Consider the following 410,529-nt stretch of genomic DNA (forward strand, 5'->3'; position numbering starts at 1 on the left):
GCGACCCAGGTGTTTCAGGTTATGGAACAGACTACTCAAGAGAGTGGACATGACAGATACCCAATGTCGTTACTCAATCACCATCGTTGGCGTTGAACCCTAACTGGATGCCAAGGGCCTTGGCCAGCTCACCTTCATGCAGACGATGTACGGTATTGAGGCTGTCATAAAAGGCGTTCAGTTTGGCGACGCCCGCCTCGTTACTGAGCCAGGACTTCAGCGGCTGTTGTTGCAGCTCTGCCAGCTGTTTGCTGCTCTCGGCATAAGCGGTATCGATTTTATCAGCCAAGGGTGTTTGCTCCTTGGGCAACAAGACACGTAGCCCTTTACCGTCTACGCCATTCCACAGCGCCTGAGCGCCAGCAAGGCTCGCGGCAATACTGAGAAGCGACGATTCGCTACGCCAGGCTTCAGCCTGGTACGGCTGTGGAATACCTTTGCTTTGTCTACCCAGCGGAACGCCCAGCTTTTTCTTCAGGCTGTCTAGCGCTGTGACCTGTACCCGCAAAAGGTCGGCAATAGCTTCCTGAGCATCGGCATAGCGTTGATTCGGGAATTTGGAAAGCTGCGCCAGCATGCCATCGGTTTCCTTCCACCGGGTAAGGATACGCTGTGCCAGCTCCTGCTGGTGCTCGGCAATGGCTGTCAGAAGCGGACAGTAGCGTGCCCTCTGTTCTGTATTAGCCAGTTCGATATTGCTGTCGAACAGAATGTATTCGTACGCCGTCAGACCCTGGACGACAACGCTGGCTTTGTCCAGGGAGGCCTTATCAACCTGAGGATTACTCTTGAGCAGCTGTTCCACCTGGCGGGCGACCAGGTTTTTCTTGTCGGGATAAAACTGCACTTGCCAAGCCGTATTATTTTCGGCCAGCGGGCCGATCAACAGCGGTTGCAGTTCGGCCCAAGCCTTTTGTGCGTTGAAAAAGGCTTCACGAGCCTTGCCAAGCTCTTCCTTGCCGGAGCAGAAGGCTACGGCGCTGGTCGCTAATGCCCGATCGGTTTCCACCCAGCGAGCGTACGCCGGTAGCAGGACCTGCTCGGCCAGGGCGGCGCTGGTCTGGGCCTGTTGATTCTGTGGCGAGCAGGCACCGAGTGCCAGGGCAAGCCCGGTTAGCAAAAGCCGAGGGCGGAACATGCAACGCTCCTTATAGCGAATTCAGGAATTCAAGCAGGGCTGTACGCTCTTCGGCGTTGAGCCCCAATACGTTTTGCTTGGCCGCCTCGGCTTCTCCGCCATGCCAGAGAATGGCTTCAAGCAGGTTACGAGCACGACCATCATGTAAAAATTGTGTATGACCACTGACCTTTTGTGTCAGGCCTATTCCCCACAAGGGTGGAGTACGCCACTCACGGCCATTGGCCAGAAATTCGGAGCGATTGTCGGCGAGTCCTTCGCCCATGTCATGCAATAAAAGATCGCTGTAGGGGCGAATGGTCTGATTGGCCAGTTCAGGGACCGCAGCGTTGGCAGCCGTCTGAAAGGTGGGTATGTGACAGGCAGGACATCCCGATGCGTAAAACAGAGTCTTGCCTTGCAGCACGGAAGGCTTGTCGACTCCACGTCTGACGGGAACTGCAAGGTTGCGCGTATAAAAGAGCACCATGCGGCGAATATTGTCGCTGACTTCCGGATCACCGCCATTAGGTGCCTGCTTGCAGGCTGTCTGAGCCTCTGTGCAATCGTCATTGGGGATCAGGCTGGTCGTCAGACCCATGTCGCCGGAAAACGCCGTAGCGTTCTGTTGGTCCAGTGTGGGCTGGCCTGCCTTCCAGCCGAAGCGGCCCAGCATGGTCTTCTGTTCAGCAAAGCTCCAGACCCAGTTGGCACGCCCGGAGATACCATCCCTGTTGTCATCATTGGGGTCAGCATTCTTGAGGATGTCACTTTCCGATATGGCTTCCAGAAGACCCAAACCAATCATGGGTGGCGCTACACGTGCGGAGAACTGGGCTTGTGGATGAAACGGACCGTACCCGAGACTTTCTATGCGCAGCGTAGGCTTTCGCAGGGTGATGACGGCGCCATCCTTGAATGTGACCGGTACGTCCGCGTAATCGAACCTGACCTTGCCCTCTGGCGGAACGCCAGGAATGGCATTGTCCTGTAGCTGTCCGCCATAGGTGGGTTCGGGTACAACGCCCAGTCTTTTCAGGGTCTCCTGATCCTGCGGTCCGCCGGGTATGGATAGTCTGACTAGCATGGTGAAGGCATTGGTTGCATGTGGCCCCGGCGGATGACCGCGACCGTCGCTCAGGTGGCAGCTCTGACAGGCGTTGATATTGAACAACGGACCCAGACCATCTCGCGCTGTTGTGGAGGAGGGCGCGATGACCCACGGGTTGCGGAAAAAACTGTTACCTACGCTGAAATCCAGACGCTGGACGGGCGTCAGGTTGTTGGAGGGAAACGAAAAGGCATTGGCGCTCTGGTCATTGACGCTGGTTGTACCCGCTGACAAGGCCTCGCCCGGTTCTGCGTGGGTAAAGTGCGGTGAGTCATCACAGGCACTGAGGAACGAGACGAGAAGCGCCAGGGGGGCCAAACGAAGGGGAGCTAGTGTCATCAGAGCCAAACGGTACCGTTAAATAATCGACCTGAACGTATCGAAGCCACGGCAGGTAGGGCCTGCCGTGGCTTCGTAAAAACGCCGTGCCTTTGGGGCGGATCAGAATTCGTGATCGGCGTTATCGGGCTTCAGGTCTTGGATGCCCAGCTTGGCCGCGGCCTGTTCGATGGCTCCGGTCTGCTTGACTAGGGCCTGAATGGCGTCACGGATCTTTTGCTGGTCGGCGGTGTTATCCGGAGCGATCATCTGGTCGTAACGAACCCCGTCCTTCTCGGCACGATCAACAATGGCCTGCGTCTTGGCCTGGGTATTGTCGAGATCAGCCTTGAGCGTGGCATCGGCTTGCGGGTCAGCCTTGGCAACCAGTTCGGAAAGGCTTGGGCCTTTCACCTCTGTACCGTCGATGCGCTTGTACTGGCCCAGATAAACATTGCGAATGCCCAGTGCATCGTAATAAAGGGTGTGATGGGTATCGTCGCTGAAGCAGTCATGCTCGTCTTCAGTCGAGTTGGCTTCCAGAGATACCTTCATACGCTCGCCAGCCAGTTCTCCCAGCGACAGACTACCCATGCCGAACAGCATCTTGCGGATTCCAGAATCTGCACTTTCCTGTTCTAGCGTCGCGCGGTAGTTATCAGGTACGCCCGGTTTCCACTGACCAGCCATGTACTCAAGGTCATTAACCAGAAGATCAGTTACCGCTTTCAGGTACGCGCGACGGCGATCGCAGTGACCACCCGTGCAGCCATCCCCTGCAAGATAATCCGTTGCGGGGCGGTTGCCTGCGCCGGGGCCTGTCCCGTTAAGATCCTGACCCCACAGCAGAAATTCGATTGCATGGTAACCCGTCGCCACGTTGGCTTCCGAGCCGGCCAGCTCATTCATACTGGCCAGCTTTTCACCAGTAATGTCCTTGACGTCAACCTTGTCTTCACCAATCTGAATCTCTTCGTTGGCAATGATGTTGGCAGTAGCAGCCGGGTTACCGGTCGCATGTTGATAATCGGATGCAACATAGTCGATCAGGCCTTCATCCAGAGGCCATGCGTTGAGCTGACCTTCCCAGTCATCCACAACAGGGTTGCCAAAGCGGAAGGCTTCGGACTGGGAATAGGGCGTGCGCGCTGCCATCCAGGCCTCTCGAGCCGCCTTTAGTGTGGCGTCGGAAGGGGAGGCCAGGAAGGCATCGACGGCTTTCTGCAGATTCTGACCCGCTGTAAAGGCGTCGCTGAACACAGCCTCGGCAATGTCAGCGTAATTCTTGATCACGGCCTTGGCCGCGGCTTCATCCGGTTTCGCCGCCTGTGACGTTGTCGCTGAGGTGGCTGCAGGGGCTGCTGCTTGATTGGCGGATGCCTGTTCTTTCTTGTCGTCACCACAGCCTGCCAGGGAAATGGCGATAGCGAGGAGGCTTACGCTCGCCCAATGCATACGGGTCATTCCGGAATCCTTTTCTAAAATAGGGTGCTCATTACATGAGTCAGGAGAAAAGCCGGATAATAATGCGAAAGATTTTCATTTTTGAAAACCCTTTTCGCCAGGGGTCAGTGCTTTACTGGCATAACCCGTGAAATGGGCAGGCCTTGAGTACGCGCCTCGATAAACGCGGGGATCTGATCGGCGGGAATTGGCCTGCTGTAGAAGTAACCCTGACCCTCGTCACAGCCTTGCTCCACAATGTAGGCCTCCTGCAGGTCGGTTTCCACACCTTCGGCGATAAGCTCTTTGTTGAGGCTTTTGCCCAGTTGGATGATGGCGCGTACCAGGGGAGCGTCGTCTTTTTCGTCGCTCAGATCCTGCACGAAACTCTTGTCGATCTTGATTTTGTCCAGAGGCAGTCGCTTCAGATAAGCCAGAGAGCTATAACCGGTGCCGAAATCATCTAGTGCTATCAGCGCGCCGACTTCCCTGAGGCGACGCAGCGTTTGCACGGCAGTGTCCACATCTTCCATCAGTGCCGTTTCAGTAACCTCAAGCTCCAGCCGCTTGGGCGGAATCCCGTGGCGTAACAGGAGCGATTGTATAAACGCAGGCAGATTTTCCTGTTGTAACTGTACAGCTGACAGATTGATGGCCATGCGCAGGGAGGTATAACCGCTTGCGTACCAGGTATGCAGTTGACTGCAGGCCTGCTCAAGCACCCATTCTCCGAGAGCTACGATGCTGCCAGTGCGCTCGGCCAGGGGAATGAATACATCGGGTGGAATGAATCCGTGGACAGGATGATTCCAGCGCAATAGGGCTTCCACTCCACTGATCCGTTGGCTCGCATAGTCAATCTGAGGTTGGTAGACCAGATAAAGCTCCTGGCGTCTCAGGGCTTCACGAAGGTCCTTTGCCAAACTGCGTCTGAAGCGGATGTCCTGATCCACACTGGCCACGTAGAACTTGTAGCCGCTATGACCCTGGGTTTTTATCAGGGCCATCGTCTGCTCGGCACGCTGCATCAACTGGTCGGCGGTCTGGCCATCCTCCGGGTATAGCGTGATGCCGATCGAAGCGCTCAGGTGGGCTTGATACTGTTCGACACTGAATGGCGAATCGAGCGCATCCATAACAGCATGGGCCAACTCAGCGGCTTCGTCGGGTTGCTTGATCAGCTTGATGAGCGCAAAGCGATCCCCCCCAAGCCGTCCAAAACCGTCTACTCCCGGGCAGCCCGCCCGCAGTCGGGTTACCAGTTTGAGCAGAAGCCTGTCACCCACCTGATAGCCGTATTGCTCGTTAATGCTTTTGAAATCATCAAGGCCCAGGCACAGCACGGCTACGCTCAGGTTTTGTCGATCCGCCTCGGAAAGGATCCATTCAAGCTGACCATGAAGGGCTTGTCGATTGGAAAGGCCCGTCAGCAGGTCATGCTGACTGATCCGTTGAAGGTTGCTGATGGCCTCTTCACGAAGCGCAGTGTTTCGCTCGATCGAGGCAAGTAGCTGGTTGGCAGTCGTTATCCAGCGGCCTAGCTCGTTCTGCTCATGTCCTTTGAGGAGAGGAAGAGGCTTATGGCCTGGCAGGCCGGGTTCGATCGATGCCAGGTGGTTGAGCAGTCGGGAAAGGGGGCGCGTCAGAACCCAGTGATAGACCAGATAAAGCGCCAGCACCAGAATCAGGACACGGACCAGTAGTGAGACGAGGATAACGGCCGCGTTCCTCAAAAACTTCTGACCGTAAGGGGCTGTGTCTACAGTGATACGCAAGTCGCCATAGTACTCCTCAACCGGTGGCTCCCCTGTAAGGCGGATACTGAGGTGCTGCTCTCTGCCAAAGAGCCTATCGGTAAGCAGGCGTGTCGAGCCGCTGAGCAGTGGGCGAGCGTGCTCTGACAAGGGCAGTTCACCGGGAGCGCCAATGTAAGCCTCACGAATAGAGGGATGCTTGAACAAGCCACGGGTAACGTGCTCGGCCATGGTGTCATCCAGGCGATACATGGCCTGGGTGGCAGGATCCCTGACCATGGACAGCGTCTGGCGTGCGTCCGTCTGGATTTGATGACTTACCTGTCTGGCCTCATAGGCGATCTGTACGATGCTCAACAGCAGTCCGACGAGCAAGGCCGTTGGTAGTGCTATAAGCAGCAGTTTCAACGACAGGCTATGCCGAATGCTCAGTTTCACTCCGTGCTCCTTTCCATGGATGGCTTTGCCATCCTATGTCTACTACAGGATGAAATGTGTAATAACCGAGTCTAGCTGTCTCTTTGCAAAATTAGGCATGACTTAAAAACAAAACCCGGCGAAAAGCCGGGTTTTGTCGAGAGATACCAGGATCAGGCGGCGAAGTTTTTCGCTACGAAGTCCCAGTTCACCGTGTTCCAGAAGGACTCGAGGTACTTTGGACGCAGGTTGCGATAATCGATGTAGTAGGCATGTTCCCATACGTCGATGGTCAGCAAGGGCTTATCACCCGAAGTGATGGGGTTGCCAGCACCGATGGTGCTGGCCAGCGCCAGGGAACCATCCGCCTTCTTGACCAGCCAGGCCCAGCCGGAACCAAATGTGCCGATGGCCGTCTTGGTCAGCTCTTCCTTGAATTTGTCAAAGGAACCAAATGCCGTTGCGATGGCATCTGCCAGGGCGCCCGTAGGCTGGCCGCCACCGTTAGGCGTCATGCAGTTCCAGTAGAACGTGTGGTTCCATACCTGGGCAGCGTTGTTGAAGATCGCGCCAGAGGACGTCTTGATGATGTCTTCCAGGCTTTTGCCTTCGTACTCAGTGCCGGGCACCAGGTTGTTCAGTGCGGTGACATAGGTCTGGTGGTGCTTGCCGTGATGGAACTCCAGCGTCTCGGCGGAAATATGCGGCTCGAGGGCGTTCTTCTCATAGGGCAGCGGCGGCAATTCGAAAGCCATGGTTATCTCTCCATAATGTTTCGTCAGGGCATTGCACGGCAATGGTCGACCGATCAGGCGCCGGCCTAACCTGCGGTAAGGCATTAGGCTCAATACCGCGGCGGGGGATCATAGCACTCGCTTCGTTAGCTCGCCATGTAACAAACCCGACAGAAGGTCTTATGGCTTGTAAAGGATGAGCTGTATGGCCGTGATCAGCATGACGGTTCCAATCGCCATATCGATCATGCGCCATACGCGCGGTCGGGTCAGGTAGGGTGCCAGCTGCGCCGAGCCGATTGCTAATGTGAAGAACCAGAGAGCAGACGCGCAGCCCGCACCGATCGTAAAGGCGAGTGGTGCCGGCTGCTGGTTACCTAACGCTCCGAGAACCAGAACGGTATCCAGATAGACATGGGGATTGAGTAGCGTAACGGCCAGCGCAATGCCCAGCGTCTTGCTCAGTGAACGGGGTGCCGCCGCTGCGCTATGCAATGACTGTGACGTGAGTGCTCGTCTGTAGGCACAGATGCTGTAATAGAGCAAAAAGATAATACCAGTCCATTTGAAGACGTCCATTAGCCAGGCATTCCCGGCCAATAAAGTAGCCAGGCCAAACACGCCAATGGTTACCAGACTGATATCGAAGAACAGACAAAGCGCGGCCACAGGCAGGTGATGTTCCCTACGCAATCCTTGTGCAAGGATAAATGTGTTCTGCGCACCGATGGCTATGATCAGACCGCCCATGGTCATGAGTCCTGTCAGATAGCTCTGCCACATCTTATTGGCCCGCCAGCGTGAGTAGGGCAGCCATGGCGCGAGCTTGGTCCGCCTCTGCGACGAAGAGGTGATCATGGTAAAAACCGGCGACTACATTGCAGCTGATGCCCTGTTGTGCCAAAGCGCTCGAAAACGCGGCGGTCAGACCAACAGCCTCCAGTGCGGAGTGAACGTTCAGGGTGATCCAGGCAGCTACGTAGGTATAGGAGAGCGCCAGGCGGTCAGCATCTTGCCTGGTCAGGACAACGGTCAGGCCTTCCTGCTCCCTGAAGGTTGCCAGGGGGATTACGTCCTGAGGCAACGTCTGTTCATGCAACGAACAAAACACGTATTGGCCTGGATTGAGCACAGGCTGCATTTGGCTCAGCAGAAGCGAAAGATCATGAATGGCGTGAGACATCGGTGTTCTCCAGAAAGGGATGGCCAGTCTGGAGAGAAAGCCTGTATAAGAAAAACAAATAGTGCTGATCAGTCATTAGGAAAACTGATGTTTGATTATAAACTTTTGGCTGCCCTCGCCGCTGTCGTAGAGCAGGGCGGTTTTGAGCGCGCGGCACATGTATTGGGATTGTCCCAATCCGCCGTCTCACAGCGAATCAAGCTGCTGGAAGCCCGCATTGGGCAGCCTGTCATTGTGCGTACATCGCCACCCACCTCTACTGATGTAGGGCAAAGGCTTCTAAACCATGTTCAGCAGGTGCGATTGCTTGAACGCGACCTCCATAGTCAGGTGCCGGGGCTTGATGAAGCCAGGACGGTGGAGCGTTTGCGGGTCGCCATCAATGCCGACAGTTTGGCTACCTGGTGGGCGGCCAGTGTCGGCCCCTTCTGTACCAGGCAAGGAATCTTGCTGGATCTGGTTGTCGAGGATCAGGAGGTGGGACTCAAGCGTATGCAGGCCGGGGAGGTAGCCGCCTGCGTCTGTGCCAGTGCGCGTCCGGTCGCCGGTGCCCGGGCGGTACTGCTGGGCGCCATGCGTTACCGGGCAGTCGCCAGTCCCGCCTTTCATGCACATTACCTGTCCGAGGGCGTAACGGCTGAGCGCCTCGCTCAGGTGCCTGCAGTCGTCTATGGGCCGGATGATCAGCTTCAGCATCATTTCCTGGCACGGCTGGGCTTTACTGGTCATTTCGATCATCATCTATGTCCTTCTTCGGAGGGCTTCGTGAAAATGGTCGCCAACGGGCTTGGCTGGGGGTTGCTCCCTGAGCTGCAAACCCAGGCGGAGCGCGAGCGAGGCGAATTAATTGATCTGGTGCCGGGGCAGGTGATCGATGTGCCGCTGTACTGGCATTCCTGGCGTAACGGTGGTGATTTGCTGACGGCCTTGACTCGACATCTGGAGAGCCAGGCAGCCTGTTGGCTGGTAGCGACTTGACGGGGAGATCTGATGCGAATTCTGGTGACGGGCGCGAGTGACTACATTGGTGCACGCCTCGCCCTGGATCTATTGGCGGACAAGCATTTGGTGCGTATTCACGGTCAGCCGGGAGCTATGCTCGATGCCTTGGTAAAGCAGGGCGCTGAATATATCCCGGGGACCCTGACCGACACGGAGCAGGCGCGGCGCCTGTGTGATGATATCGATGCCGTTGCACATTGTACCGATGGCGTAGGCGATCTTTCGGCGCAGGCCATGGACGCCAGTTTTTCCTTTATCGAGGCCTGCCTGCATATGCGGGTCTCGCGCCTGGTCTATCTATCTTCCAGCCATGTTTACGAAGCGGGAGGGGAGGCGCTCAAGGAGGATGCCGTACCTGCCAAGCCGCGGACAGTCGAGGCGCAGCGGCGCTTGCAGATCGAGCGCCTGGTTTTTACAGCAGCAGAGTTCGGGTTGGACGTCATTGTGTTGCGCCCTGCGCAGATTATTGGGCTGCCTGATAATGCCTGGGCGCCAAAGCTTGTTCAGCTCAACCGTCAAAAACGTCTGCGTCAATTGGGTAACGGTCTCAATCGCTGGGACTTCACCAGCATGAACAGCCTTTGCACAGCCTTGGGTGTTGCACTTATGACCAAGCACCCAGACGCGCTGAACAAGGCTTTCAACTTGAGCGAGGGGCAATCTCAGCCGGTATGGGACGTGGTGAATTATCTGATGCGCCGTCTGAAACTACCGGCTCTGGGGCAGGCCACGGCCCGCATTCAGCCAAAGGTTCTGCTGCAAGATATGCTTGCTGCAATCAAATCCGCCAGAAAAGAACGTGAACTCGATCCTCTACACCTGATGGATCGCAATTTTACACTGGATATCAATCGGGCCCGCGATATCCTGGGTTTTCAACCCCAGACTACGGTCTGGAAAGCTTTGGATGAATATATTGAAAACCGCTCCGCAAGGCGATAACGCCAGACTGCCAGCGCTGTGATGGCATTTGTATACTAGCTTTTTGAGAGCAAGCCCCGTGCCTGTCGGCTCATGCTTTTTTCACCAATGAAGGTCCGCCATGCGAAACGATTCATTTGATGAACTCGACAATGTACCCAGCCTGACGCCTGACAAGGACCTTAGCGAAGACTTTGGGCGTGTCAGCCACGGTCGGCATCATCGCCATGCGCCTGTGGAACAGGGGCGGGAAGTCGAGGCCCATGTCGCGGCTAATCCCCAAGAGTCATTACGGGCTTCGCGTGGAGCCAAACCGGCCCGCGTTCCGAACACAGGTGCTCTATGGGCATTGATTGCGGCCATGATCATTGCGTTGGCGGGGCTGGGTTGGTGGAGCCATCAGCAAATTCAGCTCATGCAGGAGCAGGTCGTCGCGACCCAGGAGAACTTTGCACGAATCAGTGAAGAAGCTGCGGGTCGGCTTCAGGATATCTCGGGCAAGCTGGTTGCCAGCGAGTCAAGCGGGACGTCCAGTCGAGAGTCCTTATTGTTGCGGCTGAAAAATATCGAGACCAAGGTAGCAGACGTAGCCCGCCAGCAACAGGCAGCGGTGGATGCGCAAAGTGCCCTGGACAAGCGAATCGACCAGCTGGCTGCTGACTTCAAGACGCAGCAGGGCAACGCTTCAGATCTGAATGGCCGCGTAGCGGCGTTGGCTGATGAGCAGGCTGGCCTGAAAGCGGCGCAAGGGGATTTGAAACGCTTCAGTGATCAGATCGATTCGCTCACGGCGCAAAACAAGAGTTTGCAGGCAGATATCGCCGCGCTCAAGAAACGGGGCGACCCTTCTGGTGCTATCGAAAACCTGCAGCAGGATCTTCTTGTACTGCGCAGTGAGCTGGACTCACGTAGCAACAACAGTGGACCGGACTCCGCTTCGTTCGATGCGTTCAGGGCCCAGACCGTGCGCAATATCAGTACGATTCAGACTCAGCTGCAGAACCTTCAGCAGCAGATTAACACCCGCCGCTGACATTCTTTAGACATAAAAAGCCCCGCCAGAGCGGGGCTTTTTTATTACAGCCGGGGGTAGTCGATATAACCTACAGGGCCAGGCACGTAAAAGGTTTCCGGGTGAGGCTCGTTCAACATGGCCTGACGGGCAAAGCGCTCCGGCAGGTCAGGGTTGGCGATAAACGGAACACCAAACGCCACAGCGTCGGCGGTTCCACTTTCCAGCCAGGCATTGGCGCTGTCATGGGTGAAGCGTTCATTGGCGATAAAAACGCCGCCAAAAGCGTCCTTAAGTTGTGGACTAAGGCTGTCATCAGCTTCAGCCTCACGGGCGCAGATAAATGCAATGCCGCGCTTGCCCAGCTCACGGGCCAGATAGCCGAAGGTCTCGGCCGGATTTTCGTCGCCCATGTCATGCAGGTCACACCGAGGCGAAAGGTGAACGCCTACACGATCGGCGCCCCAGACATCGATACAGGCATCGGTCACTTCAAGCATCAGGCGAGCCCGGTTTTCAATGGAGCCACCATATTGATCGGTACGCTGGTTGGTGCTGGTTTGCAGGAACTGGTCCAGCAGATAACCATTGGCCCCGTGAACTTCTACGCCATCAAAACCCGCTTTTCTGGCGTTCTCGGCACCCTTGCGGTAAGCCTCGACGATACTGGCAATCTCTTCGGTTTCCAAGGCACGCGGGATGACGTATTCCTGCTTGGGACGGACCAGGCTCACATGACCTTTGGCGGCGATGGCGCTTGGAGCCACCGGCTTTTCGCCCTGGAGGTAAAGCGGTGCGGAAATACGACCTACGTGCCAGAGTTGCAGCATGATGCGACCGCCTGACTTGTGCACGGCTGAAGTGATCTTTTTCCAGCCCTCCACTTGTTCGTCGGACCAGATGCCCGGGGTATTTGGATAACCCACGCCCATTGGGTCGACGGAGGTGGCCTCGCTTAAAATCAGACCAGCCGACGCACGCTGCGCGTAGTACTCGGCCATAAGGTCGGTAGGGACGCGATTATCATCTGCGCGACAACGAGTCAGCGGTGCCATGACGAAGCGGTTCGGCAATTCCAGTGCGCCGATTTTGATCGGATCAAACAGGTTGGGCATGGTAACGACTCCGTAGGTGAATCATTGGCTGACAGCCAAGCCGCTTTTCCGGGCATGGCTAAAGGTCAGTAGGGTCAGAATCAAGGCAATCAGGGCCAGTCCCCCGGCAGCCAGCGGAACGCTGGTCAGGCCCAGTCCATGAGCGATAACGCTTCCTCCTACCCAGGCGCCCAGCGCGTTGCCGACGTTGAAAGCGCCAATGTTCAAGGTGGAAACGAGGTTGGGTGCATCCTTGCCAAAGGTGACCACGTTGATTTGAAGTGCGGGAACCGCTGCAAAGGCGCAGGCTGCCCATAGGAACAGGGTGATCTCGGTAGCGACCATGCTATGACTGGTCCAGGCCAAAAGGGATGACACGACGGCCATCCCGATGAAGATACCTATGAGCGTTGTGGACAGACGCCAGTCTGCAAGGCGTCCACCCAAGATGTTGCCGAAGGTAAGGCCTACACCGATCAATAGCAGCGTGCTGGTTACACCGTACTCTGACAGACCTGTTACATCAGTAAGCAGCGGTGTGATGTAGGTGAAGAGGGCAAACATCGAGGCAGAGAACATCACTGTCATCGAGAGGGATAGCCAGAAACCGGCCCCCTTCAGCGCCGCCATTTCACGGCGCAGGTCGGTTTTTTCCTGTGGCGCCTTGCTGGGCAGAACGAACCAGAGACCTGCCAGCGCAAGGACACCAATGAGGGAGACGGCCGCAAAGGTTGAACGCCAACCGGTTGCCTGTCCTAGTGCTGTACCCAGCGGTACGCCAAGAACGTTCGCCAGCGTAAGGCCTGTGAACATGAGAGCGACGGCAGAGGCCCGGCGGTTCGCTGGCACCAGACTGGCCGCTACCACCGAGCCGATACCAAAGAAGGCGCCGTGGCAGAGCGCCGTGATGACGCGAGCCAGCATCAGGACGTTGTAGTCTCCGGCTAAGGCGCAGAGCACATTGCCAATGATAAAGATGCCCATCAGCACGAGCAGGGCCATCTTGCGTGGCCAATTAGCCGTCACCATCGCCATGAAGGGCGCACCGATTGCAACACCCAATGCATACCCGCTGACGAGCCAGCCGGCAGACGGGATGCTGACATGAAGGTCATTGGCTACATTGGGCAAAAGCCCCATGATTACAAACTCGGTGGTGCCGATGGCAAAGGCGCTAAGCGCCAGCACTAATAATGAAGCGGGCATCGCATCTCTCTATGGTAAGGCGGAAAAATCAGAGCTCTCGGCCCAGCTGCTCAACGAAGGCATTGATCACTGCTTCGTTACGCTTGTAGAAGACCCATTGGCCAACACGCCGGGTTGTAACGAGGCCGGCACGCTGAAGCGTGGCCAGATGAGCCGAGACTGTGGATTGGGAAAGTCCCGTTTTCTGATCGATAAGGCCTGCGCACACGCCAATCTCCAACGGGTGGTCCTGTTGGATGAAGTGTTTTTCCGGTTCGCGCAGCCAGGCCAGAATCTCTCGTCGGACGGGGTTGGCTATCGCCTTGATCAGATCATCGATATCCATAATGTTCGCATATCGGTTTATCGGGATAAGACGAACCTTATATCGAAATGAAGCGATATACAATGTTGTTTAGCTACCTAATGTCTGATGCAGATACGCTGATTGTTCAAGAAGGTGTGTCGGCATCTGGTCGTACACTACCGTTTAGCGGTTTCGTCCAGAGAGGGGCACGTTTATCGACTAGTCTTGTGCGGTCGTTCAGCCGTTTCGCTGAAGCGAATTGATTATTCGTCCTGATACCGGTAAACCGCTCTTTCGCCATGGGTTCATTAGGACTTTCATGCGAAAGCATGACTGCTCATGGCTAGTCTTTCTGTGAAAAGATCTGTTTTCACAGGTCCGTTAGAAGTTGGAGAAGTTCATGGCGTCTATGAAGCGTCCTTTGATTCTGGCACTGGCCGGTGCGCTACTTGCAGGGTGTGCATCCAGTAATCCTTACGAAAACCAGGGCGGTAGTGGTGGATCCCGTACCGCGACCTATGGCGGCCTGGGCGCATTGGCAGGTGCTGTCGCCGGCGCAGCCATCGATCATAACCATCGTGGCAAGGGCGCTTTGATTGGCGCGGCGGCGGTAGGCGCGGCGGCAGCGGGCTATGGTTACTATGCTGATCGTCAGGAAGCCGAGCTGCGTCGCCAGATGCAGAACACCGGCGTAGAAGTACAGCGCCAGGGTGATGACATCAAGCTGATCATGCCGGGCAACATCACGTTTGCAACGGATTCGGCCGATATCGCTGGCAATTTCTACAAGCCGTTGAACGATCTGGCGACATCCTTTAAGCAGTTCGATCAGAACAGTGTCGAAATTGTGGGCTATACCGATAGTACAGGTAGCCGTGCTCATAACATGGATCTGTCCAATCGACGTGCCCAGAGTGTAGCGAACTACCTCGTCGCTCAGGGTGTCGATGCTTCACGCGTCAGTACGCGCGGTGCCGGACCGGATCAACCGATCGCGACCAATGCGACCGCTGATGGCCGTGCCCAGAACCGTCGTGTCGAGGTCAATCTAAGGCCGTTGCCTGGTGCAGTGACCCAGTAAATGCACCCTCCGTGATGCTACCGTTTAGCGGAATCTGGTAGCGTCACTGTTTGGTCAAGAAAATGGCGCTGTATTTTTGTTGTTCTGGATAATAACCTTATCGCCAAACCTCGGTTCTATTACTGGCATGCAGTAGAGCCTTGCCGAGTGCTCGAAGGGAGGAGTTGTATTCAGTGCAGTACGAACTGAAAGGAGGCGACACGGAAAGTCCAGTTCCTAGTATCAATCAGGGGCCTGTACTGCTCGTTGTCGATGACCGGGTAGAAAACCTCATGGCCATGCAGGCACTGCTTGAAATAGAGGACTGGCGTGTCTTGACCGCCAACTCGGGTGAGCGTGCCTTGAGATACTTGCTCGATGAGCCTATAGATCTCGTACTGCTGGACGTGCAAATGCCCATCATGGACGGCTTCGAGGTCGCTCGGATGATACGCGGCAATCTGCGCACCCGCTTTACACCAATCATCTTCGTTTCTGCCGAGGCTCACTCTTACGAGGCTGTTCTACGAGGCTATGCTACCGGTGCGGTGGATTACCTGCTCAAGCCGGTCGATCCCAACATTCTACGGCACAAGGTGCGCTCCCTTCTCGAACATGAGCGCAATCGTCGCGAACTCCTGCAGCTGAGTCAGCAGCTGGAGCTTGCCAAGGCATTTAGTGACTCCCTGCTTGATAATGCGGCGGAAGGCATTCTGGTCGTTAATGAGCATGGCCTGATCACATTTGCCAATGCGGCGATTGCCCGCATGCTCAAGCGTCATATCAGCGATCTCGTGAATTCCGAGTTCATGGCTCACTTGAGCAATCCTGATCTAGGGGATAGCTGGGCCGACTCGACGTTCATGGAGCACTATGAAAGACGTGAAACCTATCGCCTGCATGATGCCAGTCTGTGCACATCCCGAGGCGGCATATTGCCGGTGACTCTTTCCTGTGCGCCTCTGCCGCGGATGCAGCGCGCCATGGTGATGATTGCACTCGACATGTCCATGATGCGCGAGCTGCAGGATCAACTGGAATCGCAGGCGGTTACCGATGCCTTGACCGGTTTGCTCAACCGGCGGGGCTTCAACCAGACCCTGGAGGCAGCACTGGCTCGTACGGGGCGTAACGGCAAGCGCATGGCCGTTCTCTACATTGATCTGGATGGCTTCAAGAAGGTGAACGACTCGCTTGGTCATGAGGCTGGCGACCGTGTGTTGTGCATGATTGCCGAACAGCTCAAAACCTGTATGCGTCCTTACGATGTACTGGCGCGTATGGGCGGTGACGAATTCACCGCGTTGCTTGATACCTTGGATCATCCCGAGGATGCCGCCCGGGTCGCCGAAAAGCTGCTTGAGCTGATGACCAAAACGCACACTGTTGACGGTGTAGAGGTCAGCTTGGGCGCAAGCATCGGGATCGCGAGCTATCCCGAGTGTGGTCATAGTGTCGACGGATTGCTGCGCTCGGCCGATATCGCCATGTATGAAGCCAAGCGAGGTGGCCGCCAGCAATACCGCTTCTTCTCACCGGAGATGAATGGCCGTGCACGCTCCCGCCTTATGCTGGAGGAGAGCGTCCGCAATGCCATCGATAACAAGGATTTCGTGCTGGCTTATCAGCCTCAGGTATACCTGAAAAACGGCAAGCTGCGCGGCTTTGAGGCCTTGTTGCGGTGGGAGCACAACGTGGCGGGCAAGGTTTCACCGAACGTCTTTATCCCGCTGCTGGAAGAGACTCGGCTGATCAATCGCATCGGTGATTGGATCTTTCGCGAGGGCGCCATGAAGCTGCAAAGCCTGTCCGAAGTCTACGGCAGCGGGCTTTTGCTGAGCATCAATTTGAGTCCTGTCCAGTTCGGCATGCCGCAGTTGGCTGAAAGCCTTCGGCAGATCATCGACAGTTATGGTTTGCGCCCCGATCAGCTAGAGATCGAGGTGACCGAGACGGCTCTGATGCATGACATTGATTACACCCGCGCTCAACTGGCACAACTGCGGGCGCTTGGTGTTCGAACAGCCGTGGACGATTTTGGTACGGGGTATTCTTCACTGGCCTACCTGCGTCACTTCGAACTCGATACCTTGAAGATCGACCAGTTGTTCATTGCCAATATGCTCGACTCGCCACGCGATGCTGCGATCGTCAGCACTATTCTTGAGCTGGGACGTAACCTGGGGCTTGAGGTCGTGGCAGAGGGTGTCGAAACACTGGAGCAGCGGGAGTGGTTGCTTGAGCACGGTTGCGAGATCATGCAGGGCTTTCTGGTTTCCAAGCCGCTCAATTCCGATGTGACCCAGCATTTTCCTGATCGCGTGGACTGGAGCAGTCGTCGTCCCGACTACTCGCTATAGAAGTGTCCTTGCTCACACTCCTCATGTGGGCAGGGAACTCGCCGTTGTGATGGGTGCCGTATAAGCCATACCGTGATTGGATCAGGTCCGGTCGGCTCTATCGCTGCTCAGTCTTTTGGATAGAAGGCGCTCGCAAGAGGCTCATGTCAATACTGTGCGGCAAGGTCCTGGTGAGCCGGACAAACTCTCAGGAGAGCTCATGCGCGCATTTATCCTAGCCCTCACAGTGGTCATCAGTCCTTTTGTCTTCGCTGATTGGCAGGTTGAGTCAAGCTACTCTCGTGTCAGCTTTGTAACCGTGAAGCGCGGCAACATGGCTGACGTTCAATTTTTTTCCACCGTAACGGGCATGATCGATCAGCATGGTAGTGCTCGATTGGCGCTTCCATACGAGTCACTGGACAACACCCTGGCGCTACAAACCGAGCGGATGAGAGAAACTCTGTTCAAGGCAGATCAGTATCCGGAAGCGGTCATTACCAGTCAGATCGATCTGCCTACCTGGGAGCAAATGCCGGTAGGAAGCATTCGCCAGGAAAAGCTGGACTTCGAGCTTGAAATCAACGGCCAGAAGCAGCGCTTGAAAGCGGATGTTTCGGTTACCCGAATCGGGGAAACATTGGTTCAGGTCAGTACTTTGCAGCCGGTGTTGATCAAGGCGATTGACTTCAGCCTGTTGGAAGGGCTGGACAAGCTCAAGGAAATAGCCAGTGTCCCCTCGATTACACCTGAGGTGCCCGTTTCTGTGCTGTTAACCCTTCGCCACGTGCCTACCCCTACCTGAGTGGCGGGCTTTTCAGGAGCGTCATCATGCCAGGTGCGGTGTATCCATGGCGCGAACAAAATGAATATGAGCTGCTGGTTGATGGCGGGTGTTTTTTTCCAGCCATGCTGGAAGCCATATCCAAAGCCCGGTATAGCATCGACATCGAACTCTATCTGGTAGAAAAGGGCTCGTGTGCAACTGCCCTGATGGAGGCCTTGATTGAGGCGGCGCATCGGGGAATACAGGTGCGTTGTCTTTTCGATGGTTTTGGTACGCTCAAGATGGACGATATGCACCGGGCCCAGTTGAGCGAAGCGGGCGGTCAGGTGCGTATCTATAATCCGGTAGGTCTCTGGCGTGGCTGGCGCAACCTGTACCGTGACCATCGCAAGCTCCTGATTGTGGACGAGTCGCAGGCCTTCGTAGGTGGAAGCGGGGCAACCAATGATTTCTGGGCGCCGGGGGAGGAGCTTTGCCAGTGGCATGAAGTGATGGTGCGTATGCGCGGACCGTTGGTGTCCGACTGGATGAGCCTGTTCCAGCGCCAGTGGCAAGCCTGCCATCAGCGGTATGCTTGGAAGCCCGAGGCCAGCCGTGGTCGTATCCTGGTTCCCAGACCGCCGCAGTCAACTACGGGTCTTGGGCGTGTGGCCTATGCCGATGCTCGCCAGCATCGGGATATTGTACTGTCCCTGGTTCGAGCCCTGATTGTTGCCAAGAAGCGTATCTGGTTTGCTACGCCATATTTTCTACCGTCCTGGCGGGTCAGGCGAGCCTTGCGCAAGGCCGCTCAGCGAGGCGTCGACGTGAGGCTGATTCTGACGGGCCGGCATACGGATAATCCTCCCGTCCGTTTTGCCGGGCAGCGCTATTATCCGGGCTTGCTCCGGGCAGGTGTGAAGATCTATGAATATCAGCCGCGGTTTTCCCACCTCAAGATGGTTCAGGTCGATGACTGGGTCAGCGTAGGCTCATGCAATTTCGATTACTGGAATCTTCGGTTCAACCTTGACGCTAACCTGGAAGCCATTGACCCGACGCTGAGCCAGGCCGTCAGCGAGTGCTTTCTGATGGACTTCCAGCAAAGCCGCGAAATCACGCTACAGGATTGGCGCAACCGTCCTTGGTGGAAACGCTTGCGTGAACGTCTGTGGGGCACGTTGGACCGTCTGGTGCTGACCCTTCTGAGCAAGCGTAAGTCTTGAGTAAAGCAAGCCTTGCATTTTTTTAAGGCGATACACTACGCGCCTTGCAGTAAGGAGTGAGCGTAATGCTCAAAATAGAAAAACAACGATTCATTGGGCTTGAGTGGCTTCGCTTCCTGATGGGTCTTTATGTGGTCATCTATCACACCATTCATTTTTATCCCGAACGCAAAACCGTTCCGTTGCTGGACGAGCTGACCAGTATGGGTTTTTTTGCGACCAGCACCTTCTTTGTACTTTCCGGGTTCCTGCTGGCGCACGTCTATCTCACTGATAACCAGATGCGAGAGCCTGCCAGGAGTTTCTGGGTTAAGCGATTTTCCAATCTGTATCCGATCCATATTTTCGCGCTGCTGTTTTCCATAGTCGTTGTAACCTGGATCGGCTTCATGGCCATACCGCCTGATGGAGCCAAGGCCAGCGTTCGGTTCGTGGTTTACGACACCAACGAGGTGCTGGCCCGAACCAATCCGGAACTGTTCCAGCACTACATGACCAATCTGGAGCTTGCGTTCAATGGGCTGCTGCAGATGACGATGCTGCAGGCCTGGAATCCCTACTACCTCACCTTCAATGCGCCGCTCTGGTCCATCTCGGCGTTATTCTTTTTCTATCTGGTCTTTCCCTATGCGGCGCCGCGCCTGATGCGTGCGCGCAACAAATGGGGTGTGCTTGCCATCATAGGCCTGTGCTACCTGATTCCTCCTGTTCTGGTGATCTGGAGCCAGGATTACGGCATGCCGTATACCGGTTTGCTGCAACGAGTCCCGTTACTGCGCCTGCCGGAGTTTCTGGCTGGCATCGTGGCGTATGGCCTCTTCCGTCAGCAAAGTGAGCGAGGCGCGCAGCCAAGCCGGGTCATCCGCCTGGTGATGACCGGCTATCTGCTATTGAGTTTTGCAGTGGCCACCGCGCTGTTTACCCATGGTCCTAAATTCTGGTACTTCTTGCTTCATAACGGTTTGTTACTGCCGTCTCAATTGATACTGGTCTATCTCAGCGCATTGGCGCAGGAACCCAAGAGCGAATGGCTCAAACATTGGTCGCCTCGGCTGGGTGCCGCGTCACTGTCCATGTTCGCACTGCATGTGCCATTGTCAGGACTGTTCATGACGCTCGAGAAATGGATTATGGGTGACTTCCCGCTGTGCTTTAGCAACTGGAGCGCGTGTATCGAGGCTGCCGGTCACGTAGAGAACGCCATCGAGGTTTACGGACTCTTCCTGCTGTTTGTGATTTTCATCTGTGTGATTTTCCAGGAACAGGCCGTGGCACCTACCCGGCGATGGTTGATCAGGCATTTGTTGCCCAAGGTAGAAAAGACCAGGCAACTGCCTACATAGCGCACAGGAAACTTTCAGGCGCCGGGTCTGCCAGGGAACTGCGGGTGGACCCTCTGCTCGAAGAACAGTCGAACCCACCTTTGGAAGGAGACTGCTATGGCGGCAAAGAAAATTCTCATGCTGGTAGGTGACTTCATCGAAGACTATGAAGTGATGGTGCCTTTCCAGGCGCTACAGATTGCCGGACACCAAGTGGATGCTGTCTGTCCAGGCAAGGCACCCGGCGATACTGTGCAAACCGCCATTCATGACTTCACAGGTGAGCAGACCTACAGTGAAAAGCCGGGCCATCGCTTTACGCTCAATGGGGACTTTGCCAAGGTACGTGTAGACGACTATGACGCTCTGGTCATTCCTGGAGGGCGGGCACCCGAGTATTTGCGCGTCAACGAACAGGTGCTTGAGCTGGTAAGAGGATTTTTCAAGGCTGACAAGCCCGTTGCTGCACTGTGTCATGGTCCCCTGATCCTGGCAGCGGCCGGCGTGCTCAGGGATGGCGTTGAGTGCAATGCCTATCCGGCGTGTGCGCCTGATGTCAAAGGGGGCGGTGGGACCTATATTGAATTACCCATGGACGGTGCTCATGTCAGCGGCAAGCTGGTAACCGGTCCGGTGTGGACCGCTCATGTGGAGTGGTTGCGCAAGTTTCTGGAGGTGCTCGGTACACGTATCGAGCCTTGAGTCAGTGGTGCAGATGCAATAAAGCCCGGCTGTACCGGGCTTTATTGTCCATCCTAAAGGCTTAGGAAACTTCAACCGCCAGGCTTTCAGCGATTTTCTTCTGCCAGATTCGCGGGCCGGTGTTATGCACGGACTCACCATTGCTATCGACCGCAACGGTGACCGGCATGTCCTTGACCTCGAACTCATAGATCGCTTCCATGCCCAGCTCCGGGAAGGCCAGGGTCTTGGAGGCCTTGATCGCCTGGGCCACCAGATACGCTGCACCGCCTACGGCCATGAGGTAAACCGCCTTGTTGTCCTTGATCGCTTCAATGGCGATCGGGCCGCGCTCGGATTTGCCGATCATGCCGAGTAGACCCGTTTGCTCAAGAATCTGACGGGTGAACTTGTCCATGCGGGTAGCCGTGGTGGGGCCTGCCGGACCTACCACTTCGTCGCCAACCGGGTCGACCGGGCCAACGTAGTAAATGAAGCGGCCCTTGAGGTCTACGGGGAGCGTCTCGCCTTTGTTCAACATATCGACCATGCGCTTATGCGCAGCATCGCGGCCGGTCAGCATCTTGCCGTTGAGCAACAGGGTCTCGCCTGGTTTCCAGGTCAATACTTCTTCAGGGGTTACCGTATCCAGGTTGACGCGACGTGCAGAAGGGCCGGCTTCCCAGACAATTTCCGGATAGGCATCCAGCGGCGGAGCTTCCAGGGCAGCGGGGCCAGAGCCATCCAGAATGAAATGGGCATGGCGTGTCGCTGCACAGTTCGGAATCATGCACACCGGCAGCGAGGCCGCATGAGTCGGATAGTCCTTGATCTTGACGTCCAGGACTGTGGTCAAGCCGCCCAGGCCCTGAGCGCCAATACCCAGCTGGTTGACCTTTTCGAACAACTCCAGGCGCAGCTCTTCGATACGGTTCTGCGGGCCGCGGGCTTTCAGCTCATGGATATCGATTTCCTCCATGAGCGATTCCTTGGCCAGAACCGCTGCCTTTTCGGCCGTACCACCGATGCCGATACCCAGCATGCCGGGCGGGCACCAGCCTGCACCCATGGTCGGAACGGTTTTCAACACCCAGTCGACGATAGAGTCGGACGGGTTGAGCATGGCCATCTTGGACTTGTTTTCGGAGCCGCCGCCCTTGGCTGCAACATCAACCTCAACCTTGTCACCAGGAACGATGCTGTAGTGGATGACAGCCGGGGTGTTGTCCTTGGTGTTTTTGCGCGCACCGGCCGGGTCGGCCAGGATGGATGCACGCAGAACGTTTTCCGGCAGGTTATAGGCGCGGCGAACGCCTTCGTTGATCATGTCGTCCAAGCTCATTGTGGCGCCGTCCCAGCGCACGTCCATGCCAACCTTGGCGAATACGGTCACGATACCCGTGTCCTGGCAGATCGGACGGTGGCCGGTCGCACACATGCGCGAGTTGATCAGGATCTGGGCCATGGAGTCGCGTGCGGCAGGGGATTCCTCACGCAGGTAGGCCTTGTGCATGGCCTGGATGAAATCCACGGGATGGTAATAGGAGATGAACTGCAGGGCATCAGCAACGCTCTGGATCAGGTCATCCTGCTTGATCACGGTCATGTACGCGCTCCTTATTAGGCTATCAGTACTGCGCGGTTCTCGTGTCTCGTCCGTGGCGTCGTTTTGGAAGCAGGCGAAAGTCGTCTGATCACGAAAAGCAGCGTCCGGGCGCGCAGGTCCGGCTTCCAACACTGAGAAAAGAAGTCCAGACACCACGTCTAGGGTGTAGCCGACACGACAAAGGCGGGGCAGTATAGCGCTATGAGACGCTTGAGCGAAGCCGACCAGCTGATAAGGAAATACGTCACAGAAACAGAGTAAACTGCTGGCTAATTGCTATGCCATGGATCAGGTGTCGTCACCATGCGGGATCTTACTGTCACGCGCAGCATCAATGCGTCTGCCATCGGTCATCAGGTATTGCCTCTAGCCGTGGTTGTGCTGGCGTTGCTTCCGCTGCTGTTATCTACGGCTGCGGGGTTCTATTCATTTTCGATCAGCTCTTTTTTTGCCGACACGCTGGGCTTTCTGGCGGGAGTCGCCGTGATGACGGGGGTGATTGTCTGGGCCGGTGGCAAGCATCTGAAGGCCTTGCCGCTTGAGCCCTATATCATCGTCTCGATTCTGTTTCTGACGTATTCCCTGACTCATATCGTGCATTTGCGCGGTACCTTTCTGGTGTCTTATGTACTCGTATTGATGCTGGGTATATTTCAGATACGACTGGCGGCGTTCATACGCTGTGCGCTGCTGGCCTACGGTGCCTATGTAGGGCTGTGCCTATGGATAAACCTTGAACCGCAGGACAGTCGGACCGTCAGAATGATGATTGTCCAGAGCATCATATTAGCCATTGTTCTGGTTTCCATGGTGCTGTTTGCTCGCTACCACCACCGTATCCGCTACCAGCTCAACGCTCGGCGGGACGATCTGGAGCGGCATCAGGACAACCTGCGCCATGTGATGCGTCAGTTGGAAGCTCAGGTGATTACGGACGAGCTGACGGGGCTGCGTAATCGCCGTTATTTTCTGCAAATAGCCAGTGAGGCGCTTCATCGGTTGGGGCATGGCCGAATGCACGGGCTGGCATTGATCGACATGGATTTTTTCAAGCAGATCAATGATCAGTTTGGGCACGGAATAGGCGATCTGGTGCTTAAAACGTTTGCCGAGGTAGGCGAGGCCTGCTTGCGAGAGCAGGACGTCCTGGCGCGTTATGGCGGAGAAGAGTTCGTCCTCCTGCTGCCCTTTAGCGATCCGCAGCAGCTGGTAGTCTGCTGTGAGCGTTTACGTGAAGCCTTTTCAAGGACGGTGTTCGAGCACGCTGATCTGGGCACCCTGACCGTTTCGATCGGCATGAGCCTCATCATGACCGGACGTACCCTTGAAGAGTCGTTACTGCTGGCTGATCAGGCGTTGTATCGTGCCAAGCGTAATGGGCGTAATCGCTGTGAGGTTTCATGGGAGAGCTGACGTGCCTAAGCTTGAGGTAGGAGCATCGGTCTGGACAGTCGAGTCGGATCGCACTCTGCTCGACAGCCTGCTCGACGTAGGCCTGGCGGTGCCTTTCAGCTGTCGGGCGGGCAGTTGCCATGCATGTCTGGTTCGGTGCCTTGAGGGGCATGTTGCAGACGCGCAGCCGGAAGCGCTGCCTGCTGAAAAACGGGCCGAAGGATGGCGGCTGGCCTGCCAGTGCCGCATTGTAGGTGATGTTCGAGTATCGATCTTCAACCCTGAGGAAGATGGGATTCCTGCGACGCTGACGGCTGTCGATTGGCTAGGTGCAGATGTGGTTCGCTTACGTATGCAGCCGGAGCGTTCCGTACGTTATCGACCGGGGCAGTCCGTAGTGCTCTGGCTCAACGGTATTGCTCGTTCCTATTCCATAGCCAGTTTGCCTGGCGAGGCACCTTGGCTTGAGTTTCACATTGATTGCAGCCGTCCGGGCCAGTTCAGCACTGCCGCACGCGTAATAAAGCCGGGTGATCGATTGTGCCTGGGTGTATTGAATCTCAGTGCGCTGCACTATCCGGCGGAACAACCCGACTCTCCGTTGCTGCTGCTGGGCTCCGGCTCAGGATTGGCGCCGCTTTGGGGCATTCTTCGTGAAGCGCTGGATCAGGAGCATGCTGGGCCGGTCACGGTAGTACACCGGGCGCGTGAGGCGTCTGGGCATTACTTGAGGCCAGCATTGGATAGGTTGGCCGCCGAGCAGTCCGCGCTGAATGTCGAGTACCTGGATGAAAAGGGGTGGGAGCCGTGGCTCAAGACTTTGCGGCTATCCAGTCGGCGTACGGTCGCGTTGGCTTGTGGCAGTCCCGCATTTGTTGAGGTTGTGTCCCGTCGATTATTCATGGCAGGGCTTCCACGGGGACAACTGCTGACAGAGACCTTTGTGTCCAAGGCTCTCTAGCATTAAAAAAGCCGCCCGAAGGCGGCTTTTTTGTGAGCAATAATCAGACGAGCAGATCACCGACACGGTACATCTTCATGGTGTTGGTGCCGTCACGCTTGGTGTAGCTGTCGCCCTTGGTCAGAATGACCCAGTCGCCACGCTCCACGATGCCGCGCTTGAGCAGTTCGTCTACGGCATTCTGGCTGACTTTGTCGGCCGGCATTGACTTGGGATCGAACGGAATGGTGTAGACGTTGCGGAATAGTACAGTGCGCGCCTGTGTTATGCGGGATGAAGCAAACGAGAAAATCGGAACGGAGGATCGTAGGCGAGACATGATCAACGGGGTATAACCACTGTCGGTCAGGCTGATGATGGCCTTCACGCCCGGGAAGTGGTTAGCCACATAGATGGACGCCAGCGCGATACTTTCGTCCCAACGGGTAAAGGTTTGCCCCAGGCGATGGCTGGACAGCTTGCTGGTAGGCTGCTTTTCTGCACCGATACAGATGCGGGCCATCGCCTTGACGGCCTCAACCGGGTACGCACCGGCAGCCGTCTCGGCGGACAGCATCACGGCGTCGGTGTTGTCGAGTACGGCGTTGGCAACGTCAGACACTTCGGCGCGTGTCGGCATCGGGTTGGTAATCATCGACTCCATCATTTGCGTAGCCGTGATAACCGCTTTGTTGAAGCGACGGGCATGGGAAATGATGCGTTTCTGGATGCCTACAAGTTCGGCATCGCCGATCTCGACGCCCAGGTCACCACGGGCCACCATGACTGCGTCACTGGCCTGAATCAGACCGTCCAGTGCTTCGTCATTGGCTACAGCTTCGGCGCGCTCGATCTTGGCCACCAGCCAGGCCTTGCCACCGGCTTCTTCCAGCAGGCGACGGGCTTCGTGCATATCTGCCGCATCACGAGGGAAGGACACCGCCAGGTAATCCACTTCCATGGAGCTGGCAAGCTTGATGTCTTCGCGATCCTTGTCGGTCAGGGCCGGTGCGGTCAGACCGCCGCCGCGACGGTTGATGCCCTTGTGGTCCGACAGCGGGCCGCCGATTAAAACGACGGTATGCAGTTCATTAGCCGTTACGCCTTCGACGCGCAGTACCACGCGGCCATCATCGAGCAGCAGCTCATCGCCGACATGGCAATCGGTCACAAGGCCCGGATAGTCGATACCAACGACCTCCTGGGTGCCAGCATCACGTGGATGGGCCGTGGACAGACGGAAGGTGTCGCCTTCCTTGAGCTGAATGCGCTTGTCAGTGAATTTGGCGATACGGATCTTGGGACCCTGAAGATCGCCCAGCAAGGCCACATGACGGCCATGCTTGGCAGCCAGTTCGCGTACCAGCTGACCCCGTGCACGGTGTTCATCCGGGGTTCCGTGAGAAAAGTTCAGGCGGGCGACATCAATACCGGCAATGATGAGCTGCTCGAGCACCTCAGGCGAATTGCTGGCTGGGCCAAGGGTGGCAACGATTTTGGTACGGCGATAAATCATTCAGGTTTTCCTTTCAGATGGTTTCAACCGTGATCGGCAATGAAACGGGCCGAATCTGACGTTTGGCTTCAAAGGCTACTGTGCATTGTAGCCTTGCTGAGCGTCCAGGCACATGAAAGGTTTCATCTCCGTGCGGCAATCCTGAAAAAGTAATGCTTGAATTAACCGGTGAGCTGCGCTTCAGGCCTGGACGAGCCTGCCGATAACCCGGCAACGGAGGATCAATCATGCGTCATATCTTATTTTCGCTCGTCGTCGTGTCGCTGGCCGGCTGTACGGGTGCGTCCATGAATCGTCACATGGACAAGGCTTACGATGCCTATACTGAAGGTGACTGCGATCAGGTCATGCTGGAGCTGTCCCAGGCCGAACGCAAGAGCCGGGCTCGCCCGTGGGTTCAGCCGGAGATTTCCATGCTGCGTGGTCAATGCCTTGAGCGGCAGCGTTTGTATGTCGATGCGGTGGAAACCTATCGCTTCATCGAGAGGCGTTACCCCAGCAGCGAGTATGCGTACCGGGCCCGGGCCAGAATCGATACGCTCACCCAACTGGGGCTCGATGGTTCCAGACCGGTAATCGTTCAGCCACAGCCGCTCAAGCCGGTGCTGGCCAAGTAAAGATGCCCTTTCGCATGCTTCTGGTTATGCTTGTGGTCTGATGGGTGCCGACTGGAGCGGCATCAGACTGCAGTGACTTCCGGGATGGGTCCATGAAACAGAATCGTCATATCGAGCGCCATCAGTTACCGTACTTTCTGAAGGTGTTCAATCGTTTCACTGACAGGCCCATGGGCTATCTGGGTAATATTTCCCTGGACGGGATGTTGCTCATTAGCCAGCTACCGCTGCTGGTTGGGGCCAGATTCGAATTGCGTTTGAAGGTGCCGGGTCAGGACGGGCAGTTGCACTTCATTGACTTCGATGCCAACTGTCAGTGGAGCCGGGAAGACGTAACGCCAGGGTATTACGATTCAGGCTTCTCGATCTCGGCGCCACCGCATGAGTTCACCGAGCTGGTGGAATCGCTGCGTAACTATTTCAGCTTTCATCCCATGCAGCAGTCCGTTTAGGCAGACGAACGCTGCAAGGCTTAGTCAGAGGGTTCCGGCACGTTTCCAGGTGAGATACTGATTGACCAGTTCAGGGCCTAGGGCGGCCGGACGTGTATCGATGAGCGCAACACCTTGGGCCGACAGGCGCTCGTGCAGCGACTCCCTGGCCTGGCGGTAATCCATGGCCCCACAATATTCCAGCGCATCCTCGTAGGTTTCTATCACCTGCTGCATCTTCGTATCCAGGATATCTTCACGCAGGCTGGCAATCAGCATGCGGTGCTGGCGACCGATATGGCCAAGGGCAAGCCTTAGATCATCGTCATCTTCATCACGCAGGTTGGTGACCAGAACGATCAGTGCACGGCGACGCTGGCGGCTGAGAAGCTGCTGGGCGGCTGAACTGTAATCGGCAGGGGTCAGTGTAGGCTTGATGTCATAGACGGCATTGAGCAGTCGGCCCAGCTGCCCATGACCTTTGGCAGGCGCCACGTGCCGTGGTTGCTCATGAGCAAAGGTGCTGATACCTACGGCATCGCCCTGGCGAAGGGCAACGTGGGCCAGCAGCAGGCACGCATCCAGAGCCTGGTCGAAATGCGACAGCTCACCGTCCTGGCTACGCATACGCCTGCCGCAGTCCAGGAGCAGCAGGATCTGCTGGTCCCGTTCTTCCTGATATTCGCGGGCGATGGGCATTTTCTTGCGTGCCGTGGCTTTCCAGTCCATCTGCCGCAACGTATCGCCCTGGCGAAACTCTCGCAGCTGATGAAACTCGAGCCCCAGGCCTCGTCGAGGTTTCTGTCTGACGCCCAGTTGACCTAGCCATTGCTCGCCCGCCAGAGGCGATGAGCTATAAAGGCGGGCAAAGTCCGGGTAGACCCGTGCGTCTCCAGGGTGCTCCAGTCGGTAACGGCGCTGCCAGAATCCCAGTGGGCTGGGCAGGATACAATCACAGGCCGGAAAGCGGATATGTCCTCGCTCCAGAGGCCTGATCCGGTAGTGCGCCTCGGTCTGCTGGCCGGGCTTTAGAGTCATCTCCAGCGGTAGATGCTCGTGAGCCATGGAGGCGGGGATATGGTCGAACAGTGTGACGGAGCATTCGCGGGAATAGGAATGATGCAGCGTAAGCTGAACGTCGCTCCAGCGTCCCAATGATAACTGCCCGGGCAGCGTACGCTTCAGGATGGGAGGGGCGCGTCGATAGGTACTGACAGCATCGCCTCCGGCCATCAGCAAAAGCGCCAGCAAAGCGCCCCACCAGACGGTATGTAGCGTGTCAGCCACGGAGAGGCCCAGCGCCTCGAGCGTACCTAGGATCAGTGCTGTCCCAAGCAGTCCGGTCAGGATCAGCAGAAAACGTCTGGAGGGCTTCATAAAGGCGCGAATTAGAGGCGAGGGGCTGGGGATTGATCAATGATCTGCCGCAGCACCTGATCAACCGTAGTGCCGTCGATTTCAAGTTCTGCCGACAGTCTAATCCGGTGGCGCAAAACGGGCAGGGCACACTGCTTCACGTCATCGGGCAGAACGAACTCGCCACCCCGCAGCAGGGCTCGCGCACGCGCGCCGCGGAGCAGGGCGATAGAGGCACGTGGCCCGGCGCCCAGCATGATGCCGGGCCAGTTACGGGTTGAGCGCGCCAGCCGCACGGCATAATCCAGCACCTGGTCGTCCACCGGCAGGTCCGCTGCAATCTTTTGCATGGCCATGATTTCCTTGGCTTGCAGTATTGGGCGCAGAGGCGTGACATCCAACATGTCGCTGCGTGTGGAGCGAGTGACCTGTCTGACCAGGGCACGTTCGTCTTCTTCGCCGGGATAGTCGATATAGAGCTTGAACATGAAACGGTCCAGTTCCGCCTCTGGCAGCGGATAAGTGCCTTCCTGCTCTATCGGGTTTTGGGTGGCTAATACCATGAAGGGTTGAGGAACCGGCAGCGCTCGGCCTTCCAATGTAATTTGCCGCTCCTGCATGACTTCAAGCAGTGCCGCCTGGGTTTTTGCTGGCGCACGGTTGATCTCGTCGGCCAGCAAAAGGTTGGTAAAGGCAGGTCCCTTGCGCAGCTTGAACTGCTCCGTTGCCAGGTCATAGATGGCATGACCTGTGATGTCGCTGGGCATGAGGTCCGGCGTGAACTGAATACGTGCAAAACTGCCTTCGAAACAGCGAGCCAGCGCGCGAACCAGCAGGGTTTTGCCCAGTCCGGGTGCACCTTCGATCAAGACATGCCCCCCAGCCAGCAGGGCGGTCAGGACATCATCAATTACTGTGCTCTGGCCTATCAATGCCTTGTTGAGGGCTTGCCGCAGCGATTGAGCGAGGCTGCTGGCGCGTTGACGCTGTGCCGTATGATCAGGGGGCGTAGGAGTCGCAGTAGGCTCGGTCATGGCGTATTTCCTTGAGTAGGCCGCGAGGGGAGTGCACCGCGAGTCATAGTGCCTTCCTGATGCGTTGCAGATGTGCAACGCGGCGCGTGAAGTCGATTGGAGACAGTTTCTCTGATGTCAGCGGACGCATGCTCTGGCTGATCTCATGCGCAGACAAACGAGCCAGGCGGCCTAGAAGCTGCCATTGCTCGGCAACAGGGAGGCGTTCGAAGCCGGGATGACGGCGTCGGGCGTGCTGCTGAATATCTTTCTGCAACAACGTGATCAGGCTGGCCAGCCCAGTATGTCGGCGAATGAATTCGGCGCTGGCTCGCAGGTGCTCACTCAGCTGACGGCGCCCGGTGGCGGGACTTGGTAGCAGGGGTCCCAGGCGCTGCGCTGACTGCCAAAGCCAGAGCGCTAGAAGCAGGGCTGCGGCGGCCAGCGTTTCAGGAAAGTAGCGTGCCATGAGCGTAACAAGGCTTTCCTTGTCGGCGCGGTATAGCAGCGTGACGTCACTGTCCTGGGTGATATACCAGAGCAGCCAGGCATTGTCATATTCGCCTATATGGGCGTTTTGCCAGATCCAGGGGTCCGTCATGACGGTAATCAAACCGTTGCCCCATGGCAGCTGCATCATGTGCGTAGCGGCTTCGCTGTTGGCCCAGGACTGGGCCAGATTCCTGGAGTCGTACAGATGAAACTCGTCATCGAAACCGATATAGGCTGGCTCCTGTTCGTTTTCCAGATAAAGCTTGGTCAACGGCGCCCACTTTTCGGCAGGAGCGGGTTCAGCGTCCTGCTGACCCGTCTCCTCATCCTCCAGGTCGCGCGTCAGCAACTGCTGCACACCGATGGCGTCAAGCAGGAAGTCGCCGCTTTTTTTGCTCTGCTCATCCCACAGCTGCTCGGCTACGAAAACGACATGTCCACCTCGGCTGGCCCAGTCCAGGACCTGCTGACTCTGGGCGGGTGACATACGGTCTCGTTCTGCAAGCAGCAGCAACGTATGGCCTATCGAAGGCAGCCCATTCAGCACCGTAAAAGAGTCACTGTGTTGAATGGTAATGGACCGCTCCTTCAGAAAGCGCTCTGCAGCCAGATAGGGATTGTTCCGGGCTTCTGGACTGGGCCCTGCATCTTTCAGCGTCTCTGTCAGGGTGATGTACTTCCAGGCCCACAACCCGGTCAGCAGCAGGACGGCCACCATCAGAATAATCCACAGCGAATGCCGACGCGTCATACAGACACCTGCGGACCAAACAGATGACGCCATTGGTGACAGAGCGCTTGAAGCGTTTCCTGGGAAGGCATGCGATGGCCATAGGCAAGCGCTTGCCATTGGGTCGTCACATCATGCAGATAACCGACCACATCGGCGTTGGGTATTGATCTGCCAAGCTCAAGAATTTCGCCTTCGGTATGCGCCTCCTTCAAGGGCAGATGAAAGTCATGCAAAAGACGGCTCAGCAGGCTTCGATAAAGCAAGCCCAGTGCGCTGCGAGGGTCGTGTTGCCAGAGGCGCTCGGCTTCGCCAGGGATATCGGAAGGTAAACTGGTCGGGGCGACTTCCAGACCAAACAGCTGACGAGGCGTGTCGACAGGTCTGGCAGGTTTGGTGGCGATTCGCCGGTTAAAGAGGGTTAGCCAGACGCGGTAACGCCAGAGCAGCACGCCAAGGCCTGCAATCAGTAACGTCCATAACAGGATTTCAATGAAGCGGGCCGCATGAGCAATAAGTGTTTCGAGGTCCTGCCAGTGCAGGCCATTGGATGACGTCACCGAGGCCTTGTTCTTGTCTTGCTGGCCGACGTGCCATTCCAACTGGGTGCGCTCATTCCTGAAGGGCGGGCTCGCCAGTATGACGCCGATGTGCTGCCGGGCAACCTGACTGTTCAAGGGCTGGTTCAGCAGGCGAGGCGCATCCGGGCCGGCTGCTTCCTGAGGTGGCAGTGGGCAGATCGCTGCAGCTGACGGCTCATCTGCCAGGACGGGCGGTGGTGAGAGCAAAACGCTCATGGCTCCGATCACAAGCAGCATGGGTATCGCACCTGTCAGGCGCTGGCGCAGGCGTCGAAAGGCCAGCTCAATGTCCCAGGCTTCCAGCGCTGTACGCCGGTTCAGATAAAGACTGAAGCCGCACGCCACATACACGGGCTCCCATACAAGCAGAACCAGTGCATATAGCAAATTTGTAAGGTGCTCCACCCAGAGCAGGCCATGAGCCTCGACATCGATCAGTTTGAGCCAATCGAGTTGCTCGACGATCTGCGAGGGAATGAAGAGATAAATCAGGCCCAGAAGACCGAAATAAAGGGCCATTTCAATGTGCGCACCGGTAAGGGTCAACCAGAAGGCGGCCTGTGTATCTTGTTGCGTCAGGACCCGAACACGAGCCTGACGTGATGTGCCAGACAGGCCTTCAAGCTGCTGTACGGGTAATAGAAAGCTGCGCTTGGGCGTAAAACGTCTCCATAGAAGGCTGGGCAGCAGCTGTACGCTCAGCAACCGTGGATAAGCCATCAGCGCTTGTCTGGCCGTAATCGTTTCGCCAAAGAGCGCACGGGACAAAATATGCAGGGGTAGCCGCTCGAACAGTGGCTTCAACCACCAGAAAACCAGCATGACGATGGAAGGATAATTCCAGAGGACGGTGCTCAACAGGGCCAGAACAGGAAGGGTGAGCAGTGCCCAGCTGGTCATCAAGACACGCAGATGTTCACGGGCGAGTCTCACGCCAAGATCCAGAGCTTCCCAAGGGCTACGGGGGCGGATAACCGCCTGGCTTTCACTCAGGCGCATGTCGATTTCTTCCTGCCAGCCCGAAATAACCTCCAACGGCCAGCCACAACAGCGCACCTGCGCTGTACTTGAGGGTAGGGCTGAGTGCAGCGCTTGAGGACCAATAGGCCTCGACAAAGGCGGCCAACGTTAACAGTACAAAGACACCGGCAATCATGCCCACGCAGGGTTTGGCGGCATGTCGCAGGGCATCACTGCGGCGCAGCCGGCCCGGCGCCACCAGCGCCCAGCCCAGCTTCAGGCCTGCCGAGCCGGCCAGCGTAATCGCTGTCAGCTCAAATGCGCCGTGCCCTACCACGAAGGGCCAGAAGGTAGCCCCAGAGCCCAGTTGTGTCAGGTAGCCTGCCACCGCACCAATGTTAAGCCCGTTGAACAACAGAAAGAACAGTGTCCCCAGGCCATACAGCAATCCGCCTGCAAATGTCTGAAAGGCAATTCCTATATTGTTGCGAATGTAATAGCCGAACATTTGCCAGTCCTGACTGCTGGCCCGCTCAGGCAGGGCGCCTATGCGCTGGGCATCCGGCCTGTACATGCTTTCCATATTGGCAACCTGGGCAGGGTCTAGCAGGCTATAGACCAGATCGGGGGTGTAGTAGACCAGCAAACCCATTACCAGAAGGCTGCCATAGAAGAGGGCGCTTGCTACAGCGACCAGGCGCCATTCTGCCCGGACCAGTCGAGGAAAATCTGCCAGCAGGAAGCCGAGCAATCGCTGCCGAATATTGCCCGGATGGCGATAGATGAGCTGGTGGCCACGCAGCGTCAGTTGATGCAGGTGCTCAATCAGCTGGGGGCTGTAGCCACGTGCCTGAGCAAGTGCCAAGTGCTGGCACAGACGACGGTAGCTAGCAACAAATGCCTTGCTGTGTTCGAGCGTTGAAGTCGGGGTGCGTTTTTCCAGCGCAGACAACTGCTCACTGAAGCGAGCCCACTCAGCCTGGTAGCGCTGTTCGAAAGGCGCCTGCCTCATACGTGAGCCCCTAGCAGGGCTTGTGCAATTCGGTTCAGGCGCTCAGTGGCTTCGCTGCGGTTTACCCCCAGAGGCTCTGCCAGTAGTGCAGCCAGCTCGTCTCGACGGGATAGAGATAGCCCGTTCTGACGCTCGGCAAACGAGAGAATGGCCTGCTGCTCTATTAACCCCAGCGCAAACGGGGGGGACAATGGAATGACGTCCTGTAAGGTAAAGCGTTCGTGTGGTTGCTCTTGGTGAACGACCAGGGTGCCTGCCACCAGATCTCCCAAGCGTTTGAAGCTGGGATGTAACAGGCTGCTCAGGATACCCATGGCATAGCCGAAGGGGAGAAGATCCACGACGCGCAAAAGATTGCGTAGCAGCGAGCCGGACCAGCCCACCGGGGTGCCATCATCATTCAAAACGCGCAGTTTCATGAGCTGCTTGCCTGGTGAGCGGCCCTGGTTGAGCACTTCAAACAGCACCATGTACCACCAGCTGATCAGAAATGTCAGCAGCGCGATCAAGCCAACCCCGACATGGCCTAGAAAGCCGAGCACAAGGTAGGCAAGCGCCATGATAGCGCCTCGAATAGCCAAGTCGATGGCATACGCCAGGGCGCGAGGTATGACGCTGGCAGGACGCAACATCAGGTCGATGGCTTCCGGGGTTTCGACGCGTAACAGCGTATCGAGTGGAAGTGGCATGGGTACAGATGAGCCTTCTCTAGTGTAGGTCGGCACAAGAGGTTGCTCGGCGTTCACACGGTGTCATTGGATGAGAACCCCTACGCAGACTGGAACGACAAAAATAACCAGTCGGCAGGCAAGCGCTTCAGCACATTATCACTCCTTTGATAAGGTCATCACCCCCGCCTGGTGCGTCTGTGCACGTTAACGCAGCTTGGCTATCCTGACGCACGGCTTGGAATCCATGGGTATCATGAATTCAATGACATACATACGGTCGCAGCCTGCGACATGATAAGCCTAGCGACCCATCAGGCGTATAGGCAACTGAAAAATCCAGAGTGCTCGACTCGAGGCGCTGATAGCTAGGAGAGCTTTGTCGTGAGCCGCACCATATTCTGGTATGACTTCGAAACCACAGGAACCAATCCACGCTGCGATCGCCCACTACAGGTGGCCGGCTTACGAACGGATGAGGACCTTAACATTGTTGGCGAGCCGCTCAACCTGTATTGCCGCTTGGGCGACGATATCCTGCCGCATCCGGCTGCCTGCCTGATTACCGGCATTACGCCTGAGCGCCTCGAACGCGAGGGGCTTCCCGAGGCCACCTTCATGGCCCACCTGCATGCTCATATAAGCCAGCCGGGTACATGTACGGCTGGTTACAACACGCTGCGCTTTGATGATGAAGTGACACGGCATAGCCTGTATCGAAATTTCTACGATCCGTATGCGCGGGAATGGCAGGGCGGGAATACCCGCTGGGATCTGATCGATTTGCTACGTGCGGCTTATGCCTTGCGGCCGGAGGGCATCGAGTGGCCTCAGGATGAGGGGCGGGTGACCTTGAAGCTTGAGCGTCTTTCCCAGGCCAACGACCTGGAGCATGGTCAGGCACATGATGCTCTGTCGGATGTACACGCTACGATACAACTCGCTCGGCTGGTACGTGATCGGCAGCCACGGCTGTATCATTTCTTGTATCAGCTCAGACACAAACGTTCAGTGTTGGAGCACATTACGTTACTTAAACCGCTAGTCCACGTTTCGGGACGGTTTTCAGCCGAGCGTAATTTTCTTTCCATTGTATTGCCGCTTTGCTGGCATCCTCATAACCGTAATGCGTTAGTTGTCTGTGATCTTCACTTTGACCCAAGCCCTATATTAGAGCTGGACGTTCAAACGCTACATCAAAAACTCTATACCCGGCGTGAGGACTTGTTAACCAATGACGAACTGCCAGTGCCGCTTAAACTTATCCAGATAAACCGATGCCCGGTGTTGGCACCTTTGGCTGTACTAAGAGAGCAGGATCAGGAAAGACTGCAAATAAATATGCAGATGTACAAGCAACGTGCAGCTCTTTTACAAAGTAAGGCAAAAATATGGCGAGACAAATTGTCGCAGCTTTATCAAATAAAAGCTGAGAACGCAGTCTTTGATCCTGAACAGCAGCTGTACAATGGCTTTATATGTGAGAGCGATAGGCGCTTATGTGATGAGATTCGAAGCTGTGACCCTATTAAGTTGGTAGATAAAAGGTGGTTATTCACGGACGAACGTTTGCCTGAACTTTACTTCCGTTATCGGGCCCGAAACTTTTCCCATACTTTGACGGCTGAGGAGCAAGGGCGTTGGCATTCATTCTGCCGTGATCGTTTGATCAATAGTGAATTGGGCGCACCCAATACACTGTCCTCTTTTGAGGAAGCCTTGCATGCACTGGTGCAGACTGCCAGCGAATCACAGCAAGCCCTGCTCAATACATGGCGGGTACATGCGCAGCAGTTGAGAACTCGGTTCGGAGTTTAAAACCTTTTAAACACCTATAAAAAACGCCAGCATTGCTGGCGTTTTTTATCTAACTGACGGATATCAGTCGAGCAGGGTGGCCCAGCTCTCGACATCATCGGCGCCCCACTTGGCTTTCCACTCTTTCAGAGTCTTGTGGTTGCCGCCTTTGGTTTCGATAACTTCACCCGTATGCGGGTTCTTGTATTGCTTTACTTTGCGTGCACGTTTGGTGCCGCTGCCTTGAGTGCTCTTGGCATTACTGCGAGTGCCACGAGTGTTTTTGGCATCAGTGTCAAGAATAGCGATGATGTCACGCAGGGACTTGGAGTATTCACCCATCAATGCGCGCAGCTTTTCTTCGAATTCCAGTTCTTTTTTCAGTTTATCGTCTTGGGAAAGATTACGCAGGCGCTCCTGCAGCTCTTTAATAGCTTCTTCAGTGGCACGGTATTCATTGATAAGGGACATACATTTACCTGCAATGCAAGGGCTGGTCTTTTTTTAATGATAGTGTTGGCGTAACAACAAGTAAACCTACTATTAACTTTTTGCAAGCATAAAACAAGTTAATAAGCTTGATAAGCTTCAACTAACATTAAAACTCAGGCGCGATATTCATCGCCGCAAGTCGATGAAAGCTGAAGTTTTCCGTGCGCAAGGCTAGAATGGCGGCCTCCGTTTTTTCGAGGTTGTTCTATGCGCACTTTTCGTCTGGTGATTGCCTGCCCGGACGGCGTAGGTATAGTGGCCAAGGTAAGTAACTTCCTGGCGACTTACAATGGTTGGATTAGTGAAGCCAGCCACCACTCCGATACCGAGAGTGGCTGGTTCTTTATGCGTCACGAAATACGCGCCGATTCTTTACCCTTCGATTTAAAGGGTTTTTATCAGGCGTTTGCGCCAATAGCCAAAGAGTTCTCTATGCAGTGGCGCATTACCGACTCTGCGGTTAAAAAGCGTGTGGTACTTATGGCCAGCCGCGAATCCCATTGTTTGGCAGACTTGCTTCATCGCTGGCACAGTGGCGAACTTGATTGTGAAATTCCCTGTGTTATTTCCAATCATGATGCATTGCGCAGCATGGTCGAATGGCATGGTATTCCTTATTTCCATGTGCCGGTCGACCCGACTGACAAGCAGCCCGCCTTTGCCGAGGTCTCCCGACTGATCGATGAGCATCAGGCCGATACTGTGGTGCTGGCGCGTTACATGCAGATCCTGCCGCCGGATCTGTGCCAGCGCTATGCGCATCAGGTCATCAATATCCATCACAGCTTTCTGCCGTCCTTCGTGGGGGCCAAGCCTTACCACCAGGCTGCCAAGCGGGGCGTGAAGTTGATCGGGGCGACCTGTCACTTTGTGACTGAAGAGCTGGATGCCGGCCCGATCATTGAACAGGATGTGGTGCGTATCACCCATCGTGACAATGTCGAGGACATGGTGCGTCTGGGCAAGGATGTTGAAAAGATGGTGCTGTCGCGTGGTCTGCGCTATCACCTGGAAGACCGTGTGCTGGTACATGGCAACAAGACGGTCGTCTTCAACTGATAGGTCCTGAGGTCTTATGAGCGATCCTTTCGAGCGTGCAGTGGCTTTTCCTCCTCCCGTCCTGGGGGAGGGATGTACGCAGCGCTACGACCCGGATGCGCTCAATGAAGACAGCGGCACCGATTTTCCGGGTGCCGCTGAGCTCTGGCAGAATCTCTTGGCTGGCTCTACGCCTGGCGAAAGCGAATCAAACGATTAAGCAAGGGACGTCCCGCCAGGTGAATAAACACCGGGGCGCCTGCTATGAGATAGAAGTAATACGTCACGGCTCGCCAGATCAGGATAGCTGCCGCTGCTGTCGACTTGCCCACCATGGGTGTAAGCAGCGCACCTGATGCTAACTCCGCACCTCCAGCGCCGCCGGGCAGCAGGCTTGCCTGTCCAGCGGTCAGGGCCAGCATCTGTATCAGAAAGGTCCACGCCCAGGGAATGACGGCTCCCAGACCGACCAGCGTGATATACAAGATGCTGTTGCGTAGCAACCAATGCAGGGCTGTCAGGCCAAACACCGCCGCCAGAGTGGAGTGAGGCATTCGCAAGCTTTCCTTCAAGGCATTGCGAAAGCGCAGTACCTTGCGTCCCCAGCGCAGGCGTCGTGACTGTTTTACGCCCAGGCGCTTCATGATTCGTCCATTGCTGCGCAAAACGGCGCGATGAAAGCGTGCCAATCCGAACAGCAGGACGATAATTCCTGTCATCAGGGCAGCCGTGCCTCCCAGCAGCAAACCTACGTGGGGATTCAGCGCATGGAAGAGGGCATAAATCAGGATGCCGATCAGCGCACAGACGAAAAACAGCAGATCGCTGATATGGTCCACTGCAAAGACTGCGGTGGCTTGTGCCGGTCGTACGCCGCGGCGTGCAAGAAGCGCCATCATGGTAAACGGACCGCCTGCACCACCAGGCGTGGCGCAAATGGCAAATTCGGTTGCCATCACAATGCCCAGGGAGCGAAGGTGAGTGGTGCGATGCAGGCGTCTGAGTAGCAGGCGCAGGCGAACCGCATTGACGTTCCAGCACAGCACTATCATGCCCAGCATGAGCAGCAGCAGATCAAGTGGAAAGTCCCGTAGCTTGCCTAGTAGCCCGGTGCCGCCTAATAGGAGGGGAATGAGTGCTGCTGCCAGCAATGCACTGAGCAGCAGCCATACACCACGGCTCATGCCGCGAGACGCTCGTTGAAATAATGCCGGTTGAGCCAATCGATTTTATTGATGGGGGTGCGCCCTTCTGCCATCAGGCGTTTAAGTAGTCCCAGCCAGTAGTCCCTGGAAAACTCATGTCGCATATCGACAGGGTGTAGCCCCAGGCGAAGCAGGGGCGCTGATCGATGACGGCGAGCGGCTTGCTCGCTCATAAGCCAGGACATGCCTCTTCGCCATGGGCTTCTGGCACTCCATACCAACCCAGGCGCTTCTATCTGGCGATGGTCAGGTAGCAGATAAAAATGCTGAGGATCGCTGGTATACCGCAAGTCGGTCTGGCTCAGGGCACGACGTGTTCCTTCGCTCATCAACCAGGCTGGCGCCACAAACCCATGCAGAGACCAGCCAAAGCGCTCAAACAGCGCAATGCCTTTCTCAAGACGCTCGCGGGCCTGTGCTTCATCAAGGGTGTAGAACTCACCCTCGTAGGTGTAAACCCTGCGCATGAACCAGTCACGCGGATTCGTGGGCGCTGGGGCATCATCACAGTGGAAGTAGCCATGAAGCGCCAGTTCATCGCCGCGAGCCAGACGCTGGTCCATGAGCTTGATGAAGGCTGGATGCTGATCGAGCGGGTTACGATGATGGAAATCGGGAACGACCAACAGCGTCATGGGCACATTGCCCAGTGCGTCTACCGCCTCCACAAAGGGCTGATAATCTTTCCAGGTTTCTGGTGCCACATCATGTAGCACCAGCATGACATTGCGTTCAACCATGTGCAGCTACCGGCATTTCAGACGTACCCAGCACGGCATGATAGTGGGAGAGCAGGCCCGCGACTACTGTATCCCAGGCATGATGCGCCTCTACATGTTGGCGGGCCTGACGGCCCACGAGACGGGCATCGTCCTCGAAGAGCTCGCGTACGGTGGCCGCCATGGAAACCGGATCATGGGGTTGGCAAAGGCGTCCGGTATTGAAGGGAACGATTTCCGCCAGGGCGCCTGCCTTGACGGCAACAACCGGAATACCACAGGCCATGGCCTCGAGCGCCACCAAGCCAAACGTCTCCTGATGCCCTGCGTGCAGCAGCACGTCGCAACTGGCGACCAGGCGTGCAACTTCGGATGCCGGGCGAAAGCCATTCATGACCGTAACGTTGTCCGGTACATGGCTGGGCATATTCGAGCCCACTAATAGCAGGTGATAGGGCTTGCCCAACTGACGAGCAGTTTCCAGCAGAATGGGCAGATTCTTTTCCCGTGAACCGCGACCGGCAAACACCATCAGACGAGTAGACTCATCCAATCCGAGCTCGCGCTTGAGATGTGGGTCTCGCAAGGATGGATGGAACGTTTCAAGATCCACCCCTAACGGCTGCACATATACATTGCTCACGCCCATGCGCTCAAGCTTTTCGACCATGACCTTGCTCGGTGCCAGGACACGATCAAAGCTGCGGTACAGGCGTGCGATGTAGGTGCTCATGTTGCTGCCGAACCAGGTGCCGAGCCGGTTGCTGGCCAGAAGCGGAAGGTCGGAGTGATAGAAACCGATAACGGGCACGTCCAGCCGGCGACCTGCGTCCAGTGCTGCCCAGGCTGTCATATAGGGATCGCCCACTTCAATCAGATCAGGCTGCAGCTCGTGCAGTACGTTGCGCCACGGGCCGCGTCGGACTGGAAAGCGGTAGCCCTTTCCAAAGGGTAGGGGGGGCGATGGAATCTCGTAGATTCCGCCGTTTTGTCGATAGCTTTCTCCTGGAACAAGCACACTGTGCTGAACCCCAGGATAGCGACGTAGACGGCGGTGTTTGGCATCAATATATGTGCGCACACCGCCGCTGGCAGGTGCATAAAACATGGTCATATCAGCAATATGCACGATGGAGCTTCCTCCGTTCGGCTTCTTATAAGAACCGTCTGAAACCACCGACATGAGCATTGTGGGTAAAAAGGATAATGCAGGCTCATGCGTTCAGATGTTCTCTCCCTGTGCCCATGAATGGACCATTACAGTAAAAAGACGTTCGCTAAGACCTTGTTCTAGAGCGAAAGCTTTCGCTTCGTTAGCTAAAGAACAAACACGACAGGGTCCCCCTGCGGCGCTACCGCAGGGAGACCTGAGCCAGGAGATAGAACGCGACGTCTTTCGAAGCGCCAAATATCAGTACGCGCTGGCGTGATCCAGCGTGCTGATATCCTCGGCACTCAACTGAAGGCGGGTGGCCTCTGCCAACTCCTTGAGCTGGTCAAGCGAGGTGGCGCTGGCAATGGGGGCCGTGACGCTGGGACGTGCCATAAGCCAGGCAAGGGCCACACGAGCTGGGGTCGCATCATACTCCTCGGCCACTTCGTCCAGAGCTGACAGAATCGTAACGCCTCGCTCGGTCATGTATTTCTTCACGGAATCGCTGCGGGCACCCTTGATATCATCCTTGGTGCGGTACTTGCCGGTCAGAAAGCCGCTGGCCAATGAGTAGTAGCTGATCACACCCAGCCCCAATTCCTGTACCACAGGCTCAAGATTCTTTTCATAGTCCTCGCGCTCGTAGAGGTTGTAGTGAGGCTGAAGACTGATATAGCCCGGAATCCCAAGACGCTGGGCAATCTGATGCGCTTCGCGTAGGCGTTCGGCACTGTAGTTGGATGCGCCGATAGCGCGGACCTTACCTTGCTCGACCAGTTTGGCCAAGGCCTGCAGGGTTTCTTCCAGAGGCGTATCAGAATCGTCGATATGGGCTTGATATAGGTCGATATGATCGGTTTGCAGGCGCTTGAGGGAGTCCTCTACGGCCCGCTGAATATACTCGGCGCGTAAACCTTTCTTACCGTCCCCCATATCCATACCGACCTTGGTAGCCAGAACGATCTGGTCGCGTTTACCGCTCTTCTTCAACCAGTTGCCAATGATGGTTTCCGACTCACCGCCCTGATTGCCGGGTACCCAGCGCTCGTAGACGTCAGCCGTATCGATGAAGTTGAGCCCGTGGTCGACCAGCCCATCAAGTAGACTGAACGACTTGGCTTCATCAAGCGTCCAGCCGAATACGTTCCCACCCAAGGCAAGTGGAGAAACGTGCAGGCCGGATTGACCGAGTTGACGTGTGCTCATGGTGTTCTCCTTTTAACGACTATAGGACCGTCCGCTGCCAAGCGGCGAACAGACCTCAAAGGAGGTGTGACTAGAGTGAGCAGGGATCGTTCTGGACGCGGACGTAAGGAAGGAGGAGCGAAGGGTGGGGCCCCGGTCATTGACCGGGGCCAAAGGCGTTACTGTGTCTGAGAGACGGCGCGGTTCAGGGCACTGAAGAGTGCGCGGAAGCTGGCGGTTGTCAGGTTTTCGTCAATGCCGATGCCATGCAACGGACGGCCACCGTCCAGGCGGACCTCAATATAAGCTGCCGCCTTGGCATTGGCGCCCGCACCAATGGCGTGCTCATGATAATCCATGACTTCGATCTGGACCGGCAACGCTGACACCAGCGCTTCCAGTGAGCCGTTGCCAGTGCCTTGCCAATGCTGGGTTTCACCCTTGGCCATGACTTCAACGTTGACGGCACTGATACCGTTCTCTTCCTGCAGGCGGTGGCGCTTGAGCTGATAGGGCGAAACGGCCTTTAGGTACTCGTTATCAAGCAGGTCGTAAATCTGCTGTGCCGTCATTTCCAGTCCCAGGCGATCGGTTTCCTTCTGAACGACCTGGCTGAATTCGATCTGCATCCGACGCGGCAGGGTAATGCCATATTCCTGCTCGAGCAGATAGGTGATTCCTCCTTTGCCGGACTGGCTGTTGACCCGGATGACCGCCTCGTAGCTGCGACCAATGTCGGCGGGGTCGATCGGCAGGTAGGGCACTTCCCATAGGGTGTCCGGCTTCTGCTGGGCGAAACCTTTGCGGATGGCATCCTGGTGTGAGCCCGAAAACGCGGTGTGCACTAGATCACCCACGTAGGGATGGCGGGGATGAACCGGTAACTGATTGCATTCCTCGACCACCTTGCGTACGGCATCGATGTCGGAGAAATTCAGTTTGGGATCGACTCCCTGGGTATAAAGGTTCAGAGCCAGTGTCACAAGGTCCACGTTGCCGGTGCGCTCGCCATTGCCGAACAGGCAGCCCTCGACACGATCGGCGCCTGCCATCAGGCCCAGCTCGCTGGCTGCAACGCCAGTACCGCGGTCGTTATGAGTATGGAGGCTGACAAGCACGCTGTCGCGATGATTGACATGACGGCAGAACCACTCGATCTGATCCGCATAGACATTTGGCGTGGCCGCCTCGATGGTGGCGGGCAGGTTGAGGATCAGGCGGTTCTGTGGGGTCGGCTGGAAAACGTCGATCACGGCATTGCATACTTCGACGGCAAAATCCGTTTCCGTGGAGCTGAATACCTCAGGTGAGTACTCGAAACGCCATTGCGTCTGCGGATTGGCATCAGCTAGGCGCTTGATGACACGACCAGCATTGACGGCAATCGCCTTGACGCCTTCCTTGTCCTGGTTGAAGACGATGCGACGGAAGCTGGGCGCGCAGGCATTGTAGTAGTGCACGATTGCCTGCTTGGCACCTTTCAACGACTCGAAGGTGCGCTCGATCAAGTCCTCCCGCGCCTGGGTCAATACCTGAATGGTAACGTCATCCGGAATGTGGCCGTTTTCGATCAGCTCACGGACAAAATCAAAATCGGTCTGCGAGGCTGATGGGAAGCCTACCTCGATTTCCTTTACGCCTACCTGCACCAGTGTCTTGAAGAAGCGCATTTTCTTCTCGCTGTCCATAGGCTCGATCAGAGACTGGTTTCCATCACGCAGGTCCGAACTCAGCCAGATAGGCGCTTCGGTAATGGTCCTGGACGGCCAGGTGCGGTTGGGCAGGTCGATAGTGGGAAATGCACGGTATTTCTTGGACGGATCTTTGAGCATGGCCATGAGAATAATCCTTTAGTTCTTGTTTCTTTCCGCGACCGTAAGAGCGGCGCCATAGTTGAATTGCCGGTCTTTCATTGCCGGTCATGGCGCTAGAAAGCACTGCGGCAAGTGAATTCGATGTGTGTCGAGTTCAGGGTCGCAGTCGCGGACTGACCAGACGCAGGCAGACGTGTTGCCGTAGCAGGATGAGGGTATGTGAAGTAGTCATACCCTCAACACTAGTGAGGAATGCCTTGAATGGCAAGCATGTTTAAAAAATTGGTATAAATCATCGTCAGACGCTTTTTAAAGCAATAAAAATTTAAAAAATAGAGGTTTGTTGGATTATTTTTTGATGCGCGTAAAGGGTGTCCGAGCGATGGTTCGGATGTCTGGTCGCTTGGGAATATCAAACATGCGACCATAAGGACTCACTGAGACTGGAAGCTGATACGTGATACCGCAGAGGCGCCCGCGACGTTTTGCCTGGCTTGGCTTGTTTGCCATGGCCATGGCCTTTGTCGCACCGGTGGTGTCCCAGGCTCTGGCAGCCCATCACGTCCACAGACATGAGCATCATCACGATGGCATGACCCATTCTCTGGACAAGCAGCCCTCCGTATCGGATACCTTGCAGATTACACAGACACCACACTGGGTGTATGTCTGGGAGAAATGCGGCTATTGCGATCTGCTGTTCAATAATCCGCCGCTTTCATCTGAATTCGTCATACGTCCGCCGCGCACACTGTATGACAGCCCGGCATACCTGGGCCTGGCTGCACGGGGCTTTGCGCGGCTGCCCGTTTTTATAGGGGCCATGACCCGGGCGCCGCCCGCAGGTGTTTGAGCAACTCGATGTTTTAGGTGCCTCGACGGCACGGTAATTCTGTTTTGTTCACGCTGGCGTCTGACGCCTGTAAGGTATTTTCATGCGTATTTTGTTGAGTCTTGTTGCTGCACTGCTTCTCACGCCTTATGCCATGGCACATGAATATGAAACGGGCCAGCTGCATATTGATCATCCCTGGTCACGCGCTACGCCTCCCGGGGCGCCCACCGGAGCGGTTTACTTTGTCGTGCACAATCACGGTAAGCAGGCGGATCGACTGTTAAGCGCTGATTCGCCTGTCGCGGCAAGTGCCGAATTGCACACCACTATCAACAAGGATGGGATGATGGGCATGCGCCATATGGAGCAGGGGGCCGAGATCGCATCCGGTGCCGAGTTGCGCCTGGAGCCTCAGGGTAATCACCTGATGCTGGTCGGGCTCAAGCAGCCTCTGGTTGCAGGGCAGCGTTTTCCGCTGACGCTGCATTTCGAGAAGGCAGGCAATATTGAAGTACAAGTGGCTGTTCAGGATGACGCGCCTGACGCCCATGAGCATCATCATCAGCACTGATTCTTTTCCTTCGAGTCTGCCTGGATAGCCCTGACAGGGAATTCAGGCGGGTTAAAGGAAATAGAAATAGGTCGAGTAGCCGTCAGCTCAATTGGCATGTCGGCAAAGGGATTAGTGTGAAGGCAATGATAAAAGAGGCATGACAATGCCTCTTTTGTCATTAAGTGAGGCGAGCGCCTTCGTAGTCTTGGTAGACAACAGGTGCCGGTCAGGCTTCCTGTTCGTGAACGTCCTGCTCGGACTGAGCTTTTTGTTCAGCGATCTTCTGCACTTCCGCTTCGTAGACCTTGTCCATGACGCTGGGACGTTTCCGCCAGGGTTTACGGTCAGGAGTCGATTGAGCCGCGTATGTGGTGATTTCACCACCATAGATGTTTTGAAAGCGCTGGGCCTGGCGTTCCAGTTCTGCGCGAAGTTCTTCTTTCGTCACTTTATTTAAATCTTCACTATTTGTTGTAGTCAAGGCGGTTGATACAAGCTCAGGGCGAGCGTGTATTGCTACTGACCGCACGAGTCGATGGCCAAGTTGAAAAGATACTGAACGGCCATCAGGCTAAGCCCTATTTATATAAGGCCTAAACGGTCTTGTCACCTATTCTTAATGTATTGCGTTATTTGTCAGCCCTAATGAATGGGGCCTTTCGAAACACTTTCCAAGTATGGAAACGCTCCGAAACAGGGCCTTCCCGTCTGATCATGCCTGAAAGTGGTGCACATCATCAGAGGAGGCAAGCGGTTAGAGCGCGAGCTAGAGCCCTTGTTCCCTGGTAGAAGGAGAGTTGGCATCATTTTTTCTTGTCTATTTCACAAAGCATGGCGATGTGCCTGTAAGCCTTGACTCTTTATGCGCCCCGATGCGCCCGGGTAACGAAGCCTGAACAGGTGTTTCACGACACCTGTTCAGGCTTTTTTTTGGAGCGAAAAAATGCACCGTAAGGTGGTATCGATTGGCGCTTTATTCTCTACCGACGGCACTTACCGGCGTATGGGCCGGAATGCCCTAGCGGGTGCAGAGCATGCCATTGCCGAGCTTAATGGAAGCGGTCACCTGGACTTTGAGCTTCGCCTGCATCATTTCAACCCCGAAGGTAGACCAGAGCGCTACAGTGAAGGGCTGGCTGAGTTGCATGCACAGGGAGTTCGGCACATTTTCGGGCCTATCACTTCGGCCAGCCGTAAGGACATCATCCCTGATCTTGAGCAGCGCAACAGTCTGCTCTGGTTTCCATGCCCTTATGAAGGGTTCGAAAGCAGCGAAAACGTCTTATACCTCGGGGGCTGTCCTAACCAGACGTTGATTCCCCTGCTGCGTTTTGCCATCGAGGCATTTGGTGACCGAGCCATGCTGATTGGCTCCAACTACGTATGGGGCTGGGAAAGCAACCGTATTGCCCGCGAGATCATGGAGGCAGCGGGTGGCGTCACTTGCGGTGAGAAGTATTTCCACTTGGGCATCACTGCGTTCGGCGAGGTGATCGAAAGTTTACTCACCAGTCGGCCAACGTTCGTACTGAACAACTTGGTTGGCGAATCTTCTTATGCCTTTTTGCAGCAGCTGGACCAGGTGTGCGTCGAGCGTGATATGCGCCTGCCGGTGCTCAGCTGCAACTTTACCGAAGGGGAGCTGGCCGAGCTCGGATGCATGCAGGCCTTGCGGCTGTTTTCCTGCGGTCCTTACTTCGAAGCGGTTGACCCGGTGTTCAGCTTGCGCCAACGCCGTCGGCATGGGCCGCACCCTTATTCACACTATTACGCCTGTACCTACGCCGGAGTGTATCTGCTGGCGGAGGCCTGCCAGAGAGGCGGCAACGATACACCAGTCGAGGTATGCAAAGCCCTGTATGCCGCACCGGTGAAAACAGCGTTGGGCGACCTACAGGTATCGCCCCGCAATAACCACACCAGCCTACCGTGCTACATCGCCGAGCTTGAAGACGAGCGCTTCGTGATCCGGCATGTCGAGCCCGCATTGTGTGAGGCGGACCCGTACCTGACGGCGACTGACCTCAGCGTATTTCGTACCCGGCGGCATGCCGTACCGTCCCGCCATTTGAGGATCGTCAAATGACTCTGCTTAAGCGTCCCGATTTCGAGAATACCCGTTTGCTGCTGGTGGATTGTGATGAACGCGCCCAGGCGAGTCTGCAAAAAAGCCTGCAGCGTCTGGGTGTTGCGGCATCGGTCGTGGCGCAGGATGCCGAAACCGGCCTGAATGATGTATTGGCGCTGGTCGTGGAACTGGATCAGTTCGCCAGCCCCGTGCTGTTGGCCGAGGCGAATAGGCGCGCTCTGCCGATCATCGCACTGACCCAGCACGAGACGCTGTCACAAATTCAGCGTGCGCTGGAGTTAGGCGCAACTGCCATGTTGAACAAGCCCATCACGCAGGGCTCGGTTTACACCACGCTGATGATGGCCATCGGGCTGCGCGACCGGCTGCGTGATGAGCAGCAGAAAGTCGTAGGTCTGCAAGACAAGGTGGACAGCCGCCCCCTCGTGGCTCAGGCGCTGGCCTGGCTGATGGTCGAGCTGGAGATCACCGAAACCCAAGCCTACGAGCGTATCCGTCACCTTTCGATGCAAACCAACCGGAGCCTGGAAGAGATCTGCCTGGATCTGACTCAGGCGCATCGGCAGGATGCAAGGGAGGCTCGCTCATGACGGGCGTAGCCACTTTGTACCGACGGCCCTCCGTCGTGATCGCATTGCTGTTCATTGTGGCAATCGTGCTGCTGGCTGTACTGGCACCCTGGGTGGCGCCCTATGATCCTTCTGAGCAGTTCATCGAGGGGCTGACCCTGGAAGGTGCGCCATTACCGCCGGACGCGACGTATCACCTGGGAACGGATCTGCTGGGCCGTGATCTGCTGTCGCGTCTGCTCTATGGCGCACGAACCTCGTTATTCATCGGCGTGCTGGCCAATGGAATCGCCGTATTGATCGGCACGCTGGTTGGCCTTGCGGCGGGCTTCATACGCGGTTGGCTCGGAACGACCCTGATGCGGTTTACCGACCTCATGATGGCCTTTCCAGCGTTACTGCTGGCCATCGCCTTGGCGGCCATCTTTCAGCCCAGCGTGTGGATTGTGGCGCTGGTCATCGCCATGGTGAACTGGGTGCAGATCGCCCGGGTGATCTATTCGGAAACCGTGGCGCTGTCGGCGCGGGATTTCGTTGAGGTCGAGCGTACCCTGGGTGCAAGCTCCATGCGCATTCTGTTTTCCCACCTATTGCCACATTTGGTACCTACGATTCTGGTCTGGGCCACGCTGGGCATCTCCACTACCGTATTGCTGGAAGCTACGTTGTCGTTTCTGGGGGTGGGGGTTCAACCGCCAACACCCAGCTGGGGCAACATCATTTTTGAAAGCCAGACCTACTTTACGTCAGCGCCCTGGCTAGTGCTGTTTCCCGGGGCGGCCATCGTACTGCTGTCGCTGTCGTTCAATCTGGTCGGTGACGCGTTGCGCGATGCCCTTGATCCGACGCTGAAGGGGAGAGGCTGATGTTGACCTTCATAACCCGCCGAGTGGCGTACGCATTGCTGATCCTGCTAGGGGTTACGCTGATTACCTATCTGCTCCTGTTCATGCTGCCGGCCGATCCGGCGCGACAGATCGCCGGGCGCAGCGCGACACCCGAGGTGGTCGAGAACATTCGCCATCAGTTGGGGCTGGATCTACCGTTCTACCAGCAATACTTCAACTACCTGAAAGGGCTGTTACACGGCGACCTGGGGCGCTCCTTTATCCAGCGCTCGGAGGTCTCTGAGCTGATTGGCTCACGTCTTGTGCCTTCGCTGCAGCTCATGGGGATGGGCATCCTGTTCGAGCTGATCATCGGGATCGGCCTGGGCATTATCGCCGCGCTCAAGCGGGATTCGTTTGCCGACCGCCTGCTCATGGCCTTTTCCTTCATAGGCGTGTCGTCCCCCCAGTTCATCGCCGCCATGCTTTTTCTGTACTTCTTTGCTGTAAAGCTTGGCTGGTTTCCCATGGGCGGGTATGGCGAGTTTCGCCATATTCTGTTGCCTGCTCTGACACTGGGGCTCCTGGGGAGCGGCTGGTACTCGCGAATGGTGCGCTCTTCCATGATCGAGGCCTTGCATCAGGACTTTATCCGGACGGCGCGGGCCAAGGGGCTGAGTCGTCTGCGTGTGGTGTTTCGCCATGTGCTGCCTAACGCCATCGTTCCAATCATTCCGATGATCGGAATCGATATCGGCATTTTTATGGGTGGGCTGGTGGTCGTGGAGTCAGTGTTCGGCTGGCCTGGCATCGGTCAGCTCGCCTGGCAGGCCATTCAGCAAGTGGACATTCCCGTCATTGTTGGCGTTACGACCGTCTCGGCCGTGGCGATTGTCGTGGGCAATCTGCTGGCTGATCTGGTGATTCCGCTGGTTGATCCGCGTATCGATGTGAAAAAGCACTAACGACATCTAAAAAGAGGCAGGAGCATGAGAAGGAACGCTTTATCCCTGGCCATTGCGGCTACGCTGTTCGCTGGCAACCTGCTGGCGGCCGAACCCAAGACGGGCGGCGAGGCGGTCATCACCTATCAGAACGATGTGGCGACGCTGGATCCAGCCATTGGCTACGACTGGCAAAACTGGTCCATGATCAAAAGCCTGTTTGACAGGCTCGTCGACTACAAGCCCGGCACGACGGAGCTGATCCCGTCACTGGCTGAGCAGTACACCGTCTCCGATGACGGCACCGAGTACACCTTTACGTTGAAGAAAGGCGTCAAATTCCATAATGGTCGCGAGTTGAAGGCCAGCGATGTGAAGTATTCCCTGGAGCGGGCCGTCAACCCGAAAACCCAGAGTCCGGGCGCCGGATTTTTCTCGTCCATCCAGGGTTATGAAGACATGACCTCTGGCAAGAGCCAGACGCTGAGCGGGGTCACGACGCCTGATGAATACACCGTCAAGATAAAGCTGAATCAGCCTAACGCTACCTTCCTGCACATCATGGCGATCAACTTCGCCTCGGTCGTTCCGAAAGAAGCGGTCGAACAGTGGGGCGCTGACTTCGGCAAGCATCCGGTAGGCTCCGGTGCCTTCGAGCTGGCCGAGTGGAAGCTGGGCCAGCAGCTGGTCTTCAAGAAGAACCCGAACTACTTCCATGCTGGCGTACCGTATCTGGATAGCATCAAATTCGAGATCGGCCAGGACCCGACGGTCTCCCTGATGCGCCTGCAAAAGGGGGAAGTGGACATCGCCGGGGATGGTGTGCCTCCCGCGCAATTCCTGCAATTCAAGAATAACCCGCAGCAGAAGGAGCTGATGGTCATCGGTGACCAGTTACAAACGGGATACCTCACACTGAAGACCACGCTGCCTCCGTTCGACAAGCTTGAGGTTCGAAAGGCCGTAAACATGGCGATCAGCAAGGACCGGATCGTTCGCATTATCAATGGTCGCGCCAAGCCGGCCAACCAGCCACTGCCGCCTGCCATGCCCGGCTATGACGCTGCGTTCAAGGGCTATGCTTACGATGTGGAGGGCGCCAAGAAGCTCCTGGCCGATGCAGGCTTTCCCAACGGTTTCGATACCGAGCTGTATGTGATGAATACCGACCCGCAGCCACGTATCGCCCAGTCCATCCAACAGGACCTGGCCAAGGTGGGTATTCGTGCACAGATCAAGTCCCTGGCGCAGGCCAACGTAATTGCGGCAGGAAGCGAGAAAGACAAGGCACCTATGGTGTGGTCGGGCGGTATGGCCTGGATCGCCGACTTCCCCGATCCATCGAACTTCTACGGCCCGATCCTGGGGTGCGAGGGGGCGGTAGCGGGTGGCTGGAACTGGGCCTTGTACTGCAACAAGGCGCTGGATGCCGAAGCGAAAAGGGCTGATTCGATGGCCAAACCCGAGCAGCAGGCCGAGCGGATCGCCTTATGGAAAAAGATCTTTACCGATGTCATGGCCGATGCGCCGTGGGTGCCGATCTTCAACGAGCAGCGCTTTACCGTGCGATCTGCTCGCATGGGAGGTGACGATGCGCTGTATGTCGACCCTGTCCACGTCCCCGTTAACTACGACTACATCTGGGTGAAGTGAATGTGCCAGAACTGCTTGGTTAAAACGATCCATAGCATCAACAGCCATTTCGGCTGGGACAACAGCTTCGAACCAACGGCCCGGGTTGCGCCCGGAACCGAGCTGGAGTTTCAGTGCCATGACTCCTCCAACGGCTACTTCAACGCGCAGTCGGTCGCCGCTGATGTGTCCACGATGCCGTTCGACAAGATCAATCCGGTTACCGGGCCGATTTTTGTCGAAGGTGCCCAGCCGGGTGATGTACTCAAGGTGACGATCGACAGCTTCAAGCCTTGCGGCTTTGGCTGGACCGCGAACATTCCAGGCTTTGGCCTGTTGGCAGACCAGTTCAAGGAGCCAGCGTTGGCCTTGTGGCACTACGACAAGGAGAGCCTGGCACCTGCCGCGTTCGGTGCGTTTGGCAAAGTTCCGCTCAAGCCGTTCGCAGGCACCCTTGGCGTCGCTCCGGCTGCACCAGGACCGCATTCGATCGTACCGCCCCGTCGCGTGGGCGGCAACCTGGACATCCGCGACCTGGCCGCCGGCACTACCCTGTACCTGCCCGTGGAAGTGGAAGGGGCGTTGTTTTCAATAGGGGATACCCATGCCGCCCAAGGTGACGGTGAGGTCTGCGGGACGGCCATCGAGAGCGCCATGGACGTGGTGGTGAAGCTGGACCTTATCAAGTCCACTCCCTTGGCCGCACCGCGCTTCAGTACGCCGGGGCCGGTGACCCGTCACCTGGATGCCATGGGCTACGAGGCCTTTACCGGTGTTGCGCCTGACCTGATGGATGCGGCTCGCCAGGCGGTGAGTAGCACAATCGACTGGCTCTGCCGTGAGCACGGCATGCCTGCCGAGCAGGCCTACATGCTGTGCTCGGTCTGTGGTGATCTGCGAATCAGTGAAGTGGTGGACATGCCGAACTGGGTGGTCTCGTTCTACTTCCCCAAAGTGGTCTTCAACTAAGGTAATGCCATGACTGCCGAGACATCCCGGCCTTTGCTGTCGGTCCAGCACCTGTCCATCGAGTTTGGCAGCAGGCGCGTCGTGAATGACCTCAGCTTTGCCCTGCACAGTGGCAAGACCCTGTGTATCGCCGGAGAGTCCGGCAGTGGTAAATCCCTCACCTCGCTGGCCATCATGGGGTTACTGCCCAAGATGGCGCGATTGCCCAGCGGCGTTATCCTTTTCGAGGGACAGAATCTGCTGGATCTGCCCGAGCGGCAGATGCAGGCGCTCCGGGGTAAGGACATCGGCATGATCTTTCAGGAGCCCATGACGTCGCTCAACCCATTGATGACCGTCGGCCAGCAACTGGAGGAGACGGTACGTCGACATGAGGCGGTGAGTCGTGGTCAGGCGCGGCAGCGTGCCCGTGAAATGCTCGACGCGGTGCGTGTACCCCAGGTAGAAAAGCGCCTTACGCAATATCCCCACGAGTTGTCCGGCGGGATGCGGCAACGGGTAATGATCGCCATGGCGATGCTGTGCCGTCCGCGGGTGCTGATTGCTGATGAGCCTACCACAGCCCTGGACGTCACCATTCAGGCCCAGATCCTTGAACTCATGCGCGAGTTACAGGGCGAGTTTGGCACCACGCTGTTGATGATCACCCATGACATGGGCGTGGTGGCGGAAATGGCCGATGAGGTCGTGGTGATGAATCAGGGCGTGATGGAGGAGCGGGCACCGGTACGCGAGCTTTTTAGGACGCCCAAGGCAGCGTATACGCAAAAGCTTCTGGCGGCCGTGCCGGTACTGGGCACAGCTGCCAAACCTGAATCGCGAGCAACGCAGCCAGTAGTGCTGGAGGTTCAAGACCTCACCGTGCGCTTTCCGCTGCGGGGCGGCTGGTTCGAGGAAGCTCGCAACGTTCACGCGGTGGAAAACGTAAGCTTCAATCTGCACCAGGGCGAAACCTTGGGAATCGTAGGGGAGAGCGGCTGCGGCAAGTCCACGACCGGCAGAGCGCTCATGAACATGCTGAGTTACGAGGGCAGCGTGAAGCTCATGGGGCGGGAGTTGAATGGGCTTGTCGGCAATGCGCTCAAGCCGGTGCGGCAAGATATCCAGATGATCTTTCAGGATCCGTACGCCTCCCTCAATCCGCGCAAGACAATCCTGGATCTCGTAGGCGAGCCTTTGCTTATTCATGGACAAGGCGATCTTGAGGCCCGTAAGAGGCGTGTCGCCCAATTGCTGGATCAGGTTGGCTTACCGGCTGAGGCAATGGAGCGCTACCCGCATATGTTTTCGGGCGGACAGCGGCAGCGTATCTGTATTGCCCGTGCGCTGGCGCTCAACCCCAAGGTCATCATTGCGGATGAGTCCGTATCGGCGCTCGATGTGTCCGTACAAGCACAGGTGCTCGATCTGCTGGAGCGCTTGCAGAGGGAATATCAGCTGAGCTACGTCTTTATTTCCCACGACATGGCAGTGGTCGAGCGTATCTGTCATCGTGTGGCGGTCATGTTTTGCGGTCAGATCGTTGAAATCGGTCAGCGTGATCAGGTGCTTGGAAATCCACAACATGCTTATACGCGGCGGCTATTGGCTGCTGTGCCCATGCCGGATGTGGATCACCGCAAGGACTTTAAAAGCCTGCTCAAGGAAGTCGAAACGCCTGACCCTATCAAGCCACACGGTTATCAGGCTCCCTTGCAGCATTATCGCGCGGTAGATCTGGATCATTGGGTTGCGGTTTAAGACTTTGATTGACCTGAGGTTGCTGCTCTGGTATCTGTACGCATATACAGTTATCTGGATCATCAGGTATGTCGATTACCGTACTAGGGCGAAGCGAGCGGCTTCGCCATTTATTGCCCGAGGCGGACTCTCTGCGGATCAGCGGCTTTCAGTCTGCGGCGGGTCAATGGGAAGAAAACGCCATCTCGCTGGATAGGCTGGTGGGGTTGGGCGAATCACCAATCTGGGTGGTGATGGTGGATGATGAAAGCCTGCTGGAGTTCGGGATCTATCCGGGAGATCGGCTAATTATCGATCGGGCAGTAGAATGCCGACCGGGGCATCTGGTGATCATGGATGTGAACGGCCAGTATGAAGTACGCCGACTCACGCACGATAACCAAGGCGGTCGCCTGCTGCTGGGTGGGCATCGGCAGACGCGCCCAATCAATTACGGTCGCGATGAGCCTCTGGATGCGTGTGGCGTCGTAACCTTCGTGCTTAGCTATGTGGCACAACCGGCAACGTAATCAGCATCGGCGATGCCGTTAATCCACTGCTTTAACGCGCCAGCCACTTTTCCAGTTCTGCCACATCGTTTCCGGCGCCGGCTGCCCGGTTTTCGGCCAGGCGCCAATAGAGTTGTGCCATGGCAAGGTACAGTGCCTCGCTGGGACGGTCTTTTTGCGCAAAGGCAGCGATCTCTTCCATTTCTGCTACCCAACGGTAGGCTTTGGGGTACATGTCGGGCAGTTTCTCGTTAGCCCACTCGTAGAGCATCGGCTGGCTGCATTTGAGTTCATCGCGCAATGCCTGGCCGGAACCACTGCGCTCGGCAGCCTGCACCATGGCAGCGATAAGGCCGGTCAACCCCTTGGTGATACCGGCATAACTCATCTTGAGTCCTGACGCGGCACCGATGGGTGCTTCCAATACCTTCACCGGAAGGCCATAGTCGTTGAGCTGGGCAAATCGAGCGGCATGTTCGCCTGAAGCATAGAAGGAGGGACACGTTCGTTCAGGCGAAGGAGGCGTGCCAAAGATGGCCGCATCGACGAAGGCGCATCCTGCATCGGTAAGGGTCTGACCAACCTGCTCGACGGTGGCTGGAGCAATGGCGTTACAGTCCACATAAACGGTCTTTTTCATGCGGCCCAATATGGGGGCCAGCTCTTGCGCCAACGGTAAGGCTTCGGACGGCGGCACAATGGAGAGCAGAATATCAGCTTCACCCAGCTGTTCCTGTTCGACCTCACGTAACCCTGCCGCTGCGGCGCGCTCGCGGGTAGCTACGCTGCGGCCAGCCAGGGTGGTGCAGACATCCAGGCCGTGATCGCGCAAATAGCGGCCCACAGCAGCGCCCATGGAGCCTGGGGCGATCAGGGCAACGGTCAGCGTCATGGTTCATCCTCGTAGGTTGTTGTTTTCATTCCTAGCTGATCGGCCAGATCCTGCAAGTCACTGGCAACCAGATCCCAGCCGTCGGCTGGCTGTTCGATCGGACCTTTTGGTCCTTTTTCCAGAGGGCGCTGAATAAAGGCCGTCCGCAGACCCAGCTCACTGGCTGCCTGGAGGTCATTGTTATGAGCCGCACACAGCATGACTCGTTCAGGTTCAAGGCCCAGCAGGGTGCAGGCGCCGAGATAACATTCGGCATCAGGCTTGTAGTGATTGAACAGATCCGCGCCGAATACCATGTCCCAGGGAAGGCCGCCGTGGCGTGCCATATTGACCAGCATGGCAACGTTGCCATTGGACAAGGCGCTGATGCTATAGCCCTGCTTGAGTCGAGTCAGACCGGGGACGGCATCCGGCCAGGGATTGAGGCGATGCCAGAGGCGATGAATCCAGTCCACTTCAGCCTTGGTCAGGCCAACCAGTCCGTATTGGGGCAGCAGTTCCTCAAGCGCCACACGGTGCAGATCGTCAAGCGGCGTCCAGGGTAGCGTTCGCTTGCGAATCTCATCCATCAGCGGGCCGTAGGCCTCAGCTCGCCAGGCATCGACAAGGGCAGGCCAGTCGGCTTTAAGGCCGTTTTTCTCCCCAAAGGACTCAAGTGAGGCGATTAAACTGCCCCGCCAGTCGACTACGGTGCCGAACACATCGAACAAAAGTGCGTGTACTGTCGTCTTCATTGCGAACTCATCGCCTGCGTAAGAAGTACCTACTGTCTTGACGGAAAGAGGTGCGGCGCAGTTCCCCAATCTCTGACTTAGGAAGACCATGAACCTTTGTGACTACACCCATTGGGTATTTGATATGGACGGTACCTTGACGGTTGCCGTACATGATTTCGCAGCCATTCGGCGTGCCCTGGAGATACCACCTGAGGCCGATATCCTCCATTATCTGGCCGCCTTGCCCGAGGCGGACAGCAAGGCCAAGCATGCCTGGCTGCTCGAGCATGAGCGGGAGCTGGCAATGGGTTCCAAGCCTGCCCCGGGGGCGGTTGAGCTGATCAGGGCGTTATGCGCGCGCAACTGCCGGATCGGTATCCTGACCCGTAATGCTCAGGAGTTGGCCTACGTGACGCTGGAAGCTATTGGTATTGCCGAGTGTTTCAATCGGGCGGAAGTGCTTGGGCGAGACGAGGCGCCACCCAAGCCGCATCCAGGTGGACTGCAGCATTTTATCGAGCGCTGGCAGGTGCAGCCGAGCGACGTGGTCATGGTCGGCGATCATCGAATTGATCTGGAATGTGGCCGCGCAGCTGGCACGCGTACGGTATTGGTCAACGCACCGGAGAATACCTGGCCAGAGCTGGCTGATGATTACGCTATAGACTGTTTCGCACTGGCGCAGCGCATCGCGCCAGCTTGAAGGGGAAGGGCACCGATTTAATCGATCTGGTGCCCCCTTTGCAAGGTTATAAACGAGACGCTGTAAACGTATCGCAGCGCTCTACCGCGCCATTGTCGAATCCGGTCCTGAACCAGCGGGCCCGTTGTTCGGAGGTGCCGTGGGTAAACGAGTCGGGAACGGCGCGCCCTTGAGCCTGCTCCTGGAGACGGTCGTCACCAATGGCATGGGCTGCGTTGATGGCTTCTTCAAGATCACCGGGTTCCAGCCAGTGCAGGCGCTTCTGGGCATGATTTGCCCAAACACCGGCATAACAGTCGGCCTGCAGTTCCAGGCGAACGGATAACCCCTGCGCACCTTGGGCAGGCATGCCACGGCGCTCGGCAGCCTGCATTTTTTCCGTAGTGCCGACCAGGTCCTGCACGTGGTGACCGATTTCATGGGCAATGACATAGGCGCGGGCGAAATCCCCGGCTGCCGAGAAGCGGCGCTCCATCTCGTCGAAGAAGGAAAGGTCCAGATAAACCTGCTGGTCAGCCGGACAATAGAACGGGCCGGTTGCGGCACTGGCGGAGCCGCAGGCCGATTGCACATGACCGTTGAAAAGAATCAGCTTGGGCTGTTGATAGTGTTCTCCATGGGCTGCAAAGATTTCGCCCCATGTGTCTTCGGTGTCGCCCAGGATGGCGCGGACAAAATCCACCTGTTTGGAGTTGGCGTCCGGCGCCTGGGTTTGCTGGGCTACCTGCGCCCCGCCGCCTGAACCTGTCACCATGCTCAGTACCTGGAGCGGGTCCTGGCCTGTCACCAGGCTGAACACCACGACCAGTAGAACCCCGCCAACTCCGAGGCCACCACCGATTTGCAGCCCACGGCCACCGCCACCGGTGGCCTGTTCAACGTTGTCGCTACGCCGCCCTTTACCCCAATCCATCTCATCGCCTCGCTTGAACGCTTTGTGGGTGAGACCACGGGCGTTTGGCAGAGTGCGCCAAAATGTTACGAAACGTGGTGACTCGAGCCCTCAGCCGTTTGGCGAGCTCGCAGTTCGACCACACACTCGGAGCGAGACAGCAGGTGAACATGTCCACCTACCCGTACGGCACCTTGTTCATCTACAGAAACATCCATCTGGCTGGGGCGCCCGGTAAAACCGCCTTGATGAATAACGAAGGGCTTTCCAGTGCCTTGGCAGCCGTGGCGGACCAAATAGGCCGCTGCTGCACCCGCTGCGCTACCTGTCGCAATGTCTTCTACCAGGCCGGCATTATCCCAGCTGCGACCTTCGCCACGTTCTACATCCAGCACATATACGAATGCCGCGCCAATACCGTGCAAACGCGCCTCCAGATCCTGCGCTACAATCCGCGCACGGCCCAGTTGGCTACCTTTGACCGGCAGGATCAGATAGGGAAGCCCGGTACTGACAACCATGGGCGGGTAATCAGCATCAAGGTCTCGTAGTCGTAGTGAAAAGGCGTGGGCAAACCACTGGCTCTGCGCCTGATCCAACTGGCATCCCCATTGGGCAAGGCCCTGATCCATCTCGGCGTAATAGCCTGTTGCGGCGCGGTGGGTCATCAGGGTGACTATTTTTTCCGAAAGCTCGATCCGCCAAGTCTCCTGCTCGGCCTGCCCGTGCTGATGGTGGAGCAGGGCGGCGGCCCCAATCAGCGGATGGCCGGCAAAAGGCAGCTCTTCCTCCATCGTGAAAATACGTGCACCAAAGGTATTTGCCTGCGCCCGTGGCTCAAGAAAGATGGACTCATACTGGCGCAGCTCCTGGGTCAGTTTCTGCTGCGTACTGACAGGCAGGCCCGAGGCATCCGGGAAGATGGCTAGCCCATTACCCGCAAGCGGACGATTCGCAAAAACATCCACATGCCAGTAAACCAATGGCGACATAGGGGCTCCTAACAAGGGTTGGTGAGTCCACAAGGCTACGTGTACGCAACGGCTCATGCCAAGCCGGTAATCGGCGCGACTCATCTTTGTTTCATGCGGATGCCCGGCATCCCCATCGTGGAGAATATTCATGTTGAAAGGTACAGCGCTCGTTGTTGGTGTGACAGGGATTTCCGGCTACAACCTGGCCAATGTGTTGATATCCAGTGGCTGGACGGTGTATGGCCTGGCTCGTAAGCCCTCAAGCCAGGAAGGTGTCATTCCCGTGACCGGTGATCTGCTGGATGAGCAGTCGCTGACCGCCGCGTTGAAGGATCTCCCCATTACCCATGCCTTCTTCTGTACATGGACCCGTCGCGACACCGAAAAAGAGAATGTCGAGGCCAACGGTGCCATGATGCGCAACCTCTGCAAGGCGTTGGAAAACGCGCCTCTTCAGCATATGGCGCTGGTAACAGGAACCAAGCACTACCTGGGCCCATTCGAAAGCTATGGTCAGAATGCCGCCGAGACGCCATTCCGCGAAGAGCACCCGCGTCTGCCGGGCGAGAACTTTTATTACACGCTGGAAGACATCCTTTTTGAACATGCTGAGCGCCGTGGCTTCAGCTGGAGCGTGCACCGCTCTCACAGCATGATCGGCATGGCGCGTGGCAGTAATGCCATGAACATGGGCGTGACCCTGGCTATCTATGCAAGCATCTGCAAGGAGACCGGACGTCCCTTCGTATTCCCAGGCTCGAAGGTGCAATGGAATGGCCTGACGGATATCACCGATGCCGGCCTTTTGGCGCGCCAGATGGAGTGGGCAGCGTTGTCGCCCAGCGGGCAGAACCAGGCGCTTAATACCGTTAATGGCGATGTATTCCGCTGGCGCTGGATGTGGACGCAGATCGCGGACTTTTTCGGGCTGGAGGCCGCGCTCTGCCCGGACGAGCGTCAACCGCTGGAAGAGCAGATGAAAGACATCGGACCGGTATGGGAGGAGATGGCGCGTCGCTACGAACTCGTTGAGTCTGACATAGGCAAGCTGGCCTCCTGGTGGCACAGCGATGCAGACCTGGGACGTGAAATTGAGTGCCTGAACGACATGACCAAGAGCCGAGATCTGGGCTTCCTGGGATACCACGACAGCCGGGCATCCTTCATCGATCTGTTCAACCGCCTGCGGGCCGAGCGGATCATTCCCTGACCGCTGGTCACTGCACCTGCACCTCCCGAGTCTCTTGATGCCAAACCCTAGGCACACATATACAAGAGCCAGGAGGTGCCCGATGAACAAGAAACTCGCTATAGCGGCGTTGGCAGGTCTGCTTTCCACGTCTGTCTTTGCTCAAACCGGCCCGACCGATCCGACATCCCCGACCGAGCCGGTAACACCCGGCCCTAGCGTGAACAGCAATGATGTGACGCCAGGTGCCGACTCAGGCAGTTCACCCAACAATGGCAAAGGCGCGAGGACCACAACACCGGATGGCATGAATAACAGCACCGGTTCGAAGACAGGGCCTGACACCATGGATCATGGCACGCACCGTAGCCAGGGTAGCCATACCGGCACTGGGGCGGGTATGGGAATGGACAGCAACACTAACGGCACAGGTGCAGGCTCAACACCGGGCATGGGGCCGGCTGCCAATACGGGCAAAAATCCCTGATGATAGCGTTGCGCCGATAAAGCCCGCCTGATGCGGGCTTTATCATGAGAGGGCTCAGGTGGTCAGGCGTATCGCCTCAAAGTGCTCGCTTGGGGACATGATCTGATCGCGTGCTGCGATCAAGGGCAGGTCGCGGCTACCCGGTGTAGTGCGGGCCACCAGGGCATAGAGTGTACTAACGGCATTGGCTACGGCTTCAGGCGTACTGACCCCACCCAGCAGATGCCCCAGCAGTACGGACGAAAACACATCGCCCATGCCATTAGGCAGCGGCTGCAGCTCAACGTAGGGGGTCTGTACTATCCATGCACTTCGAGCGGTCACCGCCAGTGTGCTGAGCTTGTCGAGTGGAAGATCCGGCGTTCGCAGACTCGTTATAACAATGGTGTCCGGGCCGGGGCATTCAGGCGTACCGAGTAGTTCGCGGGCGGCCTGGATAGCGTTTTCCGTCGACGCCAGTGGTGATCCATACAATAGCTCGAACTCGTAGTGGTTGGGTGTAATCAGGCTGGCCTGCTCAATGGCCCGTCGACGCAAAAACTCAGGAATCCCCGGTCGTACGAAGACGCCGCGGCCTACGTCGCCCATTACCGGGTCGCAAAGGTAGTGCACGCCCGGCTTGTTCTTTCGGATCTCCTGTACCACGGATAGGATAACCTCACCAATGGCGGCGTCGCCCAGATAGCCCGAGAGGACCGCATCACAACGCGCGAGAATGCCGCGTGCTCTCAGCCCGTCAAGCACATCATGGATATGCTCAGGGGGAAAGACCTGCCCCTTGAACTCGCCATACCCCGTATGGTTGGAAAACTGCACGGTGTTGACGACGACCGGTTGAATGCCGAGCAATTGTAGCGGCAGGGTTGCCGCCGCATTGCCCACATGGCCATAGGCAACATGGGACTGGATGGAAAGTACCAGGGGAGGAGAGCCGAGCGTCTCGGAAGCCATAGGGTTGCAGATCCTTATCCAATAAAGGAGGCGTTGTACTGTTTATGAAAGAGACATGGGCCGTTAGTGCCGTGACACCACTTCATCCTTGCCATCCGTTTTGAGCCCCAGCACTTCATAGGCGTCCTTCCGATTACCCATCTCCATACCGGGAGAACCCAGGGGCATGCCGGGTACGGCTACGCCAAGCAAGTCAGGGCGCTGGCGAAGAGTCAGAATGTCGTGGGCTGGTACGTGTCCTTCAACAAACTTTCCGTCGATCACACCAGTATGGCAGGACGAAAATCGTGGTGGTACACCCAGCCGGGCCTTGAGTTCGCTCATGTTGGGTTCCATGTGATCGTGAACGGCAAAGCCGTTTGCCTCCAGATGCTTGATCCACTGGCTACAGCAGCCACAGTTGGGATCGCGGTATACGTCAATCGTCAAGGGTTCGGCTGCGTGAACTGTGCTGCCGAGCAAAGCGGCGAGTAGAACTAGGCGGCGCATGTAAAGGTCTCTTTCGGGTTGGCATACAGGCAGCATAAACTCACGGCCGCTCGAAGAGCAGGAGGCATTGGGTCTTTCGCTGTGCAAAGTGCTTCCACTTGTTAAGGACTGTTCGGAAGGCTCGTTGCTCTCTGGCTTTTTGAATGGATCTGTCTGGTTTGGCCCATGCGGCTACACCCCAAGGGAGAACAGGGGATGTTTTACACGCGTTTTGCTCGTGCGGTTCTGATCGTTCAGACACTGGTCTGGGCGGGTCTGGCGCTGGCCTATTGGTTCAGGCCCTATGAAATGACCAATGCCAGCGGAGTGCTGCTCATGGACTCCGCCTCGGTTACCGAAACCCAGGTCTTCTATGGCGGCCTGCAATTCGGTCTGGCATTGTTCACCGGCTTTGCAGTGTTCCGCCCTCAACTGGTACGGGCTGCCTTGCTGTTAATCGTCTTTTTGCAGTTGTCGACTGCCAGCGTTCGGCTTATTGGCGCCCTGTTGGCAGATGCGGGCGAGGCCAACTTCGACTGGTACAGCCAGCTTTACAAGATTGTCATCGCCATCCTGGCGATTGTAGCGCTGCGCCTTTTGGATCGCTGGAATCGCATGCTGGACGAGCGCTACGGAGATTATGAAGACGATTGAAACTCAGCTGGCGGAAGGCTGCGTTGCGGCCTGAGGGGCTGGTTGCAGCATCAGCCCTCCGGCCACGATCAGTCCGGCACCCGCCATCCAGAGTGCCGGGCCAAGCCCACCACTGAAATGGCTGCTGACAGCCGCCAGCAGAGGGCCCAATAGTTGGCCGCCTGCGAACGCAGCGGTTAGCAGACCGGCATTGCGGTGAGGCATTTCTGGAGCCAGCTCACGGCTATGCTGCATCACCAGTTGCATGGAGGCCAGGAACGGTCCCCCACACAGCAGCACACCCAGAAACAGCGCGCTCATGCCGGGCAGCAGGCATAGCAAGACGCCGGCGGCTTGCAGCCACAGAGTCGCGATTAGCCAACGTCTTGTGGCACCGGGCCGCTGGCGACGAAAGCTAGCCAGCACCACACCCAGTGCGGCCGCCAAACCAAAGGCAGGCCAGAACAGATCAGCTACCCATTCGCCGTGGAAGCGCGCCGTAGCCATCTGGGAAAGAAATGTAGCCGGAACGATATAGCCCATGCCAACCAGAGCATAGGCGGCTGTCAGGCGGACCATGCGTGGCGAGATCGGCTTGGTTGATGTAACTGCATGAGCAGTAGTCGCCCGCGGCAGGGCTGGCAGTACAGCGATGGTCATCACCAGCGCCACCGCTGCATAGATCAGCCACAGGGTTGCCGAACCCTGGCCGTTCAGATTGGTGACCAGGGCCAGCAGGCCGCTCAGTACGATCCCTACGCCAGGACCAGCAAAAACCAGTGCGCCCAGTTTCGGCATGTTTGCCTGTGCCGCTACGCCCTGGCTGAGCCCGGTAACCATCACCAGCACCCAGGCACTGGCCAGGCCCGCGCCAAAGCGAAGCAGGGCGTGGGGCCAGAACCCTTCGGCCCACACCGAGAGAAGGGTCAGCCCTACACATAACCACAGGCCGGCAACGAGCCGAAAGCGGGTCTGGCGAGCAAAGAAGGCGTCCAGCGCACCTACCAGATAACCCAGATAATTGGCAGCAGCCAGTAGGCCTGCGGCTGTCAGGTCTATCTGGCCTTCCGCAATCAAGTGTGGAAGCTGAGGCGTCAATGCGAAGCGGCCAATGCCCATCGCAACGGACAGAGCGACCAGGCAGGCAAGCAGGCGGTGCAGGGCGGTCATGAGTGGTCCCTATGTAGGTTCTTGATTGATGTATATAGGGTAGGGCTTGTTAAGGTTCTCTAAAACTGAATAAATAAGAATGGGTTGTTCACTTAAAGAGAATGGTTATGGAGCTGGCTGAACTGCGCATTTTTCAGGCGGTGGCTGAAACAGGATCCATTGCCCGTGCAGCGGAGCTGTTGAATCGGGTGCCTTCCAATCTGTCGACGCGCCTGCGTCAGCTTGAAGACAAGCTGGGCGTGGTTTTGTTTGAGCGCGAGCGTCAGCGGCTGCATTTGTCTCCGGCAGGTACGGTGCTGTTGGGGTACAGCCAGCGATTATTCGCCTTGGCGGACGAGGCCCGAGCGGCCGTGCAGGGTGGTACACCGGCGGGCGCCTTTGTGTTGGGGTCGATGTACAGTACTGCCGCTATTCATCTTCCGGCCATGATTGCGGCCTACCATCAGCAGTATCCCAGTGTAGAGCTGCAACTGCAGACGGGTCCTAGTGGCGAGCTCATCGATGGATTGCTGCAAGGACGGCTGGATGCTGCGTTGGTTGATGGGCCTGCCCGGCATGACGGCCTGGAAGGCGTTCCGCTGTTCGAGGAGCCTATGGTGCTCGTGACCGGAGCTGATCATCCTCCGGTACATTCAGCAGCCGATGTGGCAGGGCGTCCTGTATTTACGTTCCGAACCGGTTGCTCTTACCGGTTGAGGCTGGAGGCCTGGTTTGCGGCGACAGGCGGTGCCATGGGGCCTATCATGAAAATCGAGTCCTATCACAGCATGCTGGCCTGCGTGATTGCCGGTGGCGTTGCCATGATGCCAAAGGCCATGCTGGATAGCTTGCCCGGGCGCGACCGCGTTGCGTGCCATCCGCTCGAGGCCCGTTTCGCCACGGCCACCACATGGCTCATGTGGCGCAAGGGGCGCCAGGGTGCAAATCTCAAAGCGTGGATTGCCTTGCAGAGTGACGTGTCAAATGTGGCGGTTAAGTCTTTTGGTGCTTGAAATTCGTATGACGAATGCGAAACTGCACAGGCCGTGAACAAGAATAAAGGCGCGCTTTCTCATGCGCTTTGAAAAAAGGATTGAGAAAATCATATGATCAAAATCGCCATCGTCGGATTTGGCAAGATTGCCCAGGATCAACACCTGCCTGCCTTGCAAAAAAATCCTGACTATCAGCTCGTTGCTGTCGCCAGCCGTAATGCTTCTCTTGATGGCGTAGCTCACTACAAGACCCTTGAAGAGCTGCTCGACGCCGTGCCGGATTTGGACGCCGTCTCCCTCTGCGCACCGCCAGCCGTACGCTATGCACAGGCTCAGCTGGCCCTTGCCCATGGCAAGCATGTATTTCTTGAAAAGCCGCCTGGGGCAACACTCAGTGAGGTCGAGGCACTGTCAGAGCAGGCTAAGGCCGCGGGCAAGACCCTGTTTGCCAGCTGGCACTCCCGTTATGCTCAAGGAGTGGCTCCGGCCAAAGCTTGGCTGGCCGACAAAACCATCAAGGCCGTGCAGGTCAACTGGAAAGAAGATGTACGCGTCTGGCACCCGGGGCAAACCTGGATCTGGGAGCCGGGTGGTATGGGCATTTTTGACCCGGCCATCAATGCCTTGTCCATCGTGACCGAAATTCTGCCCAAGCCGTTCTTTCTCAAGCAGGCAGCGTTGCAGGTTCCGGAGAATTGCCAGACGCCGATTCGTGCGCAGCTGGAATTCAGTTATGAGCGCGGTGCAGCCATTCAGGCCGACCTGGACTTCCTGCAAACGGGACCGCAGACATGGGACATTCATGTCGAGACCGATCAAGGCAAACTGACCCTGTCCAAGGGCGGCAGCCAACTCTACATCGATGATCAGCTTGAAAAAGAAGGTCCGGATGAAGAGTATCCCGGCCTGTATGCCCGCTTTGCCGAGCTGGTCAAAAACGGTCAGTCCGATGTGGACGTCGCGCCGTTGCGGCATGTGGCGGATGCGTTCATGTACGGCCGACGTGAGACCATCGAGCCGTTCCACGAAGATAAGCAGTGATAGTGATCGGGCGGAATAGCCGCCCGGTCAAACCTTAGCGGCGCTCAAGCAGGACGCCGCTTTCCATGTGGTGCGTCCAGGGAAATTGATCGAACAGGGCGCAACGCACGATACGGTGAGTATCCTGTAGCTGGGCGATATTCTGAGCCAGCGTTTCCGGATTGCAGGAGATATAGAGGATACGGTCGAAGCGACGTGTTAGCTCACAGGTGTCCGGGTCCATCCCTGCACGAGGCGGGTCTACAAACACGCTTCCAAAGGCGTAGCTTTTAAGATCAATACCCGCCAAGCGACGGAACGGACGCACCTCATTGAGGGCCTGGGTCAGCTCTTCGGCAGACAGGCGCACCAGGGTCACGTTGTCGATGCCATTATCTGCAAGATTTGCCAGTGCAGCATTCACCGATGACTTGCTGATCTCGGTGGCCAGTACCTTGCGAACGCGGGTAGACAGCGGCAGGGTGAAGTTACCGTTCCCACAGTAAAGCTCAAGCAGATCATCGTCCCGCTCGCCAAGTACATCGTAGGCCCAGCCCAGCATCTTCTGATTCACCGTCCCATTGGGTTGAGTGAAGGCACCCTCCGGCTGGCGATAGTGATATTCGCGGCCTGCAATAGTCAGCGTTTCGTTGACGTAATCCCGCCCGACCACGATCCGTTTGCCACGGGAACGCCCGACGATATTGACGTTCAGCTCGGCGGCCAGGCATTCCGCAGCAGTTTCCCAGGCATCGTCTAATGGACGATGATAGGCCAGAGTGATCAGCGCTTCCCCGGATAAGGTGGTTAGGAACTCCACCTGAAAAAGCTTGAATGACAGCGTCTCGCTCACCTGCCAGGCAGCCTTGAGGCGGGGCATAAGCTCATTGATGAGCGGGCTTGCGATGGGAAAGCGTTCGATCAGGATAGGGGTATGTTTGTCGCCCTGTTCGAACATGGCGTAGTGCCGTTCGCCTTCTTCACGCCATAGACGAAACTCGGCGCGCAGTCGGTAATTCGCAAGAGGCGAGTCGAATACTTCAGGTTCAGGTGCATCGAATGGAGCCAGCAGTTCGATGAGGCGATTCTTTTTCGCCATTAACTGCGTTGCGTAATCCGCAGGCTCGAAGGAGGGAACATTCATGGTCAGCTCAGTGAACGTAGTGGGCTTTTCAGCTAGGGTGGAGGCAAAGGCTGCTATTCAGCCAATGCCATTAGTCTGAGAATTTTCTCGGGCCGAAACCATAGGGAAAAATCCTAGGGCAACGGCTTGTCGCTACGCATCGTCCAGACTGATCAGGCAGTACCACTGCCTCACAGCGTAAAAAAGGGTGGGCCAGGCCCACCCTCGGTGCTCAACATCAGGCGTTGAACCAGCCTAATTTGATGACGAAGAGAATGGATAGGATGACCAAGGCAATGTTCAGGTCACGTGTGCGACCCGACAATAGCTTGATAACTGTCCAGGAAATGAAGCCGAACGCGATGCCGTTGGCAATGGAATACGTCAACGGCATGGCCAGCGCCGTGATCAGAACGGGCGCAGCAGTGGTCAGATCATCCCATTCAATCTCCGCCAACCCCGAGGCCATCAGCACGGCGATGAAGAACAGCGCTGGTGCAGTCGCAAAGGCCGGAACGCTGCCTGCCAGCGGTGCAAAGAACAGGGCGAGCAGGAACAGACCGGCGACCACGACCGCCGTCAGACCTGTACGACCGCCAGCGCTGACGCCTGCAGCCGATTCGATGTAGCTGGTTGTCGTAGAGGTGCCCAGCAACGAGCCAAACATGGCCGCGCTGCTGTCCGCGATCAGAGCGCGACCCATCTTGGGCAAGTGACCGTCCGGGCCCATCAGACCGGCGCGCTTGGCCACCCCGATCAACGTGCCAGAGTTGTCAAACAGGTCCACGAACAGAAAGGCGAAGATCACACTCACCAAGCCGATATCCAGCGCGCCCTTGATATCCAGCTGTAGGAAGGTTGGCGCCAGCGAGGGCGGCATGGACAGCACGCCGCCAAACGGCGTCGCACCAATACCGATAGCCACGAGGGTGACGGCCAAAATACCGATCAGGACGGCACCTGTGACCCCACGGGCTTCCAGCGCCACGATCAGGAAGAAGCCCAGGATCGCCAGGATCGGACCAGGTTTCGTCAGATCACCCAGGCCTACCAGGGTGGCAGGGTTATCTACAACGATACCCGCACCTTGAAGGGCGATCAGTGCCAGGAACAGGCCGATACCGGCTGCAATTCCTGAGCGTAGCGCCAGTGGGATGCTGTTGATGATCCATTCACGGATGCGAAAGACCGACAGGATGAAAAACATCAGTGCAGACAGGAATACCGCCCCCAGTGCTGCCTGCCAGGTATGCCCCATGTGAAGCACAACGGTATAGGTAAAGAAGGCGTTGAGGCCCATCCCTGGCGCCAGGGCGATAGGGTAGTTGGCAATCATGCCCATGATGGCTGAGCCAATAGCGGCTGCCAGGCAGGTCGCAACGAATACCGCGCCTTTATCCATGCCGGTCTCGCCGAGGATGCTCGGGTTGACGAACAGGATATAGGCCATGGCTAGAAAGGTCGTAACCCCTGCCAGCAGTTCCGTACGCACATTCGTGCCATGGGCCTTGAGTTGGAAGAGTTTTTCCAGCATGGGAAAAGGCTCCGAATAAGTTGAAGTCAGCGAAGGGCGCGCATGATAGCAGGTCCCCAAGCCGATGTTTCCGTTCGTAATCTTCTGAAAGCGATAAGCAGACGAGGCCGCATTGGCAGAGGGCTGACATCTCGCTCCTATTTATCCGTGGCGCGGTTGATGTCCCGTAACGGCATCCCCTGCATTGCGGGCCAGTCCAAGGCTGTCTATTACGCTTAACAAGCCTATTACGCCAATGACGATGAAGGCCGTGTGGAAATCGGTAAGCTGCGCTGTGGCATGATCGTTCCACTCCATGGAGGCCCTGAGCGCCAATGCGCCAATGGCCACGCCAATACCGGTCGAGAGTTGAAATACCGTACTGAATAGGGTGGAGGCGTCGCTCATCCTGGGCTTGGGGACGTCGGCAAAGGCAAGTGTATTGTTGGCGGTAAATTGCAGTGAGCGCGCCATGCCGCTTACGAATAGCAGGAGCAGAATAGCGGGCAGGGGCCAGCGCTCGGACAGCAGAGCGCAGAGCAGAAGTGTCACGGCGCAAACCAGACCGTTGACGATCAGGGTTCGCCGCAGACCGAACAGACGCATGACCGGTGTGGTAAACACCTTCATGAATAGGTTTCCGGCAAACAGCGCTAGTAGAATCAGGCCAGCATGAAACGCATTGAAGCCAAAGCATAGCTGGAACATCAATGGCAGCAGAAAGGGTGCGGTGTTGATGCTGATACGAAACAGAGTGCCGCCATACAGCGACACGCGGTAGGTCTTAATGCCGAGGTTCGAAAGGTCGATCAGCGGATGTTCCTGCTGGCGCATATGCCAGACGGCCAGCCCACCCAGCATGAGGCCTGCCAGTATCCATACCAGATTACTGCCCAGCGTATCGTGACCTTGACCGATTTGCTCCATGCCGAACATAAGCGTAAGGCAGGCGCCGCTTACTAATAGAAAGCCAAACCAATCAAGTGGTGCCCGGCGCGTTTCGGTGCCGGTCGGAATCATTCGCAGGGCCAGAACAAGGGCGATCAGCCCCAGGGGCAGGTTAAGGTAGAAAATCCAGCGCCAAGACGTATAGGTGGTAATCAGTCCACCTAGCGGAGGGCCTAGTACAGGTGCGATCAAGCCAGGCCAGGTAATAAAGGCAATGGCTCTGACCAGATCCTTCTTTTCAGTGATGCGCAACACTACCAGACGGCCTACGGGCACCATCATGGCACCGCCAATGCCTTGCAACACCCGGGCGGCAATGAATTGCTCAAGTGTCTGAGCAATGCCGCATAGCAGCGAGGCCAGTGTGAAGAAGCCAATAGCGCTCGCAAAGACACGGCGGGCACCAAAGCGGTCCGCAATCCATCCGCTGATAGGAATGAATACAGCAAGCGCCAGAATGTAGGCACTGATCCCAACGTTAAGATCGACAGCCGAACGCCGAAAGGACTCTCCCATTTGTGGAAGTGCCGTTGCGATCACGGTAGCGTCCAGGTTTTCCATGAAAAAGGTGGCAGCTACCAGCAGGGCTACAGAAGTCGACTGGCGTTTGGAATAAGACATGAGAAAGACATCAGGAAATGGATCAACAGCATCCTACAGATATCGTTAAGGGTGGGGTATAGCCAATAAGGTTGGAAAAGAAGAGAAAATGATTAATTTCAGCGAAGCGGCTGATAAATGCTAATGAAATTCCGAGAAAATATAGCTATCTGTTTGATTTCAAATGCCTCTTTTTCGGTTTGTCTGCTCGTTCAGTCAATTGAGGTTGCCAGGAGGGCTGGAGGCCGCGCCATTGCTGAGGTTTTGCCCTTCAAAAACAGGTGCATTTGGTCGGGTTTTGATTTGTCAAGGAGGAGTTTTGAGTTACTGTATGCGTGTACAGTATCAAGGGTGTTCGTAATGCAGAATGATCTTTTCCACTCTGATGAAATCCTGCTTGAACTGAACCTGCGCCAGGAAAATGAACTGCTGCGTAAAGAGCTTGAGCAGCAGAAGCACACTATCGAAGGACTGAACGAGTCATACGCTGAGGCGCTGGCACGTATCGAGCAACTTCAGGCGCGTCTGGGGCTATGGTCGCCCAGCTTGCGTGGTCGTAAAACATCCAGAACGCTGCATCAAGCCGGCGTTTAAGTGACCTTGTAACCTACAGGGTCACCATAAATAACCAACCTACCTGTTGAGCTGGGGCGTCACGGCAGAGCCTGCGACGCCTTTTCTCTTAAAGCAAAGTAATACCAGCCCATAATATTAAGGCACAATGATATTCACAAACTTTGCTTATGACAGGCGAGCAGGAAGGAGTATGTAGTTGCAGTGGGCCGACTTATCTTGCGAGTAGTACAAACAAGGCTCGACTTTTGCCGGACGCTCTGGAATGGCGAGTTTAGCTGCATTATGAATGGCAGCGATTGATTCTATTCCTGCCGATCTCCTCAACGAAGGTAACAAACTGAACCGTTTGTTGTTTTTAGAACCTATGCTTTGCACTAAGGTATGCGTGTCTGACAGCAGGAGGTTCCATGATTCGCGCTTTGCTTGCCGTTGCGGACGGTAATGAGGATATCGAAACCGTTACGCTGATCGATGTACTGCGTCGTGCTGGCATCGAGGTACTGGTAACCAGTATCGAGGCGCGTCGCCAGATTACGCTGGCCAGAGGTACCCGCTTGATGAGCGATGTGACCTTACTGGAAGTGCAGGCCATGAGCTTTGATCTTATTGTCTTGCCTGGCGGCATGCCAGGCGCTCAACGGTTGGCCGATTGCACGGCGCTGCGCCATTTCATGCGACGGCATGTAGAACAGGGCAGACTCTACGGAGCGATTTGCGCTGCGCCTGCTGTCATTCTCGAACCCTGGGGGTTGGTCGAGGGTAAGCGTATAACCTGCTACCCAAGCTTTATCGAGCAACTCGAGCAAGGGCAATATGTCAACGAGCCCGTCGTAGTGGATGGCCGTTGTGTCACTAGCCAAGGCCCCGGTACAGCCCAGCTGTTTGCTCTTGAGCTGGTCAATCAGCTTGTGGGTAAGGAACAGCGCGACACCGTTGCAGAGGCGTTGCTGACACCCTTTTGATAGCACGTTCCGTGCGCCGTCGTGGGTCAACGGCGCACCTAGGCAGTGCCATCGGAAGCCGCACCTTGCCGGCCAATTGATGGCGTAAGTGTCTGATCATTGGCCGGCTCCGAAAGCGCTTTCATCACCGAAATCCCTTGGCCTGCGTCAATGGCCAGCCCAAACCGTATGGTGTCGATTACGCGCTGAACCCTTGCCGGGTCTGCCAGTTGTTCCGCTGTGATGATTCGGCGGATTTTCGAGCCTTTCTGGTCGGTCAGTACCAGCGTGACGCTGCCTTCCAGATTTTCGATCAGAAAATTGATACTGAAATCCGCCTCGAACGCTTGTGCAATGGATTGCAAGGGACTCATTGCCATAGTGCTTTTCCTCACTGCCTTCACGTACCGCTCAAACACCATGAAGGCTGTGCAAAAACCGAGCCTTCAGGCGAAGCCTTTTATATCTGTAGTGAATAACGGTTTCTGGTCGAGCATCGCACTGAGTCCTCCATCACATCTTGCCATGGGTTTGTGCTGAACCCTTGACGGAAGCTTTCAGTCGTATTCCTGAAATAGACATCCAATCGATGCCTTTCATGAAAAAAGAGTGACTTCAGATCACTCCCCTTTACGACCGTGAGGCCTTTATGAATGCGACTCCTGCTCGCCAGCTTCGGCCCGACGCCGGTGCTGATACCCATACGATTTCCCTGATCATCAACGGTAAACAGCATGAGCTGGCCGTTGAGCCCTGGACGACATTGCTTGATCTGCTACGCGAACACCTGGACATGACTGGTACGAAGAAAGGATGCGACCATGGACAGTGTGGTGCCTGTACCGTGTTGGTCAACGGAACCCGCATCAACTCCTGCCTGAGTCTGGCCGTCATGCAGGACGGCGCTGAAATCACAACTATCGAAGGCCTGGCCAACGGCGATGAGTTACATCCCATGCAGGCAGCCTTCGTTGAGCAAGATGCCTTCCAGTGCGGTTATTGCACACCGGGGCAGATCTGTTCTGCCATTGGCATGATCAAGGAAGGCAAGGCGCAGACGCGTGATGAGATTCGTGAGCAAATGAGCGGAAACCTGTGCCGTTGCGGTGCTTACAACAACATTCTGGCGGCTATCGAGCAGGCCATGCCTGCCTGCAAGGGAGGGCCACGGGAATGAATCGCTTCAGTTATTCAAAACCCCAGCAAGTCACCGATGCCATCCAGCAGTTAAGTGACACGGGGCGGTTCATCGCCGGTGGGACCAACCTGCTCGACCTGATGAAGGAAAACGTGGCACGCCCCGACCAGCTGGTCGATATCAATGCGTTGCCCTTGCGCGAGATCGAAACGACGCAGGCCGGGGGCTTGCATATCGGGGCATTGGTCAAGAACTCGACGGTTGCCTACCATCCTGATGTCGAGCGGGTGTATCCCTTGCTTTCTCAAGCCATTCTGGCGGGTGCCTCGGCCCAGCTGCGCAACATGGCGTCCACCGGAGGCAATCTGCTCCAGCGCACGCGTTGTTATTACTTCTACGATATCGGCACTCCCTGCAATAAGCGCGAGCCGGGCTCAGGCTGCGGGGCGCTCAATGGCCAGAACCGCATCCATGCCGTTCTGGGGCACAGCGATCAGTGTATCGCCGTCCATCCATCCGACATGGCCGTTGCTTTGGCTGCGTTGGAGGCCTTGGTTCATGTGTCAGGGCCTGAGGGTGACCGCGTGATTCCGATGAGCGAGTTTCACCGTTTGCCTGGTGATACACCGCATCTGGACACCAATCTGGGGCAGCATGAACTCATTACTGCTGTTGAGCTGCCTCCCAGAGGATTTGCCGAGAACTACGCCTACGTCAAGATCCGTGACCGAGCGTCCTATGCTTTTGCGCTTGTCTCGGTTGCCGCGGCGCTGGAGCTCAACGGCGACAACATAGGCACAGCCCGTATTGCCTTGGGAGGTGTGGCCCATAAACCCTGGCGTAAACCTGAGGCTGAAGCATTGCTGGCAGGCAAGCCGGCTACCGAAGAGAACTTCCGGGCAGCTGCAGAATCGCTCATGCAGGGTGCCCAGGGGTTCGAGCACAACAGCTTCAAGATTGAATTGGCCAAGCGCGCCATTGTGCGTGCCTTGAGCGAGGCTGCTTCAGGAGTAAATGCCAAATGACAGCTTATCTAGGAAAGGCCGTTTCTCGGGTCGATGGGCCACTCAAGGTAACTGGCAAAGCCCTTTATGCCGGTGAGTTCGGTACAGCCGACCTCTGCACCGGCTATGTCGTCAACAGCTCGGTAGCCAAGGGCCGCATCCTGAGCATCGATACCCAGGCAGCGCTCAATGTTCCGGGTGTTCTGGATGTCATTACCCATGAAAACCGTCCCGAGGTGGCATCGTATAACGAAAGCTACACCGATATGGACGCCGCAGATGGCAAGCACTTTCGTCCTCTCTATAACGACCGAGTCCTGTTCAACATGCAGCCGGTTGCGCTGGTGGTGGCAGAAAGCTTCGAAACTGCTCGCTATGCGGCTTCGCTGATTCGAGTGGATTACGAAACCGAGCCGCATCAGGCTGACATCTACGCTCAGCGTGGCAATGCCCATAAGGCGCCTACGCCCATGCCGCCAGATCGAGGCGATGCCGATAGCGCCTGGGCGAGTGCACCAGTCAAGATCGAGGCGGAATACCATTCGGCCGCCGAGTTTCACAATCCGATGGAGATGCATGCCTCTACGGTCATTTACAACACGGATGGCAAGTTGACCGTCCACGACAAGACGCAGGGCGTGCAGAACAGCGCTCAGTTCATTTCCAACATCTTCGGCCTGCCTGATGGAGATGTACGTGTCGTAACACCCTTTGTAGGTGGCGCCTTTGGTTCTGGTCTGCGCCCACAGTATCAACTGGTACTGGCGACCATGGCGGCGCTTAAGCTCAAGCGTTCCGTTCGAGTAGTGCTGTCCCGCGAGCAAATGTTCTCGTTCGGTCATCGTCCGGAAACCATCCAGCATTTCCGGCTGGCGTGTGACCAGGAAGGCAAGCTGGTTTCGACTATCCACGAAGTGGTAGGCGAGACTTCAAGCTTTGAGGACTTCACCGAGATGGTCGTGGTCTGGTCCGCTTCGCTCTATGGATGCCCCAACGTGCGGCTGGATTACAAGCTGGCTCCCCTTGACCTCTATACACCGCTGGACATGCGTGCCCCAGGCGCTGTGCTAGGTGTCTATGGCCTTGAATCCGCGATGGACGAGCTGGCCTACGCGGCCAACATTGATCCATTGGAGTTTCGTATCCGCAACTTCACGGATGTCGATCCTGCCTCCAACAAGCCTTACTCAAGCAAGGAGTTGCTCGAATGCTACCGCCAGGGTGCCGAACGGTTTGGCTGGTCCAAGCGTAGTCACGAACCACGCTCAATGCGCGATGGCAAGCAGCTGGTAGGGTGGGGAATGGCAACCGGTGTCTGGGAGGCCATGCAGAATCCCGCCAGTGCCAAGGCAGTGATCAACATCGACGGTAGCTTGGTCGTCTCCAGCGCTACAGCTGATATCGGTACGGGTACCTATACCGTCATGACCCAGATCGCAGCGGAAATCTTCGGCCTGCCTCTGGAAAAGGTCACATTCAGATTGGGCGACTCGACTTTGCCCAAGGCGCCCCTGGAAGGGGGATCGTTTACCGTTTCTTCTGTTGGCTCCGCCGTTAAGCAGGCATGCGAAACCCTTCAACAGCAACTGCTTGATCAAGCCAAGGAAGAGGATCAATCGCCCTTCAGCAACCTTGAGTTGACCGACGTCGTTTTCGAAAATGGTGAAATTTGCATCAAGGCCGCACCTGCCAAGCGAATCAAGATCACCGATCTCTTGAAAAAGGGGGGGACGCCAAGCATGGAGGCTTCCGCCAGTGCCTCGCCTAAGAAGGAGCGGGACGATTACACAACGGCTACCCACTCTGCAGTGTTTGTGGAGGTCAAGGTCGACGAAGACTTCGGTACGATTCAGGTCAGCCGGATGGTCAGTGCCATTGCAGCGGGGCGCGTCTTGAGTCTCAAGCCAGGACGAAACCAGATCCTGGGCGGAATGGTCTGGGGGATTGGCATGGCCATGCAGGAAGAGGGGATGCTTGATAAGGATCTGGCCCGCTGGATGAACCACAACATTGCCGAATACCATTTTCCGGTAAACGCCGATGTGCATGATCTGGATGTCATCTTTGTCGAAGAGCACGACGAGATTGTCAATCCGCTCGGCGCAAAAGGGATAGGCGAGATCGGTATTGTAGGGGTTGCGGCGGCCATCGCCAACGCGGTTTATCACGCAACAGGCAAGCGTATTCGCGATCTGCCAATTACCCTGGATAAGGTTTTCGAATAAAACGACTGATCAAAAAAGCCCGCCTCTAACAGGCGGGCTTTTTTATGGATACTGCTTTAAATCAACGCTGACTTTCTTCTTCGATCTGCGCTTTATACGCGACCGCATCGGCCTCGGAATGATAAATACCGACTAAATGGCCTTCCTGGTGAACGTCCCAGACAGATAAACCCAGTGAACGGGCTTCTTGAGACATATGGTTTTCGTCGCGTTCAGTCACTGTAACGGTCATTGTCTTTCTCCTTGGTTAAAAGGGCACGCAAGGCAGCTAACAACTCGATCATTGATCAATCAGGAAAAGAGACCAAGCTGATTGTTTGCAATAATCTGTTACATTTATAGCGACAATATGTCGCAGGTTCAACAGGCGGCACGTCCTTTTGCAAAAACACAGGCAATAAAAAACGCGTCTTACCTCTCGATAAGACGCGTTTTTAGAGGTACCAGGCGATTTAGCCTTGCTGACCTTTTACCGGCTTGCCATCAACGGAGCCGTCTTCCAGCATGATCTGGTATTCCTTGCCATCGGTTTCCATCTGATACAGGCGGACCAGCAGGTAATCCCAGTTCTTCGCAAACCACAGTTCAGTCTTACGGTTGCTCTTGGTGGGGTCTCGAACGCGCTCGACCTTGATGGCATCAACCAGACCCACCTTGGTGCGCACGCGCTCCTCGCCAATTACGCGAAAATCGTAAGTATCGATCTCATCACCGTCGACCACCTGGTAGCTCATGCTTTTCTTGCCGTCTGCCACATCATGCTGCAGGAGCAGCTGGTAAGTGGACTTGTCCACCAGACCACGGTCCAGCGGCAGGTTGACCGAGTCGCCTTTTTCAGTGCCGGTGACTTTCTTCGCGGTCCAGTCAAAGGTCAGCTTGCTTTCACGGCTTTTACCCAGGCCATGGCGTGAATAGCTATAGCTCGTGGGCAGGAACGTGTCGCCTTCATAGCGGAACGTACTGGCTTCGGTCAGGCCCGCCACCAGCATGGAGGCACTGAATTCAAGTTTCCAATTGCCATCCTGCTGTTTTGTCAGGTGCCGCTCAGCTGAGCCACTCATGGGCATCTGCTTCCAGTCGGCGGTATAGCTGGCATCAAAGGGTTTAAGGTCGAACGCATGGGCGGGCAGGGCCAGCGCAAATGCGATCAGGCACAACAATCGTCGCATGGGATATTTCTCCTAGGATCGAATGACATGTCCAGTAGCCGGCAACGACTGGGCATCCAGTTCAGCGCCTCGCTCAGTCAGCCGTAAGCGCCCTTGGGCGAACCAGCTGACAGCCAGAGGATAAATTACGTGTTCCTGTCCGTGAACGCGCTTGGCCAGGGTTTCCGCTGTGTCGCCAGGATGAATGGGAACGACGGCCTGTACAACAACCGGGCCGCCATCAAGCTCTTCCGTAACAAAGTGAACACTGCAGCCATGCTCCACATCGCCTGCATCCAGCGCACGTTGATGCGTACGCAGACCGGTATAGCGTGGCAACAGGGAAGGGTGAATATTGAGCAGCCGGCCTCGGTAATGGGTCACGAAGCGCTCCGTCAGGATACGCATGAAGCCGGCCAGGACCAAGAGGTCCGGTTCAAAGCGATCAACCAGCTCGACGAGGGCAGCGTCGAACGCCTCCCGATCAGCGAACTGTGTATGGTCAAGAACCTGCGCCTCGATGCCCGCTTGGCGAGCACGCTCCAATCCGTAGGCATCCGCACGGTTGGAAACCACCGCGCGGATCTGGATGGGCGCCTCCGGGCTGGTCGAGGCATCGATCAGTGCCTGCAAGTTGCTACCGGCACCTGAGATCAATACCACGACATTACAACGTGCAGGCATCAATGCGTCTTCAGGTTGTTCAGTACAACGCGAGGAGCGCTTTCATCGCAGGCGGCGATCTGACCGATTACCCAAGGCTGTTCACCCGCATCGCACAACGTGCTCAGCGCTTTATCAACGTGCTCCTGCGCGACGCAGATGACCATGCCAACACCGCAATTCAGCACGCGATGCATTTCTGTCTCGTCAACATTGCCCTGCTGTTGCAGCCAGTCGAATACAGCCGGACGTGTCCAGCTCTCCACGTCGATGACTGCCTGCGCGTTTTCAGGCAGAACGCGCGGAATGTTTTCGAGCAGGCCGCCACCAGTAATGTGGGCCATCGCTTTCACGGCGCCGGTGTCCTTGATCAGCTTGAGCAGGGGTTTGACGTAGATACGCGTCGGCGCCATCAGAAGGTCGGTCAAAGGTTTGCCGTCGAGCTGGATGCTTTCGATATCCGCGCCTGCAACCTCGATGATTTTGCGGATCAGGGAGTAACCATTGGAGTGCGGGCCGGAGGAGGGCAGCGCGATCAGCGCATCGCCGGTCGATACCTTGGAGCCGTCGATGATCTCGGCCTTTTCCACCACGCCTACGCAGAAACCAGCCAGATCGTAGTCTTCGCCCTCGTACATGCCGGGCATTTCGGCGGTCTCACCCCCTACCAGCGAGCATCCGGCCTGCTCACAGCCTTCGCCGATACCGGTCACTACCTGAGCCGCGACATCAACGTTCAGTTTGCCGGTGGCATAGTAGTCCAGGAAGAAGAGTGGCTCGGCGCCACAGACAACCAGGTCATTTACACACATGGCAACAAGGTCGATACCAATGCTGTCATGCTTTTTCAGATTCATTGCCAGACGAAGCTTGGTGCCGACACCGTCCGTACCTGAAACCAGAACCGGCTGCTTGTAACCGGCCGGGATTTCACAGAGGGCGCCAAAACCACCGAGGCCGCCCATGACTTCCGGGCGGGCAGTACGCTTGGCGACGCCTTTGATACGTTCAACCAGGGCTTCGCCTGCGTCGATATCCACTCCGGCGTCCTTGTAGCTCAACGAGGGTTGCTTGCTCATGAATCCAGGCCTTTTAAAAATGCTGCGAAACAGGCTATGCCGCGGGCACAGCTTTTGAGAGGTGGCGATTTTACCAGAAGCAATCGGGAAACGGCGCTTCCTGACGAGGCACTGTTGGTCATCGAATGGCCTTGTCAGGCTTATTCAGCTTTTATTCAGTCATAAAGGAGCCTTTTGGCATAAAGCGCGGTCTGATTTCACCGTGATGCTGCACATAACCTGCCCTCAGGCTTGCCGACGGGCAGGGCGCCTTTTAAGGTATGCCTCTTCGTTCCTGCTTGCCGAGACTCTACATGCGTCGTTTTGCCTTTCTGCTTACGCTCTGCCTACCCTTGCTGAGCCAGTCTGCTTCAGCAGCCTTGGTGGAAGGCCTTTATCAGGTCCGCGAGCCCGTTGCCTCCCAGCAACCCTCAGAGCGCGACGCTGCGCTGGGGCGTGCCCTACAGGATCTGGTGGTTCGTTTGACTGGCGATGCGAATGCCGCTCAGAGCCCTGCCTTATCCGAGTCGGTAAAAAGCCCTCAGCAACTGATTACCCAGTACAGCTACGATGCCGGTCCGCCAGCTGTGCTGGTCGTCAATTTCGATCCGGCATCCGTCAACCGCACCCTGACGCAGGCGGGGCTGCCTATCTGGGGAGCCAATCGCCCCTCCGTGATGACGTGGTGGTTGAATGATTCTGATGGTGGTAGTGCCCTGGTGGGTGACAGCCAGCCTGCGGCAGCCCCTTTGCAAAGGGCCGCTCAGGACAGTGGCCTGCCGCTCGTCCTGCCTTTGGCAGACCTCAGTGAACAGCTGGTCGGTACTGCCGAAAATATTGATTCCGGTAAGCCAGACGCCCTGCGTGAGGCTTCCAAGCGTTATAGCGGTGATGTATTGCTGGCGGTTCATGCCAGGCAATCGGGTGGTTCCTGGCAGGCTCAATGGCGGATGTGGCAGGGGACCAACTCGGCACAGGGCAATGCGCAGGGAGCCGATCTGGATGCCCTGGCCAATACCATCATGCATGAGCTGAGTACACGTCTGGCCAAGCAGTTCATTACCAAGCCAGGTTCTACACAAGCACTGACACTGGTAGTGGATGGGGCCAATTTCGAGCGCTACTCTCAGCTGCAAAAGCTGCTGGAACCCATGGGTGCTCGGTTGCTCAAGGCAGAGAATGGACAGCTTCGCTATCAGCTGACCGCTAACCCGGATCAACTTCATGCACAGTTAGGCCTGGCCGATCTGGAGCAATCTTCTGCACCGGTCGATGCCAACGCGTCCGTTGCGGCGCCGGACACCCAAGCTGCACCAGGCGCTTCACAGCCGCCCGCACCTGCGCCAGCACAACAGGTACTCTATTATCGCTGGCATTGATCGGGTCCGCTAAAGAGAGACCTTACCGCAGGCCGATCATCAGACACTCCCAAGCCGCCTGGCCTTCGCCTAGCGGCTTTCTTTATGCACAAATTATTTAGCGAGAAACGAACATGACGACACGCCGCTGGTATGTCATTAGCGGACTGGCCGTTTTGCTGTGGCTGCTGCACTCGGTGCAGCCTATTCTGTCTCCCTTTCTGATCAGCATGTTACTGGCCTACCTGGGTGATCCATTGGTAGATCGGCTGGAGCGGCTGGGGCTCTCCCGCACATTGGCCGTGCTTACGGTATATCTGGCCTTCCTGCTGGTTCTGCTGGGCATGCTGCTTGTCATCGTGCCCATGCTGGTCAGGCAGTTCATCCGTCTCTACGAGTTGATGCCTACCATACTCGACTGGCTCCAGTTCACCGCATTGCCATGGATTCAGATCAAATTCGGTCTTGCAGACAGCTTCTGGCGCTTCGATCGTATCAAGGCGGTGCTAACCAGCCATCTGGATCGTACCGGTGATATCGTCGGTATCGTTCTTGCCCAGGCAACGTCTTCCAGTCTTGCTTTACTGGCCTGGATCGGAAACACGTTGTTGATCCCAGTCGTAAGCTTTTATCTGTTACGCGACTGGGATGTCATGGTTGGCAAGCTCAGGGGCCTGCTCCCGCGTCGACACGAAGGTTTGGTGGCTCGGCTGCTGGGTGACTGTCATGAGGTACTGGGCGCCTTCCTGCGCGGGCAGTTGATGGTCATGCTTGGCCTTGGAATCATCTATGCCGGTGGGCTGATGCTAGTAGGGCTTGAGCTGGGCCTGTTGATTGGTCTGCTGGCGGGACTGGCCAGCATTGTCCCGTATATGGGATTTGCGGTTGGCATCACGGCAGCCATGGCTGCTGGATTCTTCCAGTTTGGCCTTGATTGGTATCCGCTGCTGGGCATTCTCGCGGTATTTGTCTTCGGACAAATGATCGAAGGCATGGTGCTGACACCGCTTCTGGTGGGTGATCGTATTGGCCTACATCCCGTTGCGGTCATCTTTGCCGTTCTGGCGGGTGGTCAACTGTTTGGTTTCAGCGGTATTCTTCTCGCATTACCCGTAGCCGCCGTCTTGATGGTTCTGCTGCGTCATATCCATGATTTGTATAAACTTTCCGACCTTTACTCCAAACCCGGTCGACCTGAATCCAGCGAGCCGCCAGACACGGCATGAAACCGATACAGTTACCCTTGGGTGTGCGTTTACGCGATGACGCTACCTTTGCCAATTATTATCCCGGCGCAAATGCGGCGGCGCTGGGTTATGTCGAGCGCCTATGCGAGCTGGACGCAGGTTGGGCTGAAAGCCTTATCTACCTCTGGGGAACGGAAGGCGCCGGGCGTAGCCATTTGATGCAGGCTGCCTGCCTGCGGTTTTATCAGATGGGTGAGCAAGCCGTTTATCTGCCAATGGCCGAGCTTTCCGGGTATGGAACCGCGCTGTTTGAAAATCTCGAACAGTGCGAGCTGGTTTGCCTGGACGATCTGGATGCCCTGGCAGGCAAGCGAGAATGGGAAGAGGCGATGTTTCATCTCTTCAATCGTGTGCGGGATGCCGGAAAGCGGCTCTTGCTGTCTGGCTCCAAGCCTCCACGGTCATTGCCTATCAAGCTTCCGGATCTCAAATCACGGCTTACCATGGCATTGGTCTTCCAGCTTCAGCCGCTGTCTGATGAAGACAAGCTGCGCGCGCTGCAGCTGCGCGCCTCTCGACGGGGTCTGCATCTGAACGAAGAAGTGGGACGCTATATCCTGACGCGTGGCTCACGGAGCATGAACTCCTTGTTTGATGTGCTTGAGCGTCTGGATCACGCCTCCTTGCAGGCGCGGCGCAAGCTCACCATTCCGTTCGTCAAGGAAATCATGGATTGGTGAGCCGCTACCTGTTTACGGCGCTGTAGCTAAGCACTTCAGCGGCGCGACTCCAGTTGCAGGGCTGTGGTTGCAAGGCGCTTGCCTAGCGCACGGCACAGCGTGATCTCATGTTCATCCAAGGCCCGCTTGCCATCGGTTCCGGCAAAGTGGCTGGCACCATAAGGTGTGCCGCCACCTTTGGTTTCAAGCAGGGCGCTTTCGCTGTACGGCAATCCGATTACCAGCATGCCGTGATGGAGCAGAGGCAGCAGCATGGAGAGCAGCGTGCTTTCCTGACCACCGTGCAGACTTGCAGTGGAAGTAAAGACCGCGGCCGGCTTTCCTACCAATTCGCCTGTCAGCCATAAGCTGTTTGTGCCATCCAAAAAGTACTTCAGCGCCGCCGCCATGTTGCCGTACCGCGTAGGGCTGCCTAAGGCCAGGCCGCTACAATGCCGCAGATCATCAAGGCTGGCATATAGCGCGCCTTCCTCTGGGATTTCTGGTGCGGTTGCTTCACATACTGTCGACACACCTGGAACGGTCCTGATACGTGCCTCCAGGCCACCCATTTCTACACCTCGGGCAATCTGCTGAGCCATCTGGGCTGTAGCACCATGTCGGCTGTAATAAAGCACCAGGATATAGGAAGCACTCATGGCAGTATCTCCAGAACCTTTTCTGGCGGACGGCCAATGACCGCCTTGTCGCCTACGATGAAAATGGGGCGTTCAATCAGTTTCGGATGACTCGCCATGGCTTCAATCAGTCTGTCTTCAGAAAGAGTTTCATCCGCCAGGCCTAGCGCTTTGTATTCCTCTTCGCCGGTACGCAGAAGCTGACGAGCCGGGATGCCCAGTTTACGCAGAATATCCTTGAGATCTGTGGTGGTAGGGGGCATTTCAAGGTAGCGAACCACATGCAGGTCCAGCTTTTTTTCCTGCAGCAATTCGAGTGCGCTGCGGGACTTGGAGCAACGAGGATTGTGGAAGAGTATCGATTCGCTCATTGAAAAGGTCGCATCGTTGTGGAGGTGACAGCTATTCTAACGGGCCTCCGGTGGTCTGAACGAGCGTTGTGCCGGGTAATTGGATTCAAGACGATTCACGCATGGTTGAGGAAATAGAATGCGTCAGCGCCTGAGCGACACATTTGAATGGGGCCGTTTCCTGGTCAAACGCTTTCTTGGCGACCGAGCGCCCAACAACGCGGCGGCCTTGACCTACACTACCCTGTTTGCCGTCGTTCCCATCATGACGGTGACCTTTGCCATGCTCTCTGCCATTCCCGCCTTTCAGGGAACAGAAGAGCAGATTCAGATATTCATCTTCCATAACTTCGTCCCTTCGACCGGCGAGACCCTGGAGGAGCACCTGCGTGGATTTATCGAGCAGGCCCGCCACTTGACATGGCTAGGCGTCGCGCTGCTGGCAGTAACGTCCCTCACCATGCTGGTGACCATTGAAAAAACCTTCAATGACATCTGGCGGGTTTCCCAACCTCGTCGAGGCATGTCCAGTTTTCTCCTGTATTGGGCAATCCTTAGTCTGGGGCCTCTTTTGCTAGGCGCAGGCTTTGCGATCAGCACCTATATCGCGTCGCTGTCCATGATGTCAGGTCGGTATGCGGTCATGGGAACGGCCGTGCTGCTCAAGTTCATGCCGCTCCTCTTCAGCATGGCTGCCTTCACCTTGCTCTATGCCGCGGTACCAAACACGCGTGTTCCGCTCAAGCATGCATTGGTTGGGGGTATCTTTACGTCAGTGCTATTCGAAGCGGCCAAGTCACTGTTTGGCTTGTATGTCATGTTTTTTCCGGGTTACAAGCTGATCTACGGCGCTTTTGCGACCATTCCGCTTTTTCTGGTCTGGGTTTACGTATCCTGGCTGATCGTTCTTTTTGGCGCTGAGTTGGTGTGCAACCTTTCTTCCTCCAAGCAGTGGCGCCGACAGCCAATCCCTACGTTTCTTGTCTTACTGGGCGTGCTTCGTGTCTTTCTGGATCGGCAACAGACAGGCGCCTCGCTCGATCTTGTCGAGCTCCAGAAAAGCGGCTGGAAATTGCCTGAGGATCAATGGCAACCCATTCTGAATTTTCTCAAGAAAGAGAAACTGGTGTGCCACACCAGTAGTGGAAGATGGGTGCTCTGCCGGGATCTCAACACATTCACCCTGACGCAATTGATGGAAAAGAGCCCATGGCATCTACCAGAGATCGATCGTCTTCCTGAGGTCGAGCGCTGTACAGGTGACTGGTATCCTCCTCTGATTGAAGCGCTTAAACAACTTCATGAGCAACGTGAGCAACTTCTGGGCGGCAGTCTCGCCAAGTGGCTGAAACCTGAAGCCAAACCAGTATCTTCCATGGAGTCAACATGATTACTAAAGCGTTACGTGGCGGCCTGCTTGCCGTCAGTTTCTTGTTGGCAGCCTGTACGCCGGATTACGGAAATGACCAGTATGGCCATAAAATCGACAACGCTCAGCTGGACGGGCGGTGGTTGGTCATTAATTATTGGGCAGAGTGGTGCGGACCCTGTCACAAGGAAATCCCCCAGCTCAATGCCTTGGCCAAAGCCAATGCTGAGATAAGGGTGCTAGGCGTTAACTACGATCACCAGCAGGACGATGCATTGCGTAAGAGTGCAGAAACGATGGGTATTCAATACGCCGTCTTCCAAAAGGATCCTGCCAAGCATTTCGATCTACCGGTCAGCAATGTCCTGCCAGCCACCTATCTTGTTGACCCTCAAGGCCGTTTCAGGGAAAAGCTTGTAGGGGAGCAAACGGCTGCGGTCATACAGGCACGTATCGCTGAGCTGGAGAAGCAGTCACCATGAGCAGTCAGGCAAGGCATATCCACGTCGACGGACGGGTACAGGGCGTCCGTTATCGAGAAAGTGCCCGGGAAGAGGCAGAGCGCCTAGGTATCACAGGGTGGGTAAGAAACCTGGACGATGGGCGTGTCGAGATAAAATGTGAAGGCGAGCCAGAAGCGGTGGAGCAGTTTCTGGCATGGCTTCGTCATGGCCCCGCACAGGCGAATGTCAATCAAGTCCTGGTTCAGGATCATACGCTATTGGGGCTTGGTAACTTTACAGTATGGCGCTAATAGCCATATAGATGCTTACTGGCTGATGGTTTTGGGTGTTCCGGTTGCTTTGGCTAATGCAGTGACAAACTCATTTTGCAGCTCCGGATCATTGTGGGTCAGCTCGATCAGGTTCTGTTCCAGTTCGCTGGATTCTTCCTCCAGGCCTAGTTCAGACAAGCGCTTTACACGATGAACCCAGCGAGTCACATCGTCCTCTTCAAGGTCATCGTAAATAAGCTCATGGGCCTCCAGAAGTTTGCTACGCAGGCTGCGGCTTACCGTTAACGTGCGCTCGGCTTTGGTCTGGTCTTCAGGGTCGATAACCGTGATGTTCAGCTTGCCAACGCCGCTGATATCATGACCTGCAAAAGGGTCTTCCAGCAGGTTCAGACGCAAAAAGCCGTTTTGGTCGGTCAGCAGCTCATGTCGAGCCTTGCCCGCCTTGACTTCAACGGGGCGCTCAGCCCAGGGAAGGCTGGTGTATTCGACGCGTTTATCGAGCTGCTTTTCATCAATGCTGGCCAGGTTCTGCTCGGAGCGCCCATTGGACGCCACGTTCATGAACGGGTTAAGGCCGTCCAGCCCATAGACGACCAGTCCATGTGTTGCGCTTTCAGGAAGGCTGCCGAGAAGGGGCACATTAAGAATATTGGCGCCTATGCCCGCCACGAGTGTTACAGCCCCTAGCGGAACCTCATAAAGCTCCCGCCAGGGCTGGTAAGGCGTATAACGATCGTAATGACGTGTTACTTCAAAGTCAGTCACCTCATAACGATGTTGATCAAGCACCTTGATTCGTCGCTGTGGCAGTTCGAGCACTTCTTTTTCACCGGCATTGATCTGCAGGCTGTGTTCGATCAGCTTGCGATCGACACGCTCCTCATGCTCGCTGCGCTGCGGTAAATGATTGGCGCAACCAGAAAGCACCGTCACGCTGGCAAGCGTGACGGAAAGGAGAAAAGAAGGGCTTCTTTCAGGCATGGCTTGGCTCAAAGATTAATGCGTGCTTTCAAAAATGGCAGCAATTCATTGATCGGCACATTCTGGTTGTCCTGCTCGCGGCGTCCTTTGTACTCGTAAGTACCTTCAGCAAGGCCGCGATCACCTACTACGATCCGGTGAGGAATGCCGATCAACTCCATATCTGCAAATTTGACGCCGGGACTTGTCTTTTTGTCACGATCATCCAACAGGACTTCATAACCGGCAGCAGTTAGCGCCTGATAAAGTTGATCCGTTGCTTCCCGTACGCGCTCGTTTTCATACTTCAGAGGAACCAGCGCAATGTGGAAGGGGGTAAGCGCGTCGGGCCACAGGATGCCGCGCTCATCATGATTCTGCTCAATGGCTGCCGCGACGACACGAGACACGCCGATGCCATAGCAGCCCATGGTGAGTTTGACGGGCTTTCCTTGCTCGCTCAGGACGGTCAGGTTCATTGCTTCGCTGTACTTGGTGCCAAGCTGGAAAATATGACCGACCTCGATGCCACGTTTGATGACCAAGGTGCCCTTGCCGTCGGGGCTGGGATCGCCTGCCACCACATTGCGCAGATCAGCGACCTCAGGCAGCGGCAGGTCGCGCTCCCAGTTCACTCCAAAATAGTGTTTGTCATCAATATTTGCACCTGCTGCGAAGTCGCTCATCATGGCAACCGAGCGATCGATGACGCAAGGCATCGGAAGGTTCAGCGGGCCTAGGGAACCAGGACCTGCGCCAATGGCTGCACGAACTTCCGTCTCAGTAGCAAACTCGAGAGGGGAGGCGACAAGTTCGAGGTTGGAGGCTTTGATCTCGTTTAGCTCATGATCGCCACGAATGATGAGCGCAACGAGCGTGCCTTCTTCCGCGCCATGTACGATCAATGTCTTGATCGTCTTTTCAATCGGCAGATTGAAGTTCTCTACCAGCGCCGCGATGGTTTTGGTGTCTGGTGTATCAACCAGGCGAAGCTCTTCAGTAGCCGCGCCGCGTGAAGTTTCACGGGGTAGCGCTTCAGCCTTTTCAATGTTGGCTGCGTAATCAGAGCTGTCACTGAAAACGATATCGTCTTCGCCAGAGCTGGCCAGTACATGGAACTCATGGGAGCCGCTGCCCCCAATGGAGCCGTTATCGGCTTGAACAGGGCGGAAGTTCAATCCGAGTCGGGTGAATACGTTGCAGTAGGCCTGATACATCCGATCATAGGTTTCCTGCAGCGACTCTTGGGTCATATGGAAGGAGTAGGCATCCTTCATGACGAATTCACGTCCGCGCATCAGGCCAAAGCGAGGGCGAATCTCATCGCGAAACTTGGTCTGGATTTGGTACATGTTGATTGGAAGCTGCTTATAGCTGTTGAGCTCGTTGCGCGCCAGGTCTGTAATCACTTCCTCATGGGTTGGGCCTACGCAAAAGTCGCGCTCATGACGATCCTTGAGGCGGAGCAGTTCGGGGCCATATTGTTCCCAGCGGCCTGATTCCTGCCACAGCTCGGCGGGCTGAATGGCTGGCATGAGTACTTCCAGAGCGCCGGCCGCATTCATCTCTTCGCGTACAACAGTCTCGACCTTGCGTAATACACGCAGGCCCAGCGGCAGCCAAGTATAGAGGCCGGACGCCAGCTTACGGATCATGCCGGCGCGTAGCAGGAGTTGATGACTGATGACAGTGGCATCAGAAGGCGTTTCTTTCAGGGTAGAGAGAAGATACTGACTAGTACGCATGAGGGCAGGTCTTTTCTGATCAGCGAAAACTGCATTGTACGGTGGGCTTTCCTAGCCGTACAGGCGAGAGGGGCAAGCACTAGAGAGAAGTGGGTGTGACAGGGAAAGTAAAATGCCCGGCATGGCCGGGCATTTTAGATATTGCTGATGAGTTCTGTATTACAGAATGCTCAGCGGATACTCCACCATCAGGCGGAACTGGTTGGTGTCAGGATCAGCATAGTCGCTGTTGGCTCGGTGGAAAGCTTGACGTGCGCGAATCGAGAGGTCCTTGGCAGGACCGCTTTGAACAACGTATTTGGCCTCCAAGTTCCACTCGTGGTGCTTGCCATCTTCCCCGTACTGGCCTGCGTAGGCGGAGCCGTTAGCAGTATTGGTGCCGTCAGCGTCATAACCTTTGACATAACGAGTCATAAAGCTCAGGCCGGGAACGCCATAGGAAGCCATATTTATGTCGTAGCGGGCTTGCCAGGATTTTTCGCCAGGGCCGTTGAAGTCAGAAACATGAATCGAGTTTGCCAGGAAAATCGAGTCACCGCCGCTGTTCTCTTCGCCAACACCTACATAGTCAAATGGAGTGTCACCATGGACTTTTTGATAGGCTAGAGTGAATGTATGAGCACCTAGCGAGTAAGCGGCAGCCAACGACCATGTGGTGTTGTTAATGGAGCCTGCATCTGCGCGACCTTCATCCAATGTGCGGTAGAGGTTGAAATCGAATGTCAGCGCCTGCTGATCACTTAGGGGAATGGCGTAGTTCACGTTGCCATAATACTGGCGCCAGATATCTTCGAATTCAGAACCGTAAAGGCTAACGCTTAGGCCATCAGCCAAGTCATAGCTGCCGCCTAGGTAGTCCACGTTTTTGGCTTCAACGCTGGCATATGCTGCGTATAGAGGCTCACGGTTGCTTTGTCCACGAGGCCCTGTACCCGAAGTGAAATGTCCGGCTTCAAGCTTAAGACCTTCGATTTCACTGCTCAGCAGATTAAAGCCTGTGGCTGTTTGCGGGAAAATACGAGAGCCGCCAATTGCAAATACCGGAGCGGTAGGTGCCATCTGGCCATATTTCAATACGGTGTTGGATACACGCAGCTTAACCGCCCCACCTACGTGCTCCCAATCGTCAGGTGATTTGCCGTCGTCGTGAACCGGAACGTTACCAGCTCCACCGTAACGTTTATCGAGTTTCAGACCGATATTGGCGAAGAGATCGACACCAAAGCCAACTGTGCCCTGCGTAAAGCCGGACTGAAAGTTAGTTAGCAGTGCATGCGACCAGTCACGACCATCGTCCCTACCGTCTTTGTTGTCATGATTGAAGTAGTAGTTGCGGTTGGTCAGCGTCAGGCTGCTGTCTTCAATAAAGCCTTTGGATTCAGACTGCTGACTGGCGAATGCCATCTGGGTCGTCCCTGCCGCTACGGCGAGGGCGATGACGCTCCACTTCATCACTTGCATTATGATTGCTCCTTTGGATTGAAATATCAGTCATCGTTAAACGTGACTGGTTGTTCTTGTTGGTGCCAACTTATAGCACTCTAGTGTCAGGCTTGAAAGTTCCCATCGAATTTTTATGGGCGCTTTCTATAATTTTTTAGAATCAGAAAGATGCCTTATCAATCTCATCCGGATTGATAAGAGTTCCCCTTGATAAGATGCTCGAACGCTAAGCAAGGAGTGTGCACAAAGTGCCATCAGCACGTTATCAGGTAGATAATCAATGACTTGCACTCGGTACATGCACACTTTTGAGGCGCACTCTTTCAGATGAAAGGCGTAGCTGAACTGCTTTGGTGCAAGGGCGTCAATGTCCGTCCCGTTTTTAGTTAGGAAGGTAACTATGTTTGATCTTGATGAGCGCCTTGGGGCGGATACTGTAGAGGTAGGCGACTTACCGTTGTGCAAGTTGCTTTTAATGAAGGATGCCAACTATCCATGGCTGATACTTGTTCCCCGGCGATCTAATATCAGTGAAGTATTTGAGTTGTCGTTAGAGGATCAGATGCAACTGATGAAGGAGTCGTCATACGCTGCACAGCGTTTGAAAGACTACACCCATGCGGCAAAGATAAATGTCGCCACATTGGGAAACATGGTTAAGCAACTTCATATCCATGTAGTGGCTCGTTTTGAAGAAGATTTAGCTTGGCCGGGCCCTGTATGGGGTAAAGGACCTGCAAAAGCCTATAGTGAAAGCGAGCTTGAAAAATGCCTGAACGACCTCAAGTCCCTTTTTGCCGAAAAGTGGGAGGGTGACAAGCATGACGGTTGAAGAGCGAATCAACGAGTTGGAAATGCGACAAGCGTTTCAGGACGATCTGATCCAGACCTTGAACGATATTATTGTCGAGCAGCAGAGAGTGCTGGATCGAATGAAGCTGCAGATCGAAGAGCTTGCGAGAAGGCAGGCTGAAATCGCAGTTTCGCAAGGGGCGGTCGAGGACGATGCTCCGCCACCTCATTATTGATGTTGATAAAGGCGGCTCCCAAAGGAGCCGCCTTTGAGCGGGTCAACGTGCAAACGATACTGTCACGTCTTCTGCCTGAAGCCCCTTGTCACGCTGAATAACAGAAAACTCGACACGCTGGCCCTCTACCAGGACGCGATGACCTTCGCCCCGAATAGCTCGAAAGTGAACGAAAATATCGTCCCCCTGATCGCGTGAAATGAACCCGAATCCCTTCGAGGTGTTGAACCACTTTACAGTGCCTATTTCACGGCCCTCTGCAGGAAGTGCGTCCTGGGTGTTGTGTCGTGTCTTCCTGTGCTTGTTGTAGCTGCCTGTCTTGGACGATTTAAAGGCTGCAAACAGCTTGACTAGCGTTGCAATCATCGCAATCGGCAGGCTGATGCTGACCAGGGGCGGTAGGCCAGGAAAGGCATCAGGAGCCAAGAGTTCCAGGGCTTGAAGGCATGCAGCTGCTATCAGCAGCGTTGAGGTGATGGTTTGCGTAGCTCCCTTATTTTTGCTGCTGACGGAAGGGGTCGTAATCAGCAAGAGAAGACCAAGAAAAGCCATGTGCAAGGCTTCATGATGATGAAAAAAGCTGGGTTTATCTGCTTGTAGAGAGGAAACCACGGCTATCGAAAGTGCAATCGCACCAGACGCAATGTGAACAAGTGTAAGCGTATTCAATGATGTCACCTTGGAGAAATAGCAAGTCGATCGCTGTTGTTGCCTGAAACGCGTGGCTATGAATGATCGACCTATGCGCAGATACGCACAGCGTTATTTAACCGTAAAGGTGAAGGCTACTCAATCAATGGCCCGATGATGCCATCAGAATGAGAGAGAAAAATGAAAAAGCCCGGCGTCTGCCGGGCTTTTATCAGTTAACCAGGAGGCTGCGTAGCATCCAGGCTGTCTTTTCATGCGTTTGCATGCGTTGAGTCAGCAGATCGGCTGTCGGCTCGTCGCTGACCTTATCTACAATCGGGAAAATTCCACGAGCGGTACGAACGACTGCTTCCTGGCCTTGTACGAGCAGGCGAATCATCTCCTGTGCTTCTGGAATGCCTTCTTCTTCCTTGATGCTGGATAACTTGGCATAGGCCGAGTAGGTGCCTGGTGCAGCGAATCCCAACGCGCGGATGCGCTCGGCAATATCATCAACTGCGGTGGCCAGTTCTGTGTACTGGGTTTCGAACATGGTATGCAGGGTGTTGAACATCGGCCCTGTCACGTTCCAGTGAAAGTTATGGGTCTTCAGATACAGCGTGTAGGTATCTGCGAGCAGATGAGAAAGCCCATCTGCAATGGCCGCACGATCTTGCTCAGCAATTCCGATATTGATTTCCATACCGCTCTCCTTTGGCAGTGATGTTTATTTGAAACGGAGCCTAACACAGGCCCTTGGAAATGGAATGCTCGCAAGCTCCGGTCAAGGAGGGCCTGATTGCTTGGGTTCTATAAAAGTCAGTCTAGGCTCTTAAAAGGCAGCCGGCTTGTCATAGGTCGGCTGCGTCAGGCTTGGTAATTGTTATAGAATCGCCCACTGACCAAGAGAAACCAGATGGGAATACAGTCTTTGGCTGGCTTTACGTTGCAGCAGTTCTGCGAGACGTGCCTGTGAATGATGCTTGCTCCCCATCTCTTAATTCCGGACTCAAGAGAAGCGAAACACAACCATGATGCGCAGCCATTATTGCGGCCAATTGAACGAGAGCCTGGACGGCCAGGAAATCACCCTTTGCGGCTGGGTTCACCGCCGTCGCGACCATGGAGGCGTTATCTTCCTAGATATACGCGACCGTGAAGGCCTCGCTCAGGTCGTGTTCGACCCGGATCGGGCAGAGACGTTTGCCAAGGCCGACCGTGTACGCAGTGAATATGTCGTCAAGGTAACGGGTAAGGTCCGTTTGCGTCCTGCGGGTGCGGTCAACCCGAATATGGCCTCAGGGGCTATCGAGGTGCTGGGTTATGACCTTGAAGTGCTGAACCAGGCCGAGACGCCGCCGTTTCCGCTGGACGAATATTCCGATGTGGGCGAAGAAACACGCCTGCGCTACCGTTTCATTGATCTGCGCCGCCCCGAGATGGCTGCCAAGCTCAAGCTGCGTTCGCGCATAACCTCCAGCATTCGCCGTTATCTGGACGAGCAGGGCTTCATGGATGTGGAAACGCCTATCCTGACCCGTGCGACACCCGAGGGCGCTCGTGACTATCTGGTGCCCAGCCGTACCCATCCTGGTAGTTTTTTTGCTCTGCCGCAGTCACCCCAGCTGTTCAAGCAGCTGTTGATGGTGGCGGGCTTTGATCGCTATTACCAAATTGCCAAATGCTTCCGCGACGAAGACCTGCGTGCAGACCGTCAGCCCGAATTTACCCAGATTGACATCGAGACCAGCTTCCTCGATGAGAAAGACATCATGGGTATCACCGAGGGCATGATCCGTTCCTTGTTCAAGGAAGTGCTGGATCTGGAGTTCGGCGAGTTCCCGCACATGACCTTCGAGGAGGCCATGCGCCGTTATGGTTCAGACAAGCCGGACCTGCGCATTCCGCTGGAGCTGGTGGATGTAGCTGATCTGCTCAAGGATGTCGATTTCAAGGTGTTTGCCGGTCCGGCTAACGATCCCAAGTGCCGTGTAACTGCACTGCGCGTACCGGGTGGTGCCAGCATGCCCCGTAAGCAGATCGATGATTACACCAAGTATGTGGGCATCTTTGGCGCTAAGGGCCTGGCCTATATCAAGGTCAACAACCGCGCCCAGGGTGTTGAAGGCTTGCAGTCACCTATCGTCAAGAACATTGCTGAGCCGAACCTCAACGCCATCCTTGATCGCGTGGGTGCGGTAGACGGCGATATCGTCTTCTTTGGCGCAGACAAGGCCAAGATCGTCAGTGATGCGTTGGGCGGTCTGCGTATCAAGCTGGGGCACGATCTGAACCTGCTGACCTGTGAGTGGGCGCCGCTCTGGGTCGTTGACTTCCCGATGTTCGAAGAAAACGATGATGGCAGTTTCTCTGCACTGCATCACCCCTTCACATCGCCCAAGTGCACACCGGAAGAGCTCGAGGCGAATCCGGCGAATGCATTGTCTCGCGCTTATGACATGGTCCTCAACGGCACCGAGCTGGGTGGTGGTTCCATCCGTATCCACCGCAAGGAAATGCAGCAGGCTGTGTTCCGCTTGCTGGGCATTGACGCGGCGGAACAGGAAGAGAAGTTCGGCTTCCTGCTCGACGCACTCAAGTTTGGCGCGCCACCGCATGGTGGTTTGGCCTTCGGCCTGGATCGTCTGGTAATGCTGATGACCGGCGCACAGTCTATTCGTGAAGTTATTGCCTTCCCGAAAACCCAGAGTGCTGCCGATGTCATGACTCAGGCACCTGGCGCAGTGGATGCCAAGGCGTTGCGCGAGCTGCACATTCGTTTGCGTGAGCAGCCAAAAGCTGAGTAATTGATCAACCGGGCAGCCGCAAGGCTGCCCTTTGTCAAAAAGTGATTTGGAGTTCGTTATGGCGGGTCATTCCAAATGGGCCAACATTAAGCACCGCAAAGAGCGACAGGACGCCAAGAAGGGTAAGATCTTTACCAAGATCATCCGTGAGCTGACCGTAGCTGCCCGTCAGGGTGGTGGCGTTCCGGCGGATAACCCGCGTCTTCGCCTGGCAGTAGATAAGGCGCTTACTGCCAATATGACACGTGACACCATCGATCGCGCCATTGCACGAGGGGCAGGTGCCAACGAAGGGGATAACGTTGAAGAGCTGACCTATGAGGGCTATGCCCCGAGTGGTGTCGCCTTGATCGTAGAGGCCATGACGGATAACCGTAACCGTACGGCCGCTGAGGTGCGTCATGCCTTTAGCAAGTGCGGCGGTAACCTGGGCACTGATGGCTCGGTAGCGTACATGTTCGAGCGCAAGGGGCAGATCAGCTTTGCACCGGGCGTCGACGAAGATGCACTCATGGAAGCGGCGCTTGAAGCAGGTGCTGATGATGTAGTCACCAATGATGATGGGTCTGTTGACGTCTTTACCTCATTTAGTGACTTTATTGCCGTAAACGAGGCCTTGACGGAAGCTGGCTTCAAATCCGAAGCTGCCGAGATTTCCATGATTCCGTCTACGACAACGCCGTTGGATCTGGATACGGCCCAGAAAGTGCTCAAGCTTATCGATATGCTGGAGGATCTGGATGATGTCCAGAATGTGTACTCCAATGCGGAAATTCCAGATGATGTCATGGCGCAGCTAGGCTAAAGGGCCTGATACCCCTATAGTGTCAGCGCGCAACAGGGGTGGCTGCTACTGGAAAGGTACAGGCCTCCTTAAAGCAGCCACCTTTCTCCCGCCTGGTCTGGGAAGGATATAGAGATGACCCTGGTACTAGGCATTGACCCTGGTTCGCGAATCACTGGATTCGGCGTAATCCGGGACACGGGTAAAGGGTGCGAATACGTAGCCTCTGGCTGTATTCGTACAGGTAATGGCCCTTTGTATGAGCGTTTGCAAATCGTCTACAGAGGGGTGCGGGAAGTCATTGGGCTTTATGAGCCAGTCACCATGGGCATTGAACAGGTATTCATGGCGCGCAATGCCGATTCTGCTTTAAAGCTGGGACAAGCTCGAGGTGCAGCCATTGTGGCCTGTGCCGAAGCGGGGCTTGAAATAGCTGAATACACAGCTACCCAGGTCAAACAAGCCATCGTGGGCTCAGGTGCTGCCGATAAGCAACAGGTCATGATGATGGTCATGCACTTGTTGAAACTAAAGGAGAAGCCCCAGATAGATGCTTCCGATGCCCTCGGGATTGCTATTTGTCATGCGCATACGCGGCAAAGTCTGACCCCTCATGGGCTTCTAGGGGCTCGCCGGCGCGGTGGTCGCCTGCGTCTTTAATAGGTATTTCTGTGATTGGACGTCTCCGCGGTTCTCTGGCTGAAAAACAGCCGCCGCATGTAATCATCGATGTTAATGGCGTGGGCTACGAGCTGGAAGTCCCCATGACAACATTGTATCGCCTTCCGTCGTTGGGTGAGCCAGTTACCTTGCATACGCATCTGGTCGTGCGTGAGGATGCTCATCTGCTTTACGGCTTTTTTGAAAAGCGCGAGCGAGAACTCTTCCGTGAGTTGATTCGCTTGAATGGAGTAGGGCCAAAGCTGGCGCTGGCGCTGATGTCTGGCTTTGAGGTGGACGAGCTGGTGCGCTGCGTACAGGCCCAGGATGCGTCTGCGCTGGTTAAGATTCCCGGCGTCGGCAAAAAGACGGCTGAACGTCTGCTGGTCGAGCTCAAGGATCGCTTCAAGGCATGGGAAAGCCTTCCGTCTATCGCACCGCTCATGATGGAAACGGCTGCCGGCAAGCCTGTCGTAACAGCTGAAACTGATGCGGTCAGTGCGTTAGTGTCGCTCGGATTCAAGCCGCAGGAAGCCAGTCGTGCAGTATCTGCCATCGCTGAAGAAGGCCTCAGCAGTGAAGACCTTATTCGTCGTGCCCTCAAAGGCATGGTGTAACCATGATTGAACCGGATCGTTTGATTTCTGCCGCGGGTCGAGATCGTGAAGAGCAGCAGGATCGTGCTATCCGTCCACTGAGACTGGCCGAGTATATTGGCCAGCCGGTCGTGCGCGAGCAGATGAGTCTTTTCATCCAGGCGGCAAAGGGGCGGGGTGAGGCACTAGACCATACGCTTATTTTCGGGCCGCCAGGGCTAGGCAAAACCACGCTTGCCAATATTATTGCCGAGGAAATGGGTGTTGCCATTAAAAGCACATCTGGACCGGTAATTGAGCGGCCAGGAGATCTTGCTGCTCTGCTGACCAGTCTCGAGGCTGGAGACGTTCTTTTCGTAGACGAAATCCATCGCCTTTCGCCGGTTGTAGAAGAGGTCCTCTATCCAGCGATGGAGGACTATCAGCTCGATATTATGATTGGCGAAGGCCCTGCCGCGCGATCAATCAAGCTGGATTTGCCACCGTTTACATTGGTGGGAGCCACTACGCGTGCCGGAATGCTGACGAACCCATTAAGGGACCGATTCGGAATTATTCAGCGGCTTGAGTTTTATAGCGTAGAGGACCTTGCCAGCATCGTTATGCGTTCTGCCAAAATCCTGAATCTGACAATTGAGGCCGAAGGCGCTGTGGAAATCGCTCGCCGTGCCCGCGGTACTCCCCGTATTGCGAACCGGTTGTTAAGACGTGTACGCGATTTTGCAGAGGTGAGAGGGCAGGGACGAATCAGTCATACGATTGCAAGCCAGGCTCTGGATCTGCTGGATGTGGATGCACGCGGCTTTGATCACCTGGACCGAAGACTTCTACTGACGCTCATCGACAAGTTCGACGGCGGGCCGGTAGGGGTAGATAGCCTGGCTGCTGCAATCAGTGAGGAGCGTCACACCATTGAAGATGTCTTGGAACCGTATTTGATTCAGCAGGGCTATATCATGCGTACGCCAAGGGGTCGGATGGTAACCCGCCATGCTTATCTTCACTTTGGTTTGAACGTGCCCAAGCGTATGGGGCCAGGAACTGTGCCTGATCTTTTTGAGGAAGATAATAATTAATTGCAACTGCAAGTATTTCTGATTGGCAAATTGAAGGCTTGGTTCTAGAGTATGCGCGCGCAACATGTGACTCAGCCGTATTCGCTGCGGTGTCGAGTGTATTACGAAGACACCGACGCAGGAGGCATCGTCTACTACGTCAACTATCTCAAATTCATGGAACGTGCTCGTACCGAACGGTTGCGGGCGTTAGGCTTTGTTCAATCTCGCCTGGCGGAAGAAAACATCCTATTTGTCGTGCATTCATGTGAGGCACGTTACCATGCACCGGCTCGGTTGGATGACGAGTTGGAGGTCAGTGCCCGGGTTATTGAACTGAACCGGGCCAGCTTGCGTTTTCATCAGCAAGTGACACGGCGAGACGATGGCGTTCTGTTATGCGAAGGATACGTGACGGTTGCGTGTGTACGTTCAGACAACTTCAGGCCCAGGGCCATTCCTGAGGCCATGCGAACAGTATTCGCAAGCGATTCGGACTCAATTTAAGCAGGAGATTTAGCGTGGAACCAACTGTCGACCATTCCTCCATGTGGAGCCTTGTGAGCAATGCCAGCCTGGTAGTTCAGCTGGTCATGCTGACGCTGGTAGCGGCTTCGGTAACATCATGGGTCATGATTATCCAGCGTGCCAATGCCATCCGTGCAGCCAAACGTGCACTGGAGACTTTCGAGGAGCGTTTCTGGTCGGGTATCGACCTGTCCAAGCTTTACCGTCAGGCAGGCAGCAATCCTGACCCCGATTCAGGTGTCGAGCAGATCTTCCGTGCTGGCTTCAAAGAGTTTTCCAGGCTGCGTCAGCAGGCGGGGGTAGACCCTGACGCGGTGATGGAAGGCGTTCAGCGTGCCATGCGGGTCGCCATTTCTCGCGAAGAAGAGAAGCTTGAGCAAAGCCTGCCGTTCCTGGCTACCGTCGGCTCCACCAGTCCGTATGTAGGTCTGTTCGGTACCGTATGGGGCATCATGAACTCATTCCGCGGTCTGGCTACGGTACAGCAGGCTACGCTGGCTACCGTTGCGCCTGGTATCGCAGAAGCACTGATTGCAACCGCGATCGGTTTGTTTGCAGCGATTCCGGCCGTAGTGGCGTACAACCGGTTTGCTGCGCGCTCAGAGACACTGATCGGACGTTATTACACCTTTGCTGATGAGTTCCAGTCCATCCTGCATCGCAAAGTCCACACCAGCGACGAGTAATAGGTATCAACCATGTCCTCCAGGGGTAGACATAAGCGTAAGCCGGTTGCCGAAATGAACGTCGTACCTTACATCGATGTGATGCTGGTACTGCTGGTCATTTTCATGGTAACTGCGCCAATGATCAATCAAGGGGTCAAGGTCGACTTGCCTAATGCGGACAGCCAGCCCATGCCGCAGGATAACAACAAGCAGATCCTGACTATTTCTATCAAGGCGGACGGTACTTACTACTGGAATACAGGTAAGGAAGTCGAGACGGACCAGCAGCGTGACAGTGCCAGCGCTGTTGCCCTGCCTCAGTTGACGGAGCAGGTTACCAAGATCATGCGTGCAAGACCTGATACCCAGGTTTTCATCCGGGGTGACAAGGCTGTTAACTATGGGATAGTGGCAGCAGCCATGGGCGGCCTGCAGCAGGCAGGTGTACCCAATGTCGGGTTGATCACCGAGGCGCCTTGATGCAAGACCGTGAGCGTTCTCCTTCAGAGAGCTATTTCTGGCCTATCGTTTGGGCTGTGGCTCTCCATGTTGTCATTTTTGCCGCTCTGTTTGTGAGCTGGGCAATGGCACCGGAGCTGCCACAGTCCAAGCCAATTGTTCAGGCGACTCTGGTCCAGTTGAAATCCAAAAGCCCTGCTCAGGTGCAGACAGAGCAGAAGCTGGCTGGAGAGGCCAAAAAAACGTCTTCTCGCCAGTATGAAGTCGAGCAGATGGAGCAGAAGAAAGCAGAGCAGCAGGCCCAGGCCGCTGCTGCGGCGGCGGCAGCCGCCAAAGCTGCGGAACAAAAGAAAGCTGAGGACGCTCGAAAGGCGCAGCAGGTAGAAGCTGCCCAGAAAGCCGCTGAAGCCAAGGCCGAAGCGGCAAAAGCTGAGGCTGCAGCAAAGGCTGAAAAGGCAGCGCAGGAAAAAGCCGCCGCAGAGCAGCAGCGCAAATCTGAATTGGCAAAAAAACAGGCTGAGGAGGCTGCTCAGAAAAAGGCAGCAGCTGAAGAAGCTAAGAAGAAAGCAGCGGAAGACGCACAAAAGAAAGCGGCTGAAGCGGCAGAGAAAAAAGCAGCCGCTGAAGAAGCTAAAAAGAAAGCAGCTGAAGAGGCCAAGAAAAAAGCGGCCGAGCAGGCGAAAGCCAAAGCTGCTGAGGACGCCAAGAAAAAGGCAGCTCAGGCTGCCGCACGCAAGGCAGCAGAGGATAAGAAAGCACAGGCGTTGGCTGAGCTTCTTTCCGATGATACGCAGCGACAGCAGGCAATGGCTGATGAGGTAGGCGATGAGGTAGCGTCGAACTTTGATGACCTTATCGTGCGTCTGGTCAGTGAGCAATGGCGCCGCCCGCCATCTGCCCGCAACGGTATGAGTGTGGAAGTGCAAATTGAAATGCTACCTGACGGAACGGTAACCAATGCCAGTGTGACCCGGTCTAGCGGTGATTCTGCTTTCGATAGCTCGGCAGTGGCTGCCGTGCGCAACGTAGGACGCATACCTGAAATGCAACAGCTTGATCGCGCGACGTTCGACCAGCTTTATCGCAAGCGTCGCATTATCTTCAAACCGGAGGATTTGAGTCTGTGAATAACCTGATTCGTATCGTTCTGCTGGGATTCATGTTCCTGGTAGGCGCTGCCCATGCTGCCGACCCCCTGGTGGTATCCAGTGGCAATGACAAAGCCATCCCGATTGCAGTCGTGCCTTTTGGCTGGCAGGGTGGTCAACCACTGCCCGATGATATGGCCAATATCATTGGTAACGATCTGCGTAATTCCGGCTCTTTTGCTCCCATCGACCGGCAGAACATGCTTAGCCTGCCGACTCAGGCAAGCGAAGTGTCCTACAAGGATTGGCAGGCACTGGGGGTCAGCTATGTGCTGATCGGCAATATCGTGCCCAGCGGTGGTCGTCTGCAAATCCAATATGCACTGTTTAACATCGCTACACAGCAGCAGGTCATGACGGGTAGCGTAGGCGGGGGTACCGATCAGCTGCGCGACATGGCTCACTATATTTCCGATCAGTCATTCGAAAAGCTGACCGGTATCAAGGGCGCGTTCTCTACGAAGCTCCTGTACGTCACTGCCGAGCGTTTTTCCCAGAACAACACTCGTTATACCCTGCAGCGTGCAGACTATGACGGTGCTCGTTCCGTGACACTCCTACAGTCTCGTGAACCAATCCTGTCGCCTCGTTTTGCTCCTGATGGCAAGCGTATCGCCTATGTTTCCTTTGAACAGCAGCGCCCACGTATCTTTCTGCAGTACGTAGATACAGGTCGTCGTGAGCAGCTCACCAATTTCGAAGGATTGAATGGCGCTCCGGCTTTTTCTCCGGACGGTAACCGCCTGGCGTTCGTGCTGTCGCGCGATGGAAACCCTGAGATTTATGTGATGGACCTGAATTCACGTCAGATTCGTCGCGTTACCAACGACTCTGCGATTGATACCGAGCCGTTCTGGGGACGTGATGGGCAGACTATCTATTTCACTTCAGATCGTTCCGGAAAACCACAGATCTATAAAACCAATGTTAGCGGCGGTGGGGCAGAGCGCGTTACATTCATAGGCAACTACAATGCGAACCCTAAACTATCTGCCGATGAAAAAACGCTAGTAATGGTGCATCGTCAGGAAGGTTTCACCAACTTCCAGATTGGTGCCCAGGATCTTCAGCGTGGCAGCGTCCGAGTGCTCTCCAACACCAGTCTTAACGATTCGCCTACTGTTGCGCCAAATGGCACCATGGTAATCTACGCGTCCCGCCAGCAGGACCGAGGCGTACTGATGCTTGTATCCATCAACGGACGTGTGCGTATTACGCTACCCACCACCCAAGGCGATGTTCGCGAGCCTTCTTGGTCCCCTTACCTGAACTGACGGCAATATAATCTGTTCTATACAAAACACTTTGCGGTTCTTTAGGAGTTAACGATGGAAATGCTGAAATTCGGCAAGTTCGCTGCTCTGGCTTTGGCCATGGCCGTTGCAGTAGGTTGTTCTTCCAAGGGTGGTGATGCTTCTGGTGAAGGTGCTGGCGCTGGCGCCGGTGCTGTCGATCCAAACGCAGGCTATGGCGCTAACGCCGGTGCCGTTGATGGCAGCATGAGCGACGAAGCCGCTCTGCGTGCTATCACTACATTCTATTTCGAATACGACAGCTCCGATCTGAAGCCTGAAGCCATGCGCGCTCTGGACGTTCATGCTCGTGACCTGAAAACTAGTGGTCAGCGCGTTGTACTGGAAGGCCATACTGACGAGCGCGGTACTCGTGAGTACAACCTGGCTCTGGGCGAGCGTCGTGCCAAGGCTGTTCAGCGTTACCTCGTACTGCAGGGCGTTTCTCCGGCTCAGTTGGAACTCGTTTCCTATGGTAAAGAGCGTCCTGCTGCTATCGGTCATGACGAGCAGTCCTGGGCTCAGAACCGTCGCGTTGAGCTGAAGAAGTAAGATCTATGCCGAAGCGCCTGTTTGTACTGACATCGTTGGCTCTGTGCACTTCCTTTGTATGGGCACAGGTACCGGTTCAGGAAGGGGGATATGGTGGGAGCGGTTCTACTCCCGGCTATAGCACCCAAGGCGCTCCCTATGCAGGGGATGGGGGCGCTAGCGCCCCTGTCTCTGCACAGGGGCAGCTCTTCATGCAATTGCAGCAGATGCAGGATGATATTGCGCGCCTGCGTGGTCAGGTTGAAGAGCAGCAAAATGAAATCAATCAGCTAAAACAGCAAGGACTGGAACGTTACCAGGACCTTGATCGCCGAATTTCTGCAAGTGCTTCTTCTGGAGCGCCAGCGAATGCCACTGGTGGTAATGATGCTGGTTCGTCTGCGGGGGCCATCAATGCGAACGCCGCACCTGTTCCGCCAGCTTCTCAGGCCAACAGCGAGCCTGGTGATCCCGCGAAGGAAAAGCTGTATTACGATGCGGCCTTTGATCTGATCAAGGCAAAGGATTTTGCCAAGGCAAGCCAAGCCTTTACAGCGTTTCTGCGTAAGTATCCCAATAGCCAGTATGCGGGAAATGCCCAATATTGGTTAGGCGAAGTCAATATGGCTTCCGGGGATTTACAAGCCGCAGGACAGGCGTTTGCACGCGTAAGTCAGGCTTACCCAAATCATCCCAAGGTTCCAGACTCTCTTTACAAGCTGGCTGGTGTTGAGCAGCGGCTTGGAAATCGAGACAAGGCTAAAGCAATGTACCAACAGGTCATTGCGCAGTATCCTGGATCGTCTGCCGCACAATTAGCCCAGCGTGATCTCAAAAACCTGCCCTAACGGCAGGTTTTTTCGTTAGAATCCGCCTCCCTTTTTTCGCAACGGAGGCGGACGGCCTGTATCGCTGTCACGCCCGTGGCCTACATGCAACAAAATACTCTGCGTATTACCGAGATTTTCTACTCGCTGCAGGGGGAAACACGGACAGCTGGCTTGCCAACTGTTTTCGTGCGCCTTACAGGCTGTCCCTTGCGTTGCCAATATTGCGACACGGCTTATGCCTTCAGCGGCGGTCAGATCATGTCGCTGGACGAAATCGTTGAGCGTGTCGCTCAGTATAAGCCTCGCTATGTGTGTGTAACAGGAGGCGAGCCGCTTGCCCAGCCAAACTGCTTACGCCTGCTAGAGCGCCTATGTGACGCTGGCTATGAGGTGTCACTTGAAACCAGTGGTGCGCTCGACGTCGCGCCTGTAGATCGGCGAGTCGTCAAGGTCGTCGATCTGAAGACGCCCGGCTCTGCTGAAGTCTCTCGCAATCTGTACGACAACATTGATCATCTTACGCCAAACGATCAGGTGAAGTTCGTAATTTGCTCACGTGAAGATTACGAGTGGGCTGTGTCTAAGCTGATTCAGTATCGCCTTGATGAGCGGGTGGATGAGGTGCTGTTTTCCCCTAGCCATCAGCAGGTTACCCCGCGTCAGTTGGCTGAGTGGATTGTAGAAGACAACCTGCCGGTACGCTTTCAGCTGCAGCTGCATAAAATTCTTTGGAATGACGAGCCAGGACATTGATATGAACCAGAAAAAAGCCGTTATCTTGCTGTCTGGTGGTCTGGATTCTGCCACGGTTGTCGCCATGGCTCGGGCTGAGGGCTTTGCCTGCTACACCATGAGCTTTGATTATGGACAACGTCATAGAGCCGAGCTCAAGGCCGCTGAACGTGTGGCAACTCAATTGGGTGTGGTCGAACACAAAGTGATTGGTTTGAACCTGAATGGTATTGGCGGCTCGGCGTTGACCGATAGCACTATCGATGTGCCGGAAGCGCCTACCGAGGGTATTCCTGTCACCTATGTACCTGCCCGTAATACCGTTTTTCTTTCGCTTGCCTTGGGTTGGGCTGAGGTGCTCGAGGCTCAGCATATCTTTATTGGTGTTAATGCGGTGGATTACTCAGGCTATCCAGATTGCCGCCCTGAATTTGTCGAGTCCTTTGAGCGTATGGCTAATCTTGCCACCAAGGCGGGCGTTGAGGGCAATGGCTTTAAAATCATTGCACCGCTCCAGTTCATGTCGAAGGCTGAGATTATCCAGTGGGGCGTCGCGAATGGGGTGGACTACTCCCTAACCGTCTCCTGCTACAAGCCTGACGACGAAGGGCGTGCCTGTGGGCGATGTGACAGTTGCCGCTTGCGTGCAGAAGGATTCCGTGCGGCACACCTTGAAGATCCAACGCGATATTTTTAAAAAAAAGTTGCGCTAGGGTATTGATTATCCAGAAGAAATCATTATTATAGCACTCGCTTTCGGGGTCGTTAGCTCAGTCGGTAGAGCAGTTGGCTTTTAACCAATTGGTCGTAGGTTCGAATCCTACACGACCCACCATTTTCCTCACCTTGTTGTTTCGTTAGATCGCCGCTTCCTGGCGATACACTCCTTCTGTCCCTTTAGCGTTTGGGTGTAGCGAGCATGTCGCAAATCTCGGAACGACTTCTGGTTCAAGCCCATCTCGCGGCTAAGCAGCCTAAAATTTTAAGTACAGCTCAAAGAGAGCATTTTAGCCATGCCATTGCGGCTGAGCTCAAGGCGCGTGACGCTGTTCTACTTGCGCATTACTATACCGATCCCATTCTGCAAGCGCTTGCCGAGGAAACGGGCGGGTGCGTGGCAGACTCGCTCGAAATGGCACGCTTTGGTAACCAGCATAAGGCCTCTACAGTCGTGGTGGCTGGGGTGCGTTTCATGGGAGAAACTGCCAAGATTCTCAATCCCGAGAAGCGAGTGCTCATGCCTACGCTGGAGGCTACTTGTTCGCTGGATATCGGGTGCGGAGCTCAGGAGTTCGCTGCGTTCTGCGATAAGCATCCCGAGCGGACGGTAGTAGTTTATGCCAATACTTCAGCTGCCGTAAAAGCCAGGGCAGATTGGGTTGTAACCTCTGGCTGTGCCCTGGATATCGTTGAGCACCTGATGGATAACGGCGAACCTATTCTTTGGGCACCGGACCGTCATCTAGGCCGCTACATTCAGCGGGAAACAGGTGCCGATATGCTGCTTTGGGATGGCGCCTGCATCGTTCATGAGGAGTTCAAGTCTTCTCAGCTGACTGATATCAAATCGCTCTATCCTGATGCTGCGGTTCTGGTGCATCCCGAATCTCCTGAGGCTGTGATCGAGCTGGCAGACATGGTTGGTTCAACCAGTCAAATGATCAAGGCTGCACAGACGATGCCCAACTCGACGTTTATTGTCGCAACGGATAAAGGCATTTTTTACAAAATGCAGCAGTTGTGTCCTGACAAAGTATTCATTGAGGCGCCTACGGCGGGTAATGGTGCTGCTTGTCGTAGTTGTGCGCATTGCCCTTGGATGGCCATGAATACCTTGGAGCGTACGCTGGCCTGTTTGCAGGAGGGTAGCGGTGAGGTTCTGGTTGATCCTTCCCTGATACCTAGGGCAGTAAAACCACTCAAGCGCATGCTGGACTTTACCCAGGCAGCAAGATTAAGGCAGACAGGAAACGCCTGATGGGCATTTCCTGTCCTGTTTCCTATCACATGATTTCTTCAGCAGTTCGCTTTTGCGTAATCATTTCCTGCTGACGTGCATCTATCCGCGCCGCTAACTGAAAATTATTTGAAGCACGCTGTTTTGCAAATCCCAGCTGCTGTATGGCCTGATCATAATCACCTGTCAGGGCAAAGTATTCGGCACGGGCCTGATGGACCTCTATCAGCTGTCCCGCTTGGCCGCGCACCTCTGCAGCCCGGTACCATACATCAGGGTCCAGTGGGCGCGCTTTGATTACCTTGTCCAGTAAAGCGCTGGCATCCTTGGGCTTATCGAGCTTAACCAGTAGATCGGCTTGTAGCATGTTGACCGCGAAGTTATCGGGATACATTTCCATCATTCTCGCTACGCGCTTTTGTGCGTCAGGCAGCCGGTTATTGGTAATGTCGAGCTCGATCTGGGCCAGGTTGTACGTGACATCGTTTGGAGAGGCGTCCAGTAAAGGCTTAAGCGTTTCGCGTGCTTCATTGAGCTGGCCGAGGCGAGTCAAGCCAACAGCAAGGCCATAACGTGCTGCTTCCAACTTTGGGTTTTCATCCAACATGGCACGAAAGCGCTTGACGGCTATGCCTGGAGTTTCCTCGAAAAGCAGCTGAACCCTTGCGCGCATCAGTTGATACTGCAGGCTGTCTTCTCGTCCTTCTGCGGGATACTGATCTGCACGGTTACGAGTATCTGCAACGCGATCCTCTGTTACCGGGTGGGTAAGGAGAAACTCGGGTGGCCGCTGATCGTAACGGTATTGCCTAGCCAATCGGCTGAACATATTGGGCATGCCTCGTGGATCATAGCCAGCTTTAGCCAAGTTGATCAGGCCTACCCGGTCCGCTTCCTGCTCGTTCTGACGAGAGAAGCGGAGCTGACTTTGTATGGCGGCTGCCTGTGTAGAGGCAATCGCTGCGATACCGGCATCACCACCGCCAGCAGCAGCGGCCACAATGCCGGCCAGCATGGCTGCCATTAACGGTAGTTGCATGCGCTTCTGATTTTCGACGCCTCGTGCAAAGTGCCGCTGGCTCAGGTGGGCTAATTCGTGCGCGAGGACGCCTGCATACTCAGCTTCGGTCTGGGCATACAGGAATAGCCCCCCATTGACGCCTACGACCCCACCGGGGGCAGCAAATGCGTTAATTTGTGGGTCTTTGATCAGGATGAATACGAGGCGGTGATCTTGAATCTGGCTCGTCTCGGCCAGTCTATAAACACTGCTTTCCACGAACTGCTTGAGTTGTGGGTCGGTCAGTGTCGTGACTTGCCCCCTGAGCATACTCAACCAGGTGCGGCCAAGCTGAAACTCCTGTTCAGGAGAGACAACTGAAGAGCTTGCATCCCCTAGCGACGGTAGATCAGTGGCTGCGGGAGCGGGTACAGCTATCAGGCAGGACAGACCAAGAAGGGCAGGGCGCAAAAATTTCATAGGGGCGCTCATGACTGCAAAACCCTTACTTTATCTGTCCCCACAGCTGCTGCCTAGCGATGAAAGGCTGTGAACGTTATCCTTGGGATTTATGGAGTTTTCTTATGAGTGAATCCAGTACTTATACAGGGCCGTGTGATGCGGAGCTGGATGCCAGTGGATTAAGTTGCCCACTGCCATTGCTGAAAGCCAAAATGGAACTGAACCGCTTGGCCTCTGGCTCGGTATTGAAGGTCACGGCAACGGATGCCGGCTCGCAGCGTGATTTCAGGACCTTTGCCCAGTTGTCAGGGCATGCATTGATCGGCGAGCAGGCACAGGAAAACGTATTTCATTACTGGTTGCGCAAGGCATGAAGTGCAGGGAGGCAGAAGCCTCCCTTGGAAATCAACTGTTCAGGGCCTGGGCCTCTGCTAGAACGTCTTCCACGTGTCCCGGGACCTTTACCCCACGCCATTCCCGGCGAAGAATCCCTTCCTTGTCGATCAGGAAGGTACTGCGGTCAACTCCCATATACTCCTTGCCGTACAGCTTCTTCAATTTGATCACATCAAACAGCGTGCACAGCGCTTCTGATTTGTCACTGATCAGATCAAATGGAAATGCCTGCTTGGCTTTGAAGTTTTCATGGGACTTGATGCCGTCGCGGGAGACACCAATTATTACGGTATTGGCAGCCTGGAATGCCTCGTAATGATCGCGAAACCCCTGGCCTTGGGTTGTGCAGCCCGGCGTGCTGTCTTTGGGATAAAAATACAATACAACCTGCCGACCCCTGAACGTGTCGAGCGACAGGTCCTTTCCGCCAGTAGCAGCCGCTATGAAATCGGGAACGGGTTGATCAACGGTAACTGCCATGTTCGTTTCTTCACTTAGCTTACTGGATTACGGGTTCTGAGGTCGCCAGGGCTCGATCAGCGCGTCAAGGTTCAGTGCGTCCGCAAAGTCCAGGAATTGATCCCGTAGCCAACTGATCTGAGTACCGGCTGGCAGAATGACCGTAATGGTCGCTGTCAGCATGGTGCCGCCTGTCTGGGGCGCCTGATAGGTATCGCAAACCAGGCTTTCTACCTCTATGCGATGGTCGGTAAAGAACTGGCAGAGTTCATTGAGAATATCCGAGCGATAGGCCGCACTGACATAAACGACGTACGGTAGGGCTTGCGCTCGGTTTTCCAACGCTGCGCTACGTGTTACACCAATCGTGAAACCTTGTCGCTTTGCCAGAGCAGGTAAACTGGACTCCAGTCGAGCCAGGCCGTCCCAGTTGCCGGACACTTGAAGGATCAGTGCGCTGAATTCGCCGTGTCGGCTCAGGCGGCTGCTGACGACCGCGCAGCGGCTTTCCAAACACGTGCGATAGAGCACATTGGTTAGCTCCATAGGGTTGGAGCCCAGCGCACTGATAACTAGAAATTGCTCACGAGGCGGTGGTGTAGCAGACATTCAGTGTTTCCTGATGATGAAACCGGTAGACCGGCCAAAACCGAAGGGTAGCGAAAAGCGCGTTGTTGGGGAATGCCTTACCGGAGCTTGGCTTGTGCAAGGCTGGTAGCGTCAGTACCATTACGGCTCTCTTTTCTCGGCAGGAGCGGTTGCATGATCACAGGCAGTATGGTGGCGCTGGTCACGCCCATGGATGCACAGGGGCATCTGGACTGGTCCAGCCTGACCAAGCTGGTTGATTTTCATCTGACCGAAGGCACCAATGCCATCGTTGCGGTTGGAACAACTGGCGAGTCCGCCACTCTGGATGTAGAAGAACACACCGAGGTCATTCGCCGTGTAGTCAAACAGGTGGCTGGCCGTATTCCCGTCATTGCAGGGACGGGCGGCAATTCCACGCGTGAGGCGGTTGATCTGACGCAGGCGGCCAAGGATGCAGGTGCGGACGCTTGCCTGCTGGTTACGCCTTACTACAACAAGCCTACTCAGGAAGGCCTGTATCAGCATTTCCGGCATATCGCCGAATCCGTGGCGATTCCCCAGATCCTTTACAATGTGCCCGGGCGTACGGCCTGTGACATGTTGGCCGAGACGGTAGAACGGCTTTCGACAGTGCCGAATATCGTTGGTATCAAGGAAGCGACAGGCGATTTGCAGCGCGCCCGTGACATTCTGGATCGTGTGAGCAGCGATTTCATGCTGTACTCCGGTGATGATGCCACGGCTGTTGAACTGATGTTGATGGGCGGCAAAGGCAATATTTCTGTTACAGCCAACGTGGCGCCCCGTGACATGAGCGAACTTTGCGCGGCTGCCCTGCGTGGCGACGCCGAGACTGCTCGTGCGCTTAATGAAAAATTGATGCCTCTGCACAAGAACCTGTTCATCGAGTCCAATCCGATCCCGGTCAAGTGGGCGTTGCATGAAATGGGAATGATGCCTGAGGGTATCCGTCTTCCTCTGACCTGGTTGAGTCCGCGCTGTCATGAGCCGCTTCGCCAGGCAATGCGTCAGTCCGGTGTGCTGGCCTGATGGAGAATTTACGCATGAAGCGACTGGCTGGACTAACAACCCTTGCCGTAGTAATCAGCACGACCAGTGGGTGTGGCTGGCTATGGGGCGAGCACGGGTATTTTCGTGATCGCAGTAATGATTATCTGGAGTCGCGTCAAACGGCTCCGATGCAGGTTCCGACTGATGTTCAGGCCAAGTCCTTGCAGCCCCTGCTACCCATTCCCGCTAACGTAGCGGATACCCAGGACCATCCTGCAGAGTTCGAGGCTCCACGGCCTCAAGCATTGGCTGTCCAGGCTGATACGGGTAGCTATAGCCTGCAGCGCAATGGTAAGGCCCGCTGGATCGTCGCTCAAAAGCAGCCTGCCGAGATCTGGCCGGTGGCCAATCAGTTCTTTACCGACAATGGCTTCGTGATTGGTGAGGCACGTCCGCAGACCGGTGAGTTCACGACACGCTGGCAACCTTTGACCGACCTGACGACACCGTTGGCTCGCAGCTTGAGCACAGGTGGTGATATCGAGCCGGGCTCCGAAACACGTATTCGGGTGCGGATCGAGCCAGGGGTTTCCAGCAACACCAGTGAAATCTTTGTACAAAGCCAGACGCGCAAGACTGGCAGCAGCAGTGAGCCGAACTGGTCTTCTCGCTCGGATACATCGGCCTTCGATGCAGCCCTGCTGAATGAAATGGTAACCAGTCTGGCAAGTGCCGATACCCAAGGTGGTTCAGTATCTCTGTTGGCTGCTGGTTCCTACGATACGCCTGAGCGGGTCTCCTATACGAGAGATGGCAATGGCGACCCGATGCTGAGCCTGACGAGCGACTTTGATCGTGCCTGGTCTAGTGTCGGTCGTGCCCTGGAAGGCGCTAACATACGCGTTGACGATATGGACCGTAGCTTGGGGGTGTACTACATCAATCTGGCTGAGGGTGCACGCAAGCCCAACGAGGACAAACCTGGGTTCTTCAAGCGCCTGTTTGGTCATGAGCCCTCCAAGGAAGAAGAAAACGCTCGTGCCGAGCGTTATCAGGTTCGTCTGACCAATGTAGGCGATGCTGTTCAAGTCACGCTGGATAAAGACATCAACACCGTAGCGCCAGCCGATATGGCCGAGACGGTGCTGAAAAAGCTACAGACGAGCATGCAATATGCGCTTCGCGGTCCTGGGCAGCGGGAGCCGGGGGAATTCAACCCTGGTTCACAGCCATAACACCTACATACTGATCGATTGCGGTTTTCCGCTACGTGAAACGATAAGACGCCTGGCTCGCCTGGGCGTCGAACCTACACAACTCGATGCCATTCTCGTTACCCATGAGCATTCCGACCATGTTCATGGGGTCGAGCTGTTATCGCGTCGTTATGGGATTCCGGTTTATCTGACCGAGGGTACAGTGCGCGGCTTACGCAAGCCTATTGCTGCTACAACGGTACTGGCAGCAGGCGATACGCTAGAGTTAGAAGCCATTGAAATCAAAAGCGTTCCTGTGTCTCATGATGCATACGATCCGACACAGTTCGTCTTCTTTGATGGCCGGCGTCGCTTGGGTGTGCTTACCGATCTGGGCGAGGCTACAACGACAGTACTGGAATGTTATCGTGATCTGGACGCCTTGGTGATCGAGGCGAACCACGACCGGCAGATGCTGGATGAAGGTTTGTACCCCTATTTTCTGAAAGCGCGAGTCAGTGGATCACACGGTCATTTAAGTAATCAGCAGGCGGCCTCGCTGGTTTGCCGCTTGCAATGCGATGCCCTGCAGCATCTTGTATTGGCGCATCTGAGTGAAAAGAACAATCGGCCGCATCTGGCTCGGCAAACGTTCGTCGACACCCTGGGGTGTGATGCGGACTGGCTGCAGGTCGCCGATCAGCACGAAGGTCTTGGTTGGCAGCTCATTGCCTGAGCCTTCGATTATTTAAAAGCGGAGCCATCATGGAAAAACGCACCGAACTCTACCGCGGCAAAGCCAAGTCTGTGTTCACGACGGACAACCCGGATCGTCTCATTCTTCTCTTTCGCAATGATACGTCTGCGTTCGACGGTCAAAAGGTAGAGCAGCTTGATCGTAAAGGCATGGTGAACAACAAGTTCAACGCCTTCATCATGCAAAAGCTTGAGGCAGCAGGGATTCCAACCCAATTCGATGCGTTGCTTGCGGACAATGAATGTCTGGTTAAAAAGCTCGACATGATTCCTGTGGAGTGTGTGGTTCGTAACTATGCTGCTGGTAGCCTAGTGCGTCGCCTGGGTGTTGAGGAAGGGCTGGAGCTTTCCCCGCCTACGTTTGAACTGTTCCTCAAGAATGATGCATTGCACGATCCCTTTATCAACGAAACCCATGTCTATGCGTTTGGTTGGGCTACGCCTGAACAGCTGTCTCGCATGAAAGAGCTGACGTTCCAGGTGAACGACGTGCTGAAAGAGCTGTTCGATGACGCAGGGCTGCTGCTGGTGGATTTCAAGCTGGAGTTTGGTGTGCATCATGGCCAGATTGTGCTGGGCGATGAGTTCAGCCCTGATGGCTGCCGTCTATGGGATAAGGAAACCCGTAAGAAGATGGACAAGGATCGCTTTCGCCAAGGGCTGGGTGACGTTATCGAGGCCTATGAAGAAGTGGCTAACCGCTTAGGCGTACCGCTCTAAGGTTGGCAGGCGGCTTTTGCAAACGCCTGATAATGGTAGAAATTTTGCATTCAAGGCTTCGCCTGACGCATTTCAGCTGTTATCATGCGCTGCATTGGAGAGGTGCCGGAGTGGCCGAACGGGACGGATTCGAAATCCGTTGAGTCAGCAATGGCTCCTAGGGTTCAAATCCCTATCTCTCCGCCATATTAAAAAGCCCCGCAGTTATGCTGCGGGGCTTTTTTATTTCTATACAGCTCAAATCAAATTATTTTCTTTTTTCCACGCCTCGAAGTGTTCGAGCTCAAGACGTATGTCTTCTCCTTTTTCAAGGGATTCTTGCATTGAGCGGATACGGATCAGGCGTTCATGCATGGCCTCCGGGATATCGAGACCTTCCTCCTGATGCGCTTTGATTTCATTTAGACCTTCGTCCAATGCATTAGAAAGGTGTTGTTTCAGGTCAGCGATATTGTGAGAAGTCGTGTCGATCATGGGCGCTCCGGTAACGGGGTGTATTGCTCAGCCTAGGCGATAGGAACGAAAGCTGTGAAAAGCCAGGACGTCCATGTCCAGCGAGGCAACCAAAGGGCAAAGGGATAGACTTGCCCTTTGGTTAATGGTGTCAGGGTTGCGCATTAGCTGGTGGTTGCTGATAGAGGTCGAGTAGTTTCAGCGTGACACCGTTGGTCCAGCCAAAGCCATCCTGCAGTTTGTACTCACCACCGCCACCTCCCTGGCTTGAACCCTCCACATCATATTTCTCGACCAGTTTGTGCTCTTTGGTGAATAGCGTCTGCACCTGATCAAGGAAACCCTGGCCGATGGTTCTGGCTAGATCCTGCTGGTCATAGCGGCGCAAGCCTTCTACGGCGATCCATTGAAGCGGAGCCCAGCCATTGGGAGAGTCCCACTGCTGTCCGTTATGGATTTGCGTAGTGACAAGCCCACCGGTTTTGACCAGATTCTTTTCAACAGTCAATGCGGTTTGCCGGGCTCTAGCGGAATTGGCGATCCCTGCATAAAGAGGATAGAGCGTAGCGGCTGTGATCTGATCGCTGAGTTGATTTTTCTGCCAATCGTAGTCAGCGTAATAGCCCTTGTTGTTCCACAGATGCTTCTCTATGGCAGCCTTTCGCGCTTCTGCACGCTGGCTATAGCGTTGCGTACAATTCGCCATGGCGTTCTTTTCACAAGCAAGTGCAATTGTGGTTTCCAGATGATAGAGAAGGCTGTTGAGGTCTACCGGAACGATAGCGGTTGTACGGATAGTCGCGAGAGTTTTCCCATCACCCAGCCAGCGTGATGTGTAGTCCCAGCCACTTTCTGCTCCGGCCCGCAGGTCTCGGTAAACCTCATTGACCGGGCGATCAGCAGCCTTGGCTGCCGTTTCCTTGTCTTGCATGTAGGATTCCTGGCGAGGCGTATCGTTGGCATCCCAGTAGCGGTTGAATAGCGTACCGTCAGCCAGACGAACAACGTGCTGGGCAGCCTCGCCGGGCTTTAGCGTTTGCGAACCTTCCATCCAATAAGCGTATTCCTTTTGCAATTGCGGAAGGTAACGGCGATAGACTTCATCCCCCTCCGTCTTTGCCTCCAGCTCAACCATATAAGAGAAGAAGGGTGGCTGGGAGCGGCTCAGATAGTAGGTGCGATTGCCATTGGGGATATGGCCATAGGTATCGATCAGATAGGCGAAGTTATCCAGCATCTGACGCGCCAACTTCGTTTGTCCACTCTCTACCAGGCCAAGCATGGTGAAGTAGGAGTCCCAATAGTACAGCTCGCGAAAGCGACCCCCCGGAACAACATAGGGGTAGGGTAGTGGTAGCATACTGCTATATGCCGGTACCTTCTCATAATGTCGTGTAAGTACAGGCCAGAGGTTATCGATATGTTCACGGATATCGGTACCTGTCTGAGGCTTTTGGGTTTCAGCAGCTCCTGATGGCTCGAAGTTGTCCGCCACAAAGCGTTTGAGATCAAAGCCAGGGTTGGCTCGTTGCGCCAAGTAGTCCGCCCGGATAGTGGCGGGAGGCCTTAGCGGAAGGGCATCGACAAAATGCTTTTGATCGTCGAATAACCATTGCTGCTGTACTGCTGTAAATAATTCTGGGTACGCCTGATCTGGTGGAAGCGCTTGATGCTGTTGGGCATTTTGATAGCTCCACATCTCGGATCTGTCTGTAGCAGTGGCACAGGCACCCAACAGAACAACCGAAGCGGAAAAGGCCAGAAGCCGAGTGGATCGATAAGCGTGGCGGACGAGAGGAAATGTCATGGAAAACCCATTCTGATCATTCTCAACCATCGACCAGCTGATTATCCGGCAAGTTCGTCCAGTCAAGCTTTGCTTTTTGTTCAGCTATTGAAAACGGTCAGGTTCATTTTGAAGTTTTGCCCGCAAATAGCCTTTTTCTTTTGCGGAGATTTACGCTTTTTTGATAAATGGCCAATTGCTATCAGGTAAGATAAGAAACCTTGTCTTTCGGTGTGCTTGACCGATGCATTTCTCTACTGTGAGTTATCGCTATTTGAAGGCCGGTACTATTTACCAGGTAGAAATTGACTCGCCTGCTTCTGGTCGCACTCAGGATATTTACGAGGCTGTTTTTCGTCATTTGGTCAATTTTGAAAGCGAACCAATCATTGTGGCCATGATGCTCAACAATGGTGGGAAAGCTGTTATCCAGAACAAGCGCTTCGATCCTGAGATCAAGACGACTCATATGATCTCAACTATCGAGACACTTGAAATCTGCATGGATTATGAAAACTGGGTAGAAGTCATTCTGTTGCCCTTGCCTAGGGACTGACTGCATCCATCACTTTCTACCCCTCTACTACCTATCTTGTCGGGTATGGCTCGGACGTTATGTTGACGTCATGGGTTTGTTATATGGCATCCTCTGGCCTTCCTTGCCAGGATGTGCCGATGAGTTCTACAGGTATCGTAATCGCTGCTGCACAGATCACGCCGGTTGGTCATGACATTCAAGCTAATGTCGAGCGCCATGTCCGTGTAATCGAACAGGCTGCTCGGCAAGGCGTCGACTTTCTTGTCTTTCCTGAACTGTCACTGACAGGGTATGAGTGGGAGACGGCTAGCCAGAATGCATTGTTGCCTAATGACCCTCGCTTAGTGCCGTTGCGTAAGGCTACTGCTCAGACAGGCATATCAATCCTGGCAGGCATGCCGTTAAGTTCGACAGGGAAGCCGCTTATTGCGGCGCTGGTAATAGGTGCGGGGCGGGACGACGTGCTATATACCAAGCGATACCTGCACGAAGGTGAAGACCAGGCATTTCAGGCGGGAAGCGGTGGGCCACTGCTACTTCTTGAGAACGAGCGCATAGCCCTGGCCATATGTGCCGATACAAGTCACCCCGAGCATGCTGCGAGTGCGGCTCAGGCAGGTGCTTCTCTTTATGTCACCAGCGCCCTTATTACGCCAAGTGGTTTTGAAGCTGATACTGCGCAGCTAAGGTCGTATGCGCAGATTCATGGCTTTCCTATCCTGTTGGCTAACCATGTAGGCGAAACCGGTGGCTGGCTTGCGACCGGACGTAGTACGTTCTGGCTGCCTGATGATGAAATTGTTATCCAGGCGCTACATGACCGTGAAGCGCTCGTAATCGCGTCCCGTAATGGTTCTACCTGGCAGGGGCGGGTGGTACTGCTGAGTTGAGACTACACCGTTACGCATTGCCGAAATACTGTGAGGTGGCCGCTAAGTACGAGCTGCATGAGCAATTTAGCGACAGGCGAAGACCTTGTTGCCAAGCATGAAGGAGCTTCCATGCGTATCTCTTTGTCCATTCTTGCGATTGTCACAAGCCTGGGTATGACACATTACACCTACGCTGAGAAGGTGAAATGTCCCTATGATAAGCCTGTGATATTTGCAGGTCTCAACTGGGAGAGCGGCATGTTCACCACTGAAGTGCTGCGCTTTCTGGTGGAAAAGGGCTATGGCTGCAAGACCGATGCAATTCCCGGCAATACAGTAACGATGGAAAATGCGCTGGCGCAAAACGATATTCAGGTGACAGGCGAGCAGTGGGCTGGCCGTAGCCCGTTTTGGCGTGAGGCGGAGAAGGCCGGCAAGGTGTTCTCGGTTGGAGAAACGGTCAAGGGGGCTACGGAGGGATGGTGGGTTCCAGAATATCTGGTTAAGGGCGATTCGGCTCGTGGGATTGAGGCCAAGGCACCTGAGCTGAAGTCTGTAACGGATTTGTCGCGATACAAGGATCTGTTCAAGGATCCTGAATCACCCGGCAAAGGTCGTTTCTATAATTGCCCGACTGGCTGGACCTGTGAAATCGTCAATACGCAAAAGCTCAAGGCCTACAAGTTAACTGACAGTTTTACGAATTTCCGTACTGGAACCGGCCCAGCCCTGGATGCGGCCATCAGTACGGCTATCCGCAGAGGCGAGCCGATCGTGTTTTACTACTGGTCGCCTACGCCGTTGATGGGCCGCTTCAAGCTGATACAGCTTGAGGAGCCACCGTTTAGTCAGCAAGCCTGGGAAACACTTTCCGACTCCAAGAACCCCAATCCTCTACCGTCCCGCTCGCTCCCTGCGAAGATTACGATCGGCATCTCGAAAGATCTACATGACCAGGCACCTGAGCTTGTACAGCTGTTTGAAAAGGTGCAAATACCGCTTCCATTATTCAACAACATATTGGCCGAAATGTCGGAGAAACATAAGGATGCCGATGCGATGAGCCTAGCGTTCTTCAAGGAACATCGCAATATATGGTCTGCCTGGCTTCCGGCTGATGCCGCGGCGCGGGTGGATGCCGCCCTGAACGCACAGTGAGTATTTACCCGTGACATCGTTAGCCACATGGCCCATGTACGTTACGCCTGAACCGGTACGCGAGGCCGGTCAGATCTTTATCGAGCGGGTCCTGGCGCATCTGGGTATTCAACAATGTGAGGAAGCGCCCGCTGATCTCATGGCGCAATGGTCATCACCGAGCCTGCTGTTATCTCAGAGCTGCGGCTATCCAGTGATGACGCGCCTGCGTGATAAGGTTCAGATCGTAGCAACGCCTTGTTATGAGCTGAGCGGCTGTGAAGGTGCTCAGCACCGCAGTTTTATCGTGGTCCACGCAGATGATGAGCGCAGTACTCTAGAGGCCTTTCGAGGTGCGCGTGTGGTCATCAACGCGCTGGACTCCAATAGCGGCATGAATTTATTAAGGGTGACAGTCGCGCCCATGGCTGAAAAGGGGCGATTCTTTGGTGAGGTCAAGGCCAGCGGTGCCCATGTGACAAGCCTGGAGTTACTCAGCCACGGCGAGACGGAATTGACAGCTATTGATTGCGTCACCTGGGGGTACCTTGAGCGTTATGCGCCTGACACGTTAGCTCGCACACGAGTTCTCGCCCACACGGAGCTGACGCCTGCGTTGCCGATCATTACCGCAGCGTCACGTAGTCTGGAAGAGGTACAGCAGATGCAGCACGTATTGAACGAGGTCCTGCAGGAGCAGCCTGCGCTGGCTGAAACACTGGCTATTCGCTCGTTTGTACCGGCCTCCCTTGACGATTATCGAGTGATTCTTGCCCAGCGTGATCGAGCAATGGCCGCTGGATATCCCATTATCGCATGAGTAGCCGGGCAGGCTTTTTCCTGTTTCGCTGTAGTTTTTATGAAACTGCAAAGGGCATCCAGGCTCAAAACAGCCGCTTCGATAGGTAACGACTTTTCGCGCCGGGCAGGCGTATGGATGCTAAGGACGCAGATCATGAACGCAAGAAATGGCCTGGCGGTAGGCCTTTTGGCGCTGGGGCTGGTTATAGGCAATGCGCAGGCAGCCGGTTGGTGTGAGTCTGGTAAGCCAGTCAAGTTCGCCGGTGTGAACTGGGAAAGCGGGATGCTTCTCACCGAGCTGATGTCGACAGTCTTGAGGGAAGGCTACGGCTGTAAGACCGATAGTATTCCAGGTAACTCGATTACGTTGGAGGCAGCACTTTCCTCTAATGATATTCAGGTTTTTGCTGAAGAGTGGATCGGTCGTAGCGACGTCTGGAACAAAGCCGCTGATGCAGGCAAGGTAGTGGGTGTTGGCGCTCCCATTAAAGGTGCGACGGAAGGCTGGTACGTGCCGCGCTATCTGGTGGAAGGCAAGAATGCCAAGGCTCCAGATCTCAAGTCCATCAGTGATCTGCCTAAATACGCCAGGCTGTTTCGCGATCCAGAGGAGCCTGGGAAAGGTCGATTTTATAATTGCCCAGCCGGCTGGACATGCGAGCTGGAAAATACCGAGATGCTCGAACGCTATGGATTGGCCGACACGTTTACCAATTTTCGCCCTGGCACAGGGCCGGCACTGGATGCCGCAATCCTATCGGCCGTGAAGCGCAAGCAGCCCATCTTGACCTATTACTGGTCGCCTACGCCACTATTGGGGCGAGCGGATCTCATCAAGTTAGCCAGCAAACCGGGAGATGAGAAAGCCATAACGGTGCAGGCTGGATTGTCCAAACCTTTTTATGAAAACGCCCCGGAGCTTGTTGCCGTTTTGGAAAAGGTCAACGTGCCGATTGACCTGTTGAACAAGGCATTGGCAGAACAGGCCGAGCATAAGCAGGACGCGCCTACCGCTGCCAGAGCTTTTCTGAAGGCGCACCCCGATGTCTGGCATGAATGGGTTGATGCTGCCGCTGCACAAAAAATCGAGGCCTCTTTGGAGGCTTTCGCAGGTCATGTGAGGGTAGGCCCTGTTTGAAGGGCCTACCTTTACCAAACGGGCATGTCTATGTTTCCTGACAATCTCACGTTTTCTATTGCTGACTGGGTCAATGGCTGGGTAGACGCTCTGGTTGCCAATTATGGCGATGTGTTCCGCCAGATCTCCGATGTGCTTCTGCTGGCAATCGTCCGGCTTGAAGGCGCTCTCCGGACAACACCGTGGTGGTTGATTCTGCTGGTCGTGGCTGTTGTGTCCTACCACGCCACGCGACGTGTGATACCGGTTGCGGTCATTACCGGGCTGCTATTTCTCGTGGGCGCCATGGGGTTGTGGGACAAGCTCATGCAGACCTTGGCGCTGATGCTGGTCGCGACACTGATTGCGGTACTGATCGGCATTCCCTTGGGCATTCTGTGTGCACGCAGTAACCGGCTGCGTACGGTGTTGCTGCCACTGCTGGACATCATGCAGACCATGCCTAGCTTTGTATATCTCATTCCTGTCCTGATGCTGTTTGGTTTGGGTAAGGTGCCGGCTATCTTTGCTACTGTCATTTATGCGGCGCCACCGCTGATTCGTCTGACCGATCTGGGAATCCGACAGGTCGACAAGGAAATCATGGAGGCCGTCAATGCTTTTGGTGCCAATCGCTGGCAACAGCTGTTTGGCGTACAGCTCCCATTGGCCTTGCCTAGCATCATGGCGGGTATCAATCAGACAACCATGATGGCATTGTCTATGGTTGTAATCGCTTCGATGATCGGTGCACGTGGCTTGGGTGAGGAAGTTCTGGTCGGTATCCAGACGCTCAACGTAGGCAAGGGGCTCGAAGCAGGTCTGGCGATTGTTATCCTGGCAGTTGTGATTGATCGCATCACTCAGGCGTATGGTCGTTCACGCTATGAGGGCGAGCGATGAAAATTCAGCTCGATAACATCTATAAGATATTCGGCCGTCGCGAAGCCGCAGCGCTTGAGCTGGTCCGCCAGGGCCGGGATAAGGATCAGGTGCTGGCGGAAACCGGGTGTGTCATCGGAGTCAATGGACTATCGCTGTCCATCGAAGCGGGCGAAATATTTGTGATTATGGGGCTGTCAGGCTCGGGCAAATCAACGCTGGTTCGGCATTTGAATCGCCTGATTGATCCCACCAGCGGTTCTATCCGAGTCGATGGCGAGAACATACTGGCCTATGACATGCAGCAGCTCAGGCATTTCCGGCGCCACAAGATCAGCATGGTTTTCCAGGGCTTCGGGCTGTTACCCCATAAAACCGTACTGGGTAATGTGGCCTACGGCTTGAAGCTGCGTGGCGAAAGCCGGACTGCACGAGAAACGCATGCACAGCACTGGATTGAAGCGGTAGGGCTCAAAGGGTATGAGCGCAAATGGCCCCATCAGCTGTCAGGCGGTATGCGCCAGCGAGTCGGGCTGGCCAGGGCGTTGGCAACTGACACAGAAATCATCCTCATGGACGAAGCGTTCTCGGCGCTCGATCCACTGATTCGTGCCGAGATGCAAGATCAGTTGCTGGAGTTACAGCAGCGCCTGCACAAGACCATCGTTTTCATTACCCACGATCTGGACGAGGCGGTCAGGCTGGGAAACCGGATTGCAATCCTGCGGGACGGCCAGCTGATTCAGGTGGGAAGCCCGCAGCACATTCTCAACGAACCGACAGACGAGTATGTTGATCGTTTCGTTCGGCGATATCGAAACCGGAGTATCTCCGGGGTAAATGTCTAGCTCAATGATTTGAAACAAAAACAAATCAGAGATACGACAAAAATTTCACATCTTTCTTTTGGCTATAGTTCAGGGTAACCGGGTGCCTTTGGTAACTCATCGGCGCCTTAACTCTCCTATTTTCTGAGAAAAAGGTTCATGGATTACCTCCAGCAGTTGATTTCGGATCCTACCGCCTGGGTTGCCTTGGCGACACTGATCGCCATGGAAGTGGTGCTCGGTATTGATAACCTGATCTTTATTTCCATTCTGACCAACAAGCTGCCCGAGCAGCATCGGCAAAAGGCCAGGCGTATCGGAATAGGCCTGGCGCTGGTCATGCGACTAGGTCTTTTGGGAACGGTTGCCTGGATCGTTCAGCTCACCGAGCCGGTGATCGAACTCTTTGGCAAGGGCTTCTCATGGAAAGATATCATCCTGATAGCAGGTGGTCTCTTCCTGCTCTGGAAGGCAACCAAGGAGATCCATCACAATGTGGATCCTGACCCAGAAGGCGACCTATTCGAAGGTAAAAGCGGTGAAAAGGCCGTTACCCTTGGGTTTACCTCGGCCATCGTCCAGATTCTCATGCTCGATCTGGTTTTCTCCATCGACAGCATTATTACGGCTGTCGGGATGACCGAGCATGTGCCCATAATGATCATCGCCGTTATTGTCGCGGTGACCGTCATGTTGGTCGCCGCTGATCCGCTGGCGCGCTTCATCAATAACAATCCCACGGTTGTCATGCTGGCGCTGGGCTTTCTGATCATGATCGGCATGACCTTGATCGCTGAAGGTTTTGGCGCTCATGTGCCCAAGGGATATATCTATGCTGCCATGGCATTCTCGGCCGTTATCGAAGGCCTGAACATGCTGGCTCGCCGCGCAAAGCGCAAGCGTTAGATCCTGTAGAGCCGCGCGAGAGTTTCCTCGTCTTCCCGTAGTGCGTCTGTGACCGCTACGGGTTTTTTGTGCCTGCCGGAAAGGGGTGGATTCCGCTGGCACGCATGCACCGTTGCACGCTGCCTGTCAGGCGCGTGTCGGGCATCGTATTAGGAAAAGTAAGGCGGGAATGGATCAGGCGCTGATGGCTTTACGTGCACGTTCGATAACGGACTGCAGACGAGTCGGGCAGCTGTATTCCTCACGGTAAAGTCGCTGAGTATGGCGCGCAACGCCGAATTCATTGACGATGATGAATGAAAAGCCTTTCTTGCTGGGCGCAGCGATTACACAATCGAACGGAGCGAAAGCAGAGGAAAGCATTTGGATTGCGGTTTGAGTTTGCTGATGTGTATTCATAATCTTCTTTTAGTTGAATCACGTGACGCGCTTATGACAGCAGCGGCGTCAATTTGCTGCATTGATAACCTGCTTTAGCAAGTTTTTTGCCAACTTTTCCCATTAAGCTAAGTCGCTGAATGGAAAATGTCTCTTTTTCATGTGCTTCAAATTGCTTCAGCACAGTGTTGTGTTTGCCACTGCAGTGAACCATTTCAAGGCAAAGCTAAAGGACAATGAGCCGCTTTTGTGCGTTGGCCTCTTGTTTAGCACCTTCCTGCCGCAGTAATTAGGTTGCACCAGAGCGTTACAGCGCTTGGCATGCGCTTCGCACTTGCTCTCAGGTCCATATGACCAAGCGGGAATAGCGAAATGAGCGAGACGAACGCAAGCGCGAACGACTATCCGTTAAGTGAAGTGCCTATGTCAGCCCGTCGGGGCGTCTGGTCGACAACGTTGGTGCTGCTGGGCTTTACCTTCTTTACCGCGACGATGTTTGCGGGCGGTAAGATTGGTACGGCGTTCGATTTCAAGACCCTGTTGAGCGTGATCACGGTAGGTAATCTGCTGCTTGGTCTTTATGCCGCCTTGCTGGGGTATATCGCATATCGAAGCGGCCTTAATTCTGTTCTGATGGGCCGGTTCTGCTTTGGCGAGGTAGGAAGCAAGTTGTCTGATCTGGTGTTGGGATTCACGCAGATTGGCTGGTATGCCTGGGGCACGGCGACGGCGGCAGTCGTGCTGGGTAAGTTTCTGGGATTGCCCGAAGGCATTGTGCTGTTGCTAATGGCGATCTTCGGTTTTGGCTTTTGTGCCACAGCCTATATTGGCTACCGAGGCTTGGAGATCCTATCTTATATTGCTGTACCCGCCATGTGTGGCCTGCTGGCATTATCCATGTGGGTTGCAACACGAAAGATCGGTGGGCTGGAAGGCCTGCTGGCAATACAACCAGGCAACACGATGGAGTATAGCACAGCGCTGACATTAGTGTTTGGAACATTTGTCAGCGGGGCGACACAGGCTACTAATTGGACACGTTTTGCTCGCACTGGGAGAGTCGCTATTCTGGCCAGCCTGGCTGGTTTTTTTATCGGCAATGGCCTGATGGTGCTGATCGGCGCCTATGGCGCCATTGTGTACCAACAACCGGACGTGGTGGAGGTCCTGCTGCTTCAGGGTTTCTCGCTGGCAGCGATAGCCATGCTCATGCTTAATCTTTGGAGCACGCAGGACAATACTATCTATAACTTCGCTGTGGCGGGTTGTAATCTGGTTCGAACAGATCGCCGGCGGACCGTTACGCTGGTTGGCGCAGCAATAGGTACATTGCTGGCAGTGCTGGGCATGTACGATCTGCTGGTCCCCTACCTGATTATATTGGGAACCATTATCCCTCCTATCGGCGGCGTGATTGCAGCTGATTTCTTTTATCGTCATAGAGGATGTTACCCCCTCTTGGCGACTGTTCATTTACCTAAATTCAATTGGGTTGGGCTTGCGGCCTATGGCCTGGGGGTTCTGGCAGCCTTTTTCTCCCCTTGGTTGGCGCCTCTTGTCGGCGTTGGTACTGCCGCACTGGGGTACGTAATGCTGTGTGGCCTGGTGGGGACCCGGCTATCGGTTGTCGCTCGCGCAGAGGCATAGGCTGGAATGTTCCAGATCACCTACTGTTATAAAGAGTAAGTAGTCCTTTGCTTGAGGAGTCTGTCGATGAATGTCATCAATGCGCGGCTGCGTGGTCAGGAAGGGCTGTTTACTGTGCGTTTGCAAGGCGACCGGATCGCTGCAATCGAATCACAGGTCGCTTTTGTGAGCCCAACCAGCGCTGAAATACTGGATGCGCGAGGCAATCTGGTTATTCCGCCTTTCGTCGAACCGCATATCCATCTGGATGCAGCTCTTACAGCTGGGGAACCGCGGTGGAACATGAGCGGCACGTTATTCGAAGGCATTGAGTGCTGGGGAGAGCGAAAGGCGACTATTACCCACGAAGATACCAAGGCGCGGGCCAAGCAGACCATTAATGCCCTGGCGGTCTACGGTATCCAGCATGTTCGTACCCATGTGGATGTAACCGATGTCAGTCTGGCGGCTTTGAAGGCCATGTTGGAAATTCGGGAAGAAACAAGCCATTTAGTTGACATGCAAATTGTGGCGTTTCCCCAGGAAGGAATCGAATCCTATCCTCAGGGCCGAGAACTGATGGAGGAGGCCATTCGGCTGGGAGCCGACGTGGTTGGCGGAATCCCTCACTTCGAATATACCCGTGAGCAAGGGGTCAGTTCCGTCAAATTTCTGATGGATCTGGCTGAGCGCACAGGTTGTCTGGTGGATGTTCACTGCGATGAGACAGACGATCCCCATTCCCGCTTTCTGGAAGTGTTGGCAGAGGAGGCGCGTAGTCGTGGCATGGGCTCACGTGTCACTGCCAGCCATACTACTGCCATGGGTTCTTATGACAATGCCTACTGTTCAAAGCTGTTTCGTCTGCTGAGTCGTTCAGGTATCAGCTTTATATCGTGCCCCACCGAGAGCATTCACCTGCAAGGTCGCTTCGACACCTTTCCCAAACGGCGTGGCGTAACGCGTGTGAACGAACTGCTGGAGGCCGGTATGAATGTGTGCTTCGGGCAGGACTCTATTGTTGATCCATGGTATCCGCTGGGTAACGGCAACATTCTCAGGGTACTGGAGGCCGGCCTGCATATCTGTCACATGCTCGGTTATGAGCGCCTGCAGCATGCCTTGGATCTAGTGACGGTAAATAGCGCCAACGCCATGCAGCTGGGTGACCGATATGGGCTGGAAGTAGGGCGCCCGGCCAATCTGCTGATCCTGTCAGCCGATTCGGACTATGAAATGATAAGAAGCCAGGGCCTTCCACTGTTTTCTGTCCGTGAGGGCAGGGTGTTAATGAGTCGTCGTCCTGCCGAGGTCAGTCTGGCAGGGTGATAAAACATACGAATTCACTAAATTTTCTAACTCAGGCGAAGGGCTATGCTCAAAAATACACCCTGAGTCAAGTGGCAATGTTCAGGACTTGTGCACAAGCACTAATGCGCTTGTCAAGCGCTTCGCTTAAACAGGCATAAAAATATTTAGAACGGTTATTTAGGTATAAATATATGATTTATAAGGATTTTTTTGATTGGTTAAAAAATGGACAGTTTAACGGAACCCCCCATTTCATCTAGCTTACAGGACATTTCCACCAACTTTTCTACAGAGTTATCCACAGGTTCTGTGGATTAACCCTGTAGACCGCATCACGCTTGGCTTCATCAAAATGCAAGAATTTTTTTGCATTATTTCGATTGGGTTTTTATGACCTATCGACACGGTCGCCCCAAGTCATCTTAAATTCAGATAACGGCTAAGCAATGCGCGTAAGGCGGCTGGCTTTACGGGTTTAGGTAGAAAATCCAGCCCAGCCGAATGCACTTCACTGACACGATCCTGATGTGCATCTGCACTGATCACAATGCCAGGCAACGGCTTATTAAGCCGCGTGCGAAGCCATGCCATTAGTTGAGGTCCGGTATTGCCGTCATCCAGATGGAAGTCCACCAGCGCTATCTGCGGCTCAATACCTTGTGCCAGTAACGCCTCGCATTCCTGCTGATTGCGTGCCGTATAAACCTCGCAGCCCCAGCGGCTAAGGAGGCTCCGCATACCCGTCAGGATGCTTTCCTCGTTATCAACGCAAAATACCGGTGCGCCTCGTAGCGGTTCGCTGGTGTGTTCGCGTGTAGGCTGCAGGACAGGTTCAGATAGAGTTTGAGTCGCGACGGGCACCGAGACACTGAATACACTGCCTTTGCCTGCCCAGGAGCGTACCTCGATACGATGGCCCAGTACCTTGCAGAGACGATCAGCAATAGCCAGTCCCAGGCCCAACCCCTTCTCTGCGCGCGTCTGATGGCTATCGAGTCGCTTGAACTCCTCAAAAATGACCTGACGCTTATCTTCCGGGATACCTGGGCCACGGTCCCATACCTCCAGTGTCACATGATCACCGTGGCGGCGGACACCTAGCAATACATGCCCTCTGGCATAGCGGAAAGCATTGGTCAGAAAGTTCTGCAGGACTCGGCGCAGCAGCTTGACGTCGCTTTCTACTCTCAGGCGACTTCCGCTCAGGTGGAAATCTATGCCTTGTTCTCGCGCCAGGGCACGAAACTCTACGCCCAGCGTATCGAATAGCGTATTGATTGCGAACGTGCCGACCTCCGTATGAACCCGTCCGCTCTCCAGGCGCGAGATATCCAGCAGGTCGGCAATCAGGTCTTCCACGGAGCGCAGGGACGAATCCATGTTGTTAACCAGCTCGCGAGCATCCTTGGGTAACGCATCGTGGTGGGCGAGGGCGGCCGTAAACAGGCGTGCTGCGTTTAGCGGTTGCATCAGATCATGGCTGACGGCAGCGAGAAAGCGTGTTTTGGACTGGTTTGCTGCTTCTGCATGGGCTTTGGCCTCTGTCAGCGCCTGGTTAAGCTGGGAGAGCTCCCGGGTTCGCTCTTCCACGCGCTGCTCCAGCCCTTCGTTGGCTTCACGAAGGGCGCGCTCTGCTTCGCGAAACGCAGTGATGTCGGTAAAGCTCATGACAAAGCCGCGTCCCGGCATGGGTTTGCCACTGAGCTCAATCACCCGGCCATTGGGAAATTGTCGCTCAGATGTATGGGCAATCCCTTGCCGCATTCGATCGACACGTCGTGCTACGTGCTCGTCAGGATCGCCTGGGCCACAGAGGCCCCGTTCTGCGTTATAGCGGATGATTTCGGCGATTGGACGCCCGACCTGGATCATGCCGTCCGGGTAGTCAAACAACTCCAGGTAACGTTGGTTCCAGGCCACTAGCCGAAGGGATTGATCAACAACGCTGATACCTTGAGAAATATTTTCGATAGCGCCCTGCAAAAGCGCGCGGTTGAATTCAAGTACTTCGGACGCTTCGTCGGCAATGCGTACGACATCCTCCACATGCATGTCACGGCCTTCGATGGCAGCCTTTACAACCGCCCGGGCAGAGGAAGCTCCAATCACGCCGGCTAACAGGCGCTCGGTATGGGCAATCCATTCTCCGTTGGCATTCTGGGCCGGATGAAAGGTCAGGCCCGTCTGGTCAGCGAAGCGAATAAAGCTCTGCCGAGCACGTTCATCGCCTACGAAGCGGGCAGCGAGTGCGCGAAGATCCTCCAGCTGCACTGCCAATAGCGACCGGGTATTCAGGCGCGCCGAGGTCATTTGTCCAATGAAACGGCCGGCCTGCCAGTGCTCGGATACTCGCGTCCTGGCCTGATTGGAAACCAGAAAGAAAAGGAGAAAATTTCCTGCCAAGGACAGCAGTACGCCTTGAGTCAGGGGCTTGAAGGGCAGGCCAAACGGATTGGCTGCTAGCCAGGCTAGCCCAGGAAAACGGTCGAGTGGCCAGTTCAAACTTTCTGCCATGACTGGCAGAACCAGGGTATAAGCCCAAAGAAAGGCGCCCGCTGCAAGTCCTGCAAATACACCTCTCCGGTTCGCCTGCTTCCAGTAGAGTGCTCCTACCATGGCCGGACCCAGTTGAGCGATAGCTGCAAAGGCGATCTGCCCGATGGTAGCCAGGCTTGCCGTAGAGCCCAGCAGGCGATAGCAGAGATACGCCAACAGCAGGATCGCCACGATCGCAACACGCCGAATGGTTACTAGCCAGTGGCTGAACACCTCATAGGGGCGCTCTACCTTCTGCTTACGGAATAAGAGGGGCAGCAAAATATCATTGGATAGCATGGTGGATAAGGCCACGCTGGCGACGATCACCATACTGGTAGCGGCCGAAGCGCCACCAATGAAAGCCAGGAGCGCCAGGCTGGGATGCGCCTGTGCCATGGGCAGGCTTATAACAAAGGAGTCAGGTACGACCCCTTTGGGCAGATGCATCTGTCCTGCCAGGGCGATGGGAACAACAAACAGCGCCGCCAAGGCCAAGTAGCAAGGAAATACCCAGCGGGCCAGGTTCAGGTCACGCGCATCCGTATTTTCAACCACCGTGACATGAAACTGTCGTGGCAGACACATGACGGCTGTGAACGCTACTCCGGTTTGCACCAGCAGTGCGGGCCAGTCGAAGGTTTCCTGCCAGTATTTGGACAGCTCGGGCGCAATGCGTGCCTGATCAAACAGGTCATCGAATCCGTCATAAAGTCCATAGGTCACAAAAATCCCTACGGAAAGAAATGCCAGGAGTTTGATCAGCGACTCAAAGGCAATTGCGAGCATCATGCCCCGGTGATGCTCGGTAACATCAAGGTTGCGAGTGCCGAACAGGATGGTAAATACCGCTAATGCCAGCGAGACGATCAAGGCGGTATCCTGTGCACGCATGCCTATTGACTCGGCCCCTACACCGGTCAGCAGATTAACGCCCATGACAATGCCTTTGAGCTGCAGGGAGATATAAGGCAGCACGCCTACCAGGCAGATCAGCGTAACCACAACCGCCAGCGCCCGCGATTTTCCATAGCGGGAGGCAATGAAGTCGGCAATGGAAGTAATGTTTTCCTGCTTGCTGATCATGATCATTTTCTTGATCAGACGTGGCATGAATAGCAGGAGCAGGATAGGCCCTAGGTAAATCGGCAGAAAGGACCAAAGTTGGTCGGCCGCCTGTCCAACGGCGCCAAAGAATGTCCAGCTGGTGCAATATACCGCAAGCGACAGGCTGTAAACCCAGGCGCGTAACTTGGGTGGCAACGGCGTTTTACGTCTGTCGCCATAAAAGGCAATCGCAAAGAGCACCGCCATGTAGAGTAGGGCAACGGCGGCGATCAGTCCGCTGGATAGGGTCATGCGAACTCCTGTGGAATTTTGTTGTGCAGGGCCTTTTATAGGTGATTGGCCCTAGGCCTTCCGCTGCCAGATAGATTAGAAAGAGCTCGTCTCGAGTAGTGGGAATACCTAGGGACTATTCTAATGCGCTCGTTGGGGAGCATGGCAGGCTTTATAAGTGTCTCATCAAAGCGACTGCTCCAAGGTCACTGAGACCAATGTCGCAGGTTTGGTTGAGCCGAGGGCTTCAGCCTGTTAGCGTGTCGCAGTGTTATCAAGGAGAGTGGCGCCATGTTCGAAGCGCATCCCATTACCTTGCAGCGCGGTGCTCTTCGTTTAGAGCCTATGGTGGAAAGCGACGTACTGGAACTGGTCAGCCTGGCTGATCTCAACCGGGACGAGTTGCATTACCTGAGCGGTCCACTAAGACCGGACTGGTATAGGCACGCCATTGCCGAGCAGCGTGAAGGCAAAACTATCCCTTTTACCATCAGGCTGGCTGACAAGCTGGTGGGTACCACTCGCTTTTCAGAGTTTCTGCCTGCGCTACCTGCCGCTGAAATTGGCTGGACCTGGCTGGATCGGGAGCAGCATGGCAGTGGATTGAATGCCAACATCAAATACCTCCTGCTGCGTCATGCGTTCGAGAACTGGCATCTGGTACGTGTACAACTCAAGACGGCAGCCAGTAATCTGCGTGCGCAACGCGCCATTGAAAAGCTAGGGGCTGTACGTGAAGGGCTGTTACGTAACCATCGACGTTTGGCCGACGGTCGGCTTGATGATACCGTCATGTACAGTATTACCGACCGTGAGTGGCCGACGGTAAAAGCCAGTCTTGAAGCTTCTTTTTCCTAAGGCTATCCGGCTATAACGATGTTTGACTGACGTACGATGTAACGCGGTTGTTATCTCGGGCTGCAAGGATGGCTGTGGCCGTTCCGGTTTCCTTCTTCGAATAGGACCTCGTTCGATGTCCTTACAATTCGCTCTGTTGAAAAAACGGCGCTTCCTACCGTTTTTCGTAACACAGTCCCTTAGCGCCTTTAATGACAACGTATATAAGCAGTCATTGATTCTGGCGGTGCTGTTTCACTTGAGCGTTACCGGTGACAGGCTGTTGCTGGTCAACCTGTGCGCCTTGCTGTTTATTCTTCCGTTCCTGCTGTTTTCAGCGTTAGGCGGACAGTTAGGCGAAAAATATGACAAGGCGCGGCTCATGCGATGGCTGAAAGGCTCGGAAATCGTCATGTTGCTGTTAGGCAGTCTAGGCTTTTGGCTTAACAGCCTGCCACTGTTGTTATTTGTCCTGTTTGCCATGGGTACACGCTCGGCGCTCTTCGGACCTTCCAAGTACTCAATTTTGCCCCAGCATCTCGAGTCTCGAGAGTTAATGGGCGGTAACGCGTTGGTGGAGATGGGCACATTCCTGGCCATTCTGGGCGGGACGATAGGGGCAGGGGCCTTGCTCTCTCTCCCGGATTATTCCCAGGCCGTAGCCATAAGCGTCGTATTGATCGCTCTGGCTGGTTTTCTGGCCAGCCTAGGTATTCCATCCGCGCCGGCCGCTATCTCGCACCTGAGGTTGGACTGGAATATTTTCCGGCAAACATGGGTGATCTTGCGTATGGGGCTGGGGCAGGCGCCCTCGGTCTCTCGTTCTCTGCTGGGCAATTCCTGGTTCTGGTTTGTGGGTGCGGTATACCTTACCCAGATACCAGCCTATGCCAAGGACTACCTGCACGGTCAGGAAAGCATGGTTTCGCTGATCCTTACCTTGTTCTCGGTAGGCATTGCGCTGGGCTCTCTTCTATGTGGTCGGTTGTCCAAGGGGCATGTTGAGGCAGGTATTGTTCCGCTGGGTGCGCTGGGGTTATCTGTCTTCAGCGTCTTGCTCTATGCCGTCACGCCTGACATGGCCGCTATCACAGGGTCTTATGGCGGATGGGCAGCGCTGAAAGAATTTTCCATGTGGCCAGCGCTTGGGTGTATTCTGGGACTGGGGATCTCTGGCGGATTTTATATCGTTCCGCTCTATGCGCTGATTCAGGCGCGCACGCCACAGGAGGAGCGCTCTCGGGTTATCGCTGCCACCAATATTCTCAATGCGCTCCTAATGGTCTGCTCGGCCCTTATCACTATGCTGCTTTTGTCTGTATTCGAGATGACAGTTCCGGAGCTGTTTCTGGCGGTTGCGTTGATGAATATAGGCGTCAATGCCTTCCTGTTTGCAAGCGTGCCAGAATTCCTGATGCGCTTTCGCGCCGTGATAGGTGGTGGAGACCCTACGCGCAGCATCCGCGACTAGGCGCTAATGGCTCAGTTTAAGCCCGATCAAGCCACATAAAATAAGCAGCACACTGAGCAGACGGATCGGACTGACGCTTTCGCCAAATAGAATAATGCCAGCAATCACCGTTCCTACTGCGCCAATACCCGTCCATATGGCATAGGCTGTACCAAGAGGAAGCTGCTTAACGGCCATGCCCAAGAGGCTTAGACTGGTCAGCATGGCGGCTGCCGTCAGGACAGTAGGAAGGGGGCGAGTAAAGCCTTCAGTGTATTTGAGGCCTATAGCCCAGCCTATTTCAAACAGGCCAGCCAGAAAAAGAATAATCCAGGACATAAAGATTCCAGGGTTGGTAAAGCGGGGCCGTCCCCGGATAGTTTCAGACGATGGGGTCGTCCCCTTCGCGAACCGATGCGCTCTTGCCAAGCCCGAGCGCGCCGGTTTCGTTACATGCTCACTCTTTTGCAGAGGACTCGTCATTCAAGCGACGGAACCATGTGGCCAGCAGCGCTCCAGAAATATTATGCCAGACGCTGAACAAGGCACTGGGCACAGCCGCAAGAGGGGAGAAATGTGCTGTTGCCAGTGCTGCGCCCAGTCCCGAATTCTGCATACCGACCTCGATAGCCAGCGTCTTGCGCTGCGCCAGAGGTAGCCCAAACACTTTTCCGGCCAAATAGCCAAGCATCAGTCCCAATGTGTTATGCAGTACGACCACAGCCATAATCAAAAATCCTGACTCTGCAATTTTCGCCTGGCTGACAGCCACAACGGCCGCCACAATCAGCACGATGCTGATAACCGAGACCAGGGGCAACACCTCAACCGCTGCCCGTACCTTTGACCCCAGGAAGCGTTGGGCAACTAGCCCCAGCACAATCGGGAGGATAACGACCTGGACAATGGATAGAAAAAGGGCTGAGAACTTGACTGGTAGCCAGGCCGAAGCCAATAGCCAGATCAATGTAGGGGTCACCAACGGGGCCAGAAGGGTAGTGACGGCAGTGATGCCAACAGACAGTGCGACGTCCCCGCGTGAAAACCAGGTGATGACATTGGACGCCGTACCGCCAGGGCAACAACCCACAAGAATAACGCCTACCGCAATTTCCGGCGGCAATTGCATGACAAGACAAAGCAGCCACGCCATGCCGGGCATAATGATAAATTGAGCGATTACACCTAGAAGAACCCTAAGAGGTTTGCGAAAGACCTCCTTGAAATCCTCAGCTTTGAGCGTGAGCCCCATGCCGAACATGATCAGGCCCAGTAAGGGGACGATAGCTGGCGTTAAGGAACGAAACCCTTCAGGCCATATAAAGGCTAGAACAGCCGCCAGCAGGACCCACAAGGCAAAGGTATTGCCTGCAAAGCGGCTTAAAGCTGCGAGAGCGCCCATGATTATCCTTATAAAAATATGAGCCTTGGAAGTTGGGCGGCGCCCCGAGGCGCCGCACCTGATTAGAGCCCCTGCGGAATTTCTTCTCCACCCAGCGCTTCGACCAGCGACGGAATAAATTCGGCAAAGGTCATCATCATTAGAGTAAAGGTAGCATCCAGCTGCGCCATGGCATCATCGCCGCCATCCTGCTCGGCCTGCTCTTGAAGCAAGTCCTCAAAGCGCAGACGCTTGAGCGCGACCTTGTCATCGATCAACAGCGACAGCTTGTCCTGCCAGGCCAGGGCCAGCTTGGTCACCAGCTTGCCTGCGCCCAGGTGATTCTGAATTTCCTCACTGGTCAAGTCTTGCCCTTTACAGCGGACAACACCGCCATCCTCGTGACTATCGCGTAGCTCGCACTCATCCAACAGATGGAAATCGTTCGTGGCTGCTTGAGACTTGACCCAATCTGTAAAGGTTGCAGTCGGTGCCTGCTTGACCGACATCGGACGTACCGGAAGGGAGCCCAGCGCTTCACGAAGGGTGGAAAGCAAATCTTCTGCGCGCTTTGCACTAGAGGCATCTACCAGAATCCAGCCCTGCTTGGGCGCGATTGCTGCAAAGGTAGTCTGGCGGCGAATGAAGGCCCGTGGCAGCAGACTCATGACAATTTCGTCCTTTATCTGGTCACGCTCCTTTTTGTAAACCTTGCGCATCTGCTGTGCTTCGATTTCATCAACTTTTTCCTGCACGGCATCTTTTACTACGCTGCCGGGCAGAATGCGCTCTTCCTTGCGAGCTGCGATCAGAAAGAAATCCTGGCTGACATGTACCAGAGGAGCGTCTTCTCCCTTGCCGAAAGGAGCAACGAAACCGTAAGTGGTCAGTTCCTGGCTGGCGCAGGGACGTGCAGGTTTGCTGGCCAACGCGGTTTCCAGGGCCTCGGCTTCGAGTGATAAATCCTGGGTAAGACGATAAATAAGAAGATTACGAAACCACATGGCGTGACGATTCCCCAAAAAACGAAGCGCGCATTATTCCGCTGCCATGCTTCCAAGGCCAACCCCCAATTGATCATTGGCAACGATTAAAGGGTTTTAATGACAAACAGGCCGCTTTTTGGGATGTAACGATACGGTCCTGCCTGCAAGGGCAGACCCGGGAAATGATCCAAAGGCTTGGAAATAAAGGAAAAGAACCTAAGCCTTTGGATCATTTGAAATTTTTTTCACTTGGGGGCTTGCCAGCCTATAAAACCGTCCGTAGAATGCGCCCCACTTCGAGAGCAAACGCTTACGAAAGTTAAGTGGGTGATTAGCTCAGCTGGGAGAGCATCTGCCTTACAAGCAGAGGGTCGGCGGTTCGATCCCGTCATCACCCACCACTCTTGAAGTTACGCGCAGCGGTAGTTCAGTCGGTTAGAATACCGGCCTGTCACGCCGGGGGTCGCGGGTTCGAGTCCCGTCCGCTGCGCCATTTTTGCTTCATCTTGGGTTGCTTGATTGGGTTTTAAATCCTCTTGATGAACCCAGGAAGAACACTAGCGAAAGCTACGTGGGTGATTAGCTCAGCTGGGAGAGCATCTGCCTTACAAGCAGAGGGTCGGCGGTTCGATCCCGTCATCACCCACCATTTTGCGATATACGCAGCGGTAGTTCAGTCGGTTAGAATACCGGCCTGTCACGCCGGGGGTCGCGGGTTCGAGTCCCGTCCGCTGCGCCATATTAAGTTTATCGGGCCCACTGAACTCCCGATAAATTACGAAAAAGCGGCCTTGCGCCGCTTTTTTCGTGTCTACAGGTTTATTCCCTTTCTAGCGGCTGTTTTCCGCTTCTATTAAGCATTCTTTGCTGGAAGTTCTTTGTACAGTTAGTTTCTTTTAAAGATGTCTAGTCCGTATGTTCAGGGTTGTTTGATACGTCACGGACACAGACTGCTTTGTATTCAGTCACTATTCAGCGCTGAACTTATAAGCTACTAACTATTCTTATCATGCCGTAGCCAGTGGCAGTTAGGCCCTGATAAGCTCGCGGTTTTATCGAACGCGCTTCGCGCACGGACAAGGAAACAGCATGAAACAGCACCGGTTGGCAGCAGCAGTGGCCCTCGTTGGCCTGGTTCTCAGCGGCTGCGACTCACAATCACAATCCAAGGTTAATCTTGAAACTCCAGCTCAGAAAGCGTCCTACGGCATCGGCTTGAACATGGGTAAAAGCCTTGCTCAGGAAGGCATCGATGACCTGGATTCAAAAGCAGTGGCTTTGGGTATTGAAGATGCTGTGGGCAAGAAAGAGCAGAAGCTTACCGATGATCAGCTAAGAGATGCGTTTGCCGATCTGCAGAAGCGTGCAGAAGAGCGCATGACCAAGCTCAGCGAAGACAATGCCAAAGCAGGCAAGGATTTCCTGGAAAAAAATGGCAAGCGCGAGGGTGTTGTCACAACGGCTTCCGGTTTGCAGTATGAAGTGGTCAAGAAGGCAGATGGTCCGCAGCCCAAGCCGAATGATGTAGTGACAGTTCACTACGAAGGCCGTCTTGTTGATGGTACTGTATTCGACAGTTCCATCAAGCGTGGCAGCCCGATTGATTTGCCGGTGAGTGGCGTGATTCCGGGTTGGGTTGAAGCGCTTCAGCTCATGCATGTAGGTGAAAAGTACAAGCTGTACATTCCCAGCGAACTGGCCTACGGCGCGCAGAGCCCAAGCCCTGCCATTCCTGCCAACTCCGTTCTTGTCTTTGACCTGGAGCTGCTAGGTATCAAGGATCCAAGCGCTCAGGGCGACAATGGCCTGACGCAAGAGCCATCCGACGAGTCGGACGCTGCACAAGAGCAGGATACTTCCAAGAAGTAACACGCCGCTCTATTAAAAAGCCCCGTTCACACGGGGCTTTTTTGTTTTAGGAAACCTGTTTGTGAGGACGATGCTCTAATCTAGGTGGTTATTTACCTATTCGCCAAACGCTCTATCAGACTGCCTTTGCGAGGCGGGGAGATCTCATGAAGCCACCCGTTGGATTTGATCGTTATCTGAGGCTTGCCCAACGTTTTCTTGTTCGGGGGCGCTTACCGGCACTGTTATTGGCCGTCGGGCGTAAGCTGGCCAAGCGAGATTTTCGGTTGGGTGCCGCCAAGGATACCTTGGGGCTCTTCCATTCCCTACTGCTGGCCTGGTGGCGTGGAGAATATCGGGGTATCAGTCGGCAGGCACTCTTGTCGGTGGTCGCAGCACTTGCTTATTTCCTTTCGCCTGTTGATCTGATCCCTGACTGGATGCTTACCTTTGGCTTCATTGATGATCTGGCAGTGCTGGCGTGGGTGAGCAAAACCTGGCAGAGCGAGCTTGATACCTTTCGCGCCTGGAGAGATGCCCAGCCCGTAGCGGTGCAAAAGTCGCTATCGGCTCCGCCGCTTCCTCATGAGAAACCCGCTGAGGGCGTTATAGTGGTTGAGCGGGCATGAGCCTGGGTGGCGAGAGGTGCTTGCACATCGGAACAGGATAAGCTGTGCTGTTATAGTAACCTTTCGTTGAATTCAGGTTTGTATTGTGGCGTTACAGATCAGTCGTACCCATTGGCAGGCGTTGCTGGCCGAGTTGGAAGAAGCTCGTTGCCAGCGGCACTTGGTAACCTATCGCTCGCTGATCGAGCGTCTACAGTTACCGACGCCCGCCATGGCGACACTGACTGCTGCCCTTGAACACCTGATAGCGCTGGATGCCCGTCAGGGTGTGCCGTTGCGCAGCGCATTAGTGGTCAGCCAGGGTGCGAGCCGGCTGCCGCGTCCTGGTTTCTTTGAATGCGCCCAGCGAGTCGGGCGCTTCAACGGCGAGGTGGATGGTATAGAGGCGGCTGCCTGGCATGCATCTGAAGTCACGCGTGTATTCGAGTACAACTTTTCCTCAGATAAGTAACTCAGGCCGTTTCGGCCATCAGGTGCAAGCTATAGCCGGGAATGGTTTTGGCCTGAGCCTTGGCGCTTTCCGCCAGTTTAAGCAGTTGGCGGGCATCGCGTGACGTTCGACTTTCTGCCGTAACCCTTACTACCCCAAGAGATAGAGATAGCAGCGGATACTCGCGTCGGTAGCCTTCATGATCTTCTGCTATCAGGCAGCCTGCATCCAGGTGCTCCGGTGCGTAAAAGCGACGGCAGCGACTCTGGAAAGTCTCCATGAGTCGAGTCAGCCGTGCTCGCCAGTCCATGGAGCGCAGGACGATTATAAAGTTGTCATCGCCGTAGTGACCGATGAAGTCCTGGGTGCGCTCCATACTTTCTGTCAAGGCCTGTGCCAGGCACAGCAGCACTTCGTCTCCCTTGGCATATCCATAAATCTCATTGAAGGGCGTAAAGCTGTCGATATCAAGGTGACACAGGGTGGCGTTTTGGTTGCGCTCCAGTAACTGGCTCAGACAATGATGAATCGGCACGCTGCCGGGCAGGCCTGTCAGAGGATTGGCATGCCGTGCTTCCTGAATCTTCTGTTCAGTAATCAGTTGGAGAAGATCAACCACACGACCCATGCCGACATATTGGCCTTGATCAACAATAATGAAGTCTTCTTCTACCCGCTGCTTGGCGCGCTGGGTGAGTAGTCGGCTGACGTGAAGAGGAGATTGGCTCTTCTCCACACATAGAAAATCCAGATGCATAAGCCGCGTAATGGGCTTGCGACCAAACAGGTCCGGCGCAAAGGGCTTACGCAGGGCTTCTGCAAGGGCATAATGGTGGACGATGCCGACAGGCGCACCGTGTTCATCAAGCACGGCCAGGGAGTTAAAGCTGGGTTTGTCGTGGAAAAGCTGCATGACGGCAGGTATCAGCGTCTGCTCCTGGATGGCAGGCCGCTCAAGTAACATGGATGTCAGGCCTGTATCGCCCTCTGTAAGGCTTTTGGGGCGTGTCTCCAGGCGAGGCATGATCTCGCGTGCTTCCCGCGGGGGATTCGCTTCAGGACGACTTAGAAGGTAACCCTGAACCAGATCAATGCCCATTTCGGCCAGTACGACCAGCTCCTCATGCAGCTCAATGCCTTCAGCAACCACCACGGCGTTGGACGCCCTGGCCATTTGAAGGATGGAGCCTACAAATTCCCGTTTGACGCCATCACGATGGATACCATCGATGAAATGACGATCGATCTTCACGTAGTCCGGGCGCAGCTCGGACCACAGGCGCAGGCTGGAATATCCGGCCCCCAGGTCATCCAGAGCAATCGAAAAGCCCATTGCGCGATAGTAGTGCAAGGCGGTATCAAGCAGGCCCAGATCGTCGGTTGGGGCCTGTTCGGTCAGCTCGATGACGATTCGGTTAGCAGGGATACCCAGACGCTGTAGCAATTTCAGGGTGCGGCCCTGCTCGTGACTGTTCTCAAGAAGTGATTCGGGGGAAATGTTAAGGAAGAGCTTACCTTCAAGGCCCAGATCACGGAAACCCGTACATGCCTGGGTGCGACAGGCCATTTCCAGCTCGGACAGACGCTGTGCCGTACGAGCAATGGCGAACAGGGGAAGCGGGGAGTGCAGAGGACTGTTGGAAGGCCCACGGCTAAGTGCTTCATAGCCAATGATGCGGCGTTCGCTCAAGGAAACGATAGGTTGGAAAAGGCTGTGTATATCACTTCGAGCCAGTATCTGCTCAAGCGCGCTCAACTGTTCGTTGACGGTCATCTATCTTGGTCCTGAATAAACAAAGCCAGCGATAAGCTGGCCTTGTTCATTTCACGACAGTTCGATGACTATTTGATGACGGCAATCAGTGAGACGGACCACCGTGACTCAAGTCCAGATAGTCGAGCAGGATCTGACCACTCTCCATCAGGTAGGCATCGTCTTGAGGTTTGGTCTTTTCGTCGTTGTTGGCGGCAGCAATAGCGTCGTCATCAACTTTTTTCAGTTCCTTGAGGGGTTCCTCACCTTTAGCTACCCGACGCTCGTTCTCGATTGCCAGCTGGCGCTTGTCGAGGGCGTCCTGCTCGGCGCGACGCTTCTGCTCGTTCAGGCTGACCGTCGTATCCTTCATGACATCCTGTGCAAACTGAAGGCGTTCACGAGCAAAGACAAAGTCCGGGTTGGTCTTGGTGCGGGTATCGTGACGGTTGATCAGCTCAGGCAGATACGGCTTGAACGGATTGTTCTCTACCTCAAGAACCGGACGGATCGTATCCCATGGCATGGAGTTGGGTAGCGCGCTTTCGCCGATCTCCTTGTTATCTACGATATCCGGATAGCTGATATCCGGGATAACGCCCTGATGCTGGGTACTTTGTCCTGAAACGCGATAGAACTTGGCCAGGGTCAGCTTCAGTTCACCGTGATTTAGAGGCTGTATGGTTTGAACAGTGCCTTTGCCGAAGGTCTGTCCACCCACGATCAAGGCACGGTGATAATCCTGCATGGCACCCGCAAAGATTTCCGAAGCCGAGGCCGAGAGGCGGTTGACCAGCACGGTCATGGGACCTGTGTAGAAAGCATCGCCTTCATCGTCAGCCAACACGTCTACCTTGCCGTCGCTGTTGCGTACCAGCACCGTTGGGCCCTGGTCAATGAACAAACCTGTCAGCTCGGTTGCTTCCTGTAGGGAGCCTCCACCATTGTTGCGTAGGTCGATGACAATACCGTCGACTTTCTCGTTTTTCAGCTCACCGATCAGCTTGCGCACGTCACGGGTAGTGCTCTTGTAATTCGGGTCACCGGCGCGATAAGCCTTGAAGTCCAAGTAGAAAGCAGGCACATCGACTACACCCAGCTTGTAGGTCTTGCCGTTGTGAGGCACGTCAATGATGTGTTTCTGGGCTGCCTGTTCTTCAAGCTTTACTGCTTCACGTGTAATCGAGACGACCTTTGTGGTCTGATCATTCGGCGGATTGCTCGAAGGGATGACTTCCAGGCGAACAACGGAGCCCTTGGCGCCGCGGATCTTCTTGACGACCTCGTCCAGACGCCAGCCGACGACGTCGACCATTTCGCCGTCTTTGCCTTGCGCTACCCCCACGATCTTGTCAGCGGGTGCGAGCTGCTTGCTCTTGTCGGCGGGACCGGCTGGTACCAGACGAACGATCTGTACGTAATCGTTATCGCTTTGCAGTACCGCACCGATGCCTTCAAGGGAAAGGCTCATGTTGATGTCGAAATTCTCTGCGCTTTCAGGCGAGAGGTACTGCGTGTGCGGATCGTATGTTTGGGCGAAGGCGTTGATGTAGGCCTGGAAGATGTCTTCGCTGCGAGTCTGTTTCAGGCGCGCCAACTGATTGCGATAGCGCTTCTGCAGCTGCTCCTTGATGGCAGCATCGTCCTTGCCACCCAGTTTCAGACGCAGCACTTCATCTTTGAGCTTCTTGTGCCACAGATCATCCAGTGCGGCAGTATTGGTCGGCCAGGGCGCCTTTTCGCGGTTGACGTCAAACGTTTCGTCTGCCGCAAAATTCAGCTGGGGAATGCCTTTGTCCAGCAAGCCCAGTGTGTAGTCGAGGCGTTCCTTCACACGGTCCAGGTAACGCTTGTAGATCGTGAAGCCTGGATTCAGGTCGCCCTGCTTGAGCAGATCGTCGAAGCGAGTCCGCCATGCGTCAAACTCGGCGATATCGGCTGCGTTGAAATACAGTCGATTGGGATCAAGCATCTTGAGATAGCTGTCATAGATCTTTATCGAGCGTTCATCGTTAAGCGGCGGCTTGCTGTAGTGATGGCGCTTGAGCAGCTCTACCACATTGAGACTTGCCACGACTTGATCGCGGTCTGGTTTGAGACCGTCCCAGACGTTTGGGCTCGCTGTTTTGGCTGCCAGCGGAAGAGCGCTGACACCGAGGATGAACAGGAGGGCGGTACGGGGGAGAAGCTGCTTCATGCTTGATTCGACTAGAGTACGGGTAATAACGCTATAGGCCGTACTTGACCGTTCCGGTTCCCCGCAACAGTCAAGTACGCTGTTAAAGGTCAAAAGCTAGCTCACTATGGAGGCACCGTGAACGCATTGCAAGGTATTGAAGGTCAGCTTGAGTGGCAACAGCTGACAAGTCCTGCTCTTTCCGCAGGTGAAATTCGCATCCAGGTCGCCGCGGCCGGGCTTAATCGCGCCGATCTTCTTCAATTGGCCGGTAACTATCCGCCACCGCCTGGAGCGCCGCAAACCCTGGGTCTGGAGTGTTCCGGTGTTGTGGTCGAAGTTGGGGAGGGAGCCAATTGGAACGTCGGAGATCGTGTCTGTGCTCTGCTGGCCGGTGGTGGTATGGCCAGCGAAGTCGTGGTGAATGCTCAGCATGCGATTCCGGTTCCCGAAGGGCTGTCGATGGCTGAGGCAGCAGCGCTACCTGAGGTCTGGGCAACGGCCTGGTGCAATCTTTTCGAATTGGCAGCCTTGCGACCTGGCGAGAAAGTACTCTTGCACGCAGGGGCCAGCGGCGTAGGTTCTGCCGCCATTCAACTCTGTAAGGCTTTTGGTAATCCTTGCTGGGTCAGCGTAGGTTCGGCCGAGCGGCTGGACTATTGCATTTCGCTGGGTGCCGAAGGGGGCGTTGATCGGCACCAGGGGCTGGAAGGGCTGCGTGACTTCGGGCCATTCGACGTGATCCTTGATCCGGTAGGCGCAAGCTACGCCGAACTTAATCTGGATGTGCTGCGCCGTGACGGGCGGTGGGTACTGATTGGCCTGATGAGTGGTCGAGAGGCGCAGTTCGATCTGGCAAAGGTGTTGAGCAAGCGCATTAGCCTGATCGGTTCTACGCTGCGTAACCGCGATACGGCGTTCAAAGCCCGATTGATGGCAGAGCTGGCTGCACGGGTCTGGCCGTTGTTTACTGAAGGCAAGCTCAAGCCGAACCTGGAGCGAAAATTTGCTGCCAAGGATGCCGAGGCGGCGTTTGCGGCACTGTCGAGCAACAAGGTGAACGGTAAGGTCGTGATGATCCTCGATGACAGCCTGATCTGATGTCGAGGCTGGCCATGCCGGCATGGCCAGCCTTTGTTTGGCTATTTCCACTCAAGGATTGGCCAACCCCGCCGACTGGCCTGCTCGCGCAGATAGGGATCGGGATTCACGGCGTGCGGATGCCCAACGCGTTCTAGCAAGGGTAGATCGTTACGTGAGTCAGAGTAGAAACTGGCATCTGCAAGCTCGACCTCCTGATGATCTATCAGCTCGAGAAGGCGCGTCAGCTTGCCTTCTCGATAGGTCAGAACACCTTGAGTACGGCCAGTGTAGACCCCATGGGCCAGTTCCAGGTCGATGGCCAGTATTTCGCTGATCCCCAGCCTACCGGCAATCGGTTCGACCAGATGAGCACCGGACGCCGAAATCAATACGATCCGGTCGCCTCTGGCGCGATGTTCCGCAATGCAGCGGCAGGCATCGCTGAAGATCAGAGGCTCGATCACGTCTTCGACATAGGCGTCGATCTCCGGCTCCAGCTCCTCAGGTGCTCGACCTATGAGCGGCTCCAGGGCGAATGCCATGTATTCTTCCATGGCCAGGGCGCCTTCGGCATATGCCTTCATCAGGGCGGCATCACGCTGGATGAAGGACTCGTCAACCCAGCCGAGTTGGGCCATTCGCTGGCACCATAAACTGGAGCAGTCACCGTCGATCAGGGTTTCGTCAAGGTCGAAAATAGCGAGGGTCATGCGACTTCTCTTGCGGCTGATGAATCGATCCCCAATGTGACGCGTGAGCCGCACGGGTGCAAGGCAGAGGCATCCTGATTGAGGACATCTACCAGTAATTCGATCCCCAATGTCTGCACGCGATAGCGAATGACATTGCCTAGCAGCGTATGTCCGACAATCTCGGCACTGGGGCCTTCCGATGCGTTGATCCTGATCGATTCGGGGCGGATCGCCACCTGTTGAGTGAAGTTTCGCCCTAACAGGGTAGAGGCCTGAGCAGGATCGAGAATGTTGTAGTTACCCATGAAGCCTGCTGCAAACAGCGTGGCTGGCGCAGTATAGAGGGTTTCCGCATCGCCACTTTGTACGATGCGGCCCGCTTGCATCAATACGATGCGGTCGGACATTGTCAAGGCTTCTTCCTGATCATGCGTGACAAACAGGGTAGTCAGGTTGAGCGCTTGCTGAAGGCTGCGTATCTGTTCTCGTAAATGCTTGCGGATGCGCGCATCGAGTGCCGATAGCGGCTCGTCAAGCAGCAGCAGACGTGGACGAGTGACCAGTGATCGCGCCAGGGCGACACGCTGACATTGCCCTCCCGACAGCTGATGAGGGTAGCGGTCTTCGAACCCCTTGAGTTCTACCAGTTCGATCACTTCGGCGGTGCGCAGGTGTAAAGTTTGGCGATCCACTTTTTGCATCTTCAGGCCGAACGCTACATTTTGCGCGACCGTCATGTTAGGAAACAGCGCATAGCTCTGAAACACCATGGCAATGCTGCGCTTTTGCGGCGGCAGGGTCGCAATATCCTGACCGTCGAGCAGGATGCGTCCACCGTTTACCGAGGTTAAGCCTGCCAGGCAGCGCAGCAAGGTGGATTTGCCGCAGCCGGAAGGTCCTAAAAGCGTAACCAGCTCACCTTGTTCTGCAGAGAAATCGATGTCCTGAAAGATCATGTTCGAGCCGTAGCTCTTATGCAGATGTTCAACGCTTAGAAAGCTCATGATTTATCCCGGCTAAAACCACTGGCGGCCCACGTTACGGTCAGGACGACCAGAAAGTACGAAATGACCAGTGCGCTCGTGAAATGGCCGCTGCCATTGCGCATGTTGTACAGATAGACCTGCAAGGTTTCGTAACGCGCTCCAACAAGAATGTTGGCAAAAACGAATTCGCCAATCAGAAACGAAAATGACAGAAACAGCGCCACCATAAGACCCTTGCGCAGGTTGGGCAGTACCACCAGGAGGGCCGCCCGGAAGGTGCTGGCGCCCAGCAGGTGAGCCGCATCCATCAGGTCATGAATATTCAGTGCCTGCAGATTATTGCTGATGGCTCGGTACATGAACGGCAGGGCGATGGTGAAATAACAGCCGATCAGAATCCATGGTGTGCCTATCAACGGCAAGGGGCCGCCAGCATAGAGTTGCAGCAATCCTACGGAAGACACCACAGGCGGCACGGCGAACGGCAGCAGGATGAACACGTTCATGAGTGCATCGAGCCTGGGGAAGTGATAGGCGATGACGAACATGAGAGGAAGTACGAGGAAGACGGCCAGTAGCAGCGCGCCCACGCAGACGATCAATGAATGCCCGAAGGCGATGAGAAAGCGTGAGTCGCTCCAGAGCGCTACGTACCACTTTAAGGTCAGCCCGCTGGGAAGAAGCGTGGCGGACCATTGTGTTGCCAATGAATACAGCAAAGTGGCGGCAAGCGGCAGTAGAAGAATCAGAAAAAGCAGCCAGACGACCAGACGATGGTAGAGTGAAACCGACCGGTTAGCGTTTGACATGGTAGCTCCGGCGTAGCAGCCATTGATGGACAAGGGTAATCACGGCCATGAGCATCACCAGCAGCATGGCAAGGGCGCTCGCGAGGTTCGGATCGAGAAAGATGTCGCCAGAGACCAATGCCGCTATACGGACCGGGACTACATTGAAATTGCCCGTTGTCAGGGCATATACGGTTGCGTAGGCCCCCAGCGCATTGGCCAGCAGAATAATGAATGTACCTAGCAGCGCCGGAGTCAGCACCGGCAGCCCGATATGACGCCAGAAATGCCAGGTATTGGCGCCAAGCAGTGAGGCAGCTTCACGCCAGTCTTCGCGCAGGGCATCAAAGGCAGGGTAGAGCAATAGAACGCCTAGCGGGATCTGGAAGTAGGTATAGATCAGGATCAATCCGCTTTTGGAGTACAGGTTAAAGTCCTCAATCAGCCCGGTCTGCTTGAGCAGCAGGGTCAGGCACCCATTGAAGCCAAGCAGGATGATGAAGGCGAACGCCAGGGGAACACCGGCAAAATTGCTCGTCATGTTGGCAAAGGCTGTCACGAAATCTCTTAGCTTCGAGTCGACCTGGCGTAGCGAGTAACTGCCCAGAATGGCGATTAGCAGGCCTAACAGGCTGGACCAGACCGAAATCTCCAGTGAAAAGCGTATAGCCTGGCGATAGAAGGGTGATTCAAGGATTTCGGTGAAGTTACCCAGGCCCCAGCCATCCAGATGCTTGAGGCTGTTGATAGCGATCCAGATCAATGGGGCTATCTGAAATGCACAAAAGAAAACTAGAAAGGGCAGAAGGCACAATGTGGCGAGCCATTTGCCTTTCATGCCAGGAGTTCCCGACAAACCGGCTTGTCATGGGCGACACCTAAAAGCTCACAAAGCGTACCGCATAGGTCAGTTTGCACAGGGCTTGCCTCTTGCAGGCTGAAGCCTGTCCCGAACACGAATAACGGAACTTCACGCTCTTCAGGCAGCAGCCCCCCATGGCTGCGGTCATCATTCATGCCATGATCGGCTGTCACCATCACCTGATAGCCCGCCTCCAGCCATACCGGTAAATGGCCGGACAGGCATATATCCGCCAAACGTGCGGCGTTTCGATATTGGCTGCTGGAAAGTCCGTATTTGTGGCCAACATCATCGATATTCATCGAGTGAGCCAGCAGAAAATCAGGGGAATGACGTTGTCTCAAGCTTTCGGCGTCGTCGAAGAGGTGAGAGTTTGGATAGTGATCGGCGTAATAGAAATGGCCGTACTGGATAGGCAGGTCCGGGGCACAGATATGACGGTCCCGTGCGGCATCAAAGGGCGAACGGTTATAAAGTTCGCTGATCCAGTGATAGGCCGCAGCCGCCGTCGTGAGGTAGGCCTCGCGCGCATAATGAAACACACTGCGCTGGCTCGAAAGCCGGACGACCTGATTGTGCGTAATGCCACTGTCGACAGGGCGTACCCCTGTGAGAATGCACTCGTAGAGCGGGCGGGAAAGCGACGGCAATTCACACTGCATGGTATAGAGCCGTCCGCGCCCTGCCTGACAGACCCCCTGAAGGTAGCCCATACAGTCACGGGCGACTCCATAGGCCAGACCGTCCAGCACAACCAGGATCGTCTTCATTGGATCACTGCTTCATCTGCATGATCACGTTTTCCTGCCAGAGACGTGGCAGACGCTTGGCTGTTTCTTCCCAGGCCTTGGCATCCGCGATGGGCTTGGCACTGGCATATTGCTCGCTTGGTAACAGTTTAGCTTTTACATCCTCGGGTAGCTGGATATGGTCAGCACGGATGGGGCGGGCATAACCGCGAGCCAAGTTGATCTGGCCAGCATCGGAAAGAATGTATTCACGTGCCAGCTTGGCTGCATTCGGATGCTTGGCATACTTGTTCAGAATCGTGGTGTAGCCGGACGTAATCGAGCCGTCTGAAGGGATGAGCACTTCAAAGCGTGAAGTATCGATCTGATCGCGATAGTTCAACCCATTGAAGTCCCAAACGATACCCACTTCGACTTCGCCTTTTTCCAAGGTCGAGACGACCGGGTTGGTCATGGACAAACGGCCCTGCTGCGCCAGCTTGCCAAAGTATTCCAGGCCGGGCTTGATGTTCTTTTCGTCTCCACCGTTGGCGTAGGTGGCCGCCAGGACCCCACTCACTGCCTGTGAGGCAGCGCTTACATCGCCAATGGCAACCTTGTATTTGCCCTGCAGCAGGTCAGCCCAGCTATGGGGTACATCAGCTACCAGCTGCTTGTTGACGATAAACGCGATGGTGCCGGTATATGCCAGCATCCAGTGACCGTCCTTGTCCTTGGCCCAACCGGGAATCTGCTCCCAGGTGGTGGGCTTGTACGGTTGGGTTACGCCTTTCTCCACGGCGATGGGGCCAAACGAGGCGCCCACGTCACCCATATCGGCGGTGGCGTTTTCACCCTCGGCTGCGAATTTGGCTATTTCCTGGGCTGAGCTCATGTCTGTATCCATGTGCTTGAGGCCGTACTTTTTCTGCAGATCGGCCCAGGTATCCTTCCAGTTGGCCCAGGTATCAGGCATGCCTACGCTATCAACCTGGCCTTCCTGGCGGGCAGCCTGCTCGAGTATGTTCATATCCGTGGCGGCCGGGGCCAGGGTGCCATTCAGCGCAAGTGCGCTACCCAACAGTGAAGCAAGCAAGCGTTTCATTGAGCGCTCCTTCGAGGCGTGGTCGATTGGCTGGTCTAGATCAGCAAGACGCAAGCCAATCTACCGCCGAAGGATGACGATTTGATTTCCACCCTGATGGCATCTGTGCAGAGGGTTGCCCTAACGACGAATCATGAGCTAACTCGCAGCTTAACGGGGCGGTCATCTAGATAATCTAAGCTGTCACTTTTTCTTTCTGGCTCATGCATCCCTGAGCTTTACCGGCTGGACTAGTCCAAATGAGAGCAAGCCCGCACGATGACGCACCAAAAACCGTCACAGCCATCTGCCGCTCATTGGAGGAGCAGATTATCTGTGGTGCGCTTGCGCCCTCCACCAAGCTGCCTGCAGAACGACGTTTGAGCGAGTCGTTTTCAACGACCCGGATTACGTTGCGTGAAGCGCTTGGGCAGTTGGAGTTGCAGGGGCTGATTTATCGGGAAGAGCGACGTGGCTGGTTTGTTTCACCTCCCAGGGTGGCTTACAACCCGCTAGTACGCTCGCATTTTCACGCCATGGTGGCAGGACAGGGCCGTGTTCCGGCTACCGAAGTCCTCTCGGCTCGGTTGGTGTCCGCTAATGCAGCGGTGTGTGGGCTTCTCGAGCTTCCTGAACGTACGGGCGTCTATCAGATACGGCGAGCCAGGCGTATCGATGGCCGTCTGGTGCTCTATGTGGAGCATTATCTCAACCCGATCTATTTTCCCAATATTCTGCAATTTGACCTGACCCATTCGCTAACCGATCTCTATGCCAGCGAATACGGTATCCGGTATGGGCGTGTTCGTTTCGAAATGCGGCCTACAGCATTGCATGCGGACGCTGCGCAGGCACTTAAGGTCAGCATGGGAAGCCCGGCACTGCATATCACACGTATCAACCGCGATCAGCAGGGGCGTCTGATCGATTGCGATCTGGAATACTGGCGGCACGACGCCATTCATGTCAGCGTAGACGTGCCGGAGTGAGGTGAGTGCGGCGCCATGGTTGGCACCGCCTCCGAATGGTTAAGTCAGGCGTAGTTTTCCGGGTTCAACTTACGCTCGATCAGCTCCATAAGGATATGGATGATCTTGATATGCAGCTCCTGGATACGATCGGCATAGTGGCCGCCAGGCGCACAGATGCAGACATCGGCCATGGTTTCGAGCAGGGAGCCTGGTTTGCCGGTTAGTGCAATGACCTTGATACCCAACGCTTTTGCAGCCTCAGCGGCCTTGAGCACATTGGGACTCTTGCCGCTGGTGCTGATGGCCAGCAAGACATCTCCTTCGCGCCCATGGGACTCGATATAGCGAGAAAAGATGTAGTCGTAGCCAAAGTCATTTGCCACACAGCTGATGTGGCTGGCATCGCTTATGGAGACAGCAGCAATGCCCGGGCGGTTTTTGCGGTAACGGCCGGTCAGCTCTTCAGCGAAATGCATGGCGTCACACATGGAGCCGCCGTTACCACAGGAGAAAGCTTTGCCCTTGTGCTCGAAGCTTTCAACCAGCAGTTCTGCCGCACGCTCGATATTCCGTAGCGCCTGTTCGTCAGCCAAAAAGTTCTCCAGTGCTGTCTTGGCTTCGAGCAGACTGTTGCGGATATGCGTGATCATCGTGCGGTTCCCTCTGCCTTATGGCAGTACATGGCTGGAATAGAATGCTTTAAGGACTTTCACCAGATAATTCAGGTCATGGCTGCCGGCGAGTTCGCGGATCGAATGCATGGCAAACGTCGGCAGACCGATATCGACTGTGCGAACGCCCAGCTGGCTGGCGGTAATCGGGCCGATGGTCGAGCCACAACCCATATCGCTGCGGGTCACAAAGCTTTGAACCGGTATTTCATTTTCCAGGCAGAGATGACGGAAAAATCCACCGGTTTCGCTGTTGGTCGCGTAGCGCTGATTGTTATTGATCTTGATGACCGGCCCGGCATTGAGTTTAGGGCCATGATTGCCATCATGCTTCTCGGCATAGTTCGGGTGTACACCATGAGCATTGTCGGCCGAGATCAACAGTGAACGGGCGATGATCCGGGTAAAGTCCTCACCTTCCGGCAGGGCACGGCGCATGACTTGCTCAAGGAACGGGCCGTCCGCGCCACAGTGGGAGCTCGAGCCCACCTCTTCGTGGTCTGTGCATACCAGCACGCAGCTTTCATTACCATCTGCCGACAGCAGCGCTTCCAGACCGGCATAACAGGACAGCAGGTTATCCAGGCGGGCGCCGGCAATGAAGTCTTCATCCAGACCCACCACAGCGGCTTTCTGTACGTCATAGAACGATAGTTCGAAGTCGAGTACCGACTCGGCCAGGATGCCATGCTCCCGCTCCAGTTGCTCAGTCAGCAGCGCACGGAAATCGCGTCGCTCACTGGCCGGTACTTGCGCCACAATGGGGGGAAGCTCGTTCTGGGCATTGATGGGCCAGCCTTGATTGGCCTCACGATTCAAATGAATAGCCAGATTCGGAATGATAGCGATCGGACGTTTGAAGTCGATCAGGCGGCTATGCTGAGTGCCGGTCTGGCGAAAGGTGACACGACCTGCCAGGGACAGATCCCGATCGAACCAGGGCGCCATCAGCATACCGCCGTAAACTTCCACACCCAGCTGCCAGAACCCTTGTTTGTAGAGCTCTGGGTTGGGCTTTACGCGCAGGCAGGGGCTATCAGTATGAGCGCCGACCATCCGCAGGCCGTTGCGTAGCGGATCATCACCCAAGCGAAATGCGATCAATGAGGAGTCATTACGTGTAACGTAGTAACGTCCACCCGGACGAATATGCCAGGTATCCCGCTCATCCAGCCGCTGGAAGCCGGCCTGCTCAAGACGGCGACTCATCGTGGCGGTAGCATGAAAAGGGGTAGGGGACGAAGCGAGAAAGTCGATCAAACCTTGATTGAGTGTGTCGCGCATGCGGTACTCCTTACGATATACCCCTAGTCTATCCATTTATGCTGTTAGGGGGCTAACTCAGTTAGTCGATTAACGCGCCACAAGCTCGAAAAGGTGCCAATGCTTGTTGGCTCCCTTTGCCGTTTTCCCGGCCCCCTCAGTTTCGTCAAAATGAATCAACGTCCAATCCGAGGACAGCGCCAGAACAAAGGCTCTGTCCAGCACTGTGATGCCTCAGACAGCCCAACTGTCTCTCGGTCCGAACAATTGACCGGCGAACAGCCCGTTTGGCCGTAACGCCGTGGAAATTGAGTGCCATAAGGTGTTGAAGGACGAGGGCTCGCAAAAGGGAAGCGAGAAACTCGCATTGATCAACTGACATTTGGGCAGCTCCAGTGTCTCGAAGCGCGGTTGCAGCAGTGTAATTCCGGGAAACGAATGCTCAGGCGCTCAAGCGCCTCTGCCTGTGCATCAACGGCAATGACATCCCAGCCGCGCGCCAGGAGTTCGAGCGTGTCACGAGCTGTACCACAGCCAAGATCAAGCGCTACTCCAGTGGGACCGTTCCAATGATCCAGCGCACGCAGTAATGTAGAGCGGGCCGGCTCGTCACCTATGGCGTCGTAATAGCCGGTCTATTTGGGCCTTTTTAAAATGGTGCTGCGCTTTCAAAGCGCATGCGCTCACCTGTTTTGGGATGGGTCAGTGCCAGAAGGCTGGCATGCAGGCACAACCGGGGATGCGCATTCAAGGCGTCTTCATGAGCATAAAGCCGATCACCCAATAGCGGATGACCAATGGACAGCATGTGCACACGGAGCTGGTGGGAGCGTCCCGTAATAGGCGTCAACTCGACCCGGCTGTAATGACCGCAACGTTCCAGGACGCGCCAGAAAGTCAGCGCGTGGCGCCCTAACTCGTGATCGACGACATGCCGTGGCTTGGTCGGTGGATCATACCGCAGTGGTAATTCGATGCGGCCACTGTCGGCCTCAGGCTCACCCCAGCAAAGCGCGGTATAGGCCTTTTCAGTCTCGCGGTCATGGAACTGGCGAGAGAGCTCGCGGTGGCTGTCTGCGTCGCGCGCAAGCACCATGATCCCGGAGGTTTCCCAATCCAGGCGGTGCACAATACGTGCCTCGGGATAGCCGTTCTCTTGGAGGCGGGTTACCAGGCAATCCCTGTTATCTTCGGCTCGACCGGGAACCGAGAGCAGCAGGGTCGGCTTGTCTACTACCAGTAACGCATCGTCCTGGTGGATGAAACGGATATTTGAGAGAGGCATGTCACGTTCAGAAAAGAGCCCATCGGCGGTATGAGCCGCCGATGAATGACCAGCCAGGGATCAACGATCCCGGTCTGGCAGAGTAATGTTCAGTTCCAAAATCGAGCAGCTACCCTGGTTTTCCAGTTCCACCTGGATCTGGTCCTGCTCGATCGGTACATATTTGCGGATGACTTCCAGCAGATCTTTCTGCAGCTGAGGCAGGTAGTCAGGCTGGGAGTGACGTCCGCGTTCGTGAGCGACGATGATCTGCAGCCGCTCTTTGGCGATGGAAGCGCTGTTTTGCTTCCTCCGATCGCGAAAGAAAGCAAAGAGGCTCATTCACTCCCCCCAAATAGTCGTTGTAGGAAGCCTTTCTTCTTCACGTCGAGGAAGCGATGAGGCATTTCCTTGCCCAGCAGCCGCTCTACCGCGTCGCTGTAGGCCTGGCCGGCGTCGCTCTGTTCGTCGAGAATGACCGGAATACCCTGGTTCGATGCCTTCAGGACAGCCTGCGACTCAGGAATGACGCCGAGTAGACGGATAGCCAGAATCTCTTCCACATCCTCTACGCCCAACATTTCACCCTTATTGACGCGCTCTGGATTGTAGCGGGTCAGAAGGAGGTGCTCCTTGATCGCATCCTCGCCGTTTTCGGCGCGCTTGGATTTGCTGGCGAGCAGGCCAAGCATACGATCCGAGTCACGTACGGAAGAGACTTCCGGGTTGGTCACGACAATGGCTTCATCGGCGTAATACATGGCCAGATGGGCGCCTTTCTCGATCCCGGCAGGGGAGTCACAGACAATATATTCGAAGTTACCCTTAAGTTCTTCGATTACCTTGCCGACACCTTCCAGCGTAAGGGCATCCTTGTCACGCGTCTGGCTGGCTGCCAGCACATACAGATTCTCGAGACGCTTGTCTTTGATAAGCGCCTGGGTGAGCGTGGCTTCGTTGTTGATGACGTTTACAAAGTCATACACAACACGACGCTCGCACCCCATGATCAGATCAAGGTTACGTAACCCCACGTCGAAGTCGACGATAACGGTCTTATGCCCGCGCAGGGCCAGACCAGTGCCGATGGCCGCGCTTGTGGTTGTTTTGCCGACACCGCCTTTACCGGAGGTGACTACGAGTACTTTGGCCAAGCTGATTCACCCTAAATTCGAAATAAGCTCACGGAATGAACGGCTGGAGTACCAAAAAATGGCCGCCGGAACACTACACAATACTCGGCTGGACTCCAGACGCCATTCGGGTCTGAAAGCGGTATCGATGACGCTACCGCTTCGTAAAAAATTCGCGGCAGTATCCGTTAAAGACGTGTGATGTTCAACACATCTCCAGACAGACTGATCTGAACAGGATTTCCCCACTGGGGATGTCTGCGCAAGTCTTCCGCTACTTTGTATTGTCCAGCAATCGAGACCAGTTCGGCGGTGAGTTGCTGGCAAAAAATTCTTGCTTTTGTGTCGCCCTTCACACCTGCAAGGGCACGACCTCGCATTGGCCCATACACATGAATATTGCCGTCTGCGAGCAATTCAGCTCCCGGACTGACCGAGGATAACACCACCAGGTCACCACCGGGTGCATAAAGCTGCATGCCGCCGCGTACGGGTGCCGTAATGACTTTGGTGGGGTTCACGGCAGGTTCGGCAGGCTTCTCCGGTTCAGGTGCAGGGTCTGCCGCTTTTGCCGGTTCCCGCTCGCGCAGCTCAAGGGCACGCTCGCGCCCTGCACCGCTTGCCGGAGGAAGCACCGGCAGATCGAAATCGTTGGCGGCCCGGATGTCCAGAGGCCGCCTGGCTCGAAGCGCCAGGGTTCGCAGGCCATGGCGGCGACAGAGATCGAGCAGGGCACCCAGGTCAAGCACCTCATCGTCTTCCTCGAGCTTGTCGAGCGATAGAATGAGCGGGGTGTCGTGAAAGAAATTGGGCGCCTGTGCCACCTTCTGTGCCAATTGGCGGTCGAGGCGTGAAAGATCGTTGCGGGAGAGTTCCAGCACGGTAACGGCAAGCATGTTGCCCTTTAGCTGGAATACGGAATCGTTATCGAGAAGATCAACCTGGCTCATGTTGGGACCGCGTGCGTCAGATGCCGAGGACTTATAACGAGATGACAAGCATGTCGCAAGCATGGCTGCTTGCTAACGGTCAGGAATGTAGAATGTACCGTTTAATGTTTACCAGGATGTTTGATGGAACGCCCTCGTTTTCGACTTGCTTTTCTTCATCCCCGTTATTGGCTGCTCTGGCTGGGATTGGGCGTACTCTGGCTGATCGTCCAGCTGCCCTATTGCGTACTGCTTCGCCTGGGCCGCGCAATAGGCTGGGTCATACTGCACGTTTCTGCCAGTCGACGCCATATTGCGATGCGCAATCTCGAGTTGTGCTTTCCTCAATGGAGCGAGGCCGAACGTAAGCGTGTGCTCAGAGAAAATTTCGCATCGAACGGTATCGCCTTGATCGAGATGGCCATGAGCTGGTGGTGGCCCAGATCACGCCTGAGTCGGCTCGCTCATATCGAGGGAATCGAGCACCTCCAGCGAGCCCAACAAGAGAGCAAGGGGGTCATCCTGATGGCGTTGCATTTTACGACGCTCGAAATCGGCGCTGCGCTGCTTGGGCAGCGGCATACCATCGACGGAATGTACCGCGAACACAAAAACGCAGTGTTCGATTACGTGCAGCGCAAGGGGCGTGAGCGACATAATCTGGATGCCACTGCCATCGAGCGCGAAGATGTGCGGGCCATGTTGAAAGTGCTCAGAGGCGGCCGCGCCATCTGGTACGCACCTGATCAGGACTATGGCGCCAAGCAAAGTATCTTCGTGCCGTTATTCGGAATTCAGGCCGCTACGGTTACTGCTACCACCAAATTTGCACGCCTGGGCCGGGCACTTGTCATGCCCTTTACTCAAGAGCGGCTGGCCGATGGGTCAGGGTACCGCCTGGTTATCCATCCGCCGCTGGAGGACTTCCCGGGTGAGACAGAGGAGACTGACTGCCTAAGAATCAACCAGTGGGTGGAAAAAGAAGTCAGTAAGCTGCCCGAGCAGTACTTATGGGCACACCGTCGCTTCAAGACGCGGCCAGCTGGCGAACCCAAACTGTACGCCAAAAGCGACTGAGTTCCGTCGCGCACCCATGACACGCTATGCTCAAGGCGATGTGTTTAACCTCGGACTCAAGGAAAGGGTGTTGGACGTTACTTCGGCTGTTCCTGTTACAGGGCTGATCCTGTCTGGCGGTGGCGCTCGGGCGGCGTATCAGGTAGGGGTGCTTTCTGCCATTGCTGAGCTGCTGCCTGCGGGTGCGCGCAATCCTTTTCCTGTCATCGTGGGAACATCGGCGGGTGCCATCAATGCAACGGTATTAGCCTGTGGTGCGCTGCAGTTCCAACTGGCCTGTCAGCGCCTGACCCAGGTCTGGCAGAGTTTTCATATTGATCAGGTCTACCGCAGTGACTGGCCCGGCGTGATTCGGCAGGCCAGTCACTTCATTGGACAGAATGTCTTTGGTATACGTGGCAAGACGCCAGCGGCATTGCTGGATAATGCACCGTTACGCGCACTGCTAACTCGGGAGCTGGACTTTTCAGGTATTACAGCCGCAGTTAAGGCCCGGCATCTGCGGGCTATAGCCATTACTGCATTTGGGTATGACTCCGGCCACTCGATGACCTTTTACCAGGGACACGGTGCGATTGATCCCTGGCTGCGTCATCGCCGGGTTGGGTTTCCCACTCGTCTGAATGTCGAGCATCTAATGGCCAGTTCGGCCATTCCGCTTATCTTCCCGGCAGTCAAACTGGGGCGTGAATACCTGGGCGATGGCTCGGTGCGTCAGGCGGCACCTATCAGTCCGGCATTGCACCTGGGGGCTAACCGGGTATTGATCGTGGGCGTCAGCAACAACCCTCACGCCGATGCCTCCCGTTCGGAGGACGCCTCTGCCGCAACCGGTAAGGCGCCTACACTGGCGCAGATAGGCGGGCATCTGCTGAACAGTACGTTTATCGATAGTCTGGAAAGCGACACCGAGGTGCTTGAGCGTATCAACTTGATGAGCCAAATGATTCCGCCCTCGGAGCAGCAGAAGCGTCTTGGTGTAAAGCCGGTTGAAACGCTGGTGATCGCACCGAGCGAGCCCTTGGCTGAGATTGCGGCCCGCTTTCGACATGAGATGCCAGCGTCCCTGCGTTTGTTTCTTCGTGGGCCTGGTGCAACAAAGAAAAGCGGGTCTGCCGTATTGAGCTACCTGCTGTTCGAGGCAGGTTACTGTTCTGAGTTGATCGCACTTGGGCGGCGGGATGCCTTGGCCCAGCGTGATCAACTCATTCAGTTCCTAGGGCTGGAGCTGGCCGCTGCTCACTGACCGAACTCGCCGCGCTGATAGTCACGCAAGGCTTGTTCAATCTGCTCACGTGTATTCATCACGAAGGGGCCATATTGAACAATGGGCTCATTCAGCGGCGCGCCTGCAATCAACAACACGCGAGCACCTTGGGCGGATCGAATTCGCAGCTGCCCTTCATCGCTCAGGCGAACCAGCCGATTGGTCGTTACAGACGCCACGGTATCGCTTTCGACTTCAATCTGTCCTTCATACACATAGAGTAGGGCGCGATGCCCTTCGGGAAGGCGCGGACTGATAGCGCTTTGTGCCGGCATGATGAAGTCGAAATAATAGGGGTCCGTATCCGGCCGCTGCACGGCGCCCAGCTGCTGGTGTTCCCCGTCATCAAAATGGCCGGCAAGCACGACAACTTCAACGCCCTGTGAGGTAGTCAGGCGAGGTACTTCTGCAGGCTCATAGTCACGGTAGCTGGCGGGTCCCATTTTGGTTTTGCCAGGCAGGTTCAGCCACAACTGGAAGCCTCGCATCAGGCCTTCCTGTTGCTCGGGCATTTCGCTGTGAATGATACCGCGAGCAGCCGTCATCCACTGCAGGCCACCAGGCTTCAGAAGACCTTGGTTGCCCAGGTGATCCTCGTGGCGCATACGACCTTCGAGCATGTAGGTGACGGTCTCGAAGCCGCGGTGAGGGTGGGCTGGAAAGCCGCCGATATAGTCATCTGCATTGGCTGTATCGAACTGGTCCAGCATGAGAAAAGGATCGAAGCGCTCAACGCCCTGGCCGGCAAATACTCGCGTCATGCGTACGCCCGCGCCATCAGAAGCGGGCTGGCCTGTATGCAATTCAAGAACGTTGCGGTACATGATTCATACTCTCCAAGCGGCCAGACAAGGTGTCTGATCTCTAGATGAAATCATAATACTTCATTTATTTTAATCTATTTATCCATATTATATGTCTTTTGTATCTAATAATATGATGATTTTGGTTAGAAAGAAGCCGGCACGAGGCCGGCTTCTTTCTTATTCCTTTATTTGAAGCTTACGTGCTTCGGTATAGACGTAACGGACCTTCTCGTACTCAAACGGCGAGTTGAGCTGCCCATACCGGAAGTTGGTGATGTAACGTAGGTTGATACCGCGTAACAGTAGAATCTCCGGGTGACGGCCGCTTTCCTCATTTACATTCAGATAGTTGATCTGATTCTCGGCCAAGGTATCTACCGCAAAACCGCTGGCATCACGCAGATTGGACGGACCCAGTAACGGCAATACCAGATAAGGGCCGCTGGGAGCACCATAAAAACCCAGCGTCTGGCCAAAATCCTCGGATTGCTTGGCTAGTCCCATGCGCGTAGCAGGGTCCCACAGGCCAAAGACGCCGATAGTAGTATTTAGCAGCAGACGCCCCGTGGTATTCAGAGCCCTTTTACCCTTGAGTTGCAGCGTGCTGTTCAGCAGATTGCTGATGTCACCCAGGTTGCTGAAGAAATTGCTAACGCCACTTCGCACGAAGCCCGGCGTGACCCGACGATAGCCATTGACGACAGGTAATAGTACCCATTCATCCAGGCGGTAGTTGAAGTGGTAGACGCGGCGGTTCCAGGACTCCAGTGGGTCATAGACATCCAGCGCATTGAGCGACGCCCGCTCGAACTCGCGCTGATCTAGGCCAGGGTTGAATTTCAGCGTGGACAAGGGGTTGGTAAACCCGTCTGCGCCTACGGGTGAAGGTGATAAAGTTGACGAATCCGTATCGGCGAAAGCGTAAGCGCTAGCCAGTAAGGGAAGCAGGCAGAGGAATTTAGCCACGGGCGAAGAACTCCAGCATGGCGTCGGCGTTGACGCGATAATTGAGATTGCCGCAATGCCCGCCCAGCGGGTAAAGGGTCAGGCGATTACCGAACGTACGACGTAGGAAGCCGATATCACCAGGACCAAGAATCAAGTCATCTGCGTTGTGCATCACGCCGATCTTGTCGCTCTCCTTGAGATAGCCTTCCAATGCCGTCAGGCTGGATTGCCTGGCCAGTTCAGCCAGGCTGGTGCCCTTGGTCGTCCGTTCCCAGAAGGGTAAGAGCTGGTCATACATGTAGCAGTCAAAATCGCATTGCAGAGCGCGAGCAAAGAAGCGCGACAGGCTGGTCCCCTGATCGATCGGGTAGTCGGGCGGTGTGATCAAGCCACGACGGTTGATCAAATCGGATGTAAAGGCAATGTCTGCCGCTGAAAAGCGGAACGATGTACCAATCAGCATCGCCATTTCTTCATTGCTCAAGCGTTGGGGCGACTGCTGAAAATCGAAAAGCAGGGCTTCATTGAGATCAACATGGCCTTTCTGCTGGAAGTAACGGGTCAGCTTTGCCAGGACTAGCTCGTAAAACGTCCGGTTGTTGGTTATCCCATTGACCTGGGTCTGAACCAGCCGATCGAGGTTGCGCACTGAGGTCAATAGGTTGACCGGCGGATTGAGCAGCAAGACACGAGAGAAGTTGAAGCTGCGCTGGCTCTCGTCGAGCTTGCTGACGAACGCTGCATCCAGTGCGCCCAGGCTGTAACCGGTAAGAAAGTACTTGGTTACAGGCAGTTTGGGGTGCTGCGCGCGAACGGCCTGCATGACGCGATAGAGGTCTTCTGCATCGCCAGGGGTGTAGCCGGGCGTAGCCTGCCGGGAAGCCGCTGCCATGAAGTCGTAGCTGGTGGGTGAGGAAAGCTGAACGACATGGTAACCCGCACTGTAATACAGACGCTTGAGGTACTCCGGTGTGCTGGATGAGTAGTTGGCGCCGGTTCCGGCAATGATGAAGATCAGCGGCGCCGCATGATCCTGCATCGCCAGACGATAGTGCAGCTTCTTGACCGGCCAGAAGTTATCCGGAAGTTCGTACTCCCGTTCAGGCCGCAAGTTGATGCTGTAGTCTTTCTGATCAATTTCCAGATCAGTAGGCAGCAGTGGCTGTAATTCCAGCGGCGTGGAGGTGATAGTGGCTTCGAAGGGGTTGGTCAATGGGTAGCCATAGGTGGCAGCGTCAATATCAGCTGCGACACCACGACCGGAAAGACCAAGCAAGAGCGCACCCAGGAGAGCTGTGATGCGCAACGGGCTAAGCATAAGGAGAATCCTTTCGCAGGGTTGCTTATTGGAATAAGCCTATGACCACAGCCTGATAATAAGGTGCGCTGTGCTTGTTGGCTCTCTATCAAATTGTGCGTTCGGCCAGATTGGTCAGGGTTTCGCCTGTTACTCGATTGACTGTCCATTCATCCATTGAGATGGCGCCCAGGCTGCGATAGAACTGGATCGCAGGCTCGTTCCAATCCAGCACGGACCACTCCAGACGCCCACAATTACGCTCTACTGCCAGCCGTGCCAGGCTGATAAGCAGTGCCTTTCCGAGGCCTTCACCACGCGCAGCAGGGCTGACATAGAGATCTTCCAGATAGATACCCGGCTTGGCGAGCCATGTTGAGTAGTTGTGAAAGAACAGGGCAAAGCCGGCAGGCGTCCCGTCTATTTCTCCAATAAGCACCTCGGCGTAACGGCGCTCACCAAACAGTGTCGCGCGCAAGCTGTCTTCAGTCGCCATGACCTGCTCAGGCATTTTCTCGTAGTCGGCCAGCTCTTTGATGAAAGTCAGGATGTGCGAAACGTCAGCGTCAGTAGCTGGGCGGATATTCAGGCGGGACATGTAGAAACCTCGACATCGAAAGCGCTAAGCATGCCGAGGCTGTTTCCTGGAGGCAATAGAGGTGCCATTTCATTGCGGGTGTCGCATATGGCGGTTGCTCAGGTCGCTCTCAGGGCAGTCCCGTTTTCGTCGCCCTTGAAGATAAGGATGGCGCAGTGATGCCGTTTTCAAAAAGGGGACAGAGGATGCGAATGTTTCGAAAGGTAGTAGGCCTGGGTATGGTGCTCTTCCTGTCGGCAATGGCCAATCTGGCTATGGCGGCCAAGCCAACGGTAACCATTGGCTATGTGGATGGATGGGCCGACAGCGTAGCGACCACCTTCACGGCGGCCGAAGTCATTCGTCAGCAGTTGGGGTACGAAGTCAAGCTGATGCCGGTTGCAGCAGGGATCATGTGGCAAGGCGTTGCACGGGGCAAGCTGGACGCCATGCTCTCGGCATGGTTGCCTGGGACCCATGGTTCCTATTATGAAAAGATGAAGAATGATGTCGCCGACCTGAACGTGAACACACCGGACGCCAAGATCGGTCTGATCGTTCCTGAGTACGTAAAAGCCTCCAGTATTGCCGATCTGGCCGCCCAGAAAAGCGATTTTGGTGGGCGCATCGTAGGCATTGATGCCGGGGCGGGCGTCATGATCAAGACCGAGGAGGCGATCAAGGCCTATGATCTGGATTACAAGCTGGTGGCAAGCTCCGGCAGTGGAATGATTGCCGAGCTGATACGTGCGGAGCGAGACCAGAAGCCAGTTGCAGTCACGGGCTGGATTCCTCATTGGATGTTTGCCAAGTGGAAGCTCAAGTTTCTGGATGACCCCAAGGGCGTCTATGGCGGCTCCGAGCAGGTACGTACCATGGCTAATCCAGGACTGGAAAAAAAGGCCAAGCCGGTATGGGATTTCCTGAAAAAATTCTCCTGGCAGCCGGGAGAGGTCAATGAAGTCATGCTGGCCATTGAGGAGGGAAAAAAGCCTGAGCAGGCTGCAAAAGACTGGTTGAAAGCCCATCCTGACCGGGTCAAGAGCTGGCTCTAGACGATAAGGTAAAAGCCCCGCGTTTGCGGGGCTTTTCATTTAGCCAATGGTTACTGGCGGAAGCGTGCTCAATTCGATGCTCAATGCTTTCTTGGGGGCGAGCACCTCAGCTTCCCCATCAACCACTTGCTCATCGTTCTGATTGAAGACCCGTGTAGCCAGGCGCACTCGATTTTTCGGCAGCTTTTCCAACACCTCGATCTCGACCTTTAGCGTGTCGCCTAACTTGACCGGCTTGTTAAAGCTCAAAGTTTGTCCCAGATAGATGGAACCTGGCCCGGGCAGTTCACAGGCAATAGCAGCGCTGATCAGCGCACCGCTCAACATGCCATGGGCAATCTGCTCACGAAAGACACTCTTGGCGGCATACTCGGCGTCCAGGTGTACTGGATTTCGGTCACCGGAAACCTCGGCAAATAAGAGCAAATCACGTTCTTTGATGGTACGGCTGACAGAGGCCTTTTGGCCTACTTGCAGGGCTTCGTATGGGATATTGTCGGTCATGCTTGAAAGAAATCTCGTACTCTGTTGTTACGGTAAAGGGAAGACGATGCTGACGTAGTCGGCACTCAACGTTAAATCCAAGGACGCCAAGTTACGGCGATACGGCACGTTCTCTGCTATTTCAGCAGGTTATGACGGAGTATTATGAGTTTGTCTAAATACCACTCGTGACCATAAATCTTTTTTTAGTCATTTTCGTTACCAAGAGTCCGCTTTTCGGTGCTGGTGGAGACCTGTCAAAGCTGATAATCTCGGCTCGCCTTCATCGTATGAGTAGGCGATACAATCACAACAAGATCACGTTGTCGCTTAGGAGTGGGCTTCCATGACCCCGAATTTCTGGAAGGACAAATATCCGGACGGTATCGCTTCCGAGATCGACCCTGATCGTTATCCTAATGTCCAGACGGTCCTCAGGGAGTCCTGCGAGCGTTTCGCCGACAAGATTGCCTTCAGTAATTTAGGGCAGACCCTCACGTATCGTGAGCTGTATAGCCTGTCTGGGCAGTTTGCGGCTTATCTTCAGAATCATACCGATCTCAAGCCGGGCGACAGGATCGCCATACAGCTTCCCAATGTTCTGCAATACCCGATTGCCGTCTTTGGTGCCATGCGTGCGGGGCTGATCGTCGTCAATACGAACCCGCTGTATACCGCGCGTGAGATGCAGCACCAATTCAAGGACGCCGGTGCGCTGGCGCTGGTGTGTCTGGCCAACATGGCTCACCTTGCCGAGCAGGTCTTGCCCAATACGCAGATTCGCCATGTCATCATTACGGAAGTAGGTGACATGCTGCCTCCGCTCAAGCGCCTGGTGGTCAATAGCGTAGTCAAATACGTAAAGAAAATGGTCCCGGCCTACCGGTTGCCTCAGGCTGTGAAGTTCACGACTGCACTTGCCAAGGGGCGCCAGGGTGCTCTCAAGGAAAGCCAGCCGCACGGAGATGATGTCGCTGTGCTGCAGTACACCGGAGGTACTACAGGTATTGCCAAAGGCGCCATGCTGACGCACCGGAACCTGCTGGCCAATATGCTGCAGTGTCAGGTTCTGATGGCCTCGAATATGAAAGAAGGCCGCGAGATCGTAATCGCGCCGCTGCCGCTGTATCACATCTACGCGTTTACTTTTCATTGCATGGCGATGATGCTTCTGGGCAACCACAACGTGCTGATCACTAATCCACGTGACTTGCCTACAATGATCAAGGACCTGTCCAAGTGGAAGTTCACGGGGTTCGTCGGGCTCAATACGCTATTTGTGGCGTTGTGTAATAATGAGGCCTTCCGCGCCTTGGATTTTTCTGCTCTGAAGGTAACGCTTTCAGGCGGTATGGCCTTGCAGCACGCGGTTGCCGAGCGCTGGGAGCAGGTAACCGGATGTGGCGTCTGTGAAGGGTACGGCATGACCGAGACCAGTCCTGTCGTCAGTGTGAACCCTATCCAGCATCGACGCATTGGCACCATCGGTATCCCGGTACCCTCTACGGACTGTAAAGTAGTGGATGAGGATGGCGTTGCCCAGCCGTTCGGGCAGCCTGGTGAGCTCTGTGTCCAGGGCCCTCAGGTCATGAAGGGGTACTGGAACCGCCCCGAGGCGACTGCCGAGGTATTGAGTCCGGAAGGTTGGCTGCGTACCGGTGATATCGCAGTAATCGATCCAGACGGATATATCCGAATCGTGGATCGTAAAAAGGATATGATTCTGGTTTCCGGATTCAACGTGTATCCGAACGAACTGGAGGATGTACTGGCTCAGCTACCAGGCGTCCTGCAGTGTGCAGCGATTGGCGTGCCGGATGAAAAGGCGGGCGAGCAGATCAAGGTATTCGTTGTACCTAAGCCTGGTGCCTCCCTGACGACCGAGCAGGTGCTCAAGCACATGCACGATAATTTGACAGGCTATAAACGACCCAGGCAGGTCGAGTTCCGAGACAGTCTGCCTACGACAAATGTCGGCAAGATTCTGCGCCGCGAATTGCGTGATGCCGAGCTGAAAAAGCTCAAGGCCTGATCGGCTTTTCCTGCACAGAGCCCCGACTTTCGGGGCTTTGTCGTTTTCGTTTGGGCAAACCTGCGACAATGCCCATCTCTCTCTTTATAAGGTGCCTGAACTGGCGAACCGAGCCAGCCTTTCAGGTTCCTACTTGAAATGGTTGCCATATAGCATTCAATGACTGAGCAAACATCGTCTTTCGAACAACTTTCCAAGCGTCTGGACCAAGCCCTTACTGCCGATCGGCACCGCTTGCGTCGCCAATTGAGTGACCTGCGCAAGAAGCCTGATGATGCCCGGCTTGCACAGTGGACAGAGCGCTTTCAGGCCTCCTGCGCCAAAGTGGAGGCGCGTCGTGCCAGTGTGCCGATCATGCGCTATGACGACAACCTGCCCATCGCCGCCAAGCGCGAAGAGATCAAGGCGGCGCTTGAAAAGCATCAAGTAGTCGTGATCGCCGGTGAAACCGGCTCAGGCAAGACCACGCAGTTGCCCAAGATCTGTCTGGAGATCGGCCGAGGTATACACGGCCTGATCGGCCATACTCAGCCGCGTCGCCTGGCGGCGCGTAGTGTAGCCAGCCGTGTTGCTGAAGAAATCGGTACTCCCTTGGGGGAGCTGGTAGGTTATCAGGTGCGCTTTGAGGATCAGTCCAATGAGCGCAGCCTGATCAAGCTGATGACTGACGGCATTCTCCTGGCTGAAACCCAGCATGACCGTTACCTTGAGCGCTATGACACAATCATTGTCGATGAGGCGCATGAGCGCAGTCTGAACATCGATTTTCTGCTGGGCTTTCTAAAGACTCTGCTGCCACGGCGCCCGGATCTCAAGCTGATCATCACGTCAGCGACCATTGATCTGGAGCGCTTCTCCAAACATTTCGGCGATGCCCCCATCGTCGAAGTGTCGGGACGGACCTATCCGGTCGAGACTTGGTATCGTCCTTTGGCCGCAGAAACGGATGAAGATGGCGAACGCCTGGAAGACGATCTGAGTGTTGATCAGGGCATCCTGGCGGCGCTGGATGAGCTGGAAGCGTTCGAGCGCAGCGAGCATAAGCGACCCGGCGACGTATTGGTGTTCCTGCCAGGGGAGCGTGAAATTCGAGATGCAGCCGAAGTGCTGCGCAAGGCCAACCTCAAGCACACGGAAATCCTGCCGCTGTACGCGCGGCTTACGCCCGCCGAACAACAGAAGATTTTTCAGTCCCATCCCGGGCGGCGTGTAGTCCTGGCGACCAACGTGGCTGAAACATCGTTGACTGTGCCGGGTATCCGTTACGTCATTGACAGCGGCACGGCTCGTATCAGCCGCTACAGCTATAGAGCGAAGGTTCAGCGGCTGCCTATCGAGGCGGTTTCCCAAGCCAGTGCCAATCAGCGTAAGGGGCGCTGTGGACGGGTGGAGCCCGGTATCTGCATTCGTTTGTATAGCGAAGAAGATTTTCTTTCACGTCCAGCTTTTACGGACCCTGAAATTCTGCGGACCAATCTGGCCGCGGTCATTCTTCAGATGCTGCACCTGCGGCTCGGTCGGATTGAGGACTTTCCTTTCATCGAGCCACCGGATGGCAAGGCGATCAAGGATGGTTTTACGCTGCTTCAAGAGCTGTCGGCGGTAACGAATCAGGGACAACTGACAGCATTAGGACGGCAACTGGCGCGCCTGCCAATCGATCCTCGCCTAGGCCGCATGCTGCTGGAGGCGGCAGAGCAGGGCAGTCTTTCCGACGTTCTGATTGTAGCCAGTGCATTGTCTGTGCAGGATCCCCGTGATCGCCCGGCGGAGCGTCAGCAGGCTGCCGATCAGGCTCATGCCCAGTGGAAAGATCCAGACTCGGACTTCGGTGCGCTAATCAAGCTGTGGCATGGCTTCGAGGAGCAGCGCCAGGCGCTCGGCTCGAATGCGCTTCGTAGCTGGTGTCGCAGAAATTTTCTCAATTACTTGCGCCTGCGTGAGTGGCGAGATGCGCACCGTCAGCTGACCTTGATCTGCCGGGAGCTCAAGCTCAAGAGTAAGCCTGCTGACGCACAGCCTGTTGTTCAGACGCCTGTAATCGAAGAAAGCTCGCCTTCGACTGACAAGAAAGTCAACACCAAAGCTGCCCTGCAGGCCGAAGCGGCCGAGGCTGCACAGCGGGCGAAAAGTTATGCCTCGGTGCACAAGGCCATTCTGTCAGGTCTCTTAAGCCAAATTGGTAACAAGACTGAAGAGGGCGACTTTCAGGGGGCCCGCCAGCGACGCTTCTGGATTCATCCATCCAGTGTTATTGGCCGCAAGAAGCCAAACTGGGTAATGGCGGCCGAGCTGGTTGAAACGACCAAACTGTTTGCGCGCATGGTAGCCAAGATCGATGCGGATTGGATCGAGCCGCTGGCGCGCCATCTCACCAAGGCTAATTACTTCGAACCACATTGGGAGAAGCGTCGAGGACAGGTAATTGCCTACGAGCAGATTACGCTGTATGGGCTGATCATTGTAGCCAAACGGCCCGTGCATTATGGGCCTATCGACCCTGCCGTTTCTCGTGAGTTGTTTATCCGTGAAGGCTTGGTGAGAGGCGAGATCCAGTCGCGCGCGAAGTGCCTGAGCGCCAATCGCCAACTGCTGGAGCGACTTGATGAGTTGGAGGCCAAAGCGCGTCGGCGTGACATTCTTGCCGATGAAGAGACGCTGTTCGAGTATTACTCGGCTCGTTTGCCTGCCGATATTTACCAGACAGCAACCTTTGACAGCTGGTACAAGCGGGAAAGCGCTAAGAGCCCGCAGCTGCTGATCATGCGCGAGGAGGATGTGCTCGCCCGTGAGGCCAGCGAGGTTACCGCAGCGCAGTATCCAGATACGTTACGTATCGGCGATCTGCAGCTACCGCTGACTTACGAGTTTGACCCCGCCCAGCCACGCGATGGCGTTACCCTGCGTGTACCGGCGCCCCTGTTGTCACAATTGCCACCGGAGCGACTGGAATGGCTGGTGCCAGGGTTGTTATACGACAAGGCCGTTGCGTTGGTGCGCAACCTGCCCAAGGCGATTCGCAAGAATTTTGTTCCGGTTCCGGATTTCGTCAAGGCAGCATTGAGCAAGATCACCTTTGGACAAGGATCGTTATACGAAAGCCTGGGACGTGAGCTGTTACGCATGACCGGAGCGCGGATACCTGAAGATGCCTGGCCGGAGGCTGCCAATCTGCTTGATCGGCATCTTCGAATGAACATCGAGGTTGTCGATGCCAGCGGCAAGTACTTGGGTGAAGGCCGTGACCTCACAGAGCTGACAGCCCGCTTTGCCGAAGCCAGCCAGGCCGCTCTGGCCGTTCCTCAGCAAAAGGCCGAACAGCAAAAGCCTGTTGAGGCTAAAGCCTTTGCAGTCGTCCCACAGCAGGCCCAGCAAAAGATCGCAGGTCTCTCCATGACAGTGTATCCGGCGCTGGTGGAGGAGAACGGTGTAGTCAAGGAGGGTCGGTTCTCTACCCAGTCGGAAGCGGAGTTCCAGCATCGCCGGGCACTACAGCGGCTTTTGTTGCAGCAGTTGAGCGATCAGGTCAAGTTCCTGCGCAATAAGCTGCCTGGGCTGACCGAGCTAGGATTGCTTTATCGAGATCTGGGACGTATCGACTCACTGGTTGAGGATATTCTTCTGGCCAGCCTTGATAGCTGCATTCTGGACGGTGAACAGCCGTTGCCTCGAGAGGGAGCTGCTTTGGCTTCGCTGGCCGAGAAAAAGCGAGGCGGGCTGACCGAGCATGCCGAGCGTACGGCACGATTGGTGTTGGAGATTCTCAAGCAGTGGCATGCCCTGCAGAAGCGATTCAAAGGCAAGATCGATCTGGCTCAGGCTATGGCGCTCAACGATATCAAGCAACAGCTCAGTGCTCTGGTTTACCCCGGATTTGTTCGTGAAACGCCTCTGCAATGGCTTAAGGAGTATCCGCGCTATCTCAAGGCTGTCGATCAGCGTCTGGACAAGGTGGGGTCTCAGGTTCAGCGGGATCGGGTCTGGACGAGCGAGTTGGCGGGTTACTGGGAGCAATACAAGGCTAGGGCAACCAAGCATGCTCAAGAGGGCAAGCATGATGAGAATCTAGTCTTGTATCGATGGATGCTGGAGGAGTATCGAGTGTCGCTGTTTGCTCAGCAGCTGGGTACACAGATGCCTGTCTCCGACAAGCGCCTCAGCAAGCAATGGCAGTCCGTAGAGGCGTAAGGGCTTACGGTAAGAGTAGGGTTGAGCTGCTCAACCCTGCCTGCCTGTTACTGGCGGTAAATCCATTCAAGTCCGGGATAATCCGCGAATGCCTGAGGAAAAAGATAGTCACCTCGGAAAACTGGGACATCCAGACTTGTCCAGCGGGGCGCGAAAGAGGGTAGTTGAGTAGCAATCGCTTCAGCCAATAGTGTTGTGCAATAAAGATGGGGCTTGTCGCGCGGTTCGAGCACAAAGGTTCGTCCCAAAGTACTTTTCAGATACTGTGCAATGCGTTCCTTTTGTTCAGGATTCAAAAAAGTCGGCCGTGCTACTGCGAAATGCCTTGCCATGTCTGGCTTTAGAAACTCATCTAAAGGCGTAAGCAGGACTTGGTTTGGATGTGCAGGATCATCGTCTGTTGTGGCATGAACGATCAGGACCGTAGGTGTTGTGGCGACAACCATGCCTACGTGGGAAAACCTGCTACCACTCACCTGTTCTACGATTCGACTGTCTGTTGATGTTCCCAGGCGAAACAGCCAGTCGCCAACTGCCAGTGACGACGGGCTCAGGCGCTGCCCGGGGAGGGTAGGTAATGCCTGAGGCTGGCGGCCTTCGTAGGCCGCTATTGCCAGGCCCATGCACAGCAGGGCTGTTAGAGCCCAACGACACAAACTGTTCATCTGTCGAATAGCAAAAGGCTTTATCCGATGTGGACAAAGCCCTCGTCCAATCAGATCTTGATCTTCCAGTCGCCGTCGCTCTGAATTAGATGAGTGTGTTCAGTACGGGTTTCGCCGTCTTTTTTGAAAGTAACCGTTACGCTGACATCGGCGCGTGTCTTGTCATCGTTATAGGTTGTTTTTTCGGCTTTTATACTCTTGACGCCACCCAGTGATTCGGCCTGTTTAGCCCTTTCCGTAAGCAGCATCTGAAACTTGCCACGTACAAAGTCCTTTGCGTTCGCATCCGCATCCTTGGGTACATCGATCAGATCCATCATGGTATCAAGGTCTTGGGTGTAAGCCGCTTTTATGAAGCGCTCCGCAACGCTTTCCGGGGTGTTGGCACCAGAGCAGGCGACCAGGAAGGAGGCAACAAAAATCAGAGCGAACCATTTCTTGATAAGAAACATATGAAATCCTTTTCGTAAATCGGTAGCTGGAAATCCAGGGCGGCGGATTTTACTTAATCACACCTGTATTAGGTGAGAGCTAATCGTGATTTAGCCGTGCTCCACCAATGTGTGGATACATAAAAAGTGATTTGCGGACAATCCAGGCTGCCAGCCTGCTCACTCGTCGCTGTTCGAGAGACGTAGAATGTACCTCAGCCAATAACAGGAGTATGGCTATGGAGAAGGTGGCAATAGGGATCGTTGGGGCAGGTACCGCAGGTTTGGCTACGGCTACTTTCCTAGCCCGCAGGGGTTATCAGGTCAGGCTGTTCGAACGTGTACCTGAGTTGCGGACGGTTGGTGCAGGCATTCTATTGCAACCTTCGGGGTTGGCAGTGCTACACACGTTGGGCGTGCTGACCGAATGTACTGCTCTAGGTGCGCCAGTCAGCCGCCTCTACGGAACATCCATGCAGGGCAAACGCGTCGTTCTGGATACCCGTTATGATGCTTGGAGACCAGGTAGTTTTGGATTGGGTATTCACCGCGGCGTCCTGATGACTTCCTTACTGAACGCTGCGCGACATGCAGGCGTCAGTATAGAAACCAGCAGTGACATCACCCGTTTTCATCAAACACCAAGTCACGTCCAGCTTTTTCATCGAGACGCACAGGGCAACGAGAGCTTGTTAGGCGATTTTGCTGCGTTGATTCTGGCAGACGGAACACGTTCGGCATTACGTGGGCAGATGGCTGTTAAACAACATGTCAAACCCTACCCATGGGGTGCGTTGTGGAGCATGGTCTCGACGCCAGCACACGCGGACTCTACAGAGTTACGCCAATGGTACAGACACTGTTCTGAGATGTTCGGAATCATGCCTACAGGCTGTACGCATCAAAACGCGATGCCCAGCTGAGCAGCCTGTTCTGGAGTCTGCCCGTCATCGATTATCCCGAATGGCAGGCGGCGGGTCTGGATAGCTGGAAAAGGCAGGTTGTGAAATTGGCTGGCGAAACCGCAAGGCCTTTCCTGCAACACATTAATCAATCAGAGCAACTAGCATTTGCCGCTTACGCAGATGTCTGGATGCAACGCTGGAGTGATGGGTGAGTACTGGCTATCGGTGATTGCGCACATGCAATGAGTCCTCAATTGGGTCAGGGTGCAAACATGGCGTTAGTCGATGCCGCTGCGCTGGCCGATGCCGTAGATATGTCGGTGTCCTCCCGGGACCACTGGCCAACTGTCTTTGAGGGCTACAGTGTCGCCCGCCGTGAGCATTTACGTTATTACCGGCAAGCCAGCCGTTTTCTAACTCCACTGTTTCAGTCGCATAGCAAGGCCCTTGGTTGGTTGCGTGACAGTGCCTTGTTTTTAGCCCGTCACAATGTATTTGGACGCAGGCATGCGGTTACTACTTTGGTAGGCGCTCGAACAGGATGGCTGCTGTCGACTAGACGAGAAGAGACGCTTTATCACTGGGACGGCCAGCAAGATAAGACTTGGGGCTGGAGTAATAATGAAATATCCGGCTCTGAGTTGATTCACTAGGTCTTCAGTAGAAGGGTAATTTTATTCAATACCACATGAGGCTGGCGAAATATGGTGTCTGTTCCTTGAATACATGAGCAGACATCAATGGACGTGTTGTTTTCCATGGCCGGCTTCGCCCTGGCTTCTTCTATTTCACCTGGTCCCGTCAATCTTGTAGCCCTAAGTTCGGGAGCCTGTTATGGCTTTCGTAAGAGCCTTAGGCACGTCACAGGAGCAACAACCGGCTTTACAGCACTTCTTTTGCTTATTGGTCTGGGATTGTACGAAGTGCTGGCCCGCATTCCGGAACTGATCAAGCTCATTCAATGGAGTGGTGTTGCCTTTCTTTTTTATATGGCCTACCAGCTTGCAATGGATGATGGGGTGCTGGATATAAAAGAGGAAGGTTCTGGCCCCTCAATGATGCGCGGCGCGCTGATGCAATGGCTGAACCCTAAAGCCTGGCTGGCCTCGTTGGCAGGTATGGGGCTTTTCGTTGCCGATGGCAATACGGTCATGGTCTGGACGTTTGCCATTCTCTACTTTGTTGTTTGCTATGGCTCGGTTGCCTGCTGGGCATTTACCGGTAGTTTTCTGCGCCGTTATGTGCAAAGACCGGCTCGTGTTCGGTTCCTGAATCGGATGATGGCAGGGTTGCTGGTCGCCAGTGCCCTATACCTTTTACAAGGTTAGTGAGGAAGGCAAATGTCAGCCGCGATAGTGCCCAGGCGTAGCAGCCAGGTGCCGTTTGAAAGTGCGCTGGAAGTGAGCCTGGTCAGCGAAACCGGTTGCCATCGCCACGTCAGCAAGACTGTGTCCTTGCCGAAGCCATTGGCGGCTGAGCTGGATACGTCGGTTGATCAAGTAGGCATGGGGCGTCAAGCCATAGTGATCCTTGAACGCCCTGATGAGATAGGACGCCGACAATTCCGCCGCAGTGGCGATGTCATCCAGGGTCAGCGGTTCAGCGCAGTGCTCACGGATAAAGTCGGCGGCTCGCTTAAGGTGTACCTGGGGTATTTCTGGAGCTTTAGCGGAGCGCGTCGAAAGCGATCGTTGCAGCTGGAGAAAAAAATCGAGGGTTGCGCTGTGCTTGTAAAGCCTGTCGTTACATGGTGATGTCAGTGTTTCATGCAGCCTGATAAGTCCTGTGTGTAGGGCAGGTACGCGCGTATGGATGACATCAAACGGCACGAATGAGTCCTGCGTGCTATATCCAGACTCCGTCTGTAGCCTGCCCAGCCACTGCGTATCGATATAAAACATCTGGTAGGCCCAGTGTTCGCCCTTGACGGGATTACAGGCATGTACCGTCTCAGGATTTACTATCACAACGGAGCCCTGGCTTATCTGGGTTTGGCTTCGGGCATTGAGGTAGTGACTTCGACCCGCCGTAATGGCCCCGATGGAGAAGGTGTCATGCGTATGCTTGGCATGACTTACCTGACGACCATCATTGACTGTACGAAGCTCGATGAACGGCAGTGCGTCGTCGCGCCAGAATCGGGAGTTTAGGCATTGTGCGGCTGCAAAATTCACGCGGGACCTCAGGCGGTAGTCGGCAGCTTATGACTATAGCGCTTCTGGTAATGCTGTGAGGTTCTGTTAGAGCAACTAAAGAACTTCATTCTGTCGGCTGTACTGCCGAGCATTAAGCATTGGAGGCGCCTAATCGCTCTATAGAGGTATGGCAGTTTAATCCAGGAGTCGTTATGAGCACACTGGAGCAAGAAATCGAACGCAGGATTGCGCGAGAGGTGGCAGCCTGGCAGAAACAGGTGAAGGGCAAGGGCGAGCCAACCAAAATCGATGAAGGATGGCTACAAACACCTGAAGGGCTTCGAATGCCGTTTCGTGTCCTAAAGAATGCGGGCATTCCCCCTCAAGAGATTGAACTCTTTAATCAGCGTGCCCGTTTGAAGGAGGAAATCAGCAATACCCAGGATACAGCCCTGCGAGCGCAACTATTAAAAAAGCTCAGTGCATTGGAGCAGGTGCTTGCCTTTCGCCTGGAAAAGCTCAGGCAAATGGGAAGAGGTTGAAGTCTCCAGAGGCTGTGGAGCAGGCCGGCCGATAGCGTACTGCTCCACAATATTTTAGGCGTCAGGCTTGGCCAGCCAATGATCTACGGTCTTCTGATATTCGCCAGTCGCTTTGTACAGGTGAAGCCATTGATCGATATAAGCTTTCCAGGCGACATCATCCCTGGGCAGCAGAAAAGCCTTTTCACTGTACTGCATGGGCTTATCTGGGTTAACTGCGCACAGGGAGGGGTAGCGTTTCTGTTGAAACAATGCCTCCGAGGCGTCAGTAATCATGACGTCGGCTTCCTTGCTGACAAGTTTTTCAAAAATCGTGACGTTATCCTTGAAGAGGCTCAACTGGGCTTGCGGTAACTCGCGGTGAGCAAACGCTTCGTTGGTACCACCTGGCGGCTCTATCAAGCGGACCGAGGGCTGGTTGATCTGCTCAATGGTTTCAAAGCGTTTGGCATCATCACAGCGAACCAGAGGGATCTTTCCATCCACCGTAATGGCGTCACTGAAAAAGGCTTTTTTCTGACGCTCGAGGGAAATCGATACGCCTCCTACCGATATATCGCAGCGGCCCTCCAGAAAGTCCGGCATTAACGTCTTCCAACTGGTTTTTACCCACTCGACATCAGCGCCAAGGCTTTTGGCCAGTGCCTCGGCCATCGTGATCTCAATTCCTTCGTATACGCCGTCGTCACGGAGAAAGGTGTACGGCTTGTAGTCGCCTGTGGTGCAAACGCGAAGTGTCTTTTTTTGTATAACCGTATCAAGGTGCGAGGTGCTGTCTGCTGCGTAGACGCTGGTGGCCGCCACAAGCAGTCCTGCTACCGCAAATGCCTTCATGGTCACGATCCTTTTTATTGTCGTTTTTGATACCGCTCACGCTACCCGAGCGACAAACCGATTCACAAGGGTTTCCTGTGTCGAACTGGCCGGTATGAGGCAGGTCCACCGTTGGTAGGCATACTTATGAGGACATGACCATGCATCTTATCGAGTCGAATGTATTCGAAACACGCGCCATGCCATTTCACTTCGCTGGAAAGGAAGACGGCACCTCGATAGAAAATGTGCCTGGTGGCAGTTATGACGTGGATGAAGATTTCATCGAGTCAGTGGGCGATGAAAGTCAAATGGACGAGAGTGAGGAAGAGCGCTAAAGCCCATCGTCCTCAACGTTTCGAGTCAAGCTGTTGAGGACGTTTCGCACAGTCTTCTGTTTCTTTCCTTATAAGGGCCACTATCAAATGCATGGGTCATTACGATAAGGCCAGCTTTTTGCATCATGATTGGCAGACGGTTATCGACTAGGGATCGGAACGGTCTGATTAATCATTGGGGAGCTTTTTGTCGCGACAGGCCACGGGTAAACAAGACCAAAACGGTCACAAAAGAAAAATAAATGTCAGTGAACAGATTTTGGATCTTTTATGCCGATTACCCACCCTTGCGTAATAAGAAACATGCCCCTTTCACGGAGTTAGAAGGGAAGACTATGTTCAAGTTTGTCGCTACGACACTGTTTGCGGCATCAATCGCTGTTGCTTATGTAACTCCGGCAGTAGCCGAAGAGCCCATTGTTATCAAGTTTTCGCATGTCGTAACGGACGATACGCCTAAAGGGAAGGGTGCTCGTCTATTCCAGAAGCTTGTTCAGGAGCGTCTGGCAGGCAAAGTGAAAATCGAGGTCTATCCGAACTCGACATTGTACGGCGATGCCGATGAGCTCGACGCCCTGCAGCGTAACGAAGTTCAGATGCTGGCGCCTTCGGTCTCCAAATTCGACCAGTACACCAAGCAGCTCGAAATTTTTGATATGCCGTTCCTGTTCGATGACCTTGAGGCCGTCAAGCGCTTCGAGAAGCGGGACAAAAGTCGTGAGCTTCTAGGCTCCATGGCCGGCCAGGGCATTTATGGGCTGGCGTTCTGGAATAACGGCATGAAGCAGTTTTCTGCCAATCGCGAGCTGCGCAAGCCAGCAGACGCGCACGGACTGGCGTTCCGAATTCAGGCTTCCACTCTGCTGGAGGATCAGTTCAAACAGATCGGAGCATCGGCACTGAAACTGCCATTCAGCCAGTCCTTTAAGGCTCTCCAGAGTGGGCAGGTACAGGGTACGGAAAACACTTGGTCTAACCTTTACAGCCAAAAGCTCAACACCGTTCAGCCATACATTACTGAAAGTAATCATGGCGTGCTGGTGTATATGCTGATCACTAACTCGAAGTTCTGGAACTCGCTGCCCTTTGGCGTCCGCACTCAGCTTGAGCAGATTTCTGACGAAGTGACGCAGTTTGTTAATAAGGAAGCTGAGGCGATTAATAACAAGGATCGTGACAACATTTTGGGCTCAGGTACCAGCAAGCTGGTTACGTTGACGCCATCCGAGCGGCAGGCATGGAGGGAGGCGATGCAGCCATTGGTGAAGAAATACGAGCCTGAGATTGGAGCCGATGTCATTCGAGCGGCACAGCTCGTCAATCGGTGATACCCGACACATAGTTAGCTGTATCTCCCAACCTTGCAGCAGGCAGGGTTGGGAGGCTTCAAAAATGAACAGTGCGCTCACTTCGGTGCCCAAACGTATAGGTCCTTATGGGGAAACACTATGCGTAAAATTATTTCGTTCGTTTTCGCTGCCTCGATAATGCCCGCAGTGTGCCTGGCTCAAGGCCTTGAGCTTGACCAAGATGTAGGGGATCTCAATATTCTGGCTGAATCTTCCAGTCAGGAATTACCTAATGATGCGCCTCAGACCATCACGTTAACCAATAACGAAAAGACACCAGTCAAATGCTGGTTACAGGCACATGGGCCTAAGGACAGCGAACAGGAAGAGCCTGTAATTGAGCCGGGCAAGTCGGCAACACTGCGTATGCCGGGCAAGTCTGCCGAGACGCCGACCAAGGCCAAGCTGGTATGTCGCAAGCAGTAATTTTTTCTCATTATAAAAAACAAGCGCCATTTTCAGGCGCTTGTTTGCTACGAAAAGCCAGAAGCTGATGGCTTAGAACTTGGCTTCAAGATCCAACTGCAAGGTATCAACGTCAGCATCACGCTTGGTGCGGCTAGCAAAGTCAGATTCGGCCATAAAATAGGTCGCGCCAAGGCCAAAGTTCTTGTCGATATCGTAGCTGACCTTGAACTTGTGCCCACGAGAGCCGACATAGCCATTAGCAAAGTCGGAGTCGGTAAACGCACCCACTACGGCGTTACGCTGAACGTCGCGATAGTTGTAATCGAAGCCAATACCGTAAGCCTTGGTTTTCAGGCCTGCCAACCAAGCGGTGTCGTTATCGTCGGCCTCGCTGTTAACAACATACTGGCCGTATAGCGACAATGGAATGGCCAAGCCACCAATATCGACTTGACCAAAACCTTCGTACAGGTTGAATTCGTCCGTGGCGTTACCATTGGCGCGTAGAGCACAAGGCAATGTGGCGCTGCCACCACAGGTAGCGTCTTTGCCGTTGTCATAAGAGTAGAGGCTGCCACCGACTGTAACCTTTAGGTTATCAGTAGGCGCAAAGCGTGCTCCGATCTGGCCGGCATACATGCGCATGTCATGCTTGAACTCGTAGCCTTCGCCATCGACGTTGTCTTCAAGTGTGTAATACCCAGCACTACCAAACAGCTCAGTTGAGCCCAAGGGATACTTGTACATCGCCGCTAAACCTTCTGGGTTGATATCGCCATCCCAAATTACATCGCCCATGCTGACCCAAGGTTGCAGCATTTTTCCACCAATCAGATGAAGGTTCGGCACAGCAGTCGGGTGGAAGTCGATATAAGCCAAATCCAGCCACAACTGTTTCTTTTCAAAATAGTCGTTCAAGTCTTGGTTGGTGGATCGGGCATCTTCACTGCCGCCTGTGGCGATCCGGATGCCGGCATCAACTTGTGGATTGATCTGGCTATAGGCGCCTAAACGGGCACGAATGCGCTGGCGATCTCGGTCGCGACCATTATCAGGTTCACCGCTGATATCGATACTTTCATGACGCACACGTACGTCGCCTTTGATCTGGGTTTTGGCTGCCCAGGCCAGTTTTTCTTCAAACGAGGACAGTTTCTGCTGCTGAGCAACCTTCGCCTGTTCTGCGCGCGTCTCGTTATCCAGATCGGCTTTCAATTCAGTGTACTGAGCCGGAGTAATCGAGCCGTTGGCTCTCAACATATCCAGTAGCTTGGCGTCAACCGCCGCATGGGCAGGAATGCTCATAGCCAATAGAAGGCCGCCACAAAGACCTGAGGCTGTTCCTACTGAAAAAAGACGCATATCTCAATCTCCGTATTTTATAAGGGCGACGTGCGCCACCGCTGAACGAGTCGGCTTTCAGGGCCGCTCCAGTGATCGACTCAGGTCGATTCGAAAGCGGCGCCAGTATTACCGCCGCTCATGACGGATCGGTTACAGATTGGTTTTAGAGCGATGAAGAAAAAATGAAAAACTAAATATCGTTAGCGCTCTTCATGTTCTCTCTGGTGAGGAAGCCGACTTGTTAGGGAGATAGGTGCTGAGGCGGAAAGTCAGCAAAAAACATCTATTTAGGCAGCCTGATAAGCCAATAGGGTTTGGCCTAGATTTACGGCACAATAGCGGCTTATTTTATAAAAAATCAGAGGAATGATCGTGCATCAGGCAGTCATTAGCGGTACCGGCCTGTATACCCCGCCGAACAGCATCTCCAATGACGAGTTGGTCGCTTCCTTCAATGCCTATGTTCATCAGTACAATACGGAACATGCCGACGCGATAGCACGAGGCGAGCAAGAGGCCAAGCAGGAATCCAGCTCGGCCTTTATTGAAAAGGCGTCAGGAATCAAGAGCCGTTATGTCATTGACAAGGATGGGATTCTAGATCCTGTCCGCATGGTGCCTCGTATTCCTGAGCGCAGTAATGATCAATGGTCTGTACTGTGTGAGATGAGCGTGAGCGCGGCGCGGGAAGCCTTGGAGCGAGCAGGGAAGACGCCAGCAGACATTGATGGGGTTATCGTAGCCTGCTCCAACCTGCAACGACCTTATCCTGCGGTCGCCATTGAAGTGCAGGCGGCGCTTGGCATCAATGGATTTGGTTTTGATATGAACGTGGCATGCTCATCGGCTACGTTTGGACTGCAGACAGCTGCCAATAGCGTACAACTCGGGCAGGCTCGCGCGATTTTGCTGGTGGATCCCGAAATCTGTACCGGTCATTTGAATTTCAGAGACCGAGATAGTCACTTCATTTTTGGCGATGCGGCTACCGCCATGATCATCGAGCGGGCTGATCTGGCAGCGTCTCCTCATCAGTTCGATATTCTGGGGACCAAGCTGCTGACTCAGTTCTCCAACAATATCCGTAACAATTTTGGTTTTCTCAACCGCGCTGCGGAAGAGGGGATGAGTAATCCGGATAAGTTGTTTGTTCAGGAAGGGCGCAAGGTATTCAAGGAAGTATGCCCCATGGTGGCCGATTTGATCGCCGAGCATCTGGCTGAACTGAACATTCCGGTCGAGCAGGTGCGGCGGTTTTGGTTACACCAGGCCAATCTGAATATGAATCAGTTGATCGTCCGAAAGCTGCTTGGGCGTGACGCTAAGCCAGATGAAGCGCCTGTCATTCTGGATACCTATGCCAATACCAGCTCTGCGGGCTCGGTGATTGCGCTTCACCTGAATCAGGATGACCTGACGGCAGGTGACCTTGGAGTACTCAGCTCCTTCGGCGCTGGTTACTCCATTGGCTCCGTGGTGCTACGCAAGCGCTGAGCATCAGCGCGGCAGGCGGCGTCATCAGCCTGTCATGCAGCTGAGGTAAATAGCTCACCTGACTGTCAGCGCGCTGCTGACGGGCTAGCGCAAGTTCATTAGTTCTTTTTGCCCCGCTTGTCGGGGCTTTTTTATGAGCTAAAGAAATGCCGTTTCTGTCCGATCTATATGGATATACGCATAGACAGGGCGAGCTTCGTAAAGAGCCGGTTCGATCATAAGTATTTGTGTATTCAGCAAAATATTTTAAAAGAATGCATAAATATCGTTGACACAAACACCGGGGCCTCTTAAGATTCGCACCGTCTTAGCGACGGGGCTATAGCTCAGCTGGGAGAGCGCTTGCATGGCATGCAAGAGGTCGACGGTTCGATCCCGTCTAGCTCCACCAAATTCCCAGAATCAGCCAATGGCTGGTTTTAATCGAAGGTTTCGTCCCCTTCGTCTAGTGGCCTAGGACACCGCCCTTTCACGGCGGTAACAGGGGTTCGAGTCCCCTAGGGGACGCCATATATAGCTACTTGTTTAAAGTGGCACTGTGTTACGGGGCTATAGCTCAGCTGGGAGAGCGCTTGCATGGCATGCAAGAGGTCGACGGTTCGATCCCGTCTAGCTCCACCAAATTTCTAGGGCCAGCAAGTGCTGGTTTCAATCGAAGGTTTTGTCCCCTTCGTCTAGTGGCCTAGGACACCGCCCTTTCACGGCGGTAACAGGGGTTCGAGTCCCCTAGGGGACGCCATCTTTATTAAACCGCCTTTATAGGCGGTTTTTTTTCGCCTGCAATTTTGTCCTTTTAGCGGTCATATCAGCCGTACGAGGCTGACTGACGAATAAACCTGTTTAAGCAGACTAAACAATAGGTCACTATTCGAATCAGGTCTTGCCCGATAGGCCAGTGAATCAACAGGGGATATCAGTGATTATCGAGCGGCTAGATAACCTGTCCGAGCTGCCTGCGCAGGCGTGGAATGCGCTGTTACCGGATAACCAGCCGTTTATGCGGCATGAATTTCTACATGCTCTGGAGATCAGTGGAAGCGTAGGTCGTCGTACGGGCTGGAAGCCTGCGCACTATATTGTGCGTGATCTAGAGGGTACGTTGAGAGCGGCCATGCCCGCCTACATAAAGTACCACTCCTATGGAGAGTACGTATTTGACTGGGCCTGGGCTGATGCCTGCCACCGTGCGGGTATTGATTATTACCCGAAGCTTCTTGCCGCTGTTCCCTTTTCCCCGGTAGGAGGCGCTCGTCTGCTAGGGGAGCGTACAGCTTGTGAGGAGCTACTGCATGTAGTGACCAGCAAGCTGGAGGGCCGCGGACTTTCGAGTCTGCATGTCAATTTTACCAACGAAGCGACAGATCACTTGTTGACTGATCGGGAAGGCTGGCTCGAACGGCTTGGGTGTCAGTTTCATTGGCACAACAGAGGGTATCGGGATTTCCAGGACTTCCTGGATGCGCTGGCGTCACGTAAGCGCAAGCAGCTTCGCAAGGAGCGTGAGCAAGTTGCAGGGCAAGGTATCGATTTTGAATGGCGAGAGGGCGGGTCGCTTACTGAGCAGGAATGGGATTTTGTCTATGCCTGTTATGCCAATACGTACGCCGTAAGAGGGCAGGATCCCTACCTGACCCGTGAGTTCTTCAGCGAACTGGCTGAGCGCATGCCTGAGGCCATTCGCGTTGTCCTGGCTCGTCAGGAGAACCGACCTGTGGCTATGGCATTTTACCTGTGCGATGAAAAGACTCTTTACGGACGTTACTGGGGCTGTCTGGCCGAGTTTGACCGGCTGCATTTTGAGACATGTTTCTATCAAGGGATTGATCATGCCATTAGTGAAGGGCTGACCCGCTTTGATGCGGGCGCGCAAGGAGAGCACAAGCTGGTTCGGGGGTTTGAGCCGGTCTTTACCCATTCATGGCACTATCTGGTACACCCTGGGCTTCGTGAGGCCGTGAGCGGGTTCCTGGATCAGGAGCGCGAAGGCATCAAGCGTTATGCGCAGGCCGCTACAGACGCATTGCCGTTCCGCCAGGACGGCTAAGTGTAAATATCATGCTTAATTATTTCTGGTTCGCCTTGGCTGCCTGTTTTGAGATCGCCGGCTGCTACACATTCTGGTTATGGCTAAGACTGGGCAAGAGTCCGCTGTGGCTGCTCCCAGGGCTTTTATCGCTTACCCTGTTTGCGCTTGTGCTTACACGTGTGGAGGCGGCTTACGCTGGCAGAGCCTATGCTGCTTACGGTGGGATCTATATCGTGGCATCGCTGGCTTGGTTGGGCCTGGTTGAAAAAACCAGACCCGCCTGGACCGATCTGGCAGGGGCTGCACTGTGTCTGCTGGGCGTGACGGTATTGGTAATAGGGCCGAAATTGTCAGTGCACTGAATATTCAAGCCTGTCAGGAAAGTGCCTCTTCATCTGGAGTGTTTAGCCATTCCTTGGGAACGTCCCGTCTGAGCATCAGCTGGCACTGGCCGCTATCTGGCTCGAATACGATAACGGCTTCCCCATTTTCCAGCGCCCGACGTGCACGTGCTACACGCGTCTCCAGAAGTGTTTCATCACCGTTATCCGTTCCTTCTCGCGTAACGAAGTCTTCGAGAAGGTTGCCTAGCGTATCGGGGTTGAGCATGTCGTAGGGTATGAGCATGGCGGCAGTTCCTGAAGCGGGCAGCGATGCTAACGTACAGCTTGGCCAGTTGGCGAGAGGACGCCGCCCAGCGGGGCGGCGTTATCGGTCCCTATGTTTTCCCGCCCTCTTTGATTAATTCCTCAATGTGAGGCAGATGCGTCTGGTTGTCCTGATGCGTCTCTTCCAAATCGAGCTGATGCGTAAAGCGGTCAACGGAATTATCTGCTGGCGCTGCGTCGCTATCGAACACGGGCGGGCTGGTCATATAACCCACCAAGAGCTGGCTTAGTGCTGCCAGACTGACAATGTGCGTCCGCTCATAGCCGTGGGTGGCATCACAGCCAAACGCCAGAAGCGCAATCCGAATGTCATGCCCTGCATTGATAGCGGAGTGGGCATCGCTGTAGTAATAGCGGAACAGGTCACGCCTGACCGGAATGCTGTTTCGCTCTGCAATACGCAGCAGATGGCGTGACAAGTGATAATCGTAAGGGCCGCTTGAGTCCTGTAGGGCGACACTGACCCGATGCTCATCGGACTGTTGCCCGGGAGCAACCGGAGCGATATCGATACCGACAAACTCACTGACATCCCAAGGCAGTGCACCCGCCGCGCCAGACCCTACTTCTTCCGTGATGGTAAAGAGAGGGTGGCAGTCTATGGGGGGAACGATACCGGCTTCCTGAATCATCTTGAGCGCCGTTAGCAGAGCGGCTACACCTGCTTTGTCATCCAGGTGACGAGCGCTGATGTAACCGCTCTCCGTGAACTCTGGTAGCGGATCAAAAGCTACGAAGTCTCCTACACGTACACCCAGGTATTCCGTCTCTGAACGGCTTTTGGTGGTAGCGTCTAGACGTAGCTCGATGTGATCCCAGCTGACGGGCATCTTGTCGACTTCGGTATTGAAGGCATGCCCAGAGGCGAGCAGGGGTAGTACACTGCCACGTAGGGTTCCGTTGTCGGTAAAGATACTGACCCGACTTCCTTCGGCAAAACGGCTGGACCAATGGCCTACCGCCGCCAGGCTCAGACGGCCGTTATCCTTGATTTCCCTGACGATGGCACCGATCGTATCCAAGTGAGCGGAAACCGCTCGGTCGGGGCTTTCTTTACGTCCTTTTAGTGTGGCGCGAATCGTCCCTCGTCGTGTCAGCTCGTAGGGAATGCCGATTTCACTCAAGCGCTCGGCCACGTACATGACGATTGTGTCTGTAAAGCCTGTCGGACTTGGAATGGCGAGCATTTCCAGCAGGACACGGCGCAGATAATCCAGATCCGGTGTCGGCAGCTTATTCAAGCGGGCACCTCTCGAGACAGGGGAAACAACAGATCAATGAAGCGTTCCGCCGTAGGGCGGGGTTCATGGTTGGCCAAGCCTGGCCGCTCATTGGCTTCAATGATTACGTATTCACTTTGATCAGCAGCCGGTACCAATAGATCCATGCCTGTCACTGGGATATCCAAGGCCTTGGCAGCGGCTACTGCGGCCTGCGCCAGTTCTGGGTGAAGAATATCGGTAACATCTTCCAGCGTGCCCCCGGTATGAAGATTTGCTGTCTTGCGGACAAACAGGCGGGTGCCTTCTGGCAGGACCGTGTCATAACCGTAGCCGGCAGACTTGATCGCGCGCTCGGTTTCTTCATCCAGAGGTATCCGACTTTCGCCTCCGGTTGCTGCCTGGCGGCGGCGGCTCTGGTGTTCGATCAACTCATGAATGTTTCGACGGCCGTCACCAATGACCTCGGCAGGACGCCGTATAGCGGCCGCCACGACTTCATGACCAATGACAACAATGCGCAGGTCAAGGCCTGCATGGTAGCTTTCGAGCAGCACGTTATCGTCGTAGCGACGAGCTTGGGCAATCGCGGCTTTCAGGTGATCAGGATCACGTACATCCACGGCGACGCCTTTGCCCTGCTCACCGTTGACCGGCTTTACAACCAGGGTGCCGTGCTTGGCAAGAAACGTTTCGTTTTCTTCATCTTCACTGGCTAGACACTGATCAGGAACCCGTAATCCTGCTTCCTTGAGTGTCCGGATTGTGAGGGTCTTATCCTGACAAAGTGTCATGGTGACAGCGCTGGTCAGGTCCGACAGTGATTCGCGGCAGCGGATTCGGCGGCCCCCCTGTATGAGGGTGAAAAGACCAGCCTGGGCATTATCTACTTGTACATCGATCCCGCGGCGTTGAGCCTCATCTACGATGATCTTGGCATAGGGATTAAGCCCTGCTTCAGGACCAGGGCCGAGGAAAAGGGTCTGGTTGATTGCGTTCTTGCGCTTGACGGTAAAGGTCTGGAGTTCCCGAAAGCCCAGCTTGTCGTAAAGACGCTTGGCTTGACTGTTGTCATGCATGACCGACAGGTCCAGGAACGCCAGGCCGCGGCTGGCGTAGTGCTCAATCAGGTGACGAACCAGAGCTTCTCCCACGCCCGGGCGAGGACAGTCAGGCGCTACGGCCAGACACCAGAGACTTGAACCACCCTCAGGATCGTTGAATGCCTTAGCGTGGTTCAGCCCCATGACCGAGCCGATAATGGCGCCCGTGTCCTGATCTTCTGCCAGCCAGTAGACCGGCCCACCCTTGTGTCGGGGCGTGAGTTTTTCGATATCCACGGGAAGCATATGGCGTGTCTGGTAGAGACGATTGATCTCGCTCCAGTCGCTTTCGCTAAAGGCCCGGCGAATACGAAAGCCGCGGAAGGGCGCATGTGCGGGGCGGTAGTCGGTGAACCACAGCCGCAACGTGTCGGATGGATCCAGGAAAAGCTGTTGCGGTGCATAGGCCAGTACCTGCTGAGGCGCAGCCACGTATAGGGCGATGTCTCGCTCGCCGGCCTCTTCCTTGAGAAGTTCCTTAGCCAATACCGATGCGTCGGAGAACGTATGGCCGATTAGAATTCGACCCCATCCGCAATGCAAGCAAACGGATTGGCACGTAGCCCGTTCAGCCCCAGTCATCTGGGCCTGTAGACGCTCATAATTGGGCGTCTGAGCCCTTTGAAGACGCTGATTGTTATAGTAGGCGGCTTTCATCGTGCAATACTCCAACACTTATAGGCCATGTTCACTCAGCCACAAATTAAGGGCGGCGAGCTGCCAGAGCTTGGAGCCCCGTAGCGGTGTAATCTGGTCGTCAGGGTTCTTCAGGAGTCGATCGATTTCTGCAGTATTGAATAGCTGGCGATCCTGGCTGGGATCAAGCAGCAACTCACGTACCCAGGTCAGGGTATTACCTTGCAGATGCTTCAGGCCCGGTACCGGGAAATAGCCTTTGGGGCGGTCAATGACTTCTGCCGGAATCACCTTGCGAGCTGCTTCCTTGAGGACGTGTTTGCCGCCGCCTCCCAGCTTGAACTGCGCCGGAATACGGGCAGACAGTTCCGCCAGCTTATAGTCAAGGAAAGGAACACGCGCTTCTAGGCCCCATGCCATGGTCATGTTGTCGACTCGTTTGACCGGGTCGTCTACCAGCATCACAGTGCTGTCCAGGCGTAGCGCCTTATCAACGCCAGCTACTGCGCCGGGTTGTGCAAAGTGCTGACGAACGAAATCACCTGCAGCGTCATGATCCAGACGGCGGCTGTCCTGAACAGTAGCTGCGTATTCGGCATAGTCACGATCGAAGAAGGCGGCTCGGTAAGCTGTAAACGGATCTGCCGCACCATCAACCTGTGGATACCAGTGGTAGCCTGCAAAAAGCTCGTCCGCACCCTGGCCGCTCTGTACAACCTTGCAATGCTTGGACACTTCACGCGACAGGAGGTAGAAGGCGATACAGTCATGGCTTACCATCGGCTCGCTCATGGCTCTGAACGCGGCGGGCAATTGCTCAATGATTTCAGATTCGTTGATGCGCAGCCTGTGATGCCGTGTACCGTAGCGTTGAGCGATCAGGTCTGAATACTGAAACTCATCCCCACGCTCTCCACCTGCATCTTCAAACCCGATGGAGAAGGTCAGCAGATCGCGTACCCCGGACTCGTGCAGCAAGCCCACCAGCAGGCTTGAGTCCACACCGCCAGACAGCAGCACACCTACATCGCGGGCTGCCCGCTGTCGAATCGAGACAGCATCGCGCAAGCTGTTCAGGACTTCGCCGCTCCAGTCTTCCATGGTGTAGTTGGCTTCATCGGCAGTTGGGCCGTAATTCAGCGTCCACCAGGTTTGCTGTTCGGTTTTGCCGTTGGCGTCAATGACCATCCAGGTGGCTGGCGGCATCTTTTTTACGCCGTTCAGGATGGTGCGGGGCGCTGGTACAACAGCATGGAAGTTGAGGTAGTAGTTCAGCGCGACGGGATCGAGAGAGGTATCGATATCATCTGCTTCAAGCAGGGCGGGCAGGCTTGATGCAAAGCGCAGGCGTTCATTGGTCTGGCTCAGGTACAAGGGCTTGATGCCCAGGCGATCGCGTGCAATGAACATTTGCTGCTTATCGCGATCCCAAATAGCGAAGACGAACATGCCGTTGAGTTTGGGCAGCATCTCCTTGCCCCAGGCGTGATAGGCCTTGAGCAGAATTTCGGTATCGCCGCCAGAATGGAAGCGATAACCCTTGGCCTCCAGCTCGCTGCGTAGCTCTAGGTAGTTGTAGATGGCGCCGTTGAAAACCATCGACAGGCCCGTGTCCGAGTCAATCATGGGCTGACCAGAGGCTTCTGCCAGATCCATGATTTTCAGGCGTCGGTGGCCTAGCGCAACAGGGCCTTGGCTATGAAAGCCCCAGGCGTCGGGGCCGCGTTGAGCGAGGCGATGGGTGACCCGTTCCAGCGTGGCCAGGGTGACGGGACGATTATCGAAACGTAATTCTCCAGCTATACCGCACATAGTTCCTTACCGGTTGCTCCGTTGGGGTGGGGAGGTATTGCTCCACAGGGAAACGACAAGCATTTGTGGGGGTAAGTTGCATTTTTCCGCCCGAATGACTCAAGGCAACAGGCTATTACGGGGACTGGGTACCGTTTTCAGACCTTAGTGAAATTAATCTGCTGGTAAGGGTTGAAAGCCACCGCCAAGACCTTATATTGGTAATGTATCGTTATAATGTAACGAAGCGGCTCGATGTAGAGTCCAACCGAGTATCCAGGAGGTACCATGAAACCGAATATTCATCCTAACTATCGGCCAGTGCTTTTCCATGACACCACGGCAGATCATTACTTCCTGATCGGCTCTACGGCACAGACTGATCGTACCCAGGAATTTGAAGGCAAGACCTATCCCTATGTGGCATTGGACGTGTCCAGTGCTTCGCATCCAATCTATACCGGTGAGCAGCGCCAGTTGAAAAGCGAGGGTCGCGTCTCTAGCTTCAACAAGCGTTTCGCAGGGTTTCCGGGCGGAAGCAAGTCTTCCCAGTAATCCGGCCTCACTGAAAAAAAGCCCTCATGATTTTGAGGGCTTTTTTATGTCTGAATGAAGGAATGGCTGGCGGTAAGCGGGGTCCTCTTTTAATCAGCTTGAAAAAGCAAAAGAGGATATCTGATGAAAGCACGCAATCTAGATAGCGCCATTGTGGTCATTACTGGCGCTTCCAGCGGGATTGGTCGGGCCACCGCTCAGGCGTTTGCACAACAGGGGGCTTGCCTGGTATTGGCTGCTCGAGATAAGGCGGCATTAGACGACACGGTTGCCGAGTGTCTTCTCCTCGGAGGCCGGGCGATTGGTGTGACTACGGATGTCACGTTGATGGAGTCAGTCTCGCAATTGGCCGAGCGTGCGCTGGAATTTGGACACGGACAGATTGATATCTGGGTCAACAATGCGGGTATTGGTGCGGTAGGCAAGTTTGATGAGACGCCTTTTGAGGCCCATGAACGCGTCGTGCAGACCGACCTTCTAGGCTATCTGCGTGGCGCCTACGCCGTTGTGCCGGTTTTCAAACGGCAAGGGTCGGGGGTTTTGATCAATACCTTATCGGTAGGCAGCTGGGTACCGCTTCCCTATGCAGCGGCCTATTCGGCTGCCAAGTCAGGCCTAAGAGGGTTTACCGAAGCCTTGAGAGGCGAGCTTACGCGCTGGTCCGATATTCATGTCTGCGATGTTTACCCCGCGTTCATCGATACGCCAGGGCTGCGAGACGGCGGTAATTACAGTGGAAGGACAATAAAGCCGACGCCACCTGTTTATGATGCCCGGAAGGTCGCTAGAGCCATCCTCTCCATGGCGCGTTATCCACGCAAGTCTACGACGGTAGGACAAGCCGCCACAGTACTTCGTGCAGCCCATGCGCTGGTGCCTGGCTATGCTCGGCTGTCCCGGATCTTTATGGATCGCGCCTTGAGTCGAATGGAGCCAGTAGAGCACTCCTCGGGCAATCTGTTCAGCCCTCCCAGTGGCAATCGCAGTGTCGATGGAGGATGGCGTCGTCCTGATGAGCGCATGGTCGTGGCAGCAACCAGTGCTGCGGCGCTAGTGTTTGGGGCGTACCTGTACCGGCGACTGACGGAGCGGTCAGATTGATCCCTAACGTGCCGCACTGACGCCTTCAAGCGTAGCGAAGGATGTGTCCTTGGCTGTTAGTAAAAAGTCCTGCATGAAGGGAGCTTCCAGCATGTCCTCTCGAATACCGGCATACAGTGTGGCATACAAGCCTTTCTCACCCAGACGCTTCGCGGTCACGTAGCCGCGCGAGCTGTACTCATGGAGCGCCCAGTTAGGAAGACAACATACGCCCCGGCCAGATGCTACCAACTGCAGCATCATGACCGTCAGCTCTGCCGTACGTATTCCAGCGGGTTCGACGCCGGCCGGGTCGAGAAATTGCCTGAAGATGTCCAGACGCTCACGATCGACCGGATAGGTGATCTGCGTTTCTTCAGCCAGATCCTCAGGCACGATGTAAGGCTTGCCAGCTAAGGGATGCTGGTTGGCCATGGCTAGCTGTGCTTCATAAGTGAAAAGCGGAATGTAAGTGATGCCGGTGAGATCAATCGGGTCTGACGTAACGACAAGGTCAAGATCGCCACGTGCCAGGGCTGGCAGCGGGGCGAATGAAAAACCCGAGGCGAGATCCATCTCCACTTCAGCCCAGGAATCACGAAACTGATCAATGGTAGGCATCAGCCACTGAAAGCAGCTATGGCATTCAATGGCAATGTTGAGGCGCCCGGCAGTGCCGCCAGCAAAGCGTGACAGGTCACGTTCCGCACTGCGAAGCTGAGGCAATACCGCATCGGCCAATTGCAGGAGACGCAGGCCGGCACTGGTAAAGCGCACTGGCTTGGTCTTGCGGACGAACAGACTCAGGCCAAGGCGCTCTTCAAGCTCCTTGAACTGATGAGACAGTGCAGATTGGGTCAGATGAAGACGTTCGGCAGCTTCGACAAGGCTGTCAGCCTCACGCAGTGCGTGTAGCGTTTTCAAGTGACGAAGTTCGAGCATGGCCTGGATCCTGATGAGTGCAGCAGGTATCCATTATGAATGATTTCCAAGCCAAGGAGGGCATGAATGAAACTGGCTCATGATTCGGCCAGTTTCATTCACGTATCCATTACGCTGCCGCGTGACTGGCCTTGCGGATATCCAGACTGCCTAGATAGGTTTCCAGCTTGGTCTTGTCACCAGGGGTAAACTCAAGGCCCAGCTTGGTCCGGCGCCAGAGTATGTCGTCTGCCGCGTTGGCCCATTCGTAAGCATGGAGATAATCCACTTCACGCGCATACAGGTCCGCCCCCAGGCATTCGCCTAGGTCGGTCATCTGCGTGACGCCTTCCAATAGCTTGCGCGTGCGGTTGCCATAGGTGGTTGACCAGCGCTGGGCAAGTGCTGCTGGCAAATCCTTGACCTGTGCCTGTAACTGTTTGGCCAGTGCTTCAGGCGTCGTCATGTCTTCTCCGCCCGGTAGCGTAGCCTTGGCTGTCCAAGGCTGTCCCATCGTCTTAAAGAACGGCTGCAACTGCTGCATGGCCGACTCGGCCAGCTTGCGGTACGTGGTCAGTTTTCCACCAAAGACCGACAGCAAAGGCGCATCGTTTTCAGGAGCCGACAATGACAGGGTGTAGTCACGAGTAATGGCTGAAGGATTGTCTGACTCGTCATCACACAGGGGGCGTACACCCGAGAACGTATGCAGGACGTCACTGCGGGTCAGCTTGTGGCGGAAGTGTGCGTTTGCCACACCCAGGATGTAGTCAGTTTCCTGCTCGGTAATCTGTACGTTGGCTGGATCACCTTTGTACTCACGATCCGTGGTACCAATCATGGTGTAACGGCCCAGGTACGGAATCGCAAAGACAATCCGACGATCTTCGTTCTGCATGATGTAGGCATGATCGCCTTCATATAGCTTGGGCACGACGATGTGGCTGCCTTGAATCAGTCGAATACCATAGGGCGAGCGCTCTTTGATGTTTTCGCGAACGATCTGGGCAACCCATGGACCTGCCGCATTGACCAGGGCTTTTGCCTTAATCGAGAAGGTACTGCCGTCTTCACGCTGAAGGGTCAGGTGCCACAGTTTGTTGGCGCGATGGGCGCTTGTGCAGGTGGTGCGGGTATGAATATGGGCACCACGCTCGCGGGCAGCCATGGCGTTGAGTACAACGAGGCGTGCATCGTCTACCCAGCAGTCCGAATACTCGAAACCCTGGTTGATATCACTGACCAGAGGGCTATCGGAACCGAACCGAAGACCACGGGAGGCGGGGAGCTTTTCACGCTTGCCCAGGTGGTCATAAAGGAAGAGCCCTGCACGAATCATCCAGGCCGGACGCAGATGTGGCCGGTGCGGCAGGACGAAGCGCATGGGCTTGACGATATGCGGAGCCTTGGCCAGCAGTACCTCGCGTTCGGCCAACGCTTCGCGTACCAGTCGAAATTCGTAATGTTCGAGATAACGCAGGCCACCATGAATCAGCTTGCTGCTAGCCGAGGAGGTATGTCTCGCCAGGTCGTCACGTTCGCAGAGAAAGACGGACAAATTACGGCCTGCGGCATCGGCTGCAATACCAACACCATTGATACCACCGCCGATCACGGCGATGTCGTAGATCTCGGAAAGGGGCGGCGTCCCGAGCAAAGTGGACTGAGGCATGGGCGTCTCCTGTTATAAACGAACATCAATGTTCGTATTCGAACAATCGTAGACAAAAGAGTTGCCTTGCGCCAGTCGTAAACCGATAAAAAAACTCTAAAAGGAAAATAAACGAACTTAAATGAATGAAATGTGAAAGGCCTGACACTCTGGTCAGGCGATTTCAAGACGGACTTTGAATTGAGAGAGCAGCCGGGTAAAGGCTTCGTCTGGTTGAGACTCGGTAAAGAGCACGTCGATCTGCTCGAGCGAGCCCAGGCGAATCATGGCGCTGCGTCCGAATTTGCTGGAGTCGGCTGCTAGAAAGACCTTGCGTGCGTTTTCGAAAATGGCCTGTGAAACGCGAACCTCCTGATAATTGAAATCCAGCAGAGTGCCGTCTTCATCGATGCCGCTGATGCCAACCAGCGCGTAGTCCACTTTGAATTGCTTGATGAAGTCAGCCGTCGCCTGGCCTACCACGCCGCCGTCACTGCGTACGCTGCCACCTGCAATCAGGACTTCGAAGTCCTCTTTTGCGCTAAGGATGTTCGCAACATGGAGGTTGTTCGTAATGATCTTCAGGCTACGGTGATTGAGCAGCGCGTGAGCGATCGCTTCGGTCGTCGTACCGATGTTAATGAATAATGAGGCATGATCCGGGACCTGTGCTGCAACGGCCTCCGCGATACGACGCTTCTCATCACGCATTTGTCCAGCACGCATGGTGTAAGCCGTATTTTCTACGCTGGAGTCATGGGCGGCACCACCGTGATAACGACGCAGCAAACCGCTTTCGGCCAGCTGGTTGATGTCTCGACGAATCGTCTGGGGGGTTACGGTGAAATACTGGGCAAGCTCCTCGATGCTGACATAGCCACGCTCGCGGACAAGGTCCAGGATGTTCTGCTGACGGGGCGCCAGGCTCATGCAATCTTCCTTCAACGGTGGTTTGACAGGAAGAATGCCGTAGCGAGGCGCCGGGCGCCAGTTCAGTGCATCAACTTCATCGTCCTGATGTGAAAAGGGCGACTTCCCAGTCGCCCCGTCCAATGACATCAGTCCTGCGCCCAGCCGCGAGTACGCTCGACAGCTTTCTTCCAGCCCTTGTAAAGCTCCTCGCGATGGTCACCATCACAGGTGGGCTCGAACACACGCTCGATGGTGCTCTTGTTGCGTAGTTCGTCCAGGCTGCTCCAGAAGCCGGTGGCCAAGCCAGCCAGATACGCTGCACCAAGGGCAGTGGTTTCCTTCATTTCGGGGCGCTCTACGCAGGTGCCCAGAAGGTCGGCCTGGAACTGCATGAGGAAGTTGTTTGCGACGGCACCGCCATCCACACGTAGCGAGCGTAGACGCTCGCCTGCATCCTGCTGCATGGCATCCAGTACGTCGCGAGTCTGATAAGCAATCGACTCTAGGGCCGCACGGATCAGATGCTCAACCTTGACGCCACGGGTCAGGCCAAACAGTGCACCGCGGGCATAGGGATCCCAGTAGGGAGCGCCCAGGCCGGTAAAGGCCGGTACCAGATAGATGCCATTGCTGTCTTTTACCTTGGTGGCGAAGTACTCGGAGTCTAGGGACTCATTAATGACCTTGAGCTCATCGCGCAGCCACTGAACGGTAGAGCCACCATTAAAGATGGCGCCTTCCAGTGCGTAATTCACTTCACCACGCGGTCCGCAGGCAATAGTGGTTAGCAAACCATGCTGGGACTGCACTGCTTTCTCACCAGTGTTCATCAGCAGGAAGCAGCCGGTGCCATAGGTATTCTTAGCTTGGCCCGGCTCTACACACATCTGGCCAAACAGGGCGGCTTGCTGGTCACCTGCAATCCCTGCGATCGGAATGCCGGTTTCCTGGCTGCTGCCCAGAGTGGCATAGCCGTAGACTTCGGAGGAGGAGCGAACCACCGGCAGCATTTCGCGAGGGATATCCAGTGCTTCAAGCATCACGGGATCCCAGTCACGCTTATGGATATCGAAAATCAGGGTGCGTGAGGCATTGGTGTAGTCGGTGACATGGACCTTGCCCTGGGTCATCTTCCAGATCAGCCACGTATCGACAGTACCGAACAGCAGCTCGCCACGGCGGGCGCGCTCACGGCTGCCCTCCACGTGGTCCAGGATCCACTTGATCTTGGTACCGGAAAAGTAGGGGTCGATGACCAGTCCGGTCGTGCGGCGGATATGTTCTTCCATGCCGTCACGCTTGAGCTGATTGCAGATCTCTGTGCTTTGGCGGCTTTGCCATACGATGGCATTGTAAATCGGGCGGCCTGTGGTCTTGTCCCAGACGATGGCGGTTTCGCGCTGGTTGGTAATACCGATGGCGGCTACATCGTCATGGCTAATGCCTGCATGAGCCAGGGCCTCCACGAAGGTAGCGCTCTGGGTGGCCCAGATTTCCATCGGGTCATGCTCGACCCAGCCGGCTTGCGGATAGATCTGTGCGAATTCACGCTGAGCAATGCTCACCACATTGGCGTTACGATCCAGCACGATGGCGCGGGAGCTGGTGGTGCCCTGGTCCAGGGCCACGATGTAATGCTTGTTATTAGACATGATGGAAATCCTTATTATTGAGCCTGTGATGCGCTGATCTTGGGCTGAGCGGCAGCGTCTTTCTTATTCGTTTCAACTGAGGTTTCTTTGACTGGAATGTCGCACGCTGCTGAGCCAAGACTGGGCAGGTGACGGCAGATGAGCGCCTTGTAAGCAGCGGCACCCAGGCAGGCACCCAGGATGGGCGCGAAGATCGGTACCAGGAAATAGGGTATATCGCGGCCACCGGTCAGGGCTACATCACCCCAGCCAGCCAGGAAAGTCATAAGTTTAGGACCCAGGTCACGAGCCGGATTCATAGCGAAGCCTGTCAGCGGGCCCATAGATCCACCGATCACAGCAACAAGCAAACCAATTAGAAGCGGGGCCAGCGGGCCGCGCGGAAGACCATTGCCATCGTCGGTCAAGGCCATGATCACGGCCAGCAGGATGGCGGTAATGACCATCTCGACCAGGAACGCCTGACCAACAGACAGGGCTGCGTTCGGATAGGTGGAGAACACACCCGCAAGCTCAAGGCTGGCTACGCTACCGCGTACCATATTGTGAGCCTGTTCGTATTCGAAAAAGAGGCTGTTATACAGGCCGTATACCAGCGCGGCGCCACAAAAAGCGCCTGCGATCTGCGAAATGATGTAGAGCGGGACCTTCCTACGCTCGAAGCCGCCAAACAGCCAAAGCGCAATGGTAACGGCAGGGCTCAGATGTGCACCCGACACGCCAGCGCTCAAGTAAACCCCCATGCTGACCGCAATGCCCCATATGATGCTGATTTCCCAGAGCCCCAGAGTAGCTCCGCCAACCTTCATGGCAGCGACGCAACCGGTTCCGAAGAAAATGAATAATCCTGTTCCCAAAAACTCGGCAATGCATTGCCCACGTAGGGTGGGCATTAGTGGAGTACTCATACGAGGAGCCTCTTGATTGTTGTATTTATTGCGGTAGTAGAAAAAAAGTGAAACTACATCCTTTCGGAAACGAAAAGTTAGTTTCAAAATCGAACGTTGTCAAAGGTTCTTCTTTCATCCCCATAGAAAATTGTGATGAGCGAAGCAGGATATTTTATGACAGGCAAAACACTTGTTTGAAAAGGAACTTTATAAGGCGTGTTTCAGGTCACGCTTGAGGGACGCCCCAAGTAAGGCATTACAAGGCTTTACAGGCTGCAAAGGCAGAGACAAACTGGATCATAAAGCCACAAGGACAATGGCATGACACCAGCGATAAACCTGCTCAAAAAGTACAAGATAGAGCATCGCGTACTCAGTTATGTACACGATCCCAAAGCCGCTTCGTATGGACTTGAGGCGGCAGACAAGCTTGGACTTGAACCCGTCCGGGTGTTCAAAACATTGTTGGCCGCTACCGAGAAGGAGGAGTTGCTGGTGGCTATCGTTCCGGTAGGTGGCAGTCTTGACCTGAAAGCCTTGGCCCATGCGGCGTCTGTCAAAAAGGCAGACATGGCGAATCCTCAGGTAGCCCAACGTGCTACCGGCTACCTGGTAGGCGGAATCAGCCCGTTGGGGCAGAAAAAACGCTTGAGAACGTTCATTGACAGCAGTGCCGAGCGGTTTCCTACCATTTATGTTAGTGCAGGCAGACGTGGCCTTGAAGTGGAGCTGTCTGCCCAGGCGCTGGCTAGCCTGACCGCAGGGCAGTTTGCCGAGATTGCACGGGAGTAATGTGCAGGTTCTCCGCTCGTACGGGTAGCGGGCAAAGGAAGTCCTTTCAACTAAGTTGACCAATCGATTCACTGCGCTATGGTCAATTATTGCCGCTCTGGTGTTTTCCCTTGATCGCTATCTGGCTGCTCGCTATTACAGCGGGCTTTGAGTGTGCCCGTAGCGGTTGGTGACAAGAGTGCCGATGATCCGAGAGATCCTACACAGAGCGAGTTGCCGGACCAGTTTAACTGTCATAGCTGGTGAACTGTACATTGTGACGTAGGCACGTTTCGCTCATGCTGTACGAAGAACTCAAAAGAAAAGATGGAGCAAACCATGCAACTCGACTTTCACCAAATCGATGCCTTCGCTGATCGTCCGTTCGCGGGTAATCCAGCGATGGTCTACCGTCTCGATGCATGGTTGCCGGACGATCTGATGCAGAAGATTGCCGCTGAGCATAATCTGGCGGAAACGGCCTTTATCCGTCGGGAGGGTGATGTCTGGCGCATTCGGTGGTTTACCCCAAAGGTTGAAATACCGTTGTGTGGCCATGCGACGCTGGCAGCGGCTCATGTACTGTTTACTGTTTATGAGGAAGCGGGAGAAAAGATCGAATTCATTTCCCGCTCCGGCACCTTGCGTGCCTATAAGGAAGAGGATGGGCTTCTGGCGCTGGATTTTCCCGCACAAATTCCAAGTGAGATCGGTTCCACACCAGAGCTGGAGCGTGCATTAGGCGTTAGTCCGGTCGATGTACTGGGCGCAGATAAGCTACTGGTTCTCCTGGAGTCGGAAGAGGCGGTGCGCAACTGCAAGCCTGACTTTGCGGCTCTGGCACGTCTGCGTTGGCCGGGTGTTATTATCACCGCTCGAGGTGAGCGGTATGATTTCGTGTCCCGTTTCTTTGCGCCTGGTATTGGCATCAATGAGGACCCGGTGACTGGCTCGGCTCATTGTAGCCTTATTCCCTATTGGTCTCGTCGCCTGGCGAAGCGGATGCTGCGAGCCTACCAGTGCTCGGAGCGGGGCGGGGAACTCTGGTGCCGTCTGGATGGCGAGCGCGTGAGCATCGCGGGTCACGCTCGTCGCGTCGCCAGTGGTCGTCTATTGCTGGATTGACGTTATGTGGCGCTGAAGGTTGTCAGCGCCGTTTTCTTGAGCGCAATTCCGATCTGTTCACCGGCACTGTGCTCAATAAAACCTGGGAAGGACGCTTCGAGGCGTGCTCCTGACGCAAGCGCTAGTTGATAGCGGGTGCTTGCACCTAGAAATACCTGGTTGACCACCTGCGCGGTCAACGTGCTCGCGGGGCTATAGAGGATGTCGTCAGGCCGAAGGAGAACGCGAAGCTCATCGCCTTCCTCGAACGCTTTGTTCCTGGCCCTGACAACCCCAAGTTCCGTTCTGATCGATTCTGAGTCGACGGCACGACCCGGAATGAAAAATCCCTGGCCTACAAACGTTGCCACAAAGGGAGTAGCAGGGGTCTGATAGAGGTGCCCAGGTGTATCCCATTGCTCAAGATGGCCATGCTGAAAAACCCCCACCTTGTCACTTACCGCAAACGCTTCTTCCTGGTCATGAGTCACCAGGATGGCGCTGGTGCCTCGAGCTTTCAGAATATCCCGGACTTCGCTGCTGAGCGATCGACGAAGCTCTACGTCCAGGTTGGAAAAAGGTTCATCCATCAATAACAGACGAGGCGATGGTGCCAAGGCGCGAGCCAAGGCAACACGCTGCTGTTGACCACCTGACAGCTCATGAGGATAGCGTTTGGCCAGCTGCTCCAGTTTGACCAGGGCCATCAGCTCACCCACGATGCGCTCGCGCTCGGGATGCTTGCGAATACCAAAGGCGATGTTGTCACGTACGTTCAGGTGAGGAAAAAGAGCATAGTCCTGAAAGACCATGCCGATCCCGCGCTGCTCTGGCGCCAGGGTAAACCCCGCTCGGGAAATGACCTGATCGGCGAGACGGATTTCGCCCTGCATGACAGGCTCGAATCCGGCGATGGCGCGCAGCGTCGTGGTCTTCCCGCATCCCGATGGACCAAGCAGACAGCCAATCTCTCCTGGCTCAAGAGACAGGCTCAGGTCGCTTACGATCGTGCTGCCACCGTAGCCGCAGGCCAGATAGCTGAGCGTGAGAATGCTCATGCGTTGCGTGTATGTGGGATCAGAAACTCCATCAATGCCTTTTGCGCATGCAGGCGGTTTTCTGCTTCATCCCATACGACCGAGCGTGGGTCTTCCAGCAGGTCGTGACTGATCTCTTCTCCGCGGTGGGCTGGAAGGCAGTGCATGAAAACGACGTCCTGACTGGCTTTGTCCAAGAGCTCACGTGAAACCTGATACGCCTTGAACGTTTCCAGACGAATTTTCGATTCCTCTTCCTGGCCCATGGATGTCCAAACGTCAGTGCTGACCAGATGAGCGCCTTCTACGGCCTCCGTTGGATCACGAACAATCTGGATACGGTCACCGGCACGTTTAACGAAGCGGGCGTTTGGCTCAAAGCCTTCAGGGCAGGCCACACGCAAGGTGAAGTCCAGTTGTTCGGCAGCTTCTATATAGCTGTTGCACATGTTGTTCCCGTCACCGATCCAGGCCACGACCTTGCCCTGAATGCTGCCGCGATGCTCGAAGAATGTCTGCATATCAGCCAGCAGCTGACAGGGATGAAGGTCATCAGACAGTCCATTGATAACCGGAACGTTGGAGTTTGCCGCAAAGGTCGTCAGGGTGCTGTGGGCATAGGTACGGATCATGACACCATCGAGCATACGGGACATGACGCGGGCACAGTCATCTACCGGCTCACCGCGGCCTAACTGCGTGTCGCGCGGGGACAGGAAAATGGCTTGGCCACCTAGCTGGATCATGCCTGCCTCGAAGGACAGACGCGTACGGGTCGAGGCCTTTTCGAAAATCATGCCAAGAACACGATTTTTCAACGGTTCGTGGCTGACGCCTCGACTACGCAATTCTTTCAGCTCGATGCCACGGCGGATCAGCTGCAACAGCTCATCGGGTGTGCAATCCATGAACGAAAGAAAATGCCGAGCGCTCATCATCAATACCTATGAATACAGGCCAGGGGTGCCGGCCGGCTTCAGGAAAAACAGGCTACACCCAAAGCTACTGCCGCACCTATGCGGAGGAAAGGGAAGGGCCGGATCTTATAAGTAATTTATATATTTGCGCAAATCCCTGGCGAGGTGGCAGAAAAGATGGGATTGCAACCGGTTATTACGCAAAAGGTAAAACTTCACAAAGATTGGAAAATTGTTCCGCTACGGTTGTTACATTTTTGTTAAATGACTACTATGCCGCCCGCCTTTCGAGGCGACGTTATTACCCCGCAACGGGGTTATTGGAAAATTGTATGCAAAGGAGTATTGCATGAAACGCGTAGTGTATGCCGCTGCCTTCTCTACCTTGGCCCTGCTCACTGGCTGTGCCAGCCAAAACGTAAGTCAGCCAGCTCTGCCTCTGGGTGGCGCGGTTGATACCGGTCTGAAAGCGGACGTCAAAGTAGGCGAAACAATCACAGGCCAGTCTTCCGTAAACGTTCTGTTCGGTATGCTGAAGCTGGGTGGTGATAGCAAGTTCGCAGACGGCGTAACCTATGGTGGTGGTGAAGGTGGTTTTGCTCTGGGACTGGATCCAGTCTCCTCGGCCAAAGCTGCTGCAGCTTACAAGGCTGTCAAGGCTTCGGGTGCTGACGTAATCGTTGCTCCGCGTTATGAAGTCGATGTTCAGGACTACCTGGTGTACAAGGCCGTCAACGTCAAAGTGACTGGTCAGAAAGGCACCATCAGCTCTATCCATTAAGGATGAGCTCGAACCGGCGGACATGGAGTTCGCCGGTTCGAAGAGAAACGACTGCCGCGTTCATCTTTCTTCCTCCCGCCAATTTCTCCTCCTGCGCCAAGTCACGCCATTATCAGGCTTGTAAATTGTTCCTGTTGCCCCTATCTGTATGGACGGGTGGCCAGAGGCAAAACCGAGCGTTTCACTGGGTTTTCCGTTACACTGGTCAGCACTGAAATTCAGCGAGGTGCACCGTGGATATCATCGAAACGATCAAAGAACAGATCGCCAATAACCCTGTTCTTCTTTACATGAAAGGCTCCCCCAATGCTCCGCAGTGCGGTTTCTCTGCCCGTGCCTCGCAAGCGTTGATGGCGTGTGGTGAGAAGTTCGCCTATGTGGACATTCTGCAAAATCCTGAGATCCGGGCCAATCTGCCTAAGTATGCCAATTGGCCAACGTTCCCCCAGTTGTGGGTAAACGGTGAGCTGGTAGGCGGTAGCGATATCCTGCTGGAGCTGCACGAAAAAGGTGAGCTTCAGCAGCTGGTCAAAGGCGCTGCGGGTAAAACCGAGGCCTGATCGGATGGCCAGATGAACTTCTGGTAACCGCTTCGGCTCTGACTGCCTGGGTTGTCCGGTAGTCAACCGGATTCAACAAAGCCCCGCTTCGGCGGGGCTTCGTTTTGCTGGAGTGGTTATGGCTGAGAAGACATTGGCAGGCTCTGCGCGTTGGGCTTGCGCTTATTTCTTTGCTATCAATGGACTGGTACACGGCAGTCTGATGGCGCGGATACCGGCCTTGAAAATGCAGGCCGGACTTGACGAAGGTACGCTTGGGCAAGCGTTGCTGTGCCTGGGGCTGGGTGCTTTGACAGCGTTCCCCCTGACAGGAATTCTCCAGCGCTGGCTGGGTAGCCGCCGGATTGTAATTGGTGGAGGGCTATTGCTCCTGCTTGCCTTTCCCTTGGTCGGGCTGGCCCATCAATGGCTCAGCTTCGCCTTGGCGATGTACCTTATTGGTTTGGCCAGTGGCGCAATGGATGTTGCGGTCAACACGCAGTCTGTAGAAGTCGAACGAGCCCTTCGGCGTCCGACGCTTTCGCTTCTTCACGGGATGTACAGTCTTGGCGGCCTGGTCGGTGCGCTAGGGGCGGCTGCGCTGGTGGCATTGTCACCTGTCTGGCATTTCCTCTTACTGGCAGTGATTGCCCTTATCTTTCTGCTGCCTGGCGGTAAACGGCTTTTGCCTGATGAGCACATGCCTGCGCGTACCCACAAGGGTTCAGGTCTGCGTCTGCCGCCCATGGCAGTCGTAGGGCTGGGACTCATGGCGTTGTGTTCGTTTGTGTCCGAAGGCGCTATCGCTGACTGGAGCGCCTTGCTTCTGCATGATGTGAAGAGTGCCAGCGAAGGGTTATCCGCCTTGGGATATGCCGCTTTTTCCGCCACGATGGTGTTTGGCCGACTCTTTGGTGATCGCCTGCGTGTTCGCTTTCAGGATCACTCACTGGTTCGTGCGCTTGGAGGGTTGGCAACACTGGGGATGGTTGTAGCGCTGCTGGCGCCTGATGCGATCATTTCGATCATTGGGTTTGCTCTGGCCGGTCTGGGACTGTCGATCATTGTGCCGATCCTTTTCAGCGCTGCAGGCAATCGCCCGGGCATCGACCCGGGGGTTGGCGTTGCTGCTGTTGCTACCCTGGGCTATGGAGGGCTGCTCATGGGGCCTCCGCTGATCGGTCTGTTGGCCCAGGCAGTAGGACTTAAGCTGGCCTTGCTGTCCATTGTGGCGTTATGTGCCGCGCTGTGTCTGCGCGCCGGCATCGTTCGAAGAGGCTAGCGAGCCACCAGCCTGGTATTGTCCAGGCTGATGCAAGGAACTTCCTGACGCGTTCGTGAGCCTATCGGTCATCACTCGACGATAATAAGCACGTGCGTATTCCCTGGCAGGTTTTCCTTGCGCCTAGCCCGTTGGCGCTCAAGTTTGCGGTCAAGACGCTTTTTGCGGCGTGTCTGGCCCTATGGCTTGCGTTTCGATTCGATCTTGAACAGCCCACGTGGTCGATGATGACGGTGTTTATCGTCTCGCAGCCGTTGTCCGGCATGGTGGTAGCCAAGGGTCTGTTTCGTCTGATCGGGACCGTAGCCGGGACGATCATGTCTGTGGTGTTGATTGGCCTGTTTGCACAGACGCCCTGGGCTTTTCTTCTGGCCATGGCGCTCTGGCTCGGGTTGTGCACCGCTGCGTCGACCTTGCTGCGCAATCATGTGTCCTATGCCTTCGTTCTGGCCGGCTACACCGTAGCGATCATTGGTCTGCCAGCCATTGCTCAGCCGCTCGGCGTCTTTGATCAAGCAGTCGCTCGCTGCACGGAAATCTGCATGGGCATCATTGTGGCGTCTATCGTCAGCTCGGTGATCTGGCCGCAACGTGTAGAGCAGAACCTGAGTCAACAGGCCAGCAAAGTCTGGCAGGCGGGTCTGCAGGCAGCACGCGCTGAGGTGGCTGAAGATGAAACCGCTGCGACCGGACTGCTTGGGGTGTTTGGCCAGATCGTGGCTGTTGATGCGCAGCGCGACCACACATGGTTCGAGGGCCATCGGGGACGTCAGCGTGCCCGGGCGTTGCGATTGTTCTGTCGAGATCTGCTGAGCCTGTTGCGTACCTCGCGGGGCGTGGTTCGCCAATGGCGTAACCTTGAAGCGAATGAGCAAGAGGCGGTCGCGCCCTGGCGTGAAGAGGTCATCCAGCATCTGGATCCGTTCGAGCCAACGGCCACTGAGGCACTGCTCAACCGGCTCCGTGACGAGCTCAATGACCCACGTTACAACAATGACCAGCGCTACTTTCTAGCTCGCCTGGGCATTCTGCTCGGCAAGGCCCTAACGGCTGAACAGGCCGAACGGGCGGTTGCCCGTGGCGTGGCTGATGACAGTGCTCCTTCGGCACTGTCCTGGCACCGTGACATCCAGACGGCGCTGTTGTATGGAATGCGCAGCGCGTTAGCATTGCTCGGACTTGCGATCTTCTGGTTGAACACCGCCTGGCCTGCCGCAACCGGTGCCATGCTGTTGGGTGCTGTTTTATGCAGCCTGTTCGCCAACCGCGATAACGCCGTTCAGATCGGCCTAAGTTTTCTTCGTGGTATTGCCTACGCCATCGTGGTGGCCATTGTTGTCAGCCAGGCCGTATTGCCGTCATGGTCCGGCTTCCCGTTATTGTGCCTGGGTATGGGGGTTCCGCTGTTTTTTGCCGCGCTTGGAATGGCGGGGCCGCCGGCGGTGGTAGGTACGGCTACTGCGTTTGCGTTGCACTTCATTGTGCTGGTTTCGCCAAACAACCATACCCGCATGGACATGGCTAACCTGCTCAATCAGGCCCAGGCGCTGGTCATTGGAGTTGGCTTTGCCGTCGTGATCTTTCGTTTGATTACACTGCGTCACCCGCGGCGGCTGATCCGAAGAATTCTTTCAGCCACGACCTATGACCTGCAGCGTCTGACAGAGCGCCCTCTTGGTATTGCTGAAACCTGGTTTGGAGGGCGGATGGCCGATCGATTGCTGCAACTGGCACGCAATATCAACCTCATGCCGCTTCATGAGCGTCGTCGCTGGCACGATGGCCTGCTGGCATTGGATCTGGGTAATGAGCTGTTGCACCTGCGCGCCTGCCTTGACGGGGCGACCGGCTCACTGGCGGCGGAGCGCGATCGTTTCCTACAGGCGTTTTCGGCAGCCTTGGCAAATGGTCTGGAGCATGTACGGCCGGAGCAGCTGGATGAACCCGCGAACCGATTACGCTCTGTATTAGAAGCCGTACCAGAGCCGGATGAGCCCAAGCGCCTGGCTCATGGAGCGGTTCGCCAGTTGCAGCGAACCTGGACGATGTGGTGCCAATCGCTTGAGGATCACCATGGACCTGCATGAATGGGCTATCAGCGGCGTTTACCTGAGCCCGCTGTTTCTTTATGCGGTAGCGGCTTTATTACTGACAGGTGTGATTCGGCTGGTCATGCATAAACTTCATGCGAGTCGCTGGATCTGGCATGAGGCGCTATTTGGGTGCGCACTGTTTCTGCTGCTGCTCGCAGCCATTACCTGGATTGCCGCGACGTGACGTGGTCACGGTGAATATGAACGCTTGGATGAGGAGGGCATGATGCGCAAGGTGGCCCGTGTAGCGATTACAGTGGTCGTGGTGATGGTGGCGGTGCTGGCCGGCCTATGGCTGTGGCGGTTTTACATGCTCTCGCCCTGGACGCGTGATGCGCGTGTTCGAGCCGATGTCGTAGTCGTCTCGCCCGATGTGGCCGGTTGGGTGACTCGCTTGCCTGTGAAGGATAATCAGCTGGTCAAGAAAGGTGATCTGATCATGCAGATCGACCGGGAGCGCTACCAGGCTACGCTCAACCACGCCCGCGCCGTTGCCGATACACGCAAACAGCAGCTGCGCCTGCGTGAGAGCGAGGCTGAGCGCCGTAATCGTCTGGGTGTCAGCGCCATTAGTGCCGAAGACAGGGAAAATGCGCAGATCAACGCTGCTGTGGCACGGAGTCAGTATCAGGAAGCGCTGACGGATATCCGGCTGGCGGAGCTTAACCTGGCGCGTAGCCAAGTGCTGGCGCCTCGTGAAGGGCGCATCACGAACCTGCGATTTGCCGAAGGTAATTACGTGCGTACCGGTGAAGCTGTGATGGCGCTGGTTGATACGCGCTCTTTCTACGTCATGGCCTATTTCGAGGAAACCAAGATTCCGCATATTGCGGTGGGGGATGCTGTCAATATCCGCCTGATGAGCCACAAAGGCGTTCTCAAGGGGCGTGTGGCCAGTATCAGCAGCGGGATTACCGACCGCAACGCAAGCCCGGACGAGCAACTATTGGCGGAAGTTCAGCCCACGTTCAATTGGGTACGGCTGGCGCAACGTATTCCGGTCCGCGTAGAGCTCTTGGATGTGCCACCGGAGGTGCAACTGAGTGCCGGAATGACCGCTAGCGTCTCGGTGCTCGATGCCGAAGGGCATCATCCGCTGGAAGGGTGGCGCAGTCTGTGGGATTACTAGCGGGCCCGCCGATAGCCCTCGAGACACATGCCGTCACACAAATAGCTATGGTTGATCAGGCCGGATAACCCACGTTGCTGTTGCCGCCGTAAGCGTATTCGGCATCCGCGCCGTATGCCGACCGCTCCAGTCCCGCCGCGTCAGCGGGACTACAGGGTCGCACTTTTAAGCCTCTACCCTTTATCCCGCAAAACAGCCTCTTTATCCCGGTTACGACTAAAGTCGTCTGGCTGTCAGGTGCCGGTAGCCTAGAGTACAAATCGACGATCCCCGTCACGCTGTGAGGACAACAATAATGAACGACAGCATCTACCGGCGGATAGAACAAAATCCGCAATTCAAAGAACTGGTTGCCAAGCGTGAGCGTTTTGCCTGGCTGCTTTCCCTGATCATGTTAGGACTCTACGTCGCCTTCATCCTGCTTATCGCCTTTGCGCCACATGTGTTAGGTGCTCGGATCAACCCGGATAGTCCGATTACCTGGGGAATTCCGATCGGTGTCGGTCTGATTCTTTCCGCTTTTATCCTGACAGGTGTCTATGTTCGCCGTGCCAACGGTGAATTCGACCAGCTTAACCGTGCCATTTTGAAGGAGGTTCAACAATGAAAGCGCCTCTCTCTGCAGTAATGGGACTGGCTCTGTTCGCTCCGGCTGCCTGGGCTGCCGATGCGTTGACCGGTGCCGTTCAACGGCAACCTTTGAACGTGGCCGCTATCGTAATGTTCGTTGCTTTCGTGGCGGGGACATTGGGGATCACTTATTGGGCTTCCAAACGCAACCGTTCAGCGGCAGATTACTACGCTGCTGGCGGTCGCATCACGGGCTTTCAGAATGGTTTGGCAATCGCAGGCGACTATATGTCTGCCGCCTCCTTTCTGGGTATTTCCGCGCTGGTATTTACGTCGGGTTATGACGGCCTGATCTACTCCATCGGCTTTCTGGTCGGATGGCCGATTATTCTGTTCCTGATTGCCGAGCGCTTGCGTAACCTGGGCAAATACACCTTTGCCGACGTTGCCTCCTACCGCCTCAAACAGAAGGAAATCCGTACCCTGTCTGCCTGTGGTTCGTTGGTGGTGGTGGCGTTGTACTTGATCGCTCAGATGGTAGGTGCCGGCAAGCTGATTCAGCTGCTATTCGGCCTTGACTACCACGTGGCGGTGATCCTGGTCGGCATCCTCATGGTGATGTACGTATTGTTTGGTGGCATGCTAGCAACCACCTGGGTACAGATCATCAAGGCGGTGCTGCTGCTTTCGGGCGCAAGCTTCATGGCCGTCATGGTAATGAAGTCCGTCAACTTCGACTTCAGTGCGCTGTTCTCCCAGGCTATCGCGGTCCATCCGAAAGGCGAGGCCATCATGAGCCCCGGCGGTCTGGTAAAAGACCCAATCTCGGCTTTCTCCCTGGGGCTGGCGCTGATGTTTGGTACTGCAGGTCTGCCGCACATTCTTATGCGCTTCTTCACGGTGAGTGATGCCAAAGAAGCTCGCAAGAGCGTGTTCTACGCTACCGGGTTCATCGGTTATTTCTACATCCTGACCTTTATCATCGGTTTCGGCGCGATCCTACTCGTCAGCACCAATCCTGCGTTCAAGGATGCTGCCGGTGGCCTGATTGGTGGCAACAACATGGCGGCGGTGCACCTGGCCAACGCGGTGGGCGGCAGCATCTTCCTGGGGTTCATCTCGGCGGTAGCGTTTGCAACCATCCTGGCGGTAGTAGCAGGTCTGACCCTGGCGGGTGCCTCGGCGGTGTCCCATGACCTCTATGCCAGCGTGATCAAGAAAGGCAATGCCAACGAAAAGGATGAGCTACGTGTCTCCAAGATCACCACTGTGACGCTGGGTGTGGTTGCGATCGGCCTGGGTATTCTATTCGAGAAGCAGAACATCGCCTTCATGGTGGGTCTGGCTTTCTCAATCGCGGCCAGCTGTAACTTCCCGGTACTGCTGCTCTCCATGTACTGGAAGAAGCTGACCACGCGAGGTGCCATGATCGGTGGCTGGTTGGGTCTGATCACAGCGGTGGCTCTGATGATTCTGGGCCCGACCATCTGGGTCACTATCCTGGGTCATGAAAAGGCGATCTACCCTTATGAGTATCCAGCACTGTTCTCCATGCTCGTAGCGTTCATCGGGATCTGGTTCTTCTCGATTACGGACAAATCTACCGCAGCCGATGAAGAGCGTGCTCGATTCTTCCCTCAGTTCGTTCGCTCTCAGACGGGTCTTGGCGCTTCCGGCGCAGTGGCCCACTAAGTCGTACTGAATCGGCAGGCTCGTCAGGGCCTGCCGTTTTCATTTCAGGCGAATTCGCGTCATGCCGGATAATTTCAATTTCGAGGCGGCCCCGTTCGATACGCTGAGCGAATACGAACGCAACCTGCTTCGCTCGGCGCTATCGGTCGGATACTACGTGCCTGGCGAGATACTGATCGAGCCGGGTAGCGTCACACTTGCACTCTATATCGTGCTGAAGGGTGTCATTGAGGAGCGTGGCAAGGACGACCAGCTATTTGCACACTATGGGCCGGACGATCTCTTTGATGTGCGGGGGCTTTTTGATGGGCAGACCCGGCATGCCTATCGAGCTGTTGAAGAGAGCATTGTCTACGAACTCAACGCCAAGATGTTTCATGAACTGTGCGAGCGAAATACCTCGTTTGCTTCTTATTTCCAGGCAAGCCTTGCCACCAAGCGGCAACTGGCACGCCGGGACGGGCAGAATCTGGCGGAATTCATTCTGACCCGCATTGCCCGTGAGCATCTGATGCCTGCGGTGGAAGTCGGTGCCGATCTGTCATTGGGCGAGGCTGCCCGTACGCAGCTAAAGGTCGGCGCCGATGCGTTGCTGGTCCGGCTGGAAGACGGCTTTGAAGGGCTGGGTATTGTGACCAGAACGGACCTGATGGTTGCTCATTTCCAGCAGGGGCTGGGCGACGAGACACCTGTCGGGACGCTGGCGCATCAGCCGCTGGCCTCTATAGAGCTGGGCGACTTTCTATTCGATGCCATGATTCTTATGACCCGCCAACGCATTGAGCGGGTCGTGGTCAGGCAAGGTAATCAGGCAGTCGGCCTGCTGCATTTGACTCAGGTATTGAGTCTTTTTTCCACCCACTCTCATGTTCTGGCGCTGCGAATCGCCCGCGCCGAAACGCTCGATGAGTTGCAGCGAGCCGCCGAAACCCTGGATACGTTGATTGCTACCCTGGAGGGTAATGGCATCCGGCTGCGCTTTATCATGCAGTTGGTCAGCGCGCTGAATGAGCAGTTGCTGGCGCGCGTCTTCGAGCAGTGTGTTCCTGTAGCGTATCGCTCCCGTTGTTGCCTGGTGGTCATGGGAAGCGAAGGGCGAGGAGAGCAACTGCTCAAGACCGATCAGGATAATGCGCTAATTCATGCAGACGACATTGCAAACGAGGAGGCATTGGCCTGGATGGCCCGCTTCAATGAGGCGCTCACGGGGTTTGGTTACCCTCAATGCCCAGGAGGGGTAATGGCCTCGAATGCGGTGTGGTGCAAGCCTGTCAGTGAGTGGCGGCATGAGCTGCTGACGGCCGCCCGCGAGGGGCATCCTGAGCAGCTGCTGCGTCTGTCCATTCTGATGGATGCCCACCCTGTAGCCGGAAATGAGCATTGGTTTATGGCTGTGCAGGCTCAGCTGAGCGTGTGGTCTGGTCCGGGGGAGCGCTGGCTGAGCGATATGGCGCTGGCTGCCTTACAGTTCGATACGCCATTGACCTTGTTTGGTGGGTTCAAAATATCTGGCGAACGCCTGGACATCAAGCGTGGAGGGCTTTTCCCGATCGTTCATGGGACCCGAATACTCGCCCTGCGAGACGGTTTGATGGTGCGTGGCACCTTGGGCAGACTGCAGATGCTGGGCGAGCGGGGCGTTCTGGATCGAAACATGGCCGATAACCTTGCAGAGGCTTTCGAGCTGTTCATGCAGCTACGGCTGTCCCAGCAATTGGCAGGTGACAGGAATGGATTAACGCAAGGTATCGATGTGTCGATCCTGAGTCGGGCCGAGCGAGACCTGCTGCGCTTCAGCCTCCATGTAGTTAAAAAATTCAAGCAAACCCTGGGACGTCTGTTTCATCTGGATACGCGTTGATGGCTGCCTACATCTCAAGACCTGATTTGCATTGGCCCCTTTGGCGGCAACGCCTGCATTGGTGGTGGCATGACCCGATGGACGCCGATGAGATCGTTTCGCTGGACTTGGAAACGACCAGCCTTGATCCACGTCGGGCCGATATTCTCAGTGTGGGTGCCATACTCATTCGACAGGGGAAGATGCAGGTAGGGGAACGTCTTGAACTGTACGTCGAGCCGCCACCCAGCCTGGACGCCGAATCGATCCGCATTCACAAGCTACGTCGGATGGATCTGGAGGGGCAGCTCAATATCCAGGATGCCCTGAGACAACTGCAAGACTTCATCGGAAATCGCCCGCTGCTGGGTTATTACGTGTCCTTTGATATCGCCGTGCTCAGTCGTCATTTCCGCCGTTACGGGATGCCCAGGCTGACGAATCCCCGGATCGAAGTGTCGGCGCTCTATCATCGCAAGGTCAGCCGCTTGTTTCCTGATGTGCACCTGGATTTGCGCTTTGACACCTTGTCGCGGGCATTGGACATACCGGTGACGGGGCGGCATACCGCGCTTGGGGACGCACAAACGGTTTCGCTGATGTTTCTTAAATTATTGAAGGGGCCTGTGCCCAAGCCGTACTAAACAGAAAATAGTGTGCTTCTCGTCAACAAGCGAAACGGTTACAGGACTTTTCCGCAGGGGTAGCAGTCCGATAGTACAGGTACGCTTTCTTCTTACTCCCCGAGCTTTTCCGGTCTCGGTGATGGGAAGTGACCTGTGCTGTGGATTCCCGTAGCGGTTATAAGGAGATGCATCATGTCGCTGACTACCATATTGGTTCTGGTCCTGCTTGTTCTGTTGATTGGTGGATTGCCCGTGTTTCCGCACTCGCGCAGCTGGGGATATGGCCCGTCCGGAATCGTGGGCGTGTTGCTGGTCGTACTGCTCGTGCTGGTGTTGCTGGGAATGATCTAGCATCGACGACTTAAAGATTAAAAGTCTTTTATAATCAATTGTTTAAGAATCGATTGAGACAGGCTATTCCCTACTTTTTGCCCCTGTTTGGTGCGTAGGAGAAAATTCTTGCCCAAAGAGGTGCAAGAGAGTAGGGTTCTCTTCACCGGCCTGCCTTGCCGATGTCAGTTGTGAGACAAAACCAGAGCCAAGCGTTGCTTGCTCTGGTTTTGTCTTTTCTGCGCTACCTCTTCTTATTTCACTCGTCTCAGTGCCTTGCATCACGGAGCGATCATTCAGGTGTTGCGCGGCGTTTAATCGGCCAGGCGGCTGTGATAAAAGCCCAAGGAGTAGCAAAGAGGGAGTGTTCCGTGGATTCGGAATCCATAGTGTATGGCTGCATCAAGGATTGGCCGACGAGCGACTCCATGGAGCGCCGGATGCGCCGGGCTTTGAATCGTCGTGTCCTGGCCAATCTCCCTCATGATTCCTGGGCATTTCTGGGACGGGAGATGTTTAGCCAGTGCGAGCAGGCCGGCGCAGGTCTTTATAAAACCCAGGTCATTCACTTTGGTGCCAGTTATGAAGGCGTCGAGTATGAGTGGAAATTATGGGTCGAAGAGTTCGAAGCCCTGCTCAAACGCCTCTATTGGGCCAGCGCCGTGGTGCATCTGGAAACCGCCTTGAGCGGTACTCATACGTTCCGTTGGGAATCTGAGAAAGGCTTCCATAGCCCACAGGAAGATGACTTGCGGGCACGGTGTGCCTGGGAGCGGGAGGGCTGAAGCCCTCCCGTAGCCGCTGTTCTCAGCGAGCAGCAGTGCTGTCCTGCTTGGTACGGTTGTACAGATCCACCATAACCTGATCCAGTACGCTGGACGCACCCCAGGGACGGCTGCTATTCAGAATCGCAACCACCGCCCACGTCCTGCCATTGGCATCCCGGCTGAAGCCGGCCAGGGCACGTACGTTATTGAGCGTTCCCGTCTTCATGTGGGCCTGTCCGAGCAGGGGTGTATTCTTCAGGCGCTTGCGCAGCGTGCCATCCATGCCTGCAATGGGCAGGGAAGAGATGTATTCGTAGGCATAGGGGCTTCGCCAGGCTGCCTGAAGAATCAGGCCCATTTCCCGCGCGCTGATGCGTTCATCGCGGGACAGTCCCGAGCCGTTTTCCATGACCAGGTGCGTGGCGGTGATACCTTTGCGGGCCAGCCACTGACGAATCACACGCTGCGCCGCTACGCCATCATTCGCGTCCGCGCTGGTGCGGTATTGGGCACCAATGGACAGGAACAGCTGTCGCGCCATGGTGTTGTTACTGTATTTGTTGATATCGCGAATGATCTCGACCAGATCAGGCGAAAAGGAACGAGCCAGCAGCTCTGCGCTCTTGGGTACCGTACCCTCCCGGTCCTTGCCCATGATGGTGCCGCCCAGTTCCTTCCAGATGGCGCGTACGGCACCTGCGGTATAGCTTGGGTGATCCAGCAGCGACAGGTAGCTCTGAGCGCTACAACCGCTAGGCAGGTTGCCCGTCACGATAAGGGCAGTGCCGTCCGCTTCCGTGACTGGGTTGAACCGTATTTCAGGCCACGCAGGGCACTTGCCTTTGCCCACGGCCTTGACCTGATTCTCAACCCGCACATTGGTCAACGGCGGGTCCATCGAGACGCTGGCCTTGCCGTCATCGGCACGAATGACCATGCGGACCGACTTCAGATTGACCATCAAGGCATCCGGGCCAACCAGGAACGGCTTGTTCTCATCGTTGCCGTCATCGTTGAAAACAGGAAGTTCGGGTTTGATGAAGCGGCCGCGATCCAGAACCAGATCCCCGTTGACCTGGGTGACGCCATTGGCGCGCAGATCACGCATCATCAGCCACAGTTTTTCCATGTTCAGCTTTGGATCGCCACCGCCTTTGAGATAAAGGTTGCCGTTGAGCACTCCGTTGTGGAGCTGGCCATCGGTGTAGAACTCCGTCTTCCACTGATAGGTAGGGCCTAGCAGTTCCAACGCCGCAAATGTCGTAATGAGCTTCATGGTAGAAGCAGGGTTTACGGAAACATCGGCATTGTAAAAGTCAGCGCTTCCGGCAGCATCCAGCGGAATCATGACCAGGGACAGCTCGTCATTGGCCAGCTTGTTCTTTTGCATGAGCTGCTGCACTTTAGGTGGCAGCACGGCAGTGTCGGCGTAGGTCAGAGCGGGTAAGCCCAGAGGCAGAAGGCCTAGCGCAAGTGAAACGGAGCGGAAGAATTTCAGCATTAACAAACCCCAAAAGAAGGCTGGGCCGAGATGAAAAGGTGATAGCCGAGCGATCTGTTACAAGAAACAGACATTATGCAGCAAACCGGTTTATAGCCAATACAGCCTGTGAAATGACTAGCACGCGTTGTCAGCTTTCCGCCTGGAGGAATTAAACAGCCATTTATCTGGCGGATCTCTATAATGTGACAAATATCGCAAAAAATAATGATCGATTGTGCATTAGGTATTAAAATGATAGCAAATTGCCATACAGACGATTGCTATCATGAGCGAGCGGGACATCCGGGACTACATTAACAGCCTTAATGAAGAAAACCTGAACCGGCAGTCTGGGGCATCGGCTCAAGCAGGGGATACGCTGGGGTGGGCACTTCTCGAGGCCATTGCCTCGCCTGTTGATCAGCCATTACCTGTTATCCATTCTTCTTCTGCGGTCTCTACCGAGGCCATTCCAGCGGTGACGAGCAATCCCTTACACGAGGCGCGTGAACCCTCGTCAGGCATCGCTCCTCCGGTGGATGTCCAGGCCAAGCCTGCCTCAGCCGCCCACCCGTTTGGCAATATCTTCAAAATTAAACCGGCAGTGGACGAGGTAGACCTTCAACCTCAGGGCTCTCTGAAAGCGCTACTCAAGAGTATTGCCACATGCCGTTAATCTGTGTTGCCTCTCCCAAGGGTGGTGTAGGCAAGACGACCGTGACGGCCAGCCTGGGGTATGCACTTCAGCGTCTGGGGCGTCCAGTGGTGTTGGTTGACTTCGACGTGCAGAACGCTTTGCGCCTGCATTTTGGGTTGCCGCTCGGGCTGAGTCAGGGATTTGTTGAAAGCGCTCTGACGGGCGCAGACTGGCGGCAGCTAAAGGTAACCTCTCCAAGCAATATTCAGGTGCTGCCATACGGACGGGTTAGCGCAGCGACGCGTCTGGCGTTCGAGCACCGCCTGTTCAATGATCCTTCTTTTCTGAAGGAAGGGCTGGCAGATCTGCTCACGATTCCCAACGTGATTGTATTGGCAGATACGCCGCCTGGCCCAAGCGCTGCTCTGAGCGCACTTATCCATCAGGCGGATCTCTGCATAGCGGTACTGTTGGCCGATGCAGGCTCGGTTGCATTGCTGCCGGACATCGAGTCCGGTGAGTTCTTTGGCAGTGCTGGAACGGAAACCGTGCGCTATGTAGTCAATCAGGTGGATCGGCGGCGGCGCCTCAATCGAGACGTCTCGGTGTTTCTGCAGGCGCGCTGCGGCGGTGCATTGCTGGGCATGATCCATCGTGACGAGTCACTGCCTGAGGCGCTGGCAAGTCAGCAATCGGTTTTCGCATTCGATTCGGCATCGGCCGCCGCCCATGACCTCGATATGCTTGCGCAGCGATTGCTGGCCGCGCTTGAGCAGCAGACCACACCTGTATCTGATACGCGTCAACGGCAGTATTCCTGAGGAATCAAGGATGAATTCTGGAGTCGGAAAGCTCGCAGCCAGCGGGCTTGTTGTTCTGGCGTTGCCTATCCTTGCACTGATCATCATGGTGCCGATGAGTATCGAGATGCAGCTGCTGCTAAGCGTGGCTGCCATCCTGTTTACGATGGTGCTCAAGCGCAACCCATCCTCTCGAATCACCCTGACGCTGGTGGTCATTTCGATCACGCTTTCGACACGTTATCTCTACTGGCGTACCACCGAGACGCTGCATTTCAGCAATGGCGTGGAGTGGGTTCTGGGCATCGGTCTGTACCTGGCCGAGGTCTATGCCTGGATTATCCTGCTGTTGGGCTATTTCCAAAGTGCATGGCCGCTTGAGCGCAGGCCCAGCCGTCTGCCAGCCGATACCTCGGTGTGGCCAAGCGTGGATGTCTACATTCCGACCTATAACGAGAGCCTGAGCGTAGTACAGGATACGATCCTGGCTGCCCAGAATCTGAATTACCCGGCCGACAAGCTCAGGATCTATGTACTCGATGATGGTCGCCGACCCGAATTTGGTGCATATGCCGCTGCCGCAGGCGTGGGATATATCGTTCGGCCGGACAACAATCATGCGAAGGCCGGTAATCTCAACCATGCGATGACCAAGACCCAGGGCGACCTGATCTGCATCTTCGACTGCGATCACGTCACGACCCGGGTTTTCCTGCAGGCCACGGTCGGGCAGTTCCTCGATGACCCTAAACTCGCTTTGGTGCAGACGCCACATCACTTCTATTCGCCAGACCCGTTTGCCCGCAACCTCAGTACCCAGGGCAAGGTTCCCAGTGAGGATGAGCTGTTCTATGGCCCGATTCAGAAGGGCAACGACCTGTGGAATGCCACGTTCTTTTGCGGTTCTTGCGCTATCATCCGCCGCAAGGCCTTAGAAGATACGAACGGATTTGCCGTCGAGACCGTAACCGAAGACGCGCATACGGCGCTCAAGCTGCAGCGCAAGGGATGGAATACCGCCTTTATCAGCATCCCCATGGCAGCAGGCCTTTCAACAGAGCGCCTGGCCTTGCATGTCGGTCAGCGTATGCGCTGGGCGCGAGGCATGACGCAGATCTTCCGGCTGGATAACCCGCTGCTCGGGAGGGGCCTGGCATTGCCTCAGCGGCTCTGCTATCTGAACGCCATGCTGCATTTCCAGTTTGCCCTGCCGCGCTTTGTCTTCCTGACATCGCCGCTGGCCTTCCTGCTGCTGGGGCAGAACATCATCGCTGCCTCGGCGCAGACCATTTTTGCCTATGCGTTGCCGCATCTGGTGCTGTCGATCCTGACAAACGCCCGTATCCAGGGTAAACACCGTCATTCCTTCTGGGGGGAAATCTACGAGACGGTGCTGGCCTTTCACCTGATCAAGCCCACGCTCTATACGCTGTTCAACCCGAGGAAGGGCAAGTTCAACGTGACGGACAAGGGCGATCTGCTGGACCGGGGCTTCTTTGATTTTCCTGTGGTGAAGCCGCACCTGATTACGGTGGGCTTTTTGTGTGCTGGCATCCTGTTTGGTATTGCCAAGTATTTCTGGATCGAAGCAATTCGGCCGGATCTGTTCACGCTGATGCTCAACATTGGCTGGACAGTCTTCAACATGTTGATCCTGTTGGCGGCCATTGCAGCGGCACTCGAGACCCGGCAGGTGCGCCAGACCGTGCGGCTCGCTGTCAATCTGCCGATTCTCATGTACCTGGCCGATGGCCGTGTGGTGCGCAGCGAGTCGGTGGATATTTCCATGGGCGGTGCGCGGCTTCGTTACAAGGGGGGTGAGTTGTCCGCGCCAGTCGAGGAGATCGAGATCCAGTATGGCGAGTCGCCTCTGATCCTGGGCACAGAGATGGTCAATGTCCGCGATGGCTATGTGCAGTTGCGTTACAAACCCCTCTCGATTGCCCAACGCCGCGATTTGGTGGCTATCGTCATGGGGCGGCCAGATGCCTGGCTCAAGACGCACCCGACACAGGAAGATAACCCGCTGCGCTCATTGTGGAATGTGATCCGATCGGGCGCGCTACTGGTCAGGCGGCCGACCAGACGCTCGCCCGGCAACGCAACCAATGCTCGCAAGCCACGGGGATTTGCCAGGGCGCTAATGCCTACCGCCGCCCTGGTGGTCGTTGCTGTGCTATGCATTATTTCCTTGCCGTCCAAGGCTGATGAGCAGCCCCTTCCGCCGCTCCCGGCCTTGCCGCCACCCGTCAATACAATAACCTCTGCTGGCATGCCTGCTATGCCCGGCAGGGTTGAATCGATCAGCCTTAGCCGGTTGGGCGTGTCCGATGCACTGATCTTGAAGGGGCGGCGAGGGGAAGCTGGCGTAGCTTTTTCCATCAACCGCCAGCAGGTGGTTACAGGCGCGACGCTGCACCTGCGCCTCAGCTATTCCGACAAGCTTTTAGCCGAGAGCAGCATCCTGCAGGTATCGGTCAACGATGAGCTGATTCAGAACATTCCATTGGTACCTGCTACCGCCTCGGGACTGGACGTCGATCTGCCCATCAATCCACTACTTCTCCTGCCTTATAACCGGCTGAACCTGCGCCTCGATGCGCATTATTCACAGCAGTGTGAGAACCCATTGCATCCTGCGCTGTGGGCTAGAATAGACTCTGCTTCCACGCTGGAACTGGCCTTGGAAAGGCTGCCTATTACGCGCGATCTGGCATTGCTGCCGGCACCATTTTTCGATGAAGCGGATATAAGCCGCCTGCGCCTGCCTGTGGTACTGCCCGATCAACCTGAAGCGGGTGAGATAGAAGGCGCTGCGATGGTCGCCTCCTGGTTTGGTATGCAGTCCCGCTTTCGTGGCGCTGAATTTCCGGTCAGCTTCAATGAGCTGCCGATGGGGAATGCCGTTCTCATTGGCACGGCCCGCGAATCCTTTACAGGTTTGACCCTGCCAGCGATTGAGGGTCCTATGCTGGCCGTGGTCGATAACCCCCGTGATTCCCTGGGCAAGCTCCTGCTGGTGCTGGGGCGTGATGCATCGGAAGTCCGCGTTGCCGCTCAGAATCTGGTACTGAGATCGGATCGTCTGAAAGGGGAAGCTGCTAATTTAGCGGCGTTTTCGATCCCGGCCCGCCGGCCTTACGATGCGCCACGCTGGATCTCCAACCAGGTTACCCGCTTCGCTGATCTGGCAAAGCCTGAGGCGCTGACCAGCGACAATCTCTTTCCAGGCGTCATCAAGATAGGTTTTCGCGCTGCACCCGATAACTTTCTCTGGGAAGGCGACAATGTGCCGATGCGCATACGGTTTCGCTTCCCCGAAGGGGATTGGTACGACGCCGCACGCTCCCGACTGGATGTCTCACTTAACGGGCAATACCTGAGTTCAGTATCGGTACTCAAGCCGGGCCTGTATGAAAAGGTAAAGTCACTGCTGGGCTACCCCAGCCGCCAGGAAGATGCAGTGATCGAAGTGCCACCGTATTTGATCTATGGCGATAACCAGCTAGGGTTTTACTACAACCAGCAGGTCACCAGCACCGAAGACTGCAACCTCGTGCTGCCGGAGTCAGCGCATAGCTACATTGACGGCGACTCAGTGATTGACCTGAGCGGAGCCAAGCACTTTTCACAGCTGCCCAACCTGTCTTTCTTCGTTGGCGCCGGCTTTCCCTTTACACGTATGGCCGATCTTTCCCAGACGGCGCTCATTCTGCCTCATTCACCTCGCGCCAGTGAGATTGAGGCCTTATTGACGCTGATGGGGCGTTTCGGTGATGCCACGGGCTATCCTGCCCTTAACGCAACTGTGCTCTTGGGAACCACACGTCTGCCTGAAGTCGCGGACCGCGACTGGCTGGTGGTCGGCCAGATCAGTGATCGGCTGGATTTCAAGACGCTGTTCCAGGGCTCGTCCTTCACACTCACCCAGAACCGGCTTCGTATCGAGCCGCTCACGCCAACCGGCATGCTTGAAACAGTATTGCTGGGCGACTGGGATCGCCAGATGGATGCAGCCGACCGCACGCTGGCGGGCTATAGGGATTTTCAGGGGTTTGTCAGCCGCCAGTCACCTCTCAACAGCAAGCGCGTCGTTGTGATGGCATTGGCTAGCCAGCCAGAACGCCTGCCTAATGTAATTACCTATTTGAACAGCCCGGAACACAGCGCCGAGATCAGAGGCGATATCGCCTTGTTTGGCCGTGATGGTCAGGTGGAGAGCTTTCGTACCGGGCTGCGCTTTACCTATGGTGAGTTGCCTTGGTTCATGTATGTGCGCTGGCTGTTCAGTGAGCGGCCCTTGGTCCTGATGGGGTTGTTGTTGCTTGCCGCAGTGCTGGCGGCATTTGGGCTTCACACACTGCTCAGGCTTCAGGCCCACAAGCGACTGGGCAAAAGGAATTGATCATGCCGAAGTATGCGCTGAAAACCTTATCGGTCGCGGTGCTGTGCGCGCTCAGCGGAATGACCTATGCCAATCTGCCTGATACGGCGATTGCAAATCAGGGTATAGACGTTTTGCTACAGCAAGCCAGCTTTTGGCAGAGCCGCAACCGGCCGGACATGGCTCGTCAGGCGCTCGACCGTGCTTTACAGGTTGATCCGGCATCCGAGAAGGTCCTGTACCGCCAGGCTCAGCTTGCCCTGGGTACTGACAGGGCGGCCTACGAAGGCTGGTTGCAGAAACTCAAACAACTGCACCCGGACAGCGCCCGCATCGAGACCCTGCAAAACCAGGCGCAGGCCAAGACGATTGATCGCAGCGAGTTGCCGCAAATACGTCAGCTGGCAAGCCAAGGTAAAACTGACGAGGCTGCCCTGCGCTACAGGACGCTTTTCAATGGCAATCCTCCGCCAGAAGACTTGGCGCTTGAGTACTACCAGACGCTTGCAGGCACAAAAACCGGTTGGGTGCAGGGACGCGAGGGGTTGGAGCAGCAGGTTCGCCGCAATCCAGCCGACCTCAAGGCGCGTCTGGCGCTTGCCGAGGCGCTGACCTACCGGGACGAGACGCGGCGGGAGGGCATCCATCAGTTGGCCGAACTGTCAGGCTCGATGCCTGAAGCGCGTAAATCCTGGCGACAGGCGCTGCTGTGGCTGGGCGCGGAATCTTCCGATCAGGCGCTGTATGAGCGCTACGCCCAGGTCAATCCGAATGATGCCGATGTCGTTCAGCACTTCATGACGGTGGTCAACGCTCAGGCCGAGAGCGCCCAGGGGCAGGCAAGGGCAGCAGCCTTCAAGGATTTGAACGCAGGTAGGCTCGATGTGGCTGCCCGTAAATTTCAGCAGGCGCTTCAGGAAGATCCACAGGATGCCGAGGCCTGGGGCGGCCTGGGGATCATCCAATTGCGCGCCCAGGATTACGAAGCGGCCAAGCGCAGCCTTGAGCGGGCCAGTCAGCTTGATCCGACGCAACGTGCTCGTTGGGCGGAGGCCGTAGCTAATGCCGATTTTTACGGTCGACTCACCGCCGTGCGTGCTTTACGTGACCGGGGCCGCCTGATGGAGGCTGAGCAGCAGGCCCGGGCGCTGGCGCAGGCAACAGGTGAGCAGGGGCGCTCGGGCAAGCTGCTTTATGGCGATATTCTGCTGCGTAATAGCAAAGCAGCCGAGGCGGAAGCCGTTTATAAACCTCTATTGAGCGCGCGCCCGGATGACACTGCCGCGGGGTTGGGGCTGTACAACAGCTATCTCATGCAACAACGCAGTGCCGAGGTGTTGGCGTTACTCAAGGCGCACCCTGCCATGGCCAAACAGGCAGCAGGCAGCCTTGAGCAGGTAGAAGCGCAGGCCTTGAGCGAGCGTGCCCGCAAGGCATCCGTGGCCGGTAATAATGAACAAGCGCTGAAACTCTATGCGCAGGCCCTAGCCATTGCGCCAAACAGTCCCTGGATCCGCCTGGCCTATGCACGGCTGTTGCACGGTTCCGACCCGGTACAGGCCCAGGCGCTTATGGAGCCGGATACGCGCCGCAACGATCCGGAAGCCTTGCACGCCGCCGCCGTATTCGCCATTGAGCAGGTGCGCTGGGAGGATGCCCAGCGCTATATCGAGCGTGTCCCTTTGCCGGCTCGTACCCCGGACATGCTTCAGTTGATCGCGCGCACCGAAATAAACAGCCGTATCGCCCGTGCGCGTCGGATCGTTGCGGGTGGTAATGCAGTCCAGGCGCGCCAGGCGCTGCGTGAACTTTATGATAATGCGCCTTCGGACCTTGGCGGGCGCGGCGCTGTGGCCCAGGCGCTGGTCGATATGGGGCAAACGGCCTGGGCATTGTCGCTGGTCAGGGAATTCCAGCGTGACGATGGCCAGCAGCCTGTTACCCATTATGTGCCTGTCGTTTCAGTGTTGAGTCAGGCCGGTCAAACGACCGAAGCCGATCTGCTGCTGCACCAGCTGGAGCGTCGCGGACGGTTATCGGCAGTGGATGAGGCCAGCCTGGTCGGCTTGCGCCGGGGAATTGCTGTCAATCAGGCGGACTGGATGCGCAAGCGCGGCGACAGTGCCGGAGCGTATGACCTGTTAATGGCTGCATTGGCGCAGTCGCCGCGCGACCCGGATCTGCTGTTAGCGATGGGACGCCTCTATGATGGCGGACACATGCCCAAGGAGGCGCTGGGTGTGTACGAATACGTACTGGCGCAGACCCCTGCCAACGAGGACGCCATAAAGGGTAGTGTGAATGCCGCTCTGGCATTGAACGATCCGGCACGCGCATCGGCCATTCTCAAGAAAGCCGGGCGTACTGACGATGCCACCTCGCTTTACCTCTCAGCCCGTATCGCCCAGGCTCAGGGTAAGACAGACACCGCCATCGAGCTTCTGAAAGCGGCTCAGCGCAAGCAACACGGCGTAGTACCTCAGGCGTCTGGTTCGTCTGCCGAGTTGGCCGCCTTGGGGCAAGGCAATCCATTCCGCAAGGAGTATGCGGTGGCTGGCTCGCCTTTGATACTGGCCGATGCAGGCGCTGATTCTGCTGTTCCAGGCTATCTGCACACGCAGCGAGCCTCTTCAGGTCTACCAGCTGATCCATTGATGACCGATATTCAGCGAACCTTGGCGGATCTTCAACAGGCGCGGATGCCCTTCATCCAAGGAGGCATGAACATTCGTGCACGGGATGGCGATACCGGCCTGAGCAGGCTGACTGAAGTCAATGCGCCGTTGACGGTCTCGCTGGTGCCGTTCGGTAATACCCGGCTGGAGCTTACCGCCATGCCTGTTTCTGTCAGCGCAGGGTCGGTGGAGGGCGACAGCGCCAACCGGTTTGGCTCCGGTAGTCTCTATCGGCAGATGGCGTTCAACTTCGAGCAGAAGGTTACGACGCATTTTCTCGAAAGCGTCAATTACAGCCGAACCAACATGACGGCGGCTGACCGGCAAACCGCTGCGCAAAGTGTGCGTAATGAGCTGTTGAACGCGGATACCGGCAATGCGCTGGGTGGAAAAGGTCGCGCTTTGCTCGAAAGCCTTGTCAATAACCGCGCCAGCGCCGTGATGGCGCCCTACGAGCCGGGTTCGCAGTCCGACTCCGGGGTAGCGCTTAGCGCCGCAATCAGGCATGAACAATTCCAGGCAGATGTCGGCACGACCCCGCTCGGGTTTGAGAAGCAAAACCTGGTAGGAGGGTTCAAATGGACGCCCAAGGTCGGGGATAACGGCAAGTTGTCCCTGGCCGTCGAACGGCGCGCAGTAACAGACAGCGTCTTGTCCTATGCAGGAGCCAAGGACCCGCTGACGGGCAAGCGCTGGGGTGGCGTCACCAAGACCGGTATAGCGGCTGAGTACAGTTACGACGATGGCGATGTAGGGGCTTACTATGGTGGCGACTACTTTATCTATCGTGGAGAAGGCGTTGCCGATAACCAGGCCCTGGGAGTCCATGCCGGTGCCTACGTTCGCCCCATCCATGAGACTGACCGTGAGCTCAAGACAGGGATTCACCTCGGCTGGAATAGCTTTGACAAGAATCTGAGCGGCTATACCGTCGGGCATGGCGGGTATTTCAGCCCACAAAATTACGTAGGCGTCTCGTTCCCGATCGAATACACCGCCAAGTACAACGACAAATGGGACATGAAATTCAACGTGGCGCCCGGATTTCAGGCGTTCAATCAGAAGAGTGAGGACTACTTCCCGACCGACAAGGCCTTACAATCGAGCATGGAGTTCCTTGCAGGGCAGGGCTATGTCAGCAGCGCCCGATACAAGGGCAGCAGTGACAGCGGGCTTGCGCTGAATGCGGGCGCTAAACTCGAATACAGCCTGGGCAAGCAGACCAAGGTAGGCGGCGCGCTGAGTTACGATACCTTTGGTGATTACTCCGAAACCACAGGACAACTCTACTTGAAACACAACCTGGAGAACCTGCCGTAATGCAGTCCAAGGATATTGAACAGGCGACGCTTGCCTATTTGTCCACGCGAGAAGAGCGGGGGCGGTGGGGCAGCCTTATTCTGACGCTGATCAACCAGATGTATGAGTCGGCTGGCAGTACCGATGCGCTGGGTTTTCTGCGACTGGTAGGGGCTCGCCTGGGCGAATCCATGGCGTTAAGCGAGCAGCCTACACTTGAGGCATTGGAGAGGGTTGTCAACGAGCGCTGGAAGGCCATGGATTGGGGCTGGGTACGCTTTGGCGTGCAGGGCAAGGCCATCGAGATCGTGCACGGTGGCTATCCAATACTTGAGTCTTCCGAGCGCTGGACCCGGAGCCTGGCTGCCGTATTGGAGGGTCTATATGAGTACATATTCCAGGCGCAGGGAGAGGAGCATCGGCTGCAGGTTCGTCTGCTGGAATCGCCCGAAGGCGCGCTGGTGTTTCGCTGTGCAGGTTAGAACATGGCGATGTGTCCTCCTGGCTGTGCTTTGTCTGGCCTCAGCCCTTGCCTCAGGTGAGCCCTTGAGCTGCCAGCAGGGTTGGGACATCTATCAGCAGCGGTTCGTGACGGTGCAAGGACGTGTTACCGATACGGGTAACCAGGGCATCAGCCATTCCGAGGGCCAGGGCTACGCGATGCTGATTGCGGAGGTCAATGGTGATCGCAGGGCGTTTGACCGTCTTTGGAGCTGGACGAAGCAGACCCTGCAGCGTGAGGACCGATTGTTCTCGTGGAGATACGACCCAAAGGCAAATCCTGCCGTCACCGATCGCAATAACGCATCCGATGGGGACCTCCTTATCGCCTGGGCCTTGCAGCAAGCAGGGGAGCGTTGGCAGAACCCTGCCTATGCAAAGGCTTCGAAACAGATTCGTGACGCCATTGCAGCGCATCTGATCCAGCGCGACCAGGGCTATACGCTGCTGCTGCCAGGCCTGGAAGGGTTCAAGCGTCCAGACGGAACCGTTATCAACCTGTCGTACTGGATCTTTCCTGCCTTGCAAGCCTTTGCGCGGATCGAACCGGAAGGTCCCTGGACGGCGCTTTTCCAGAGCGGCACGCAATTACTTCAAGCCGCGCAGTTTGGTGAGGCCAAATTACCATCTGACTGGATCGCCCTGGGAGCTGACGGCACCCTGAAGCCTGCCGAAGGCTGGCCGTCACGCTTTGGATTCGATGCCGTCCGCGTGCCGCTGTATGGCGCCTGGGCAGAACTTGGCAAGCGCGGTGAGTGGCGCGCGGTCAGTACGTTCTGGCACAGCAAGGATCCGGCTTCACCGCCTGCCTGGGTCGATCTGGCCTCTGGTGAGGTTGCACCCTATGCGGCCTCCTGGGGAGTGCTGGGTATTCGCGCGCTGCTCGATGGTCAGCCGCAATCCTTGCAGGCGGAAGTGTTGAAGCAGGAGGATTATTATTCCTCGTCCCTGCTGATGCTCAGCCAGATAGCGCAGGGTAACTGCGGCAAGGCTCGCTGAACTCTTCAGCCGCTCGTTTTCATGAGCGGCTGAAGAGCATGGTCAAACAGGGCTTGAGCGTCCTGTCATCTCGCGGGCCATTTCGGTGGCGTAGCTGTCCGTCATGCCGGCGATAAAATCGATTACCCGCATGAACGAGCGGTGCAGCGGCCAGTTTGGGTCCGGCGCGCTGTTGCCTAACAGGTCCAGAATGCGCCGGTGCTTGAAGGACGGCTCACGGCCGCGATGCTGTTCAAGCGCTGCGCCACAAAACGCATTGAGCAGAATTTCAAGCGTGGTATAGGCACCGATTTCATGCAGTGTCTTGCGCTTGTCCTGGAAGATTTTTTCCCGGGCCATGGCTTTGGCACGCTGCACGCACAGCTTGGCGGGACCATCCATGTGTTCGACCAGATCATCCTTCAGGGTACCGGCCAGCAGGGCGTCCTGTTGTTCGACAAAGGCGCGTGCCGTGGCATTAGTCAGGTGTTCGATGGCCTTGCCACGCAAGATGGCCAGCTTGCGCCGACGTGAGTCCTGTGGGCCGAGCTGGCGATAGGTTTCGGGCAGATCATCGCCTACGAGGCCCAGCAGCAGGGCTTCCACTTCGGCATAGGTAAGCAGATCCATTTCCAACCCATCTTCCAGGTCGATCAGCGCATAGCAAATGTCATCGGCCGCTTCCATCAGATAGACCAGCGGATGCCGCGCCCAACGCTCCTCGCCAAGCAGGGGAATACCCAATTTGCCGGCAATCTGTTCAAGCAGCGGCAGCTCGCTCTGGTAGCAGCCAAACTTGTGTTTCTTGTAGCCGGGTGCCTCGGCATAGCGGGACGTCCAGGGGTACTTCAAGTAAGTCCCCAATGTGGCATACGTGAGGCGTGTGCCTCCATCGAACTGGTGGTACTCCAGCTGTGTCAGGACACGAAAGCCTTGGGCATTGCCTTCGAAGTGCAGGAAATCGTCGCGCTCGATGTCGCTCATGTCATCCAGCCAGCCACGGCCGGCCGCTTGGGCGAACCAGTGGCGAATCGCATCTTCCCCCGAGTGTCCGAAGGGAGGATTGCCGATGTCGTGCGCCAGGCACGCTGACTGCACGATTACCCCTAGATCGCTGGGTTCGCACCAGTCCGGCAACTGATGACGCAGGCTTTCGCCTACACGCATACCGAGCGAGCGGCCTACACAGGCGACTTCAAGGCTGTGGGTCAGTCGGGTATGGATATGGTCGTTGCTGCTGACCGGATGCACCTGCGTCTTGCGTCCCAGGCGGCGAAAGGCGCCTGAGAAAATGATACGGTCGTGATCTTTGTGAAACGGGCTGCGGCCCAGTTCGGCGGTGCTGTGCACAGCCTTGCCGAGGCGCTCACGGGTTAGAAGTGTTTGCCAGTCCAAGGCCTACCTCGCAACAACGGTTTTCGTGTGACGTACCCTAGCAGGCTTGTGCCTGTAGGCGATACTGGGGCAATGCTTACACGATAGACCGTTCTCGATCAGGCAGGTTTTCAGGTCTGAGGCTCCGTCAAAAGCGAGGCGTCAATGTCGATCAGCAGAAGCCGCTGCCCCTGGGCAATGAACTGGCCTGCCGTCATGCAGTACTGGTTGGTAGTGGCGTCCCGGTAGGTGGTGGAGAGATTCAGGCGGCGCTCATCCACGCCCTCGGCAAGCAGGCTGTAGAAGTACGGGCGCCATGACCAGTTGTGGTTCAGGTAGCGACGATTTTCCTGCCAGAACATGCCGTTCCATTCCAGATTCGGGCTTATCTGGGTGCCATGTCGATCGCACTGATACAGGCGCAGAAGCCAGGGCAGGTCGTGGGGAAGGGGAAGTGCGCTGATCATTGACCTGTTTTCTGCCCAGGGACGCACCTCCTGGATAAAACGGGCCAGTTGCTGGCGCAACATCATGAGCCTTGTACGCTCTCGTAGCTTGCGCTGCACATAACGTGTTCGCAGGGCCGCAAAGCGCTCGACATGGGTCCCGGTTGGTTGAAACTGATCAGCCGCTTGCGCAAAAAGAAAGCCTTGTATGTAGCGAGCGCCACATTCCAGTGCGAAATCAAGCTCTTCTTCCGTCTCAACCCCTTCGGCAATGATCCAGCAGCCGATCTTCTCAGCCATCAGGGCCATGGCTCTGACGACTTCACCACTGGGTCCACCCCTGGCCGCGGCTTGGAACAGGCGCATGTCGAGCTTGAGGATATCCGGTGCCAGGTCCATGACGCGATCCAGCTGCGAATAGCCTGCACCAAAGTCATCAATGGCGATTCTAGCACCGGCGGTACGGTAGCGATGAACCACGTCCAATAAGCGTTGTTGATTACCTGCCAACTCGGTGATCTCAAACACGATACGCTGAGGGTCAATCCCCTGGCGTTCGACCTGCTTCAGGCTCGGCAATGGGTGATCCGCACGGGCGTGGCTGATCCAGCGGGGGGAAATATTCAAGCTCAGAAACCAGTCTGGTGGCGCGTCGCGGAAGCGGCTCAGGGCATTATCACGGATGTCTCGATCTAACTGGCGCAGGTCTATGGGGGAAACCGTACGGGACGCGAACAGTGGGCCTACCGACTGACAGCTACCGTCTGCCTGATGCAGGCGGCCCAAGGCTTCTACGCCAGCGATCTGTCCGGTTGCGGTATCGATGAAGGGTTGGAAAAAGGCGAGAGGGTATCCTGTGAGCACGGGGTCCTTCCTGCGGATTAGGTCTGCCGTGAGCTGACCTGAGGTTGAAAAGAGGGTCTCTTTTCTCTCGCAAGAATGCGGCCAATATTCGCTAGGATAGAGCAGGCATATGGCGCATCCGTGCGCCAGTATTCCTAAGGGTAAGGGTGATGAGTACCCTGTTGCGCCGCGTGCTGCGCGTGCTGATTATGACGCACGGTCTGGTAACGCTTGACGAAGGGATACACGGCAAGACCTATCCGCGCCAGGCGTCCAATGGGCCCCAGGCGCTTACCAAACAACGATAGAAGCAGCGTCGCACCAATCACCAACGGCCCCTTGGACTGAGTGACCACGTCCTTGGGACGAACCATCTCCTTCAAGGTCCCGAGCGGATTGTGCAAGGGCTCGGCGTTGTAAACGATCTGCTGACGGTACAGCTCCATGCGCAGCCGTACCATTTCCTTACGCTTCTGACGGCCAACAGCCGCCGTTAGAGGTTGGTTCATGGCAGTAGGCGCTCCCGATTACGGGCCAGCTCTTCAAGCGTGGCATGGAACGGAGGATTCCCCTTTATCAGGCTCATGGCCTTCCAGACACACAGCGCCATCGCGACGGCGTAAGCGGCGGAAAGCAGAAGGGTTGCCAGCAAACGGTGAGTATCCCAGAACGCAATGATGACGGCCGCCGATAGCCCCACCAGGACTAGCAAACCGAAAATCAGGCTCAGGCCGGTCAGCAGGAACAGCTTGAAGGTGCGAACCTTCTCTTCCTGAACCTCGATACCCAGCAGCTCGAGGTGACTCTGGACCAGACCGACTGCCGCACCTGCCATCCGCTTCAGAGACGGCTTAGGTACTTCGTCTGGTATTTCATGGGGATTCGGCGGTGTCATGTCCATTCATCCCACTCCTTTATCAGCGACGGGTGAATAACAGGCCTACTACAAAGCCGATACCGGCTGCGATGCCTACGGACTTCAGTGGGTGCTCGATAACGTATTCTTCAGTGGTCTGAACGGCCGCACGGCTTTGATCGTACACGGAGGCCTGCTGGGCTTTCAGGGTTTCGCGAGCGCGGGCCAGGGTATCAGTCAGGCGGCTGCGGGCTTCATCCATCTGCTCGCCCGAAGACGATGTCGAACCTTTGAGCAGGCGCTCGGCATCTGCAATCAGTGCAGAAAACTCGGCAGTAATTGCATTCTGAACATTACGCAGGTTTTCACGGTGAGTCTGCTTTTGAGTGCTGGAATCGGTCTGGTCTTCCTGCGAGGGTGGAAGAACGCTTTCCATCGTCATATCGATACTCCTTGCAAAGATCGTGAAAGATTGAATTTCATTTGCTTCAGCGGGTTCGAACCTGTCTGGGTCGCAAAGGTTCCGTTTGTCGCTCTTTCATGACATACCGGCCAACAAGCGGGCCTCGGCCTGCTCCAACGCCGCGACCGGCCCTTTGAGCAGCACGGTGTCATGGGCTTTAAGGAGTAGCTCGGGCGTGATGATCAGCTCCGTGCCGTCACGGCGGATGGTTTCCAGACTAAGTCCCAGCGCCTCCAGCTCCAGAGAGCCCAGGGACCGCCCGACCGCATGGGCATTATCGGGAAGATAGATGGCATGCAGCATGATGCGGCTGTTGCGGTGAGCATCCAGCACATCGGCTTGTGCGCCTTGGTAATAGCCTTGCAGCAGGCTGTAGCGCTCCCGGCGGATAGTGTCGATACGCTCCTGGACGTGGCGCTCCGATAACCCCAGGAGAAGTAGCGCCTGAGATCCCAGCATCAGGCTTGACTCAAGCAGTTCGGGAACAACGGCACTGGCACCTGCAGCGCGCAGGTCGGCGTTGAGGCTGCTGTCTCGTGTGCGCACCAGGATAGGTAGATCCGCCCGTTGCTGACGGGCCAGGCGAACAATGGCCAGCGCCCGGGATGGGTCGTCTACCGCAACAACCAATAGGCGGGCATGGGCAATGCCTACGGCCTCCAGGAGCTCGGTACGACTGGAGTCTCCATAATGAACGCTTGCCTCGATAGCTACGGCTTCCTGGACCCGAACAGGATCGTTATCCAGCGCTGTGAACGGTATTTTCTCCAGACTCAGCAGTCGGGCGATCGACTGCCCGACCCGGCCGAAGCCGCAGATGATGACATGCCCGGCGAGGCCCTCACTGGCACTGGCTATGTCCGAGACGGGTGTCGGGCTGACCAGCCCCAATGATCGGGCCAGCCGCGAAGCATTGCGCAGCAGCACAGGCGCAATGGCCATGGAAATGAAAACAGCCGTCAACAGCGCACCGGAGAACATTTCTTCCACCAGTGCTTCCTGCCTGGCCTGCGCCACCAGTGCAAAGCAGAACTCGCTGCCCTGGGCCAGCGCCACGCCCGTGCGCCAGCCGGTGGCGTTATCGCCAAAGCGGTTTCGAACGACCAGTGCCACGATGAGTGCTTTCAGGACGACCAGTGCCAGGACCAGGAGCAGTACGAAACCAGGTTGACGTATGACAACCTGTATATCGATCAGCATGCCGACACTAATAAAAAACAGGCCTAGAAGCACATCTCGGAAAGGCCGCAAATCCGCTTCGACTTGATGCCGATAATGGCTCTCGCCCAGCAGCATCCCCGCCAGAAATGCGCCAAAGCCCATAGAAAGGCCCATCAGGTGCGTGAGCCAAGCGGTGAGCAGGACGATCAGCAATGCCAGCAGCAGAAACAGCTCGGCGGAGCGGGAGCTGCCGATTTCACGAAACAGGGGAGGCAAGAGCCAGCGGCTGGCCGCCAATAGGGTGATGAACAGGACGGCTGTCTTGCCCAAAGTAAGGGGAAGGGCCCAATACCATACGGTATCGGCATGCCCGCTGAAGACCGGAATCAGGGTCAAAAGCAGTACCGCGACTACATCCTGAAAAAGCAGGACGCCTATGGTGTTCTGACCATGGGGCGTCAGCACTTCGCCCAAGGTGGAAAGCTCTCGCGTCACGATGGCGGTTGAGGACAGTGACAGTCCAACCCCTAACAACGCGGCAGTTCCGGGCGAGGCGCCCAGCAGATTCAGAAGCAGTGCCAGCGGAATGCTGCATAGCAGAACTTGGAAACTGCCCAACCCGAAGACAACCCGACGCAACGCCAGCATGCGAGGCAGGGAAAATTCCAGGCCTAGCATGAAAAGCAGAAATACGACGCCCATCTCGGCAATCAGGGGAAGAGACTGATCCGGCTGAACCCAGCCCAGGGCATTGGGGCCTAGGACCAGACCTACAAACAGATAGCCCAGCAAGGGCGGCAGTCCGACTCGGCGTATTAGCGAGATGACCAGCAGGGACGCCGCCAACAGCAAAAGAAGATCAATGAACACGTAGGCCTCACAGTCAGGTTACGTCACTGAGTCGACCACGCAATGAGGGGTTATCTCCCCCTCGAATACGCCAAGCCCCCGTGGTAATGAGCAAAAGTCTAAACGAGCCAGCGTAAACTCCATTGAGGTATATCAATGCCTGGCTTGCTCAATCCGTACCATACTGAAAGATGTTGCACGTTTAGGAGGTGGCCATGAGCCCACATTGTCAGTTGTTGGTTACCGCAGCCTGCCACCTCTGTCATGACGCTGAAAGGGTACTGACGCCCTTCGTTGAGCATGGTCTGCTGGTCGAAGCCGTTGATATTGTGGAATTGGACGGAGGCGTAGAGCAGTACGGCATGCGAATTCCGGTACTGCGTCACCTGGAAAGTGGACGGGAGCTGGATTGGCCGTTCAGTTGCGAACAGATCGCCACCTTTTTTACGCAGGATTAGGCCAGATTTATTACTGTTGATGGAGGCAAGGAAGGGAGTTGTATGTTACTGCTTCGTCTTTAAACCGCCCATTTTGCCAGTAGATAGCGCATTGATAGCAGCAGGATCGCGACTTCTATTGCATTTTTTCGTGAATTTCAAGTTTTTGTTGTGAACTCTGGCTTCCAAGTCACTGTCTTTCTCATCGCATTCATAAAACGTAAAACTATTTAATGAATGGGGGAATGATGAATAGCGCAACTGAAAAACTGATGACTGCCTTTCCAACTTACGAATGCTCGGTAACTGAGCCTCGTCCTGACGGAAGCGTTGTGTTCTGCGTACAGGATTTGGGCAGCGATGCGCGAGTTACGCGTGTGATTTCCGCTCGCCAGCTAAGCGATGACCGCGCGCTGCAAATCGTGATCGACGATATGCGCAAAGACGTCTCGCTTCGCGCGGGGGCGTTGGCACCGCAATCGTTGGCTACCTTGCGAGCCACGGGCGCTACCGTAATGCGTTACGCTGATTGAGGCATAGGCGTCTGTCTATGACAGCGTGTTATTGCTCTTGCTCAATCGACATCCAGCAGGCTTTGCCTGTTGGATGTCATGCGTGTTGATTTAGAACAAAAAACCCGCCACTGGCGGGTGTTGCTGTTGCGCTAAAAAGTAGGGCTGGCCATTGACGCTAGTACTTACACCCCATCAAGCGACAGCCCTTGCAAGGCAGATCTGCAGGGGCTGTCGTTTCCTCCGGACAGGTGCCCGGTTTTTCAAGACCTGTATCCCAGACTGGAAAACCCAGGCCCTGCGCAGTCAACGCGCGTCGTGCTGCCGAGACAGTACCTTTCAGCGAACCGGGTTCGCTGTATTGCACCTGACGAATGCGTGTTGAGCGGTAGGCAACGCGTCCGTAGAGATCAAGCACGCTAAAGGAAAATGTTCCCTGCAGGTCAGTCAGTGTTGGCCACACTTTGAGCGGGGCCAACGCGTCTGCCAGCTCATCACATGCCAACGCATAGCGTGTCGCCATGATCGCGTCGGTAACGACCGTATTTTCTTTGGACGACAGGTTCGTCGCGTCAGCTAGCGGAATTACCGTATTAAAAGAGGAGGGCGCGCCGATCGACTCAGCATGATCATAAGTCATCGAGACGCCACCAAGGCCGTTGGGTGAAGACATGCAGCTACTACTTGCTCAGCGGGAGATCGAATACGTCTTGTAAGGCGACAGGGAGGCCAACAGCTCCGGTACACCACAGCCACTGTCGATCGCCATGCCCAGGCGAATGCCATCGATGACGCGGTCCAGCTTTTTCGGCGTGTGCAGTTGCTCTTTGGTAATCAGACGACGAGCCTTGGTGCCGGTATCGTCCGAAAGGGTCAGCGTGACGCTTCCATCCATGCGCTCAATACGGAAATTGACGCGGTAATCAGCTTCGAAAGCCGCAGCGATAACTTGAAAAGGATTATCCATATGCCTCACCTGATAGCCACACCAACGTTACGGTTTCATTGACATAGGTCAGGTCCGCAAAGTTCTACGTTTTTTTTCTGTCTGCGACAGATGCGCATGGGTATACAGTTTGGCTGTGATCTCTGCCTGCCGTGGAGGCCGCGGCATTAGTCACTGATGGGCTTAGGAATCAGTAACATATAGAAACATCTATTCAGGCTGACTCCAGGGTCAGTATCTGTTCGACGACTGCCGTCAGGTCAGAACCCTGAACTGTAGGTGGCGCCAATGGGCTGGGTACCTGTTGAGCGGTGCGTGAAACCAGGGCGGTCTTGAAGCCTGCGCGTTGGGCGCCGGCGATGTCCCAGGCATGCACGGCAATCAGCCACAGCTGTTTCGGGTCTGTATTCAGGGTTTTGGCAGCCTGGAGATACGCAGGCGCATCCGGCTTCAGGGTCTGAGCATCTTCTGCCGAAAGCACTTCATCAAAATAGCCACGCAGTCCAGCGGCGGATAATTGGGCATCAACCAGCTCGCGTGCATTATTGGACAGGGCGACTATTCGAGCCCCTGACTTGCGCAACTGCTCAAGCGCTGGCTCGACATCGGGGTGCGCTGGCAGCATACGCATGGCGGTTTTAACGTGGTGGCGATCGGCTTCTGACAGCTGAACCTGTTCACGTTGCGCCAGCATGGTCAGCGCAGCCTGCCCAGCTTCCTCGAATGAAATGCTAGGGCCGGTAATCGTAGCGGTCATGGCGTTCTGCAGCGTCTGGGCAAACCAGGCACTACGCGCTGTGGATGAGCCAAAGGTCTGGAAGAAGACCGAATCCAACCCTGCCAGATCCAGCAGTGTTTCATTGATATCGAACAGGCAACAGGTCATGGGTGTTCCTTACGTATGGGTCTAAGGTGGACAGCCTGTTGTTACACCTGGTTGCGCAATCGATCGGTAAAAACGAGCTTTCAGCGAACCTGAACAATCGGGGCGAGTCCTCCTTAGAGCTCTTATTCTCATGGGAGAAACGCCTTGACCCGCTCTACATTGCTATCCCTGGGCAGCATCAATGCAGACTTTCAAATGCGGCTCGATGAGGAGCCAGGTAGTGCCGAAACCTTGCTCGCCCATGACCACGTGCGCCTTTCGGGAGGCAAAGCGGCCAACGTAGCCTATTTGGGTGCGGTATTCGGATGTACGTCTCGGCTGCTGGGCTGCGTGGGAGACGATGATCTGGCAAGACAAGCCCTGTCGCCTCTGCAGGCTGCAGGGGTCGATATAGGTTCGGTTTGCACGGCGCGCGGAGCGACTACCGGGGTTTCCATCATCATGGACCCGCCCAAAGGCAAGAAACAGATCGTTTTGGCAACCAACGCCAACGATCAATGGGATGAGGCATCTGCCCAGGCCATGGTTGAGGCGATCAGGCAGACCGCTCCGCCGGCGTTGCTGACAGTGGACTATGAGATACCTGCCTGGGTAGTGCGTAAGGCTGTCGAGGCGGCAGACCAGCGTACCGTTCCTGTCGTAATGGACTTGTCCTTTCCCGACCGCGTTGAAAAGGCATTGCTGAGCAAGGTTCTGGCGGTATCGCCCAATGCCTCCGAAGCCGAGGGAGTCACCGGCATCACGATCGATTCTCCCGAATCGGCCTTGGAAGCGGCTCGAACGCTTCATAAGTGGGGCGTCTCGATTGTGTGCATCAAGCTGGAAGATGGCGGTTGTGTGCTGGTAACCAAGGAGGGCGCAGCGCTTATCCCGGCAGGAGAGGCTGATGTAGTGGACAGCACGGGGGCCGGTGATGCGTTCACAGGCGTTCTGTCGATTGCCCTGCTGGAAGGCCTCGCACCGCTGGAAGCCGCTTTGCGAGGCGTTGCTGCTGCCAACCTGGCAGTAAAAGGATACGGCTCGCAACCTGCCTATCCTTCGCGCGAGGAGGTGGAGCAGCAGGCGGACCGGCTGAGAGCAGGGGTACGCAATCTCCATGAATGATGCGTTCAACACAACTCGCACCGAGATCATATTCAATGAGTACAAGCCCTCGGACGAACGTCGCCGTGAAGCACTTCTGGCACTGGGCAATGGTGTGCTCAGTATGCGGGCCAGTGCACCGGAACTTAGCGCAAGCCGTCTGAGCCAGGGGGACGACCAGCACTACCCCGGTTTTTATCGTGCGGGTTGGTATGACGATGCGCCACGCAGGGTGAATGGGAAGCGCATCGCCATGTCGGCCTTGGTCAACCTGCCTGATCCGTTCGGACTCACGTTCGCGCTGGATGATGACCTGTGGTTCAACCTGGCCTCTATCAAGCTTCAGCGTTATCGCCAGGTACTTTCACTGGACCGTGGCACGCTGCGGCGCGACATGACTTTCATGATGGGGCCGACGCGTGAAGTGCGGTTGAGCGAGACGCGTCTGGTCAGCATGGCCGACCCTGATCTGTGTGTACTGCGCTGGGAGGTGTACGTACCCGAGGGAGGCTGCGTCCGGGTGCGCTCGACGCTCAACGCCGGGGTCAGAAATGCCGGGGTCAAACGTGATGCAGCCTATGAGGGGCGACGCCTGCAAACCATTGGATTCCATAGCGAAGCTGACGGTGGCGCCGCGGTGTTGGCATCCCTGCATGACCGGTCCCGCGAGGTAGCAGTTGCGGCACATACCCGGCTAAGTATGCCGGCTGGTCCCTGGCAACAGGCCGTGATGGGCGACTGCCTGTGCCTTGAGGCTACCTGTGATCTGCCTGAAGGCAGAGCGCTGGTCATCGAGAAATATGTAACGGTCAGGGTCGAGGGTGAAATCCCGCGTCATGAGGACAGTGGGATAACGCTTTCGATTATGCTCGACCAACTCCGTCGGCGCTCCGATTTTGATAGCGTCCTGCAGCGGCATGCCGCCCATTGGCACAGGTTATGGAGCCGTATGGCCATGCAGATGACCGAGCATCATCTCGCCTTGCCCCTGCGCCTGCACCGTTTCCATGTGCTTCAGGCGCTTTCGCCCAACAGTCTTGGTCAGGACATGGGATGGCCTGCCAGAGGTTGGCAGGAAGGATATTTTGGGCAGATCTTCTGGGATGAGATCTTTGCCATGCCCTTTCTAGCCACTCACTTTCCAGAGCTTGCTCATACGGTAGTGAACTACCGCTATGCCCGCCTCGACATGGCACGGGCGTTGGCGCGCAGGAGCGGGTATCGCGGGGCGATGTTCCCCTGGAGAAGCGGGCGAACCGGAGGGGAGGAAACCCCGCCTTATCAATGTAATCCATTGTCCCATCACTGGGTGCCTGACCATACCTATCTGCAACGGCACGTGGGTTCAGCCATTGCCTATGATGTCTGGCAGTTGTATCTCGCCACAGGAGATCGCTCCCTGTTGAGCCACAACGGCGGCGAGCTGATTCTGGAAATTGCTCGCTTCTGGGCCAGCATGGTGCGTTTTGATCCAGAGCGGGGGCGCTATGTAATCGAAGGCGTCATTGGTCCCGACGAGTATCACAACGCGTATCCCAATACCGATGTGCCGGGGCTCGATAACAATGCCTATACCAATGTCATGGCGTCCTGGGTGTTAGCCCTGGCTCTGGAATTACTTGATCTACTACCTGACGAGGAAGCCGACGCACTTCAACAGCGGCTTGGTGTTACGCCACAGGAGCGAGTGGATTGGGATCGGATCAGCCGTACGCTGTATGTCCCTGTGCAGGGAGATGGCGTGATCAGCCAGTTTGAGGGCTTTGACCGGCTGGAGTCACCGCCCCCAAAATTTCGTCAAGATGGGCGGCCGCGTCTGGATTGGATGCTGGAGGCTCAAGGTGACAAGACCGATAATTATCAGCTGACCAAGCAAGCCGATGTGCTGATGCTGCTTTACTTGTTTCCGCCCCGGGAATTGGAGCGGCTTTTTGCGCGCTTGGGCTATATCGAGCATTTGGCTGAGATTCGGCGAACGGCTGACTACTACCTGGCACGTATCACGCATGAATCCAGTCTGTCGAAAGTGGTTTGTGCGGGTGCGTTGGCTCGCCTGGATGCGGAGCGCTCCTGGGACTACTTCAGGCAGAGCTTGCGTACCGATCTGGATGCACCTTCTGATAGCGGCATTCAGGAAGGGATTCATTTGGGCGCTATGGCCGGGTCGCTGGATGTCCTGCAGCGGCATTACCTGGGGATAGTGCCCAGTGTGGCCTGTTTACAGGTGATGCCTGCGCCTCCTGCTGCGCTGGACAATGTTTCGTTGGATATCGAGTACAAAGGGGTGCGGCTGAATGTCGCGTTGAAAGACCGGATATTGTCCTTATCTTCTGATCCTCGAAACAGCCACGACGCTTGTATCGAGTACTGGGACAACCGGTTCTCCCTGAAACCCGGCCAAGTCATCCATTTGACATGCCGCTAGGTCAAGAATAAGTCGCTACGACTATCAAGAAGTAGTCTTTTAAACCGATACCTAACGACAAGAATTAACGGTTGCAGTCATTTGACTGGTTAATAACCGCTCGTCAGGTATTTGGCCCTATTAGTTAGCTTGCTGCCTTTTGATGTGACCGCTGGATATTAAGCTTGCGTCTTCAGGCTGCTGAATCGATTTTTTAAATATCTTGTGTGGAGGTAACGTGAGGACTAAAGAAGGTGCATCGAAACGTCGTCGAGAGGGCGTATCGATCATGGAATGGCTGGTTATTGGCGTCCTCTCGGCTTATATCGTATTCAGTCTTACCGTTTTCGCACAGAAGCAGTGGAATTCACTGACTGAAGTGCAAAAAGAGCAGATCATCGAAGACATCAGCCGTGCTGCCCAAGAAACGCCGCTGCTGACCTGATCACGCTTCTTTCAAGCCCTGTGGCTTTTACCGCATAAGAATAAAAGCAAAACTACTTCATAGGATCCTGTTTAGCGGATCAGGGTATTTATTTGCCTTTGAAAAGAATATTGGGCCGTTATTTTAAATGGATTCAATATTTCCATGCGGTTTGCTCAACAATAAAGTATTTCTGAAACCCTCAAGATAGAGCCTGTCTTGAGGGTTTTGTTTATACCAATGCACTTATATCAATTAAGTTTGATAGTTTGCTTGCGGCTTGCAACATTAATAATGACGGTGGCAAGTTGGCTCAAAGTAAACGGCTTGTTCAATACTTTAAGGTCCCTTGCCAGGGCACGTATCTCACCAGGGCCGCGAAACAGAGTCAGAGCAGAAGCGTTATGTAAGGTCATGTGACAGGACAACAGGCGGCTCCCGGATTATCCGGGACACAAAGTGTATTAAATCCATGCTTCGCCGATGAACTCAACTGTCCGTTGTTAGGAATCGGTCATTGATCAACAGGTATCCAGCCCAGGCGCTGCTCGATCGCGGTGCGATAAGGCGTTCTGATTTCAAGCGGAAGCTGCCTGACATAGTTGCAGGCATGGTCTCGAATACCCCCTTCAAGCCCATCGAGATAAGCAATGGCTTCATCAACGGAAGGCATACGGCCCTCTTCGTCCCTTGACTTGGGAGGTAACGCCGTCCAGACCACGGCATCCAGCTCCCTGTGGTCAGCCCAGGCTCGAATGCGTTCACCATACGGACCTTCGTATTCGCCTGGAATACTGCCTACGTATTCAGGACGTTCACGGTTGATCTGCTCGCGATCACGTAACAATTCACGGGCGATATCAATGTCCTGAACATTCAACAGTGCCCAGAACGTGGGGCTATCCGGTGCGCTTGAAGACAAGGCAACCGCTAATTCTCCACCGTCACAGGTGCGGCAGAGCTCTATCGGCAACCTTGGACCATCGTTCATCCAGGCAGAAGCCAATGGAAGCGGGCCGGGCTTCCAGATCAGGGAGCCCCAGGCAAGACAAGCAATACGCATGCTGAATACTCGCGGTTGGAATCGGAATAGGATTGGGTTGCGAAGGCAACATACAGATTTGAAGGTAAGAAACCGTTTCGGTTCAGCACAACCGACCGGGGGCAGTCAGGCGAACGATCCGATAGAATAGGTGCGCCTAGAAACTAGCCGAGTAATCGAATGAACGACTCCAAATCCAAAGTACGCCCATTGACCTGGATCGGCCTGGTGCTGTTCGTAGGCGGAGTAGTGGGGCTGGTAACGGCTCTGGTGCCGCTGATCGGTCCTGAAAGAGCGCCTCGTGACGCGGGTCACCTGACGCCCTTGGTCCTGTCGGCAGTTGTCCAGTTCATCGGTTATGTACTGCTCAATCGCAACCGTTTCCGTGGACGTAAGCAGCCAGGAAAGCGCTGATTTCCTTGAGCTTATCTAGCCATCTCATCTGTTTCTTGACCTCCATCCTGTCTGAGCCTCCAACCGCTGCGAACGAAATCACAGAAAGCGAGTCGGAAGGAATCGTTACGACTGGGTTGAAGTCCTTTAAGGATGACCGGGCCTTGAGCGTAGCGATGTCAATCAGGGTTCGGCATGGCGTGCAGCCGTGAGTGCTGCCGGGCCGGAAAAGGATGAAGATTCATGCGCAAGACAATCGTGATGCTTTCCCTGGCGCTCCTGGCAGCGTGTACCCATGGGAACAAGAATGACCAGACCGCTCAGGATGTTCAGATTGAGCGGTACATGACCGAGCAGCAACTCGTAGGCTCGATGGGTAAACCGGATCATATACAGAAGGAAGGGTCGCTGACCGTCCTGGTTTACAGGGACCGGTTGCTCAGCATGTCAGCTGATCGATCGGATTATTCCTTTATCTTTGACGGGGGCCACCTTGTCGAATACACCCCTGGAAGGGTCAAGGTGCAGACCCAGAACGGCATGCCAAAGATTATAGTAGAGCCTGCCTGAGTGGCTGGAGTAGGGCAGCGGAAAGGACGGTTTCTTTCCGCTGCCTGTCCATCAGGCTTCCTTGGCCTGACAGGCCGCTGCCGTAAAGATCACATCGGTGGAAGAGTTCAGCGCGGTCTCTGCCGAGTCCTGAACCACTCCGATAATGAAGCCCACCGCTACCACTTGCATTGCTACTTCATTGGGTATTCCAAATAGGCTGCATGCCAGCGGGATCAGTAGGAGTGATCCGCCTGCTACACCCGATGCGCCACAAGCGCACAACGATGCAACCATGCTAAGTAGAATAGCAGTTGGAATATCGACGGTTATTCCTAGTGTTTCAACGGCTGCTAATGTCAGCACAGTAATAGTAATGGCTGCCCCTGCCATATTGACCGTAGCACCCAGTGGAATCGAAACCGAGTAGGTATCTTCGTGTAAGCCAAGCCGCTCGCACAGCGCGAGGTTTACAGGTACGTTGGCGGCCGAGCTACGGGTAAAGAAGGCTGTAACGCCACTTTCACGCAGGCAGGTTAAAACCAGGGGATAAGGATTACGTCTGGTTTTCCAGTAAACGATCAGCGGATTAATGACAAAGGCCACCAGCAGCATGCAGCTGATCAGCACCAGCAATAGATGAAGATAGCCCGCCAAGGCGTCAAACCCTGAGGTGGCAAGTGTGGAGGCCACTAAGCCAAAAATACCCAGTGGCGCAAAACGGATTACAAAGCGAACAATATTGGAAACGCCATCCGATAAATCGGACAGTACGGTTCGAGTTGTTTCACTGGCATGTCGGAAAGCAATACCTAGGCCAATAGCCCAAGCCAAAATCCCCATAAAGTTAGCTTCGATCAATGCCTTTACAGGGTTATCTACAATGCTCAGTAAGAGGCTTTGCAAGACGTTTGATATACCTTCTGGTGGGCTCACATCTGCGTGATGTGCCGCTAGCGTAAGGGTAGACGGAAAGAGAAAGCTTGCTACAACAGCAACTACAGCCGCAGAAAATGTGCCTATTACATACAGCCAGAGAATTGGTTTGATATGGGTGGGCTGGCCTTGTTTATGATTAGCAATCGACGAAGCAACCAGAACAAATACTAGAATCGGCGCAACCGCTTTCAGGGCTGTGACAAACACGGAGCCGATGAAACCTGTGGCTTGGGCCGCAGAGGGCGCAATGAGCGCAAGCACGATGCCGGCGATCAGTCCGATGAGAATCTGCATCACCAGACTAGAGCGCATCAGCCAGTTCAGAAAGGGGTTTGTAGCTTGGGTCATGGCAAGATCAACTTATAAGGAAGCGGGGCGATGTTGGCAAAGACGGGGTTCGTGCGTTCCCTTCACGCGAGTTGAATACACGCCGTACAGGATCAGTCTGTCCCGCTAAAGGTTCGTTTTTCACGTACGGCCATTGAGCGAAGCGACGGATTTTAAAGGTATTTGCCTGCTTTTGGACACTAAAAGCGCAAAAGCCGATCGCCAGCAAGGCGTAATGGCCTATTGATACAGGGTCGTTGAATGCGTTTGTGGAGCACAACCCTGGCAATCTTGCCTTATACGGGCTTATTCAGGCGCCTCGTGATATGAGTCATGCCCTTCGGGAGAGGGGCATGATCCTTAGTCTCCTGACGCGCCTCAATCTTGAGCCTTGATCATCTCTTGAATCTTGCTGGCCAAGGCATCCACATTGAACGGCTTGGTAATGATCTCCATGTTTTCGCCCAGGTAGCCTTCGACCTGGGCGCCTTCGGCATAGCCTGTAGCAAACAGGATCTTCAGCTCCGGTCGCAGGGTTCTGGCTACATCGGCCAGCTGGCGGCCGTTCATTCCCGGCAGCCCCACGTCGGAGATCATCAGATCGATCTGTTGACCATTTTGTAGCAGAGGAATCGCCTGCTGCGCATCGACCGCCTCAAGCGAGCTATAGCCCAGCTCATCGAGCACTTCGACGATCAGCGAGCGGACAATGGTTTCGTCCTCCACGACCAATACGGTCTCTCCGGAGCCTTTAAGCAATTGTCTTTCGGTATTGATCGCGTGCTCATCCAGCGCGCCACGGTATCGAGGTAGATATAGCCTGACGCTTGTACCTTTACCCTGTGTGGAGAAGATACGGACCTGTCCCTTGGATTGTTTGGCGTAGCCATAAATCATGGACAAGCCAAGACCGGTACCCTGACCGATGGGTTTGGTGGTGAAAAACGGATCAAAGGCGCGCTCGATAACCTCTGGGCTCATGCCCGTCCCGGTATCGTTTACACACAGCACGACATAGTCACCTGGCGCCAATGTCAGGTGTGGATCGTCAGTGTGCTCATCAAAGTGCGCCGAGGAGGTGGCAATAGTGATCGTTCCGCCCTCGGGCATGGCATCACGGGCATTGATCACAAGGTTAAGCAGCGCGCTTTCCAGCTGGTTCGTATCGGTAAGCGCCGGCCATAATCCTGCTGCAAGCGTCGTATCGAGGGCTATCTTTTCACCAATGGTGCGTCTGAGCAGCTCCTCCATCGACGCAACCAGGGTGTTCAGGTTGACCGGTTTGAGATCCAAGGCCTGGCGCCGCGAAAAAGCCAGAAGGCGTTGGGTGAGGGCGGCTGCACGTTGCGCCGACGTGACAGCAGCGCTCATATAGCGTTCCAGATCTTGGGCGCGCCCCGATTCATAACGGCGCTGCATCAGGTCCAGCGAGCCGATAATGCCCGTCAGCAGATTGTTGAAGTCATGGGCGATACCGCCGGTGAGCTGGCCGACAGCTTCCATTTTCTGGGATTGACGAAGTTGATCCTCAAGCTGACGCTGCTCGGTAATATCCCGACCAACCGAATAGATCAATCCTTCCTCGGGTACGGCTGTCCAGGAGGTCAACCTATAGTTGCCATTCTGGTGGAGCAGGCGTACCTCGTAGGAACGGGCCCGCCGTTCCTGATCAATGATGCTGAGCCCATGCGTGACGCGGTCAACATCATCAGGATGAATGAATTCAAGATAGTTTCTGCCAAGCAGATCGTTTTCCGACCAGCCTAGCGTCTCGTACCAGGCCTCGTTCACCGAAATGAGTCGGCCATCCAGTTGGCAGACCTTCATCAGATCGTTACTTAAACGCCAGATTCGATCACGCTCGCGCGTGCGTAGCTCAATCTGCCTTTCAAGCTCCTCCCGTGAGCGGGAAAGGACCTCGCGAGCATCGATGATGTCCTGAATATCGGTCGATGTACCAAACCAGCCCTCGACCGTACCACGCTCATTACGTACCGGCTGAGCCCGTCCGAGTACCCAGCGGTATTGGCCGGAGCGATGGCGAAGCCGAAACTCTGTGCGGTAGGGCTCGCCACTTGTGAGGCATTGCTGCCAAGACGCCCAAGTGGTCTCCCTATCATCGGGGTGAACCATCTCAATCCACTTGTCACCATCGGTATGCTCTGCCACCGATCCGGTGAATTCGTACCAGCGCTCGTTGAAGTAGTAATGATGACCATCCGGGCGACTGGCCCAGACCATCTGATCAATGGAGTTCGTGATGGCCTTGAAGCGTGCTTCGCTTTCCGACAAGGCGGTTTCGGCCTGCTTGCGCGCGGTGACGTCCAGAAAGAGCACAACAAAGCGGGTGGGGTCCAGACGCCTTAACCAGGACTCGAACCACCGACCTTCCAGCGCCTGCAGCTGCAGCTCAAAATGTACGGGATCATTATGGCGGACGAAGCGCGCATAACCCTCTATCAGCGTGTCATCGATATGAGGTAGTGCTTCGCGGAGGGTCCGGCCTTGCACCTGCTCGGGCGGAAGCCCGGTTAGCTGGCTGAACGCTGGGTTGACCTCGATAAAACGGAAGTCAACCATATGGCCTGTTGCGTCCAGGATGGGCTCTGCGACGAAAAACCCTTCCTGCATCTCCTGGGTAAGGTTGCGCAAGCGAGCATCGCTTTCAAGGCGAGCCTGCTCGGCCCGCTTGCGATCGGTGATGTCGTAGCACACACCAAAATAACGCATGCCTTCACGAGTATTGACCAGAATAGGCTCGCCTCGACGAGCCATCCAGCGTTCCTCTCCGTTGTCAGGCCTGCGGATACGATACTCGACGTAATCCAACGCACCCTCTAAAAACTCATGACTGTTGGTGATAACACGTGCGCGATCTTCAGGATGGATGAGTGCAATCAGCTCCTCGATCTGAAAGCTCTCCTGCTCAGGCAGCCCCCAAAGCTGGCACATCTCCCGAGACACAGTTATGCGTCCTTGAGCCGGGTGCAATTCGAACGTTCCGATCTCTCCTACCTGTTGAGCCAGTCGAAGGCGCTCTGCAGCAAGACGCTCGGGTGTGCGATCACGCAGGATCTTGGAGTAGCCCATCAGCACGCCATCCCTGCGCAGCGCACTCATCTCGCCGCTGGCCCAGAAGCGTGTGCCATCCTGCTTAATATGCCACCGCTCATCCTTAGCGCAACCGCATTGGGCGGCTTCCGTCATCTCAACGTTAGGCCGATCCTGTGCACAATCTTCTGGTGTAAAGAAAATAGATATCGGCTGGCCAATGGCTTCGGCTGCCGTCCAGCCCAGGACCTTTTCCGCGCTGGGATTCCAGTCCACGATGGTCCCCGATAGGTCGGATACGACCACGGCATAGTCAGAGGTATTGGCCAATACCAGTTGGGCCAGTTCACCAGGGCTCAAGGCGCTGAGGGAGGATCTACCGGATTCCATAAGTAATACTTTTTTCTATCGGTTCATGATGTGACAGAAAAAGTAAGGGTTTATCCCATTGATAAGAAAACCGCCTCAAGAGGCTGAGAATTGCTAGACGGCTTTGTTGTTCGATAGGACTCAGGAGGAACTTTAATAGCGAAGCGGTCTGCTCTCGAGCCATTCAAGTAGGGCAAGGGCCGGCATGGGACGAGCCATGAGGTAGCCCTGACCTTCATCGCATCCCCAGTTTCGCATCAGCTTGTAGATCTCCTCGGTCTCGATGCCTTCGGCCACTACCCGGTAGTCCATCTCCTTGGCCAGTTTGATCATGGCCTTGACGATGCGTTTATCCTTTTCCTGCCGAAGCGTATTGTGGATGAAGGACTGGTCAAGCTTGACCACTGACGCCGGAATGTCTCGCAGATACGACCAGTTGCTGTAGCCCGTACCAAAGTCATCGATAGCGATGACGATCCCGAGATCATGGATGCGCTCCAGTTGGCGCTGCACAACTTCGGTCTGCCGGATCAGGGCGCCCTCGGTAAACTCCACCTCCAGCCGCTGCGCCGGCAGATCATATTCCCTGAGAAGGGCAGTCAGCGTATCGGTAAACACCTCATCGTCCAGATCGGCCGCGGATACGTTGATGGCTACCGTCAGGTTCAGTCCCTGTTGTTGCCACGCCTTCGCCTGTTTGACCGCAGCCTTGAGGACCCACAGGCTGACTGAGCGAATCAGGAACGTCTTTTCAGCCAGCGGTATGAATTCGCCTGGGCTGATGTCACCCAGCGTAGGATGGCGCCAGCGGAGCAGGGCTTCTACAGACGTACACTCACTGGTAGCCAGCTGGATTTTAGGCTGGAAGTAGAGCCTGAGCTGATCGTCCGCCTGAAGCGCTATCGTCAGTGCGCTCAGTAGGCGAAAGGCGCGCTGCTGCGCATGGTCGCGGCGCGGGCTGTACATTTCCCAGCCAGCATTGTTTTCCCGTGCATCGTCTGCCGCGCTGACCAGCGAACGTATCCAGTCCGTCGAGCGTGCCTTTTCCTTGTTAAGGACCAGAATGCCCAGACCTATCTGTGTCTGGATGGGAATGGTGTCGCAAACCAGCGGCGCCTCAAAGGACTCGAGGATGTGCCTGTAAAGCGTTTCAGCTGCCTCCGTTTCGATGTCCGCCAACATAAACGCAATGCGTGTAGGACTGATTCTGTAAAGTGCAAGATCCCTGGGTACAACAGCCTGTAGGCGATCCTTGATCAGAAGCATGAGCCGTTCTGAAAACGTATAGCCCAACGCTTTGACGATGTCGTTGAGGATACGAGGCGCAATGACATCGACTGCCACCAGCGTGATCGGAAGATCCTGGTCCGAGAAAAAGGTCGAGACATCTCTCTCCAAGCGAGGGCGATTGAACAGGCCGGTCGGTAGATCGATGAAGTTGAGGTTGCGCAGCGTTTCCACACGCGTCATAACCAGCTCGGCAAGCTGACTCAGCAGCTTTACCTGATGCTTATCCAGGGGAGGCCGTGGCTTCGTGTCAATGATGCACAAACTGCCCAGCCCAAGGCCCTGTTGAGTCAGCAGGGGAGCGCCTGCGTAAAAGCGGATATGAGGCTCCCCCGTAACCAGCGGATTGTCCCTGAAGCGATGATCCTGGGTAGCATCGCTGACCATGAAAAGCTCATCACTCAAGATGGCATGACTGCAAAAGGAGTGCTCACGCGGCGTTTCGCTGATGGTAAGCCCGACGCTTGCACTGAACCATTGCCGGTGAGTATCGATAATCGAAATCAGGGCAATCGGGACCTGAAACAACTCAGCAGCCAGCGCAACGATCTTGTCGAAAGCGCGATCCGGTTCCGGATTGATCAGGCATAGCTGCCGAATTTCTGCAATCCGCTCGGACTCGTTCGCGGGAGTGGGCACTAAGTTGTTCATGATTGTTATCAGACGTGGGCTATTTTTGGATCATATGGTTTTTGTGAGGTATGTCAGATATTAAAAATTCCTACCAGATCTTTAGAAAATATCTGTTAAAGCAACATCAAGATCGGCCGATAAGGTTGCACACGTTCAATCTGGAATGATCGTTCAACGGCACCTGAGGTTCTCAGGAGTGTCATGTGTCTCTATGACTGTATAGGCAATATGACCATGACTGTACCGATTGATTTTGCATCTCCTGCCCATGAAGTGGCGCATCAACTGATTGGCTGGGTTTTTACCGTTAATGGTGTTGGCGGGCGGATCGTCGAGACCGAAGCCTATGATCGCGAAGACCCGGCCTCCCATAGCTTTTCTGGGCTTACGCGGCGTAACGCCACCATGTTTGGTCCGCCAGGCCATCTCTATGTCTATCGCTCCTACGGCATCCACTGGTGCCTGAACATTGTCTGCTGCGACACGGGGCATGGTGCGGGTGTGCTAATCCGCGCATTGGAGCCCCTGGAAGGAATTGACATCATGCGTGAGCGCCGCGGACTCGATACGCTACGCCTGCTATGTGCAGGCCCGGGGCGTGTGTGTCAGGCTCTGGGAATTACCGGAGAGCACGACGGGCTTGTACTGGAGTCGCCAGGCCTCGAATTGACCGCACCGTCAGCCCCTTTTGAGACGATTTCAGGGCCACGGGTCGGTATCACCAAGGCGCGCGATGTGCCCTGGCGGTTTGGTTTGAAAGGGTCCCCTTTTCTAAGCCGCAGCTTTCGCTAGTCTGACGGCTGGTCGCTACATACAGCACCTTTGGCGTGTCTGCAGGGTCGATTAAGGCATCACGCGTGCGTTCGCCTGCCCATCGGCAGAGCGTTACGGCAATGTGCAAGTCGATCAATTGGAGTGCCGTCGTTTATGTCAGCGATCCCTAAAGACCCCCATCTGGACAGCTCTATCACCTTGCTCAAGGAGGGATACCGCTACATCCCTGAGCGCTGCCGTCGTTACCAGAGCGATGTCTTTCAGGCGCGCCTGCTCATGCAGAACACTATCTGTCTGTCCGGGGAGGAGGGGGCCAGGCTATTTTACGACGAGTCGCTTTTCATGCGGGAAGCGGCCGCCCCCCGTATGTTGAAAAAGACCCTGTTTGGCTTTGGCTCCATTCAAGGGCTGGACGGGCAGGCGCACCGCGTGCGCAAGCAGATGTTCATGTCATTGATGACGCCCGACAATATCCAACGACTGACGGCCCGGTACGCCGAGCAATGGCAGCGAGACATTTCCGCCTGGTCCGGTAATCACGAAGTTATCCTGCTCTATGCAGCCCAGTTTCAGCTTTGCCGGGTCGTTTGTGAGTGGTCCGGCGTGCCGCTGCCCGAGGGCGACGTAGCCAAGCGCCGCTCGCAGCTCACCGCTCTGATCGATGGCGCGGGTGGGATAGGGCTTCGGCACCTCAATGGCCGAAAGGCGCGTAAAGATGCTGAAGCCTGGATTGCAGATCTCGTCACGCAGGTGCGTCAGGGTGCGTTGAATCCGGCTCCGCAAACGGCCTTGTACGTCTTCAGCCACCATAAGGACAGTGATGGCAACCGGCTTGACCCTAAAACGGCTGCGGTCGAAATTCTCAATGTGCTGAGGCCTACCGTAGCGGTTGCACGCTTTGTAGTCTTTGCTGCCTGGGCTCTGAACAAGCACCCCGAGTGGCAACAACGGCTGCGCGACGAGCCGAGCATGCTGGAACCCTTTGTACAAGAAGTGCGGCGCGTCTTTTCGTTCTTTCCCTTTACAGTGGCGCGTGTTCGCAAGAACTTCGAGTGGAAAGGCTATCCCTTTACCAAGGGAACTCGCGTTCTGCTGGATCTCTATGGCATCAATCACGATGCGAGAATCTGGAAGGACCCTGAGCGGTTTGATCCTGAGCGTTTTCTGACCTGGGATGAAAACCCGTTCGGTTTTGTCACTCAAGGCGGTGGCGACCATTATCAGAACCATCGCTGCCCCGGTGAGTGGATTACGATCGAGCTGCTAAAGGTGGCAGTCAAGGCGCTTACGCAGTGGATGCGTTATGACGTACCCCCGCAGGATCTTTCGATCGATATCACGCGTATTCCAGCTCTCCCGGAAAGTCGTTTTGTGATCAGCCATGTGCGGCCGGTGGTACGTGAGTCTGCGGAGAGGGTTCAATGAGCGAAGGCTAAGGCTCAGCATTCGAGCCTTTAGCGCCTGTGCGTCAGTGCAACGGCTGTGGATCAGCAGCGCCTTGGCCTCATAAGAAGAAGCCTCGCATCAAGCGAGGCTTCTTTCAGCTACCAGCGCGGCGGGGGGCCGTAATAGCCAGGTGGCGGGCCATAGTAATAATGTGGCGGCGGAGCAGGAGCTACGCGTACAACCTGGGTCTCGTAATAGACAGGCTGCGCCGGGTAGTAAACCACCTGTGGCGGGGGCGGCGGTGGAGCCGCTTGTACGTAGACAGGCGCTTCAGCTGCGCGTGAGTTAGCCACAATCGCTCCGCCAACGACTGCCCCGACCACGGCTCCGAAAATGGCAGGCCCTGGGCCATGTCCGCCGTGAGCGGAGGCCTGGCCGGCCGCTGCGAGGCAACCTACCAGAAGCGCAATCTTGGGTATTTGACGAATCATGAACGTCTCCTCCTCAGGAGCCCGGCTATATAAAAGAAACCGGCTATTCAATAAAACAACGAAGCGCTGTAAAGAAAAAGAGGAGGAAGGTAAAGGTTGTGTAAGGCCGGTTACTGGCAGATAAACGGTTGGTTATGAAACTCAGGCGGCTGGACCCGTTTGGCCAACCACCTGAAAGACACGATTACTGGCTAACCGTTGCGGAGTTGCCTGTTCCTGTTTGCTGGATATAGGCCTGGCTCCAAGCGTTGGTCTGGTTGAGCTGAATTTGGTTTACATCGCCGGTCTGGGTGATGGTAGAGAGCAGGAAGTCTCCGCTCTGGGTGGTACTGACGAGGTTGTCATTCCCTGTCTGCGTGATATCTACCCCTCCAATCGTACCGTTCTGGGTGATGTTGACTTCGTTGTTGTCTCCCTGGCTGATCAAGGTTGCGCGCTGGTCCATACCGTCCTGGCTGATATTCAATTCGTTGTTGTTGCCGGACTGAGTCATGGCCTGCGTATTGTTCCTTCCAGCCTGCTCGCTGGTCATGACGTTATTGTTTTCATATTGAGCGAGTCGAAGACCGTTACCAAAGCCGGACTGCTCAACCGTTATGGTGTTATTCGCATCATACTGGCCGGTCCAGAGTTCATTATCGAATCCCTGCTGGCTGGCATTCACCACGTTCGAATCACCGCTCTGCCCAAAAAACATCGTTAGATCCGAGCCGTATTGACCGCCCATGAAGGCGCCTTGCTGACTGGCATTCACCGTGTTGTTGCTGCCGTATGTATAGGCTTCAGCCAGGTTGTTTGAGCCCGCCTGGGTAATGGATGCGGTATGTCCAGTGCCCTCCTGATAGACCGTAACGGTAGAGTCGGTCGTACCGATCTGCTGGACAGTTACCGTGTGGGTATCACCGCCTTGAGTGACGGTAATCGTACTGGTTGAAACGTCATCCTGTCCTGCCAGTACCGTGTTGTTGCTGCCGTTCTGGTCAGTAGTGATGCTGCTCTCTTCGGCATAGGCCTGAGTTGCTCGGCTTAGGTTGGCGTTGCCAGCTTGAACCTGCTCTATCGTGCTGTTGTTACTGTTTGTCTGTTCGGCAATAGCCTGATTGTCATCGCCGGTTTGCGTCTGCGTCGCCGTGTTGTAGGTTCCGGCGCTTTGATTGAGGGTTACTTCGTTGTTATTGCCTTCCTGAGTTAGTGTGGCCGAATCGAATGCTGCCATGGCCGAAAAGCTGGTCAGAGCAGATACTGCCAGTACAAGAGGTTTCAAACTGAACATAGAGACTCTCTCCTTGATCGTTGATAACGTCCATGCACGGATCGCCCGCACTGCCTGCCCCTCGGGACGCCAGCCTGGAGTTTCGCCCTAACGCTCATGGCAATCAGGCAAAACGGGCCAAGTCTCTATGGCTGGTCGTGAATAGGCTATCGCCCAAAAGATGGTTTATTGGTCGCCAACGTCGTCTATCAGAATTAAATCCTGCTCCATTCTGTTTGATTTATCTGGTTCGATCAGTCCGACTATAGATCCATGACTTACCGTTCGTCGGGCGTACTACTTGAAAAAAGCGAGCGGGTTCCTATATGGAATCCTGCAGGGCGCCGAAGTCGGGCCCTGCGTTGAAACTTGCTGATGACTCAGGAGATTCCCTATATGAATACCGCATTCTCTCTTGCTCCCTTGTTCCGCCATTCCGTTGGATTCGACCGCTTCAATGACCTGTTCGAATCCGCGCTGCGCAACGAGTCGGGCAGCTCCTACCCACCCTATAACGTGGAAAAGCATGGCGACGATCGCTATCGCATCGTAATTGCGGCTGCCGGTCTTGCCGAAGACGACCTTGATCTCGAAGTAGAGCGGGGCGTGTTGACCGTGAAGAGCGGCCGCCGTGAGAAGAGCGCCGACAGCGTGACCTACTTGCACCAGGGCATCGCCCAGCGTGCCTTCAAGCTGTCCTTCCGCCTGGCTGATCATATCGAGGTGAAGGGCGCGAGCTTGAAGAATGGCCTGCTCAACATCGATCTGGTACGTGAAGTACCGGAAGAGGCCAAGCCCAAACGCATCGCCATCAACGGTCAGTTGCGTGCCGATGAAAAGCCTGCGCTGGAAGGGCAAGCCGCCTAAGCACAGCGGCGATAAGGCACTAGAGAAAGGGGATGTCATAAACATCCCCTTTTTGTATGGGGCTTCTTAAAAGACCCTGTTTCCATTTGATGCGTCTTTATCGGCATGCTCAGCCGCGATAGACGCAGGCAATAAAAAGCCCCGATTGCTCGGGGCTTAGGGTCGGGCAGAAAGAGAGGGAAACTGCCAGACCCGCCTTATTATCGACCGGGAATATGCAGACTTGAATAGCGGCAGGATGCCAGTGCCTTTAGCTTGCGCTGGCTGCGTTTGCCTTCAAGAATGTAAGTAAAGCCGATAGCCATCAGCAATACACCCTCGATAACGATTTGAAGGTCCTCTGGCGCAAAAAACAGGCAGAAGGATCCTGCAGCAAAGAGTATCAGGCCGAGACAGTAGAACACTTTTCTATCCTTAGCAGCGTCTTAGACTACTCACGAATGAGTGTGGCAGCTCACGTTGCTGCCTGGTATCTACGGTATCGGCTAACTCCGGTTAGCCTTTAGTCTGAAATGAGCGGTAATTGCATAGTGCGAATAATGCCCAGTTGCTGATGGAAAGGTCAGCCTTCGGTAACATCCAAGAGGCGCTGAAGCCCTTCGAGATCATCGTCAGATAGCTTGCCTTTAACATCGCAGGCCCTGTATTCCACGCGCTGGCCGGACGCAACGTACTCTAGCGCTTCCCGGGTCACGGGCGTCGTGAAGTCTTCGCCGTAGATGTCACGAAAGGTGTTGAGCTTGTATTTGCCTTCCATTTCATAGAAGACCTTGCCGTCAATCGTCCAGCGAGCAAAGCGGCAATCACCAAAGCGGGCTTCGTTGCCAATGCTGGACAGCTTGGCAATGTATGTTGTGATCTTACCGCCTGAGCTTGTTGTCGCCTGGCTAGCCGATACGGTAAACACCAGATCGTTGGCAGATTTATCACCCGTCCAGATTACGGAGCGCCGCTCTCTGAACTCGTCATTCTCATCCGTCAGCTCACCTGCATGGACGGCCAGGGGAGCCAGGCATCCTGCTATGGCGAGTAACCAAGCCTTGTATTTCATTATCCAACCATGTCGTTAGTAGCGCCTGCCATGGTGCAGACTGTGGAACATTAAAAATATCAAAATGCCATTGTATCGCCTTATTTCTAACAGTAGCTGATTTTAGGCAATAAAAAAGGGCTAGCCGTTTGGCTAGCCCTTTATGCTTGGTGGAGGCGGGGGGATTTGAACCCCCGTCCGCCAGCTCTCCGCTCTTGGCGCTACATGCTTAGCCCAATCTACTAGAGTTAACCCTTAGCGGCCCGATGGGCAGGGCGCTTGGGGCGATCTGTATAAGTTTTAGCCGTTACGTCTACAGCGAACTTGGCGGCGATCCTGTTCTGTCTGACAGTCGTTTCGGGTTTACAGGCATCCCCTAGCGACTGCTAGCCGCGTTAAGCAGCTAGAGCGTAGTTGTCGTCGTTGGCAACTATAAGTTTGCAGCAGCTAATTTACGAGGTCTGCTACCAGCTCGGCATGCTCCTCAAGTTTTGTTACCGGCGTCGAATCCTAATCGCCCCCTTGATGAGTACTGCTCACTGTATAAATGAACAGCCGAATTGTCAAGTGCCTGATAGTAAAAGGCAGAATCTGAAGAAAGCGGGCTTTCCTCTTTCGGCATTTACATAGATGGGGGAGGCGATTCGTTTGTTCAAGGGCAGGTGAAGTTTTATTTTCACCCTATGGTTTAGCGTGGCTACCGACTCGCTGCCAGAACTGTTTTGTAGTGGCGACAGGCTGCTTTTATACGGTTGGTTAGGGAGTCGCCCCGGCCTCCAGTAGGTCATACCGCCTATGACCTTTATGGAGTAACCCGCATGACTCAGACGAACAAACCTCTGGCGGTGGTAACAGGTGCCTCAAATGGCATAGGGCTGGAGCTGGCACGGCAATTCGCTCAGAACGGCTTCGACCTGCTTATCGCGTCGCAGGGCAAAGGCCTGGATGAGGCCCGGCAGACATTGCAGGCCCTAGGCGCTCAGGTCGAGTGTGTGGCGGTTGACCTCGCAACCTATGAAGGAGTAGAGCAGCTCTATTCGGCGTTTCGTGCATTGAACCGCCCAGTCGATGCGATTGCCATCAATGCGGGTGTAGGCATTGGTGGCAGTTTCGTACCGGGTACCGAGGCGGAGACGACGCTGGAGAGCGAGCTTAACCTCATTCAAATCAATGTGGTGTCTGTAGTACATCTAGCCAAGTTATTTAGTCGGGACATGGTGGCCCAAAGGCGAGGTCGTATGCTTTTAACCTCTTCGATTTCAGGAACCTCACCTGTTCCGTTCGAAGCGGTATACGGAGCGTCCAAAGCCTTCGTGCGGTCGTTTGGAAATGCCATCGGCAATGAGATGAAGGGAACCGGTGTGAGCGTAACGGTATTGATGCCGGGACCGACCGAAACCAACTTTTTCCACCGGGCCGGTGAAGATGATACTCAGGTCGGCTCAGGCAAGAAGAATGATCCTGCATTGGTGGCGCAGCAGGGATTCAATGCCTTGATGGCCGGGCAAGCCGAGGTCTACGGGGGCGGGCCGGAAGTTGAGCAGGAAGGCGAAGGTCCCAATCGCACCGAGTCTGAGCAGGAAAAAGCTGAGCGTCATCGCCAGATGTCTGAGCCAGGCTCGGCTTAGCCGTTTAGCTTAGTAGCCGTCCCGCCTTGTCCGAGAACCTTTCCAGGCAGTGCCTGAGCCACACTGCCGTTGCGCAAGGTAATAGCACGAGCGGACGATGAGCAGATAGCATCCTATCAGGTGAGGTCTTTTGGCGCAGATGGCCAAGCCTGAAGACTGCTGGACGATCGATCCGTGCTCTGTCGCCGAGGCTTACCGGATGCGCCCTCTCTTTTGTAAATCCAGAACGACATCAATGTCACAACGATGCAGAGCGGGAGCCATATAGGGTTCTGGGTATAACACCACGTATAGGTACTGCAGGCGTAAAGCCCTTCGTAGGGCAGTGCCAGGGCAACCAAGCCAAGGGAGGTAAGCCAGAGGGCGAGAGTGTTCATAGGATTGCCGCTACTTCCATGTGGGGACGGACACGCTGACAGTGCGTTCTGGTATGACCGTAAACGCAAAATTAGTTCAGGCCGCTAGCGTGAAATGGTTCTGATAGACGTTTTTATGGCTGGAAGCGGCCGAGTGCCGGAAATCAGGCGTTTTTTCAGGCATGGTGCTTGCTATACCAACGTAAGGATGAGCAGGCACTGGCGCTGAAAGAAAAAAGCCTCGACGAGTCGAGGCTTAAAGACCATGGAGACAAGCAGAAGTAGGGGTGAACTGCTTGCTAAAAAGTTATCGGAGCTTTTCCGGCGTGCTTTAAGCCAAGCTGATGGATGGTTTGAAATTCTCGGGAAGTCCTTGAATTTATCAGCTATTACTTGAAAGGTGCAGGCTTTGCCCCGCCCGTTCGCAGTGCTGACAAAGGAGTGTCACTGAGGTTGTGCTGAACGTTCACCTAGATGCTCAAGATGATAGGTAAGTATTCATGACTGACAGGATATTGGTTGTGTATAGCCAGGCCCTGGCCTCTGTGTTTGGAGCAGCCCTGAAGCTAGGTGTTGATACCGACACCATTGCAGAGCAGGCCAAGCTCGATGTCATTAGCTCAGACAAGTGGGTTTCGGCTGATCTTGTCGGGGATGTGCAGATGGCCATCGAGGATGCGTTAGTCGTTGCGAAGGTTGTAGGTCGCAAGCGCTAAACGCTTCTGGTGTGCCTCAGGTGATGACTGGCTATTTATTAAGGAGTGAACGTTCAAAGCTGCACGGGCAGTTCAAGAGAGTTCTCATGCGCAAAGAGTTTGCAGTTCTATTGCTGGCATCGTCGTTATCCTGGTCTGTTCATGCCGAGCTTACACGCGCGGATCAGTCGCTTTACAACACCCAGCCTCAAAAGGCCAATACGAGCCAGAATCTGAGCAAGGCCGATCTTGCCTGGCATGCTAGCAAGACATTTGGCTTTGATTGCCCTGAAGTCGTCAAGCATAAGCCAATGCTGGGCAGTCACCATTCGATCATCATCTGTAGCACCGGCGCTCGGCTCAAGGTCCATCCATTGTCAGATAGTCGGCCTGTCATGACTCTGGTAGTCAGCTCGTTCTGATCGGGACTTTTCGGCACTCTTGCCTGGAGCGTGACTCCAATCTTCAGAACGTACTGTTGTTCATACAGGGCGACAGATGTTGGATAGAGGTTGTCCATCGGGCAACCCTAATGCTTGGAGGAAACGAGATGGCTGCCGATTACAGTCAAGGGCGCTACCTAGTATTTGGATACGGCGACAAAGCCGTTCAGATTGGTCTGATTGACAATGACGGCTTTGTACGCGCTTCGGATGATCAGGGTAGGTTGATCTACCGCATCGAGGGCGAGCAGGTGTATGACATGGACGACAATTACCTGGCAGACATCAATGAAGGCACAGCGGTAACAGCCAAGGGTGAGCGCCTGTTTACCATCCAGGCAGAATAAGGCGGGGCTGTTGTAAACGCCCCGGCAGTGGATAATCAACCTTTCTTGAAGTGCAGCTCGTAGTCAGGATCGACAAGGGGCTGCAATCCACTGGCTTTGATCAGCTCGAATGAAGCATTGGAGCTGATGTACTTGATGAAATGGCGGGCCTCTTCAGGATGGGGCGTGTCAGGTGCCATGCAGGCGGTGTATAGCGTCATCTTCTGCGCCTGATCGGGTATGAGTCCTACGATATCGACGCCCTGCAAAGGACTCAGCTCGCTGACCTGTTCCAGACCGATTTCCGCCTCACCCCGGGCAATGGCGTCGCCCACTGACTCGTTCGTGATTCTTTTCAACTTGGGCGCAATTCGCTCCCTGATACCCATGAGGTTGAACAGGACATTTTCCAGATACAAACCGCTGGCACTCTCGGAGTAGGCAATTGATTTGGCATCCAGCAGAATTTGTTTGAATTCTTCCATGCTTGTCATGGCCGGATGGCTTTGGCCGTGGGGGACAGCAAGCGCAATATAGGATTTTCCGAAATCAGCGCAGCTGTCTGGATCGATATGACCCTGCTGCTGCAGTTTGGAAATGGCCATGCGGTCCAGCAAAAAGACATCGGCCCGCTCACCTTCGGCCAGTCGACTAGGAATGGTGGTGACATCGTTGCCACGTGCCGGCGCTACATGGCTGACAAGCTTTCTGCCAAAGGTTTCTTCATAAACAGGGCTGATTTTTTCGACAACGTCCAGAGCACCCTTGGCGCAAAACAACTGAAGTGCAGGGGGAGGTTGCGGCACAGGGCGAGCGGCCGCATGCACAGAAAGGCTCGCCGCGGTCAGGGCGAGCAGGAAAGCGGAAAAGATATTTTTCATAAGCCGAGCTGACCCCGCCGAGCACAGGGCAGGATCGCTTCCTTTTACAGGTAAACACAACCGGAGGCGGGATATTACGTGAACAGGGCGCTTATGTGGGAGGCAAAGGACGAGGTGTACGGCAAAATGCTGCCAAAAACATTAAGGTCATAAACAACAAAACCCGCACAAGGCGGGCTTTGCTGGTCTAAACAGAGTTAGACCGGGATACTGGTCGGAGCGACTGGATTCGAACCAGCGACCTTCTCGTCCCGAACGAGACGCGCTACCAAGCTGCGCTACGCTCCGAAAGATGGCGCGCATTTTACCTAAAAACTTTTTAGAGACAAGGTTTTAGGTGAAAATTTTTGCGTACCCTCTGCAAAACTTTACAGTTCCTTGATGGTGCGGACCTGATCTTTATTGATGCGGGCAGGCTTGCCGTCCAGTTGTTCGAACTCATAGAAGCCCGAGTCATCGTCGTACTTGGGTGTATCTACCGCCTGGATCTCACGCCCGTCGTTCAACGTGATCACTGAAGGCGTAGAGCAACCGGCCAAGACGGTAAAACCAAGAGCCAGCAAGCAGGCAGGTAGAATCCGGGTTCTCATGTGCAGTCTCCTTTTAAACGCACGTTTAACGACATTCTGACCTGTCACTTCCCGCCAGGTTCCGATGAAAGGGCAAGCAGGCTGTGTTCATCATTTACATTGGCGAGACACTGATCATGCTCTGCAATCATGAGCGCCCGGGCACCCAATGGAATGAATACACCCCGGGGGCTGCGCTCGCCTGCCTGCCAGGCTTCTTCCACTCGATCTTTCAAGCGGGTAGGAATAAGTGAAAACAAGGGCTCCCAGAAATTTCCCTGACGCACCATGACCGGAGCATCAGGTGCCTCCTGTGCGCAGCGGTGTAGCTGGGCAAGCAGGCCACGATCAATGCGCGGAGCATCGCACGGCAGAAGGATCAGCCAGCGATGACGAGCTGCCTTGAGCCCTGCACGGATACCGGCCAGCGGGCCGGGAAAGTCGGGCTCGGCATCATTGACGATCTGATCGGCGTACCGGGCGTAGCGCTCGGCATTACGGTTACAGGAAATAATGAGGTCATCGGTCAGGGGGCGGACCACCTTGTGCATATGCTCGATCAGCGGAAGGCCATGCCATTCCACCAGGCCTTTATCCCTTCCACCCATACGCTGACCACGGCCACCGGCAAGCAAAAGAATGGAGCAGTCGGAAAGGCGTGTGGTCATGGGAACGTCCAGGCTCGAATACGGGCCGTCAGTGTAGCGCGGCTTGGCTCTATGTGGCGGGGCGACGGTTTGTCTCTGTCTGGATCGCTACGTGGTGGTCCTGCCTGTGATATAAAAATGTCTCTTACCTGCCGTTTTGGATGATTGTTATGAGCTCTAAGGCCGATGCGGTCTTTGTACCGCTGAATATTGCCGTTCTGACTGTCAGTGATACCCGTACCTTCGAAACCGATACATCGGGACAGTTGCTGGTTGACCGTCTGACCGAGGCGGGACATTTTCTGGCTGCACGCGTACTGCTCAAGGATGATCTCTACAAAATCCGCGCTCAGGTAGCCAACTGGATTGCCGATGATACCGTCCAGGTCGTTGTCATCACCGGGGGCACCGGTTTTACCGGCCGCGACAGCACACCGGAAGCGGTAGCCTGTCTGCTGGACAAGCAGGTCGATGGTTTTGGTGAATATTTCCGTCAGATCTCCGCGACAGACATCGGTACGTCCACGGTTCAGTCCCGTGCGCTGGCAGGTTTGGCCAACGGTACGCTGGTCTGCTGCCTGCCGGGTTCGACGGGTGCCTGCCGTACAGGTTGGGACGGCATTCTGGCTGAGCAGCTGGACAACCGTCATCGTCCCTGCAATTTTGTGCCGCATCTGAAGAAGGCCGAACCCTGCGGACCGCGCGGATGAGTCTGTTACCTATTGAAGAGGCATTGGCCCGTCTCCTGTCGATGGCTGATGCCGACGCGATCACCGAAACGCAACGTGTGACTCTGGCGGAGGCCGAGGGACGCGTTCTGGCCCGGTCCGTGATAGCGGAGCTCGATCTGCCGCCATGGTCCAACAGTGCCATGGACGGATACGCGCTGCGCTTTGAGGATCTTCAGGGCGAACCGCTGCCTGTCAGTCAGCGTATCTTTGCAGGGCAAAGTCCGCAGCCGCTCACGCCGGGCACCTGTGCACGCATCTTTACCGGGGCGCCCATGCCCGAAGGTGCCGATACGGTGGAGATGCAGGAGAACACCGAAGTCTTGGATGATGGCCGCATTCGCTTTGTAGAGACGCTCAAGACAGGCAAAAACGTTCGCCTGAAGGGTAACGAGACGCGCCAGGGCGATACGGTACTGGACGCTGGCAAGCGACTGGGACCGATCGAGCTGGGTATTGCGGCGTCGTTGGGTTGCGCGGCTCTTGATGTGTTCAGGCGCCCCCGGGTAGCGATCCTGTCGACCGGCGATGAGCTGGTCGAGCCGGGTAAGCCATTGGGGCCAGGACAGATTTACAACAGTAACCGGACGGTGCTGGCGTCCTGGCTCAAGCGTCTGGGCTGTGAGGTGATCGATGCGGGCATCCTCCCGGATGATCTGGAGCGCACCCGTGAGCAATTAGCGCAGCTGCACTTGGCGGACCTGATCCTGTCGACCGGCGGTGTGTCGGTAGGCGAGGCGGACTTCCTGGGCCAGGCCTTGCGTGAGGCGGGTGAGCTGACCCTCTGGAAGCTGGCGCTCAAGCCAGGCAAGCCGCTCACTTGTGGTCGTTATAACGGCGTGCCGGTCATCGGGCTGCCAGGCAACCCAGCGTCTACATTGGTGACGTTCGGGCTGCTGGCGCGTCCTTATCTGCTGCGTCGGATGGGCGTTCAGGATGTTGAACCCCTCAAGCTGAAGGTGGCAGCAGGTTTTAATTGGACGCGCGTGGGCGAGCGACGCGAGTACCAGCGGGCGCGGCTTGAAAATGGCCGGGTCGTGCCTCATCGCGACCAGGGTTCCAATGTCCTGCGTACGGCGGCATGGGCTGACGGGTTGGTAGAGGTACGTGAAGGAAGAACCATCGCCGAAGGTGACCTTGTGGGCTTCATTCCCATGAGTGAGCTGATTGGCTGAAGTCTTGCCGACCTGGGAACGCATCGGCTTTCCCAGGTCGGTTTCAGAGCGGTTGCTTCATCACAAATCAAGTCGCTCCCAAGGAACGTGGACCCGTTGACGTAGTCCTACTGACACTCGACTTTGCTGGGTGCTCTGTTCATGAATGTTCCTGTCACCGTCTCCGATTCCAATGAAAAAACACTGCTGATTCTCAATGGTAATCAGGCCACCAATGACGATGTCCGCGCAGCGGTTGAGGCGCGACGTGCGACCGGCAAAACGGTCGATGTCCGAGTCACCTGGGAGAATGGCGATGCGGCCCGTTTTGTTGAGGAAGCAGTCGCTGCAGGTTATACGCATCTAGTAGCAGGCGGAGGCGACGGTACGCTCAAGCTGGTGGCCGAAGCCTTGGCTCGTACGCGCTCCGATGCGTCGTTGGCCCTGATGCCCCTGGGAACCGCCAATGACTTTGCCCGGGCGGCGGGTATTCCAGCTGATCCTGCCGAGGCACTGGCGCTACTGGATACGCCAGCGCAACCCATCGATCTGATCGAAGCAGACGGTGAGATGTTTCTCAATATGGCCACCGGCGGGTTTGGTTCACAAGTGACGGCGAATACGTCCTCGGAACTCAAGCGCGTACTGGGTGGCACGGCTTATCTGTTGACAGGCCTTACGCGCTTTGCGGAAGTGCGCTCCGCCTATGGTCGTTTCGAAGGGCCGGATTTTGAATGGGAAGGCGAGTTCCTGGCCATGGGGATTGGCAATGGTCGGCAGGCCGGCGGCGGCCATGTGCTGTGCCCGAATGCAGTCGTCAACGATGGCATGCTTGATCTGACTATTCTGCCCACGCCACAGGATCTGATGGGAACGTTGGGCTCCTGGTTTTCAGGCGGGTTCGCCAGCGAGGATCTGTTCATTCGTACCCGGTTACCCTGGGTTGAGGTTTCCGCCAGCGAAGGGGTCGATATGAATCTGGACGGCGAACCCATGCACAGTACAAAGGTACGTTTTGTGGTGCGCTCTGCCGCACTGAATGTCCACCTGCCAACGGATTCCGTTCTACTCGGGAATCCATCGACTCTGCTGCTGACGTCCGACCCGGTTTCCTGATCCAGATCGTGCGCAAATGGGTTTCAGGCAGTAAGGTGGAAGGACGATCCTGGAGCCGAACATGGATATCTTAATCAATACCTCAATCGTGCTGGGCACCGTGGCCTTTATGGAGTGGTTTGCCTGGTACGCACATAAGTACATCATGCACGGCTGGGGATGGGGCTGGCACAAGTCCCATCATGAGCCGCGCACCGGTTGGTTCGAGAAAAACGACCTTTATGCTGTTGTATTCGCCGGCCTTGCTATCGCCCTGATTTATTTCGGCACGTCCGGTTATGGCCGGATCGAGTGGATTGGTGCCGGCATGACGGCGTACGGGCTGTTGTATTTCATCGCTCACGACGGCCTTGTCCATCAGCGCTGGCCTTTCAGATATGTCCCGCGTCGCGGATACCTGAAGCGGCTCTATCAGGCCCATCGCATGCATCATGCCGTGGATGGAAAGGAGGGATGTGTCTCGTTTGGCTTCCTGTATGCGCCATCAGTGACCGTGCTCAAGAAGCAGCTGCGTGATCTGCATGACGGCCCGCTCAAGAGGCGGCGGTTCGATCAGGAGTAAAGCCCCACGCAAAAGCGCGCCAGAAGGCGCGCTTTTTTATTCGGTTCAGAGGGTTCAGGCAGACAGGGGTTCGTATGCCGGAAACAACGAGTGGGCGAAGCGACTGTGATCGATTTCAGTGCGAAGCAGGGAAATGAATTCCTGGGCTTGCGTGCCCAGAAGACCGGCTTCGGCATTGCTCAAAACATGCTGCTGCTCTTCGGCTGACAGTGCCGTAAAAAGCTGCTGATGCGTTTGTTGACTGTAGCGATTCAGATCCGCAAGCCCGGCACGTACCAGGTCACGTAGCGGCTGGCGACCCTGAGGAAGTTTGGCTGGTGCATCGGTGAAAGGGTCTTGCAGACAATCCAGATCGCCGTGCGCGTAAGGCGACAACATATGCTGATCAATGAAAATAGGCAGATCGACCAGGGATTCACTGGTGCCCTGATTGGTCGTGGCAGTCAGGCGTCCGCAAGCTGCCTTGAGCAGCGCCCATTCGCTCTCGTTGAAAAATTCCGGTTTGTAGGTATGCGATCTGTCCGGACTGGCCGTAGTGTGTGCACTCGGCACAAGCGGGATGATCGAGAAGAGCGAGGTCGGTGCGTTTTGTAGATCTCTTGGAACAGCCGATTCCGTCTTGTGCATAAATATATCCCGTACTTGACTACTGTAGAGCGACTTAAAGTAGTCGCTTATGTCTGACCTGCTATATCACTGAAAAGTTTAGGTTTAGTGTCGCCGTGTGACGCCTTGTTTGTGACCAATTTCAGCAAAAGACGCAAGTCTTCATTTCGTAACGAGACACTACCGCCCGGTGCGTTCACTTACCGCGGACGGGTCCATAGATCGGCGGGGCGCGGACTAGAGCGGCCCGCCCGTGAAGCCAGTGCACGTAGGGCGCCTCTTATCACCAGGCGAAGCTTATCAACGGTGCTGGTTGATACCCGACTGTCCCAGGCTCTGGGGCCTCGTGCGTTAACTTTCAGACCAATTTCCCGATAAACGGCGCGAGCGGTCGCAATGGACCAAGCTGAGCGCAGAGGCAGGTCGGCAATACCGGTAGCGGCTGAGTCATAGTAGGGTTCAGCTAGCGCGACCAGACGCTGCGCCAGGGTGGCCAGGCGGACACGATGCGCGGGATCAGCCAGTTCGGCGACGGGAATGCCAGCCTCATCGAGCCATTCTCTAGGAAGGTAGATTCGGCCTATGCGGGCGTCTTCCACAATGTCCCGTGCGATATTAGTCAGCTGAAACGCCATGCCTAAATCACAGGCGCGGTCGAGCGTGTCTTCGTCGCGCGCACCCATGAGCATTGCCATCATGACGCCGACCACTCCGGCGACGTGGTAGCAGTATTGGAGGGTATCGTCGAGGCGGTAGTAGACCCGCTCTTCAACATCCATGCGGAAACCCGCCAGATGCTCAAGAGGATAGCGCTCGGGAATGGCATGGCGCTGGATGACCTGCTGGAAGGCGGCAAAAGCCGGCTCGCTCATAGGCTCACCTGCATAGGCGCGGCGCGTCAGATCTTCAAGTTCGTGGAGACGGGCTTCGCTTGCCGTCCGGTCGCCTTCAACCTGTCCGTGACCGTGGTCCTGACCGTCCACCACATCGTCACAATGGCGGCACCAGGCGTAAAGCATCACAGCGCTTTGACGGGTTTGTTCGTCGAACAGTTTGGCCGCAGCGGCAAAGCTCTTGGAGCCAACATTGATGGACTGCGTTGCGTGTTCGACGACTGCCGTATTCATATGGCTGCTCCAAGGTCCCCCAGAATCACGCTTGCGGTCGCTTTGGCCGAGCCGACTACACCAGGAATGCCTGCTCCCGGGTGGGTGCCGGCACCCACCAGATAAAGGTTGGGAATAGCGGCGTCTCGGTTATGCGGCCGGAACCAGGCGCTCTGGGTCAGGATTGGCTCCAGGGAGAAGGCTGAACCGACATACGCATTGAGTTCGGTGCGGAAATCCTCGGGTGTAAAAATCCGGCTGGTGACTAGGTCGCGATTCAGGTTTGGAATGTAATGCTTTTCCAGGTAGGCCAGAATGCGGTCCCGGTAATTCGGACCCTCTACCGACCAGTCTACCGGTGCATTACCCAGATGCGGGACAGGCGACAGCACATAGTGAGCACTGCAGCCCTCTGGTGCCAGGGAGGGGTCGGTTACGCACGGGGAGTGCAGGTAGAGCGAGAAATCCTCAGGAACGCCAGGACCGGAAAATAGCTCCTCGATTAGGCCCTGGTAACGGTTACCAAAACAGATCGTATGATGTTGAAGCTTCTGTTCTTCAGGGCGCTGGCGCAGGCCAAAGTACACCACGAACAGCGACATGCTGTGACGCTTCTTCTTGAGACGGTTCGCCTCGACGATACCGTGCACATGGTGACCCAGCATCTTCTTGTAGGTGTGGATTACATCGGCATTGGATGCAACCAGGTCAGTATTGATCTGCTTGCCTTGGGCGGTAATGACACCTGTTACACGACAATTGTCGACCAGGATGCGCTCGACAGGCGTGTTAAGTTCCAATGTGCCGCCAATGTCCTGAAACAGCTTGGCCAGACCCTGGACCAGGGCGCCTGTACCGCCACGGGGAAACCACACGCCACCCTGGCGCTCCAGTGCATGAATCAACGCATAGATGGATGAGGTGGCGAACGGGTTGCCGCCGACCAGCAGTGTATGAAAGGAGAGTGCCTGCCGAAGCTTGTCGTTGCGAACGAATTTGGAGACCTGATCGTACACACTGCGCCAGGCTTGAAGCTTCAGTAGCTGCGGACCGGCACGAACCATGTCGCGAAAGCTTAGAAACGGCACACTACCCAGCTTTACATACCCTTCTTCATAGACTGCGCGGGAATACGCTAAAAAGCGCTGGTAGCCCTCCACGTCGGCAGGGTCAAGTGACTTGATTTGGGCATCGAGCGTGGCTTGATCGTTGACATAGTCGAAGCGGGTGCCGTCTTCCCAGCACAGCTGGTAGAACGGATCGACGGGCAGCAGCTCGACATAGTCCGACAGTTTGCGCCCTGCCACAGTAAAGAGCTCTTCCAGGGCCGAGGGATCGGTAATGACCGTGGGGCCGGCATCGAAGGTAAAGCCTTTGTCCTCATAGACATAGGCGCGCCCGCCGGGTTTGTCCCGCTTTTCGAGTAGCGTGGTACGAATCCCGGAGGCCTGCAGGCGTATGGCCAGGGCCAGTCCGCCAAAACCGGCACCAACGACAACAGCCTGCCTGGAATTGGAAACGACGTCTGTATTCATGAGATGTCCTTAATCGGTCCGCCTGTTTGACCGGTGCGGCTGGCCAGTGCCGCCGTCAGTGCCTCGCGTAATGGAACCGGTGGCTTGCCTGTCAGAATGCGCAGCTTATCGCTGGGCTTCAACTGTCCGGCATAGAAACGCTGGATCAAGGGCTCCGGAAGACCGTAAAAGCGACGCATCACTCGATAGCGATGCTCAGGCTTGCCGGCCAGAAATAGCATGCGGTTGAGCAGGCGGAAAAATCCATAGGTTCGCCAGCGTTGCAGCGCATGCCGGCGAACCGTATCAACAAGGGTAGAGGTATCCAGACGGGGGCAGCCGGCAATAAGTTCCGCCAGTCGTACCGCCTCAGGTAATGAGTATCCTGTGGTGGCATGGAAGAGTCCGGCGGCGAGGCCAGTGGGCGGGATATCTCCCGCTTCGGCCCAGAACGCCTCTATGTCACCGCTCAGCGTAATGGGGAGCACGCCATGCTCTTCCCTGATCAGGGATTGAATCGTCCAGCCGTGATCCGCGGCGTAGCGGGCGATATGGTCACGCAACCGATCAGGGTCAAGGTTCTGTCCATCGGCATAGTAGGTGTCTTCGATCAGAACCCGGTCCTGAGTAAGCGGCAGGACGTAGATGAAACGGTAACCCTCCGTTTGTGGAACGGTGGCATCCATGATGATCGGACCGGAAAGCCCGTGGGGCTGCGCAAGCTGTAACTCTTGACCCAGAAACTTTTGAAAACCCAACCCTATGTGCGGGCTGGGGCGATGACCCTGGCCATCCAGAACTGCAGCCGCCTGAAACGCTTCGCCGTTGGCAAGCCTGACCTCTGCGGGGCCGAGTGCGCTGACCGTAGCGTTCAGACGTACCGAATCACCCAGGCGCTCCATCAGAACGTCATGAAAGCGCTCGGCGCTGATAGAGGCGTAGCCACTGCTCAGTGTCCGCTCAAACCCAGGAAAAAATACCTGATACTCCGCCCAGCGATGGGCTACCAGCGGCTCGATCCAGGCGTGCTGCTCCGTTGTCAGGTCCGGCTCATGAAAGGACCAGGTGTGATTACCGCCCAGTCGGTCGCCTTGCTCAATGAGCAGGATGCGGAGCTCTGGACGTGTTTGGCGCAGTTTCAGGGCAATCAGCCCGTTGGCCAGTCCACCTCCCGCCAAGATCAGGTCATAGGTATTCATGCAGGTCTCTCCAGGGCAACCTTGCTGAGTACGTTCTCAATAAGGTCAGCGGCTTTTTGTACGCCGCCAGCTGCCTGAACCCGAGGCTGAAAGGCCTGGGCCTTCCAACGAAAATGCGGTTCGGTCAGAAGGCGCTGCAGAGCGAGGGCCAATTTGCCGGAGGTCAGTCGCTTAGGGCTCAGGCGAAGGCCGACGCCGGCATGCTCGATGCGTGCAGCCACGCCGGGTTGATCGAAGGCAATTGGCAACGCCAGCATAGGCGTTCCTGCTTCCAGCGCGTCGAGCACAGTGTTGAGACCGGCATGGGTAATGACCGCATCGGCCCGCGCCAACGTGGCTCGCTGCGGTGCAAAGTCTGTAACCCAGTGAGCGCCAGCCTGCCTCAAGGCATCGCATTGCTGCAGGTTGAGGCCACCGCAGTGGGCGATGAGTAATTGCACATCAAGCGTTTTGCAGGCGCGTGCGATCCGTTCGAACAAGGTGAAACGTCCGCCTTGCAATGTCCCTAGCGACGCGAACACAAACGGTTTGTCAGTGCGGATCGGATAGCTCAGGGCAGGGTCCTGTGTTGCGGGTAGGCGTAGCGGGCCGACTTCGTGAAAGTTGGCTGGTAGCTCGGTACGGGGAAAGTCGAATCCCGGTACGCACTGGCTGATTTGAGCGTAAGGCGACAGGCAGTCGGCCAATGTTGACCGAGGCTCAAGACCAAAGGTTTTTGCGTATCGCTGGATGACACGGGCATGCTCGTGCATCAGGAGGTCATAGACCTGGGCACTGCCCTGATTGAGATGGCGGCCTCGTGGCGATGTGTCGTATCCCCATGGCATGACGGGAAGAGGCACAAGCGGGTCCCGGTTGACCGGCAAGGCACAGGCTACCGAGACGTAGGGCAGGCGCAAATGCTCGGCTATAAGCCCCCCAGCGGCTTCCATCTGATCGGAAATTACGGCATCAACGGCCTGGTCATGCAGGATCTTCGGTGCCTCGCGGCAAAACAACTCGGTGCTGCGAGCCATATCATGAATAACGCGCATCAGCCCAAGCGGGCCGCCTGGATTACCGGCCCGGCGAATCATGGCGTCCAGCGAGCCAGGCGGATGAGACTCAAGGCCTATCGGGTGAAAGCGGATGGCGTTGCTACGAAGCCGCTCGCCGACATCCGCCTGATGGAGCAGGCTGACCGTGTGCCCTCGCGCCACCAGGGTTTCGGCAATCGCTTCCATTGCGCGAAGATGGCTAGAAAATGCAGGGGCGATGAGGGCGAAATGAGGCATTCAGGTCTCCGCGAGCGAAACGGGTCTTAACAGGCGGGCCTTGCGCAGCTCGGCCAGATTTGCCGAGCCGGTGCAGAAGCAGGCTACCTTCAGTTGCCGGATCATGACTTCGAAATGGTTCAGAACGGCTTCTGGAGACAGGGTTGCGCTATGCAGCACGGCGGCAGCCTGACCGACCACATCGGCGCCCAGGCGAATGGCTTTGGCCGCATCGACGCCGTTGCGGATACCGCCCGAGGCAATGAGTGGAATGTCCGGGCATTGCTCACGGACCTGAGCAATCGCCTGGGCGGTTGGAATGCCCCAGTTGATAAAGGCCTGAGCAACCTGACGATCAAGGTCGTTATGGGCACGCTCGGCTTCGACAGCTGCCCAGCTGGTTCCTCCTGCGCCGGCTATGTCGATCACGGCGACACCCACCTCTGTCAGTTGCTGGGCGACATCGGCAGAAATGCCTGCGCCTACTTCCTTGATGACGATCGGAACGCCCAAATGTGTTACCAGATGTTCGATGGCGGCTAGGACGCCTTGCCAGTTGCGATCGCCGCCGGACTGTACCGCCTCCTGAAGTGGGTTGAGGTGAATGATCAAGGCGTCGGCCTGGATCATGTCGACTGCCCGGCGGGCCTCGGTCACGCCATAACCCGCCACTAATTGAGCTGCACCAATATTGGCGAGAAGGGGAATGGACGGAGCCAGTTGCCGCAATTGACCGGTCAGCCCCTTGTCCCCACCGTTCTGCAGGGCAATGCGCTGCGAGCCCACTGCCAGCGCCAGGCCTAGCGTTTCCGCCGCTTCGGCAAGGTGCCGGTTGATGGTCTGTGCACGTTCCGGCCCGCCTGTCATGGAACTGACGAGAACAGGCGCCTTGAGCGGCTTACCCAGCAGCGTGGTAGCAAGATCGATCTGGTTCAGGTGCAGCTCTGGCAGGGCACAGTGCTGGAATTGAATCTGCTCGAACCCGGTCGTGATACTGCTCAAGGCACGTGCAGGATCAAGGACGATATCCAAGTGATCGTTCTTGCGACTTGCCAATTCCCAATCAACCATGAGTTACCTTTTTCCTGTTGTCATCGACCTTTCGTCGGCTATTGTGGTCATGAGTACGTCAAGCGGCTCTGATCTGCAAGATCAGATCAGGGAAATTGTTGAGTCGCTGGTGTCGACCATTCGTCGGCTCGCTTATATGTGCTGGAGTATCTCGACTCATGGCAACGGTATTAGTGCCAAAACTTCCGAAGGAATGCGCTTTCGAGCTTGTAACAGAGCGTGCCCGTATCGATACCCGACTAGAGGAGCTGCTTCCGCCTGTCGAGAATGATGATCTGATCGCAGCCGCCATGCGTGAGGGTGCCCTAGCGCCCGGCAAGCGTATACGGCCATTGCTCATGCTGTTGGCTTCCCAGGATCTGGATGCCTTTTCGCCGGCTATTCTGGATCTGGGCTGCGCGGTCGAGATGGTGCATGCCGCCTCGCTGTTTCTGGATGATATGCCGTGCATGGATAACGCCACGCTCAGACGCGGTCGGCCTACCATTCATGTGCAGTTTGGTGAGGATGTCGCCGTTCTGGGAGCAGTAGCGCTGCTCAGCCATGCCTTTTGCGTCGTCGCCAGTACATCAGGTGTTGCGCCTGTGCTGCGTAATCAGATGGTATGCATGCTGACATCCGCTGTAGGCTCGCAAGGGCTGGTGCGGGGGCAGTACCGTGACCTGCGCGAAGGAGCCAAAAGCCGCAGCGCGGAGGCTATTAACAGTACCAATCACCTCAAGACCGGACTCCTGTTCACGACAGCGCTGGACATGACGACTCTGGCCGTCAGTGCCAAGCCGTTGGTCCGGGAGGGAATGCATCGTTTTGCTACCGAATTGGGGCTGGCTTTCCAACTGCTTGATGACCTGCAGGACGGCCATGGCCTGGGAAAAGATGCCCATCAGGATGACGGCAAGTCCACGCTGGTTGCGCTGCTGGGCCGCGAGTCGGTACAGGCGCAGCTCGAGAACCATCTGGACACAGCGCGTAAGTCGCTGGCAGGCATGGGGCTGACGGGGGGTGGGCTGGATCATATGCTGGACGCGCTGTTCGGGCAGCCCATCAGGTAAAGGAGCTTTGTAGAGAACTGCGGCGCAATCCGGCGTCTAAAGATACAGTTCAGTAAGCTACTGGAGTTTGCGCGATGCCAAAGTGGAAAATTACCTATACCAACAATGATGGCAACACGTCCGTCGTGGAAACTGAAGCCGAACAGAAACCGGATATGGAGCAAGCCGCTCAACTGGTACGGGACCAGGCGCTCGACAGTTATGACAGTTCCGATTTGCCCCAGGACTATGAGGCCCCCACGGTAGCGCTGCTGGAACGTTACGGCATCATGATTTCTGGCATTGCCCAAATGGATTGAAGAACCTCTGTTGAACGCTGCAGTAGCAGCGTTCCCAGGATCAGCCCAATGGCCAGATCCCACCATCGCCTACCACAAAGATCCTTCGGCCCGGCAAGGCCTTGATCTCCCATCCGCCGGTAAAGTCACCAAAGGCCGGCAGCAACAGCACATCATTATCCAGACAGAAGCAGGGCAGGCGCAGACGCTGGCGCCCCCGGCCGCTCAGACTGAACGCCGGATGGATATGGCCCGCCAGCACAACGTGGCTGGGGTGCGATTCCGGCTCATGCTGTAACGCCAATGGACCGATCAAGAGCGGCTCGGGCACTACGTTGATCTTGAGCGAGGCGGGCGGGTCCCCAGCACGTAGATCATGATTACCCCGAATCAGGGTGATGAGCAGCGATGGGTTTGCGTTACGCCATCGCGCCAACGCATTGAGTGTGGTCGGAGCATGGGATTCCGGTGCATGCAGGAAGTCGCCAAGAAAGTACAGGTGCTCGGTCGTGTAGGCTTCCAGCAGTGCATCCAGGCGAGCCAGGTTGGTAGCGGTGGTGCCATGGGGTACTGGCTGCCCAAGGGCACGAAAGGCAGCGGCCTTGCCAAAATGGATATCGGCAATCAGCAGCGCCTTCTGCTCGGGCCAGTAGAGGGCCTTGTCAGCCAGCAACCACACCTCAGTGCCGGCAAGGGATACGGGAATATGGGTACGCATGCACATGCAAGAACAGCGGAAAGCCTGCCACTTTAACAGCCTCGTTCCTGGGAACGTAGCCTGGGCAGACAACAGGCTGCCCGGCGTCTACAGGATGCCCAGCGATCTGAGGCAATCCATACCCAGATCAATGCGCAAGTGCCGTTCCTGAGGGTTGGGCATGTCGATATTGAGCGCAAAGGTATAGACCAGCCCTTGTTTTTCAATCCAGCCGACCCACCAGCCAAGGTCAGGGTCTTGGTTCTGAACCCAACCGGTTTTACCGTACAGCGTCCAGTCTTTTCCCTGGTCCAGACAAATCAGGTCGCGTACCGTCGCCTGTACGGTTTCGGGCAGAGGCAAGCGTTCCTGTGCCAGGCGTGCCAAAAAGCGTACCTGCTCCAGGGCGCTGATCTTGAGCGGTCCGGCCAGCCAGAAATCGTCCACACTGTCGCCTACCTGCGCATTGCCGTATTCGAGCCTGCGCACAAAGTCCTGCATGCGTTCAAGGCCGATACGTCGTGCAAGCTCCTGATAAACCGGTACGCTGGAGACCTTGATCGCATCACGTAACCCCAGGTCACGCTGCCATTCAGGAAAGGGCTGCGGTTGCCCTCCATAGGGCAGTACCTCACTCACGTTACGAATGGTTGCGGTGGAAAGACCGATCAGGCTGTTGACGATCTTGAAGGTGGAATCGGGAACAAAACGGGTGTCTGCACGTGTCCGGTCATACCCGGTAAACGTATCTGCCGAGACATCGTAAAGCACGAATGTACCCTTGAGGTTGGCTCGCTTGAATAACTGAGCCAACGTGGGACTTTCCTGCCATTCGGGCGCACGCGCCTTGGCCGACAACAATAGCAGTAAGGCACTAAAAAGATTTTTCATATCAACTACTTATGAAGCAGTTGTCAATTTTACCGCGCCAATTAATTGTGTGATATTGCACCCATCCTTTATGCTGATAAAGCGTGAATTGCTACACAGTCTTTTGCTGTTTTGTACGAGGAAGCCCAGTTTTGGTCTGACGCGGAGCACGCCCCTTGCGGCGAGCGGGTAGGTCTGATTCTCCTGCGCCCAATCCCAACAGGTCATTTCCTTCGCCGGGCAGCTCGTAATCACCGGGTCCAGCAGCGTTTTCCAGATCTTGAACCATACGTGCAATCCGGTCCGCCAGTTTCTCTGAACTCATGCTTTCGCGATAACGCTCGACCAGAAGCGGAAAGCTGAAGGGAGTAGGGCGCTCAATGGCGTGCAGGTTGAGTGCAAGTGCTTGCATGCGATTCAGGGCTTTTTCCAGCCTTCGTACATCCAACTCCTGGCGCAGTACCTCTTGCTCAGCCTGGGTAAGCAGCAAGTTCTCGGGGTCGTATTGCTGGAACACCTGGAAAAAAAGACTGCTGCTGGCCTGTAGCTGCCGGGTACTTTTTTGCGCGCCCGGGTAGCCGGTAAAGATAAGCCCTGAGATGCGGGCGATTTCGCGGAACCGTCGCTGCGCCAGTTCACTGGCGTTCAGGCTGGCAATGACATCGGCAAGAAGCGTCGCGGTGGAAAACAGCTCGGCGTTCAGCTCTTCTTCCCAGTTCACCTTGCTAGGCGACAGCAGCTCAAAGCCGTAATCATTGATGGCAATGGAAAAACTGATCGGTCGTTTCTGGGCGATACGCCAGGCCAGAAGGCTCGCGAGGCCCAGGTGTGCATGTCGTCCTGCAAACGGATAGAGAAACAGGTGCCAGCCCTCTCGGGATTTCATCGTTTCCCCCAGCAAATGATTCCGGGTCGGCAGGGCAGACCACTGCTTCTGGACCTCCAGCAGCGGTTTGACCAGTTGCATTTCGGGAGAAGTGAACCGCGCCTGATCCGCCTCGGTAAGCTCATCAATGACGGCTTCGGCCATCTCGTCCGACAGCGGCATACGCATTCCGCTCCACCGTGGAATGGCCGCTTTCTTGCTGCTGGCCCGTCGTACATACACTGTCATGTTTTCCACACGCACCAGCTCCAGCACGCGGCCAGCGAACAGAAAATGATCACCGGGCTTCAGGCGGGCTATAAAACCTTCCTCAATACTGCCCAACTTGCCGCCACCGCCGCCCTTGGTCCAGAACTGCACCCGTAGGGCCGACTCGCTGACAATAGTGCCAATACCCATGCGATGCCGGCGGGCCAGTTGGCGGTCCGGTACGCGCCAGATACCGTGTTCATCCGGTTCTACACGGCGGTAGTCGGGATAGGCCGTGAGCGAGTGACCGCCGTGACGAACAAAGGCCAGGGACCATGCCCATTCCTCGTCCGTCAGTTCGCGATAAGCCCAGGCTGTACGGACCTCTTTAAGCAAGGCTTGCGGATCGAAACCGCCGCCCAACGCAATGGTGACGAGGTGTTGTACCAGCACATCCAATGGCTTGGGCGGCGCGCTGCGGGATTCGATTCGCCGGGCGGCCACGGCTTTCTGGGCCGCTGCCGCCTCGACCAATTCTAGACTATGCGTAGGCACCAGCGTGACGCGGGAGGGACGTCCCGGGGCATGGCCGCTTCGCCCGGCGCGCTGCAGCAGACGTGCAACGCCTTTGGGCGAGCCCACCTGTAGTACGCGCTCCACTGGCAGAAAATCCACACCCAGGTCCAGGCTGGAGGTACAGATTACGGCCCGGAGCTTGCCTTCCTTGAGTCCCAGTTCAACCCAGTCACGCACTTCGCGGTCCAGAGAACCATGGTGCAGGGCAATCAGTCCCGCCCACTCGGGACGGGCCTCAAGCAGTGCCTGATACCAGATTTCGGCCTGCGCTCGGGTGTTCGTAAATATAAGCGTGGTTGCGCTGTGCTCGATCTCGTCTGCAACGTGGGGCACCATTCGTACTCCCAGGTGCCCAGCCCAGGGAAAGCGCTCCACACCTCGCTTGGGCAACAGCGTGTCTACCAGAAGGTCTTTGGCTAGCTTGCCCTGAACCAGCCGGCCTGGATGACCCGCCAACAGCACTTCCTGCGCATGGGGAAGGTTACCCAGCGTGGCCGACAACCCCCAGATCACCAGTGCTGGGTTCCACTGGCGCAGCCGTGCAAGGGCCAGCTGGACTTGTGTGCCACGTTTGTTGCCGAGCAGCTCATGCCACTCATCAACCACGATCATGCGCAGGCTGGAAAAAATCTCGCGGCTGTCTTCACGGCTGAGCATCAACGAGAGGCTTTCCGGCGTGGTGACCAGCGCGGTAGGCTGACGGCGGCTCTGCCGGGCCCGCTCAGCACTGCTGGTATCGCCTGTGCGCAGGCCGACCGTCCAGTTGAGTTCCAGATCATTGACGGGGGCTTCCAATGCACGCTTTGTGTCTGCGGCCAGGGCTCGCATGGGGGTCAGCCACAGTACGCTCAGTGGCTCTGCCGCCTGCTTGCGTTTGCTGGGTTCACCCTTGGCCGTTAGCGGTTTGCCTTTGGCAAAGCTGTTGAGTGCCGCGAGCCATACGGCGTAAGTTTTGCCGGATCCGGTGGTCGCATGGAGCAGGCCCGATTCGCCATGCTCGACCGCGCGCCAGACTTCATCCTGAAAGGGGAAGGGCGACCAGCCACGTTGAGCGAACCAGGCGGCACCCAGGCGGGGGGAAGAAATCGTATCGTCAGGCAACTGATGGACTCCGTCATGCTTATGCTTCGGAGTATCAAGCGGTAGGCAGGTTCCCTTTTTGACGTCCTTGAACGGCAGAGAGAAAGCCGCCACTCAAGGACATAGGGTCTATTTCAGATTGCCACTCAAGAACTGCTTCAGGCGTTCGCTTTGTGGCTTGACCAGTACCTCAGCGGGTGCTCCCGCTTCTTCGACGCGGCCCAGATGCAGGAAAACGACCTGTGAGGACACCTGTCGCGCAAAGCCCATCTCGTGCGTCACCATCAGCATGGTACGGCCTTCCTCGGCCAGCGCCTGGATGACCTTGAGCACTTCGCCTACCAATTCTGGATCGAGTGCAGACGTGGGTTCGTCGAACAGCATGACTTCCGGTTCCATGGCCAGGGCTCGCGCAATGGCTACACGCTGCTGCTGGCCGCCTGAGAGAAACGACGGATACTGATCGGCGGCGCGTTGAGGAAGACCTACCTTGTCAAGGTAAGCGCGAGCGCGCTCTTCGGCTTCCTGCTTGCCCAGGCCGAGCACGCGGCGAGGTGCCAGGGTAATGTTTTCCAGCACGGTCATATGGCTCCACAGGTTGAAGTGTTGGAATACCATGGCCAGCCGGGTGCGCAAGCGTTGCAGTTGAGCCTGATCCGCTACGCGCAGCCCATTCCCGTGCCGCTCCAGGCGAATGGGATTCCCATCCAGCGTCATGACACCGGCATCCGGCATTTCGAGAAAGTTGAGGCACCGCAGAAAGGTACTCTTGCCCGAGCCACTGGCACCGATCAGGCTGATCACATCGCCCGTCCGGGCCTGTAGCGAGACACCTTTGAGCACTTCGATATCGCCGTAACGCTTATGCAGCCCTTCGACGGTCAGCTTGTACATATAAAGTCCTTGTTCCAATCAAACGGCCGTGCTCCAGACATCGGAGCACGGCCACAAGGCGGCCCATCTGCGCGGGCTCGCCGTGTGCCAGAAACGAGCCTTACGGCGAAAGCAGGTAGCCGCTGCGATAGGCTTCGGTGCCTGCCACGCGTGCGACCGCCATGCCAGCTGTGGCCATACGGCGGTTGGCGCAGGCATACAGGACACCTGACACCGAGCTGCGGATAGGCTCTACACGATCGGCAATCGGGTCGATCACTTCGGCGATGACCTGTCCGGCTTCGATTACATCGCCTGGCTTTGCCATCAGGACCAGAACACCCCCTATAGGGCTTTCAATCGGCTCTACGGCCGCCAGTGGCGTGGCAGGGAACGGCAGCTCCGGCAGTGCAGGCGCCTCGCCGGAAATGACGCCATAGTGGGTCAGGTAGTCGAGAATGGCTTGGGCATCCTGCTCAGCCAGATCATGGGACACATCCATTTGGCCCCGCAGCTCGATCGTGACGGAAAAGCTGCCCATGGGAATGCGTTCACCGAACTGCTGATTCAGCTTCCACCACAGAAGCGTAAAGCACTCATCAAATGACTGACCGCCAGAGTCGGTGGCCAGCAGGCTGGCCTTTGAGCCTAGGTAACGGGCCAGGGGCTCTACCTGATCCCAGGCTTCCGGCGTGGTATAGAGATGTTCTACCGCATCGAAATCGCAGTGCAGGTCGAGCACCATCTCGGCGTCACAGGCCAGTCGCTGTTGAACCAGCCGCTGAGACGTCAGTTGATTGTTCGCGGTCTCACGCTCAAGTGTTGCCTTGAAGGCCTTGCGCACCAATGCCTGATTTTGTGCGGGGTCGTCGGTCAGAGCGCCTTCGATTTCAGCAATGACCTTGCTGGTCATGTCTAAGAAGCGACGGTTGAAGTTCTGCCCGGATTCCAGCTCATAGCGGCCCAGGTGAATATCCATGACCTGCTGATCCTGCCCGATAGGGTTGGCAACCGGAACCAGCACAATCTCGGCCTTCAGACGGCCTGCGTCTTCAAGTGTGCGGAGTTGATTCTTGAGTTTCCAGGCGACCAGCATGCCGGGCAGTTCGTCAGCATGCAGCGAGGACTGGATGTAGATCTTGCGGCCGCTGTCCTGCGGTCCGAAATGAAAGCTGTGGATCTTGCGATCGGTGCCGGGCACCGGAGAAATCAGGTCGTGTGTGGCGTGACGCATGAGGTAACTCCTAATGAATCAGCCCGCATCCTTGCGGGTCGTGGCATCCTGCATGAAGGGTCAGCGGGCCGGGCCGAGAAAGGCCAACCAGCGGCGCTCGGCCAGACGAAACAAACCAATGAGCGTGAAGGACAGGATGAGGTACAGAATCGCCGCAATACCAAAGGATTGAAAAGTCAGGAATGTCGCAGTGTTGGCATCACGAGCGACCTTGAGAATATCCGGGACGGTAGCCGTGAACGCCAGCGTCGTGGAATGCAGCATCAGAATGACTTCGTTGCTGTAGTAGGGAAGGGCGCGGCGTAGCGCAGACGGCATGATGACGTGAATGTACATCCGCCAGCCTGTCAGGCCGTAGGCCTTGGCTGCCTCGATCTCACCATGGGGAATATTGCGGATCGCACCTGCAAAGATCTCGGTGGTATAGGCGCAGGTGTTGAGAGCAAAAGCCAGAATGGTGCAATTTAGCGCATCCCTGAAGAACTCGTTCATCAGTGGCTGGTTGCGTACAGCTTCGATGCTGTAGATCCCGGTATAGCAGATCAGCAGCTGGAGATAGAGCGGAGTGCCTCGGAACACATACGTATAGAACTGTATCGGCCAGCGAATGAGACGGTGGCGCGATAGTCGCGCAACGGAAAGCGGAAGCGATGTCACGAAGCCGATGGCGATCGAGGCCGTCAGCAACCACAGGGTCATCGCAAGACCCGACAAACCATAACCATCCGTCCAGAGGAAGGCGCGCCAGTACTCCTGCAGGATCTCGATCATCGTACAGCCTCCCGAACACCCGCAGAATAACGACGTTCCAGCCAGTTCAGAACCTGGTTGGTTAGCGCGGTAATCAGCAGATAGATCACGCCGCCCAGGATCAGGAAGTAGAACATCTTGTAGGTGGTCTTGCCGGCTTCCTGAGTCGCGGTGACGATATCGCTCAAGCCGATGATGGAGACCAGCGCCGTAGCCTTGAGCAGCACCTGCCAGTTGTTACCGATGCCAGGCAGCGCAAAGCGCATCATTTGCGGAAAGGTAATCCGGAAAAAGGTTTGCGTACGTGTCATGCCATATGCGGTGGCGGCCTCGATTTGCCCACGCGGCACCGCCAGGATCGCCCCACGAAATGTTTCGGTGAAGTACGCGCCATAAATGAAACCCAGGGTCAGTACCCCGGCGGAAAGCGGATCAATTTCGATATAGTCCCAATCCATGTAATCGGTGAACTCGCCCAGCCAGCTCTGCAGGCTGTAAAAGATCAGAAGCATGAGTACGAGATCAGGGACTCCCCGGATCAGCGTGGTATACAGGGCGGCCGGCAGGCGAAAGGCCTTGATGGGGGATAGTTTGGCCGTGGCGCCGAGCAGGCCCAGGATGACTGACACCACCAGCGACAGGACAGCCAGCTTCATGGTCATCCAAGTGCCTTCCAGCAGTAGAGGACCGTAACCGTGGAGTGCGAAGGCGCCCAACCCCAGGTTTTCAAGAAAGGTGTCGAACGAAGTCTGCGGCATGTTTGATCGCGCTGTTCTTATAGGTCTTGAAATGCCAACGCCTCCACAAGCGGGAGGCGCTGACGTTAAGGCGAATCTTAATTGTTGTTATAGATATCCAGATCGCCAAAGTACTTTTTCTGAATCTTCTCGTAGGTGCCGTCGGCATGGATGGCCGCGATTCCCTTGTTCAGCAGGGCTTTCATTTCGTCGTTGCCCTTGCGTACGCCAATGGCGGTATCGGCGGGCAGCAGCTCGTCACGAATCGACTGATTGACATAATCCTTGCCTTGAGGTGATTTCATGAAATCTCCTTCGGCCTGCAACATGTCCTGCATGGATACATCGATGCGGCCCGAGGTCAGGTCAGCATAAACCTGATCCTGGTCCTGATAGCTCTGTACCTTGACACCGGCAGTGGCTAGCTTGGTCTTGGCAAAGTTTTCCTGAATGGTGCCCTGCTGAACACCAACGACCTTGCCCTTGAGTGACTCGGCCGTAGGCTCTAGATTGGCACCCTTCTTCATAATCATGGATGAGTTGCCTGACCACATGCGGTCTGTGAAGTCGATCTGCTCGGCTCGCTGAGGCGTTACGGTCAGCGAGGACAGGATGCCGTCAAACTTTCGTGCCCGCAGGCCTGGGATCAGTCCATCGAAGTCGCTGACGATCCAGCGGCATTTCACTGCGAGCTTTTCACAAATAGCATTGCCCAGTTCTACGTCGAATCCTGCAAAGCTTCCGTCCGGTGCCTTGTATTCGAAAGGAGGATAGGTGGTGTCTACACCGAAACGAATCTCCTTGATGTCCTTCGCCAGCGCGGAGCCCGCGGAAAGGCACAGCGCAATTGCGGAGAGGGTCAGCCATTTCTTTTTCATGGGTCGTCCTAATACGAATAATTGCAATAGAGTGCGTACCAGAGGTCGCGCTGCAGATGACGGGCTGTTCGCAGCAATAACCGAACCAACTGCCACTATATTGAGGTCATGTCCATAAACACAGAGTAGGCTAGGCGTCTCGTCCGGGAAGAATAAGTCAGCCTTTATTCACTATCCTGCACCTAAAATGTGCGTAATTCCTTAAGAGAGCAGGAGATTGCACAGCTTTGGTGCGAAAGGGTGATGGCATCTTCAAACTGATTGATGTGCATACAGCCTGGTATGCCATTTGTGAAGTGTCACCCAAGAGAGGTGCGCTTTGTAGCAACGCAGCGAAACGGTGGGTGGATTCGAAACGATTGGATGACATGATCCTTCTTGATTGATCAAGACGTATACGGGAGCGGGCAATGCTTGACGAATGGGAGCTGACAGGCAGGGCGCGAACGCATCTGTTGCAGATCGATAACCCATGCTATGCGATCCATCGTGAGGTCTATGCGCCGTTCAAGGCAATGCAGGAGGCTGCACGGCGGGATGGATTTACCTTGCATCCATTCAGTGCCTTTCGTGACTACAAGACGCAGCTCAGAATCTGGAACCGTAAGTTTGCCGGTGAAAAGCCGTTGTATGACCGCAACGGCCAGGTGCGTGATCAGTCTGCTCTTGCCGTGGATGAGCGCATCGACTGCATTCTGAATTGGTCAGCTCTGCCAGGCGCAAGCCGCCATCACTGGGGCACCGAAATCGATGTGGTTGACCTGACCCAGGCTCCGCCAGGGTATGTCGTTCAGCTGCTGCCCGAGGAGACGCAGCCCGGCGGTGTGTTTCATGAGCTGCATCTCTGGCTCGATGCGCACATCGAACAGTTCGGCTTTTTTCGACCTTATCGGGAATACCGGGGCGGTATGTATGAAGAGCCCTGGCACCTCAGTTATGAGCTGCTGGCAACCCTTGCGCTCGAATGGCTGACGTTGGATCTGCTGGAGCAGGTTGTTGCCGAGTCATCCATGTTGGGACGGGAAGCCGTTCTCGAGCGCTTGCCGGACCTGTACGAGCGACACGTCCGTATGATCTGCGAGCGCTAGCTTCTGGATGTGCTACCCCTGATAACCTGTTCAGGCTAAGCTATTCGTAGGTTTATTGTTTTCTGGAGTTGATGGTGAAAGAGCCTCGGGCAAATGCCTCTCATGTGGGTGATCTTCCTGCACATGATGGTAAGTCGGTCGCGCTGTTCGTGCTTGCGCTCATTCTGGCACTCTTCGGTACCATCGCCATGTGTGTTGAGTTCGCTCGCGGTACTCAGCAGTACGGATTGCCGCTCATCGTCTGGATTCTGGCCTTTTTCATAAAAATGGCGGAAAGCTTTCGGCTGCGCAGTCTGCTCAAGGCCGCATACGAGTCTGCCGGCAAGCGCTGAGCCCTTAGCTGATCCCTGTTGAGCCGATGGAAGCGCAAGAGTCCATCGGCTTGCCTGTACTATCACTCATCCTGAACACCGCATCGTTATAGGCTGCCGGCGTATAACGCATCTGTTTTTATCCGCCTTTCCTGCTGTTGGTCATCTCATGGTTCATCTGTTGTCAACGCATCCCTGGCTTTATGTCGGGCTTGGCGTCGTTGTTTTTCTTTGTATCGTCATCGCGCTGCGTTCGCGTGATACCCAGCGAGCGTTTCCCTATGTGCTTAACGAAGCGCTGTTTACACCTGCTGAACGCGCCTTTTTAACCGTACTCGATGAGGCGATTGGTGAGGACTACCGCATCTTTGGCAAGGTCCGCATTGCAGATGTGGCTAGCGTGAAAGCCATTCGGGACCAAAAGAGCTGGTACAGAGCCTTCAACAAGATCAGCGCCAAACATTTCGACTATGTTCTCTGCAACCGCGATGACTTGTCGTTCGTGGCGGTTATCGAGCTGGATGACAGCTCCCATCAGCGGCCTGATCGGCAGGCGCGGGACCTCTTTGTGGCGGGCGTCTGTCGGGCGATTGCCTTGCCGCTTATCCAGATTCCGGTAAAAGGGGCTTATTCGACTGCGCAGGTGCGGGAAGAGATCATGGCTGTCTTGCAGAAGGGCAGGGCCTTGACCTCGCGCAAACGCACAGCAGCCCGGCGCTCCAGCAAAGGGGAGGCGGCGAGCGAGGCAGCGTCTCCGATATGCTCGAAATGCGGCTCGCCCATGGTCATGCGCAAGGCCAGGCAAGGGAGCAATGCTGGCGCCTATTTCTGGGGCTGCAGCGCCTTTCCAGATTGCCGCAACATCGTACGTATCGAGGAGTAGTCCGCTGACGCTAACGTTTTATGTAATACCAGCCATTTATATAGTGGCAAACTGAGCTTAACCCTTGTTGTAATCATCCAGGCTTGCCTATAATGAGAACAATTATCATTAAGTGAATGCCTAGGATTCTAGCGCAAGGATATCGGTGTGCACGCCAGCAGTACTTCACCACAGGGGGATCTTGGCCAGCTCTATCATGAGCATCGCTCCTGGGTATTTGGATGGTTGCGCCGGCGTCTGGGGTGCTCCGATAGTGCAGATGACTTGACCCATGATACGTTCATTCGCCTCCTGGGAAGTCAGGAGCTGGGCCGGCTTGCTGAACCTCGGGCTTTTCTCATTACTGTTGCCAAGCGTGTCCTATTCAATCATTACCGACGTCAGGATATCGAGCGGGCCTACCTGGATGCGTTGGCGGCCTTGCCTGAGCAGGAGGTTCCCAGTGAGGAAGTTCGTGCTATCGCTCTGGAAACGCTTCTGGAGCTGGCTCGCGTATTGGATGGATTGGCTGAACCGGTCAAACAGGCTTTTCTGTTGGCACAGCTGGACGGAATGCCATACGCCGATATCGCCGCACACCTCGGTATTTCGCTGGCAACCGTCAAGCGGTACATCGCCAAGGCCGCTCAGCAATGTTATTTCGCGGAGTGCATGGCGTGACAGCGCCCATCTCTCCCCAGATCGCCGAGCAGGCCGTGCAGTGGCTGGTAGAGCTGCAGGCGGGGGCAGGTGAGGAGCAGCATCGTGCGTGGCAACAATGGCGGGCCGCTGACCCTGAGCACGAGCGTGCCTGGCAGCGGATCGAGACCATCAACCAGCGGCTGCAGGGGTTGCCCTCAAAGGCTGCGCGTCAGGCTGTATTGAGCAAGCCCGCATACGGTCGCCGCGAGGCGCTAAAGCTCATGGGGGTGTTTGTCCTCCTGGGCCCGGCCGCCTGGCTCTTAAAGGAGCGTGCCGAGCCCTGGTTGGCGGACTACCACACCGGGATTGGGGAGCAGCGAACGGTTACCCTGACCGATGGCAGCCGCCTTGATCTGAATACCGACAGTGCTGTGAATGTCAGCATCACGGCTATGCAGCGTCAGCTCATGCTGATTCGTGGCGAGATACTGTTACACGCTGCCCATTCAGCCCTGCCATTTTCGGTACAGAGCCAGGCAGGCATGGTCTCAACAACCCAGGGGCGTTTTAATCTTCGCAAGTTCGACGATGGCTGCCGGTTGAGTGTTTTTGCTGGCAGCGTTCAGGTGCGTTGTGCCGAGCGGCCGGATCTATCCACGACCCTGACGGCAGGGCAACAGGTACGCTTTAGCGCGCACCACCTGGGTAAGGTAGTACCACTCGATAGTGGTCTGGATGCCTGGCGTGACGGTCTGCTGGTGGCAGCCCATATGCCGCTTGGGCAGTTCATCCAGGAGCTATCTCGCTATCAGCCCGGTTGGCTGAAGTGCGACGAGCACGTCGCGGGTCTGTTGGTTTCAGGAACGTATCCACTCAAGGATATAGAAGCCATCCTGGCCATGCTGGAAGTTACCCAGCCGGTGCGCATCCAGCGGCGGACGCGCTACTGGATCAGCATTCAGCCTCGCACAGCGTGAGTTGAATATTTTCAGTCAGCGGTGAGCCTTTTCCACTTCTTGCGTGACAAGTAAGGCAGATACCCTTACTGCAGGCTGATCTCATGTCTTCCTCTACATTTACGTTGACCCCTTTAAGCCGGGCGCTTCGCCATGTCGTGTTCGGTACAGCTGTGCTGCTTGGCAGCGTGCCGCTGATGGCAATGGCGCAAACGGTTGCTCAGGCTGAGGTGAGCCGAACGTTTCATATTGCCCCCGGTCCGCTGGAGGCCGCCCTCAACCAGTTCGGCCAGACGGCGAATATCATGGTGGCGTTCAGTCCCGATCTGACGACGAACCGCACCACTCAAGGGCTGGAGGGTGAATTCGGTATTTCCGAAGGGTTGAGCCATCTGTTGGAGGGGAGTGGGCTTGAGGCCGTCGCGCAGAAGGGTGGCTATAGCCTGCAACCCGTTGCTGTTCCGGCATCCGCCACTAACGATGAGGGGGCAGCAGCCAACCTGGAAACCCTGACCGTGGTAGGTGACTGGCTGGGTGATGCGCAGCAGCAGGATGTATTCGAGCATCCAGGGGCACGGGATGTGATCCGCCGCGATGAATTCGAGCGGGTCGGCGCTTCCACGGCGCGCGAAGTGCTCAACCGGATTCCCGGTGTGAATGCGCCGGAAAACAACGGAACCGGCAGTCATGACATGGCACTCAACTTTGGTATCCGAGGCCTCAATCCGCGTCTCGCATCCCGTTCGACGGTGTTGATGGATGGCATCCCGGTCCCGTTTGCACCCTATGGCCAGCCACAGTTGTCCTTTGCACCCATTTCCATGGGCAACATGGATGCAGTCGATGTGGTGCGCGGTGGTGGTGCAGTTCGCTATGGCCCGCAGAACGTGGGCGGTATCGTCAACTTCGTGACCCGTGCCATTCCTGACGACTTTACCGTCAAGGGCGGCATCCAGAACGAACTCAGCCCGTCTTCAAGTCATGACGGTATCAAGACCAGTGGCAACCTGCTCATTGGCGGTACGGGGGAAAACGGTCTGGGTGGCGCCTTGCTGTATTCAGGCGTACGGGGCGGTGACTACCGTGAGCACAGTGATACGCAGATTGATGATCTGATCCTCAAGGGTAAATACCAGCTCGATGACGCCAACAGCTTTACGGCGATCGGCCAGTACTACGAGGGCGAGGCAGAGATGCCGGGTGGCCTGTCGGTTGCCGATTTCGACAGCAACCCGTACCAGTCCACACGTCCCCTGGATAAATTCTGGGGCCGTCGTACCCTGGTCGGCCTGGGGTATCAGTACGAAGAAGACGCGCGGAAGTTCACGGTGAATACGTTCTTCACCAAGACCCTACGCAGCGGTTATCTGGATCAAGGTACATTCCAGTCGCTATCGCCCCGCGAGTACTGGGTGCGTGGGGTGGAAACCCGGTTCTCCCAGGGCTTTTCCCTAGGCGAAAGCTGGCATGAGCTGGGCATCGGCTACCGCTATGTCAACGAGGCCAGTCACGAGCTGCGATATCGTGTACCGATAACCTCCACAGAGCGGCCATCCACGTCCAGCCGCAACGATCGCGACACCCGCGGCAGCACCGAGGCCAATGCGTTCTATATCGATGACCGTATCGACATCGGCAAATGGACGTTTACCCCAGGTATTCGTTACGAGCTGATCGACTCCGAGCAGGTCAACAAGCTCAACAATACGCCTTATAAAGGTGACTACCACGCCTCGCTGCCCGCGTTGAACGTGATGTATCACGTAACCGACACCTGGAACCTGTATGCCAACACAGAGGGCTCGTTTGGTTCGGTCCAGTACAGCCAGATGCCGAACCGGGTTGCTGCAGGTGAGGTAAAGCCGGAAAAGGCGCGCACCTGGGAAGTGGGTACTCGTTACGATAACGGAACCCTAAAGGCGGAGTTGGGAGCCTTTCTTATCAATTTTGATAACCAGTACGACAGCAGTCAGACGCTGGATACGGTTATCGCTCGTGGCAAGACACGCCACCGCGGTCTTGAGGCCAGCGTGGCTTATCAACTAGAAGACCTGAGCCCGAGCCTGGCCGGATTCGATGTCTACGCAACCTATGCCTACGTGGATGCCACCATTCGTGAAGAGGGGCCAAACAAGGGTAACCGGGTACCGTTCTCGTCCAAACACAAGGGTACGCTGGGCGTAGGCTACACTCACAATGCCTGGCGCCTGGATCTGGACAGTGCCTTCCAATCCAGCCAGTACGCCGATAATGCCAATACGGTGGAGGAGAGCTCCGATGGCAGCAACGGCCGTATCCCTGGCTACATGACCTGGAACAGTCGTGCGGCTTATGACTTTGGTTCGCAACTGTCCAACCTGAAAGTAGCGGTCGGGGTGAAGAATATCTTCAATACCGAGTATTACACCCGCTCCTTTGACGACAACAACAAGGGCAAATACCTGGGGCAGCCGCGTACCGTCTATCTACAGACATCGGTCGCATTCTGAGACGTCTGTAACAGAGGCCTGTCAGGTTAAACCAGCAGGCCTTGCAGGATGTCCAGCGTATCTGCTTCCTCAACAGGCTTGTCGTGACGCCAGCGCAGCATGCGCGGGAAGCGCACGGCAACGCCGCTCTTGTGCCGCGTGGACAGGGCTATGCCTTCAAAACCCAGTTCGAATACCAGTGTTGGCTGGACGCTGCGTACAGGGCCGAATTTCTCGACAGTAGTCTTGCGCACAATGGCATCCACCTTGCGCATTTCTTCATCGGTCAGACCCGAATAAGCCTTGGCGAAAGGTACCAGGGTACGCTCGGTGCCCGGCGGGCCATCCCAGACGGCAAAGGTGTAGTCGGTGTATAGGCTGGCGCGTCTGCCATGGCCGCGCTGGGCATAAATCAGTACCGCATCCACCGAGAACGGGTCGACCTTCCATTTCCACCAGACGCCCATGTCCTTGGTGCGTCCCACCCCATAAAGCGAGTCCCGGGCCTTTAGCATCATGCCTTCCACCCCGAGCGTGCGGGAGGCCTCCCGCTGGTGGGCAAGGTCCTGCCAGCTTTCACCGGCAAGAAGGGGGGAGGGGCGTAAAAGAGGACTGTTGCACTGTGCGGTGACCGCTTCGAGTTGCGCCCGACGCTCATGCTGCGGGCGGCTGCGCCAGTCATGGCCTTGCCATTCCAGCAGGTCATAGGCCAGGATGACTACAGGTACATCGTCGAGCAGCTTCTTGCTCAGGGTTTTACGACCGATGCGCTGCTGCAACAGCGCAAAGGGTTTGACGCCAAACGGAATAGGCTCGCCGGGCGCGTGTTCGGCCTGCTGGTGGGTGACCTCTTTGCTGCTCATCAGCAGGTCGGGGCTTTCCTCGTCTTTCCAGACGACAATTTCACCGTCAATGACAGTGCCGTCCGGCAGGTAGGCTGCGAGCGCGTGCAATTCGGGAAAACGATCGGTGACCAGATCCTCGCCCCGAGACCAGATCCACAGGCGCCCGTCGCGTTTGACCAACTGCGAGCGGATGCCGTCCCATTTCCATTCCACCTGCCAGTTCTCGACAGGCCCCAGCTGGGCATCGAATTGATCGACGGGTAGCTGGAGGGCATGCGCCAGGAAAAACGGATAGGGCTGCCCGCCACGCTGGGCATGTTCATCGTCCGACTCGGGAGCGATCAGCGCAAGGTAAGCTTGAGCAGTAGGACGATGGGACAGGTCCGTATAGCCCACCAGACGCTGGGCTACGCGCTTGGCATCCAGGCCTGCCATGGTTGCGAGCGCGCGCGTAACCAGCAGCTTGGATACGCCAACTCGAAACTCGCCGGTAATAAGCTTGAGGCTGACCATGAGACTGGGCCGGTCCAGTTGCGACCACAGCTGCGGCAGGCGCTCAGCCAGTTCTTCCGGCGCAAGGCCACGTAAGGGCAGAAGCCGCTCCTCCATCCAGACCGCCAGACCTTCATCCGAAAGATGCTCGGCGGTAGGAATAAGCAGCGACATCGTTTCTGCCAGATCGCCTACCGCCTGATAGTTCTCCTCGAACAGCCATTCCGGAAGGCCCGAGGCGGCAATCGTCAGCTCTCGAAGCTGGCGCGTGGGCACCGTTCGCCGCGGGCGTCCGCCGGCCAGGAAATAAACGGCCCAGGCTGCATCGGCAGGCTCGGCCTGGTTGAAGTAATCCTGCATGGCCTGGAGCTTGGCATTGCTTGAGGTTGTTGCATCCAGGCGGGCATAGAGATCGGCGAAGGCTTTCATCATGGTCTCGCTTTCTACACAGCGTTCAGAAGCAATCAGTAACGGGCCGCTCGCGAGCCTCTGTTAATCCGATATCGCTTCGCTGTTGTTATGAGCCTGTTATGGGGAAAGGAGTTCGTGATGTGGTGTGTTCCTGTTCCACCGTCCGGTTTATCAGGCGACGTGGAACAGGAGGACCACTGCAGCCTTCTAAGTGATTGTCTGACAATGAGGTTGCAGTAGATGGGCCAACATATCCGCTTCATCTGGATCGCCTGCCGGGACAGTCTCTGGTTTATCCCGATGGTCATAGCGCTCCTGGCGGCCGGATTGGCCGTGGCGCTCGTGTCCTTGGAGCGCCTGGGTATCATCAATGCAGGTGATCGGCTGGTATGGCTGGCGGGCAGTACAGGGGAGGGCGCTCGCTCAGTGCTGTCGGCAATTGGAACCAGTGTGGTAACGGTCACGGGCACGGTCTTTTCCATCATGATCGTTGCACTTCAGCTGTCCAGCAGTCAGTTCTCGCCGCGTCAACTCAGAAATTTCACCTCTGACCGAGTCAATCAGGTGGTTTTGGGGGTGCTGATTGGGACCTTCACGTATACCTTGATTGTCATGAGCATGATCCGCTCGGCCTCGCCCTCATCCGCACCCTTTGTTCCGCAGATCGCTATCGCGCTGGGCATAGTGCTGGCGTTGGTCAGCGTTGGTTTGATCATCTACTTCATCGATCACGCCTCCCGCTCCATGCAGATTGCCGTCATCCTGCAGCAGGTGACTCACCGCGCCAACGAACAGATTAAACAGGCCTTCGCGCCTCTCGATGAGCCTCGGGCCGAGCCCGATGCGTATGTGAGCGAGGCGCTGGATAAGAATGGGTATCCTTTGTGTACGCAGCGGGGAGGGTATCTGCAAGCTATCGACCGCAAGGGGCTGCTCAGGCTGGCACACAAGCAGAGTCTGGTGGTTCGTGTGGAGCACCGCACCGGCAGTTTTATCCTGCCCGGTGATCCAATCGCCTCTATCTGGCCTGCCGAGGCGGTTGATGCAACTGTCATGGCGGAGCTGAGAAAGAAGTTCATTCTTGGATCGGATCGTACGCCCGAGCAGGATATCGAGTACTGGCTGATAGAAATGGCAGATATCGCGATCAAGGCGTTATCGCCTTCCATCAATGATCCTACTACAGCATTTCGAGCCATTGACCGGCTTTGTGAAACACTGGTGTTCCTGGGGCAGCGTAAGCCTTGCTGGACACATTGCGGTGACGACGGAAAGATTCGGTTGATCGAACGCCCTCTGACATTCGAGTTGGCGGTAGGGCTTGCATTTGAGCAGATCCACCACTTTGGCCAGACCAATCCTTCCGTGCTCAAAAAGCTGGCCGACTCTGTGAATGCATTGATAAAGCGGGTTCCACATGACGAACGGGTCGCCTTGATTCGATACACTCGCTTGCCCGATGATATTTCGCTGAAGCATTGATTGGTACGAGCAAAAGGCGCACGGGCATATTCTTTTCACTTAGGTGGACTTCTCGTTGTTGGGCTCGTCGTCTTCATCACCGTATTCCGTGGTAAAGCCTTGGGCATCCAGTCCCTGTTCGCGAAGGTAGCGCACCAACACTCCCACAGAGCCATGGGTCACCATGACCCGTTCAGCCCCTGTCTGCTCAATGGCCCAGAGCAGGCCAGGCCAGTCGGCGTGGTCGGAGAGTACAAAACCACGGTCCACGCCACGACGCCGACGCGTTCCACGCAGCATCATCCAGCCGCTGGCGAAGGCATCGCTATGCTCGCCGAATCGGCGAATCCAGGTGCTTCCGCCAGCCGAGGGCGGCGCAATGATCAGGGCCTTGCGCAGAAGAGGGTCGTTCTTCTTGAAGTCACCCGCATAGTGGGTATCCGGGATGTACACACCGCCTTCACGGTAGACCCGATTGAGCGGTTCCACAGCGCCGTGAGTCAGAATAGGGCCGATACTCGCATCGATTCCGTGCAGGATGCGCTGTGCCTTGCCGAAGGCGTAGCAATACAGCACGCTGGCGCGGTCTTCCGCTGCATTCTGCCGCCACCAGGCATTAATCTGCGCAAAAATCTCTGCCTGCGGCTGCCAGGTATAAATAGGCAGGCCAAATGTGGATTCGGTAATGAAGGTGTGGCAGCGCACGGGTTCGAAGGCGTCACAGGTGCCGTCCGGTTCTACCTTGTAATCCCCCGACGCTACCCAGACCTCACCCTGGTATTCCAAGCGGACCTGGGCTGAGCCCAGAACATGCCCGGCCGGATGAAGGCTGATCTTGACGCCATGGTGATCGATGACTTCGCCGTAGTGCAGCGTTTGCAGATTGATGTCTTGCCCCAGTCGAGTGCGAAGAATGCCTTCGCTGGGTGCTGACGCCAGATAATGTTGATTCCCCCCACGTGCATGATCGCCATGGGCATGGGTAATGACGGAGCGTTCGACGGGGCGCCAGGGATCGATATAGAAATCCCCTGGAGGGCAATAGAGACCTTCGGGTCGGGCAATGACAAGATCCATGGTGTCGCTCGGTTCGCTCTTGATGGGCTTATCTAGTAAGAGCGGAGCGGGGCGGATCAGTTCGAGCGGGCTGCGCTCGCCTTGTGACCTGAAAGGGCAGGCCTAAATCACCGGCTCTGCGCGGGAGGTGTCCGACCTATAGCAACCGTGGCGTTCCAGCAGCTCAGGAACCTCGGAATTGGGCACCGCCCGGCTGAAGAGGAACCCCTGACCGAATTCACATCCTGCCTCGCGTAGCCACTGGACCTGATAGTCGTGTTCGATCCCTTCGGCAATGGATGGCATGTTCAGACCATGCCCCAGCCCCAGCATGCAGCGCACAATCTTGTCATCCTTGTCATTGATGGCCATGGAGTCGATGAACTCGCGATCGATTTTCAACTTATCAAAGGTAAAGCGGCTGATCTGCGCCATGCTGGAATAGCCCGTGCCAAAGTCATCGACAGCGACCCGTACGCCCAGCTCCCTTAGCAGATCCAGGTTGAGCTTGGCCTGCCGGATATCCTTGACGATGGCGGTTTCGGTGATTTCGATTTCCAGCTGCGAGGCCGCAAAGCCGGTCTCAAGCAGAATACGTTCAATGCGGTCCGGCAGCAGAGGATCGCGCAGGTCGATCGCGCTCAGGTTGAAGGACAGATAAATGCCTGTCGGCCAGTATTTGGCATCGATACAGGCTTTTCGCAGGAGATAATCCGTCAACTCGGTCATCAGGCCGCTTTCCTCGGCCGCTGGAATGAATTTGTCGGGAACAATGGAGCCATGAATTGGATGGTCAAGGCGAGCCAGGGCTTCGAAACCGGCAATGGTCATTCCATCCAAGGCAACGATTGGCTGGTACTCAGGCCGGACGTAGCCGTGTTCGATGGATTCGCGCAATGCCTGAGCAATCATGGATTGCTGTTCCAGCATATGATCCTGGGCCATGTCGAAGAAGCGAATGATGTTCTTGCCGCTGCGTTTGCCCTGGTAGAGCGCAACATCGGCGCGACGAAGCAACGTACTGATGTCCTGCCCATCATTGGGGTAATGGGAAACGCCAAATGTGGCCGCCGTCATCAGTGCAGTCGAACCATGGACCATCGGGGTTGCAACCAGACCCGCCAGTCCTTTCAGAATGGCGTGGGCTGCGGTCTCGCTCTTGGCGGAATGCAGCAGAACAGCAAACTCGTCTCCACCCAGGCGGCAAATAAAGTCTCCTTTAGGTAGAGCCGTAGCCACACGCTGCGAAATCTCTTCGAGCAACCGGTCGCCGGTAATATGGCCGTAGATATCGTTGATGGCCTTGAACCCATCCAAGTCGAAAATGGCTAGGAAGAAGGGCTCTCGCGTGCCGCGTATCGCTTGTGCGAAATGCTCATTCAACGCGCGGCGATTCGGCAGGTGCGTGAGGTTGTCATGATTGGCCAGGTGATAGGCCTCTTCCTGCGCCTGCTTGCGTGCTTCGATTTCCTTGCGCATATCCGCGATGCGACGGAATCCGAAGAAGAAGCCGCACCACCCAATGATGATAAATGCCGTTATGCATTCGTCGACTTGCCAGTGTTCGTGTCTGGAGCTGAAGACTACGAGATGCTCGAAGAAATCACATTCGATCATCACGACAAGCAGTAAGACACCCAAGGCAATGATGCCGGCAACGTCTCTGAAATGCCTTTTATGCAGTGAGTAGAAAAAGGTCTTCAGAGACATGAGCAGCTCGGTAGCAAGATCGAACAAGGGGCAGGGCCTGGGACTGAGGTGAAGTCCTTGTCGTGTTATCGACGGCAGGCTGGCAAAGTTGATAGTAGCATTATGCTACGAATATAGTCTTTGAATGTCTAAAGTGACTTGAAGTTAAAGGCTCGCCTGCTCAGTGACGAGCAGGCGCTTTCTGGTCACCCTGCAAGCGTCTTCTGAACAGGCTCAAGCGGCAGACGAAGCGCCTCGGCAGCAGACGCTACCTCGCCAATTACAAGAATGGCTGGGCTCTTGAGCTGAAAGAGGGCTGCATCGGCTAACAGGGTTCCCAGTGTGCTTCGGCATTCCCGCTGTTCCGGCAGGGAGGCGTTTTCGATCATGGCGACCGGGGTAGAGGCAGCCATCTGGCCTGCCAGGAGCCCCTGCTGAACATCGTTCAGTCGCGAAACGCCCATATAGATGACAAGGGTCGTGCCACTTCGGGCCAAGGCGTCCCAATTCAATGAGCTGTCATCCTGGGTATGGGCTGTGACCAGCGTAACGCCACGGGCAATGCCGCGATGGGTCAGTGAAATGCCGCAGTTCGTCGCGCCTGCAAGACCGGCAGTGATGCCGTTAACGATTTCGCTTTGAATGCCATGGTTCGCCAGCCATTCGGCTTCTTCACCGCCTCGGCCAAAAATGCACGGATCGCCGCCTTTGAGGCGCGCCACGACCTTACCCTGGCGTGCATAACGCAGCATGAGGCGATGAATGAACGCTTGAGGCGTTGAGCGGCAGCCGCCCCGTTTGCCTACCTTGATGATGTGTGCATGCGGGCAATGCTCCAGCACGGCAGGATTGACCAAGTCGTCAATCAGGACTACCTGTGCCTCGCCCAATGCGCGAACGGCCTTGAGGGTCAAGAGTTCTGGATCACCTGGGCCTGCACCGATCAGCCAGACTTTTGCATTCATGAACATACCCTCGTGTTCTACTCAATCAGGACAAACAAAAAAGGCGCACCCGCTGTAACCAGCAGGGACGCCTTTGTCCGGTTCTGTTCGGGCCTTGAAGGCCTCTTCAGAAAATGCCGCACTCGCCGTTGAGCGCCGCATCCTATGTCAGACAAATCAGTGCAGTGATTATGCCAAGTATTGAAAGTGGGTGTGTAGAACACTTTTCATCATGATCATGAGTGTCCATTACCGTGTTCTTGCACAGGTTTAGGTACTAGCGCACCTAAACGGTGCGCCTTATTGCCGATGTTTCAGAGATGGACAGGTGTACGTGCCAGCAAGCGCTTGATCTCCGGAACACAGGAGCCACACTGCGTACCACAGCCCAGCGACTCCTTCAGCCCGTTCAGGTCAAGCCCTTCAGCGATACCGCCGCGAATGGCGGCTTCGCTGACATTCATGCAGTTGCAAAGCGTTTTGCAACTAACCCCGGTCTGGCTGCCAGGGGGCGTGCTGAGGGGCGCCAACAACCAACGGCGCAGGTCCTGATCCGCTCGACCTTCTTCCCACAGGCTCTTGAGCCAGCGCCGTGCTGCTGTTTCACCTGTCAGGCAGAGCGCGGTAATACGGCCCGCCTCGATACGAACCCGCTTACCCACCTGGCGGCGCGCATCGTCATAGGCCATGACCGGTCCGTCCAGCAGATTAAGGCCGTTATAGATCTGTGCAAGCAGAGCCTTGTCGGGTGACTCTCCATGTGCAGCGCGAATAAGCAGGGCCGGACGGTCGCGGCCAGTCAGGGTAAGACTGGCATGGCTAAAGGTTTCAAACAGTGGGCGCAGGGTTTCGAAGCGCATTTGTACATGGCCTTCTACCAGTGCGTACAGCTCCCAAGGGAGTTCTACCCTTTCCACTTCAATGCCGGCATGTTTGAGCTCCGGTTGCTTGGAGAGCGGATCGAATTCCGAGAGGGTGAGGGCATTGATACCGAGCCCTTTGAGAAAGCGATCCCCCCAGTGCATAGGCAGGAACGCTTGACCCGGTCTGATGTTCTCGTCCGACTCGACACGGACCAGAAGACTGCCGCGACGGCTTTTGACACGGGTCAGCTGGCCGCTCATCAGCCGACGGCGGCGCATATCGTCCGGGTGCAGGGAGAGAAGCGGCTCCTCCACATGGCTGAATAACCGCGCCGCCGTGCCGGTACGGCTCATGCCATGCCATTGGTCACGTAGGCGGCCAGTATTGAGGGTCAGTGAATAGCGGGCATCACGCTTCTCTTTCGGCGCGGCGTACTCGTCGGCAACAAAGCGTGCCCGCCCCGATGTTGTGGGAAACACACCGTTTTCATACAGGCGGGGCGTGCCCTGGCTGGCGCCGGTGGGAAACGGCCATTGTTGGGGCCCATGGGCATCGATCAGCGAATAGCTGATACCGGAAAGGTCCAGGTCACGTCCTGTGGTCAGATGTTTATATTCCTCGAAGAGCGCTTCAGGTGTCGGGAAGGCGAATCGGCTGCTTTGCTCAGGGTACAGGCGGCTTTCCAGTCGGCGGGCAAAGTCAAGGGTGATGGCCCAGTCCGGGCGTGCTTCACCCGGTGCGGAGATGGCGCGGCGCACATGGCTGATGCGTCGCTCGGAGTTGGTTACCGTTCCTTCCTTCTCGCCCCAACTGGCCGCAGGAAGCAGCAGGTCGGCATAGCGACAGGTTTCGGTCGTGAAAAAGGCTTCCTGAACCACTACGAATGGGCAGCGGGCCAGGGCTTCATGAATTTTGGCCTGATCCGGTACGGACTGAGCCGGATTGGTGCAGGCAATCCAGAGTGTCTTGATTTTGCCGCTGTGCACCGCATCGAACAGTTCGATAGCCGAAAGGCCGGGCGTTTCAGGCAGCGCGTCGATACCCCAGTAAGCCGCGACCTCGCTACGGTGAACAGGATCGGCTACCTCACGATGACCAGGAAGCAGGTTCGACAGGCTGCCGGTCTCACGTCCTCCCATGGCGTTGGGCTGGCCGGTCAGCGAGAAGGGACCGGCACCGGGTTTGCCGATCTGGCCTGTTGCCAGGTGCAGGTTGATCAAGGCTGAGTTCTTGGCCACGCCTGCAGTGGACTGATTTAGCCCCATGCACCAGAGCGACAGAAACGCGGGCGACTCGCCAATCCATCGGGCGCAGGTCGTCAATGCCTCTACGGTAATGCCGCACAGCTCTGCCACCATGCTGGGGTTATAGTCTCGCACCAACGCTTTCAAGGCATCAAACCCCTCGGTATGGGCATCGATATAGCGACGGTCGGTCCAACCCTCCCAGAGCAGCAGGTGCAGGATGCCGTGGAAGAGCGCAACATCGGTACCCGGCTGAATGGCCAGGTGCAGGTCGGCCAACTCGCAGGTGTCAGTACGGCGCGGGTCGACTACAATGATTTTCATGTCGGGTCGCTGGGCCTTTGCTTCTTCCAAGCGTCTGAACAGGACCGGATGGGCATAGGCCATGTTGCTGCCTGCAATCAGCAGGGTCTGTGCGTGTTCGATATCCTCATAAGAGCAGGGTGGCGCATCGGCTCCCAGGCTGCGCTTGTAACCGACCACCGCGGATGACATGCATAGCCGGGAGTTGCTGTCGATGTTGTTGGTACCGATCAGGGCACGGGCCAGTTTGTTGAAGGCATAGTAGTCCTCGGTCAGCAGCTGGCCGGAAATATAGAAGGCCACGCTGTCCGGGCCATGCTCGCGGAGGGTGTCGGCAAAGACGGTGGCAGCGTGGTCAAGCGCGCTGTCCCAATCGGTCCGGCTGCGTGCCAGCGTCTTGCCCAGGCGTAGTTCGGGGTAGAGCGCACGTGCATCCAGATCGCCGGTCAGGTGCAGCGTAGCGCCTTTGCTACAGAGCCTTCCGTAATTGGCTGGATGAGCCGGATCGCCCGTCACATTCAGGATGCGAGTACCGTCATGTTCGATCAGCACGCCACACCCTACGCCGCAATAACAGCAGGTTGAAGCAGTGATCTGAGTAGCAGCGCCATCACGCGGCTCGTGAGGATGGATGGTCATGGTGTGCTCCATTCTGTTCACGCGGGCCCGGCGGCGAGCCAGGTCAAACGATTAGGCGGCAGTCGTGCTGGCAATGATGTGAGCGCTGCGGCGCGTCTTTTCCAGAGCGAGATAGACGCGTCCGTCTTCTACTCTGACCGGATACCGGTGGGCGCACCCTACATCCGGGGCCAGGGCTTCACCGGAGTCGAGAGCGATCTGCCAGTTGTGCAATGGACAGGCCACGGTCTTGCCAAAGACGATGCCCTGAGACAACGGGCCGTGCTTGTGCGGGCAACGATCATCCAGGGCAAAGACATCGTCAGAAGACGTGCGGAAGAGAGCAATGTCGCCTTTGGGACCTTCGATGACCCGGGCGCCCAGTTGAGGGATATCGGTCAATGCGCAGATGTTCAGCCAGTTCATGAGGTAATCCTGTTCAAGTCGCGTAAAAGGGATACGCGATGGGTCGCTCCGTAGGAGGGTGGTGAGCGAAGCGATACCCATCGATCAAGAGACGTCTATAGCGCCGCCACCGGAATCCGTTCGAATTCCTTCTTGAGCGCCGTCTGTTCGATGCGCGCCTTCCAGGGGTCCTGCTCCAGCGACAGGGCGAACATCAGCTGTTGATAGAGGGCTTTGCGCCGCTCAGCATCGTCCAGAATGGCTGTCTTGATGTGCTCAAGGCCCACGCGCTGCATGTAGTGCACGGTCCGTTCGAGGTAGAAGGCCTCCTGGCGGTACAGCTCGATAAAGGCCAGGCTGTACTCCATGACCTCTTCAGCCGTTTTCACCTTGGTAAAGAATTCGCCAGCTTCAGTCTTGATGCCGCCATTACCACCGATATACAGCTCCCAGCCGGAGTCCACACCAATGATGCCCACGTCCTTGATACCGGATTCGGCGCAGTTGCGCGGGCACCCGGAGACGGCCAGCTTGACCTTGTGCGGTGACCACATGCCGAACAGGGCATGTTCCAGATCAATTCCCATCTGGGTCGAGTTCTGGGTGCCAAAGCGGCAGAACTCGCTGCCCACGCAGGTCTTTACGGTGCGGATGGATTTGCCATAGGCATGGCCGCACGGCATGTCCAGATCCTTCCAGACCCCGGGCAAATCCTGTTTCTTGATACCCAGCAGGTCGATACGCTGACCTCCGGTGACTTTCACCATGGGCACCTTGTATTTGTCGGCCACGTCCGCGATACGACGCAGTTCCGCTGCGCTGGTTACGCCGCCCCACATACGGGGAATAACCGAATAGGTGCCGTCTTTCTGAATGTTGGCGTGTGCGCGTTCGTTGATGAAGCGGGACTGCGGATCGTCCTTGGCTTCGCTCGGCCAAGTGGAGATCAGGTAGTAATTGAGTGCCGGGCGGCAGGTGGCGCAGCCATTAGGCGTTTTCCAGCCCAGGGCCGTCATGGTTTCGGGAATGGTCGTCAGGTGCTGTTCACGGATGGCCTGACGAACGAAGCCATGGGTATGGTCAGTGCAGTTACATACCGGTTTTTCGCTCTTGGGCTTTACATCGGCCGCACCGCCCACCGTATTGATCAGGATCTGCTCCACCAGACCGGTACAGGAGCCGCAGGAGCTGGCCGCCTTGGTGTGTTTTTTCACCTCATCCACGGAGAGCAGGTTGTTTTCAGTGATGACCTTGACGATAGTGCCCTTGCAGACGCCGTTGCATCCGCAGACCTCCATTTCGTCGCTCATCAGCATGGCCTTGTCCTGCCCCTGATGGCCCGCATCGCCTATGGCATGCTCGCCAAACATGAGCAGGTCACGGATTTCGCTGACGTTGTGATTCTCACGAATCTGGCGGAAGTACCAGCCGCCATCTGCCGTATCGCCGTACAGGCACGCGCCGACGAGAATGTCATCTCTTATCACCAGTTTCTTGTAGATACCGCCAATAGGATCGGAGAGGGTGATCTCCTCACAGCCTTCACCGCCCATGAAGTCCCCGGCGGAAAACAGGTCGATGCCCGTGACCTTGAGTTTGGTAGACGTCACCGAGCCGTGATATTCGGCGGTGCCCTGAAGGGCCAGATGATTGGCACACACCTTGGCCTGTTCGAACAAGGGGGCTACCAGGCCATAGGCAATGCCTCGGTGCGCTGCGCATTCTCCTACGGCGAAGATGTCCGGATCTGAGGTGCGCATCGTATCGTCGACGGTCAGGCCGCGGTTACAGGTCAATCCGGCTGATTCGGCCAGCGTGTAGTTGGGACGAATGCCGGCAGCCATCACGACCAGATCAGCAGGTATTTGATCACCATCGGCGAAACGAACGGCGCAGACACGACCGTTGCCGTCATCGAGCAGCTCGGCGGTCTGCTTGGGCAGCAGAAAGTTGAGGCCACGGCTTTCCAGGGCGGTCTGCAAAAGGTTGCCAGCCGTCTTGTCCAGCTGGCGCTCCATCAACCAGTCACCGATATGAACGACGGTGACGTCCATGCCGCGTAGCTTGAGGCCGTTGGCCGCTTCCAGACCCAGGAGGCCACCGCCGATAACCACTGCGTGGCGATGCGTGGCTGCCGTATCGATCATGGCTTGGGTATCGGCAATGTCACGATAACCAATTACACCCTCCAGATCCTTGCCCGGAATGGGCAGGATGAAGGGGTTGGAGCCGGTAGCAATGATGAGTCGATCATACTCTGCCACGGTGCCGTCTTCGGCTATGACGCGGCGGTTCTGGCGATCGATTTCCGTAACCCTGCGATTGAGATGCAGCTCGATAGCGTGCTCGGCGTACCAGTTGAGGTCGTTCAGGACGATCTCCTCAAAGGTCTGCTCACCAGCCAGAACGGGGGATAGCAGGATGCGGTTGTAGTTCGGGTGTGGTTCTGCGCCAAAGACCGTTACGTCATACAGGTCAGGGGCGAGTTTGAACAGTTCTTCCAGGGTGCGTACCCCAGCCATGCCATTACCGATCAGTACCAGCTTGAGCTTTTTCATCAGGCGTCTCCGCAAGCTGCCCACCGGGCGTGCTTGAAATCGAGGCAACAAAAAAGGCGTCCCGCACATGAGTGCGAGGACGCCTTTGTCCGGTCCCGTTATCGGCCTGCATAGGCCTGTCGGGGAGCGCTGCCGTTCGCCGTTGAAGGCTGCGCTTGATGTCTGCCTAGAGATTAAGCAGGGGACGTGCCAAGAATGTAACTGCCTGACCTGGCTCTATTTTTTGTCAGGAGATCCTGACTATTCTGAGCTTTTGTGCACCACTTTGAAGCGCATTGCACACTATCCGTGCGAACTTTCCTTGATAGGCGTGACGTTCTGCGTGCTGGACGCTGGCCGATCACTGACCCAATTAACCTTGGGGAAAATACGGTGGAAAGGTTTGGGCATAGGCTCGATGTGCTTTTCGCGATAGTTGTAAAAGACAAAACCGCACTTGGCGAGCGCAATGGTGGTGTCGGTATCCGGCCGAGTAATGCGGAAGATGATATCGCCCCCGTATTTATTGAAGTCCATGACCCCAATGTCAAATTGCAGCTTGTCCCTTGCAAAGGCTTCAGCCAGATAAACGGTCGCAAGATCCGTCACCATGGTACCAATGCCATCCTCGGCACCATCCCGGATACCGTAGTAAAACATGAAGCGTGTACGAGCTTCTGAAATCATGGAAATCATCGACTCGTTACTCAAGTGGCCACCGGCATTGATGTCGGTACTGCGGACCGTTTGATGGGTAGTAAAATAAAACTGGTCGCTTGGAAGATTGAGTTCGATGCGGGCCATGAGGAGCTCCCTATGATCTTCTTATTGAGGGTTATGCTTGGAGCTTAGCAAGCATGCCGTCTGGAATCACGGTTCCTTCTCTCTTTTACACCCTTGAGGGGCAGTTTGAGAAGCAATTAAGTGAAACGTTTTTACAAGGCTTTCTTCACGAAACGTTGACGAGCCCCTCACCACACTTTTGTCATCTTATTTCAAGAGTTGTACGAGATGCTGAAGTTGAGACCGGTTCGTCCCGAGTGGCTCACGCTGATCGTGAGTGCGGCTTTCCTGATTTTTTACAACGTTCCACTGTGGACTCACCTGCTCGACGTGGTAACTCCTCTCGATATGAAGGGTGTGCTCACCTTGGGCGCAGTGGCTGTTCTGTTCCTGGCAGCCTTCAACCTGATCCTGACCTTGTTCGCCTTTCGCTGGATCTTCAAGCCTCTACTGAGCGTACTCTTTCTGAGTGCCGCAGGGGTTGCCTATTTCATGAACCAGTACGGTGTCCTGATCGATACCGAGATGCTCCGTAACACGCTGGAGACTGACACGGCCGAAGTGGTGGATCTGCTGTCATTCAAGCTGGCTGCCTATCTGCTCCTGCTCGGCGCGCTGCCGGTCTGGCTGCTCTGGAGGACACCGGTTCAGTATCGCCGGTGGCCGCGCGAGCTGTTGAGCAAATCCATTGCCAGCGGTGTAACCGCCGTGGTTATGGTCGGCGTAGCCATGCTCAACTATCAAAGCCTGTCTTCCCTGTTCCGTAATCACCACGAGATCCATATGCAGCTGACGCCCAGCAACTCTGTGGGTGCCTTAATCAGCTATGTCCATGACGCGACGGCCAAACCCAAGGGTCCGCTGCGCGAGATCGGTACGGACGCCGTACGCATGGCTCCCGTTAGCGCTAGCGCGCACAAGACATTGACCGTTCTAGTCGTTGGGGAAAGCGCACGAGCCGACAACTTTGGCCTGGATGGCTATGGCCGCGATACAACGCCGGAGCTGCGCCAGGAGGAGGGCGTGATCAGCTTTACCGACATGCATTCCTGCGGCACCGAGACGGCAGTATCCGTACCCTGCATGTTCTCCAATCTGACCCGCGCGCATTACAGCGACAGTGTGGCCAAGAGTCAGGAGAACCTGCTCGATGTGCTTAAGCGGGCTGGATATGACGTGATCTGGCGCGACAATCAGGCCGGCTGCAAGGAAACCTGTAACCGTGTGGCCTTCGAAAGCCTGACAAAGGCTCAAGACCCGGCATTCTGCAGCGATGGCGAGTGTCATGATGAAATCCTGCTCAAGGATATACAGGGCATCATTGATCACATGCAGCGCGACACCGTGCTGGTGCTCCACCAGATGGGCAGCCACGGCCCGGCCTACTTCAAACGCTACCCGGCGGCCTTCGAGCACTTCACCCCGGTATGCAAGAACAACGAGCTGAGCCAGTGCTCACGGGAAAGTATCGTAAATGGATATGACAACACCATTCGCTACACCGATCATGTCCTGGCGAGCCTGATCAATACCCTGCGTAACAACCAGGACAAGGTGAGTACCGCCATGTTCTACCTGTCCGATCATGGTGAGTCATTGGGTGAGTACAATGTATTTCTTCATGGCATGCCGTACGCCGTAGCGCCGGATCAGCAGAAGCATATCGCCAGCGTAGCGTGGTTTTCTCAGCCGTATCAGCAGTCGATGGGTGTGAATAGCCAGTGTGTAGCGGTCCACCGGAATGACTCGCTCAGCCAGGACAACCTTTTCCATTCCATGTTGGGTCTCCTGCGTGTCCATACCCAGGTCTATAACCCGGAATTGGACCTGTTTGCCAGCTGTCGTCAGTTCTCGGGTGCAACTGTGGCCAGCACGAGTCCATCATCGCAACCGTTAGCAAGCAAACTCAATTGAAGCAGATAAGCAGCTGGCCTTTAAAAGGCCAGCTTGTCAGGTCGCTTAGTGCCGATACAACCAGAGCAGCACAACGGCGAGGTTGATCAGTAACGAAACGCAGGCCACTGTACGCCAGAATTTCAGTGGTTCGCGCTCCAGCAATGCCTTGGGCGGTAATGCAGGTTGCCGCTCGCCTTGCTCCAAAAGTAATAAGGCTTCCTCTGCCGTCTCGAAACGCTGGGCTGGATCGACCGCTACACCGCGCAGTAACCAGTCATTCAGCCAGAGCGGTACGTCGTGCCGATAGCGCAGCACACGTTCCGGCTGTTGAAAACGCGGTCGCTGGAAGGCTTCTATTTCTCCGTAGGGATAATAGCCTGTCAGCAGGTAATAGAGCGTAACACCTACTGCAAAGAGATCCTGCTGTGGCCCTGGTGCGGCACCTTCGAATGTTTCGGGCGCCAGATAGCTGGGCGTACCCGGCACCGCGCCCTCGCATTCATGGGAAAGGCCAGGGCAATAGGCAAGGCCAAAGTCCAGTAGCCTGAGTTCGCCATCATCGCCCCGGTGCAGATTCTCGGGTTTGATATCCCGGTGCAGAATATTGCGCCGATGCAGTTGACCCAGAGCGCGCAGAAGGCGGGTTGCGGTATCCAGCCACTCGCCAAGCGGAAATGGACCGGCCTGTTTGAATTGGACAGCCAGCGTGCGGCCCGGGTATTCACGCTGTACGTAATACAGGTGCTGACGTTGAGGCAGTGGATGCAGTTCGACAAAAGCCCTTCCGGCGACGCGGCGCAGAAACCACTCCTCCATCAGGAGCGCCTGCATGGCCTGGGTATCACCTTGCTGACCTGGGGCGAGAGTCTTGAGCAGCCAGGGCCGCCCGGCACTGTCACGCACGCGATACAGCCAGGACTGCTGAGAGATCGCCAGGCGCTGTTCGACCTGCCAGCCCTCGAACATCTGGCCCTCTTTGAGTCGTGGCGGAACAGGCCAGCCCGCTACCTCGGCGAGGGCATCCGCCAAGGGTTTGTCAGGCAGGGCGTCAACACGTACCAGTAATGCACTGGCATTGTCCTGACTGCCCGCCAAGTGGGCTGCGTGGATCAAGGCATGGGCCGCTGACATGGGGTTGGCTTCATCCAACAATATACGTCGTATAGCTGCATCACCCAGGCAGGCCCAGACTCCATCACTGACCAGCAGGAAGCAATCACCGATTTGCAGATCACCTTCATGAAAGTCCACGATCAGATGAGCTTCCAGCCCCAGAGCACGTGTCAGAACATGTTGCATGCCGGGCTGCTGCCAGACGTGGTCTTCTGTCAGACAGGAGAGTGTCTGGCGTCGAAGGTGATAGGCTCGACAATCGCCTACATGGGCAAGGGTATAACGATGTCCTCTGAGCACAAGGGCCGTCAGCGTTGTCAGTAACGGTTGGCCTTGGGTCCCGGCTTGTAACCAGCGGTTCTGTGCCAGGAGCAGACGATCCAGTGACTGTGCAATAGGCCAGGTTTCGGGCGTTGAGTAATAATCCATCGCCAGCGCCTGTACAGTTGAGCGGGCAGCCAATCCGCCGTCGGCACAGTGGCTTACTCCATCGGCCAGGGCAAACAAATGTCCCTTGCTGAGTGCTAGAGCGGGAGCCGGCGTGACGCTACGCAGGGCGTCCTGGTTTTCCGGTCGTGGACCGGTGGCCGTGGCTTCACCGATGCTCAAGGTAAGGGGCATGGATTCGATCAGGAAGTAGAGAGGTTATAGAAGCGAAATGCCCGTCGTTTGACGGGCGTTTCGAGTTAAACGCGTGCGGCAGACACGGCCGCCGATCCCCAGGTGGTTCTCCAGCGTCGTTTCACACTCAGCAGGCCAAACCAGGCCAGTACGCCCAAGCAGGCGAATAGCCAGAGGCCCAGTTGATAATCACCGGTGGATTGCTTGATGGCACCAAGGCCCGCCGTCAGGACAAAGCCTCCGATACCGCCCGCCATACCGATCAAGCCAGTCATGACGCCGATCTCCTTGCGAAAGCGCTGCGGCACCAGCTGGAAGACCGAGCCATTGCCTGCGCCCAGGCTCAGCATGGCGACTACGAACAGCCCCAGGGCGGCCGTTGCACTGGGTAGATGGAAGCCTACTGCGGCAATACAAACAGCTGCCACGGTATACATGCCCAACAGGCAGCGGATACCGCCAATCCGATCAGCCAGCGCGCCACCCAGCGGCCGCATCAGGCTACCGCCAAAGACGCAGGCAGCGGTGTAATAGCCGGCAACGACGGGCTCCAGGCCATATTGGTCATGAAAGTAACCCGGCAGGGTACTGGCAAGGCCGAGGAAACCACCAAAGGTCACACTGTAGAAAAACATGAACCACCAACTGTCCTGATCACCCAGGGCCTTGGCATAGTCGGCTAGTTTCTTCGGCGCAGGCCGCTGCGGTGCATTACGTGCAAACAGTACAAAGAAGATGAGCGTAGCGACCAGCGGAATCAACGCCCAGCCAAAGACGTTGGTCCAGCCAAACAGTTTTGCAAGGCCAGGAGCGAACAGCGCCGCGAAGACCGTTCCCGAGTTGCCAGCACCTGCAATGCCCATGGCCTTGCCCTGATGCTGCGGCGGATACCATTGTGAGGCCAGCGGTAGGGCGACGGCAAAGGAAGCGCCGGCAAAACCCAGGAAGAGTCCCAGCAGCAGAGCCTGCTTGTAACTGTCGATACCCATCTGCCACGCCACGAATAGCGCCGCGATAACGGCGATCTGGCCAATAATGCCAGCGGTCTTGGGCGAGAGCGTGTCAGCCACAAAGCCGAGGATCAGACGCAGCACGGCGCCTGCCAGAATGGGCGTGGCGACCATCATGCTGCGTTGCTGAGTCGTCAGTTGCAGGTCGGCCGCGATCTGCACGGCCAGCGGGCCAAGCACGTACCAGACCATAAAACTCAGATCGAAATATAGAAACGCGGCGAACAGGGTCGGCGCATGGCCGGCTTTCCAGAAACTCGTGTTCATTCGTGCACCTCGTAATCAACGATGTACCCGCCACGCGGCAGGGCCTCAGTTCGAACATCACAAGGCGAACGCGCCTGACGTGCGTTGTGAAATGCCAGGCATTCAGCACAACCGCGGAGCGTCCACCCGCCCCGGGCATTGGGGCAGAAACGACAAAGGCGCCACGTTGCCCTCTGCCGGAGCAGGAGCAACGCGACGCCTTTGTCGTAGGTGGGTAACCGCCGTTGGCTACCGTTACGGATGGATTAGCAAACGCCACGCCAAGTCAGCAAAGCGCTCTGGCCTGCGGTTTTACCGTCAGACCATCCGCCCGTCTGAATCATTACAGCGCATCGTGGATAGACATGCCCGGATATGGGGCACAGGCATCGTCTTGTTAAGACGTTACATGGTCCGGCTTTTTACTGCGGACAAAGCGCTCGTAGGCATCAAAGTCAAACTTGGTCGCAGACAGGATCTGGCTCTGCTTCAGCGTGAGGTAAATATCCTTGTCCGCATCGGCATAGTGGGTCGTGAACGTTACCCAGAGTTTGTCCTTGTCCCGATAGCCACTCATGATCGGCTTAATGCAGACCTCCTGATCGGCACCTTCCGTTTCGCTGGGTTCGCCCAGGGTCGTGATTTTGCCTACATAGACCTTGCGCTCCTCCAGGGAGAGCATCAGGGTTTCACGGTTGATCGTGGCATTGAACAGCAGGTCATCCAGCGGGCTGTCCTTGAGAATGCCGGCCATGAGAAACATTGCATAGTTCTCTTCCTTCAACCCATGCCGCCGCTTGATGTAAGCCTTGGCCAGAAATGCCCAGGGCCTTGGGATCATGAGTGCGGTCACGGTGAGGATAAGAATCCAGGAGAGCTGGGCGGCCTGGCTCGCATCCTCAATGGCATGGGTCCGCAGGATCAGGCTCGCCAGGCCGGAAAAGTAATCGAGCGAAAAGGTACGGCCTGCCACCGTCCAGTCATGCTGGGCCACGAGCAGAAACAGCATGAGGTTGAGGGTCAGCGAAAGAAGCGCACAAAACAGACCCAGCCGGGCGCTCTGCAAATAGAGGTACTGTCCCTCGTAGCGATGCAGGCGATAGTAGAAAAGCGGGTGCTTGTGACAGACGAGAAACCCGCTAACCAGGATAGGCAGAAGAAGGAGAAGAAACATTTAGCCGTTGATAAGGCGCTTGGCTCGGTCGAGATCCTGCTTGAACTCCGGCGAGTCGAACACTTCTTCAGGATCAATCCGGATGGTACCGCGGCCCACGACCCGAAGGGACTTGTACGAGTTGTTGATCGTTTGCGCCAATTTCCGCTCTTCTTCCGAAGGCGCTTTGAACAGACCGATCAAGTGTTTGAGCATGATGATGTCCATACGGGTTTTCGGGGCTTATAGCCTACATAAGAGCCGTCTTCAAGCCAGAGCGGAAAAGCTCTTCATGAAAATGAATGTAACACTATAGTGGACCCGTCAGTTCTTAATTTATTCGTTTCGCTACCGATATGGTCGGCATATAGAGAACTTATAGTATCTAAGCTTGATATTGATAAGGCTGCAGCTCATCAATACAGGTATAGATTTTCTTGGAATCGATTAATGACCAAAACTGCTTCGCAGCTGCGTAGCCGATTCAGTCTCATCATCATTTTGCTGGTGATTAATATCCTTGTGCCTTTAGGTAGTACTACCTGGGTCAGGGAAAGCGTTGATGAGTATGAAGCGCTGGAATCGCAACTACAAAAAATTGAGCGGCTCATTTCAGCCGTCAAGGATGGAGAAACGGGGCAAAGAGGGTTTGTTCTGACTGGGCGAGAGGATTACCTCACTCCATTGTTTCAGGGCTACGCCGAAGTGGACCACCTTTTTGGGGCCTTGAAAAATGAGATTGACGTTAAAGAGTATCCGGAATTTATAGCGCTTCAAGGGCATATTACGGAGCAGCGAAGCTACTGGAATAGCGTTATTCAGCTGCATCGGGATAAAGGTCAGGCTCAGGCAATCGCACGCATTAGTACAGGGGAAGGCAAAAGGCTTATGGATACTGTCCGTCAGGAGGTATCGATGCTTGAAAACCGTATTCAGCAAAAAAGCCTGTTGGTTGGCCAGGAAATCGAGCTTCGACGCCAGATTATACGTATCGCTCTGCTCTTTATTGCCCTGCTTGATCTCGTGTTGGTCGTTATTCTCTATAAGTTTACATTTCGCGTACTGAATGAGACCAAGGCAAGTGAAAGCCGCCTACTGGACCTTTCCGAACAGTTATCTCGCGGCATGCTGGCATTGGAGAATCGCAATCACGAGACGGTTTTAATGAGCCGCATGGCGGGTGCGCTGCACTCTACCACTGACTTTCCTGAGTGCTACGACATCATTACCCGTTTTGGCAGTCAGCTTTTCAGTGATGCACCTGGGTGCATACACCTTTATCATCCTTCACGGGATGTACTGGAGATGGCCGGTTCATGGAACGGGTGGGACCCTGTTAAGACCTTGTTTGAACCGCATCAGTGCTGGTCCGTACGCCGTGGGCAGACACATGATGTGCAGGACATTAATAAGGATTTGATCTGTCCCCATATGGCAGGGCTTTCCCTTAGCACAAATGGATACGTGTGTGTTCCGCTCATGGCTCAGGGCGAACCCGTTGGCGTGCTGACACTTTGCGATCATCCTAAGAGTGGCATTGAGCTTGCTGAGGCATTTGCTGAACAGGTCTCGCTTGGCGTTGCTAACCTTGCACTACGAGAAAGCTTGCGTCATCAGTCGATCATTGACTCCCTGACAGGACTCCACAATCGACGATTCCTGGATGAGACGGTTAGTCGTGAGCTGTTGCGAGCGGGCCGTAATCAGACTACTACTGCCATCGTTCTGCTCGATGTGGATCACTTCAAGCGATTTAACGACACGCATGGCCATGAGGCGGGTGATGCTGTGCTGAGACACTTGGCGGTAGAAATGAAACGCTTGGTGCGTGCCAGCGATCTGGCTTGTCGCTTTGGAGGGGAGGAATTTGCACTGGTGCTGCCCGAGTGTACTCAGGCAGGGGCAGTGGCACGCTGCGAAGCGCTACGTGAGGCAGTCAGCCGTATGCAAGTCATGTATGGCGGTACGCCACTGGGCCCGGTCACCATTTCGTTGGGTATTGCCATGTATCCACAGAGCGGTCAGAAGGCCGAGGAACTGCTGCAGGCAGCCGACAAGGCGCTCTACGAAGCCAAGCGCGAGGGCCGCAACCGGGTCTGCTTGAGTCAGACGGTCACTGCGCTGCCAACCTCGCCAGCGCACTCCGTGCAACAACGTCAATGAGGGGCTTTACATACCGAGCAGCTCGTTCATGGAAATGATCTGCTCGGCTACCTGAACGAGCTTCTGCTGTTTACTCATGGCCTGGCGGCGCATCAGGGTGTAAGCCTGTTCCTCATTGCAGTCCCGCATTTTCATCAACATGCCTTTCGCCAGCTCGATTCGCTTGCGCTCGGCTAGTTGCTGCTCCCGTGCCTGCAGCTGGGCGCGCAGAGCCTGATCGGTTTCGAAGCGTGCCATGGCCACGTCGAGGATCGGTTGCAATCGTTGGGCATGAATGCCTTCCACGATATAGGCGCTGACGCCTGACTGAATGGCCTGGCGCATGACATCTGGATCGTGCTCGTCGGTAAACATGACGATTGGCCGAGGGCGGTCTCGCGTCACCAGGCATACCTGATCCATAACGTCACGGCTGGGCGACTGGGTGTCGAACAGGATGACATCGGGGCGGATCGCTTCGATTCGGGCGGGCAGGTCTATGGTCAGGCCGGACTCTTCGATTACGTCAAAGCCGGCTTCCAGCAGGGCGGCCTTCAGGCGGCCTACCTTCTTCGGGGTGTCGTCGATAAGCAGAATGCGCATGGTGCTTGTCGCCTCGAAGTCAAGTCAGTGGATTAAGCATGGCGTCAGCCAGAGCATGCAGGGTAAAGCTGCGGGCGTAGCCTACCGGATCCTGTCCATCCCATACCCGGCCGTCAATGAGCGTAGCGCTGCGCAGGGGCTGATCAGGAACCTCCACGCCTACACGCGCTGCCGCCTCGCCGTAAAGCGAGAGCTGCTGTACCTGACGGGCCACTCCCACGTAGTCAGGATCATTGCGCAAAAGACCCCAGCGGCGGAATTGAGTCATGAACCACATGCCATCTGATAGATAGGGCATATTGACTGCACCCTTATGAAAGAAGCGCAGGGGATGTTCATCCTGCCAGCGCTGCCCCAGTCCATCTGTATACTGACCCAGCATGCGCGGCTCGATGGCGCTTACCGGTGCGTTGATATAAGCGGCGCCGCTGATGAGTTGTGCAGTGCTGCGGCGGTTCTCGAGGCTTTCCTCGATGAACCGACTGGCATCGAGCAGGGCACAGATCAAGGCACGGGCCGTGTTGGGGTTCTGCTCGGCAAACGCACGGGTACAGGCCAACACCTTTTCTGGATGATCCGGCCAGATGGATTGCGTTGTAGCCAGGGTCACGCCCAGGCCTTGCACAATGGCCGAGGCGCCCCAGGGCTCGCCTACACAATACCCATCGATTCGGCCGGCGCGTAAATGCTCCACCATCAGCGATGGGGGAACAATAGCGGTGTTTACATCTTCCAGCGGATGAATACCTTTGGCGGCCAGCCAGTAGTACAGCCAGAGCGCATGAGTCCCGGTGGGCAGGGTATGCGCTAGCATGAGCGGAGCCTGCGAAGACTGCCGGATACGGTGTGCCAGTGCTTCAGCTGTAGTGACACCTTCGGTCGCGAGCGAGGCTGAGAGGTTGATGCTTTGCCCATTCTGGGCCAAGCCCATCAGGACAGCCATGTCGGTAGGTGACGAGCTGCCCAGCCCCAATTGCAGGCCATAGATCATGCTGTACAAGCTGTGCGCCGCCTCCAGCTCGCCATTGAGCAGACGATCCCTCAGGGCTGACCAGGACGGCTGACGATGTAGGTGCAGGGTCAATCCGTAGGGCTGAGCGAATCCTTGAGTGGCTGCCACGATCAGCGAGGCAGCGTCGGTCAGGGGCATGAAGCCCAGATTTACAATGCTCCGTTCTGGTGCATCCGAGCCTGATATCCAGGCGAGGGCGTTAATCGTCGTCATGGCAAGCCTTGGCAAAAACATAAACAAAAAAGCGCCGTTAAGGCCGATAACAAGGGTTATCGGCGCAGAACGACGCCATTGTCGAATATACGGTCAGCAAATGCCGCCGTTGGCACTTGCTTCTGAAGAGACATGAAGCAAGTGATATGCCAGGGCCGGCTCGCTTACTGGGCAGGCGTTAGCGTCAGACGACGCGTGCCATAAACACGGTCCAGATTGTGCGGCTGGAAGGGGAAGCTGGAATACTGACCTTTCAGCCAGGGTTCGATGCCCTTGCCGTAGTAAGGGCTGGCCGGATTATCCGACTGCCCCTTGCCATCAATGGCCATGAATGGTTCCGGCTGACCAAAATCCATGACCATGCGCAAGCTGTTGGCACTGTGTGCCCCAAAGCCGTTGCCCCAGCCATAGGCCGAGCGATCCAGCGTCGAGAAGTCACCGCCTGCCGGATATGCTCGGCGAGCAAGATAGCGTGTACTGGTACCTGGCCGGGCAGCCGCCTGTTCGGTTTCGCCCTGCCAGTCATACGTGTGCAGACGCCCCCATTGCCAGCTGTTTCGGTCATTACCCATGACCTGCTCGCATTCGGCAATGGCTGAGGCAAGCGCCTGGGCAAGAATGGCCGGCTTGTCGTGTCTGGCTGTCGTCTGGGTATCACTCCAGAAAGGACTATCGTCCCGGGTCAGAAGATGATCGATTTGAGCTGAGTAAGAGAGCGGGGCGATCCGGTTGAGGGCCTGCATCGCCGGGCTGTTGCTTCCTCCGAGTTCATCGGCAAAAGTCAGTCGAGCGGTAGCCTGCAGAAACGCTTCATAGACGGCCGCATCGGCTGACGTGGCCAATAGGCGCCCATCGAACGTGCCGATTCGGCGCAAGGCCTCGGTGGCATGTGCGCGTTGCTCAGGCGGTAGGGCCTCGATGGCCGATTTGAGGGGCTGAGCCATGCCCGGTGCGCTCAGCATGGCCTGGACCTTGGCGACCAACGGTGAGGTCTGGTCTGCCTGCATGGCCATCAGGTTGCGAGCTTCCAGCCGTGTCTGCGAGCCTGCAAGCTGAGCGATACGTTCGGCCCGCTCGGGAGCCTGCCATGAGCTCGACAGCTGCATGCCATACCCCAGCGGCACCGTACGGTTGCCAGCATTGCCAAGCCACCCTTGGGAAGGGTCCTGGTCATAGGGATGCAACATCGGGTCGGCAAAACCATCCCATTCATAACGATCGGTCCACCCGGGTGAGGGCAGCAGCCCGCGTCCTTCGCGGCGGTTGGGGTATAGGCCGGTCACCTGCCACGCAATATGTTCGGCGTCGGCAAAGACTATATTCAGCGCAAGCGCTCGGATGTCTCGGGTTATCTCGAATGCACGGTCAACATCCTTGGCCCGGCTCAGGTCGAATACTGCATCCATGGATTTGTCCGTATCGAGCGTAGCTCTGCGCAAGGCCAGACCATAACCGCTTTGCTGGCCGACTTGATGATTGATTAGCGGGCCATGCCGGGTTTCGAAGACAGTCTCTCGTACCGGCCGCTGGCCTTTGATGAAAAAGGTCTCAGAACGGGCCGCTGCAGGTGTCCATTTTCCATTGACCTCGTAGCTCAAGCCGCTGCCCTGGGTGCGTACACGTTCAAGATACAGATCCTGGGTGTCGCCCATGGCTGGAGAAAACGACCAGGCCAGCTTGCCGTTGTAGCCGGAAAGAATGAACGGCGTTCCCGCCAGGGACAATCCTGCCGCCTGGTAACGGGGCGCACGAACCTGTACGTAGCTCCAGGCCGATGACAGGGCAAGCGATTGGCTGAGGTCACCTGCCAATAAGCTCTTGCCGCTGCGACTGCGCTGCGGAGCAATGGCCCAGCTGCTTCCGGCGGGAACCGTCAATCCGTTTACCTGGGCGAGGCGTGTTGAGGCTGCGTTCAACGCCTCCAGCCCTGGGATCTGTCCCGCCAAGGACAAACCCTTGAGTTTGGCAGCTTCGTCGATGGGAATCGGCTCATCGGGATAGCTGGGCAGCAACCAGGCCAAGGTATCGGCGCTGACCTTCTGTGCCAACGCCAGACTGGCCAGTTCCTCGTTCAGATTGACGGACAGACTGAAATCGAGCAGAGCAAAGAGCAGGGCGGAGTCCTCAGGCTTCCAATATTCAGGCTGATAACCGGTGGCGGCCAGATCTGCTGGAAGCTTGTTCCGATAACGGAACAGGTAGGCGTTAACGCCGCGAGCGTAGACCTCTAGGAATTTCTTCAGGCGTGGCGATGCATTCTTGTAGGCAGTTTCTGCCGTTTTCCTAAGATTGACCGCACGCATAAGCCGATCGGTGTCCAATGCGTCCGGCCCTGCCATTTCTGCCAGCCGTCCTTGCGCCAGCAGGCGCAAGGTAATCATCTGGCTCAGGCGATCCGATGCGTGAACATAACCCAGCGTGAACAGGGCGTCGTGAAAGGTCGATGTTTCGATCAGGGGCACGCCCAGCTCGCTTCGCCGAATCGACGCGTTTTCCGCAAGTCCCTTGATGGGCTGAACGCCCGAGCTGGATGGGAGGCTATCCGTGTCACGTTGATCAAACGTTGTCTGGCAACCCGCAAGCGCCAGTACTGAAACAAGACCAAGGCGACCTAGATGGTGCCGGTAAGCAGGAAAATCCATGAACGGATAGTCTCCAGAGGAGCAGGGTTTCAAAAGCGCGCTACGTTAGTGAGGCGTTGTTATCCAGGCAAGCACTGTCCAGTCCATTCCGCCAGCGGGTGTGATTTTTCTGACCAGTGAAGCGGATCACACTTATTTAAAAACGACATTTAATCCTTATCACGACAGAAACATTCTGACATGATTTGTCGCTTCGCCAATTGGACGGGCGACTTTTGGCCCGTTGTTGCTCTGTTCATCGGCCTTGAGTCCGTCTTTTAAGGCGCTGACAAAGGAGTACACGATGTCGAATGAGCGCGCGATCCGTCGCGATTTAGGGCCTCTGGCTTTAATGTTTACTGGGCTGGGGTCGATCATCGGATCCGGCTGGTTGTTTGGTGCCTGGCATGCTGCCCAGCTGGCAGGCCCTGGGGCTATTTATGCGTGGTTATTAGGTGCAGTGATCATTCTCTTCATCGCGCTGACCTATGCCGAGCTGGGTGCCATGTTTCCAGAGTCGGGCGGCATGGTGCGCTATGGGCACTACTCGCACGGCTCTCTGGTAGGGTTCATTGGCGGATGGGCGAACTGGATCGCGATTGTATCGGTCATCCCGGTCGAGGCCGAGGCGTCCGTTCAATATATGGCGTCCTGGCCCTGGCAATGGGCGCAGAACCTATACAGTGTCAGCAGCGGGCACGGTGAGCTGAGTACAACCGGTCTGATACTGGCCGCGCTCCTGGTAGTCGTGTACTTCCTGCTCAACTTTTGGGGCGTCAAGCTCTATGCCCGCAGTAACAGTGCAATCACGATATTCAAGTTAGTGGTACCGGCACTGACCGCCATAGCGCTCATGCTGTCAGGTTTTCACAGTGAGAATTTTACTGTTGGTATCACCGGCGAAGACCACTCCATCAGTATTTCGGCCGTTCTGACAGCAGTAGCCATCAGCGGCATTGTGTTCAGTTTCAATGGTTTCCAGAGTCCGGTAAACCTTGCAGGCGAGGCGAATAATCCCGGCCGCAGCGTACCCTTTGGGGTAATCGGTTCGATCATTATCGCCACGGTGATCTATCTTCTTCTCCAGGTTGCCTTTCTAGGCGCCGTTCCTCCTGAGCATCTGCATGAGGGATGGGCAGGTCTTGAATACAGCTCGCCTTTTGCCCAACTGGCGCTGGCCTTGAACCTGAACTGGCTGGCCTTTCTGCTCTATGCGGACGCCTTTGTCAGCCCGAGCGGAACAGGCGCTACCTATACCGCCACCACTGCGCGGATGATCTATGGTATCCAGCGCAACGGCAGCCTGCCGGCCATGTTCGGGCATGTACATCCCAAGTTCGGGATTCCCCGCCCGGCCATGTGGCTGAACCTTGCGGTGTCCTTCATCTTCCTGTTTTTCTTCCGGGGCTGGGGCACACTGGCGGCAGTTATTTCTGTTGCCACGATCATTTCCTACCTGACCGGGCCGGTAAGTGTCATGGCGTTGCGGCGGACGGCGCCTGAGCTCTATCGCCCTTTGCGAATCCGAGGGCTGTCTGTTTTAGCCGCACTGGCGTTCATTTTCGCCACTGAGCTTCTCTACTGGGCCAAGTGGCCTCGGACAGGTGAAATTATGCTGCTGATCGTGGCGGCATTGCCCATATACATCTACTACCAGGCCAAGCAGGGGTGGAAGGGTTTCAGCCGTCATTTCCGCGGCTCGCTGTGGCTGCTGTGTTTCCTGCCGGTGTTGGCAGCGGTCTCTTGGGCGGGAAGCGACCGTTTCGGTGGCCAGGGTTATCTGCCGTACGGATGGGATCTGGCGGTAGTCGCGGTGATTGGTCTGGTATTTTTCCTGTGGGGTGTGTCGGCTGGGTGGCGTACGCCAGCGGTTGAAAAGGCCCGCTTCCACGATGATGACGGTCAGCCGCTGACGTGATCATGACAGGCGTCGGTCGCTATAGCGCTGCCGACGCCTGCTCCGGTAGTCAGCTTGCCGCTGGCGGGTTTACCTTATTGACGAGATCGTAGGCGCGAACAGTGGCAGTTCGCATGCTGATCGTTTCAAACCACCGCTTGATGTTTGGATAATCTTCTAATTTTTGCTGTTGCCATTCGTACGGCACGATCCACGGGTAAATGGCCATGTCGGCAATGGTGTATTCCCCACCGGCTACAAAGTCCCGATCTTCCAGGCGCTTGTTCAGTACGCTGTAAAGACGCGCGGTCTCGCTCACGTAGCGATCAATCGCATAAGGAATCTTCTCTTTGGCGAAACGCCCGAAATGGTGGTTCTGACCCGCCATAGGGCCCAGACCGCCCATTTGCCAGAATAGCCACTGCATGACCTCCTGACGTCCGCGGATATTCAGCGGGATGAACTTGCCGGTTTTTTCCGCCAGATAGAGCAGGATGGCGCCAGACTCGAACAGCGTCACGGGGCTGCCATTATCTGCCGGGTTCTGATCGACAATGGCAGGAATCTTGTTGTTGGGCGAAATCTTCAGAAAGTCTGGCGCAAACTGTTCATCCTTCATGATGTTGATGGGATGAATGCGGTAGGGCAGTTCGGCTTCCTCAAGAAACAGCGTTACTTTGTGGCCGTTGGGGGTAGTCCAGTAATAAAGATCGATCATCAAGGCTCTCCGGGGCAAAGGGTACTGCCAAAGGAGTGACCGGGCTGGACGCTTACAGTTCGAAAGGAACGATGAACGAGAACGGCCCACATCAGTGGGCCGTCATTTATTCATGAAGCGCCGTGGCACTTCTTGTACTTTTTCTCGCTTCCGCACGGGCAGGGATCGTTGCGACCGATCTCTTTGAGTGGGTTGCGAACAGGGGTAGCTGGACCATGATTGCAATGCGGCCCATGAACATGGTGATGATGGCCGTGATCGTGGTCATGATTGCAGTCAGGGCCGTGGACGTGAGGTTGCTGGTTCATTGATTACTCCGGTAAAAAATTGTTCGGTACGATCTCGCCGCTGCGCGATATATAGACGCTGCGGCCAAACATCAAGCCGGTCTTCACTTCGCCAACGAGACGATAATGAACGGGCTTGTCGGTCCGTTTGATCAGTTTGACGATGTCTTTGACGTACCGCCACATATTGGTCTGCACGGGGAGGGTAAACTCCGTGCTGCCAGAGGCTGGGATCGTGAAGTTACGCCCCGTTTCGCCTTCGGCAAGGGGAACATCTTCCAGGTAGATCGCATACGTCATGCCACGAATGGGCAGATCGATATCGTTGGGGTTGTCCACCTTGAAGTGCAACAGGAATTCCTGTCCCCATAATTTGGCTTTGAGCAGGTCTACCTGGGTCAGCTGTATTTCAGGGTCTTCATAATCCCTGGAGAACCACGTACAGCCACTGATTCCAAACAGGATCAGGATGCCTAGCGAGAGACCTAGGACTCTCCTGTTGAATGCCCGAAAAAACATGTGACGACTCCATAACGAAGGGCAGCGGTTACAGCGCGTCGGCGCATTGAAAAATAGCTCGGTCCGATTGTTGCACAGGCGTGCCTGGCATAAGCTGGACCTTACCCAAACGCGAGCCATGCTCATTTTATTCTGAAGTCGGCAAGTGCCTGGGCCATTATGTTGTACTTATACAGGTTGAAAAACGGGCTAGCCGCTCCTCAGGCGGTAAGCAATCTACAGAACTTATAGCCCTCAAGCTAGACAGGATGATGAACATGAGCCTTTTCGAGATCGCCTTTTCCGGTGAGGTAGTGCCAGGTGCTGACGAAGCGCAAGTACGTGCCAACCTGGCTCGGTTGTTCCAGGCGGACGAGAAGCGTATCGCTCAGCTGTTTTCCGGGCGCCGCGTCATTATCAAGAATAGACTGGATGCAGCCGCTGCTGAAAAATATCGGGCTGCACTGACCCATGCCGGTGCTAGGGTTGAAGTCGTGTCAATGGCGATTGCCGAAGAGATCGACCTTGCGCCAGCTCCAGTCGCCACCGAGAAGCCGGAATCGGGCGCATCGCCTGTAGCACGTCGCGTATCCGTCGCGCCGCGCGATGAGGTCATGGCAGCGTTTGTCAATGTCGATGCTCCGGACTTTGGCTTGGCACCGGTTGGAGCGGATCTGCAGGACCAGAAGGCCGAGGTCGCTCCGCCCCAGGTTGATCTGGGCAAGTTCACACTGGCACCGGTAGGAAGCGACATGGGCGAAGAAAGGCCACAGACAGCCGTCCAGGTGCCCGATACGTCTCATCTCAAACTGGTGTAGCGGCTCTACTCATGGCAGGAAAGGGCCGCAACATTTCTTGAATTTGGTCGTGCTGCCACATGGGCAAGGGTCGTTGCGGCCTGCCGCCATGGCCACGGTCGGATCCAGGAAATACCAGCGCCCCTGCTGTTGAACAAACGCCGAGCGCTCACGGTGTGCATGGTCCCCCTGCGCATCGTGCCAGCGGGCCACAAAGATAACCCAGGCGTGCTCAGGAACGCCTCCCAGAGGCTCATGGCTTTCAACCTCAAGCCCAAGCCAGGTGCTCTGGGCACTCCAGGCGCTTATGGCTGCCCTGTCCAGTCCTGCCTGTTGTGCAGGCAAGGTCGTCTCGATCAGGTAGTCGATCAACCCCAGCACATAGGCGCTGTAACGCGAGCGCATCAGCGCCTCCGCTGTAGGGGCTGAGGCACCTGAATGATAGCGGCCGCAGCAGTTGTCGAGTAGCTCGTCGCTGCCGCATGGGCAAGGAGCAGATGCCATCGTTACCACCAATATTTTCCAAAGAGTTCAGGATGGGCCCAGAAGCGGGCGTTCAGCCAGTCCGGTACCTGCTTGTAATCATGCAGATCATACGTGAACAACGTCAGGGTTTGCTGATCACGCTGAAAGCGCTCGCTCTGTTGCATGGCCAGGGCATAGAAGTCCCTGGGCTGCCATTGGCTGGCGGCCAGATCGACCAGGACAGCCAGCCGACTGGCGTTGAGGTTGCGGATTCCGCCCAGTAGTTGCTGACCTTCACGTACGGACAGGTGTTCCAGACAGTCAGCCAGGATAGCCAGGTCATAGCGTTGGTGGGATACCGGTTCCTGTAATGATCCGGCAGGGGACTGCGTCAACTCGCAGTCAGGGTGAGCTGCCTTGAAAGCCTGCACGGCGGGTATCTCGCTGGCACTGACCATCAGCAGGCGAGTAGGGGTGTAGTGATCCAATAGCGCGGCCAAGGCCTGTTGCGGAGTACGTGACGATAATGTCGCGGTCATATGGAACCTCGGCGATTGTTGTGGAGACTAATCAAGCGGCACTGTCAAGATCAGGCCTGTACCGCCAGTCTGACGGAGCGGAGAAATCGATGTCCAATTCCTTTTTCGAGGTCGCTTTTTCTAGTCCTTAATAGGAGACAACAATGACGATTATAAGGACCGCTTTACCCCTCATTCTGGTGGGCAGTGTTTTAACAGGTTGCGCTGGTGTAAAGAAAACGGACTGGCCTGCGTGTGCCGCCATTGGTGGTGCCACGGGTGCGGCCGTCGGCGCCATTGAAAGCAGTAGCTATGCTGGGTGGGGCGGGCTGGTTGCCGGCGCCACGGCGGGGGCTTACTGCTATGTTCATGGGCAGGGCGAAGAGCAGGTAACTGCTGTCGAACCGGTAGCGCCTGCGCCGGCTCCCACGCCTGCACCCGAGCCGCTTCCTCGCCAAGAGACCATTGTTGTACGTGATCTGCACTTTGCCTTCGATTCGGCCGAAATCAGCCCGGCGGACCGTGCGCAGCTCGATACCGTGGCCTCCCGGTTAAGAAACGAAGCGTCCACGACACGGCTGACCATTAACGGACATACTGACAGCAAGGGTACTGAAAAGTACAACCAGCGCCTGTCTGAGCGTCGTGCAGCAGCCGTGCGTAATTACCTGGTTCAGTCGGGCGTTCCGGCGGCCAGTATCGTCTCTGTCCAAGGGCTTGGGGAAAGCCAGCCCGTGGCTACCAACGAAACGGCAGAAGGTCGTGCTACCAACCGGCGCGTAGAGATCTTAGTCGAGCGTCAGTGATTTCTTGTACCCAAGGACCTCAAAAGGGTCCTTGGGTATCTGTCGGGTACGTGAAGTTAAAGGTCAATCTTAACGCTGAACGAGACGCCGCTATTCGTTTCGCCACGCTGATGATTAAATTGGTCCTGATGGAACAGGCTGACACCAAAGCCGGTACGCTTTCCCAGTTTTCCCCGGTAGCTCAACTCGATATCAGTCTGGCTGCCCTGTGGCTCCAGGTTAACCACGCTACGGTTATACAACACGCTACCTTGATCTGTTCGACCAATAGGCGTGTCCAGGGAGGCATGTGCACTATGAACGCGCAGAGGCTTCGTAATGTTAAGGCCGAGCGCATCTTCTGCATTGAAGACACCTGTCTTTATGACGGACCCACCATAAGCCCGGCTTGGCAGGTTATCTATAGAGCGGAACAGAGACGTATCGCTTGCCTCTAGATGTGTTACCGCTTCTGTCAGGTGTACCTGTGTCTGTACTGAAGGAAAAGGTTTCATCGTCACACTAAGACCGGTTGCTACCGTATGGGCGGCTTTGCCCAACGCTAGCGCCCCCGTTGAAGGGCCTCCGAGCGTCATGTCTTTCTCGTCCAGAACGGTTTGCGTGATTGCTACTTCGACGCGCTTGCTGGGTGCATAAGCAAGGCGTGCAGCTATCAGCGTACCTTGGGCTTTGGCTGTCAGAGTCGAGTCGGATAGCTCACTGAAGCCTACTGAAAAGGCAAGGGTGTCAGTTAGTGTGAGACGAGTAAGGCCGAATACGTCCTCCTTAGCTAATCCTGACAAAGGCAGCTCAGCTGCCGAGCGCTCTGTTAGAAAAAGGGGGGCAGTAGTCGTACCAAGGAAGGCTTCACTGAAGGAAAACCCTTTACCAATACTGAGAGACAAGTCTTTCGTCTGGCCATCCAGGCGCCAGGCGGGCATCTGCGAGAGACGTTTGTCTTCTGCAGTATCTTCAAGAGGCGAAGTAAGATTTTGTTCGCCTCTCAATGCAGGAGTGCTGAGGCTTGTCAGCGTCAGGCTGGGAGTCAAGCGCTGTGAAATGACATCTGGTTGAGATATGTCAGCCATACGCGCCAAGTGGCGAGATAAATCAAGCGCCAGTGTACGGTTATGACTCCATTGTGAAGCATCGACCTGAAAGTCGCGGCCTACTTCATCAAAGACTACAGCATCGCGCATGGCTGACCGTAAAACGCGGCTACTTCCCATTGCACTTGGCATAATCAGCCGCGTCGAGTTAGCTGGAACACTATTACTCGTGACAGTAACACCCGTTGCAATTCGTGTTTGACCGACAGGCGCCATGGCGCGGTCAACGCGTAAAAGACCCCAGCCGTATACGGAGTCAACGCCTTTTGCGCCTAAGTCCTCCGCAGACCTAAATAAAATATCGACCGTTTGCGCTGGAGTTAGGAAAGGCCACTTCGATAAGAGAAGTGCCGCTGCACCTGATACATGAGGCGCTGCCATGGACGTACCAGCCATGCCTAAATAGCTGTTATTAGGACCGGTGGAATAAATCCATTTGCCGCCGGGGGCCATCAAAAAGCGATACTTGAACTTATCAGCTTCCTGGCATCGATAGGTGGTAAAACAGGATTCACCAGGGATATTGGAGAAGGCCGAGCGGGCCTTGTTGCTATCCACGCTACCAACAATGACCAGGTTAGCCAGCGGAGCGCTTTGCAAAGACCAATGTTCATTCTTTAGGACCGCACCATTATTGCCTGCTGCCAGTACGGCTACTGTCTGATGGCGATAAGTGCTAATGGCGCTCAACGTCTCGGGATAGGCCAGGTCACCTGCAGTCGTAGGGCCATAGCTCATGTTAGTAACGCGCGCGCCGTCAGCTATGACCCGAGCCATGGCATTGGATGTAGACAAGCCGGCGACCCAGCCGCGGTTATCAAATACAGCTACATTGGACAGCGAGGCACGTGGCGCTACACCCATAGTGCCTTTGCCGTTCATGGCGGCTCCAATGATTCCTGCAACATGCGATCCGTGATTATCAAAAGATGTGTATTGTCCGTTCGGGCTGAGCCAGCTGCGATTAAGTCGGCCACTAAATTCCAGATGATTATAGTCAGCCAAGCCATCTAATACGCCCACGCGTACACCTTGCCCTAGAGGCTGGTTAGTGTAAAAAGTAGGCGTTAGGCCGATTAGCTTTAAATTCCAGCTAAGCTCGTTGGCCTCTGAAAGGGGGCTCAGCAAAGCCAAAGGGGCTAGGCAGGTAAGCGAGAGTTTTTTTCTTTTCACGGTAGAACCACCAGACAAAGGATAAGCACTACGAGGATCTGTTTGTATGGCGGCCTCTCGCTCGTGACCTTAAGCCTGACGACGTTAATTTCCGACCATTGGAAGAAACAGGACACAGACGGAAGGAAGCTATATAAATGCTTTGACGGCCTTGATCTCCATTAGGTAGTAGAATCAACATCACGTTAGTTTTTATGTTGAATACAAAGCATGTCCTCAGCCCTGATGATTATCGGTAAATTTCTTTCTCTTTTATTCTGGCTCGTTGTCATAACTAACGTGTTCCAGCCTTTTGCCTTTCCGTTCGAGGCTTTACTGAATCTTGCTGGAGTCGTGCTGGTTTGCTTGCGCGTTTTGGAGGTGCTCATGCTCAACCGGCAACTCCGTCAAAGTTCATATCCGTGGCGTAATCGTTTATGGATAGTGCTATTTGGTGTATTTCACTGGTATCGCCTACCAACACGATCAGCTCCAGGCCACTGAATAGCCGAGCTAAAACAACTATGGGTTGAAGGAGCAGACTCGGTCCAGTTGTTGGGCCTGCTCTTCCATAGCCAATAGCCTCAGTTTTCTATCATGTGATTTGCCATGGTTTGAAAACAACGTTTGTATCTTTAGGAAAAATCAAGGCTTTTTAGGTTTAACCGCTTCAGATCAGGGAGGTCGGCACCGAAAAGTCTTTATTGCTAGTGATATAATCAGTACGTCGGCAAAAGTGCATTACGATTAGCCGCTTTCCCAAACTACTGATATTTTATACAGTATTGCTGATAGGGTCACCTGCCGGTGGCGCCTGCTGGAAGCGTATGACGCTTCCCTGTCGAGGAACCCCATGCTTAGTGCCGAACTCAAGTCCCAGATTCAGGGGGCTTATACCCGCTTTCTCGAAGCCAAGTCGCTCAAGCCGCGCTATGGTCAGCGGCTGATGATTGCCGAGACGGCTAAAGGGCTCGGTGCGATCAAGCAGGATGACGAAGGGCGTCGCGTTGGCGATCCTGCCGTCGTGGCTGTGGAAGCCGGAACCGGTACCGGCAAGACCGTTGCCTATAGTCTCGCCGCCATTCCTGCGGCCAAGGCGGCCGGCAAGCGTCTGGTCATTGCGACGGCAACAGTGGCTCTGCAGGAGCAGATCGTCAACAAGGACCTTCCGGATATCCTGCGTAACAGTGGTCTGTCGTTCAATTTTGCCCTGGCAAAGGGGCGAGGGCGCTACCTGTGCCTGTCGCGCCTGGATCTCATGTTGCAGGAAAGCGAAGCCCAGAATACGACCGCTCAGCTGTTTGCGGATGATGGCTTTACGATCGACGTCGATGAGGCTGGTCAGAAGCTGTTTACGAAGATGATCGAGCGCTTGGCCAGTAATCGCTGGGACGGTGACCGTGACAGCTGGCCAGAAGCCATTGATGACCAACACTGGTCACGAATAACCACTGACCATACGCAGTGTACCAATCGGCACTGCCCGAATTTTCAGCAGTGCGCCTTTTTCCGTGCCCGTGAAGGCATGACCAAGGTAGACGTGATCGTTACCAACCATGATCTTGTACTGGCTGACCTTGCGCTCGGTGGCGGGGCTATTCTGCCCGACCCGCGCGATACCATTTATGTGTTTGACGAAGGCCATCACCTGCCGGACAAGGCGATCAATCACTTCGCTCACTTTACCCGCCTGCGCTCCACGGCCGAGTGGCTGGAGCAAATTGCCAAGAATCTGACCAAGCTGCTGGCTCAACATCCCTTGCCGGGCGAGCTGGGACGGCTGGTTGAGCAAGTACCCGAACTGGCGAGACAGATTCGTACCCAGCAGCAGTTCATGTTTACAGCCTGTGAGCAGCTGGCCGAGTTTCGCGCCGGCGAAGACATGGAGGGACGTGATCGGCCTCGCCATCGGTTCGTTGGTGGCCTCGTCCCAGCGGATTTAAGGGAAATGGGGACTGAGCTCAAAAAGGGCTTTGCCCAGCTGTCCGACCTGTTCACTCGTCTTACGGACCTCTTGAAAGAGGCCATGGACGGGGAGAAAAGCATTGGCATTGCAAGCTATCAGGCTGAGGAATGGTATCCGCTGTTTGGCAGCCTGCTGGCTCGGTCCCAGGGTAATTGGGAGCTGTGGACGGCCTTTACGCTGGAAGATCCGACCGACTCACCACCCATGGCGCGCTGGCTGACATTGGTAGAGTCCGGTGCATTCCATGATATCGAGGTCAATGCCAGTCCCATCCTGGCTGCGGAAACGCTACGGCGTACGCTATGGAATGTGGCTTATGGCGCGCTGGTAACTTCTGCCACCTTGACGGCGCTGGGGACATTCGATCGTTTTCGGATGCGGGCAGGCCTGCCTCAAAGCGCCAACACGGCAATTGTGCCCAGTCCCTTCAAGTATGCCGAGGCAGGGTTATTGCGCGTACCCAATCTGCAGGCGGATCCGAGAGACTCTGCGGCCCATACGGCGGCTATCGTGCGAGAGCTGCCCGATATGCTGGAAGGGGCCAAGGGGGCATTGGTGCTGTTTTCTTCCCGGCGACAGATGCAGGATGTCTTCGATGGGCTGGAGCGTGACTGGCGCCGCCGTGTACTGATCCAGGGCAACCTGTCCAAGCAGGAGACACTCAATAAACACCGCTCCCGCGTGGATGATGGCGAGCCCAGCGTATTGTTCGGTCTGGCCAGCTTTGCCGAAGGAGTCGACCTGCCCGGGGCTTATTGTGAGCACGTCGTGATTGCCAAGATTCCCTTTGCGGTGCCGGATGATCCTGTCGAGGCTGCTTTGGCCGAATGGATCGAGGCACGGGGTGGCAATCCGTTCATGGAAATCGCTGTGCCCGATGCCTCGCTGCGCCTGATCCAGGCTTGTGGACGTCTCCTGCGCACCGAGTCGGACAGCGGCACGATCAGCCTGCTGGATCGTCGTGTCGTTACGCAGCGTTATGGCAAGGCCATCCTGAGCACCTTACCGCCGTTCCGGCTGGAAGTGCAGTAGTAGAGGTCTCTTCTCGTCAGTGTGAGAGACTTGAATATGACCACGATGAGGAGACAGCTGTGCAGATCCAAGGTTATTTCGATCTGGCCTTTGAAACCGTCAGGGACCGCTTCAGTGCTCTGTTCGACGAGCCGGGGCGAGGCGTGCATACCCGCGGTGCAGCCCTGTGCGTTCAGGTGGACGGCGAAACCGTTCTGGATCTCTGGGCAGGCACGGCGGACAAGGATGCGCAGAGCGGGTGGCAGACGGACACGATACTGAATCTGTTTTCCTGCACCAAAGCCTTTACTGCCGTGGCCGCCATGCAGTTGGTTCAAGAGGGCAGGCTTGAACTGGATAAACCAGTACAACACTACTGGCCGGAATTTGCGGCTGCAGGCAAGGGCGCCATTACGGTGCGCCAGTTACTGTGCCATCAGGCAGGACTGGCTGCCTTGCGTGCTCCATTGCCTGCCAGTGCGCTGTATGACTGGGACACCATGACGGCTGCCCTTGCCGCCGAAACGCCTTGGTGGACGCCAGGCGAGAGCCACGGCTATTCACCGATGACCTATGGCTGGCTGATGGGAGAACTGATTCGCCGCATTGATGGCCGCTCACCAGGAGAAGCTATTGTTGCCCGAACGGCCAGGCCGCTTGGGCTGGATTTTCATATCGGTCTGCCTGAGAGCGAAGAGCACCGGGTTGCGCATATTGCTCGAGGCAAGGGCGACATGGGTGATGCTGCCGCCCAGCGTCTCTTGAAGACCACCATGACCGACCCCCAAGCCTTGAGTACCCGTGCCTTTGCCAACCCGCCGGGCATTCTGACCAGCACCAATAAACCGGAGTGGCGCCGTTTCGAGCAGCCTGCCGCCAACGGTCATGGCAATGCGCGCTCACTGGCAGGGTTTTATGCGGGGCTGCTCGACGGTCGATTGCTGGACCAGACGGTCTTGCAGCACATGCTCACGGAACATAGTCGGGGTGACGACAGGACGCTAATGACCTCGACACGCTTCGGCCTGGGATTCATGCTGGACCAGCCTGACCATGCCAACGCAACCTATGGCCTGGGCGTCCAGGCCTTTGGTCATCCAGGGGCGGGTGGGTCTATCGGGTTCGCCGACCCTGAGCGCAGGGTGGCATTTGGTTTTGCCACCAATACCCTGGGGCCTTATATTCTCATGGACCCGCGAGCTCAGCAGCTGGCAGAAGCCGTTGGGCAATGCCTCTGACGTCAGGATAGGATGGATTGACCGGCAGGGGTCGCCGGTCAATCCGCTATGCACTTCAACTCATCAGTCGTTCACGGCCTTGAGTGTGGGTGTTGCAGGTGCAAGATCCGCCTGGGTCTTTTGTAGCGCTGACGCCAGATCGGCCGTCGCTTGCGCAGGTGCAGGGCGATAGGCCAGAAAATAGGCCAACCCTACAAAGCCGGCGCCACCCACGGCATTGCCCAGGAAAACCGCTACCAGGTTGGGCAGACATTGGGCCCAGGTAGCCTGGCCTGCAAAGATAGCGGCTGGAATGATAAACATGTTGGCAACCACATGCTGAAAACCGATGGCCACAAAGGCCATGACGGGAAACCACATGCCAACGACTTTACCTACCACATCCTTGCTGGCAAACGCGATCCAGACGCCCAGACAGACGAGCCAGTTGCATCCGATACCGGAAACGAAGGCGTGAAGGAAGTCGGCGTTCATCTTTGCCTGCGCAATGGCAACGGTCTTGCCCAGGAATGCACCCTCGGTGAGACCCAGCATATGACCGAAGAAGTACGCGACAGCCAGGCTGCCGACAAAGTTGGCAAGCGTGACCCATAGCCAGTTGCGAATCACCCCCATCGTGCTGATACCGCCTGCAAAACGTGCCAGAGGAAGCAGCAGCATATTGCCCGTCAGTAACTCACCGCCTGCCAGCACGGTCATGATCAGGCCGACCGGGAAAACCGCTGCGCCAACGAAGCCTGCAAACGAGCCCCATTCGGCGGGCATGGTGCCAATAACGTGAATATCGAGAAGAAAACCAGTCGCAATGAACGCGCCGGCCATAACGCCAAGAATGAATAGGGTAGGAATGGAAAGCCGATTTTTGGCAATACCAGCCTGTATCGCCAGTGTTGCGATTTCTTTAGGTGTATTTATAGACATGAGTGTACGCAAGGGAGGACAAATTGACGCGCCCAGCGTAGTGATGGCCAGTGGCAATTTCAATAGCGAGCTATCTATCGTTTGATAAGCACCGTCTATGACGTGATACCCTTGCCGCCCTCGTTCACCTGACCGTTTCGCCACCGAGTCTACTCAACCGCTTGTCGGTTGATACAAAAGGACAACGTACACCCCTTGCGAAATAATCAGTTAAAGACACAATCTAAGAAACCACTTTAACTTTGCCTGTCGGTGCCGATTCGGCGGGCTTGCGCCTGATGGGATAAAAACGCATGAAGCTGCTCAAGACTACTACTGTCGTTCTCTGCATGAGCGTTTCCGCCTGCAGTTATTTTCACAAGGAAAGCGACGTTGCCACTGCCAAGGAGCCAGTCCCCCAGGCGAAGGTAGAGGCGCAAAAGGCCGAAACCCAGGCGAAAGCGGATGGCGGACATTGGTGGTGGCCGTTTGGCAAGGGCGACAAGACTGTAACTGAGGCAAAGGCTCAAGCGAAAGCCCAAGAGATAACAGTCAGCAAGGACTGGCTGGATCAGCATGAAAAAACGATCCGCGAAGCCATCGCTGGTAGCAAGATGCAAATGGAACGTCGAGAGGACGGCTTACTGCTGATCGTCAACGTTGACGACTCCTTCAACCCTGATCGTGCTGAGATGCTTCTGCCATCCATGCTCGGCCCGCTGGGCCGTACCGCCAAGCTGGTATTCAAGGATGCCCAGAGCGCCGTCATTGTGCTGGGACACACGGATAGCACTGGTTCCAAGGCGGTTAATGACCAGCTCAGTCTCGGCCGCGCCAAGGCGGTAGCCTCCATCTTTCGTCTGAGCGGGCTTAATGGCAATCGTCTGGTCGTTCGTGGTCTGAGCGATACCCAGCCGCGTGCAGCAAACGACAATGCCGAAGGGCGCGCTCAGAACCGTCGTGTCGAGGTCCTTATCCAGCCACGTACAGTGGTATTGGCCTCTCTGCAAAGCAAGCGCTGAGTCAGTAAAGGCATCCGGAACCGTTTGGTTTCGGATGCCAATTCGCCATAGACCTGGTATGAGTCAAGCAACCTGGCGCATGACTGGGTAAGCTGTAAGTTCCATTCCCAATCAGGAGCTTGCCATGACCCAGACGCTGGCTGACATGCGTCGTGATTACACCCGCGACGGATTGACCGAAGCGCAGGCGCCCGCCGAGCCATTTGCCTTATTTGGCCAGTGGTTTGAGGATGCTGTTAAAACCGAGCAGCCCCCTGTAGAAGCCAATGCCATGGTACTGGCAACGGTTGATGCCGAGCAGCAACCCCATTGTCGTGTACTTCTACTCAAGGGCGTAGACGCCAAGGGGTTCGTGTTTTACACCAATTACGAAAGTGCCAAGGGGCAGCAGCTCGCTGGGCAGCCCAGGGCCGCCATGACCTTTTTCTGGCCCACACTTGAGCGTCAAGTGCGAATCGAGGGTGTGGTCGAGCGCGTAAGCCCTGAAGAGTCCGACGCGTACTACCGTGTCCGTCCGTTGGGTAGTCGGTTGGGCGCCTGGGCTTCGCCGCAGAGCCAGGTGCTGGGCGGTCGGGAAGAGCTTGAGGCGAAAGTGGCTGAAGTGCAGGCACGCTTTGCCCATGAGGAGCCACCGCGCCCGCCACATTGGGGAGGCTATCGGCTGATTCCCGAGCGGGTCGAGTTCTGGCAGGGCCGCTCCAGCCGTTTGCATGATCGGCTCGATTACCGCCGTGAAGGAGAGGGCTGGAAGCGCCAGCGTTTGGCTCCTTAAACAGTGCTCATGTAAAGGAAGGGATTGCCGTGATTGAACTTGATTCAACCCTTGCGCAACACATTGTGGATCGCTCCATGGCAATCCTTCCCTATAACGTCAATGTGATGGATGCGCAGGGCATGATTATCGGCAGCGGTGATCCCTTGCGATTGCATACCCGTCACGAAGGCGCTCAGCTTGTGTTGGCCAACAGTCGAGTCGTCGAGATTGACGATCAGGCCGCCTCTTGCCTGCGAGGTGTGAAGCCGGGAGTCAACATGCCACTGCTCTATGCCGAGCGGTTGATCGGGGTCCTCGGTATCACGGGCAGGCCCGAGGTTGTCAGGCCATATGCCGAGCTGGTCCGCATGGCGGCCGAAATGTTGGTGGAGCAGCGACAATCGCATCTGGAGCGTCATTGGCAGCGGCATCGACTGGACAGCTGGATCGGCCAATTGCTGGACCCTTCGGTAAGCCTGAACACGCTTTCTGTTGAGGCTGAGCGACAGCAGGTACCCCTGAGCTGGCCACGTCAGGTATGCCTTATCGAGCTGAATGAAGCCTCAGACTCCCGTTCGGCCAAGGCGTTGAGCGCCATGTTGTCTGCCAATCTGGAGAGTTTTTGCGCCCCCGTCGGTATGCAGGAATGGTTCTGGTGTCGTCCGCTCGGGCGGCCTCATGAAGAACAACTCTGGCTTGATCAGGCAAAGGCCAAGGGGCTGAACGTATTACGCGTTACAGCATCGGGTCCGCTGGAAAGTCTGGTTGACTTGCGAGAGGCCTGCCAATCACTGCGCTTGCTGCAAGCCTATGCCCGTGCGTGCCTGCCTGATGTCCGGCTACTCAAGTTGGATGAGCACCGGCTGACGGCACTGCTTTACAGTCAGCGGCAGAGCTGGCTTTTGCAAGGGTGGCTCGATCCCTTGAAGCGGCTGTTTGCGCAGGATGAAAATGGCGTGTTACGAGAAACCTTGCAGGCGTGGTGCGAGCACCATGGGCAGGCATCTGCTTGTGCCGCGTCCTTGAATATCCATCGGAATACGTTGCGCTATCGTCTCGAGCGTATCTGTGAGCTGACTGGACTCAGCCACGATATGCTGGGGCAGTGGCTTTACCTGTCGCTGGGAATCAGTCTGCTGGAATGCGCCTGATTGTGCAGATGCACAATATATACGGTGAAATCAGGTGCTTATCTTGTGCTTTTGTACCAAGCGGAACTCATTGAACTGATAGCACAATAAGCTCATCCACAGTTATCCGATCACAATAACAACCGGAGCCTGTCATGAGCCTCGTCCTTATTCTGGTGGCGTTGATAGCATTCATCGTCGTGACCACCACACGCTTCAAGCTTCATCCATTTCTGGCCTTGCTCCTGGCGGCTTTTCTCGCCGGTTTCGCCTACCAGGTGCCTGTCGGCGATATCACCAAAACCCTTACAACGGGCTTTGGCAGCATCCTGGGATACATCGGTATCGTCATTGTGCTAGGCACAATTATCGGTGTGATTCTGGAGCGTAGCGGCGCGGCCATAACCATGGCGGAAACCGTGATTCGTGTACTCGGCGAGCGTTTTCCCACCCTGACGTTGTCCATCATCGGTTACTTGGTTTCGATACCCGTATTCTGCGATTCCGGTTATGTGATCCTCAATTCGCTGAAAAATGCGCTGGCTGCTCGTATGAAGGTCTCCCTGATCTCCATGAGTGTAGCCCTGGCGACTGGCCTCTATGCTACGCATACCTTTGTGCCACCTACACCGGGGCCGATTGCGGCTGCGGGTAATCTAGGGCTCGATGCAAGCCTCGGACTGGTTATCGGTGTTGGCCTTATCGTGTCATTCGTAACGGCCATGGCGGGGCTGTGGTGGGCCAACCGCTTCCTGGGTAAGGACATCCCGCTGGTTGATGATGGTACGCCGATGCCTTCCCAGGAAGATTTCACAGCATTACGGGAAAGTTATGGTGTGCTTCCCAGTGCCTGGCAGGCCTTTGCCCCGATTTTTGCTCCCATTGGATTGATTTGCCTGGGGTCAATCGCTGCCTTTCCCAGCAAGCCTTTCGGAGAAGGGGCGGTGTTGACGCTGTTGGGTTTTATTGGGCAACCCGTCCCGGCGCTGCTGGTAGGCCTGGTGCTGGCCTGTTCGCTGCTCAAGAGCAATGACAAGCGCCAGGAGTTTCAGAATCATGTGGCCGAAGGCATCTTGTCAGCGGCTCCCATCTTGCTTATTACCGGCGCTGGTGGGGCGTTTGGTGCCGTGCTCAAAGTCACTCCACTGGGCGATTACCTTGGCAGCACGCTTTCCGCCTTGGGGATTGGGCTGTTTATGCCATTCGTAGTGTCCGCCGCCCTGAAAACAGCCCAGGGTTCGACTACGGTTGCGCTGGTGACAACGTCTGCCTTGGTAGCACCGCTGCTGGGGCAGCTGGGGCTCGACAGTGAGATGGGGCGTGTATTGACCGTAATGGCGATCGGCGCTGGAGCGATGACGGTTTCACATGCCAACGACAGCTTTTTCTGGGTTGTGACTCAATTCAGCCGTATGAGCGTAGCCACGGCATACCGTGCCCAGACACTCGCTACCTTGGTTCAAGGGCTTACCGGGATGGCCACAGTATGGCTTTTAAGTCTTTTCCTGCTGTAACGAGCAGCCATACCCATCGACAGGCGAACCGTCAGCCAGGAGAACATTGATGAAACTCGTGATCGCACCTGATTCGTTCAAGGAAAGCCTGAGCGCACCCGAGGTCGCCCAGGCTATTGCAGAGGGTTGGAGAGCGGTTTTTCCCTCCGCCACTATCGAACTCAAACCCATGGCCGACGGAGGAGAGGGCACGGTCGAGGCCTTGCTGGCTGCAACCGGAGGAGAGCGTCGTGAGCTGATCGTGCAGGGACCGTTGGGGCAGCCGGTATTGGCTCACTGGGGATGGCTGGGCGAGGGGACAGCCGTGATCGAGATGGCGGCTGCCAGCGGCCTGCACTGGGTGCCGAAAGCGCAGCGGGATGCCAGACGGGCCAGTAGCTATGGTACCGGTGAGTTGATCCGCGCTGCACTGGATGCTGGAGCCCGACGAATTATCCTGGGGTTGGGTGGCAGCGCTACGAATGATGGTGGTGCGGGGTTGCTGAACGCCTTAGGAGTCAAGTTCCTGGATAAACATGGTCAGCCTTTGCCGCCAGGGGGCGCTGCGTTAGCCGAACTTGCCTGTATTGAGCTGAACGGTCTGGATAAGCGTCTTGCTACCGTTCAGATCGATGTGGCTGCCGATGTCGATAACCCCTTGTATGGCTCTCATGGTGCCTCCCATGTCTTTGGTCCTCAGAAGGGCGCAACGCCTGAGGATGTCGATGTGCTGGATGCAGCACTTGGGCATTACGCTCAGGTTGCAGCTCAAGTACTTGGGGAAGATCACAGTTGCTTTCCAGGAGTGGGAGCGGCAGGGGGGCTGGGTTTTGCTGCTAGGGCCTTTCTTCAGGCACATTTTCGATCGGGTGTCGAGCTGGTTGCAGAAGTTTCCGGGCTGGCAGAGGCGCTCCGGGACGCGGATCTGGTCATTACCGGAGAGGGGCAACTTGATTACCAAAGCCTGCATGGCAAGACGCCCATAGGAGTTGCCAGAGTCGCCCGTGAGGCTGATGTGCCTGTCATTGCATTAGTAGGTAGCTTGGGTGCGCACTACCAGCAGGTATATGAGGCAGGGATTGAGGCGGCATTCAGTCTGGCGCCTGGCCCTGTCACGCTGGAGCAGGCGTGTAGGAGCGCCGCACAGGAGCTGCGTGCGCGCGCAACCGACCTTGCTCGTATCTGGCGTCTGGCCCGGCAGTCACGTAAGGGTTGAACAGGATGAGTCGTCCTATTTCAGGTAAAGCAAGCGAAGCGGATGAACGAAAGCTGTCTGGATCAAAAGATTCACCGTTTGCCTTGAGGCCATATGAGAGGATGATAAAAGCTGAACATTCCTGTAAGGCGGAGGGTCCACCATAGGGTTCCGCCGAGAACAGCCCTGTAGGAACTGGAGTTGAATGATGAACAAGACCACTCAAATTATTACTGCACTGACTGCCTCCGCGCTGCTGGCCGGGTGCGTATCCAGCCAGACCGGTGACGTGTACTCACGCGATGAGGCTCGCCAGGTACAAACCGTGCGCATGGGGACCATCACCGCCTTGCGCCCCGTTAAGATTGAAGGAACCAAGACCCCCATCGGCGCAGGTGCTGGTGCGGCGGTAGGTGGTATCGCCGGCAGTGGCGTAGGTGGCGGTCGGGGTAGCTATGTCGCCGCTATCGTGGGCGCTGTAGCGGGTGGCTTGCTTGGTGCCGCTACCGAAGAAGGTTTCACTCGCGCCAACGGTGTAGAGGTGACTGTACGCGAAGACGATGGCAGCACCCGTGCCTATGTACAGGAAGTCAGCAAGGGAGAGGTGTTCCGGGTGGGCGAGCGCGTACGCATCGTGACGGTGAACGGCACCAGCCGTGTGGCACCTAATTCTGCCCAGTAAGATCAGTGGCCGCAGAAAGCGTTTCTGCGGCCACTATTTCAGCGTTTCACTCATTGTTGCCTAGCTGTGCATTAAAGATGAGCACCCACTGAGGCTTCCCGCATCCCTCCGTACACCCTAGACTGCGTATTGCCGATGTTTTCTGTCGCATATCTGTAAGCCGCTCCGCTGGCTGGTTGTGCGCTGTAAATAGTTGTCGCATAGCGGCAATGCCCGGCGTGATCTACTCCCTACAATCCTTCCATCGCTAGCCCACAACAGGCAGGAGAATTTTCGATGTCTGCTCCGCAGTTCTCGGTGCAACGCACCGACTTCGACCAGATCATGGTGCCCAATTATGCGCCCGCCGCATTCATTCCCGTCCGAGGCGAAGGTTCACGCATCTGGGACCAGGCCGGGCGTGAGCTGATCGACTTCTCCGGCGGCATTGCGGTTAACGCACTGGGGCACGGTCATCCCGCTCTGATGCAGGCATTGATAGAGCAGGCCAACAAGCTCTGGCACGTATCCAACATCTACACCAACGAGCCTGCACTGCGCATGGCCCGCAAGCTGGTTGACGCTACCTTTGCCGACCGGGTGTTTTTTGCCAACTCCGGCGCAGAAGCCAACGAGGCTGCGTTCAAGCTGGCCCGTCGTTACGGGCATGACGTCAGTGGCGGAAGCCGTTATGAAATCATTGCTGCAACCAACAGCTTTCATGGCCGCACACTGTTCACGGTAAGCGTGGGCGGGCAACCCAAGTATTCGGAAGGATTTGGTCCAAAGATCGAAGGTATCACCCATGTGCCTTATAACGATCTGGATGCACTCAAGGCGGCCATCTCCGAAAAGACCTGCGCGGTCGTGCTCGAGCCTATCCAGGGCGAGGGTGGCGTACTGCCGGGTGACCAGGCGTATCTGCAAGGCGCACGTGACCTGTGCGACGAATATGGCGCACTGCTTGTATTCGATGAGGTGCAGAGTGGGGTAGGCCGTACCGGCCACCTTTATGCCTACATGCACTACGGCATCACACCTGATGTACTGACTACAGCCAAGAGCATTGGTGGCGGTTTCCCGTTGGCGGCAATGCTGACAACTGACAGGCTGGCGGCACATCTTTCGGTAGGCACTCACGGCAGCACCTACGGTGGTAACCCTCTCGGCTGTGCTATCGGTTCCGCCCTGCTGGACGTAGTCAACACGCCTGAGGTTTTAGAGGGTGTGAAGACTCGTCATAACCGTTTCCGTACCGCGCTTGAGGCCATGGGCAGCAAGTACGGCATCTTTTCCGGTGTTCGCGGGATGGGCCTGCTGATTGGCGCTCCGCTGAGCGAGCCCTGGAAAGGTCGGGCGAAGGAAGTGCTGACGGCAGCCAACGAGGAGTCGCTGATGGTGCTTCAGGCCGGTCCGGATGTCATCCGCTTTGCTCCCAGTCTGGTCATCAGCGAGGCTGACATTGATGAAGGCCTAGCGCGACTAGAGCGCGCTGTGGCCCGCATTACCCAGGCTTGAGCCTGAACGTGGCGCAGGGAGGCGCCACGGTATTCAAGAGCGATTTCAATTAGAAAAATTAGAAGGAGTGACTTCATGCTGGTGATGCGACCTGCTCGGGCAGCTGATTTGCCCCATGTGCAGCATCTGGCCGCGGACAGTCCGGTAGGTGTCACCTCTTTGCCGGATGACATCGAGCGGCTCAAGGAAAAGATCCGGGTTTCAGAAGCCTCTTTTGCCGCCGAAGTAAGCTTCAATGGCGAGGAAAGTTATTTCTTCGTACTGGAGGATTCAGACACGGGGCGTCTGGTTGGCTGTTCAGCCATCATTGCCACGGCTGGCTTCTCCGAACCGTTTTACAGCTTTCGCAACGAGACCTTTATCCATGCCTCGCGTGAGCTCAAGATTCACAATAAGACGCATGTGCTTTCACTTTGCCATGACCTGACGGGCAACAGTGTGCTGAGCAGCTTCTATATCGATCGTGATTTTCTGGATACCCCTATCGCCGAGCTCAATTCACGGGGTCGATTGATGTTCATGGCTGGTCATCCCGAGCGATTTGCCGAGTCTGTCGTGGTCGAAATCGTAGGCATGAGTGACGAGCAGGGCGATTCGCCGTTCTGGGACTCAGTAGGCCGTCACTTCTTTGATGTGAGCTATGCCGAAGCGGAGCGCATCTGCGGTGCCAAGAGTCGCACTTTTTTGGCCGAGCTGATGCCGATCTATCCGATCTATGTGCCGTTGCTGACAGATGCCGCCCAAGAGGCCATTGGCCAGGTTCATCCACGTGCGCAGATCACTTTCGATATCCTGACCCGCGAAGGCTTCGAAACTGACAATTACGTCGATATTTTCGATGGCGGTCCGACGTTGCATGCGCGTACCAACAACATTCGTTCGATGGCAGGGAGTCATGTGGTCGCGGTGGAGGTGCAGGATGCGGTCGACGGCAACCGTGCCTATCTGATCAGCAATGATCTGCTACAGGACTTCCGTGCCATTGTTCACGAGCTCGATTGGGAGCCAGGAGCGCCGGCAGTTCTGTCGAGTGCCGCCGCCGCCGCGCTCAACGTCAAGGCTGGCGATACCGTACGGCTCGTCGCTGTTTAACCATGATACGTGCTGTCGTCATGAGAGTAGTGCGTGCCCAGGGCACGTCAGACGCAGGCGCGGCGAAGCGCCGGCCTGGGTCATCGGAGGGAATATGATCATTCGTCCTGTCACCCGCGCGGATCTGCCCGCGCTAATCGAGCTTGCGCGCACTACAGGCGCTGGGCTTACCACCTTGCCTGCCAGTGAAGAGCGTCTGGCTCACCGGGTGGAATGGGCTGAAAAAACCTTCCGCGGCGACGTCGAGCGTGCCGATGCGGATTATCTCTTCGTACTCGAGCAGGACGACGGCACCGTTATCGGTATTTCCGGTATTGCCGGCGCCGTAGGTCTACGTGAGCCCTGGTACAACTACCGGGTGGGGCTGACAGTCAGTGCCTCTCGCGAACTCAATATCCATCAGCAGATTCCCACGCTGTTCATGGCCAATGACCTGACCGGTAATTCGGAGCTCTGCTCGTTATTTCTGCACGCAGGCCATCGTAACGGATTGAACGGCCGTCTGTTGTCCAAGGCGCGCTTTCTGTTCATCGCCGAGTTCCGCTCGTTGTTCTCAGATAAGCTGATCGCAGAAATGCGTGGGGTGTCGGACAGCCGAGGACTTTCGCCTTTCTGGGAAAACCTGGGGCGTAACTTCTTCAAGATGGAGTTTTCTCAAGCGGATTACCTGACCGGTGTGGGCAATAAGTCATTCATTGCCGAACTCATGCCCAAGTTTCCGCTTTACACGTGTTTCCTCTCAGAAGAAGCACGTGCTGTCATTGGTCGCGTCCATCCTGATACCGAGCCTGCACTTCGCATGCTCAATGCAGAAGGGTTTGCCTACCAGGGGTATGTGGACATCTTCGACGCGGGCCCGGCAATTGAATGCGAAACCGACAAGGTTCGTGCCATTCGGGATAGCCAGATATTCGTTTTGTCCATCGGCACGCCGGGCGAAGATGCCCAGCCCTATGTAATTCACAACCGTAAGCGAGAAGGCTGCCGAATTACCGCTGCACCTGCACGGGTAGCCTCTGGAACACTGGTGGTTGACCCTGTTACGGCGAGAAGGCTGCAGCTGTCTGCTGGCGCTCAGGTCCGCGCAGTGTCAGTAGCGCCCTAGGAGAAAACGACATGAGTACGCATTACATTGGCGGTCAATGGCTGGCTGGCGAAGGCGCCGAATTCACTTCGCTCAACCCTGTCGGGCAAACCGTGATCTGGCGTGGAAACGAAGCCTCTGACAAGCAGGTATCGGACGCTATAGCCGCTGCTCGCGCCGCTTTTCCTGCATGGGCTCGCAAGCCGCTGGACGAGCGTATCAAGGTGCTCGAAGCCTTTGCAGCAACACTCAAGACGCGTAGTCAGGAACTGGCCAATACCATTGGTGTGGAAACCGGCAAGCCTCTTTGGGAAGCTGCGACAGAAGTCACCAGTATGATAAACAAGGTGGCCATCTCGATTCAGGCCTACCATGAGCGCACGGGTGAAAAGGCGGGCGTCTTGGGCGAGGCTAGAACGCGGCTACGACACAAGCCCCATGGTGTTGTTGCGGTATTTGGTCCTTATAACTTCCCAGGCCACTTACCCAACGGGCATATCGTGCCGGCTTTGCTGGTAGGAAATACTGTTGTTTTCAAGCCCAGTGAGATGACGCCTGCTGTCGCCGAGCTGACGGTCAAGTGCTGGATCGAGGCGGGGTTACCGGAAGGTGTACTCAACCTGGTGCAAGGGGCTCGCGCTACTGGTGTTGCCTTGGCTGCGCAGCCTGACCTCGATGGGCTGTTCTTTACGGGGTCAAGCCGGACGGGCGCCTTGCTCCATCAACAGTTTGCTGGTGCCCCCCACAAGATCCTGGCGCTTGAAATGGGAGGGAATAATCCGCTAGTGGTCGACACGGTCGATCAGATCGATGCAGCGGTCTACACGATTGTACAGTCTGCCTTCATTTCAGCCGGGCAACGCTGCACCTGTGCACGCCGTCTGTTAGTACCGAATACGGAGCAGGGCGACATCATTCTGGAGCGTCTGGTACAGGCAGCGGCCAGGCTGCAAGTAGGGCGGTTTGATGAAGAGCCGGCTCCTTTCCTGGGGGCTGTGATCTCTCTGGACGCTGCCCGCCAGCTACTTGAAGCACAAGAGCGTTTCCTGGCCAAGGGTGCAATGCCGCTACTGACCATGACTCAGCCCAACGCTGAGAGCGCTTTGCTCACGCCTGGCATTCTGGATGTGACCAGCGTTGCCGATCGTCCTGACGAGGAGTTCTTCGGGCCGTTGCTGCAAGTCATTCGCTACGAGAGCTTCGACGAGGCTGTACGCGAGGCTAACACTACCCGCTTTGGCCTGGCGGCAGGCTTGCTCTCGTCATCCAGCGCGAGGTACGAACAATTCCTGATCGAGTCGCGCGCGGGCATTGTCAATTGGAACAGGCCTCTGACAGGCGCTGCCAGCAGTGCTCCCTTTGGCGGTATAGGCGCTTCCGGCAATCATCGTCCCAGCGCTTATTATGCGGCGGACTACTGCGCTTATCCGGTCGCCTCGCTGGAAGCCGACACGCTTGATTTACCGGCAACACTGTTGCCTGGAGTCCATCTATGAACGCTTATGAAGTCAATTTTGACGGATTGGTCGGCCCGACCCATAACTATGGTGGGCTTTCCTATGGAAACGTAGCCTCTCAAAGCAATGGGCAGCTCACTTCGAATCCTCGCGAAGCCGCTCGCCAGGGGCTGGCCAAAATGAAAGCGTTGATGGAGCTCGGCTTCAAACAGGGCGTATTCGCGCCTCAGGAGCGTCCTCACGTTGCTGCGTTGCGCCAACTGGGCTTCACCGGGACAGATGCTCAGGTCATAGAGCGCGCCGCCAGGGAAGCCTTGCCGCTGCTTGCTTCGGTCAGCTCTGCTTCTTCAATGTGGACGGCCAATGCCGCTACCATCAGTCCTAGCGCAGATACGGCGGATGGACGGGTGCACTTCACGGCAGCCAACCTGAACAGTAAGTTTCATCGTAGCATCGAGCATCCTACGACCAGTCGTGTACTGGCGGCCATGTTTCGTGATGAAACGCATTTTGCGCATCATCCGGCCTTGCCGGCCGTAAACCAGTTTGGTGATGAAGGGGCTGCCAACCACACACGTTTCTGCCGCGACTATGACGAGGCTGGCGTAGAGTTCTTCGTGTTTGGTCGGAGTGCTTTCGACAACCGCTACCCGGCGCCGCAGCGTTATCCGGCGCGTCAAACCCTGGAAGCCTCCCAGGCCATAGCGCGGCTGCATGGACTGACGGAAGAGGGTGTGGTCTATGCTCAGCAGAATCCTGAAGTCATCGACCAGGGGGTCTTCCACAATGACGTGATCGCGGTGGGCAATGCTGAAGTATTGTTCTATCACGAGGATGCTTTCCTCGAAAGCGATCGCGTGCTCAAGGAGTTGACCGACAAGCTGGCTCGACGTGGCGGAACGCTGCGCGCCGTATGCGTACCCCGTAGTCAGGTAAGCGTCAATGACGCGGTACGGTCTTACCTGTTCAATAGCCAATTGCTGCTCAAGCCGGATGGCCAGACATTACTGATCGTGCCTGAAGAGTGCCGCCAGAATGCTCAGGTGTGGACATATCTGGATCAGCTCGTCAAAAGTGATGGGCCTATCCGCGAAGTCAAGGTGTTCGACCTCAAACAGAGCATGCAGAACGGTGGGGGGCCAGCCTGTCTACGGCTACGTGTAGCGCTGAAGCAGGCAGAGCTTGAAGCCGTCAATCCTGGTGTGCTGATGACGTCCGAGCTCTATACACGACTGGTAACCTGGGTAGATACTCACTACCGGGATCGCCTTAACGTATCTGATCTGGCTGATCCGCAGCTACTACTCGAGTGCCGAACAGCCCTGGATGAGCTTACACAAATCTTGAAGCTGGGTTCGGTTTATCCATTCCAGATCGATTGAGTACAGACATGATCGAAAGCTTGTCCCTTATTCTCGAAGACACCCAAGGCGAGCGCCGCGAAGCGCGAGCTGCCCGCGTTGCCGTTCAAATCAATGGCCGTGACCTCTGGCTGGAGCCAGACGGACAGGGTGGGCTTACGATCTATGCCGAGTCCTTTGAAGATGAGGCTGAGACCCCGGTACTGGGGTTACGCCCGCAGGCAGTGAACCAGTTTGGACTGGCGCTCAGTCTGGAGCCGGTCGAAGAGGACCATGAGCATGGTCCAGATTGTGGTTGTGGGCATGATCACTGACTAACACTACTTGCCAGCCAGGATCATCATGACGGAACAGTACGGTCTTTCTCTGGGCAAACTGCTTGAACTCACACTGGCTGGCCGAGAGCCAGCCGAAAAGATCCAGGTCACCTCCAGCGGTATTCGCTTGCAGTGGTTGAGTGAGGGCGCCTTGCTCGTCAAGCCGGCCAACGGAACGGATGCAGGGGTCGACCTCCTGCTTTCAGCCGGTATTCACGGCAACGAGACAGCACCTATCGAAATGCTGGATCGGCTGCTCAAACGCATTGCGAGAGGTGAGATAAAGCCTCGTGTTCGCATTCTCTTTCTTCTGGGCAATCCCGAAGCCATGCGGCGCAATGTTCGCTTTGTCGAGCAGGATATGAATCGCCTGTTCAACGGTAAGCATGTGCTGACGTCAGGATTCGAAGCTCAGCGGGCCGATCAGCTGGAGCGCTTGGTCGCACAGTTTTTCAGCGAGCCGGACAGGGCTCGACTGCATTACGATCTGCATACGGCGATCCGTGGTTCCGCTATCGAGCGTTTTGCGCTGTATCCCTGGAGCGAGGGGCGAGAGCACTCGCAGGCCGAGATGGCCAGGCTCGAAGCCGCCGGTATTGACGCTGTGCTATTGCAGAGCAAGCCTGGTATCACCTTCAGCGCTTACAGCTACGCGGCCCATCAGGCTGAAGCCTTTACGCTTGAGTTGGGAAAGGCCCGTCCATTCGGTCAGAATGCCGGCGTCGATGTCAGTCAGCTCGAGTCCCGACTCAAGGCTATTATCGAGCAGTGCGAGCCCGAGTTGCCGCAAACATTGGAGCGGCTCAAGGTGTTTCACGTCTCGCGAGAAATCATCAAGCAGAGTGAAGCGTTTCGCCTGCATCTGGCTGACGATGTCGCGAATTTCAGTCCACTGCCCGAAGGCTATTTGCTTGCAGAGGATGGTTCTCAAAAGTGGATAGTCACTGAAGCGGACGCCAGGATCATCTTTCCAAATCCCAACGTAAGGCCCGGTCTGCGCGCAGGGATTTTGATTGTTCCAACCAAAGCTTTAGACAATTCGTGATTTTCGAGGCGGCTTTGCATTAGCATCGGGATTTTCTCTTTCCGGAGCTGTTTGCATGAGCCTCATCGATTTGAGAAGTGATACCGTCACCCAGCCTACGCCAGCGATGCGCAACATCATGGCGAAGGCTGAGGTGGGGGACGACGTCTACGGTGAGGACCCTACCGTTCTCAAGTTGCAGCATTATCTGGCAGATGAGCTGGGTTTCGAGGCTGGTTTGTTTGTGCCGAGTGGGACCATGAGCAACCTGCTGGGGCTGATGGGGCACTGCGAGCGAGGTGATGAATACCTGGTAGGGCAGCTGGCTCATACCTACAAATATGAAGGCGGTGGGGCCGCTGTTCTGGGCTCGATCCAGCCACAGCCAGTCGAGATGGAGGCTGACGGAAGTCTGGATCTGGATCGCGTGGCGTCCTACATCAAGCCCAGGGATTTTCATTTTGCACGTACCCGCCTTCTGGCGCTGGAAAACACCATGCACGGCAAGGTGCTTCCCCTGAGCTATCTTGCTGATGCACGGCGCTTTACCCACGAGCATGAATTGGCACTCCATCTGGATGGCGCCCGTCTCTACAATGCGGTTGTCAAGCTGGGCGTTCCACCAAAAGACATTACACGTCACTTCGACTCTGTATCGGTGTGCCTCTCAAAAGGTCTTGGCGCGCCAGTAGGATCGGTTCTGTGTGGCAGCCAGGAATTGATCGATAAGGCCATTCGCTGGCGTAAGGTCGTTGGCGGCGGCATGCGCCAGGCGGGCGTCCTGGCGGCAGCAGGACTTTACGCGCTTCAGCACAACGTGACCCGACTGGCAGAAGACCATGCCAACGCAGCTCGCCTCGCTGAAGGACTTGAAAAGCTGGGCTACACTGTCGAGCCGGTGCAGACCAATATGGTTTACCTTGCCGCGGGTGACAAGGCTCCCAGACTCGCTTCTTTTCTGCGAGAAAGAGGCATTGTAGTCAGCCCGGCCGCACGGTTAAGGTTGGTGACGCATCTGGATGTGTCCAGCGCAAACATTGAAACCGTGCTGGAGGCATTCGCCGCCTATCGCAAGGCCTGAATCCACTTGAATCAAATAGGCAACGCCTATATCGCAAATTGACGACAGCTGGCGCTCCGTCCCGATATACTGCAAGACTTTGCTGGCGCGCTGTAGCCCTGTATCTGTCTGGAAGAATTTATGAAAAGCGCAGAAATCCGTGAAGCCTTCCTCCGCTTCTTTGAAGAGAAGGGGCACACTCGAGTGGCCTCAAGTTCGCTGATCCCCGCGAACGACCCAACCCTGCTGTTCACCAATGCAGGCATGAACCAGTTCAAGGACTGTTTCCTCGGCCTTGAAAAGCGCACCTATACCCGTGCGACCAGCAGTCAGAAATGCGTACGTGCCGGCGGTAAACATAACGACCTGGAAAACGTCGGCTATACAGCACGTCACCATACCTTTTTCGAGATGCTGGGTAACTTCAGCTTTGGCGACTATTTCAAGCGTGACGCCATCAGTTATGCGTGGGAATTCCTGACCTCACCCAAGTGGCTGGGTCTGCCGCAGGAAAAGCTCTGGGTTACCGTCTACGCCACCGACGATGAAGCCTACGACATTTGGACCAAGGACGTTGGCGTGCCTGCCGAGCGCATGGTTCGTATCGGTGATAACAAGGGCGCTCCTTACGCCTCGGATAATTTCTGGGCAATGGGCGACACAGGTCCCTGCGGCCCTTGCACAGAAATCTTCTTCGACCATGGTGAAGGCATCTGGGGCGGTCCACCCGGCTCGCCAGAAGAAGACGGTGATCGTTATATCGAGATCTGGAACAACGTATTCATGCAGTTCAACCGTACGGCTGACGGGGTTCTTCACCCGTTGCCGGCGCCCAGTGTGGATACGGGGATGGGGCTTGAGCGTATCAGTGCCGTTCTGCAGCACGTTCACTCCAACTACGAAATTGATCTATTCAGGAATCTTTTGGCGGCTTCTGCGCAGGCAATCGGCTGCGCCAATGATGACGCGCCTTCGCTCAAGGTTGTAGCCGACCACATTCGTTCCTGCGGCTTCCTGATTGCCGATGGTGTACTGCCTTCCAACGAAGGTCGCGGCTATGTACTACGTCGTATCGTCCGTCGTGCCTGCCGTCACGGTAATAAGCTCGGCGCCAAGGGTACGTTCTTTCACAAGATCGTGGCGGCCCTGGTGGCTGAAATGGGCGAGGCTTTCCCTGAGCTAAAGGATCAGCAGGCACATATCGAGCGCGTTCTACGTACCGAGGAAGAGCAATTTGCCAAAACCTTGGAGCAGGGCCTCAAGATTCTGGAGCAGGATCTGGCTGGCCTTGAAGGCGACGTGATCCCGGGTGATGTGGTGTTCAAGCTGTATGACACCTACGGCTTCCCCGTTGATTTAACAAACGACATCGCACGTGAGCGCAACCTGACCCTGGATGAGGAAGGGTTTGAGCGTGAAATGGAAGCTCAGCGTGAGCGAGCCCGCTCGGCCAGCTCGTTTGGTGTGGACTACAACAGTCTGGTCAAAGTCGAGGGCGAGACGCTCTTCACGGGTTATGACAGTCACGCCGGTAGTGGCAAGATCGTTGCGCTGTTCAAGGCAGGCAGCCCGGTGCCTCAACTGGTTGAAGGTGACGAGGGTGTCGTGGTGCTTGATCAGACACCTTTCTACGCCGAGTCGGGCGGTCAGGTGGGTGACAGCGGTTATCTGTTCGCTGACGGTCAGCGTTTCGATGTGCGTGACACTACCAAGGCAGGCGGTGCGTTCCTGCATCATGGCCTGGTTGCCGCTGGTACGCTCAAGGTAGGCGAGACACTGGAAACACAAGTCGACGCCTCTGTGCGCCAGGCTACGGCACTTAACCACTCGGCGACTCACCTCCTGCATGCCGCACTGCGTCAGGTACTGGGCGATCACGTCCAGCAAAAGGGCTCCCTGGTTGATAGTCAGCGTCTGCGGTTCGACTTTAGTCACTTCGAGGCTATCAAACCTGAACAGCTCAAGGAGCTGGAGGAAATCGTCAATACCGAGGTTCGCCGGAACACGACGGTTCAAATCGAGCTAATGGACATCGAAAGCGCCAAGCGCAAAGGTGCCATGGCGCTGTTCGGTGAGAAGTATGGCGATACCGTGCGCGTACTGACTATGGGTGACGGCTTCTCCATTGAACTCTGTGGCGGCACTCACGTTGCCCGCACCGGTGATATTGGTGTGTTCAAGATCATCAGTGAAGGCGGTGTGGCATCGGGTGTACGCCGTATCGAGGCGGTAACTGGCGCTGGTGCGCTGGCGTACCTGAACAAGGCGGAAGAGCAGCTCAAGGAAGCGGCAGGCCTGCTCAAAGGCAGTCGTGAAAATGTTCTCGATAAGCTCTCCGGTGTGCTTGAACGTAACCGTCAGCTAGAAAAGGAACTTGAGCAGCTCAAGGCCAAGGCCGCCAGCGCAGCTGGTAATGACCTGGCGGGGTCTGCCGTCGAGATCAAGGGCGTTAAGGTGCTGGCTGCTCGCCTTGATGGGCTGGATAGCAAGGCGCTGATGGCCATGGTCGATCAGCTCAAGAACAAGCTGGGCTCTGCCGTGATTCTGCTAGGTGGCGAGCAAGACGGTAAGGTCGTGCTGGTCGCGGGCGTGACCCAGGATCTGACCGGTCGACTAAAGGCGGGCGATCTGATGAGGCAGGCTGCTGCGCATGTGGGCGGGAAGGGTGGTGGTCGCCCTGATATGGCTCAGGGTGGCGGTACCGATCCGGCTGCGCTGGAAGGCGCACTTGAGTTGGCCCGCAGCTTTGCCGAAGCGGGATTGTGATTGAATAAGCGATGGGGCTCGCATCGCGCTCTGTGAGCCCTTGGCAGGTGTATACCTGAATTGTTAAATGAGCGCCCTCGCGTTAGGCAGCAATCAAATGGCATTGATCGTACAGAAGTTCGGCGGCACCTCGGTGGGTACTGTCGAGCGCATCGAACAGGTGGCCGAAAAGGTCAAGAAGTTTCGCGAAGCCGGTGACGATATTGTAGTAGTGGTTTCTGCCATGAGTGGCGAGACCAATCGTCTGATCGACCTGGCCAAGCAAATCATGCCGCAGCCAAACCCGCGCGAGTTGGATGTAATGGTGTCAACAGGTGAGCAGGTGACCATCGCCATGCTTGCCATGGCATTGACCAAGCGGGGTGTTCCGGCCGTGTCCTTCACCGGTGGACAAGTCCGGATCCTGACCGATAGCGCTTTTACCAAGGCGCGTATCGTCAGCATTGACGAACATCGTATCCGTGCCGAACTCAAGGCAGGGCGAGTCGTGGTTGTGGCAGGTTTCCAAGGCGTGGATGAGCAGGGCAATATCACTACCTTGGGCCGGGGCGGCTCCGACACCACGGGTGTCGCGCTTGCAGCTGCGCTCAAGGCAGATGAATGCCAGATCTATACCGATGTGGACGGTGTATATACCACTGATCCGCGCGTAGTGCCTCATGCACGTCGTCTTGAAAAGATCACCTTCGAGGAGATGCTGGAAATGGCCAGTCTCGGCTCGAAGGTTCTGCAGATTCGCTCGGTTGAGTTTGCAGGCAAATACAACGTGCCTCTGCGCGTACTTCATAGTTTTAAAGAGGGTCCAGGCACCCTAATTACTCTTGATGACGAGGAATCCATGGAACAGCCGATCATCTCCGGCATCGCCTTTAATCGTGACGAAGCCAAGCTGACCATCCGCGGTGTTCCAGACACCCCGGGCGTTGCATTCAAGATCCTGGGTCCCATCAGTGCGGCCAATATTGAGGTCGACATGATCGTGCAGAATGTTTCGCACGATAACACCACGGACTTCACGTTTACGGTACACCGTAACGACTACCAGAATGCGCTTGAAATCCTAAAGCAGACGGCAGCGACCATCGGCGCACGTGAGGCAACCGGTGATACCAAGATCGCCAAGGTATCAATCGTTGGGGTGGGTATGCGTTCTCATGCCGGGGTAGCGAGTCAAATGTTCGAAGCGTTGGCCAAGGAAAGTATCAACATACAGATGATTTCGACGTCTGAGATCAAGGTGTCGGTCGTTATCGAAGAGAAATACCTGGAATTGGCTGTGCGTGCTCTTCACACGGCTTTCGAACTCGATGCACCTGCTCGGGTAAGCGAATAGCCAATCTCTCTCTGGAGGGCGTTTTTGGATGCCTTCCATCGATTTGATCATGCCGCCGGAACTTTCTTTCTGGCGGTATTGGTCAATAGATCAGTAAGGATCGCGGGTTCCCGGAATTGATCCTGATTTTTTTGCAGACTGTGGTCCTGAACGAAAGGAGAAAAGGAATGCTTATTCTAACTCGACGGGTTGGAGAAACCCTTATGGTAGGTGATGAAGTGACCGTAACGGTCTTGGGAGTTAAGGGAAATCAGGTGCGCATTGGGGTGAATGCTCCTAAAGAAGTGGCGGTTCACCGTGAGGAAATCTACCAGCGAATTCAAAAGGAAAAGGACCAAGAACCTAACATCTGATTTTTATTTAACTTTTTGCTTGCATACGGGAAAAAATCGCGTATATTACGCCCCGTCGCGGTGAGGTGGCCGAGAGGCCGAAGGCGCTCCCCTGCTAAGGGAGTACACCTCAAAAGGGTGTCGAGGGTTCGAATCCCTCCCTCACCGCCATTTACGTTACAGGCTCCGGGAAAAGCGATTCAGAGTTCTATCCCTCTGATTCTATTAAGAAATTCGCTTGACTCAAAAAGATATGAGCCTATAATGTGCACCCTCAGCGCGCTCGTAGCTCAGCTGGATAGAGTACTCGGCTACGAACCGAGCGGTCAGAGGTTCGAATCCTCTCGAGCGCGCCATTTTGAAGGGTGTTTAACAAACACCCGGTTTTACCAGTGGTGGTCTGGATATAAAAGCACCAAGTTGCGCGCTCGTAGCTCAGCTGGATAGAGTACTCGGCTACGAACCGAGCGGTCAGAGGTTCGAATCCTCTCGAGCGCGCCATACCCCAAAGGGCTTGCAGAAATGCAAGCCCTTTGTTTTTGTGCCTTGAAAAACTTACGCAGACATGTTCCGGCGAGGCTATATGAACTGGGAACTTGAAAATCCGTTCGTCATATCGTTGCAGGTATCAATGACTGACATCGATGCGCTTGGGCATGCCAATAATGCTGTTTACGTCGCCTGGCTAGAACAGTGTGCCTGGCAGCATTCAAGTAGCTTAGGACTTGGTGTTGACGAGTTTCACCGGTTGGACCGCGCCATGGCGGTAGTTCGGCACGAGATCGACTATCTCGCAAGTGCTTTCGAAGGTGATCAGTTGCTGCTGGGAACATGGCTGACTGATTGGGACAGGCGGCTACGTATGACACGTCGTTTTCAACTGATGCGCCCGTCCGATGGTATGACCTTGCTGCGTGCAGTCACGACTTTCGTATGTATAGAGCTCTCTTCAGGTAAGCCGCGGCGTATGCCTGAGGCTTTCATTCAGGGTTACGGTCAGGCGCTGCCTGATTCGCTTTAAGTGTTCCAGAGGTCTACATGCAAATCGCTTTGGCGCCCATGGAGGGGCTGGTTGATGAGATTCTGCGCGATCTGCTGACGCAGGTAGGTGGCATCGACTGGTGTGTCACGGAGTTTATTCGCATTACCAACCGGCTATTGCCTCTAGCAACGTATGAAAAATACGCTCCGGAGTTGGCAAGCGGCTCGATGACGCGAGCGGGAGTACCCATGCGAGTCCAGTTCCTAGGGTCGGACCCTGTCTGTCTCGCAGAGAATGCGGCGTACGCCTGTACGCTGGGTGCTCCGGTCATTGATCTGAATTTTGGTTGTCCTGCCAAGACTGTTAACAACTCCAAGGGCGGTGCCATCCTCCTTAACGAGCCAGAGCTGTTGCACTCGATTGTCTCGCATGTTCGTCGTGCCGTGCCTTCGTCTATCCCGGTGACAGCCAAGATGCGGTTGGGCTATGACAGCCCTGAAGGCGCGCTGGAGTGCGCTCAAGCGTTGGTTTCTGGCGGGGCGCAACAGTTGGTTGTGCATGCTCGTACCAAAAAAGATGGCTATAAACCACCCGCTCACTGGGAGTGGATTGCCAGGGTTGCGGAAGTCGTCGACGTTCCTGTACTGGCTAACGGCGAGATCTGGACGCTGGAGGATTACTGGCGGTGCCGTGAGGTGTGCGGTATCGCGGAAGTTATGTTGGGGCGTGGACTGGTTTCCCGGCCTGACCTGGCGCGACAGATAGCGGCCAGCGTCAAGGGTGAGCATGTTGAGCCTATGCAGTGGGAAGAGCTGTTCGCGCTGCTACAGATTTTCTGGCTCAAAGCGCGCCAGAAGATGGCGCCACGCTATGCGCCGGGACGTTTCAAGCAGTGGTTGGGTATGCTTTCCCGTAATTATGAGGAGGCGCTGACGTTGTTTGGCGAAATACGCCGTGAGACAGAATGCGAGCGGATCGATACGCTGCTTGGCTTGCAGCCCTCAATTCCTTCGGTTGCATAGTCCAGTTCAGTTACCGTTCATCGGGCGTACTACTTGAAAAAAGCGAGCGGGTGCCTATATGGAGTCCTGCAGGGCGCCGAAGCCGGGCCTTGCGTTGAAACTTGCTGATGACTCAGGAGATTCCCTATATGAACACTGCATTCTCTCTTGCTCCCTTGTTCCGCCATTCCGTTGGATTCGACCGCTTCAATGACCTGTTCGAATCCGCGCTGCGCAACGAGTCGGGCAGCTCCTATCCACCCTATAACGTGGAAAAGCATGGCGACGATCGCTATCGCATCGTGATTGCGGCTGCCGGCCTTGCCGAAGACGACCTTGAGCTTGAAGTGGAGCGGGGCGTGTTGACCGTGAAGAGCGGCCGCCGTGAGAAGAGCGCCGACAGCGTGACCTATTTGCACCAGGGCATCGCCCAGCGTGCCTTCAAGCTGTCCTTCCGCCTGGCTGATCACATTGAGGTGAAGGGCGCGAGCTTGAAGAATGGCCTGCTCAACATCGATCTGGTACGTGAAGTACCGGAAGAGGCCAAGCCCAAACGCATCGCCATCAACGGTCAATTGAGTGCCGATAAAAAGCCTGCGCTGGAAGGTCAGAGTGCCTAAGTACAGCGGCCATCAAACAGTAGAAAAGGGGGGGCGCCATATGCGGCCCCTTTTTTATTCATACATGCAAATCGTTCAATAGCTTCATAAAGGCCTTGGCTGCATTGGAATGCGTTCGTTCTGTGTGAGCGATATAGCCCAGGCGACGTTTGAGGTGTATTCCCGGCAAGGGAAGTCTCACGACCTGTTCATCAAGCATTGTCCGTGGAAGAACGCTCCAGGCAATGCCGATGGAGACCATCATTTTAATGGTCTCCAGATAATTTGTGCTCATTGCAATGTTGGGGGTGAGCTGCTGCGCCTCAAACAAGCCCCGCACGATGTGATGGGTAAAGGTATTTCCGCCTGGGAAAACGGCAGGGTGCGCAGCAACGTCAGCCAGGCTGATTTGCTCTGACATGGCCAGGGGGTGCTCAGGCGCTGCGACAAAATCGAGGGGGTCATCCCAGACAGGTGAGGCCTGGATAAGCGGCGATGCTTCTGGCGCCAAGGTGATAATGCCAAGCTCCACACGCCCCTGTAGCACTTCCTCATATGCCGCTTCTGAGTCAAGAAAGCGAATATCCAGAGAAACTTTTGGGTATAGGCGTGTAAAGGTCCTGAGTACCGGCGGTAGCCGATGTAATCCGATGTGATGGCTGGTGGCCAAAGTCAGTTTGCCAGCAATCTCGCCATTGAGATTGGCCAGTGCTCTTCGGGTGTCAGCCAAGGCGTCTTTTACCTGGTAAGCCCTAGGTAAAAGCGCTCGACCTGATTCGGTCAGGCTGATTTCCCGCCCAATACGATCGAAGAGACGTGTTTCCAGTTGCTGTTCAAGGCTGGCAATTCGTTTGCTGACGGCAGGTTGTGTCAAATGAAGCCGTTCGCCTGCCTCGGAAAAACTTCCACTCTCAGCAACTGCTATAAACGCATTAAGGCTATTCAGATCCAAAAGATGGATTCCTGATGGTTATGCAGATCATGAAAATTATGAATTTGTTTTATGAGAGCATCAAGCGTTAGGATCACCTTACAAGCCCTAAGGGCATAGAAACACGCCGATGAGGACGTTAGTGATGGCTGGCAAGACCCTTTACGACAAACTCTGGGATATGCATTTGGTCAAGCAGCGCGATGATGGTTCGGCACTGCTGTACATTGATCGTCATATCATTCATGAGGTGACCTCACCTCAGGCATTCGAAGGCCTGCGCTTGGCTGGGCGCAAGCCTTGGCGTCTAGGCGCCAATCTGGCAACGCCAGACCACAACGTGCCAACCACGCCGGATCGTAAGGAAGGTATTGCTTCCATCAAGGACGAGACGTCTCGCATTCAGGTTCGTACGCTCGACGAAAACTGCGATGACTTCGGTATTACTCAATTCAAGATGAATGACGTACGTCAGGGCATCGTGCATGTCATAGGCCCAGAGCAGGGCGCCATCCTGCCCGGCATGACTGTGGTATGTGGTGACTCCCATACGTCCACCAATGGTGCGCTTGGGGCCTTGGCTCATGGTATCGGGACGTCCGAGGTTGAGCACGTACTTGCGACCCAGTGCCTGGTCGCGAAGAAAATGAAAAACATGTTGGTACGCGTCGAGGGTGAATTACCTTTCGGCGTAACCGCCAAAGACATCATTCTGGCTGTGATCGGCAAGATCGGTACGGCGGGAGGTAATGGGCACGCTATCGAGTTTGCGGGCAGTGCCATTCGCGCCTTGTCGATGGAAGGCCGAATGACAATCTGCAACATGTCAATTGAGGCGGGCGCACGTGTAGGTATGGTGGCGGTCGATCAGACCACGATCGATTACGTAAAAGGGCGCCCTTTTGCCCCTGCGCCCGGGTATTGGGAGCAAGCCGTAGCGGTATGGCGCGGGCTGGTCTCTGATGAAGATGCTGTCTTTGATACCGTCATCGAGTTGGACGCGACCAAGATCAAGCCTCAGGTTAGCTGGGGGACTTCCCCTGAAATGGTGGTTGCGGTAGATCAAGCCGTTCCTGATCCGGCCCAGGAGCGAGACGCCGTGAAGCGTGGCTCTATTGAGCGCGCATTGAAATACATGGGATTGCAGGCCAGTCAGCCTATTACTGATATCCGTCTGGATCGAGTGTTCATTGGCTCCTGTACCAACTCTCGCATTGAAGACCTTCGCGCCGCGGCGGCTGTCGCCAAAGGCCGTAAGGTGGCAAGTTCCATCAAGCAGGCGCTGGTGGTGCCTGGATCTGGCCTGGTAAAGGCTCAGGCTGAAAAAGAAGGTCTGGATAAGGTCTTTATCGACGCAGGTTTCGAATGGCGTGAGCCGGGCTGCTCAATGTGCCTGGCAATGAACGCGGATCGCCTTGAAAGCGGTGAGCACTGCGCATCCACATCCAACCGCAACTTCGAAGGGCGTCAGGGTGCCGGTGGTCGTACGCATCTGGTAAGTCCCGCCATGGCCGCTGCGGCAGCGATTGCAGGGCATTTCGTTGACGTTCGTGAATTCGGTCGCGTTTAAGGAGCATCTCATGCAGGCATTTACTCAGCATACAGGCGTGGTTGCTCCATTGGATCGCGCCAATGTCGATACGGATCAGATCATTCCAAAGCAGTTTCTTAAATCTATTAAGCGGACCGGCTTTGGCCCCAACCTGTTTGACGAGTGGCGTTATCTGGATGTAGGGCAACCTGGGCAGGACAATAGCCAGCGTCCACTCAATCCGGATTTCGTGCTTAATCAGTCCCGTTACCAGGGGGCTAGCATTCTTCTAGCGCGGGAAAATTTCGGATGTGGATCATCCCGTGAACACGCGCCTTGGGCGCTGGATGGATACGGCTTTCGCGCTGTGATTGCTCCGAGCTTTGCTGACATCTTTTTCAACAACAGTTTCAAGAACGGTTTATTACCAATCGTCCTGCCAGAACAGGAAGTAAGTGAACTCTTTGCTCAGGTTGAGTCGACAGAAGGGTATACCCTTGAAATCGATTTGGCCTCGCAGGTTGTGAAACGTCCTGATGGCAAAGCCATTCCCTTCGAAATCGACGCGTTCCGCAAGCACTGTTTGCTTAATGGGTTGGATGACATTGGTCTGACCCTGCAGGATGCGGATGCCGTCAGGGCATTCGAAAAGACATACCAACAGGCCAATCCCTGGTTGTTTCAAAACGCATGAGGTAGGCAACATGGCTGGTGATCACGAACAAATTGTCCAATCCCAATTCGGTACGATGGCTGAGTCGTACCTGGGGAGTAACGTCCATGCTCAAGGCTCTGAACTGCAGGAGATGCGGGAACAGGTAGCCAAACGCGAGCAGGCAAAGGTTCTGGATCTAGGGTGTGGGGCCGGCCATGTCAGCTACAATATTGCGCCTGTGGCAGGTTCGGTGGTGGCATTGGATCTGTCAGAAGAGATGCTGGCCATCGTCAAGCGTACGGCCAATGAGCGCGGCATCGACAATATCAGTGTGCAACCCGGGATGGCTGAGCGTCTGCCGTTTGGGGATGCCAGCTTTGATTTCGTTCTTAGTCGGTATTCTGCGCATCATTGGCGTGACATCGGCTCGGCCCTGAGCGAGGTGCGGCGTGTGCTGCGTTTCAATGGTCAGGCTGCGTTTGTAGATGTTATCTCGCCTGCCAACCCCCGTCTTGATACTTATCTTCAGACCGTAGAAATCCTGCGTGATAACAGTCACGTCAGAGACTACTCCATGGCTGAGTGGCTCCAGATGCTGGGTGTTGCTCGTCTGGGAGTAACCCGCTGTGTTCGCCAGCGGCTGCGCTTGAACTTCCTGGAGTGGGCCGAGCGGATGAATACGCCTGAGCCCATGCGTCAGGCCATACGCACAGTACAAGGCCGGATTGGCCAGGAAGTCCGTCATTATTTCGAAATTGACAAGGACGGCTCCTTTACCGTCGATGTGATGGTACTTTGGGCCCAGCCTATATGATTCTGGGTGGTGCCCTTGCACCACCTCTACTTTTCCATGGATAAGTGAGATAACAATGAGCAAACAGATCCTCATTCTGCCAGGCGATGGCATTGGCCCTGAAATCATGGCTGAGGCTGTTAAGGTTCTGAATCGCGTCAACGACATGTTCGCATTGGATTTCGAGCTGATCGAAGATGTAATCGGCGGTGCAGCCATCGACAAGCATGGCGTTCCGTTGGCTGATGAGACACTTGAAAAGGCTCGGGCAGCAGATGCTGTTCTGCTGGGTGCGGTGGGTGGTCCCAAGTGGGACAAGCTTGATCGTGCGATTCGTCCTGAAAAGGGTTTGCTCAAGATTCGTTCTGCGCTAGGTCTGTTTGCTAATCTGCGTCCGGCCATTCTCTATCCGCAATTGGCGGAGGCCTCTACCCTCAAGCCAGAAGTGGTGTCAGGTCTAGACATCCTGATCGTGCGCGAGCTGACCGGCGGGATCTACTTTGGCGGCCCTCGCGGTATCCGCACGCTCGATAACGGTGAGCGTGAGGGTTTTAATACGCTTCCCTACAGCGAAAGCGAAATTCGCCGGATCGCACGTGTCGGTTTTGAAATGGCTCGTGTCCGCGGCAGGAAACTCTGCTCGGTAGACAAGGCTAACGTCATGGAGTCCAGTCAGCTATGGCGAGAGGTTGTGGAAGAGGTCGCCAAGGATTATCCCGATGTCGAGCTGAGTCATATGTATGTCGATAATGCGGCCATGCAGTTGGTGCGCGCGCCCAAGCAGTTCGATGTAATGGTGACGGACAACATGTTTGGCGACATTCTGTCGGATGAGGCCTCAATGCTGACCGGTTCGATTGGCATGCTGCCTTCCGCTTCGCTGGATGCCAACAACAAAGGCATGTACGAGCCCTGTCATGGTTCGGCGCCGGATATCGCCGGACAGGGCATTGCCAACCCGTTGGCTACGATTCTTTCCGTTTCCATGATGCTCCGCTACAGCTTCAACCAATCAAAGGCCGCTGAGGCGATTGAGCAGGCGGTAAGCCGTGTTCTGGACCAGAACTTGCGTACAGGTGATATCTGGTCAGCGGGCTGTCAAAAAGTAGGTACTCGCGAAATGGGCGAGGCAGTAGTCGCGGCGCTCGCAAGTGAGTAATCTGTACGGCCGGCCGGAGCGCTTCCGGCCGCCACTTCCAAAAAAGGTGCAGTAGCAATGAAGCGTGTAGGTTTAATCGGATGGCGCGGTATGGTGGGATCCGTGCTCATGCAGCGTATGCTGGATGAACGTGATTTCGACTTGATCGAGCCGGTGTTCTTTACCACCTCCAATGTAGGGGGCGAAGGTCCTTCCATTGGAAAAGATATCGCTCCGCTGAAAGATGCCTACAGCATTGACGAACTCAAGGGTCTGGACGTCATCATCACGTGCCAGGGCGGCGATTACACCAGCGAAGTTTTCCCGAAGCTGCGGGAAGCCGGTTGGAACGGTTACTGGATTGACGCTGCGTCTACCTTGCGTATGCATGATGATGCCGTGATCGTTCTGGATCCCGTAAACCGTCGAGTGATCGACCAGGCGCTTAACGAGGGCACCAAGAACTACATTGGTGGCAATTGCACCGTTAGCCTGATGTTGATGTCACTGGGCGGGCTGTTCGAGGCTGGCCTGGTTGAGTGGATGAGCGCAATGACCTATCAGGCAGCGTCAGGTGCCGGTGCTCAAAACATGCGTGAGCTGATTCGCCAAATGGGCGCGACACATGCAAGCGTTGCTGACGATCTGGCAGATCCTGCCAGTGCGATTCTGGATATTGACCGTAAGGTGGCGGAAACGCTACGGGACGAGTCTTTCCCGGTAGAGCAGTTCGGTGTGCCGCTTGCAGGGAGCCTTATTCCCTGGATCGACAAGGAGCTGCCTAATGGACAGAGCCGAGAGGAATGGAAGGCGCAAGCGGAGACGAACAAGATCTTGGCCCGCTTCAAAAACCCGATTCCTGTCGATGGTATCTGTGTCCGCGTGGGCGCCATGCGTTGCCACAGCCAGGCATTGACCCTCAAACTTAACAAGGACGTGCCGATTTCCGATATCGAAGGTTTGATCAGTCAGCACAATCCATGGGTCAAGCTGGTGCCGAACCACCGTGAAGTCAGCATGCGTGAGCTGACCCCTGCTGCGGTAACAGGCACGCTTAACGTGCCGGTAGGTCGTCTGCGTAAGCTGAACATGGGCTCCCAATACCTGGGCGCATTCACTGTCGGCGATCAGTTGCTATGGGGAGCGGCTGAGCCGCTGCGCCGTATGCTGCGTATTTTGCTTGAGCGTTGATGTATTACTCCTCATTCCGTTGAGATCATGCTTCTCCATGATTCACGGCAATTGAAAGTCTTAAAGGCGGCCGCTACAGTGCCGCCTTTTTTCATTCTGGGCTCCTGCACATGAACACATCCCTTTCGGTCGTTGTCGTTGGTGCAACAGGCAACGTTGGCGAAGCTATCGTGACATTGCTGGAGGAGCGTGATTTCCCGCTCGTCCACCTTTATTTGGTAGCGTCAGCTGACTCTGTTGGTCAGTCTATTGCCTTTCGCGGCAGAAACCTGCGCATAACGGCAGCTGATGACTTTGATTTTGGCAAGGCTCAACTGGCCTTTATGGCAGCTGATACGGTATCGGCCGGGACGTTGGCAGAAAAAGCGTTCGAGGCGGGATGTTCGGTTATTGACCTGACTGGCTCTTTGGATAGCTTACGTTCGCCGCGTGTGATGCCGGACGTCAGCAGCGAACTCATTGGCCAGCAGCAAAGGCCTTGTCTGCTGTCAGTGCCGAGTGCACCTGCCGCAGTACTCATTAGTACACTGGCTCCCATTTGCCATCAAAGTGCTATTGAGCAGGCAACTGTTACCGCTTGTCTCGCTGCCTCTAGTCGGGGTAGGGCCGGTGTTCGAGAGTTGGCGCGGCAAACAACCGAGCTGCTAAATGCGCGTCCACTGGAACCAAAGGTATTTGGCAAGCAGTTGGCATTCAATGTGCTAGCACAGACCGGTGAACCACAGTCAGATGGCTATACTGCAATTGAGCATAGAGTCATGGGCGAGTGTAAAGAAGTGTTGGGCGACAGTCTCGGAACATTGGCGGTCAGTTGTATTCAAGTGCCAGTGTTCTTTGGCGATAGTCTTTCGGTAACCGTTAAAACACGTGATATTTTGGCTATAAAAGATCTGAATTTGGCCTATTCTAAGCATGAAGGCTTGGAATTGTTTGATGCAGAAGAATATCCAACGGTCGTGGATGATGCGATCGGACGTGATGAAATATTGATTGGGCGCGTCAGACATAATCCTGAAGATCCACATCTGATTGAAATGTGGATCGTTTCAGATAATGTTCGAAAGGCGGCTGCGCTTAATGCCGTGCAAACGGCTGAATTATTGATAAAACATTATCTGTAAAAGATACTGATTTAAGTTAGGGCAGACTTATCAGTAAATAATTGGCTAGGCGTACCGTTCAAACTGGCCGGTCATCTTGAACGGTACCTAGGTAAGCAAATCTGCTGCCGACAGAAATCATAAGGGAAAGCTATGGTTCGGGTTCGAAAATTAGTGCTAGCAATCGCGGCGGCATCCGCCTTTGCGTCAGGAGCGACGTATGGCCTTGGCCTCGGTGATATTCATCTGAATTCATCACTGAATCAGCCATTCAATGCGGTCATTGACCTCAAGGATGTTCGCGACCTTTCAGCAGAAGAATTGCGCCCCGTTCTGGCTTCCCCTGAAGACTTCAGTAAAGCCGGTGTCGATAGAAACTATTTTCTGACCGATCTTAAATTTACGCCTGAAGTCCGAGCGGACGGGCGTAGTGTTATTCGTATTACGTCATCCAAGCCGGTACGTGAGCCCTACTTGAACTTCCTGCTGGAAGTGAGCTGGCCAAGCGGTCGCGTGCTTCGCGAGTACACCGTTCTACTGGACCCACCGCTTTACACGCCTCAAACGGCGGCAGCACCCGTAGCGCCTGTTACGGCGCCTGCACCATCAAGACCTGCGCGTCCAGCGGCAACCCCGGTACCTTCAGGTGCAGCGGGTGTGCCTGTCACCATGAATGGTGAGTACACGACCAGCCCGAAAGATACCCTGTGGGAAGTGGCAGACCGTACTCGTCCCAACGACAACGTCTCTGTACACCAGATGATGCTGGCTATCCAGGATCGTAACCCTAGTGCGTTTTTGAGCAATAACATCAATTTGATGAAGAGTGGGCAGGTTCTTCGTCTCCCCAATGATGAGCAGATCAGAGTGCGTTCCCAGCGCCAAGCATTGGAAGAAGTGGCTGCTCAGAACCGAGCCTGGCGTGGTGGTCTGCAGGCCGCTGATGCCGCCAACGTGCCAGGTTCGCCTCGACAACTTGATGCTACCAACAGGCAAGGCCCGGAGAGTGCACCGGGGGCGGCCGAGCAGCAGGACAATCTGCGCCTGCTTTCCGGTCAGCAGGGCAAATCAGCCTCTGGTAGCGACCAGGGAAATAGCGGTAATAACCAGGCGCTGGCAGACAAGCTGGCCGTGACGCAAGAAAGTCTGGATTCGACTCGTCGCGAAAACGAAGAACTCAAAAGTCGCATGAGCGATTTGCAAAGTCAGCTGGACAAGTTGCAAAAGCTGATGCAACTCAAGAATGCCCAGCTAGCTCAGCTGCAGGCTTCGGCTGCCAATCAGGGCGTTGCTCCAGAATCCCCTGAGGCGTCGGCTCCGGTAATCACTCCGCCGGCCACAACGCCAGAGGGTGAGCCTGCTCAACCTACGGCTGATCAAAGCGCGCCTGAACAGGCTGAAGCAGCGCCTCCCGCTACGCCAGAGGATACTGCACCCGATTCGGCCAGTGCTCCAGAAGTGCCGGCCGAAACACCCGCGGCGCCTTCGGCTACTACGCCTGCCATGCCCGCCACTGCAGCTCCGGCTCAGCCTGTTGAACCTGTTGCCGAAGAGCCCGCCAGTTTCCTTGATCAGATATTTGGAAACACCCTCTGGTTGGGTGTAATTGGTGGCAGTGCGCTGTTGGCGCTGCTGGTTCTTCTGATGGTCATCTCTCGCCGCAACGCCATGCGTGAAGCCGAGCGTGAGGCCGCCTTGGAAGAGGAGCAGTCCATTGGTGCCTATCGTGTCGATCCCGATATTCATGAAAGCAGTCTGGACGGCTTGGATATAAGTGACCTGTCCGAAAGCAATCTGGATAATCAGAACACCGATGCCAAGCAGCCGTCTGACGCGCTAGGTCAGGCTGATATCTATATGGCCTATGGGCGCTTCAATCAGGCTGCTGATGTTCTGCAGAAAGCCAGTGATGAGGAGCCGCATCGCGCTGACTTGCGTTTGAAACTCATGGAAGTGTATGCCGAGATGGGCGACCGTGAGGGCTTCATTCGCCAGGAAAATGAGTTGCGTGAAATTGGTGGATCCCAGCCGGAAGTCGAGCAGCTCAAGTCCCGTTACCCTGCCATGGCTGCCGCGGCGGCTGCAACAGTCCTGGGTGCGGCAGCGCTGGCTGCTGCGCACGAGGTCAGTGAGTCCGAGGAGCATCGCCTTGATGAGCCCGAGACTACTGAGAAGCTCGATGACGATTTCGATCTGAATTTCGATGACTTCAAGCTGGATGACACTGAAGAGCCAGCGGTGGTGCGCGAAGATACGAATACATTCGATTTTACCGCAGAAGAAACCACTGCTCAGATTGCCAAGGATGACGATTTTGACTTTGACTTCGATCTGTCGAGTGATTCGGAGCGTCCGGTAGCACCCGAGCATACGGCGTTAAATGACGAGTTCTCTCTGGATCTGGATGAGTCGGATCGCAACGCTGAGCCGGTGGCCTTTAGCGAGCCTGCGGTTCACGCTCCTGAGGATGACTTCAGTCTCGATCTGCCAGATAATGAAACGAAGCCTTCGGACGTGAATGATCTGTCGGATGACTTCGATCTTTCCATTGATGAGCCAGGAGCAGAGCCAGAGCCTATTGCTGAGCGTGAAACGCCTGAAGCGGCTGACCCACAAGCACACAGCTTCGAAGCTGAGCTTCAGCGCGCCAATGCTGATCTGGAGCAGAGCAGTCCTGATCTGAGGGAAGAGACTGTAGCTGAGGAGCGCAAAGACGAAGCCAGTACTGACTTCGGCAGTTTTTCTGCAGAGAGTGGTTCAGGTCTTGATGACGATTTCGATTTCCTTTCGGGTGAAGATGAGACGGCAACCAAGCTTGATCTGGCCCGAGCCTATATCGATATGGGCGACGCGGATGGGGCTAGAGATATCCTTGATGAGATTCTGGCCGAAGGTAGTGATGCCCAGCGTAATGAGGCTCGCGAGATGTTGGCCCAATTGAGTTGAATATGACTGAAAGTGTTAACACAGCGGCAGCCGAGGAGGCTGCCGTTGGCGTTTCAAGAATAGCCCTTGGTGTAGAATACATGGGGGCTCGCTACCGCGGCTGGCAAAGGCAGCAGGCTGGCGTGATATCCGTGCAGGAAGCCCTTGAGAAAGCATTGAGCCGGGTGGCAGCTCAGCCTGTGACGGTTTCCTGCGCGGGTCGTACCGATGCGGCTGTGCATGCCAGCGGTCAGGTCGTGCATTTTGATACGGCGGTTGATCGTCCGCTTCATGCCTGGGTGCTAGGGGCAAATGCCAACCTGCCTAAGGATATTAGCGTAGCGTGGGCCAAGCCCATGCCTCATCATTTTAATGCGCGTTTTTCAGCCGTCGCGCGTCGATACCGCTACGTGATTTACAACGATCCTATTCGACCTGCTCATCTGGCCGAGCAAGTTACCTGGAATCACCGTCCGCTAGATGTTGAGCGAATGCGAAGTGCTGCGGCCCTTTTGGTTGGGACGCATGATTTTACATCGTTCCGTGCGCAACAGTGCCAGGCCAAATCTCCCATCAAGACTGTTCATCATCTGCATGTGCAGGTGTTCGGCTGCTTTATTGTGCTCGATATCAGGGCCAATGCTTTCTTGCACCATATGGTGCGGAACATAGCAGGCGTATTGATGACGATCGGCGCAGGCGAGCGGCCTGTCGAGTGGGCTGCCCAAGTGCTGGGCGCCTGCGATCGTAAAGCGGGAGGCGTGACGGCGCATCCCTATGGGCTTTATCTGGTCAGGGTCGAATACCCTGAAGAGTTTGATTTGCCTAAGCGCTACCTGGGGCCGCATTTCCTGTCGGCTCTCCCTGATATGGCGAACTGACTAAGCCTCCGCCTTCTGATACCATCGTCTGATTTTTCAGTCCGGGTAAAAAGACGTGTCAGCGGTCCGTGTGAAAATCTGTGGAATCACATGCGTCGAGGATGCATTGGCCGCCGCTCATGCTGGCGCCGATGCTATCGGGCTCGTCTTTTATAGAAAAAGCCCTCGTTCCGTATCGATTCCCCAGGCCAAGCGCATCATTTCTGCTTTGCCTCCATTCGTGACAACGGTAGGGCTTTTCGTGGATGCGTCCCGCTGCGAGATTGACGAAACACTGGATGCCTTGTCGCTTGATCTGTTGCAGTTTCATGGTGAGGAGACGGCAGCCGATTGTGCGCGGTATCGTCGGCCCTACATGAAAGCGCTGCGTATGAAGCCGGGTGAAGACATTGCTGCTCGTTGTCAGGAATACGCCAGTGCAAATGCCATCTTGCTAGATACCTATGTTCAAGGTGTTCCCGGTGGAACAGGGCAGGCATTTGACTGGGCGCAAATACCGCAGGGATTATCCAAGCCTATCGTGCTGGCAGGTGGGCTTGGGATTGAAAATGTAGCCGATGCCATTGCCAGAGTGCGTCCTTACGCTGTTGATGTCAGCGGCGGGGTAGAGGCAACCAAGGGTATAAAGAATCACGAAAAGGTTCGTGCATTCGTTGATGCCGTACGGCGTGGTTAGGATTAAAAGGATCAACTGAGGCCATGTGACGGTAATTGAATTAAGACCGTCAACAGGCTAAGTCGGGCCCGAACCGTTTCGGGTCATCAATGATTTTTCTGCTTGATAATTACTAGCAGAGTTTAGGTTGGGCTAGCCCGTTAGGGTGGAGCCTGGTGGCGTTGAGTTGGACATGCTGTTCAATCTCCGTTCACCATCAATTCATAATTCGCTCAGGGATTGTGTGTCGAGCTCAGGACTTGATACATGCGAGCCCATGCAAGTGGAGAGTAATGCATGAGCAATTGGCTGGTAGATAAACTGATTCCTTCGATCATGCGTTCCGAAGTGAAACGCAGTTCTGTACCTGAAGGGCTTTGGCACAAGTGTCCTTCTTGCGAGTCGGTGCTTTACCGCCCGGAGCTGGAAAAGAATCTGGATGTCTGCATGAAGTGTGGTCATCACATGCGCATCAATGCTCGTCGTCGTCTGGACATCTTTTTGGATGCGGACGGGCGCGAGGAGCTTGGCGCTGAGCTGGAGCCTGTTGATCGCCTGAAATTTCGCGACAGTAAGAAATATAAGGATCGTCTGACGGCCGCTCAAAAGGAGACTGGTGAAAAAGATGCCCTGATTGCCATGAAGGGCTCGCTGATGGGTATGCCGGTGGCGGCCTGCGCATTTGAGTTTTCGTTCATGGGCGGTTCCATGGGCGCGGTCGTGGGTGAGCGCTTTGTACGCGCCGCCAATGTGGCTCTGGAACAGCGTTGTCCGCTGGTCTGTTTTTCGGCGTCGGGTGGGGCTCGTATGCAGGAAGCGCTGATATCGCTGATGCAGATGGCCAAGACATCTGCAGTATTGGCGCGCTTGCGTGAAGAGGGGATTCCTTTTATCTCCGTCTTGACAGACCCTGTATATGGCGGTGTTTCGGCAAGTCTTGCCATGTTGGGTGATGTGATTGTTGCTGAGCCCAAGGCACTTATCGGATTTGCAGGCCCTCGCGTCATTGAACAGACTGTGCGTGAAAAGCTTCCGGAAGGTTTCCAGCGCAGTGAGTTCCTGCTTGAGCATGGTGCGGTGGATATCATTGTGCCGCGCGCTGAGCTGCGTAGTCGTCTCTCCAAGTTACTGGCTACCCTGCAGAACGTTCCTAGCCCGGCGGCCTGATGAACAACAAGTCCCTGGCCGATTGGCTGAGTTACCTCGAACAACTGCATCCCACTGCCATTGACATGGGCTTGGACCGCTCGCGCAAGGTGGCTCAGGCACTTGCGCTGGGGCGTCTGGCGCCTCGAGTCGTTACGGTTACAGGAACAAACGGCAAGGGATCGACATGTGCGTTCCTGGCTCGACTGTTACGTGCCTCGGGGTTGCGTGTCGGGGTTTACAGTTCGCCGCATCTGTTGCGCTATAACGAGCGTGTCTCCATTGATGGGCAGGACGTAGACGATCTGACGTTATGTGAGGCATTTGCTGCCGTTGAGGCGGCACGTCAAGACACTTCGCTAACGTATTTTGAAATGGGCACGCTTGCTGCCTTCTGGCTGTTCGCGCGTGCGGAGCTCGATGCGGTCATTCTCGAGGTTGGGCTTGGCGGTCGCCTGGACGCAGTTAATCTGGTCGACGCTGACTTGGCCCTTGTCACCAGCATTGGGTTGGATCACGCCGAATGGCTCGGTAACACGCGAGAAAGCGTTGCGTTTGAAAAGGCGGGTATTTTTCGTTCGGGAAAACCTGCCCTCTGTGGCGACCTTGATCCGCCTGTTCCACTGCTGGAGCAGGCGGAGCGTCTGAATGCTCCGCTGTTTTGCCGGGGTAAAGACTTTGATCTTCTTATGGAGTCCCATAGTTGGTTTTGGAAGGGCGTAGCCGCTGATGGCGAGGTGTTGACGTTGCCCGGCATCCCTTTCCTTGATCTTCCTATGGAAAACGCTGCGCTGGCTTTGCAGGCGTATGCGTTGCTAGATATCGAGTGGGTGCCTGAAAAGATAGTCCAGGCTCTTGTGGACACAGCCGTAGTAGGGCGGCTGGATCGCCGTCAGGTAAGTATCGATAACAAGCAAATTCACTTGCTTCTGGATGTGGGGCATAACCCCCACGCAGCAGAGTATTTGGCTCGGCGATTATCTGTACGCAAACCCAGCGGGCGTCGCCTGGCTGTATTTGGCCTGCTTTCTGACAAGGATTTGCACGGCGTTATTACACCACTGCTTGCAGTGATCGGCGAATGGTTTGTGGCTGAGCTGCCAACGCCTCGGAGCCGTTCTGCGCAAGAGCTACATGCTGCGTTGCGCAATCAGGGGCAGGCCGTGCATTGTCACGACACTATAAGAGATGCATTAAGTGCAGCGGCTAAAATGGCTACGGAAGACGATGAAATCATCGTACTGGGTTCTTTCTACAGCGTGGCAGAGGCGCTAGGCTGGTTGCATAGCCAAGCACAAGGGGAATAAAAAATGGATCGAGTGCTCAAGCAGCGTATCGTTGGTGCCTTGGTGCTGGTTGCCCTGGCCATTGTATTCATACCAATGCTTTTTACTCGTCAAGATGAGACCCGCCAGGTGGTTGTAGAGCCGGCACCTCGACCCCAGGCCCCTGCAATGCCTGAAGTAGCTGTAAAGCCGGTAGAGACGCCAGAGGTGATACCGGACAAGCCTGAGAATGCAGCTTCGTTACCCAGTGCGCCAATTGCATCCGTGCCGGAGATTTCCAATGCTGATGCGCCAGTTGCTCAATCTTCACAACCTAATGCTCCTGCCTCTCAGACCAGCGCACCTGCTGTAGCGCAGGCACCCCAGGCCAAGGCTGCACCAGCGGCGCCTCCGTCTACGCAGCCAGCGCCCGCCGCTCAGCCGGATAAGCGTCTGGACAACAACGATCTGCCTGTAAGTTGGTCCGTGCAATTAGCCAGTCTGTCTAACAAGGCTCGTGCAAATGAGCTGCAAAACACGCTGCGCAGTCAGGGTTACAATGCGTATGTACGCAGTGTGGATGGGATGAACCGAGTGTTTGTAGGTCCTGTCGTTGACCGAGGGGAGGCAGACCGCTTACGTGACCAGTTAAGCCGTCAGCAAAAGGTAAATGGCTTTGTAGTGCGTTTCCAGCCGGAACGCGGTTAACCAAATCGAAAGGCTCTGCTAATATGCAGGGCCTTTTTTAGTTGTGGGTCTCACCGTGGGCTTCACTTGGGCGGATTGGGCGATCATTGGCGTTATCGCTATTTCCAGTTTGATTAGCTTGAAGCGTGGCTTTGTAAAGGAAGCGCTTTCATTGCTGACATGGATAGTGGCAGGTGCTGTAGCATGGCTGTTCGGCGGTGCGCTGTCTCAATACTTCAACGACTATATCCAGATTCCTTCAGGGCGTATCATTGCTGCATGCGCGCTGCTATTCATTGCTACGTTGATGGTCGGTGCTCTGGTCAATTTCCTGTTGGGAGAGCTGATTCGGGTCACTGGGCTTTCAGGTACTGACCGTTTTCTCGGAATGGCTTTCGGGGCCGCACGTGGCGGCTTGTTGATCGTGGTACTGGTAGGGCTGCTGAGCCTGGCTCCAGTACAGCAGGATCCCTGGTGGCAGCAATCCGTATTGCTTCCCCATTTTCTTTTGGTGGCTGACTGGTCCAAGAACTTCATGTTGGGGTTTGCAGGGAACTGGATGACTCAGGCAGCCGTGCCGCACACGCTTAATGAGCTGGGTGGTATTGCCAAGTAAACGATGCGTTCACGCATCCAATCGAACTAGTCTTAACAGTGGGGTTCCGTCACATGTGTGGCATCGTTGGCATTGTGGGCAAATCAAACGTCAACCAGGCGTTGTATGACGCGCTCACCGTCCTACAACATCGTGGTCAGGATGCAGCTGGCATAGTGACCAGCCTGGACGGAAAGCTCTATCTGCGTAAGGACAACGGGCTGGTTCGGGATGTGTTTCAACAGCGACATATGCAGCGTCTAGTTGGCAATATCGGTATCGGCCACGTCCGTTATCCCACTGCCGGCAGTTCATCCTCTGCTGAGGCCCAGCCGTTTTACGTCAATTCGCCCTACGGTATTACGCTGGCGCATAATGGCAACCTGACCAATGTGGCTCAGCTCTCTCAAGAGATCTATGAGTCGGATTTGCGTCACGTAAACACCAATTCCGACTCGGAAGTGCTGCTCAATGTTTTTGCACATGAGCTGGCAGTGCGTAACAAGCTGCAACCCACTGAAGATGATGTATTTGCTGCCGTCTCTGGCGTACATGAGCGGTGCCGGGGAGGGTATGCCGTTATCGCCATGATAACCGGGTATGGCATGGTAGGTTTCCGGGACCCCCATGCCATTCGGCCAATCGTGTTTGGGCAGCGTCATACCGAAAAAGGCGTCGAGTACATGATCGCCTCGGAAAGCGTATCGCTGAATGTACTGGGGTTCACCCTCATTCGTGACCTGGCTCCTGGCGAGGCGGTTTACATTACTGAAGACGGTCGCTTGTTCACGCGCCAGTGCGCGGCAAATCCCAAATATGCGCCGTGCATTTTCGAGCATGTTTACCTGGCTCGTCCGGACTCCATTATCGATGGTATTTCTGTGTACAAGGCGCGGTTGCGCATGGGTGAAAAACTGGCTGAGAAGATTCAGCGGGAACGCCCAGATCATGATATCGATGTAGTTATTCCCATTCCGGATACAAGCCGCACTGCAGCACTGGAGCTGGCGAATCACCTGGGCGTCAAATTTCGTGAAGGCTTCGTCAAGAATCGCTATATCGGCCGCACGTTTATCATGCCGGGGCAAGCTGCGCGCAAGAAGTCGGTTCGCCAGAAGCTGAACGCCATTGAGCTGGAGTTTCGAGGCAAGAATGTCATGCTGGTTGATGACTCCATCGTTCGGGGTACTACTTGCAAGCAGATTATTCAGATGGCCCGTGAAGCTGGCGCAAAGAATGTATATTTCTGTTCAGCGGCGCCTGCGGTGCGGTATCCCAATGTCTATGGTATCGATATGCCCAGCGTCCATGAGCTGATTGCACACGGTCGCTCTACAGAAGACGTTGCGCGCCTGATCGGTACGGATTGGCTCATCTATCAGGATCTCAATGATCTGGTCGATGCCGTTCGTGGTGGCAATCCAAGTATCGAAAACTTCGACTGCGCAGTGTTTGATGGTCAGTACATTACAGGCGATGTCGATGAGGCATACCTGCTCAATATCGAGCAGGCCCGTAATGATGCCGCTAAAACCACGTCACATGCGGTGCATGCCATCATCGACCTGTACAACGACTGAGGAGCTTTTGCATGAGTCATGACTGGGACGCCGGGCGGCTTGATAGTGACCTGGACGGTGTGGGTTTCGATACCCTTGCCGTTCGCGCAGGCTACAACCGCTCGCCTGAGGGTGAGCATGGTGAGGCGCTGTTTTTGACATCAAGTTATGTCTTCCGAAGTGCAGCCGATGCGGCCAAACGTTTCGCTGGCGAAGTACCGGGTAACGTTTACTCGCGTTACACCAACCCTACGGTACGGACCTTTGAAACGCGAATTGCAGCGCTTGAAGGGGCAGAGCAGGCGGTAGCTACCGCTTCCGGTATGTCGGCCATTCTGGCGTTGGTGATGAGTCTGTGCAGTGCAGGTGATCACGTGCTGGTCTCGCGCAGCGTGTTTGGCTCCACCATTAGCCTGTTCGAGAAGTACCTCAAGCGTTTTGGTGTTGAGGTGGATTATCCGCCGTTATCAGATATCGAGGCATGGCGTGGTGCCTGCAAGCCGAACACCAGGCTTTTCTTTGTCGAGTCACCTTCTAACCCGCTTGCCGAGTTGGTCGACATCGCAGCGCTCGCTGAAGTAGCCCATGCCCAGGGTGCGCTTTTGGCGGTCGATAACTGTTTCTGTACGCCCGTACTGCAGCAGCCGTTGGCGTTGGGCGCTGATATCGTGGTGCATTCAGCAACCAAGTATATCGACGGACAGGGTCGTAGCATGGGTGGTGTGGTCGCAGGACGTGCCGAGCACATGAAGGAGCTGGTGGGCTTTTTGCGTACAGCAGGCCCCACGCTGAGTCCTTTCAATGCATGGCTGTTCCTCAAGGGACTTGAAACGCTGAAGATTCGCATGCAGGCGCACAGTCAGTCAGCACTGCAGCTGGCGCGCTGGTTGGAAGCGCAGCCCGGTGTTGAGCGAGTGTTTTACGCTGGCTTGGAAAGTCATCCACAGCATGAACTCGCCAAGCGCCAGCAAAGCGGCTTTGGTGCCGTGGTCAGCTTCGAGGTGGCAGGTGGCAAAGAGGCCGCATGGCGTGTCATTGATGCTACGCGCATGATCTCCATAACCACTAATTTGGGCGACACCAAAACGACCATTGCTCATCCTGCTACCACGTCTCATGGTCGTTTATCGCCAGCTGAGCGGGCCAATGCGGGCATCAGCGACAGCTTGATTCGCATTGCCGTTGGGCTGGAAGATATTGAGGACATCAAGACCGATTTGGCTCGAGGTATAGCAGCGTTGTGAATGAGGCATATCAAATGTTGACCGGTAGCAAGGTAGCGCTGGTTACAGGGGCGGCGCGTGGTATTGGGCTGGGTGTCTCGGCTTGGCTCATTACCGAAGGATGGCAGGTGGTTTTGGCTGATGTCGACCGTAGCCGTGGGACGCGTGTGGTGGAAGCGCTTGGCGATCGTGCCTGGTTCATGGAAATGGACGTGGCGAACGAAAGTCAGGTGGAGGCCGTCATTGCCGAGGTGGTGGGTCAGTTTGGCCGATTTGACCTTCTGGTGAATAATGCCGGCCTCTCCGACCCCCATAACGAGCCGTTGGAAACACTGACATTGGCACGCTGGAATCAGGTGCTATCGGTTAATCTGACGGGCGCTATGCTGACAGCCAAGTATGCCGCTCCCTATCTTCGTGCCAATCGTGGTTCCATCGTCAATGTGGCATCGACGCGCGCGCAGCAGTCAGAAATATCCACCGAAGCCTATGCTGCCAGCAAAGGAGGTCTTGTTGCACTTACCCATGCGCTGGCCATGAGCCTTGGACCAGATATTCGTGTGAACGCTGTCAGCCCTGGCTGGATTGATTCCCGGGATCTTTCTCAGCAACAGGCTGAGCCGTTGACGGAGCTGGATCATGAGCAGCATCCGGTAGGAAGGGTAGGCACCGTAGAAGATGTGGCAGCGCTGGTAGCCTGGCTTGCATCAGAGGAAGCTGAATTTGTTACCGGTCAGGAATTTACCGTTGACGGTGGAATGACCAAGAAAATGATTTATTTGGATTAAATGATAAATAAATCTTGACGGATCAAAGAGGTATGCGCAAAATGCGCGCCATCCAAGAGGGTGACCTCTTGATTCTTCCGGGCGTTAGCCCGACCGACGCGCAGCGGTAGTTCAGTCGGTTAGAATACCGGCCTGTCACGCCGGGGGTCGCGGGTTCGAGTCCCGTCCGCTGCGCCATTTTATCTTTGCTCTCATTAACATCCTTGTGCCATCTCCGAGCAACTCGAAGCATGACATGCCACTTGGATGATTATCTCAAAAGCTTGCTTCGTTAACTGTCAGGTTTAGTGAGCAGGCACTACTGCAAACACAAACGCTTAACCTTCCTTGCGAATAGCTTTGCGGAAATCTCCCGGAGTCAGGAGTGTCCAACGCTTGAACGCTCGCTGAAACGCAGCGGCAGAGGCAAAGCCAAGCACGTACGCCACTTCTCCAAAGCTTAAATCTGTATCGCGAATATAGCTTATAGCAAGCTCTCGACGCGTATCGTTCAAAATATCCAGATAACGTGTTCCCTCATCTGCCAGCTTTCGTCGCAGTGTCCAGGCAGGCATCTGTAGACGCTTTGCAATTTCTTCAAGCGAAGGCTCTCCGTTTTTTAGCAGAGGGCCGAGTATAGATACGATACGCTCGGTTAGACTGTGTTGCCGTGTAATCTGCTGCAGCTCAGTTCTGCAGATGTCCAGAAGCGCTTTCCAGGTGCCTGGAAAATAACTAAGACCTGGAAAGGCCAACGTCTTGGCATCAAGCATGATTGCATTGGTTTCTGCACCGAACTCCACCATGCAGCCAAAGCGTTCGTCGTAAGATGCCGTGCAGGAGGGGCGGGGATATTCGATCAGGACCCTGGTTGGCCTTACAGGATTACCTATGATGTTTCCTAGCATTGCGATCCATCCAGACAGTACTTGGTCTACCACGAATCGGTTGTAATCGTTGTAAGGACTGATGGAGTAGAAATGCATCCAGGCATGGCTGTCTTGGCGAGTGAAGCGAGACTGTCCACGGTAATTGCTGCCGTACAACAATTCATAATCCAGCAGCGTACGAGCGGCGTCTCCCAGTGTTGGTGCATGCAGGCTGGCTATGCCGGCAAGGCCTAGATGAACAGGCAGGCTCTGCTGGCCGATATCCAGTCCTAGAGCAGGCTCCTGGGTAAGTTGAATGGCAGCATGTCCCAGTCGCATGTATCGGGGAATGGACAGGCGTGCATTTGGTGTTGCAAACGTCGAGTCATCAATGCCGAAGCGGAGCAACAGCGTCGTTGGATCGTGGCCTCTGGCACGTACCGCGTTGGCCAGGGCGTGGACAAATCCTACTGATAAATCACCCAGGCGCAGGCGCTTTCGATTCATAGCCAGAGGTTTAGCAACTTGGCGCCGCCCTGTGGGGTATCGAGTGGCGTGAGAATCGGTTGCTCCTTGAGCATAAGCTTGCTCTTAGGCGTTGAGCGAAGCCCCCATGCTTGACCGCTGGCAAACACCTGAACGCCAGCATGCGCCCCGGTAGCCTGAAGTGCTTGGCGTATGTCCAGCGTGCTGCGCTCGCTCAGGGCGGGTATGACCAAAAGGTCCGTCTTTACGTTCGCCTGCATGTCAATTGAGTCGCTGCCTAGGATGACGCCTAGCTTGCCGGCAGCAGTTTCAATGACTTGTGGCGTGATGCCGGTATGCTCTTTGCCGGATAGCCAGGGGCTGCGATACGGTTTTGCCAGTGGATGGCCCGTTGGATCAAACACTACGCAGGTGTTGTAGAGCTTGCCTGTACCCACCCGCAATAGGCCTTCCTTCACGCGTGGAGAGGGTAGAACGATCGAGCCCGCCACAACAGTAACCGAAAACTGGCGAGCCAGCCCGCCAAACAGGATCTGATAGTTTCCTGCCATATCCCAAGCTTTCATTCTCAGCAGGGCTTCATCGAATCGCTGATCGCTTTTTGATGCAAGCCAGGCACGGGTGAACTTGACGGGGTTGCTGAGGGCCAGCCACTGGCGAGCTTCGTTTAGCTGGGCAGTGTTGTAAACGATAGGTTTCTCGCCAGTAAGCATAAGCCCTGTTCCAATATGCTCAGGGAATACCACAATCGTCTTGTCATTGAGCAATCCCTCGCGCTGGGCTTTAGCGAGGTAGCCTTCGAGCTTCAGTCGCAAACGTTCAGGGGTCTGGTAGTCGAGTGCAAACAGCTCCGGCTGAATCGCCAGCAGGTTGCCGTGGCCCTTGGCTTCGCCTGCATTGATTGCCAGCTCGCTTCGCAAATCCGATAAATAATGAAAGGTCGGCCGTTGGGCTATCCAGCCTGCGACTGCAGCGAAGATGCAGATGATGAATAGAAATACAAACTTGCGCATTAAAGCTCCGCGTTGAACCAGGCGAGCCCAAGGGCTTGAACACTCTGGCTGAAAATTCCACGTCAGGGTAGGGAAAATGCCTTTAAAAGCCAAGCCGGGGGTGTGCACCATGGTTAATGACTTGTCATTTACGGTGATTGAGTCTGCGGGACAGGCAGCTTATGTTTTTCCCATAACGTCCATAACAGGCTTTTAGCCATTGGCCTTGGAGATTCCCGTGACTGCTATTCATTACCCTCACTTGCTTGAGCCGCTAGACCTGGGTTTCACCCAGCTGCGAAACCGAACACTAATGGGATCCATGCATACAGGGCTTGAGGAGCGGCCGGATGGCTTTGAGCGCATGGCGGCTTATTTTGCCGAGCGTGCCCGCGGTGGAGTTGGTCTGATCGTGACTGGAGGGATTGCGCCCAACGAGGAGGGTGCGGTGTATAGCGGTGCGGCCAAGCTTACTACTGAGGAAGAGGCTTACCGCCACAAGACAGTCACTCAGGCGGTTCATGACTGCGGTGGAAAGATCTGCCTGCAGATTCTTCATGCAGGACGTTATGCCTATACCCCAAAGCTTGTTGCCCCTTCGGCTCTTCAGGCACCTATCAACCCTTTCAAGCCAAAGGCACTGACTACCGAGGAAGTCTACACGCAGATCAATGACTACGTCCGGTGTGCCCGATTGGCTCAGCTCGCGGGTTACGATGGTGTAGAGGTAATGGGGTCGGAAGGATACTTCATCAACCAGTTTATCGTGGCGCGAACCAACCATCGTGAAGATGAGTGGGGCGGATGCTATGAGAACCGTATCCGCCTGGCTGTAGAAGTGGTACGGCAGATCCGGGAAGCAGTGGGTGAGGCGTTTATCGTGATCTTCCGTCTGTCCATGCTGGATCTGGTAGAGGACGGCAGTAGCCCGGAAGAAATTATGCAACTGGCCCAGGCGATCGAGCGGGCTGGCGCCACGCTGATCAATACCGGCATTGGCTGGCATGAGGCGCGCATTCCCACGATTGCGACACTGGTGCCAAGGGGAGCATTCAGTCAGGTAACTGCTCAGCTGAAGGGTAGAGTGAATATCCCCTTGATTGCTACCAACCGCATCAATATGCCGGATATGGCAGAGCGCATACTGGCAGAAGGGCAGGCGGATATGGTCTCCATGGCGCGCCCGTTCCTGGCTGATCCTGAGTTCGTTATAAAGGCTGCTACAGGACGGGCAAATGAGATCAACACGTGCATCGCCTGTAACCAGGCCTGCCTGGATCATACCTTTGCGGGCAAACTGACCAGCTGTCTAGTCAATCCAAGGGCGTGCCATGAAACCGAGCTCAACTACAGCCCTGTCAGTAAGACCAAGCGTATTGCAGTCATTGGTGCAGGACCGGCGGGTTTGGCAGCAGCCACCATAGCAGCACAGCGGGGCCATTCAGTGACCCTGTTTGAGCGCTCCGAAATTATCGGGGGGCAGTTCAATGTTGCCAGGCGTATACCGGGCAAGGAGGAGTTCAACGAGACGCTTCGCTACTTTGGGAAACGTCTTGAGCTTACAGGCGTTACCGTAAGGCTGGGGCACGAAGTGCAGGCTGAAGAGCTGATTCAGGGCGGTTATGACGATATCGTTCTAGCGACAGGAATCGTACCGCGTACGCCATCCATCCCGGGTATTGAGCATCCGTCTGTCATCAACTATCTGGACGCCATATACGGACATAAGGACATTGGTGCACGGGTAGCGGTTATTGGTGCGGGAGGAATAGGGTTTGATGTGGCTGAATTTGTCACTCATCAGGCGCATCTGGATACCTTGAGTCCGACAGCCTTCTGGCGAGAGTGGGGAATCGACACGACCCTACAGGCCAGAGGGGGAGTTACAGGTATTTCGCCTGAGCCTACACCCCCTGCTCGAGAGGTTTATCTGTTACAGCGTAAAGCGACCAAGATGGGCGAAGGCTTGGGCAAGACAACAGGTTGGATTCACCGCACCAGCCTGAAACACCATCAGGTAAGAATGCTGAACGGGGTGGAGTATCTCCGTATTGATGATCAAGGATTGCATATTCGGATTAGTGAAGACGTTCGGGTCCTGGCCGTTGATACCATCATTGTCTGCGCGGGGCAGGAGCCCAAACGAGACCTGTTGGATGCCCTGTCTTCGGCGGGACAGCGTGTGCATGTTATTGGAGGGGCGGATGTGGCTGCAGAGCTTGATGCCAAGCGGGCTATCAATCAGGGTGCCCGCCTGGCAGCGATGTTATGAAATCTGACTGCATGCATTGAAACAGCTTGCCAAACAATAATGTGCATAGGTGCTGAGTCGTTCACATAAGCCACCTAGTCTTTTAACTGAAAGGCCCTAGACTGTAGCAATGGGTTTAGGGCCGATGTGCCTTAAATAAAAGTGTTGTGCTGTCCGGTTGTACGTCCGGTGCCAAGGCGCCTATGAGTCATGCGCTTTTCCAATGGGTCGAGGACTGCCCCATGAATACATTGAATAAGGCTCAACGAGCCGAAGCGGTGCTGTTCTTTGATGAAGAAGGATCAGTCATCAAAGAAATGCTCTATCACGAATTCGAAGCATTGCTGGATGCCTTCTTTGCGTTGCCCCAATTCGCCCATCGGCGAGTTCGGCTGGCCTATGTGACGATCGATCTACAGCTGTGCATCCGATCAGGTGTATTTTTCTATCTGGATTTCACCCGTACGGGGGCTGCAGACCCCAATTGGAACATTCCGCTACGCGAAATGGCCGAGCGCGCCGGGCGTGGCCCGGATCTGGGTGCAGGACCTATCAGGCTTGCCTGTCGCAGTCAGTGTCCAATTTCCTGGCATCAGCCCAGCCTGTGGGACCCTGAACTTGTCGCAGGTCGAAATGACCTGATTGAGCTTCGAGAGTGCATCAAGCGTAATCAGCTTGGGCTGGCCCGTACCGAGGCTGTCGTTGACGAAGTCAAACCTGAACAGCTTCATATGGCAGAAGAGCATCAGTGGTATGTTCAAGAGCCCTCTGCGTCGACTGTACATGTTGATCTGGCCAATCTCGAACAAGAGCATCAGGCAAAGATGGACCACCTTGTGCGCCAGCAGCGGCTGCGTATCCTCGCCCTAACGCGCAAGCATGAAGAGGAGCTGGTTCAGCTCAAGCAGGAAGCCGAGCACCTGCAGGCTGCCTTGGCTGAGCAGGAGCGGATGAACGGTATGCTGATGAAAAAGCTGGAGCAGGAGGCCAGTCAGTATCGTTCGACTCGAAATGAGCTGACTCAGCAATTGCGAGCCCTGGAGAAAAACAGCGAATACAAGCTCGAGGCGTTCAAGATTCAATTCGAGGCCGAGCAGCAGGCCCGTATCGAAACGGCAGTAGCCGACTACAAGGAACAATTAGCCATCCGGGAAGTTGAGCTGGCTTATCGGGAGGAGCTGGACTCGCAATTGGAAGAAGAGCTCGAGCAGCTCAAGGCGAAATGTGCACGGCTTGAAGCGGGGAGTGGCAGCAAGCTGCTTGAAAGAATGGCAGACAGTGGCGTCATATTCGTGACTTACCAGCCTGGTGCAGGGCACATGACACTGTCACGCACGGATGTCATGCGGTTTGTTGAAAGCCCATTGGCTTACACAGCTATGCACTGCCGGGTGACACAACCGCATTACGAGCAATGGCTCTCTCATTACAAGCATCCTGTTTGCCAAAGGAAATTACCGGGTGGTACGCCGTGTAGTAAGCCGCTCCAACGTGTTGACTCACCTCGCCAGTTCATTCGAGGCGAGTCTGACTGCTGTCCTCAGCATCAAACAGCGGCGTTTCTGAAAAACCAGGCAGGTTAGCATTGGACTTGTTGTTAAAAAGTCCACCGCTGGAAGAAGTTGCAACCACATGGCTGAGCAAGGCGGGAGTCCGACTGGCACTGCTTCGACTTGATGAAGTGGACCCTCTAGTCTCCGGCAACAAGAGTTATAAGCTGGCGGCTTACCTCCAGCAGGCACATACCAAACGGGCTTCAGGATTGATTAGCCTCGGTGGCCCGCACTCCAATCATCTGCATGCACTTGCAGCTACCGGACAACGGCTCGGCTTGAAAACTGTAGGGCTCCTGAGAGGCGAGCCGCAGGATACGCCAACAGTTGATGACCTGCGCAAATGGAAAATGGAGTTGCACTGGTTGGGTTACGGAGGTTATCGGGCCCGACGCGATGACGAGTTCTGGGGTGAATGGCTGGCACGTTACCCAGGCTATTTGCCTATTCCCGAAGGGGGCGGTGGCTCGCTGGGCATGCAGGGGTGTATACCTCTGGTTGCTTATATTAAGACGCAGCTGAACACGATTGGCTGGTCTGATTATGATGCGCTGTGGGTGGCTGCTGGTACGGGAACGACGTTGGCCGGTCTGGCTGTAGGAGAGGCTGGCAGACATCCTGTCATCGGGACGCTATCTGTCCCGCTGCGCTACAACGTTCCCGATCAGGTGGCGCGTTGGGTGCGCGAGGCGGGCCAACCTGATGCAGATATCCGTTGGCTCGATGCGAGTTTAGGAGGATTTGCACGTATTGATGCCGAATTGGCCAGCTTTATGGCCTCGTTCGAGACCGAAACACAAATACCACTCGAGCCACTTTATACAGGCAAGCTATTGCTGGCGCTTCGCCGTACGGTTGAAGCGGGTGATATTCCAGCCGGACAGCGCATTATAGCGCTGCATACGGGCGGTCTACAGGGGCGTCGGGCGATGCAGGACAACCTGTTAAAGCTGCTGAAGCACTAGATTAGTGTTCGGCCTTCTCCGGTATAAAAGGCCATGTCTCAGGTACCCAGAATAAACGGTGGTCTTCCTGGCCGTCCTCGTCAAGGTGCACAAGTAACCGAGGCCAATGGGGCTCGACGTTGAAGTCGAATGGAGCATGTCCATCGTGTCGGTGTGCAGGCGCAAGCCAGCGCTGCTTGGGAAGTAGTTTCCATGCGCCTTCCTCTTCAGGCTTCGCTTTATCAAAGCGTTGCCACAAACCCCGCAAATGGTGTGGGGAGCAGCTGGGAAATGGTGTGGCACCCGCGGGTGGATAAAACAGATAACCGCCCATCCATAGCCAAGGCTGGACAGAGACGATACCGAGTGTTTTAAACAGAACGCGTGCTTCCGGAGACTGCGACAAGGGTAACTGACGGTTTAGAAAGTGATTCAGCTTGCGTTCGAGTCGATCTTCGCCACCTGGGCCCAACCATTCCGGTGATTGCGGAAGGCCCGTTGCCAGATAATATTTAACCGCTACTTCAAGGTGATGAACGCCTTCATCATCTCGGATCAGAAGATCAAGCTCGCCCAGCGTATGAGTCGCCGTACGGAGCGGTAAGTTGGCTCCCAGCAACTCAACCCCAGGGGCATTGATGAGGGCGAATTGCCAGAGCAATTCGTAGTACCGCCCAAGGCGGCGGTCGCTTCCCTGGGTAAGCCAGCCTGTCAGCAATGCAGGACTTCGATCAAGCTCATGGAGCCAATCGGCTAATTTGCCAGGTTTTGCTGTCCAATTGCTTGCAGCCAAGGGGTGACGTTGTTCCGCTCGGTCCAGGATGGGCGGAGAGGTGATTACCCAGGCTAGATCACGCACCGCTGGGTGGCGAAGCGTGTAAGGCAGTACGGCCAGTGCTTGGAGTGGATTGCTCATCACTCAAGCATACGCCGAGTTGGACAAGGGTGTACGGTTTGCTGTGCCTTGCCGCTTGCCCGCATAATTTATCGACATTCCTGCCATAGAAGGGCTACGGCCGCGTATGGACTCTTTTCAGAAAATCGGCATTATCGGCCGTCTGGGCAGCACTCAAGTGCTGGATACCATTCGCCGGCTCAAAACATTCTTATTGGCGCGGCGCCTGCATGTGATCTTAGAAGACATTATCGCCGAGGTCATGCCCGGTCACGGCCTGGAAACCTGCTCACGCAAAACCATGGGCGAGGTCTGCGATCTGGTTATTGTGGTAGGAGGCGATGGCAGTCTGCTGGGGGCGGCACGTGTACTGGCGCGCCCGCGTGTACCTGTTCTGGGTATCAACCGTGGCAATCTGGGTTTTCTGACCGATATTCGCCCGGATGAGCTTGAGACCAAGGTAGCCGAGGTGCTTGAGGGGCAGTATATCGTCGAGACACGTTTTCTTCTGGATGCTTTTGTCTGCCGTGAGGGAGAAACGATTGGTCAGGCCGATGCTCTGAATGATGTTGTCCTGCATCCGGGCAAATCGACCCGCATGATCGAGTTTGCCCTGCATATCGATGGCAAGTTCGTCTGCGCTCAGAAGGCCGATGGGCTTATCGTCGCGACACCCACAGGCTCGACAGCCTACTCGCTGTCAGCCGGAGGGCCCATCATGCATCCCAAACTGGATGCGATTGTCATCGTGCCGATGTACCCACATACCTTGTCCAGCCGCCCCATTGTAGTCAGTGGCGACAGCGAGCTGAAAATCGTGGTCTCGCCGAACATGCAGATCTATCCGCAGGTCTCATGTGATGGACAGAATCATCTTAATTGCGCGCCTGGTGACGTCGTAACCATCCAGAAAAAGCCGCACAAACTGCGACTCATCCACCCACTGGATCATAACTATTACGAGGTTTGCCGGACGAAGCTCGGCTGGAGCAGCCGTCTGGGGAATGATTGATGCTTGACCCTGATCGTGGCTATGACCTGATAGGCGATATTCACGGCTGCGCTCATGTGCTTGAACGTTTGCTGGACCAAATGGGCTATCGCCGACACAACGGTGTCTGGCAGCATCCGCGAAGGATGGCGCTCTTTCTAGGAGACATCCTTGATCGTGGGCCTCATGTGCGAGAGTCACTGCACTGCATTCGTGACATGGTGGAGGCAGGCCAGGCAATGTGCCTGCTGGGTAACCATGAAATCAATGCCTTGAGCTGGCACACGCCAGCGCCGCCAGAAAGTCACAAGCGATACGTTCGTGAGCATACCTCTCGTTACGAGCGGGTGATCCAGACGACCTTGGTGCAGTTCGATCACCATTCTGCGGAGTGGAATGACTTTCTCAGATGGCTGTATGAGTTGCCCTTGTATATCGATGCCGGACGTTTCAGGCTGGTACATGCCTATTGGGATTCGCCCCTGATTGCTGCCATTGATGAGGTCTATCCGGGTGGGTATATCGATGAGCGATTCATTCAGCAGTCGGCCATTCCGGGGAGCCTGGCTAATCGCGCCTGCTCTCGGCTGCTCAATGGCGTTTCCCTGCCGCTGCCCAACGGCATGAAAATGACGGGGCGTGATGGCTTCACACGCGGTCGGTTCCGAACCAAATTCTGGGAGGAAGACCCGCAAACATACGGCGATATTGTCTTTCAGCCAGATGGTTTGCCGGATGATGTGGCCTGCGAGCGGCTAAGTGAAACCGAGAAGTCCAGCTTGATGTGTTATGGCATCGATGAGCCGCTGCTGTTTGTAGGGCATTACTGGCTCGACGGTCATCCTGAACCGATACGGCCTAATCTCGCCTGTCTGGATTACAGTGCCGTGAACAACGGAAAGCTGGTGGCGTATCGGCTGGATGAGGAGCATCGTCTGGATCCAAAGAAATTCGTCTGGGTCGATGTGCCGTCAACAGGAGGGGCGGAATGAATGCACAGCCTGCGTTACGTGTAGGACTCGAAACGGACCTGCTAGGGTTTACGCAATTACTCCGTCGTCTGCATATTCCTCACCGAGTGACTGAAGAACGCGATGCACAAGTGGTGTGGGTTAATGATCCGGGACTGGTAGACGAGGTGCGTAACCTGTATGCACGCTATCCGCAGGGGGACGCGGCCGGTGAGATCTCTGATGTTCGGCCTACTGTAACTCGGCCTGGCTTCAAGGAGCAGCTACGGGCAAGTCCTGTAACTGCAGGCGTCCTGCTCATCACACTGGTCGTGGCTGCGATTACCTTGTTGGGCGATCGTTATGAGGTTGTTCGCTGGCTTACTTTTCTGGACTTTCGGCTTTACGATACGTACATCGAGTTCTATCCCGTCTCCTATACCCTTGAACAAAATCAGTGGTGGCGGTTTGTTTCACCCATGTTTCTGCATTTTGGCGTTTTGCATCTGGCCATGAATTCCCTGTGGTATTGGGAGCTGGGGCGCCGCATTGAGTTTCGTCAAAAGGGGTGGATGCTATTGGCGTTAACCGTCCTCTTTTCACTGGCAGCCAACCTTGTGCAGTACTGGTGGAGTGGCCCGGCACTGTTTGGCGGATTGTCAGGTGTGCTCTATGGCCTGCTGGGCCATTGCTGGTTATTCCAGCTGTTGGCACCCACCCCAGCGTATCGAATGCCAAAGGGCGTTGTCATCATGATGCTTGCCTGGCTGGGTATATGCCTGACCGGCGCCATTGATGTGCTTGGCTTTGGTGCCATTGCTAATGGCGCTCATGTAGGAGGTCTGCTGGCCGGCTGTGTAACGGGCGTTCTGGGTGGCCTGATTGCCAGGACGCGCCGCTAGACTGGACGAGTGCATCTGACGTTTCGTGGGCAGAGCTGCAAGGCTACACTATGCCGCTGAAAAGGAGCCCTAGATGACCGAATCCCGTTTACGCACTCTTCGTGACTATATCCGTTGGGCGGTGAGCCGCTTCCACGCCGAAGGGCTTTATTTTGGCCATGGCACCGACAATGCGTGGGATGAAGCCAGGCAGCTGGTGTTAGGCGCCTTGCATCTGCCTTGGGAAATGTCTGACAGCTACCTGGATTGCCGGTTGGAAGATGATGAGCGCTACGACTTGAGCGTCCTGCTTCACCGACGGATTCAGGAGCGCATTCCGACGGCTTATTTGTTAGGCGAAGCCTGGTTTTGTGGGCTGCCGTTTATGGTTGATGAACGTGTGTTGGTGCCACGGTCACCGATTGCTGAATTGATTGATGCCCGCTTTGTGCCTTGGCTACCCCATGAGCCTGCTCGAATCCTAGACCTCTGTACCGGCTCGGGATGCATTGGTATTGCCTGTGCTTATGCGTTCCCTAATGCAGAAGTCGCGTTGGCCGATCTTTCCTTTGATGCATTGGAGGTCGCCTGGCAGAACATAGAGCGGCATGACCTTGAAGACCGGGTTTATACCGTGCAAGGGGATGGGTTTGCTGGACTGCCAGGGCAGCGTTTCGACCTGATCGTGTCAAATCCACCTTATGTGGACGCAGAAGATTTTGCCGATATGCCGGCTGAATATCACCACGAGCCGGAAATGGGCCTTGCCTGTGGCTCAGACGGGCTGGATCTGGTGCGCCGAATGTTGGCTGAAGCCGCGGATCACCTCACTGACACCGGCACGTTGATCGTTGAGGTGGGCAATAGTCAGGTACACGTCGAAGCGCTTTATCCCGAAGTCGACTTTACGTGGCTCGAGTTCGAGCGGGGCGGTCACGGGGTCTTTCTGCTTTCCGCCAGGCAGTGCCAGGAGCATCAACCGCTGTTCCAGAGCCGCCTCTAGTAGGCGGCTCGAGTACCTAAGCTGCCTGCGTCTTCTCGACCAGGCGCTCTAAAAACATGAGCAGGGTGACTTCCTCTTCGCGAAGTCCCTTGCGTTTGCGCGGCTTGGGTAGCGAGCCGAGTTCGCCAGCCATAAATGCATCCATGACGCCCGGGTGGATATAACACTTGCGGCATACTGCCGGTGTGTTGCCCAGCGTACTGGATACTTGCTTGACCATCTCCTGAAGGTGCTTTTTGGCTTCAGTTTGAGTTTCGTAGCGCAGTGACTTGAGAGTAGACAGAGCCAAGGCGCTGCCTGCCCAGGTGCGGTAATCCTTGGCAGTAAAATCGGCACCACTGAGTTCGTGCAGGTAGGCGTTTACGTCTGACGAGGTGACCGTATGCCGATCGCCATCTTCATCCAGATACTGAAACAAGTGTTGGCCGGGTAGCTCAAGGCAGCGCTTGACGGTACGTGCAAGCCTCGGGTCTGTCAGCTTGATGTTGTGCTCGACGCCGCTTTTGCCGCGGAAGTGAAAGCGAATCGTATTGCCGGTAACGTCTGCATGTCGGTTACGCAGGGTTGTCAGGCCGTACGATTTATTGCTTTTGGCATATTGCTGATTGCCTACGCGAATCAAGGTGGCGTCCAGCAGGCTGATAACGGTCGCCATGACCTTTTCCCGGTTCAGCTTGCGTTGCGCCAGATGCTCTTCTATCCGCTTGCGCAGTTTGGGAAGGGCATTGCCGAACTCCAGCATCCGTTCGTATTTGTCAGTGTCTCTGATTTCGCGCCAACGTGGATGATATCGGTATTGCTTGCGTCCTCGGGCGTCCCGCCCCGTTGCCTGTAAATGGCCACAAGGATCGGCACAGATCCAGACATCCGTATAGGCGGGTGGAATGGCCAGTTTGTTGATGCGGTCAATTTCAGCCTGATCGCGAATACGTTCGCCTTGGGCATCCAGGTAGATAAATTTCCCGCGCAGCTTTTTTCGCCGCAGGCCCGGCTGCGTGTCATCCACATAGTGAAGGTCCGAGGGTAGCGGGGGGCACAGGGCTGTACCTGTATCGTCGCGCTCGTCTCCAGGGGCGGGCAGCGTACCCTCGGCGGTCGGGGGAATAAATGAGGCACTCTCTGACATGAAAACACCGGCTGTGGACTGCTTTCTATGAAGACCGCAGGGCCAGTAGCCGGTTCGTCGCTCTAGACGAGAGGCAATATCTGATCTTTTAACCGGCCGCTTTCGGCAAGCTCCAGAAACTCATCACCCAGTCGCTGGCTTTCCGCCATCGCTGTATGCCAGTGACGTTGCCGTGTGGCAGGGTCGGTTGCATAACGGGTGAAATCTTTGCGGTCGGGAAGCTTTCGACCAGGTAGCCGCTCAAGGTAAGACCGTGAGGGTGCCAGTAGCACCACATTTCGCAGGTTATGTGTATTGGCCTTGCGCCAGAAGATGCCCTTGTCGAACCACCCAGGAATGATGCGATCGATAAAATGTGGATAGAGCACAATGTCATTCCCGCGATAGGGAAGATCCAGATGGTAATCGAGCAGTCCCCCGTCACGGTAAGTACCGGAGCCAAAGCCAGGGATATCTGTTACGCCCTCCATGACCAGTGGAATGGAGCCTGACGCCAGCAGCGACTGGCGAAGGTTGTCGGGGCGAAGCGCATGGTACTGCGTTGGGAAATCATTCAGTTCATCCAGCGGCGGCGCCTGGCGCAAATCATGGGCCACGATACGGCTGAAATGGCGAATCAGACGAGACCGTGCTATCAGGTTGTCGCGGATCACAGCGCCCAGGCCAAGGCTTAATGTTCGGCGCTGGTCACTGGCCAGAGGGCCCAATGCCTGAACAATCATGATGTTCAGGCGATAGCCTGGGGCGGTCAGAATCGCCTCGTCACGCCCTCCCAGCAGTTCATCCAGCATGCTTTCGCAAATCTGACTGATCTGCCTGATTCCAATACCTTTGGGAAAATGCAATCCGGTATAAAGGTCGCCCAGCCGGCGTAATGAGCCTGCCGGGTCCGGTAGGCAGACACATGCGGAGCGCCAGGCCCCAATGGATGCGCCAACCAATGCGCGCACCCGTGGTGAGCGAGGCAGCCATTCACCAAACAGCGCGATGTCTAGCCCTTGCAAGCCTAGTGCTTTCGGGCCGCCTGCTGCGCCCGGGATAATACCTACGTCTGCAGGTGACAGGCCCTGTTGGCGAATATTCGCCAGCGCCTGCGTGCCCGCGCGGATAATGAGGGAAGGAGATTTGATGTGAATAGCTGTCATGAAGACTCCATACGGACAGCCAGTATACAAACGCACCGCCGCGATGCGGAGCAGGTATAACATTGATTGCGAAAGACCGTTGGGCTGACCATGTAGTTCCAAAATGAGATTAAGGCTGAATTAAGGCTGCCTCGTTAAGGTGAACTCACTGAATAACCCGTGAGGACATATGCATGAAAGCACTGACTACATTGATTGCCGCTGCCAGCCTGACCGCTCTGGCCGGTGCGGCCCAAGCCCGCGACCTGGGACCTGACGAAGCGCTCAAGCTGCGTGATGCAGGTACCATCAAATCCTTCGACGTATTGAACAAGGCGGCTATCGCCAAGCATCCTGGCTCGACGACTCACGACACTGAGCTGGAAGAAGAATATGGCCGCTATATCTATCAGGTTGAGTTACGTGACCAGAAAGGTGTGACATGGGATCTGGAACTCGATGCCGCAACGGGCGAAGTGCTCAAGGATGTACAGGACGATTGAGCCTGGGTAGCAGCATGATGAAAGGCCTGCTGGTATTGACATTGCTGTCAGCCAGCGGGCTTTCAATCGCTCGCGACCTTGACCAGGATGAGGCGTTGCGGCTTCGTCAGGAAGGAAGAATTCGTCCTCTTGAGCAGCTTATCAACCAGGCTTATGCGCGCTATCCAAAGGCAACATTGCTGGAGGCGGAGCTTGAGGAGGAAGATGGTGTTTATGTCTATGAGATCGAGTTTCTGGTAGACAAGGGCGTTGTGCGCGAGCTGGAAATCAGCGCCACTGACGGTACGATTTTGAAGGACGAGGTAGACGACTGATGCGTCTGTTGTTGGTAGAGGACAGTGTTCCCCTGGCGGATGAGTTAATGGCCAGCCTGACACGACAAGGCTATGCCGTAGACTGGCTGGCTGATGGCCGTGATGCGGCATACCAGGGGGCAGTCGAACCTTATGACCTTATCGTACTTGATCTGGGACTGCCGGGGCGTTCTGGGCTGGATGTGCTAAGGGAGTGGCGCACGCAGGGACTTTCTACGCCGGTACTGATTCTAACGGCGCGCAGTGGTTGGGCCGAGCGTATCGATGGGCTCAAGGCTGGCGCCGATGATTACCTGACCAAGCCGTTCCACCCTGAAGAGCTTTCCTTGCGGATTCAAGGATTATTGCGGCGTGCCCGCGGGCTGGTGAATCAGCCGACATTGCAGGCTTCCGGTCTGAGTCTGGATGAGTCACGGCAATGTGTTAATCGCGGGGATGAAAGCATCGAGCTGACCGCCGCAGAGTTCAGGCTGCTGCGGTATTTCATGTTGCATGCAGGGCAGATCCTGTCCAAAAGTCATTTGGGTGAACATCTCTACGACGGTGAAAGCGAGCGTGACTCCAATGTCATCGAGGTGCACGTGAACCATCTCAGGCGTAAATTGGGGCGCGATATTATCGAGACACGGCGAGGACAGGGCTACCGCTTCGGGAAATCTGCATGAAGTCCATTCAGCAGCGACTGAGCATTGGCTTGGCCTCCGCTCTGCTGATATCCGGACTTTTATTGATACTGGGCGCACGCTGGCTGGTTGATACGGCGCTACGGGATTATCTGGGAAGCGGACTTCAGACAGAGAGCGAAAACCTCCTGGTGGCTATTGCGCGGGGGCCAAACGGGCTGCAGCTGGATGAGCAGCGCCTTAATCCCGCCTATCAACGGCCATTTTCCGGACGTTATTTCGAGATCGACATAGGAGAACCTCGCTGGCGCTCCCGGTCGCTCTGGGATCATGTGCTTGAGAGACCTACGCACGTAGGGCTGACCGGACATCTCGTCAATGGCCCCGGAGATCAGCGCCTCCTGGTCTATCGCGCGGATTATCAGCGGTTGGGGCAAAAGCTCAGCATTGTCGTTGCACAGGATTACAACCCGCTCCTGACCAGTTTCAGTCGAATGCTGCGTATAGGTGCAGGTATTGGGCTGGTTGCGTTAATCGTAATCCTTTTTCTACAACGGATTACGGTAAGGCGCGCCTTAAATCCACTTGAACGGGTCCGGCAACAAGTGGCTCAACTGCAACAGGGGCAGCGCAGCCAGCTGGATACGCAGGTTCCCCAAGAGCTTGAGCTGCTGGTGGAGCAGATCAATCATCTGCTGCGTCATACCGAGGATAATCTCAAGCGTGCCCGCCATGGCATCGGTAATCTGGGGCATGCATTGAAAACGCCTCTGGCCGTGCTGGTAAGCCTTGCGGAGCGGCAAGAACTGAGTGCGCATCCTGAACTGCAGAACATCCTGCGCGATCAGCTTGAGCAGATCCAGCAGCGTCTTGAGCGGGAGTTGCGCCGTGCTCGCCTGGCCGGTGACCAGCTTCCCGGTGTCTATCTGGACTGCGAGGCTGAATTGCCTTCGCTCTGCGCCATGCTCAAGCAGATCCATGACAACGACCTGACGATCTCCTGTCATGTGCCTTCCGGTTTGAAACTGCCCTGGGATCGCGAAGACCTGCTTGAATTGCTGGGTACGCTGTTGGATAACGCCTGTAAATGGGCGAGCAGCCAGGTAGAGCTGACGGTACTGAAGAAAGATGCCTGTTATGAGATCAGTATTGATGATGATGGGCCAGGTATCGCGCCTGAATCCAGGCAGGATATTCTCGAGCGAGGTGCGCGTCTGGATGAGCGAGTCATGGGACATGGCCTGGGCCTTGGTATTGCGCGTGACATTGTGGACAGTTGCGCAGGTACGCTCAGTCTGGAAAGCAGTTCCCTGGGCGGGCTGAAAGTTTTGGTCCGGCTGCCGCTCCGAGCCTCCCGATCTGCTCCCGGTGATTGAGACCATACGGATAGAGCACTATCGATCGACCTTCATTTTCGTTTCGCTTGGCCGAAAACCTACTTAGATAACAACCTAAGAGGTCTCAGTGATGAGTTTAAAAGCCAAGGTGCTCCTGCTGGCGCTCCTACCTGTTGTGATTACTACCCTGATCATCAGCGGTATTTCCTATGTGATGCTGAGCAATAAAGCCGAGCGCGATATACAGACAACGCGTGATCGCTTGATGGAGCAAAGCAACGTAACCCTGAAGAATTACGTGCAGGTTGCCCTGACAGCGGTCAAGCCGCTCTACGATGCTTCAGCCGACGGTGATCAGGCGGCCCGCGCCGAGGCAATCAGGATTTTGTCTGGCATCACCTATGGCAAAGATGGCTATATGTTTGGCTATGACTCAAACGTCATCCGCCTTTTCAAGGGAAACGACGCTGAAGGCATAGGCAAGAGCTTTCGTGATAACAAGGATCCGAACGGCGTTTACCTGAACAAGGAGCTGGTCCGTGCAGGTAAGGATGGCACTCATTATGTCCGCTATTCCTCTACATTGCCTGGCAAAACTACCTTGGTTCCCAAGTTGAGCTATACCGAGTACTTGCCCAAGTGGGACCTGGTCCTGGGCTCTGCCATCAACCTGGATGGCATTGAGGAGCGGCTGGGCAAGATCGAGGCCGATGTACGTGCGCAGACCCTGACGCAGCTGTTATCTATCATCGGCGTCTCGATGGTAGTGCTGGTCATCATCGCCATTGCGGCTCATCTATTTGCCATGCGAGTGTTGCGTCCGCTTGAGCTCATGCGTGCAAACCTTGATGACATTGCTGATGGCGAAGGCGATCTGACACGTCGACTGCCGGTGCAGAGTAACGACGAGTTGGGCCGGCTTGCTGGCTCGTTCAATCGATTCGTCGGCAAAATTCATGGAACCGTACAGCAGGTAATCGACATCACTCAGCAGCTTACCGGTTTGTTGGATGAGGTGGCTGCCCAGGCTCGTCGTACCGAGCAGGCCATGCAGCGCCAGCGTAGCGAAACCGATCAGGTTGCCACGGCTATCAACGAGATGTCCGCAGCGGCTCATGAAGTGGCGCAAAGTGCCCAGCAAGCGGCAGAAGCTGCCCGTGAGACCGATGAGCAAGGGCGTGTAGCCAAGCGTGTGGTTGAGGGTAGTGTGGCAGGCATCCATTCTCTGGTCGATGAAGTGCGTGACAGCGGCATGTCGCTCGACAGTCTGCAGCAGGACGTACAGTCTATTGTCAGCGTACTGGATGTTATCCGTTCCATTGCCGAGCAAACCAACCTGCTGGCCTTGAACGCTGCTATCGAGGCGGCTCGGGCTGGTGAGGCGGGTCGTGGTTTTGCGGTCGTGGCCGACGAAGTTCGTGCCCTGGCAAGCCGTACTCAGCAAAGTACCCAGGAGATCCAGGGAATGATCGATCGCCTGCAACAGGGTACGCAAAAGGCGGTTGAGTCGATGCGTCGCTCTGGTGCGGCAGGTGAAAGTACGACTGTCCAGGCCAGTCAGGCAGGCGCCTCGCTCGATACCATCAGCCAGCTGATCGGTACGATTAATGCCATGAACGCCCAGATAGCCAGTGCAGCCGAAGAGCAGACGGCGGTCTCCGAGGAAATCAACCGTAGCGTCCACGAGATTGCTGGCGCGGTTGAAACCATGACGGCAGGGGCTGAGCAGAGTGCGACCACTACCCAGGGGCTAGTCTCGCTAGGGGATCGCCTCCACGGCCTGGTCAAGCAGTTCCGCGTTTAAATCGACATTCCTGAGGGCTCTGGCTGAGCCCTCAGGAACAAGTGCGTGGTATCCAGTGTTCTAACCAAAAGCGACGCTCGTTGCTCTTGAATGGACTTTGGAACCCTGATGAAAAGCACGCGACTTGAAAATAGAACATTTATCTTTCTTCTGATTATTGTCTCGATCGCATTTGCCTGGATTCTGTTGCCCTATTACGGCGCGGTTTTTTGGGGAGCGATCCTGGCAATTATTTTCGCCCCTATGCAGCGCTGGTTTCTCAGGCGCTACAACAATCGTAAAAACCTTGCCGCGCTGAGCAGCTTGGGTGTTTGTTTACTCATCGTGATTCTGCCGGTCACGGCGATTAGTATTTCTCTTGTTCAGGAAGGCAGTGCGCTGTATCAGCGAATCAACAGCGGCCAGCTGAATTTCGGCGAATATTTTCAGCACATGTGGCAGGCACTACCGAACGGTATCAAAAGTGTACTGCACCGATTCGATATCACTGACCCAGAAAGTATTCGCGAGCGCCTGACGCAAAGCGTTGCCCAAGGTAGTCAGGCATTGGCAAGCAGGGCCTTGTTGGTAGGGCAGGGGACGTTTCAGTTGGTCATCAGCTTTGGCATCATGCTGTACCTGCTGTTTTTCCTGCTTCGAGACGGGCAATACCTCGTAGGGCTGATCCGCAAAGCCATTCCCTTGAGCGAGATTCACAAGCGCAGCCTGCTACGCAAGTTCACGGCTGTTATCCGGGCCACTGTCAAGGGCAACATTATTGTAGCGATTGTTCAGGGCGCTCTGGGAGGCTTCATCCTGGGGGTACTCGGCGTCGAGGCTGCCGTCCTCTGGGGCGTGATAATGGCGTTCCTGTCTTTGTTGCCAGCGGTAGGCGCTGGGCTGATCTGGGGGCCGGTTGCGGTTTACTTCCTTCTGACAGGCTCGATATGGCAAGGGGTTGTACTGATCCTGTTCGGCGTTATTGTCATCGGTCTGGTGGATAACATTCTGCGTCCTATCTTGGTGGGCAAGGACACCAAGCTACCCGACTACGTGGTACTGATTTCCACACTAGGCGGAATGGCACTGTTTGGTCTCAACGGGTTTGTCATTGGCCCATTGGTGGCGGCGCTCTTTATGTCGGTATGGGACCTCTTCATGCACCGTGAGGAGGAATAAAAAAAAAGCCCCATCACTGGGGCTTTTTTATGAGAGGCCCTTACAGGCCTGTATGTTGAAGCACTTGCAACAAGGGCTGCGGGTAAACACCCAACAGCAGCGTCAGGGCTGCAATGGCGATAAGCATGATACCGCCGGCACGCTCACCCCAGTTCATGGGTGCATCGTGACGGCTAAGACCTGGTTGTACCAGATACATCGTTACCATGACACGCAGGTAATAGAACAGGCCGATGGCGCTACCAATAACGACCGCCGCGGTCTGCCACCACAGATGGGACTCGACACCCACCGTAATAATGTAGAACTTGCCGATAAAACCCGCCGTCAGCGGAATACCTGCAAGCGACAGCATCATCACTGTTAGAACGGCGGTCAGATACGGGCGTCTCCAGAACAGTCCGCGGTACTCGAACAGCGCATCGGCATCGCGTGTGCCATTGCTTGGGCTGGACATGAGCACGATCACGCCAAAGGCTCCCAGGCTGGTAACGACATAAGTCGCCAAGTACACCCCAATCGCCTCTACCGCAATACCATTGCTGGCAGCAAGGGCTACGAGCAGGTATCCAAAGTGTGAGATGGAAGAGTAGCCCAGCAGACGCTTGAGGTTGCTCTGCATCAGGGCCAAGAGGTTGCCGACCAGAATGGAGATGATGGCGATGAAAGCGATCAGGTTATGCAGCCATGTATCGTTCAGCGCAGCGGGCATGGTCTGGAACAGACGAACCACGACAGCGAAAACGGCAACCTTGCTCGCAGTAGCCAGGTAAGCGCCCACCGGTGCCGGTGCGCCTTCATAGACATCTGGCGTCCACAAGTGGAAGGGTACCAGCGACAGTTTGAAGCCCAGACCTACGATCATCATGCCGATACCGAGTTCCAGCAGCAGGCCGGCCGAGGCTTGCTGAGTCAGCTGCGCACCGATTCCGCTAAAGCTCAGGGTGCCGGACTGTGCATATAGCAGGGCCATGCCAAACAGCAGAATGGCCGAGCCAGCAGCAGATAGCACCAGATACTTCATGCCAGCCTCAAGGGAGCGGCGATTGAAGTAGGAATAGGCCACCAGGCCATACACCGGTACGGACAGCAGCTCAAGGCCAATGAACAGCGAAGCCAGGTGCTGCGAGCTTACCAACACGATACCGCCCGTACAGGACAGTAAAAGCAGTAGGTAAAGCTCTTCACGATTGCTGGAGTATCCCTCCATGTAAGCATGCGACAGCGTCATGCATGCCAACGTGGTAATCAGGATCAGTGCGGTATAGAAGTAGGTGTAGCCATCCATGCGCATGAGGCTGGTGACGTCGATATCGACGACCCGCATCGAGTACACAATGGACAGCAGGGCCAGGTTCAAACCGATTACCGACAGTGTCGGAATCACGGTGTGGTTGCGCCGCCAGGCTATCGCCAGCATCACCACAACGGCGGTCAGACCGGTGATGAGGAGCGGCAGAAGTGCGATGAGATGTTCCGTTGTAAAGGTCATGGCGCTACTACCGGGCAGAAACAATGGAAGAGAAAGCTGTACCCAGCCACTGGTGTACACCACTCATGCTGGCTGCCGACGTATCCAGAATGGGCTGCGGATAAACACCCAGGAGGATCAGCAGACCGACCAGAAGCAGTACCATGGACAGCTCGCGTGCATTGAGCCCCGGCAATTCCCCTTCAGACTTCGCAGGACCGAAGTACGCACGGTGGATCATGATCAATGAGTACACCGAAGCCGCAACCAGACCGAATGTAGCGATCACAACGGTCAGCGGCACCATCGGGAACGCACCCATCAGAATCAGGAACTCGCCTACGAAGTTACCGGTACCCGGCAGGCCCAGCGACGCCGAAGCGAAGAACAGGCTGAGGGCCGGTAGGTAGGGGAGGCGACCCCAGAGTCCACCCATCTCACGCATGTCGCGTGTATGCAGACGCTCATAGAGCTGACCGCACAGGATGAACAAGCCTGCTGCCGAAAGACCATGGGCGATCATCTGTACCACGACACCCTGCAGTGCGTGCTGGCTGCCGGAGTAGATACCGATTAAGACGAAGCCCATGTGCGAAACGCTGGAATAGGCCACAAGACGCTTGATGTCAGTCTGTGCGAAGGACAGGAACGCACCGTAGAAGATTCCGATGATCCCGAGCCACATGGCAATGGGCGCAAACTCGGCCGAGGCATTGGGAAACAGCGGTACGGCAAAGCGTAGAAGACCGTAAGCGGCTGTTTTCAACAGAATACCGGCAAGGTCTACTGAACCGGCTGTTGGTGCCTGTGCGTGTGCATCGGGAAGCCAGGAGTGAACCGGCACGGCAGGCAGCTTCACGGCAAAGGCAATGAAGAAGCCCAGCATCAGCAGGTATTCAACCGTTGGATCCATCTGCGTTTTTAGCAGGTCTTCATATTCGAAGGTCAGCACGCCGGTTGCACTATAGTGCACCAGCACCAGGGCCACGATGGCCACTAGCATGATCAGGCCGCTGGCCTGGGTGAAAATGAAGAACTTGGTAGCAGCGGTAATTCGGCTCTTCTTGCCGTCGGCGGAGCTATGACCCCAGAGTGCGATGAGGAAATACATCGGCACCAGCATCATCTCCCAGAAGAAGAAGAACAGGAACAGGTCGACAGCCAGGAACACACCAACCACACCACCTAGAATCCATAGCAGGTTCAGGTGGAAGAAGCCAACATGCTTCTGGATCTCGCGCCAAGAGCAGACAACAGCCAAAAGACCCAACAGACCTGTCAGCAACACCATAAGCAGCGACAGGCCGTCCATGGCAAAGTGCAGACTGATACCGAAGCGCTCAATCCAGGGATACTGGAATTCGACGGTCCAGTTCTGCTCGCTACCCGGAGCAGGGGCCAGGCTGAAGTCACCGTGCCACCAGACCCACAGGCCAAGTACCAGCTCCAGCAGCATGGTTAATAAAGCAATCCAGCGTGGCAGAAGATTGCCGGAGCGATCTCCTAGCCAGCACAGCAGACCGCCTATGAAGGGGATCAGGATTAGCCAAGGCAGAATCATGACGGGCTCAATTCCTTTCGTAGATTCAAGTCAGGCCAGAAGCAGTGCGGCCAGAAGCAGCACTGCACCACCCACGATGGAGGCGGCATACCAACGCAGGCGGCCGTTCTCTGTAAGGCTCAGCGTGAGGTTACCGGCACGCGCGAGGATCGGGACAATCAGGATCGCTTTGTCGATCGGGTCGCTACGCAGCAGTCGGGTAATTGCCAGGTAAGGTTTCACGAAGACCCAGTTGTAGAGCCAATCGAAACCCCAGGCGTGATACCACCAGGTACCAAAAAAGCGACCCGGGGCACTTTTGGCAAGTGCGCTCACAAAGCGACGCTTGCCCAGGAAGAGTAGGGCCGCCAACAGGATGCCAGCCAGCGCAATAGCACCCGAGGCAATTTCCAGACTGTGCTTGGCTTCTCCGCCCGCGTGGCCGGCCGACTGAGGCAGTACACCCGCCAGCGGTGGGGTGATCCAGGCGCCGATAAAGGTGGACAGTACGATCAGGACGATTAGCGGCAAATGATGCGCGATTCCGTGACCACCATGAGCTTCAGTCTTGGCCTCACCGTGGAACACGATAAAGATCAGGCGGAAGGTGTAGATCGAGGTCAGGAAGGCGCCTACCAGGCCTGCAATCAGCAGATTCTGATGGCCACTGGCAAAGGCTTCCCAAAGGATCTCGTCTTTGGAGTAGAAGCCAGCCGTAACCAGCGGTAGCGCTGCCAGCGCTGAGCCACCAACCAGGAAGCTTGCATAGGCCAGCGGAATCTTTTTCCACAGGCCGCCCATCTTGAAGATGTTCTGCTCGTGATGGCAGGCCAGGATGACCGAGCCGGATGCAAGGAACAGAAGTGCCTTGAAGAACGCATGGGTCATCAGGTGGAAGATCGCACCGCTCCAGGCGCCTACACCCAGGGCCAGGAACATGTAGCCGATCTGGCTCATGGTGGAGTACGCGAGGATACGCTTGATGTCGGTTTGTACCAGTGCAGCAAAGCCTGCCAGTACCAGCGTAACCGCACCTACAATACCTACCAGATGCAGAATCGAAGGCGTCAGCTCGAACAACCCATGACAACGAGCGATCAGGTATACGCCGGCAGTCACCATGGTCGCTGCGTGGATCAGCGCTGATACCGGGGTCGGGCCTGCCATCGCATCGGCCAGCCAGGTTTGCAGAGGCAACTGGGCAGATTTACCTACCGCGCCGCCTAGCAGCATCAGCGTAGCCAGCATCAGCAGCGGATCATTCATCGTAAACACGTCTGGCGCACGGGTCAGTAGCTCCTGGATATCCAGGGTGCCTAATGTCATAAACAGGATGAATAGACCGAAGGCCATGAACACGTCGCCCACGCGGGTTACGATAAAGGCCTTGAGTGCGGCGTTACCGTTGGCACGTTCGCTGTAGTAGAACCCGATCAGCAGGTAACTGCACAGGCCTACACCTTCCCAACCAAAGTACAGGAAGAGCAGGTTGTCGCCCAATACCAGGAACAACATGCTCGCCACGAACAGGTTGGTATAGGCAAAAAAGCGTGCATAGCCTGCTTCACCGCGCATGTACCAGGAGGCAAACAGGTGAATCAGAAAGCCTACACCGGTGACCACACACAGCATGGTTACCGAGAGGCCATCCAGGTACAACGCGATGTTGGGTGCAAAGCCATCAACGGTCATCCAGTTCCACAGCACCTGGGTGACAGCGCCGGAAGGCGGCGGGCTGGACAGGAACTGCCAGCTAACCCAGGCGGCTGTAAGCGCAGATAGCCCGACCGAGCCTACTCCAATCAGGGCAGATAGGTTTTCGGACCAGCGGCTACGGGAAAACGCCAGCAGCACAAACCCAATAAGGGGAAAGACGAAGGTAAGAGGTAACAGGTTCATCCGCGCATCTCGCTGGCAGCATCGACATCGAGGGTTTGGAAACGGCGATACAGTTGCAGCAGGATCGCCAGGCCGATACTCGCCTCGGCAGCAGCAAGGCTCAGTACCAGAATGAACATCACCTGACCATCCGGTTGCCCCCAACGGCTGCCACCGACCACAAAAGCCAGGGCGGAAGCATTCATCATGATTTCCAGACTCATCAATATGAACAGGATGTTGCGCCGTACCATCAGGCCAACCAGACCCAGGGCGAACAACGCGCCGGCAAGTGCCAGACCATGTTCCAGAGGTATCGCATTCATAGGTCCATTCCTTAACGGGTTACTCGCCGACGCCTTTGACGTCTTGTTGCCGGCCCAGGTGGTAGGCCGCAACCAGCGCAGCCAGGAGCAGCATCGACGCCAGTTCGACCGCTAGCAGATAGGGGCCGAACAGGCTGATACCAACCGCTTTTGCATCAACCGTGGTATGACCGATGCTTGCACCGCCGGGCATTCTGCCCAGCACCAGCAGCAACTCGACCAGCAATGCGATGGAAAGAATCGAAGGGCCAACCCAGATGCCAGGCGTTAACCACTTGCGTTCCTGCTCAACCACGGCAGGGCCGAGGTTGAGCATCATCACGACGAATACGAACAGCACCATAATGGCGCCAGCGTATACGATGACCTCAAGCGCACCGGCGAATGGAGCGCCAAGGCTGAAGAAGGTCATCGAGACCGCTAGCAGCGAGATGATGAGGTAGAGCAGGGCATGTACCGGATTACGGTTGGTAATCACCCTGAACGTGGCCAGTACGGCGACACCGGCAGCGAAATAGAAAGCAAATTCCATCTTTCCGTCCTTACGGCAGCAGGCTCTTGACGTTGATTGGCTCGGCCTCGTTCTTCGCAGCACCCTTGGGTTTGCCTGCAATGGACATACCGGCGACGCGATAGAAGTTGTAGTCCGGGTACTTGCCGGGTCCGGAGATGAGCAGATGCTCCTTCTCGTACACCAGGTTCTGACGCTCGTACTCGCACATTTCAAAGTCCGGTGTCAGCTGGATAGCGGTGGTAGGACAAGCCTCTTCACACATGCCGCAGAAAATGCAGCGGGAGAAGTTGATACGGAAGAACTCCGGATACCAGCGACCGTCTTCTGCTTCGGTTTTCTGCAGGGAAATACAGCCTACCGGGCACGCTACCGCACACAGGTTGCACGCCACGCAGCGCTCCTGCCCATCGGGATCACGGGTCAGGACAATCCGGCCTCGATAACGAGGCGGCAGATAAACCGGCTCCTCGGGGTACTGCAGGGTGTCGCGCTTTCTAAAGGCATGGGAAAAGATCATCAGCACGCTTCGTAGCTGAGTCCATGTGCCATGCACGACATTGACTATTTCTTTGAACATGGCGGCTCTCCTCAGTGAACCACGGCCGGGGTGGCGTTATACAAAACCACCGCACCGGTAACGAGCAGATTGATCAGGGTCAGCGGCAGACACACCTTCCAGCTGAACGCCATCACCTGGTCATAGCGCGGACGTGGGATAGACGCACGCAGCAAAATGAACAGCATGATGAAGAACGCAGTCTTCAGGGCGAACCAGATGAAGGGTGGCAACAGCGGACCATGCCAGCCACCAAAGAACAGCGTGACGAGCAGGGCAGACACCAGCACGATGCCAATGTATTCGCCTACGAAGAACATGCCCCACTTCATGCCGGCATATTCAACGTGGTAACCATCTGCCAGCTCCTGCTCTGCCTCCGGCTGGTCAAAGGGGTGGCGGTGAGTCACCGCAACGCCTGCGATCAGGAAGGTACAAAAGCCGAAAAACTGAGGGATGATGAACCACAAGCCCTGATGCTGCGCTTCAACGATATCTCGCATGTTGAAAGAGCCGGTCACCGCGACGACGCCCATGAGCGAAAGCCCCATGAACACCTCGTAGGAGACGGTTTGGGCTGAAGCGCGCATGCTACCCAGCAAGGCGAACTTGTTGTTGCTCGACCAGCCTGCGAACAGCACTGCATAGACTGCAAGGCCAGCCATCGCAAAGAAGAACAGAAGACCAATGTTCAGGTCCGCCACACCCCAGGTAGGTGTGATCGGTACCACGGCAAACGCGATCAGCAAGGCGCTCATCGCAATGACGGGTGCCAGCATGAACGTCATCTTGTCCGCGAACGGTGGCGTCCAGTCTTCCTTGAAGAACATCTTGATCATGTCGGCGCCCAGCTGGAAGGCACCGAAAGGACCGACACGGTTTGGCCCGTGACGATCCTGCCAGAGGCCAAGCAGACGGCGCTCGACCCAGCTAAGCAGCGCGCCGCAGATAACGACGGCCAACAGGATCACGATGGCCTTCACGACGGCCAGGATAATGGCGATGACGGAAGGGGTTAACCAACTCATTGCGCAGCCTCCTGGACGCGATCGATGGTAAGACCCGCCAGGCGGGCTGGGATGCCTTCAAACCCCACCGGCAAGCCGATCAAGCCAGCAGCCAGACCAGGTTTGACCATCAGCGGCAGGCTCAGCGCCTGACCAGCAACCGTAACGCTGACCTTGGCACCAGGATTGACGCCCAGACGGTCTGCATCAGCTTTTGCAAGCGCGACGTAAACTTCGGGGATACGCTCCTGGAAAGTCTCCGAGCGAGCCGAGGTCTCTTCGCTGCCGAACAAATGATGGATCGGTACGGCTTTCCACTGGTTCGCCTGAGCGGAATAGGCTGCCGGAATGGCGTTGAACCAGCTCAGGCGATCGCCAGAAGACTCAATCAGACGAATACCAGGATCGCCCGCACGCAGATGTCCGCCTACCTCGTCCTGGAACTTGTTCCAGGCTTGCGGCGAGTTCCAGCCAGGAGACCAGGCAAATGCGATCTGCTGACGGGGTTCGGCGCTGCCGTAATAGCCTTCCATGGAGAAGGCAAAGGCAGAGTCTATATCCTGTGGCGTACGCGGCTCGTGAACGCTGATATTGGCGCGCATTGCAGTACGACCGCTGTAACGGTGAGGCTCACGGGAAAGCTTCTGGCCCTTGATACGGAAGGACGCGCTGGGCGCTGCATCCCGAATGCCAGCCAAGCTCGGATGACTTGCTGCACACGCCTCGGTAACCTGGTCCAGCTGCGTCCAGTCCACGGCCTTGCCCTGCAAGGTGCTGTGCAGTGCATGTAGCCAACGCCAGCCTTCACGAATCAGGCTACTCGGATCGTAATAAGTAGGCTCGTACACCTGGAAGAAACGCTGGGCACGGCCCTCCTGGCTTACCAGGGTGCCATCACCTTCCGCAAAGCTTGCGGCTGGCAGGATCAGGTCGGCACGCTCTGCCGTAGCTGTACGCTGATGGTCCAGTACGATCAACGTTTTGGCTGCCTTGAGCGCTTCTTCTACGCGTGCAGAGTCGGCGCGACGGAACAGGTCGTTTTCCAGCACGACCAGCGCGTCGGCTTTACCCGCTGTCAGCGCGTCGAACGCATCATCTACCGACTCGCCGCCAAAAATGGCCAGGCCCATGCTGTTGGCTTCGGGAACGACAAGGCTCAGCGAGCCGTTCTTTTCCTTCAGCGCCAGTGCCTTGGCAATGTTGGCAGCAGCCTCGATCAGAGCGCGTGATCCCAGTGAAGTACCCGAGATAATGAGCGGACGCTTGGCATTGAGCAGGGTGTCGGCCACCAACTTGACCTGCTGCGCTACTTCATCGCTCAGACCTTCTACTGCCGGAGCGGAAGCGTCGAGAGCGTTGGCCAGTGCAAAGCCGAAGCGAGCCAGATCTTCCGGCGCACCGTGGATAGTCTGCGCAGCGATGTCATCCAGACGTGTCTCAGCCAGGCTGGCCAGAAACACGGGGTTTTTGCTGGACTGCCCGATGGTCTGGACAGCCGCCTTGTGCCACTCAGGAATACGAGCTGCCGCTGCAATATCGGTTGCCTTGCCTTTGGCTGCCTGACGGACTGCCAGGGCGACACGGGCTGCGGTCTGGGTCAGGTCTTCGCCTAGCACCAGCACAGCGTCATGGTGCTCGATGTCGCGGATGGTGGGTACAGGAAGAGGGCTGTTACGCAAGACATCCAGTACAAGACGAACATGTTCAAGCTCATGCTTGGCCATGCCGCTATAATAGTTTTCTGCACCTACCAGTTCGCGTAGTGCATAGTTGCTTTCCAGGCTGGCACGGGGAGAGCCGATACCGATTACCCTGCGCCCACGCAATAGCTCGGCAGCCTTGTCCAGTGCAGCATCTACCCCTGCGTTGAGCGAGCCATTACGCAGCAACGCCTGGCGAGGACGATCCTTGCGGTTCACATAGCCATACCCGAAGCGACCACGGTCGCATAGGAAATAATGGTTAACGGAGCCGTTGTAACGATTCTCGATACGGCGAAGCTCGCCATAGCGCTCACCGGGGCTGATGTTGCAACCGGACGAGCAGCCATGACAGATGCTTGGTGCAAACTGCATGTCCCACTTACGGTTGTAGCGCTCGGAGTGGGTCTTGTCGGTAAACACACCGGTTGGGCAGACTTCGGTCAGGTTTCCAGAGAACTCGCTTTCCAGCGTGCCTTCCTCGACGCGGCCAAAATACACATTGTCGTGGGCGCCATAAACGCCCAGATCAGTGCCGCCCGCGTAATCCTTGTAATAGCGCACGCAGCGGTAGCAGGCGATACAACGGTTCATCTCATGGGAAATGAACGGGCCCAGATCCTGATTCTGGTGGGTGCGCTTGGTGAAGCGATAACGGCGCTTGTTATGGCCTGTCATCACGGTCATGTCTTGCAGGTGGCAATGGCCTCCTTCTTCACAGACCGGGCAGTCGTGAGGGTGGTTAGTCATCAGCCACTCGATGACGCTGCTACGGAAGTCTTTAGCTTCCTGGTCATCAATGGAAATATAGGTCTTGTCCGTCGAAGGCGTCATGCAGGACATGACAAGACGACCGCGGGTGTCGTTCTCATCAGCAAACTGCTTGACCGCACACTGTCGGCAGGCACCGACGCTACCGAGCGCCGGGTGCCAGCAGAAATAGGGAATATCGAGACCGAGGGACAGACAAGCCTCCAAGAGGTTGTCCGCACCGTCGACTTCGTACTCTTTGCCGTCTACGTGGATAGTGGCCATGGTTCTTCAGTCTTCGTTTGCCGGGGGACCTGGAAAGGCTTGAGCCTTTCCACAGCCTTACCGCGGCGTGGCTATTGGAATCACGGTGTCGCCGTCTTTACACATGCGTTCAGGCGGCGACAGTGGCCAGCTCAGCGAGCCGGCACACAAATCAAATGACTGTTTCTACAACGGAAGGCTGGGGCTCGCTGGGAGCCTTCTTCACGCCCGCCTCGAATTCGCTGCGGAAATACTTGATTGCGCTGGCCAGTGGCTCGACCGCACCAGGGGCATGAGCACAGAACGTTTTGCCTGGGCCAAGGAAGGTGCATAGCTGCAGTAGCGTCTCGATATCGCCGCTTTGACCTTCGCCTTTTTCCAGCGCGCGCAAGAGCTTGACGCTCCATGGCAGACCGTCGCGGCAGGGCGTACACCAGCCACAGGACTCACGGGCAAAGAACTCTTCCATGTTGCGCAGCAGCGAAACCATATTAACGGTATGGTCTACCGCCATGGCGAGGCCGGTCCCCATACGGGTACCCACTTTGGCGATACCGCCAGCAAACATAGGTGCCGAAAGATGCTCCGGCAGCAGAAAGCCCGTGCCTGCACCACCTGGCTGCCAGGCCTTCAGGGTATAGCCTTCGCGCATACCGCCAGCATAGTCTTCGAATAGCTCTTGAGCGGGTATGCCAAACGGCAACTCCCACACCCCGGGATTCTTGACCTTGCCGGAGAAGCCCATGAGTTTTGTACCCATGTCTTCGCTTCCCTCGCGCGCCAATGATTTGTACCAATCGACGCCATTGGCGACGATGGCTGGCACGTTGCACAGGGTTTCGACATTATTTACGCAAGTCGGCTTGCCCCAGACGCCAACAGCAGCAGGGAAAGGCGGTTTGGAACGTGGGTTGGCCCGGCGGCCTTCAAGCGAATTGATCAGGGCGGTTTCTTCACCGCAGATGTAGCGGCCTGCACCGGTGTGAACAAACAGCTCGAAGTCAAAGCCACTGCCAAAGATGTTTTTGCCAAGGTAGCCAGCAGCCTTGGCTTCCTCGATGGCGCGATTCAGGTTGCGTGCGGCATCGACATACTCACCACGTAGAAAGATATAACCGCGGTAGGCCTTCAAGGCCCGTGCGCTGATGATCATGCCTTCTACCAGGAGGTGCGGCAGCTGCTCCATGAGCAGGCGGTCCTTCCAGGTGTTAGGTTCCATTTCGTCAGCGTTGCACAGCAGATAACGAATGTTCAGACTTTCATCAGCAGGCATCAGGCCCCATTTGACGCCAGTCGGGAAACCCGCACCACCGCGGCCCTTGAGGCCCGAGTCCTTGACAGTCTGAACGATATCCGTAGATGCCATATCAGCCAGCGCCTTGCGCGCAGCGCTATAGCCGTCTTTGGACGTGTATTCCTCAAGCCAGACCGGCGCGGCATCGTCACGCAGACGCCAGGTAAGCGGGTGAGTTTCAGGTGTACGAGCGATTTTGTTCGCAGGACCCACGGAGGTAAGCGTCATACATAACCCTCCAGCAATTTGGCGACACCGGACGGCTGGATATTGCCGTAAGTGTCCTCATCGATCATCAGGGCAGGGGCTTTGTCGCAGTTGCCAAGGCAGCATGTCGGGAGCAGGGTAAAGCGACCATCAGCGGTCGTCTGGCCCAGGCCGATACCTAATTGCTCCTGGATTTGTCCCAGTACGGATTCATGGCCACCGATATAGCAGACCATGCTGTCGCAGACGCGGATGATATGACGGCCGACGGGCTGACGAAAAATCTGGCTATAGAAGGTAGCTACGCCTTCCACATCGCTTGCAGGAATGCCGAGGATTTCACCGATGGCATAGATAGCGCCATCCGGGACCCAGCCACGTTCCGTTTGAACGATTTTCAGTGCTTCGATAGATGCCGCACGGGCATCCTCGTAGTGATGCATTTCATGTTCGATGGCAGAGCGTTCGGTTTCACTCAGCTCGAAACGATCAGTTTGAATCAGTGTACTCATGATCAGCGGTCCACATCGGCCATGACGAAATCGATACTGCCCAGGTAGGCGATTAGGTCCGCCACCATGCTGCCTCGGATCACCGAGGGGATCTGTTGCAGATGCGGGAAGCTGGGCGTACGAATGCGAGTCCGGTAGCTCATGGTGCTGCCGTCGCTCGTCAGGTAATAACTGTTCAACCCTTTGGTCGCCTCGATTATCTGCATGGATTCGTTGGCCGGCATGACCGGTCCCCAGGAAACTTGCAGGAAGTGAGTGATCAGGGTCTCGATGTGTTGCAGCGTGCGCTCTTTAGGCGGCGGCGTCGTCAGCGGATGGTCTGCCTTGAAGGGGCCTTCAGGCATGTTCTTCAGACACTGATCGATAATGCGCAAGCTCTGACGCATCTCTTCGATACGGACCAGACAACGATCATAGGCATCGCCGTTGTGCGCGATAGGAACTTCGAATTCGAAGTTCTGATAACCCGAATAAGGCCTTGCCTTGCGCATGTCGAAGTTCAGGCCGGTAGCTCTCAAGTTCGGGCCGGTTACGCCCCAGCGCAACGCTTCTTCAGTGTTGTAATGAGCTACACCTACGGTACGACCTTTTAGGATGCTGTTCCGAATGGCTGATTTTTCGTATTCATCCAGACGTTTGGGTAGCCAGTCAACGAACTCCTTGACCAGCTTGTCCCATCCTCGAGGCAGGTCATGGGCCACACCGCCAATACGGAACCATGCCGGGTGCATCCGGAAGCCGGTAATGGCTTCTACCACCTTGTAGGCGCGCTGACGATCCGTAAAGGCGAAGAAGACCGGAGTCATGGCGCCCACGTCCTGAATATAGGTACCCAGGAACAGGAGATGACTCATGATGCGGAAATATTCACACATCATGATTCGAATCACCTCAACCCGTGCAGGGACTGTAATTCCGGCAAGCTTTTCAACGGCCAGTACGTAGGGGAGGTTGTTCATGACACCGCCCAGGTAGTCAACCCGGTCGGTATAAGGAATGTAACTATGCCAGGATTGACGTTCGCCAGTTTTCTCGGCTGCGCGGTGGTGATAGCCGATCTCGGGAACGCAGTCGACAATCTCTTCGCCGTCCAGCTGAAGAATGATACGGAAGGCACCGTGGGCGGACGGGTGGTTCGGACCCAGGTTCAGGAACATGAAGTCAGACGTGTCGCTCTGCTGCTTCATGCCCCATTCTTCAGGCTTGAAGCGCAGGGTTTCCTGCTCCAGATCCTGCTTCGCCGCGTTCAGGGCGTAGGGGTCGAATTCCGTCGCGCGGGCTGGATAGTCCTTGCGCAGCGGGTGGCCTTGCCAGTTGTCAGGCATCAGCATCCGCTTGAGCAGGGGATGGCCGTCGAACCGGATGCCGAACATGTCCCAAACTTCACGCTCATACCAGTTAGCGTTCGGCCAGATATCAGTCACGGTGGGCAAGGTAAGGTCGTTCATCGACAGCGCGACCTTGATCATCACATCGCTATTCCGCTCGATAGACATCAACTGATAGAACACAGTGAAGTCGGCCGGCGGCAGGCCGCGGCGCTGGGTACGCAGCCGTTCATCCATGCCGTGCAGGTCGTACAGCATGACGTACGGACGCGGCAGGTTACGCAGGTAGGTCAGTACTTCTTTAAGCTTTTCACGGGGCACCCACACTACGGGCATGCCCGTACGAGTGGTTTGAACAGTTAGCGCATCCGCGCTAAAGCGTGCCTTGAGTTCACCCACCACGCCTTCATCTTGGGCAGCGTGCAGGGGTGCGGACAGAACAGTGTCTGCAGTCATGATTATCCGTCGCTATCGGTCAACGTCACGTGTGAGCCTGAGGGCTCACACTTCGTCGGGGCTGCGCAGGTTGGTTACCTGAATACGCTGTTCGCGTCGCTGCTCTCGTTGGGCTGGCATCTCGGCACGATAAATACCTTGCTCACCAACAACCCATGAGAGTGGACGACGCTCTTCGCCAATCGAGTCCTGCAAGAGCATCAAGCCTTGGAGGAATGCCTCGGGGCGAGGAGGGCAGCCCGGAATATAGACGTCTACAGGCAGGAACTTGTCCACGCCCTGGACTACCGAGTACACGTCGTACATACCACCGGAATTAGCGCAGGCGCCCATTGAGATGACCCACTTGGGTTCGAGCATCTGTTCGTACAGACGCTGAATGACCGGAGCCATCTTTATAAAGCAGGTACCTGCCACCACCATGAAATCCGCCTGGCGCGGTGAGGCCCGGATAACTTCAGCACCAAAGCGGGCGATATCGTGCGGCGCGGTAAACGCTGTGGTCATTTCCACATAGCAGCACGAGAGACCGAAGTTGTAAGGCCAGAGGGAGTTCTTGCGCCCCCAGTTGACGGTGTTGTGCAGGACGTCATCGAGCTTGCCCATAAAGATGTTCTTATGGACTTGCCCTTCAGTCGGATCGGAAACGGTTTCCCGTGTCCCGGCCGGATAGCGTTCTACGACCGCATCGGGATCGATCCTGGTAAGTTTGTATTGCATCGCCAAAGCCTCATTGTTTTAGCTTCGCCTGCCGCTTACGGCGGCCTTCAGGAGCCCAGTCGAGCGCCCCGATCCGCCATAGGTAAACAAGACCCGCCAACAGAATTGCTATGAAAACTGTAACTTCGATGAATCCAGCCCATCCTGATTCACGGACGGATACGGACCATGCGAAGAGAAAGAGCGCTTCGACGTCAAAGATCACGAACAGCATCGCGACCAGATAGAATTTAGCGGAGAGGCGCAGTCGCGCTCCACCGGTAGGAACGATACCCGACTCGAAGGGATCGTTTTTACTACGGCCAACAGCACGGCTGCCTAGCAGGCTGGAAACGCCGAGCATGAATCCTATAAGACCGACTACACCCAAAAGGAAAATCGCAAAGCTCCAATTGTGAGCTAGAAGACCGGTCGTATCAGGCATGCTCATGGTCCTTATCGTTTTTGCTAGTAAAAATCCTGCCTCATCCTGCGACATGACGTCGCAAGCGGCGGTGGAATTCTATTCCTGAATAACGCGTGTGTAAAATTTTTGACGAAAAAAGATTTGTTTAAATGATTTCCGTCAATCGTATTCAGGTAAAGTGGATTAAATCTTTGTTTATTAAGATTTATTCTCAACTAAATTTGCTGTTTAGACGCTCTAATAATTGAGTGATTTAGTTGGTTTTATAGGTGCAAATCGCTCTTGTTATTAGCGTAGCAGGCTCACTCTCAATTGCTAGAAGTATTGTTCTTTATAAATAAGCTGCGTAAGTTGAGCGTTTTAATATGAAGGGTCCAGGTAATATCTTATTGATATCACCTGGATTCGAATACGTCAGATGAAGCGTGTTGTGAAGTGCAATCAGCGCATGGACGCTAATGAGATATGTGCGTCTTGAAGGTTGATACGCCAGGGTGTTTTTTATTCGAGAAGGTCTACCTTAACCCTGAGTTGAGTATCCTGACTGCCCCGAGTTGAATATTCATACAGAGTTCCGTCCTCAGAACGTGAAGCATTCTGTGAAAAACCACTCAGCGTAATCCATTCACCTAGCCGGCCGCTGACGCGGGTGCTGGTGGATTGAGTATTGATAGTGTTGGGCTGATTTCTGTCCAGGCTGTTGTTGCCGCCATCTATTGTCAAATGTACAAGATTGCCTGTAAGGCTGGCAGTAACGTAAAAGCCACGGTTGAGATCGCGATACTCAGTACGGGTATAAGGGCGACCGTAAGGGTCGATTTCAGTGGTGGAAATAGGCACGCTTTGACCAATCTTGACCAAGGCAGGAGAGCCTTCCGTTGCCTGTACCTGCTGTGTGCCGTCTTGCTGTGTGCCGGTGCTGTTACTGATGATGCGAACCTGCGTATCTGGATGATTACCCAGTCGTCCGTTAACCGAGTAACCCTGCTCATCGCCCTCATCTGCATCGCGTGTATCGACAGTAATCAAAAGGCGATGCGGCTCTGTATCCAATTGAGATAACAGGCTTTTGATTTCAGTGATTTTGTTCGACTCAGCATTAACGATGAGTTGATTGCCATAGGTACTGACTTTGCCTTCTGAGCCCAAAGTGGATTGCACGATAGGCTGCAGTTCATCGGCGGTTCTGTAATTAAGGGGAATCACTTCAGTACGAGGTGCCGCCTGTGCTGCGAAAGCAGTCATCAGCATGGACAGAAATAAGGCCAAGTACGCGCGATAGGGCTTCATAACACCATGCTTCTCACGTTAGGGTCCGATTGGCTGGTTTGCCAGATGCTGTCGAATCTGCTCTGTTGCAAGCGAACAGTGGCTCTCGCGTTGTAATAGGCCGTGCCGGTATATAGCTGTGGGTTGTTGCGAATCACCAGGCCCTGATCGTCTATCAGTACGTAAGCGGTGTCGTCTGCCGGATAATCAGGCGAGCACCTGCGAATTAAAAAGTTACTGGTCAGGCGTCGTGCCAGATTGATGAGTCGATGGCTCTGACGTACAGCTTGGCCTGAGTCCTTGAGCAGTACGCGCAGGCGATTGCGAGGGTGCGCCAGTAAAAAACGTGTAATGGCGTGCTCTACATCGCTGCGGTTGTAGAGTTGTGGTTCAAAGTCTGGACTATAGATACAGATGCTGCGTCGGGCCTGGGAAAGCAATTCAACGATATGGAGAGCAGCAGCATCAGGAGTCTCGAAGCGCATCTCACGCTTTTCATTGGCTGCTACGGCCTCTGTTTGCTCCAGCGTAGAGTGTCTGGTCATGTCGACATGGGCGATACCCGCCTCCAGATATTCATCACCGGTGACAGTAAACCCCAGGCGCTGATAAAACGGAATGGCCTGGATTTGTGCGCTTAAAACCTGACGGTGTAATCCGCGTCGCTCGGCCTCGGATATCACTGCATGCATGATGGTTGAGCCAACATTGAGGCCGCGCCAGTCGCGTAAAACCGCAACGCGACCTATGCGGCCATCCTCCAGTAGGCGAGCAGTGCCTACTGGATAAAGACCCTCTTGAGCCAGAAAGTGTATGGCATGCTCATCTTCCGAGTCCCATTCCATTTCTGGCGGTACAGCCTGCTCTTGGATAAATACGGTTTCTCGTATATGTCTCAGGGCCTCGTTGTCACGCTTCCAGTCTGCGACGCGGATAGAGAGATCACTCATCAGCAAATACCAGGCTGCCTTGTTCAATGAGTTCGCGTATCAGTTCCCGGCCGGCTTCATCCTCTAGCCAGTTGCCCAGGTTTTCTTGATGCAATGCGTCAGCTGAGCATACCAGCGCAAGCAAGGGTTGAAGGTGGCCGGAAAGTAATCTGCTTTGACCGCTCGCGAAAATCATCACATCGTTGCCCATTTGTGACCAGGCCAGTCGTGCGCTGGGGTTGCGTATAAGGCAGGCACCATCTTCCAGAGCTTGGACCAGATCACCTTCTAGAAGAGACTCGCCGCTGATCAGCTCAGGGTAGCGCGGCTCGGTCATGTATTGGCCAAACCAGGCCAATAGCATCCGCTCATCATTGATGTGTTCTTGTATAAGGGCTTTAAGGCGATCTACAGCGTCTTGCTTGATCTGGCCAGAGTCTGCTGCCTGCACAGGTTCAGTGCCTGCATCACTATAGCGCTCTTCTTCCGGGATGAACTGAGTCAAAAAGTCGGTGAAGTGCGTCAAGACCTCTGAGGTACTGGGTGCGCGAAAACCTATCGAATAGGTCATGCACTCATCCTCGGCGATGCCATCATGGGCAAGCTGAGGGGGTAGATACAACATGTCGCCGGGTTCCAACACCCATTCATCGGTCTGCTCAAATTCCGCCAGGATCTTGATATCCGGGTTGTCCTGTAAAGGACTTTCACTGGTGCAACGCTGACCGATCTTCCAGCGACGTCGACCATAACCTTGCAAAAGGAATACGTCGTAGTTGTCGTAATGGGGACCAACGCCGCCGCCTGGTGCTGCATAGCTGATCATGACGTCGTCGATGCGCCAGCTTGGCAGGAATTTGAATGGTTCGACCAATTCGGCTACTTCAGGAACGAACTGGTCAACCGCTTGAACGAGCAGTGTCCACTCACGCTCAGGCAGGGTAGAAAAGTCTTCTTCCTTGAAGGGACCTTGGCGTAGCTGCCATAGGCCTTGTTCTCCGGGCGCGATGATGCGTGACTCAACTTCTTCTTCGAGAGCGAGGCCAGCCAGTTCGTCAGGAGATAGCGGTGTTTCGAAATCCGGGATGGCCTGACGGATCAACAGGGGTTTGCGCTGCCAATAGTCGCGCAGGAATTCTCGAGCCGTCAGGCCGCCCAACAGTTGCAAAGGAGTGTCTGCGTTCATGTCTGTCTCTGAAATAAAAAAGCCCGGCGCAGCCGGGCATAAGAATAGGCTCGGTATTCAAATACGCTTGGCTTGCTCTATAGCATTACCAATATAGTTGGCAGGTGTCAGCGCCTTGAGTTCTGCCTTGGCCTCCGCAGGAATGTCCAACCCTTCAATAAAAGTTTGCAGGGCTTCGGCGCTGATGCCTTTGCCGCGGGTCAATTCCTTGAGCTTTTCATACGGATTAGCTACGCCGTAACGACGCATGACGGTTTGAACCGGCTCGGCCAAGACTTCCCAGCAGTTGTCCAGATCGTCAGCGATACGCTGCGCATTCAGCTCCAGCTTGCTGATGCCCTTGAGCGTGGCTTCATAGGCAATAACACTATGGGCGAAGCCGACACCCAGATTACGAAGCACCGTCGAGTCGGTCAGGTCGCGCTGCCAGCGAGAGATAGGCAACTTGCTGGCAAGGTGCTGCAGAAGTGCATTGGCAATACCAAGGTTGCCTTCGGAGTTCTCGAAGTCGATCGGATTGACCTTATGTGGCATGGTCGAAGAACCGATTTCGCCCGCAACGGTTTTCTGCTTGAAGTAGCCTAGCGAAATATAGCCCCAGATATCCCGATCAAAATCGATCAGGATGGTGTTGAAGCGAGCAATGGCATCGAACAGTTCCGCAATATAGTCATGCGGCTCGATTTGCGTAGTGTAGGGGTTCCAGGTAAGACCCAGGTCATTCTCGACGAAGGCTTGTGCGTTCGCCTCCCAATTGATTTGGGAATAGGCCGACAGGTGTGCGTTGTAGTTACCTACGGCGCCGTTGATCTTGCCAAGCAGCTCGATACCAGCAATCTGCTTGATCTGGCGATCCAGGCGATACACCACGTTGGCCAGTTCCTTACCCAGTGTAGTAGGGGAGGCTGGCTGTCCGTGAGTGCGCGACAGCATCGGGACGTCGGCAAAACGGTGTGCCAGCTCGCGGATGGCGCCCGAGATGTTACGCATCAGTGGTAATAGAACGGTATCACGACCTTCGCGAAGCATGAGTGCATGAGAAAGGTTATTGATATCTTCTGATGTGCAAGCGAAGTGGATGAATTCGCTGACGGCATTGAGCTCAGGCAGTGCTGCAGCCTGCTCTTTCAGCAGATACTCAATAGCCTTGACGTCGTGGTTGGTCGTGCGCTCGATTTCCTTTACCCGTTCTGCCTGCTCCAGGCTAAAACTGGTTACCAGCTTTTCCAGAATCTCATTGGCCTGCGTGGAGAAAGGTGCTACTTCGGGGATGGCATCATGCGAGGCCAGACGCTGGAGCCAGCGAACTTCAACCATGGCGCGGAAACGGATCAGACCGTATTCGCTAAAAATCGGGCGCAGGGCTTGGGTTTTGCTGGCATAGCGGCCGTCAATAGGCGAAACCGCGGTAAGCGAGGAAAGCTGCATGGGGCATTCTCGACAGTCAATGAGAGGAAAAAGGCGCGATAGCATACACCAAAGCGCCATGTTTGGCTGAGCGCGAGCGAGATGGCTGATCAGCTGTTCAGGAGAGGATAGAGCTCATCAAGCATCTTGCGTCGACTAAAGACCATCTGCCAGCGGTGTCCGCCGAGTTGTCGCCAGAGACGGGCAGAACGAATGCCGGCCAATAGCAATGCTCTCACCTTGGCGGCGTTGGCCGGTATCTGTAGGTAACGCATCTCGCCATGCACCTGAATACGCTGGCGAAATGTACTCAGTGTGTCTTCATAGATACTGCCAAAGCTGGCAATGACGTTTTCATGCGTCAAACCAAAGTGTTGAACCTGCTGCTGCACCTGATCAAGGCGCTTGCCAATCAGTTCCAGCATATCTTCGCGCCGGTCTAGCCGTCGTTCCAGAGCGATCATCGACAAGGCGTATGTAAGAGGCTCTCGCTGCAGGCTTGAGGGGTTGCGCTCTAGGGCGCTGGACAACGCCCTCATGCCATCGCGCAGGTCGATACTGTCCCCGCCATAGACCTCAAGCGTGGTTTGTGGGTTTGTAACCAGCAGGCTGCCCAACATGCAGGCCAGTGGCGCCTCGCTGATCTGTCCCGTCTTGGCCAGGCGATCGACTAGAAACGCGGCCTCGAAGACAGCACCCAGTGCTACCAGTTGCTCATGTATCGACGTCATGCTGCAGGGCTCTCCCTATATGCAGGCTCAGCGTCTTCGATAACACCACCGCCCAGGCAAATCTCTCCATCATAGAAAACGACAGATTGACCTGGGGTGACAGCCCTTTGTGGCGCTTCAAAGACAGCACGATAACCGGTGGCTGTTCTTTCAAGGCGGCAGGCCTGATCCTGCTGGCGATACCGTACTTTGGCTTTCAGCTTGAGAGGGGACGTCAAATCGACCGGGTTGACCCAGTAAATAGTGTTGACGGTCAACGCCTGAGAATACAGCCAGGGGTGTTCGTTACCCTGACCAACGATCAGAACGTTACGCTTCAGGTCTTTGCTCAGGACGTACCATGGGTCATCTCCGGAATCCTTCATGCCACCGATGCCCAGCCCCTGCCGCTGACCAATGGTGTGATACATCAGCCCATGATGTTTGCCGATGATCTTGCCTTCGGTGGTTTCGATATTGCCGGGCTGAGCGGGCAGGTACTGCTTGAGGAAATCGGCAAAGCGGCGCTCGCCGATAAAGCAGATACCGGTAGAGTCTTTTTTTCGTGCTGTGGCCAGTCCGTATTTTTCGGCAATCGCGCGAACTTCGGGCTTTTCCAGTTCGCCTACCGGGAACAATGTCTTGGCCAGCTGTTCGCCACCCACTGCGTGGAGGAAATAGCTCTGGTCCTTGTTGGGATCCAGGCCTTTTAGTAGCTGGGTCTGGTCGTTTTCGTCCCGACGGCGAACATAGTGACCCGTGGCGATAAGATCGCCCCCCAGCATCAAGGCGTAGTCAAGAAATGCCTTGAACTTGATTTCCCGGTTACACAGGATGTCCGGATTGGGCGTTCGGCCTGCCTTGTACTCTTCCAGGAAGTGTTCGAAGACGTTATCCCAATATTCGGCTGCGAAGTTGGCCGTGTGCAGCTTGATACCAATCCGGTCGCACACTGCCTGGGCGTCAGCCAGGTCTTCTTTGGCTGTACAGTATTCAGTGCCGTCATCCTCTTCCCAGTTTTTCATGAAGAGGCCTTCGACCTGGTATCCCTGTTCCTTCAGGAGCAGCGCTGAAACAGAGGAGTCCACTCCGCCTGACATGCCGACGATGACGCGTGTTGAAGAGGGCGTATGCATATGCAGAAGTATTCAGGAAAAAGCACAGTTTAACAGGGTAGGGCAGGGCGCGGCGACTTAGAGACGGATCACTTCCAAGGGGAAGGAGCCAGTGCTGAGATAATCATCAATGCAGCGCAGGACCAACTCACTGCGCCAGGAGGCCTCATTTGCAATCAGCTCCTCTCGTGTCATCCATTTAGGGCCGATAATGCCCTCGTCGAGTGGGTGCTCGGGTAGGTGACGAAGCGGGCGTGCTGAAAAGCAGACGCGCTGGTAGGTCACGCCGTTGCTGGGAGCGGTATACAAATAAATGCCTGTGACACCTGTAAGCTCAACCTCCCAACCGGTTTCTTCGAGGGTTTCTCTACGTGCGGCATCGAGCAGACTTTCATTGGCCTCAAGGTGCCCGGCCGGCTGATTGAGGCGTGGCTGGCCATCAATCAGCTCTTCGGTAAACAGAAAACGTCCCTGATCTTCAATAACGGTTGCGACGGTGATATGGGGTTCCCATTTCATAAGAGGCCCTGTTTTCAGTGAAGCATAGAGGTAAAGGCTGAAAGCAGAACCCCGGCACTGGGCCGGGGTTCTGTAAGCACTAGCGTGTCATATTAGGACAGCGTGGCCAGAGCTTCGTTAAGGGTCGCGCTTGGACGCATTGCCTTGCTGGCGAGTTCTGCGCTCGGGTGGTAATAGCCGCCAATATCCACAGGCTTGCCCTGTACTTCGTTCAATTCGGCAACGATCTTGGCTTCGTTGTCGGCAAGCTGCTTGGCCAGCTTGGAGAACTTCGCCTGCAGCTCGCCATCCTCGGTTTGCTCAGCCAGTGCCTGAGCCCAGTAAAGGGCTAGGTAGAAGTGGCTGCCACGGTTGTCCAGTTCGCCTACCTTGCGTGAAGGTGACTTATTGCTGTCCAGGAACTTACCGTTGGCTTGGTCCAGTGTCTTAGCGAACAGGCGGGCCTTGGCATTATTGGTCGCATGGCCGTAGTGATCCAGCGATTCGGAGAGCGCCAGGAACTCACCCAGAGAGTCCCAACGGAGATGGTTTTCCTGTACGAACTGCTGAACGTGCTTGGGTGCAGAGCCGCCCGCGCCAGTCTCGAACAGACCGCCACCGTTCATAAGCGGAACGATGGACAGCATCTTGGCACTGGTACCAAGCTCCATGATGGGGAACAGGTCGGTCAGGTAGTCACGCAATACGTTACCGGTAACGGAAATCGTGTCCTTGCCTGCACGGATGCGCTCAAGGGACAGGCGAGTTGCCTCAACCGGAGAGAGGATCTGAATGTCCAGACCAGCGGTGTCGTGATCCTTCAGGTAGGTCTGTACCTTTTTGATCAATTGGGCATCATGGGCGCGTGCAGGATCCAGCCAGAACACTGCCGGGGTGTTGCTGGCACGTGCGCGGTTAACTGCCAGTTTTACCCAGTCGCGGACCGGAGCATCCTTGGTCTGGCACATGCGCCAGATATCATCTGCCTCAACAGTATGCTCAAGAAGAACATTGCCGTTGGTGTCAGTAACACGAACCACGCCGTCAGCGGGGATCTTGAACGTCTTGTCGTGGGAGCCGTATTCCTCGGCCTTCTGAGCCATCAGGCCTACGTTAGGTACGCTACCCATGGTAGCCGGATCGAAAGCGCCGTTTTGCTTGCAGTCTTCGATAACCGCTTGATAGACACCGGCATAGCAGCGATCAGGGATCATGGCCAGGGTATCGTACAGCTTGCCATCGGCGCCCCACATCTTGCCTGATTCACGAATCATGGCGGGCATGGAGGCATCGACAATCACATCGCTTGGAACGTGCAGGTTGGTAATACCCTTGTCAGAGTTCACCATGGCCAGCTGGGGGCGCTGCTCGTAAACAGCTTTGATATCCGCTTCGATTTCTGCCTGCTTGTCTTCCGGCAAGGTTTTGATCTTGGCGTACAGGTCACCAATACCATTGTTTAAGTCAACACCCAGCTGATTCAGTGTGTCAGCATGCTTTTTGAGCGCATCAGCATAAAACACCGAAACTACGTGGCCAAACATGATCGGGTCGGAGACCTTCATCATGGTTGCCTTGAGGTGCAGGGACAGCAGGACGTTGCTGTTCTTTGCGTCAGCAATTGCGGCTTCGATAAAGCTGGCCAGAGCCTTCTTGCTCATGACCGATGCATCGATCAACTCGCCAGCTGTTACGGATGTTTTTTCCTTCAGTACCTGCGTGCTGCCATCGTTGGTGGTCAGCTCGATCTTGACCGTGCCTGATGCTTCGATCAGGGCAGACTTTTCGCTGCCGTAGAAGTCGCCCTCATTCATGTGCGCGACCTTGGTCTTGGAGTCTGCACTCCAAGCGCCCATTTTATGGGGATGTTTTTTGGCGTAGTTCTTGACGGAAAGAGGTGCGCGGCGGTCAGAGTTACCCTCGCGGAGAACCGGGTTAACAGCGCTGCCTTTGATCTTGTCGTAGCGAGATTTGACGTCTTTTTCCGTGTCGTCTTTTGGCTCGTCCGGGTAGTTCGGTAGTGTGTAGCCTTGATCTTGAAGTTCTTTGATAGCTGCTTTCAACTGAGGAACCGAGGCGCTGATGTTAGGCAGCTTGATGATGTTGGCTTCGGGAGTAGTAGCCAGTTGGCCCAGTTCGGCCAAGTGGTCAGAAATCTTTTGGTCTTCGCTTAGATATTCAGGAAAAGTAGCGATGATGCGGCCAGCTAGAGAGATGTCGCGGGTTTCAACAGCAATGCCTGATGATTCGGTAAACGCTTTGACGATAGGAAGCAGGGAATAGGTGGCAAGGGCAGGTGCTTCGTCTGTAAGCGTATAGATGATCTTCGACGTTGTAGACATTTGTTACGTTAACCTCTCTGTATCATAGCGATTGCGCCTATTTGAATGGCACCGAACCAGCTAGTTCACCGACAAGGCACCGGTAGACGCAGATGAAAACGCGAGATTTGAGAACAATTCCGGGCACTTGAGCAGGCCAGAAAGGTTTGCCGTTAACGACGCGCCGGGTTTCAAGCCTGCACACACTGAGGCAGGCCCGACCGGACCCGTCCCGGATTGATCTCGGGCTTCTAGGGCCCAAAAATCGTCACGGAGTATATCAGCTGGGGAGGTCTTTCGCATTGCCGGGTTTGTTTGAATAACTACACAAATCTTTATAAGTGAAGTGATTACCTTTCAAATGTTTATTTTCTGAACAATTGGCTCTTTAAAAGAGCGTAGTTCCTGCTTGGGACTTGGCTAATCTATTGGTTTTAATAAATTAGTTTTTAAACGAATAAAGTCTTTTAACTGCTGCGTAATAAAAAGCCCCGAGCAGGTTGGGGCTTTTTATTTGATTTAGCGTTGTTGGCGCAGTAGCGCCTCTATACGCTCCTCCAGAGGAGGGTGGCTCATGAACAGACCGGCAAAGCCATGGCCCTTGCTGCTCTTGATACCAAAAGCGGTCAGGGTGTCTGGCATTTGTCCTTGAATGTTCTGTTCCGCACGCAAGCGCTGCAGTGCAGAAACCATTGCATTTGTACCTGCCAGGCGTGCGCCTGCTTCGTCTGCACGGAATTCGCGAAAGCGCGAGAACCACATGACGATGATAGTCGCCAGGATGCCCAGAACCAGTTCAGCGACGATACTGGTAATGTAATAGGCGGGCCCATGACCTTCCTCTGTCTTGAAGACGGCCTTGTCGATGAAATTGCCGAATATGCGAGCAAAGAACATGACGAAGGTGTTCACGACGCCTTGGATCAGGCTCAGTGTCACCATGTCGCCGTTGGCTACGTGACCAATCTCGTGCGCCAGAACGGCGCGCACTTCTTCAGGTGAGAAGCGCTCAAGCAAACCCTGGCTTACCGCAACCAGTGCATCATTCTTGTTCCAGCCCGTTGCAAAGGCATTCGCTTCATAGGCAGGAAAGATGCCGACCTCAGGCATCCGGATGCCCGCCTCGCGAGACAGATCCTCAACAGTTTGCAGTAGCCATTGCTCGTGACGAGTTCGGGGCTGACTGATGATTTCGGTTCCGGTGCTCATCTTGGCCATCCACTTGGAAATGAATAGCGAGAATAGCGAGCCGGCAAAACCGAAGACGGCACAGAAAATCAGAAGACTTCCGTAGTTCTGGCCTGTAAAACGATCTACTCCCAGCACTTTAAGCGTAATGCTGGCGATCAGCAGTACGGCCAAGTTGGTGCCAAGGAACAGCAGAATTCGCATCATGGTGTAAAGCTTCTCCTAACAACCGGAAGACTATTTCCTAGCGGCGTATATAAGGTCCGGTTGTTAGGGTTTCAATCAATCGACTATTTCAAACTATGTCGTTTTGTTGGCAGGCCTGAGTAAAAGACGCGTCAACAGCACCACTCGTTCGCTATCGCTTTCTGCCAGAGCGTCCCGTAGATGCTGGGCTAGGGTAGAACGTTGGCGTCTCACGCTAGGCGGAAGCGCTTCTGCTTCCTTAAGTAAGTGAGCGTGACTCGCTGAAAGACGTAGAAACGCTTTTTCGGTCAGGATGGCCTGGTCAAGTGCATCATAACCAAGGTTAGTGGTGTAGCGCAGATAGTCCTCTTCAGCGAGCCAGAGCAGCGCGCTAAAACAGCTCTGATGTCTAACACTGGGAAGCCCGAACTGGTCGGGCTCCTCTCGTCCAATCAGATCTTCGACATAGAGCGTCGCCTTGCGTGGAAAGCTTTGATAAAGCGCCAGCAGGCCTTTCGCTGCATCCTTGTAGAAGTCTTCGATATGGAGGTCCATGGGCCTACTGCCGGTAATGTTTGAGGAAATTGCCAATTCGGCCAATAGCCTGTTCAAGGTCATCCACGCGTGGCAGGGTCACTACACGGAAGTGGTCAGGCCAAGGCCAGTTGAAGGCGGTGCCTTGAACGATAAGCAGTTTTTCCGAAAGCAGAAGATCCAGAACAAACTTTTCATCATTGTGGATTGGGCAAACCTTTGGATCGATTCTGGGGAAGGCATATAGCGCCCCCATAGGCTTTACGCAGCTTACGCCAGGGATGTCGTTCAATAGCGCCCAGGCACGGTTGCGCTGTTCCAATAAGCGCCCGTTGGGCAGTACCAGGTCATTGATGCTCTGGTAACCGCCCAGGGCGGTCTGAATGGCATGCTGGCTGGGCACGTTTGCACATAGGCGCATGTTGGCAAGGATATCAAGCCCTTCGATATAGCTCTGAGCTTTATGTTTAGGACCGGAAATGGCAACCCAGCCCGAACGGAAGCCTGCCACGCGGTAGGATTTCGACAGGCCGTTAAACGTCAGGCACAGGACATCGGGCGCAAGCGAAGCCGTTGAAATATGCACTGCTTCGTCGTACAGGATCTTGTCATAGATCTCGTCCGAAAAAATGACAAGGTTATGCTGGCGCGCCAGCTCCACGATATCTTCCAGAACCTCTTTGGAGTACACGGCACCCGTAGGATTGTTCGGGTTGATCAGCACCAGGGCTTTGGTATTAGAGGTGATTTTGCTGGCCATGTCTGAAAGGTCCGGAAACCAGTCCGACTGCTCATCGCATAGGTAGTGGACAGGTTTGCCGCCCGCCAGGCTGACAGCTGCAGTCCAGAGGGGATAATCTGGCGCCGGGATCAGAACCTCATCACCGTTGTTGAGCAGGGCCTGCATGGCCATGACGATCAGCTCGGATACACCGTTACCCAAATAGATGTCTTCAATGCCAACGCCCTCTACCTGCTTTTGCTGGTAGTACTGCATGACTGCCTTGCGCGCGCTGAACAGGCCCTTAGAATCGCTGTAACCTTGTGCGGTAGGCAGGTTGCGGATCACATCCTGAAGGATTTCTTCAGGTGCTTCGAAACCGAACGGTGCGGGGTTGCCAATGTTGAGTTTGAGGATGCGGTGGCCTTCCTCCTCCAGACGCTTGGCATGCTTTAACACTGGCCCACGAATGTCATAGCAGACGTTGGCTAGCTTGTTCGATTTACTGACCTGCATGTGTAACGGATCCCGGTTGGTAATAGCGAAGGGCGACCTGCGAAAGGTGCATGGTCGATGTCTGACTGTAGGTAGGCGTGCCTATCGGCTTGGCAGCGCCCTCAACGAGTGACAGACTGGAAGCAGATCATACGACTGCCCCTGCGTTTTCAAAAGAGACAGATGGGGCCTTTTCCATGGCGGAGGTGTTCATCCTATGGATAAAGTCATCAAATCCGAAGATGTTTGGCGTGACCAGCTGGATAATGACCAGTTTCGGGTGTGCAGGCTAAAGGCGACGGAAGCGCCGTATACAGGTAAGTATTGCGATACCAAGACGCCTGGGGTATACCAGTGTGTTTGTTGTGGGCAAGCGCTTTTCGATTCGGAGACCAAATACAGTTCAGGCTGTGGCTGGCCCAGCTTTTATCAGCCCATCTCGAATGATGCCTTGCGAGAGGAAGAGGATTTTAGTCATGGGATGCATCGTATAGAAGTGCTTTGTTCGCGTTGCGATGCGCACCTGGGGCATGTGTTCCCGGATGGTCCACGACCGACGGGTTTGCGTTACTGCATAAACTCCGTTGCGCTGGATCTTGTCCCGCGTGATGAATAAAACAGACGCTCAAGCTGCGGAAGGCAAAAGCCTTTTGCGGATTCCGTTTACATTGATGAATGGGAAAGCGTGCTGCCTGGCTGATCTTTCTGCGCAAGCCTATCTGTTGGTCAACACTGCCAGTCGCTGTGGATTCACGCCTCAATACGAGGGGCTTGAGACGTTGTGGCAGGCTTACAAGGCTCAAGGGTTAGTAATTGTGGCCTTTCCATGTGATCAGTTCGGTCATCAGGAGCCTGCCGACAACGGTGAGATCGAACAGTTTTGCAAGGCCCGCTTTGGTGTCTCCTTTAACGTATCTCAAAAGATAGAGGTCAATGGTGCCGATGCCCATCCTTTATTCGAGGTACTAAAGGCGAAGGCGCCGGGGGTGCTAGGTACGCAGCGTATAAAGTGGAACTTCACAAAGTTTCTGGTTAGTGGCGATGGTGAAAGGATCAAACGCTTCGCGCCGCTGGAAAAGCCTGCGTCGCTAAAAGGGCAGGTAGAGCGGTTTCTTTCGCTGTGACTCGAATGTCATGCTGAATCTTGCGGCTCTCGCTATATATAAAGGTGAGTCGCCGTTTTTGTGTAAGGATAAGTCCGTGGAATCTAGACTCGATACATTTCTGGCACGTGCGGAAGGCGTGCTGGCCCGTTTGGAGCCTTTATTGCCAGCACTGCGCGAGCCGATTGATTGGTCTCAAACTGTTGCGGCTCGCTGGCGTCGTGAAGGGCAGGGAGGGTATCTGCAGCCTATTGAGGTCAATCTGGATCTGCGATTATCTGATTTACAGGGCGTTGATAGACAGCAGGTCCTGCTTGGGCAGAATACGCAGCAGTTTGTAGACGGCATGCCGGCCAATCATGCTCTGTTATGGGGCGCTCGCGGTACAGGCAAGTCATCCCTGGTCAGAGCATTGCTCGCTGAGTATGCACAGCGCGGATTGCGGCTGATAGAGATTGAGCGTGATCATCTGACAGATCTGCCACGTGTGGTTGCGCAAATCAGTAAACAGCCTCAGCGGTTTGTGTTGTTTTGTGATGATTTGTCGTTTGATGCCAGCAACGATGATTATCGAGTGCTGAAAAGCGTACTGGATGGCTCGCTTGAGCAGGCGCCTGATAACGTTCTGCTTTATGCAACTTCGAATCGCCGGCATTTGGTGTCTGAGCGACAAAGCGATAACGCTGACTGGGAGCGAAGTGCGGATGGCGAGCTACACCCTAGTGAGGCAGTAGAAGACAAGATCGCGCTCTCGGATCGATTTGGGTTATGGCTTTCCTTTTATCCTTTTACCCAGGATCAGTTTCTTCAGGTAACCAAGCACTGGGTCGAAGTACTGGCTACCCGCGCGCAGCTTGTGTGGCAGTGGAGTGAGGAAACTGAAAAGGAAGCTATTCGCTGGGCGCTCGGCCGAGGTAATCGAAATGGCCGCTGTGCCTATCAATTCGCCCGTCATTGGGTTGGTAAGCAGCTTTTGGATGTCGCAAATGCGTGATTTGAGTGAAGTGGGAAACGATCTGGGTGGCTATGAGCTACTAGCGGCACAGTTAGAAGCGCTTCTTTCTGGCGAAAACGATTTTATCGCCAACGCCTCGCAGTGTTCTGCCTTTCTTTTCCATGAGTTGCCTGACCTAAACTGGGCGGGCTTTTATCTGTGCAAAGACAATGAGCTTGTGCTTGGTCCGTTCCAGGGCAAGGTTGCTTGCGTTCGCATACCCTTTGGGCGTGGTGTCTGTGGTACGGCGGCGCAAACGCGCGAGACGCAGCGCGTTGAGGATGTACATGTATTCGCGGGGCACATTGCTTGTGACAGTGCGTCAAACAGTGAACTTGTTATTCCATTGATAAAGAATGAACGTCTGATTGGTGTGCTGGATCTTGATAGCCCCAAGCTAGGTAGGTTCAGCCTGGATGATCAGAAAGGTATCGAGCGATTGGCAGCAATACTGCTAGCCGCAAGTGATTGCTGATAATAAAAGCGCAGCCCCTTGGGGCTGCGCTTTTATTGCTATTAGTCGTAGAGTGACTTCATAGGGGCATCTTCCTTCTCCATCTCCTCTAGCCCCTTTAATAGTTGCGTAGGTTCGCGGACCGGTTGCCCAGCACCAATTTCTCCCTTGATGACGCTGACTTGTTCATCAAGGTACTGAAGATGTTCATTGAACTTGTCTGAGTGAGGCTGTTTGCGGATATATTGAGCGGCTTTCTCAAATGCCTGTCTAGCAGGAGCCAGTTGTCCCTGATCAATAAACTGACGGCCCAGGTGATCAAAGAATTCGAAGTGAAGTAGCGTCATTAGCGCTCTTATTTCCTCGTCCCAATAACCAGCCTCTTTAGCCTCAATCAGTCCATTCTGGATGGCGTAGGTGATTTGTGCGTGTAAATTTTCAAGCTGCGCACGAACCTGCTTTGCCTTGGCTTCATTTGCGATAACCTGGGCTGCGTTTGTGATCTCGATTTGATCACCCTTGGCCAGCTCAGCTTCCAGATGATTCATGCGTGCAGCCAATACGGGAGTCTTCTCCTTATTAGGCATGCGCTGAAGAAGTGTCAGTTCAAGCCTTGATAGTAAAAGCTTGAGGGCAGGGGTCATCCATTGCCCCGGTAACGTGTCGGACAGCTGCTCATAGCGTCGGATGCGGTTAACCAGCTCCGCTTTCAAGCGTGTCTTTTCAAGCTGATGCGCTTCAAGCTTCTGGTTGAGAAAGCTGATGAAAATCAACAGTACAGCTCCCGTCACAACCAAAATGGCAATTATAGATACAGACATCAAGGCCTCCTGCTGGCCTGCGAGTCAATAAAACAAGTACTACTATATTGGCAGCGTGGCCATCTTCTTTAATGGCAAAGTCATTGATTTAAAAAAATTTAAATAGGTGTTGACGGGTCTCGAATGTCTCTCTAGAATGCGCGCCACTTCAGACGCAAAGCTGAAAGCGAAGCGAAAGAGGTAGGAACTGTTAAAGCTCCAAGGCTGCGTCCCCTTCGTCTAGTGGCCTAGGACACCGCCCTTTCACGGCGGTAACAGGGGTTCGAGTCCCCTAGGGGACGCCATATGCGGGAATAGCTCAGTTGGTAGAGCACGACCTTGCCAAGGTCGGGGTCGCGAGTTCGAGTCTCGTTTCCCGCTCCAAGTTTTAAAGCATGGCATGCGCGGTGCTTGTGTTAATAGAAATATGCTTTGCATGTTTCAAGGGTTTGTCCCCTTCGTCTAGTGGCCTAGGACACCGCCCTTTCACGGCGGTAACAGGGGTTCGAGTCCCCTAGGGGACGCCATATGCGGGAATAGCTCAGTTGGTAGAGCACGACCTTGCCAAGGTCGGGGTC

387 protein-coding genes, 18 tRNA genes, 1 other RNA gene and 3 pseudogenes (1 of these 409 cut by a window edge) are annotated in these 410,529 nt (G+C 55.7%); 224 read left to right on the forward strand and 185 right to left on the reverse strand.

Annotation, left to right across the window (positions count from 1 at the left end; translation table 11 throughout):
* The 8 genes from QWJ10_RS05120 to QWJ10_RS05155 all read right to left on the reverse strand — a co-directional run.
* On the reverse strand, window positions 1-51 hold the beginning of the coding sequence (locus tag QWJ10_RS05120; RefSeq protein ID WP_125887709.1) for a DUF1513 domain-containing protein. It extends 1,032 nt beyond the left edge of the window; the window shows 51 of its 1,083 coding nt (coding positions 1-51); the start codon lies at window positions 49-51; the stop codon falls past the left edge of the window.
* A 22-nt stretch (window positions 52-73) separates the two neighbouring features.
* A complete protein-coding gene (locus tag QWJ10_RS05125) occupies window positions 74-1,138 on the reverse strand; it encodes an imelysin family protein (RefSeq protein WP_289924627.1) in 1,065 nt (354 codons plus the stop codon).
* Window positions 1,139-1,148: 10 nt separating this feature from the next.
* Window positions 1,149-2,567: a di-heme oxidoredictase family protein gene (locus QWJ10_RS05130; RefSeq protein ID WP_289924628.1), complete on the reverse strand. Its 1,419-nt coding sequence runs from the start codon at window positions 2,565-2,567 to the stop codon at window positions 1,149-1,151.
* Window positions 2,568-2,669: 102 nt separating this feature from the next.
* Complete coding sequence (locus QWJ10_RS05135; RefSeq protein WP_289924629.1) at window positions 2,670-4,010, reverse strand: imelysin family protein; 1,341 nt, start codon at window positions 4,008-4,010, stop codon at window positions 2,670-2,672.
* A 104-nt stretch (window positions 4,011-4,114) separates the two neighbouring features.
* Window positions 4,115-6,181 carry a GGDEF domain-containing phosphodiesterase gene (locus QWJ10_RS05140; protein ID WP_125887705.1) on the reverse strand — a complete coding sequence of 689 codons (2,067 nt, stop codon included), beginning with the start codon at window positions 6,179-6,181 and terminating at the stop codon, window positions 4,115-4,117.
* A 152-nt stretch (window positions 6,182-6,333) separates the two neighbouring features.
* A complete protein-coding gene (locus QWJ10_RS05145) occupies window positions 6,334-6,915 on the reverse strand; it encodes a Fe-Mn family superoxide dismutase (protein ID WP_010795280.1) in 582 nt (193 codons plus the stop codon).
* A gap of 159 nt (window positions 6,916-7,074) precedes the next feature.
* Window positions 7,075-7,677 (reverse strand): LysE/ArgO family amino acid transporter, encoded by a 603-nt coding sequence (locus QWJ10_RS05150; RefSeq protein ID WP_125887704.1) that lies wholly within the window; start codon window positions 7,675-7,677, stop codon window positions 7,075-7,077.
* Between the two features lies 1 nt (window position 7,678).
* Window positions 7,679-8,077 (reverse strand): ACT domain-containing protein, encoded by a 399-nt coding sequence (locus tag QWJ10_RS05155; RefSeq protein ID WP_289924630.1) that lies wholly within the window; start codon window positions 8,075-8,077, stop codon window positions 7,679-7,681.
* 87 nt (window positions 8,078-8,164) lie between these two features.
* Here QWJ10_RS05155 and QWJ10_RS05160 point away from each other — a divergent pair, with 87 nt between their 5' ends.
* From QWJ10_RS05160 to QWJ10_RS05170, 3 genes are all read left to right on the forward strand, one after another.
* The gene (locus QWJ10_RS05160; RefSeq protein ID WP_122041959.1) at window positions 8,165-9,055 is read left to right on the forward strand and encodes a LysR family transcriptional regulator ArgP; all 891 of its coding nucleotides are present in this window, start codon (window positions 8,165-8,167) and stop codon (window positions 9,053-9,055) included.
* 12 nt (window positions 9,056-9,067) lie between these two features.
* Window positions 9,068-10,021: an NAD(P)-dependent oxidoreductase gene (locus QWJ10_RS05165; protein ID WP_289924631.1), complete on the forward strand. Its 954-nt coding sequence runs from the start codon at window positions 9,068-9,070 to the stop codon at window positions 10,019-10,021.
* A 100-nt stretch (window positions 10,022-10,121) separates the two neighbouring features.
* On the forward strand, window positions 10,122-11,033 hold the full coding sequence (locus QWJ10_RS05170) for an ATPase (protein ID WP_289924632.1): 912 nt from the start codon (window positions 10,122-10,124) through the stop codon (window positions 11,031-11,033).
* Between the two features lie 44 nt (window positions 11,034-11,077).
* Here the strand turns inward: QWJ10_RS05170 and QWJ10_RS05175 are convergent, their stop codons facing one another.
* Genes QWJ10_RS05175 through QWJ10_RS05185 form a run of 3 tightly spaced genes read right to left on the reverse strand, consistent with a single transcriptional unit; the run spans window position 11,078 to window position 13,637 of the window.
* Window positions 11,078-12,127 carry an alkene reductase gene (locus tag QWJ10_RS05175; RefSeq protein WP_019366738.1) on the reverse strand — a complete coding sequence of 350 codons (1,050 nt, stop codon included), beginning with the start codon at window positions 12,125-12,127 and terminating at the stop codon, window positions 11,078-11,080.
* A gap of 21 nt (window positions 12,128-12,148) precedes the next feature.
* Window positions 12,149-13,312, reverse strand: coding sequence for an MFS transporter (locus QWJ10_RS05180; RefSeq protein WP_197870991.1), 1,164 nt, complete (start codon window positions 13,310-13,312; stop codon window positions 12,149-12,151).
* A 28-nt stretch (window positions 13,313-13,340) separates the two neighbouring features.
* Window positions 13,341-13,637, reverse strand: coding sequence for a metalloregulator ArsR/SmtB family transcription factor (locus tag QWJ10_RS05185; RefSeq protein ID WP_019366736.1), 297 nt, complete (start codon window positions 13,635-13,637; stop codon window positions 13,341-13,343).
* Between the two features lie 361 nt (window positions 13,638-13,998).
* On the opposite strand from QWJ10_RS05185, the gene QWJ10_RS05190 reads away from it, so the two are divergent.
* The 6 genes from QWJ10_RS05190 (at window position 13,999) to QWJ10_RS05215 (ending at window position 21,013) form a co-directional block, all read left to right on the forward strand.
* Window positions 13,999-14,679, forward strand: coding sequence for an OmpA family protein (locus QWJ10_RS05190; protein WP_010795270.1), 681 nt, complete (start codon window positions 13,999-14,001; stop codon window positions 14,677-14,679).
* 185 nt (window positions 14,680-14,864) lie between these two features.
* The gene (locus tag QWJ10_RS05195) at window positions 14,865-17,018 is read left to right on the forward strand and encodes an EAL domain-containing protein (protein ID WP_289925056.1); all 2,154 of its coding nucleotides are present in this window, start codon (window positions 14,865-14,867) and stop codon (window positions 17,016-17,018) included.
* 199 nt (window positions 17,019-17,217) lie between these two features.
* Window positions 17,218-17,802, forward strand: coding sequence for a YceI family protein (locus QWJ10_RS05200; protein WP_019366734.1), 585 nt, complete (start codon window positions 17,218-17,220; stop codon window positions 17,800-17,802).
* A gap of 26 nt (window positions 17,803-17,828) precedes the next feature.
* A complete protein-coding gene (locus QWJ10_RS05205; RefSeq protein ID WP_289924633.1) occupies window positions 17,829-18,989 on the forward strand; it encodes a phosphatidylserine/phosphatidylglycerophosphate/cardiolipin synthase family protein in 1,161 nt (386 codons plus the stop codon).
* A 65-nt stretch (window positions 18,990-19,054) separates the two neighbouring features.
* Window positions 19,055-20,332 (forward strand): acyltransferase, encoded by a 1,278-nt coding sequence (locus QWJ10_RS05210; protein WP_122041967.1) that lies wholly within the window; start codon window positions 19,055-19,057, stop codon window positions 20,330-20,332.
* A gap of 96 nt (window positions 20,333-20,428) precedes the next feature.
* Window positions 20,429-21,013 (forward strand): DJ-1/PfpI family protein, encoded by a 585-nt coding sequence (locus QWJ10_RS05215; RefSeq protein WP_289924634.1) that lies wholly within the window; start codon window positions 20,429-20,431, stop codon window positions 21,011-21,013.
* 61 nt (window positions 21,014-21,074) lie between these two features.
* Here QWJ10_RS05215 and QWJ10_RS05220 read toward each other — a convergent pair whose 3' ends face one another.
* Window positions 21,075-22,598, reverse strand: coding sequence for a fumarate hydratase (locus QWJ10_RS05220; protein ID WP_289924635.1), 1,524 nt, complete (start codon window positions 22,596-22,598; stop codon window positions 21,075-21,077).
* Window positions 22,599-22,901: 303 nt separating this feature from the next.
* Between QWJ10_RS05220 and QWJ10_RS05225 the strand changes: the two genes are divergently transcribed.
* Together QWJ10_RS05225 and QWJ10_RS05230 are read left to right on the forward strand one after the other, a co-directional pair.
* Window positions 22,902-24,011, forward strand: coding sequence for a GGDEF domain-containing protein (locus QWJ10_RS05225; RefSeq protein ID WP_289924636.1), 1,110 nt, complete (start codon window positions 22,902-22,904; stop codon window positions 24,009-24,011).
* A gap of 1 nt (window position 24,012) precedes the next feature.
* A complete protein-coding gene (locus QWJ10_RS05230) occupies window positions 24,013-24,951 on the forward strand; it encodes an iron-sulfur-binding ferredoxin reductase (RefSeq protein WP_289924637.1) in 939 nt (312 codons plus the stop codon).
* Window positions 24,952-24,994: 43 nt separating this feature from the next.
* Here QWJ10_RS05230 and pyk read toward each other — a convergent pair whose 3' ends face one another.
* Complete coding sequence (pyk, locus tag QWJ10_RS05235; protein ID WP_010795261.1) at window positions 24,995-26,446, reverse strand: pyruvate kinase; 1,452 nt, start codon at window positions 26,444-26,446, stop codon at window positions 24,995-24,997.
* A 227-nt stretch (window positions 26,447-26,673) separates the two neighbouring features.
* Between pyk and QWJ10_RS05240 the strand changes: the two genes are divergently transcribed.
* Entirely contained in the window at window positions 26,674-27,063 is a 390-nt protein-coding gene (locus tag QWJ10_RS05240; RefSeq protein ID WP_010795260.1) for a hypothetical protein, read from the forward strand.
* 92 nt (window positions 27,064-27,155) lie between these two features.
* A complete protein-coding gene (locus tag QWJ10_RS05245) occupies window positions 27,156-27,515 on the forward strand; it encodes a PilZ domain-containing protein (protein WP_010795259.1) in 360 nt (119 codons plus the stop codon).
* 24 nt (window positions 27,516-27,539) lie between these two features.
* Here the strand turns inward: QWJ10_RS05245 and QWJ10_RS05250 are convergent, their stop codons facing one another.
* From QWJ10_RS05250 to QWJ10_RS05275, 6 genes are read right to left on the reverse strand one after another with little or no spacing between them, the layout of a single operon-like run.
* On the reverse strand, window positions 27,540-28,871 hold the full coding sequence (locus QWJ10_RS05250; RefSeq protein ID WP_289924638.1) for a DUF58 domain-containing protein: 1,332 nt from the start codon (window positions 28,869-28,871) through the stop codon (window positions 27,540-27,542).
* A gap of 11 nt (window positions 28,872-28,882) precedes the next feature.
* Entirely contained in the window at window positions 28,883-29,884 is a 1,002-nt protein-coding gene (locus QWJ10_RS05255; RefSeq protein WP_289924639.1) for a MoxR family ATPase, read from the reverse strand.
* A gap of 43 nt (window positions 29,885-29,927) precedes the next feature.
* Window positions 29,928-31,106: a DUF4350 domain-containing protein gene (locus QWJ10_RS05260; protein ID WP_289924640.1), complete on the reverse strand. Its 1,179-nt coding sequence runs from the start codon at window positions 31,104-31,106 to the stop codon at window positions 29,928-29,930.
* Window positions 31,103-32,665, reverse strand: coding sequence for a DUF4129 domain-containing protein (locus QWJ10_RS05265; protein ID WP_289924641.1), 1,563 nt, complete (start codon window positions 32,663-32,665; stop codon window positions 31,103-31,105). Before QWJ10_RS05265 ends, QWJ10_RS05260 begins: the two co-directional genes overlap by 4 nt.
* Window positions 32,652-33,638: a stage II sporulation protein M gene (locus QWJ10_RS05270; protein ID WP_289924642.1), complete on the reverse strand. Its 987-nt coding sequence runs from the start codon at window positions 33,636-33,638 to the stop codon at window positions 32,652-32,654. The genes QWJ10_RS05265 and QWJ10_RS05270 overlap by 14 nt, the downstream gene beginning before the upstream one ends.
* On the reverse strand, window positions 33,635-34,327 hold the full coding sequence (locus QWJ10_RS05275) for an RDD family protein (protein WP_289924643.1): 693 nt from the start codon (window positions 34,325-34,327) through the stop codon (window positions 33,635-33,637). The genes QWJ10_RS05270 and QWJ10_RS05275 overlap by 4 nt, the downstream gene beginning before the upstream one ends.
* 363 nt (window positions 34,328-34,690) lie before the next feature.
* On the opposite strand from QWJ10_RS05275, the gene sbcB reads away from it, so the two are divergent.
* Window positions 34,691-36,124 (forward strand): exodeoxyribonuclease I, encoded by a 1,434-nt coding sequence (gene sbcB, locus QWJ10_RS05280; protein WP_289924644.1) that lies wholly within the window; start codon window positions 34,691-34,693, stop codon window positions 36,122-36,124.
* Window positions 36,125-36,187: 63 nt separating this feature from the next.
* On the opposite strand, the gene mvaT is transcribed toward sbcB, so the two are convergent.
* On the reverse strand, window positions 36,188-36,574 hold the full coding sequence (gene mvaT / locus QWJ10_RS05285) for a histone-like nucleoid-structuring protein MvaT (RefSeq protein ID WP_019366367.1): 387 nt from the start codon (window positions 36,572-36,574) through the stop codon (window positions 36,188-36,190).
* A gap of 228 nt (window positions 36,575-36,802) precedes the next feature.
* Here mvaT and purU point away from each other — a divergent pair, with 228 nt between their 5' ends.
* Window positions 36,803-37,654, forward strand: a complete 852-nt coding sequence (gene purU / locus QWJ10_RS05290; protein WP_010795250.1) for a formyltetrahydrofolate deformylase — start codon at window positions 36,803-36,805, stop codon at window positions 37,652-37,654.
* Between the two features lie 16 nt (window positions 37,655-37,670).
* The gene (locus QWJ10_RS05295; RefSeq protein ID WP_289924645.1) at window positions 37,671-37,853 is read left to right on the forward strand and encodes a hypothetical protein; all 183 of its coding nucleotides are present in this window, start codon (window positions 37,671-37,673) and stop codon (window positions 37,851-37,853) included.
* On the opposite strand, the gene QWJ10_RS05300 is transcribed toward QWJ10_RS05295, so the two are convergent.
* From QWJ10_RS05300 to leuA, 5 genes are all read right to left on the reverse strand, one after another.
* Window positions 37,822-38,817 carry a lysylphosphatidylglycerol synthase transmembrane domain-containing protein gene (locus tag QWJ10_RS05300; protein WP_125887680.1) on the reverse strand — a complete coding sequence of 332 codons (996 nt, stop codon included), beginning with the start codon at window positions 38,815-38,817 and terminating at the stop codon, window positions 37,822-37,824. The two genes, QWJ10_RS05295 and QWJ10_RS05300, sit on opposite strands and share 32 nt — an antisense overlap.
* Window positions 38,814-39,578 (reverse strand): DUF2334 domain-containing protein, encoded by a 765-nt coding sequence (locus QWJ10_RS05305; RefSeq protein ID WP_289924646.1) that lies wholly within the window; start codon window positions 39,576-39,578, stop codon window positions 38,814-38,816. Before QWJ10_RS05305 ends, QWJ10_RS05300 begins: the two co-directional genes overlap by 4 nt.
* Window positions 39,571-40,686 carry a glycosyltransferase family 1 protein gene (locus QWJ10_RS05310; protein WP_026004019.1) on the reverse strand — a complete coding sequence of 372 codons (1,116 nt, stop codon included), beginning with the start codon at window positions 40,684-40,686 and terminating at the stop codon, window positions 39,571-39,573. The genes QWJ10_RS05305 and QWJ10_RS05310 overlap by 8 nt, the downstream gene beginning before the upstream one ends.
* Window positions 40,687-40,968: 282 nt before the next feature.
* The gene (locus tag QWJ10_RS05315) at window positions 40,969-41,916 is read right to left on the reverse strand and encodes an aldo/keto reductase (RefSeq protein ID WP_019366362.1); all 948 of its coding nucleotides are present in this window, start codon (window positions 41,914-41,916) and stop codon (window positions 40,969-40,971) included.
* Window positions 41,917-42,074: 158 nt separating this feature from the next.
* Complete coding sequence (gene leuA, locus QWJ10_RS05320; RefSeq protein ID WP_289924647.1) at window positions 42,075-43,733, reverse strand: 2-isopropylmalate synthase; 1,659 nt, start codon at window positions 43,731-43,733, stop codon at window positions 42,075-42,077.
* Window positions 43,734-44,166: 433 nt separating this feature from the next.
* Between leuA and QWJ10_RS05325 the strand changes: the two genes are divergently transcribed.
* Window positions 44,167-44,562, forward strand: a complete 396-nt coding sequence (locus QWJ10_RS05325) for a DUF2946 domain-containing protein (RefSeq protein ID WP_150346886.1) — start codon at window positions 44,167-44,169, stop codon at window positions 44,560-44,562.
* 82 nt (window positions 44,563-44,644) lie between these two features.
* Window positions 44,645-45,115, forward strand: coding sequence for a copper chaperone PCu(A)C (locus QWJ10_RS05330; protein WP_122041985.1), 471 nt, complete (start codon window positions 44,645-44,647; stop codon window positions 45,113-45,115).
* Window positions 45,116-45,323: 208 nt separating this feature from the next.
* Here the strand turns inward: QWJ10_RS05330 and QWJ10_RS05335 are convergent, their stop codons facing one another.
* The gene (locus QWJ10_RS05335; protein WP_019366358.1) at window positions 45,324-45,545 is read right to left on the reverse strand and encodes a hypothetical protein; all 222 of its coding nucleotides are present in this window, start codon (window positions 45,543-45,545) and stop codon (window positions 45,324-45,326) included.
* Window positions 45,546-46,040: 495 nt separating this feature from the next.
* Between QWJ10_RS05335 and QWJ10_RS05340 the strand changes: the two genes are divergently transcribed.
* The 8 genes from QWJ10_RS05340 to QWJ10_RS05375 all read left to right on the forward strand — a co-directional run bounded on the left by QWJ10_RS05340 (window position 46,041) and on the right by QWJ10_RS05375 (window position 54,376).
* Complete coding sequence (locus QWJ10_RS05340; protein ID WP_125887674.1) at window positions 46,041-47,183, forward strand: transporter substrate-binding protein; 1,143 nt, start codon at window positions 46,041-46,043, stop codon at window positions 47,181-47,183.
* A complete protein-coding gene (locus tag QWJ10_RS05345) occupies window positions 47,180-47,776 on the forward strand; it encodes an ANTAR domain-containing protein (protein WP_010795239.1) in 597 nt (198 codons plus the stop codon). Before QWJ10_RS05340 ends, QWJ10_RS05345 begins: the two co-directional genes overlap by 4 nt.
* Window positions 47,773-48,621: an ABC transporter permease gene (locus QWJ10_RS05350; protein WP_010795238.1), complete on the forward strand. Its 849-nt coding sequence runs from the start codon at window positions 47,773-47,775 to the stop codon at window positions 48,619-48,621. The genes QWJ10_RS05345 and QWJ10_RS05350 overlap by 4 nt, the downstream gene beginning before the upstream one ends.
* Window positions 48,621-49,547 carry an ABC transporter permease gene (locus QWJ10_RS05355; protein ID WP_019366355.1) on the forward strand — a complete coding sequence of 309 codons (927 nt, stop codon included), beginning with the start codon at window positions 48,621-48,623 and terminating at the stop codon, window positions 49,545-49,547. The genes QWJ10_RS05350 and QWJ10_RS05355 overlap by 1 nt, the downstream gene beginning before the upstream one ends.
* A 24-nt stretch (window positions 49,548-49,571) precedes the next feature.
* Window positions 49,572-51,179, forward strand: a complete 1,608-nt coding sequence (locus tag QWJ10_RS05360; protein WP_010795236.1) for an ABC transporter substrate-binding protein — start codon at window positions 49,572-49,574, stop codon at window positions 51,177-51,179.
* On the forward strand, window positions 51,180-52,127 hold the full coding sequence (locus QWJ10_RS05365; protein ID WP_197871023.1) for an acetamidase/formamidase family protein: 948 nt from the start codon (window positions 51,180-51,182) through the stop codon (window positions 52,125-52,127).
* 9 nt (window positions 52,128-52,136) lie between these two features.
* On the forward strand, window positions 52,137-53,867 hold the full coding sequence (locus QWJ10_RS05370) for an ABC transporter ATP-binding protein (protein WP_289924648.1): 1,731 nt from the start codon (window positions 52,137-52,139) through the stop codon (window positions 53,865-53,867).
* 68 nt (window positions 53,868-53,935) lie between these two features.
* Entirely contained in the window at window positions 53,936-54,376 is a 441-nt protein-coding gene (locus QWJ10_RS05375; RefSeq protein ID WP_289924649.1) for a S24 family peptidase, read from the forward strand.
* A 31-nt stretch (window positions 54,377-54,407) separates the two neighbouring features.
* Here the strand turns inward: QWJ10_RS05375 and QWJ10_RS05380 are convergent, their stop codons facing one another.
* Both QWJ10_RS05380 and QWJ10_RS05385 read right to left on the reverse strand, forming a co-directional pair.
* Complete coding sequence (locus tag QWJ10_RS05380) at window positions 54,408-55,247, reverse strand: NAD(P)-dependent oxidoreductase (protein WP_122041995.1); 840 nt, start codon at window positions 55,245-55,247, stop codon at window positions 54,408-54,410.
* Window positions 55,244-55,981 (reverse strand): haloacid dehalogenase type II, encoded by a 738-nt coding sequence (locus QWJ10_RS05385; protein WP_289924650.1) that lies wholly within the window; start codon window positions 55,979-55,981, stop codon window positions 55,244-55,246. The genes QWJ10_RS05380 and QWJ10_RS05385 overlap by 4 nt, the downstream gene beginning before the upstream one ends.
* A gap of 88 nt (window positions 55,982-56,069) precedes the next feature.
* Between QWJ10_RS05385 and QWJ10_RS05390 the strand changes: the two genes are divergently transcribed.
* Window positions 56,070-56,666, forward strand: coding sequence for an HAD family hydrolase (locus tag QWJ10_RS05390; protein ID WP_289924651.1), 597 nt, complete (start codon window positions 56,070-56,072; stop codon window positions 56,664-56,666).
* A gap of 46 nt (window positions 56,667-56,712) precedes the next feature.
* On the opposite strand, the gene QWJ10_RS05395 is transcribed toward QWJ10_RS05390, so the two are convergent.
* Entirely contained in the window at window positions 56,713-57,579 is an 867-nt protein-coding gene (locus QWJ10_RS05395) for a neutral zinc metallopeptidase (RefSeq protein ID WP_073449416.1), read from the reverse strand.
* Between the two features lie 65 nt (window positions 57,580-57,644).
* The gene (locus QWJ10_RS05400) at window positions 57,645-58,550 is read right to left on the reverse strand and encodes a PhzF family phenazine biosynthesis protein (RefSeq protein ID WP_289925057.1); all 906 of its coding nucleotides are present in this window, start codon (window positions 58,548-58,550) and stop codon (window positions 57,645-57,647) included.
* A gap of 133 nt (window positions 58,551-58,683) precedes the next feature.
* Between QWJ10_RS05400 and QWJ10_RS05405 the strand changes: the two genes are divergently transcribed.
* Both QWJ10_RS05405 and QWJ10_RS05410 read left to right on the forward strand, forming a co-directional pair.
* Window positions 58,684-59,742: an SDR family oxidoreductase gene (locus tag QWJ10_RS05405; RefSeq protein WP_221740649.1), complete on the forward strand. Its 1,059-nt coding sequence runs from the start codon at window positions 58,684-58,686 to the stop codon at window positions 59,740-59,742.
* 82 nt (window positions 59,743-59,824) lie between these two features.
* A complete protein-coding gene (locus tag QWJ10_RS05410) occupies window positions 59,825-60,208 on the forward strand; it encodes a hypothetical protein (protein ID WP_125887665.1) in 384 nt (127 codons plus the stop codon).
* A gap of 54 nt (window positions 60,209-60,262) precedes the next feature.
* On the opposite strand, the gene pdxY is transcribed toward QWJ10_RS05410, so the two are convergent.
* Complete coding sequence (pdxY, locus tag QWJ10_RS05415; protein WP_289924652.1) at window positions 60,263-61,159, reverse strand: pyridoxal kinase PdxY; 897 nt, start codon at window positions 61,157-61,159, stop codon at window positions 60,263-60,265.
* A 63-nt stretch (window positions 61,160-61,222) separates the two neighbouring features.
* Window positions 61,223-61,648: a DUF411 domain-containing protein gene (locus QWJ10_RS05420; RefSeq protein ID WP_197871035.1), complete on the reverse strand. Its 426-nt coding sequence runs from the start codon at window positions 61,646-61,648 to the stop codon at window positions 61,223-61,225.
* 195 nt (window positions 61,649-61,843) lie between these two features.
* Here QWJ10_RS05420 and QWJ10_RS05425 point away from each other — a divergent pair, with 195 nt between their 5' ends.
* Window positions 61,844-62,281, forward strand: coding sequence for a DUF4345 family protein (locus QWJ10_RS05425; protein WP_010795223.1), 438 nt, complete (start codon window positions 61,844-61,846; stop codon window positions 62,279-62,281).
* 3 nt (window positions 62,282-62,284) lie between these two features.
* Here QWJ10_RS05425 and QWJ10_RS05430 read toward each other — a convergent pair whose 3' ends face one another.
* Window positions 62,285-63,430 (reverse strand): YbfB/YjiJ family MFS transporter, encoded by a 1,146-nt coding sequence (locus tag QWJ10_RS05430; RefSeq protein ID WP_289924653.1) that lies wholly within the window; start codon window positions 63,428-63,430, stop codon window positions 62,285-62,287.
* Between the two features lie 107 nt (window positions 63,431-63,537).
* Between QWJ10_RS05430 and QWJ10_RS05435 the strand changes: the two genes are divergently transcribed.
* Both QWJ10_RS05435 and QWJ10_RS05440 read left to right on the forward strand, forming a co-directional pair.
* Complete coding sequence (locus tag QWJ10_RS05435; protein WP_289924654.1) at window positions 63,538-64,422, forward strand: LysR family transcriptional regulator; 885 nt, start codon at window positions 63,538-63,540, stop codon at window positions 64,420-64,422.
* Window positions 64,423-64,515: 93 nt separating this feature from the next.
* Window positions 64,516-65,445 carry a Gfo/Idh/MocA family oxidoreductase gene (locus QWJ10_RS05440; protein ID WP_019366340.1) on the forward strand — a complete coding sequence of 310 codons (930 nt, stop codon included), beginning with the start codon at window positions 64,516-64,518 and terminating at the stop codon, window positions 65,443-65,445.
* Between the two features lie 34 nt (window positions 65,446-65,479).
* Here the strand turns inward: QWJ10_RS05440 and trmA are convergent, their stop codons facing one another.
* From trmA to QWJ10_RS05455, 3 genes are all read right to left on the reverse strand, one after another.
* A complete protein-coding gene (gene trmA / locus QWJ10_RS05445; RefSeq protein ID WP_289924655.1) occupies window positions 65,480-66,568 on the reverse strand; it encodes a tRNA (uridine(54)-C5)-methyltransferase TrmA in 1,089 nt (362 codons plus the stop codon).
* Between the two features lie 217 nt (window positions 66,569-66,785).
* On the reverse strand, window positions 66,786-68,081 hold the full coding sequence (locus QWJ10_RS05450) for an NCS2 family permease (protein WP_122044747.1): 1,296 nt from the start codon (window positions 68,079-68,081) through the stop codon (window positions 66,786-66,788).
* Window positions 68,082-68,222: 141 nt separating this feature from the next.
* On the reverse strand, window positions 68,223-69,629 hold the full coding sequence (locus QWJ10_RS05455; protein WP_289924656.1) for a DHA2 family efflux MFS transporter permease subunit: 1,407 nt from the start codon (window positions 69,627-69,629) through the stop codon (window positions 68,223-68,225).
* A gap of 339 nt (window positions 69,630-69,968) precedes the next feature.
* Here QWJ10_RS05455 and QWJ10_RS05460 point away from each other — a divergent pair, with 339 nt between their 5' ends.
* Both QWJ10_RS05460 and QWJ10_RS05465 read left to right on the forward strand, forming a co-directional pair.
* The gene (locus QWJ10_RS05460) at window positions 69,969-70,202 is read left to right on the forward strand and encodes a hypothetical protein (protein WP_010795213.1); all 234 of its coding nucleotides are present in this window, start codon (window positions 69,969-69,971) and stop codon (window positions 70,200-70,202) included.
* Between the two features lie 389 nt (window positions 70,203-70,591).
* Window positions 70,592-71,146: a DJ-1 family glyoxalase III gene (locus QWJ10_RS05465; RefSeq protein ID WP_019366336.1), complete on the forward strand. Its 555-nt coding sequence runs from the start codon at window positions 70,592-70,594 to the stop codon at window positions 71,144-71,146.
* Between the two features lie 38 nt (window positions 71,147-71,184).
* On the opposite strand, the gene QWJ10_RS05470 is transcribed toward QWJ10_RS05465, so the two are convergent.
* Window positions 71,185-71,505, reverse strand: a complete 321-nt coding sequence (locus tag QWJ10_RS05470) for a DUF3509 domain-containing protein (RefSeq protein ID WP_219652630.1) — start codon at window positions 71,503-71,505, stop codon at window positions 71,185-71,187.
* A 269-nt stretch (window positions 71,506-71,774) separates the two neighbouring features.
* Between QWJ10_RS05470 and QWJ10_RS05475 the strand changes: the two genes are divergently transcribed.
* Genes QWJ10_RS05475 through QWJ10_RS05485 form a run of 3 tightly spaced genes read left to right on the forward strand, consistent with a single transcriptional unit; the run spans window position 71,775 to window position 75,492 of the window.
* The gene (locus QWJ10_RS05475; RefSeq protein ID WP_010795210.1) at window positions 71,775-72,302 is read left to right on the forward strand and encodes a (2Fe-2S)-binding protein; all 528 of its coding nucleotides are present in this window, start codon (window positions 71,775-71,777) and stop codon (window positions 72,300-72,302) included.
* Complete coding sequence (locus tag QWJ10_RS05480; RefSeq protein ID WP_125887646.1) at window positions 72,299-73,288, forward strand: xanthine dehydrogenase family protein subunit M; 990 nt, start codon at window positions 72,299-72,301, stop codon at window positions 73,286-73,288. Before QWJ10_RS05475 ends, QWJ10_RS05480 begins: the two co-directional genes overlap by 4 nt.
* Entirely contained in the window at window positions 73,285-75,492 is a 2,208-nt protein-coding gene (locus QWJ10_RS05485) for a xanthine dehydrogenase family protein molybdopterin-binding subunit (RefSeq protein ID WP_289924657.1), read from the forward strand. Before QWJ10_RS05480 ends, QWJ10_RS05485 begins: the two co-directional genes overlap by 4 nt.
* 61 nt (window positions 75,493-75,553) lie before the next feature.
* Here the strand turns inward: QWJ10_RS05485 and QWJ10_RS05490 are convergent, their stop codons facing one another.
* The 4 genes from QWJ10_RS05490 to purM form a co-directional block, all read right to left on the reverse strand.
* Window positions 75,554-75,724: a hypothetical protein gene (locus QWJ10_RS05490; protein WP_019366332.1), complete on the reverse strand. Its 171-nt coding sequence runs from the start codon at window positions 75,722-75,724 to the stop codon at window positions 75,554-75,556.
* A gap of 220 nt (window positions 75,725-75,944) precedes the next feature.
* Window positions 75,945-76,661 (reverse strand): DUF3108 domain-containing protein, encoded by a 717-nt coding sequence (locus QWJ10_RS05495; RefSeq protein WP_010795206.1) that lies wholly within the window; start codon window positions 76,659-76,661, stop codon window positions 75,945-75,947.
* 12 nt (window positions 76,662-76,673) lie between these two features.
* On the reverse strand, window positions 76,674-77,324 hold the full coding sequence (gene purN / locus QWJ10_RS05500; RefSeq protein ID WP_289924658.1) for a phosphoribosylglycinamide formyltransferase: 651 nt from the start codon (window positions 77,322-77,324) through the stop codon (window positions 76,674-76,676).
* A complete protein-coding gene (gene purM, locus QWJ10_RS05505) occupies window positions 77,324-78,382 on the reverse strand; it encodes a phosphoribosylformylglycinamidine cyclo-ligase (protein WP_289924659.1) in 1,059 nt (352 codons plus the stop codon). The genes purN and purM overlap by 1 nt, the downstream gene beginning before the upstream one ends.
* A 293-nt stretch (window positions 78,383-78,675) precedes the next feature.
* Here purM and QWJ10_RS05510 point away from each other — a divergent pair, with 293 nt between their 5' ends.
* The 3 genes from QWJ10_RS05510 (at window position 78,676) to hda (ending at window position 81,646) form a co-directional block, all read left to right on the forward strand.
* Window positions 78,676-79,740: a DUF2066 domain-containing protein gene (locus QWJ10_RS05510; protein WP_289924660.1), complete on the forward strand. Its 1,065-nt coding sequence runs from the start codon at window positions 78,676-78,678 to the stop codon at window positions 79,738-79,740.
* Window positions 79,741-79,853: 113 nt separating this feature from the next.
* Entirely contained in the window at window positions 79,854-80,945 is a 1,092-nt protein-coding gene (locus tag QWJ10_RS05515; protein WP_289924661.1) for an AI-2E family transporter, read from the forward strand.
* A complete protein-coding gene (hda, locus tag QWJ10_RS05520) occupies window positions 80,942-81,646 on the forward strand; it encodes a DnaA regulatory inactivator Hda (RefSeq protein ID WP_010795201.1) in 705 nt (234 codons plus the stop codon). The genes QWJ10_RS05515 and hda overlap by 4 nt, the downstream gene beginning before the upstream one ends.
* Before the next feature lie 35 nt (window positions 81,647-81,681).
* Here the strand turns inward: hda and wrbA are convergent, their stop codons facing one another.
* Window positions 81,682-82,284 carry an NAD(P)H:quinone oxidoreductase gene (wrbA, locus tag QWJ10_RS05525; RefSeq protein WP_125887641.1) on the reverse strand — a complete coding sequence of 201 codons (603 nt, stop codon included), beginning with the start codon at window positions 82,282-82,284 and terminating at the stop codon, window positions 81,682-81,684.
* Entirely contained in the window at window positions 82,281-82,634 is a 354-nt protein-coding gene (gene arsC, locus QWJ10_RS05530) for an arsenate reductase (glutaredoxin) (protein ID WP_125887640.1), read from the reverse strand. Before arsC ends, wrbA begins: the two co-directional genes overlap by 4 nt.
* 118 nt (window positions 82,635-82,752) lie before the next feature.
* On the opposite strand from arsC, the gene QWJ10_RS05535 reads away from it, so the two are divergent.
* From QWJ10_RS05535 to QWJ10_RS05545, 3 genes are read left to right on the forward strand one after another with little or no spacing between them, the layout of a single operon-like run.
* Window positions 82,753-84,003 (forward strand): YihY family inner membrane protein, encoded by a 1,251-nt coding sequence (locus tag QWJ10_RS05535; RefSeq protein WP_289924662.1) that lies wholly within the window; start codon window positions 82,753-82,755, stop codon window positions 84,001-84,003.
* Complete coding sequence (locus QWJ10_RS05540) at window positions 84,000-84,464, forward strand: TlpA disulfide reductase family protein (RefSeq protein ID WP_010795197.1); 465 nt, start codon at window positions 84,000-84,002, stop codon at window positions 84,462-84,464. Before QWJ10_RS05535 ends, QWJ10_RS05540 begins: the two co-directional genes overlap by 4 nt.
* Window positions 84,461-84,736, forward strand: a complete 276-nt coding sequence (locus QWJ10_RS05545; protein WP_289924663.1) for an acylphosphatase — start codon at window positions 84,461-84,463, stop codon at window positions 84,734-84,736. The genes QWJ10_RS05540 and QWJ10_RS05545 overlap by 4 nt, the downstream gene beginning before the upstream one ends.
* A gap of 15 nt (window positions 84,737-84,751) precedes the next feature.
* Here QWJ10_RS05545 and QWJ10_RS05550 read toward each other — a convergent pair whose 3' ends face one another.
* The 3 genes from QWJ10_RS05550 to QWJ10_RS05560 form a co-directional block, all read right to left on the reverse strand.
* The gene (locus tag QWJ10_RS05550; protein ID WP_289924664.1) at window positions 84,752-85,699 is read right to left on the reverse strand and encodes a hypothetical protein; all 948 of its coding nucleotides are present in this window, start codon (window positions 85,697-85,699) and stop codon (window positions 84,752-84,754) included.
* A gap of 8 nt (window positions 85,700-85,707) precedes the next feature.
* Complete coding sequence (locus tag QWJ10_RS05555) at window positions 85,708-87,423, reverse strand: proline--tRNA ligase (protein WP_289924665.1); 1,716 nt, start codon at window positions 87,421-87,423, stop codon at window positions 85,708-85,710.
* 159 nt (window positions 87,424-87,582) lie between these two features.
* Window positions 87,583-88,884 carry an OprD family porin gene (locus QWJ10_RS05560; protein WP_289924666.1) on the reverse strand — a complete coding sequence of 434 codons (1,302 nt, stop codon included), beginning with the start codon at window positions 88,882-88,884 and terminating at the stop codon, window positions 87,583-87,585.
* Window positions 88,885-89,266: 382 nt separating this feature from the next.
* Between QWJ10_RS05560 and QWJ10_RS05565 the strand changes: the two genes are divergently transcribed.
* Both QWJ10_RS05565 and QWJ10_RS05570 read left to right on the forward strand, forming a co-directional pair.
* Window positions 89,267-89,698 (forward strand): HIT domain-containing protein, encoded by a 432-nt coding sequence (locus QWJ10_RS05565; protein WP_289924667.1) that lies wholly within the window; start codon window positions 89,267-89,269, stop codon window positions 89,696-89,698.
* Complete coding sequence (locus QWJ10_RS05570; RefSeq protein ID WP_010795191.1) at window positions 89,688-89,894, forward strand: SlyX family protein; 207 nt, start codon at window positions 89,688-89,690, stop codon at window positions 89,892-89,894. Before QWJ10_RS05565 ends, QWJ10_RS05570 begins: the two co-directional genes overlap by 11 nt.
* A 42-nt stretch (window positions 89,895-89,936) precedes the next feature.
* On the opposite strand, the gene QWJ10_RS05575 is transcribed toward QWJ10_RS05570, so the two are convergent.
* The 3 genes and pseudogenes from QWJ10_RS05575 to QWJ10_RS05585 form a co-directional block, all read right to left on the reverse strand.
* Window positions 89,937-90,140, reverse strand: coding sequence for a cold-shock protein (locus QWJ10_RS05575; RefSeq protein ID WP_233432138.1), 204 nt, complete (start codon window positions 90,138-90,140; stop codon window positions 89,937-89,939).
* A gap of 105 nt (window positions 90,141-90,245) precedes the next feature.
* A pseudogene (locus tag QWJ10_RS05580) lies at window positions 90,246-90,572 on the reverse strand (cold shock domain-containing protein membrane protein); the annotation flags it as partial.
* A 184-nt stretch (window positions 90,573-90,756) separates the two neighbouring features.
* Entirely contained in the window at window positions 90,757-91,227 is a 471-nt protein-coding gene (locus QWJ10_RS05585) for a Dps family protein (protein ID WP_289924668.1), read from the reverse strand.
* A 328-nt stretch (window positions 91,228-91,555) separates the two neighbouring features.
* Here QWJ10_RS05585 and aspS point away from each other — a divergent pair, with 328 nt between their 5' ends.
* The 16 genes from aspS (at window position 91,556) to nadA (ending at window position 104,592) form a co-directional block, all read left to right on the forward strand.
* A complete protein-coding gene (aspS, locus tag QWJ10_RS05590; protein ID WP_239381179.1) occupies window positions 91,556-93,331 on the forward strand; it encodes an aspartate--tRNA ligase in 1,776 nt (591 codons plus the stop codon).
* Window positions 93,332-93,389: 58 nt separating this feature from the next.
* The gene (locus tag QWJ10_RS05595) at window positions 93,390-94,136 is read left to right on the forward strand and encodes a YebC/PmpR family DNA-binding transcriptional regulator (RefSeq protein ID WP_010795187.1); all 747 of its coding nucleotides are present in this window, start codon (window positions 93,390-93,392) and stop codon (window positions 94,134-94,136) included.
* A 114-nt stretch (window positions 94,137-94,250) separates the two neighbouring features.
* A complete protein-coding gene (gene ruvC, locus QWJ10_RS05600; protein WP_010795186.1) occupies window positions 94,251-94,775 on the forward strand; it encodes a crossover junction endodeoxyribonuclease RuvC in 525 nt (174 codons plus the stop codon).
* A gap of 11 nt (window positions 94,776-94,786) precedes the next feature.
* Window positions 94,787-95,392 carry a Holliday junction branch migration protein RuvA gene (ruvA, locus tag QWJ10_RS05605; protein ID WP_074824570.1) on the forward strand — a complete coding sequence of 202 codons (606 nt, stop codon included), beginning with the start codon at window positions 94,787-94,789 and terminating at the stop codon, window positions 95,390-95,392.
* 2 nt (window positions 95,393-95,394) lie between these two features.
* Entirely contained in the window at window positions 95,395-96,447 is a 1,053-nt protein-coding gene (gene ruvB / locus QWJ10_RS05610) for a Holliday junction branch migration DNA helicase RuvB (protein ID WP_197871060.1), read from the forward strand.
* Window positions 96,448-96,498: 51 nt separating this feature from the next.
* Window positions 96,499-96,933: a tol-pal system-associated acyl-CoA thioesterase gene (gene ybgC, locus QWJ10_RS05615; RefSeq protein WP_010795183.1), complete on the forward strand. Its 435-nt coding sequence runs from the start codon at window positions 96,499-96,501 to the stop codon at window positions 96,931-96,933.
* A 14-nt stretch (window positions 96,934-96,947) separates the two neighbouring features.
* Window positions 96,948-97,640 (forward strand): protein TolQ, encoded by a 693-nt coding sequence (gene tolQ, locus QWJ10_RS05620; RefSeq protein ID WP_010795182.1) that lies wholly within the window; start codon window positions 96,948-96,950, stop codon window positions 97,638-97,640.
* 12 nt (window positions 97,641-97,652) lie between these two features.
* Window positions 97,653-98,102, forward strand: a complete 450-nt coding sequence (tolR, locus tag QWJ10_RS05625; RefSeq protein ID WP_010795181.1) for a protein TolR — start codon at window positions 97,653-97,655, stop codon at window positions 98,100-98,102.
* On the forward strand, window positions 98,099-99,208 hold the full coding sequence (gene tolA / locus QWJ10_RS05630) for a cell envelope integrity protein TolA (protein WP_026004016.1): 1,110 nt from the start codon (window positions 98,099-98,101) through the stop codon (window positions 99,206-99,208). The genes tolR and tolA overlap by 4 nt, the downstream gene beginning before the upstream one ends.
* Window positions 99,209-99,240: 32 nt before the next feature.
* Window positions 99,241-100,503 carry a Tol-Pal system beta propeller repeat protein TolB gene (tolB, locus tag QWJ10_RS05635; RefSeq protein WP_289925064.1) on the forward strand — a complete coding sequence of 421 codons (1,263 nt, stop codon included), beginning with the start codon at window positions 99,241-99,243 and terminating at the stop codon, window positions 100,501-100,503.
* Window positions 100,504-100,557: 54 nt separating this feature from the next.
* Window positions 100,558-101,073 (forward strand): peptidoglycan-associated lipoprotein Pal, encoded by a 516-nt coding sequence (gene pal, locus QWJ10_RS05640; protein ID WP_010795178.1) that lies wholly within the window; start codon window positions 100,558-100,560, stop codon window positions 101,071-101,073.
* A gap of 5 nt (window positions 101,074-101,078) precedes the next feature.
* Window positions 101,079-101,900: a tol-pal system protein YbgF gene (gene ybgF, locus QWJ10_RS05645; protein ID WP_122042031.1), complete on the forward strand. Its 822-nt coding sequence runs from the start codon at window positions 101,079-101,081 to the stop codon at window positions 101,898-101,900.
* A gap of 84 nt (window positions 101,901-101,984) precedes the next feature.
* Window positions 101,985-102,635, forward strand: a complete 651-nt coding sequence (queE, locus tag QWJ10_RS05650) for a 7-carboxy-7-deazaguanine synthase QueE (RefSeq protein WP_289924676.1) — start codon at window positions 101,985-101,987, stop codon at window positions 102,633-102,635.
* A 1-nt stretch (window position 102,636) separates the two neighbouring features.
* Window positions 102,637-103,311, forward strand: coding sequence for a 7-cyano-7-deazaguanine synthase QueC (queC, locus tag QWJ10_RS05655; RefSeq protein ID WP_289924678.1), 675 nt, complete (start codon window positions 102,637-102,639; stop codon window positions 103,309-103,311).
* A gap of 62 nt (window positions 103,312-103,373) precedes the next feature.
* A tRNA-Lys gene (locus QWJ10_RS05660) sits at window positions 103,374-103,449 on the forward strand.
* A gap of 84 nt (window positions 103,450-103,533) precedes the next feature.
* Window positions 103,534-104,592, forward strand: a complete 1,059-nt coding sequence (gene nadA, locus QWJ10_RS05665) for a quinolinate synthase NadA (protein WP_289924680.1) — start codon at window positions 103,534-103,536, stop codon at window positions 104,590-104,592.
* A gap of 25 nt (window positions 104,593-104,617) precedes the next feature.
* Here nadA and QWJ10_RS05670 read toward each other — a convergent pair whose 3' ends face one another.
* Window positions 104,618-106,051, reverse strand: coding sequence for a M48 family metalloprotease (locus tag QWJ10_RS05670; RefSeq protein WP_289924683.1), 1,434 nt, complete (start codon window positions 106,049-106,051; stop codon window positions 104,618-104,620).
* 104 nt (window positions 106,052-106,155) lie between these two features.
* On the opposite strand from QWJ10_RS05670, the gene QWJ10_RS05675 reads away from it, so the two are divergent.
* A complete protein-coding gene (locus tag QWJ10_RS05675; protein WP_010795172.1) occupies window positions 106,156-106,407 on the forward strand; it encodes a sulfurtransferase TusA family protein in 252 nt (83 codons plus the stop codon).
* Between the two features lie 31 nt (window positions 106,408-106,438).
* Here the strand turns inward: QWJ10_RS05675 and QWJ10_RS05680 are convergent, their stop codons facing one another.
* Both QWJ10_RS05680 and QWJ10_RS05685 read right to left on the reverse strand, forming a co-directional pair.
* The gene (locus tag QWJ10_RS05680; protein WP_289924685.1) at window positions 106,439-106,909 is read right to left on the reverse strand and encodes a peroxiredoxin; all 471 of its coding nucleotides are present in this window, start codon (window positions 106,907-106,909) and stop codon (window positions 106,439-106,441) included.
* Window positions 106,910-106,936: 27 nt separating this feature from the next.
* Window positions 106,937-107,497: a glycine cleavage system protein R gene (locus QWJ10_RS05685; RefSeq protein WP_010795170.1), complete on the reverse strand. Its 561-nt coding sequence runs from the start codon at window positions 107,495-107,497 to the stop codon at window positions 106,937-106,939.
* Window positions 107,498-107,650: 153 nt separating this feature from the next.
* On the opposite strand from QWJ10_RS05685, the gene dapA reads away from it, so the two are divergent.
* The 5 genes from dapA (at window position 107,651) to QWJ10_RS05710 (ending at window position 111,348) form a co-directional block, all read left to right on the forward strand.
* Window positions 107,651-108,529 (forward strand): 4-hydroxy-tetrahydrodipicolinate synthase, encoded by an 879-nt coding sequence (gene dapA, locus QWJ10_RS05690; RefSeq protein WP_010795168.1) that lies wholly within the window; start codon window positions 107,651-107,653, stop codon window positions 108,527-108,529.
* 14 nt (window positions 108,530-108,543) lie between these two features.
* Window positions 108,544-109,725 carry an outer membrane protein assembly factor BamC gene (gene bamC, locus QWJ10_RS05695; RefSeq protein ID WP_289924689.1) on the forward strand — a complete coding sequence of 394 codons (1,182 nt, stop codon included), beginning with the start codon at window positions 108,544-108,546 and terminating at the stop codon, window positions 109,723-109,725.
* Window positions 109,664-110,422 (forward strand): MBL fold metallo-hydrolase, encoded by a 759-nt coding sequence (locus QWJ10_RS05700; RefSeq protein WP_010795166.1) that lies wholly within the window; start codon window positions 109,664-109,666, stop codon window positions 110,420-110,422. The genes bamC and QWJ10_RS05700 overlap by 62 nt, the downstream gene beginning before the upstream one ends.
* Window positions 110,423-110,451: 29 nt before the next feature.
* Entirely contained in the window at window positions 110,452-111,162 is a 711-nt protein-coding gene (purC, locus tag QWJ10_RS05705) for a phosphoribosylaminoimidazolesuccinocarboxamide synthase (RefSeq protein WP_219652649.1), read from the forward strand.
* A gap of 96 nt (window positions 111,163-111,258) precedes the next feature.
* Window positions 111,259-111,348: transfer RNA gene (locus QWJ10_RS05710), tRNA-Ser, on the forward strand.
* A gap of 51 nt (window positions 111,349-111,399) precedes the next feature.
* On the opposite strand, the gene QWJ10_RS05715 is transcribed toward QWJ10_RS05710, so the two are convergent.
* Window positions 111,400-111,636, reverse strand: a complete 237-nt coding sequence (locus tag QWJ10_RS05715) for a hypothetical protein (protein ID WP_289924690.1) — start codon at window positions 111,634-111,636, stop codon at window positions 111,400-111,402.
* 130 nt (window positions 111,637-111,766) lie between these two features.
* A complete protein-coding gene (gene treA, locus QWJ10_RS05720; RefSeq protein ID WP_289924691.1) occupies window positions 111,767-113,422 on the reverse strand; it encodes an alpha,alpha-trehalase TreA in 1,656 nt (551 codons plus the stop codon).
* 223 nt (window positions 113,423-113,645) lie between these two features.
* Between treA and QWJ10_RS05725 the strand changes: the two genes are divergently transcribed.
* The 8 genes from QWJ10_RS05725 (at window position 113,646) to QWJ10_RS05760 (ending at window position 120,481) form a co-directional block, all read left to right on the forward strand.
* The gene (locus QWJ10_RS05725; protein WP_122042038.1) at window positions 113,646-113,957 is read left to right on the forward strand and encodes a hypothetical protein; all 312 of its coding nucleotides are present in this window, start codon (window positions 113,646-113,648) and stop codon (window positions 113,955-113,957) included.
* 119 nt (window positions 113,958-114,076) lie between these two features.
* Window positions 114,077-114,829 (forward strand): carbon-nitrogen hydrolase family protein, encoded by a 753-nt coding sequence (locus tag QWJ10_RS05730; protein ID WP_289924695.1) that lies wholly within the window; start codon window positions 114,077-114,079, stop codon window positions 114,827-114,829.
* A 111-nt stretch (window positions 114,830-114,940) separates the two neighbouring features.
* Entirely contained in the window at window positions 114,941-115,969 is a 1,029-nt protein-coding gene (locus QWJ10_RS05735; protein ID WP_289924697.1) for an ABC transporter substrate-binding protein, read from the forward strand.
* Window positions 115,970-115,979: 10 nt separating this feature from the next.
* A complete protein-coding gene (locus QWJ10_RS05740; protein WP_289924698.1) occupies window positions 115,980-116,768 on the forward strand; it encodes a PhnD/SsuA/transferrin family substrate-binding protein in 789 nt (262 codons plus the stop codon).
* Window positions 116,769-116,903: 135 nt separating this feature from the next.
* A complete protein-coding gene (locus QWJ10_RS05745; RefSeq protein ID WP_289924699.1) occupies window positions 116,904-117,887 on the forward strand; it encodes an ABC transporter substrate-binding protein in 984 nt (327 codons plus the stop codon).
* Between the two features lie 30 nt (window positions 117,888-117,917).
* The gene (locus QWJ10_RS05750; RefSeq protein WP_289925065.1) at window positions 117,918-118,769 is read left to right on the forward strand and encodes a proline/glycine betaine ABC transporter permease; all 852 of its coding nucleotides are present in this window, start codon (window positions 117,918-117,920) and stop codon (window positions 118,767-118,769) included.
* A complete protein-coding gene (locus QWJ10_RS05755) occupies window positions 118,766-119,596 on the forward strand; it encodes a betaine/proline/choline family ABC transporter ATP-binding protein (RefSeq protein WP_289924700.1) in 831 nt (276 codons plus the stop codon). The genes QWJ10_RS05750 and QWJ10_RS05755 overlap by 4 nt, the downstream gene beginning before the upstream one ends.
* 138 nt (window positions 119,597-119,734) lie before the next feature.
* Window positions 119,735-120,481: a TerC family protein gene (locus tag QWJ10_RS05760; RefSeq protein WP_010795155.1), complete on the forward strand. Its 747-nt coding sequence runs from the start codon at window positions 119,735-119,737 to the stop codon at window positions 120,479-120,481.
* 174 nt (window positions 120,482-120,655) lie between these two features.
* Here the strand turns inward: QWJ10_RS05760 and QWJ10_RS05765 are convergent, their stop codons facing one another.
* The gene (locus QWJ10_RS05765) at window positions 120,656-120,880 is read right to left on the reverse strand and encodes a hypothetical protein (RefSeq protein WP_010795154.1); all 225 of its coding nucleotides are present in this window, start codon (window positions 120,878-120,880) and stop codon (window positions 120,656-120,658) included.
* Between the two features lie 351 nt (window positions 120,881-121,231).
* Between QWJ10_RS05765 and codB the strand changes: the two genes are divergently transcribed.
* Window positions 121,232-122,506 (forward strand): cytosine permease, encoded by a 1,275-nt coding sequence (gene codB, locus QWJ10_RS05770; protein ID WP_289924702.1) that lies wholly within the window; start codon window positions 121,232-121,234, stop codon window positions 122,504-122,506.
* Between the two features lie 66 nt (window positions 122,507-122,572).
* On the forward strand, window positions 122,573-123,814 hold the full coding sequence (codA, locus tag QWJ10_RS05775; RefSeq protein WP_289924705.1) for a cytosine deaminase: 1,242 nt from the start codon (window positions 122,573-122,575) through the stop codon (window positions 123,812-123,814).
* Window positions 123,815-124,213: 399 nt separating this feature from the next.
* Here the strand turns inward: codA and QWJ10_RS05780 are convergent, their stop codons facing one another.
* Window positions 124,214-127,690, reverse strand: a complete 3,477-nt coding sequence (locus QWJ10_RS05780) for a hybrid sensor histidine kinase/response regulator (RefSeq protein ID WP_289924707.1) — start codon at window positions 127,688-127,690, stop codon at window positions 124,214-124,216.
* 270 nt (window positions 127,691-127,960) lie between these two features.
* On the opposite strand from QWJ10_RS05780, the gene QWJ10_RS05785 reads away from it, so the two are divergent.
* Entirely contained in the window at window positions 127,961-128,527 is a 567-nt protein-coding gene (locus QWJ10_RS05785) for a GNAT family protein (RefSeq protein ID WP_010795150.1), read from the forward strand.
* 115 nt (window positions 128,528-128,642) lie between these two features.
* Window positions 128,643-129,929, forward strand: a pseudogene (locus QWJ10_RS05790) (MFS transporter); the annotation flags it as partial.
* A gap of 51 nt (window positions 129,930-129,980) precedes the next feature.
* Here QWJ10_RS05790 and sugE read toward each other — a convergent pair.
* The 3 genes from sugE to rdgC all read right to left on the reverse strand — a co-directional run bounded on the left by sugE (window position 129,981) and on the right by rdgC (window position 132,341).
* Window positions 129,981-130,295 (reverse strand): quaternary ammonium compound efflux SMR transporter SugE, encoded by a 315-nt coding sequence (gene sugE / locus QWJ10_RS05795; protein WP_197871096.1) that lies wholly within the window; start codon window positions 130,293-130,295, stop codon window positions 129,981-129,983.
* Between the two features lie 118 nt (window positions 130,296-130,413).
* Window positions 130,414-131,358: a bile acid:sodium symporter family protein gene (locus tag QWJ10_RS05800; RefSeq protein WP_010795147.1), complete on the reverse strand. Its 945-nt coding sequence runs from the start codon at window positions 131,356-131,358 to the stop codon at window positions 130,414-130,416.
* Between the two features lie 62 nt (window positions 131,359-131,420).
* Window positions 131,421-132,341 (reverse strand): recombination-associated protein RdgC, encoded by a 921-nt coding sequence (gene rdgC, locus QWJ10_RS05805; RefSeq protein WP_019367173.1) that lies wholly within the window; start codon window positions 132,339-132,341, stop codon window positions 131,421-131,423.
* A 307-nt stretch (window positions 132,342-132,648) separates the two neighbouring features.
* Here rdgC and QWJ10_RS05810 point away from each other — a divergent pair.
* The 7 genes from QWJ10_RS05810 to QWJ10_RS05840 all read left to right on the forward strand — a co-directional run bounded on the left by QWJ10_RS05810 (window position 132,649) and on the right by QWJ10_RS05840 (window position 135,251).
* Window positions 132,649-132,724 (forward strand) — tRNA-Val (locus QWJ10_RS05810).
* A 15-nt stretch (window positions 132,725-132,739) separates the two neighbouring features.
* A tRNA-Asp gene (locus QWJ10_RS05815) sits at window positions 132,740-132,816 on the forward strand.
* Window positions 132,817-132,896: 80 nt separating this feature from the next.
* Window positions 132,897-132,972 (forward strand) — tRNA-Val (locus QWJ10_RS05820).
* A gap of 13 nt (window positions 132,973-132,985) precedes the next feature.
* A tRNA-Asp gene (locus QWJ10_RS05825) sits at window positions 132,986-133,062 on the forward strand.
* A gap of 350 nt (window positions 133,063-133,412) precedes the next feature.
* Complete coding sequence (locus QWJ10_RS05830) at window positions 133,413-134,192, forward strand: FKBP-type peptidyl-prolyl cis-trans isomerase (RefSeq protein WP_010795145.1); 780 nt, start codon at window positions 133,413-133,415, stop codon at window positions 134,190-134,192.
* A gap of 146 nt (window positions 134,193-134,338) precedes the next feature.
* On the forward strand, window positions 134,339-134,800 hold the full coding sequence (locus QWJ10_RS05835) for a DUF1232 domain-containing protein (protein WP_289924711.1): 462 nt from the start codon (window positions 134,339-134,341) through the stop codon (window positions 134,798-134,800).
* Between the two features lie 85 nt (window positions 134,801-134,885).
* The gene (locus tag QWJ10_RS05840) at window positions 134,886-135,251 is read left to right on the forward strand and encodes a hypothetical protein (protein ID WP_289924712.1); all 366 of its coding nucleotides are present in this window, start codon (window positions 134,886-134,888) and stop codon (window positions 135,249-135,251) included.
* Between the two features lies 1 nt (window position 135,252).
* Here QWJ10_RS05840 and QWJ10_RS05845 read toward each other — a convergent pair whose 3' ends face one another.
* On the reverse strand, window positions 135,253-137,004 hold the full coding sequence (locus QWJ10_RS05845) for a bifunctional diguanylate cyclase/phosphodiesterase (protein WP_289924715.1): 1,752 nt from the start codon (window positions 137,002-137,004) through the stop codon (window positions 135,253-135,255).
* Window positions 137,005-137,089: 85 nt separating this feature from the next.
* Complete coding sequence (locus QWJ10_RS05850) at window positions 137,090-139,180, reverse strand: carboxy terminal-processing peptidase (protein ID WP_037029645.1); 2,091 nt, start codon at window positions 139,178-139,180, stop codon at window positions 137,090-137,092.
* Between the two features lie 117 nt (window positions 139,181-139,297).
* Here QWJ10_RS05850 and QWJ10_RS05855 point away from each other — a divergent pair, with 117 nt between their 5' ends.
* Window positions 139,298-140,260 (forward strand): NAD(P)H-quinone oxidoreductase, encoded by a 963-nt coding sequence (locus QWJ10_RS05855; protein ID WP_019367160.1) that lies wholly within the window; start codon window positions 139,298-139,300, stop codon window positions 140,258-140,260.
* A 41-nt stretch (window positions 140,261-140,301) separates the two neighbouring features.
* Here QWJ10_RS05855 and QWJ10_RS05860 read toward each other — a convergent pair whose 3' ends face one another.
* The 6 genes from QWJ10_RS05860 to QWJ10_RS05885 are packed head-to-tail and all read right to left on the reverse strand — an operon-like array spanning window position 140,302 to window position 145,403.
* The gene (locus QWJ10_RS05860; RefSeq protein WP_122042054.1) at window positions 140,302-140,952 is read right to left on the reverse strand and encodes an HAD family hydrolase; all 651 of its coding nucleotides are present in this window, start codon (window positions 140,950-140,952) and stop codon (window positions 140,302-140,304) included.
* Entirely contained in the window at window positions 140,949-141,938 is a 990-nt protein-coding gene (locus QWJ10_RS05865) for an ABC transporter ATP-binding protein (protein ID WP_289924723.1), read from the reverse strand. Before QWJ10_RS05865 ends, QWJ10_RS05860 begins: the two co-directional genes overlap by 4 nt.
* On the reverse strand, window positions 141,935-142,729 hold the full coding sequence (locus QWJ10_RS05870; RefSeq protein ID WP_289924724.1) for an ABC transporter permease: 795 nt from the start codon (window positions 142,727-142,729) through the stop codon (window positions 141,935-141,937). The genes QWJ10_RS05865 and QWJ10_RS05870 overlap by 4 nt, the downstream gene beginning before the upstream one ends.
* A complete protein-coding gene (locus QWJ10_RS05875; protein WP_125888226.1) occupies window positions 142,716-143,546 on the reverse strand; it encodes an ABC transporter permease subunit in 831 nt (276 codons plus the stop codon). The genes QWJ10_RS05870 and QWJ10_RS05875 overlap by 14 nt, the downstream gene beginning before the upstream one ends.
* Window positions 143,543-144,340, reverse strand: coding sequence for an alkaline phosphatase family protein (locus QWJ10_RS05880; RefSeq protein WP_289924730.1), 798 nt, complete (start codon window positions 144,338-144,340; stop codon window positions 143,543-143,545). The genes QWJ10_RS05875 and QWJ10_RS05880 overlap by 4 nt, the downstream gene beginning before the upstream one ends.
* 4 nt (window positions 144,341-144,344) lie before the next feature.
* The gene (locus tag QWJ10_RS05885) at window positions 144,345-145,403 is read right to left on the reverse strand and encodes an ABC transporter substrate-binding protein (protein ID WP_289924732.1); all 1,059 of its coding nucleotides are present in this window, start codon (window positions 145,401-145,403) and stop codon (window positions 144,345-144,347) included.
* A gap of 239 nt (window positions 145,404-145,642) precedes the next feature.
* Here QWJ10_RS05885 and QWJ10_RS05890 point away from each other — a divergent pair, with 239 nt between their 5' ends.
* Window positions 145,643-146,371 carry a UTRA domain-containing protein gene (locus tag QWJ10_RS05890; protein WP_289924734.1) on the forward strand — a complete coding sequence of 243 codons (729 nt, stop codon included), beginning with the start codon at window positions 145,643-145,645 and terminating at the stop codon, window positions 146,369-146,371.
* 44 nt (window positions 146,372-146,415) lie between these two features.
* Here the strand turns inward: QWJ10_RS05890 and lpcA are convergent, their stop codons facing one another.
* The 7 genes from lpcA to minC all read right to left on the reverse strand — a co-directional run bounded on the left by lpcA (window position 146,416) and on the right by minC (window position 151,634).
* Entirely contained in the window at window positions 146,416-147,003 is a 588-nt protein-coding gene (gene lpcA, locus QWJ10_RS05895) for a D-sedoheptulose 7-phosphate isomerase (protein WP_019367152.1), read from the reverse strand.
* An 18-nt stretch (window positions 147,004-147,021) separates the two neighbouring features.
* Entirely contained in the window at window positions 147,022-148,308 is a 1,287-nt protein-coding gene (locus tag QWJ10_RS05900; RefSeq protein WP_019367151.1) for a M18 family aminopeptidase, read from the reverse strand.
* A 350-nt stretch (window positions 148,309-148,658) separates the two neighbouring features.
* Window positions 148,659-148,904, reverse strand: a complete 246-nt coding sequence (locus QWJ10_RS23160) for a methyltransferase domain-containing protein (RefSeq protein ID WP_354669623.1) — start codon at window positions 148,902-148,904, stop codon at window positions 148,659-148,661.
* Window positions 148,905-148,936: 32 nt separating this feature from the next.
* Complete coding sequence (locus QWJ10_RS05910; protein WP_074824480.1) at window positions 148,937-149,572, reverse strand: RluA family pseudouridine synthase; 636 nt, start codon at window positions 149,570-149,572, stop codon at window positions 148,937-148,939.
* Window positions 149,573-149,632: 60 nt separating this feature from the next.
* Window positions 149,633-149,893, reverse strand: a complete 261-nt coding sequence (gene minE / locus QWJ10_RS05915) for a cell division topological specificity factor MinE (protein ID WP_010795129.1) — start codon at window positions 149,891-149,893, stop codon at window positions 149,633-149,635.
* A complete protein-coding gene (gene minD / locus QWJ10_RS05920; protein ID WP_010795128.1) occupies window positions 149,890-150,705 on the reverse strand; it encodes a septum site-determining protein MinD in 816 nt (271 codons plus the stop codon). Before minD ends, minE begins: the two co-directional genes overlap by 4 nt.
* A 167-nt stretch (window positions 150,706-150,872) precedes the next feature.
* Window positions 150,873-151,634: a septum site-determining protein MinC gene (gene minC, locus QWJ10_RS05925; RefSeq protein WP_074824478.1), complete on the reverse strand. Its 762-nt coding sequence runs from the start codon at window positions 151,632-151,634 to the stop codon at window positions 150,873-150,875.
* Between the two features lie 123 nt (window positions 151,635-151,757).
* On the opposite strand from minC, the gene QWJ10_RS05930 reads away from it, so the two are divergent.
* Both QWJ10_RS05930 and QWJ10_RS05935 read left to right on the forward strand, forming a co-directional pair.
* On the forward strand, window positions 151,758-152,690 hold the full coding sequence (locus tag QWJ10_RS05930; RefSeq protein WP_289924745.1) for a lipid A biosynthesis lauroyl acyltransferase: 933 nt from the start codon (window positions 151,758-151,760) through the stop codon (window positions 152,688-152,690).
* Between the two features lie 16 nt (window positions 152,691-152,706).
* Window positions 152,707-153,936 (forward strand): patatin-like phospholipase family protein, encoded by a 1,230-nt coding sequence (locus QWJ10_RS05935; protein ID WP_289924746.1) that lies wholly within the window; start codon window positions 152,707-152,709, stop codon window positions 153,934-153,936.
* On the opposite strand, the gene QWJ10_RS05940 is transcribed toward QWJ10_RS05935, so the two are convergent.
* The 4 genes from QWJ10_RS05940 to QWJ10_RS05955 form a co-directional block, all read right to left on the reverse strand.
* Window positions 153,930-154,781: a pirin family protein gene (locus QWJ10_RS05940; RefSeq protein ID WP_289924748.1), complete on the reverse strand. Its 852-nt coding sequence runs from the start codon at window positions 154,779-154,781 to the stop codon at window positions 153,930-153,932. The two genes, QWJ10_RS05935 and QWJ10_RS05940, sit on opposite strands and share 7 nt — an antisense overlap.
* Window positions 154,782-154,940: 159 nt before the next feature.
* The gene (locus QWJ10_RS05945; protein WP_019367144.1) at window positions 154,941-155,729 is read right to left on the reverse strand and encodes a VacJ family lipoprotein; all 789 of its coding nucleotides are present in this window, start codon (window positions 155,727-155,729) and stop codon (window positions 154,941-154,943) included.
* Window positions 155,722-157,029 carry a serine/threonine protein kinase gene (locus QWJ10_RS05950; RefSeq protein WP_125888233.1) on the reverse strand — a complete coding sequence of 436 codons (1,308 nt, stop codon included), beginning with the start codon at window positions 157,027-157,029 and terminating at the stop codon, window positions 155,722-155,724. The genes QWJ10_RS05945 and QWJ10_RS05950 overlap by 8 nt, the downstream gene beginning before the upstream one ends.
* Before the next feature lie 88 nt (window positions 157,030-157,117).
* Complete coding sequence (locus tag QWJ10_RS05955; RefSeq protein ID WP_010795121.1) at window positions 157,118-157,606, reverse strand: GNAT family N-acetyltransferase; 489 nt, start codon at window positions 157,604-157,606, stop codon at window positions 157,118-157,120.
* Window positions 157,607-157,791: 185 nt separating this feature from the next.
* Between QWJ10_RS05955 and QWJ10_RS05960 the strand changes: the two genes are divergently transcribed.
* Window positions 157,792-158,640, forward strand: a complete 849-nt coding sequence (locus QWJ10_RS05960; RefSeq protein ID WP_026004140.1) for a glycine betaine ABC transporter substrate-binding protein — start codon at window positions 157,792-157,794, stop codon at window positions 158,638-158,640.
* Between the two features lie 39 nt (window positions 158,641-158,679).
* Here the strand turns inward: QWJ10_RS05960 and QWJ10_RS05965 are convergent, their stop codons facing one another.
* Window positions 158,680-159,144, reverse strand: coding sequence for a MaoC family dehydratase (locus QWJ10_RS05965; protein WP_289924765.1), 465 nt, complete (start codon window positions 159,142-159,144; stop codon window positions 158,680-158,682).
* Between the two features lie 325 nt (window positions 159,145-159,469).
* Here QWJ10_RS05965 and fadD1 point away from each other — a divergent pair, with 325 nt between their 5' ends.
* A complete protein-coding gene (gene fadD1, locus QWJ10_RS05970; protein ID WP_019367141.1) occupies window positions 159,470-161,155 on the forward strand; it encodes a long-chain-fatty-acid--CoA ligase FadD1 in 1,686 nt (561 codons plus the stop codon).
* A 159-nt stretch (window positions 161,156-161,314) separates the two neighbouring features.
* The gene (gene hrpA / locus QWJ10_RS05975; protein WP_289924769.1) at window positions 161,315-165,343 is read left to right on the forward strand and encodes an ATP-dependent RNA helicase HrpA; all 4,029 of its coding nucleotides are present in this window, start codon (window positions 161,315-161,317) and stop codon (window positions 165,341-165,343) included.
* Window positions 165,344-165,390: 47 nt separating this feature from the next.
* Here hrpA and QWJ10_RS05980 read toward each other — a convergent pair whose 3' ends face one another.
* Complete coding sequence (locus QWJ10_RS05980; RefSeq protein ID WP_033353075.1) at window positions 165,391-166,008, reverse strand: YiiX/YebB-like N1pC/P60 family cysteine hydrolase; 618 nt, start codon at window positions 166,006-166,008, stop codon at window positions 165,391-165,393.
* 50 nt (window positions 166,009-166,058) lie between these two features.
* Complete coding sequence (locus QWJ10_RS05985; RefSeq protein WP_010795115.1) at window positions 166,059-166,460, reverse strand: DUF4878 domain-containing protein; 402 nt, start codon at window positions 166,458-166,460, stop codon at window positions 166,059-166,061.
* Between the two features lie 218 nt (window positions 166,461-166,678).
* On the opposite strand from QWJ10_RS05985, the gene QWJ10_RS05990 reads away from it, so the two are divergent.
* The 3 genes from QWJ10_RS05990 to QWJ10_RS06000 all read left to right on the forward strand — a co-directional run bounded on the left by QWJ10_RS05990 (window position 166,679) and on the right by QWJ10_RS06000 (window position 168,672).
* Window positions 166,679-167,362, forward strand: a complete 684-nt coding sequence (locus QWJ10_RS05990; protein ID WP_289924775.1) for an NAD(P)/FAD-dependent oxidoreductase — start codon at window positions 166,679-166,681, stop codon at window positions 167,360-167,362.
* Window positions 167,363-167,616: 254 nt separating this feature from the next.
* On the forward strand, window positions 167,617-167,997 hold the full coding sequence (locus tag QWJ10_RS05995; protein ID WP_289925077.1) for a hypothetical protein: 381 nt from the start codon (window positions 167,617-167,619) through the stop codon (window positions 167,995-167,997).
* An 87-nt stretch (window positions 167,998-168,084) separates the two neighbouring features.
* Entirely contained in the window at window positions 168,085-168,672 is a 588-nt protein-coding gene (locus QWJ10_RS06000; protein WP_289924776.1) for a LysE family translocator, read from the forward strand.
* Window positions 168,673-168,687: 15 nt separating this feature from the next.
* Here the strand turns inward: QWJ10_RS06000 and QWJ10_RS06005 are convergent, their stop codons facing one another.
* Complete coding sequence (locus QWJ10_RS06005) at window positions 168,688-169,518, reverse strand: AraC family transcriptional regulator (RefSeq protein WP_289924777.1); 831 nt, start codon at window positions 169,516-169,518, stop codon at window positions 168,688-168,690.
* Window positions 169,519-169,691: 173 nt separating this feature from the next.
* Between QWJ10_RS06005 and QWJ10_RS06010 the strand changes: the two genes are divergently transcribed.
* Window positions 169,692-170,021, forward strand: coding sequence for a DnaJ family domain-containing protein (locus QWJ10_RS06010; protein WP_289924779.1), 330 nt, complete (start codon window positions 169,692-169,694; stop codon window positions 170,019-170,021).
* A gap of 54 nt (window positions 170,022-170,075) precedes the next feature.
* Here QWJ10_RS06010 and QWJ10_RS06015 read toward each other — a convergent pair whose 3' ends face one another.
* Window positions 170,076-170,855 carry a transporter substrate-binding domain-containing protein gene (locus QWJ10_RS06015; RefSeq protein WP_125888240.1) on the reverse strand — a complete coding sequence of 260 codons (780 nt, stop codon included), beginning with the start codon at window positions 170,853-170,855 and terminating at the stop codon, window positions 170,076-170,078.
* 140 nt (window positions 170,856-170,995) lie between these two features.
* On the opposite strand from QWJ10_RS06015, the gene QWJ10_RS06020 reads away from it, so the two are divergent.
* The 3 genes from QWJ10_RS06020 (at window position 170,996) to QWJ10_RS06030 (ending at window position 172,947) form a co-directional block, all read left to right on the forward strand.
* Window positions 170,996-171,172, forward strand: coding sequence for a hypothetical protein (locus tag QWJ10_RS06020; protein ID WP_019367134.1), 177 nt, complete (start codon window positions 170,996-170,998; stop codon window positions 171,170-171,172).
* 335 nt (window positions 171,173-171,507) lie between these two features.
* Complete coding sequence (locus QWJ10_RS06025) at window positions 171,508-172,500, forward strand: TRAP transporter substrate-binding protein (RefSeq protein ID WP_026004138.1); 993 nt, start codon at window positions 171,508-171,510, stop codon at window positions 172,498-172,500.
* 120 nt (window positions 172,501-172,620) lie between these two features.
* Window positions 172,621-172,947 (forward strand): hypothetical protein, encoded by a 327-nt coding sequence (locus QWJ10_RS06030; protein ID WP_019367132.1) that lies wholly within the window; start codon window positions 172,621-172,623, stop codon window positions 172,945-172,947.
* Between the two features lie 72 nt (window positions 172,948-173,019).
* Here the strand turns inward: QWJ10_RS06030 and QWJ10_RS06035 are convergent, their stop codons facing one another.
* A complete protein-coding gene (locus QWJ10_RS06035; RefSeq protein WP_289924784.1) occupies window positions 173,020-174,291 on the reverse strand; it encodes a putative porin in 1,272 nt (423 codons plus the stop codon).
* Window positions 174,292-174,645: 354 nt separating this feature from the next.
* Between QWJ10_RS06035 and QWJ10_RS06040 the strand changes: the two genes are divergently transcribed.
* The 7 genes from QWJ10_RS06040 (at window position 174,646) to QWJ10_RS06070 (ending at window position 178,155) form a co-directional block, all read left to right on the forward strand.
* Window positions 174,646-175,767, forward strand: a complete 1,122-nt coding sequence (locus QWJ10_RS06040; protein WP_019365325.1) for a beta-ketoacyl-ACP synthase III — start codon at window positions 174,646-174,648, stop codon at window positions 175,765-175,767.
* Between the two features lie 315 nt (window positions 175,768-176,082).
* Window positions 176,083-176,158: transfer RNA gene (locus tag QWJ10_RS06045), tRNA-Ala, on the forward strand.
* A 43-nt stretch (window positions 176,159-176,201) separates the two neighbouring features.
* Window positions 176,202-176,277 (forward strand) — tRNA-Glu (locus tag QWJ10_RS06050).
* A 35-nt stretch (window positions 176,278-176,312) separates the two neighbouring features.
* Window positions 176,313-176,388, forward strand: a tRNA-Ala gene (locus tag QWJ10_RS06055).
* A 42-nt stretch (window positions 176,389-176,430) separates the two neighbouring features.
* A tRNA-Glu gene (locus QWJ10_RS06060) sits at window positions 176,431-176,506 on the forward strand.
* Between the two features lie 177 nt (window positions 176,507-176,683).
* Window positions 176,684-177,811: a GNAT family N-acetyltransferase gene (locus tag QWJ10_RS06065; protein WP_010795104.1), complete on the forward strand. Its 1,128-nt coding sequence runs from the start codon at window positions 176,684-176,686 to the stop codon at window positions 177,809-177,811.
* Between the two features lie 11 nt (window positions 177,812-177,822).
* On the forward strand, window positions 177,823-178,155 hold the full coding sequence (locus QWJ10_RS06070; protein WP_010795103.1) for a YnfA family protein: 333 nt from the start codon (window positions 177,823-177,825) through the stop codon (window positions 178,153-178,155).
* A gap of 13 nt (window positions 178,156-178,168) precedes the next feature.
* Here the strand turns inward: QWJ10_RS06070 and QWJ10_RS06075 are convergent, their stop codons facing one another.
* The 4 genes from QWJ10_RS06075 to QWJ10_RS06090 all read right to left on the reverse strand — a co-directional run bounded on the left by QWJ10_RS06075 (window position 178,169) and on the right by QWJ10_RS06090 (window position 183,232).
* Complete coding sequence (locus QWJ10_RS06075) at window positions 178,169-178,420, reverse strand: YheU family protein (RefSeq protein WP_125888242.1); 252 nt, start codon at window positions 178,418-178,420, stop codon at window positions 178,169-178,171.
* 91 nt (window positions 178,421-178,511) lie between these two features.
* Window positions 178,512-179,702, reverse strand: a complete 1,191-nt coding sequence (locus tag QWJ10_RS06080) for an osmoprotectant NAGGN system M42 family peptidase (RefSeq protein WP_010795101.1) — start codon at window positions 179,700-179,702, stop codon at window positions 178,512-178,514.
* Window positions 179,699-181,441 (reverse strand): N-acetylglutaminylglutamine synthetase, encoded by a 1,743-nt coding sequence (gene ngg, locus QWJ10_RS06085; RefSeq protein WP_289924796.1) that lies wholly within the window; start codon window positions 181,439-181,441, stop codon window positions 179,699-179,701. The genes QWJ10_RS06080 and ngg overlap by 4 nt, the downstream gene beginning before the upstream one ends.
* Window positions 181,442-181,459: 18 nt before the next feature.
* On the reverse strand, window positions 181,460-183,232 hold the full coding sequence (locus tag QWJ10_RS06090; protein ID WP_289924797.1) for an N-acetylglutaminylglutamine amidotransferase: 1,773 nt from the start codon (window positions 183,230-183,232) through the stop codon (window positions 181,460-181,462).
* Between the two features lie 267 nt (window positions 183,233-183,499).
* Between QWJ10_RS06090 and QWJ10_RS06095 the strand changes: the two genes are divergently transcribed.
* The gene (locus tag QWJ10_RS06095) at window positions 183,500-183,766 is read left to right on the forward strand and encodes a type B 50S ribosomal protein L31 (RefSeq protein ID WP_010795098.1); all 267 of its coding nucleotides are present in this window, start codon (window positions 183,500-183,502) and stop codon (window positions 183,764-183,766) included.
* 123 nt (window positions 183,767-183,889) lie between these two features.
* Window positions 183,890-184,867: an SDR family oxidoreductase gene (locus QWJ10_RS06100; protein ID WP_289924798.1), complete on the forward strand. Its 978-nt coding sequence runs from the start codon at window positions 183,890-183,892 to the stop codon at window positions 184,865-184,867.
* A gap of 3 nt (window positions 184,868-184,870) precedes the next feature.
* On the opposite strand, the gene metR is transcribed toward QWJ10_RS06100, so the two are convergent.
* The 5 genes from metR to QWJ10_RS06125 all read right to left on the reverse strand — a co-directional run bounded on the left by metR (window position 184,871) and on the right by QWJ10_RS06125 (window position 190,890).
* Window positions 184,871-185,788 (reverse strand): transcriptional regulator MetR, encoded by a 918-nt coding sequence (metR, locus tag QWJ10_RS06105; protein ID WP_010795096.1) that lies wholly within the window; start codon window positions 185,786-185,788, stop codon window positions 184,871-184,873.
* A gap of 109 nt (window positions 185,789-185,897) precedes the next feature.
* Window positions 185,898-187,439 carry a glycerol-3-phosphate dehydrogenase gene (glpD, locus tag QWJ10_RS06110; RefSeq protein WP_289924799.1) on the reverse strand — a complete coding sequence of 514 codons (1,542 nt, stop codon included), beginning with the start codon at window positions 187,437-187,439 and terminating at the stop codon, window positions 185,898-185,900.
* A gap of 153 nt (window positions 187,440-187,592) precedes the next feature.
* A complete protein-coding gene (locus QWJ10_RS06115) occupies window positions 187,593-188,348 on the reverse strand; it encodes a DeoR family transcriptional regulator (RefSeq protein WP_026003951.1) in 756 nt (251 codons plus the stop codon).
* A 128-nt stretch (window positions 188,349-188,476) separates the two neighbouring features.
* Window positions 188,477-189,982 carry a glycerol kinase GlpK gene (glpK, locus tag QWJ10_RS06120; protein WP_122042085.1) on the reverse strand — a complete coding sequence of 502 codons (1,506 nt, stop codon included), beginning with the start codon at window positions 189,980-189,982 and terminating at the stop codon, window positions 188,477-188,479.
* A 14-nt stretch (window positions 189,983-189,996) separates the two neighbouring features.
* Window positions 189,997-190,890: an MIP/aquaporin family protein gene (locus tag QWJ10_RS06125; RefSeq protein ID WP_010795092.1), complete on the reverse strand. Its 894-nt coding sequence runs from the start codon at window positions 190,888-190,890 to the stop codon at window positions 189,997-189,999.
* Between the two features lie 303 nt (window positions 190,891-191,193).
* Between QWJ10_RS06125 and ybaK the strand changes: the two genes are divergently transcribed.
* Together ybaK and QWJ10_RS06135 are read left to right on the forward strand one after the other, a co-directional pair.
* On the forward strand, window positions 191,194-191,664 hold the full coding sequence (ybaK, locus tag QWJ10_RS06130) for a Cys-tRNA(Pro) deacylase (RefSeq protein WP_010795091.1): 471 nt from the start codon (window positions 191,194-191,196) through the stop codon (window positions 191,662-191,664).
* Window positions 191,665-191,982: 318 nt separating this feature from the next.
* Window positions 191,983-192,768 (forward strand): PhzF family phenazine biosynthesis protein, encoded by a 786-nt coding sequence (locus QWJ10_RS06135; protein WP_197872345.1) that lies wholly within the window; start codon window positions 191,983-191,985, stop codon window positions 192,766-192,768.
* 2 nt (window positions 192,769-192,770) lie between these two features.
* On the opposite strand, the gene QWJ10_RS06140 is transcribed toward QWJ10_RS06135, so the two are convergent.
* Both QWJ10_RS06140 and argF read right to left on the reverse strand, forming a co-directional pair.
* Window positions 192,771-193,805 carry an ABC transporter ATP-binding protein gene (locus QWJ10_RS06140; RefSeq protein WP_289924800.1) on the reverse strand — a complete coding sequence of 345 codons (1,035 nt, stop codon included), beginning with the start codon at window positions 193,803-193,805 and terminating at the stop codon, window positions 192,771-192,773.
* Entirely contained in the window at window positions 193,802-194,719 is a 918-nt protein-coding gene (argF, locus tag QWJ10_RS06145) for an ornithine carbamoyltransferase (RefSeq protein ID WP_197872343.1), read from the reverse strand. Before argF ends, QWJ10_RS06140 begins: the two co-directional genes overlap by 4 nt.
* Before the next feature lie 331 nt (window positions 194,720-195,050).
* On the opposite strand from argF, the gene QWJ10_RS06150 reads away from it, so the two are divergent.
* From QWJ10_RS06150 to QWJ10_RS06205, 12 genes are all read left to right on the forward strand, one after another.
* Window positions 195,051-195,482: a hypothetical protein gene (locus QWJ10_RS06150; protein ID WP_010795087.1), complete on the forward strand. Its 432-nt coding sequence runs from the start codon at window positions 195,051-195,053 to the stop codon at window positions 195,480-195,482.
* A gap of 233 nt (window positions 195,483-195,715) precedes the next feature.
* Complete coding sequence (grxD, locus tag QWJ10_RS06155) at window positions 195,716-196,042, forward strand: Grx4 family monothiol glutaredoxin (protein WP_010795086.1); 327 nt, start codon at window positions 195,716-195,718, stop codon at window positions 196,040-196,042.
* Between the two features lie 118 nt (window positions 196,043-196,160).
* Window positions 196,161-197,303, forward strand: a complete 1,143-nt coding sequence (locus QWJ10_RS06160) for an MFS transporter (RefSeq protein WP_019365829.1) — start codon at window positions 196,161-196,163, stop codon at window positions 197,301-197,303.
* Between the two features lie 92 nt (window positions 197,304-197,395).
* The gene (locus tag QWJ10_RS06165; protein ID WP_289924801.1) at window positions 197,396-199,390 is read left to right on the forward strand and encodes an FUSC family protein; all 1,995 of its coding nucleotides are present in this window, start codon (window positions 197,396-197,398) and stop codon (window positions 199,388-199,390) included.
* Entirely contained in the window at window positions 199,377-199,580 is a 204-nt protein-coding gene (locus QWJ10_RS06170; RefSeq protein WP_289924802.1) for a DUF1656 domain-containing protein, read from the forward strand. The genes QWJ10_RS06165 and QWJ10_RS06170 overlap by 14 nt, the downstream gene beginning before the upstream one ends.
* A gap of 42 nt (window positions 199,581-199,622) precedes the next feature.
* The gene (locus tag QWJ10_RS06175) at window positions 199,623-200,525 is read left to right on the forward strand and encodes an HlyD family secretion protein (protein WP_289925072.1); all 903 of its coding nucleotides are present in this window, start codon (window positions 199,623-199,625) and stop codon (window positions 200,523-200,525) included.
* Window positions 200,526-200,820: 295 nt separating this feature from the next.
* A complete protein-coding gene (locus QWJ10_RS06180) occupies window positions 200,821-201,132 on the forward strand; it encodes a DUF485 domain-containing protein (protein ID WP_019365825.1) in 312 nt (103 codons plus the stop codon).
* Window positions 201,129-202,787 (forward strand): cation acetate symporter, encoded by a 1,659-nt coding sequence (locus tag QWJ10_RS06185; protein WP_197872340.1) that lies wholly within the window; start codon window positions 201,129-201,131, stop codon window positions 202,785-202,787. The genes QWJ10_RS06180 and QWJ10_RS06185 overlap by 4 nt, the downstream gene beginning before the upstream one ends.
* 61 nt (window positions 202,788-202,848) lie before the next feature.
* On the forward strand, window positions 202,849-204,648 hold the full coding sequence (locus QWJ10_RS06190) for a DUF294 nucleotidyltransferase-like domain-containing protein (RefSeq protein WP_289924803.1): 1,800 nt from the start codon (window positions 202,849-202,851) through the stop codon (window positions 204,646-204,648).
* On the forward strand, window positions 204,648-205,271 hold the full coding sequence (locus QWJ10_RS06195; protein WP_010795078.1) for a 3'-5' exonuclease: 624 nt from the start codon (window positions 204,648-204,650) through the stop codon (window positions 205,269-205,271). Before QWJ10_RS06190 ends, QWJ10_RS06195 begins: the two co-directional genes overlap by 1 nt.
* Before the next feature lie 174 nt (window positions 205,272-205,445).
* Complete coding sequence (locus tag QWJ10_RS06200) at window positions 205,446-205,604, forward strand: DUF3309 family protein (RefSeq protein ID WP_010795077.1); 159 nt, start codon at window positions 205,446-205,448, stop codon at window positions 205,602-205,604.
* Window positions 205,605-205,954: 350 nt separating this feature from the next.
* Window positions 205,955-206,368, forward strand: coding sequence for a hypothetical protein (locus QWJ10_RS06205; RefSeq protein ID WP_010795076.1), 414 nt, complete (start codon window positions 205,955-205,957; stop codon window positions 206,366-206,368).
* 22 nt (window positions 206,369-206,390) lie between these two features.
* Here QWJ10_RS06205 and dacB read toward each other — a convergent pair whose 3' ends face one another.
* The gene (gene dacB / locus QWJ10_RS06210) at window positions 206,391-207,851 is read right to left on the reverse strand and encodes a D-alanyl-D-alanine carboxypeptidase/D-alanyl-D-alanine-endopeptidase (RefSeq protein ID WP_150346968.1); all 1,461 of its coding nucleotides are present in this window, start codon (window positions 207,849-207,851) and stop codon (window positions 206,391-206,393) included.
* Window positions 207,852-208,119: 268 nt separating this feature from the next.
* On the opposite strand from dacB, the gene QWJ10_RS06215 reads away from it, so the two are divergent.
* The 6 genes from QWJ10_RS06215 to QWJ10_RS06240 are packed head-to-tail and all read left to right on the forward strand — an operon-like array spanning window position 208,120 to window position 219,128.
* The gene (locus tag QWJ10_RS06215) at window positions 208,120-208,509 is read left to right on the forward strand and encodes a hypothetical protein (RefSeq protein ID WP_289924804.1); all 390 of its coding nucleotides are present in this window, start codon (window positions 208,120-208,122) and stop codon (window positions 208,507-208,509) included.
* Window positions 208,500-209,291 carry a cellulose biosynthesis protein BcsQ gene (gene bcsQ, locus QWJ10_RS06220; protein ID WP_289924805.1) on the forward strand — a complete coding sequence of 264 codons (792 nt, stop codon included), beginning with the start codon at window positions 208,500-208,502 and terminating at the stop codon, window positions 209,289-209,291. The genes QWJ10_RS06215 and bcsQ overlap by 10 nt, the downstream gene beginning before the upstream one ends.
* A 10-nt stretch (window positions 209,292-209,301) precedes the next feature.
* Window positions 209,302-213,675, forward strand: a complete 4,374-nt coding sequence (gene bcsA / locus QWJ10_RS06225; protein WP_289924806.1) for a UDP-forming cellulose synthase catalytic subunit — start codon at window positions 209,302-209,304, stop codon at window positions 213,673-213,675.
* Between the two features lie 2 nt (window positions 213,676-213,677).
* Entirely contained in the window at window positions 213,678-217,649 is a 3,972-nt protein-coding gene (locus QWJ10_RS06230; RefSeq protein ID WP_289924807.1) for a cellulose biosynthesis protein BcsC, read from the forward strand.
* Window positions 217,649-218,110 (forward strand): hypothetical protein, encoded by a 462-nt coding sequence (locus QWJ10_RS06235; protein WP_010795070.1) that lies wholly within the window; start codon window positions 217,649-217,651, stop codon window positions 218,108-218,110. Before QWJ10_RS06230 ends, QWJ10_RS06235 begins: the two co-directional genes overlap by 1 nt.
* A gap of 25 nt (window positions 218,111-218,135) precedes the next feature.
* Window positions 218,136-219,128 (forward strand): glycosyl hydrolase family 8, encoded by a 993-nt coding sequence (locus QWJ10_RS06240; protein WP_289925073.1) that lies wholly within the window; start codon window positions 218,136-218,138, stop codon window positions 219,126-219,128.
* Between the two features lie 42 nt (window positions 219,129-219,170).
* Here the strand turns inward: QWJ10_RS06240 and QWJ10_RS06245 are convergent, their stop codons facing one another.
* The 6 genes from QWJ10_RS06245 to QWJ10_RS06270 all read right to left on the reverse strand — a co-directional run bounded on the left by QWJ10_RS06245 (window position 219,171) and on the right by QWJ10_RS06270 (window position 225,120).
* The gene (locus QWJ10_RS06245; RefSeq protein ID WP_019365814.1) at window positions 219,171-220,502 is read right to left on the reverse strand and encodes a deoxyguanosinetriphosphate triphosphohydrolase; all 1,332 of its coding nucleotides are present in this window, start codon (window positions 220,500-220,502) and stop codon (window positions 219,171-219,173) included.
* 110 nt (window positions 220,503-220,612) lie between these two features.
* Window positions 220,613-221,791, reverse strand: coding sequence for an EAL domain-containing protein (locus QWJ10_RS06250; protein ID WP_289924808.1), 1,179 nt, complete (start codon window positions 221,789-221,791; stop codon window positions 220,613-220,615).
* Window positions 221,792-221,925: 134 nt separating this feature from the next.
* The gene (locus QWJ10_RS06255) at window positions 221,926-222,279 is read right to left on the reverse strand and encodes a hypothetical protein (RefSeq protein ID WP_010795066.1); all 354 of its coding nucleotides are present in this window, start codon (window positions 222,277-222,279) and stop codon (window positions 221,926-221,928) included.
* On the reverse strand, window positions 222,276-222,671 hold the full coding sequence (locus QWJ10_RS06260; protein ID WP_010795065.1) for a phage holin family protein: 396 nt from the start codon (window positions 222,669-222,671) through the stop codon (window positions 222,276-222,278). The genes QWJ10_RS06255 and QWJ10_RS06260 overlap by 4 nt, the downstream gene beginning before the upstream one ends.
* Before the next feature lie 16 nt (window positions 222,672-222,687).
* Window positions 222,688-223,068 (reverse strand): DUF883 family protein, encoded by a 381-nt coding sequence (locus tag QWJ10_RS06265; RefSeq protein WP_019365812.1) that lies wholly within the window; start codon window positions 223,066-223,068, stop codon window positions 222,688-222,690.
* 96 nt (window positions 223,069-223,164) lie between these two features.
* A complete protein-coding gene (locus QWJ10_RS06270) occupies window positions 223,165-225,120 on the reverse strand; it encodes a monovalent cation:proton antiporter family protein (protein WP_289924809.1) in 1,956 nt (651 codons plus the stop codon).
* Between the two features lie 194 nt (window positions 225,121-225,314).
* Here QWJ10_RS06270 and QWJ10_RS06275 point away from each other — a divergent pair, with 194 nt between their 5' ends.
* Both QWJ10_RS06275 and QWJ10_RS06280 read left to right on the forward strand, forming a co-directional pair.
* Complete coding sequence (locus QWJ10_RS06275) at window positions 225,315-225,557, forward strand: glutaredoxin family protein (protein ID WP_289924810.1); 243 nt, start codon at window positions 225,315-225,317, stop codon at window positions 225,555-225,557.
* Between the two features lie 224 nt (window positions 225,558-225,781).
* On the forward strand, window positions 225,782-226,069 hold the full coding sequence (locus QWJ10_RS06280) for a DUF3509 domain-containing protein (RefSeq protein ID WP_037029624.1): 288 nt from the start codon (window positions 225,782-225,784) through the stop codon (window positions 226,067-226,069).
* A 157-nt stretch (window positions 226,070-226,226) separates the two neighbouring features.
* Here QWJ10_RS06280 and QWJ10_RS06285 read toward each other — a convergent pair whose 3' ends face one another.
* The 3 genes from QWJ10_RS06285 to QWJ10_RS06295 form a co-directional block, all read right to left on the reverse strand.
* Window positions 226,227-226,721, reverse strand: coding sequence for a hypothetical protein (locus QWJ10_RS06285; protein WP_289924811.1), 495 nt, complete (start codon window positions 226,719-226,721; stop codon window positions 226,227-226,229).
* A 15-nt stretch (window positions 226,722-226,736) separates the two neighbouring features.
* Window positions 226,737-227,015, reverse strand: coding sequence for a DUF3509 domain-containing protein (locus tag QWJ10_RS06290; RefSeq protein ID WP_010795059.1), 279 nt, complete (start codon window positions 227,013-227,015; stop codon window positions 226,737-226,739).
* A gap of 193 nt (window positions 227,016-227,208) precedes the next feature.
* The gene (locus QWJ10_RS06295) at window positions 227,209-227,880 is read right to left on the reverse strand and encodes a haloacid dehalogenase type II (RefSeq protein ID WP_289924812.1); all 672 of its coding nucleotides are present in this window, start codon (window positions 227,878-227,880) and stop codon (window positions 227,209-227,211) included.
* Window positions 227,881-228,024: 144 nt separating this feature from the next.
* Here QWJ10_RS06295 and QWJ10_RS06300 point away from each other — a divergent pair, with 144 nt between their 5' ends.
* From QWJ10_RS06300 to QWJ10_RS06310, 3 genes are all read left to right on the forward strand, one after another.
* Window positions 228,025-228,984 carry a PfkB family carbohydrate kinase gene (locus QWJ10_RS06300; protein WP_289924813.1) on the forward strand — a complete coding sequence of 320 codons (960 nt, stop codon included), beginning with the start codon at window positions 228,025-228,027 and terminating at the stop codon, window positions 228,982-228,984.
* Complete coding sequence (locus tag QWJ10_RS06305; RefSeq protein ID WP_289924814.1) at window positions 228,977-231,388, forward strand: glycoside hydrolase family 65 protein; 2,412 nt, start codon at window positions 228,977-228,979, stop codon at window positions 231,386-231,388. Before QWJ10_RS06300 ends, QWJ10_RS06305 begins: the two co-directional genes overlap by 8 nt.
* 217 nt (window positions 231,389-231,605) lie before the next feature.
* Window positions 231,606-231,812 carry a hypothetical protein gene (locus QWJ10_RS06310; protein ID WP_026003743.1) on the forward strand — a complete coding sequence of 69 codons (207 nt, stop codon included), beginning with the start codon at window positions 231,606-231,608 and terminating at the stop codon, window positions 231,810-231,812.
* 493 nt (window positions 231,813-232,305) lie between these two features.
* Here QWJ10_RS06310 and QWJ10_RS06315 read toward each other — a convergent pair whose 3' ends face one another.
* A complete protein-coding gene (locus QWJ10_RS06315; RefSeq protein ID WP_289924815.1) occupies window positions 232,306-232,854 on the reverse strand; it encodes a hypothetical protein in 549 nt (182 codons plus the stop codon).
* A 159-nt stretch (window positions 232,855-233,013) separates the two neighbouring features.
* Here QWJ10_RS06315 and QWJ10_RS06320 point away from each other — a divergent pair, with 159 nt between their 5' ends.
* Both QWJ10_RS06320 and QWJ10_RS06325 read left to right on the forward strand, forming a co-directional pair.
* Complete coding sequence (locus QWJ10_RS06320; protein ID WP_010795051.1) at window positions 233,014-233,247, forward strand: hypothetical protein; 234 nt, start codon at window positions 233,014-233,016, stop codon at window positions 233,245-233,247.
* Between the two features lie 222 nt (window positions 233,248-233,469).
* Window positions 233,470-233,796 (forward strand): hypothetical protein, encoded by a 327-nt coding sequence (locus QWJ10_RS06325; RefSeq protein WP_197872322.1) that lies wholly within the window; start codon window positions 233,470-233,472, stop codon window positions 233,794-233,796.
* A 51-nt stretch (window positions 233,797-233,847) separates the two neighbouring features.
* Here the strand turns inward: QWJ10_RS06325 and sstT are convergent, their stop codons facing one another.
* From sstT to QWJ10_RS06340, 3 genes are all read right to left on the reverse strand, one after another.
* Window positions 233,848-235,062 carry a serine/threonine transporter SstT gene (sstT, locus tag QWJ10_RS06330; RefSeq protein ID WP_289924816.1) on the reverse strand — a complete coding sequence of 405 codons (1,215 nt, stop codon included), beginning with the start codon at window positions 235,060-235,062 and terminating at the stop codon, window positions 233,848-233,850.
* 357 nt (window positions 235,063-235,419) lie between these two features.
* A complete protein-coding gene (locus QWJ10_RS06335) occupies window positions 235,420-238,482 on the reverse strand; it encodes a PAS domain S-box protein (RefSeq protein WP_289924819.1) in 3,063 nt (1,020 codons plus the stop codon).
* Window positions 238,483-238,614: 132 nt separating this feature from the next.
* Complete coding sequence (locus QWJ10_RS06340) at window positions 238,615-240,399, reverse strand: EAL domain-containing protein (protein WP_289924821.1); 1,785 nt, start codon at window positions 240,397-240,399, stop codon at window positions 238,615-238,617.
* A gap of 216 nt (window positions 240,400-240,615) precedes the next feature.
* On the opposite strand from QWJ10_RS06340, the gene QWJ10_RS06345 reads away from it, so the two are divergent.
* On the forward strand, window positions 240,616-241,173 hold the full coding sequence (locus tag QWJ10_RS06345; RefSeq protein WP_289924822.1) for a DNA-3-methyladenine glycosylase: 558 nt from the start codon (window positions 240,616-240,618) through the stop codon (window positions 241,171-241,173).
* Window positions 241,174-241,308: 135 nt separating this feature from the next.
* Window positions 241,309-242,580 carry a cytochrome P450 gene (locus QWJ10_RS06350; RefSeq protein WP_289924823.1) on the forward strand — a complete coding sequence of 424 codons (1,272 nt, stop codon included), beginning with the start codon at window positions 241,309-241,311 and terminating at the stop codon, window positions 242,578-242,580.
* 119 nt (window positions 242,581-242,699) lie between these two features.
* Here QWJ10_RS06350 and QWJ10_RS06355 read toward each other — a convergent pair whose 3' ends face one another.
* On the reverse strand, window positions 242,700-243,032 hold the full coding sequence (locus QWJ10_RS06355; protein WP_019364241.1) for a hypothetical protein: 333 nt from the start codon (window positions 243,030-243,032) through the stop codon (window positions 242,700-242,702).
* A 184-nt stretch (window positions 243,033-243,216) separates the two neighbouring features.
* Complete coding sequence (locus QWJ10_RS06360) at window positions 243,217-244,305, reverse strand: hypothetical protein (protein WP_289924824.1); 1,089 nt, start codon at window positions 244,303-244,305, stop codon at window positions 243,217-243,219.
* Between the two features lie 375 nt (window positions 244,306-244,680).
* Between QWJ10_RS06360 and QWJ10_RS06365 the strand changes: the two genes are divergently transcribed.
* Window positions 244,681-245,151 carry an Hsp20 family protein gene (locus QWJ10_RS06365; protein WP_289924825.1) on the forward strand — a complete coding sequence of 157 codons (471 nt, stop codon included), beginning with the start codon at window positions 244,681-244,683 and terminating at the stop codon, window positions 245,149-245,151.
* 200 nt (window positions 245,152-245,351) lie between these two features.
* Here QWJ10_RS06365 and QWJ10_RS06370 read toward each other — a convergent pair whose 3' ends face one another.
* From QWJ10_RS06370 to ssrA, 3 genes are all read right to left on the reverse strand, one after another.
* Window positions 245,352-245,555 (reverse strand): hypothetical protein, encoded by a 204-nt coding sequence (locus QWJ10_RS06370; RefSeq protein ID WP_122042118.1) that lies wholly within the window; start codon window positions 245,553-245,555, stop codon window positions 245,352-245,354.
* 158 nt (window positions 245,556-245,713) lie between these two features.
* The gene (locus QWJ10_RS06375) at window positions 245,714-246,202 is read right to left on the reverse strand and encodes a hypothetical protein (protein ID WP_289924826.1); all 489 of its coding nucleotides are present in this window, start codon (window positions 246,200-246,202) and stop codon (window positions 245,714-245,716) included.
* A gap of 147 nt (window positions 246,203-246,349) precedes the next feature.
* Window positions 246,350-246,703: a transfer-messenger RNA gene (ssrA, locus tag QWJ10_RS06380) on the reverse strand.
* Between the two features lie 296 nt (window positions 246,704-246,999).
* Between ssrA and QWJ10_RS06385 the strand changes: the two genes are divergently transcribed.
* The 4 genes from QWJ10_RS06385 to QWJ10_RS06400 all read left to right on the forward strand — a co-directional run bounded on the left by QWJ10_RS06385 (window position 247,000) and on the right by QWJ10_RS06400 (window position 249,650).
* Window positions 247,000-247,809, forward strand: coding sequence for an SDR family NAD(P)-dependent oxidoreductase (locus tag QWJ10_RS06385; protein WP_289924830.1), 810 nt, complete (start codon window positions 247,000-247,002; stop codon window positions 247,807-247,809).
* 856 nt (window positions 247,810-248,665) lie between these two features.
* A complete protein-coding gene (locus QWJ10_RS06390) occupies window positions 248,666-248,881 on the forward strand; it encodes a hypothetical protein (RefSeq protein ID WP_010795032.1) in 216 nt (71 codons plus the stop codon).
* A gap of 86 nt (window positions 248,882-248,967) precedes the next feature.
* Window positions 248,968-249,282, forward strand: coding sequence for a hypothetical protein (locus tag QWJ10_RS06395; RefSeq protein WP_122042121.1), 315 nt, complete (start codon window positions 248,968-248,970; stop codon window positions 249,280-249,282).
* Window positions 249,283-249,410: 128 nt separating this feature from the next.
* A complete protein-coding gene (locus QWJ10_RS06400) occupies window positions 249,411-249,650 on the forward strand; it encodes a hypothetical protein (RefSeq protein WP_150346995.1) in 240 nt (79 codons plus the stop codon).
* Between the two features lie 35 nt (window positions 249,651-249,685).
* Here QWJ10_RS06400 and QWJ10_RS06405 read toward each other — a convergent pair whose 3' ends face one another.
* From QWJ10_RS06405 to mobA, 4 genes are all read right to left on the reverse strand, one after another.
* Entirely contained in the window at window positions 249,686-250,510 is an 825-nt protein-coding gene (locus tag QWJ10_RS06405) for a substrate-binding domain-containing protein (protein WP_289924837.1), read from the reverse strand.
* A 211-nt stretch (window positions 250,511-250,721) separates the two neighbouring features.
* Window positions 250,722-250,798 (reverse strand) — tRNA-Pro (locus QWJ10_RS06410).
* Window positions 250,799-250,878: 80 nt separating this feature from the next.
* A complete protein-coding gene (locus QWJ10_RS06415; RefSeq protein ID WP_122042123.1) occupies window positions 250,879-251,100 on the reverse strand; it encodes a YgdI/YgdR family lipoprotein in 222 nt (73 codons plus the stop codon).
* A 44-nt stretch (window positions 251,101-251,144) separates the two neighbouring features.
* Window positions 251,145-251,747, reverse strand: coding sequence for a molybdenum cofactor guanylyltransferase MobA (gene mobA / locus QWJ10_RS06420; RefSeq protein ID WP_289924842.1), 603 nt, complete (start codon window positions 251,745-251,747; stop codon window positions 251,145-251,147).
* Between the two features lie 149 nt (window positions 251,748-251,896).
* On the opposite strand from mobA, the gene moaB reads away from it, so the two are divergent.
* The 4 genes from moaB (at window position 251,897) to QWJ10_RS06440 (ending at window position 255,286) form a co-directional block, all read left to right on the forward strand.
* A complete protein-coding gene (gene moaB, locus QWJ10_RS06425; RefSeq protein ID WP_010795026.1) occupies window positions 251,897-252,436 on the forward strand; it encodes a molybdenum cofactor biosynthesis protein B in 540 nt (179 codons plus the stop codon).
* Window positions 252,433-253,629: a gephyrin-like molybdotransferase Glp gene (gene glp, locus QWJ10_RS06430; protein WP_289924846.1), complete on the forward strand. Its 1,197-nt coding sequence runs from the start codon at window positions 252,433-252,435 to the stop codon at window positions 253,627-253,629. Before moaB ends, glp begins: the two co-directional genes overlap by 4 nt.
* Window positions 253,630-253,770: 141 nt before the next feature.
* Window positions 253,771-254,724 carry a lipid kinase YegS gene (yegS, locus tag QWJ10_RS06435; protein ID WP_122044753.1) on the forward strand — a complete coding sequence of 318 codons (954 nt, stop codon included), beginning with the start codon at window positions 253,771-253,773 and terminating at the stop codon, window positions 254,722-254,724.
* A gap of 61 nt (window positions 254,725-254,785) precedes the next feature.
* Window positions 254,786-255,286 (forward strand): sterol desaturase family protein, encoded by a 501-nt coding sequence (locus QWJ10_RS06440; protein WP_010795023.1) that lies wholly within the window; start codon window positions 254,786-254,788, stop codon window positions 255,284-255,286.
* 54 nt (window positions 255,287-255,340) lie between these two features.
* Here QWJ10_RS06440 and QWJ10_RS06445 read toward each other — a convergent pair whose 3' ends face one another.
* The 6 genes from QWJ10_RS06445 to fni form a co-directional block, all read right to left on the reverse strand.
* A complete protein-coding gene (locus QWJ10_RS06445) occupies window positions 255,341-255,913 on the reverse strand; it encodes a gluconate 2-dehydrogenase subunit 3 family protein (protein ID WP_074823679.1) in 573 nt (190 codons plus the stop codon).
* A gap of 179 nt (window positions 255,914-256,092) precedes the next feature.
* A complete protein-coding gene (gene crtB / locus QWJ10_RS06450; protein ID WP_122042128.1) occupies window positions 256,093-257,019 on the reverse strand; it encodes a 15-cis-phytoene synthase CrtB in 927 nt (308 codons plus the stop codon).
* On the reverse strand, window positions 257,016-258,533 hold the full coding sequence (locus QWJ10_RS06455; RefSeq protein WP_289924851.1) for a phytoene desaturase: 1,518 nt from the start codon (window positions 258,531-258,533) through the stop codon (window positions 257,016-257,018). The genes crtB and QWJ10_RS06455 overlap by 4 nt, the downstream gene beginning before the upstream one ends.
* Window positions 258,530-259,711, reverse strand: a complete 1,182-nt coding sequence (gene crtY, locus QWJ10_RS06460) for a lycopene beta-cyclase CrtY (RefSeq protein WP_289924852.1) — start codon at window positions 259,709-259,711, stop codon at window positions 258,530-258,532. The genes QWJ10_RS06455 and crtY overlap by 4 nt, the downstream gene beginning before the upstream one ends.
* Entirely contained in the window at window positions 259,708-260,985 is a 1,278-nt protein-coding gene (locus QWJ10_RS06465) for a glycosyltransferase (RefSeq protein ID WP_289924853.1), read from the reverse strand. The genes crtY and QWJ10_RS06465 overlap by 4 nt, the downstream gene beginning before the upstream one ends.
* Window positions 260,986-262,035 carry a type 2 isopentenyl-diphosphate Delta-isomerase gene (gene fni, locus QWJ10_RS06470; protein WP_289924854.1) on the reverse strand — a complete coding sequence of 350 codons (1,050 nt, stop codon included), beginning with the start codon at window positions 262,033-262,035 and terminating at the stop codon, window positions 260,986-260,988.
* A 158-nt stretch (window positions 262,036-262,193) separates the two neighbouring features.
* On the opposite strand from fni, the gene QWJ10_RS06475 reads away from it, so the two are divergent.
* On the forward strand, window positions 262,194-263,087 hold the full coding sequence (locus QWJ10_RS06475) for a polyprenyl synthetase family protein (RefSeq protein ID WP_289924855.1): 894 nt from the start codon (window positions 262,194-262,196) through the stop codon (window positions 263,085-263,087).
* Window positions 263,088-263,161: 74 nt separating this feature from the next.
* Window positions 263,162-263,386 carry a hypothetical protein gene (locus QWJ10_RS06480; protein ID WP_010795015.1) on the forward strand — a complete coding sequence of 75 codons (225 nt, stop codon included), beginning with the start codon at window positions 263,162-263,164 and terminating at the stop codon, window positions 263,384-263,386.
* 40 nt (window positions 263,387-263,426) lie between these two features.
* Here the strand turns inward: QWJ10_RS06480 and pdeM are convergent, their stop codons facing one another.
* The 8 genes from pdeM to QWJ10_RS06520 all read right to left on the reverse strand — a co-directional run bounded on the left by pdeM (window position 263,427) and on the right by QWJ10_RS06520 (window position 272,135).
* Window positions 263,427-264,083 (reverse strand): ligase-associated DNA damage response endonuclease PdeM, encoded by a 657-nt coding sequence (gene pdeM / locus QWJ10_RS06485; protein WP_289924856.1) that lies wholly within the window; start codon window positions 264,081-264,083, stop codon window positions 263,427-263,429.
* Window positions 264,084-264,170: 87 nt separating this feature from the next.
* Window positions 264,171-264,953, reverse strand: a complete 783-nt coding sequence (gene blaOXA, locus QWJ10_RS06490) for a class D beta-lactamase (protein WP_289924857.1) — start codon at window positions 264,951-264,953, stop codon at window positions 264,171-264,173.
* A 91-nt stretch (window positions 264,954-265,044) separates the two neighbouring features.
* Entirely contained in the window at window positions 265,045-267,684 is a 2,640-nt protein-coding gene (locus QWJ10_RS06495; RefSeq protein ID WP_289924859.1) for a ligase-associated DNA damage response DEXH box helicase, read from the reverse strand.
* 108 nt (window positions 267,685-267,792) lie between these two features.
* Window positions 267,793-268,557, reverse strand: coding sequence for an ATP-binding cassette domain-containing protein (locus QWJ10_RS06500; protein ID WP_289924861.1), 765 nt, complete (start codon window positions 268,555-268,557; stop codon window positions 267,793-267,795).
* Window positions 268,558-268,657: 100 nt separating this feature from the next.
* Window positions 268,658-269,770, reverse strand: a complete 1,113-nt coding sequence (locus QWJ10_RS06505; RefSeq protein WP_289924863.1) for a succinylglutamate desuccinylase/aspartoacylase family protein — start codon at window positions 269,768-269,770, stop codon at window positions 268,658-268,660.
* Between the two features lie 60 nt (window positions 269,771-269,830).
* Complete coding sequence (locus QWJ10_RS06510; RefSeq protein WP_289924864.1) at window positions 269,831-270,541, reverse strand: ABC transporter permease; 711 nt, start codon at window positions 270,539-270,541, stop codon at window positions 269,831-269,833.
* A complete protein-coding gene (locus QWJ10_RS06515; RefSeq protein ID WP_010795008.1) occupies window positions 270,538-271,278 on the reverse strand; it encodes an ABC transporter permease in 741 nt (246 codons plus the stop codon). Before QWJ10_RS06515 ends, QWJ10_RS06510 begins: the two co-directional genes overlap by 4 nt.
* Window positions 271,279-271,355: 77 nt before the next feature.
* Window positions 271,356-272,135 carry a transporter substrate-binding domain-containing protein gene (locus QWJ10_RS06520; protein ID WP_289924867.1) on the reverse strand — a complete coding sequence of 260 codons (780 nt, stop codon included), beginning with the start codon at window positions 272,133-272,135 and terminating at the stop codon, window positions 271,356-271,358.
* Between the two features lie 410 nt (window positions 272,136-272,545).
* Here QWJ10_RS06520 and QWJ10_RS06525 point away from each other — a divergent pair, with 410 nt between their 5' ends.
* The 6 genes from QWJ10_RS06525 (at window position 272,546) to fecA (ending at window position 278,483) form a co-directional block, all read left to right on the forward strand.
* Window positions 272,546-273,223 (forward strand): M15 family metallopeptidase, encoded by a 678-nt coding sequence (locus QWJ10_RS06525; protein WP_289924869.1) that lies wholly within the window; start codon window positions 272,546-272,548, stop codon window positions 273,221-273,223.
* Window positions 273,224-273,297: 74 nt separating this feature from the next.
* On the forward strand, window positions 273,298-273,555 hold the full coding sequence (locus QWJ10_RS06530; RefSeq protein WP_010795005.1) for a hypothetical protein: 258 nt from the start codon (window positions 273,298-273,300) through the stop codon (window positions 273,553-273,555).
* Window positions 273,556-273,703: 148 nt separating this feature from the next.
* Window positions 273,704-274,417, forward strand: a complete 714-nt coding sequence (locus tag QWJ10_RS06535) for a DUF2726 domain-containing protein (RefSeq protein WP_289924871.1) — start codon at window positions 273,704-273,706, stop codon at window positions 274,415-274,417.
* 147 nt (window positions 274,418-274,564) lie between these two features.
* A complete protein-coding gene (locus QWJ10_RS06540) occupies window positions 274,565-275,077 on the forward strand; it encodes a sigma-70 family RNA polymerase sigma factor (RefSeq protein ID WP_289924872.1) in 513 nt (170 codons plus the stop codon).
* On the forward strand, window positions 275,050-276,015 hold the full coding sequence (locus QWJ10_RS06545) for a FecR family protein (protein WP_289924873.1): 966 nt from the start codon (window positions 275,050-275,052) through the stop codon (window positions 276,013-276,015). Before QWJ10_RS06540 ends, QWJ10_RS06545 begins: the two co-directional genes overlap by 28 nt.
* A gap of 83 nt (window positions 276,016-276,098) precedes the next feature.
* Window positions 276,099-278,483 carry a TonB-dependent Fe(3+) dicitrate receptor FecA gene (gene fecA, locus QWJ10_RS06550; RefSeq protein ID WP_289924874.1) on the forward strand — a complete coding sequence of 795 codons (2,385 nt, stop codon included), beginning with the start codon at window positions 276,099-276,101 and terminating at the stop codon, window positions 278,481-278,483.
* Between the two features lie 26 nt (window positions 278,484-278,509).
* Here the strand turns inward: fecA and QWJ10_RS06555 are convergent, their stop codons facing one another.
* Entirely contained in the window at window positions 278,510-280,228 is a 1,719-nt protein-coding gene (locus QWJ10_RS06555) for an ATP-dependent DNA ligase (RefSeq protein ID WP_289925074.1), read from the reverse strand.
* 222 nt (window positions 280,229-280,450) lie between these two features.
* Here QWJ10_RS06555 and QWJ10_RS06560 point away from each other — a divergent pair, with 222 nt between their 5' ends.
* Window positions 280,451-281,692 (forward strand): DUF2254 domain-containing protein, encoded by a 1,242-nt coding sequence (locus tag QWJ10_RS06560; protein ID WP_289924875.1) that lies wholly within the window; start codon window positions 280,451-280,453, stop codon window positions 281,690-281,692.
* A gap of 39 nt (window positions 281,693-281,731) precedes the next feature.
* Here QWJ10_RS06560 and QWJ10_RS06565 read toward each other — a convergent pair whose 3' ends face one another.
* The 7 genes from QWJ10_RS06565 to QWJ10_RS06595 all read right to left on the reverse strand — a co-directional run bounded on the left by QWJ10_RS06565 (window position 281,732) and on the right by QWJ10_RS06595 (window position 292,135).
* Window positions 281,732-282,748 (reverse strand): ligase-associated DNA damage response exonuclease, encoded by a 1,017-nt coding sequence (locus QWJ10_RS06565; RefSeq protein WP_289924876.1) that lies wholly within the window; start codon window positions 282,746-282,748, stop codon window positions 281,732-281,734.
* Between the two features lie 102 nt (window positions 282,749-282,850).
* Complete coding sequence (locus QWJ10_RS06570; protein WP_289924878.1) at window positions 282,851-284,437, reverse strand: EAL domain-containing protein; 1,587 nt, start codon at window positions 284,435-284,437, stop codon at window positions 282,851-282,853.
* Between the two features lie 185 nt (window positions 284,438-284,622).
* Window positions 284,623-285,381 carry a uroporphyrinogen-III C-methyltransferase gene (gene cobA / locus QWJ10_RS06575; RefSeq protein WP_239381065.1) on the reverse strand — a complete coding sequence of 253 codons (759 nt, stop codon included), beginning with the start codon at window positions 285,379-285,381 and terminating at the stop codon, window positions 284,623-284,625.
* Window positions 285,382-285,674: 293 nt separating this feature from the next.
* Entirely contained in the window at window positions 285,675-288,410 is a 2,736-nt protein-coding gene (locus QWJ10_RS06580; protein ID WP_289924882.1) for a nitrate reductase, read from the reverse strand.
* Window positions 288,411-288,461: 51 nt separating this feature from the next.
* A complete protein-coding gene (nirD, locus tag QWJ10_RS06585; RefSeq protein ID WP_010794994.1) occupies window positions 288,462-288,815 on the reverse strand; it encodes a nitrite reductase small subunit NirD in 354 nt (117 codons plus the stop codon).
* Between the two features lie 95 nt (window positions 288,816-288,910).
* Entirely contained in the window at window positions 288,911-291,352 is a 2,442-nt protein-coding gene (gene nirB / locus QWJ10_RS06590; RefSeq protein ID WP_289924883.1) for a nitrite reductase large subunit NirB, read from the reverse strand.
* A gap of 282 nt (window positions 291,353-291,634) precedes the next feature.
* The gene (locus QWJ10_RS06595; RefSeq protein ID WP_074823733.1) at window positions 291,635-292,135 is read right to left on the reverse strand and encodes a thioesterase family protein; all 501 of its coding nucleotides are present in this window, start codon (window positions 292,133-292,135) and stop codon (window positions 291,635-291,637) included.
* Between the two features lie 207 nt (window positions 292,136-292,342).
* Here QWJ10_RS06595 and QWJ10_RS06600 point away from each other — a divergent pair, with 207 nt between their 5' ends.
* Complete coding sequence (locus tag QWJ10_RS06600; RefSeq protein ID WP_289924884.1) at window positions 292,343-294,028, forward strand: phosphoethanolamine--lipid A transferase; 1,686 nt, start codon at window positions 292,343-292,345, stop codon at window positions 294,026-294,028.
* A 45-nt stretch (window positions 294,029-294,073) separates the two neighbouring features.
* Here the strand turns inward: QWJ10_RS06600 and QWJ10_RS06605 are convergent, their stop codons facing one another.
* The 4 genes from QWJ10_RS06605 to QWJ10_RS06620 all read right to left on the reverse strand — a co-directional run bounded on the left by QWJ10_RS06605 (window position 294,074) and on the right by QWJ10_RS06620 (window position 298,369).
* Window positions 294,074-295,744, reverse strand: a complete 1,671-nt coding sequence (locus tag QWJ10_RS06605) for a bifunctional protein-serine/threonine kinase/phosphatase (protein WP_289924886.1) — start codon at window positions 295,742-295,744, stop codon at window positions 294,074-294,076.
* A gap of 65 nt (window positions 295,745-295,809) precedes the next feature.
* Window positions 295,810-297,021, reverse strand: coding sequence for a nitrate/nitrite transporter (locus QWJ10_RS06610; RefSeq protein ID WP_289924887.1), 1,212 nt, complete (start codon window positions 297,019-297,021; stop codon window positions 295,810-295,812).
* Between the two features lie 376 nt (window positions 297,022-297,397).
* The gene (locus tag QWJ10_RS06615) at window positions 297,398-298,174 is read right to left on the reverse strand and encodes a hypothetical protein (RefSeq protein ID WP_289924889.1); all 777 of its coding nucleotides are present in this window, start codon (window positions 298,172-298,174) and stop codon (window positions 297,398-297,400) included.
* Window positions 298,175-298,369, reverse strand: a complete 195-nt coding sequence (locus tag QWJ10_RS06620; RefSeq protein ID WP_074824387.1) for a hypothetical protein — start codon at window positions 298,367-298,369, stop codon at window positions 298,175-298,177.
* A gap of 234 nt (window positions 298,370-298,603) precedes the next feature.
* On the opposite strand from QWJ10_RS06620, the gene QWJ10_RS06625 reads away from it, so the two are divergent.
* Window positions 298,604-300,316 (forward strand): diguanylate cyclase, encoded by a 1,713-nt coding sequence (locus QWJ10_RS06625; protein WP_197872288.1) that lies wholly within the window; start codon window positions 298,604-298,606, stop codon window positions 300,314-300,316.
* A 6-nt stretch (window positions 300,317-300,322) separates the two neighbouring features.
* Here QWJ10_RS06625 and QWJ10_RS06630 read toward each other — a convergent pair whose 3' ends face one another.
* The 3 genes from QWJ10_RS06630 to QWJ10_RS06640 all read right to left on the reverse strand — a co-directional run bounded on the left by QWJ10_RS06630 (window position 300,323) and on the right by QWJ10_RS06640 (window position 304,765).
* The gene (locus QWJ10_RS06630; RefSeq protein ID WP_010794985.1) at window positions 300,323-300,898 is read right to left on the reverse strand and encodes an ANTAR domain-containing protein; all 576 of its coding nucleotides are present in this window, start codon (window positions 300,896-300,898) and stop codon (window positions 300,323-300,325) included.
* Between the two features lie 19 nt (window positions 300,899-300,917).
* A complete protein-coding gene (locus QWJ10_RS06635; protein WP_289924892.1) occupies window positions 300,918-302,123 on the reverse strand; it encodes a CmpA/NrtA family ABC transporter substrate-binding protein in 1,206 nt (401 codons plus the stop codon).
* A gap of 164 nt (window positions 302,124-302,287) precedes the next feature.
* Complete coding sequence (locus tag QWJ10_RS06640; RefSeq protein WP_289924894.1) at window positions 302,288-304,765, reverse strand: penicillin acylase family protein; 2,478 nt, start codon at window positions 304,763-304,765, stop codon at window positions 302,288-302,290.
* Window positions 304,766-305,048: 283 nt separating this feature from the next.
* On the opposite strand from QWJ10_RS06640, the gene QWJ10_RS06645 reads away from it, so the two are divergent.
* Complete coding sequence (locus QWJ10_RS06645; RefSeq protein ID WP_289924897.1) at window positions 305,049-306,662, forward strand: APC family permease; 1,614 nt, start codon at window positions 305,049-305,051, stop codon at window positions 306,660-306,662.
* Between the two features lie 49 nt (window positions 306,663-306,711).
* Here the strand turns inward: QWJ10_RS06645 and QWJ10_RS06650 are convergent, their stop codons facing one another.
* The 3 genes from QWJ10_RS06650 to QWJ10_RS06660 all read right to left on the reverse strand — a co-directional run bounded on the left by QWJ10_RS06650 (window position 306,712) and on the right by QWJ10_RS06660 (window position 308,165).
* Entirely contained in the window at window positions 306,712-307,359 is a 648-nt protein-coding gene (locus QWJ10_RS06650) for a glutathione binding-like protein (RefSeq protein WP_074823778.1), read from the reverse strand.
* A gap of 110 nt (window positions 307,360-307,469) precedes the next feature.
* Window positions 307,470-307,667, reverse strand: a complete 198-nt coding sequence (locus QWJ10_RS06655; RefSeq protein ID WP_010794980.1) for an SEC-C metal-binding domain-containing protein — start codon at window positions 307,665-307,667, stop codon at window positions 307,470-307,472.
* Window positions 307,668-307,670: 3 nt separating this feature from the next.
* Entirely contained in the window at window positions 307,671-308,165 is a 495-nt protein-coding gene (locus QWJ10_RS06660; RefSeq protein WP_010794979.1) for an LEA type 2 family protein, read from the reverse strand.
* Between the two features lie 257 nt (window positions 308,166-308,422).
* Here QWJ10_RS06660 and QWJ10_RS06665 point away from each other — a divergent pair, with 257 nt between their 5' ends.
* On the forward strand, window positions 308,423-308,962 hold the full coding sequence (locus tag QWJ10_RS06665; protein WP_289924905.1) for a hypothetical protein: 540 nt from the start codon (window positions 308,423-308,425) through the stop codon (window positions 308,960-308,962).
* Window positions 308,963-308,971: 9 nt separating this feature from the next.
* Here QWJ10_RS06665 and QWJ10_RS06670 read toward each other — a convergent pair whose 3' ends face one another.
* Both QWJ10_RS06670 and QWJ10_RS06675 read right to left on the reverse strand, forming a co-directional pair.
* Window positions 308,972-309,445: a YchJ family protein gene (locus QWJ10_RS06670; RefSeq protein WP_037029600.1), complete on the reverse strand. Its 474-nt coding sequence runs from the start codon at window positions 309,443-309,445 to the stop codon at window positions 308,972-308,974.
* Between the two features lie 2 nt (window positions 309,446-309,447).
* Window positions 309,448-309,945, reverse strand: a complete 498-nt coding sequence (locus QWJ10_RS06675; protein WP_010794976.1) for a DUF6231 family protein — start codon at window positions 309,943-309,945, stop codon at window positions 309,448-309,450.
* Window positions 309,946-310,088: 143 nt separating this feature from the next.
* On the opposite strand from QWJ10_RS06675, the gene QWJ10_RS06680 reads away from it, so the two are divergent.
* Entirely contained in the window at window positions 310,089-310,730 is a 642-nt protein-coding gene (locus QWJ10_RS06680; protein WP_289924910.1) for an OmpA family protein, read from the forward strand.
* A 56-nt stretch (window positions 310,731-310,786) separates the two neighbouring features.
* Here the strand turns inward: QWJ10_RS06680 and QWJ10_RS06685 are convergent, their stop codons facing one another.
* Window positions 310,787-312,991: a S8 family peptidase gene (locus QWJ10_RS06685; RefSeq protein WP_289924913.1), complete on the reverse strand. Its 2,205-nt coding sequence runs from the start codon at window positions 312,989-312,991 to the stop codon at window positions 310,787-310,789.
* A gap of 225 nt (window positions 312,992-313,216) precedes the next feature.
* Between QWJ10_RS06685 and QWJ10_RS06690 the strand changes: the two genes are divergently transcribed.
* The 3 genes from QWJ10_RS06690 to QWJ10_RS06700 all read left to right on the forward strand — a co-directional run bounded on the left by QWJ10_RS06690 (window position 313,217) and on the right by QWJ10_RS06700 (window position 317,185).
* A complete protein-coding gene (locus tag QWJ10_RS06690; protein WP_289925075.1) occupies window positions 313,217-313,474 on the forward strand; it encodes a DUF1145 domain-containing protein in 258 nt (85 codons plus the stop codon).
* A 349-nt stretch (window positions 313,475-313,823) separates the two neighbouring features.
* Window positions 313,824-315,968, forward strand: coding sequence for an ATP-dependent DNA helicase DinG (gene dinG / locus QWJ10_RS06695; RefSeq protein ID WP_074823795.1), 2,145 nt, complete (start codon window positions 313,824-313,826; stop codon window positions 315,966-315,968).
* 59 nt (window positions 315,969-316,027) lie between these two features.
* The gene (locus QWJ10_RS06700) at window positions 316,028-317,185 is read left to right on the forward strand and encodes a serine hydrolase domain-containing protein (protein WP_289924916.1); all 1,158 of its coding nucleotides are present in this window, start codon (window positions 316,028-316,030) and stop codon (window positions 317,183-317,185) included.
* Window positions 317,186-317,248: 63 nt separating this feature from the next.
* Here the strand turns inward: QWJ10_RS06700 and QWJ10_RS06705 are convergent, their stop codons facing one another.
* The gene (locus QWJ10_RS06705; protein ID WP_289924918.1) at window positions 317,249-318,106 is read right to left on the reverse strand and encodes a formate/nitrite transporter family protein; all 858 of its coding nucleotides are present in this window, start codon (window positions 318,104-318,106) and stop codon (window positions 317,249-317,251) included.
* 293 nt (window positions 318,107-318,399) lie between these two features.
* Here QWJ10_RS06705 and QWJ10_RS06710 point away from each other — a divergent pair, with 293 nt between their 5' ends.
* The 23 genes from QWJ10_RS06710 to QWJ10_RS06820 all read left to right on the forward strand — a co-directional run bounded on the left by QWJ10_RS06710 (window position 318,400) and on the right by QWJ10_RS06820 (window position 340,287).
* A complete protein-coding gene (locus QWJ10_RS06710; protein WP_289924920.1) occupies window positions 318,400-319,107 on the forward strand; it encodes an OmpA family protein in 708 nt (235 codons plus the stop codon).
* A gap of 124 nt (window positions 319,108-319,231) precedes the next feature.
* Window positions 319,232-319,879 carry a pyridoxamine 5'-phosphate oxidase gene (gene pdxH, locus QWJ10_RS06715; protein ID WP_010794968.1) on the forward strand — a complete coding sequence of 216 codons (648 nt, stop codon included), beginning with the start codon at window positions 319,232-319,234 and terminating at the stop codon, window positions 319,877-319,879.
* A 29-nt stretch (window positions 319,880-319,908) separates the two neighbouring features.
* Complete coding sequence (locus QWJ10_RS06720; RefSeq protein WP_122042164.1) at window positions 319,909-321,012, forward strand: sugar diacid recognition domain-containing protein; 1,104 nt, start codon at window positions 319,909-319,911, stop codon at window positions 321,010-321,012.
* Window positions 321,013-321,146: 134 nt separating this feature from the next.
* Window positions 321,147-322,505 (forward strand): GntP family permease, encoded by a 1,359-nt coding sequence (locus QWJ10_RS06725; protein WP_122042165.1) that lies wholly within the window; start codon window positions 321,147-321,149, stop codon window positions 322,503-322,505.
* A gap of 49 nt (window positions 322,506-322,554) precedes the next feature.
* Window positions 322,555-323,700 carry a glycerate kinase gene (locus QWJ10_RS06730; protein WP_289924925.1) on the forward strand — a complete coding sequence of 382 codons (1,146 nt, stop codon included), beginning with the start codon at window positions 322,555-322,557 and terminating at the stop codon, window positions 323,698-323,700.
* Between the two features lie 187 nt (window positions 323,701-323,887).
* Window positions 323,888-324,361: a glycine zipper 2TM domain-containing protein gene (locus QWJ10_RS06735; RefSeq protein WP_010794964.1), complete on the forward strand. Its 474-nt coding sequence runs from the start codon at window positions 323,888-323,890 to the stop codon at window positions 324,359-324,361.
* Between the two features lie 276 nt (window positions 324,362-324,637).
* A complete protein-coding gene (locus QWJ10_RS06740; RefSeq protein ID WP_289924928.1) occupies window positions 324,638-325,858 on the forward strand; it encodes an aspartate aminotransferase family protein in 1,221 nt (406 codons plus the stop codon).
* A 75-nt stretch (window positions 325,859-325,933) separates the two neighbouring features.
* Window positions 325,934-326,950: an arginine/ornithine succinyltransferase subunit alpha gene (gene aruF, locus QWJ10_RS06745; RefSeq protein ID WP_010794962.1), complete on the forward strand. Its 1,017-nt coding sequence runs from the start codon at window positions 325,934-325,936 to the stop codon at window positions 326,948-326,950.
* A gap of 94 nt (window positions 326,951-327,044) precedes the next feature.
* Window positions 327,045-328,055 (forward strand): arginine N-succinyltransferase, encoded by a 1,011-nt coding sequence (gene astA / locus QWJ10_RS06750; RefSeq protein WP_289924930.1) that lies wholly within the window; start codon window positions 327,045-327,047, stop codon window positions 328,053-328,055.
* Window positions 328,056-328,066: 11 nt separating this feature from the next.
* Entirely contained in the window at window positions 328,067-329,530 is a 1,464-nt protein-coding gene (gene astD / locus QWJ10_RS06755; RefSeq protein ID WP_289924933.1) for a succinylglutamate-semialdehyde dehydrogenase, read from the forward strand.
* Window positions 329,527-330,873 carry an N-succinylarginine dihydrolase gene (astB, locus tag QWJ10_RS06760; protein ID WP_289924934.1) on the forward strand — a complete coding sequence of 449 codons (1,347 nt, stop codon included), beginning with the start codon at window positions 329,527-329,529 and terminating at the stop codon, window positions 330,871-330,873. The genes astD and astB overlap by 4 nt, the downstream gene beginning before the upstream one ends.
* Window positions 330,874-330,881: 8 nt before the next feature.
* The gene (locus QWJ10_RS06765; protein WP_010794958.1) at window positions 330,882-331,166 is read left to right on the forward strand and encodes a hypothetical protein; all 285 of its coding nucleotides are present in this window, start codon (window positions 330,882-330,884) and stop codon (window positions 331,164-331,166) included.
* A gap of 28 nt (window positions 331,167-331,194) precedes the next feature.
* Entirely contained in the window at window positions 331,195-332,214 is a 1,020-nt protein-coding gene (gene astE, locus QWJ10_RS06770; protein ID WP_289924941.1) for a succinylglutamate desuccinylase, read from the forward strand.
* Between the two features lie 55 nt (window positions 332,215-332,269).
* Entirely contained in the window at window positions 332,270-333,274 is a 1,005-nt protein-coding gene (gene ltaE / locus QWJ10_RS06775; protein ID WP_289924943.1) for a low-specificity L-threonine aldolase, read from the forward strand.
* A gap of 120 nt (window positions 333,275-333,394) precedes the next feature.
* On the forward strand, window positions 333,395-336,019 hold the full coding sequence (alaS, locus tag QWJ10_RS06780) for an alanine--tRNA ligase (protein WP_219652362.1): 2,625 nt from the start codon (window positions 333,395-333,397) through the stop codon (window positions 336,017-336,019).
* A 97-nt stretch (window positions 336,020-336,116) separates the two neighbouring features.
* On the forward strand, window positions 336,117-337,352 hold the full coding sequence (locus QWJ10_RS06785; protein WP_010794954.1) for an aspartate kinase: 1,236 nt from the start codon (window positions 336,117-336,119) through the stop codon (window positions 337,350-337,352).
* A gap of 167 nt (window positions 337,353-337,519) precedes the next feature.
* On the forward strand, window positions 337,520-337,705 hold the full coding sequence (gene csrA / locus QWJ10_RS06790; RefSeq protein WP_010794953.1) for a carbon storage regulator CsrA: 186 nt from the start codon (window positions 337,520-337,522) through the stop codon (window positions 337,703-337,705).
* Between the two features lie 59 nt (window positions 337,706-337,764).
* A tRNA-Ser gene (locus tag QWJ10_RS06795) sits at window positions 337,765-337,855 on the forward strand.
* Window positions 337,856-337,963: 108 nt separating this feature from the next.
* Window positions 337,964-338,040: transfer RNA gene (locus QWJ10_RS06800), tRNA-Arg, on the forward strand.
* Window positions 338,041-338,108: 68 nt separating this feature from the next.
* Window positions 338,109-338,185: transfer RNA gene (locus QWJ10_RS06805), tRNA-Arg, on the forward strand.
* Between the two features lie 82 nt (window positions 338,186-338,267).
* The gene (locus QWJ10_RS06810) at window positions 338,268-338,705 is read left to right on the forward strand and encodes an acyl-CoA thioesterase (protein WP_019365431.1); all 438 of its coding nucleotides are present in this window, start codon (window positions 338,268-338,270) and stop codon (window positions 338,703-338,705) included.
* A gap of 17 nt (window positions 338,706-338,722) precedes the next feature.
* Window positions 338,723-339,688 carry a tRNA-dihydrouridine synthase gene (locus QWJ10_RS06815; protein WP_010794951.1) on the forward strand — a complete coding sequence of 322 codons (966 nt, stop codon included), beginning with the start codon at window positions 338,723-338,725 and terminating at the stop codon, window positions 339,686-339,688.
* A 128-nt stretch (window positions 339,689-339,816) separates the two neighbouring features.
* Complete coding sequence (locus QWJ10_RS06820; RefSeq protein WP_289924950.1) at window positions 339,817-340,287, forward strand: Hsp20 family protein; 471 nt, start codon at window positions 339,817-339,819, stop codon at window positions 340,285-340,287.
* 58 nt (window positions 340,288-340,345) lie between these two features.
* Here the strand turns inward: QWJ10_RS06820 and QWJ10_RS06825 are convergent, their stop codons facing one another.
* Window positions 340,346-341,218 (reverse strand): LysR family transcriptional regulator, encoded by an 873-nt coding sequence (locus tag QWJ10_RS06825; protein WP_019365756.1) that lies wholly within the window; start codon window positions 341,216-341,218, stop codon window positions 340,346-340,348.
* Window positions 341,219-341,342: 124 nt separating this feature from the next.
* Here QWJ10_RS06825 and leuC point away from each other — a divergent pair, with 124 nt between their 5' ends.
* From leuC to QWJ10_RS06910, 17 genes are all read left to right on the forward strand, one after another.
* A complete protein-coding gene (leuC, locus tag QWJ10_RS06830; RefSeq protein WP_289924951.1) occupies window positions 341,343-342,767 on the forward strand; it encodes a 3-isopropylmalate dehydratase large subunit in 1,425 nt (474 codons plus the stop codon).
* A gap of 10 nt (window positions 342,768-342,777) precedes the next feature.
* A complete protein-coding gene (leuD, locus tag QWJ10_RS06835) occupies window positions 342,778-343,422 on the forward strand; it encodes a 3-isopropylmalate dehydratase small subunit (RefSeq protein ID WP_010794947.1) in 645 nt (214 codons plus the stop codon).
* 10 nt (window positions 343,423-343,432) lie between these two features.
* Entirely contained in the window at window positions 343,433-344,197 is a 765-nt protein-coding gene (locus QWJ10_RS06840; protein ID WP_010794946.1) for a class I SAM-dependent methyltransferase, read from the forward strand.
* A gap of 55 nt (window positions 344,198-344,252) precedes the next feature.
* Window positions 344,253-345,335, forward strand: a complete 1,083-nt coding sequence (gene leuB, locus QWJ10_RS06845) for a 3-isopropylmalate dehydrogenase (protein ID WP_289924952.1) — start codon at window positions 344,253-344,255, stop codon at window positions 345,333-345,335.
* 57 nt (window positions 345,336-345,392) lie between these two features.
* Window positions 345,393-346,505, forward strand: coding sequence for an aspartate-semialdehyde dehydrogenase (gene asd / locus QWJ10_RS06850; RefSeq protein WP_289924954.1), 1,113 nt, complete (start codon window positions 345,393-345,395; stop codon window positions 346,503-346,505).
* Window positions 346,506-346,615: 110 nt separating this feature from the next.
* Window positions 346,616-347,626 carry an aspartate-semialdehyde dehydrogenase gene (locus QWJ10_RS06855; RefSeq protein WP_019365759.1) on the forward strand — a complete coding sequence of 337 codons (1,011 nt, stop codon included), beginning with the start codon at window positions 346,616-346,618 and terminating at the stop codon, window positions 347,624-347,626.
* A 132-nt stretch (window positions 347,627-347,758) separates the two neighbouring features.
* A complete protein-coding gene (locus QWJ10_RS06860; RefSeq protein ID WP_289924956.1) occupies window positions 347,759-350,551 on the forward strand; it encodes a FimV/HubP family polar landmark protein in 2,793 nt (930 codons plus the stop codon).
* A 2-nt stretch (window positions 350,552-350,553) separates the two neighbouring features.
* Window positions 350,554-351,411, forward strand: coding sequence for a tRNA pseudouridine(38-40) synthase TruA (truA, locus tag QWJ10_RS06865; protein ID WP_289924958.1), 858 nt, complete (start codon window positions 350,554-350,556; stop codon window positions 351,409-351,411).
* Between the two features lie 55 nt (window positions 351,412-351,466).
* On the forward strand, window positions 351,467-352,087 hold the full coding sequence (locus tag QWJ10_RS06870) for a phosphoribosylanthranilate isomerase (RefSeq protein ID WP_289924960.1): 621 nt from the start codon (window positions 351,467-351,469) through the stop codon (window positions 352,085-352,087).
* 276 nt (window positions 352,088-352,363) lie between these two features.
* Window positions 352,364-353,233 (forward strand): acetyl-CoA carboxylase, carboxyltransferase subunit beta, encoded by an 870-nt coding sequence (accD, locus tag QWJ10_RS06875; protein WP_010794939.1) that lies wholly within the window; start codon window positions 352,364-352,366, stop codon window positions 353,231-353,233.
* Window positions 353,233-354,519 (forward strand): bifunctional tetrahydrofolate synthase/dihydrofolate synthase, encoded by a 1,287-nt coding sequence (gene folC / locus QWJ10_RS06880; protein ID WP_289924964.1) that lies wholly within the window; start codon window positions 353,233-353,235, stop codon window positions 354,517-354,519. Before accD ends, folC begins: the two co-directional genes overlap by 1 nt.
* A gap of 3 nt (window positions 354,520-354,522) precedes the next feature.
* Window positions 354,523-355,185, forward strand: a complete 663-nt coding sequence (locus QWJ10_RS06885; RefSeq protein WP_289924966.1) for an SPOR domain-containing protein — start codon at window positions 354,523-354,525, stop codon at window positions 355,183-355,185.
* Window positions 355,186-355,240: 55 nt separating this feature from the next.
* A complete protein-coding gene (locus QWJ10_RS06890; protein WP_026003940.1) occupies window positions 355,241-355,780 on the forward strand; it encodes a CvpA family protein in 540 nt (179 codons plus the stop codon).
* Window positions 355,781-355,833: 53 nt separating this feature from the next.
* Window positions 355,834-357,339 carry an amidophosphoribosyltransferase gene (gene purF, locus QWJ10_RS06895; protein ID WP_010794935.1) on the forward strand — a complete coding sequence of 502 codons (1,506 nt, stop codon included), beginning with the start codon at window positions 355,834-355,836 and terminating at the stop codon, window positions 357,337-357,339.
* Between the two features lie 11 nt (window positions 357,340-357,350).
* Window positions 357,351-358,562 (forward strand): O-succinylhomoserine sulfhydrylase, encoded by a 1,212-nt coding sequence (locus tag QWJ10_RS06900; RefSeq protein WP_019365767.1) that lies wholly within the window; start codon window positions 357,351-357,353, stop codon window positions 358,560-358,562.
* 14 nt (window positions 358,563-358,576) lie between these two features.
* On the forward strand, window positions 358,577-359,329 hold the full coding sequence (locus tag QWJ10_RS06905; RefSeq protein WP_019365768.1) for an SDR family oxidoreductase: 753 nt from the start codon (window positions 358,577-358,579) through the stop codon (window positions 359,327-359,329).
* Window positions 359,330-359,429: 100 nt separating this feature from the next.
* Window positions 359,430-359,506, forward strand: a tRNA-Asp gene (locus QWJ10_RS06910).
* A gap of 140 nt (window positions 359,507-359,646) precedes the next feature.
* On the opposite strand, the gene QWJ10_RS06915 is transcribed toward QWJ10_RS06910, so the two are convergent.
* Together QWJ10_RS06915 and QWJ10_RS06920 are read right to left on the reverse strand one after the other, a co-directional pair.
* Entirely contained in the window at window positions 359,647-360,684 is a 1,038-nt protein-coding gene (locus tag QWJ10_RS06915) for an AraC family transcriptional regulator (RefSeq protein WP_289924973.1), read from the reverse strand.
* Window positions 360,681-361,676, reverse strand: a complete 996-nt coding sequence (locus tag QWJ10_RS06920; RefSeq protein WP_289924975.1) for a carbon-nitrogen hydrolase family protein — start codon at window positions 361,674-361,676, stop codon at window positions 360,681-360,683. Before QWJ10_RS06920 ends, QWJ10_RS06915 begins: the two co-directional genes overlap by 4 nt.
* Before the next feature lie 217 nt (window positions 361,677-361,893).
* On the opposite strand from QWJ10_RS06920, the gene QWJ10_RS06925 reads away from it, so the two are divergent.
* From QWJ10_RS06925 to QWJ10_RS06935, 3 genes are all read left to right on the forward strand, one after another.
* Window positions 361,894-363,927, forward strand: a complete 2,034-nt coding sequence (locus tag QWJ10_RS06925) for an NADPH-dependent 2,4-dienoyl-CoA reductase (protein ID WP_289924977.1) — start codon at window positions 361,894-361,896, stop codon at window positions 363,925-363,927.
* A 221-nt stretch (window positions 363,928-364,148) separates the two neighbouring features.
* Window positions 364,149-365,489, forward strand: coding sequence for a chromosome partitioning protein ParA (locus QWJ10_RS06930; RefSeq protein WP_289924978.1), 1,341 nt, complete (start codon window positions 364,149-364,151; stop codon window positions 365,487-365,489).
* Between the two features lie 2 nt (window positions 365,490-365,491).
* Window positions 365,492-366,424 (forward strand): pyridoxal-phosphate dependent enzyme, encoded by a 933-nt coding sequence (locus tag QWJ10_RS06935; protein WP_289924980.1) that lies wholly within the window; start codon window positions 365,492-365,494, stop codon window positions 366,422-366,424.
* A 1-nt stretch (window position 366,425) separates the two neighbouring features.
* Here QWJ10_RS06935 and QWJ10_RS06940 read toward each other — a convergent pair whose 3' ends face one another.
* Window positions 366,426-367,319, reverse strand: a complete 894-nt coding sequence (locus QWJ10_RS06940) for a DUF1853 family protein (protein WP_289924982.1) — start codon at window positions 367,317-367,319, stop codon at window positions 366,426-366,428.
* A 106-nt stretch (window positions 367,320-367,425) separates the two neighbouring features.
* Between QWJ10_RS06940 and QWJ10_RS06945 the strand changes: the two genes are divergently transcribed.
* From QWJ10_RS06945 to prmB, 4 genes are all read left to right on the forward strand, one after another.
* Complete coding sequence (locus tag QWJ10_RS06945) at window positions 367,426-368,310, forward strand: NAD(+) kinase (RefSeq protein ID WP_010794926.1); 885 nt, start codon at window positions 367,426-367,428, stop codon at window positions 368,308-368,310.
* The gene (locus QWJ10_RS06950) at window positions 368,310-369,281 is read left to right on the forward strand and encodes a metallophosphoesterase (RefSeq protein WP_289924986.1); all 972 of its coding nucleotides are present in this window, start codon (window positions 368,310-368,312) and stop codon (window positions 369,279-369,281) included. Before QWJ10_RS06945 ends, QWJ10_RS06950 begins: the two co-directional genes overlap by 1 nt.
* Window positions 369,278-370,141 carry a rhomboid family intramembrane serine protease gene (locus QWJ10_RS06955; protein ID WP_122042196.1) on the forward strand — a complete coding sequence of 288 codons (864 nt, stop codon included), beginning with the start codon at window positions 369,278-369,280 and terminating at the stop codon, window positions 370,139-370,141. The genes QWJ10_RS06950 and QWJ10_RS06955 overlap by 4 nt, the downstream gene beginning before the upstream one ends.
* Window positions 370,142-370,214: 73 nt before the next feature.
* A complete protein-coding gene (gene prmB / locus QWJ10_RS06960; RefSeq protein WP_289924991.1) occupies window positions 370,215-371,123 on the forward strand; it encodes a 50S ribosomal protein L3 N(5)-glutamine methyltransferase in 909 nt (302 codons plus the stop codon).
* A 16-nt stretch (window positions 371,124-371,139) separates the two neighbouring features.
* On the opposite strand, the gene QWJ10_RS06965 is transcribed toward prmB, so the two are convergent.
* Window positions 371,140-372,249: a DNA topoisomerase IB gene (locus tag QWJ10_RS06965; RefSeq protein ID WP_185749680.1), complete on the reverse strand. Its 1,110-nt coding sequence runs from the start codon at window positions 372,247-372,249 to the stop codon at window positions 371,140-371,142.
* A gap of 62 nt (window positions 372,250-372,311) precedes the next feature.
* A complete protein-coding gene (locus QWJ10_RS06970) occupies window positions 372,312-373,394 on the reverse strand; it encodes a patatin-like phospholipase family protein (protein WP_289924998.1) in 1,083 nt (360 codons plus the stop codon).
* A gap of 173 nt (window positions 373,395-373,567) precedes the next feature.
* Here QWJ10_RS06970 and QWJ10_RS06975 point away from each other — a divergent pair, with 173 nt between their 5' ends.
* The 6 genes from QWJ10_RS06975 to QWJ10_RS07000 all read left to right on the forward strand — a co-directional run bounded on the left by QWJ10_RS06975 (window position 373,568) and on the right by QWJ10_RS07000 (window position 379,112).
* Window positions 373,568-373,876, forward strand: coding sequence for a PepSY domain-containing protein (locus QWJ10_RS06975; RefSeq protein WP_019365781.1), 309 nt, complete (start codon window positions 373,568-373,570; stop codon window positions 373,874-373,876).
* Between the two features lie 17 nt (window positions 373,877-373,893).
* Window positions 373,894-374,190 (forward strand): PepSY domain-containing protein, encoded by a 297-nt coding sequence (locus tag QWJ10_RS06980; RefSeq protein WP_074824392.1) that lies wholly within the window; start codon window positions 373,894-373,896, stop codon window positions 374,188-374,190.
* Complete coding sequence (locus QWJ10_RS06985) at window positions 374,190-374,855, forward strand: response regulator transcription factor (protein WP_010794918.1); 666 nt, start codon at window positions 374,190-374,192, stop codon at window positions 374,853-374,855. The genes QWJ10_RS06980 and QWJ10_RS06985 overlap by 1 nt, the downstream gene beginning before the upstream one ends.
* Window positions 374,852-376,189, forward strand: a complete 1,338-nt coding sequence (locus tag QWJ10_RS06990) for a sensor histidine kinase (protein WP_289925002.1) — start codon at window positions 374,852-374,854, stop codon at window positions 376,187-376,189. Before QWJ10_RS06985 ends, QWJ10_RS06990 begins: the two co-directional genes overlap by 4 nt.
* 91 nt (window positions 376,190-376,280) lie before the next feature.
* Entirely contained in the window at window positions 376,281-377,954 is a 1,674-nt protein-coding gene (locus QWJ10_RS06995; protein WP_289925076.1) for a methyl-accepting chemotaxis protein, read from the forward strand.
* 108 nt (window positions 377,955-378,062) lie between these two features.
* The gene (locus QWJ10_RS07000; protein WP_019365785.1) at window positions 378,063-379,112 is read left to right on the forward strand and encodes an AI-2E family transporter; all 1,050 of its coding nucleotides are present in this window, start codon (window positions 378,063-378,065) and stop codon (window positions 379,110-379,112) included.
* Window positions 379,113-379,152: 40 nt separating this feature from the next.
* On the opposite strand, the gene nuoN is transcribed toward QWJ10_RS07000, so the two are convergent.
* From nuoN to QWJ10_RS07120, 24 genes and pseudogenes are all read right to left on the reverse strand, one after another.
* Window positions 379,153-380,604 (reverse strand): NADH-quinone oxidoreductase subunit NuoN, encoded by a 1,452-nt coding sequence (gene nuoN, locus QWJ10_RS07005; protein WP_010794914.1) that lies wholly within the window; start codon window positions 380,602-380,604, stop codon window positions 379,153-379,155.
* Between the two features lie 7 nt (window positions 380,605-380,611).
* The gene (gene nuoM, locus QWJ10_RS07010; RefSeq protein ID WP_125888295.1) at window positions 380,612-382,144 is read right to left on the reverse strand and encodes an NADH-quinone oxidoreductase subunit M; all 1,533 of its coding nucleotides are present in this window, start codon (window positions 382,142-382,144) and stop codon (window positions 380,612-380,614) included.
* A 30-nt stretch (window positions 382,145-382,174) separates the two neighbouring features.
* Entirely contained in the window at window positions 382,175-384,022 is a 1,848-nt protein-coding gene (gene nuoL, locus QWJ10_RS07015) for an NADH-quinone oxidoreductase subunit L (protein ID WP_019365787.1), read from the reverse strand.
* Window positions 384,019-384,327, reverse strand: a complete 309-nt coding sequence (nuoK, locus tag QWJ10_RS07020; protein ID WP_010794911.1) for an NADH-quinone oxidoreductase subunit NuoK — start codon at window positions 384,325-384,327, stop codon at window positions 384,019-384,021. The genes nuoL and nuoK overlap by 4 nt, the downstream gene beginning before the upstream one ends.
* A gap of 19 nt (window positions 384,328-384,346) precedes the next feature.
* Window positions 384,347-384,859, reverse strand: coding sequence for an NADH-quinone oxidoreductase subunit J (gene nuoJ / locus QWJ10_RS07025; RefSeq protein WP_010794910.1), 513 nt, complete (start codon window positions 384,857-384,859; stop codon window positions 384,347-384,349).
* 10 nt (window positions 384,860-384,869) lie between these two features.
* Window positions 384,870-385,418, reverse strand: coding sequence for an NADH-quinone oxidoreductase subunit NuoI (nuoI, locus tag QWJ10_RS07030; RefSeq protein ID WP_010794909.1), 549 nt, complete (start codon window positions 385,416-385,418; stop codon window positions 384,870-384,872).
* Between the two features lie 11 nt (window positions 385,419-385,429).
* On the reverse strand, window positions 385,430-386,425 hold the full coding sequence (gene nuoH / locus QWJ10_RS07035; protein WP_010794908.1) for an NADH-quinone oxidoreductase subunit NuoH: 996 nt from the start codon (window positions 386,423-386,425) through the stop codon (window positions 385,430-385,432).
* Window positions 386,422-389,139, reverse strand: coding sequence for an NADH-quinone oxidoreductase subunit NuoG (gene nuoG / locus QWJ10_RS07040; RefSeq protein ID WP_074823906.1), 2,718 nt, complete (start codon window positions 389,137-389,139; stop codon window positions 386,422-386,424). The genes nuoH and nuoG overlap by 4 nt, the downstream gene beginning before the upstream one ends.
* 151 nt (window positions 389,140-389,290) lie before the next feature.
* Window positions 389,291-390,640: an NADH-quinone oxidoreductase subunit NuoF gene (nuoF, locus tag QWJ10_RS07045; RefSeq protein WP_019365789.1), complete on the reverse strand. Its 1,350-nt coding sequence runs from the start codon at window positions 390,638-390,640 to the stop codon at window positions 389,291-389,293.
* Window positions 390,637-391,137: an NADH-quinone oxidoreductase subunit NuoE gene (nuoE, locus tag QWJ10_RS07050; RefSeq protein ID WP_173869050.1), complete on the reverse strand. Its 501-nt coding sequence runs from the start codon at window positions 391,135-391,137 to the stop codon at window positions 390,637-390,639. The genes nuoF and nuoE overlap by 4 nt, the downstream gene beginning before the upstream one ends.
* Entirely contained in the window at window positions 391,134-392,915 is a 1,782-nt protein-coding gene (gene nuoC / locus QWJ10_RS07055) for an NADH-quinone oxidoreductase subunit C/D (RefSeq protein ID WP_289925016.1), read from the reverse strand. The genes nuoE and nuoC overlap by 4 nt, the downstream gene beginning before the upstream one ends.
* Window positions 392,916-392,960: 45 nt before the next feature.
* Complete coding sequence (locus QWJ10_RS07060) at window positions 392,961-393,635, reverse strand: NADH-quinone oxidoreductase subunit B (RefSeq protein ID WP_010794903.1); 675 nt, start codon at window positions 393,633-393,635, stop codon at window positions 392,961-392,963.
* Between the two features lie 10 nt (window positions 393,636-393,645).
* On the reverse strand, window positions 393,646-394,059 hold the full coding sequence (locus QWJ10_RS07065) for an NADH-quinone oxidoreductase subunit A (RefSeq protein ID WP_010794902.1): 414 nt from the start codon (window positions 394,057-394,059) through the stop codon (window positions 393,646-393,648).
* 483 nt (window positions 394,060-394,542) lie between these two features.
* Window positions 394,543-395,331, reverse strand: coding sequence for a secretin N-terminal domain-containing protein (locus tag QWJ10_RS07070; RefSeq protein WP_289925017.1), 789 nt, complete (start codon window positions 395,329-395,331; stop codon window positions 394,543-394,545).
* Between the two features lie 509 nt (window positions 395,332-395,840).
* A pseudogene (locus QWJ10_RS07075) lies at window positions 395,841-396,260 on the reverse strand (GNAT family N-acetyltransferase); the annotation flags it as partial.
* Window positions 396,253-397,425, reverse strand: coding sequence for a cupin domain-containing protein (locus QWJ10_RS07080; RefSeq protein ID WP_289925018.1), 1,173 nt, complete (start codon window positions 397,423-397,425; stop codon window positions 396,253-396,255). The pseudogene QWJ10_RS07075 and the gene QWJ10_RS07080, both read right to left, overlap by 8 nt.
* Window positions 397,426-397,482: 57 nt before the next feature.
* Entirely contained in the window at window positions 397,483-398,853 is a 1,371-nt protein-coding gene (purB, locus tag QWJ10_RS07085; protein WP_074823921.1) for an adenylosuccinate lyase, read from the reverse strand.
* Between the two features lie 89 nt (window positions 398,854-398,942).
* Window positions 398,943-399,563: a high frequency lysogenization protein HflD gene (gene hflD / locus QWJ10_RS07090; RefSeq protein WP_289925020.1), complete on the reverse strand. Its 621-nt coding sequence runs from the start codon at window positions 399,561-399,563 to the stop codon at window positions 398,943-398,945.
* Entirely contained in the window at window positions 399,560-400,678 is a 1,119-nt protein-coding gene (mnmA, locus tag QWJ10_RS07095; protein ID WP_125888304.1) for a tRNA 2-thiouridine(34) synthase MnmA, read from the reverse strand. Before mnmA ends, hflD begins: the two co-directional genes overlap by 4 nt.
* A 57-nt stretch (window positions 400,679-400,735) precedes the next feature.
* Complete coding sequence (locus tag QWJ10_RS07100; protein WP_019365798.1) at window positions 400,736-401,176, reverse strand: NUDIX hydrolase; 441 nt, start codon at window positions 401,174-401,176, stop codon at window positions 400,736-400,738.
* Between the two features lie 92 nt (window positions 401,177-401,268).
* Window positions 401,269-403,497: an NADP-dependent isocitrate dehydrogenase gene (locus tag QWJ10_RS07105; RefSeq protein ID WP_289925026.1), complete on the reverse strand. Its 2,229-nt coding sequence runs from the start codon at window positions 403,495-403,497 to the stop codon at window positions 401,269-401,271.
* Window positions 403,498-403,995: 498 nt separating this feature from the next.
* Window positions 403,996-404,871 carry a protease HtpX gene (gene htpX, locus QWJ10_RS07110; RefSeq protein WP_010794893.1) on the reverse strand — a complete coding sequence of 292 codons (876 nt, stop codon included), beginning with the start codon at window positions 404,869-404,871 and terminating at the stop codon, window positions 403,996-403,998.
* 93 nt (window positions 404,872-404,964) lie between these two features.
* Window positions 404,965-405,405 (reverse strand): hypothetical protein, encoded by a 441-nt coding sequence (locus tag QWJ10_RS07115; RefSeq protein WP_010794892.1) that lies wholly within the window; start codon window positions 405,403-405,405, stop codon window positions 404,965-404,967.
* A gap of 4 nt (window positions 405,406-405,409) precedes the next feature.
* Window positions 405,410-406,621: a pyridoxal phosphate-dependent aminotransferase gene (locus QWJ10_RS07120; RefSeq protein ID WP_010794891.1), complete on the reverse strand. Its 1,212-nt coding sequence runs from the start codon at window positions 406,619-406,621 to the stop codon at window positions 405,410-405,412.
* A gap of 196 nt (window positions 406,622-406,817) precedes the next feature.
* On the opposite strand from QWJ10_RS07120, the gene msrB reads away from it, so the two are divergent.
* From msrB to QWJ10_RS07140, 4 genes are all read left to right on the forward strand, one after another.
* Window positions 406,818-407,216 carry a peptide-methionine (R)-S-oxide reductase MsrB gene (gene msrB, locus QWJ10_RS07125; protein ID WP_010794890.1) on the forward strand — a complete coding sequence of 133 codons (399 nt, stop codon included), beginning with the start codon at window positions 406,818-406,820 and terminating at the stop codon, window positions 407,214-407,216.
* The gene (locus tag QWJ10_RS07130) at window positions 407,209-407,724 is read left to right on the forward strand and encodes a glutathione peroxidase (RefSeq protein WP_019365803.1); all 516 of its coding nucleotides are present in this window, start codon (window positions 407,209-407,211) and stop codon (window positions 407,722-407,724) included. The genes msrB and QWJ10_RS07130 overlap by 8 nt, the downstream gene beginning before the upstream one ends.
* A 76-nt stretch (window positions 407,725-407,800) precedes the next feature.
* On the forward strand, window positions 407,801-408,697 hold the full coding sequence (locus tag QWJ10_RS07135; protein WP_019365804.1) for an ATP-binding protein: 897 nt from the start codon (window positions 407,801-407,803) through the stop codon (window positions 408,695-408,697).
* A complete protein-coding gene (locus tag QWJ10_RS07140; protein WP_010794887.1) occupies window positions 408,690-409,172 on the forward strand; it encodes a GAF domain-containing protein in 483 nt (160 codons plus the stop codon). Before QWJ10_RS07135 ends, QWJ10_RS07140 begins: the two co-directional genes overlap by 8 nt.
* Before the next feature lie 41 nt (window positions 409,173-409,213).
* Here the strand turns inward: QWJ10_RS07140 and QWJ10_RS07145 are convergent, their stop codons facing one another.
* The gene (locus tag QWJ10_RS07145) at window positions 409,214-409,975 is read right to left on the reverse strand and encodes a hypothetical protein (RefSeq protein ID WP_289925037.1); all 762 of its coding nucleotides are present in this window, start codon (window positions 409,973-409,975) and stop codon (window positions 409,214-409,216) included.
* A gap of 205 nt (window positions 409,976-410,180) precedes the next feature.
* Here QWJ10_RS07145 and QWJ10_RS07150 point away from each other — a divergent pair.
* The 3 genes from QWJ10_RS07150 (at window position 410,181) to QWJ10_RS07160 (ending at window position 410,478) form a co-directional block, all read left to right on the forward strand.
* Window positions 410,181-410,256: transfer RNA gene (locus QWJ10_RS07150), tRNA-Glu, on the forward strand.
* Between the two features lie 3 nt (window positions 410,257-410,259).
* Window positions 410,260-410,335, forward strand: a tRNA-Gly gene (locus QWJ10_RS07155).
* A 67-nt stretch (window positions 410,336-410,402) separates the two neighbouring features.
* A tRNA-Glu gene (locus tag QWJ10_RS07160) sits at window positions 410,403-410,478 on the forward strand.
* Window positions 410,479-410,529: the final 51 nt, after the last annotated feature.

This window comes from Pseudomonas sp. WAC2 (assembly GCF_030403525.1).
Classification (GTDB): Bacteria; Pseudomonadota; Gammaproteobacteria; order Pseudomonadales; family Pseudomonadaceae; genus Chryseomonas; species Chryseomonas luteola.

Bases quoted from the DNA above. Each gene is read 5' to 3' on its own strand.
- QWJ10_RS05125 (WP_289924627.1), bottom strand. From the start codon at position 1,138: ATGTTCCGCCCTCGGCTTTTGCTAACCGGGCTTGCCCTGGCACTCGGT.
- QWJ10_RS05130 (WP_289924628.1), bottom strand. From the start codon at position 2,567: ATGACACTAGCTCCCCTTCGTTTGGCCCCCCTGGCGCTTCTCGTCTCG.
- QWJ10_RS05135 (WP_289924629.1), bottom strand. From the start codon at position 4,010: ATGACCCGTATGCATTGGGCGAGCGTAAGCCTCCTCGCTATCGCCATT.
- QWJ10_RS05145 (WP_010795280.1), bottom strand. From the start codon at position 6,915: ATGGCTTTCGAATTGCCGCCGCTGCCCTATGAGAAGAACGCCCTCGAG.
- QWJ10_RS05150 (WP_125887704.1), bottom strand. From the start codon at position 7,677: ATGTGGCAGAGCTATCTGACAGGACTCATGACCATGGGCGGTCTGATC.
- QWJ10_RS05155 (WP_289924630.1), bottom strand. From the start codon at position 8,077: ATGTCTCACGCCATTCATGATCTTTCGCTTCTGCTGAGCCAAATGCAG.
- QWJ10_RS05160 (WP_122041959.1), top strand. From the start codon at position 8,165: ATGTTTGATTATAAACTTTTGGCTGCCCTCGCCGCTGTCGTAGAGCAG.
- QWJ10_RS05165 (WP_289924631.1), top strand. From the start codon at position 9,068: ATGCGAATTCTGGTGACGGGCGCGAGTGACTACATTGGTGCACGCCTC.
- QWJ10_RS05170 (WP_289924632.1), top strand. From the start codon at position 10,122: ATGCGAAACGATTCATTTGATGAACTCGACAATGTACCCAGCCTGACG.
- QWJ10_RS05175 (WP_019366738.1), bottom strand. From the start codon at position 12,127: ATGCCCAACCTGTTTGATCCGATCAAAATCGGCGCACTGGAATTGCCG.
- QWJ10_RS05180 (WP_197870991.1), bottom strand. From the start codon at position 13,312: ATGCCCGCTTCATTATTAGTGCTGGCGCTTAGCGCCTTTGCCATCGGC.
- QWJ10_RS05185 (WP_019366736.1), bottom strand. From the start codon at position 13,637: ATGGATATCGATGATCTGATCAAGGCGATAGCCAACCCCGTCCGACGA.
- QWJ10_RS05190 (WP_010795270.1), top strand. From the start codon at position 13,999: ATGGCGTCTATGAAGCGTCCTTTGATTCTGGCACTGGCCGGTGCGCTA.
- QWJ10_RS05200 (WP_019366734.1), top strand. From the start codon at position 17,218: ATGCGCGCATTTATCCTAGCCCTCACAGTGGTCATCAGTCCTTTTGTC.
- QWJ10_RS05205 (WP_289924633.1), top strand. From the start codon at position 17,829: ATGCCAGGTGCGGTGTATCCATGGCGCGAACAAAATGAATATGAGCTG.
- QWJ10_RS05210 (WP_122041967.1), top strand. From the start codon at position 19,055: ATGCTCAAAATAGAAAAACAACGATTCATTGGGCTTGAGTGGCTTCGC.
- QWJ10_RS05215 (WP_289924634.1), top strand. From the start codon at position 20,429: ATGGCGGCAAAGAAAATTCTCATGCTGGTAGGTGACTTCATCGAAGAC.
- QWJ10_RS05220 (WP_289924635.1), bottom strand. From the start codon at position 22,598: ATGACCGTGATCAAGCAGGATGACCTGATCCAGAGCGTTGCTGATGCC.
- QWJ10_RS05225 (WP_289924636.1), top strand. From the start codon at position 22,902: ATGCGGGATCTTACTGTCACGCGCAGCATCAATGCGTCTGCCATCGGT.
- pyk (WP_010795261.1), bottom strand. From the start codon at position 26,446: ATGATTTATCGCCGTACCAAAATCGTTGCCACCCTTGGCCCAGCCAGC.
- QWJ10_RS05240 (WP_010795260.1), top strand. From the start codon at position 26,674: ATGCGTCATATCTTATTTTCGCTCGTCGTCGTGTCGCTGGCCGGCTGT.
- QWJ10_RS05245 (WP_010795259.1), top strand. From the start codon at position 27,156: ATGAAACAGAATCGTCATATCGAGCGCCATCAGTTACCGTACTTTCTG.
- QWJ10_RS05250 (WP_289924638.1), bottom strand. From the start codon at position 28,871: ATGAAGCCCTCCAGACGTTTTCTGCTGATCCTGACCGGACTGCTTGGG.
- QWJ10_RS05255 (WP_289924639.1), bottom strand. From the start codon at position 29,884: ATGACCGAGCCTACTGCGACTCCTACGCCCCCTGATCATACGGCACAG.
- QWJ10_RS05260 (WP_289924640.1), bottom strand. From the start codon at position 31,106: ATGACGCGTCGGCATTCGCTGTGGATTATTCTGATGGTGGCCGTCCTG.
- QWJ10_RS05265 (WP_289924641.1), bottom strand. From the start codon at position 32,665: ATGCGCCTGAGTGAAAGCCAGGCGGTTATCCGCCCCCGTAGCCCTTGG.
- QWJ10_RS05270 (WP_289924642.1), bottom strand. From the start codon at position 33,638: ATGAGGCAGGCGCCTTTCGAACAGCGCTACCAGGCTGAGTGGGCTCGC.
- QWJ10_RS05275 (WP_289924643.1), bottom strand. From the start codon at position 34,327: ATGCCACTTCCACTCGATACGCTGTTACGCGTCGAAACCCCGGAAGCC.
- mvaT (WP_019366367.1), bottom strand. From the start codon at position 36,574: ATGTCCCTTATCAATGAATACCGTGCCACTGAAGAAGCTATTAAAGAG.
- purU (WP_010795250.1), top strand. From the start codon at position 36,803: ATGCGCACTTTTCGTCTGGTGATTGCCTGCCCGGACGGCGTAGGTATA.
- QWJ10_RS05295 (WP_289924645.1), top strand. From the start codon at position 37,671: ATGAGCGATCCTTTCGAGCGTGCAGTGGCTTTTCCTCCTCCCGTCCTG.
- QWJ10_RS05300 (WP_125887680.1), bottom strand. From the start codon at position 38,817: ATGAGCCGTGGTGTATGGCTGCTGCTCAGTGCATTGCTGGCAGCAGCA.
- QWJ10_RS05305 (WP_289924646.1), bottom strand. From the start codon at position 39,578: ATGGTTGAACGCAATGTCATGCTGGTGCTACATGATGTGGCACCAGAA.
- QWJ10_RS05315 (WP_019366362.1), bottom strand. From the start codon at position 41,916: ATGAGCACACGTCAACTCGGTCAATCCGGCCTGCACGTTTCTCCACTT.
- leuA (WP_289924647.1), bottom strand. From the start codon at position 43,733: ATGGCCATGCTCAAAGATCCGTCCAAGAAATACCGTGCATTTCCCACT.
- QWJ10_RS05330 (WP_122041985.1), top strand. From the start codon at position 44,645: ATGCGTATTTTGTTGAGTCTTGTTGCTGCACTGCTTCTCACGCCTTAT.
- QWJ10_RS05340 (WP_125887674.1), top strand. From the start codon at position 46,041: ATGCACCGTAAGGTGGTATCGATTGGCGCTTTATTCTCTACCGACGGC.
- QWJ10_RS05345 (WP_010795239.1), top strand. From the start codon at position 47,180: ATGACTCTGCTTAAGCGTCCCGATTTCGAGAATACCCGTTTGCTGCTG.
- QWJ10_RS05350 (WP_010795238.1), top strand. From the start codon at position 47,773: ATGACGGGCGTAGCCACTTTGTACCGACGGCCCTCCGTCGTGATCGCA.
- QWJ10_RS05355 (WP_019366355.1), top strand. From the start codon at position 48,621: ATGTTGACCTTCATAACCCGCCGAGTGGCGTACGCATTGCTGATCCTG.
- QWJ10_RS05360 (WP_010795236.1), top strand. From the start codon at position 49,572: ATGAGAAGGAACGCTTTATCCCTGGCCATTGCGGCTACGCTGTTCGCT.
- QWJ10_RS05365 (WP_197871023.1), top strand. From the start codon at position 51,180: ATGTGCCAGAACTGCTTGGTTAAAACGATCCATAGCATCAACAGCCAT.
- QWJ10_RS05370 (WP_289924648.1), top strand. From the start codon at position 52,137: ATGACTGCCGAGACATCCCGGCCTTTGCTGTCGGTCCAGCACCTGTCC.
- QWJ10_RS05375 (WP_289924649.1), top strand. From the start codon at position 53,936: ATGTCGATTACCGTACTAGGGCGAAGCGAGCGGCTTCGCCATTTATTG.
- QWJ10_RS05380 (WP_122041995.1), bottom strand. From the start codon at position 55,247: ATGACGCTGACCGTTGCCCTGATCGCCCCAGGCTCCATGGGCGCTGCT.
- QWJ10_RS05385 (WP_289924650.1), bottom strand. From the start codon at position 55,981: ATGAAGACGACAGTACACGCACTTTTGTTCGATGTGTTCGGCACCGTA.
- QWJ10_RS05390 (WP_289924651.1), top strand. From the start codon at position 56,070: ATGAACCTTTGTGACTACACCCATTGGGTATTTGATATGGACGGTACC.
- QWJ10_RS05395 (WP_073449416.1), bottom strand. From the start codon at position 57,579: ATGGATTGGGGTAAAGGGCGGCGTAGCGACAACGTTGAACAGGCCACC.
- QWJ10_RS05400 (WP_289925057.1), bottom strand. From the start codon at position 58,550: ATGTCGCCATTGGTTTACTGGCATGTGGATGTTTTTGCGAATCGTCCG.
- QWJ10_RS05410 (WP_125887665.1), top strand. From the start codon at position 59,825: ATGAACAAGAAACTCGCTATAGCGGCGTTGGCAGGTCTGCTTTCCACG.
- pdxY (WP_289924652.1), bottom strand. From the start codon at position 61,159: ATGGCTTCCGAGACGCTCGGCTCTCCTCCCCTGGTACTTTCCATCCAG.
- QWJ10_RS05420 (WP_197871035.1), bottom strand. From the start codon at position 61,648: ATGCGCCGCCTAGTTCTACTCGCCGCTTTGCTCGGCAGCACAGTTCAC.
- QWJ10_RS05425 (WP_010795223.1), top strand. From the start codon at position 61,844: ATGTTTTACACGCGTTTTGCTCGTGCGGTTCTGATCGTTCAGACACTG.
- QWJ10_RS05430 (WP_289924653.1), bottom strand. From the start codon at position 63,430: ATGACCGCCCTGCACCGCCTGCTTGCCTGCCTGGTCGCTCTGTCCGTT.
- QWJ10_RS05435 (WP_289924654.1), top strand. From the start codon at position 63,538: ATGGAGCTGGCTGAACTGCGCATTTTTCAGGCGGTGGCTGAAACAGGA.
- QWJ10_RS05440 (WP_019366340.1), top strand. From the start codon at position 64,516: ATGATCAAAATCGCCATCGTCGGATTTGGCAAGATTGCCCAGGATCAA.
- trmA (WP_289924655.1), bottom strand. From the start codon at position 66,568: ATGAATGTTCCCTCCTTCGAGCCTGCGGATTACGCAACGCAGTTAATG.
- QWJ10_RS05450 (WP_122044747.1), bottom strand. From the start codon at position 68,081: ATGCTGGAAAAACTCTTCCAACTCAAGGCCCATGGCACGAATGTGCGT.
- QWJ10_RS05455 (WP_289924656.1), bottom strand. From the start codon at position 69,629: ATGTCTTATTCCAAACGCCAGTCGACTTCTGTAGCCCTGCTGGTAGCT.
- QWJ10_RS05460 (WP_010795213.1), top strand. From the start codon at position 69,969: ATGCAGAATGATCTTTTCCACTCTGATGAAATCCTGCTTGAACTGAAC.
- QWJ10_RS05465 (WP_019366336.1), top strand. From the start codon at position 70,592: ATGATTCGCGCTTTGCTTGCCGTTGCGGACGGTAATGAGGATATCGAA.
- QWJ10_RS05470 (WP_219652630.1), bottom strand. From the start codon at position 71,505: ATGGCAATGAGTCCCTTGCAATCCATTGCACAAGCGTTCGAGGCGGAT.
- QWJ10_RS05475 (WP_010795210.1), top strand. From the start codon at position 71,775: ATGAATGCGACTCCTGCTCGCCAGCTTCGGCCCGACGCCGGTGCTGAT.
- QWJ10_RS05480 (WP_125887646.1), top strand. From the start codon at position 72,299: ATGAATCGCTTCAGTTATTCAAAACCCCAGCAAGTCACCGATGCCATC.
- QWJ10_RS05485 (WP_289924657.1), top strand. From the start codon at position 73,285: ATGACAGCTTATCTAGGAAAGGCCGTTTCTCGGGTCGATGGGCCACTC.
- QWJ10_RS05490 (WP_019366332.1), bottom strand. From the start codon at position 75,724: ATGACCGTTACAGTGACTGAACGCGACGAAAACCATATGTCTCAAGAA.
- QWJ10_RS05495 (WP_010795206.1), bottom strand. From the start codon at position 76,661: ATGCGACGATTGTTGTGCCTGATCGCATTTGCGCTGGCCCTGCCCGCC.
- purN (WP_289924658.1), bottom strand. From the start codon at position 77,324: ATGCCTGCACGTTGTAATGTCGTGGTATTGATCTCAGGTGCCGGTAGC.
- purM (WP_289924659.1), bottom strand. From the start codon at position 78,382: ATGAGCAAGCAACCCTCGTTGAGCTACAAGGACGCCGGAGTGGATATC.
- QWJ10_RS05510 (WP_289924660.1), top strand. From the start codon at position 78,676: ATGCGTCGTTTTGCCTTTCTGCTTACGCTCTGCCTACCCTTGCTGAGC.
- QWJ10_RS05515 (WP_289924661.1), top strand. From the start codon at position 79,854: ATGACGACACGCCGCTGGTATGTCATTAGCGGACTGGCCGTTTTGCTG.
- hda (WP_010795201.1), top strand. From the start codon at position 80,942: ATGAAACCGATACAGTTACCCTTGGGTGTGCGTTTACGCGATGACGCT.
- wrbA (WP_125887641.1), bottom strand. From the start codon at position 82,284: ATGAGTGCTTCCTATATCCTGGTGCTTTATTACAGCCGACATGGTGCT.
- arsC (WP_125887640.1), bottom strand. From the start codon at position 82,634: ATGAGCGAATCGATACTCTTCCACAATCCTCGTTGCTCCAAGTCCCGC.
- QWJ10_RS05535 (WP_289924662.1), top strand. From the start codon at position 82,753: ATGCGTCAGCGCCTGAGCGACACATTTGAATGGGGCCGTTTCCTGGTC.
- QWJ10_RS05540 (WP_010795197.1), top strand. From the start codon at position 84,000: ATGATTACTAAAGCGTTACGTGGCGGCCTGCTTGCCGTCAGTTTCTTG.
- QWJ10_RS05545 (WP_289924663.1), top strand. From the start codon at position 84,461: ATGAGCAGTCAGGCAAGGCATATCCACGTCGACGGACGGGTACAGGGC.
- QWJ10_RS05550 (WP_289924664.1), bottom strand. From the start codon at position 85,699: ATGCCTGAAAGAAGCCCTTCTTTTCTCCTTTCCGTCACGCTTGCCAGC.
- QWJ10_RS05555 (WP_289924665.1), bottom strand. From the start codon at position 87,423: ATGCGTACTAGTCAGTATCTTCTCTCTACCCTGAAAGAAACGCCTTCT.
- QWJ10_RS05560 (WP_289924666.1), bottom strand. From the start codon at position 88,884: ATGCAAGTGATGAAGTGGAGCGTCATCGCCCTCGCCGTAGCGGCAGGG.
- QWJ10_RS05565 (WP_289924667.1), top strand. From the start codon at position 89,267: ATGTTTGATCTTGATGAGCGCCTTGGGGCGGATACTGTAGAGGTAGGC.
- QWJ10_RS05570 (WP_010795191.1), top strand. From the start codon at position 89,688: ATGACGGTTGAAGAGCGAATCAACGAGTTGGAAATGCGACAAGCGTTT.
- QWJ10_RS05585 (WP_289924668.1), bottom strand. From the start codon at position 91,227: ATGGAAATCAATATCGGAATTGCTGAGCAAGATCGTGCGGCCATTGCA.
- aspS (WP_239381179.1), top strand. From the start codon at position 91,556: ATGATGCGCAGCCATTATTGCGGCCAATTGAACGAGAGCCTGGACGGC.
- QWJ10_RS05595 (WP_010795187.1), top strand. From the start codon at position 93,390: ATGGCGGGTCATTCCAAATGGGCCAACATTAAGCACCGCAAAGAGCGA.
- ruvC (WP_010795186.1), top strand. From the start codon at position 94,251: ATGACCCTGGTACTAGGCATTGACCCTGGTTCGCGAATCACTGGATTC.
- ruvB (WP_197871060.1), top strand. From the start codon at position 95,395: ATGATTGAACCGGATCGTTTGATTTCTGCCGCGGGTCGAGATCGTGAA.
- ybgC (WP_010795183.1), top strand. From the start codon at position 96,499: ATGCGCGCGCAACATGTGACTCAGCCGTATTCGCTGCGGTGTCGAGTG.
- tolR (WP_010795181.1), top strand. From the start codon at position 97,653: ATGTCCTCCAGGGGTAGACATAAGCGTAAGCCGGTTGCCGAAATGAAC.
- tolB (WP_289925064.1), top strand. From the start codon at position 99,241: ATGTTCCTGGTAGGCGCTGCCCATGCTGCCGACCCCCTGGTGGTATCC.
- pal (WP_010795178.1), top strand. From the start codon at position 100,558: ATGGAAATGCTGAAATTCGGCAAGTTCGCTGCTCTGGCTTTGGCCATG.
- ybgF (WP_122042031.1), top strand. From the start codon at position 101,079: ATGCCGAAGCGCCTGTTTGTACTGACATCGTTGGCTCTGTGCACTTCC.
- queE (WP_289924676.1), top strand. From the start codon at position 101,985: ATGCAACAAAATACTCTGCGTATTACCGAGATTTTCTACTCGCTGCAG.
- queC (WP_289924678.1), top strand. From the start codon at position 102,637: ATGAACCAGAAAAAAGCCGTTATCTTGCTGTCTGGTGGTCTGGATTCT.
- nadA (WP_289924680.1), top strand. From the start codon at position 103,534: ATGTCGCAAATCTCGGAACGACTTCTGGTTCAAGCCCATCTCGCGGCT.
- QWJ10_RS05670 (WP_289924683.1), bottom strand. From the start codon at position 106,051: ATGAAATTTTTGCGCCCTGCCCTTCTTGGTCTGTCCTGCCTGATAGCT.
- QWJ10_RS05675 (WP_010795172.1), top strand. From the start codon at position 106,156: ATGAGTGAATCCAGTACTTATACAGGGCCGTGTGATGCGGAGCTGGAT.
- QWJ10_RS05680 (WP_289924685.1), bottom strand. From the start codon at position 106,909: ATGGCAGTTACCGTTGATCAACCCGTTCCCGATTTCATAGCGGCTGCT.
- QWJ10_RS05685 (WP_010795170.1), bottom strand. From the start codon at position 107,497: ATGTCTGCTACACCACCGCCTCGTGAGCAATTTCTAGTTATCAGTGCG.
- dapA (WP_010795168.1), top strand. From the start codon at position 107,651: ATGATCACAGGCAGTATGGTGGCGCTGGTCACGCCCATGGATGCACAG.
- bamC (WP_289924689.1), top strand. From the start codon at position 108,544: ATGAAGCGACTGGCTGGACTAACAACCCTTGCCGTAGTAATCAGCACG.
- QWJ10_RS05700 (WP_010795166.1), top strand. From the start codon at position 109,664: ATGCGCTTCGCGGTCCTGGGCAGCGGGAGCCGGGGGAATTCAACCCTG.
- purC (WP_219652649.1), top strand. From the start codon at position 110,452: ATGGAAAAACGCACCGAACTCTACCGCGGCAAAGCCAAGTCTGTGTTC.
- QWJ10_RS05715 (WP_289924690.1), bottom strand. From the start codon at position 111,636: ATGATCGACACGACTTCTCACAATATCGCTGACCTGAAACAACACCTT.
- treA (WP_289924691.1), bottom strand. From the start codon at position 113,422: ATGACATTTCCTCTCGTCCGCCACGCTTATCGATCCACTCGGCTTCTG.
- QWJ10_RS05725 (WP_122042038.1), top strand. From the start codon at position 113,646: ATGCATTTCTCTACTGTGAGTTATCGCTATTTGAAGGCCGGTACTATT.
- QWJ10_RS05730 (WP_289924695.1), top strand. From the start codon at position 114,077: ATGAGTTCTACAGGTATCGTAATCGCTGCTGCACAGATCACGCCGGTT.
- QWJ10_RS05735 (WP_289924697.1), top strand. From the start codon at position 114,941: ATGCGTATCTCTTTGTCCATTCTTGCGATTGTCACAAGCCTGGGTATG.
- QWJ10_RS05745 (WP_289924699.1), top strand. From the start codon at position 116,904: ATGAACGCAAGAAATGGCCTGGCGGTAGGCCTTTTGGCGCTGGGGCTG.
- QWJ10_RS05750 (WP_289925065.1), top strand. From the start codon at position 117,918: ATGTTTCCTGACAATCTCACGTTTTCTATTGCTGACTGGGTCAATGGC.
- QWJ10_RS05755 (WP_289924700.1), top strand. From the start codon at position 118,766: ATGAAAATTCAGCTCGATAACATCTATAAGATATTCGGCCGTCGCGAA.
- QWJ10_RS05760 (WP_010795155.1), top strand. From the start codon at position 119,735: ATGGATTACCTCCAGCAGTTGATTTCGGATCCTACCGCCTGGGTTGCC.
- QWJ10_RS05765 (WP_010795154.1), bottom strand. From the start codon at position 120,880: ATGAATACACATCAGCAAACTCAAACCGCAATCCAAATGCTTTCCTCT.
- codB (WP_289924702.1), top strand. From the start codon at position 121,232: ATGAGCGAGACGAACGCAAGCGCGAACGACTATCCGTTAAGTGAAGTG.
- codA (WP_289924705.1), top strand. From the start codon at position 122,573: ATGAATGTCATCAATGCGCGGCTGCGTGGTCAGGAAGGGCTGTTTACT.
- QWJ10_RS05780 (WP_289924707.1), bottom strand. From the start codon at position 127,690: ATGACCCTATCCAGCGGACTGATCGCCGCCGTTGCCCTACTCTACATG.
- QWJ10_RS05785 (WP_010795150.1), top strand. From the start codon at position 127,961: ATGTTCGAAGCGCATCCCATTACCTTGCAGCGCGGTGCTCTTCGTTTA.
- sugE (WP_197871096.1), bottom strand. From the start codon at position 130,295: ATGTCCTGGATTATTCTTTTTCTGGCTGGCCTGTTTGAAATAGGCTGG.
- QWJ10_RS05800 (WP_010795147.1), bottom strand. From the start codon at position 131,358: ATGGGCGCTCTCGCAGCTTTAAGCCGCTTTGCAGGCAATACCTTTGCC.
- rdgC (WP_019367173.1), bottom strand. From the start codon at position 132,341: ATGTGGTTTCGTAATCTTCTTATTTATCGTCTTACCCAGGATTTATCA.
- QWJ10_RS05830 (WP_010795145.1), top strand. From the start codon at position 133,413: ATGAAACAGCACCGGTTGGCAGCAGCAGTGGCCCTCGTTGGCCTGGTT.
- QWJ10_RS05835 (WP_289924711.1), top strand. From the start codon at position 134,339: ATGAAGCCACCCGTTGGATTTGATCGTTATCTGAGGCTTGCCCAACGT.
- QWJ10_RS05845 (WP_289924715.1), bottom strand. From the start codon at position 137,004: ATGACCGTCAACGAACAGTTGAGCGCGCTTGAGCAGATACTGGCTCGA.
- QWJ10_RS05850 (WP_037029645.1), bottom strand. From the start codon at position 139,180: ATGAAGCAGCTTCTCCCCCGTACCGCCCTCCTGTTCATCCTCGGTGTC.
- QWJ10_RS05860 (WP_122042054.1), bottom strand. From the start codon at position 140,952: ATGACCCTCGCTATTTTCGACCTTGACGAAACCCTGATCGACGGTGAC.
- QWJ10_RS05865 (WP_289924723.1), bottom strand. From the start codon at position 141,938: ATGAGCTTTCTAAGCGTTGAACATCTGCATAAGAGCTACGGCTCGAAC.
- QWJ10_RS05870 (WP_289924724.1), bottom strand. From the start codon at position 142,729: ATGTCAAACGCTAACCGGTCGGTTTCACTCTACCATCGTCTGGTCGTC.
- QWJ10_RS05875 (WP_125888226.1), bottom strand. From the start codon at position 143,546: ATGAAAGGCAAATGGCTCGCCACATTGTGCCTTCTGCCCTTTCTAGTT.
- QWJ10_RS05880 (WP_289924730.1), bottom strand. From the start codon at position 144,340: ATGAAGACGATCCTGGTTGTGCTGGACGGTCTGGCCTATGGAGTCGCC.
- QWJ10_RS05885 (WP_289924732.1), bottom strand. From the start codon at position 145,403: ATGAAACGCTTGCTTGCTTCACTGTTGGGTAGCGCACTTGCGCTGAAT.
- QWJ10_RS05890 (WP_289924734.1), top strand. From the start codon at position 145,643: ATGAGAGCAAGCCCGCACGATGACGCACCAAAAACCGTCACAGCCATC.
- lpcA (WP_019367152.1), bottom strand. From the start codon at position 147,003: ATGATCACGCATATCCGCAACAGTCTGCTCGAAGCCAAGACAGCACTG.
- QWJ10_RS05900 (WP_019367151.1), bottom strand. From the start codon at position 148,308: ATGCGCGACACACTCAATCAAGGTTTGATCGACTTTCTCGCTTCGTCC.
- QWJ10_RS05910 (WP_074824480.1), bottom strand. From the start codon at position 149,572: ATGCCTCTCTCAAATATCCGTTTCATCCACCAGGACGATGCGTTACTG.
- minE (WP_010795129.1), bottom strand. From the start codon at position 149,893: ATGAGCCTCTTTGCTTTCTTTCGCGATCGGAGGAAGCAAAACAGCGCT.
- minC (WP_074824478.1), bottom strand. From the start codon at position 151,634: ATGAGCCAGGTTGATCTTCTCGATAACGATTCCGTATTCCAGCTAAAG.
- QWJ10_RS05930 (WP_289924745.1), top strand. From the start codon at position 151,758: ATGGAACGCCCTCGTTTTCGACTTGCTTTTCTTCATCCCCGTTATTGG.
- QWJ10_RS05935 (WP_289924746.1), top strand. From the start codon at position 152,707: ATGACACGCTATGCTCAAGGCGATGTGTTTAACCTCGGACTCAAGGAA.
- QWJ10_RS05940 (WP_289924748.1), bottom strand. From the start codon at position 154,781: ATGTACCGCAACGTTCTTGAATTGCATACAGGCCAGCCCGCTTCTGAT.
- QWJ10_RS05950 (WP_125888233.1), bottom strand. From the start codon at position 157,029: ATGCTTAGCCCGTTGCGCATCACAGCTCTCCTGGGTGCGCTCTTGCTT.
- QWJ10_RS05955 (WP_010795121.1), bottom strand. From the start codon at position 157,606: ATGTCCCGCCTGAATATCCGCCCAGCTACTGACGCTGACGTTTCGCAC.
- QWJ10_RS05960 (WP_026004140.1), top strand. From the start codon at position 157,792: ATGCGAATGTTTCGAAAGGTAGTAGGCCTGGGTATGGTGCTCTTCCTG.
- QWJ10_RS05965 (WP_289924765.1), bottom strand. From the start codon at position 159,144: ATGACCGACAATATCCCATACGAAGCCCTGCAAGTAGGCCAAAAGGCC.
- fadD1 (WP_019367141.1), top strand. From the start codon at position 159,470: ATGACCCCGAATTTCTGGAAGGACAAATATCCGGACGGTATCGCTTCC.
- hrpA (WP_289924769.1), top strand. From the start codon at position 161,315: ATGACTGAGCAAACATCGTCTTTCGAACAACTTTCCAAGCGTCTGGAC.
- QWJ10_RS05980 (WP_033353075.1), bottom strand. From the start codon at position 166,008: ATGAACAGTTTGTGTCGTTGGGCTCTAACAGCCCTGCTGTGCATGGGC.
- QWJ10_RS05985 (WP_010795115.1), bottom strand. From the start codon at position 166,460: ATGTTTCTTATCAAGAAATGGTTCGCTCTGATTTTTGTTGCCTCCTTC.
- QWJ10_RS05990 (WP_289924775.1), top strand. From the start codon at position 166,679: ATGGAGAAGGTGGCAATAGGGATCGTTGGGGCAGGTACCGCAGGTTTG.
- QWJ10_RS05995 (WP_289925077.1), top strand. From the start codon at position 167,617: ATGGCGTTAGTCGATGCCGCTGCGCTGGCCGATGCCGTAGATATGTCG.
- QWJ10_RS06000 (WP_289924776.1), top strand. From the start codon at position 168,085: ATGGACGTGTTGTTTTCCATGGCCGGCTTCGCCCTGGCTTCTTCTATT.
- QWJ10_RS06010 (WP_289924779.1), top strand. From the start codon at position 169,692: ATGAGCACACTGGAGCAAGAAATCGAACGCAGGATTGCGCGAGAGGTG.
- QWJ10_RS06015 (WP_125888240.1), bottom strand. From the start codon at position 170,855: ATGAAGGCATTTGCGGTAGCAGGACTGCTTGTGGCGGCCACCAGCGTC.
- QWJ10_RS06020 (WP_019367134.1), top strand. From the start codon at position 170,996: ATGCATCTTATCGAGTCGAATGTATTCGAAACACGCGCCATGCCATTT.
- QWJ10_RS06025 (WP_026004138.1), top strand. From the start codon at position 171,508: ATGTTCAAGTTTGTCGCTACGACACTGTTTGCGGCATCAATCGCTGTT.
- QWJ10_RS06030 (WP_019367132.1), top strand. From the start codon at position 172,621: ATGCGTAAAATTATTTCGTTCGTTTTCGCTGCCTCGATAATGCCCGCA.
- QWJ10_RS06035 (WP_289924784.1), bottom strand. From the start codon at position 174,291: ATGCGTCTTTTTTCAGTAGGAACAGCCTCAGGTCTTTGTGGCGGCCTT.
- QWJ10_RS06070 (WP_010795103.1), top strand. From the start codon at position 177,823: ATGCTTAATTATTTCTGGTTCGCCTTGGCTGCCTGTTTTGAGATCGCC.
- QWJ10_RS06075 (WP_125888242.1), bottom strand. From the start codon at position 178,420: ATGCTCATACCCTACGACATGCTCAACCCCGATACGCTAGGCAACCTT.
- ngg (WP_289924796.1), bottom strand. From the start codon at position 181,441: ATGAAAGCCGCCTACTATAACAATCAGCGTCTTCAAAGGGCTCAGACG.
- QWJ10_RS06090 (WP_289924797.1), bottom strand. From the start codon at position 183,232: ATGTGCGGTATAGCTGGAGAATTACGTTTCGATAATCGTCCCGTCACC.
- QWJ10_RS06095 (WP_010795098.1), top strand. From the start codon at position 183,500: ATGAAACCGAATATTCATCCTAACTATCGGCCAGTGCTTTTCCATGAC.
- QWJ10_RS06100 (WP_289924798.1), top strand. From the start codon at position 183,890: ATGAAAGCACGCAATCTAGATAGCGCCATTGTGGTCATTACTGGCGCT.
- metR (WP_010795096.1), bottom strand. From the start codon at position 185,788: ATGCTCGAACTTCGTCACTTGAAAACGCTACACGCACTGCGTGAGGCT.
- glpD (WP_289924799.1), bottom strand. From the start codon at position 187,439: ATGCCTCAGTCCACTTTGCTCGGGACGCCGCCCCTTTCCGAGATCTAC.
- QWJ10_RS06115 (WP_026003951.1), bottom strand. From the start codon at position 188,348: ATGAGCCTGGCGCCCCGTCAGCAGAACATCCTGGACCTTGTCCGCGAG.
- glpK (WP_122042085.1), bottom strand. From the start codon at position 189,982: ATGTCTAATAACAAGCATTACATCGTGGCCCTGGACCAGGGCACCACC.
- QWJ10_RS06125 (WP_010795092.1), bottom strand. From the start codon at position 190,890: ATGAGTACTCCACTAATGCCCACCCTACGTGGGCAATGCATTGCCGAG.
- ybaK (WP_010795091.1), top strand. From the start codon at position 191,194: ATGACACCAGCGATAAACCTGCTCAAAAAGTACAAGATAGAGCATCGC.
- QWJ10_RS06135 (WP_197872345.1), top strand. From the start codon at position 191,983: ATGCAACTCGACTTTCACCAAATCGATGCCTTCGCTGATCGTCCGTTC.
- QWJ10_RS06140 (WP_289924800.1), bottom strand. From the start codon at position 193,805: ATGAGCATTCTCACGCTCAGCTATCTGGCCTGCGGCTACGGTGGCAGC.
- argF (WP_197872343.1), bottom strand. From the start codon at position 194,719: ATGAGCGCTCGGCATTTTCTTTCGTTCATGGATTGCACACCCGATGAG.
- QWJ10_RS06150 (WP_010795087.1), top strand. From the start codon at position 195,051: ATGAAACGCGTAGTGTATGCCGCTGCCTTCTCTACCTTGGCCCTGCTC.
- QWJ10_RS06160 (WP_019365829.1), top strand. From the start codon at position 196,161: ATGGCTGAGAAGACATTGGCAGGCTCTGCGCGTTGGGCTTGCGCTTAT.
- QWJ10_RS06170 (WP_289924802.1), top strand. From the start codon at position 199,377: ATGGACCTGCATGAATGGGCTATCAGCGGCGTTTACCTGAGCCCGCTG.
- QWJ10_RS06175 (WP_289925072.1), top strand. From the start codon at position 199,623: ATGCGCAAGGTGGCCCGTGTAGCGATTACAGTGGTCGTGGTGATGGTG.
- QWJ10_RS06180 (WP_019365825.1), top strand. From the start codon at position 200,821: ATGAACGACAGCATCTACCGGCGGATAGAACAAAATCCGCAATTCAAA.
- QWJ10_RS06185 (WP_197872340.1), top strand. From the start codon at position 201,129: ATGAAAGCGCCTCTCTCTGCAGTAATGGGACTGGCTCTGTTCGCTCCG.
- QWJ10_RS06190 (WP_289924803.1), top strand. From the start codon at position 202,849: ATGCCGGATAATTTCAATTTCGAGGCGGCCCCGTTCGATACGCTGAGC.
- QWJ10_RS06195 (WP_010795078.1), top strand. From the start codon at position 204,648: ATGGCTGCCTACATCTCAAGACCTGATTTGCATTGGCCCCTTTGGCGG.
- QWJ10_RS06200 (WP_010795077.1), top strand. From the start codon at position 205,446: ATGTCGCTGACTACCATATTGGTTCTGGTCCTGCTTGTTCTGTTGATT.
- dacB (WP_150346968.1), bottom strand. From the start codon at position 207,851: ATGCTGAAATTCTTCCGCTCCGTTTCACTTGCGCTAGGCCTTCTGCCT.
- QWJ10_RS06215 (WP_289924804.1), top strand. From the start codon at position 208,120: ATGAGCGAGCGGGACATCCGGGACTACATTAACAGCCTTAATGAAGAA.
- bcsQ (WP_289924805.1), top strand. From the start codon at position 208,500: ATGCCGTTAATCTGTGTTGCCTCTCCCAAGGGTGGTGTAGGCAAGACG.
- bcsA (WP_289924806.1), top strand. From the start codon at position 209,302: ATGAATTCTGGAGTCGGAAAGCTCGCAGCCAGCGGGCTTGTTGTTCTG.
- QWJ10_RS06230 (WP_289924807.1), top strand. From the start codon at position 213,678: ATGCCGAAGTATGCGCTGAAAACCTTATCGGTCGCGGTGCTGTGCGCG.
- QWJ10_RS06235 (WP_010795070.1), top strand. From the start codon at position 217,649: ATGCAGTCCAAGGATATTGAACAGGCGACGCTTGCCTATTTGTCCACG.
- QWJ10_RS06255 (WP_010795066.1), bottom strand. From the start codon at position 222,279: ATGAACCAACCTCTAACGGCGGCTGTTGGCCGTCAGAAGCGTAAGGAA.
- QWJ10_RS06260 (WP_010795065.1), bottom strand. From the start codon at position 222,671: ATGGACATGACACCGCCGAATCCCCATGAAATACCAGACGAAGTACCT.
- QWJ10_RS06265 (WP_019365812.1), bottom strand. From the start codon at position 223,068: ATGACGATGGAAAGCGTTCTTCCACCCTCGCAGGAAGACCAGACCGAT.
- QWJ10_RS06275 (WP_289924810.1), top strand. From the start codon at position 225,315: ATGAGCCCACATTGTCAGTTGTTGGTTACCGCAGCCTGCCACCTCTGT.
- QWJ10_RS06280 (WP_037029624.1), top strand. From the start codon at position 225,782: ATGATGAATAGCGCAACTGAAAAACTGATGACTGCCTTTCCAACTTAC.
- QWJ10_RS06285 (WP_289924811.1), bottom strand. From the start codon at position 226,721: ATGTCTTCACCCAACGGCCTTGGTGGCGTCTCGATGACTTATGATCAT.
- QWJ10_RS06290 (WP_010795059.1), bottom strand. From the start codon at position 227,015: ATGGATAATCCTTTTCAAGTTATCGCTGCGGCTTTCGAAGCTGATTAC.
- QWJ10_RS06295 (WP_289924812.1), bottom strand. From the start codon at position 227,880: ATGACCTGTTGCCTGTTCGATATCAATGAAACACTGCTGGATCTGGCA.
- QWJ10_RS06305 (WP_289924814.1), top strand. From the start codon at position 228,977: ATGAATGATGCGTTCAACACAACTCGCACCGAGATCATATTCAATGAG.
- QWJ10_RS06315 (WP_289924815.1), bottom strand. From the start codon at position 232,854: ATGCGTATTGCTTGTCTTGCCTGGGGCTCCCTGATCTGGAAGCCCGGC.
- QWJ10_RS06320 (WP_010795051.1), top strand. From the start codon at position 233,014: ATGAACGACTCCAAATCCAAAGTACGCCCATTGACCTGGATCGGCCTG.
- QWJ10_RS06325 (WP_197872322.1), top strand. From the start codon at position 233,470: ATGCGCAAGACAATCGTGATGCTTTCCCTGGCGCTCCTGGCAGCGTGT.
- sstT (WP_289924816.1), bottom strand. From the start codon at position 235,062: ATGACCCAAGCTACAAACCCCTTTCTGAACTGGCTGATGCGCTCTAGT.
- QWJ10_RS06335 (WP_289924819.1), bottom strand. From the start codon at position 238,482: ATGGAATCCGGTAGATCCTCCCTCAGCGCCTTGAGCCCTGGTGAACTG.
- QWJ10_RS06340 (WP_289924821.1), bottom strand. From the start codon at position 240,399: ATGAACAACTTAGTGCCCACTCCCGCGAACGAGTCCGAGCGGATTGCA.
- QWJ10_RS06345 (WP_289924822.1), top strand. From the start codon at position 240,616: ATGACTGTACCGATTGATTTTGCATCTCCTGCCCATGAAGTGGCGCAT.
- QWJ10_RS06350 (WP_289924823.1), top strand. From the start codon at position 241,309: ATGTCAGCGATCCCTAAAGACCCCCATCTGGACAGCTCTATCACCTTG.
- QWJ10_RS06355 (WP_019364241.1), bottom strand. From the start codon at position 243,032: ATGATTCGTCAAATACCCAAGATTGCGCTTCTGGTAGGTTGCCTCGCA.
- QWJ10_RS06360 (WP_289924824.1), bottom strand. From the start codon at position 244,305: ATGTTCAGTTTGAAACCTCTTGTACTGGCAGTATCTGCTCTGACCAGC.
- QWJ10_RS06365 (WP_289924825.1), top strand. From the start codon at position 244,681: ATGAATACCGCATTCTCTCTTGCTCCCTTGTTCCGCCATTCCGTTGGA.
- QWJ10_RS06375 (WP_289924826.1), bottom strand. From the start codon at position 246,202: ATGAAATACAAGGCTTGGTTACTCGCCATAGCAGGATGCCTGGCTCCC.
- QWJ10_RS06385 (WP_289924830.1), top strand. From the start codon at position 247,000: ATGACTCAGACGAACAAACCTCTGGCGGTGGTAACAGGTGCCTCAAAT.
- QWJ10_RS06390 (WP_010795032.1), top strand. From the start codon at position 248,666: ATGACTGACAGGATATTGGTTGTGTATAGCCAGGCCCTGGCCTCTGTG.
- QWJ10_RS06395 (WP_122042121.1), top strand. From the start codon at position 248,968: ATGCGCAAAGAGTTTGCAGTTCTATTGCTGGCATCGTCGTTATCCTGG.
- QWJ10_RS06400 (WP_150346995.1), top strand. From the start codon at position 249,411: ATGGCTGCCGATTACAGTCAAGGGCGCTACCTAGTATTTGGATACGGC.
- QWJ10_RS06405 (WP_289924837.1), bottom strand. From the start codon at position 250,510: ATGAAAAATATCTTTTCCGCTTTCCTGCTCGCCCTGACCGCGGCGAGC.
- QWJ10_RS06415 (WP_122042123.1), bottom strand. From the start codon at position 251,100: ATGAGAACCCGGATTCTACCTGCCTGCTTGCTGGCTCTTGGTTTTACC.
- mobA (WP_289924842.1), bottom strand. From the start codon at position 251,747: ATGACCACACGCCTTTCCGACTGCTCCATTCTTTTGCTTGCCGGTGGC.
- moaB (WP_010795026.1), top strand. From the start codon at position 251,897: ATGAGCTCTAAGGCCGATGCGGTCTTTGTACCGCTGAATATTGCCGTT.
- glp (WP_289924846.1), top strand. From the start codon at position 252,433: ATGAGTCTGTTACCTATTGAAGAGGCATTGGCCCGTCTCCTGTCGATG.
- yegS (WP_122044753.1), top strand. From the start codon at position 253,771: ATGAATGTTCCTGTCACCGTCTCCGATTCCAATGAAAAAACACTGCTG.
- QWJ10_RS06440 (WP_010795023.1), top strand. From the start codon at position 254,786: ATGGATATCTTAATCAATACCTCAATCGTGCTGGGCACCGTGGCCTTT.
- QWJ10_RS06445 (WP_074823679.1), bottom strand. From the start codon at position 255,913: ATGCACAAGACGGAATCGGCTGTTCCAAGAGATCTACAAAACGCACCG.
- crtB (WP_122042128.1), bottom strand. From the start codon at position 257,019: ATGAATACGGCAGTCGTCGAACACGCAACGCAGTCCATCAATGTTGGC.
- QWJ10_RS06455 (WP_289924851.1), bottom strand. From the start codon at position 258,533: ATGAATACAGACGTCGTTTCCAATTCCAGGCAGGCTGTTGTCGTTGGT.
- crtY (WP_289924852.1), bottom strand. From the start codon at position 259,711: ATGAATACCTATGACCTGATCTTGGCGGGAGGTGGACTGGCCAACGGG.
- QWJ10_RS06465 (WP_289924853.1), bottom strand. From the start codon at position 260,985: ATGCCTCATTTCGCCCTCATCGCCCCTGCATTTTCTAGCCATCTTCGC.
- fni (WP_289924854.1), bottom strand. From the start codon at position 262,035: ATGGTTGATTGGGAATTGGCAAGTCGCAAGAACGATCACTTGGATATC.
- QWJ10_RS06475 (WP_289924855.1), top strand. From the start codon at position 262,194: ATGGCAACGGTATTAGTGCCAAAACTTCCGAAGGAATGCGCTTTCGAG.
- QWJ10_RS06480 (WP_010795015.1), top strand. From the start codon at position 263,162: ATGCCAAAGTGGAAAATTACCTATACCAACAATGATGGCAACACGTCC.
- pdeM (WP_289924856.1), bottom strand. From the start codon at position 264,083: ATGCGTACCCATATTCCCGTATCCCTTGCCGGCACTGAGGTGTGGTTG.
- blaOXA (WP_289924857.1), bottom strand. From the start codon at position 264,953: ATGAAAAATCTTTTTAGTGCCTTACTGCTATTGTTGTCGGCCAAGGCG.
- QWJ10_RS06500 (WP_289924861.1), bottom strand. From the start codon at position 268,557: ATGTACAAGCTGACCGTCGAAGGGCTGCATAAGCGTTACGGCGATATC.
- QWJ10_RS06505 (WP_289924863.1), bottom strand. From the start codon at position 269,770: ATGCGTCACGCCACACACGACCTGATTTCTCCGGTGCCCGGCACCGAT.
- QWJ10_RS06510 (WP_289924864.1), bottom strand. From the start codon at position 270,541: ATGATCGAGATCCTGCAGGAGTACTGGCGCGCCTTCCTCTGGACGGAT.
- QWJ10_RS06515 (WP_010795008.1), bottom strand. From the start codon at position 271,278: ATGCCGCAGACTTCGTTCGACACCTTTCTTGAAAACCTGGGGTTGGGC.
- QWJ10_RS06520 (WP_289924867.1), bottom strand. From the start codon at position 272,135: ATGAAAAAGAAATGGCTGACCCTCTCCGCAATTGCGCTGTGCCTTTCC.
- QWJ10_RS06525 (WP_289924869.1), top strand. From the start codon at position 272,546: ATGCTTGACGAATGGGAGCTGACAGGCAGGGCGCGAACGCATCTGTTG.
- QWJ10_RS06535 (WP_289924871.1), top strand. From the start codon at position 273,704: ATGGTTCATCTGTTGTCAACGCATCCCTGGCTTTATGTCGGGCTTGGC.
- QWJ10_RS06545 (WP_289924873.1), top strand. From the start codon at position 275,050: ATGTTATTTCGCGGAGTGCATGGCGTGACAGCGCCCATCTCTCCCCAG.
- fecA (WP_289924874.1), top strand. From the start codon at position 276,099: ATGTCTTCCTCTACATTTACGTTGACCCCTTTAAGCCGGGCGCTTCGC.
- QWJ10_RS06555 (WP_289925074.1), bottom strand. From the start codon at position 280,228: ATGAAAGCCTTCGCCGATCTCTATGCCCGCCTGGATGCAACAACCTCA.
- QWJ10_RS06560 (WP_289924875.1), top strand. From the start codon at position 280,451: ATGGGCCAACATATCCGCTTCATCTGGATCGCCTGCCGGGACAGTCTC.
- QWJ10_RS06565 (WP_289924876.1), bottom strand. From the start codon at position 282,748: ATGGATCTTGTCATTGCCCGACCCGAAGGTCTCTATTGCCCTCCAGGG.
- QWJ10_RS06570 (WP_289924878.1), bottom strand. From the start codon at position 284,437: ATGTCTCTGAAGACCTTTTTCTACTCACTGCATAAAAGGCATTTCAGA.
- cobA (WP_239381065.1), bottom strand. From the start codon at position 285,381: ATGAATGCAAAAGTCTGGCTGATCGGTGCAGGCCCAGGTGATCCAGAA.
- QWJ10_RS06580 (WP_289924882.1), bottom strand. From the start codon at position 288,410: ATGACCATCCATCCTCACGAGCCGCGTGATGGCGCTGCTACTCAGATC.
- nirD (WP_010794994.1), bottom strand. From the start codon at position 288,815: ATGAACTGGCTGAACATCTGCGCATTGACCGATATCCCTCAACTGGGC.
- nirB (WP_289924883.1), bottom strand. From the start codon at position 291,352: ATGAAAAAGCTCAAGCTGGTACTGATCGGTAATGGCATGGCTGGGGTA.
- QWJ10_RS06595 (WP_074823733.1), bottom strand. From the start codon at position 292,135: ATGGCCCGCATCGAACTCAATCTTCCAAGCGACCAGTTTTATTTTACT.
- QWJ10_RS06600 (WP_289924884.1), top strand. From the start codon at position 292,343: ATGCTGAAGTTGAGACCGGTTCGTCCCGAGTGGCTCACGCTGATCGTG.
- QWJ10_RS06605 (WP_289924886.1), bottom strand. From the start codon at position 295,744: ATGCCCCTTACCTTGAGCATCGGTGAAGCCACGGCCACCGGTCCACGA.
- QWJ10_RS06610 (WP_289924887.1), bottom strand. From the start codon at position 297,021: ATGAACACGAGTTTCTGGAAAGCCGGCCATGCGCCGACCCTGTTCGCC.
- QWJ10_RS06615 (WP_289924889.1), bottom strand. From the start codon at position 298,174: ATGTTTCTTCTCCTTCTTCTGCCTATCCTGGTTAGCGGGTTTCTCGTC.
- QWJ10_RS06620 (WP_074824387.1), bottom strand. From the start codon at position 298,369: ATGCTCAAACACTTGATCGGTCTGTTCAAAGCGCCTTCGGAAGAAGAG.
- QWJ10_RS06625 (WP_197872288.1), top strand. From the start codon at position 298,604: ATGACCAAAACTGCTTCGCAGCTGCGTAGCCGATTCAGTCTCATCATC.
- QWJ10_RS06630 (WP_010794985.1), bottom strand. From the start codon at position 300,898: ATGCGCATTCTGCTTATCGACGACACCCCGAAGAAGGTAGGCCGCCTG.
- QWJ10_RS06635 (WP_289924892.1), bottom strand. From the start codon at position 302,123: ATGACGACGATTAACGCCCTCGCCTGGATATCAGGCTCGGATGCACCA.
- QWJ10_RS06640 (WP_289924894.1), bottom strand. From the start codon at position 304,765: ATGGATTTTCCTGCTTACCGGCACCATCTAGGTCGCCTTGGTCTTGTT.
- QWJ10_RS06645 (WP_289924897.1), top strand. From the start codon at position 305,049: ATGTCGAATGAGCGCGCGATCCGTCGCGATTTAGGGCCTCTGGCTTTA.
- QWJ10_RS06650 (WP_074823778.1), bottom strand. From the start codon at position 307,359: ATGATCGATCTTTATTACTGGACTACCCCCAACGGCCACAAAGTAACG.
- QWJ10_RS06655 (WP_010794980.1), bottom strand. From the start codon at position 307,667: ATGAACCAGCAACCTCACGTCCACGGCCCTGACTGCAATCATGACCAC.
- QWJ10_RS06660 (WP_010794979.1), bottom strand. From the start codon at position 308,165: ATGTTTTTTCGGGCATTCAACAGGAGAGTCCTAGGTCTCTCGCTAGGC.
- QWJ10_RS06665 (WP_289924905.1), top strand. From the start codon at position 308,423: ATGAGCCTTTTCGAGATCGCCTTTTCCGGTGAGGTAGTGCCAGGTGCT.
- QWJ10_RS06670 (WP_037029600.1), bottom strand. From the start codon at position 309,445: ATGGCATCTGCTCCTTGCCCATGCGGCAGCGACGAGCTACTCGACAAC.
- QWJ10_RS06675 (WP_010794976.1), bottom strand. From the start codon at position 309,945: ATGACCGCGACATTATCGTCACGTACTCCGCAACAGGCCTTGGCCGCG.
- QWJ10_RS06680 (WP_289924910.1), top strand. From the start codon at position 310,089: ATGACGATTATAAGGACCGCTTTACCCCTCATTCTGGTGGGCAGTGTT.
- QWJ10_RS06690 (WP_289925075.1), top strand. From the start codon at position 313,217: ATGATTATCGGTAAATTTCTTTCTCTTTTATTCTGGCTCGTTGTCATA.
- dinG (WP_074823795.1), top strand. From the start codon at position 313,824: ATGCTTAGTGCCGAACTCAAGTCCCAGATTCAGGGGGCTTATACCCGC.
- QWJ10_RS06705 (WP_289924918.1), bottom strand. From the start codon at position 318,106: ATGTCTATAAATACACCTAAAGAAATCGCAACACTGGCGATACAGGCT.
- QWJ10_RS06710 (WP_289924920.1), top strand. From the start codon at position 318,400: ATGAAGCTGCTCAAGACTACTACTGTCGTTCTCTGCATGAGCGTTTCC.
- pdxH (WP_010794968.1), top strand. From the start codon at position 319,232: ATGACCCAGACGCTGGCTGACATGCGTCGTGATTACACCCGCGACGGA.
- QWJ10_RS06725 (WP_122042165.1), top strand. From the start codon at position 321,147: ATGAGCCTCGTCCTTATTCTGGTGGCGTTGATAGCATTCATCGTCGTG.
- QWJ10_RS06730 (WP_289924925.1), top strand. From the start codon at position 322,555: ATGAAACTCGTGATCGCACCTGATTCGTTCAAGGAAAGCCTGAGCGCA.
- QWJ10_RS06735 (WP_010794964.1), top strand. From the start codon at position 323,888: ATGAACAAGACCACTCAAATTATTACTGCACTGACTGCCTCCGCGCTG.
- QWJ10_RS06740 (WP_289924928.1), top strand. From the start codon at position 324,638: ATGTCTGCTCCGCAGTTCTCGGTGCAACGCACCGACTTCGACCAGATC.
- aruF (WP_010794962.1), top strand. From the start codon at position 325,934: ATGCTGGTGATGCGACCTGCTCGGGCAGCTGATTTGCCCCATGTGCAG.
- astA (WP_289924930.1), top strand. From the start codon at position 327,045: ATGATCATTCGTCCTGTCACCCGCGCGGATCTGCCCGCGCTAATCGAG.
- astD (WP_289924933.1), top strand. From the start codon at position 328,067: ATGAGTACGCATTACATTGGCGGTCAATGGCTGGCTGGCGAAGGCGCC.
- astB (WP_289924934.1), top strand. From the start codon at position 329,527: ATGAACGCTTATGAAGTCAATTTTGACGGATTGGTCGGCCCGACCCAT.
- QWJ10_RS06765 (WP_010794958.1), top strand. From the start codon at position 330,882: ATGATCGAAAGCTTGTCCCTTATTCTCGAAGACACCCAAGGCGAGCGC.
- astE (WP_289924941.1), top strand. From the start codon at position 331,195: ATGACGGAACAGTACGGTCTTTCTCTGGGCAAACTGCTTGAACTCACA.
- ltaE (WP_289924943.1), top strand. From the start codon at position 332,270: ATGAGCCTCATCGATTTGAGAAGTGATACCGTCACCCAGCCTACGCCA.
- alaS (WP_219652362.1), top strand. From the start codon at position 333,395: ATGAAAAGCGCAGAAATCCGTGAAGCCTTCCTCCGCTTCTTTGAAGAG.
- QWJ10_RS06785 (WP_010794954.1), top strand. From the start codon at position 336,117: ATGGCATTGATCGTACAGAAGTTCGGCGGCACCTCGGTGGGTACTGTC.
- csrA (WP_010794953.1), top strand. From the start codon at position 337,520: ATGCTTATTCTAACTCGACGGGTTGGAGAAACCCTTATGGTAGGTGAT.
- QWJ10_RS06810 (WP_019365431.1), top strand. From the start codon at position 338,268: ATGAACTGGGAACTTGAAAATCCGTTCGTCATATCGTTGCAGGTATCA.
- QWJ10_RS06815 (WP_010794951.1), top strand. From the start codon at position 338,723: ATGCAAATCGCTTTGGCGCCCATGGAGGGGCTGGTTGATGAGATTCTG.
- QWJ10_RS06820 (WP_289924950.1), top strand. From the start codon at position 339,817: ATGAACACTGCATTCTCTCTTGCTCCCTTGTTCCGCCATTCCGTTGGA.
- leuC (WP_289924951.1), top strand. From the start codon at position 341,343: ATGGCTGGCAAGACCCTTTACGACAAACTCTGGGATATGCATTTGGTC.
- leuD (WP_010794947.1), top strand. From the start codon at position 342,778: ATGCAGGCATTTACTCAGCATACAGGCGTGGTTGCTCCATTGGATCGC.
- QWJ10_RS06840 (WP_010794946.1), top strand. From the start codon at position 343,433: ATGGCTGGTGATCACGAACAAATTGTCCAATCCCAATTCGGTACGATG.
- leuB (WP_289924952.1), top strand. From the start codon at position 344,253: ATGAGCAAACAGATCCTCATTCTGCCAGGCGATGGCATTGGCCCTGAA.
- asd (WP_289924954.1), top strand. From the start codon at position 345,393: ATGAAGCGTGTAGGTTTAATCGGATGGCGCGGTATGGTGGGATCCGTG.
- QWJ10_RS06855 (WP_019365759.1), top strand. From the start codon at position 346,616: ATGAACACATCCCTTTCGGTCGTTGTCGTTGGTGCAACAGGCAACGTT.
- QWJ10_RS06860 (WP_289924956.1), top strand. From the start codon at position 347,759: ATGGTTCGGGTTCGAAAATTAGTGCTAGCAATCGCGGCGGCATCCGCC.
- truA (WP_289924958.1), top strand. From the start codon at position 350,554: ATGACTGAAAGTGTTAACACAGCGGCAGCCGAGGAGGCTGCCGTTGGC.
- accD (WP_010794939.1), top strand. From the start codon at position 352,364: ATGAGCAATTGGCTGGTAGATAAACTGATTCCTTCGATCATGCGTTCC.
- folC (WP_289924964.1), top strand. From the start codon at position 353,233: ATGAACAACAAGTCCCTGGCCGATTGGCTGAGTTACCTCGAACAACTG.
- QWJ10_RS06885 (WP_289924966.1), top strand. From the start codon at position 354,523: ATGGATCGAGTGCTCAAGCAGCGTATCGTTGGTGCCTTGGTGCTGGTT.
- purF (WP_010794935.1), top strand. From the start codon at position 355,834: ATGTGTGGCATCGTTGGCATTGTGGGCAAATCAAACGTCAACCAGGCG.
- QWJ10_RS06900 (WP_019365767.1), top strand. From the start codon at position 357,351: ATGAGTCATGACTGGGACGCCGGGCGGCTTGATAGTGACCTGGACGGT.
- QWJ10_RS06905 (WP_019365768.1), top strand. From the start codon at position 358,577: ATGTTGACCGGTAGCAAGGTAGCGCTGGTTACAGGGGCGGCGCGTGGT.
- QWJ10_RS06915 (WP_289924973.1), bottom strand. From the start codon at position 360,684: ATGAATCGAAAGCGCCTGCGCCTGGGTGATTTATCAGTAGGATTTGTC.
- QWJ10_RS06920 (WP_289924975.1), bottom strand. From the start codon at position 361,676: ATGCGCAAGTTTGTATTTCTATTCATCATCTGCATCTTCGCTGCAGTC.
- QWJ10_RS06930 (WP_289924978.1), top strand. From the start codon at position 364,149: ATGAATACATTGAATAAGGCTCAACGAGCCGAAGCGGTGCTGTTCTTT.
- QWJ10_RS06940 (WP_289924982.1), bottom strand. From the start codon at position 367,319: ATGAGCAATCCACTCCAAGCACTGGCCGTACTGCCTTACACGCTTCGC.
- QWJ10_RS06945 (WP_010794926.1), top strand. From the start codon at position 367,426: ATGGACTCTTTTCAGAAAATCGGCATTATCGGCCGTCTGGGCAGCACT.
- QWJ10_RS06950 (WP_289924986.1), top strand. From the start codon at position 368,310: ATGCTTGACCCTGATCGTGGCTATGACCTGATAGGCGATATTCACGGC.
- QWJ10_RS06955 (WP_122042196.1), top strand. From the start codon at position 369,278: ATGAATGCACAGCCTGCGTTACGTGTAGGACTCGAAACGGACCTGCTA.
- prmB (WP_289924991.1), top strand. From the start codon at position 370,215: ATGACCGAATCCCGTTTACGCACTCTTCGTGACTATATCCGTTGGGCG.
- QWJ10_RS06965 (WP_185749680.1), bottom strand. From the start codon at position 372,249: ATGTCAGAGAGTGCCTCATTTATTCCCCCGACCGCCGAGGGTACGCTG.
- QWJ10_RS06970 (WP_289924998.1), bottom strand. From the start codon at position 373,394: ATGACAGCTATTCACATCAAATCTCCTTCCCTCATTATCCGCGCGGGC.
- QWJ10_RS06975 (WP_019365781.1), top strand. From the start codon at position 373,568: ATGAAAGCACTGACTACATTGATTGCCGCTGCCAGCCTGACCGCTCTG.
- QWJ10_RS06980 (WP_074824392.1), top strand. From the start codon at position 373,894: ATGAAAGGCCTGCTGGTATTGACATTGCTGTCAGCCAGCGGGCTTTCA.
- QWJ10_RS06985 (WP_010794918.1), top strand. From the start codon at position 374,190: ATGCGTCTGTTGTTGGTAGAGGACAGTGTTCCCCTGGCGGATGAGTTA.
- QWJ10_RS06990 (WP_289925002.1), top strand. From the start codon at position 374,852: ATGAAGTCCATTCAGCAGCGACTGAGCATTGGCTTGGCCTCCGCTCTG.
- QWJ10_RS06995 (WP_289925076.1), top strand. From the start codon at position 376,281: ATGAGTTTAAAAGCCAAGGTGCTCCTGCTGGCGCTCCTACCTGTTGTG.
- QWJ10_RS07000 (WP_019365785.1), top strand. From the start codon at position 378,063: ATGAAAAGCACGCGACTTGAAAATAGAACATTTATCTTTCTTCTGATT.
- nuoN (WP_010794914.1), bottom strand. From the start codon at position 380,604: ATGACCTTTACAACGGAACATCTCATCGCACTTCTGCCGCTCCTCATC.
- nuoM (WP_125888295.1), bottom strand. From the start codon at position 382,144: ATGATTCTGCCTTGGCTAATCCTGATCCCCTTCATAGGCGGTCTGCTG.
- nuoL (WP_019365787.1), bottom strand. From the start codon at position 384,022: ATGAACCTGTTACCTCTTACCTTCGTCTTTCCCCTTATTGGGTTTGTG.
- nuoK (WP_010794911.1), bottom strand. From the start codon at position 384,327: ATGAATGCGATACCTCTGGAACATGGTCTGGCACTTGCCGGCGCGTTG.
- nuoJ (WP_010794910.1), bottom strand. From the start codon at position 384,859: ATGGAATTTGCTTTCTATTTCGCTGCCGGTGTCGCCGTACTGGCCACG.
- nuoI (WP_010794909.1), bottom strand. From the start codon at position 385,418: ATGTTCAAAGAAATAGTCAATGTCGTGCATGGCACATGGACTCAGCTA.
- nuoH (WP_010794908.1), bottom strand. From the start codon at position 386,425: ATGAGTTGGTTAACCCCTTCCGTCATCGCCATTATCCTGGCCGTCGTG.
- nuoG (WP_074823906.1), bottom strand. From the start codon at position 389,139: ATGGCCACTATCCACGTAGACGGCAAAGAGTACGAAGTCGACGGTGCG.
- nuoF (WP_019365789.1), bottom strand. From the start codon at position 390,640: ATGACGCTTACCTCCGTGGGTCCTGCGAACAAAATCGCTCGTACACCT.
- nuoC (WP_289925016.1), bottom strand. From the start codon at position 392,915: ATGACTGCAGACACTGTTCTGTCCGCACCCCTGCACGCTGCCCAAGAT.
- QWJ10_RS07060 (WP_010794903.1), bottom strand. From the start codon at position 393,635: ATGCAATACAAACTTACCAGGATCGATCCCGATGCGGTCGTAGAACGC.
- QWJ10_RS07065 (WP_010794902.1), bottom strand. From the start codon at position 394,059: ATGCCTGATACGACCGGTCTTCTAGCTCACAATTGGAGCTTTGCGATT.
- QWJ10_RS07070 (WP_289925017.1), bottom strand. From the start codon at position 395,331: ATGAAGCCCTATCGCGCGTACTTGGCCTTATTTCTGTCCATGCTGATG.
- QWJ10_RS07080 (WP_289925018.1), bottom strand. From the start codon at position 397,425: ATGAACGCAGACACTCCTTTGCAACTGTTGGGCGGCCTGACGGCTCGA.
- purB (WP_074823921.1), bottom strand. From the start codon at position 398,853: ATGCAGCTTTCCTCGCTTACCGCGGTTTCGCCTATTGACGGCCGCTAT.
- hflD (WP_289925020.1), bottom strand. From the start codon at position 399,563: ATGACGTCGATACATGAGCAACTGGTAGCACTGGGTGCTGTCTTCGAG.
- mnmA (WP_125888304.1), bottom strand. From the start codon at position 400,678: ATGCATACGCCCTCTTCAACACGCGTCATCGTCGGCATGTCAGGCGGA.
- QWJ10_RS07100 (WP_019365798.1), bottom strand. From the start codon at position 401,176: ATGAAATGGGAACCCCATATCACCGTCGCAACCGTTATTGAAGATCAG.
- QWJ10_RS07105 (WP_289925026.1), bottom strand. From the start codon at position 403,497: ATGTCTACAACGTCGAAGATCATCTATACGCTTACAGACGAAGCACCT.
- htpX (WP_010794893.1), bottom strand. From the start codon at position 404,871: ATGATGCGAATTCTGCTGTTCCTTGGCACCAACTTGGCCGTACTGCTG.
- QWJ10_RS07115 (WP_010794892.1), bottom strand. From the start codon at position 405,405: ATGGACCTCCATATCGAAGACTTCTACAAGGATGCAGCGAAAGGCCTG.
- QWJ10_RS07120 (WP_010794891.1), bottom strand. From the start codon at position 406,621: ATGCAGGTCAGTAAATCGAACAAGCTAGCCAACGTCTGCTATGACATT.
- msrB (WP_010794890.1), top strand. From the start codon at position 406,818: ATGGATAAAGTCATCAAATCCGAAGATGTTTGGCGTGACCAGCTGGAT.
- QWJ10_RS07130 (WP_019365803.1), top strand. From the start codon at position 407,209: ATGAATAAAACAGACGCTCAAGCTGCGGAAGGCAAAAGCCTTTTGCGG.
- QWJ10_RS07140 (WP_010794887.1), top strand. From the start codon at position 408,690: ATGCGTGATTTGAGTGAAGTGGGAAACGATCTGGGTGGCTATGAGCTA.